Source organism: Cupriavidus sp. 94F1, from assembly GCF_057798875.1.
This window is the reverse complement of record NZ_JBYOJT010000004.1, coordinates 167,213-596,607: the sequence shown is the minus strand read 5'-3', so window position 1 is coordinate 596,607 and position 429,395 is coordinate 167,213. Positions and strand designations below refer to the sequence as shown.

Sequence of the window (429,395 nt, the reverse complement as noted above, 5' to 3'; positions counted from 1 at the left end):
GGGGCTGCTCCTAGTACGAGAGGACCGGAGTGGACGTACCGCTGGTGTACCTGTTGTCTCGCCAGAGGCATCGCAGGGTAGCTATGTACGGAAGAGATAACCGCTGAAAGCATCTAAGCGGGAAACTCGCCTGAAGATGAGGATTCCCTGGAGGCTTGACCTCCTTGAAGGGTCGTTCGAGACCAGGACGTTGATAGGCTGGGTGTGGAAGCGCAGTAATGCGTTAAGCTAACCAGTACTAATTGCCCGTAAGGCTTGATCCTATAACCAGTGTGTTTGACCTGGTTAGACCAGAGTCCGCGTGTGCCACAGGCATACAACACAACCCCCTTACTACACCCCAGATTCGCTGCGCTGATGCATGTCAGCGCGGCAACCCCTCATGCCTGGTGACCATAGCGAGTTGGAACCACCCCTTCCCATCCCGAACAGGACCGTGAAACGACTTTGCGCCGATGATAGTGCGGACTACCCGTGTGAAAGTAGGTCATCGCCAGGCTCTTATACCCAGAACCCCCAAGCCCCAAAAGCTTGGGGGTTTTGCTTTGGCGCGGCCGGAACGTGCGAGTGAATTCGACAACGCACATCTCATGGCGCACTCGGCATCGGTGCAAATGCCTCGGTGCCCGCGTATGATCGGCGCTGACATGACCGCCGAAAAATTCTCCTCCGACGACACCGACGCTGCTGCCGATACCGGCACGGCTATCGAACTCAGCACTGATACGGTCTGGTTTCTCTATCTGCTCGAATGCGAAGGCAATTCGATCTATACCGGCGTGACGACTGACGTTAGCCGTCGATATGCCCAGCATGTAGCCGGTATCGGCGCCAAATACACACGTGCTCGCAAGCCGCTACGGCTGCTCGGCTGGATGGCGTTTCCGAATAAGTCCGAAGCCCTCAAGGCGGAAATCCGCACCAAGCGGATGACCCCGGCCCAAAAACGTGCGATGTGCGGCACGCTGCAGCAAACGGCCGCCGCTGTAACGCAGCCGGAGCCGGATTCCCCCGCTACCGTCGATTCGCCATAAAAAACGCCGGCCAATGGCCGGCGTGTGGCTGTGTGGATCGGACCTTGTCAGACCACGATCAGGTTCACGTCGATATTGCCGCGCGTGGCATTCGAGTACGGGCACACCTGATGGGCGGCTTCCACCAGCTTCTGGGCGGCTTCCTTTTCCATGCCCGGCAGCGAGATCTTCAGTTCCACCTGAATACCAAAGCCCTGCGGAATCTGGCCGATGCCGACGGCACCTTCGATCTTCGCATCAGGCGACACCGTAATCTTCTGCTGGCCGGCGACAAAGCGAATCGCACCGAGGAAACAGGCCGAATAACCGGCCGCGAACAGTTGCTCCGGATTCAGGCCGTTGCCAGCGCCGCCCATTTCCTTGGGCACTGCAAGCTTGACGTCCAGTTGGCCATCCGACGTCGTGGCGCGGCCGTCGCGGCCACCGGTTGCGGATGCGTGGGCGGTGTACAGGACTTTTTCCAGTTTCATTTGCACTCTCCTAGATTTGCCCGGGGGCGGGCAGCAGTTTCAAGATGCCGACCAAGTCGGCTGTCAATCTTCCGATCGCGCGTCTTCCAACGTCGACCGTAAGCCATGCAGTCGCGATGTCAGGGCCTGGATCTCTTCCACGGAACACTGCATCGCGCACAACAACCGTTCCGGGATGTCGGCTGCGACATTTCGCAGTTCACGCCCGGCATCCGTCAAACTGACCAGCACTCGACGCTCGTCTTCGGCGTCGCGTCCGCGACGCACAAGCCCCGCCGACTCCAGCCGCTTCAGCAGCGGCGTCAACGTGCCCGAATCGAGCGTCAGCCGACCGCCCAATTCCGAAACGCTTACCTCGTCGTGCTCCCACAGCACCAACATGACCAGATACTGCGGATAAGTAAGTCCAAGCTCACCCAGAATCGGCTTGTAGAGCTTGGTCATGGCCAATGACGTCGAATACAGGGCAAAACAGAGCTGCTGATCCAACTGCAGCCAGTCACCTGTCTTGGGAGGGGTCGTCGTTCGCGTCGTCATGGCTATATCTTATACACAATTAAATTGTGTGCAAGATAAATTTTCTATCGGCCCTATGAAGGATAGGGGCGGGCCGTGACAGATCAAAGCGGATCAAAGGCTGATGCCGTACGACCCTCGTACAGTCGGCCAGTGACAAGCCTTAAGTCTGGTTTAAGTGTGGGTGCATAGGATGGCCCTGTCGCGCCAACACCCGGCGCTGTCCCTCATCCAGAAAGGAAAGCACCATGATTCGCCAGACTCTTGCCCGTTCCGCAGTCGGTGTTGCCGCGCTTGCTGCCCTGGCCGGCGGATACGCCTATCTCCAGAAAGACGCGATCACACCCGGCTATGCAGCGCCGACCCCGGCCGTTGCGACCGCCGCCGCCGTGGCCACCCCGACTGACTTCTCGGGCATCGTCGACCAGTACGGTCCCGCTGTGGTCAATATCAGCGTGACGGCCCGCGCGCAGCGCACCTCGGCGCAAGTGCCGTCGGGCATGGACCCGGACGATCCGCTGTTCCAGTTCTTCAAACGCTTCGGGCCGCAGTTCCAGGGTCCGCAGAGCCAGCAGCCGCAGCTTGTGAAAGGCCTGGGCTCGGGCTTTATCGTCAGCCCCGATGGCCTGATCCTGACCAATGCCCACGTGGTCGACAACGCCACGGAGGTCACCGTCAAGCTGACCGACCGCCGCGAGTTCAAGGCCAAGGTGCTGGGCAGCGATCCGCAGACCGATATCGCCGTGATCCGTATCGATGCCAAGGACCTGCCGACGGTGCGGCTCGGCGATCCGTCGAAGATTCGTGTCGGCGAACCCGTCCTGGCCATCGGCTCGCCCTATGGCTTCGAGAACACGGTGACGGCGGGCATCGTCAGCGCCAAGTCTCGTTCGCTGCCGGATGACACCTACGTGCCGTTCATCCAGACCGATGTGGCCGTGAATCCGGGCAACTCGGGCGGCCCGCTGTTCAACCAGCGTGGCGAGGTCATCGGCATCAATTCGCAGATCTACAGCCAGACCGGCGGCTATCAGGGCCTGTCGTTCGCGATTCCGATCGACGTGGCCAGGAAGGTCGAGCAGCAGCTGGTGGCTCACGGCAAGGTGACGCGCGGCCGCCTTGGCATCTCGGTGCAGGAAGTCAACCAGGCGCTGGCGCAGTCGTTCAAGTTGCCCAAGCCGGCCGGCGCGCTGGTGAACTCGGTCGAGCCGGACAGCCCGGCCGCGCAGGGCGGCCTGAAGCCCGGCGACGTGATCGTGCAGCTTGGCAATGACGTGATCGACCACTCCGGCGATCTGCCCGAGCACGTGGCAGACCTGCAGCCCGGCACCAAGACCGATCTCAAGGTGATTCGCAAGGGCGAGCCGCTGACGCTGAGCGTGAAGATCGGCGCCGTGAAGGACAGCGCCGTGGCCCAGGGCAAGGGCGGTGGTGAAGTGGGTGGCCGTCTGGGCCTGGCCGTGCGGCCGTTGACGCCGGCCGAAAGGCGCGACAGCGGTATCGATGGCGGCCTCGTGGTCGAAGACGTGGCGGGGCCGGCCGCGCGTGTCGGCATCCAGCCCGGCGATGTCATCCTGTCGCTCAACGGCACGCCGATTTCGTCGGCCGAGCAACTGCGTTCGCTGGTGTCGAAATCGGGCAAGCAGGTGGCCCTGCTGGTGCAGCGCGACGACGCGCGGATCTTCATTCCGCTCGACCTCGGCTGACCTCTGGCGCAAGCGGTTTACGCTTCGCAAAACACGTATACGGCAGGTATACGACAGGTGTCCGGCGGGCGTATACGTATACGCGTATACGCCCGCAAACCCTTGCCAGAAGCGGAATTCCGGGCGACAAAACGCCCCAAAGAGATGTTTGAACGGGTATGATCTCGACTGCGATGCATGAAGCGTGTGGTGACTCACGTCACCACTTCAGGTTCTTGCTGAATCGACAGAAGAAGGAAGTCTATGCAGTTGGATTTCAACCGCGCCCCCATCTCGCCGGGCACCGATCTGGCGAGGCGCCTGGCGCCAGTTGCCAGAAAGGTGACGGCACGTCGGCGCAAGAAGGAAGTCCCGCCCCACTGGGAGCGCGGCTACCGCTCCCACTACTACCGTAACGAACGTGGCGACAAGCTCGGCGAAGTCCGCTTGTCCGATCGCGGCGATCTGCCCGTGGTCTACCATTGGGCGGCCGGCAACTATTCCGGCGCCGAGGGCTCGCTCGCGCATGCACGTGCCCGTGTGGAAGAAACGGTTGGCTTCGGCATGCGCCAGCTGTCGTTGTTCTGAAGCTGGCGTTTCAACGATTCCGCCAGACAGTCCGTGACTGAACCGCGTGCCTGACGCAGGCATGCATGCTTTCTGCGATGGCCTGCCCGCCGCCATTGCCGCGCTGTCGCCAGCGTCCCGGTAGTACCTCCTCCGCATTGCATCTCATTGCATCTGCCAGGCTAGTCCAGCCGGCGTTGCACAAGCATGAAGACCGCAGCCACCAGCGCGATCGCGGCAATCAACCGATAGAGATCCTCGCAGGCAATCAGCCGCGCCTGTTGGTCGACGATCGCAGCCATTTGCGCCAGGGCGCCGGCATGCGCCTGCCCGGCATCGAACCCGCGCGCCGCCAGCAGGGACTGTGCCGTGTGCATCCAGCCGTCGGTTTCGGCCGGATGCTGGCCGATGGCATGTACCAGGCTCGTATGCACCGCGAACTGGCGGTTCTGCAGCAGCACCGCGCCCAGCGATGACGCAAACGAACTGGCAATCTGCCGCACCAGGTTCTTGCTGCGATACCCGTGCGCAAAGTCATCGCCGCTCAGCGTGCGGAAGGTCAGCCCGGCAATCGGGATGATGACCATCACGCCGAACAGCCCCTTGGCGATGAGTCCGGGCACCAGGGCCGCCGGGGCGATGTCCGGTGGCATGAACGAGAAGAACGCCATCGCGGCCGCCATCAGCAACAGGCCTGTCACCATCACCGGTTTCTTGTGCGTGAGCCGGCGCGCCACGCGCAGGTAGACCCAGATGCCCACCAGGCTGATCAGCGCGGCCAGTGTGTTGAGCCATCCGGTGGTGGCCAGCGGAAAGCGCAGCGCCTGCTCGGCATAGATCGGAAATACATAGCTGCTCAGGTTGCTGATCATGTAATAGACGAAGTACATGGCCAGCCCCGTCATATACACGGGCTGCCGCAGCGCGCGCAGATGCAGCACCGGTGTGTCGTGATGCCACTGCTGCCAGAGGAACACACCGAGCAGGGCCAGCGCAACCGCCGCGGCCACGCCCACGCGCAGCGGATGCGAAAAGATGTCGAAGCGCGCTTCGGTCATCGACGCCTGCAACGCGACGACCGCCACGCCGAACAGCAGCAGCGGACCCAGCGCCGGACCTTCCTGATCGGCGCGGGGTTCGGCATCGGGCAGCAGCAGCCACGTGCCCACGGCGGCCAGCGCCGCGAACGGCAGCACGCCGTAGAACACGTCCTGCCAGACGCCGTGCTCCACCAGTTCGGCAGCGAATGCCGGCGCCATGGCCGATGCGCAAAATATCCCGAGCATAAAGAAGCGTGACGCGCGTGGCCGGTCGGCGGGCGCGAACATCAGGTTCACCAGGATGCGGCAGCTTGTGAACAGCGCGCCGCCGCCCACTCCCTGCATGAAGCGGGCAACGACCATTTGCGGCAAGCCTGAGCTGGTGGCCGCCACGACCGTGCCGGACATGAACAGCAGCAGCGATCCGGTCAGGTAGTAACGGTACCCGAAACGCTGCGCCAGCCATTGCTGCTTGAGAATCATCATCATGCTGCCGACCGCGTATGCGGCCTGCACCAGCGCGAAGCTGCGCGGGTCCGCGTCGATGCCGCCGACGATATGGCTCGACGCAAACACGAACATGATGTTTTCGAGGAACTCGACACCCGTGGTCAGGCCCAGCAGCATCATGAGCAACGTCTGCCGCTGCCGATGACTGAGCAGCCGCAGCCAGCGCATGCCGGCGCGCAAACGGTGCCACGGGCTTGCCTGCATCGTCACGGCTTGCCTGCTTCCAGCGCGGCCAGATGCTCGTGCAGCGTGCCAAGGTCGCGCGTGGCCGAGGCCAGGCCGTCCGGGCCCAGTGGCGCCCACGCCTGGCCATAGGCGGCATGCACGGCGGGCGCGGCGCGATCCAGCAGCGCGTGGGCGGCCGGCGTCAGCGTCAGTTCCAGGCTGCGCCGGTCGTGTTCAGACGTCTTGCGTTGCACCAGGCCGCGCGCCTGCAGGCCATCGATCAACCGCGTCATCTGCGTTCGCGTGGCGTCGATGGACATGCCGAGTTCCGATGGCATGGTCGGCTCGCCCGCGTCGATCGCCAGCATGCTGATCACCAGGTATTGGCTCAGGTCGAGTTCGAACGGCGCCAGGGCGCGCTCGATGTGAAGCCGAAGCAACCTTGCGGAACGCAGCAGCAGACGCGAGGCCATGATGAGGTCACGCGGGGCGTCGGGGTGCTCGGCGCAGAACCGGTCGATGCGGCGTTCAAACGACATATCAGTTTCATCTGTAATAGTTACGAATGAAACTATATTCGTGGATCTGTGGCCCCGCAAGGGCGTCCGGCTGGACGGTGTGGACGGCCAGCCGGACGATCCGGCGTTTAAAGGATCTGCGGTATCCGCACCACTCAGCCGCGTCTCAGGCTTCGTCCCAGTTCGCGCAACGCCTTGCGCAGTCGGGCGACGATGTTGGCCTGGGTCGTCGCATCGGGCGCGCCATAGCGCCAGGCCACATAGATGTCAGTGAACGCTCGCACTGAGGATGCAGCGTGTGGCAGTGCGGTTTCGGCCCGTGTCGCGAAGGCGTGGGGCCCTTCCGCCATGCCGCGCGCAATGCCCTGGCGCGCCAGCGCGGCGCAGTACCGGTCGTACAGCGCCTGGACAGGATCCACACGACGGCGGCGCAGCCACATCGGTGCCAGCGCGGCCAGGCTCAATAGGCCGATGCCGACGGCCAGCAACTGTGGCAGCCGGTCGCCCAGACCGGCCTGTTCCAGCAGGCGGTATTGCTGGCCGCGATCGTATTCGAGCACCCAGCGTTGCCATTTGTAGGTCAGACCGTCGAAGCCCCAGCGCAGCTCGCGCAGCCAGCCCGGCGCGCGGAGGTCGCGCAGCGCCCCCAGGTCCTCGCTTGCCAGCGCCGCATCGACGCCGCTTTCCACGCGGCTCGGTGCCACGGCGCTGGTGGGGTCCACCCGCACCCAGCCGCGTCCGGCCAGCCAGACCTCGGCCCAGGCATGGGCATCGGACTGGCGGATGACATAGTGATTGCCCAGCGGGTTGTACTCGCCGCCCTGGTAGCCGATCACCACGCGCGCGGGCACGCCGGCGGCGCGCATCAGGAAGACGAAGCTGCTGGCGTAGTGTTCGCAGAAGCCGCGCCGTGTATCGAACACGAAGCTGTCGACCTGCGCCTTGCCCAGCGGCGGCGGCGACAGTGTGTACGCGAATGGCGCCTCGGCGAACAGCCGCATGGCGGCCTGCACGCGCTGCCATGGGTCGGCGTAGCGCGCCATCCAGCCGGCGGCCAGCGCGCGGCTGCGCGGGTTGCCTTCGGGCAGCGCCAGCGACAGTTGCAGCGCGCGGCGGGTCAGCGGCTGCGGCACCCCTTGCAGCCATGACCGCGCACGATAGCGCAGGGGCCGGTCCACCGGGCTGCGGGCAAAGAATTCACCGTCGGCCGAGTGCCAGGCGGCCAGGCTGTCCGACACCGCCACGCCACGGTCCAGCAGATAGAGCCAGGTCTTCTGCGTGGCCTCCAGCGTCACGTTGTACTCGCGCGGACCCGCTCCGGCCGGCCCGGCGGCGACGTCGTCGCCACCGTCCCCCTCGTCGCGCAAGCCCGCAGCCTGTCGCGTCGGCGGTTCATCGTCAGGCCGCCACGCCGCGCCGTCGTAGTTCCACAGCACCCGGGCGCGCCAGTACAAGGCGCTGACGGGCAGCGCATCGCCGTCGATATCGGCGCGGAAGGCCACCTCGGGCGAGCGGATCAGTTGGCCGATGCTGCCGGGGCGCATCGTGTCGCTCATGCCGGTGCGCCCGACTGGCTCGGATTGCGGCAGGCGCCAGAGCGGATGATCGAGCCGCGGAAACAGCACGAACAGGAACAGCGCCCAGGGCAGGCCGAACAGTGCCATGCGGCCCAGCAGCGGCCAGATGGCCAGGCGCCCACGCGCTTCAGGATGATGGAACAGCAGCCAGTTGCGCAGGATCCACGCGCCGATGGCCATGCTGTAGAGCGCCAGCCAGAACGGCTGGTCTTCCAGGTACAGCGTCAGCAGCAGATAGAACGACAGCTGCGTGACCAGCGTGGCATCGGCCAGCGCCCGCGTTTCCAGCAGCTTGAGGATCACGAACGCGGCCAGCAAGGCCACGCACAGTTCGCGCCCGAGGCCGCCCCCGCCGCGCCAGACCAGCGCCCCGGCAATCAGCAGCACCAGCATCGCCGTCGTGCCGACGATCAGCTTCGACGGCAGCGGAGCCCGCTGGCGCCACAGCAGCCAGCGCCATGCCAGCAGCAATACCAGCAGCACGCTGACGGACACGGGCAGTGAACGGGCCTGCGGCGCCAGCACCAGCGCCAGCTGGCCGATCAGCATGCCATGCTCCTGATGGCCGAGCGCGCGGGGTGGAAGCGATGCCTTCATGGCGCACGCCGCTCCGGCCAGACGGCCAGCGCCTCCAGGCAGGCGCGGCGATGGGTCGCGCCGTGACCCGCCGGAATTTCCACGCCCGGCAGCCGCAGGCCGATGTCGAACTGATCACCGGCGGTCAGCAGCCATGCACACAGCCGCGACAGCCGGGCCTCGGTATCCATCGTCGTCGGCAAGGCATTCCAGTCGATCCAGCATCCCGGCAGGCGCGGCACCTGGCCCGCGCGGCTCAGCCAGCGGCCGGTGCGTGCGCTGTGCTTCCAGGCGATGCGATGCAGCGGGTCGCCCGGACGATACCTGCGCAGCTGGTCGATGCCGTCGTCGGACACCGCGCCGATGTCGCCGTCGTCGCCGTCCTGGTCGGGGTGGGCCACCACCGGCAGCGGCGGCGCGTGTGGCTCGGGCGCGGGATAGACGCACGTGGTGACCGGGAAATCGGCGTAGCTCCAGACGCGGAACAGCCCGAACGGAAAACGGCTCGACACCGTGACGCGCGGCAACGCCAGCCGGCCGCGCCGCGGCGCAGCCATGCGGACGGCCAGCACGCCCTGGCCCAGCCCATCCAGCGTCAGTGCCGGCGCGGCCTCGGCCACACCACCGGACGACGCAACGGCTTCGATGCCGATGCGCGCACCGCTGTCGTGGTTGGCGACATTGAGCGCGAACACCGCCACATCGCCCGCAAACGGCGGCGACACGGGCCCTGCCGAGATTTCGAGATCGAGCAGGTTGCGATAGGCCATCCACATGCAAGACATGCCGATGCCAACCAGCAGGAATGTCAGGGCGAAACCCAGGCTGATGTTGTAGTTCAGCGATGTGACCAGCATGGCCAGCAGCAGCAGGGCAAAGCCGAGCCCGCTGCGGGTCGGCAGGATATAGAGATGGCGCCGATCCAGCGTGACCACGCCATTGACGGGCTTGCGCGGACGGCGGGGGCGCGGCGTTGCCACGCCTGCCTGCGCGGTGCGGTGGGGTGCGGATGCCTGGGGCGCCTTCACGGACGCCGATGGGGCACGTGGCATGGTGGGGTGCGTGACGCGGAAAACGTCGCGCTTCAGGGAATCGCCACGCCAGCCATCAGGCGATCCAGCGCGGTGGCCGCCTGCCCGGCCGGCAACAGCCGATGCGCGGCCACGGCGGCGAACACCGCCTGCACGTCCTCGGGTACCACCATGTCGCGCTGGTCGAGCAATGCCCAGGCGCGCGCGCAGGCCAGCAGCGCCAGGCCAGCGCGCGGCGACAGGCCGGCCACGAAGCCGGCTTCCGCACGTGTGGCCTGCACCAGCGCCAGCACGTAATCCACCAGCGCCGGGCTGGCGTACACGCTGCTGGCCGCGGCCTGCAGTGCCAGCACCTGGTCGGCATCCATGACGGCCGAGGCCTCCTGCGCGGCGGTGCCGCCCAGATAGAGCACGCGCTCGAAGGCGGGGTCCGGGTAGCCCAGCGAGATGCGCATGGTGAAGCGGTCCAGCTGCGATTCGGGCAGGGCATGCGTGCCGATCTGCTCCAGCGGATTTTGCGTGGCGATCACGAAGAACGGCGCCGGCAGCGCGTGCGTGACGCCGTCGTGCGTCACCTGGCGTTCGGCCATGGCTTCGAGCAACGCACTCTGCGTCTTCGGCGGGGCGCGGTTGATCTCGTCGGCCAGCACCAGCTGCGCAAACACGGGGCCACGATGGAACCGGAAATTTCCGGTGTCGCGCATATAGACGGAGACGCCCACCAGATCGGCCGGCAGCAGGTCGCTGGTGAACTGCACGCGCTGGTACTGCAGGCCCAGGGTTTGCGCCAGCGCATGCGCGAGCGTGGTCTTGCCCACGCCCGGCACGTCTTCGAGCAGCAGGTGGCCGCCGGCCAGCATGCATGCCAGCGCCAGCCGCACCTGGCGCGGCTTGCCCAGCACGATGCGGCCAAGCTGGTTCTGGGCCTCGGCCAGTGAGGCGGTAATCCTGGGTCTGGCTGTCACGTTAGGCGGCCTCGATGGCGGGTTGGCGATGACGTTGCGATGCCGCCGGATGACTGGGTCGGGCGCAAGGTCCGGCAAGGTCCGGCCATTGTAGCGGCGTGGAGGTCGCATCGGACAGTGGGTTTCCGCACGGTTGTACGCGACAGACAGTCCGGGAATGCACCGGAATCGGGCCTCCGCCGCGCCGGATCTCGCGCGTTCTGGCATCATCGAACTGTTGGCACCCTGCCACTTTTCAGAATCGTCCTAGCCGCTGCAATGACTGCTTCGCCACCGCGCGTGTCTGGCGCGCCTGCCTCACTCGATTTCGACTCTTCAGCGCCGCTGGCCGACCAGGCGGCGCTGGCCAGCCTGGCCCGCGAATTCCATGCGGGCGGCTATATCGTGCTGCGCAACTTTGCCAGCGAGGCCACGTGCGCGGCGCTGGAGGCCGTGACCCGCGAGCATCTGGCGGCGGCCGTGCCGCCGGTGGAGTTCGAGGCCGACCTGGGCTACCCCGGAGCCCCGGCCACGCGCCAGGCAGCCGGCGGCAACACGGTGCGGCGGCTGCGCCAGGCGTATGGCCGCGACGAGGTCTTCCGCCGCTGGGCCAGCCATCCGCAACTGGTGGCAACCGTCGAGGCGCTGCTGGGCGAACCCGCCCGCCTGACGCTGGCCCACCACAACTGCGTGATGACCAAGCACCCGCACTATGGCAGCCAGACCGGCTGGCACCGGGACACGCGCTACTGGTCGTTCATGAAGCCCGATCTGGTCACCGTGTGGCTGGCGCTCGGTGACGAAGACGAGCGCAACGGCGTGCTGCGCGTGATTCCAGGTTCGCATCGTGCGAAGCTCGATCCGGCCCAGCTTGACCCGGCCGAATTTCTGGTAGAGGCGCACCCGGCCAGCCAGATGCTGCTGAAGGGGGCCATGCCGCTGGCCTTGCATCGCGGCGACGTGCTGATGTTTGACAGCCGGCTGTTCCATGCGGCAGGCCGCAACGATTCCGAGGCCGTGAAGCTGTCAGTGGCGTTCGCCTATTTCGGCGCGAGCAACCGCCCGGTCACCGGCTCGCGATCGGCAGAGTTTGGCAGCGTGGAGATGCCCCCGGCCGCGCTTTGACAGCCGCTGGCCGCCAGGCAAAAAAAAAGCCGCCCGGTTGGGCGGCTTCTTGTTTGGTCCCGGGCCGGGGTCAAACAGCCTTGTGACGCGAGGCGTTGCCGCGAAACAGTGCCAGCAGGTCGGCCAGGCGCAACGGCAGCAGCGGCGAAGCATGGCGGACGGCGTCCCGGCGTGCGAAGTGGCTCAGAAGCTGCTCGCCCACCGGACGGTCGAGGTACGAAGCATCCGGGTAGTTCATGGACATTCCCTATTGCGGTCAAGAAACGCCTACAGTATACACTCTGATGGTGCACTGCGCCATTTCCTGGTGCGCAACATGGGATTGCCTGATTCGAAGTGGTGCGTAGAAAGCCGGGCAACATGGGTCCGGCAGCGTGCTCGGGGAACGGCTGCCGGCGCTTATCGCTATCAGGCGGGCGGGTGTGCGTTGGCCGCCGCTTCGGCGCCGTTGATCGATTCCACGGCCTTGGCCGCGCTGTAGACGTGCCGCGTGGCCAACAGCGATGCCAGATCGGCGTCGCCGGCAATCACGGCCTGCAGGATCTGCGCGTGCTCGTCCCAGTTCAGGCGGGCGCGGCTCAGGTTCGCCGGGGCGAACAGCAGCGCGGTGCGTTCGCGCAGCGACCGCATCATGTCCTGCAGCACGCTGTTGGCGGCGATATTGCCCAGTACCTCGTGAAAACGCGAGTTCAGTTCGACAAATCGCTCGGTCTGGCCGCTATTGACGGCATCGTTGCCTTCCTCAAGGACCTTTTCGAGTTCCGCGATCAGTGCCGGGTCGCGACGCTGGGCCGCCAGCTTGGCGTTCAGCCCTTCCAGCGTGGCCCGCACTTCCACCATTTCGCGCGCGATATTGGGCGACAGGCGGGCCACCGATGCACCGCGCCGCGGCTCGATGCGCACCAGCCCTTCGGCCGCCAGCGCGCGCAACGCTTCGCGCACCGGGATGCGCGACACGCCCAGTTCCAGGGACAGCGTGTTTTCCACCAGACGTTCGCCCTGTTCGTACTGGCCACCCAGGATGCGTTGCCGCAGGGTGTCCGTGACCAGCGCGAACAGGGGGGAATGCTGGGCGCCCAGGCTTGCGGCCGGGGTGTCCGGACCCGGCTTCAGGGCAGCGGTGGCGTCGTTCATGATCGGGATCGGCCGTCGGATATCGGTGATGGGCCGCGGTCGAAGGGCCGCAGCGTGAATGCCGCTATTGTATACCGTCACCTCCTCATTGAAGACATAGGGTAGACATCTACCGGCATTCCGCCGGTGTGGCGTCCGGCCTCCCTCGGCCCTTTCAGCCCTTTCCGCCTGCCTGGCGCTTCACCCTCCCGCGTGCTGGAACGTGAAGCCGTCCGAATACATGAACGGCGCCTGCGCCCCCAGCACCATGAACGTCTGCTTGGCGTCGTGGATCATGTTCGGCGATCCGCACAGATAGATGGCGTGCTCGGACAGGTCGCCCAGGTCTGCGGCCACGGCCTCGTGGACATAGCCACGGCGGCCCTGCCAGCTGTCGTCGGCGCGCGATAGCACCGGGACGTACTGGAAGTCATAGAGCCGTTCGCCCCAGGTGGCGATCTCGTCGTGCAAGTACAGGTCCGCCGCCGAGCGCATGCCCCAGTAGAGCCACACCGGCGGGCAGTCGGGATCGTCCATCAGCGATTCGAGCATGCTCTTGATGGGCGCCAGACCGGTGCCCGTGGCCACCATCAGCAGCGGCCGGTAGTCTTCCTTGCGCAAGCTGAAATTGCCATGCGGCAATTCCACGTCGAGCCGGTCGCCCGCGCGCAACTGCGGCAGTTGCGTGGACGTGAAGCGGCCGCCGGCGATCTGCCGGACGTGGAAGTCCACGGTATTGCCCGCCGGTGCCGACGCCATGGAGAAACTACGATGCGTGCCATCGTCCATCAGCACCTTTAGGTATTGGCCGGGCGCGTAGACGAAGGGCTCGTCGCCGGGCAGCGCCAGGCGCAGATGCATGACGTCGGGGCCGAGCGGCGCCACCGACAGCACGGTGGCCGTGGCGCGCCGGGCCGGCACCTGCGGGCCGGCCGCGCGTGCGGTGCTGATGACCAGGTCGCCGTCGGGCCGCGCCTGGCATGCCAGCGCAAACCCGTCGGCGTGCTCTGCCTCGGTCAGCCCCATCGGGAAATCCTCGTACGAGACCGATCCCTGCACCACGCGCATGCGGCACGTGCCGCAGCCGCCAAACGTGCATTCGTGCGCCAGTTCCACGCCGCAGCGCAGGGCGGCGTCGAGCACCGATTCACCGGGCGCCACCATGAACACCTGTTGCGTTTCCGCAATCTCCACCCGATGGGACATGACGATTCCCCCTTGCTTACTTCTTGATATCGGCCTGCGCCAGCACGGTCAGATCTTCGGCAGCCAGCAGGTCGCGCAGGGCTTCCAGCGCGGCGACGCCACATGCGGTGTCCTGTTCGCCGTTGCCGCCCGACAGGCCAACGCCGCCGATCACTTCGCCATTGACCACGATCGGGTAGCCGCCCACGAACACGGCGAACTTGCCGTCGAAGCTCCACTGGATACCGAATGCCTCGTTGCCGGGCAGCGCCGGACCGTTCGGCGCGGTGTTGAACAGGTGCGTGGACCGCTTGTGGCCGGCCGCGGTGAACGCCTTGTTCCACGCAATCTGCGGCCCCGTGATACGCGCGCCGTCCATGCGTTCGAGCAGCAGCGGGTAGCCGCCTTCGTCGACGATGCAGACCGATTCCAGCACGCCGATTTCCTCGGCCTTGCGCACGGCGGCGGCCACCATGTGGCGCGCTTCTCTCAGTTCCAGCTTGATGGCTTTCTTCATGGCTGTTTCCTTAATTTGTGTCGGACTGCCTGGCTTCAGACGCCCTGGTAGACCGTTTTGATCTGCGTGTAGAACTCCAGCCCGGCGCGGCCCGATTCGCGGAACGTCGATGTGCTGGACCGCTTCAGCCCGCCAAACGGCGCGTTGACCAGGTTGCCCGTGGTGGTGCGGTTGATCTTCACGGTGCCTGATTCGATGTCGCGGGCAAAGTCGTGCATGTAGCGCGGATTGCGCGTGGCGATGGCGGCGGAAAGCCCGTACTCGGTGTCGTTGGCCTTGGCAATGGCGTCGGCGTAGCTGTCCACTTCGATGATGGCCAGCACCGGGCCGAAGATTTCCTCGCGGGCAATGCGCATCGACTGCGTGACGTCGGTGAACACGGCCGGCGCCACGTAGAAGCCATTGGCGAAATCGCCATCGGTCAGCTGCTGGCCGCCGCACAGCAGCGAGGCTTCCTGCTTGCCAGCCTCGATATAGCCCAGCACGGTCTGCAACTGCTTGCGCGTGGCCAGCGGGCCCAGGTCCATGCCCGGGGTCATGCCGCTGCCGATCTTCAGCGCCTTGACCTTGGCCACGAGTTTGTCGGTGAAGGCCTGCCTGACCTCGCGCATCACCAGGACGCGGCTGGTGCCGGTGCACGCCTGGCCCGACAGCGACAACCCACCCTTGACGGCAAGGTCCACCGCGCGGTCGAGATCGGCGTCTTCCATCACGATCAGCGGATTCTTGCCGCCCAGTTCCATCTGCGTGCGCGTGGTCATCGGCACGGACTTGTGGATCTGTTCGCCGGCCTGCGTCGATCCGGTGAACGACACCGCCCGCACGGCCCGCGATTCGACGATGGTCGGGCCCACCTCGCCGGCGCTGCCGGTCAGGAAGTTGAGCACGCCCTTCGGGATGCCGGCCTTGACGAACGCCTCGGCCAGGCGATAGCCGGACAGCGGCGCATCGGACGACGGCTTGAACACCACGGTGTTGCCGGTGATCAGCGCGGGTGCGATCTTGCGCGCCGGAATCGACACGGGGAAGTTCCACGGCGAGATCACGGTGACCACACCCAGCGGCTCGCGCAGGCTGTACACGAGCATGTCCGGGTCGTCGTTCGGATAGCTTTCGCCGCTGAAGGTCTGGCCTTCCACCGCGTAGAAGCGCAGGGTTTGCGCCGAACGCATGATCTCGTCGCGCGCCAGGTTCAGGGACTTGCCTTCCTCGCGCGTCAGTTCGGCGGCGATGGCGTCGGCGTTGGCTTCCAGATGAGCGGCGGCGTCGTTGAGAATCTTCGCGCGCTTGCCGATCGGCGTTTTCTTCCAGCTGTCGAAGGCGGCGGCTGCGGCGGACACGGCGGCGGCGGCATCGCGCGCGTCGGACGCCGCGTGGCGGCTGACGATGTCGCGCGTGTCGGCGGGATTGATGTTGTCGAGCGTGCGGCCGCTGGCGCTATCGCACCATTCGCCGTCGATGTAGTTGCGGTACGTCTCGGTCATCTTGCGGGGCCTTGTTCGGGTTCGGAGAGACGCCGGACCAGCGCCGCGCAGGGCGCCGGGTCCGGACTTCCTGACAGGTATGCCTCAGGCGGCAGCGGCTTCCGGCTTGGTGTCGACGTAGTCGTAGTACAGCGCGGTCGTGTACAGCAGGCGCATCTGCGCGCCGATCTCGCAGATCTTCAGGCAACGCTGCTGCAGCTCGGGCGTGTTCGCGTGTTCCAGCACGATCTGGTAGCCGCGTTCGCCGTGGATTTCGTCGGACACGATGTGCAGGTCGAAGAACTCCACCTCTTCGTCGGTGAAGCCGTACTTTTCGCGCAGCGTCGGGGTTTGCTTGCGATAGATCGACGGCACCTGCGATTCCAGGCCGACCACCAGGCCGGCCACGGCCACCACCGGGTCTTCGCGCATGGCCACCGCGTAGCACCAGCTCTGCAGGCCGCGCGTGGTCGGCGACATGTTGTCGGGGCTCACCACCCGCTCACGCGTGGTGCCGCAGGCTTCGGCAAAGCGGATCAGCAGGTCGGTGTGGCGGTCGCCGCCGATTTCTTCCTCGTACATGTTGGCCAGCAGGAAGTCCTTGGCCTCGGTCATGTGGTCGGGCGTGCGGGCGTAGATATAGCCCAGGTAGTCGGCGAACGGGCCCACGTAGTGGTAGTGGTTCTCGGCCCAGCGCGCCAGGTGCTCGCGGCTCAGCGTGCCGCTGGCCCATGCCTTGCTGAACGGCGCCTGATTGGCGCTCTTGCCTTTGATGGCGTTTTCCAGGGCGGCGCGGAATTCTTCACGGTTCATCAGTTCAGCCATTTTGGGGACTCCTGTTTGTCTGCGTTCGGGGTGGAATGAATTTGTATACTTTCTACAACGTCGTTCAGGCGATAAAAAAACCGCGCGCACGCGGCGACTTCCGGTGGTGCGAAATCAGGCGGCGGCAGCCTCCGCCGCAGTGATGCGCTGCCAGGCCACGCCTGCCAGCGCCACGTCTTCCAGGCCGACACCGACCGACTTGTAGATCACGATGTCGTCGGCTTGCCGGCGCACCGCGCCGGTATCAGTTCCATTCAGTAGTACATCGGCCAGTTCCACGACCTTGTCGTCGGGCAGCACGGCCTTGTCGGCCAGCACCAGATCGCCGGCTTCGCGCAGCGACTGGGGCCGCCATTCCACAACCACGGTGGCGGCGCGCGACAGCAGCGTGTCGTCGAGTTCGCGGGTGTGCGGCAGACTGGAACCGATGGCGGCCACGAACGTGCCGGGCTTGACGATGGCGCCCGAAAACAGCGGCGTGGTGGAGCGCGAGGCGGTCACGATGATGTCCGCCGCAGCGGCAGCTTCCTCGGGTTGTGCGAAGGTCACCGGGAGGCCGCACTGCGCAGCCAGACGCTCGGCGGCGGCCGCATCGGCATAGGGATCGCAGACCAGGATGCGTTTGAGCGGCAACGCAGCGGACAACTGCAACCCATGCTGCACCCCCTGCGTGCCGGCGCCGAACAGGGCCAGCGTTTCGGCATCGGCTCGGGCCAGCCGGCGCGCGGCCAGCACCGTGCAGGCCGCCGTGCGCAAACGCGTGATGGCGCCGGCGTCGAACGAGGCCAGCGGACGCCCGTCAACCGTCGAAAACAGCAGGATGACAAACGAGAACTGACCGGCGATGGTTGTATACACCTTGGCGCCGGCGACCTGCTGGGCGGGAATGACCGCGCCCAGTGTCGAAAGCTTCACGCCGCCGGCTTCCGTGCGGATGCGTTCCTGCATGGCGGCCTCGCCGCGCCCGAAACTCTGGAAGGCTTCGAGCATCGCGGCCTGGGCATCGGCGGCCGTGACGTGGCGGTCGATCATCGCGTCGGTGACATGGAGCATGGTGAAATCGTCTCGGAAGCTATTTCGGTATACAGTCTACACATAGTTTCGAAGAAAACCACAGGGTTTTCCCGGGGCGTGCGGCATGTCCGGAGTGGTGCGGAATGCGCGCAAACCGTGCTTTCAGGCCAATCTCCGCACCGATCGGGTGATTTCCCTAGGTCGCGCAGTTTTCGCTTGTTTCGAAGTGAGCGCGGGATATAGTATACAAAAACAGTCGCACGACAGAATTCTTATACCGCCCCCACAAGGGCCTCCAGGAAAGGGGAGCCTCATGCAACATGCTGTTGAGATTGGCCTGGCACATTGGGTGTATCTGCTAGGCGTGGCCGTGATCGTGTTGACCATGATCCTGCGGGCCAATGTCGTGGTGCCGTCCATCGTCGGCACCTTCCTCGTGATCCTGGCCATCACCGGCAGCCCCATCAGCGCACTGGGCGGCATCTTCTCAGCCAGCCTGGTGGCGGCCAAGGAGCTGTTCAATATCTTCCTGGTGATTGCGTTCATGACGGCGCTGCTCAATGCGCTGAAGACGCTGCGGTCCGATATCCGCATGGTCGAGCCGTTCCGGGTGGTGATGAAGAACGGACACAGCGCCTACTTCATCCTGGCTGGCATCACCTATGTCATCTCGCTGTTCTTCTGGCCCACGCCGGCCGTGCCGCTGGTGTCCGCCATCCTTCTGCCAGCCGCCATTGCAGCGGGCCTGCCGCCGCTGGCGGGGGCCATGGCCATTGCCATCGCCGGCCAGGGCATGGCGCTGTCGTCGGACTACGTGATCGGTGTGGCGCCGGGCATCAGCGCCAAGGCGGCCGGCGCGGCGGTCAGTGCTGCCGTGGTGGCCGACCGCGCGCTGATCCTGTCGATCATCACCGGCGCCATCGCGCTGTCGCTGGCCTACCTGTCGATGCGCCGCCATATCGTGCCGGCCAGCGGCGCGCTGCTGGATCGCTGGCAGGCCCGCGCCACCGGTGCGGACACCGCCGTGGAGGCCACCGGCACGTTCGACAAGGCCGAGATCGCACGCGGCACATCGCATGAAGAGCCGCTGGCCACCGACGCGAACATCGAGCAGAGCCTGGCGATGGTGGCGCGCCGCCGTGTGAAGTGGTCCAAGTTCTTCGCCGTGCTGACGCCGCTGGCGTTCATCTGCGTGGTGACGCTGATGGTGCTGCCGAAGATATCGTCGGGCATGCCCGACCTGAAGGGCGGCGCCGCCGCGGCACTGGTGGGCGGCGTGGCCGCGCTGCTGATGATGCTGGCGACACTGGCCGCCGAAGGCCCGCGCCGCATGCTCGACGTGTGCCCCGACCACATCACCGACGGCTTCGTGTTTGCGTTCAAGGCGATGGGATCGGTGCTGCCGATCGCCGGTTTCTTCTTCGTGGGTGCCGGCGAAACCGCCGCCCAGATTCTGGGTGTGGACGCGGGCCGCGCACCGAGCCTGCTGTTCGAACTGATCCAGGCCTACCAGCACATGATTCCGGACAACCACGTGCTGGTGGCGTTCGGCGTGCTGCTGGTGGGGATGATCACCGGCATCGACGGATCGGGCTTTGCCGGTCTGCCGCTGACCGGCACGCTGGCCGGTGCGCTGGGTCCGGTGGTCGGTTTCGACTCGGCCACGCTCGCGGCCGTTGGCCAGATGGGCGCGGTCTGGACGGGCGGCGGCACGCTGATCGCGTGGTCGTCGCTGATCGCCGTGGCCGGCTTTGCCCGTGTGCCGGTGCTCGATGCGGTGCGGGCGCTGCTGTTGCCGGTATTGGCCGGCCTGTTCGTCTCCACGATCTGCGCCATGTTTCTGTGGCGTTGAGCCGAGTCCTTCCAGATTAAAGAAATAGCTATGCCGAAAGTCACCTTCCATAAGAACGGCCAGGTATTCGTCGACGAGGTCAAGCCTGAGACCAATCTCGTCGTGCGCGCCGGCATCAAGCAGTTTCCGTATCCGAACCTGCGTTACGAATGCGGCATGGGCAAATGCTCGAAGTGCGCCTGCAAGGTGCTGGCCGGCGCCGAACACCTGCCGCCGCCCAACTGGAAAGAGAAGAAGCAGCTTGGCGAGCGGCTGGACCAGGGCTTCCGGCTGGCCTGCCAGATCTGGCTGACCCACGACATCGAACTGGAACAGCCCGAGATGGTGGTTTCCGCATGTTCGTGATCCTGACCAGCAAGCCGGGCCAGTTTCGCACCGAGGCCGTGCCCGGCGTGGAACCCCGCGAGACCTGGGAATACCTGTTCTACGGGCGACCCAAGGCGATTTTCGTGATTGCCGAACTGACGGAAACGCAACAGCCGGTGAAGGTGCGCGTGATCGAGGAATCCTCCGTGCCCGACGCCGACCCCGTGATCAACCACGTGCCGACCAAATTCCTGGAGCGTTTCGACACGCTCGACGCTGCCCACGATGCGCTGCAGAAGCTCGCGCACTTCGGCAGCATGGATCTCTCGATAAGGAAACAATGATGCAGGCCGACACCGAAGCCGATGCCACCGTGACCGAACACACCGACACCCACGGCGCCGCCACGCCACAGACGCGCACCGTCGAAATCACGTTCGTGACCAACAGCGGCAAGACCGTGACCGCGCCGGAAAACAGCAATCTGCTACGTGTATCGCTGCGCGAACAGGGCGGGATTCCATTCAAGTGCGGCGGCGGCATCTGCGGCACCTGCAAGTGCCGGATCGAGCAGGGCCTGGAACACACCGACGCCGTCAAGCCCAAGGAGCGCAAGCACCTGAACGACGACGACCTGGCCGCCGGCTATCGCATGGCATGCCAGACGTTCATCAAGGGCGACGTGGCGGTGTCGTGGGAACCCAGGACGGGGCCGCGGTAATCGAGGCCGGAAGCGGCTGGAAGGAAGATGGAATGCGGGGGTGGAAAGATCGCCCCCGCATTCGCTATTTGGTTACAGCAGCGTTCGATGTCCCCTGCACCTGTTCCGCCCCGTAAGTCTTCGTCAGATAATCCACGATCGCCGGAATATCCTCGTCCTTCAGCGGCGCGCCAAACGGTTTTTTCATTTTCTTGACGGTGGCGTCCCAGTACGCGCGGGTCGATGTCGATGGCTGCGTGGATACGTACTGGGCCGAATGGCAGGTCATGCAATTCTGCAGCGCCAGGTGATAACCGGGCAGTGTGCTGGGTTTGTAGCTGGCCGTTTCCTGCGGCAGCTTGATTTCCAGTGGGCGGGCATGCGATGACCCGGACGCCACGGCCATTGCGCAGGCGATGGCCAGCATGAAGGTGTGGTGCGGTTTCATGATTGGCCCCCTCAAACAACCAGAATGCGCGTGGATTCCACGACGTTCCGCATATATCCCGCAGGATTCCAGGTTGCCGTCAGCGGCTGGATGTCTCCCGATCGCGTTTTGGCACGCACTCGCAAATCGAATTCTCCCTTTCGCGTCGGCTGAAAAGCGATACTCCACTCGCGGAACGAATAACGGCCCAGGTACTTGCCCAGTTCGGCGGAGCGCCAGCTGGTGCCGCCGTCGTCGGAAAATGCGACTTCGGCAATGCCATGGCCACCGTCGAATGCAATGCCCTTGACCACGGTCGGCTGCCCGGACCTGATAAAGCTGCCCGGCATATGGCTGGTGATAAAGGAGCGGACGTTGAACCGGCCGATCGGCACGGTGCTGGCCGGTGCGGTACCCGGTGCCACGCAGGCGCAGTCGTTGGCCGGAATACGATAGGCGGGGTTCATCCAGAAGCCCTCGAAGGGCTTGTCCAGGACCGCGATGTGCGACAGGTGCTTGACCCAGTAGGTGCCGTAATGGCCGGGCACGACCAACCGCAGCGGGTAGCCGTTCAGCATCGGCAGATCCTTGCCGTTCATGGCCCAGGCCAGCATGACCTCGCCGTCCATGGCATGGTCCATCGACAGCGCCTTGACGAAGTCCGGGCCGTTTTCAAGCGGCGGGCGGTCCAGCCCGTCGAAACTGACCTGCACGGCGCCGGCCTTGATGCCGGCCTTTTCCAGCACGGTGCGCAGCGGGATACCCGTCCAGCGCGCATTCCCCATCGCGCCATTGCCCAGTTGGCCGCCATTGACGCGCGGTGAAAAATAACCGCGGCCATTGCCCGAACACTGGTTGACCGCGACGATTTCCACGGGGTTGCCCAGCTTTCGCAAGTCCTGCAGGCTCAGCGACACGGGGCGCGACACATGGCCGTCAATATTCAGGCGATACGTCGATGCGTCGATCGATGTGGGAATGCCGCTCCAGTGATAACGAACGAAAAACGCGTCATTCGGTGTGATCACATTCTCGCCAAATACCTCGAATGGCGTTTCGAGTTGCGGGGGGCGGTTGGTCAGCAGGATCAGCGGCCGTTTTTGCGGAAATGCCACCAGTTCGCGATGCCCGTTTTCGAATGGCATTTCGGTGGTATTGGCCGCGGCCAAGGCGCGCGTGGCGGTAAATCCGAGCGACGCCTGCAGCGTCAGGGCAGCGCCGCCCATCAGCACGCCGCGACGCCGTGGATCGATGTCGCCTCTTGTGGGTTTCCTGGCCATTTTGTCTCCTCGCGGGCAGCCGGGATCGGCCGCATTTTTTATCGGTGTCGGAGCCGTTGAGCGTAATCGTAGTGCGCCATATTGGCGAAACAAGTTATTTCGCTATGGCTGACCGGAAAATCCGATGTGTCGAATGCAAAAGCGCCCGGATGCCATGGAGACGCGCAGGAATGTCCCGCGTCACCAGGAAGGGCCCGGTGCGCTGGAAAAAGGGCGGGGATCGAACGAAGGGGGCGGCGGGTCAGGTCCGCAAACTGACCATCGCCGAAATCTTCTCGGCGGCTTCCAGCAACGGTGGCAGGAACTGGTCGGTCATTTCCTGTGCACTGGTCCGATTGGCCTGGCCGCTGATGTTCAGCGCGGCGATGACCTGGCCGGTGCGACTTCGGATCGGGGCGGCCAGCGACACCAGGCCTTCCTCAAGCTCCTGGTCGTTCTGGGCCCAGCCACGGGTGCGGATATCGGCGATCAGCGATTTCAGCGCGGCGATATCGGTGACGGTGCGGCGGGTACGCGGTTGCAGGTCCGACGCCTGCAGCACGCGGTCGAGTTCGGCGTCGTCGAGTCCGGACAGCAGCACGCGGCCCATCGACGAGCAGTAGGCCGGCAGCCGGCTGCCGATCGACAGGTTGATCGTCATGATCTTGCGGGCCGGCACGCGTAGTACATAAACGATTTCAGTGCCGTCGAGCACGGAGATCGAACAGCTTTCGTGGACCGATTGCGAGAGCGCCTCCATGACCGGCTCGGCCAGGTTCCAGAACGGCATCGAGGTCAGGTAGGCGAACCCGAGGTCCAGGATCTTGGGCGTCAGCCGGAACAACCGGCCGTCGTTCTGCACGTAGCCCAGCCCCACCAGCGTCAGCAGGATGCGCCGCGCGCCGGCCCGGGTCAGGCCGCTCGCCTGGGCGATTTCGGTCAGCGTCTGGGCCGGATGGCTGGCGTTGAACGCGCGAATGACCGACAGGCCACGCGCAAATGACTGCACATAGCTGTCGCTCGGCTTTTCGGTCGTACCGGCGGCGGGCGCACGGGACGTAGCGGAATCGGCAGGATGCGCCATGGGGTCTGGGAAAGTTCGGAAAGCCTCGGAAAGGCCGAAAGGGTAGAGGAAATGTGCCTGCTTTGCCAGTCCGGAGCAACCTTTACCGCAGTGCCACAGGCCGCGTGGAACTATCGGTGGCACTGACGAGACGAATCTGTCTACCGCATAATGTGCGGCCGTCCGGCGCGGCAGATGCCGTCGACAAGGCGGCCACGACGGGCGGCCACGACAACAGTGTCATACAAGGGAATGGGTTCGGTGAGCGAGACAATCCAGTGGAATGATTGGGAGGCATTTTGCAGCGTGGTGGAGCAGGGCACGTTCACGGCAGCGGCCGCGGCCCTGGACTGCCCGAAATCGCGCGTGTCCGCGGCGGTGATCCGGCTGGAAACCGCCATCGGCGCCAAGCTGCTGGAACGCACCACGCGTCGCATGCGGCTGACCGATGCCGGCGGCGCCGTCTATCGCGACGTGGCGCCGCTGTTCGCCCGGCTGCGTGAAATCCGCCAGGAAACGCTGGCACGCGAGGAACGCGTGCAGGGCATGCTGCGCATTGCGACGCCCTACGAATTCGGCGCGCAGCAGCTGGGCGGCGTCATCTGCCGCACGCTGGCCGCCCATCCCGCGCTGGATATCACGGTGGAAATTGCCCAGGGGCTGGTCGATCCGATCCGGGAAGGCTATGACATCGCCTTCGTGACCGTGGACACCGATCTACCCGATTCCGGCACCATCGCGCGACGCATCTGGCATGTGGAGCGCGGGCTGGTGGCGGCCCCCAGCCTGGCAGCCAGCCTGCCGGCGCAGATGCAGCCCGAAGACTTGTCCAACATGCCGACGCTGGCCACGCCCGGTGCGTCGGTATGGGAATTTTCGCGCGACGGCCGGCGAATTCCGGTGCCGATCCGGCCGCGCATGCAGACGTACAACGCCGAACTGCGCATGCAGGCCGCGCTGGCGGGCCTGGGGATCGCGCGGGTGCCGATGACGGCTGCGGAAACGGAGATCGCCCAGGGCAGGCTGGTTCGGGTGATGCCCGATTACCCGTTGCCGCCGTTGAGGGTGTTTGCCTTGCTGCCTGACCGGCGGCTCCAGCCGCGCAAGGTGCGGGCCTTCATGGAAGCCATCGAATCGATGATGGGCGCGGAGCTTGACGCGCTGGGACAGTAACTGGCCCGGCGAGGGATGCGGTACGGGGGAACGCGGGAGAGCGGGGTAGGGAAGGTGGCCCGGCGGAACGCGGGGGAGCGTGCCCCGGGCCTGCTTCGCCTTTGGGGGAAAGGCGAAGCCGCTGCAGCGGGTGAGGACTTAGGCGCCTTCGCTGTACACGTCGCGCTTCTCGGTCACGCCACGGGCGCCTTCCGAGTACACATCGCGCTTTTCGGTCACCGAGCGGGCGCCTTCCGAATACACGTCACGCTTTTCGGTCACGCTACGGGCGCCGTCCAGGTACGGATCGATCTTGCGGCCGATGCTGCCGTCCAGGCGAGCCAGGTCCGACAGGGGTTGCGCAGCCTGGGCGGCGGTGGCGCCAGCCGACAGGCCGATGGCGCAGAGCAGGGAGAGGGCGAGGGTCTTCATGGTGTGCTGTTCCTACTTATTGGCAGAGATCGCGGTGGGCCCGCGGTGGCTGTAATGTAGGCGTCGACAGGCGCACGAAAAAGGGCGAATCCTCGACAGACTGTCCAGCCGTCTGGACATTAGGGGTTAACCCTAGGGATACATTTTGTGGTACGGTGGCGCGCCGCCACCGTACAGCGATGCAAGGTTAGTGGTTGCTTACACTACGCCACGGCTAACGCCGGCGATCAGCATTAGCAAGATCTGGGCAATGACGAACAGCACCAGCGGCGACATGTCGAACCCGCCCAGGCGCGGCATCACGCGCTGGATCGGCCGCAGCAGCGGCGCCGTCAGGTGCCAGATCGGGCCGGCCAGCGGCGATTGCGGATTGACCCACGACAGCACCGCCATGAGCAGCGTGACCCACATCACCATGCTGATGCCCCACTTCAGCAGGTTCAGCACGGCCAGGCCAAGGATCACGGGCAGGAACGCCAGCGGATCGGCATCGAGCACCAGCGCGCGGCACACCAGGAACACCACGGCGGTCAGGTAGGCGGCCAGCACCGTGGCCCAGTCGATGCCGCCCAGGCCCGGAATGATGCGGCGTAGCGGGCGCACGAGCCAGTCTGTGACCTGGAACACCCCCTGCGAGACCGGATTGCGCGATGGCAGGCGGGTCAGTTGCATCCACAGCCGCAGCAGCAGTGCCATGCCGAAGAGCGTAAAGACGGTATCGAGCAGGAAGAGGATGATTTCCGTGAACATCGGGCGGATTTCCCTTGAATACGTTAGAGGGCGACAGGGTGTCGACGACCGCACAGATTCTGCCATACCCCGCTGCCCTGGCCCCGTGGAAAATAGGGGTGCCATGCGTGTCATCGCATCGGGCGCGGCCATGCCCCCCATATAATGGGCGCCTTGTCCGATACCGCACGCGCAGCCGCCTCCCCGCCCATGCCCCGCCCGACCGCTCCCGCGAAGTCTTCGAACGATGCCAACGTATTGAGCAAGCATGACTTCGAGGCGCTGTCCGATTTCCGGTATCAGTTGCGCCGCTTCCTGCGGTTTTCCGAGGATGCCGCGCAGGCCGAAGGCGTGACCGTGCAGCAATACCTGTTGATGTTGCATATCCGGGGCAGCCGCGACAAGAACTGGGCGTCCGTGGGCGAGCTGGCCGAGCGGCTGCAGGCGAAGCAGCACGGCGTGGTGGCGCTGGTCAACCGCTGCGAAGCCGCCGGACTGGTCACGCGCCGGACCGATCCCCACGACCGCCGCGTGGTGCAGATCCATCTGCTGGCCAAGGGCGAGCGTTGCCTGAACCGGCTGGCCGCGCTGCACCGGGCGGAGCTGGAATCGCTGCGTGGCGCGTTTCGTGTGGCGCGCATCACGGCCTTCAACGACGACGAGTCCGAACGCGGCTGAGCGCCGCCTCTCCCACGTCGGGCCGGCCGCGTTACAGCCGGTTACCCATCACAATCTCCGGTGACACCTGCCGGCATGGCGCGGCACTAGACTCCCGCGCAATATCAACACGCGCACCGTCGCAGGAGTCCCCATCATGTCCATCACGATTCGCCCGGCCGCCCGCACGCTTGCACTGGCCGCCGTGGCTGCCGGAACGCTGGCGCTGGCGGGTTGCGCCGCACCTTATGGCGCCGGCTATGGCGATGGCTATGGAACGGGCTACCAGACCGGCTACCAGACCACGGGCTACCAGGGTGCTGGCTACCAGGGTGCCTATGGCAATGCCGGATATGGATCGGCCTACGGCACCTCGGGCACGCAGATCAGTGGCGCGCCTGCCTATCCGCAGCAGTCGTACCCGCAGCAGGCTTACCCCCAGTCGTCCTACCCGCAGCAGGCCCAGCAGCCCGCCTATCCGCAGCAGCCCGGCTATGACCAGTATGGCTACCCGCAGCAGGCGCAGGGCAGCTACGACGGCACCTACGGCAACAGCGCCGGCTACAACGACCCCTACGCGGTGCGTTACGGCTGGGTGGAGTCGATCGAGCAGGTGGGCGGACAGCCGGCCAACGCCAGCGGCGTGGGGGCCGTACTGGGCGGGGTGGCCGGTGGCCTGCTGGGGCACCAGATCGGCGGCGGGCGTGGCAACACGGTGGCCACCATCGGTGGCGCGGTGGCCGGCGCGCTGGCTGGCAACGAGGTGGAAAAGCGTACCCACACCACGCCGCCGGCGTTTCGCGTGCGCGTGCGTACCAACGACAACGCCTATATGACGCTGACCCAGGCCAGCCCCTACAACCTGCGCATCGGCGACCGTGTCAAGGTGCAGAACGGCACGGCCGTGCCCTACTGACATACCGGATCGGTCGTCCACACCCATCAACAAAAAAGCCCGGCGCCAAGGCCGGGCATGTCTTCGACTGTCTGGCCGGTTACGAGAGCGCGTTGGCCAGGAAGGTCAGCGCGCGGCCATGCGCCAGCGCGGCCGAACGCTGGTGGTACGACGCGCGCGCCCAGCAGTTGAAGCCGTGGTCCGCCTGGTCGTAGACAAAGACCTCGGTGCCTCGCTTGCCGGCCACGGCCTGTCGTACGTTCTCCACATCGTCGGGCTTGATATGGGCATCCAGCGCGCCGTAGTGGAACTGCACCGGCACGTTGAGGGCCGCTGCCTCCTGCAGGTTGTTCTGGATGCCGCCGCCATAGTAGGGCACCGCCGCATCCACCAGTCCGCGCGCCGCGGCCATGTACGACACCAGGCCGCCGAAGCAATAGCCTACCGCGGCCACCTTGCCGCCTTCGCCAATTTCCTTGCGCAGCGCCTCGACGGTGGCGGCGACGTCCGACACCGTGTCTTCCAGGTTCACGGCCTTGCGCAGTTTCATGGCCTTTTCCAGGTCCGGGCCGCTGTAGCCCAGCTCCACGCGTGGGGCCGAACGCCAGAACACGTCCGGGGCCAGCACCACGTAGCCGTCGGCCGCGTACTGGTCGGCCACGCTGCGGATGTGTTCGTTGACGCCAAAGATCTCCTGTACCAGCACGATGCCGGGGTTGCCGGCGGCCTTGCCGCCGGGCGGCAGGCTCAGATAGGCGTCGAAGCTGCCGTCGGCGGTGTCGATACGGATCCAGCGGCTGTTGGGCGTGGTGCTCATGTTGGGAGACTCCAGGGTTTGTCAGGGCAGGCGCCGGGGGGCGGGCGCCGGACCCGCGCGATCCGGGGGATCGGCGAGAGACTGCCAAGTGTGCCACCGCGGCGCCAATCGTGCAGCGCGGCTGGCCGGTAGCCGACCGGCAAAAAAATATGCCGGCACCCGCGGGAGGGGTAGCCGGCATGGCGGCCGCGCCAGCGGCGCGGCACAGGACTGCTTGACTGACTGTTCATCCGCGCCGGTTACCAGCGCATCTGCACATTCTTTTCTCCAGGGCTCACCGTCGTGCGCTTGGATGTGCCCTCATAAGTGGCCACGACCTGATAAGCGGCGCGCGGCCCCTTGATCAGGCATCGAGGGCCCGTGGCCGTGAACTCGGCCACCTGCTGGCCATTGCGCATGAGCTTCACGTTGACGTCCGACAGATATTCTCCGCGGCCGCCCTGCGTGAACAGCAGGCCCATGTCGTACTGGGACGCCTCGCTGCGCATTTCGGCCTGTTCGTCGGCAGCCACGCCGCCACAAACATAGGTGAACGGGCCGGCCGTCGACGTCTTCATGTCCGCGTGAGCGGACCCCGCCATGCCCAACGCCGCCGCAGCGGCGCCGATTGCGCACCAGACACGTACCTGTCGAGTGATCGTCGTGTTTTGCGTTTGCATCGCTTCCTCCTGCCAGGTTGACGGGATGAGCGACGGGTACCCAATGCAGGTATTGCAGCCGTGAGGCAGGTTCAGGGCAGGTACGCAGGCCCGGACGATGGCCTGTCGCGCATCCTCGGGATACGTACCTGAAGTACACACCACTGCACCTGGGGCGTCTGTCAGCGATTCACTGATCTTGCTGCGGGAAGAGTCTGGGGCGTGGCGCGAACAGCGGGCAGTTCTGCCCCTATTCGTGCGGGAAGCGCGCAAAGAGAGGCGCCGTTCACATGGCGCCCCTCTAATTCTGTAACTTGCCGGCCGGAGATCAATAGGCCGACGACTGCTCGAATCGCGTGCGCCAGTTGTCGCTGTATGCCTTGACCACCGCGCTGTCGCCCCGGATCAGCATGCCGTTCTCCGCATTACGCTCCTGGGCCGACTTGGTGAAGTTGAACGACCCCGTGAACACGGCCTGGTCGTCGAACACCATCACCTTGTTGTGCGCGATGGCCGGTTTGGTATCGACCACCACGGGAATCCCCGCGTTCTTCAGGAAGGTGGCGCTGGTATATCGCTCGGAAGCCTGGCTCTTGTCGACGATCACACGCACGTCCACGCCGCGCTGGTGCGCCTCGGCCACGGCGCGGGCGATGGGCGCGCTCGTGAACGAGTAAGCCTGGATCAGCAGCTTGTGCCGCGTGCGGTGGATGGCGTCGACGATCATGTCCTGGCAGCTCGGGCCGTCCGGCACGAAACACAGAGTGTACGTGCTGCCGCTGGCGAACTGGCTGGTCTGCGCGCGCGGGGTGGTCAGCGTATCGATGGCGCGATCGAACATCGAGGTGGTACGGGCCTGGGCGGTGCCCACGACGGCCAGCAGGCCGAGCATGCCCGCCGTGGCAAGCCGCCTGCATTGGAGCAAGGAAGGAAACATCGGGTTACGCGAAGGTGACAGGAAATCGAGGGCAGGCAGCGTAACAGGCCATGCGCCCAGTTCGCAACAGGAAACGCATCCGGGCCGGGTTGGGGAACTGCGGCGGCGCCTTGGGACTCGACCCGACTGGTGCCTATGATGAAGGCATCGTGTCGCGGCGGGGCATGCTGTGCCGCCGCATCCATCGCGAATACAAGGAGCCTCGCATGTCCGACCACACCTACAAGCTCGTCGAGATCGTCGGATCGTCACCCGATGGCAGCGACCAGGCTATCCGCAATGCACTGGCCAAGGCCGGCGAGACCATCAAGCATATCGACTGGTTCGAAGTGGTCGAAACGCGCGGCCATGTGACGGACGGCAAGGTTGGCCACTTCCAGGTCACGCTGAAGATCGGCTTCCGCGTGACCTGACGCGCAGGCCGCGCCACCCGCTGGCCCCCGCTCAATCGAACTGGTACGACCAGAGCAGGTTGATGCGCGGCGAACGGTGGCTGGCATTGGTGGGCTTGTCGCCCACGGGCTGGGCCAGCGAGACGTCCATCGTGTAGTAGCGCCGGTCCGAGAACCGCAGGCCGATGGCCAGCGACTGCAGCGTGCGGTGCGACAGCGAGACGCTGTTCGAGTACACGCGTGCCATGTCGGCGGCCAGGAACGGCTGCAGCGTCTTCAGGTACGTGAAATCCACTGCGAACAGCCGGTTCAGTTCGGCCGATGCGCCCCAGCCCTTGTCGCCCGCGATCTCGCCGGCCGGGTAGCCCAGCCCGAAGAAGCGGCCGCCAAAGCTGATCTGCTCGCTCGACGCCAGGCGGTTGCCGCTGTACTGCCCTGCCGCCGACAGCGCCATGCCGAAGCCCATCGGCAGGTCGCTGGCCTGCGACACCAGCAGCCGCGTGCGCCAGAAGCTCAGGTCGTTGAAGTTGTTCTGGCGATCGGCGCCCAGCGCATCGAAGCCCTTGTACACGCCCAGCGTGGCGCTGCGCGTCACGCCTGTGCCGCGTTGCTGGTATGACGCCTCGGCGCTGGCTACGCGCACGCTGGTCGACAGTTCCACCTGGCGGCCTGCGCCGGGCTGTACGGCCTGCGTATAGCGTTCGAACTGGTTGTTGGCATAGAAGCCGCCGGTCAGCGTCAGCGCGTGGCGGTTGTTCAGGATGACCGGGTAGCTCAGCGTGCCGCCCAGCCGTTTGGAGTCGTTCACGTAGCGCGGGTTGAAGCCGATCGGGGCCAGCGTGCTGTTCTCGGGCACGCCGCGATAGTGCGACGCGGTGATCTTGCCCAGCATGCCTTCGGTGCCCAGCGGCTGGGCGTAGGTGGCGGCGTAGTACTCCTCGCTGTCGCGGCCCTTGGGGAACAGTGTGGAGAACGACAACTGCTCGCCCAGCGGTGTCAGGCTGTTGGTGGTGGCCGTGGCGATGGCGCGCACGCCCGGCGACATCCATTCGACACCCGTACCGAACGTGAACGGCTTGCGCTTGACCTCCAGCACCATGTCGCACGCGCCATCGGTGGTGGTGGGCGGCTGCACCGTGGCGTTGACCTGCATGCCGGGCTGCTGCGCCAGCACGTTGACATAGTGCTCGAAGCTTTCCTGGCGCAGCGGGCGGTCTGTCTTCAGCTGGTCGGCAATCTTGCGCAGCCGCGCCTCCGCCGGACCGGGTTTGCCCTTGACCGTGACGTTGGCCACGTAGCCTTCCACCACGGTGATCAGGACGTTGCCGTTTTCGAACGATTGCGCCGGCACGAAGGCAAACGACAGCGGATAGCCGGCGTCCTTGTACATCTGCGTGACCGACTCCGCGGCCTGCAGCAGTTCCGCGACGGTGATCTCGCGATTGGCCAGCGGGCTGAACCTGGCCGCGATCTGATCGAACGGCAGCGTCTTCGCGCCCTCGATCTGGAAATGCCGGGGCGTAAGCCGCGAGGCCAGCAGGTTCTGCAGCGCCGAATCGGGCCGTTCCACCTGCACGGTGACATTGGATTGCGCCGGCTTGCTTGGCGCGATGCTGGGCAGCGTCTGGGTGGGATCGCCCTGCACGGGCCCGCGTTCGGCGTGGCCCAGGCCGCTATGGATGACGCCGACGCTGATCATCAGCGCGGCAACGCGATTGCGTGGTCGCATGGTCTTACCCCTCGATGTAAACCTGCATTGCGGCTATGAGGTCGCGTGCCACGGGACGGAGGGGATGCCGCTTCCCCGCCGCCCATGGGTGGCCGTGACGCTTTGCTTGGATCGGGCGCGTATGCGCCCGTGGAACTAGTGCTTGCCGCCGATTGCGCCGGTCAGGCCGCCAACCAGCCCACCGACCAGCCCGGTGACTGGCGCCAACGGGTTGGCGGGCTTGGTGCCTGCCGCCGTGCCGCCCGATGCGGGGGTGCCGCTGGCCGGCGCATTGCCGCCGGTCAGGCCGGCGACCAGGCCGGTAACCGGTGCCAGCGGGCTGGCGCTGCCGCCCGTGGTGCTGGCCGCCCCGCCCGTCACGCCGTTGGTGATGCCGCTGACCAGGCCAGTGACCGGCGCAAGCGGGCTTGCGCCGCCGCCACCGGTGGCGCTGCCCAGGCCGCTGGTGACAGTGCTGACCAGTCCGGTAACCGGCGCCAGCGGGCCGGACGCGCCGCCGGTGGCGCTTGTGAGGCCGCCAGTCAGGCCGCCGACCAGCCCGGTCACGGGCGCCAGCGGGCTGCCCGCCGCACCGCCGGCCGGGTTGTTCACCACGCCGCCAAGCGATGCCACCGTCGTGCCGGCGCCCGTGACAACGCCGCCCACGCCGGACACGACCGGGGTATTCGTATGGGTCAGTTGTGTGCCCGCCGTGGCCAGCGCACCTCCGACGGTCGCCAGCAGGTTGTTGACGGGCTGGCCCAGGCCGGTGGCGGCGCCCAGTGTCTGCGTGCCGCTGGTCAGTGTGGAAGTCAGCGGCACGATGGCCTTGCTGACGCCGCTGGTCAGCTGTTCCACGGGGCCGCTCGACAGCGCGGTCCCCAACTGGCCGCCGACGTTGTTGACTGCACCGCCCACTTGCGAGACCACGCCGCCCAGCGGCGTCGTCACGGCCGCGAGCGGTGCCAGCGGGCCGCTGCCCAGGCCGCTGACCGCGCTGCCGGCATGGCTGACGGCGTTGTCCAGGTCGCTGACCACGCCGCCGGTGCTGGCCACCGTGGTGCCCACCGGATTCCTGGCGTTGGGCATATTGCCCAGGCCCGACTGCACGCCGGTGCCGAGCACGCTGACCGCGTCGCCCACCGAACTGACCACGCCAGCCAGGCCATCCTTGGTCTGCGCCGGCACCACGGGCACGTTCGCGTCCTTGATCGCATCGCCGACGCCGCCGACCGTGCTGCCAACCCCATTGACGATGCCGCCCGCGTTGCTGACGATGGCGCTGGTGGGCGTCAGCGCGGCGGTGCCACCACCGCCACCGTTGTTGTTGTTTCCGCCGCCGCCGTTGTTGTTCGTGCCACCGTTGTTGGCGGCGTCGGTGCCACCGGTTCCGCCTGTGCCGCCAGTGCCGCCAGTGCCGCCAGTGCCGCTGGTATTGGCCGCGTTGCCGGCCGAGCTGCCGGTGCCGCTGGTGCCGCTGGTGCCCATCGACGTCGAACCGCTGCCGCTGGCGCAGCCCGCCAGCACCAGCATGGACCCCAGCAATGCCGTCACGACCAGTTGCTTCGCGGAATGTTTGCGTGTGCGCATGACCTTTTCCTTTTTTTTAATGTTCCCGACCCTGGTTCACGTATCGCATGCCGCTTCGTTGCGAGCTTTTGCGTGACGTGCCGTGGCTGCGTTGTATTGCGCAAGCGGTGTGCCAGTGACGCCGGCCATGGCCGGCCACGCCATGCCAAAGCAGGGGGTGCGGTGCGCAAACGCCCGTGTGGCAAGGCTTTGCGGCAAATGGATCAAACGCGCGCATGAAGCGCGCGGTGGTGGCGCGGCCCGTGTTTGGCGTTACGCGTTACGTAACGTCGCGTGACATGGGCGGTGACATGGCCGTGCCACAGCGCCTGTCCTGGCCCCGCGTCCGGGGCCGTCCGGCGTAACGCCCGCCGGGAACACGTTACGTAGCACGTAACACCACCACGCCGTCCGGCACGACGTATCCGGCGGCGGTCGAAGTGGCCGGCCCGCATCCCCGAAAGCCTTGCGCCACAACGGGTTCCAGCCCTGCAGTCCCCCGCATCCAGCGCCCGTATCGAACATGCGATTGAGGCTGGCACACCGTTTGCGCTATCGGTCCGCAGCCACGCCAGACGAACCAGATCGCCGACCGGGTCGCGGCGAAGCGCGTGCGCAGCGCGGACATGAAGACAGCGGACTCGCAAAGAACAAACTCAGGAGATTTGGACATGCATGCAATCAAGCAGACGCGCCCTCTCAACGTGATGGCGATTGCCTGTGCCGCAGCGGTGACGTTGCTGGCCGGCTGCGCCTCGGGCGGTTCCAGCGGCGGTGCCAATCCGCGCACGCCGTCCCCGCCGACCAATCCGGGAACGACGAATCCGCAGCCCACCGCCGAAACCACGCCCACGGGCAAGGTGGTGGAAGGCGCGGGCAACACCGTGGTATCCACCGGCAACGCGGTGAGCCAGATCGGCCAGCAGATCAAGGACACCAGCGTGCCGCTGGTACCCGCTACGGCGAAGAACGCGACCGGCGATGTGGTGATCCAGACCGGCGAGACCGTTGCCACGCTCGGCGCGGGGGTGCGCGATGGCCTGGGCCAGATTGGCGCGGTGGACAACCCGGTGGGCGTGACCGTTGCCAACACCGGCAATGTCGTGACGCAGGCCGGCGCCACGGTGGTCAGCACGGGCAGCCTCGTCAAGGCGCTGGGTAGCGACCAGTTGTCGCCGCTGGCGCCCGTGACCAATCCCGCCGGCGGCGTGGTGCAGACCGTGGGGGCAGGGGTGATGAGCCTCGGCGGCAAGCTGGGCGACGCGCTGTCAACCGGGCCGGTCGCGCAACTGACGGACAGCACCAGCAAGGCCATCGTGCCGCTGACCACGCAGTTGACCAACGCCACGCAGACCGTAGGCGCGGCCACGGGGCTGGGTGTGCCGGTCGATAACCTGCTGACCCAGGTCGGCAACACGGTGGCCACGGCGGGCAGCATGATCGCCAACACCAACACGCCGGTGGTGTCGCCGCTCGGCGGCGTCGTCAACGAAGCGGGCAAGACCGTGGCGGTGGCAGGCGTGCTGCTCAACGGCAATGGCAGCGCCGGCGGCAATCCGCTGGGTGGCCTGCTGAACAACCTGCCCCTGAACGCGGCTGCCGGCGGCACATCGGGCACCAATCCCCTGGCGCCCGTGACCGGCCTGCTCGGCACGGTGGGGGGTGCGGCAGGTGGCGCGGCAGGTGGGGGCTCGGGCGGCAGCAATCCGCTGGCGCCGGTCACCGGACTGCTGGGCACGGTCACCGGCGGACTGACCAGCGCGGCCAGCGGCGCCGGCTCGTCCAGCGGCAGCAGTCCGCTGGCACCCGTCACCGGCCTGCTTGGCGGGCTGACGCACCATTGATCTGAAATACAACGCGGAAGACGTCGGGATTTTCCCTGTCAACCGCCCCGGCTAATTTACGGTGCGCTGTCGTCCTTACCCCGCGCGGCGCATCCTTTTATTTCGTGCCGTGAGGCCGCCCTGCATGACTGCGTGCAGGGCGCCGCACGGCACGCTTCATTTGTTGCGCGCTCTTTAACAATTCGAATGATTTCCTCCCGATGGAGGAAGGCGGCCGCATTGTTTCAAACGTCTGTCCCACTTTAAGCTGGGACAACCATTAGCCCGAATGGGGGGTATGGTTGAAACAAAGCCTGTCTTATAAATGTATCCACCAGCGCAAAAAGCACAATAAAGCCACAGTCGCAGTTCATACAGATGGCAGTCGGATCGGGGTCAGGAGCGTATTGCTGGGGATCCATGCAGGGGTTACGCACTTTCGGGAGTGAACATCATGCAAAAGAATCTGGCGCGTCATCGCAAGACCCAACGCGGCGCCACTGCCATCGAATATGGCCTGATCGTGGGCCTGATTGCTTTAGGCATCGTCGTGGGCGCACAGGCCCTCGGCACAGGGATCAGCGACGGCTTCAGCGGCCTTGCCACCCGGGTCACCACCATGTTCGCGAAGAACAACGGCACCTGACCTGCCGACACATCCGCCTGACCATCCGGAAAGCATAAGCGGCGTCCGTGCATCCCGCATGGCGTCTTTCGTGCTGACCTGACGTCTCCACACCATTTACCAGAGCACCGTGCTGGCAGCCATGCCAGCCGCGGCGGGCGTCTGCACGCCCGTCGGCAACGCAGTGGCACAAGTGGTAGCGGTAGGCACTGGCCGCAGGTAGGCATATGGACGGCCGGGCTAGAACGGTAAGAGTGGTTCCAAGTCGCGTAACGTAGTACGGCACAGCCCGGTCGGGCACGCCGCAGCGGGCACCGCGCAGCCATGCCGGTGCCCGCCGCGCGGTGTCGTGTGTCGCCAATGCAGGCAAGTTGAAAAAAAACCGGGTGAAGCATGGCATTACGGGGGAACGCGAACCGGCGCCGCGCAGGCGGAGTGGCCGCAATCGAGTTCGCGATAGTGTTTCCGCTGCTGTTTGCGGTAGTGCTTGGCATCGTCTACTACGGCATGGTGCTGGCCCTGCAGCAAGTCCTGACGCTCGCCGCCGAGGAAGGTGCGCGGGCTGCCTTGCGTTATCCGCTCACCGCGAACGGCGGCACGCTGGCGACCACGCTCGCCCAGCGGGTCATCGCCGCCGACCTGGCCGCGCGCAGCACGCTGCCCCCCAATATCGCCAACCGATTCGCGGCAGGCTCCCTGGCCCAGGCCGTGGCCTGCAGCGCGCCGCCCGGCACCCAGTGCGTGCAGGTCACGCTCGATCTCCCCACGCAAACGTTCCTCCCGGTGGTGCCGTTCGTGCCAGTGCCCGCATCGCTGACCGGCGTCGCGGTGGTCCAGCTCTCTCCCGATACCTGAGGACACATGAGCAGCAAACAGATTCGAATCCTGGCCACCGTCCTGCTGATACTGGCCGGACTGCTCGCGCTGCTGGCGTGGCAGGTGGCACGCCAGCAGGCGGTGCCGATCCCTGCTGCGCGCACCGCCCCGACCCATGCCGTGGTGGTCACCACGCGAGCCGTGGAAGCCGGCAAGCCCCTGACCGCCGACGCGCTCGCGGTCATGCAGCTGCCAATCGAGCCGGCCGGCGCCTACCAGGACGCGGCCCGCGTGGTCGGGCAGGTGCCGGTGGTGAACCTGGGCAGCAACGTGCCGGTGCTGGAAGGACAACTGCTGTCCGGGCTGGCGCGGCAGATTCCGGAGGGCGACCGTGCGCTGGCCGTGTCGGTGGACGAGGCGGTCGGCGTGGGCCATCAGGTGCAGCCCGGCGACTTTGTCGATGTGTTCGTGATCCTGCGCCGCGACAACCAGGAGATTGCCGAAAGCCAGACGCGCCTGCTGCTGTCGCGCCTGCGCGTGCTGGCGTACGGCAATGGCAGTGTCAACGATTCACGCCAGGTGCAGGGCGAACAGATGATGGCCCGCCGCGACGGCGCGAAGACGGCCGTGCTATCCGTGCCGGTGGATCAGGTCGGCAAGCTGGCCATGGCGCAACAGGCCGGCCGGCTGGTGCTGGCGCTGCGCAATCCGTCGGATGCATCGATGCCCAGCGACGGCATGTTCGCCGAACCGCCCACCGTGCTGCAGGCCCGCGCCGGCGTGCCGCCGGAAGCCGAACGCGCGCCCGTGGACAAGGCCGCGGCCGGCATGAGCCTGGCCGGACTGGTCGGCCAGGCGCATGCGGGCAACACCGCGCCGCGCACGCTGGCCCCCGCACCGTCCATGCGCGCAACCGCGCAGCCGATGGCATCACTGACAGCCTCGGCGCCACGACGCGAAACCCCCGACAACAACAACGGCGTGGAAGTGATCCGCGCCGGCAAGCGAGCGATCGAATAGCGGACGACACGGCATGCCCACATTGACGACAGACCGTGAACGGGCGCGCGCGCGCCAGATCGACGCCGATCGTATCCACCGCGGATGGGCCGCGATGATGACGGCCGCCGTCTCGATGGCGGCCGTGCTGGCCGGGGCGATGCATCCGGCCATGGCGCAGGACGCCGGACCGCCGCCCGCCGCGCGCACGTTGCGCCTGATGGCCGGCGCCCAGCAGGAGATCAGGCCGGGACAGGCGCTGGAGCGCGTGGCCGTGGGCAACCCCGCCGTGGCCGATGCACTGCTGCTCAAGCAGCGCCATGGCGCGCCCACCGTGCTGGTGGTGGCGAAACAGCCGGGCGTGACCGACATGATGGTCTGGAGCCGGAACGCGGCGCCGGTGACCTACAGCGTGCAGGTGGACGCGGTGGCCCCGGATGCCGACGGCGCTCAGGTGGACCTGTCCGCCGCTGGCGCCACCATCCGGGGCGAATCGCACGACGCCGCCACCGCCGCGCGCACGCAGCAGGCGGCGCGGGCGGCGGTCGGCGGGGCGGACGGCAAGGGCGGCGTGGTGATCGACCGCTCGGTGGTGCCGGTGTCGAACACGGTGCAAGTCGATGTGAAGGTGGTGGAGATCAGCAAGACCGTGCTGAAGGAGGTCGGGCTCAATTTCGTCAAGAGCAGCGGCGGCTTCACGTTCGGGCAGTTCAGCCCGACGTCGCTGACAAAGGCCACGATCGGCCCGTCGCCGTCTTTCGAAAGCGCGTTGCCGATGAGCAGCGCGTTCAACCTGGTGGCGGCCTGGGCCAAGGAGGGCATCTTCGCCAACCTGAGCCTGCTGGAAAGCAATGGCCTGGTCAGGGTGCTGGCCGAGCCAAGCCTGGTGACGCTGTCGGGCCAGAGCGCGAGCTTCCTGGCGGGCGGCGAGATCCCCATCCCGGTGCCGCAGGCGCTGGGCACCACGACGATCCAGTTCAAGCCATTCGGTATCGGCCTGACGGTGTCGCCGACGGTGATGTCGAAGTCGCGCATCGCGCTGAAGGTGGCGCCCGAGGCCAGCGATCTCGATCCGTCGCGCGGCATCAGCATCAATGGGGCGTCGGTGCCGGCCATTGTCACGCGGCGCGCCGATACCACGGTGGAACTGGGCGACGGCGAAAGCTTCGTGATTGGCGGGCTGGTCAGCCGCAACACGGTCAGCAACGTGAGCAAGGTGCCGTTCCTGGGGGACCTGCCGATCATCGGCAGCTTCTTCAAGAACCTGAACTTCCACCAGGAGGACCGCGAACTGATGATCGTGGTCACGCCGCGCCTGGTGAAACCGCTAGCGCGGGATTCCCAGGCCGCGGCGAACGTGGCCAATGACGGCCGCACGAGCGCCAGCCCCAATGTCTGGGGGCGCTTCGTGCTGGGCGAGTACGCAGATCCGACCCTGCCGGGTTTTTCGCGGTAGCGGCGGCAGATGGAGCGAGTGACGAGGATGGATGCCTTCCTGCTGAACACCCGGCGCGAGACCCTGCGCCAGTGGCTGGACCAGGCGCTGGGCGGCGCCGGCACGCTGGTGGCCGAAGACGGGGCACAGGAAGCCTTCATCGAGCAGGTCGGCGCCGTGCGTCCCGGGCTGGTCTTCCTTGACTTCGGCGCGCCGCATGCCGAGGCCTCGGCCCGGCTGGCCGAACAGGTGGCGCGGCTGTTTCCGCAACTGCCGCTGGTGGCCATCGGCAATGCCGGCGAACCGGAAGCGATGCTGGCCGCACTGCGCGCCGGCGTGCGCGACTTCATCGACCTGCGCGGTGCGCCGGCACAGGCCACCGACGCCGTGCGGCGGCTGATGGTGCCCCGCGCCCAGGTGCGGCCCGTGACGCCCACGCACCGGCACGGCAAGATCGTGGCGCTGCTGGGGGCCAGGCCCGGTGTCGGCGTGAGCACGCTGGCCGTGAACCTGGCCGCGAGCGTGCGCCACCGCGAAGGGGCTGGCCCGCCGGCCGAGGTGCTGCTGCTGGACCTGGGGCTGCCCGTGCGCGACGGCGCGCTCTACATGAACATCGCGCCCGAATTCCATTTCGTCGAGGCCGTGCGCAACCTGCGCCGCTTTGACCAGGTGTTCGTCGATACCGCGCTGGCACGGCATGTCAGCGGGGTGTCGGTGCTGCCGCTGCCGGCCGCGCTGGCCGAACTGCGCGATGTGTCGTTTTCCGAGGCGCTGGCGCTGCTGGACCGCCTGCGTGCGTTTTTCGACCTCCAGGTGATCGATCTGGGCGGATTTTCGAATGCCGAGTTCATGTCGCAGATCGTCAAGGCCGCCGATGCCGTGGTGATGGTGGCCGAGCAGAGCGTGGGTGCCATCGTCTCGGCCGCGGAACTGCTGCACGAGCTGAAGAAGCGCGAGATCGACCGCCCCGACCTGCATCTGATGGTGTCGCGCTTCGATCCCGAACTGGGCGTGGATGCGGCGCAGATCGCCGAGCGCATCGGCGTGGCAACGGTCGATACGCTGCCCGACCGGCGCGCGGCGCTGGTGCAGGCCGCCAATCGCGGCGCGGTGCTGGCCGAGGCCGCACCGGCCGACCCCTACGTGCGCGCCGTGGGTGCGCTCATGGAACGGCTGGGCTACCGCACGGAACAGGCTTCCGAGCGCGGCATCCTGGCCCGGATCAAGGAGAAGCTGCCCGAGGCGTTGCGTGTTGCGCGCGTCGCACGGGCGGGGAACTGACATGACCGAAGCCATCGAATTCTCGGACAACGCCGCCGCCCCGTTTCCTGTTTCCCAGGAATTCCACAAGATCAAGGAAGCCGCGCACGAGCATCTGCTGACGCGGATCGAGGAACTCGGGGCGGAGTTTGGCCGCTGGACGCGCACCGCCATCCAGCGGTTTGTCGATCTGGAGCTGGAAAGCTTCACGCGCCTGCGCCGCATTCCGATCAACGAGGCCGAGCTGCATCAGATTTCCGAGGCGCTGACCAAGGAACTGGCCGGCTTTGGCCCGATCGAGGACCTGCTGCACGACGTGGCCGTGGAAGACATCCTCGTGAACGGGCATCTCGACGTCTACGTGTCGCGGCACGGCGTCCTGGAGCGGATACCCGTGCGCTTTGCCGACAACGGCCACCTGCTGCGCATCGTGCGACGCATCCTGGCGCCGATCGGCCGGCGCCTGGACGAATCGAACCCGATGGTCGACGCCCGCCTGCCGGACGGGGGCCGCATCAACGTCATCATCCCGCCGCTGGCGCTGGCGGGCCCCGTGGTATCGATCCGCAAATTCCGCAAGGACCCGCTGACGCCGGCTGACCTGCAGGCGCTGGGCACCATGAGCCCCGAGATCACGGAGCTGCTGGAAGCGGCGGTGCGGGCGCGCTGCAACATCCTGGTGAGCGGCGGCACAAGTTCGGGCAAGACGTCGCTGCTCAATGCGCTGGCCACGTTCATGCCGGCGGGCGAGCGCGTGATCACGATCGAGGACACCGCCGAACTGGCGCTGAACCATCCGCACGTGGTACGGCTGGAAAGCCGTCCCGGCGGCTTCGAGGGAACGGGCACAGTCACCATCCGCGACCTGCTGCGCAACAGCCTGCGCATGCGCCCCGACCGCATCATCGTGGGCGAAGTGCGTGGCGGCGAGGTGCTGGAAATGCTGCAGGCCATGAGTACCGGCCATGACGGGTCGATGGGCACCATCCACGCCAGCAGCCCGCGCGAATGCCTGTACCGGCTCGAAATGCTGGCCGGCTTTGCCGGCTTCCAGGGCAGCGAGGTGAGCCTGCGCCGCCAGATTGCCAATGCCGTCGACTTCATCGTGCAGATCGGGCGGCTGTCCAGCGGACGCCGGCGCATCCTGTCGGTCACCGAGGTCACCGGGCTGGGCGACAACATCATTTCCACGCAGGAGCTGTACCGCCACGAGCCCGTGATCAACGCCGACGGCACCGAGACCGACCGCTGGCATTCGCTTGGCATCCTGCCCCATTCGCCCAAGCTGGCGCGCATGCGTCCGGCCAGCTTTGCCCTGGACGACCGCTTTGATCTCTAGCGCCAGCCTGTTCATCGCCACGTTTGCCCTGGTGCTGCTGGGGCTGGGCCTGCTGATGCTGGCAACGGCCCGGGGCCGGGCCAACGCCGAGCGCGCTCGCGCCCACCTGGCCGCGCAGACCGAACAGGTGCGTGCCCGCTACGCCTCGGCCACGGAACCGGAGCCGCACGGCGCGGTGCGCGACCTGCGCCGGCGCTGGGCCGACCTGCTGCGCCGCGCCGACATGGCGCCGACGCGCGGCACATACCTGCGCTGGGGCGTGCCCATGCTGAGCCTGGTCGTGGCGGGCGCGTCGGCCGGCGGTGCCATCGGCCTGGTGGCGATGCTGGTGGTTGCCGTGGCGACGGCGGCCTTCGTGCTGTGGCTGCGCATCAGCCGGCTCAAGGGCAAGATGCTGCGCCAGCTGCCGGGCTTCCTCGATGGCGTGGTGCGCCTGATGACGATCGGCAGCAGCGTGCCGGCCGCGTTCCAGAATTCGGTGGCCAATACCGAACCGCCGCTGCGCCAATGCCTGGTGCAGGCCATCCACCTGCAGCGGGCCGGCAAGGAACTGGACCAGGCCGTGATGCAGATGGGCCGCGCCTATGACCTGGACGAGCTGGTCATCGTGTCGTCGGTACTGCGGCTGTCGCAGCGATATGGCGGGCGTGCCGACGTGGTGATGGAGCGTACCGCCACCTTCATGCGCGACCGCGAGGAAGCGCAGCGCGAGCTGATGGCGCTGTCGGCCGAGACGCGCCTGTCCGCCTGGGTGCTGGGCCTGTTGCCGCTGGTGGTGGCGGGCGGGCTGTTCATGATGAACGCCGGCTACATCATGATGATGTGGAAGGACCCCACCGGCCGCATCATGCTGCTCGGCGCCGCCGGGCTCGAAGTGGCCGGCATCCTGATGCTGTACCGGCTGGCAAAGTCGATCTAGGAGCCGTTGGCCATGCAGATCGACACCACCACCCTGATCTCCGCGAGCCTGGCTGCGGCCGCGATGGCGCTCCTGGTACTGGCCTGGCCGCTGCTGCGGCAATGGCGGCAGCGGCGCGAGGCCGCACGGACCATCGACGCCGCGCTGCAGCGGCAGGCCACGCACGGTGTAGCCGCCGCGCAGGGCGAGGCCGCACCGGGCCAGGCGCAGGCAGCCGGGGCTGCCGCACAGGCGATGGCCCCCACATCGGCCGCTGCAGCTTCCGCCGCGCCGCAGATGTCGGCGCGCGCGGCAGCGGCCGCCGCCGCGCTGGGGCAAGCGTCTGCGCGGCCAGCCGCGGCAGCCAGACCGGCGCCCGCCACGCTTGGCGCAAGGCTCGGCGCGGCGTTCGGCGACCGTTTCAACCAGTCGTGGCTCGAATCGCGCCTGGGCCGTGCGGTGGTCGCCGCCGAGGAACAGTTGCTGCTGGAGCAGTGCGGCTTTTATGGCCTGCAGCCGCGCGCCGTATTCGGCGGCCTGCGGGTGCTGGTGCCTGCCGCGCTGGCGGGCGCCGTCCTGCTCTGGCGGATCGACGGGCCGACGGTGCACGCATTGGCCTGGGCGTTCGCCACATTCGCGACGGCGTACCTGCTGCCGAAGCTCGCATTGCGCCGCTGGGCGGGCAACCGCCAGCGCGAAGTGGCCGAGGAACTGCCGGTGCTGATCGACATGCTGCGGCTGCTGCAGGGCGTGGGCCTGTCGATCGACCAGAGCCTGCAGGTCATCGTCACCGAATTCGGCGCGATGCTGCGCGTGCTGGGGCCCGAGCTGCAGCGTGCGAATCAGCAGTTTGCGTCGGGGCGCTCGCGGGATCAGACGCTACAGCGCATCGGCAAGCTGTTCGACGACGAAGACCTGAAGAGCCTGATCACGCTGTTGACGCAGGTGGACAAGCACGGCGGCGCGGTGCAGGAGCCGCTGCGCCAGTTTGGCGAGCGGCTGCAGGTGGCCCGCAAGGCGCGCATGAAGGACAAGATCGGCCGGCTGACCGTGAAGATGACCGGCGTGATGGTGGTCAGCCTGCTGCCGGTGCTGCTGATCCTGACGGCGGGCCCCGGCTTCCTGGGCGTGATCCGGATGCTGGCCCGCATGAACGGAGGACATGGATGACAAGACTATCCCGCCCGCTGCTGGCAGGCTCGTTAGCGGTGGCCACGGCGTTGCTGGGCGGCTGCGCCAGCACACCCAACAGCGCCGAGGCCATGGCACGGCAGGCCGATGCGCAGATCGAACTGGCCCGGCTGCAGGACAAGGCCGCACGCGCCGAGTACAACGACCAGAACGTCTACCTGGGCCTGATCGGCAAGATGCAGCAGGAAGGCATGTACTACGCCTCGCTGGCCCATATCGACGCGTACCAGCAGAAGTACGGCAGCAGCACCGCGCTGCAGGTGCTGCGCGCCGATGCGCTGCGCGAGACCGGCCAGGACGACGCAGCGCTGCAGGCCTATCGCGACCTGCTGAACACCGATCGCGCCGCCCGCGCACGCCACGGCATCGGCCTGGTGCTGGGCCGGCAGGGCGATTTCATGCGCGCCGCCGTGGAACTGCGCCAGGCGGCGGTGCTCGAGCCGGTCAACGCGCAGGTGGCCAACGACCTGGGCTATGCGCTGATGCGTGCTGGCGCGCTGCAGGATGCGCGCGTGCCGGTGATGCAGGCGCTGGAACTGGACGCCAACAATCCGCGGGTCATCAGCAATGCCGTGGTGTGGATGCTGGCCACCGGCAAGCGCAGCGAGGCCACCGCGATGATGCAGCGTGCCGCGATGCCGGACCCCACGCGCGCCGCCATCCGCAAGGAAGCGGACCGCGTGACCCGCGCCGCGCAGTTGCGCGACAAGGCGGCGCCACGCGGCAACGCCCATCCGAATGCCGCCGCGAACCCCATGCCGGACCCCAATGCGAACCCGGCTGCCGCGCAGGCCGTGGCGCTCAACGCAGGAGCCAGACCGTGATCCTTTCCCCGTTTGCACCGCGCCTGGCCCGGATGGCGGCGCTCGCCGCGCTGGTGGCCGCCGCGCCGGCCATGGCCCAGCAACCGACAGCGGCCGCCGAGTTGCGTCCCAACGACGCGGCGGTGGGCGACACCACGCGCAGCCTGCTCGATATCCAGCGCAGCGGATCGCAGGCCGGTCCGCAGCAACCGTTGACCGGCGACCAGGCCGCGCTGGGGTACGCGCGCTACATGCGCAGCTTCACCCATCCGCTGCCCGAGTTCTTCTCGACGATTTCCACCGGCAGCCCGCTGCGCGGCGGCGCGGGCAGCCAGCCGATGAACGGGCAATAGCGACACCGCCATGCAGCATCGGGCCGGTCTTTATCGACAGCGCGGCGCCATCAGCCTGATGGCCGCCGTCCTGATCGCCACCGTGGCCATCGGCGCCCTGGTGTCGATCGATGTCGGCTTCGTGTTCTACAGCCAGCGGCAGTTGCAGAAGGCGGTGGACCTGGCGGCGCTGTCGGGCGCCCAGCAGCTCAAGCGTGCCGATGACCTGCCGACCACCACGGCCAACGTGATGGCGTCCGTGACGGCAGCGGCCAGCCAGAACGGCTATCGCGGTGCGGTGGGCGCGGACTGTGCCAGCGCGGCGGCCGACGCTGCCGACCGCATGCGCACGTGCCTGGGCGTGTGGGACCCGGCCGATGCCGTGAGCGGAGATACCGTGCGGCACTTCAACGCCGCCTACGATGCGGCGGCGCTATCGCCCAATGCTGTGCGGGTGCAGGGCACGCTGACGGTGCCGCTGCTGTTCGTGCTGCCCGGCGGCACGTCGCGCCAGCTGCATGCCGAGGCGATCGCGGCGGCCAGCCCGCCGGTGGCGTCGTTTTCGCTGGGCAGCGGATTGTTGAACCTGAACTCGGCAAGCGGCGTGCTGGGCCTGCTGCTGGGCAATACGGTGAATCTTTCGGTGGCCGACTGGAACGGACTGGTCAATGCCAACGTCACGCTGGAGCAGCTGAGGCTCCAGCTTGGCGTGGGAACGGTCGATGCGCTGCTGAACACCACGCTGTCGATCCGCGAGTTCTACGCGCTGGTACTCAATGCGGCCGGGCGGCAGGCGCTGCTGGGTGCGGCGCTGGGCAGCCCCGAGACGCAGCTCGGCCTGAACGGGCTCGGCACCAATCTGACGCTGGCGCGGTTGCTGGATCTCGGCGTGCTCACGCCCGCCGCGTCGTCGGCGGCCGAAGTGGGTCTGAACGTGGCATCGCTGCTGACCACCGCCGCCTATGTGGCGCGCGGCAGCAGCGCGGTGGCGCTCAACATTCCGAATCTGAACGTGCCGTTGCAACCGGTGGGCAGCGCCACTGCCACGGCATCGCTGACCATTATCGATCCGCCCAAGGTGGCGGTGGGCCCGGCGAAGCAACTGCCCGACGGCAGCTGGAAGACGACGGCGTCCACCGCGCAGCTGGGCGTCAACCTGGCCGTGCATGCCAATATTGGCTTGCCGCCGCTGGTATCAGCCAGCGTCGACCTGCCGCTGCTGCTCAAGGTTGCGCAGGCCAAGGCGGACCTGACCGCCTTGCAGTGCGCCGCCACGCCAGACCAGCGGACCGCCACCATCAGGGTAGACCCAAGCCTGATGGTGGCATGCCTGACCGAAAACAAGCTGCAATGCACGTCGTCCAGCCAACTGCGGCTGGGCACCGTCAGTGTCGTGACGCTGCCGTTGCCGCTGATTCCGGGCAGCTTGGCCCAGGCAGACCTGATCGCCCACCCGACCCTGCAAACGGCATCGACCGCCCCCGGCACGGATCTGGTGCTGCACCCTGGCGCCAATGCCTCCACGTCGGCGGCCGCGCCGGTGAGTCGCACCGTCGGCGATCTCCTGCGGAATCTCAATCCTGTTCTTTCCCTGGATGTGCTGGGCCTCAAGGTGCCGAGCATCGCCCCGGGGGATCTGCTCACGCCGCTGATTGATCCGCTGGGGCCGTTGATCGACGGGGTGGCAGGCTGGCTGCTGGCCACGCTGGGCATCGATATCGCCAACGCCAACGTCCGGCTGAACAGCGTGGACTGCAACAACGCCGAACTTGTGTATTGAATCCTGAGCCATCATGAAAGCAGAGCGTTGGGCCTACGAGAGCCTCGAAGTCTATGTGTGGGAAGGCCAGTACGACATTGCCGACCGCGTGGCGCGATTCCTGACGCCGCTGGGGACCGAGGTGATTCGTGCCGGGGCGCTGGACGCGCTGCCGAACGAGGCGCGCGTGAAGCCGTGCATTGCCGTGATCAGCGCATCGGCGATCGGCTCGGCCAAGTTCACGCTGGACTGGGAAGCCGCCCACGGCATGCCGGTGATCTGGGTGGGCGCGCCGGACCGCGAGACCGATCCGGGCCGCTTTCCGCCCGAGTACGCGTACATCCTGCCGCACGACTTCAATGGCGGCGACCTGCGCAACCAGATCGTCAAGCTGATGCCGCAGCTGCTGGCCGCCGGCGAGGCGCGTCCCGACGTGGCCGACCTGGTGGCCGGATCGCCGGCCATGCAGGAGTTGCTGGAACAGGTGGAGACGTTCGCCAACTTCGACAGCAACGTGATGCTGTACGGCGAGACCGGCGCGGGCAAGGAGCGCATCGCACGGCTGTTCCACGAGCGCAACAGCCAGTATGGCAAGGGGCCGTTCGTCGCCGTGAACTGCGGGGCGATTCCGGACGGGCTGTTCGAGTCGCAGTTCTTCGGCCATGCCAAGGGCGCCTTCACCGGCGCCATGTTCGCGCACCGGGGGTTTTTCGAACAGGCCACCGGCGGCACGCTGTTCCTGGACGAGATCGGCGACCTCCCCCTGTTCCAGCAGGTCAAGCTGCTGCGCGTGCTGGAGGAAAACGCGCTGACGCGGCTGGGATCGACCATGGCCGTGAAGCTCGATTTCCGGCTCGTGGCGGCCACCAACAAGGACCTGCGCGAGGCGGTGCGCGAGGGCCGCTTCCGCGCCGACCTGTATTTCCGGCTGGCGGTAATCGAGTTGCGTATCCCGAGCCTGGAGGATCGCGGCCCCGGCGACAAGGTGGGCCTGCTGCAATCGTTCCTGCGCCACATGATGGGCGCGGCCGCCTACGATGCGCTGCCGCCCATGCCCGACTGGCTCAAGGGGGCCGTGGGCACGGCGTTCTTCGTCGGTAACGTGCGCGAGCTGCGCAACCTGGCCGAGCGCGTGGGCATTACCGCGCGGCAGTATGGCGGCTGGGACGAGGACCGCATACGGCCGCTGTTCCGGGGGCTGCGTCCGGGTGCGTTCGATGGTTCCGAGCGGGGCGATCCGCGCGCCGATGTCGAGGAGCGCCGCCGCATCATCGCCGCGCTCGACGCCAACGGCTGGCGGCGACAGGATACGGCTGCCTGCCTGGGCATCAGCCGCAAGGTGCTGTGGGAGAAGATGCGCAAGTTCCAGATCGCCGACAGCGAGGCGGAGCCGGTCTGAAGGCCGGCTGCCGGCATCGGGACGTTATGATGCGGGACCGCACGGCAAGGCCGTGCATTACGCGCCACCGCGCCGAAGGACCCCAATTGCGTTTTCTCCACACCGCCGACTGGCATCTCGGTCGGCTCTTCCATGCCCGCAGCCTGTTGGAAGACCAGGCGCACGTGCTCGACCAGTTAGTGGCGCTGGTGCGCGAGGTGCGGCCCGATGCCGTGCTGATTGCCGGCGACGTCTACGATCGCGCGGTGCCGCCGCCCGAGGCCGTGGCGCTGCTGGACGACGTGCTGGCGCGCATCGTGGTGGAAGCCGATGTGCCGGTGGTGATGATCGCGGGCAACCACGACAGCGCGCAGCGGCTGGATTTCGGCGCGCGTCTGCTGGCCGCGCGCGGCCTGCATGTGGCGGGCCGCACGGGGCCGGAAGCCGCCTGCGTGTCGCTGCGCGACGCCCATGGCGAGGTGCGGATCTACGCGCTGCCGTATGCGGAGCCTGCGGTGGTGCGCGACGCGCTCGGTGTCGGGCTGTCATCGCACGAGGCGGCGCTGGGGGCGCAACTCGACGCGATCCGGGCCAGCCATCCGGCCGGCGTGCGCGCCGTGGCGGTGGGACACGCATTCGTGGTGGGCGGTGCGGTCAGTGAATCGGAACGGCCGCTGTCGGTGGGCGGCAGCGGGGCGGTGGGGGCGGACCTGTTCCACGGCTTCGACTTCGTGGCGCTGGGCCACCTGCACCGGCCGCAGACCATCGGCGAGCGGATTCATTACGCCGGGTCGCTGCTCAAGTATTCGCTGTCGGAAGCCGATCACCACAAGACCGTGTCGCTGGTCGAACTGGACGATAAAGGCGCCGTGCGCATCGAGCCCATCGCCTTGCAGCCGCGCCGCGACCTGCGCATCCTGACCGGCGAACTGGCCGCGCTGGTGGAGGCGGGCCTGGCGGACGCGCGCCGGGACGACTACGTCTATGCGGTGCTGACCGATACCGGCGCGCTGCTGGACCCGATGGCGCGCCTGCGCGAGGCGTATCCGAACGCGCTGGCGATCGAGCGGGCCATCCTGGCACGCAGCGGGCAGGCCGGCGAGGCGGGCCGGCGCATGCGCGAACTGGACACCGGCAGTCTGTTTGCGAATTTCTTCCGCGAAGTGGCCGACGCGGACCTGGACGGCGAGCAACGCCGTGCGCTGGACCATCTACTGGCCGGTATGGAGGCTTCGGAAAGGGAATCGGCATGAAACCGCTGTACCTGAGGTTGCAGGCTTTCGGTCCGTTTGCCGCCACCGAGACCATCGATTTCACACGGCTCGGCGAGCAGGCGTTCTTCCTGATCCACGGACCCACGGGCGCGGGCAAGACCACGCTGCTCGATGCCATCTGCTTTGCGCTCTACGGCGATACGTCGGGCGGCGAGCGCAGCGCGCAGGACATGCGCAGCGCCAATGCCGACCCCGCGCTGCGCACCGAAGTCACGCTGGAATTCGGCCTGGGGGCGATGCGCTACCGCGTGTCGCGCTCGCCCACGCAGGACCGCCCCAGCCAGCGCGCGGCAGGCGGTCTCGTCAAGGAAGCCGCCAAGGCGCAGCTGGACGTGATGCTCGACGGCGCCTGGAAGAGCCACGCCAGCCAGCCGGGCCGCGTCAGCGACGCCGTGCGCGATCTGCTGGGCTTCGACAGTGCGCAGTTCCGCCAGGTCATCGTGCTGCCGCAGGGCCGCTTTCGCGAGCTGCTGACCGCCGATTCGCGAGCGCGCCAGGGCATTCTGGAGCGGCTGTTCCATACCGAGCTGTATCGCCGCGTGGAAGAACAGCTCAAGGAGCAGGCCGCCAGCATCCGGCGCGAGGCCGAGCAGATTGCCGTGCGCCGCAAGACGTTGCTGGACCAGCACGCGCTGGCGTCGATCGACGCCCTGACCGATCGCATCGACGCGCTGCAGGTCACGCTGGCCGAACTGCTGCGCCGCGAGGACGTCGCGCGCGCCGACAGCGAGGCTGCGCAGGCGTCGCTGCGCAAGGGCGAGCTTGAACATACCCAGATCAAGGCCTGGCGCGAAGCCGAGGGCGCGCATGCCATGCTGAATGCGAAGGTGGCGGCCGTGGACGGCGATCGCGCGCGGCTGCAGGCGGCGCGCCGCGCCGCGCAGGTCACGCCGGCGGTGCAGCAACTGCAGGCAGCCCGGCAGGATCAGGCCAGGGTGCGCGCGGCCCAGGCGCAAGCCGAGACATCGGCCACGCGGGCCGCGCAGGCGGCGGAAACTGCCGCCCGTGCGCTGCGCGCCGAACTGTCGCGCCAGGAGGCCCGGGCCGCCGCGCAACGCACGGTGACCCGGCTCGAACACCTGCTGCCGCACGCTCGCAGGCTGGAGGTGCAGCGCAATGCCGTGGCACAGGCCGGCACCACGCTGGCCATGGCGCAGTCGGCGTGCGCGGCGAAGATCGACGCTTTTCAGGCCGCCGCCAGGGCGCTCAAGGCGCTGGAGGCCGATGCCGAACAGGCGCGCGCGGGCGCGGCGGGGCAGCAGGCGCTGCAGCTGCGGCTCGAACAGGCCCGCGAGCGGGCCGCCCGCATTGCGAAATGCCGCCAGATCGAGGCCGAGCTTGGGCCGCTGCGCGCGGCACTGGCGTCCAGCGAGGCGCAGCAGCGCGCAGCCACCGAAGCCCGCGATGCGGCGCGCGTGGCCATGCGCCAGGCCGAGGTGGACTGGCGCCACGGGCAGGCCGCGCGCCTGGCCGCCAGCGTCCGGCGCGGCGAGCCGTGCCCGGTGTGCGGCGGCAAGGATCATCCGGCACTGGCGCAACAGACGCTGGCGCTGGTGACCGACGACGATCTCGATGCCGCGCGGCTGGTGTTGCAGAAGGCCGAGGATGCGCTGGCCGAGGCCAGCACCGCGCACCAGCGGGCGGGCGCCAGCGCCGCGCAATGGCAGGCGCGGCTGGCGGACCTGATCGAGGCCGCTGGCGATGTTTCCGCGGCGGGCGCCAGCGCGCTCGATGCCGAGATCGCCGCGCTGGCCGAGGCTGCCCGCCAGGCCGAACAGGCAGGCAAGCGCGCCGAGGCGCTGGCGGCGCAGGCAGCACAGGCCCGCAAGGCCGTCGAAGCCGCCGAAGTGTTGGCCCAGGCTGCCGACACGGCTGCCCGCACCGCCGCGCAGGAACACGCGCGGCTGGATGGCGAATGGCAGGCCGCCTGCGAACAGGTGCCCGAGGATTCGCGCGACCCCGATACGATGACGGCCGCGCTCGAGGCTGCCCGGCGCGAAGCCGGCGCGCTCGAAGCCGCATTGCAGGCCGCACAGGGCGCCGAGCGCGACGCCGTCGCGCTGCAGGCCGCCACGGCGGCGGCGCTGGCGTCCGCGCGGGACAACGTCACCCAGGCAGACGCCCGCGTCACCGAGCGCGAGGCGGCACTGGCCGACGCCATGCGTGCGGCCGCCTTCGACCATGAAGACGCTTACGCTGCCGCGTGCCTGTCCGCCGACGACATGTCGGCGCTGGACGATGCGATCCGTGCGTTCGATGTCGAGCTGGCCCGTGCAGCCGAATGGCATGCCCGCACCGCCGCCATCGCCCAGGCGCTGCAGGTCCCCGACATGCCCGCGCTGCTGGCCACGCGCGACCAGGCGGCCGTGAGGCTCGAAGCCGCCATCCGCGAGCGCAGCGAAGTGGCCGCGTCGCGCGACACGCTGCTGCAATGCAAGGGTCAGGTGGAATCGCTGGCCGCCGAAGGGCGCGAGGTGGAAACGCGCTATGCGGTGCTGGGCCGCCTGTCGGAAGTGGCCAATGGCAACAATCCGCGCCGCATGACGTTCCAACGCTTTGTCCTGGCCACGCTGCTCGACGAGGTGCTGGAGGCGGCGTCGCTGCGCTTGCTGCGCATGAGCCGCGGCCGCTACGCGCTGCAGCGCGTGCGCGAGCAGGGGGACCAGCGCATGGCCGGCGGGCTGGACCTGGAAGTGTTCGACCACGATACCGGCACCACCCGGCCGGCCAGCACGCTTTCGGGTGGCGAGGGCTTTCTGGCGTCGCTATCCTTGGCGCTGGGGCTGGCCGACGTGGTGCAGTCGCGTGCCGGCGGCATCCAGCTCGACACGCTGTTCGTGGACGAAGGGTTCGGCACGCTTGATCCGGAAAGCCTGGACTTCGCCATCCGCACGCTGCTCGATCTTCAGCAGGCCGGCCGGCTGGTCGGCATCATCTCGCACGTGGCAGAGTTGCGCGAGCGGATCGATGTGCGGCTCGAGGTACGCCCCGGCGCGAACGGCAGCCAGGCGGTGCTGCGCTTGCCGTGAGTGCACGCGGCGTGCGCTGCGGGCGCCGGGCGGTGACCGATTATCGCCCGCCACGCGCAGACCCTTATTGACCCTGTTTTGACGCCGGGTGTAACCTTTGTTCATTCTGCGAATTGGGGTTCGTATAGCGAACGTCGCTGCACCCCCGATCCGCCGACCATCACCGAAGCCGCCGCAAGACGGCTCATCAAGACAACTGCAAGATTGTGGACCCTGTCCCGATGTCGTCGCCGTGCCGAGCACGGCCTCGGCGCATGGGACGCCCGTCCGAGCAGTCTGCCGGAGACATCTTTGCGTGCCGCCCCTCTTGCGGCCGGTCCCGGCGCGATGCCGGACCCTTCCGTACTGGAACGCAAGTGATCAACAAGCTATATGACTCGGTGGAAGCGGCAGTGGCCGGCATCCACGACGGCGCCACGATCCTGATCGGCGGCTTTGGCCTGGCTGGCATGCCGGCGGAACTGATCGACGCCGTAATCGCCCAGGGGGCGCGTGACCTGACCATCGTCAACAACAACGCCGGCAATGGCGACACGGGCCTGGCGGCACTGCTGAAGACCAAGCGCGTGCGCAAGATCATTTGCTCGTTCCCGCGGCAGGTGGATTCGTATGTGTTCGATTCGCTGTTCCATGCGGGCGAGATCGAACTGGAACTGGTGCCCCAGGGCAATCTGGCCGAGCGCATCCGCGCAGCCGGTGCCGGCATCGGCGGTTTCTTCACGCGCACGGCCTACGGCACGCCGCTGGCCGAAGGCAAGGAAACGCGCATCATCGACGGCCAGGGTTATGTGTTCGAAAAGCCGATCCACGCCGACTTCGCGCTGATCAAGGCCGACACGGCAGACCGCTGGGGCAACCTGACCTACCGCAAGACCGCACGCAACTTCGGCCCGATCATGGCCATGGCTGCCAAGTGCGCGATCGTGCAGGTCAGCCACGTCGTCGAACTGGGCGACATGAACCCCGAGCACATCGTCACGCCGGGCCTGTTCGTCAAGCGTGTGGTCAAGGTGGGCGGCTCGGCTGCCCAGGCCGCCTGAGCGTAGAAGGAGAAAGAACATGCAACGCCTGACCCGCGATCAGATGGCCGCCCGCGTGGCCAAAGACATTCCGGACGGTGCCGTGGTGAACCTCGGCATCGGCCTGCCCACCCTGGTTGGCAACCATCTGCCGGCCGACAAGGAAATCCTGCTGCACAGCGAAAACGGCCTGCTGGGCATGGGCCCCGCCCCGGCTGCCGGTGAAGAAGACGGCGACCTGATCAACGCCGGCAAGCAGCCGGTGACGATCAAGGCCGGTGGTTCGTACTTCCACCACGCCGATTCGTTCGCGATGATGCGCGGCGGCCATCTCGACTACTGTGTGCTGGGCGGCTTCCAGGTGTCCGAAAAGGGCGACCTGGCCAACTGGCATACCGGTGCCCCCGGCGCCATTCCCGCCGTGGGCGGTGCGATGGACCTGGCCATCGGCGCCAAGCAGGTATTCGTGATGATGGAGCACCTGACCAAGCAGGGCGAGAGCAAGATCGTGCCGGAATGCACGTATCCGCTGACCGGCATCGGCTGCGTGACGCGCATCTACACGGATCTGGCCACGCTCGACGTGACGCCGGACGGCCTGGTTGCACGCGACCTCGCGGAAGGCCTGTCGTTTGACGAACTGCAACGTCTGACCGGCGTGCCCCTGAAGCAGGCCCAAGCCGCCTGATCCACCACCCCAGACCACCAAAACCGAGCGAGACAGAACATGAGCGACGCATTTATCGTTGACGCCATCCGTACCCCCATCGGCCGTTACGGCGGCAGCCTGTCCGGCGTGCGCGCGGACGACCTGGGTGCGGTGCCCCTGAAGGCACTGATGGCACGCAACGCCGGCCTGGACTGGTCGGCCATCGACGACGTGATCTACGGCAACGCCAACCAGGCGGGCGAAGACAACCGCAACGTGGCGCGCATGTCGGCGCTGCTGGCCGGTCTGCCGGAGGCCGTGCCGGGTTCGACGATCAACCGCCTGTGCGGCTCGGGCATGGACGCCACCGGCACTGCCGCGCGCGCCATCAAGTCGGGCGAAACCAACCTGATGATCTCGGGCGGCGTGGAAAGCATGAGCCGCGCCCCGTTCGTGATGGGCAAGGCCACGTCGGCATTCTCGCGCCAGGCCGAGATCTTCGACACCACCATCGGCTGGCGCTTCATCAACCCGGCGATGCGTGCCGCCTACGGCGTGGACTCGATGCCCGAGACCGCCGAGAACGTGGCCACGGACTACAAGATCAGCCGCGAAGACCAGGATCTGATGGCGCTGCGCAGCCAGGAAAAGGCGTCGCGCGCGCAGGCCGACGGCACGCTGGCCCAGGAAATCACCGCCGTCACGATTCCGCAAAAGAAGGGCGACCCGATCGTGGTCGACCGCGACGAGCACCCGCGTGCCACCAGCATGGAAGCCCTGGCCAAGCTGCGCGGCGTGGTGCGCCCGGACGGCACCGTGACCGCCGGTAATGCGTCGGGCGTGAACGATGGCGCCTGCGCCATCCTGCTGGCCAGCGAAGCGGGCCTGAAGCAGCACAACCTGAAGCCGCGTGCCCGCATCGTCGGCATGGCAACGGCCGGCGTGGCGCCGCGCGTGATGGGTATTGGCCCGGCACCGGCCACCCAGAAGCTGATGAAGCAGCTGGGCATGTCGCTGGACCAGATCGACGTGATCGAACTGAACGAAGCGTTTGCCGCGCAAGGCCTGGCCGTGCTGCGTCAGCTGGGCATCGCCGACGACGACAAGCGCGTGAACCCGAACGGCGGCGCGATCGCCCTGGGCCACCCGCTGGGCATGAGCGGCGCGCGCCTGGTGACGACGGCGCTGTACCAGCTGGAGCGTACCGGCGGCCGTTTCGCGCTGTGCACGATGTGCATCGGCGTGGGCCAGGGTATCGCCATGGTGATCGAGCGGGTTTGATGGTTCAGGGCTGAGTGCCGTCGTTATGCGCGCCCCTCTCCCATGCAATGGGAGAGGAGTGGGGGAGACGGTAAAAGGGCTCGAATTGCGATTTGTCGTAATTCGAACTGCCGCGCCCTCTCCCCCAACCCCTCTCCCGCCGTGCGGGAGAGGGGAGCAACCCGGTGCCGCGACGTCATGAATTCACCGAACGCTTAATTCCCCTCTTTTCCCGCCGTTAATACAGGTGGGAAGTTTCAGTGGTGTCTCTTCCCCAACGAGGTAGAGCATTGCGGCCAGACCGACGGGCTCGCCGGTCTTGCCGCATCTTTTTCTGACTGACCCGGCGCATGTGTGCCGGTGCGGAGTTCTGAGATGTCCCTTCCCGTTGCCACGCTCGTCACCGGCGCCAGTTCCGGCATTGGCCGTGCGATTGCAGAAATGCTGCTCGCCGATGGCGTGACCCGTGTGATCAATGTCGACTATGCAGAGCCGACGTGGTCGCATCCGAACCTGACCTTTTTCCAGGCCGACCTGACCAACGCCGACGCCACGCGCGCGGTGGCGGAAACGGTGACCTCGCAGTTCGCGGTGACCCGGCTGGTCAACAACGCCGGCGCCACGCGTCCCGGCACGGCCGATACGGCCACCGCCGCTGATCTCGATTACGTCGTGGGCCTGACGCTGCAGGCCACGATGCTGCTGACCCAGGCCTGCCTGCCCGCCATGCGAGCGGCCGGCTTTGGGCGTATCGTCAACATGGCCTCGCGCGCGGCGCTGGGCAAGCCCGAGCGCGTGGTGTATTCCGCGGCCAAGGCGGGGCTGGTTGGCATGACCCGAACGCTGGCGATGGAGCTGGGCGGCGACGGCATCACCGTCAACGCCGTGGCACCGGGTCCCATCGCCACCGAGCTGTTCCGAAAGAGCAATCCGGAGGGCAGCGAACAGACACGGCGCATCCTGGCAAGCATCGCCGTGAAGAGAATGGGAACGCCGGAAGACGTGGCGCGTGCCTCGCTGTTCTTCCTCGCCCCCGAGAATGGTTTCGTGACGGGACAAGTGCTGTACGTCTGCGGCGGAACCACGCTGGGGGTGGCACCCGTATAAGAAAGTTGCCCGCCCCAAGGCACGGGGTGGAATAGCGATACACAAGCATTGCGCCTGCGGCCGCTCACAAGGTTCGTCCGCCGGTGTGCATCAATTCCTGGAGCACAAGATGAGCATCACCAATCAAACCTCGAAGGCGCGCAGACGCCTGCTGGCCGCTGGCGTCGCAATGGCCGCCGGCTTTGCCGTCATGACCGGCGCGCAGGCGCAGGGCAACTACCCGACCAAGCCGATCACGATGATCGTGCCGTTCTCGGCCGGTGGCACCACCGACATCCTGGCCCGTATCGTCAGCCTGCAACTGGGCAAGGCGCTGGGTCAGCCGGTGGTGGTGGACAACCGTCCGGGCGCGGGCGGCAACATCGGCGCATCGCTGGCTGCCAAGGCCCCGGGCGACGGCTACACGCTGTTCATGGGTACGATCGGCACGCACGCGATCAACCAGTCGCTGTACTCGAAGCTGCCGTACGACCCGGTCAAGGATTTCGCGCCGATCACGCGCGTGGCCATGGTGCCGAACATCGTCGTAGTGAACCCGAAGGTGCCCGTCCACAACATCAAGGAACTGATTGCCTACGTGAAGGCCAACCCGGACAAGCTGTCGTATGGTTCGTCGGGTAGCGGTTCGTCGATGCACCTGTCGGGCGAGCTGTTCAACTCGATGACCGGCCTGCATATCCAGCACATTCCGTACAAGGGCAGCGCCCCGGCCGTGAACGACCTGCTGGGCAACCAGATCGGCCTGATGTTCGACAACATGCCCTCGTCGTACCCGCACGTGAAGGCCGGCAAGCTGCGCGCCATCGCCGTGACCTCGGGCAAGCGTTCGCCGGCACTGCCGGACGTGCCGACCGTGGCCGAAGCCGGTGTGCCGGGCTATGAAGCCACGTCGTGGTTCGCCCTGTACGCCACCGGAGGCACGCCGCAGCCGATCGTCGATCGCCTGAATGCCGAAGTGGTCAAGATCCTGGCCATGCCGGAAGTGAAGAAGCAGATGGCCGAGCAAGGTGCCGAGCCGAACCCGGAGAAGCCGGCCCAGCTGGCCGCCTTCATGAAGTCCGAAACCGCCAAGTGGGCCAAGGTGGTGAAGGCTTCGGGCGCGACGGTGGACTGATCGCCCGAGCCTGCGTCGGTAGCACGCGGGCAAGCAGTACGGCAGTACTCGAACCGGCTCCGGGCGCCTGCCCGGCGGCCGGTTTTTTATTGCCCGCGCCAAAAGACGTGCGCCAAAGAAAACGCCCGCGAGGTTGGCGCGGGCGCAAATCCCAGGTCCGTGAGGACAGGAGGAGACAAGCTGCGGCTTCGGCGGGCGGCCGGGCGGACCCTGGCCGCCGGCAGGCAATCAGGTCAGGCTGTACTTGACGACCTGTTCCTCGACACCGACGAAGCGCACCAGCTGGCGCAGGCCGCTGGCGTATTCCTTGATATGGTGGCCGTCCGGGGTATCGGGCAGCCGGTAGTAGATCGGTGCCGTTCCGGCACGTGCGCGCGCGGCGCTGACGGACACCGAGGACTCGCCCGCTGCCGTGCCTTCGGTGATTTCCGGTCTTGCGTTCATCGACGACTCCCAGGAGACGCATGGCGCTGAACGTTGGGCCGGCAAGGAAAAGGCGCGCGCATGCGGGTGGCAATGTCTGGAATGTATTGCAGGCGGTCGCGAAAAGCCATTTCGATTTTTTTACATCAGTTTCTGGATAATTGCCTAAATTGTCATATTTAGGATTCTGTTGGGCTGTCGATATCAGGATGGTGGTCCCGCGCCGACGCCGCCCGACAGGCGTTGCAAGGGTTAACGGCATGACGCGCCCTGACTTGCGCGCTACCATAGCGCCACCCTGAACATTCCCGGCTCAAGGCAGCAACCTTCATGCCAACCCCGGGCCACCACTTGCACGGCGAATGTCCACCCAGCACGCGCTCCTGATTTCCCTGATTGAAAAGCCGTCGTCGGGTTACGACCTGGCGCGCCGTTTCGACAAGTCCATCGGCTATTTCTGGCACGCCACGCACCAGCAGATTTACCGCGAACTGGGGCGGATGGCCGAAATGGGCTGGATTGCGGCCGAGGACGGCGGCAAGGATCAGGCGGCCCCCGCCACTCCGGCCAGCGCACCGCACGGGGCGCCGGCGGAAAAAAAGAATCGCAAGAAGGTGTACTACGTGCTGCCGTCCGGCCGCGACGAACTGGTGCGTTGGGTGCTGTCGCCCGGTGCGGGGCTGGACCAGCGTGAGGAAATTCTGGTTAAGCTACGTGCAGATGCTGCAATCGGGCCGCTCGGCTTGGACGAGGAAATGCGGCGCCTGATCGCCCTGCACGAGGATCGCCTGGCGCTCTACCGCGATATCGAGCGCAAGGATTTCGGCGGCACGCTCGATCGGCGCCAGCAAATCCAGTATGCGCTGCTGCGGCGAGGCATCCGGTTCCAGGAGGACTGGGTGAAGTGGGGGCGCGACTTGATGCCGCTGCTGGAAATACCCGGCGAAGGCTAACGGCGGAGCGCCGGCTGCCAATGCCCTTTCCCGCCGGGTCATGCACCGGGGCGGGAAAGGGACACATCAGGAATACATCAGAAAAACGCCAAATCAGGCGACGCTGGCCGCATGCGCGGCGGCTTCCGCTGGCGCCAGGCCCAGGCGGCGGCGTGCCAGTGCGTACTCTTCCACGAACCGGCGCACCAGTTCGGCTGCCGGTACCACGCGCTTGATGGCGCCCACGCCCTGACCGGCGCCCCAGATGTCCTTCCACGGCTTGACCCGGGTCGAGCCGAAGTTCATGGCCGTGGCATCCGACGTCGGCAGTGCTTCCGGGTCCAGGCCCGAGCGCACGATGCTTTCGCGCAGGTAATTCCCGTGCACGCCCGTGAACAGGTTCGAATAGACGATGTCGTCGGCGTTGCTGTCGACGATCATCTGCTTGTAAGCGTCCTGGGCATTGGCTTCCAGCGTGGCAATGAAGGCCGAGCCGATATAGGCCAGGTCTGCGCCCGCCGCCTGGGCGGCCAGCACCGCGTCTCCGCTGGCGATGGCGCCGGACAGCAGCAGCGGGCCATCGAACCATTCGCGGATCTCGTGCAACAGCGCAAACGGCGACAGCGTGCCGGCATGGCCGCCCGCGCCGGCCGCCACGGCGATCAGGCCGTCGGCGCCCTTGTCGATCGCCTTGCGGGCAAAGGTATTGTTGATCACATCATGCAGCACGATGCCGCCGTACGAATGCACGGCCTCGTTGACTTCCGCGCGGGCGCCCAGCGACGTAATGACGATGGGCACCTTGTAGCGCACGCACATTTCCAGGTCGTGTTCGAGCCGGTCGTTGGACTTGTGCACGATCTGGTTGACCGCGAACGGTGCGGCGGGACGGTCCGGGTGCTTGGCGTCGTGCTCGGCCAGCTCGGTCGTGATGCGGTCCAGCCATTCCTCCAGCTTCTCGGCCGGGCGCGCGTTGAGCGCCGGGAACGAGCCCACCACGCCGGCCTTGCATTGCGCGATGACCAGGTCGGGATTGGAAATGATGAACAGCGGCGAGCAGACGGCCGGCAGCGACAGGTTTTGCAGCAGGGCGGGAATGGCCATGACGGTTCCTTCGGAGGAGGGCGGCAAATCGTGGGGCACATGCCATCGACGCGGCGAGGCAGGCAGGCGATCAGGCAATCGGACTTGCTATGCAACCAGTTGCATGATGAACCGCAAGGTATCACGTCCGCCTGGCTCCATGCAACGGGTTGCAGCGACTATTTGCGGCACCGCGGCGGCGGCCAGTGGCGCATTGTCTACAATGGCCCCATTGCCTTATGCGCCATGCAGGAGATGAAGTGGTGACCCACCCCGCGATCGACGCCGGCCCGGCCGGCGGGGCGCAGCCGGTGTCAGACGACCTGTTCGATGCCGACCTTGCCGCCTGGTATCGGCAGCCCGAACGTGCGTTCGACGGCTGGCTGGCCCGGCATGGCTTTCGCCCCGGTACGGCCATCGTGTACCGCGCGATGTGGGGCAAGCTGTTGCGCTGGTCCGCCGAGCAGGGGCTGCCGCCACTGAAATGGTCGGCCGGCCAGATCGGCGCCTTTCTCGATGCGCAGCATCTTCACAAGCGCCATCGCTATCGATATGCGAGATTGATAGAGCGAATCTTCCATCACCTGGCCACACTGCAACAGAATTTGCACAATCCGGCCAGTCAGGCGGTCAAGGCGCATCTGGCCGACGGCGAGAACGATCCCACGGCCTTTTTGCTGCCGGGTGAGCGCGACCTGCTCGTCGCCCGAATCCTCGCGCCGCAGCCCGAATTGCCGGCCGGCAAGGAAGCCAGGGGCGAGATGTCGCCCACGGCCTGGAAGCGCGCCCGGGACGTGGCGCTGCTTGCCGTGTTGCTGGGCGGCGGCCTGAAGGTGGCCGAGGTGCGCGCGTTGCGCCTGGAAGCCATCGACGGCATCGACGACGGTGCCATGGCCATCCGCATGGTGCGCCCCGATAACGGACGGACTTATATGGTGCCGCTGTTCGGCTTCGCCCATGCGCCGCTGCGCCGCTGGCTGGCGGTGCGCCGGGCGGCGGAATCGCTGGGCGACCTGGTATTCCCGGCCATGGCCAATGGACGGCCGATGCATGCGGCGTCGATCTATCGCCGTATTGAAATCCTGCTGGAAGAGGCCGGGGTGCTGGCTGGCCGCAGCGAGCGGGCGTCGCCCCAGACGCTGCGCAATACCTGTGGTGCGATGCATTTCGACGCCGGGACCACCCCCGCTGCCGTGGCCCAGCTGCTGGGCATGCGAGATCTCGAATCGGGCTGGCGACTGCACGCCGCCTACGAGGCGTGGCAGGCACGCACGGGGTTGCCGCTGATGACACCGCAGGCGGCGCGCGCCCGGGAATCGTGACAATCATTCGAATGTACGAGGCGGCCGTAAAATAGGCGGGATAAGATCTCGATTCGACCCGCGAATCCCGACCGGGATTCGGCCAGCGTCCTGAAACACTTACCGAACTGACAATTTCCATGGCTGAAACGTTACTGCTGACCGGTGCAACCGGATATATCGCCTCGCACACCTGGGTGTCGTTGCATGAGGCGGGCTATCAAGTGATCGGACTCGATAATCTGTGTAACAGCAGCCGCGAGGTGATCAACCGGCTGGCCCGCATTACCGGGACCACACCCCATTTCGTCGAAGGCGATGTGCGTGACCGCGCGTTGCTGGACCGCCTGTTTGCCGAGCACGAGATTGCGGGGGCGATTCATTTTGCGGCGCTGAAGGCGGTGGGTGAATCGGTCAGCAAGCCGCTCGAATATTACGGAAACAACCTCGAAGGCATGATCACGCTATGCAGCGCCATGCAGGCGGCTGGCGTGCGGCAACTGGTGTTCAGTTCGTCGGCCACGGTCTATGGCAATCCGCATACGGTGCCGATTCTCGAGGATTTCCCGCTATCGGCGACCAATCCGTACGGGCAGACCAAATTGATGGGCGAACAGATCCTGCGCGATCTGGAAAAATCCGATCCGGAATGGCGCATCGCTTTTCTGCGGTATTTCAACCCAGTCGGCGCCCATGAAAGCGGCCTCATTGGCGAAGATCCGGGCGGCATTCCGAACAACCTGATGCCTTACGTGGCCCAGGTGGCTGGCGGACGACGCGAAAAGCTCAGTGTCTATGGTGGCGATTACCCGACCGTCGACGGCACGGGTGTGCGCGACTACATCCACGTCTGCGACCTGGCCGATGGGCACGTGGCGGCGCTGAACTACCTTCGCCAGCATCCGCGCGGGATGACCGTCAATCTGGGCACGGGCCGTGGTTACAGCGTCCTGGAGGTAGTGAAGGCCTACGAACGTGCCAGTGGGCGGGCGGTGCCCTACCAGATTGTCGACCGGCGTCCGGGCGACATTGCGTCGTGCTATGCCGATCCGGCGCTGGCGCAGCAGATGCTGGGCTGGGAGGCCCGCCATGATCTGGACCGCATGTGCGAGGATTCCTGGCGCTGGCAGTCGATGAATCCCCAGGGGTTTGCGGCGTGAGCGGGGCAAGCCAATAAAAAACCGGGCCATGGCCCGGTTTTTCTTTGCGCCGTCTTTGCGCGCGCGTGGCGTTGCGGCTTAGCGAATCAGGAAGTCTTCCATCGACTTGCCATTGGCCAATGCCTGGGTCAGCCAACCCGGACGCTTGCCGCGGCCGGTCCAGGTATTGCCCGCGCTATCGCGATAACGGACCGGAACCTTGCGTGCGGTAGTGGCCTTCTTGCCAGCCACGCCCTTGCCACCAAATCCGAGATCTTCGGCGGTCAGGCCAAATTGTTCGATTTTCTCGCGAATCTCGGCGATCACCGTCGCTTGCTCGCGCGCCTTGATCTCTTCGGCCTCCCGCTGCAGTTCGCTGATTTTCTGAACGATTTCCTGATATGTCGCCATTTGTATCCCTCGATTTACTGGTGGGTCCGTGAATAGACGAAAAGCATTATAACCACTGTCGGCCACGCTGCAAATGCTTTGCGGCTGCGCGCCAAAAAATACGAAAAATCTCAATTAAGAAGAATTACTGAACTTATGACAAGGGCGATAGTCGAGCGTTGGCTGCCGCGACGGCGCCAGAATGCACCGGCGCCGTAGATAGCGCGGTGCGTGGGCCATCTCGCATCGCCGCGGAAACATGAATCAAAACTTAATGCCGGAAATAGGAGTCGCAGTCCGGCGCAAGCGGGATTCAGCGAACGCTCCATTCCGGCCGCGCAGGCAATATTCATTTGCCGGCATGCGCTCACTCACTCCTCGCGGTGCAGCACAGGCCATTTACCGCCGGCGATTGAAAGTGCGTCAGTCGCCATACCCGAAAACCATTTGCCGCGCAACTCAAGGAAGACTGGACGCCGGCCGTTATCGAGTCCTGAGCGGGCCGCACGGGGTGTCGGACTGCCGGACCGAGGCAAGGAAGTGGCTTCGGGTGATTTCCTAATGATCAGCACATCATGTCCTTTCATCAGAATATTCAGATCAAGACCCTCTTGCGGGGCGCCATGGCTGCGCTGGCGGCCATCCTGCTGGTTGTGGGCGGAGCGGGATTGCATGGCATTTCCCAGTCCAATGATGCGCTGAAGGAGACCTATGCCAACCAGCTGGCTTCATCCCAGGCGCTGGCCGATGCCATGATCGGCACCACGCGCCTGCGCCTGGCGCTGGACCGTACCGTCATGCCCGGCAGCGAGGGCGAGGACATGAACAAGCACGTCGAACGCTCGAAGGTCTTTGTCGAGTCGTCTGACAAGGGCTGGAAACGCTATTTGGCGCTGCCGCAGAACGACGAGGAAAAGGCGCTGGCCACCGCGCTGGCAGCCAAGCGCCAGGAGTTCTTCGAGGCGGGCGTCGCGAAGTGGCAGCAGGCGCTGACCTCCGGAAACCGGGAGGAAGCCCTGCGCATTGCGCGCGAGGTCATGCCGGAACTGCAGCGCAGCATGTCCTCCGCGCACGAAAAGCTCGAGAAATTCCAGATGGACGCCGGCAAGGCGAACTTCGAAGCCGCCCAGTCGCGCTTTGAAGTGATTCGCACGATGTCGATCCTGCTGATCGTCTTCGGGCTGGTCATTGCCGTGGTGGCCGCCATGATGCTCCACCGCGCCATCGTGCGCCCGGTGGAAGAGGCGCTGTCCGTGTTCGAACGCATGGCCGCCGGCGACCTGACGTCGCGCATCAGCAGCATGTCGAAGAACGAGGTGGGCCGCATGATGCAGGCGCTGGCCCGGATGCAGGACAGCCTGTCGGGCATCGTGTCCGAAGTGCGTACCGGCACCGATTCGATCGCCTCGGCCACCCAGCAGATTTCGGCCGGCAATACCGACCTGTCGCAACGTACCGAAGAGCAGGCGGCCTCGCTGGAGCAGACCGCCGCCAGCATGGAAGAACTGACCACGGTGGTACGCCAGAACGCCGACAACGCCCGCCAGGCTGGCGTGCTGGCCGGCGAAGCCTCGCAGATCGCCATGAAGGGGGGCGACGTGGTGGGCCGCGTGGTTGACACCATGAACGAGATCAACGGCGCATCGCGCAAGGTGGTCGAGATCATCGGCGTGATCGAAGGCATCGCCTTCCAGACCAATATCCTGGCGCTGAATGCCGCCGTGGAAGCGGCCCGGGCCGGCGAACAGGGCCGCGGCTTTGCCGTGGTAGCCGGCGAGGTGCGCAGCCTGGCGCAGCGCAGCGCCAATGCCGCCAAGGAAATCGAATCGCTGATCAGCGAATCTGGCCAGCGTGTGGAAAGCGGCACGAAGCTGGTGGCCGAAGCCGGCAACACCATGGGCGAGATCGTGCAGGCCGTGCGTCGCGTCACGGACATCATGAACGAGATCAGCGCCGCGTCGCAGGAACAGACCACCGGCATCGAGCAGGTGAACCAGGCCGTGGCCCAGATGGACCAGGTCACGCAGCAGAACGCGGCACTCGTGGAGGAAGCCGCTGCCGCCGCGGGCGCGCTGGAAGAACAGGCGCAGAAGCTCAAGAGCGTGGTGTCGGTGTTCTCGCTGGCGTCCGACGGCGGTGCGTCGCGCCTGCTGGCAGCGCCGTCACGGCCGGCCCATGCGCTGGCGCCGGCCCAGCCCCTGGCTGCTCCGGCTGCACCGGCCACCGCCGTCGCCGGCGCTGCGGAACGTGCGCCGGTGCGTCCCGCCGCCAAGCGTCCGCCCGTGGTGCGCAAGACCCGCGAGCCCAAGCTGTTGCGCCCCGCGCTGAACCAGCCGGCCGGCGCGTCGAACCCGGACGACAACTGGGCCGCCTTCTGATTAATTCGAGCCCGATATAAACAGGACTGAGTGCCACGAGGTTCACACGGAGCGCGCAAGATGCCATGATGCGGGGTTTTGTCTGCCCCGCATCCCGGTGTTCCCCGCGCCCTTGCCGTTTCCCTTCGCGCAGCCCCAATGATTGCCACGAATACCCTCCTGTTGCTGCTTGCAGCCGCGCTCGGCGTCGTTGCCGCGCGAGGCATGCGCGCTGCCAAGCCGGAAGGCGAGCCGGGGCGCAAGGCTGTCCGGTCGCTGGCATGGTCGGCTGCGCTCCTGTCGCAGGCCACCACGGGCATGCCGCTCTGGGTGGCGGTGGCTTCGGGCACGCTGACGGCCGCCAATCGCGGCGCCGACGCGGCGGCAACCTTCGCCGCGACCATGGCGGCAAGCATGGCCGCGTCGCACCTGATTGCCCCTGCCTGGCAATGGATGCGCCAGGGCAGCCGTGGCTGGCAGGTTGCCATCGTCACGGCCATGCTGGCGGGTGCCGGCATGGTGGCGGTGGCCGGTGCACGGCTGGGCCGGGCCTGCGGCGGCCTGTCGATGTCCCCGCGCGACTGTCTGGACGTGGCCGGCCCGCATGGGTCGGCGTGGCTGGCCGGCGGCCTGGCGCTGCTGTGCTCCGCGCTCTATGCGATGCATCGCCTCCAGTCGCGCCGGTGGGCGGGAGCCTATGCCGAGGGGGCGCTCGCCGACGACGCCCCTGACGAATTCCCGGTTGCCGCGCGTGCGGGCGAGCCGCGCCTGGTGCGGCGCGGCCACGGTCGCATGGGCGGGCTGACCGTACGCTCGTCGGGCCGCGACCAGCCGCCCGTCGGCGAATACAGCGTCAGCAACGAAGACCTGCCCGACCGCACCGCCTTCGCGCGCTGGCTCGACCAGACCATCGCGCACGCCCGCCTGTCGGAAACCGCCTGCGCCGTGCTGCTGATCCATATTGCCGACTTCCGGGAAGTCGACGAAGTCTTCGAAGTCCGCGCCGACGACATCCTGGCCCAGGATGCCGGCGCGCTGGCCCAGGCCGCGCTGGAACCGCATCATTTCCTGGCCCGGCTGGCGCGCGATGAATTCGCGGTGGGCGTGCCCGAACTGGTGCAGCACAGCCGGGCGCACGAACTGGGCGCGCGCGTGCTGGGGTCGCTGTCCGAGTTCGTGGCTGCGCGCGGCCTGCAGATGCAGATTGGCGTGAACATCGGCATCGCCATCTATCCGCGCGATGCGGCCACATCCGAATCGCTGATGCAGGCGGCGCGCGTCAGCCTGTCGGAGGCGCGCGAAAGCGGGTCGAACCAGATGCGCGTGTTCAATTCCGCTGCCGGCGAACGGGCGCGCCGCATGCGCGTCATCCGCCGCGATCTCTGGCCGGCCATCCAGGACGACGCGCTGTCGCTGATGTACCAGCCGAAATACGACGTGAAGTCGCGCGGCGTGGTGGGGGCCGAGGCGCTGTGCCGCTGGCGGCATCCGACGCTGGGTCCGGTCAATCCTGCCGAATTCATCATGGTGGCCGAGCAGTCGGGCCAGATCGACAAGCTCGACGACTGGGTCATCTCGACGGTCTGCGCGCAGGTACGCGCCTGGCAGGACGCGGGGCTGGCGACGGTGCCGGTGGCGATCAACGTGTCGGGGCTGCGCTTTGCCAGCCGCAACTTCCCGCAGTACCTGCTCGAACAGATCCACCAGCACGACATTCCGCCGTCGGCCATCACGCTCGAAATTACCGAGACGGCAGCCATGAAGGACATCGGCAAGTCGATGGAGACGCTGGCCGAGCTGCAGTCGCTGGGCATCCACGTGGCGCTGGACGACTTCGGCAGCGGCTACTCCAGCCTGGGCTACCTGAAGCGGCTGCGCGTGGGCACGCTCAAGATCGACCGCACGCTGATCGGCGGGCTGGACGCCGACCCGCAGGGCCAGGCAATCGTCGGGTCGATGGTGGCGCTGGCGCACGAACTCCGCATGAAGGTGGTGGCCGAAGGGGTGGAGTCGGCATCGCAGCTGGACATCCTGGACGGCATGGGCTGCGACGAGGTGCAGGGCTACCTGATGGCCATGCCGCTCGACGCCCCGGCGTTCGCCGAACAGCTGCAGGGCGCCCACCCGCTGCGCGCCTGAGCGCGGGTGGCGAAACGTGAAAAATTGTCGATAACGCTAAAGCGCGTGCCTGGCGTGTCGTTATGAAGGTGACAGGGCAGTGGCGCATGCCGGATGTCGCTCGCCCGAGCCAGCTGGCCTGTCCGTCGCCGGCCGCGCTGCCTTGCCACTGGCGGACCAACCCACACGGAGTCCCCGATGTCCCTTCCGCACATCCTCGTCGTCGACGATTCGCCATCCCTGCGCCGCATGACAGGCGCCTGCCTGCGCGCGGGCGGATTCATGGTGACCGAGGCGGCCGACGGCAAGGAGGCGCACGAGGTGGCCATGGAAGAGCAGTTCGGCATGCTGGTCACCGACCAGGTGATGCCCGTCATGGACGGCCTGTCGCTGATCCGCGCGCTGCGCGCCACATCGGCCTATGCGTCGATTCCGATCCTGATGCTCTCGACCGAGCACGACGACCGCATCCTGGACCAGGCCCGCGAGGCCGGCGCGTCGGGATTCCTGGCCAAGCCCTTCGATCCGGAAGACCTGCTGGCCTCCGTCCACGCGCTGCTGGACCCTCCCACGGAGGGGTAAGCCGGGCGCGAAGTCGTCCTTAATTCACCCCGCATCGTGCCGTAAATACTGGAGGGCCATAGCAGGTGGTCCGGCTCGGCCCATTGGGCCGCGGGCCGGCAGACCGCCTCGGGTCGCCAGCAGCCAGGGGCACGCTATCCCCGGCCACGACCAACCTTGCCAGCGGGGGCAACATGAATACCAGCAACAACCGGGCGGACGGCGCGGGAGAAGAATTCCTGGCCTTCCGGCTTGGCCGCGAGGAATACGGCATCGACATCCTCAAGGTCCAGGAAATCCGTGGCTACGAATCGGTCACGCAGATCGCCAACGCGCCTGACTACCTGAAGGGCGTGGTCAACCTGCGCGGCACCATCGTCCCGATCATCGACCTGCGCATCAAGTTCAACCAGGCCGAGATCAGCTACGACCAGTACACGGTGGTGATCATCGTCGATATCCATGAACGCACGACGGGCATCGTGGTTGACGGCGTATCCGACGTGCTCACGCTGACTCCGTCGCAGATCAAGCCGGCGCCGACGCTGTCCGGCGGCGTGGCCACCGACTATATCCGCGGGCTTGGCTCGCTGGAGGGGCGCATGCTGATCCTGACCGATATCGAGAAGCTGATGGACGTCGACGACCTCGCGGCGCTTGACGCCGCGGCCGGCACCGCCTGACCCACCCCGTAACAAGCGGCCCGTAGCGCCCGCGCGAATGCGGGGGCGCCGGTGCCGGAGCCTTCAACGCAGTTCGAGCACCCATGCGCAACAACCAGCCTGTCACGCAGCGCGAGCATCCGCTCTCGCCGGACGATTACCTGATCTCCCGAACCGACCTCAAGGGTCGCATCACGTTCGCAAACCGGGCGTTCGTGGAGACCAGCGGCTTCTCGTCGGCAGAGCTGCTGGGCGCGCCGCACAACCTGGTGCGCCATCCGGACATGCCGCCGGAAGCGTTTGCCGATCTCTGGACGTCGATCCAGGCCGGCAAGTCGTGGGTCGGCATCGTCAAGAACCGCCGCAAGGACGGCGATCACTACTGGGTGCAGGCAACCGTCACGCCGACGCGCGTGGCCGGCCGCATCATCGGCTATACGTCGGTGCGGTCGATGGCGTCGCGCGAGCAGATCGACGCGGCCGAGGCTGCCTACAAGCGCTTTCGCGAGCAGCGCGCCGCCGGGCTGGCGATCCGCGACGGGGCCGTGGTGCGGACCGGCGTGGCCGGCTTCTTCGGCCGCCTGACCCGCCTGAACCTGCGCCGCCGCATTCTTTGGGCCCAGGTGGCCGGGCTCGCATGGTTCCTGGTGGCGCTGGCTGGCGTGCACTGGATGTCGGCCGACGCTGCGGCCCAGTTGTGGCCGTGGCTCTGGGGCGCTTTCGCGCTGGCCGTGATCTCGTCGATGGCTTCGGGCGCCCTGCTGATCTCCCGCGTGGAAAAGCCGGTCGGCGAGATGCTCGACTTTGCGCTGCGCATGGGCGCCGGCGACCTGACCACGACGTTCGAGCACAAGGCCGGCGACGAAGTGGGTGCGCTGGCGCGCGCCATGCGCACGATGCAGCGCAGCCTGCTGTCGGTGGTGCATGACATCCAGGAAGGCATGACCAGCATCTCGACGGCCACGCACCAGGTGGCCGCCGGCAACAACGACCTGTCGCAGCGCACCGAACAGCAGGCCGCCTCGCTGGAGGAAACGGCTTCGAGCATGGAGCAGCTGACCGGCACGGTCCGCCAGAACGCCGACAACGCACGCCAGGCCACCGGGCTGGCCGCCAATGCGTCGGAGACGGCCGTACGCGGTGGCGAGGCCGTGGGGCGCGTGGTGCAGACGATGAACGAAATCAACGAGGCATCGCGCAAGATCGTCGACATCATCGGCGTGATCGAGGGCATTGCCTTTCAGACCAACATCCTGGCGCTGAACGCCGCCGTGGAAGCGGCGCGTGCCGGCGAGCAGGGCCGCGGCTTCGCCGTGGTGGCTGGCGAGGTGCGCAGCCTGGCGCAGCGCAGCGCCAACGCGGCCAAGGAAATCAAGGGCCTGATCGGCAACACCGTGTCGCGCGTGGAAAACGGCGCGGCGCAGGTCAGCGAGGCCGGCGCGACGATGGACGAGATCGTCCAGGCCGTGAAGCGCGTGACCGACATCATGGGCGACATCAGTTCGGCATCGGCCGAGCAGAGCGCAGGCATCGAGCAGGTCAACGAGGCCGTGGCGCAAATGGATGAAAGCACGCAACAGAACGCAGCATTGGTAGAGCAGGCCGCCGCGGCGGCCGGCGCGCTGGAAGAACAGGCCGACCGCCTGCGCGAGTCGATCTCCACATTCCGCGTGAGCACCCAGGCCGAAGTCCGGCCTGCGCGCCCGCGCCAGATGGAGACGATGGCGGAGGTGGCGGGCTGAAGTGGGGAGCCGGTCCGCGCCCGGCAGGGCGGGGGCCATTCCAGAAAGGGCCGCGCCGAAACACGCGGCATCAGGAACGGGGTAGAGCAGCCGCCCACGCAGGCGGCCGCGACAACAATCCGGGTGGCATTGCCCATCCCGGTCATTTCTGACAGAAGAAGGGGATAGTTCTATGCAGTGGTTCAATCAACTACGCGTTACGACCAGGCTGATAGCAGGCTTCCTGGTGGTATCGGTGATCGGCGCCGTCATCGGCCTGCTGGGCGTGGTCAACATGGGGCGCATGGCGGAATGGACCGGCAAGATCTACACCACCGACCTGCAGGCGCTGAAGGCCGTGCAGGACGGCAACATCAACCTGGTCTATGCCAGCCGCGCGCAGATCGCGCTGCTGTCGGCATCGACCATGGGCGAACGCGCGACCGAGAAGGAAGAGATCCAGAAATCGCTGGCGACGATGGAGGCGCGGGTAAAAACTGCGAAGAGCTCGTTCAGCCAGCCCGAGGGCCAGGCGCTGTTCAAGCAGTATGAAGCGCTGGTGCCCCCGTTCCGCGACCGCATGACGAAGTACGTGGAACTGGTCAGCAAGCAGCCGCTGGACACGTCGCAGTTCGAAAGCACGGTGTTCACGGAAAGTGCCGACCTGCTCAAGGAAAGCCGCGCGCTGGAAGACGTGCTGTTCAAGATGGTCAAGCGCCGCGACGAACGCGCCAAGTTGAACATGGACGAGTCGACCAGCGTCTACAACAGCTCGCGCGTGCTGATGCTGCTGCTGGTGCTCGGCGGGGTCGTGATCTCGGTGCTGCTGGGCTGGTTCCTGGCCCGCCAGCTGTCGCGCCAGCTCGGTGGCGAACCGGGCTATGCCGCTTCGATCGCCGCGCAGATTGCCGATGGCGACTTCTCGGCCAAGGTGGAACTGCGCCGTGGCGACGACCACAGCCTGCTGCACGCGATCGCGCAGATGCAGCAACAGCTGTCGTCGATGGTCCGCGACTTCAAGGAGTCGGCTGAGTCGATCGGCACGGCGTCGCGCGAAATTGCGGCCGGCAACAACGACCTGTCGCAGCGCACCGAACAGCAGGCCGCCTCGCTGGAGGAAACGGCTTCGAGCATGGAGCAGCTGACCGGCACGGTCCGCCAGAACGCCGACAACGCACGCCAGGCCACCGGGCTGGCCGCCAATGCGTCGGAGACGGCCGTACGCGGTGGCGAGGCCGTGGGGCGCGTGGTGCAGACGATGAACGAAATCAACGAGGCATCGCGCAAGATCGTCGACATCATCGGCGTGATCGAGGGCATTGCCTTTCAGACCAACATCCTGGCGCTGAACGCCGCCGTGGAAGCGGCGCGTGCCGGCGAGCAGGGCCGCGGCTTTGCCGTGGTGGCCGGCGAGGTGCGCAGCCTGGCGCAGCGCAGCGCCAATGCCGCCAAGGAAATCAAGACGCTGATCGACAACTCGGTGGCGCAGGTGGATACCGGCGCGGCGCTGGTGAGCCAGGCCGGCACGACGATGGACGAGATCGTGCAGGCCGTGAAGCGCGTGACCGACATCATGGGAGAGATCAGCGCGGCATCGGCCGAGCAGAGCTCGGGCATCGAGCAGGTCAACCAGGCCGTGGCCCAGATGGACGAAGTGACGCAGCAGAACGCGGCGCTGGTGGAGCAGGCCGCGGCGGCAGCCGGTTCGCTGCAGGACCAGGCTTCGCGCCTGCTGGAATCGGTGTCGGGCTTCCGCCTGTCGCACGACGATGCAGCGGCGGCATCGGTGCCGATGCTCGCTGCCCCGGCGGCGCCCGCCGTGCGCTCGGTGGCCAGGCCCGCCGCCAAGGCCCCGGTGAACCGCGTGGCCAAGGGCGGCAAGCGGGGCAAGCCGGCCAGGACCGGCACTGCGCTGGCGGCTGCCGCACCGGCTATGGCTGAAGTTGCCGGCGCGGATGCCGATACACAGAAGAAGCGCCCGGCGCTGACGGCGGCTGCGTCTGCCAGCCCGGCATCGGACAACGGCGACTGGAGCGCCTTCTGAGCGTCATCGGGACAACTTCGGACCGCCACATAATCGTCGTCTGAAAAGACGGCAGCGTCCCGGCGCAGCGTTGTAATTGTTGCGCCGGGCGTTCACTCGTCTGCAGAACACCATGAACACCGACATCAGTCTGTCCCTGTCGGCCGAAGCCGCAGCGCGGCTGCGCGCAGACTTCGATGCGTTTGTAAAAGTTTCCACCGGACTCGACCCGCAGTTCATTCCGCCCGCGTTCGACGATTTCCTGCGCGCGCGGCTGATCCAGCAGGATGGGCCGCTCACCGAGCGTGCCGTCATGCGCCTGCTGGCCAGCGGCGAGTACGGATGGGCGCGCAAGGTCTTCGACAAGCAGCTGCCGAACGCATTGGCGGCGCTCATGCGCGACGCGCAGCGTTTCGGCTTCGCGCTGGCCGTGCAGCCCGACTGGACGTCCCAGCAGCGCGTGGAGCATGCGCGGGAGTGGGCCGCGAACATCCTGTCCGAAGCGGGCGCCGATGCCGCGTTCACCGAGGCGCTGGCGGCCCAGATATCGGCCTCCGCTGTCGATGTGCGCACGATCGAGGAGCGCATGCGCACGCCTGCGTGGCGCATTGCGGACAGCCTGCGGCAGCGCGCTTACGACGTCATGTACGCGCTGCAGACCGAGCAAAGCGAGGCGCTTGGCCGCAGCAAGGTGGGCGAGTTGCGCGCGCTGCTGGGCCTGGCGCTGGAGTATGGATCGGTGAGCGCCGAGGAAGCCGCGCGCGTGCTGGAGCAGGTGGAGCGCGCGCGTCCGCACCTGTTCCGGGAAGCACCCGATGACGTGTTTGCGCGGCTGGCGGCGTGGCTGCGTCGCGTGTTTAGCCAAGGTGCGCTTGTTCGTCAATAGTGGAAACCAGCAACCCCCTTTCGTGCGTGGCGTGTCCACCGTCGGAAATCCGTTTCCGTTCAGTGCACAAACTGTTACACCTTTGATGAAAATCAGAAGACAGGCACGTTTGTTGTTACAAACTTCGGGGCCCATGTCTTTTCCTTACGACATTCCCCAATCCCCAACGTAAGTAGGGATTGGCATGGTGGGCGGAATGCCGATATAAACGTAACAGTTTCACTTACACTCTGTAACATCTGTAACGTTTCAGAGTTCAGGTGTAACCGGGCGAAGTTCTTTCGTAGTACGTCGTACCCACTCGAACACGCAACAAACGATCTGGTCGCCGGCAGGATTTCCTTGCTGGTAAGCGCCGGACAAGCGGTCGAGGGGTTTTTTGGTAGCGGGGAAAAATTGGAAAGCAGTGAAGTTCTCCAGGAGATCAGGGAGGTTAACCTCGCCTATCTTCTGCTTGCGCAACGACTGGTGCGCGAAAACCAGGTGGAAGCCATGTTCAGGCTTGGTGTCAGCAAGGAAATTGCTGAGATCCTCGCCAAGCTGACCTCGGCGCAACTCGTCAAGCTGGCTGCATCGAACATGGTGCTGTGCCGGTTCCGCTTTGACGATCACGCGTTGCTGTCCACCCTGACACACACGGCCAAGAGCCATGATATGCAGCAGATCCACGCTGCTATCCTGCTGGCCCGGCAACCCGTGGAGTCGCTCAATTGACCGCGCTCCTCCAGGCCCAGCCGGCCCGCAGTTTCACGGCCACTCCCGTCCCCAACCGCAAGAGCGTCCTGCAGGATGCCAACCAGACCCAGCTCGCCATCGAGCTGATCGGCCTGGGTGCGCGCCTGCAGGTGCTTGAAGCCGAGACCACGCTCTCGCGCGACCGGTTGATCCGCCTCTACAAGGAGCTGCGGGGCGCGTCGCCGCCCAAGGGCATGCTCCCCTTCTCGACAGACTGGTTCACCACCTGGCTGCCGAATATCCATTCGTCGCTGTTCTTCTCCGCTTACCAGTTCATGGTGCAGGAAGGCGAGACGTCGGGCATTCGTGCCGTAGTGGCCGCTTACCGTCTGTACCTCGAGCACGTTTCGCTGCTCGGTGGCGAAATCGTCTTAAGTTTCACCCGTGCCTGGACGTTAGTACGGTTTTTCGAGAGCAACATGCTGCAGCTTTCCTCGTGCACCTGTTGCGGCGGTCAGTTCGTGACGCATGCCTATGAGCCGCACGCGAACTTCGTCTGCAGCCTGTGCCGCCCGCCTTCGCGCGCCGGAAAGGTGAAGAAGCTCTCGAAGGACGCCGCATCCGCGCAGACGCCAGCCTGACTCACCGGGCCTGACGTCCGCGTGGCAGGTGGGCCCCGGTAACGGCGGGCGGTGACCCCGCTCGTCCGCGCCGGATGCCCAGTGCGTGCCTGACGCGTGTTTTTCAGACGGGGATCCGATCGTGCTAGTAGTTATTGGCTATGTCGTCGTAGTCGTGGCGGTGTTGGGCGGTTACGCCCTCACCGGCGGACATATGGGCGCGCTTTATCAACCGGCGGAGCTCATCATCATCGGCGGTGCCGCCGTCGGCGCATTCATCAGCTCCAACAGCGGCAAGGCCATCAAGGCCACGATGAAGGCCATGCCTTCGCTGCTGCAGGGCTCCAAGTACAAGAAGGAACTGTACCTGGACGTGATGGCGCTGCTGTACGTGCTGCTGTCCAAGGCACGTCGCGAGGGCATCCTGTTCCTCGAAAAGGAAATTGCCGATCCCGCATCGAGCAGCGTCTTCAGTCAGTACCCGCGCATCCTGGCCGACGCCAAGATGATGGAGTTCCTGACCGACTACCTGCGCATGATGGTCAACGGCAACATGAACGCCTTTGAGATCGAGGCGCTCATGGACCACGAAATCGAAACGTTCCGCCACGAAGCCGAGATTCCCGCCCATGCGCTGTCGCGCGTCGGCGACGGCCTGCCCGCCTTCGGCATCGTGGCCGCGGTGATGGGCGTGGTGCACGCACTCGCCTCGGCCGATCTGCCGCCGGCGGAACTGGGCGCCCTGATCGCCCACGCCATGGTCGGTACGTTCCTGGGCATTCTGCTGGCCTACGGCTTCGTGTCGCCGCTGGCATCGCGCGTCGAGCACCAGGTGTCCGAGAGCATCAAGATGTACGAGTGCATCAAGGTCACGCTGCTGGCATCCCTGAACGGCTATGCCCCGCTGGTGGCGGTGGAATTCGGCCGCAAGGTGCTGTACTCCACGGTACGTCCGTCGTTCCTCGAGCTCGACGACCACGTGCGTGAAGTCAAGAGCCTGACCTGACGGGAGAGCAGCCATGAGCAGCGCCCAGGACCTGCGTCCGATCATCATCAAGAAGGCGAAGTCGCACGCCAAGCCGCACGGCAACCACAGCTGGAAGATCGCCTACGCCGACTTCATGACGGCCATGATGGCGCTGTTCCTGGTGCTGTGGCTGCTGAGCTCGTCTTCCCCGAAAACGCTCGTCGGCGTGGCCGAATACTTCAAGACGCCGCTGAAAGTGGCGGTGGCCGGCGGCGACAAGAGCAGCATGTCGAAGAGTGTCATCCCCGGCGGCGGCAAGGACCCGATGGCCAAGGACGGCGAGGTCATGAAGGCCCTGACCAACGATCCGGCCGACGCCCAGCGCCGCCGCGACCAGATGGACAGCGAGCGCCTGCGCGCGCTCAAGGGTCGTCTGGAACAGATCATCGACAACAACCCCACGCTGCGCCAGTTCCGCCCGCAGCTGCTGCTGGACATCACCAGCGAGGGCCTGCGCATCCAGATCCTGGATACACAGAACCGGCCGATGTTCCGTACCGGCAGCGCCGCCGTGGAGCCGTACATGCGTGCCATCCTGCGCGAAATCGGCCCGGTGCTCAACGAGATGCCGAACAAGGTCAGCCTGTCGGGCCATACCGACTCGGCCACCTACATGATGGGCGAGCGCGCATACAGCAACTGGGAACTGTCGGCAGACCGCGCCAATGCGTCGCGCCAGGAACTGATCGCCGGTGGCATGCAGGAAGGCAAGGTGCTGCGGGTGCTGGGCCTGGCCGACACCATGCCGCTGGAGAAGAACGAACCGCTGGCGCCGACCAACCGTCGCATCAGCATTGTGGTGCTCAACAAGCGCGCGCAGGCCCAGTTCGAGTCCGAAAACGCCAGCGCGGCGGATGTTTCGGTGCAGGCCCAGAAGGGACGCATGGCCGAAGAGCTTCAGTCGCAGGTGCCGGCGCAGGCGGAAGCCGCCCCGGCTCCCGCGGCAGGCCCCGCCAACACGCCCAAGGGCAAGTAGGAACGAGGGCGCGCCGCCGCGGTGGGTGGCGTGTCTTCCCAGGAAATCTAGCGAGCCAGGACGATCATGTCTGTCGATATCGATATCACGCAGTTTTACCAGACCTTCTTCGAAGAGGCAGAGGAACTGCTCGTAGAAATGGAGCAGCTGCTGCTGGAGGTGGACATCGAGTCCCCCGATGCCGAAGCGCTCAACGCGATCTTTCGTGCCGCGCATTCGATCAAGGGCGGTGCCGCGACGTTCGGCTTCACGGCCCTGACCGAAACCACGCACATCTTTGAGAACCTGCTCGACCGCACGCGTCGGCGGGAACTGGCCCTCACGCGGGTCATCATCGACACCTTTCTGGAAACCAAGGACGTGTTGCAAGACCAGCTCAATGCCTATCGCAACGGCACCGAACCCGATCCGGAAACGTTCAAGCGCATCTGCGCCGTCCTGCAGCAGCTGGCCCAGGAAGCCGGCGGCGAAGCGGCCCACGCTCCGGCCCCCCCACCCGCGCCCGTGGCAGCCCCGGCCCCGGCCGCCGCACCGGCCGGCGGCAACCTGAAGGTTCGCCTGATCAAGGTATCGGCCGCGGACCAGGCGCTGCTGCGCGAGGAACTGGCCAACCTGGGCGAGATCACCGGCCAGGAAGAGGCCGATGGCGACCTGACCATCTGGCTGAACAGCCAGTGCGGCACCGACGACATCATCGCGGTCTGCTGCTTCGTGATCGACGAGAAGCAGATCGTCGTGGAAGCCGTGGCAGCCGGCGAGGCCCCGGCCGCAGCCGCGCCCGCACCGGCGCCTGCGCCCGTCGCCGCGCCGGCCCCGGCGGCCGCTGCGCCGGCCGCCGCCCCGGTAGCCAAGGACAAGGAAAAGGAGAAGGCCAAGCCTGCGGCCGCCGCCGCCGCGCATGGCCCCGATTCGGGTTCGATCCGCGTGCCGACCGAGAAGGTCGACCAGATCATCAACCTGGTGGGCGAACTGGTCATCACGCAATCGATGCTGGCGCAGACCGCGTCGTCGCTCGACCCCGTACTGTTCGACCGCCTGTTCTCGGGCATGGGCCAGCTGGAGCGCAACGCGCGCGACCTGCAGGAAGCGGTGATGTCGATCCGCATGATGCCGATGGACTACGTGTTCTCGCGCTTCCCGCGTCTGGTGCGCGACCTGGCCAGCAAGCTGAACAAGCAGATCGACCTGGTCACGTTCGGCAAGGCGACCGAACTGGACAAGAGCCTGATCGAACGGATCATCGACCCGCTGACCCACCTGGTGCGCAACAGCCTCGACCACGGTATCGAAACGCCCGAGAAGCGCGTGGCGGCCGGCAAGGAACCGACCGGCCAGCTGATCCTGTCGGCACAGCACGCCGGCGGCAACATCGTCATCGAAGTGAGCGACGACGGTGGTGGCCTGAACCGGGAGCGCATCCTGTCCAAGGCCCTGCAGAACAACCTGCCGGGCGTGTCCGAAAGCATGCCCGACGATGAGGTCTGGCAGCTGATCTTCGCGCCGGGCTTCTCCACTGCCGAGGTGGTGACCGACGTGTCGGGACGTGGCGTGGGCATGGACGTGGTCAAGCGGAACATCCAGGAAATGGGCGGGCATGTCGAGATCAGCTCGCGCCAGGGCCTGGGTACCACCACCCGCATCGTGCTGCCGCTGACGCTGGCCATCCTGGACGGCATGTCGGTGCGCACCGGCGAAGAGACGTTCATCCTGCCGCTGAACTGCGTGATGGAGTCGCTGCAGCCGAAGGCCGACGACGTGCACACCGCCGCCAACGGCGAGCGCGTGATGAACGTGCGCGGCGAATACCTGCCGCTGCTGGAACTGCACAAGGTCTTCAACGTGGCCAATGCGGTGCAGGAGCCCACGCAGGGCATCGCCGTGATCCTGGCCGCCGAAGGCAAGCGCTTCGCGCTGCTGGTGGACCAGCTGATCGGCCAGCACCAGGTGGTACTGAAGAACCTCGAAACCAACTACCGCAAGGTGCCGTGCATTTCGGCCGCGACGATCCTGGGCGACGGCAGCGTCGCGCTGATCGTGGACGTGGCCGCGCTGCAGCGCACCGGCGTGCGCCGCCAGGACATGGCGGTGGCACTGTAATCGACAGCAAGGAGAACGGACATGGCCGGCATCGGACACATCGATACCCAGGGCAGCGAAGCCTCTGGCCAGGAATACCTGGTCTTCACGCTGGGCACCGAGGAATATGGCATCGACATCCTGAAGGTGCAGGAAATCCGCAGCTACGAGACGGTAACCCGCATCGCCAACGCACCCGACTTCATCAAGGGCGTGACGAACCTGCGCGGCGTGATCGTGCCGATCGTGGACCTGCGCCTGAAGTTCAACCTCGCCAACGTGCGTTATGACCACCAGACCGTGGTGATCATCCTGAACGTGGCGGGGCGTGTGGTCGGCATCGTCGTCGATGGTGTGTCGGACGTGCTCACGCTGACCGGCGACGACATCAAGGCTGCGCCGGAATTCGGCGTATCGGTATCCAACGAGCACCTGACCGGCCTCGGTTCGGTGGAAGGCCGGATGCTGATCCTGATCGACATCGAACGCATGATGACCAGCGCCGAGATGGAACTGATCGAAGCCGAGTTCGCCTGAGCGCGCGCCGGATCGCCCCCAACTGCCTGTACCGCCGATCATCGGCAACCCTGACGACATACACTCATGACGCCGCTCCGTTCTTCCTCCAGCGCCACCGGGAAGCCAGGCGCGGCCGCCAGCACGGCGACGCCGGTGCTGGCGCCCCTGCGCGACGACATGCGTGACTTCCTGCTGACCGAGCGCGACTTCGAGAAGGTGCGCGCGCTGATCCACAAGCGCGCCGGCATCTCGCTGGGCAGCCACAAGCGCGAGATGGTGTACAGCCGTCTGGCGCGGCGGCTGCGCTCGCTGCAGCTCAGCGACTTCGGCACTTACCTGGAACTGCTCGAGTCGGACGACCGGTCCGACGAGTGGGAGTACTTCACCAACGCGCTGACGACCAACCTCACGTCGTTCTTCCGTGAGGCGCACCACTTCCCGCTGCTGGCCGAGCACGCCAGGAAGACTGGCCGGCCCTACAGCGTCTGGTGCGCGGCGGCGTCGACCGGCGAGGAACCGTATTCGATCGCCATCACGCTGGCCGAGGCGCTGGGCGACCGCGCCGGGACCGTGCTGGCCACCGACATCGACACCCAGGTGCTGGCCAAGGCCCGCGCCGGCGTCTATACGACTGAGCAGGTGTCCCGGCTGCAGCAGGAGCAGCTCAAGCGCTTCTTCCTGAAGGGCACGGGCGCACGCGCGGGCTCGGTCAAGGTCAAGCCGGAGCTGGCATCGACCATCGCGTTCGAGCCGCTGAACCTGCTGGCGCCGGACTGGGGCATTCGCGACAAGTTCGACGCGATCTTCTGCCGCAACGTGATGATCTATTTCGACAAGCCGACCCAGGGCCGCATCCTGGAGCGGTTTGCGCCGTTGCTCAAGCCGAACGGCCTGCTGTTTGCCGGCCATTCGGAGAACTTCTCGTATGTCACGCGCGCGTTCCAGCTGCGCGGGCAGACCGTGTATGAACTGGCGGGCAAAGGCGGAGGCGCATGATGCGCGGCACGCCACAGATGCCCGAGGCCATTGCCACGCGAAAGTACTTCGATCGCGAATTCGGCAAGCAGGCCATCAAGCTGCTGCCCAACGAATACTACGTGACGGGCGATGACGTGGTGCTGACCACGGTGCTGGGATCGTGCGTGGCCGCATGCATCCGCGACGAAGTGGCCGGCGTGGGCGGCATGAACCATTTCATGCTGCCCGATGACGAGAACGCCGGCCCTGACCGCATGCTGTCGGCGTCGATGCGCTACGGCTGCTACGCGCTGGAAGTGCTGATCAATGAACTGCTGAAGATGGGCGCCCGGCGCGAGCGTCTGGAAGCCAAGGTATTTGGCGGCGGCGCGGTACTGGCGAACATGACGACCCTCAATATTGGGGACCGGAATGCCGATTTCGTACTGAAGTACCTGCGCACCGAAGAGATACGGGTGGCCGCGCAAGACCTGCGCGGGCCGCACGCGCGACGCGTCAGCTATTTTCCGGGAACGGGTCTGGCGCTGGTGCGCCGGCTGACCCGCTCGGACGATACCGTTGGCGTGGAGCGCGACGAGCGTGCCCTGGCACGCGCGCTGTCCACATCCACAAAGGCGCCCGCCCGTGGTGCCGTGGCTTTGTTTACGCGGCAGGCATCGGCCAAGTCGCCGACCTGAAAACTGAAGACGTAGAGACGAACATGACCGCCGCGAAGATCAAGGTGCTGTGCGTGGATGATTCCGCGCTGATTCGCAGCCTGATGACGGAGATCATCAACAGCCAGCCCGACATGGAGGTGGTGGGTACCGCCCCCGACCCGCTGGTGGCGCGTGACATGATCAAGCGCCTGAACCCGGACGTGCTGACGCTGGACGTGGAAATGCCACGGATGGACGGGCTCGACTTTCTGGAACGCCTGATGCGCCTGCGCCCGATGCCGGTGCTGATGGTGTCCTCGCTGACCGAACGGGGGTCGGAAATCACGATGCGCGCGCTGGAACTGGGCGCGGTCGATTTCGTGACCAAGCCCAAGCTTGGTATCCGCGAGGGTCTGATCGAATACACCGACACGATCGCCGACAAGCTGCGCGCGGCGTCGCGGGCACGCGTGCGGGCACGGTCCGAGGCGCCTGCGGGCAGCGCGCCTGCCGCGCCGATGCTGCGCGCGCCGCTGCTGTCGACCGAAAAACTGATCATCGTCGGCGCATCGACCGGCGGCACCGAGGCCATCAAGGAATTCCTGATGCCGCTGCCGCCCGATTCGCCGGCAGTCATGATCGTGCAGCACATGCCGGCCGGCTTCACCAAGTCGTTCGCGCAGCGCCTGAACGGGCTGTGCCGCATCACGGTCAAGGAAGCGGAGCACGGCGAACGCGTGCTGCCCGGCTATGCGTATATCGCGCCGGGAGACTCCCACCTGCTGCTGGCGCGTAGCGGTGCCAACTACGTGGCGCACCTGTCGCAAGACGCACCGGTGAACCGGCATCGTCCGTCGGTGGACGTGCTGTTCGATTCCGCCGCCATCCACGGCGGCAAGAACGTGACGGGCGTGATCCTGACCGGCATGGGCAAGGACGGTGCCCGCGGCATGCTGCGCATGCGCGAGGCCGGATCGTACAACCTGGCGCAGGACGAACAGTCCTGCATCGTGTTTGGCATGCCGAAGGAGGCTATCGCCACCGGCGGCGTGCATGAAGTCGTGCCCCTGAACCAGATGAGCCAGCGCGTCATGGCGCACCTGGCCACGTTTGGCGCACGGGCGCAGCGCGTGTAGTCCTGGATCGCGCGCGAGAGAGGTCGGATTAGCAACAACAACCGGATGGCCGTGTCATCCGTAACCGTATTGGAGCCGTAAAGTGGACAAGAACATCAAGATCCTCGTGGTCGATGACTTCCCGACCATGCGTCGGATCATTCGCAACCTGCTCAAGGAGCTGGGGTTCACCAACGTCGAGGAAGCCGAAGATGGCGCCGCCGGGCTGGAAAAAGTCAAGGACGGCAGCTTCCAGTTCGTGGTGTCGGACTGGAACATGCCGAACATGGACGGGCTGACCATGCTGCAGTCGATCCGTGCGATTCCCGAGATCGCCAAGACGCCGGTGCTGATGGTGACGGCCGAAGCCAAGAAGGAGAACATCATTGCCGCCGCGCAGGCTGGTGCCAATGGTTATGTGGTCAAGCCGTTCACCGCCGCGACGCTGGACGAAAAGATCACGAAGATCTTCGAGAAGCTGGCTCAATAAGAAGAGGTACGCGACATGTCGACGACTCCGACTTTCAGCCAAGAATCGGCCGAGCAGATCATCCATCGCATCGGCAACCTGACGCGAATGCTGCGCGACAACATGCGGGAGCTGGGGCTCGACAAGGAAATCGAGAAGGCCGCCCTGGCCATTCCCGATGCACGCGACCGCCTGAGCTACATCGCCGCCATGACCGAGCAGGCGGCCGAGCGCACGCTCACCGCCGTCGAACTGGCGCAGCCGCTGCAGGAAGATCTGGAAAGCAAGGCCACCGCGCTGGACAAGCGTTGGGACGAGTGGTTCGCGCAACCCGTGGAGCTGGGCGACGCCCGCGCACTGGTGCTGGACACACGTGAATTCCTGACCGACGTTCCGCAAAAGGCCAAGGCGACCGGCAGCCACCTGCTTGAAATCATGATGGCCCAGGACTTCCAGGACCTGACCGGCCAGGTGATCAAGAAGATGATGGACATGATCCGCACCCTGGAGCAGGAACTGCTGCAGGTGCTGATCGATAACGTGCCGGCCGAGCGGCGCGTTGAAGCGCCCCCCACGCTCATGAACGGTCCGCAGATCAACCCCGAAGGCAAGACCGACGTAGTGTCGGACCAGTCGCAGGTGGACGACCTGCTGGCCAGCCTGGGCTTCTGAGCCCGGTAAGCGGGACGCGCCGGCCATCCCGCCGGCGCGTCCCGGGCTTGTCGCGACGATGCGCCGTACGCGCGTTTTTCGTCACATGGCGGCGCATTCGCTGGCACAATCGTGGGCAACCACGGTTTCCTACTGCCAGAGGATCGCCCCCATGCATGCTCGCCGTACCGTCGTTGCAGTTTCCGTTGCCGCCGCAGTTTCCGCATTCGCCGGCATCGCCCAGGGTCAGACGCTGACCGTCCCGCAGGTTTCCCCCACCGTTGACAGTGCCTATGCCCGGCTGGAAGCCACGCCGCTTTACCAGAAGCTGATGGCCGACGTGCGCGCCGACGACGCGCGGGCGCTGGCGGAACTCAAGACCATGACCGAGATCCCGGCGCCGCCCTTCAAGGAAAAGGCGCGCGCCGAGTATTTCGTGTCGCGGCTCAAGGCACTGGGCCTGACCGATGCGCATATCGATGCCGAAGGCAATGCCATCGGCATCCGCGAGGGCACCGGCAACGGCCCCCGGCTGCTGATTTCGGCCCACCTCGATACCGTCTTTCCGGAAGGCACCGACGTCACGGTGAAGTCGCGTGACGGCAAGCTGTACGCGCCGGGCATCGGCGACGACACGCGCGGGCTGGCCGTCCTGCTGTCATGGCTCAAGGTGCTCAATGAGAACAAGGTGCGTACCGTAGGCGACCTGGTGTTCGTCGGCAACGTCGGCGAAGAGGAACTGGGCAATCTTCGCGGCATGAAGGCGGTGTTCCGCGATCACCCCGATATCGACGGCATGGTCGGCATCGAGCCCGGTACCGGCGAACGCGTGCTGACGCAGGGCACCGGCAGCCATCGCTATGAAGTGACGTTCAAGGGCCCGGGCGGCCACAGCTTCGGGGCCTTCGGCCTGCCCAGCGCGATCCATGCGATGGGCCGCGCCATCGGCAAGATCGGCGACGTGCAAACGCCCGCCGACCCCAAGACCACGTTCACCGTGGGCACGGTCGGCGGCGGTACGTCGGTGAACGCGATTGCCGGCGACGCGCGCATGGCGATCGATATCCGCTCGAACGGCACGCCGTCGCTGCTGGAAACCGAGAAGCACATCATGGAAGCCATCGCCGCGGGCGTGGCGGACGAGAATGCGCGCTGGAAGCCGGCCAAGGGACAGGAAATCACCTACCAGGCCCGCATGATCGGCGACCGGCCCGCCGGCATCACGCCTACCGACTCGGTGATAGTGCAGTCGGCCGTGCGCGTGATCAAGGCGCACGGCAAGGAAGCGCCGTCGCTGCGCGGCGGCAGCACCGACGCCAACGTGCCGATGGCGCTGGGCATTCCGGCCATCATCATCGGCAGCGGCGGCAAGTCGGGTGGATCGCATTCGCGCGACGAGTGGTTCGACCCCACCAATGCCCATGAAGGCGCGCAATGGGGCCTGACCACGGTGCTGGGTCTGGTGGGGGTGGATGGCGTCGGCGAACCGCTGCTGGCAAAGCGGCCAGCCAGGCCGGCGGCTACGCGCTGAGCGCGAAACCGCGATCGAACGTGGTGGCCACGTCCAGCCGCTGCTTGAGCAGCCCCGCCTTCAGGTAGAAGTCGGCGGTCTGCTGCTGGATGGCCACCAGGTCCGCGTCGATGGGCTGCCACTGGGTGCGGCGGCGCTCGAACTGCAGCCGCGCCGCTTCGGGCGGAATGCCGATGATGCGCGCCAGCGTGGCCGAGTACTCGGCCACGTGCTGATAGGACCAGACCTGGGCGCGCACCACGCGCTGCAGGAAGTCGGCCAGCACGGCCCGCTTGCTGGCCAGCGCGGCGTCGGTTGCCGCAAGATAGCTCAGGCCCGACCACAGCCCCCGTCCGCTCACCAGCACGCGCGCATGGCCGCTGGTTTCGGCCATGGCCGTATAGGGCTCCCAGGTGGACCACGCATCGACCGAGCCGTTGGTCAGGGCCAGCTTGGCGTCTGCGGGCGGCAGGAAGCGGAAATCGGCATCCTCGGGTTTCAGGCCGGCCGATGCCAGCGCCTTGAGCGCGACGAAATGGCCAATCGATCCGCGATTGGTGCCGATGCGCTTGCCCTTGAGGTCGGCCGCGCTCTTCAGCGGCGAATCGGGCCGCACCAGTACGGCGGTGCCGTAGGGGTCGGAACGGTTGGCGCCAATCAGACGGATGCGCGTACCGGCGGCCAGCGCGAAGATGGCGGGCGCATCGCCGATGGGCCCGCTGTCCACGGCGCCTGCATTGAGCGCCTCCGCCAGCGGCGCCGCAGCCGGGAATTCGGTCCACTGGATGTCGTAGGCCAGCCCCTTGAGCGCGTCGGCCGACTCCAGCAGCGCGCGCAGGCCGCCCTTCTGGTCGCCGGCCTTCAACACCGGGCGGGATTGAGCCCGCGCGGCAGCGGGCAGCAGGGCGGACAAGGTGCCGGCGCTGGCGGCGTGCAGGAAGTGGCGGCGGGAGCTGGACATGCGTGCGTACGAAATGGGTGGCGGAAAGCCAGACCGTACGCCTGCCCCCGTTGCGCACCAACGAATGATTTCGCGGTTTCTTATGCTCTGCGCGGCGGCGGCGCGCTCCGCAGGAGGGCGGGATGTCAGGCAGGCAGCCCACGAATTCAGCGATGATCGGCCAGCCTTGCGGCCCGTCAAACCCCATGCGGGCCGCACTGAGGACTTGCCGGCACAGCTTGCCCCTGGGAGGTTGCATCGCCGCCGCCCTTGCGCTTCAATGGGCGCCTTGGCCCTTCGGGCCCCCCAAACTGCCGATGTCATCCATGGACCAGACCCCCGACATTCCCTCGCGTCCCGCCTTGCGCACGCTCACACCGATCGAGGCGCGCGTGGTAGCCGTATTGCTGGAAAAGCAGTTCACCGTGCCCGACACTTACCCGCTGTCGCTGAACGCGCTGGCATCTGGCTGTAACCAGAAGACCGCGCGCTCGCCTGTGATGAGCGTGACGGAGGCCGAGATCCTGACCGCGATCGATGGCCTGAAGTCGTTGAGCCTGGTCTTCGAGGGCAGCAGCAGCCGCGTGCCGCGCTTCGAACAGAACCTGGGCAAGGTGCTGGGCGTGCCGAGCCAGTCGGCTGCGCTGCTGTCCACGCTGATGCTGCGCGGTCCGCAAACGGCTGCCGAACTGCGCCTGAATTCGGCACGGCTGCATGCCTTCGCGGACATTTCCTCGGTAGAGGCCTTTCTGGACGAACTGGTCGAACGCTCGCCGGCGCTTGTCGTGAAGCTGCCCCGCGCGCCCGGCGAGCGCGAAAGCCGCTGGATGCACCTGCTCTGCGGTGAAGTCGCCATGCCGGAGCCGGCCACGGCGTCGACGCGCGCCGGCGCGGAAACCACGGCGTCGCCATCGGAATTCGAGGCCCTGCGCATCAGCCATCGCGCGCTCGAAGACAAGGTGTCACGGCTGCAGGCGCTGGTGGTTGAAATGGCCGGCCAGCTCGGCATCGAAGTCGAGCCCGGCAGACTGGATTGAGACGAATCTGAAACGGTGTCACAACGTGTGTCCAAAGGCGCCACCGGGGGTGATGCGGTGTTAGCCTTCTTCGCGTGTTCAAGCGAAGGAGGTCACGATGGAAATGCGGAATCTCGGTTCCACGACTGTCCGGATGCCGATCGCGGGTATCGACACTGCGCAGGCGCTGGATGAACGCATCGACCCGGCCCTGCAGCGTGTGGTCAGGTCGGCGCGGGAATCGCTGCAGGCGCGGCACCGTCGCCAGCGGGCGGAAGATGCCGGCGCACTGATCCAGCTCTGGAAGAGCGAGGGCGTCTATCCGTTCGAGGGCATTGCCGAGGACGCCATCGAAGTGGCGCGCCGCGAGCGGTTCGACATCTGCGCACTGGGCATCCACGAGCATCTGGAAGTCTTTCGCTCGGGCAGTCAGCAAGACCGCCGCTTTACCCTGGGCATGCTCAAGGCCACGCTCGAAGACAGCCCGTCGACCCTGCGGTATCTGCTGACGGAAGTCCTGAGGCTGCCGGCGGACAAGGCGGAGGAACTGCAGGGGCTGCTTGAGCTGGCGTCGCTGTCTTCGGTCATCGAATGCAGCACGATGGTGACGGAGCGTCTTCGCTTTCTCACAGGGCTGGAGGAACTGTTATTCGATATCGGGAGCAAACGCGGCTTCAAGGAGCGCGGCGAACTTCATCGCATGCTGGCCAATGAAACCTGGGTGTTCGGGGAAGAATTCCGGCTCACGAGTGACGGCGAGAGCCTGAGCACGGTACTGCGCAAGCATGTCAAGAAGCTGGACATGGGCAAGGGCTGGTATCAACAGACCGTGGTCCGGGACGATGGACGGAAGGGCTTTATCGATTTCGTGCTCGGCCGAGAAATACCGTCGTACGCAAGCGCGAGCCGCGAGTTTCTGGTTGTCGAGCTCAAGCGTCCGATGAAGAACATCGATCTTGCGGCGAAAGCGCAGATCGAAAGCTACGCCATGGCCGTGGCATCCGACGAGCGGTTCGACACCCGGCATACCCACTGGACTTTCCTGGCAGTGTCAAATGAACTGACTCCCGCCGCCGCGCGGACCTTGCGACACCCGACCGGCGCGTTCGGCTGCTTTCACGAAGATCCAACCTTGCGAATCGGGCTGGCTACCTGGGCGGGCATTCTGAACGCCTCTCGGGTTCGGCTTGAGGCTTTTCGCGCCAAACTGAACCATACGGTCCCGCGCGACGAGGGATTGGCCTGGCTGCGACACCGCTATGCCGAGTATTTGCCCGAGACCTTCTAGGCTGCGTTGATCTCTCCAGATAATTAGCCACTATATGTAGCTATTAGAGCACTTCACCTCCCGAAGGTTTGGGAATGACGGCCTGCCCACTCCTGGCAACAAGGTCGGCCAGCTGTATGTATACAGGCACATGGCCGTCGGCGGCCGCCGCCAGGCATGGATGACACGGGCGATCTGTGACATCATCGGGGCCGATCCCGTCCGAACCGGGCGAGATCGGCACAATTTGGCGTTCCGGCCCTAAAGATCGCCATCGCCCGGGCCGTTATTTCCGCTGCCCCCCTCATTCCTGAAACAGGCACCTGTTTCCCCGCCTTTTCCCCCCAATGCCTTGCCCCCCGGGATTTGATAATCCTCGGTGACGAAGTGCCGCCCGCGCGCTTTGCACTGGAGCATTCATGTCCGAGGAAAGCGATCTCGAGAAAACCGAACCCGCCTCACCCCGGCGCCTTGAAAAGGCGCGCGAGGAGGGGCAGGTGGTGCGTTCGCGCGAGCTCGGTACGTTCGTGATGCTGATGACGGGCGTGCTGGGCCTGTACGTCATGGGCGGCACGCTGGGCCGCAAGCTGAATGCGGTCATGCAAGCCACGCTGGCCTTCGAGCCGGCCACGGCCTTCGACACCAATCGCATGCTGTCGCAGTTCGGCATGGCGATCTGGGACAGCCTGCTGGCGTTTTTTCCGCTGCTGCTGATGTTTGGCGTGGCGGCCCTGATCGCTCCGCTGGCGTTGGGGGGATGGAGCTTTTCGACCAAGTCGTTCTCGCCCGATTTCTCGCGCCTGTCGCCGTTGCAGGGCCTGGGCCGCATGTTCTCGTCGCACACGCTCGTGGAACTGATCAAGGCCATCGCCAAGTCGCTGCTGGTGGGCTGCGTGGGCGCATGGATGGTCTGGCACATGCTGCCCGAAGCCATCGCGCTGATGAATGCGCCGGTCCACGAGGCGCTCCTGCACATGATAGAGATGGTGCTGTACGTGTGCGGCATGGTGGCCGGGTCGCTGCTGCTGGTGGCGGCGCTCGACACGCCGTGGCAACTCTGGACGTTTTACAAGAAGCTCCGCATGACCAAGGAAGAGGTCAAGCAGGAGATGAAGGAAACCGATGGCGATCCGCACATCAAGGCCCGTATCCGCCAGCAGCAGCGGGCCATTGCGCGGCGCCGGATGATGTCCGAGGTGCCCAAGGCCGACGTGGTGGTGACCAACCCCACCCACTTCGCCGTGGCACTGAAATACGACGAAGGCGCGCGCTGGAACGCGCCGCGCGTCGTGGCAAAGGGCGCCGACGAAGTGGCTGCTCGCATTCGCGAGCTGGCCAACGAGCATCGCGTGCCGGTGCTGTCCGCCCCGCCGCTGGCGCGGGCGCTGCACCGTCACGTGGAACTGGGCCACGAAATCCCTGCGGGCCTGTATACCGCCGTGGCCGAGGTCCTGGCCTGGGTTTATCAATTGAAGAACTGGCACTACAGCTACGGTCCGCAGCCCGATTCGCCGACCGAACTGCTCGTGCCGGATGAACTTGCCGTACCGGAAAGCCGCGCATGAACGCACTGACCAACCTTTTCAACATGCCCGCACTGCGGGGTGGCGCCCAGATGAAGGCGCTGGCTGGCCCGCTGCTGATCGTCATGATCCTCGGCATGATGATCCTGCCGCTGCCGGCGTTCATCCTGGACCTGCTGTTCACCTTCAACATCGCGCTGTCGATCATGGTGCTGCTGGTGGGCATGTATACCCAGCGCCCGCTGGACTTTGCCGCCTTCCCGGCCGTGCTGCTGTTCTCCACGCTGCTGCGCCTGTCGCTGAACGTGGCGTCCACCCGCGTGGTGCTGCTCGAAGGCCATACCGGCCCCGATGCCGCCGGCAAGGTGATCGAGGCCTTCGGCCACTTCCTGGTGGGGGGCAACTTCGCGGTCGGTATCGTGGTGTTCGCGATCCTGGTCGTGATCAACTTCATGGTGATCACCAAGGGTGCGGGCCGTATCGCCGAAGTTGGCGCGCGCTTCATGCTCGATGCCATGCCCGGCAAGCAGATGGCCATCGACGCCGACCTGAACGCCGGCCTGATCAACGAGGAAGGCGCCCGCAAGCGCCGCGCCGAAGTGGCGCAGGAATCGGACTTCTACGGTGCCATGGACGGTGCGTCGAAGTTCGTGCGTGGCGATGCCATCGCCGGCCTGCTGATCATGTTCATCAACGTGGCGGCCGGCATGGTCGTGGGCATGGTGCAGCACGACCTGGACTTCGGCACGGCCGTTCACAACTACACGCTGCTGACGATCGGTGACGGCCTGGTGGCGCAGATCCCGGCGCTGGTCATCTCCACGGCTGCCGGTGTGATCGTGTCGCGCGTGTCGAACGAGCAGGACGTCGGCCAGCAGCTGACCGGCCAGCTTTTCTCGAACCCGCGCGTGATGTTCATCACCGCCGCCATCATCGGCACGATGGGCCTGATCCCGGGCATGCCGCACTTTGCCTTCCTGCTGCTCGCCGGCGGCCTGATCTGGTTCGGCCGCTATCAGATGCGCCGCGCGGTCAAGGCCACCGAGACCAAGGCCCAGGAAGAGCGCAGCCCGGCCGTACAGGCCGAAGTGGCCGAAGCCACGTGGGAAGACGTGACGATGGTCGATCCGCTGGGCATGGAAGTGGGTTACCGCCTGATCACGCTGGTGGATCGCGCGCAGAACGGCGAACTGCTGGGCCGCATCAAGAGCATCCGCAAGAAGATGGCGCAGGACATCGGCTTCCTGGTGCCGGTGGTGCATATCCGGGACAACCTCGAACTGAAGCCGAACGCATACCGCATCACGCTCAAGGGCGTGGAGATCGGCAGTGGCGAGGCCAATCCGGGTCAGTGGATGGCCATCAACCCGGGCCAGGTCAGCGGCACGCTGCCGGGCGCCGCCACGCGCGACCCCGCCTTCGGCCTGCCGGCCGTGTGGATCGATGCCGCGCTCAAGGAACAGGCGCAGGCCTACGGCTACACGGTGGTGGATGCCAGCACCGTGGTGGCCACGCACCTGAATCACCTGATCCAGATGCATGCATCGGAACTGCTGGGACGCCAGGAAGTGCAGGCGCTGCTGGACCGCATCACCAAGGAAGCCCCGAAGCTGACCGAGGATCTGGTGCCGAAGACCATCTCGCTGACCGGCCTGCAGAAGGTGCTGCAGAACCTGCTGGACGAAGGTGTGGCCATCCGCGACATGCGCACCATCCTGGATGTGGTGGCCGACAACGCCCCGAAGATCAACGATCCGGCCGAGCTGACCACGCTGGTGCGCGTGTCGCTGGGCCGCGCGATCACGCAGCAGCTGTTCCCCAACAACGCAGACATGCAGGTGATCGGCCTGGACGCCGGCCTGGAGCGTGTGCTGACGCAGGCGCTGGCCAATGGCGGCGGCATCGAGCCGGGTCTGGCCGATGCGCTGCTGCAGCAGGCACAGGGCGCCGTGGTACGCCAGGAACAGCTGGGTCTGGACCCGGTGCTGCTGGTGCCGCCCCCGATGCGGCCGCTGATGGCGCGCTTCCTGCGCCGCACGCTGCCGCAGCTGAAGGTGCTGTCGCACGCCGAAGTACCGGACAACCGCAACATTCGCATCACCGCCATGATCGGCGGCGCAGCGTGAGGACTGAACAATGAGCGTGGCAAAGTTTGTGGCGGCCAACGGCCGCGAAGCGATGCGCAAGGTGCGCGAGGCCATGGGGCCCGACGCCGTGGTGCTCTCCAACCGCTCCATCGAGGGCGGCGTGGAAATCGTGGCGATGCGCGACGCGGACCTGGGCGCTGTGAGTGCTGGCGCGCAGATGTACCAGCCGTCCGCGCCGGCGCTGCCGCCTTCGCTGTCGTCGCCGTCCCCGCTGCCGATGCTCCAGTCGCTGCATGACCTGCATCCGGCCAGCCCCGAGCCGTTCCTGCCGCTGGGCGCGATCCCGGCACCGTCCGCACCATCGGCCTTGCCCGCCGGCATCGGCCAGGAACAGGCGATGCTGGGCGACCTGCGCGGTGAGCTGGCGTCGATGCGGTCGATGCTGGAACGCCAGTTCGCTGGGCTGTCGCAAGGTACGAACGGCGTGGCAGCCGGCGACCCGCTGCGTGAATCGCTGTTCGAGTGGATGGTCAATGCTGGCTTTTCGGGCCAGCTGTCGCGCACGTTGCTGTCGCGCCTGCCGGTCGGCACCGATCGCCCGGCGGCCATGGCCTGGATCCGCCAGGAGCTGGCCAGCAAGGTGCCGGTGCTGACCGACGAGGATTCGCTGTTCGCCCAGGGCGGCGTGCTGGCGCTGATCGGCCCGACCGGTGTGGGCAAGACCACCACCACCGCCAAGCTGGCCGCGCGCTTTGTGCTGCGCCACGGGCCGCAAAGCCTGGCGCTGCTGACGACCGACCGTTTCCGGATCGGCGCCCATGAGCAGTTGCGCATCTACGGTGACATCCTGGGCGTGCCCGTGCATGCGGTGAAGGACGCCGCCGATCTGCGCTTTGCGCTGTCGGCCATGAAGGACAAGCACCTGGTCATCATCGACACCGTCGGCATGAGCCAGCGCGACCGCAGCCTGTCGGACCAGATCGGCATGCTGGCTGGCGTGCAGGCGCCGATGCAGCGCGTGCTGCTGCTCAACGGCGCGGCCCACGGCGACACGCTCAACGAGGTGGTGCACGCCTATCGCAACGACGCCGCGGGCGCCGCCGGCGGCATCGACGGCTGCATCATCAGCAAGCTCGACGAAGCCACGCACCTGGGATCGGTGCTGGACGTGGTGATCCGCCATCGCCTGCCCGTGTTTTATGCGTCCACCGGCCAGCGCGTGCCGGAACACCTGGAACTGGCACAGGCCGGCGCGCTGGTCGAGCGCGCCTTCCTGACGCCGCGCCGTGGCTCGCTGTTCAATGACGCGGACGTGGCGCGCCGCCAGGCGGGCAGCGCCGAGGCCGCCGCGCCGGTCAAGGCCGAACGTAGTGGCGCGGACGACATGCTGCGCTCGCTGACCGACAGCGCCAACGCGGTGGGGGTGTGTGTCGACGAACTCAACGCGGCACGGTACGGCTTCGACGTGGCCCGCCAGCTCTGGCAGCATCGCTCGGCCGGTGTGTCGGCGCTGCGCCCGATGGTGCAGCAAGTGCGCCTGGCCATGTGCCGCGACGCCAGCCGTGCGTGCGATCGCTATGTGCTGGCCATCACGCAGAGCGTGGCACAGACCGTGCAGGGCCGCCGCGCGCCGCAGATGATGCAACACACGCTGTGGCTGGCCGACCGTGACGGCATGCCGCTGGCCAGCACCGTAGTGCCGGCGGGCCGCGCCCGCCAGTCGCTGGCCGAAGCCGAGGCCGATGCCGAAGCCGCCACCGTGCGCGCCACGCTGGCCGCCGCCCGGACCGTGGTCAACCTGAATACGTCACTGCCGAGCCCGGCCACGCTGGCACGCTGGCAGCAACTGGGCGAACGCTGGATCGCCGGCACGCGCAAGACCACGCGGGTGATCGCAGAGGGCCTGGCCAACAAGCTCGACACCGTTGCCGACACGCTGACGTTCCATGCCGTGGGCGATGTGACCTGCCGCGACCGCGCCGCCGCCCACTGGCTGGCACACTGCCCGGTCCGCATTCCCGAAGGCCAGGTGCGCACCGCCGCGCGTGGCCGCGGCAACGCCGCCGAGGCCGGCATCGAGGCCTGCCTGGTGGTGTCGCGCATGATCGACCACGAAACCGGCGACACGCTGTCCGTCGAATATGTGCTGTGCGATCCCGCGCTTGCCGACGATGCCGCGCAAGTCGCACGCTGGTTGCACTGGACGGTTGCCGCCGAAGAACAGTTCCGCACGCTGCGCCACGCCATCGAGCACTTTGCACAGGAAGGCGATGCTGACGCGTCGCTGTGCGCCGGCATGGTGGCGGTGCAGCTGGGCCTGACCGCGCTGCGCCTGCAACACACGCCCACGCCTACGGCCCCGGCATTTCTGTCCCGCCTGGCTGGCCGGGCTTCGGCACGCGTCAATGCGCCGGTGCCGGGTGCAGTGCTCAACGAAGGCATGGGCCGCTTGCTGGCACTGCTCGACGTACTTGAAAACTATCCGGGCCGCGGCATGGCGGCGCCTGTACCGCCCATGGCAGACGCGCCGGAGCCGGCCGCGTCGGCCACGCACGCCATGGCAGCCATGGACGCGCTGGATGCCATCGACGCCACGCCGCAGCTTGCGGCCGCCGGGGAGTAAGGATTGAACACGATGGCCACCGATCAGGCCGAAAGCCTGCGCCGCCTGCTGGCACCGCGCGTGACGCGGCGGATCGCCGTGGTAGGGGCGGAACAGGGCGTCGGCACCACCACGGTGGCGCTGGGCCTGGCCAACGCGCTGTCGATGCAGGGCGAGCGCGTGCTGCTGGCGGACGAAGACATGTACGGCGCCCGGGCGATGCGGCTTGCCGGCGCTGCGCCGGCGGCCACGCTGGCCGATGTGCTCGATGGCCGCGCGCCGCTGGCCGCCGCGGCCGGCACGCGCGGAGCCAGCGGCATTGCCGTGCTGCAGGCAGGCGCGATGACCGTTCGTCCCGACGAGCGCGCGCTGGCGGCGCGACTGCCTGACGTGCGCTCGATGCTGATCGACACCCGCCGCGACATCACCGGCGCACTGTCGCCGCTGGCGGGCATGGCCCACAACTTCGTGATCGTCATGCGCCCGGAGGCCACGTCGATCACCGCGGCCTATGCATGCATCAAGCGGCTGCACCACGAATACGCATGTCGTCACTTCCAGCTGGTCGTCAATCTGGCGGCCGCCGAGGGGACGGTCACGGCGCTCGCGCGCAACCTGGCCCGCACGGCGAGCCAGTACCTGGGCGTGGAGGCCAGCCTGGCAGGGTACCTGCCGATGGATCCGCTGGTGGCGCGTGCGCTCCAGCTTGGGCGGTGCGTGGTGGAGGCGTATCCCGCCGCTGCGGCCACCGGTGCATTGCGGCACATCGCCAGCGGTATCGGCGCATGGCCGTTGCGTCACGAAGCATCGCCCCTGGGAATGGCCTCGGCCGTTGCCGCATGAACGCGAAGAACAAGAAGTCTCGACAAGACCGGAAACTCAGCCTGCCAGCCGCCGATTTTCAGCCTCTCCGGCGCTGGCACAAACAGTAAGCATTTAACGAGAGTTCCACCATGTATACGATTCAGGGAAAGCTCGAGCAGGCCGACGTGGTCAAGTCACACGCGCCACTGGTGCGGCGCATCGCGCTGCAGCTGGCGGCCAAGCTGCCCGCCAGCGTACAGATCGACGACCTGATACAGGCCGGCATGATCGGCCTTCTCGACGCCGCCAAACGGTATGAAGACAACCATGGCGCCCGGTTCGAGACCTACGCAAGCCAGCGCATTCGCGGCGCCATGCTCGACGAGGTGCGTGCCAACGATTGGCAATCGCGCAGCCTGCGCCAGTTCACCCGCAAGATCGAGCGCACGCAGCGCCAGCTGGAACAGAAGCTTGGCCGCACGCCGATCGATTCCGAGGTGGCCAAGGAACTGGAGATGCCGCTCGAGGAATACCAGGAGCTGCTGAACGAGGTCTATGGCTGCCAGCTGCTGCACTATGAAGATTTCGAACGCTCGGGCGAGGAAGACTTCCTCGATCGCCACCTGGGTGTCACCGACGACGGCAACCCGCTGACCGTGCTGATGGAATCGGGCATGCGCGAGGCGCTGATCCGAGCCATCGACAAGCTGCCCGAGCGCGAAAAGCTGGTGCTGTCGCTGTGCTACGACCAGGAACTGAACCTGCGCGAGATCGGCGCGGTGCTGGAAGTGACCGAATCGCGCGTGTGCCAGATCCGCAGCCAGGCCATCGGGCGCCTGCGCACCCAGCTGCGCGGGATGCTGTGATGCGGCGCGCCCTGGTCCTGGCCGTGGTGTGCGCGATGGGTCCGGCGGCAGCCCATGCGCAGACCTATGCGCCGGTCTTTACGAAGGCCACCTATGAACTGACCGGCTCGCGCTTTGCGTGGACGGCATCGTCAGTGGGGCCGCAGATCACGAACAAGGGCCAGCGTGCGCTGTCCTCGCCCGTGGTGCCGCTGGCCACGATGCCGCAGGCCATGGGCCGCATCACATCGGTGCGCTGGCGCTACAGCTTCACGCGCACCCCGCCCGTCGACCTGCAGGCATACCTGTGCAATGCCGACCGTTGCGTGCTGCTGGCGGGCGCCGAGGGCAAGACCGATGCCTTCGTCGGCGACGATGCCACCAAGGGCTTCGTCTTTGCCTATCGCGTACCGGGCCAGGGCGGACTCACGCCAATGCTCCAGGGCCGCAGCAACGAGGTGACCGTCAGCTACCGTTGAGCGCCACGGCCTGTCCCGGGCCCGCAGATCCACGCCGATACTTCCGGCGAACCCCCCGCATTCCCACCCCCGCCGCTGTCCCCGCGCGGCCGGTGGCACGCTTCCTGCGCCTTTCCGCCCAAGCAACGTGCGGCAAGCGCTACATTCGTCCCCTGCGCGGTATTCCCGCGCATATCCCCGGCGGCATTGTGTCTGCCATGCCCGCTGGCGCCATGTAATTCCTACGTGCAAGTCTCGCCACGTTGCCGTCCTCTGTCCGTCATCTGTCAGCCAGGAAGGATCCAACGACATGGAAGATTTCAGCGACATCAAGCTTTCGCGGCGGGAATTCGTGATGGCAGGCGCGGCGTCGGTGAGCGCCGCCGCCTTGCCTGCCGGTGCCGCCACCGCCACCGCGCCGCCATCGCGGGTCAGCCCCGGCGCCCTCAAGCCGGTGGCTTCGAACGTATCATTTGTCGTCAACGGGCAACCGCGCTCGCTGACGCTGGACACGCGCACCACGTTGCTCGACGCGCTGCGCGAGCATCTGCACCTGTCCGGCACCAAGAAGGGCTGCGACCACGGCCAGTGCGGCGCCTGCACGGTGATCGTCGACGGCCGGCGCCTCAATTCCTGCCTGACCCTCGCCGTCATGCACGAGGGTGCCAGAATCACCACCGTGGAAGGACTCGGCACGCCGAACAACATGCATCCGATGCAGGTGGCCTTCGTCAAGCATGACGGCTACCAGTGCGGCTATTGCACGCCGGGCCAGATCTGTTCGGCCGTTGCCGTGCTCGACGAGGTGCGCGCCGGCATCCCGAGCCACGTCACGCCGGACCTGAACACGCGGCCGCAGCTGTCGCCCGGCGAGATCCGGGAGCGGATGAGCGGCAATATCTGCCGCTGCGGCGCGTACTCGAATATCCTCGACGCCATCACCGAGGTCGCGGGGAGCCAGACATGAACCCGTTCACCTACGAGCGCGTGGCCACGCCCGCGGACGCGGCGGGGGCTGCCATGAAGACACCCGGTGCCCGCTTTATCGCCGGTGGCACCAACCTGCTCGACCTGATGAAGCTTGGCATCGAATCGCCAACCCATCTGATCGACGTGAACGGCCTGGCGCTGGACAAGATCGAGCCATCGCAGCAAGGCGGCCTGCGTATCGGTGCGCTGGTGCGCAATACCGACCTGGCCGCCGATCCACGCGTGCGGCGCGATTACGGCGTACTGTCGCGCGCGCTGCTGGCGGGCGCATCGGGCCAGTTGCGCAATCGCGCCACCACGGCGGGCAACCTGCTGCAGCGCACGCGCTGTCCCTACTTCTACGACACGGCCCAGCCCTGCAACAAACGCCAGCCGGGCAGCGGCTGCGCGGCGATTGGCGGCTTCAGCCGTCAGCTGGCCGTGATCGGCGGAAGCAACGCGTGCATCGCCACGCATCCCAGCGATATGGCAGTGGCCATGCGCGTGCTCGATGCCAGCGTGGAGACGGTACGCCCCGGCGGGCAGCAGCGCGTGATCCCGATCGCCGATTTCCACCGTCTGCCGGGCAATACGCCGCACATCGAAACGGCGCTGGAACCGGGCGAGCTGATTACCGCGGTGACACTGCCGCCGCCGGTGGGCGGCTCGCAGCTTTATCGCAAGGTGCGCGACCGGGCCTCGTACGCGTTCGCGCTGGTCTCGGTGGCCGCCATCCTGCAGCCGGACGGTACCGGGCGCGTGGCGCTCGGCGGCGTGGCCCACAAGCCGTGGCGCACGGACGCCGCCGATGCGGAATTGCCGCATGGCCCCACGGCCGTGACGCAACGGCTGCTGGACGGTGCGTCGCCGCAGCCCGACAACGCGTTCAAGGTGCAACTGGTGCGGCGCACGCTGGCCGCCGTGATCACGCAGGCAAACGGGGCCAAGCCATGAAATTCGACACACCCGCCACTACCAATCCCATCGACACGGGCCGCGTGGTCGGCCAGGCGGTGGACCGTATCGACGGCGCGCGTAAAACCACGGGCACGGCCACCTATGCCTACGAATGGCATGACGTGGCGCCGAACCCCGCCTATGGCTACATCGTGGGCGCCGGCATCGGCAAGGGGCGCATCCGGGCCATGCATCTGGACGATGCGCGCCGCGCGCCGGGCGTGCTGGCCATCGTAACCGCGCAGAACGCCGGCAAGCTGGGCAAGGCCAAGCGCAATACCGCCAAACTGCTGGGCGGCCCCGAGATCCAGCACTATCACCAGGCCATTGCGCTGGTGGTGGCCGACACGTTCGAGCAGGCCCGCGCCGCTGCGCAGTTGATTCGCGTGGACTACGCCCAGGAGAAGGGCCGCTTCGACCTGGAGGCCGCGTGCTGCTTTGACAGCAAGCCGAAGAAGGACGCGATTCCCGATACGTCCGTGGGCGATTTCGCTGGCGCCTTTGCCGCGGCCCCCGTGCAGCTGGATGCCCGCTACACCACGCCCGATCAGTCGCACTGCATGATGGAGCCGCATGCGTCGATGGCGGCCTGGTCCGGCGACGAGGTCACGGTGTGGACATCGAACCAGATGGTGGCGTGGGCCCACGAAGATATGGCGACCACGCTGGGCATCCCGAAGGAAAAGGTGCGCATCGTCTCGCCGTTCATTGGCGGCGGCTTCGGCGGCAAGCTGTTCCTGCGCGCCGAATCGCTGCTGGCCGTGCTGGGCGCGCGCGCCGTACACCGGCCGGTCAAGGTGGCGCTGACGCGGCCGCAGATACCGAACAACACCACCCACCGGCCCGCGACGATCCAGCGCATCCGCATCGGTGCGAGCCGCGACGGCAGGATCACGGCCATTGGCCACGAGAGCTGGTCTGGCGATCTCGAAGGCGGCCAGCCCGAGACCGCCGTGATGCAGACGCGCCTGCTCTATGCCGGCGCCAACCGCATGACATCGATGCAGCTCGCAACGCTGGACCTGCCCGAAGGCAATGCCATGCGCGCGCCAGGCGAGGCACCGGGCCTGATGGCGCTGGAAATCGCCATCGACGAGATGGCCGTGAAGCTGGGCATGGACCCGGTGCAGTTCCGCATCCTCAACGACACGCAGGTGGACCCGGAAAAGCCTGAGCGGCCGTTCTCGCAGCGCCACTTCGTGGAATGCCTGCGCCTGGGGGCGGAACGTTTTGGCTGGAGCCGTCGCAACCCGCAGCCGGGGTCGATGCGCGAAGGCCAATGGCTGATCGGCATGGGCATGGCATCCGCATTCCGGAACAACCTGGTGACCAAGTCGGGCGCGCGGGTCGGCATCGATTCGAGCGGGATGGTCGTGGTGGAAACCGACATGACCGATATCGGCACCGGCAGCTACACGATCATCGCGCAGACCGCTGCGGAAATGATGGGCGTGCCGCTCGACCGCGTGGTGGTGCGGCTGGGCGATTCGGCCTTCCCGGTGTCGTCCGGCTCGGGCGGCCAGTGGGGCGGCAACAGTTCCACCTCCGGTGTCTACGCGGCCTGCGCGAAGCTGCGCCAGACCATTGCCGAACGCGCCGGCCTGAAGGCCGAAGACGCGGTATTCGAGGAGGGCCAGGTGCGCGGCGGCGGACGCAGCGTGCCGCTGGCGCAGTTCGCGGGCGCGTCGGTCGAGGACTCGATCGAGTTCGGCGAACTCGACAAGAAATACCAGCAGTCCACCTTCGGCGGTCACTTCGTGGAAGTGGCCGTGGACCTGGCCACGGCGGAAGTGCGCGTCCAGCGGATGCTGGCCGTGTGCTCGGCTGGGCGGATCCTGAATCCGAAGTCGGCGCGCAGCCAGGTGATCGGGGCGATGACGATGGGCGTGGGCGCGGCGCTGATGGAGGCCCTGCACGTCGACAAGCGCGTGGGCTTCTTCGCCAATCACGACCTGGCTGGCTACGAGGTGCCGGTACACGCCGACATCCCGCACCAGGAGGTGATCTTCCTCGACGAGACCGATCCGATCTCGTCGCCGATGAAGGCCAAGGGCGTGGGCGAACTGGGGATCTGCGGCGTGGCGGCTGCGGTGCTGAATGCCGTGTATCACGCCACCGGCGTGCGCGTGCGCGACTATCCGGCAACGCTGGACAAGCTGCTGGCGGGCATGCCGGTGGTGGCCTGAGGGTAGCGACCCCAGGCAGTTACCGTCCGAGCTTCTCCAGCAACCCCTTCAGCACGGTCTGTTCTGTATCGGACAACCCCGCCGCCATGCGCGCGTCGTGCGCGCATACGGCGGCGGTGGCCTCCTTCAGCGTGTTGCGGCCGGCCTCGGTCAGCACCAGGCCGAACGCGCGCCGGTCGGTGGGCGACGGCAACCGCTTCACCAGTTCCATCGACTCCAGCGTGTCCACCAGCAACACGGCGCCGGAACGCGCAATGCCCAGGATCCGGGCCAGCTCGGTGAGCTTAAGGTCGGGATTGCGCGCGATGATCTGCAGCGCCGAAAAACGCGGTGGCGTGATGTTCCACGCGGCCAGCGATGCCACGAAGTCTTCGTACACGCGAATCTGCGCCCGACGAATCGCGTATCCGATCAGCGAGTCGAGCACGCCATAGTCGACATTTGGCAGGTGCGGTTCAAAGTGGCTGCCGTTGGGGTCGGGCGCGAGCGTGTCGCGCGGTTTGCGGGGTGGCGCCATGCCTAGTTGACCAGGAAATAACGCAGCTCGACGCGATCCGGGTAACGTGCGCCGGCCGCTACGAACAGGTGCTGCATCAGCCAGCGATACTGTGGCGCGGCCGTTTCGAAGCGCGGTGCGGTGCGGAAGTAGATCTCGGACGGGTCCACCTGCTCCCCCCGGTTGAGCCGCGCGATCACGTGGGCACTACCAGTGCGCACGCCGGCATTGACGATGTAGATGCGTGCGGCGTCGTCGGTTTCCAGCACGTATCGCGCTTCGATGTCGGCGGTGGTGACGTCGCTGCCGTCGTCATGACGGATCAGCTGGAAGTCGGCACCGCCGGGCAGGATGCGCCCGTTCAGGCGCGGCCCGCGCACCGTGCCCGACAGGATCGGGATCACGCGCCGCTGGCCCAGCGCCGTGACGCCCACCTCGGTGGGGGCCGCCACCTGCAGGCTGAAGTCGGCAGTGGGTTCCAGTGTGGGCAGTGCAATGGCCGGGGAGGCGGAAATCATTTGACGAGCTTCCAGTTGCCGTTGTCGATGGTGAGCAGCACGCGGCCGCGCTGGTCGAATCCGAAGTGGTCCTCGGCGGTGTAGTTCAGCACGCCGTGGGATACCACGATGTCGCGCTCGCTTTCCAGGGCGTCCTTGAGCGCCTTGCGAAACGCCGGCGTGCCGGGCTTGGCCTTCTTCAGCGCGACCGGCACGATGCGCTGCAGAACCAGGCCGGCATCATAGGGATGCGCACCGAACTGCGTGCGGGTGTCGGGGCCATACTGCTTTTCGTAGCGCGTCACGTAATCCATGGCGGGCTTCTTGACGGGGCTGGACGCCGGCAACTGTTCAGCCACGATGACCGGCCCGGCCGGCAGGATCGCGCCGTTCACGGCCTTGCCGCCGATCCGGATCAGGTCGCGCGTGGCCGCACCGTGGGTCTGGTAGATCGGCCCGGTATAGCCGCGCTCGCGCAAGGTGGTGTGCGGCAGCGCGGCGCCGGTGCCGGCCCCGGCAATCAGCACGGCGTCGGCACGGGCGGCAATCAGCTTCAGCGCCTGGGCCGTGACGCTGGTATCGGAACGGGCATAGCGTTCGGTGGCGATCACGCGAATGCCGTTGGCCTGCGCGGCCGAGGTGAACTCCTTGAGCCAGGTCTCGCCGTAGGCATCGGCAAAGCCGATGAATGCGACCGTCTTCACGCCGTTCGCCTTGGCGGCGCCAGCCACCGCATCAGCCATCAGCCGCACCGGCTGTGCCAGCCGATACGTCCATGCACCCCGGCCCGGCTTCAGTTCGATCGGCGAGAACGCCAGTTGCACGGTCTGGCTTTCATCGGCCACTTCGGAGATCGCAATCGAAGGCGCCACGGCGGACGACCCCAGAATGATGTCGACCTTGTCTTCCGTGACAAAGCGACGGGCGATCTTGGTGCCCTGTGTCGGGTCCGATCCGTCGTCCATGACGATGTAGTGGATTGTCTCGCCGGCAATCGACGTTGGCAGGAACGGCATGGTGTTTTTCTGCGGAATGCCGAGCGACGCCGACGGCCCTGTGGACGCGATGCTGACACCAACGGTCACGTCGGCCTGCGCGGCGCCGGCGCCCAGGACGAGGGCAAGGGCGCCCAGCGCAAGGCCGGCGCGAGGCATACGGAACTGGGGCATGGCGGGGTCTCCTGCGGTCTTGTTCTGTTGAAGTCTTAGGGCTTATGGCTTATGGCTTTCGGGCCTGCAGCTGCTGCTGCCCGAAGCCGGCCAGTGTCTTGTAGCGTTGGGAAATGGCTTCGAGTTCGCTGCGCGGTATCACATCGTCGATGCGGGCGAAGCCTTGCGGCGCACGGACTTCGGCCAGCTGCATGACCTGCTCGGGCCCGTTCATGCGGTTGCGCAACACGATGCCGGCCGTGCGCGGCAGCCGCTCGGCCTCGTACTCGCGCAGCGCGTAGTCGAGGTCGGGCTCCGCCAGCAGGCAGTCGGTCAGGTAGCGCGCATCCACAATGGCTTGCGCGCTGCCGTTCGAACCGATCGGATACATCGGGTGCGCCGCGTCGCCCAGCAGCGTGACGCGGCCGAACGTCCAGCGCGGCAAGGGGTCCTTGTCGACCATCGGAAATTCATAGATGGCTTGGGCGCCGTCGATCAGCGCGGGGATGTCGATCCAGTCCCAGCGCCAATGCTCGAACGCCGCCCGGAAGACCGACTTGTCGACCTGGCGGTTCCAGTCGCTGCGCGGTGGGGTGTCCGGATAGTCGTCGGGTACGCGCAGTTCGGCAATCCAGTTGATGCGTGACCGGCCCTGGGCGCGTAGCGGCTCGGAGATCGGATAGGCCACGAACTTCTGGTCCTGATGACCGGCCATGAACATCGAGCGGCCGTCGAGATAGGGCGCGGCGTCGGTGGTGGCACGCCACAGCAGACGGCGCGAGAACCGTGGGGCATCGCCGGTCGCGTAGAAATGGCGGCGCACGGCGGAATGGATGCCGTCGGCGCCTACCAGCACGTCGGCGCTGGCTTCAACCAGGGCATCGTCGCTGCGGCGCCGGAGCGTAAAGCGTGCCGGCTCGCCATTGCCGCCAGGGCTGGTAATCGATTCCAGCGCGTGGCCGGTGTGGACGCGAGCGGCGCCAAGACGGGCCAGCGCGGTCTGGTACAGCAGCATCTGGAACTCGCCGCGATGTACGGAAAACTGCGGCCAGTCGTAGCCAGCGGCGCGCCCGCGCGGCTCATGCCAGATTGGCTGGCCGTGCTTGTTGTAGTAGGACAGTGAAGAGGTCTCGATAGCGATGCGCGCCAGGTCATCCTGCAAGCCCACGGCCGACAGCTCGCGCACCGCATGCGGCAGCAGATTGATGCCGACACCCAGCGGCCGCAGTTGTTCGCTGGCCTCCCAGACTTCGACATCGAGCCCCTGCTGATGACAGAGCAGGGCAAGCGTGAGCCCGCCGATACCACCGCCGGCGATCGCGATCTTCATGTGTTTCCTCCCCGGCGCCGCGGCCGGATTGTTCTACTGTATAACGAGTTCGCGGCGGCCGAATCTAGCGATTTCCCTGAGCTTCACATGGCAAGCAATGCGTCGGCAATGCGTTCGGCAGTGGGGATGGAGTCGGTCAGCCCCAGATGGCCGTGGCCGACGGCAAGCCACAAGCCCCGGTGGCCGGCGGCCTGGCCCACCACTGGCACCGAGTCGGGCATGCAGGGGCGATGCCCCATCCAGGTGGTCACGGGGCAGTCCGCCAGGCCCTGGAAGGTCTGTCGTGCAATCCGTTCGAGGCTGGCGGCACGGCGCGGATCGGGCGGCCGCTTCAAGCCCGCGATCTCGACGGTGCCGCCGACGCGAAGCCCGTCTTCCATTGGCGTGACGAAGATCTTGTGGTCAGTCAGCACAACCGTGCGCGTCACCACGTCGCGCATGCCGGTGAACTGCACGTGGTAGCCGCGCTGACTTTCGAGTTGCAGCCGCACGCCGAGCGGATCGAGCAGGCAACGCGACCAGGCGCCGGCCGCCACCACCACGTGGTCGGCGGCATGCGTGCCGTTGGCCCCATGCAGCGTCCAGCCATCGGCGCCCGAGGTTATCCGCTGGATATCGTCACGCAACAGCTGGCCGCCGCGCGACACGAACGCATCGGCAATCGCACGGGTATAGCGCGCCGGGTTCAGGATCGTGCCGTGATCGGGCAGGTAGATCGCCGCCTGATAGCGCGCCGCGACGCCGGGCTCCAGCGCGTCGATGCCGGCGCGATCGAGGGTCTCGAAGCGGAAGCCGAACCGCTGCCGCAGTTGCCATGCCGCGCCATCGGCCTGCAGCGCCGTGGCGCCGGGATACAGGTGCAAGTGGCCGCGGCGCATGAACAGCTCGGGCACGCCGATGTCGCGTGCCAGCGCCTCGTGCTTGTCCACAGCCCCCGCATGCAGCGCCGCCAGCGCGGCGGCGGCGCGTTCGACCCGCTGCGGGGTGGCAGACAGTACGAAGCGGGTGAGCCATGGCATGGCGGCAGGCAGATAGCTGAGCGGCAGACGCAGCGGGCTGTCCGGATCGGCGAGCATCTTCGGCACCGACGCCAGCACGCCGGGCATGGCCAGCGGCGCGATGGAACTGACGCTGATCGCCCCCGAGTTGCCAAAGCTGCAACCACTGGCCGGCCCCTCCCGGTCAATCAGCGTCACCGTGGCGCCACGCTTGCGCAGCGTCAGCGCGATGCAACTGCCGACGATGCCGGCGCCAATGACCGCGATGCGCGGGGCGGAAGGGGTGGGGGCGGGGGTAGTCATGGCGGACATGGTACGCAAAGGTTGCGGAGGGCGCCGAACCGGTGAAGCCATTGCGGAGCCGCGACCATTGCTCGAGGCACGACGCTTCCGCGCAAATAAGTTGGCCCGCGCGAGGCGGGCCGATCGGACCTAGAGTCATCACCGGCATGGACATCCGGGAGTGGACAGATTAGGGCAGCGGGGCAATTATGCGCCGCTGTCTCATGGATTTCAATCGTTGTCGATGATTCAATGGCTTGTACTGGCTGACGACGAGGTTGACAGTGGAGTGGACTGAACTGGAGAGCATCTTTTCCGCCGCGAGGGTGGGACGGTACAAGGCAAGATGTCATGGCAACGAGAGATTCGCCATGGCCGCCTACCATCTCAATCTGTTGCTGTCTGAGGCACTGACACCATTCCTGAGCACATTCGAGATCGCGCTGCGTAACGCCGTGCACAGGCAGCTTTGCCAGCATCATCGTCGTGATGACTGGTGGGAATGCTGGCGGGAGGATTTGCAGTTTCAACAGCAACTCAAGTACATATCACAGGCGCGTCGCAAATTGACCATCAGGAACGAGGTGCCGACTCCTGACAAGATTGTCGCCGAGCTGACATTTGGGTTCTGGTCGACTTTGTTCAACGCCGAATTCCATGCAAGTCTGTGGCCGCGAATTCGCAAGGCCTTTCCGCACTGTCCGAAAGCGCGACGCAAGCGCGCCACCATCTCGGGGATCGTCAACCGGATACGTCATCTGCGCAATCGCACGTTCCACCACGAACCCCTGCTATGGATCGAAGGCAGCCCGGAGGCAATTCATCAGGACGGGATGGAGCTCCTTCAGTGGATTCATGGCGGCATTGGGTCCTGGGTGGCCATGTTCAATCGGGTTCCACTTGTCTGGTGGCAGTGGAAGGCCTTGCAGGCGGCGCTGTGCGCCGTCCCGGCGCATGCCGGCCTACGCATGGGCGCATCCCGGTGCAATCTGCGCGCCAAATGCGTGAATACGGATGGCACGGAACGTGCTCGACAGGACAGCGGAGAGTAGAAGCGTTCAGCGGCCGCGCGCCGCCCGGAAATTGCTCGCCAATGTGCCCACACATCTGTTTCCGGAGCTCTCCATGCGCCGTCGTTCCTTCCTGCGCGCCACTGGCGCCACCGCCATTTCCTCGCTGTTCGCCGCGCCGGCCATCGTGCGCGCCACCGGGTCGCTGCAGAAGTTCAAGTTCAACCTTGGCTGGAAGGTGGAAGCCTCCGGCGCGGGATTCCTGCTGGCGCTGCAGCGGGGCTACTACAAGGACGCCGGGCTGGATGTCGTGATCGATACCGGCAACGGATCGGCTTCGGCCATCAGCCTGGTGGCCGGCGGTGCCTACGACTGCGCGTCGGCCGACCTGGCGGCGATCATCGAATTCAACGCGGCCAACCCGGCCTCCGCCCTGAAGGCGGTGGCCATCCAGTACGACCTGAACCCGAACGCGGTGATCGTGCGCAAGGGCGGCGGCATCGTTAAGCCGGGCGACTTGGCGGGAAAGTCCATTCTCGGCCAGCCGTTCAATGCGTCGCGCAAGCTGTTTCCGGTGTTCGCCAAGGCGCAGGGCTTCGATCCGTCGACGGTCAAGTGGGAAAGCGTCACCCCGGATATTGGCGACACGCGCTTTGTGAAGGGTGATTTCGACGCCGCCGCCTACTTCTACTTTACGGGCCTGCTCAACCTGAAGGCGCGTGGCATGGGGCCCGAGAAGCTGACGGTGTTCCGCTTTTCGGACTACGGCATGAAATCGTATGGCAACGGTCTGGTGGCCAATCGCAAGAGCATGGCCGAGCAGCCAGAGGCCATGAAGGCATTCGTGAAGGCGTCGACGCGCGGCTGGATCGAAGCCATGGCGGACCCGAAGGCCGGCGCGGCGGCCGTCAAGGCCCGTGAGCCGCTGGCCGACCAGACGCTGGAGTTCGAGCGGCTGAAGCTGATCGTCGAGGGTGCAATGCGGACCCCCGATACGTTGCGCGACGGATGGGGCGCGGCCACGCAGTCGCGGCTGCAGGCCACGGTGGACGAGACCGTGGGTGCGTTCGGCATCAAGCCGGGCATGACCGTCAGCGACATCTGGACCGATCAGTTCCTGCCGTCGGCGGCGGATCGCAAGCTCAAGGCCTGACGCGGAGCGCCCATGTCGATTCCTGTCATCGATCTCTCCGATGCGCTGCGCCCCGGTGGCGCGCGCAGCGCCGAGGTGGCGCAGGCATTCCGTGCCGCAGCCATGTCGTCTGGCTTCTTCTATGTCCGCCATCACGGCGTGGCGACGGAGATGGTCGCCCGGCAATTCTCGCTGGCCCAGGCGCTGCTTGACCTTCCGGTTGCTACACGGCAAGCGTTGGCCATGGCCAATTCGCCCACCATGCGCGGCTTCGAAAACCTCGGCGACCAACGGCTCGATGCCGCAGCCAGGCCCGATCTGAAAGAGAGCTTCTACTGCGGCATGGCCTATCCGGACGATCATCCTTACGTGAAGGCGGGATATCAGACCTACGGCCATAACCAGTGGCCCCGGGAACTGCCGCAGGCGCCGGCGCAATGCCAGGCCTATATCGACGCGATGCTCGTGCTGTCGCGCAGGCTTATGCAACTGATGGCCCTCTCGCTCGATCTGCCGGAACACTATTTCGACCACACCAGCGAAAGTCCGATGGTGACGCTGCGCATGATTCGCTATCCCGCGCATCCCGCCGATGCCGACGCGCGCACCTTTGGCGCGGGGGCGCATACGGATTGGGGCGCCGTAACGATCCTGGCGCAGGACGCGCATGGCGGGCTCGAAGTCCAGATGCCGAATGGCGACTGGGTGCCGGCCACGCCGATGCCCGGCTGCTTTGTCGTCAACCTGGGCGACATGGTGCCTCGCTGGACCAATGGCCGGTACCACTCGAATCCCCACCGCGTGCGTAACGTCCACTCCGGCGGCGCGCCACGCTATTCGATTCCGTTCTTCTACGAGCCTGACTACCTGGCCCGCATCGAGCCGGTGCCTGGCACCCTGCAAGACGGCGAGACGCCGCGCTTTGCACCCTGCACGGCCGGAGAACATCTGACCGAGATGTACCGGAAGACCTATGTACCAGAGGTGCCCGCATGAAGCTGTGGTTCAACCTGCTCTGCCGCGATATCGACGCGCAGTGTGCGTTCTATCGGCAGATGCTCGGCCTACCCGAGGCCGTACAGAGCCGGTCGGCTATCTACCGCGCGCTGGAGACGCCAACTTTTCAGCTGGGGTTCAATGCTGCGGCGGCGTATGAGCTGCTGGGAATGGCGGATCGGCGTCCCACGCCGGGATGTGTCTCCCCGGTCATTGCCTATGCGACCTTCATGGTGGAAACACCGGCACGCGTGGACGATGCCGGCAGGTCCGTTGAAGCCTTGGGCGGCGCCGTGATCAAGCCGGCGTTCGCCACGTACTATGGACAATGGCAAATCGTGCTGCAAGACCCTGAGGGCAATGTGTTTCGGGTGGCTTGTGCGGCGTTGCCAGTGGGGGCGACGCCAGCAAGGCTGTGAGCCGGACACGGCACGGCGTCCCACCGAAATCTTGAAGTTTGGCGATCAGGCCCCAGATGGGGCCTGTTTGCTTTCTCACGCCCTCAAGTTTCCAACAGCCCCCCGCATGTACCAGAAAGGCACTTCCGTCGAAATCCAGTTTCCCCCGCAACGCCTGAACGACGCCGCCGGCGACCCTTATTGGTTGGATTTGTCGATCGATGAGGCGCAGGCGCTGCTCGAACGCCTGCAGGCGCATCTGGCCCAGGCCACCCAAGGCACCGCTGCACCGCTGGTGTTCAGTCTCGTAGGGCCGGCGGCGCCGGAATCCAAGGCAGCCCCGACATCGGACAAGCAGCCGGCGCCGGCCGCAGCGGAGGCCGAGTTCAAGCAATGGGTCTGCATCATCTGCGGCTGGGTCTACGACGAGGCCGCTGGCCTGCCCGAAGACGGCATCGCACCCGGCACGCGCTGGGAAGACATTCCGGACGATTGGCGTTGCCCGGAATGCGATGTCGGCAAGGAAGACTTCGCGATGGTGGAGTTCTGAGCCTTCGCGGCACCCGACCTTTTCTATGGGCGAGGCGCTCGGGCGGCAGCACTAAGCCATTGCGCCATCCCCAAACAACGTCGCCCCCACCCCTGGCAACTCCGCTTCCAGGACGGAGCCGCTGGCCGATTCGGTCATGACGAGGCGGTTCGTGCCGGGCCGGAATGCCACGTTGGTCACCGTGCCGCCCAGCGGGCTGCGCACGAAATGGGTACACCAGCCGTGCGCGTCGATGACAAACGCGCCGCCCAGGCTGGCATGGGCCACGACCAGCCGGCCGTCGGCATCCATCGCCAGGCCGTCTGGGCCGCTGGTGCCGAAGAAGGTCTGGAAGGCGCCGGCCTTCGATACCGATCCGTCGGGCAGCAGCGGCATGCGCCATACCGCGTTGCCGCGCGTGGCGGCCACGAACAGGAAGCGGCCTGACGGATCGATGACGATGCCGTTGGGGCTCGGCACGTTGGACAGCAGCAGGTCGAGCTGGCCGGATGGGCGCAGCCGGTAGACGCGCCCGGACGGGTCGTGCAGGCCGGTCTGGCCCTGATCGGTGAAATATAGGTTGCCCTGCGCATCGAACGTCAGGTCGTTGACCCCCTTGAAGCTTTCCGAATTGCGATGGCCCAGCACCACTTCGACATCGCCCTGGCCCGGGGTCATTCGCAGGATGCCGCGACGATAGTCGGCAATCCACAGACTGCCGTCCCGATGCAGCGCGATGCCGTTCGGCCAGCCGCCGGTATCGCCGACGAGTTGCCATTGCAGGTCCGGTGTGATGCGGAACAGCCGGCCGTGCGGGATATCGGTCAGGTACAGATTGCCGTCGCGGTCGAAGGTCGGGCCTTCCAGGAAGCTGTCGGCGATCTGTCCGGGCTTGTTCGCGTCGGCCCAGGCGCTGCGCTGGGGCAGCCGCAGCGGGTCCGGCATGCGCGTGAGCACGCGCGCTTCAATGATCTGTGGCGGCGTGAAGTTGACGTTCCACATGGCGATGTCAGTCTGCCTTGATGTTGGCGGCCTTGATCACGGCGGCCCAGCGTTTGATCTCGTCGTCGACCAGTTTGGTCGCCTGCGCGGGGGTGCTGCCTTCCGGGTCCAGACCTTGCGATTGCAACTGCTTCCTGACCTGGGGCGTGTTGACGGCGGCCACGATGTCCTTGTTCAGGCGGTCGATCACGGGCTGCGGCGTGCCGGCCGGCGCCGAAAACGCCACCCAGTATTTCATCACCATCTTTGGCATGCCCACTTCAGGCGCGGCCGGCACGTCTGGCAGCACGGGCGAGCGCACATCGTTGGCCAGCATCAGCGCACGCAGCTTGCCGCTCTTGATGTATTGCAGTGCTGTCGGCAGTGATGTGATCAGCGCCTGAATCTGGCCGCCCATCACGTCCTGCAGCGCGGCACCGGCGCCGCGATACGGCACGTGAACCAGGTTGACGCCAGCCACGCTGTTGAACAGCGCGCCGCCCAGATGGGTATTGGTGCCATTGCCGCCCGAACCATAGTAGTACTTGCCCGGGTTGGCCTTGGCCAGTGCGACAAACTCCTGCACGGTCTTGGCGGGCACGTTGGGATTGACCACCAGCACGTGCGGCACCGATGCGACGACGGAGATATGGCGGAAGGCGGTCTTCGGATCGAACGGCAGCAGCTTGGGCTGCAGCGTGGCCGCGATGGCGTAGGACATCTCCGTGGTCAGCAGCGTGTAGCCGTCCGGATTGGCGCGCGCCGCGGTGCTCCAGCCGATCACGCCGCCTCCGCCGGTGCGGTTGTCCACCACGGTGTTGGTGCCGTTGGCGCTCATGCCCGTGGTCACCAGGCGGGTAATCAGGTCGGCCGAGCCGCCCACGGCGTACGGCACGATCACGGTGATCGGCCTGGACGGGAAGGTATCGGCGGCAATGGCGTGGACAGGGGCGATTGCACTGGCGGCGGCCAGCGCAACGGCACCCAGGAAGGCGCGGCGTGTCATGGAGTCTCCTGCAGCATCTAACAGTCTTCGTTCTATTGTTTAGAACGTTGTTCCGTTAATGCTGCGCCGAAAGGCTGGGACTTGTCAAGCTGCGTGTCCGATGCCGCGATCTGCGGAGCGGGAGGGACAGCGCGGCGGCGATCCCGGCGGGCGGGGCGTCAGTCCGCATTGATATGGGCGGCCTCGGCGATCGTCTTCGGTCGCGGAATCCCGGCGCCGATGCTACCGATCCTGCGGCGCGACGCCGCGGATGGCGGCCGCGAACGTTTCATGTGTGGCGGCGTCCACCGGGCGGTGCTTGATGGTGGCGGACGGCGGGTATTTGCCCACGGTGTTGCCATTCTTCCAGTCGCGCGACGGGCGGATGGGTCGCGCCGTAAAGCCGCCGCCGCAGTTAGGGCAGACGTTGTCGAGCACGTTGTCCACGCAATCGGCGCAGAACGTGCATTCGAAACTGCAGATGCGGGCCAGCGTGGAGGCCGGCGGCAGGGCAGTGTTGCAGTGTTCGCACGTGGGGCGCAGTTCCAGCATGGGTGTCTCCTTTCCTACTCGTGTCGGTGTTGGTGTTCGTGTCGGTGTTCGTGCCATCATAGCCGCCTCCCGTCACTCGGCTGTCACCCGATCCAGCCATGACCACGCAGGACAACGCCTTCAAGGTACATTCCCGATGACCGTGCATTCGCCCGCGCCGACGGCGCGGCTGCAGCTGCGGGCCTGGTGCGAGGCAGACCGTGCGCCGTTTCGCGCCATGAATGCCGATCCACGCGTCATGGCATGCTTTCCATCCACGTTGACCGATGTGCAGAGCGATGCGCTGTTCGACCGCATCGTGGCCCATCACGCGCAGCATGGCTTCGGCCTGTGGGCGGTGGTGCGGAAGGAAGCGTCGGGGGCCGCCACGTTCATCGGCTTTACGGGACTCAGCATCCCGGCATGGCAGACACCCTTCGGCCCCTGCGTGGAGATCGGCTGGCGTCTGAGCCATGACAATTGGGGGCAAGGCTATGCCCAGGAAGCGGCCCGGGCATCGCTGGCCTATGGATTCGATGTCCTGCATCTCGACGAGATCGTATCGTTCACGGCGGCGATCAACCGGCGGTCCGAACGCGTGATGCAGCGGCTGGGCATGCACCATGACGCCGCCGGCGATTTCGATCATCCCGCGCTGCCGCCCGGCCATCGGCTGGAACGGCATGTGCTCTACCGGCTGACGCGCGCAGCCTGGGCCATGCAGCCGTGATGCCGTTCGGCGGCGTGGTCAAGCCAGAAAAAACGCCCCGGGGCATTTCTGCCACGGGGCGTTTCGTTGGGTGCTTCTCCGTCGTGCGCCTGCCGGGCAGCCCGCATGACGGTGGGTCGGATCAGGCTTAGCCCTTGACCGCTTCCAGTGCTGCGTTCAGCGTCTTGCTCGGGCGCATGATGGCTTCGAGCTTGGCTTCGTCCGGCTTGTAGTAGCCGCCGATATCCACCGGCTTGCCCTGTACGTCGCCCAGTTCGCCGATGATGGTCTTCTCGTTTTCCGTCAGCGTCTTGGCCAGCGGCGCGAACGTCTTCGCCAGGTCGGCGTCTTCCGTTTGCGCGGCCAGTTCCTGGGCCCAGTACATGGCCAGGTAGAACTGGCTGCCGCGGTTGTCGAGCTGGCCGGTCTTCGGCGACGGGCTCTTGGCGTTGTCCAGCAGCTTGCCGGTTGCGGCGTCCAGCGTCTTGGCCAGCAGCTTGGCGCGGTTGTTGCCCGACTTGATGCCGAGCTCTTCCAGCGATACGGCCAGGGCCAGGAATTCGCCGAGCGAATCCCAGCGCAGATGGTTTTCTTCCACCAGCTGCTGCACGTGCTTCGGTGCCGAACCGCCCGCGCCCGTTTCGTACATGCCGCCACCGGCCATCAGCGGCACGATCGACAGCATCTTGGCGCTGGTGCCCAGTTCCATGATCGGGAACAGGTCGGTCAGGTAGTCGCGCAGGATGTTGCCGGTCACCGAGATGGTGTCCAGGCCGCGGATCACGCGTTCCAGCGTGTAACGCATGGCACGCACCTGCGACATGATCTGGATGTCCAGGCCCTTGGTGTCGTAATCCTTCAGGTAGGTTTCCACCTTCTTGATCAGCTCGGCCTCGTGCGGACGGTACGGGTCCAGCCAGAACACGGCCGGCATGCCCGAGTTGCGGGCGCGCGTGACGGCCAGCTTCACCCAGTCGCGGATCGGCGCGTCCTTGACCTGGCACATGCGCCAGATGTCGCCCTGCTCGACCTGCTGCGTCAGCGCCGTGAGCACTTCGCCGGTGGCGTTGTCGACGATGCGGGCTTCGCCGTCTTCGGGAATCTCGAACGTCTTGTCGTGCGAACCGTACTCTTCAGCCTTCTGCGCCATCAGGCCGACGTTCGGCACCGTACCCATGGTCACCGGGTCGAATGCGCCGTTGGTCTTGCAGAAGTTGATGATTTCCTGATAGATGCGGGCGAACGTCGATTCCGGGATCAGGCACTTGGTGTCCTTGGTGCGGCCGTCGGCGCCCCACATCTTGCCGCCGATACGGATCATGGCGGGCATCGACGCGTCGACGATCACGTCGTTCGGCGCGTGCAGGTTCGAGATGCCCTTGGCCGAATCCACCATCGCCAGCTCCGGACGATGTTCGTGGCAGGCGTGCATGTCGCGGATGACTTCTTCCTTCTTCGACTCGGGCAGCGCCTCGATCTTGGTGTACAGGTCCACCAGGCCGTTGTTGACGTTCACGCCCAGTTCGTCGAACAGTTTCTGGTGCTTGGCGAAGGCGTCCTTGTAGAAGACCTTGACGGCGTGGCCGAACACGATCGGGTGCGACACCTTCATCATGGTGGCCTTGACGTGCAGGCTCAGCATGACGCCGGTCTTGCGCGCGTCTTCCATCTGGTCTTCGTAGAAGGCCAGCAGGGCCTTCTTGCTCATGAACATGCTGTCGACGACCTCGCCGTCCTGCAGCGCGACCTTCGGCTTCAGGACCACGGTCTTGCCGCTCTTGGTCACCAGTTCCATGCGGACTTCACGCGCGCGGTCGAGCGTGATCGACTTTTCGCCGTGGTAGAAGTCGCCATGCTTCATGTGGGCCACGTGCGTGCGCGAAGCCATGCTCCACTCGCCCATGCTGTGCGGGTGCTTGCGGGCGTAATTCTTGACGGCGGCCGGGGCGCGGCGATCGGAATTGCCTTCGCGCAGAACCGGGTTCACGGCGCTGCCCAGGCACTTCGAGTAGCGTTTCTGGATGGCCTTCTCTTCGTCGGTCTTCGGATCTTCCGGGAAGTCGGGAATCTTGTAACCCTTGGACTGCAGTTCCTTGATCGCGCTGACCAGCTGGAACACCGACGCACTGATGTTCGGCAGCTTGATGATGTTGGTGTCCGGGTCCTGCGTCAGACGGCCCAGCTCGGCCAGGTTGTCCGGCACGCGCTGTTCCTCGGTCAGGTATTCGGGGAATTCGCCCAGGATACGGCCAGCCACCGAGATGTCGCTGGTTACCACGTTGACGCCGGCCGGGCCGGTGAACGTGCGAATGATAGGCAGGAAGGCACTGGTCGCCAGCAGCGGAGCTTCGTCGGTTAGGGTGTAGATGATGGTGGGCTGCTGGTTACTCATCGCTTATCTCGCATCAAATTCGGGTTGGGAAATGCCACGCCCGGGTCGCGGTGCGGGGCAAGATTCGAATTTTGCCTGATTTTGCATGGCGGAGGTACGCTCCTTCATGTGAAATTTGTGTGCTGTATGCAGCGGCATTCATCGCCGATTTGCGCATCTGGCCGGCTTCGGCGCGCATTGGCACGCAAGTTCATCAATTTAGGTCGGAATCAGGAACCTGCAAAATTCCTGATTCTTATGTCTTATAGAAGAGTTCGAGTAAGGTGCTCGGGTATTTCGGAGGGTCGTGTGATCCTTTGTCAACTTTCGCGCGTGGCGATCACGTGCGAAAGGTTTCGCCATCGGTTGCCACCGGCGTTGCCTCGCCGCCGCGCTCGAAGTCGGCGATGATCTGCGCGCCGAACAGCAGCAGCGTGGCGGCGATCTCCAGGCTCAGCAGCACCACGATGGCCGTGGTCAACGACCCATAGACCTTGCCGACCTGGGAAAGTGTCGAAAAGTACCAGACCAGCACATGGCGCGAGATTTCCCAGAGGACGGCGGCAAAGACCGCGCCGACCAGCGCATGCCGCACCGATAGCCGACCGACCGGCATCACCAGGTAGATCGACGTCAGCAGCAGGATCTCGCCCACGAAGCCCAGCCCATATAGCAGCCAGCCGGACAGGCGGCCCAGCGACCAGTCGTGGCCCAGCACCTCCAGATGCCGTTCCCCGATGGTCTGCAGGCCCCCCGCCACCACGGTCACGATCAGCAGCCCCACGCTGAGCACGAGGATGTAGCAGTAGGGCAGGATCGCGGACACCAGGAAATGGCGCCGCCGGATGGCCACGCGATGGATGAAGATCACCGACATCGCGTTTTCCAGCACCGTGAACGCCAGCGAACTGAAGAAAACCATCGTGATCGCCAGCACCCACCCGATAACGCCGCGATTGTTAAGAAACCGGGCCAGTTCCGTGACCAGCGCGTGCGATTGCCCGGGCAACAGCCATTCGAGATAGCGTTCCACGGTTTCCAGCAGTTCGACAGGGTCAACCAGCTGCGACAGCCCGATAAGCATCAGGATCAGCAGCGGCACGATGGACAGCAGCGCGTAGTAAGCCACGGCGCCAGCCAGCAACAGGCCCTGGTTGGCGCGAAAGTGGACCAGCGCATCGAGCAGGAAACGCCAGGGCTGCCGAAGCACCAGGCGGATGCGGGCGTCGAGGAGTTGCATGGCGGCACACCGGGACGGGGTGCCCTCAATGTGGCCGAGGGCGGCGCGCAAGGCAAGGGGATGTTGTCTGACACGGCGCCACCAGGAGAGGCGGCGCCCGTTCAGCGGCGTCCGTACGGAAACCGGGTTTGCGCCGCCATCGTCGACAGGTGATCGCGCAGGTGAGCCAGTTCGGCCGAAAGCTGCAGCGTCAGAAAAGCATGGGAGCTGTGTCCGATCGAAGGATCGTCGGGGTGCGGCGACGGCAGCGAGGCGTGCTGGTGCACCATCGTCTCGTCCGCAGCTTCCAGCGCGGCCGCCATCTCCAGCAGCAGGTCGCGGATATTGCGCTCGCCGCTGGTTTCTTCGGTGGCGTCGGGATCGATGGCGGCCAGCATCTCCAGGGCGCTGATGCAGACCCGGGCGCTGTGCTGAACCTCTTCCAGGTCGGCCGTCGGCACCCGGGTTTCCTTCGACACCGATGGAATCAGGCTGCGCATCTGCACCAGGAGGCCAGACAGCTTCATCATGTCCTGCTGCCGTTCCTTCTCGTCGCGCTCGCCGCGCTCGATCTTGGCATGCACGGCGGCGCAGGCGCGCAGCAGGCTGGCCAGCTTGAATCGCCAGGAATATGACGCATACGCCGGAAATGCGAACGAGAAGACCAGTGCGATGGCGGTGCCGATCAGGACATCCACGGTGCGCCACAGCGCGTCATAGACATCCTGGTTGCCGTGGCCTGCCGTGATGACCACCGTCACCGCCGTCAGCAGGGCGATGTATCCACCCTTGCCTACGGCGTGGTAGGCGCAGTAGCCGCAGATGACGGCCATCAGGCCCCAGGTCAGTGTCGGGATGCCGAAGTAGGTTTCCTGGATGATCAGGAATAGCCCGATCAATGCGCCGATCAGGGTACCGGCGCCGCGCTCGGCGGCCCGGCGGCGGATATTGCCGTGGTGCTGCAGCCCGCCGATGACCACCAGCACGGTAATGGTGGCCCATTCGCCGTGGGGGATGTTGATGCCGGTGGTGAGCGCAATCGATACCAGCAGGGCCAGCGCCACACGCGTGGCGTGGAAGATGCGGGCCTGCCGGAATCGTCGGTCGGGGTCTAGCAGCGCGCTGGTTGTTTTTCGCAGTGCCTCGAACATGGCGGCGATCACCGTGCGGAGATCTGAACGCTTCGAGTGTATAGAGCGAGGCCCATGTTCCGCAATGTTTACATTCTGCGGGTGGGCGGGCCGGGCCAGACCCGGCGTTGTGCGTTCGAGATCCACGGCGGTGTCAGCCAGCCGCGGCAATCATGACGGATCTTTGGCGCGGGTACGCGACACCGCCATCATGATGCCGATGCCGAGCACGATCACGCAGGCGATGCCGATATAGACATGCGCGACGCCGGCCACGGATAGCCCCCAGGCGATGCCGCCCACGAGCACCACGAGACCGATTACATAGAGCAGGAATGACATGGCTGTACCTCCGGAGATTCTTTTGGTTACCGGACGTCACGCCGCTGCGCCGGGCAGGCAACAGCGGGTGGCTCAATGTCAATGTAGGGAGGATGCCTGTCGTTTGCGATCAGGCAATGGCCGAGCCTGACGTAGGCAGGCTCTGACGCGCCGACGGCGCGAGGTGGCGCTTCAGCCTGCCGCCAGGCTCACGCCGCTGGCGGCCGCCTGTGCCTTGCCATCGCGGCCGTACATCTCGTTCGGTCCCATGCCGCCCTGGCGCAGCACCTGGATGGCTTCCTGCGTGAATTCCAAATGGGCGTTGACGATGGCGCCATTCAGCTCGTTGGCGTCGTTGGCCTTGTGGGCGAAGAACACCACCTTGCGCCATGCCTCGGTGACGGCCGGTTCGACTTCGCGCCCCACCAGCAGGCCGCCGTCGCCGACACGCAGGCCAAGCGCGATCATCTGCGCCTCGCGGGAGGCCGAGGCGCGGGTCAGCGCCTGAGCCAGTTCCACCTTCTTGTTGAGCAGTTCGCTCAGTGCCTGGAAATCCTGCCGCTTGATGGCGTCGCGCTCTTCAGATAGGGCGCGCCCGAAAGCGGCGATGGCGTTGGCTTCAACCGAAAGGGACTGGATCAGTGCAGCTTGGCTCATGTCAGGTTCAGGATTGGCTACCGCCCTGGCTCAGCTCATGCAAAGAGGCGAGCAGGCCATCGGCGATCTTGCTTGGATCGATCTTGATCCGGCCTTCCGCAATGGTCTGACGGACTTCCGCAACCTTGGCAGCGTCGATGTCGCTATCGCTGTCCTGCATCAGGCGCGCACCGATGTCGCGCACCTGTGCGGCCAGGGGGCTGACGCGCACGCCGGTCAGGGCGGAGGGGTCCGTAGACGTGGCACCGTTGGCGCCCGCACGGGCGTTGCCTTCGGTAGCCGCAGTGTCGGCGGGCCGGGACGGAGTGGAGTTGTTGATCTTCACGGTGAAATCCTTGCTGGGTTCCTCTGAGTTATCGACCTGGCCACCGGAAACTTTAGGCTGTCTGCCGGCGGATTCGCCGGTTTTCGGGTCGACCTCGGAGCAGGTGGCCCGCATTCTCGCACGGTCCGCCTGCGCCAGTGGATACGGCTGTCTGCTTCCTGCTGTTTCGGGGATCCCAGCCCGTGTGATGACTAACTTCCCGTTACTGCGAAAACCTAGAAAAAGTGACGTATGTGATGCTTTAGGGCCTACTGCTGCAGCACGACCGTGTCGCCGCTGCGGACCACGCCGCTGACCACCTGGCCGTTGCGCAGACGCACCTGCACCGGGTTTCCCGTGGCGGCGTCGGTCAGCACCTTGCCTTCGCTCGACAGCTGGAACGAATCGCCCATCACGGTCACGTTGACGGTCTGTCCGGACTTCACGGCGATCGGCTTCCGAATCAGGTCGGTGCGCATCGGCGAGCCGGCAGCGATGCGGTTGGCCACGACCGACCCTTCCAGTTGCGACGCATCCGTCACCACCGCACGCGGCAGTGCGCCCAGGTCGCCCTGACGCAATTCAAGGTCCGCCACGGTCACGGTTTCGCCCGGGCCCATGGCGCGCGCGGCCACGTAGTAGTCAGTCAGCACTGACACACGGGCCTGCATATAGCGCGTCCATGGGCGTTCGCCGCCGCAGCGCAGCCCCACGTTGACGCGCCCATACGGCGCGGCACCGGCGGGGAGGAACGGTTCGGGGTCCACGCATTCGGGCGCGCGGCCGCCCGAGGGCGGCACCACCTGCACGCTGACCTTGCCCGGCAGCCCGGCGGACTGGCGCAGCAGGAACTGTTCGACGGCAACCCGGGCCGGGTCGTCGTTGGCAAAAGGATTGCGGGCGGCCTGCGCCTGGGCGGCGCCCGGCGGCGCGACCGGCGTGGCCTGTGCGGCGGCCAGTACCGGGCCCGCCAGCGCAATGCCGGCCAGTGCCATCAGCGTGACGGCCTGTCGATGGAAATTCATAGGGCATCCCAGCAAGGATGTAGACGGCAGCGGTGGCCGGGGCGTCGTATACCCGTCAGGCGTGCGATGCCGTCGCACAACAGTTGAACATCTGTAAACGTCGCGCGCCGCCTGCCCACCGTGAATGAAAGCCTCGCCGCGCGCTGACCGGGGCGCCTTGCGTGGCGCCGCCTGGCACCGCGATGCGGCGTCCGGCCATGCCAGTCAGTGGGACCCATTGTAGGCAGCCTCGCGCGGGAAGCCGAACCGGAAATGCACAGGTTTCTCGGCCCTATTCAGACGATTGGCGTGACAACCCGGCCCCTAAGATGGCAACCCTGAAGAAGCCCGGCCGGCGGTAACCAGCAGGTATACCCAGGTCTACGGCAGCTCTCTCCCCGAAATGAAGCCATTGCAGGAAAGGCAGACATCATGGACAGACTCGATGCGGCGTTCCGCTTCCAGCAGGAAGCACTGAGCCTGCGGACCCAGCGGCAAGGGGTCATTGCCTCCAACATCGCCCATGCGGATACGCCGGGCTACAAGGCGCGCGATTTCGACTTCGCCAGCACGCTGGCCCAGTCGGTGGAGCGCGGCAACCAGCAGCGCGACGGCGTGTCGCTGTCGACTACGTCCGCGCGTCATCTGCCCGCCCAGGCGCCGGCCATGAGCACGAGCGACCGCGACCTGCAGTACCGCATTCCGCTGCAGTCGAGCATCGACGGCAACACCGTGGAAATGGATACCGAGCGCGTGGCGTTTGCCGACAACACGGTGCACTACGAAGCGGGCCTCACCGTGATGAGCTCGAAGATCAAGACGATGCTGTCCGCGATCCAGCAGTAAGGAAGGAGACACCATGGCTTCCATGAACATTTTCGACGTGGCCGGCTCGGCCATGGCCGCGCAGTCGCAGCGCATGAACGTGACGGCGTCGAACCTGGCCAACGCCGACAGCGCCGTGGCGCCGAACGGCCAGCCGTACCGCGCCAAGCAGGTCATCTTCGAGATGGCGCCCACGCCCGGGCAGTCCGACGTGGGCGGGGTGCAGGTGGCCGGCGTGATGGAGGATTCCGCGCCCGCGCGGATGATCCACAACCCCACGCATCCGCTGGCTGACGCCAACGGCTACGTGACGATGCCCAACGTGAACCCGGTGGAAGAGATGGTCAACATGATCTCGGCGTCGCGTTCTTACCAGGCCAACGTGGAGGTGCTCAACACCGCCAAGAACATGATGCTCAAGACGCTGACCATCGGTCAGTAACGGCAGCAAGTCCCGATCGAAATCTCTTCCGGAATAAACCGCACAACCATGGCAACTTCCACCGTAGGCAACAGCACCTCCAACTCGGGCGTGAACCAGGCCCTGCAAAGCGGCAGCGCCAGCGCCGCCGACCTGCAAAGCAACTTCCTGAAGATGCTGGTCACGCAGATGAACAACCAGGATCCGCTCAATCCGATGGACAACGCGCAGCTGACGTCGCAACTGGCGCAGATCAGCACCGTGAGCGGCCTGCAGACCATGAACGAAACCATGACGCAGCTGCTGACGCAGACCGCCGCCAGCCGCGCCATGGATTCCGCCAGCCTGATCGGCAAGACCGTGATGGTGCCGGGCTCCACCGTGAGCGTGGCCGACGGCGCCGTCGGCAAGATCGGCGTGGACATTCCGTCGACGGCCGATGCCGTCACCGTGCAGGTGCTGGACAAGAACGGCAACGTGGTGCGCAACATCGACATGAAGGGCCAGACCGCCGGCGTGCACGACATCGCCTGGGACGGCAAGAACGACCAGGGCAACGCCGTGGAAAACGGCGACTACACCTTCAAGGTGGCCGCCACCGCCAACGGCAAGGACGTGGCGCCGGTCGCGCTGGTCTACGGCAAGGTGCAGGCCATCAGCGGCGACAGCTCGGGCGTGCTGGTGGAACTGGGCGACGGCAAGAAGGCCAACGTCGACGACGTGCGCCGCATTTCCTGATAACGATTCACCCGGTCCGGGCATACGCGCGGGCATTTCACGAACGACAGCCTACTTAGGGGAAACATCATGGGTTTTGGTCAAGGGGTAAGCGGCCTCAACGCCGCGGCGTCCAACCTGGACGTGATCGGTAACAACATCGCCAACGCGAACACCGTTGGTTTCAAGCAATCGACGGCACAGTTCGCGGACGTGTATGCAGGCTCGAAGATCGGCCTGGGCACGCGCGTGAACGCCGTCGTGCAGTCGTTCACCAACGGCAACATCTCGACGTCGGGCCGCAACCTCGACGTGGCCATCAGCAACGGCAACGGCTTCTTCCGCCTGACGAACACCGACGGCTCGGTGTTCTACTCGCGTAACGGCCAGCTGAACCGCCTGGACGACGGCCGCCTGGTGAACGCCACGGGCCTGCAGGTGACGGGCTACCCGGCAGGCACCACCGCCGGCGGCGTGGCACCGCAACCGATCGTCATCAGCAACGCGCAGATGAACCCGCAGCCGACGACCAAGATCCAGGCCCAGTTCCAGCTCGATTCGCGCAGCACGCTGCCGACCAACCCGGCGTTTACGTCGAGCGCGGGCAACCCGCCGACCTCGTCGATGTTCAACTACAGCACGTCGATCACGGTGTACGACTCGCTGGGCAACAAGCAGCAGCTGACCGCGTACTTCGCCAAGACGAACACCACGCCGGCCGCCCCGAACACCCAGGGCACGATCTGGAACATGTACCTGACGTTGCCGGACGGCACGCCCGTGGGCAACCCCACGCCGGCCGCGCCCGCGGCCATTCCGGTCGAATTCGACAACAGCGGCAAGATGGTCACGCCGGCCGCGCTGGCTACCGTTACCCTGCCGCCCAAGAACGGCGCTGCCGCGATGTCGGCCACGCTGGACCTGACCGGCTCGACGCAGTTCGGTTCGGACAACGACCCGAAGAAGATCGTGCAGGACGGTTATGCGTCCGGCGCGCTGCTGGGCTTCTCGGTGCAGGAAGACGGCACGATCCTGGGCTCGTACTCGAACGAGAAGACCCAGTCGCTGGGCCAGATCGCCATGGCATCGTTCGGCAACGTCGAAGGCCTGAAGCCGGAAGGCGACAACGTGTGGTCGGCCACCGGCGCGTCGGGCCAGGAACTGCTGGGGACGGCAGGCGGCGCGATGGGTACGCTGAAGTCGAACGCCGTGGAAGAGTCGAACGTCGACCTGTCCGGCCAGCTGGTGAACCTGATCGTGGCCCAGCGCAACTACCAGGCCAACGCACAGACCATCAAGGCACAGGACACCGTCCTGCAGACCCTGGTGAACATCTGATCGACGCCTAGCCAGAAGCACTCGCCATGGACCGCATGCTCTACACCGCCCTGTCGGGCGCCAAGCAGATACTCGACCAGCAGGCCGCGGTATCGAACAACCTGGCCAACGCCTCGACGCCCGCCTTCAAGGCGCAGGTGAACCTGTACCGGGCCGTCCCGGTGCAGGGCCAGGAAATGCAGACGCGGGCGTTCACGCTTGCGTCCACGCCCGGCGCCGACATGAGGGCCGGCCCGCTGACCTACACCGGCCGCAATCTCGACGTGGCGCTGCAGGGCAATGGCTGGCTGGCGGTGCAGATGCCTGACGGTTCCGAGGCCTACACCCGCGCGGGTTCGCTGCAGGTGTCGGCCGACGGCCAGCTCCAGACGTCGGCCGGCCGGCCCGTGCTGGGCGACGGCGGCCCGATTGCCGTGCCGCCCGGCTCGACGGTGTCGATCGGTACCGATGGCAGCATCGTGGCGCGCGGGCCGGGCGAGGCTGCCAACGGCCTGGCCCAGGTGGGCAAGCTGCGCGTGGTCACGCCACCGCCCGAAGGGCTGGCGCGCGGCGACGACGGCTACTTCCGCCTGCGTCCCGGCGTGGACGCGCTGCAGCAGGACCCCAACGTGCGCGTGATTGCCGGCGCGATCGAAGGCAGCAACGTCAATCCGGTGGAGGCCATGGTGGACATGATCGCCAACGCGCGCCGCTTCGAGATGCAGATGAAGATGATCTCGGGCACCGATACCAACGACCAGCGGGCCAATTCGCTGCTGTCGAACAACTGATGATGCGCGCGGCACCCGTCGCACGCATAACGAACTCTCGAACCAGGACAACTCCATGATTCGCTCTCTCTGGATCGCCAAGACCGGCCTCGATGCGCAGCAGACGCAGATGGACGTGATCTCGAACAACCTGGCCAACGTGTCGACCACGGGCTTCAAGCGCAGCCGCGCGGTCTTCGAGGAACTGATGTACCAGACGATCCGCCAGCCGGGCGCGCTGTCGTCGGACCAGACCGTGCTGCCGTCGGGCATGCAGCTGGGTACCGGCGTGCGCCCCGTGGCCACGGAACGCATCCACACGCAAGGCAACCCGACGCAAACGGGCAATTCGCGCGACGTGGCCATCATCGGCCAGGGCTTCTTCCAGGTGACGATGCCGGACGGCACCACCTCGTACACGCGCGACGGCTCGTTCCAGGTGGATCCGAACGGCCAGCTGGTGACGTCCAGCGGCTTTGTGCTGAACCCGGCCATCACGCTGCCGGCCAACTACACGTCGGTGAACATCGCACGCGACGGCACGGTGACCGTGATGCAGCCGGGCTCGACCAACGCCGCGACGGTGGGCCAGATCCAGGTCGCCACGTTCCCGAACCCGGCCGGCCTGGAAAGCCTGGGTGAAAACCTGTACGTGCAGACCGATGCCTCCGGCGCGCCGAACACGTCGGTGCCTGGCCTGAATGGCGCCGGCACGCTGCAGAACAACTACGTCGAAGCTTCGAACGTGAACGTGGTGGAAGAGCTGGTCAGCATGATCCAGACCCAGCGCGCTTACGAAATCAACAGCAAGGCGGTACAGACCTCGGACCAGATGCTGCAGCGTCTGAGCCAGATGGGCTAAGAACGGGAATGATCATGGCCGCCACGCAGTATCGCATCAGCCCACTCGTCGTTCGTGCCATCGTCGGCCTGGCCGCGCTGGCAAGCGGCGGCTGCGCGATGATGCCCAGGGAGCCGCTTGTGCAGATGCCCACCACCGCACGCGCCGAGCCGCGCGCGATGGCCCCTGCCACGGGCTCGATCTACGCATCCTCGTACGCGGGAAATCCGCTGTTCGAGGATCGGCGGCCGCGTAATGTTGGCGACATTCTCACCATCGTGATCAGCGAGAACGTCAACGCGAGCAAGAACTCTGCCACCAACGCCAACCGCACCGGCAGCACCGCGCTGGCGTTCAATGCGGTACCGCGTGCCCTGAGCGGCCTGTTCAGCACCAGCCAGAACGCCGACATCAACGGTGCCAACTCGCTGAAGGCCGGGGGCGGCGCCAGTGCCGCCAACACCTTCAACGGCACGATCACCGTGACGGTGATCGAGGTGCTGCCCAACAGCAATCTGGTGGTGTCCGGCGAGAAGCAGATGGCGATCAACCAGGGCGCCGAGTTCATTCGTTTCTCGGGCGTGGTCAATCCGCGCACGATTACCGGCGACAACGCAGTACCGTCCACCCAGGTGGCGGATGCGCGCATCGAATACACCGCGAAGGGGTATATCGACGAGGCGCAGAACATGGGCTGGCTGCAGCGTTTCTTCCTCAATGTCTTACCGTACTGATCCCGCCATGTTTCTGCCTCCGATGCCTTTCCACAAGCCAGGCTCGTATTTTGGCAACCCGCCCGGCCGTCTTTCCCGCTCAGGTCGCGCGGTATCTTTTGCCTGCCTGCTGCTCCTGCTCGTACTGGGTCTGGGCGCCGGCGCCGCGCATGCGGAACGCCTGAAGAACCTGGCGACGTTCCAGGGCGTGCGCGACAACCCGCTGGTGGGCTACGGCCTGGTCGTGGGCCTGGACAATACCGGCGACCAGACCATGCAGACGCCGTTCACCACGCAAAGCTTGAGCAACATGCTGTCGCAGCTGGGCATTACGCTGCCCGCCGGCAAGAACATGCAGCTCAAGAACGTGGCTGCCGTGATGGTCACCGCCACGTTGCCGGCCTATGCCCAGCCGGGCAGCCAGCTCGACATCGTGGTGTCGTCGATGGGTAACGCCAAGAGCCTGCGCGGCGGCACGCTGCTGATGACGCCGCTCAAGGGCGCCGACGGCCAGGTCTACGCCATCGCCCAGGGCAACATGCTGGTGGGCGGCGCGGGCGCGTCGGCCAACGGCAGCAAGGTGCAGATCAACCAGCTGGCCGTGGGCCGCATCGCCAACGGCGCGATCGTCGAACGCGCCGTGGCGTCGTTCCAGCCCGAAAACGGCTTCACGAACCTGGAGCTGAAGGACACGGACTTCGGCACGGCCGAACGCGTGGTCGAGGCGATCAACCGCAACATGGGCCCGGGCACCGCCGCCGCGATGGACGGCCGCGTGGTACAGGTTCGCATGCCGCAGACGCCGACCGCACGCGTGGGCTTCATGGCCCGTATCGAGAGTATCGATGTGACGCCGGCCAAGGCCGCCGCCAAGGTCATCCTGAACGCGCGGACTGGCTCGATCGTGATGAACCAGGCGGTCACCGTGGAAGACTGCGCGATTGCTCACGGCAACCTGTCGGTGGTCATCAATACGCAGCCGGTGATCAGCCAGCCGGCTCCGTTCAGCCAGGGCCAGACCGTGGTGGCGCCGGTGTCGCAGATCGACCTCAAGCGTGACGGCGGTTCGCTGCAGATCGTCAAGGCGGGTGCGTCACTGGCCGCCGTGGTCAAGGGCCTGAACGCGCTGGGCGCCACGCCGGCCGACCTGCAGACCATCCTGGAGGCCATGCGCTCCGCCGGCGCGCTGCGCGCCGAACTGGAGATCATCTGATGTCGGCGGGTACCACGCTTGGCGGCCAGGCCGATATCTCGCAGCGGTTTGCCCTGGATACGCAGGGATTCGAGTCGCTCAAGAACCAGGCCCGCGCCGGCAACAACGCGACGACGCTGCAGGCCGCTGCCAAGCAGTTCGAGGCGGTGTTCACGCAGATGGTGCTCAAGAGCATGCGCGACGCCACGCCGTCCGACGGCCTTTTCGACAACGAGCAGACCAAGCTCTACATGTCGATGATGGACCAGCAGATGTCCCAGCAGTTGTCGTCGCGCGGCATCGGCTTGGCCGATGTCATGATTCGCCAGCTGGCACGCGCCACCGGCACGCCACTGCCGGCCGGCATGAATGGCGCCGGCGGGATCACGGGCGCGAGCGTGCGCGACGCGCAAATGGCGCAGATGCTCGATAGCCGCGGCGCCACCGACGCCGATGGTCCGCCGCCAGTCGGCACCACGCTGCCGGGCGCGGCGTGGAACCCGACCGCCGGTTTGCGCCAATACCAGAACCAGGCCGACTGGCAAGGCAATGGCCAGGCGCAGCTGGGCCAGTTGCCGGACGATTCGCCGGAGCACATCAGCAACTTCGTCAACCGCATGGCCGAGCCGGCCATGGCGGCGTCGCGCGCCTCGGGCGTGCCGGCCAAGCTGATCGTGGGCCAGGCCGCGCTGGAGTCGGGCTGGGGCCGCCGGGAGATCCGCAATCCCGATGGTTCGAGCACCTTCAACGTATTCGGCATCAAGGCAGGCGCCAACTGGAAGGGACCGACCACCGAGATCCTGACCACCGAGTACGTGGACGGCCAGCCGCAGAAGGTGCGCGCGAAATTCCGCGCCTACGGCTCGTATGAGGAAGCCTGCAACGATTACGCGAAGCTGATCAGCAACAACCCGCGCTATGCGGGCGTGGTGACCGCCTCGAACGCCGAGGAAGCTGCCCATGGCCTGCAACGCGCCGGGTATGCCACCGATCCGGCCTACGGCGAGAAGCTCGTGCGGATCATGAAGAAAGTCTCGACCTGACGCCGCCGGCGGTGATGACAGCAACATACGTCGCCGCCCCGTTCCCCATCCAGCGTGACCGTGTAGCGGTCGCGCTGTTTGCGCTTCTGCATTGCATTTCGATGAGAGTGATCGCTCACAAATGCCGGGTATTCCAAGGCATTGCGCCGCTAAAGTCGCGCCGCATTTCCGCCGATAACCAACACATCCACCGCCGTCGGCCGTTCGCCGCTGGCTAGCCATTCGATCCGGAGTCAGACAAACATGTCTCTGTTTAATATCGGTCTGTCGGGCCTGAACGTCGCCCAGAACGGGCTTACCACGGTCGGCCACAACTTCAGCAACGCGGCCACCGCGGGCTATACGCGCCAGAACACGATCATTGCGTCGGCCGGCGGCCAGGCCACTGGTTCGGGCTTCTACGGCATGGGCGCGAACACGGTCACCGTGCAGCGCGTGTACGACAGCTTCCTGACCGGCCAGCTGCGTGGCGCCACGTCGGCCAGTCACGACCTGTCGACGTATTCCGACCAGATCCGCCAGATCGACAACCTGCTGGCAGACGAAAAGGGTGGCCTGGCGCCGCTGATGCAGAAGTTCTTCGCGGCCGTGCAGGCCGTGTCGGACACGCCGTCGGACCCGGCCACGCGCCAGGGCCTGATCTCGTCGGCGCAGGCACTGGCCGGCCAGATCAAGTCGTCGAGCGACTACTTCAAGCAGTTGCAGGACGGCATCAATACCCAGCTGCAGTCGTCGGTTACGCAGGTCAATGACTACACCAAGCAGATCGCCAGCCTGAACAAGGAAATCACCCGCATGACCGCCTCCGCCGGCGGCCAGCCCCCCAACGACCTGCTCGACCAGCGCGACCAGGCCGTGGCCAAGCTGACCGAACTGGTGGGCGCCAAGGTGGTGGTGCAGGACGGCGGCACGTACAACGTGTTCGTGGGCAATGGCCAGCCGCTGGTGATGGGCAGCGATTCGTACGACATCAAGGCCGTGGCTTCGGCAGCCGACCCCAGCCGCACGGTCATCGCCTACACGATTCCGGGCACGTCGAATGCGATCGAGGCCGAACCCGGCGCGGTCACCGGCGGCTCCATCGGCGGCCTGATGCGCTTCCGCAGCGAGACGCTGGACACGGCGCAAAGCGCCATCGGCCGCATCTCGCTGGCCATCGGCCAGACGTTCAATGCCCAGCACAAGCTCGGTATCGATCTGAACGGCGCCATCGGCACCGACATGTTTGCCATGGGTTCGCCGGTGGTGTACGCGAACAACAACAACACGTCCACTTCGGTGGTGACGGCGACGATCAGCAACGCCAGCAACCTGACCACCAGCGACTACACGCTGAGTTTCGTGGGCGGCCAATACTCGCTGACGCGCAAGACCGACAACGTGGTGGTGCAGAGCTTCCCGGGGCCGGCGCTCCCGACCTTTACCGCGGACGGCATGAACATCACGCTGAGCGCGCCGATGAATCCGAACGACTCGTTCGAGATCCAGCCGACGCGCAACGTTGCGTCGAGCTTCAACGCGCTGATTACCGATCCGGCCAAGATTGCCGCGGCATCGCCGGCACGCGTGGATGCCAGCACGCAGAATACCGGCACGGTGAAGGCGTCGCTGTCCAACGTGACCCCGGGTTACTCGCTGCTGACCAATCCGGTCAAGGTTACGTACACCGGTGGCGCCTACGTGATCGTGGATTCCGTCACCGGCAATCCGCTGGCCCCGGCGCCCACCGTGACCACCACGGCCACGGGTACGGATATCACGATCAACAACATGACGTTCAGCCTGAACGGCACGCCCAAGAATGGCGACCAGTTCACGCTGTCGAACAACACGGGCGCGGTGGCCGACAACGGCAACATGCTCAAGCTGGCCAAGCTGCAGACCGCCAAGACCATCAACGGCACGTCGAGCTTCAACGACGCGTATGCCCAGCTGGTCAACGACGTGGGCAGCAAGGCCAAGTCGACCGACATCGCGTCGGCATCGCAGGACAGCATCACGGACCAGATCTACACGGCCCAGCAGTCGGTGTCGGGCGTGAACATGGACGAGGAAACCGTGAACCTGCTGAAGTTCCAGCAGCTGTACCAGGCCAACGCCAAGGTCATCCAGGCGGCCAGTACGATCTTCGACACGCTGGTCAGCATCGGCTGATCGCGGACATCCCTGACAACACCGGAAAAGAAGGAATCACGCCATGCGCGTCGCAACCTCCACCCTGTATCACCAGGGCCTGTCCTCGATGAACAGCCAGCAGTCCAACCTGCTGCACGTGCAACAGCAGCTGGCCACCGGCCGCCGCGTGCTGACGCCGTCGGACGACCCCGTCGCGGCCACGCGCGCGCTGGGCGTGTCGCAATCGGTCGCCGTGAACGGCCAGTACACCGCTTCGCGCAAGCAGGCCAATGCGTCGCTGGGCCTGGAAGAAAACACGCTGTCGACGGTAACCACCGTGCTGCAGAACATCAAGTCGCTGCTGGTGAACGCCGGTAACGGCACGCTGAGCGACAACGATCGCGCATCGCTGGCAACGGCCCTGCAAGGCCAGTACGATCAACTGGTGGGCCTGGCCAACGCCGATGACGGCAATGGCAACTACCTGTTCGCGGGCCTGAAGACCGGCACCGCCCCCTTCGCGACCGATGCCGCCGGCAACCTCACGTACCAGGGCGACACCGGCCACCAGCTGCTACAGGTTGACGTGGCGCGCCAGATGGAAGCCGGCAACAACGGCGCGGAGATCTTCCAGACCGTCACGGCCAATGCTGGCTACGTCATCAAGGGCAGCAGCACCAACGCCGGCACGGGCACCTTCAGCGCGATTTCGGTGACTGATCCGAGCAACGCACTGTACGGCCACAACTTGAGCGTGACGTTCTCGGTCGCTGCCGGCGTCACGCAATACACGGTCAACGACCTGACCACGGGCAACCCCGTCGGCCCGGCAACGAACTACGTCGATGGCGGCTCCATCAACGTGGCCGGCGTGTCGTTTTCGATCAAGGGCACTCCCGCCAATAACGACACGTTCCTGGCCCAACCGGCCCAGCAGGCAGGCGCCGACATGTTCGCCAACCTGAAGGACGTGATTACCGCCCTGCGCACACCGATCGACTCCGGCACTGCCCAGGACGTGGCCGCGGCCAACCTGCAGAACGCGATCTCGACCGGCCTGCGCCAGAACAACAACTCGCTGGACAACGTGCTGACGGTGCGTGCGTCGGTGGGCTCGCGCATGAACGAACTCGATGCGCTGGACACCATCGGCTCGAACCGCGACTTGAGCAATTCCAAGACGCTCTCGGACCTGACCGAACTGGATTACGCATCGGCCATTACCGAGTACTACCAGCGTCAGACGGCACTGCAGGGCGCGCAGCAATCCTTCATGCAGATCCAGCAGATGAACCTGTTCAGGTTCCTGGGATGATGCGGTGAGGTGGCGTTGCGCCACCTGTCCCGCACCGCAATTTAGATGCTCAACTCTTCGCAATACAGTGGCTAAACTGTCACATGTAGCCTACGAAGTTGCCGGCAAGCGCCACGAAGAGCTTCGTCATCTCAGGGTCGAAGGTAGTACCTGATCCCTCTCGAATAGCGGCGCAGGCCTCCTCATGCGCCATGGCCGGCTTGTAAGGGCGCCGGGATCGAATGGCGTCGTATGCGTCTACGATCGCCATCAGACGGGCCGGGATGGGGATTGAGTCCCCCGCGAGCGCATTCGGGTAACCGCTGCCGTCCCAATGCTCGTGATGGCAAGCCGCCATCTGATGGAGGCACGCCAGAGTCTGGCTGCTCTCTGGGAGTAGTGACAAGGCGGCTTCGACGATGCGCCGCCCATGTTGCACGTGCGCTTGCACAATCCGATACTCGCCTGCGGCCAGGCCGCGCGGTGCCAGCAGCAGATGGGCCGGAACACGCAGCTTTCCTACGTCATGAAAGTACGCACCAAAGGCCAGCAGATTCGCATTGAATTCCAGGTTTGGAACACGTTCGGCGTACTCTTGCGCAAGGATTGCCATAAGATTCGCACATCGATTGCCGTGGTCGAACATCTCCTGTGCCGCCTGGAGCCATTGCGCACCGTCAAAGCCGGGTTCCTTGGATACTTGCTCTACAGCCGCGGCAATTGTTACCCCGAGCGCCGTATGCGCCGAGGACGGAAACTCGTTTGTAGTCATGATTCCTCAGTGCGTCGACTGGTCGGCCAGGAAGTTCCTGAGTGTCAGGCCGTGACGCACTGCTCCAGCAAAATGCTTCATCACCATTGGTACGCAATACCACCGCCCACTGTTGTGCCACCGGACGAAACGCCTGCGCCAGCCCGCAACTTGATGTTCTGATTGATCCGGGCCGAGATACCGATCGCGCCAGCGCCATACCCTTGGTACGAGGCGCCGGCCACGCCGATCGAAATGGTCTTGCCAGGGTCGACATCAGGAAGCATCGACAGGGCGGAGGCGCTAGCGATACCGCTGTATGCCTTCGACGCGACGTCGCCAATCATCCCCGTCACCTGATCGATACGGCTGCCGAGTTGGCCGTATGAGTAATCGAGTTGGCGACGATTCACGGCATCAGTCGGCTGCACGCCATCGGCTACGTTGGCGATGACTCGTTCATTGCCCGCCGAGCCCACAGAAACTGTGTTCGCACGGTCGGCAACAGAGTTAGCGCCGAGGGCGACGCTGTTGCCGGCCTGTGCCGCAGAGCCAGCGCCGATGGCCACGCTGTTCGTACCTTGTGCGGTAGCGTTTGCACCGGCTGCGACACCCTTCGAGCCCGCTGCTGCCGATGCGCGGTCTGACGTGTCATTGGCACCGTCCGCTTTGAAATAGGCATTACCGGCCGCTAGCTGCCCGATCTGTTGGCCAACGCTTTGCTCCAGCCCACTTACACGAGTGTTGGTCTCATAGTGTTGATTGCCCGTGACAGCGTCAGTGCTGCCAGCGGCGATCGTGCCGTCGCTCACGCCGGTGACAGCCCGAGTTCCATCGGTGCCGGACACATCCACGGTGGTGCCGGCCTTTTCTGCGGCAACCGTGACGGTGCCGTCGGCGCTCTGGCGGACGAGCCCGATTTCGCCGTTGTTGATCTGCTGGGTGACGGTGGTGACCTGTCCTTCCACGTTTGTGACACGAGAATCCAACGCATCCACTGCGCCTTGGACACCATGCACCTGTTGTCCGCCGACCGAGTAGACCGGGACGGACACCGTACCGTCGAAGAGCACCTGAGATCCGCCGCCAAGCGCCGATGATATCGAGGATCCGACCGCGTGGATTTGGCCGCCATTGACGGCAAACGTGCTGTCAGAGGTAATGGCACCGGCAGCGACACCTTGCACCTGACGCGACTCGTCCCGGGCGTTGCTCATGTCGACGAGTGAGCCGCCAGTTTGCCCACCGACCGTAATTACGCCGGTTGCAGGATCTTGCTGCACCAGGCCGACGGTCCCGTTCACAATACTTGTGCTCAGGTCTGTGATGGCTTGATGGTTGATGTAGGTGCGCCGATCAATACTGGTGAGCGCGTCGCCGACATTGTTGAAAGTGCCGTCGGTCAAGTTGTACGAAGGCATGATCAGCGCACCGGTGTCAGGGTCGTACCTGGCGCCGCCGCCGAGAGCCTCAGCGAACGAGTCGGCAGCGCGGGTGACCTGTCCGACTGTCGAGGCATCGGTCGCCAGTACGCCGTCCTTGACGTTCGAGATAACGCGTTCACTTCCCGCCGAGCCCACGGACACGGTGTTGGCGCGATTGGCGACGGATCCTGAGCCAAGCGCGACGGAGTTGTCTGCGTTCGCCTGTGAGCCGGTACCAAGTGCTGTCGAGCTGGTGCCGTTGGCTGCGGCGCTATGGCCGAATGCCGAGGCGCTTTCGGCCGCTCGTGAGTACCCGCCAATTGCTGAGGCGCGCGCACTATCTGCGGTCGCGGACTTGCCGACTGCTACCGCGTCATCACCGTGCGCCTCCGCATCCTGGCCAAGCTTTACGCCGGTGTTGGCTGCAAGCAGGAGCGGCTGGCCAAACGTCTCAAATACCGGCGTCATGGAATCAGGCGATTCACCGCTTTCACTGGTTGATGACGCTGGCGCGGGGGAAACACCTGCGTCCTTATCCGGAAGCGTTTCCTTGTCGGGAGTATCGGGCGCAGACGGGTCTGTTGCAGACGGCGCGCTGAATACCTGACCGGCAATTGCGGGGCCGTCGAGCGTTGCGGTTGGCGACGCGCTGCTACCAATTGCCGGGTGAATTGCTGTGGCAAGCGCGAGCGCAACAGCGATAAGGGCCGCGCCCTTCCGGCGTCCCTTGGTGTTTTCGGCCGCAGCCACCCACGTTCGTGTGGTCGCATTCCATATCGAGCGGAAGATCGTGTTCATGATGCCCTCCTGACCAATGCTTCATTTGATGTGCGCAGATCGCGCTAATCACGCAATGAAGTATTGGATTGGAGGGTGCTCATGACATATAAAGGAAGGGCGAAGCTCTCGTCGCGTTTCCGCTACAGCGGGGCTTGGCCCGCTTTCGGACTGAGGTAGTCAGGATTCCGCAGCTTGGAGAAGTGCAATGGAAGAGACATGGGTGTGTCGGGCGTCATTGTCGTACTGAAGAGAGCCGTTCCACGCGCCAAGGATGTCATTGAGGCGGGCCAGCTCTGGCGCGAACATCTCAAGAAGGGTGTGCGTGGTGGGCGCGAGAATGTCGAGGCTTACCTCAGCCAAGCCACGAGTTGTCCTGTCGGCAACCAGGCGGACGGTAATCGGTCCGTGAGCAGAGGCGCGATACGCGATGTCGATTTCCGCAAAGATCACGTGACGAATTCTCACTGGGTCTGCCCAGATACAAAGGTCCTCAGGCCCGACGAATTGAAGGGTAATGGGTCGCGCATCGCGGTTGGCCGCGGCTACGACCGGCGCAGTTGCGGCACCGAACAGGGCATTGAGGTTGCAGCGATCGCGTAGTGGCCGCGCGGATTCCGCTGCGTCCTCAACTAACACCTGCATGCTGGCGAGTCGGCGTTCAAGGTTTCGCAAGGCAGACTCAGTATTGGCGAGGTATTGTTCCAGCGCGGCACCCTCTGCGCGCGCTGATCTTGCGCTTGCGATGCAGTTAAGGGCGTCGCGCAAGGGTTCGGTCAAGTCGCGCTCAAGATCCTCCAGCAACAGGCGTCTCAGCCTGGCGAGTCTGCCGAGCTCCTCACGCGACTGCCGTAGCTCGGCGATAGTGAGATCGATGCTGGTGATGTCCTGACTACCGCTCACCATTGCCAGTACTTGGCCCTGGTCATCAAGAAGAGGGGTGCTCCATATGACGGCGCTACGTGGGTGACCATTCAGCATAAGCGCGTATTCCTTGGTGAAGGGCTTGCCAGTTTTCGAGGACTGCTCGAAGGCGTTTTCAAGCTCGGTCGCCTGATGCTCGGACATACCTAGCACGCGCTCAAGGGATTCCGACCCTCGTTGAGCCATCTGGTCAAACAGCGATCCCAACTGTTCACGCATATAAGCGTTGGCGAAGAGAATGCTGCCACGGGTGTCCCGGATGCTCACTGCGGAAGGGATGGCATCAAGCAGGTTGCTGACCACGGAGGATTCATCCATCATCCAACTCGGCTTTGGGCGCGTGTTTCCATCCCCCTCAGCGTCCCCAGTCAAATGGTTCCGTCGGGCGATGTCGGCGAGTTCGACCACAGAGGCGGCATTCAGCTTCCGAAGCAAGCGGGTCTTGTACGTACTCACCGTGCTCTCGCTAACCACGAGAAGTTGAGCGATCTTGGTGAGGCGGTAGCCACGTGCCAGATACATGAGCACCGATCGCTCACGGTCAGAAAGACTGGCCAGTTGACTGGCTTCGTCATGATGCGCGCCTGCTTGCTCCTCGCCTGTAACGGGAAAGTACATGCGTCCCCGTTTGACCGCGTCAACGGCGAGCTTGAAGTCGGCAATATCATCCAGTTTGCTGACGAACCCGTTCGCTCCGGCGGCAATGCATAAGCCAATGGAGTGGTTATCGTCCTGAGAGGAGACGACGAGGATTTTTGCGGGACATTTCCGGGCGCGCAGGCGTTTGACGACTTCCAACCCACTCAGGCCATCGAGCCGCAGAGCCACTACGAGAAGGTCTGGCGAGGTGTCGATGGCCAGGCGGACCGTCTGAAGTCCATCAGTCGCCTCGGCGACAATCGTATGGCCTTCGGCTTCGAGCAACTGACGTAGGGCATGCCGGGATAGGCTCTCGCTCTCCGCAATGAGGACGGTGCTCATCGATACCTCACGTGTTTGCCCGCACCCTGCGAGTTTGCCAGCGCAGTCCGGTCTGGTGAAGTTAGCTTTTCTGCGCGCTCAATTAAACGTCCTGATCGCTCTTTCGGGGACAGTGGAGAATGCGCCACGCCGGGGTGAATGATCCGCGCTATGCAATACACATCCCGCAACGAATAGTGCGGTCAAACGAAAGACCCTTTGTTTTCGGGTAGGGTTGGTTGTCGCTGCCCGAGCCTGGCAATGTCCGCTGATGGCTGTGGATTCAACCGGCCAGGCGCTGTCGAGCTCAACCGTCTCTGTCCGACCCATAGCCGCCGACGGCCGCTGTTCACCATCGCCTACTACGAGGCGATGCAGGACACGATGGGGGCCTCCACCGTTGACGGATTTGCGCGCATGTACCTGGTTCCTGGCGTGAGCCACTGCGGCGGTGGCGAGGGAAATCCCAATATCAACCTGGTGTCGCGCGTGACCGCCTGGGCGGAGCATGGCACGGCGCCTAACGACGTGATGACTTACCAGACCGATGCGACGACGAGCACGGTGACCGCGTCGCGCCCCGTGTATCCGTACCCGGCGATTGCCAAATACGAGGGCTCGGGCGACTGGCGCGACGGCGGCAACTACACGCAAGGCGCTGCGTTGTACAACGTCGCCACAGCCCCGTGGGTCGGCTCCAGCTTCTACACGCCGCACGCGGCCCAGGTTCTAGGGGCGTTCGCGCCTTGACCTGTCTTTTCCCCCTCTCCAGGGCTGTACACGTACCGCATGGTAGAGGGGGTAGGGCGTCTTGTACCGGATACGCCGGCATCCCAGTCCGTGTGCCAGGCTGGCTGACAAGCCGGCGTCCCGACTAGGCCGGCGTGTCAGTGCGTCACGCCTCGTCGGCGCCGCTGTACCAGTCGACTGTCTGGTCCAAATAGACCAGGCCCTTGTCGGCCAGGCCGGGGCGCATGTTGTACATGTCCACCCCCAGCACGCCCGATGCCAGCTTGTCCCGCTTGGCCGCCTCCAGGGCTTCGCGCTCGGCCGCCTTGCGGGCGATGTCGGCGGCGTGCGGACGAGCCACCACGACCACGCCGTCGTCGTCCGCCACGATCACGTCGCCCGGGCGCACCTGCGCACCGGCGCATACCACCGGCACATTGACTGCGCCCAAGGTTTCTTTGACCGCGCCTTGTGACGACACCGCGCGGGACCACACCGGAAAGCCCATCGCATTGAGCGTCGATACGTCACGGCAGCCCGCGTCGAGGATCAGGCCCCGAGCGCCTCGTGCCTTCAGCGACGTGGCCAGCAGGTCGCCGAACACGCCGTCGGTGCAGTCGCTGGTCAGCGCCACCACCAGGACGTCGCCCGGCTGGATCATCTCCACGGCCACGTGGATCATCCAGTTGTCGCCTGGATGCATCAGGGCCGTGACGGCGCTGCCGGCGATGGCCGTGCCCGACTGGATCGGGCGCAGGTACGGCTTCATCAGGCCAGTGCGGCGCTGGGCCTCGTGCACTGTCGCCACGCCGGACTTGCCCAGCGAATCGATGTCGCGCGCCTCGGCGCGCAGGATGTTGCGGTAGGCAACGTTTCTCATGCCAGAACCTCCGATACTTGCGGAAACACGCGGGCATAGCCCTCGCCGTATTGAATCTTGCGGTCCGAATTGCGCGTGGCCTGCGCGCCGCGCTGCAGCGCCACGCGGGTGTAGTACTCCCACAGATGCTCCTGCGCGGCCATGGTCGTGAAAGCCCGCTGCTTCTTCTCCCAGACGGATGAAATGTCCAGCAGCACGTCAGGCTTCCAGTTGCACTGTTCGGGCTGATGCGGCTCGAAGAGGAACACCGGCGGCGCGCCAATCACCGGCACTTCGGGCTTGTAGCCGTGGGCCTGGGCGATGACCCGCGCTTCCTGCGCCACGTGCGTGGCCAGCGGATGGTCGAAGTTGTAGATGTCCTCCCGCGAATGGCTGAGCACCAGTTCCGGGCGGATCTCGCGGTAGATGTCGGCCAGGCGCAGTAGCGCCTGGTCGGGCACGCGCAGCGGATAGTCGCCCAGGTCGAAGCATTCCAGCGTGCCGCCCAGGATGTCGGCGGCGCGCTGCGCCTCTTCGAGACGTGCAGCCTTGACGCGCTCCATCGTCATGCCCGGCTGGCGCCACATCTTGGCCGATTCGCCACGCTCGCCGAACGACAGGCACACGATGCGCACGTGGTAGCCGCGCTCTGCGTACAGCGCGATCGCGCCACCTGCACGCCAGACAAAGTCGGCCGCATGGGCGCTCACCACCAGGATCGACGGCTGGGTTGCTTGGGGTTGGGACATCGTAACTTCCTTAAATCTGTAACTGTAGGAACGTCAGTCCGCGGTGATGCCGGCCTTGCGGATCACGTTGTTCCACGTCGTGGTTTCCGACTTCACGAACTGGCCGAACTGTTCCGGCGTGCCCGCTACGATCGTCACGCCAAGCTGGCCCAGTTGCTTCTTGACCTCGGAGTCGGCCAGCGCGGTGTTGGCGGCGGTGTTGAGTTGTTTGATGACCGGCGCGGGCGTCTTGGCCGGCGCCACCAGGCCCCACCACACCGACGCGGTGAAGTTCGGCAGGCCCTCTTCCTTGGCCGTCGGCACGTTCGGCAGTTGCGCCGAATGCTGGGCACTGGCCACCGCCAGCGGACGCAGCGTGCCGGCCTTGATATGCGAAACCACTTCGAGCGGATTGATCGGCATGAACGTGATGCGCTCGCCGATCAGGTCGGTAATTGCGGGCGCGCCGCCTTTGTAGGGCACGTGGAGCACGTCGATGCCGGCCGTGTCCTTGAGCATCTCGCCGGCCAGATGGCCCGAGCTGCCATTGCCGGCCGATGCGTAGTTGAGCTTGCCCGGCTGCGCCTTGGCCTGTGCCACCAGGTCCTTCAACGACTTGAAGGGCGACTTGGCCGGCACCACCACCACCAGCGAAGCTTCGCCGATGCGCGCGATGGGCGCGAAATCGGTGGTTGGATTGAAACTGAGCTTGTTGAACAGTGCCGCGTTGGTAGCCAGGCTGTTCGACGCCATCATGATCGTGTAGCCATCGGCCGGAGCCTTGGCGACGTAATCCATGCCGATATTGGTGCTTGCGCCGGGCCGGTTGTCGACGATGATCGGCTGCTTGAGCAGTTGACTCATGCGCTGGCCTACCGAGCGGGCCACGATGTCGACAGCGCCGCCGGCCGCGTACGGCACCACCAGGCGGATCGGCTTGTCCGGATAGCTGTCGGCCAGCGCCACCGTGGCGCCCAGGGACAGGGCTGCCACCGTGGCGGCCATCAGCGATGCCAGTACCGGGCGGCTCCCGCCCTGCAGATTACGAATACGAACGAGGCCGCGCAGCATGCAAGTCTCCATATGTTTTAAGGATGTGCTCGCATTCTGGGTGGCCCCCGTGATACTGTCCAATACGTTTTCAGATTGCTTGTTATTCCGAAACCCTATCAATGGACTTTCGCCAACTTCGCTATTTCGTGGCCGTGGCCGAGGCACTCAGCTTCAGTGAAGCCGCACGGCGACTGCATGTGAGCCAGCCTCCGCTCAGTGTGCAGATCAAGGCGCTGGAAGAAGAATTGGGCAGTGCGTTGCTGGAGCGGTCGCGGCATCATGTGGCCCTGACACCCGCTGGCGAGCTGTTTCTGGACAAGGCACGCGCGGCGCTGGCAAACCTCGACCAAGCTCGCGAAGTGGTAAGGCAGGTGGCTTCGGGCGAGGCCGGAGAGATTCGGGTCGGGTTCACCGCGTCGGTGCCGATGCAGGACATCTTTCCGCGTGCCGTGCATGCGTTCCGAGAGGCGCATCGCAATGCGAAGCTGGAACTGGTCCACATGTCCACGGGACAGCAACTGCAGCAATTGGAGAACGGCGAGATCGATATCGCGTTCCTGCGCCCATCGCCGCAATTCCGGCCGCCGGCCAGCATTGCCGTGCGCGAGGTACTGGCTGACCGGCTGGTGGCGGTGGTGCCGGTGGCTCATCCGTTGGCGTCGGGCCAGCACGAGATCGACATCGGCGCGCTGTCTGGCGAACGCTTCCTGCTGTTCCCGCGCGGCCTGGGCTGCGGCCTGTTCGATCACGCTACCACGCTGTGCAACCGCGCGGGGTTCGCGCCGAACGTCGCACAGGAGGCGCGGGAGGCCACCACGATCATCGGCCTGGTGGCCAGCGGCGCGGGGATTTCGGTATTGCCGCAGATCTATGCTCGGACGGGCATTCCGGGCGTGGCCTACTTGCCCATCGCCGGCCCGGACGCCGCCAGCCGCATCCTGATGGCGCATCGCGCCGAAGCGTTGTCGCCGATCATGAAGCGGTTCGTGGGGTATTTCTGAAAGGCGGCCCGCTTCCGACCTGCCGATCCTGCCACGCTCGGCTTGACCAGGATCCTTGACGTTGGCTCGATCACCCCTGGACCGTTACGACTTGCTGCTTGTCCACTGCGTGCCGCTGCTTGTTCCGCCAGCCACGGAATAGAGTGCGCCCGGCGCATTGCGCGTCTTCTGAAACTCTTCCAGCGACTGTCCGCGCATGGCCGCGTAGATGTGCAGGTTGGACACCCCGCTCACTGCACCGAGCTTTTCCAGCAGGAAGAAGATCACACCGTAGTGAATCATGCCGCGCCAGTCGCGCCGCGTGATGAGGTCGCGCTCTTCGTCGGTCAGGCCGGCCGCATCATAGGTGGCAACCGGATCGCTCCGGAAACGTTTGCGGAAGTCCGGGTCGATGAGCTGGTGCAGATAGCGGTTGATCCGATACGCGCGCACGCTGCGTTCGAGCGTGAACGGGTACGTGCCTTCGAGTTCCTCGATCCCCTCGAGTTGGTGGCCGATATGTTGCCGCTGATGGGCGGCGCGCGTGGCCACCACGTCAGCATCCTCAGTGGCGACGTTCTCGTACACCGCCACGGCGATGCCGGTCATCGACGGCAGATAATAATCGCGATGCAGGCAGCGCACGTCGCCCATCGCGCCTCGCATGACCATCCACATCACTACCTCGGCGCTCTCAAAGCCGCCACGCTTTGCGAACTCGGCATGCGTGATGTCCAGCAACTTTTGCGGCTCGCGCTCGAACAGATCCAGGAATTCGTGGTCCCATGCCGTGTTGTTGAAGCCCGCGCGCTCCCCATGCACCTGGTGAGACAGTCCGCCGGTGGCAACGATCGCTACCTTGAGATCCTCGGGATAACTTTCCACGGCACGGCGAATCGCCTGGCCAAGCTTGAAGCAGCGGCGCGCGGATGGTGCCGGGAACTGCAACACCCCCACTTGCAGCGGCAGGATCTTCACCGGCCATGCGCCATCGTGCGGCAACATCACCGACATCGGCGAAAAACAGCCGTGATCGAGCGGCTTGTCCTGGAAGAATGACATGTCGAACTCATCGGCCACCAGAGACGCGCCAACGTGCCGGGCCAGTTCGACGTGCCCATATGCCGGCGGCAGGTTGCGCGGGCCGCCCCCTTCGTCAGCGGCCTCGTATTTCTCGCCGATGCCCAGTGCGAAGGCCGAGTAGTGATCGAAAAAGAACGACGTGACGTGGTCGTTGTAGATCACCAGCAGCACGTCTGGCTTCTTTTGTTGCAGCCACTCGCTCACCGGCGCGTAGGCCGCGAAGATCGGGGCCCATGCGGGGTCCTGCTGCTTGCCCGCGTCCAGCGCGAAGCCGATGGTGGGCGTATGGGATGAGGCGATTGCGCCGATGATGGTGGCCATAAGTCAGTACGTCAGGCTGTGACCGCGCGAAGCTGTGCCCGCTTGGTCGAAACAATGGAAATCGCTGCCACGGTGGCGGGGATGGCCAGGATGGCGATCACCGCGCTGAAGCTCCAGCCCATCGAAAGCAGAAGACCACCGGCCATCGAGCCCGTGATGCTGCCGAATCGGCCGATGCCAAGCATCCAGCTCACGCCGGTGGCTCGCACCAGCGTCGGGTAGCACTGCGGTGCGAAGGCGTTCAGGCCGGTCTGCGCACCGCTCATGCAGAAGCCCGCCAACAGCACATAGGCCGCGAACATCGACGACATCACGCTGCCTGAAGCCAACAGCAGGATAAAAACCGCGCCCGTCACATACGCCACACCGATTACGCGATGCGGCGCAAAGCGGTCCATGCAGTATCCCACCACCAGCGCGCCAACGGTGCCGCCGAGCTGGAACAGTGCAGTCAGGTTGGCTGCGCGTTCGATAGGCAGGCCGGCGTCCTTGATCAGCGTGGGCAGCCAGCCGCTGAGCAGGTAAATCACGAGCAGGCCCATGAAATAGGTCACCCACAGCGCCAGCGTCATGCCGCGATAGCCCGGGGACAACAGGGTACGCACTGGCTGCTTGCCCGGCACGGCCGGCTCGCTGATCGTGAAGGTCGTGCCGGCGGCAATCTCGCTGCCCACCACGCGCCGCAGCGTACGAGCGATGCGTTCGGGCGAAGCATTGCGCGCCACCAGGAAGCGGGCCGATTCCGGAATCAGCAAGATGTACAGCGGCAGGCAGACCAGAGGGATCGCTCCGCCGACGATCAGCACGGCGCGCCATCCGTGCTCGGGCAGGATGGCGGCGGCACCGAAGCCGACCAACGCCGAGCCGAGGTTGAAGCCCGTGAACATCGTGGCAAGCAGCATGCTTCGCGAACGCTCCGGTACGTACTCCGACAATAGCGTGGTGGTGCTGGGCATTGCCGCACCTAATCCCAGGCCGGTCAGAAAGCGCAGCAGCGACAACTGCGTGGTGTTCTCCGCGAACGCGCACAGCAGGTTGAAGACGCCGAAGAGGAAGACCGAGCCGATCAACAGCTTCTTGCGGCCGAAACGGTCGGACATCGGCCCTACCAAGAGCGCCCCGATGGCCAATCCAATCGGGGCGGCGCTCATCACCACGCCGAAGGCGGCCTTGGAAACACCCCACTCCTTGGTGATGCCCGGCGCCAGGAAGCCCATGATAGCGACATCGATGCCATCGGTGGCGACGATCATGAAACACAGTACCAGCAGCAGCCACTGGTAGCCTGACATCTTTCGTTCGTTGATATGGGCCCGGATATCGAGCCGTTGGATGGTCATGTGCCGTCTCCGGGCATAGTCCCGCCGAGCGTGCTACGGCGGAATCTTGTTATCGGTAAGCTAATCGCCGCATGGGCGGATGGCCGCGCACCCCCTGTGTACGGCAACGGCAGTCTACGTTCGAGCCGGGTCTGCAGTATTGCTTTGTGGGGCGGCCCGCGTTGCCGTTTACTTATCGGCCCCGGGTTTCCATGGATTGGCTGGCCTGCCGCAGCGCGGCGATCAGGGCATCGGCGCCCGGAGAGAGGCGTGCCCCTGCGCGCGTGGTGATGCCGATACTGCGAGTGGTGTCGGACAGCGGCAGGTCCAGTTCGACCAGCCAGCCGGCCTCGATCTCGTGGTGCAACTGGTGCGCCGACAGTGCGGTGACCAGATCGCCCTGCAGCAGCAAGCCGCGCACCAGAGCCAGGTCACCCGTTTCCACCAGCGGTTGCGGCAGCGCCAGCCCGCGCGATGCGAATACGCCATCCAACGCCTGCCGCGACGGCGATGCGGCGCGCGACAGCACCCAGGGATAGGGCTCCAGGTCGGCAAGCGTGATGCGCTTGCCGTGGGCCAGCGGATGCGAAGCCCGCGCGATCAGCGCGATACGGTCGGTGAACAGGACTTCCGTGGCAAGTCCTTGCGAAGGATGCGGTCGCAATGCGCCCAGGATGAAATCGATGCGCCCGCTTAGCAGGCCCCCGGTGAGTTCCTCGTAAGGGCTCTCCAGCGAGCGGAAACGCAGTCGCGGGTGCCGGCGGTGGACATCGGCGATGGCCATGGGCATCAGCAGCGTGCGGCCCAGCGGCAGTGCGCCGATGGTCACGGCGCCTTCCAGCACGCCTTGCAGCGCGGCAATATCGGCCCGGATGTGGCGCAGTTCGGCCAGCGCGCGCTCAAAGCGCACTACCCACCGGCTACCGGCATCGGTGGGCACCATGCCGCGTGCCGTCCGCGTAAAGACGGGCTGGCCCAACGCATCCTCCAGCCGGGCGATGGCTTGGCTCACCGCCGATTGCGATACACCCACCGACGCCGCCACGCTGGGCATATGGTGTACCTCGGCCAGCATCACGGCCACCTCCAGGCGGCGCTCGTTGTGCAGGGCTTCGAGGCTGGCTACGGTGACGCCGGGCCGGGTGCGCAGGCGCACCGCTTCGTCGCGCACCTCGCGCAACGCCGCCTCGATGTGGCGGGCTCGCTCCAGCACGAGTTCGCCAGCACGCGTCAGCAGCATGCCGCGCCCCTTGCGTTCGAACAACGCCACACCGAGCGTCTGTTCCAGCGCCGCCACCGAGCGCGCAATGGCCGACGAAGCGCGGTGCAGCGTTTCGGACGACCGACGCACGCCCCCGGCCGCGGCCACGCCGGCAAATACGTGCAGGTGATGCAGGCTGACGGTCTCCATATCGCTATTGTCGTGTCGGTCTGGGCAGCGCGCCTACGGGCGATAAGCAGATTAGAACAATTGTCGTGCGAGATCGCAACCAAGGACTTGTACCGGGCGCGGATACTGCGGGCACCCGACAAATGCCGAGCCTGCCCACGCTAAACCCGCCATGACGCCATGCCTTGACTCTGATCTGCGCGGCATTCCTTGCACCCTGATGCGGGGCGGTACGTCGCGCGGACCGTTCTTCCTGGCCAGCGACCTTCCCGCGGACACTGCCGCACGCGACCGCGTGCTGCTGGCGGCCATGGGCAGCCCCGACCCGCGCCAGATTGACGGACTGGGCGGCGCGCACCCGCTAACCAGCAAAGTCGGCATTGTGGCGCCCGGCACGCCGGGGCAGGCCGATCTCGACTTCACGTTCGCGCAATTGCAACCCAATGCGGACACCGTGGACACTACGCCAAACTGCGGCAACATGCTGGCCGCGGTACTGCCGTACGCCATCGAGCGCGGGCTGGTGGCACCGCAGGGAGATTTCACCCGTGCCCGCGTGCTGACACGCAACACGGGCATGCTGTGCGACGTCACGATGCAGACTCCGCAAGGAGTGCCGCGCTTCCATGGCGATGCTCGCATTGATGGCGTGCCGGGCACTGCATCGCCCATCGTGATCAACTTTCTCGACACGGCCGGCTCGGTGTGCCATGCGCTCCTGCCGACAGGCAACGCTGTCGACCGCCTGACGATCATCGACCCCGTCACCGGGCAGCCTCTCGCCATCGAAGCCACGCTGATCGACAACGGCATGCCCATGGTGCTGATGCGCGCGGCAGATCTGGATCGCACGGCCAAAGAATCCGTCGCAGATCTGAATGCCGACACCCCGCTCAAGCAGCGCATCGAAGCCTTGCGGCTGGTTGCCGGCGAGATGATGGGTCTGGGCAATGTGGCGCAGAAAAACTATCCCAAGATGTGCCTGATCGCAGCGCCGCGCACCGGCGGAAGCATTGCCACGCGGTGCTTCATCCCGCGCGTCTGTCACGACGCCATTGGCGTACTGGCTGCCATCACGGTGGGCACGGCGTGCGTGCTTCCCGGCACGGTGGCAGAGGGCGTGGCGGTCGTCGACGCAGGACCGGTCCACGCCATCAACGTCGAACATCCCACCGGCGACTTCGCAGTGGAACTTGAAACCGATCTCGCCGATCCCGGCACGATACTCCGCAGCGCGCTGATCCGTACGGCGCGTCCAATCATGCGCGGCGAGGTGCTGGTTCCGGCCAGCGCCTGGCCACTTTGAGCTCTCTGTCTATGATCATTGATTGCCACGGGCATTTCACCACCGCCCCGAACGCACTGGAAGCTTGGCGCAAGCGCCAGATTGCCGCGCTCACCGCACCAGAGCAGGCGCCGTCCATCAGCGACCTGCACATCAGCGACGACGAACTGCGAGAAGCCATCGAAGGCAACCAGTTGCGCCTGATGCGCGAGCGCGGTGCCGACCTGACGATTTTCTCGCCGCGCGCCTCCTTCATGGCACACCACATCGGCAACTTCGAGACCAGCGCCACGTGGGCTGCGATTTGCAACACGCTTTGCCATCGCGTCAGCGAACTGTTCCCCGATCACTTCGTGGGTGCCGCCATGCTGCCCCAGACGCCGGGCGTGGATACGCGGAGTTGCGTGGCCGAGCTGGAACGCTGCGTGCTCGAGTACGGCTTTGTCGGTGTGAACCTGAATCCCGATCCCTCTGGCGGCCACTGGACGTCGCCGCCGCTGTCCGACCCGTACTGGTTCCCGATCTACGAAAAGATGGTGGAGCTCGACGTGCCGGCGATGATCCACGTCAGCACCAGTTGCAACGCCTGCTTCCACACCACCGGTGCTCACTACCTGAACGCCGACACCACAGCATTTATGCAGGTGCTGACCAGCGACCTGTTCCGGCGCTTTCCGACGCTGAAGTTCGTGATTCCCCATGGCGGCGGCGCCGTGCCTTACCACTGGGGCCGGTTCCGTGGCCTGGCACAGGAAATGAAGCTGCCGCCGTTGCAGGAGCATCTGCTGAACAACGTGTTCTTCGATACCTGCGTCTATCACCAGCCCGGCATCGACCTGCTGACCCGCGTAATTCCCGTGGAAAACGTGCTGTTTGCCTCGGAAATGATCGGCGCGGTACGTGGCATCGACCCCGAGACCGGACACTACTACGACGACACCCGCCGCTATATCGACGAGGCTGCGTTGTCGGCCCAGGAACGGCACCTGATCTACGAAGGCAACGCACGTCGCGTGTACACGCGCCTGGACGCGCGGCTGAAGGCGCGCGGCATGTAGGCGGACGTAATCACGCGGCACAGACCGAACAAGAATATCAACGGAGGAGAAAACGATGAAACTGCGCCACCTGGCGTTTTCGATCGCGCTCGGGCTGCCAGCCCTGGCGCAGGCTCAATCCGTGACGCTCTACGGCGTCATCGACACGGGCATCGAGTACCTGAACCACGTCGGCACCGCCGGGAATTCGGTGGTGAAGATGGCCAACCTGAGCGGCACCGTGCCGTCGCGCTGGGGCCTGCGCGGCACCGAGGACCTTGGCGGGGGCATGAAGGCCAACTTCGTGCTGGAATCCGGATTTGCTCCCGATAGCGGCGTCACCAACCAGGGCGGCCGCTTGTTCGGGCGGCAAGCGTGGGTGGGCCTGAGCGGCAACTGGGGCCAGGTCAGCCTGGGCCGGCAGTACACGATGCTGTTCTGGGCCATGCTCGACACCGACATTCTCGGGCCCAACGCCTATGGTTCCAGTTCGCTCGACAATTACCTGCCCAACGCACGCGCGGACAACGCCATCGCCTACAAAGGCAAGTTCGGCGGGTTCACGGTCGGGGCGACGTACAGCTTCGGCCGCGATTCGGTCAATGCGGGACCCAGCCCATCTGGCACCAACTGCGCGGGCGAAACCGCCGGCAACATGACCACCTGCCGCGAATGGTCGGCCATGCTCGGCTACGAGACCAACTGGTGGGGCGTGCTTGCTGCCTATGACTCGCTGCGCGGCGGCCCTGGCGCGTTCGCCGGCCTGACATCAAGCGAGCTCAAGGACGACCGTGCCACGGTGGGCGGCTATGCGCTCGTAGGCCACGCCAAGATCGGCGCCGGCTGGCTGGCGCGCCGCAACGGGGCACTGGCCACGCCGCGCAGCAACATGTACTACGCAGGCGTCGCCTACGACATCACGCCACAGGTAACGCTGTCAGGCGAAGCGTTCCACCTTGACTACCGCCACAGCTCCGACCGCGCATGGCTCGGCGCCGTACGCGCCAGCTACGCATTCTCGAAGCGGACCTCGGTGTACTCAACATTCGGCTACATCGACAATGGTGGCAAGCTCGCGCTCTCGGTAGATAGCGCGTCGACCGGTGCCAGCCCGGTAGCGGGCGGCACCCAGCTTGGCGCGATGCTAGGTGTCAAGCACGTCTTCTGACCTCGTCGCGACACACGGGGAGGTCCAACTGCCCACACTCCGTTAGTGCTGACGGGTGTGGGATTTTTTTTGGTTCATCGGAGAATTCCGGGGACTGAATTGCCACATTCCGTATCCTAATGGCTGTTAAGACTGCCGTTGAGGGACGGGATGTTGGATAGGAAGACGCTGCAGGCCTTGGGCTGCTGGGATGGCTACAAATCTGGATCGAGTGGTATGGCCTGAAGGGGAGAGCCGTACGCTGGCGCTGTAAACTGGTGTGAACAGGCGCGCCAGAGCGGCATTCCTGCTCTCCAACTGTTCGCCCAACGCCTTAGTGGCTACTGGCACGGCATCATTGCCCGATGCCGGCATCCTTTGAACACCAGCGTCGTTGAGGGGATCGACAACACCATCAAGGTCATCAAGCGCCGCGCCTACGGCTACCGCGACGAGGAATACTTCTTCCTCAAAATCCGCGCTGCCTTCCCCGGAATTCTCCGATGAACCGTTTTTTTGTGCCGTCTGGCAAAGCACCCGTCAAGGCCAATGTGCGCGGTCCAGATACGGCAAATCCGGGTCGCTGGAAGCCTCATTCGGCATATCAGGCGAGCGAGTCTTGCTTGATATATCAGGGTTTTCCCCTACATTGGCGCTCGACGTGCGTTAGAATCGCCGCCTGTATCGCCGGCATGTGGGTTCACTTCCAACCCGCCGCGCAGAAAACGACGGCGCCCCCCGCAGTCTGAATCAACGTTGGTATTGCCTCGGCTTGATCAGTCTGTCGACGCTGCACGCTAATTTGAAGTGACTCCCATGACTCAATCGGACAAGAAGACCGCCGCACGCCGCGGCGGCAAGCCTTTCACCCGTCGTAAATTCATTGCAACCGCTGTCGGCGCTGCAGCCGCATGGGGCGGCTATTCGTACTTTTTCGGCAGTCAGTACCGCGCTGCCAGGGCGGATCGCAAGGTCGATGTGCTGCTGATTGGCGGCGGCATCATGAGCGCCACGCTCGGCGTTTATCTGAAAGAGCTGCAGCCGGACTGGACGTGCGAGGTGTTCGAGCGCCTGGACAAGGTCGCGGAAGAGAGCTCGAACGGCTGGAACAACGCCGGCACCGGACACTCGGCACTCTGCGAGCTGAACTACACGCCGATGGACGACAAGGGCAATATCCATATCGACAAGGCCATCGACATCAACGAGAACTTCCAGATCTCGCGCCAGTTCTGGGCGCATCAGGTGCGCAAGGGTGTTTTGGGCAACCCGCGAGGGTTCATCAACTCGACACCGCACATGAATCTGGTCTTCGGAGAGGAAAACCGTGAGTTCATGCGTAAGCGCGTCGAGGCGCTCAAGGCTTCGCCGCTGTTCGCGGGCATGGAAATGACCACCGACCCGGCGAAGATTGCGGAGTGGATTCCCATCATGATGGAAGGCCGCAAGGCCGATGAGGTGGTCACCGCCACGCGTTCGCCACTCGGTACGGACGTGAATCTGGGCGAAATCACGCGTCAGTTCTACAAGCACCTGACCGGCCATGCAGGCGTGAAAGTCTCCACCGGCTACGAGGTGCGTTCCATTACCCGCAACGAGGACGGCACCTGGCGCGTGTCCGCGTTCGACACGAAGGATGGCTCCCGGATTCAGACGGTAGATGCCCGAAACGTGTTCATTGGCGCGGGCGGCGCGGCATTGCCGCTGCTGCAACTGTCCGGTATCCCCGAGGCGGAGCAATACGGCGGCTTCCCGGTGGGCGGCGAATTCCTCGTTACGGACAAGCCCGAGATTGCCTCGCGCCATCTGGCAAAGGTCTATGGCCTGGCGGATACCGGTTCGCCCCCCATGTCGGTGCCCCATCTGGATACCCGCGTGCTCGATGGCAAGAAGGTGATCCTCTTCGGGCCGTTTGCCACGTGGTCGAGCAAATTCCTCAAGAACGGCTCGTATTTCGACCTGGTCAAGGCGACGACCCCGTCGAACGTCATTCCTCAGTTGCAGGTCGGCGCTCACGAATTTGCACTCGTAAAGTACCTTGCGCAGCAATTGACGCTGTCCCGCGAAGAAAAGATGGCGGCGCTGCGCCACTACATGCCCGAGGCGAAGGACGAGGACTGGCGTCTGTGGGAGGCTGGACAACGCGTGCAGATCATCAAGAACGACCCGCAGAAAGGCGGGGTACTGAAGCTTGGCACCGAGGTTGTGGTGTCTGGCGACCGTTCGGTATCTGCGCTGTTGGGCGCTTCACCGGGTGGCTCGACGTCGCCGGCGATCATGCTGTCGCTGCTCGAGCGCGTGTTCCCCGAGCAGATGAAAACGCCGGCCTGGCAGCAGAAGATTCGCGAGATCGTGCCCAGCTACGGCAAGAAGCTCAATGACAATCCGCAGCTTCTGGCAAAGGAATGGGCGACCACGGCCGAAACGCTGCAACTGGCCATCGCGCCGCCAAGCCTTGACGGCGTCATCCCGGCCACCGGCACCATGACGAACCCGGGCGTGGTGAAGAAGGTGCCGGATATGGCCTTGTAAGGCACGGGCACGGGAAGAACTGGCCGATCGCAGTCGTTCGACTGGATCAATGCCACGAACGGCGCCTCACGAATCTCCACGTCGCGTAACGCCGGTCTGTGGATTTGCCCGAGCCTCCAGAAAATCCACCAGCATCTTTGCGACCGGCGACAGCGTATCGAAGTCGCGCGAGCAAATGGCAAACCGGCGGCGGGCCCAGTCGTCGCGCAAGGGGATTGCGCGAATACCGAGTGCCTGCGCAACGGGTTCCGCAATTTCCTGCGGGAGGATGGCCAATCCCAGATTTGCGCGAACGCAGCGCAGCGCGGCATCGAATGTGGATACGACTGCCCGGTAGTCGATACGTCGGCCGAGAATTGCGGCATGTCGATTCAGCATGGTCTGGACGGCTGTTTGCGCCGGCATGCCGATATGCCGATGATCCAGCGTCTGCGCGAATGCGCAATTGTCAGCCCGGGCGAGCGGATGCGAACCATGCACGATCGCTGCCAGATGGTCTGTCCGATACGGGCGGGTCTGAAATCCTTCGAGGTCGGCCGCATCCCAGCAAATCGCCAGTGGTGCCGAGCCTTCGCGCAGCGACCGCACAACGTCGATGCTCAGGCTTTCCTCGATCGTGATGCCAACATCCTGATGACCCGGGATCTGCAGGAAGGCGGCGATGTCGTCCGGCAGCGATTCTGCCATCGACGATACGGTCGCCAGCAGGCGCACCTGACCCCGAATGCCCGAGCCAAAGTCAGCCATGTCCCGCGCCACGCGGTCGGCTGCGGCCAGCATTGCGCGTGCATGAGTCAGCACAATTTCGCCGGCGGCGGTAGGCACCACGCCACGGCGGCGGCGGTCCAGCAGGCTTGTGCCGACCGTCTCCTCAAGCTGCGCCAGCCGCTTGCTGATGGCGGATGCCACGATATGTTGCTGCTCGCCAGCGCGTGCGATGTTCTGGGTTTCGCACACGGCGACGAATAGCCGGAGGGTGGTCAGGTCGAGATCTCGCATGCCTGGATTGTAGGCTCAGACGTTCCGATATGGAACGATAGCGATGGCAGAAGATCGCTTCCGATTGTTTTTGGAACGGCATAGAGTGGCAGGTATCGCCTGTCTCTTCCCGGCGTCTCGCCGCAAGCCATGACCCCTGCATCGCAACACCAGAAACTGGCCGCCTGGCCGCTGCACGCCGTAATCCGTGAGGTCGGATTGCGTGACGGGCTCCAAAGTATCCGGACCATCGTCCCCACCGAACACAAGAAGACCTGGATTCGTGCTGCCCACGCCGCAGGCCAGCGCGAGATCGAGGTGGGCTCGTTCGTCCCCGCACGACTGTTGCCGCAATTGGCCGATACCGCCGAGCTGGTGGCGTTCGCCCGCACGCTGCCGGGGCTGTTCGTCTCGGTGCTCGTGCCCAACCTGCGCGGCGCCCAGGATGCCATCGCCAGCGGTGCCGACCTGATGATCGTGCCGTTGTCCGCCAGCCACGCGCATAGCCTTGCCAATCTGCGTAAGACCCCCAACGAAGTGGTGGCCGAGGTGGCACGTATCCGCGCGGCGCGCGACGCCGCGGGGTCGAGGACGCTGATCGAAGGTGGCGTGGGCACGGCCTTTGGCTGCACGCTACAGGGTCGCGTGGCGCCCGATGAGGTGCTGCGGCTGATGCAGGCGTTGCTCGACGCGGGCGCCGATCGCGTGAGCCTGGCCGACACGGTTGGCTACGCCGATCCGCGCATGGTGCGTGAACTGTTCGAGCGGGCCGTCGCGATGGCCGGCGACCGCTTCTGGTGCGGCCATTTCCACGATACGCGCGGACTGGGCCTGGCCAATGTGCTGGCGGCCATGCAAACCGGCGTCACGCGCTTCGATGCCTGCCTGGCCGGCATCGGCGGCTGCCCGCACGCGCCCGGCGCCAGCGGCAACGTGACGACCGAAGACCTGGCGTACATGCTCGGCAGCATGGGCATCGAGACGGGCGTCGATATCGATGCACTGCTGGCATTGCGACAGCAGGTGAAAGGCTGGCTTGCCGGGGAAACGCTGCACGGCACGCTCTGGCGCGCCGGATTGCCCAAAACCTTTGCTGCCGGCGCCCATCGCGCGGTGGCTTGATCGACATCCTGGACCGTACCATGCAACAAGAGAACACATCGCTGCCGTTGGCCGGCATCCGTGTCGTCGAATTTACCCACATGGTGATGGGGCCCACCTGCGGCATGATCCTGGCCGACCTGGGCGCCGAGGTCATCAAGGTGGAGCCGCCCGGTGGTGACAAGACCCGCAACCTTCCGGGGCTGGGCATCGGCTTCTTTCGCGCCTTCAACCGCAACAAGAAGAGCGTGGTGCTGGACATCACGACCGAAGAAGGGCGCGCGGCCGCGGCCGAACTGGCCGGGCAGAGCGATGTGCTGCTGGAAAATTTCCGGCCCGGCCTGATGGAAAAGCTCGGTCTCGACTACGCAACGCTGTCGGCAAGGTACCCGCACCTGATCTACGTTTCCCACAAGGGCTTCCTGCCCGGACCGTACGAAAAACGGCTGGCGCTGGATGAAGTCGTGCAGATGATGGGCGGCCTGTCCTACATGACCGGGCCGAAGGGCAGGCCGCTGCGCGCGGGGACGTCGGTCAACGACATCATGGGCGGCATGTTCGGCGCCATCGGCGTGCTGGCCGCGCTGCGCGAACGTGATCGTACCGGCCGAGGACAGGAGATCCAGAGCGCGCTGTTCGAAAACTGCGTGTTCCTGGCGTCGCAGCATATGCAGCAGTTTGCGATGACGGGCGAGGCACCGCCGCCGATGCCGTCGCGCGTGTCGGCGTGGAGCGTCTATGACGTGTTCACGCTGGCCAACGGCGAGCAACTCTTCATCGGTGCGGTCAGCGACAAGCAGTTCGTTACGCTCTGCAACGTGCTAGGGCATGCAGAACTGGTCCACCGGCCCGAGTACCGCGATAACGCGTCCCGTGTGGCAGTGCGGCCCCAGTTGCTGGAAGAACTGGGCATCATTCTTCAGCACCATCGCCCCGAAGCATTGATGCCCAAACTCGAGGCCGCAGGCATCCCTTATGCGCCGATCGTCCGCCCTGACCAGTTGCTCGACGATCCACACCTGAAGGAAAGTGGCGGGCTGGTGCCGATGCAGATGGACGACGGCTCGATGGCGCCCACGGTCCTGTTGCCGCTGTTGATGGGCGGCAGGCGCCCGGGAGTCAGGCATCCGTTGCCCAGGCCCGGCGAGCACAACGACGAAGTGTTGGGACGCATGACAAGGCCAGGTGACTGAGCCAGGCCCCGAAATTGCCTTACCGCTGTTCCCATAAAAAAGACGGAGACAACCATGATTTCACGCCCCCACTGGAGGGCCGTGGCGGCTGCCACAGGCTTTCTGCTCTGCACCGCGTTGCCCGCGCTGGCTCAAGGCGGCAAGCCGGTGCGGCTGATCCTGCCGATCAGCGCGGGTTCCGGCGTCGATGCCATCGCCCGTACCGCTGGCCCTGCGCTGGGCAAGGCCATGGGGCAACCCGTGGTGATCGAGAACCTGCCCGGAGCAGGTGGCATCACCGGTGCGGCCGCCGTGGTCAAGGCGCAACCCGACGGCCTGACGCTGGGACTGGTGTCGAACAATCACGTGATCAATCCGAGCGTATTCAAGTCGATGCCCTTCGACCCGATCAAGGACGTGACGCCGATCAGCGTAATCGGCGCCACCCAGCTCGTGCTGGTGGTCAATCCGAAAGTCCCCGCGAAGAACGTCAAGGAACTGGTGGCGCTGCTCAAGGCGAAGCCCGATGCCTACAACTATGCGTCGTCGGGGAACGGCACGATCATCCATCTTGCCGGCGAGATGTTCCTGAGCGAAGCCGGCGCCAAGGCCAATCACATCCCCTACAAGGGCACTGGCCCGATGGTGACCGACCTGCTTGGCGGGCAGGTGGACATGGGTGTGGTGGCACTCAATGCCGCGTTGCCTTACCTGAAGGCCGGCACCTTGCGTGCCATTGGCGTGTGTGGCGATGCGCGTTCGCCCGTTGCCCCCGATGTGCCGACCATCGCGGAGCAGGGCCTGCCCGATTACCACGTCGAAGGCTGGTTCGCCGTCGTGGGCCCCGCCAACATGAAGCCCGCCGATGTGAAGCGGATACATGATGCCTTTGCCACGGCGTTCTCCAGCCCCGAGGTGGTCGAAGCCCTGAAGAAGCAGGCCACCGCCATCAAGCCCGGATCTCCCGAGGCGGCCGCCCAGTTCTTCCGTACTGAAGCCGACCGTTACGCCGGCCTGGTGAAGAAGGCCAACGTCAAAGTCGAATAATCCATCCCACCGAGAACATGTCCATCTACCGGCTTTCGCGCCTGGTTTGATTACCAGCCATGCAAGCGGTGCCATTCAGCGATCTCGCCCTCGTCGGCGAGAGCCTGGTACGAGGGAAACTGCGCGCCCGTGGCACATGCGTGGTTTGGCAGGATGCGCAGCCGTGTGCCGATCGGGAAACGCCTGGCGATGTCGGTATCCGTCGCATCCGCGCGCGACAGGATGCCATGTTCCTGATTTGCGCCACGGAGGATGTAGCCCGGAATGACTGCACCATCGACTCCGCACACCTGGCCATAGCCGAAGTCGCGTTTCTGGTTCTGCGTGCCGCGATCGCGGCTCATGGCCATCCAACCCGCATCGACGATGGCCCAGCCTTTGTCGGCTTGGTGTCCGATCACGGTGGTGATCACGCTCAGTGCGATGTCTTCGGTCGAACAAACGCCCACGTTGTGCATGACGAGGTCGAAGAAGACGTAAACGCCGGCGCGTACTTCGGTCACGCCTTGCAAGTGGTTCGCGGAGAGCGCCGTCGGCGTGGAGCCGACGCTGACCACCGGGCAGGGCAGGCCGGCTTCGCGCAGTCGATCGGCGGCGTGAACGCAGCCGGCCCGCTCCTGCTCCGCCATCGCGGCAAGTGCCTCCGGCGTATCGAGTTCATAACTGGAACCCGCGTGCGTCATCACGCCACCAAGACGCGCGCCGCCTTCGTGCAGCACGGTCGCGACATCGAGGAGTGCTGGTTCATCCGGGCGGATGCCGGAGCGATGGCCGTCGGTATCGATCTCGATCCAGACTTCGAAGACCTCGCCGTTTTCCGCGCCGAAGGCAACGATGGCGCGCGCAGAATCCACGCTGTCGGTCACGATCTTCAGGTCGCAGCCCCGGCGGCGGAGCGCCAACGCTTGGGGCAGCTTGTTGGCCACCATGCCCACGCCGTAGAGGATGTCGGTGATGCCGTCGTCAAAGAAATGGGCCGCTTCCTTCAGTGTGGAGACGGTGATGCCGCTGGCCCCTGCTGCGATCTGCGCGCGTACGACCTGCGAGCACTTGCTGGTCTTGGCGTGGGGACGGAAGCGCACGCCAAGCGCGTCCATGCGTGCCTGCATCCGTTGTATGTTCCGATGCATGCGCGAGGTGTCGATGACTGCTGCGGGAGTTTCCAACTTCATTAGCGACGTGGAGGAAGTGTTCATGTCGTCCATGATCTTGTCAGTCCATGTATTGGCGCTTGGCCTTTAGTGCCGGTACGTCTTTGCGCAGGCCACGCGAGATGAGGCCCGACGCCGCAGAGTGCGAGGGGCCATAGCGGAGCGTCTTAGCGGCTTGCAGCACGAAAGGACCGCAACCACGGCAGTGCCGAAGGCAGGGTCGAATACTCGACTTCCGGCGCGGGCGCACCGGCAGGCAGCGCGAGGCCGATGCGGTTATGCCAATACGTGCGCAATCCCACCGGTGAGGTACCGAACATGTCATAGCCGGAACCGGCCACGAAGGCGGCATCGGGTGCCTGCACGCGGAGTGCCTCCAGGGCAAGCTGGTACGGGCGCGGATCGGGCTTGTAGTAGCCGGCCGTCTCGGAAGTGACCACGGCATCCCAGTCGACTCCCAACAGGGCGGCAGCGCGCTGCCCCAGGCGCTCGGAGCAGTTCGTCACGACTGCCAGTTTGCAATGCGGCCGCAGTGCCTGCAGCAACTCGCGCGCGCCGTCCCACGGTGGTAATTCGTCCCAGTGCGCTTCCAGCGCCTGCGGGGCCGTCCAGGGCAAGCCGACGTGTTCGGCCGCTTCCTGCACCAGTCGTTCATAACTCACGTAGGCGCCGCAGCCGTAGGTCCTCCGCAGGTATTCGGCCCGCCAGGCGCGGCCCGCGGCCTCGGACCCGGCCGCCGAATTCCAGAGGGTCCAGGAGTCCAGCAATGCGGTGAGCGGGTCGAAAAGCACGGCACGCGGCCAGGCCGGCGAAAGGCGGGGAGCGACTTTGTCCATGAGATCCTTTTACGAGAGGTTTGCGCAGCGGCGCACTGTCGTCAGAGGTTCCCAGTGTAGAAACGATAGTGTGGCTCGTGGTTAAATCCCGGAACATCAATCGTTAAGCTGAAGTGAATGATCCAGATCGAGGACCTGCGCCTGGTCGAGGCGCTGGCACAGTCGCCCTCGCTTAGCGCAGCGGCGCGCGCGCTGAATGTGACGCCGCCGGCATTGTCTGCGCGCCTGCGCAAGCTGGAGTCCATCCTGGGCCTTGCGCTTGCCACCCGCACTGCCAGGCGGTTGAGCCTGACGCCCGAAGGCGAACGCTTCGCCCGTGAGAGTGCGGCGCTGCTGGCTCAGCTCCATGAGCTTCCCGAGTCTTTCAGGAGGGAGGACAGCCGACTCACGGGAACGCTCCGTATTGCCGCTCCCTTTGGCTACGGACGGCACCATATCGCCCCCCTGCTGGGGCGTTTTGCGCTGGCCCATCCGGGCTTGCGCTTGCAGCTCGATTTGCATGAGACTCCCTGGCCAGACCGCCACGACTCGGATGCCGTGGTCCACATCGGCGCGGTACGCGATTCATCCTGGATCGCCCGCACACTGGCACCCAATGCGCGCTGGCTGTGCGCCAGCCCGGCCTACTTGAGCCAGCACGGCACGCCCGCGGAGCCCCGCGACTTGCTCTCGCACGCCTGCATCTGCATCCGGGAGAACGACGAGGACGCGACGCTGTGGCGCTTCCGTTGGCCGGACGCCAGCGCAGGGCGGCGATCCCGGGCACGAGAGACCGTGCGTGTCGTGGCGGCCTACACCAGCAATGACGGCAGTATTGCGCGCCAGTGGGCAGAGCAGGGCCTGGGACTGGTGCTCCGTTCGGAATGGGACGTGGCCGACGCTGTCGCGCGCGGCAGACTGGTGCGGGTGCTGGCTGACTGGGAGTTCGACAGCGCGCCGGTGACATTGCTGGTGCCGACGCGTCGCGGACGTACGGCCCGTGTACAAGCAGTGATGCAATTCCTGGAAGAGGCCTTGGGCGGCGACAGGGCGGAAATGCAGTGAGGTGCGCGCGGAGCGCCTTCAGGCGGCGTGGTGTTCCAGGCCCGCACACAGGGCGTCGAACGGAACCTTGCAGCGCGCGCTGTGGCGCAGGTCCTCATGCATCGCGACCCACATTTCGAGTGGAAACGTGAAGTCGTCGGGCATCACGCGCACAAGGTCAGGATAGCGCCGAGCCAGTGCAACCTGACAGACGCCAATGCCTGCGCCTGCGCGGATCAGTGCGAATTGAGCGAGGTCGCTGTCCGTGCGCACCGTAAAGGCATCCCGGCGCCAGCCCGGGAGCGTCTTGCTTCCCGCTCGCAGGAACGGCGTCTCCTCGTCGAAACCGATCAACGCATGCATTGCCAGCTCGGCCGGCTTCTCGGGGATTCCCCGTTTGCTCAAATAGTGTCGGTGCGCATGCAGGCCCAGTTGGACGACGCCAATGCGCCGGGCAAGCAAGGCGTCCTGGTTCGGGCGCGTCATGCGAACGGCAATGTCGGCTTCGCGCAGCAGCAGGTCCTGGACACGGTTCGTCAGCGCGAGTTCGACCTTGAGTCCCGGGTGCGCCGCCTGTAGTTGCGCCACGATAGGAGGCAGAACCTCGGCGCCCATGACTTCGCTCGCGCTGATGCGCACGGTTCCCTTGACGTCGCCCTGGCTTTCCGCGGCGCGCATCAGTGCGGCTGCGGAAGTGCTCATGGCCTCGGCGTAGGGCTTGAGTTCGAGCGCGGCCGGAGTTGGGAGCAGCCCCGTCTGCGAGCGGGTGAAGAGGGTGAGCCCCAGGGACTTCTCCAGTGCTTCGACATGGCGACCCACTGTCGGTTGGGCGAGCCCCAGAGCGCGTGCGGCGCCAGACAGCGAGCCTTCCTGCAGCACACAGAGGTAAGAGCGATAGAGTTCCCAGCTAGGTTCCGTTCCCATACAAAAATGTATATCAGATATACGATGTTCGACAATTTTATTATAACGACGGTGCATTGAAAATGCTCCCCATGTTCAAGGGGAGATTCGATATGCAAACCGACAAGACAGCATTGGTTCTTGGCGCTACAGGCGGCATCGGTAGTGAGGTCGCCCGGCAGCTTCGGGACGCGGGCTGGAGTGTGCGCGGGCTCACGCGAAGCCAACACGTCCCGGCGACTGATGATGGCATCACCTGGATCGCCGGTGATGCAATGCGCCGAGAGGATGTCATGGCGGCCGCGCAGGGGTGCTCGGTGATCGTGCATGCGGTGAATCCGCAGGGTTACCGCCGCTGGGCAGAACTGGTGCTGCCCATGCTCGACAATACGATCGCCGCGGCGACAACACAAGGCGCCACCATCTTGCTGCCCGGTACCGTCTATAACTTCGGTCCGGACGCCTTCCCGGACCCGCATGAAGGCTCGCCCCAGCATCCGCTCACGCGCAAGGGAGGCATCCGCGTCGAACTGGAACGGCGTCTGCGTTTGGCCACGGCCAGCGGCGTGCGTACGATAGTGGTTCGTGCGGGTGACTTCTTTGGCCCGAAACCTGGCAATAGCTGGTTCTCCCAGGCAATGGTCAAACCGGGCCGGGCCGTTACCGTCATCAATCTTCCCGGCCGAAAGGGCATTGGGCATCAGTGGTCGTATCTGCCCGACGTGGCGCGCACGATGGTGGAACTGCTCGCGCGGCGAGAATCGCTGGAACCGTTTGCGGCGTTCCACATGGCAGGGCATTGGGATGAGGACGGCATGCAGATGGCCGAAGCCATTCGCCGCGTCGTGGTTCGTCGTGGCGGCCGTGTGCCAATACTGCGCCCGTTCCCGTGGTGGCTGCTCAGTGTCGCCTCGCCCTTCGTCACCACTTTCCGCGAGATGCGCGAGATGCGTTACCTATGGCAGAAGCCGGTGCGCATGACAAACGACAAGCTGCTATCCGTGCTCGGACAGGAACCACACACGCCGCTCGATCGTGCCATTGAGGCGACGTTGCACGGCATGGGGTGCATCGATCCGTCGAGCGCAGTCGTTCAGGCCGCCTCGGCCTACTGGCCTTCGAGCCACTGAATTGCGAAGCGCATCAGTTCCTTGCCACTTCGGATGCCCAGCTTCTGCTTGATGTTGGCTTGGTGAGCTTCGATGGTCTTGATACTGCGACTCATTTTCTCGGCAATTTCACGTGTACTGAAGCCAAGTCCGATCAGGTGCAGGACCTCGAATTCCCGCTCTGACAGGTGGGCGATGGCGCTCGTGGGCGCTTTGGTCGGCGTTGTCAGCGTGCGCGCGAGCTTCTCATGCATCGCTGCGCTCAAGTAGACGTTTCCGGCGAGTACCTCTCGGATGGCGTTCAGGATGTGTTCCGTGGCCCCGAGCTTCATGAGATACCCGTTGGCGCCGGCCCGCAATGCACGCTCGGCGAACAGGGCTTCGTCGTGCATGCTGAGAACGAGGATCGCCAGCGTCGGATGGTGCTGCCTGAAATGCCTGACGAGGTCCAGGCCGGAGTTCGACTGCAGGCTGAGATCCACGATGGCCAGGTCGGGCTTGCAGGCGACAGCCGTCAATGCTTCTTCGGCACTGCCGGCCACGCAGCAAACGTGCAGGTTCTCATGTGAATGCAGCAAGTGGGTCAGCCCTTCCCGGATAATAGGATGGTCATCCACGATAAGGATCTGGACCGCACGATGCGGGCTATATGATGTTCCTTGCATCGTCCGGGCTCTCCGGTATCGGGAAGCGGATTGCGACCGTGGTGCCGCCCCAGCTATTGCAGGAGACCGTGCACGAGCCCCCAAGCAGACTCGCCCGATGGCGCAGGTTGTGCAGTCCCAGCCCTGTGCCATGTGCCAGCTGGTCCTCGGCGAGACCGACGCCATCATCACTGATAGAGAGTTGCTGGAAACCGCTGTCGCGATCGAGCTCGATCCATATGTGGCTGCCGTGGCTGTATTTGAGCGCATTGTTGACCGCTTCCTGTGCCGCGCGGAAGAGATGGTTTTGCATCGGCGGCGCCAGGAAGTCCGCCGCTGACTTGACCTGGAGCGCGCAGTCGATGCCGTTGACCGAACGCGTTGTCGTGACCAGGGCTTGCAGGGCAGCGGTCAAGCCACCTGCTTCCATTGCGACAGGATCCAGGCCGTGCGCGACCTTGCGGGTCATCAGAGCGGCCTGCTTGACCAGTTCGACGATCTTCTCTGCGCTGGGGGCTGCGGGATGGCGATGCTTCTGCAATTCCTCGCTCAGCGCCACACAGTAGAAGTCCAGGCTGGTGAGATGCTGGCCAAGGCCATCGTGCAACTCCTGGCCGATGAGCCTCTGCTGCAGATCGCCGCTCTGGATCAGTTCGGCCTCGAGCAGGCGGCGTCGCGCGATCTCCTTCCTCAACTCCTGGTTCGCGCGCTCGAGTTCATGGGTTCGTTCTTGTACGCGCGTCTCCAGCATGACGTGGGAGGCGAGCAGGAGCCACTGGATTCGCTTTTCCTGGGCATGTGCTGCCACGAGCAGCAGCCCGGTAAGGGCCACGACGTTGGCAAATGCGCACCATCTGACCAGGCTGTCCACCGACGTTGCGGCTGCAAAGGGACCGGTGCCACGTGTGGTGCCCCAGATGGCGATGATCGAAACAAGCAATGTCGAGAGGCATGTGCCCCAGTGGTCGAAGCGCAATGCTGCCCAGATGGTGAACGGGAACACCGCCAGGGCAGCAGGATAGTACCCATGCCCTGCGAGTTCGCCGGAGCCGAAGATGAGATAGCTGATCCACGCCGTCGCAAGGGCAAGTGCACACGCTTCCGAGGCCAGTTTGGCGGAGTGAATGGGGTTTGGATACGAGATCGATGTCAGGAGCGCAGGAGCCACGACCAGAACGCCCATCATGTCCCCGAGCCACCACTGCAGAAGGGCAGGGGCGAATTCGCCGGGATGCGCGAGCCCCGCTGCAACGAGCGCACTGGCGCCGATGAGCGCGCTCACTGTCGTACTGGTCGTCGCACCCAGGACGATAAAGGCGATGACGTCCTTGCTGCGATCCATGGTGCACCGGAATCGCACAAACTGCGTCAATGAAAGCCACCCCAGCAGGGACGCGGTCATCGCGCCAAGCCCGATGACCAGCGCCACCCGAGTTGGCACGCCCACCGACATGTTGGCTGCAACCGAGCCGATCGCGATTCCGGGAGCCCCCTGGATACCCAGAACGAGCAGGGCAGCCAGAGCGATCCCGCTGGAGGGCCAGACGAGAGACACGGCGCCTCCCACCATCGCATAGGAAAGTCCGACCTTTGCACCGGCGAAGTACGCCAGGGCGACAAGTGCAGTACTAATAAAGGGATGGGACCGCGCGGATTGCGTGATGTTCTGCATGGCTTGCTTCCAATCATGTGGCAGACCTTCGGAACTTCAGGCTTCTTCTCGGCCACAATGACGGCGGTTGTGCGCGGTATTACGCCTTTGCCAAGCACGCTGGCACGGGCGCAGCAAAAAAACTCCTTAGAATTTATGCCAGATTCCCAATGGGGGTAAGGATCGATTCAACGTGTCATGCAGATTTGGCGGCAAACCGGATTCTCATGGCGGATTTTCCCGTGCTGCCCCCCCGATTCGATTCCTGTTCGCACGGATGTGGCGCGGAACTCCACGAATAGGGCGTTCCCCTAGGAGCTTTTCGGACAAGTTCCCCATACGCGTACGCGTGGTTGACGCCTACATTGACGGGTACGAAGTTGAGCGGCACAAACTGAGCTTCGGGCGTTCTTCCAACCACGTTAATGGGGGTGAAAAATGGTAAGAACAATCTTCTTGCTCGCAGCGGCGAGCGCGGCACTCACCGCTGGTGTGGCCTATGCGGGGGTGGGGTCGCGGGATGTCTACACCGACGGCGCCAACACGGTGGGCCCGCGGGATCCCTATAGCGATGGCGGGCTGACGTCAAAGTTCGATGTGTTCTCCGATGGCGCGCGCGTCACGGACAGGAGAGATGCGTTCACCGATGGAGCATGACGTACGAGCATGGTGAATCCCCAGACGGCCGTCTCAGGCCATCGTTCAGCATGTCGCTCCGGGGTTCGTGCTGCTACCGGCGCGGCTCAAGCCGCGCCCTCAGCACAAAAGGCACCCCCGTGCCAACACTTGATTAGGCGGACGCCCCGACATCTGGGGACGCCCCAGATAATGGGGGGATAGCGCCGAATCAGGATGCCCTCTTCCTAAACCTATACTGGTAGCGCCTGAGTTGGAACCGGAGCGCTGCCATGACCGATCTTCCATTCCGTCACGCCGAAACGGACTCATACGATACCGTCGAGTCTCTGGTCCTTGATCTTCTGGAATGGATCGGACCCGATGCACGACCTTACATCGAGGTCATCGAAGCCTGGCGTACCTCGTGCCCCCGTCTGCCGGTTTGGGAAGAAGCCAACGCGCGAGGTTATCTGACACGCATCCATTCACCCGGCGGCGCTGAAGTGAAAGTCAGCGAGGCGGGTGCCGCCTATTTGCGAACCAGTCGGGGCAGGCCAACGGGGAGTCCGCAAGCAGCCGCTTGAATGTCATCGCCCAAGATGGCAGAAAATTCCTCGCCGCCAACGCGCGATACTCCTCGCCGATGATGGCTGCGGCCGTTCGCGCTGTGCCCATCGCTTCGCCCGCGGCACGTGTCGCATTCAAAGATCACTAAGATCTCGGTCAGAAAATTCTGAATTCCGCTTGGCGTTGTCTTCTGCAACGATAGCCTCAAGGTGCATTCCGCGCGAGATTCTTGTTTTGCGGAGGGAAAGTCACGCGCGGGGCGCCGGCTTTCAGTCCTCGACGTGGCCCGGGAGGGCACTTTCACTGTGCTTTGCCCGCGCCGCATTCGTGTGCGGCGCAATGACCGCAATGCTGTTGTGCAACAGGCGATGAAAGCAGTAACAAACCGACGGTGGACAACGAAGGGAGGCGGGAAATGCATCGAGGCAAGGAAGGGAGGGCGACACAGACGGGCTGCAGCTTGTTGATGCTGGCCACGCTGGCAGCGGTCCTCGCGATCACGGGGTGTGGCAAGAAGGACGAGTCCCCAAAGACACAGCAGCCGGCGGCACAAGCGCCCGCTCCGGCGCCGGAGTCCAGCGCGGCTGCGCCTGTGCCAGCCAGGGAGAATCCGCCCGTGGCGGCCAACGTGCCGGTGCCTGCCGCTTCCGCGCCCGCGTTGGCAGCCACCTCGCCGTCTGGCAAGAAGCCAAACATACTGGTCATTTTCGGGGATGACATCGGTCAGGCCAACATCAGCGCCTACAGCCACGGCGTGGTTGGCTACCGAACTCCCAATATCGACCGCATTGCCGCCGAAGGGATGATGCTGACGGACTACTACGGCGAGAACAGCTGTACAGCGGGGCGCTCTACTTTCATTACTGGCGAAAGTGGCTTGCGCACGGGCTTGCTGAAGGTCGGCATCCCTGGCTCGCCGATCGGCTTGCAGGCGCAGAACGTGACCATCGCCCAGGCACTGAAGCCGCTTGGCTATGCAACGGGTCAATTCGGCAAGAACCACCTGGGCGACAGGAACGAGTACTTGCCTACCGCACACGGCTTCGACGAATTCTTTGGCAACCTCTACCACCTGAACGCGGAAGAGGAGCCTGAGCGCCCCTACTACCCGAAGAACGACACGGCCTGGGTCAAGGCAAACGCCCCGCGCGGCGTTCTCCATTCCTTCGCGGACGGCAAGATTGACGACACCGGCCCCCTTAACCGCAAGCGCATGGAGACGATCGACGACGAAACCACCGCGGCTGCGATCGGCTTTATGGAAAAGCAGGTCAAGGCCGATAAACCGTTTTTCGTGTGGATGAACACGACACGCATGCATGCCTTCACGCATGTCCGCGACTCCATGCAAGGCCAGAGTGGCATGCCCGGTAATGAATACGCCGATGGCATGCTTGAGCACGATGGAGATGTCGGCAAGCTTCTCAAATCGCTCGACGATCTGAAGGTTGCGGACAATACGATCGTGATCTACACAACCGACAATGGCCCCAATCAGTGGTCGTGGCCGGACGCCGCGACCACGCCGTTCAGAAGCGAGAAGGATACCAACTGGGAAGGTGCGTTCCGCGTTCCGGCACTGATCCGGTGGCCGGGCCGGATCAAGCCCGGCACCGTGTCGACGACCATGATCTCGGGGCTCGACTGGTTCCCGACCTTGCTTGCGGCTGCCGGCGATACCGACATCAAGGATCGCTTGCTAAAGGGTGCGAGCATTGGCGGAAAGACCTTCAAGGTGCATCTGGACGGCTATAACTTCCTGCCATACTTGACCGGACAGACGAACACCGGCCCTCGCCAGGATTTCTTCTACTTCAACGACGATGGCGTATTAGTGGCGATGCGGCACAACGACTGGAAGTTCGTTTTCTGTGAGCAGCGGCATCCTGGCGGCTTCGAAGTGTGGGCCAACCCGTTCACGTGCTTGCGCGTGCCGAAGGCGTTCAACCTGCGCATGGACCCCTACGAGCGGGCGGACATCGTTTCCGACCAATATTACGACTGGACGGCAAAGAACGCGTACATGATCAGTTATGCATCGTCGCGCGTGGGGCCATTCCTCCAAACGTTCAAGGACTATCCGCCAAGCCAGAGGCCAGCCAGCTTCACGATCGACCAGATGACGGAAGCGGTGATGCAGTCCATCAACAAGGCAGGAGCCAGGTAATAGTTGCCGTGGCGTGGTTGGCCGGACACCCTCCGGGCAACCACTCAAGTCGACGAACCCGGTTATAGCGCAACCGGCGGCCTGGGGATCGGCCTGTCTCTTGCAAATCGATCATCGAAAAGCATGCTGGATCAATTAGCGCCACCAGCGCTGGACCCGGACAAGGAAGCACGTTCACCATACAGTGCGACCGACGCCGGAAGCGGGCAGAGACCTGTGGCGCAACCACCCGAAGCGTCCGGTTCATCTTATCCAACGCGCCCGATGCTTCTTGTCTATCGCTCAAGGGCCAGCACGCTGGTTGTTATGTCGGCTGCCGTTGCGGCCAGGATTTGCCGATAAGCATTCACCACGCCATCCACTTGCCCGGGTGCAGGCACCTCGGCTTCGGTACGGCCACTCAGGGTCTTGCCGTCTGGCAGGCGCTTCACGGTCCAGGCGATGGTTGCTGCGGCCCGCTTTCCCAGGTCGGCGTCGAGGATGACTACCTCGGCGGTCACGCGAACGGCTGGCTGGGTGGCCGGCAGGCCGTGCTGGTAGATATCGACCGCGTCAAGACTAGACTGCAAACGCTGCGACAGTGCATCGCGAAGCTCGTCCGGTAATGGAGACATCCAGCGAGATGTGTCAAGCAACTTCACACCACCGTCAGCGCCGTCGCTCACTACCAACTGCGCGCGATTCAGGCGCTCGGGGACACGCACTGGCCTGACCTCGATCCATCGCGGCTCGGGTGTACGGCCCGCGCTTCCCGGTGCGGCCCTTGCTGTGTCGGATGAACGTGCTGCCAATGTGTAATAGCGTGGCTCGGGCGACGCGCAGCCGTTGATCATGACTGTAGCCGCGATGACCAGCGGAATTAGTATGCTGGAACGTGTCATTGTTTCTCTTCCCTCTTTCCCTGCAAGAGCGCTTCCGGATGCCGCTCGAGATAGTCTGTGAGCGTGCGCAACGAAGCGGCGGCCCGCGTGAGTTCCTGCATCATCCGGCGGGTGTCCTGCTGCAGTGACGCGTCGGGCGCCAGCGCGCCATTGGCCGTTGCTAGCGTGCGGCGCGCGTCCTGCAGCGCCGCAAGCACCTGCGGGGCCACGTCGCCGTTGACCTGCGCCACGAGCTTGTCTGCGTTGACCAGCATCTTGTTCATCGACACCATCGCCGTGCGCGCGTCCTGTCCGATCTGATCGAACGGGACTTTGCCGATCCTGGTCACGATGTCACCAAGCTTGGCTTGCAACTCGTCGAAGGTCCCTGGCGTGGTGGGGAGTTGCGGCGGCGACGCGTTCAGGTCCAGCTCATCCGGTAGAGGCGCCTTCGGAAAGAAGTCGAGGGCGACGTATAGCTGTCCGGTCAGCAGGTTTCCGGTGCGCAGTTGCGCACGCATGCCGCGCTGTACCAGGCTATGCACGATGGCGAGCTTGCGCGTATCGTCGGCCACGTCCTGATCGCGCAGACCCATGCGGGAAGGATAGAGTTCCACGACCACCGGCATCCGGAAGGCCTTCTTGTCGCGCTGGTATTCGATGCCGATCGAACGCACCTGCCCGACAGTCACGCCTCGGAAATCGATGGGCGCTCCCGGCGACAGGCCACGCACCGACTGGTCGAAATTGAGGACTGCCAGCGCGGGAGCAAGCTCCTCCGGCTCCTTCATGGCTTCGGACTGGTCAGCAGCCAGCAGGAATTCGGTGTTCTCCGCGGCCGCCGAGTGCGCAGTGGAGTGCTCCGGCGCCTGGAAGGCCACGCCGCCGAGCATCACGGTGACCAGAGACTGCGTGGACAGCTTCAACCCGTTCGCGTCGAGCTTGAGGTCGACGCCGCTGGCGTGCCAGAAGCGCGTATCGGCGGAGACAAGCTTCTCGTAGGGCTTGTCGACAAATACTCGCAATGTGATGTCGTGACCGTTCGGGTCGAGCTGGTAGGACACGACATGGCCGACAGGGACGCGACGATAGTAGACAGGAGACCCAACATCGAGCGAGCCGAGGTCTTGTGCGTGCAACACGAACTGCCTGCCCGAGGCATCGGTGGTGACCACGGGCGGCACTTCGAGTCCGGTGAAGCTGTGCATGGTGTCGGCAGATTTGCCTGCATCGACCCCGATATAGGCGCCGGATAGCAGCGTCTCGAGCCCAGACACGCCGCTGATGGCAAATCGTGGCCGTACCACCCAGAAACGCGAATCGGCCACGGCGAAGCTCCTTGCATCCTTTGTCAGAGCAATCGTCGCGATCACGTGAGAGCGGTCCGCCGCCAACCGGGCCGTTTTGACCAGGCCGATATCGACGTCCTTGTATCGAACTGGGGTTTTGCCGGGCGTCAGGCCTTCTGCGGTACGAAAGGTGACCGTGATCTCCGGCCCGCGCGATGCAAGTGTGCTGATGAGCAGCGAGAGGCCGACCACCGCGGCCACGATGGGTATCAGCCAGACCAGCGAGGGCAGCCAGCGCGCGGGCGGCTTGCGGACCGGCTCCGGTATGGCTGATGGCGCGGCGGGATCAAAGTGTTCGGTCATGATTGACTACCGAGAAATCGAGTGGGAGAGGCGGCGCATCGAGGCTGTCCCACAGCAGCCGGGGATCGAAGCATAGTGAGGCGAGCATGGTGAGCACGACGACCGAGGCAAACGCCAGGGCTCCGGCACCTGGTGTGATGGTGGCCAGCGACCCGGCGCGCACCAGCGAGGCGAGCAACGCGACGACGAAGACATCGAGCATGGACCATCGGCCAATGACTTCGACCACCGTATAGAGGCGGGTCTGTTCACGAAGACGCCAGGTCGAGCGGCGGCGCACCGTCAGCAACAGCAGCGTCAGGATCATCATCTTGAGCAGCGGCACGACAACGCTGGCGATCAGCACGACCAAAGAGAGCATGTGTGAGCCCGAAAGCCACAGGTAGATCACGCCCGACAGGATCGTGTCGTGCTGGGTGCCAAAGATCGACTGCGTCACCATGATCGGTAGCAGATTGGCCGGGATATAGAGCAGGTAGGCGGAGAGCAGGAAGGCCCAGGCACGCGCCATGCTGGCTGGCTTGCGACGATGCAACGTGGCGCCGCAGCGCGGGCAGGGCGCACCTTCCAGCGTCAGCGGGCTGACGAGGTCGCAGGCATGACAAGCCAGCAGGCCCTGCCCGGTCGCCGTGGGGTAACACAAGCGGTCTGCGCTCATGACGCAGTATCCGGAGGGACGGCCGGCACGCCGTTCGTACTTCGCGCATCGAACTGGTGCCAGAGGTCGCGCGGAGGGAACGACAGGATGGCGGCAAGCACTACCACCAGCGCGCCGAACGACCAGAGCGAAACGCCCGGCATTACCTGTGCGACGGTCGATAGCTTCACCAGCGTGACCAGCACGCCGATCATGAACACCTCGATCATGCCCCATGGGCGGGTCAGCAGAATGGCGCGTGCGATGTGGTGGAACGCACGAGGCATGCGGCGCCGGGCCATCGGCTGGAGCACAAAGCCCATCATGAGCAGCTCGCCCAGAGGCACGAGGAGCGTCGTGACGAACACGAGCACGGCCACCAGCGGCATATTGTCGGCGTAGAGGGCTTGTATCGCGCCCCATAGCGTGGTCTCCATGCGCGTGCCCTTGAGGTCCATAGCGACGATCGGGTACATGTTTGAGATCAGAAACAGAATCACCGCGGTCACGACGAGCGGCAGCAGGCGGCGGTAGGCCCCCGTGCTGTTGCGGTACAGCTCCGCACCGCACCGCAGGCAAACGGCCCGTTCAGCGTCGCCCAGTGCCGTGCGGACATGAAGTGCGTCGCAATGCTCGCACGCGATCAGCCGAGCCGGATCCTGATGCGCAGGCAGCGGAGGCAAATGAGGGTGACGCACGGCGGGTCCCGGAGCAGCTGATGAAGTCCGGCATTCTGCTACAGAATGACTAAGATGTCATGATGACAGTCATTATTTTACAAATCATGGTGGTGGGCGGTTGGCGTGCAGGATGCCCGTCTTGCGCTGTGCCATAATCGCCCGTCACTTAAGCTTCTCTTGTTGAAGATGCCCGCCGATCCCGAATTCCAAGACCATCGTCCACGTGTTGCCGCTGAACGGCGTGCGCGCATGCGCAGGCGGCTCATCGAAAGCGCGATGATCGTTTTTGCGCAGCGGGGCATGGGTTCCAGCGTGATCCCGGAGGTGATCGCGGCGGCCGGTGTCTCGCAGGGCTCCTTCTATAATTACTTCCGCACCAACGATGATCTGCTGGCGGCCGTCAGCGACGCACTCAGTCACGACATGGTGCACATGATCGAGGGCGTCTTGGCGGACGTCGACGATCCAGCGCTGCGATTCGCTACCGCCGGCCGGATGTATCTGCACCTGGTGCGAGCCTATCCCGTTGTCGCCCGCTTCCTTGCCGCTACGGGTTTCAGTCTCGTCGGAAAGAAAAGCGCGATATACGAACATCTGCCAGCCGATATCAAGGAGGGCGTGAAGCGCGGCACGTTCGACGAGGAGGCCGCCGACGTGGGGGTGGACATGGCGACGGGCGCGGCGCTCATCGCCGTCCAGCGTATTGCAAATGGCAGAACGGCCAAGGACTACCCGGAACGCATCGTTCGTGCGGTGTTGAGATCGCTCGGTGTATCGGCGGCCGGCGCCGCGAAGTTGATCGCGGCGCCCCTTCCCAAGCTCGTGGCGCCGCCGGAATCGCTGCTCAAGACGGCGCAGCAGAAGCTCGCCGCCCTCGCCGAATCCTCCAGCTAGCCATGCCGCGCCTGTGACGGGTCGAGGATCGCGGCTTCGAGCATGTCCTCGAAAAGCACGATGTTGGCGTTGAGCGGCGAACTGGATATGGCGTCGGCCGTAGTACTCTCCACGCCCAGGGCGCGCAAAGCCACGGCAGCCGCCAGTTCGGAAAAATCATCCTTGCACCCGCTCTCCAGCATGCGGTGCATCGCGCTCATTGCGGCGCCGGTAACGATATTGAACGCCAGCGTGAGCGGCATGGGCGTGAAACGATTGCGGCGCACGCCATCCTCCAGGTCCCGGCGCACGAATTCCAGCATGCTCGGCGCCTGGTAACCCGACCATCCGAAGCGTCCCAGGATGCTTGCCACACCCGGCTGGTGTACTGCCAGCATCGATGCCAGCCGTATGCCGCGGGAGATGTGTTCGGCAGGATCGTCATCGCGCCTGACGATGGGGTCTGCCTCTCGTACCCACTGCTCGGCCACCCTCCCTATCAGTTCACGCATGATCGCTTCGGACGACGGAAAGTACTTGTAGAACGTTCCACGCGACACCTGCGCCGCGCAGATGATGTCGTCGATCGAAGGCGAAGGGTCGCGGTTCTCCACCAGCAACCGCAACGTACTGCTCAATAGCAGCGCGCGCATGCGCTGCCTCCGTTTGGCCGCAACGCGCTGACGATGATCGGTCGCCTCCCACATCTCGCCCGCTGCGGCAAATCCCTGCTCTATCGCACTCATGGATCGGTTCTCTCCTTTCAGGGGAATCGGGCACGCATGGCCATGCGCCTTCTCCGCCGCATAGGCTTGTGCCCAACGAGGTTGCTCCGGCCGCACACACAAAATAAATTAAACGTCAATCTGACTACGGCGTCATTATGATGTATATTTCGGGCTCTTGGGAAGGGCGGATGCCCAGGCCTGCTGACACTGACGCCCCGAACGAGTCCGTTGTATCGGCTCGGTGGCGCAAAACGCTGATGACTCGCAGGCGAGTGACGGACCTACTGGAGCGTAGAAATTGAACAGGAAGCATCGAGCAGCAATGCTCACCATCATCGCGGCGGCGAGCCTGCTGGCGGCGTGCACAGAGAAACCTGCGTCCGAACAGTCGGACGTGCGGCCGGTGCGGACCGTGGTCGTCGGGCGTAGCAGCGGCACCATCGGCGCCAACTATTCGGGAGAAATCCGTGCGCGTTACGAAAGCCAGTTGGGCTTCCGGACGGCGGGCAAGATCGTTGCCCGGATGGTGGAAGTGGGCAGCCATGTCAAGCGCGGGCAGCCGTTGCTGCAGCTCGATCCCACCCAGGAAGCCTTGCAGGTTGCCGCAGCCGGCGCGGATGCGGACGCTGCGAGAAGCCGGGTAGCCCAGGCCCGGGTGGACGTAAAGCGCACCGAACAACTGCTGGCACAGAACTTTGCTTCGCAGGCCGAACTGGACCAGCAGCGCCTGGCGTTGAGCCAGGCGGAAGCCCAGCTTCGCTCGGCGCAGGCGCGCCAGCAATTGAACGCCAACATGCGCGGATTCACGACGCTCGTGGCTGACCGCGACGGGGTGGTCAGCGCCATCAACGCGGAAGCCGGCCAGGTCGTGTCGGCCGGCCAGTCGATCGTCACCGTTGCGGCCGACGGCGAGCGCGAAGTGTCGATCAGCATTCCCGAGTCTCGCGTCGACGAACTACGCAAGGCCCAGAAGCTCGCGATCACGGTGTGGGCGCATCCTGAAAAGTCCTGGAGCGGCAAGCTTCGCGAGCTGGCGCCGGACGCTGACAGTGTCACGCGCACTTACTCGGCGCGCATTTCTATCCAGGAAGCGGACGCCGACCCCAGCCTCCTGCGGCTGGGCATGACCGCATCCGTCATGGTTCCCGACGTGGACGGCAGTGGCGCGGTTCGCGTGCCGCTGACCGCCATCGTCGATCACGAGCGCAGCCGGCACGTGTGGGTGGTGGACCTCAAGACGTCGCGCGTGATGTCCCGTGAAGTGAAGCTCGGTGCGGCTCAGAACGACAGCGTCATTGTGGCGGCGGGCCTGGGGGGTGGCGAGACGGTAGTGACCGCCGGCGTGCACATGCTGCAGCCCGGCCAGCAGGTGAAGGTGGCGGAGGCGACGACCGTCGCCCAGGCGGGAGGTTCGAAGTGAAAGGTGTCAATCTGTCCGAATGGGCGCTTAAACACCCGCAGATGATCGCGTTCCTGCTGTTGCTGTTGTCCGTGGCCGGCGTGCTGGCATACGGCAGCCTCGGCCAGAAGGAAGACCCCGAGTTTACGATCAAGACCATGGTGGTGCAGGCCTACTGGCCGGGAGGCTCCGCGCAGCAGATGGCCGACCAGGTGGCCGACAAGCTCGAGCGCAAGTTGCAGGAGGTCGCGGAGATCGACTATACGTCCACCTACGTCAAGCCGGGTGAGGCGCAGATCAAGGTCAACCTGCGCGAAGACGTTCCGCGATCCGCCGTGCCGGATGTGTGGTATCAGGTTCGCAAGAAGCTGGGTGACATCCACCATACCCTGCCGCAGGGCACGCAAGGGCCGTTCTTCAATGACGAGTTCGGAGACACGTTCGGCAATCTGTATGCCATCACTGGCGACGGATTCAGCTACGACGACCTGAGGCGGATCGCCGATGCGGCGCGCAACGAGTTCCTTCGTGTTGACGATGTCAACAAGGTCGATCTCGTGGGCAAGCAGGAGCAGAAGATCTATGTGGAAGTTTCTACTGCCAAGCTTGCGTCTCTGGGGATCGATCCGGCCCTGATTGCCCAGACACTCGCGCAGACCAATGTAGTGTCGTCGGGCGGTACGGTGCAAACCGGTGCCGAACGGGTGCGGCTGGATGTGAGCGGCGAGTTCGATTCTGTAGAGGGCATTCGCGCCATCGGCATCCGTGCCGGCCAGCGCACTTTCCGGCTGGGTGATATCGCCGATGTCCGTCGCGGTTTTGTCGAGCCGGCCACTTCGCGGATGCGCTTCAACGGCAACGAGGCCATCGGCCTTGCCGTGAGCATGCGCAAGGGCGGTGACGTGATCCGACTTGGCGTGAAGCTCGATGAAACGGTCAAGCGTATCGAGGCCACCCTGCCTGTCGGCGTGCAGATTCATGCAGTCAGTGACCAGCCACGCATCGTCGAGCATTCCGTCTTCGAATTCAAGAAGAGCCTCGCGGAGGCAGTGGTCATCGTGCTCGTCGTGAGTTTCCTGTCGCTGGGCCTGCGGACCGGGCTGGTGGTTGCGCTGAGCATACCGCTCGTGCTGGCCATGACGTTCCTGGCCATGTACGTGATGGGGATCGACCTGCAACGCATCTCGCTCGGTGCGCTGATTATCGCGCTGGGTCTGCTGGTGGACGACGCCATCATTGCCGTCGAAATGATGGCGCTGAAGCTTGAGCAGGGCTGGGACAAGTTCCGCGCGGCCACCTACGCCTACACGGCCACTGCGTTCCCGATGCTCACCGGCACGCTGATCACGGCGGCGGGCTTCCTTCCGGTCGGCTTTGCAAAGTCCGGCACCGGCGAGTATGTGTATTCGCTGTTTCAGGTGGTCGGAATCTCGCTGCTGTTGTCCTGGCTGGTGGCCGTGCTGTTTACCCCGTATATCGGTTTCAAGCTGTTGAAGGAGCATGCGCACGCTTCGCATGACGAGGAAGCGGTCTACCAGCGCGGCTTCTATGTCAAATTCCGCCGCTTCATGGATTTCTGCTTGCGGCAACGCGTCTGGGTGCTCGGCATCACGCTTGCGGCGTTCGTCGGCGCGCTCATGTTGTTCAAGGCAGTGCCCCAGCAGTTCTTTCCGGCGTCGGACCGTGCCGAGCTGATCGTGGACATGTGGATGCCGGAGGCTTCGACGTTCGAAGCGAGCCAGCGCGAGGTGCAGAAGCTCGAAGCGATGCTCAAGGGCGATCCGGACATTGCCGCGGTGACGAGCTTCGTGGGCAATGGCGCGCCGCGCTTCTACCTGCCGCTCGATGCGCAGACCCCGAACCTGAACCTTGGCGAAATGATGGTGATGACCAAGGGCGGCGAGGCGCGTGAGCGCGCGAAGGAAAAGCTCGAGAAGTTGTTCGCGGAGAAGTTTCCAAACGTACGTGGGCGGGTCAACCGCCTGGAGAATGGTCCGCCCGTTGGTTATCCAGTGCAATTCCGGGTCTATGGCCAGGACAACGACAAGGTCCGGACTATCGGCGACAAGGTAGCAGCGATCATGCGCGAGGAGCCGCATGTGCGTCAGGTGAACCAGGACTGGAGCGAGCGCATCAAGCGCGTCCAGGTAGACGTCGATCAGGACAAGGCGCGTGCACTTGGCATTACGTCCGCCCAGATCAAGCAGGCACTCGAGGCGTCGATTTCCGGTACGCCGATCACACAGTTCCGGGAAGAAGACCAGGGTATCGACATCGTGTCGCGCCTCATTGCGGCCGAGCGTACGGACCTGAACAACCTGAAGGACGCCAGGATCTATGTTCGCGACGGGAAGTTCGTGCCGGTATCGCAGGTGGCCCGTCTGACCCTTGCCAGTGAAGATGGGGAACTGTGGCGACGCAATCGCGTGCCGACGATGACGGTCCGTGCTGACATCGCGGGCGCGCAGGCACCCGACGTCACCGGCGCGCTGCTGCCCCGGATCGAGGCGCTCCAGAAGGACCTGCCGCTCGGCTATGGCATCGACATCGGCGGTGCATCGGAATCGAGCGCGAAAGCCCAGCGTTCAGTGTTTGCGGTGATGCCGTGGACCATCATCGCCGTGCTGGTGCTGCTGATGATCCAACTGCAGGACATGAAGAAGATGGCAATTGTCCTGATGACCGCGCCGCTCGGCCTGATCGGTGTGAGCGTGGTGCTGGCCACCTTCCGGATTCCGTTCGGCTTCGTTGCAATGCTCGGTGTCATCGCGCTGGCCGGCATGATCATCCGCAACTCGGTGATCCTGGTCGTGCAGATCGACGAGGACGTGCGCGCAGGCGTGCCGTTGTGGACGGCCATCGTCGAGTCGGCGGTGCGGCGGTTGCGTCCGATCGTGCTGACGGCACTGGCGGCCATCCTGGCGATGGTGCCGCTGACCCATTCGGTGTTCTGGGGCCCCATGGCGTGGGCAATCATGGGCGGCCTCGCCGTGGCCACGGTGCTGACGCTCGTGTTCCTGCCTGCCCTGTACGCGACGTGGTACCGGGCAAAGCGCCCCGCGACCGTCTGATCGCGAATCTGACGTTGAGAGTGATTGTGATGAAGCGATTCAATATGGCCCTGCGGGCCGGGCAGGTGGCGCTGGGCTGCATGCTGTTCCTGAGCGCCGGTGAGTCGGGCGCGATCGACCTCGTGGGCGCCTACGAGCAGGCATTGGCGCATGATCCGTCGACCCTTGCCGCGAACGATGCGCTCACGGCGGGGCAAGAGAAGGCCGTGCAGGGCAGGGCCCTGCTGCTGCCCAGCCTGAGGCTGCAAGGTGGCGTGGGCCGTACTGTCGTCCATTCTTCGGCCACTGACGATGGGGCGTCGCTGATCCCGTCCAATACGTCGGGCACTGTGCGGCAGGCCGGCGTGGTGCTGGTGCAGCCGATCTACGACCGGGGTGCGGTGGCGACGAAGAAGCAATTGCGGGAGCAGACGAACCTGGCGCAAACACAGTTCGGCCAGTCGCGCCAGGATCTTGCCCTGCGGGTAGCAGAAGCGTACTTCGGCGTCGTCCTGGGCGAGGAGACGCTGCGCGTGGTACAGGCCGAGAAGGCCGCCTTGCGGCAGCAGCGCGATCGCGCCAAGGCGCGCTTCGACATCGGGCAGGGCAAGATCACCGATCTGCATGAAGCCCAGGCGCGCCTGGACGGTGTGGAGAGCCGCGAAGTGACGGCGCAATCTGCACTGGAGCAGCGTCGCACGCGCTTCCAGGAGATCGTTGGCACGTCGCCCGATCAACTGAGCGGGCTTGCCGCCCGGTTTGCGCCCAGGCCGCCGGAGCCGGACAATCTTGCGGCGTGGCAGGCCAAGGGGGAGGAACAGAGCTTCCTGGTCAAGACCCGGCAGTCGGAACTTGACATTGCCGGCGCGGAGATCGACAAGTACCGGCTTGCCAGCCGCCCGACCGTCTCGCTCGTGGCGGGCTACAACACGCAAGGGCAGACCGGTAATCTGGCGCCCTGGGTTGCTGCCAATACGCGTTCCGCGACCGTGGGGTTGCAGGTCAACATTCCGCTGTACGCGGGTGGGAGTCTGGACTCGCGCGAGCGGGAGTCCGTTGCAAAGAGGAGCCAGGCGGAACAGGAGCTTGCCGCGGCCCGGCGCGATGTGCGCCTGAACGTACAGGACGGGTTCCTGTCGGTGAAGACTGGCGTGTCGCGTATCGCCGCCCTCGAGCAGTCGTTGACGTCGGCGCGTAGTGCGCTGGCGGCGACGATCCTTGGCCGGGACGTCGGCACACGCACCGAACCCGACGTGCTCGACGCGCAGCAGCGCGTGTTCGCCGCGGAGCTGGACGTGGTGCAGGCTCGGCTGGACTACCTGCTGGGTCGCCTCCGCCTTGCCGCCGCGACGGGAGAATTGAGCGAGGATACCCTGCGTTCGCTCAACGGCTGGCTCGCTTCGTGACAGGGCCTCCACGCCCCGTCTATGCCCGGGGCGTCTCCCGATCCCAGCTCATTGCCCATCCATACAACGCCATGCATCCAAGTACGATCATCGTCGGCCCGAACACGAACGACAATAGCGGCATCATTAGCAGCGACCCGGTTTTCATCACATAGACATGCAGTGCCAGCTGCATAGGCACAGCCACGATGACAAACACAAGCGTAAGCAGCGTCAGGAATATCTTCTTCGGCCAGGAAAAGTCGAAGATGTAGTAGACGAGCGCATGCCCCCATGGCAGCAGGAACAGGAAGCTGGCAGAGGTCTTCAGCATGTTGTTGGCATATTCGCTGACCGAGTAGGGGAAATCCGTCGGTGCCACTGCGAAGAACAGCAGCGCCGTGCATTGAATGAAGACGGCGAACAGAAGGAAGTAGCGTAGCGGCAGGAACCGGTCATGCATGCGAAGCGCGAATATGCACACGATGAGCGTGGCCAGCAAGTTTGCGGACCACATGGCCACGTCGGGCGGTGTCGCCGTGACATTCAGATAGGGCAAGTCGAAGTCGAACCAGGCCACCCGTGTCAAGCGTTCGATCACGACGCCGTCCATGCCAAGCTTGTCGATCCAGAACGCGAGCACTGCGGTCCATATCACGCTGATTTTGGCGCGCAGCAGCCACTCGGCAGAATTGAACAGCACCGGCAATAGGAAAATGCCGGCCATCGTCCACGCCGACAGACTTAGCCGGTCCAGTGACCGATGCCTGGCCAGGCTCAGGATCGTCAGGCCAAGTGCGTCGCTTGCATCGCGGGTGGCGGGAGTGTGTCCAGCAGGATGGGCCATGGTCTAGAACTCCGCGAAAACACCTATCTCTGCTTGTTTGCGTTTGTAGGACGGATTTTCGTAATAGACCGCGCGCAAGTTGATGCCGTAGCGTTTGGTGATCCATTTGCGCCAGTTCAGGGAGACTTCATGGCTGGTGAAATCGCTGAGCAGTTGCTGCGCGCCGGTGATCTGGTAGGCCTCGGTCCCGCCGTCGTATCGCAAGGTGATGTACTGGTCCTTGTCGCGGCCATAGGTGACAGCGATCGATCCCCGGTTGGAACGGACGTTGCCGGGGTCGCTTCGGTTCAGCCGCCCCCCGAGCTGGATGATCCACGGGGCGTCGAAGTAGTAGGTCAGCCCGAGAAGCAAGGTCTTGTCGTTATAGACCTCCTTGGCGCGGTAGTAGGTGAAGCCTGCACTGGCGACCAGGTTCTTTTTTTCCAGCAGTTTGCGGAACAGCATGCCATCGACGCGGACCTGGGGCAGGAAGAAGCCGCCCGCGCTGGTGCCGGCGCTTAGAAAGCCGTACCAGTCGTCATCGAAAATTCGCGTATAGCCCAGTCCGAAGAACGTGCCTGCGTCGCCGAAATGGTTCTGGTGACTGATTTCGCCGGTCACATAGTCCTTCGGCGTCAGGTGGACGCCGCCGCGCACGTACTGGTCGTTCCAGCTCGAATTATTGTTGGTCAGGTTGGCATGGCCTAGTCCGCCTTCTATGAATCCCGTGAGTAACGGCACGAAGGTTCGGGGCGGGCTGGCTTCCGCCTGGGCGCGCGATTCCGTGGTGGCGACCAGCATCGCCATGCCCAGCAGGCATGACAGGACAAGCCTGCCGTAGAACCGGATTCGGGTATGCGAGAGCTTTGCCATGCGTATCCTTTCGATCTTGCCTCAACGACAGCGCAACCCGGCCGGAGGCGGTGCCAGCGCCTGTTCGGGGGTCAAGCGCGCCACGAACGCCAGGTACAACGCCTCTTCCAGAACATTCCAGTGTTTGCCATGACGGAACTGGATGGAACGGATGCGCCAGCACGAAATCGCTTCCTTGTCTTCCATCTTGTCGGCGACCAGTGCCACCAGCCCCCAGGGGAAATCCGCCTCGGACATCTGCAGCCAGGTCATCCGGTGCTCTTTCATCCAGAGGCGATACGTCAAGGCATCCGGTCGATTAGGCGGACGAATATCAGACAGAATAGGAAAGATCTGTGCGACAGCGTCCGGATAAAACTCATACTGTTCGCGTGGCTGGGTGCTTACCAGATAACCCTGCCCAGGCCGCCAGAACACACGCAGGATGTCCTTGTCGAGTTGCTCGGCCTTGCGCATCCACTCCGTGGCGCCCGCGGCGTCACCCAGGCGCCGCCGATAGGCGCTGGTCGCCTTGAAGGCGCTGGAGATCTCCGCGTTGTCCATCAGCAAGGCGACATGCAGGCTGGAGGAAATGTAGTACACCCCGGACTGCGCATCCCGCAGGGTGTCGATATGCGCGCTAGCCTTGTCGAAGCTGGCCTGCCACGCTGGCGGCATGCCTTCGGATGGCGCTTGACGGACCAGTAGTTCCATCCAGACTGCCATCAGGGCATCGTCCGCATCGGCTGGCTGGCACGCGACAAAACGCTCGGCCTTCAGGCAGTAGCGGTCGAAGCGGCCGTCAGCGTGCTGGCGCGGCAACTGCCAGGCGATCCAGCGTTTGGCCGCAGCCGACATCGCCCCCCCGGCGTCCTGTGCGGCGAGCAGCGCCTTGGCCGCGAAATAGGGATCGATCGAGTCGCCGCCAAAGTAGGTGGTAATAGCGCCATCGGGACGCTGGTACCCCTGGAGCGAGAGTTCACCCGCATCCGCTGGCGCATGCGCCAGCGTGGCGATCAACAACATGAAAGCCATCAATGTTTTCATGGTTTTTGCAGTCGTTCACGCGTCGCCAGCCGAGGCTTCTGGCACGACGCGGCCTTCCTCCAACGCAGATGCCGCGCCATAGACCACCGAGCCCGCGTGCATGTGCAACAACGGCGCGACGACGGTCGTGCGCCGGCCGGCGGCGCCAATCACACAGCGCCTGCCCACATCGATTTCCTGCTCCGAGACCAACGGCCCGGCGATGACACACTCGCGCTCCAACAAGATCGCACCGGCAGCGATTAGCGCGCCATGGATGCGTACGCCCGGTCCCAGCCAGATGCCACCGGTTGATTTCACGCTGCCCATGATGCAGGAGCCGGCACCGATCCAAAGCTCGCCGTGTACGATCAGGTCACCACGATGCACAGTGTTGGCAGAAAGCGTCAGGGCATGGGGTACCAGCCAGCGACCATCCGCATGCTCCGCGTCATCAGCATCGGGAATGGCCTCCAGGGGGGGCGCCGCCCGGGCACGGGCATCGTCAGTCGCATCGTCGATATCGGGCGGCGTCCCGGCACGCCGCTGCCCGAAGCTGACCACCGCCGCGCTCACTGACGTGAACTCACAGGCTTCTTCCAGGCGGATTGCATAGTGCGCCGACAAAGGTCCGCGCAGCCGGCAGTTCGGCTCGACGTGGATGTTGCGCGCATGGGCCCAGCGCTGCAGTTCGCTGCCATCGCGTATCACGACCTCGCCCTCGGAAAGCAGAACCTGGAGATGGTTCTCCCGGCCTGTATGAATGCCGCGTCGCCCATAGATATCGCGCGAGAAGGTGAAACCGTCAGGCAGCGTCAGCGTTCCGCCAGTCACGACAGTGCGCGTGCAGACGCCCAGATTCGTCTCCGCCCGTGCCGGAACGAAACTACCGGTGACGTGAACGACCGGCCGTAGCGCCATTGCCGTGCGCGTGAGCTTGTGCAGCCGGTCACCCGCCTCATGCCGCGCCACCAGAGCGCGAAAATTCGCTGCCACTTTCGTCACATCGAGGGTGTGTTCCCCGTCGATCATCAGCGGCCGGACGTCACGCGCCCGCCGCCATTCCAGCGCCGCCGGGACGAGCGGCAGGGCGAACACGAGCATGGTGAGCGTACCGAGCAACAGAGGCCACATAGTCAGTTCCTCGGGCGATAACGGGACGTCTTGTCCCAGCGCAGTTCCCGACGTAACAGCTGATCGAAGACGATTTGACCCAGAATCGCTCGCGACACGGCGAGCATGCTGACGAGGAAGCCGAAATAGTTCAGAGGCAACAGCCGGATGCGTTCGCGGGTGCCGTCCAGATGCACCGCGGCGGCGATCTCGAAAAACGCTGCAAAATTGCCCAAGGTGCCATAGGACATCAGCGCGAAGAGGATCAACGCCTCGCCGAATAGTGGCAAGCCGCCGGCATAGAACAACAGGATCGCCAGCAGCCAGCCAAACAGCATGATCGGCGCCATCATGTAGATGCCAAGCAGCGCCACGCCATCGATCTTCTCGAACAGGCCGTGATGCCGGCAAGCCGCCATCCTGACGCCGTGGCGGTACAGCGCTTGATTGTGGCCCTTGGTCCAGCGCCGGATTTGCCGCACGCGGACCGGCCAGGTCTCCGGCACCTCCTCATAACATTCCGACCAGTTCTGGTAGACCGTCTTCCAGTTGGCCAGCAGCAGACGATAGGTGATGTCGGTGTCTTCCGCGAGTACATCGTCATGCCAGCCACCGACAGCGCGCAATGCCCGCATCCTCACGCCGCCCACGGTGCCGCCGTACTGGGGGACCAACTGCAGGTTCATGCGGGCTTGCTGGTCGACCTGATAGCCACCCGAGCGTTCCAGATCGAGCAGGCGCGTCAGCAGGTTCACGCCCACATTCAACGGCACCACGCGGCCCATGGTGGCACCCACCTCTGGATCGAAGAAAGGGGCCACCAGCTGCTTTAGCAGCCCTACCGGCGGCAGATAGTCTGCATCGAAGACCACGACGATGTCGCTCGTCACCGCCTCGCTGGCATCCTTGAGCGCGGCAGCCTTGCCCGGCTTTCCGGCGGCGCGGTGAAACGGTGTGATGCGCCCGGGGTGCTTCGCCACCAGATCATCGATGATCTCGCGCGTGCCATCGGTGGACCGATCGTTGACCGGCATGATGACGAGCCTGTCGGCGGGATAGTCCGCATGCAGCAGGCAGGCCAGCGAACCGGCTATCACGGCCTCTTCATTGTGCGCGGCGACCATGACGGTCAACGTAGGCCACTGCGCAATATCGATGTCGAGGTACGGGTGTCGCTGAAAGCCGAAGAGCCGGTTCAGGGTGAAGAGGTAGTGTCTTACGGCGTAGAACAGCACCAAGGCAATGACCGCCATCAGCAGCACCGTCAGCGGTGGCACAATCGCCTGCGCGCGCGGCTTTTCAGCTGTTGCGGAGGCCTCGCGCGCGGGGCTTTTTGGCAGCGGGCTTGACCACGTGCGTTTGGTCGAGCCGTTCATGTCATCGTTGTCGAGCGTGTCCGGCAGCACCACTGCGACATTCAGCGCGGCGTCTGCTGACGCGGCCCGGGCGGCAGGTTGCGCAGGCGAATCGCTGACACCCTGGACGCCGCCCTCGGCAGTGCCCGGGGGGATGGATAACGTTGTGATGTAGCTGTTGGGGGCGGCTGCGAACGCCCCGGGGATGGGAACGGTGATGACCAGCATCACGCCAATCGACAAAAACAGGCGATATCCAGGGTGCATGCTCGAAGGCCCATGTAGTGCTGTTCTTCTGCAGCGCCGCGTCCCCGCTTCCATTGCGAGCGCGCGAGGACGGGCGCTTGTCCTTTACCGCTTGCTGCTGACAAAGGCCAGCGTGGTGCCTCCTAGTGCCGTCACGATCCAGTTGGTGCCATCCCAGGTCACGAGCCCGAGTCCCTGTGTCACAACCGGCTGGTTGTAAGCCGACTTTGGCAGTACCCATGCCATGTCGGTCAGGTCGCTGGGGTGGGTAGCCTGAAAGGTCCAGGAATTCCCGCCGTCAGTCGCCTGCCAGCTGACTTGCTGGCGCCGTTGGCCGAACTTCGCCAGCGTGTCCATCGTGAACCAGTTGAACTGCCCGCTCGCCTTGACAGTCGCCGCCTTGTTGAAAAGGCTGTTGAGCACCGACTGGTAGTCGACGGCTCCCAGCGGATGCATGTAGATCAGCCGGCTGGTGCGGTTCTTCGCCACAAAATCGATAAGCTGCTTGTACCAGGCCGTAATGCTGGCAGCCGGAACGTTGAACTCTTCGAACTCCTCGAAGGTCGCGTACTGCCCGAACGGCATGACAGGGAACGCGCGGATCGTTTCGTTGGTCAGGGCGCCGTTGCGGTAGCTCCGGGTTGGCGCCATACCGGTGTGCCCCAGGAAGTAATAGGCGCTGTTGCCGTTGGCTTCGAGCCAGTTGACCGACCATTGCGGCGTGTTGCCCTCCGGCGCCGCGTATTCGACTGCCGGGCGACCCGTCACGCCCTCCACGCTTTGCTTGTTCAGCACAAGGTACTGCTCAAAGGTCGATTGATTCGTCTCGCTGGCGTTCGCGCCCCAAAAATCGTGAATCCATCCGCCGTGGCTACCGATGTTGTGGCCCTGGCTCAGCAGGTATGCCACCAGTTGTTGGGCGGTGGTGTTCTGCGACAGGTTGATGCCCTTGCCGTCTCCCACATTGATCTGGTCTGGCCCGGCCGTGATGGACATCGAGAAGGTTCCCCTCTGGAAGATGCCCCAGCCCTTGAGCTGGTTTGCCGGCGCAATCTGGTCACCGGCACAGAAGTGCCAGTTCAGTACCAATCCGCCCAGCGCCTTGGGTTGCGCGGACAGTCGCGGCATCTTCATCATGTTGGTGCCGAAGTAGCGCAGCATTCCGTGCATCAACATGCCGTCGGTTTGGCCCTTCAAGTAAGACAGCGGCATGTTCACGAACAACACGCGCCCGTTTCCGAAATTGCGCAGCCCCGCGACGAGCCCGAAATTGGGGGACGTCAGCAGAGCGGACCCACTGTAGGTGCCTTGGGTCACGAAGCTCGGGTAAATCAGGAAGCCGTAGACGTAGCCAGAGATACCTTCCACGGGATTGGTGGCGGTGGCGTCCCATACCATCGACTTGCCGGGTGGCACTTGCAAGGTCCTGAGGGTAGTGCCCAGGCCCGTGACCGGTCCTACGCCGATCATATTGCCGAGCAGCTGGTCATAGAGCACGTAGTCGACGCCAGCCAGGTTGCTCAGACGGCTTTTCTGCGGTGCATAGAATCCTGTGGTGGTCAGCGCGCCGAAGTCGTAGACGAGCATCAGCTGTCCGCCCTGATTTGCGTACGTCTCGAGCGACGAGATCAGCGCATCGCTCGCGTTCGCGTGTACCTGGTCCGGCAGGATGACGCCGGAGAACTGCGCCGGCGTCGTGCCCTGCTGGAACTGGCTGTCATTGATGACCGTGATCTTCAGGCCTTCTTCCTGGGCGGCATCGAGCCACGAGGAGACGCGCGCGTCCGGCAGCGCAAAGCCATCTGGCACCAGCAGCGCAATCTGATTGGTGGCCGCATGCGTGATTGCCGGCACGAGCACGCCGAGGGCAAGCAGCGCCATGACTGCCTGCAGCACCAGGCGGCCGCATCTCAGCATGAATGAGTGAGAGTTGTTAAGCACGATCTTCTCCCAGCGCGATGTCAATGTGCCTCGCCTTGGCGGAGATGCGAAAAGCGCCAGCCCGCCGCCAGGCATGATGCAGAATGTTCGGTGCCGGATCGCACCTCAATCCGGCTCCGCTTCGGGAGCCGGCGCCAGTGTGTAGGTGCCTGCCTTCACCTTTGGCCCGGCCTTGAGCTTTTTGGGCATTTTCGCCTTGATCTTGTCCTTCTTTTCCTTGTTCGTGCCAACGGCATCGGCTTCATAGACAAAGTCGGTCTGTACGCTATGGTCATACCCCTTCAATCCGCCGGGGTCCGCCGGACTTGCCGGCAGATATAGCGGCGGCTGTGCCGCCACCGCGGCGGCCTCTTCAGTCAGTGCGGCGTGGGCGGGCATCGAGACCGGGGAACTGGCAAATAGCACTGCTGTCCCCCACGCAACAAACCGGGTCATGCGTGAGCGCTTCATGGAATGGCTCCTTCTGGCGCGGGCCGTTGGCCCCTGGACGACTCATTGGCCAATGTGGTCGATGTCGCCGATGTGATCGATGTCATGGATGTCGCCGCGTACATGGCCGGCGCGCGGCCATTCAGGCCGCCAAGGGCTGCGTGGCCCGGGGCGTTGCCACAGTGCCGGTCGGGGCCCTGGAGCGGCGCCTGTAACGCAACGACGATGCGCTCGCTGGCGCGGCCATCACCGAATGGGTTATGGGCGCGTGCCATGCGCGCATATTCCTCGGTATCGTTAAGCAATTGCTCCGTAACGGTGATCAGGCGTTCCGGATCCGTGCCCACCAGCCGCGCTGTGCCGGCGGCTACCGCTTCAGGCCGTTCCGTGGAATCACGCGTCACGAGCACCGGCTTGCCCAGCGCGGGGGCCTCCTCCTGAATGCCGCCCGAGTCAGTGATGATCAGATGCGCGGAAGACATCAGGAAGACAAACGGCAGGTATTCCTGGGGCTCGATCAGGTGGATGTTCGGGTGCCCGCTAAGGATTGCCTTGACAGGCGCCTGCACGCGCGGGTTCAGATGCACCGGATAAACGATCTGGATATCGGGATTGCGATCGGCGAGCGTGCGCAGTGCGACGAACAGGCGCTCGAACGGCGTACCGAAGTTCTCGCGCCGATGGCCGGTGACCAGGATCAGCCGCCGCGATTTATCCAGGAAGCCATATTGCGCGGCCAGCCGGTTGCGCATAGCGGCATCGCTATCGAGGCGTTTCTTGATTTGCAGCAGGGCGTCAATGCCCGTGTTGCCGGTGAGGCTGATCCGATCGCGATCGACGCCTTCGCGCAGCAGCGTTTCCTGCGCCTGCAGCGTGGGTGCGAACAGCCAACAGGCCATCACATCGGTCACGCGCCGATTCATTTCTTCAGGCCACGGCGCGCTGAGATTGCCGGTGCGCAGGCCCGCTTCGACGTGTCCCACCGCGACATTGCGATAGAACGCCGCCAGGGTGGCGGCAAGCGTGGTGGTGGTGTCACCATGCACGAGCATCGCGTCAGGGACAAAGCGGTCCAATACCGCATGCACGCCCGTCAGCACACGCGTCGTGATGTCGGACAGAGTCTGGCCCTGGCTAATGATGTTCAGGTCGAAGTCCGGAACGATCTCGAAAAGTCGCAATACCTGGTCGAGCATCTGGCGATGTTGGCCTGTGACGCACACGCGCAAGTCGATGTTCGCCGCCTCCCGCAGCCGATGAATTAATGGCGCCATCTTGATGGCTTCCGGCCTCGTGCCGAAAACGGCGAGCACTTTCTGAGCCATGCCGGTCTCTCCTGAGTGCAAAGCGGGCGTTCCCATTGGGGAGGCGGGACGCCCCTACGACGACTTGCTTTTAGGACCGTCTGCGACCGCTTTCCACGCTGCATGTCGCTTTTCTTCTCGCCCGGTTCGGCTTTTGGCGGCGGTAGCGATTTGGAATAAAAGACAGAGCGATGGTTATGCCAGCCACCGAGGATCGCAGAGATTATTTGGGATTCCAGCAAACCACCCCGCCACACGACGTATGCCGTTGCCTTGAATGGTTGCAACTTTGAAACAGCGGCGAATGGGGTCCACAGACGATTCTCGAAAACTGACAAATGCCACACGGCCAACTTGCACTTTTCCTCGTTAATGTGCTCGGTAGGGCATCCACATGTGACAGGGGCGTGACAATAAAGACTGTATGTCGGTTATGCGTCACATCGATCTGGATATGTACCGAAGAAGCTGGCCACTTCCCGCAAATATGTCTGGCCGATAGCACCCGTTGCACAATCTACGTGAGGCGCCCGCAATTGAGTTTGGCGCGCGTATCCACAAATTGATACTGCAGCTTCACTAGTGTCGCTGACGAGGCAGTTATTTTTACCGTCAGCCGTTATTTTGGATGAGGTTCTCAACCATGTGGTTGAGACGGAACCAGCGGCGCAAATATGTTTCAATATTGATATCGGAATCTATTGCATCCTAATATTCCAAGAGTCTTTCCGTGGCTCCCTATAAATATTGAAAACGATATCGATTTTCAATAATCATCAACTTTGGTCGCGTATCACTTCGATAAATATGCGATGAATGACAATATGCGGCTCAGTGGTTCACTTTTTCGGCAAGCGCGAGCCCGGTATAACGCCATGCCGAAATTAATCTCTAGTTAAGGTATTCCCATCCCTGGGTAGGGGCGACACGATCTCCTACGCTGAAGAGAATGGTGACCCGATGCGCCGCGTACCCGCGGCGGATCGCCGTATTCAGACTGTCACCCAACTATTCAGGAGACCACCATGGCCGCTGACATTCATGTCGTGCCCACACAGGCGGATGGCTGGGCAGTCGAAGTCGAAGGTTCGGCTGGCCCGGCGGAGCTTTTTGAAACCCAGGAGGAAGCCATCAAGGTCGGCACTGAGCGTGCAAGGCGGGACAAGGTCGAGCTGCTGATACACGGCCGCGACGGCCAGATCCGTGAGCGAAATTCCTTCGGCCACGATCCGCGCAACATCAAAGGCTAAGCGCCATGCTGCGCGCGGCGCCCGCGCCGACGCACGTTCAGCATTCCCCGATGCTACTGATCGAGTGCTCGCATTCGGCCGGACACCGCCGTCAAACAGTGGCATCTGCCGCAGGAACGGCAGGCGGGACGCCACCGGCGAGGTGTTTTGTCTAGCGCAAGTTTCGTGCGCAAGTCACCAGCAAGGTCTGCAACAGGGCGACGTTTTCCGCGTCGATACCTTCCAGCATCTCGGCTTCCAGCTTCTTCACTGAATCGTCGCAGCGGACCAGGAGCTTTTGTGCGCTTGCCGTGAGGCTCAAGTTCACGATACGTCCATGCGCGGGATCGGGCTCGCGCACCACCCACCCTTTTGCCTCCATCGTTTTCACGATCTCGTTGGCGGACTGCGGCGACATAAACGATCGCTCAGCCAGCTGCGCATTCGAAAGGCTGCCTCTCGCCTGTAGCACGGACATGGCAGTGAATAGCGGAAGCGTGATGCCGTGCGGTGCCAACGCTTCGGTGAGACGGCGTTTGACGATGCGGTCCGTGCGCCCGATCAGATAAGGCAACCGCGTGGGCGCCAATGGCGGTGCCGCTGCAGGCTCACGAGTTTGCGCCGATGCCGCAGCGGCTTGTCTCGCCGACCTGGTTTTCGTTATCTCTTTTGTCTTGGTAGCCATCGTCCTGCCGGGGGTCTTGGCAAAGTGAATGTTGCTTGTTAGGGGTTTACGCGCACCAATGATAATCTACTTGCTATATCAGGCTACCTGAAATTATATTGATTGCACGATTTCCGTAGGGCTGGCGCAGCATGAACAGGGAGGGATGGAAGCCGAACGCAGGCGATTAGCCGGACCGGCCGCCGGGTCGCGTGATCGCGCGGTCCTGGGCGCACCGGCCGTACGCACGGCGCTTGCTCATCTCCTTGCAGCAGTGGAAGCACTTTACAGCGACGACGGCCAAGCCGTCGTTGCCAGCACCTGGCCCCTGGGCCATGACATAAAACTAAACGGGAGACACCATGCCTCAACCACTTACCGGTGCCGCCTTGCTGGCCACCGCGATCGCGCTCGTCCCTTTGGCGGGATGCGGTGGCAGCGACGACGCCGGCACCCACACTGCATCGACGCCACCCGCCGCTTCGACTCCGGCACCGGTATCGGGATTACCGGTGCTCGGCCCGGCGGTGGGCATGACGTTGTCCGCCACGTGTGAAAGCCTTGCCAGCAAGCTGGCATTCCAGGACACGTCCATTACAGCGGTCACGACAGTTGCCGCAGGCGCGATCAAGACAGGGGCCACTGGCGTGGCAGAGCATTGCCTGATTGTGGGCAATATGAAGGCACGCACGAGTCCTGTCGATGGTAAGGCCTACGCCATGGGCTTCGAAATGCGTCTGCCCAAAGTCTGGAACGGCAGGTTCTACTACCAGGCCAACGGTGGCCTGGATGGCAGCGTCAACCAGGCGCAAGGTGCACTGGGCGGCGGGCCCCAGACCGGCGCGCTTGCGATGGGCTTTGCCGTCATCAGCTCCGATGCCGGGCACAACGGTAGCCAGAATCCCCTGTTTGGGATCGATCCACAAGCCCGGCTGGACTATGGCTATAACACCGTCGCAACACTGACACCGATGGCCAAGGCGTTGATCTCACAGTCCTACGGCAAGGGTCCAGATCGCAGCTACTTTGGCGGATGCTCCAATGGCGGACGCCATGCGATGGTCGCCGCGGCACGCATGGCCAAGGAGTACGACGGCATCGTGGCGGGCGACCCCGGCTTCCATCTGCCGAAGGCCGCCATTGGCGAGGTCTACGGCGCGCAGCAATTGGCGACGGTTTCCACGACGGGCACCGATGGTCTACCCGATATCACCACGGCGCTGTCGGCCGCGGAGCGCGCTTTGATCTCCAGTCGCGTACTGGCGAAGTGCGATGCGCTGGACGGCGCGACAGACGGTATGGTGCAGAACCTCAAGGCATGCCAGTCGCAGTTCAGCCTGAGCAACGACGTGCCGACCTGCGCGGGTACGACCCGTGATGGAACCTGCCTGACCGCTTCGCAGAAGACGGCACTGAGCAACTTGTTCGCCGGCGCACGCAACAGCGCGGGCCAGGCGCTGTACGCCAGCTTCCCGTTTGATGCGGGTATCGGCAGCGCAGGCTGGGCCCAGTGGAAGCAAAGCGCATCGGTCTCGCTCGACCCAGCGGCCTTGGCGTTCGTTTTCACGACGCCGCCGCAGCCAGCGTCGACCGCCAGCGCGCTCAAGGCGTTTGCGCTGAACTTCAGCATGGACACCGACGCGCCGAAGATCTTTGCCAGCGACGGTACGTACACGGAATCGGCCTGGTCATTCATGACGCCACCCGATGAGACCAACTTGTCAGTGCTGAAGAATCGCGGCGCTAAGCTGATCGTGTACCACGGCACCAGCGACCCGGTGTTTTCTTCGAATGACACCACTGACTGGTATGAGCGGCTGATGGCAGCCAACAGCGGTGACGCGGGCGATTTCGCACGCTATTTCCCAATTGCCGGCATGAACCACTGCTCCGGCGGTCCCACTGCCGATCAGTTTGACATCCTGACGCCGCTTGTGACCTGGGTCGAGCAAGGCAAGGCACCGGAGAGTGTCATTGCCACGGCGCGTGGCAGTTCGAACGCAGCACCTAACAGCGACGTTCCGGCAGCTTGGACCACAGGCACCGTTGACCGGACTCGCCCGCTCTGCCCGTATCCGAAGACGGCCCGATACAACGGCACGGGCGACATCAACGACGCAGCCAGCTTCCGCTGCAGCTGACGGCAACGGCCGCAGTGGTACACGCTCGGCCTCCGGGCTGAGCGTGTACCACGGCGCCATCTGCCTGTTTCGCGAGTGCCGGTCGAATCCGTCGCGGATATACGCCATTCGCGCATAACAATGTGCGAGTTTGTTCGTTCCTGGGATGAGCGGTAGCCCCTAGAGTCGGTAGCTTGTTCCCATCCGACTCATGACCCATTGGGCCTTCGCCATGACCGCATCCGAGTTACTTCACGCTGCCGCCTCAGGAACCGACATCGCCAGCCGCCGCCACCGGGCGGTGGCCCAGTTTATCGCCGAGACGCGCCAATTGCTCGGCAATGCCGACGTGACTGACAAGTCCTTGCTGGAGCCGGTGGCGAAGGCGCTGGAAGCGCTGGGCCAGCAGCGGGAGTTATTTCCTGACGCCCACTTTCCGGTGTCGGCCACGAACCCCGCGCAGGTATACAGGCTGGCCGAGGATCTCGACGGCCGGTTTGCGCTGTATGTCTCGGCCGGCCTCCCAGGCAAGGCACAGCCGCCGCACGACCACACCACGTGGGCGATCATTGCCGGTATCACCGGCCGGGAGCGCAACAACTTCTATGTGCGGCAGGCGACGGACGACCCGGCGCGCGACAAGCTGGTCGACATCGGGGAATCCGATGTCGTGGCGGGCTCCTCGGTCACGCTGTTGCCCGACGATGTGCATACCATCGAGCTCCTTGGTGAGGAGAACGGGCTGCATTTGCATTTTTATGGCCTCGCACTGGATCGGCTTGCGGGCCGCGTGGTGTTCGAGAGCAAGGCAGGTGGCAGCTATCGCCACTTCGGGCCGCCGCGCCGGCTGGCGGCGCCGGTAACGGACGTCGCCACGCTGAAGGCTGCGCTGGCGGATGGAGAGGAAATCGCGCTGCTCGACGTGCGCGAGACAGGCGTCCATGCGAAAGGCCATCCGTTGCTGGCGGCTTCCGCGCCACTGTGGCGGCTGGAACTGCTGATCCATCGGCTGGTCCCGAGGCCCGATACGCGCATCGTCCTGCTCGACAGCGGCGACGATGCCGATGCGCTGGCGCACCAGGCCGCGGCAAAGCTGGTGCGGCTTGGCTGGGGCAATGTGTCGGTGCTGCAGGGCGGCGTGGCGGCCTGGGTGGCGTCCGGCAACGAACTGTTCACCGGCAGTAACGTACCGAGCAAGGCCTTTGGCGAGATCATCGAACACGAGAAACACACACCGTGGATCGATGCCGACGAACTGCATCGCCGTATTGAAAAGGGCGAAGACATTGTCGTGGTGGATAGCCGCACCCCGGAAGAGTTCGCAGATTTCAGCCTGCCGTTCGCGCACAGCTTGCCGGGCGCCGAACTGGTCTACCGGATTGGCGAACTGGCGCCGAACCCTGGCACGCTGGTGGTGGTCAATTGCGCAGGCCGCACCCGCAGCATCGTGGGCGCGCAGACGCTGATCGATGCGGGCATTCCCAACCCGGTGGCGTCGCTGAAGGACGGCACCATGGCCTGGCTGCTGTCAGGCCGGACGCTGGCGCACGGGCGCGTGACACCGCTGCCGGAACCGTCGGCTGCCACGCTCGATGTGGTACGAAACCGCGCGGAGAATGTGGCAGCGCAGGCGGGGGTGCGCCGGATCGATGCCGCTGGCCTGCAGCAATTGGAGGCTGCATCGCCGACGCATACCCTCTACCGTTTCGATGTGCGCACGCGCAGCGAGTATGAATCGGGCCATCTGCCCGGCTGGCGCTGGGCGCCCGGCGGCCAACTGGTACAGGCCACCGACGAGTATCTGGCCACGCGTCGTGCCCGCATCGTGCTGGCGGACTTCGACGGCGTGCGCGCGCTGACGACGGCCGCCTGGCTGGCGCAGCTTGGCGGGCATGAGGTGTTCGTCTACGCACCGTCCGCCGATGCGGCGCTCGTGACCGGCCCGGAGCCCGTCCGTGTGCTGGCATCGCGTCCGTCCGCTGCGTCGGTGTCATCACAGCAGGCAGCACAGCAGCTGGGCTCCGGCACGGCAAGGCTGTTCGACGTGGAGCGAAGGTCAGCCTACGAGAAGCGTCACGCGGCGGGAGCCTACTTCGCCGTCCCTGACCGGCTGGAAGGGCTGATCGCCGATATTCCGGCCCAGCACGCCATTCTGATCATCTCTTCCGATGGCGTGCTCGCACGCGTGGTGGCTTCGGAATTGGCCGCGCGTACGGGCCGCGATGTCCGCTACGTGACTGGCGGCACGCAGGCCTGGGCGGCTGCGGGTCTACCGGTGGGCACGGGTGCCGAGCGGGTGCTGACCGATGACGACGATTACTGGTTCAGCCCGTATCAGCATGCCGACGTGGGCCAGCGCAATGCCGGCTTTCAGGCGTATCTCGACTGGGAGGTCAACCTGGTGGAGCAGCTCGGGCGCGAGGGCGATATCGGCTTCCGGTTGATCGGGGCCGCCGGGGCGGCAGGCTGAGCGGAACGGTCGCGACAACCGGTACGACAGGGGGCGTCACGGCCCCCTGTTTCGTTCAGCCGTGCCAGACGGCATGTGCGTACAAGTCCGGCCCGAAATCAGGCGACACCTCGGCAAGCGCGCGGGCCTGGTGCAATGCAAGGTCGGCGGTGAACAGATCCTGGCTCACGCGCGATACGATCCGCGGGATATCACGCCGCATGCTCGGGATATCGCCCAACGGAACGCCCGTGCTGGCATAGCCGGCCGGATTGAACACGTGGATTGCCCCGAGCCATGGCGCGGCACCGCGGTGCTTTTCGGTGTATTCAAGGCCGGAGCCCAGATAGGGCGAAGCGCCAAGCGCGTCATCGCGCTCGCCGGGCAGCGGCTCGTACCGGTCGCGCCAGCGAGCCATCCATGGGGCGATGCTGGCCAGTTCGGCGCGGTCGGCAGGGTCGGTGGTGTATCCCGTGCCGGCGATCACGAAGTCAAACACGAATGTCCGGTCTGCCACATGGGCTTCGACGCTGCCGTCGCGCAGCGTGGCAGCCTGCCACGGCGAGGATAGGTGCAGATGGAAGTTCGCATGGGCGGTGGCGCGCTTCACGGCATCTGCCGGAGGCGTCGAGCCCGCGCGGCGGTAGCGTACCGCGTGCTGCCAACGCTGCGCATCGGACAGGCTGGCGTAGTTCTCGAAAAAGCCGGGGTACATGCGCGGCTTGGCCACGGCCCGGGCCGCAATGTGATCGCGCCGGGAGAACAGCCGTACCGCCTGCGCGCCAGCTTCCAGCGCCACTGCCGCCGCGTCGAAGGCCGAGGCGGCCGCACCGATCACCGCCACGGTCTTGCCGCGTAACGCCGCAAAGTCGATGGCATCGGCCGTATGCGCGGCGAGCCCCGCCTGTACCGCCGCCTGCAGGTAGCCGGGCACGGATGGCGCACCGTTGCCGGCTACGCCGTTGGCCAGGACAAGCTTGCGCGTCGTCTCGACGTGCCTCGCACCGCCGACTTCCAGCGTCAGCCGCAGCGCCTGTACGCCGGCGTCCTCGAACGGTGCGATATCGACGAGGCGCGTGCCGTGGCGAACCTCGATATCGAGGAAGTCGCGGAACCAGTCGAGATAGGCAGCCCAGTCGGCGCGCGCAATGCGGTCTAGTGCCGCGAAGGCCTCGCGGCCGTGGCGGGCCTCGAACCATTGCTGGAAGCCCAGCGCGGTGATGCCGAGTTCCGGTCCTACCAGCGATTTCAGCGTGCGCAGCTTGTGCATGCGTGCGCGGGTAAGCCAGACGCCGGTGCCGGAAGCGTCTGCCGCAGCGTCGATCACGGAAACCCGGCCGATGCCCGCCCGCCGCAGTGCATGGGCGATGGCAGTGCCGCCCTGGCCGCCCCCGACGACCACGACGTTATGGTCGATGCCGTCGCGTTGGGGCACCCAGTTGTCGGGAGCCGGGCCCAGTAGCCGCAGCGTGTCCCGCGCGAATTGGTCGATGTCGCTCATGTCAATCCTAGGCAATGGTCCGTTGGAAGGCTTGGTGCAGATCCGCGATCAGGTCGCGTGGGTCCTCCAGGCCGACATGCAGGCGGATGACCGGCGCGTCGTCCCCATGTTCCTGCCAGCTACGGGACGCATTGAGCCGTTCGGGGGGCGCCACCAGCGCCAGGCTCTCGTAGCCGCCCCACGAGGCGCCGATCGAAAATAGCCGCAGGGTGTTGACCAGCCGGCCGGCTGCGGTGTGGTCGCGGGTGCGCAGGGCAAATGACACCAGCCCGCTGGCACCCGTGAAATCGCGCTTCCACAGCGTGTGACCGGGGTCGTCGGGCAGCGCGGGATAGAAGGTGCGGGACACCAGCGGCTGCTGCTGCAGCCATTGCGCCACCTCCGTCGCGTTGCGCTGGTGCTGCGCCAGCCGTACGGGCAGCGTGCGGAGCCCGCGCAGCGCCAGATAGGCGTCGTCGGCACCGACGGTGAGGCCCAGCGCCTCGTGTGCGGTCGCGATGCGCTCCGCCAGCGCCGGGCTGTCCACCACGACGGCGCCCTGCATGACGTCGGAATGGCCTGCGATGTACTTGGTCGCCGCCTGGATCGAAAGATTGGCGCCGAGGCGCAAAGGCTGCAGGAACCAGCCGCCGCTCCATGTGTTGTCGATGGCGACCGGCACGCCTTTGGCGCGTGCAATGGCCGTCAGCGCGGGCAAGTCGAGAACATCGAACAGCAGGGAGCCCGGCGACTCCAGATACACGAGCCGTGTGGTGGAGCGAATCAGCGCATCGAGGTCGTCATGTGCGGGCGAGAAATACTGGATTTCCACGCCAAGCCGCTGCAACAGCGTCTGGTCGACCCGGCGAAGCGGCGCATAGACCGTGTCGGAAACCAGCGCGTGGTCGCCGGGGCCGAGCAGCGCCAGCAGCACCAGTGTGATGGCCGACAGCCCGGAGGGCGCCAGAAAGGCACGATGCCCGCCTTCCAGGGTGCATAACGCGTCTTCCAGCGCCTCATGGGTGTCGAGGCCGTGACGCCCATACGTGGCAATCCGCTCGCCATGCGAGCGGCGGTGATGGCGGTCGGCCAGCGTCTCGACGTTCTCGAAACGGACGGTGCTGGTGCGCACCACGGGAACGTTGACGGGGCCGGCGCCATCGTGCAGTCGTGGCGCGCCGGCATGCAGCAGCCGTGTGTGGATGCCGTCCGTGGGATTCTCGCTCATGGAATGGTCCTGGTCAGCCTTGGGTGGGTGCGGGTGCCGGTGCGAACGCGGCGTTGAATTCGGCGGGCAGGCGCGGAATGGCGCCCAGCGCCCGGCGCAGGAAGGCGCGCGTGCGCTCGTGGCTGGGGTTGCCGAAGATCTGCTCGGGCGGCCCATGCTCGACGATTCGGCCGGCTTCGGTGAAGTAGATGTGATCGCTGATCTCGGCGGCAAAGCGCATCTCGTGGGTCACCAGCACGCAGGTCATGCCGTCTTCCACGAGTTCGCGGATCACGGTCAGCACTTCGCCGACGGTTTCGGGATCGAGCGCCGACGTCACCTCGTCGAACAGGATCAGCTCGGGCCGCATCGCCAGGGCCCGGGCAATCGCCACGCGTTGCTGCTGACCGCCCGACAGTTCGCCCGGATACGCGTGCGCCTTGTCGGCCAGCCGCACTTTGCCCAGCAGCGCATGCGCTTCCTGCTCGGCCTCACGCCGGCTGCGGCCGATTACCCGGGTGGGGGCGATCACCAGGTTCTCCAGTACGGTCAGGTGCGGAAACAGGTTGTACTGCTGGAAGACAAAGCCCACGCGCTTGCGCAGGGCAATCAGTTCGTCTTCGGTGCGTAGCGCTTCCACGGCGGTGTCGCCAACGCGGATCTGCCCCTGTTGCGGTCGGAGCAGCCCGGTGATGCAGCGCAGGATCGTGCTCTTGCCAGAACCGGATGGCCCGATGATGGTCACGGCCTCGCCGCGCCGCACCTCGACATCGATACCCTTGAGCACGGTGTTGTCGCCGAAGGTCAGGTGCACGTCGTGCAGTGCGACGAGCGGTCTGGCGGGCGAGTCGACGGACGCCTGCGGCTGGTGGTTGCGCAGAAAGGAATCAGTGGCGGTCATGACGACGCTCCAGCGCACGCGTGGCGCGCGCGATCGGATAGCAATAGGCAAAGAACAGGGCCAGCAGCGTGAAATAGACCAGCACCGTGAAGTCGGTGCGGGCCACGGTATTGCTGGCCACCTGGGCGGTATCGACCACGTCGTGCACGCCAACCAGCGAGGCCAGCGACGTGCTCATGGTGATGCTGGCGTAAAGGTTCATCCACGGCGGCAACATGCGCCGCACACACTGCGGGAGCACGATCAGCCGGAAAATCTGGCTGCGCCGGAACGCCAGCGACTGGGCAGCTTCCCATTGCGCGCTTGGAATCGACTGGATCGCGCCCCGGAATATCTCTGCCACGTTGGCGCTGGCTGGCAGGGCAAGCCCCAGTACGACCTTGATCCAGTCGGGAAACGGCACCGTCCACTGGCCAATGTGAAGCTCGAACGGAAACACATAGGTGGTGAAGTACACCAGCACCAGGATCGGGGCGTTGCGGAACGCCTGCACCCATAGTCGTGCCAGGTGGCGTATCCCGCGATGGGTGGACAGGGACAGCGCGCCGATCACCAGGCCGGCGAATGTGCCAAGCGCCATCGCCAGGACGCTGATTTCGATGTTTGCCCACATGCCACGCAGCAGCGCCGGCGACCACGTCCACAGGTTGCGGAACGCGGCCGGCGTGCTGCCTGTGGCGTTCCAGAAGCCGACGACGGCCAGCACGCACAACGCAGCCAGCACCCAGGGGCTGGCAAGGACATGCCTGACGGAGGGCGGCGCGGCGCGCGAGGGCAGGGCAAGCGGGTTACTGGCCATAGCCGGGCATCCTCAAACGCAGTTCCAGCCAGCGGCCCGTGCGGCTGACCAGCCAGGTCAGCGCGCCGAAAAACGCCAGGATCAACAAGAGCAATTCCAGCACGTTGTCGCGCTGGGTCCAGATCATGATCGATTCATACGTGACATCGCCCACGGCGATGGCCGACGCGACGGCCGTCATCTTGACAAGATCGACGAGGTTGTTGACCAGCGCCGGCAGCGCGAAACGGACGGCCAGCGGCAGTTCCACCTGCAGCAGCAGTTGCCGCCGCGAGAATCCCAGCGAGCGTGCGGCCTCCAGCGTGACGCGCGGGACGGCCTCGATGCCGGCGCGCAGGGCCTCGGCATGAAACACCGCCTTGTGCAGCGACACGACGGCCACCACCCAGAAGAATGGCGTCAGCGGGTTGCTGCTGCCCAGGCTGCTCAGATGCTGGGTGATCAGCATGTTCAGCACGAGAAAGCCGCAATAGAGCTGCACCAGCGTGGGCGTGTTGCGGGTCAGCTCGACGAATGCGCGTGCTGGCGTAGCCAGCGCCTTGTTGCCGGAGGTGAGCATGGCCGCCAGCGCGGCGCCGGCCAGCAGGCTGCAAGTAATCGTCAGCACGCACAGTTGCAGCGTGACGACCAGTCCATGCAGGAACGCAGTGCGCTCGGTAGTGTCCAGAACGAAGGCGTAGTTCAGGCCCAGCGGCTTCAGCGCGGCGATTCCGGAAACGATCCAGGCGTCGATCATGGGTGCGCCTCCGCCGACGCGGGGCTGAGTGTGGCGACGGCCTGCGCAATGCGCTGCAACGCCGCTTCAAGCACGTTGTCCGCAGCGGCGAACGACAGGCGGAAGTACGGTGACAGCCCGTAGGCGGCGCCTTCCACCACCGCAACGCCCGCGCTGTCCAGCAGCCAGTCCACCACATCGCTGTCGGTTGCCAGCACCTGGCCGTCGGGCCGTACCAGTCCGATCAGTCCGCCGCAGTGGATGTAGGCGAAGAAGGACCCGTCGGGCGGTAGCAGGCGCAGCCCGGGAACGCGGTTGATCGCCGCGACGGTCAACGTGGCCCGGCGCGCATAGGCGTCGCGGGCCTGATCGACGAAAGCCCGGTCGTTGGCCAGCAGCGCCGCTGCGGCGGCGGCCTGCCCGATCGAATTGGCACCTGACGAGACCTGCGACTGGATTGCTGTCATCGCCTGCACCAGTTCGGCCGGTGCGATGCCCCAGCCGATGCGCCAGCCGGTCATTGCATAGGTCTTCGATGCGCCGTTGAGGATCAGCGATCTGCCGCGCAGGTCCGGTGCCAGCGCCAGCCAGTGCCGCGCCGGCGGGACGAAGCGGATCAGGTCGTAGATCTCGTCGAGCAGGACCAGTACCTGCGGATGCGCGCGCAGTACCTTGGCCAGCGACAGCAGTTCGTCCTGCGTGTACACCGCGCCGGTGGGATTGGACGGCGAGTTCAGGATGACCCAGCGCGTACGCGGCGTGATCGCGGACGCCAGTGCGCCGGCCGTCAGTTTGAAACCGCTCTGCTGGTCGCACGGCACGATGACGGGACTGCCGTCGTTGACGCGCACGATGTCCGGAAACGAAGACCAGTAGGGTGCGGGCACAATGACTTCGTCGCCGGCATCGAGCGTGGCCGCGAATGCGTTGAAGATCACCTGCTTGCCGCCGCTGCCGATAAACACTTCGGCCGGCGCGACGCCGATGGCATGGTCCGCGTTGAAGCGTTCGGCTACCGCGCGACGCAGCACTTCGGTGCCCGGCGTCGGTGTATAGCGTGTTTCCCCGCGCGCCATGGCCGCGATGGCCGCCTCCTGGATGGCAGGCGGCGTGTCGAATTCGGGTTCGCCGGCGGTGAGCGTCAGCACGTCACGACCTTGGCGGATCAGCGCGGCGGCACGCTGCCCGGCGGCGGCAATCGGCGACAAGCGCACGCGGCGGGCACGCTGGGACAGCGTGATGGATGGTGTGGTCATGGCTTCCGGCTCTCCGTGAAGACGGCGAAGTCCTGTGGTGCCACGTCGAACTTGCCCTGTTTGGCGCGATCGCGTGCGGGCCGGATGTAGGCCCCGTCCGGCACGCCGAACTTGCTGGCCTGGCTGAGCAGGAAGCCCGTGCGATGCCAGTCGCGGATCGCCGTGTCGACGAATGCCACCGTGTCCTGCTCGCCGCGACGCGTCCATACGACGGTTGGCGACGGGATCAACTGGTCGTCGGTGGCCAGCGTGAACGCGGTCCATTCAGCCTTGTTCGGTCCGTTCAGCGTCTGGTACAGCGCCGGCTGGATATGCACCGATGCCGCGCACGTGCCGCCCTTGAGCGCCAGCAACGATTCCGGGATGCCACGCAGGCCCTTGACGATGGCGCCGTACCGCTCGGCCAGCGGCTTGGCGAAGTTGCTGCCCTGGGAGACGCAGGCCACCTTGCCGCGCAGGTCTTCCCAGCGTTGGATGCCGCTTTGCCTGGACACCATGGCAGCGCCGCCGACCAGGTCGTAAGGCGTCGGGGCGAAGCTCAGGATCTCGCTGCGCTCCTGCGTCCATTGAATGTTTGCCACCAGCAGGTCGACCTTGCCCGCCTGCAGGAACTGCACACGCGTGGAAGCCGTCACCGGCACGGTTTCCAGTTGCACGCCAAGGCGGCGCGCCAGGTCGGCCGCCAGTTCCGTCTGGTAGCCGCCAGTCTTTCCGGTAGCGGTATCGAGGATGCCGAACGGCGGGCTGGGGCCGTCGATGCCAACCGACAGCTTGCCGCGCTGGCGAATCTTGTCGAGCGTGGCGTCGGCCCAGGCCGTATGGGCCGTGGCGAACCCGGCCAGCAGCAGGGCGGCCGATACGAGGTACTTGTTCATCGCGCGCCGGCCCTCAGCCCTTGAATTTTGCCTGCAGTTCGGGCAGCACCGGCTGTGGCGGCGTGATGCCCAGCCGCTTTTCGGTGCCGATCAACCAGCCGGTGCGGTGCCATTCCTGCACCACCTTGTCCACGGCGGCCACCGTATCCGTTTCACCCTTGCGGGCCCAGACCACCGACGGCGCTGGCAGGATCTCGGTTGTGATCGGAGCGGCATAGGTGGCCCACTCGGCATTGGAGCGCAGCAGCGGATGGATCAACGTGGCGTCATGCACGGCCGCCACGCATTGGCCGCCGCGCAATGCCAGCAGGGATTCGGATGCCGTCTTGAAGCCACGCACCTGCGCGCCATACTGCTCCTGCAGAGGCTTCACGAAGCTGCTGCCCTGCGACGCGCATACGGTCTTGCCGCGCAGGTCTTCCCACTGATGGATGCCGCTGGTCTTGAGCACTGCCGCGGTGCCGCCGACGCGGTAGAACGGCGTGGGTGCGTAGGACAGCAGTTCGCCACGATCGGGGTTGTATTCCATCGAGGCAATCAGCAGGTCCACCTTGCCAGCTTGCAGGAACTGCACGCGGTTGGAGGGGTTGACCTGGACGAGTTCGGCTTCCACTCCGAGGCGTTTGGCGAGGTCACGGGCGAGTTCGGGGTTCCAGCCGACCAGTTGCTGGGTGGCCGGATCGATCGATCCAAATGGGCCGCCGTTGACCAGCACGCCGATGGCAACCTTGCCGCGCTGCTTGATCTTGTCGAGCGTGGCGTCGGCGCGTGCCGGCTGCGTGGCGATGAGTGTGAGTGCGAGCGCGGCAATGGCGCGCAGGGTGTAGGCGGATGTCATGGGGCAGGTGAAGTTGGCGCCAGGCAGCCGATGCCCTGAAAGGGTATGGCTGCACGGCAAGGGCAGTTTTGCCGTGGAAAGAGTTGGGGGCGTCTCGCTGCAGCTAGTTCAGCTTGATGCCCGCCGAGGCGATGACCGCCGCGTAACGCGGCAGGTCTTTCGATAGGGTGTCGTCGAGTGCCTGCGCCGATGACGCCACCACGACGAAGCCGGCGTCTTCGAGTTGCTGTCGGGTGCCCGGCTGCGCCAGCACGGCCGTGGCATCGCGGCTGATACGCTCCACCACGTCGGTTGGCGTACCGGCCGGGGCCAGCAGGCCCTGCCAGCTTTCGACGGCGAAGCCGGACGCGCCGGACTCGGCCATGGTCGGCACTTGCGGCAGCGCCTTCGAACGATAGGGCGTGGTGACGGCCAGTGCAGTCAGGCGGCCGTTGCGCACATAGTCGGTGACTGCGGCCAGCGTGATCAGCGTGCCATCGATATGGCCGCCCAGCAGGTCAAGCGTCGCGGGACCACCGCCGGGATAGGGAATGTAGTTGACCTCGATGCCGAGCTGACGCGACAGCATTTCATGCGCGACATGGGCGATACCGCCATTGCCGGGCAGTCCCAGCGCAATCTCGCCTGGCTTGCGCTTTGCGAGGGCCAGGTATTCGCCAAAGGTCTTCACGCCCAGATCGGGCCTGACCACCAGCACCTGTGGACTGACCACGGCCTTGGTTACCCCACGGAATGCATGGCGCGTATCGTAGGGCAGTCGCTTGAACAGCGACGCATTCAGCGTCACGCCTTCGCCGCCGAGCAGCAGCGTATAGCCATCCGGCGTGGCGCGGGCCACCTGGCCTGCGCCAATCGTGCCGCTTGCGCCCGACACGTTCTCGACGACCACGCTTTGGTGCCACCGCTCGCTGAGCTTCTGGGCCAGCGTGCGGGCCAGCTTGTCCGCGCTGCCGCCGGCGGCCACCGGCACGATGATGCGCACGGTCCGGTTCGGGAATCCATCGACCGGCGTGTTGGCGATGGACGGCGTGGCGCAGGTGGCGTAGGCAAAGGCGGCCAGGGCGAGTTTCAACGAGTCGAGCAGTCTGCGGCGCAGCATGATGGATGCAGGTATGAGTCCGGACACGCCTGCCGACACGATGTCGGCAGGAATCGCGCAATGTCGCGGATCAGTCAGCTTATGGAGTGCAGCGCCCGATACGAACAAATCTTTTCGTACTTCGATATGCGCGACAGACTTGCGCGATCAACGGGGTGGCGGACGCTTCGAGGGTTCGCTGTCCTTATGGGGCGGGTACAGCGGATGGCGCAGCGCGGCGTAGACCAGAACCACAGCGCAGATGGCCGTGAACCAGTCGAGCAGATCGGTCATGGCAAGGCTCTCCGTGATGGTCGACCAGCCATGTTGTGGACGCAGACGTCCGGTACGTCAACGAAGGAATCCGACTATGCAAATCCGGTGAGTGTCGCCGGCGCCGAGCGCATGTGACGCGAAGCGGGCGCGGCACATATCGTTATCGGCAATCGTTCGTTCCTGAGCGTGCACTGGCGCCCGTATGCTGCGGTGTCGTTGTCTCTCTTTCATAGACCCGCGCGGATGACCACTTACCTCGACGATCAGCAGCGCATGGAACTTGCGCAGGCGGCGCGGCATTGGCTGTGGCGCACCGAGCTGCCCACCTGGATGCTGATCCTGGCCGTGTATGGCGCCTGGTTTGGCGTGGCGACCCATGCCAGGCAGCTCGGCCTGCCGCTGGCCTGCGTACTGCTGACGTTGTGCACCACGTGGTACCTGTCGCTGCAGCACGAGTTGCTGCACGGGCATCCGACGCGTCTGCCATGGCTGAATGCGCTGCTTGGCGCGGCGCCACTGGCGGTGTGGCTGCCTTATGCGCTGTACCGTCGGGCGCATCTGCAGCACCATGAGGCCGAACTCACGCATCCGCATACCGATCCGGAAAGCTACTTCCTCGACGTTGGTGCATGGCAGTCCGCCCCGCGTGTCTTGCGTCGCCTCTATGCGGCACGCAACACGATGGCCGGCCGCATCGTGCTGCAGCCGGCGTTCTCCATCGCGTCGATCGTCGGCGACGCGATCGGCCGGGTGCGGTCCGGAGACTCGCGCGATCTCCCCGTGTGGGCGGCGCATCTTGCCGCCCTGACGGTTTTGCTGGCGTGGCTGCAGCGCGAATGCGGCATGCCGGCCTGGCTGATGCTGGCGGGCGTCGCGTATCCCGCGCTGTCCCTGGCGGCGATCCGGTCCTTTCAGGAACATCGCGCCACCGAAGCCCATGCGTCGCGCAGTGTCATCAACGAAGCCGGCCTGGGCTGGCGCCTGCTGTTCCTGAACAACAACTTTCACCTTGTGCATCACGATCTGCCAGGTGTGCCGTGGTTTGCGCTGGCCTGGGTCTATCGACGACGGGCGCATGACTACCTGGCGCGCGACGATGGCTTCTTCGTCCAGGGCTACCGCGAATGGCTCGTGCGTTATGCATGGCGCACGGTGGCGCCTGTCGTGCATCCACGGTTCGACGGGATGCTGGCGCTTCATATCGAGACATCGGGTGATCATGGCAAGGCCTGAACGCTGGGTGGCGGCGCTGCCCATGTACAACGTCGCGGCACCGTTGCGCGACGATTGGCTACTGCTGATCGACCGGGTTGGCCAGTTGCTGGGGCGCGCGCGGGCGCCTGTGACGCTCGCGGCGGTAGACCCTGGCGAAGGCGCCGACGCGCTGCACGCCTTCTGGCGCCGCGACGACCTGCTGCTGTCGCAGACCTGCGGCTATCCGCTGGTCCACGGGCTGGCCCCTTATGTCCGGCTGATCGGCACGCCGCGCTTTGCGGTGTCCGGCTGCCATCGGCAGGCCTACCGCAGTGTCATCGTAGTGCGTGCCGATGGTGGGCCTGCGACGATCGAAGCCTGCCGGGGCGCACGCGCCGCGTGCAACGGCCCTGACTCGCACAGCGGCATGAACGCGCTGCGTCACGTCGTTGCGCCGCTGGCCAGGGATGGGCGATTCTTCGGCGACGTGGTGCACACGGGTTCGCATCTCGCATCGCTGGCCGCGGTCGGAGAAGGCCGGGCCGATGTCGCGGCGATCGACTGCGTGACCCTGGCATTTGCGTCCGAGCATCATCCAGCGCTGGTGGCGGGCATCCGCCAGATCGGCGTGACGCGGGCGGTGCCCGGGCTGCCCTTCATTGCCTCGCGGCGCGCCCGCACTTCCCTTGTCAGGCAGGTGCGCGTCGCCTTGCGCGAGGCGCTGCGCGATGACGCCGACCTGCGGACGCGGCTTCATATGGACGACGTCGTGCGGACGACCGCGGCGGCGTACCTGCCGATCGCCGCGATGGCGCTGGACGCGCAGCGGCTGGGGTACGGCGAACTGGGATAGCGTCGGAACGCCAAGCCATCGATACCGGCGCAGTCACTTACCGGCCGCGCGCCGCGGGATGCCAGAAGACGACGCGCCGATGGATGCCGCGCGCGGCTTCCACGCCGATCAGGCCGGTCACCGCGAGCAGCAGCACGCCAGCAAACATCGTGGCAAGACTCATGCTGACCGACGACGAGGCAATCAGGTAGCCGAGCCCGCGCTGGGCCGACAGGAATTCGCCCACCACGGCGCCGATCAGGGCCAGCGATACGCCGATCTGCAGGCCCGAGAAGATGTCGACCAGCGCGGCCGGCAGCTTGACGTGCCACAGCAGGAAGCCGCGCGATGCGCTGAACGCGCGGCATGCTTCCAGCAGTTCGGGGTCGGTGCGCCGGATGCCGTTGATCGTGTTGACGAACAGCGGAAAGAAGCAGACCAGGGCTACCAGCACGATCTTCGATGCCGCACCAAAGCCAAACCAGACCAGCAGGATGGGCCCCAGCGCCACCTTGGGCGTGGCCTGCAGTCCCACCAGAAGCGGGTAGACAAAGCGCTCGAAGGTTTCGGATTCCGCCAGCAAAGCGCCAAGCGCCACGGCCAGGACGCTGCCCACCGCAAAGCCGGCAACGGTGTTGAGCAGCGTGGCGCCGATATGCGGCCACAGCGTGCCGGTGACAAATCCCTCCGCCAGCGACTGGAAGACCGCTTCTGGCGGGGGCAGCAGGTAGTCGGGAATCTGCAGCCATCGCACCGCCTGGTCCCAGGCGAGCAACAGCAGGCCGATGCTGATAGCGGGATAGAGCGGTGCGGGCAGGCGCCGGACGACGATGTCAGTGGGCATTGAAGTGTCTCCGCAAGTGCTGGGTCAGGGCGGTGAATTCCGGATGGTCGAATGTGTCGACGCTGCGCGGGCGCGCCAACGGGTTTTGCAGCGACTCCACGATGCGGCCAGGGCGCGGCGACATGACCAGAATCCGGTCCGCCAGGAACACGGCCTCGGGAATGCTGTGCGTGATGAACAGCACGGATTTGCGCTGGACGCTCCAGATATCCTGCAGGGCGAAGGTCAAGGTCTCGCGCGACAACGCGTCCAGTGCCGCGAAGGGTTCGTCCATCAGCAGCAGGGCGGGGTCCGGCAGCAGCATGCGGGCGATGCCGACCCGTTGCTGCATGCCGCCCGACAACTCGAACGGATAGTTGCCCGCAAATGTCGTCAGGCCCACCAATTCCAGCAATTGATCGGCACGGGCCTTCGCACGGCACAGGTCCAGGCCCTGGGTGCGCGCCGGCAGCAGCACGTTTTCGCGTACGGTCTTCCACGGCAGCAGGCTTGGCTTCTGGAACACCACGCCCGTGCCGCGGCTGGGCCCATCGACCGGGTGCCCATTCAGTGTGATTCGCCCACGCGTCGGTGAAAGCAGGCCGGCGGCAAGACGCAACAGGGTGGATTTCCCGCAGCCCGAAGGGCCGAGCAGCGCCACGAACTCGCCTTCGCCAATGTCCACATCGACGTCGGCCAATGCCTCGGTCTGCCCGGAGCGCGTGGGATAGGTCAGGCCCACCCCGCGTATCGACAGGGCGGGGCTCATGATGCGGTAGCCCGCCCGGCATTGTTGCCGGCGGATCGCTGCACGGCACCGGCAAGGAAATCGACCACGCGTGTCCACGAGGCGGCGCTGGCCCGGGCATTGGCCAGCGCGGTGCCCCCGCCATCGAGCAGCTGTCCGGCTACGGGGTGCGGCTTTGCGATCAGTGTCGCTGGCAATTGCGGCAAGCCGATCGCGTGGCCGGCGCCTTCGCCGCGAAAGTGCTCGACGATCGCGCCGTTGCCACGCTCGCGCAGTGTGGCGGCCACCTGGTCGCTGTAGAGCGTCGATGGCCAGAAGCCGTCGTCGGTGCCGGAAATCAGCAGCACCGGCGCCGGGATCTGCTCCACCGGGATGCGGGCGAGCGCCACGGCCTGGGCATTGCGCAGCGGCGTATGAAAGGCGGGCGCCTGGCGTATTGGCTGGCCCGGCTCGGGGGGATGGTCGAACGCGTGCCAGTCGGCGTCCGGATTATCGCGCCAGACATTGGGCAGCGGCTGGCCACGCCAGGTCCATGCGGTGGCATCGCGCGGCTTGTCCGGGTGGCCCGCGCGCAGGGTCCCATGGACCACGGCGCTGGGCACATACGCCACGACGGCAGACACGAGCGCCGGAAATTGCGACGCCAGCAACAACACCAGTTCGCCGCCGCGCGACACGCCCGATACCGCGACGAAGCCGTGCTGCGGTGCCAGACGTTCGTGCATCCAGCGCAGCGCGGTTTCGAAGTATTCGAGCGGCGTATCGTCAATATGGTCGGGCCGGCCCGGCGCCTTGAAATAGCCCAGGGCCAGCGCCGAGTAGCCGTGCGCGGCGTATAGCGCGGCACGTTGATCGTGCGTGCCGCCGCCGGAGCCTGCGAGCACCAGTACGGCCGGGTGGGGGCCGGGACCCGCCGGGGTGTAGAGCGTGCCGCTGAGGCCGGCCTCGCGTACCGGGCGGTGCGTGACGCCAGGCGCCAGGAATCGCAGGGTGTACTGCGCTCTTGCCTGTGCGCCGTACTGACCGGTTGCCGTGAGCATGATGTCGAGCGGCGCCACGCCTTCGCTCCATGCCGGGCGCGTCGGGGCGCGCACTCTCTGCATGGCCCAGACCGGTGCGGTCGCGTCGGCAACCATCCAGCCGCCGCTGACCGGTGTGGTATCGCCGACGGTGACCGTGCCTTCGGCATCGGCAGTCAGCACCGCATGGCTTTCCCACAGGCTGCCGTCCGGATGGTTCAGGGTCGCGGTCAGGGTGACGTGTTCCTCGCCGTTGAATCCGCGCAGGGTGATGTCGCGCGGGACATCCACCAGTGCGTCGGCCGGGGCGATATCGATGCGTGCGTGCAATGGCCGGCTCATTGGGCCGCCTTTGCGCGTCGCACCAGTGCGGCGCGGTCGAAGTCGTTGAAGGCCGGGACGAAGTCGTTCGAGAAAATCTTCTGCAGCGGCACGTCGGCGCTGGGATACTCCCCGGCCTGGGCCATGGCTTCGATGCCGCGCTGGATGGCTGACAGATCATACTGCCCCGGTACGCGCGGCGCGCCGGACGGGGTGTGCAGCACGCGCTTCAGACGGCGCGTCAGCAGTTCGGACGCCTCGGCGAGTGACTTGGCTTCGTCGCCTGCCGGCCTGGATTCCGGGTGCTGGCGCCAGAATGCCTTGACGCAGAATGCCGGGTTCGCCTCGCAAACGATCTGGGCCTGGGTGTAGGCGCGGCCGAAGCGGCGCACCAGGTCGGGCTGGTCGCGCAGGGTGTCGACGTGGGCGATGAAGCCGTTGCCTGCCGTCTCCTGGAACACAGCCGGATAGGCAATGCGCCGGATGCGGGTGCCGGACAGTTCGAGCTGGTCGTCCCAACTGCTGTTGAAGTTCAGCGCATCGACGCGATGGGTGCGCAGCGCCTGGAACCCCGCGCCCAGCGCCCCGACCGCGACGTACTCGACGTTCTTGCCCGGTTCCAGCCCCGCGAGGCGCAGCGCGGCACGCCCGCCGGGGATCGTTCCCCAGGTCAAGGCGCCCACGCCAATCTGCTTGCCCTTGAGATCCGCCAGCGAGCGGATCGGCGAATCGGCCAGCACGGCGAACTCCATCGTGTTGCCAGGCACACCGTTATAGAAATAGCGCAGCGGCAGCGGGTCCTTGCCCGAAAAGTGGCTCGCAATGACGGGCTCCGATGTGGGATAGCCAAACGTCACGCGCTTGCCCGCCACCTGCGGCAGCAGGGCGCCAGCGCCCTGAAAGACGATGGTCTTGACGCTGAGGTTGGCTTCCCTGAACAGGCCCAGCGCCTCGGCGGCTGCATAAGGCGCGCCGTCGTGGACCGCGGGCGGAATGGCCAGCGCGACAGTGACTTCATCGACCGCATGGGCCGAGGTGGCGAATAGCGCGGCGGTGCCTAGCGCGGCAAGGGTGGCGCCGGCGCGCGCCGGCTTGCGGAACAACATCATTGACTCCTGCGGATTGCAATCGGTTGGGTCAGGCTGCGCTATCACGGAACCAGCAGGCGCACCGCCTGATCGGCGAGCGCGCGGCGATCGATCTTCTGCGTGGCGGCCAGTGGCAGCGCATCGACGTACCAGATCCGGCGCGGATGCTGGTAGGCGGCCAACTGCGTCAGCGACCATTCGCGCAACGCATGTTCGGTGGGTGGGGCGATGCCCGGGCGCAGCACCACGAAGGCCACCGGCTTGGTGCCCTTGATCTCGTCAGGCACCGGTACGACGCTGGCCTGCTGCACGGCCTCGTGCCGCTCCAGCGCCTTTTCGATCTCGCCGGGGTAGAGGTTTTCGCCGCCGCTGACGAACATGTCGTCGCGCCGGCCCACGAAGGTGTAAAAGCCGTCCGCATCGCGGCGGAACACGTCACCGGTGATGTAGTAACCGTCATCGGTGAATGGCTGCAGTTCCGGGCGGTTGTGGTAACCGAGCATCAGCCCGGGGCTGCGCAGCGCGAGCACGCCTTCGTCGGCAGCCTGACCCTGCTCATCGATCAGCCGCACCGCCACGGCGGGGTGCGGATAGCCGACCGATTGCGCTGGCGTGGGCAGTCCGTCCGGATGCGGGCCAAACACGACGGGCCCGCCTTCGGTGGTGCCGTAGGCGTTGATGACGCGTGCATTGGGCAATAGCTGATGGATCTGCGCCTTCAGCGCGGGGCTGACCGGCGCGGACCCCATGCGCACTGCCCGGACGCTGCCCAGGTCGGTGCGATCCAGCAATGCGCGCTCGCGCAGCATCATGGCAATCATCGGCGGCACGGCCGTCAACCACGTGCACTGATAGCGTCCGATGGCATCGATATAGGCGGCGGCCTGGAACTGGGGCAGCAGTACCGATGGCGCATGGCAGGCAAGTGCCAGCAGGATCAGCGCCAGCGCGTTCATGTGGTACAGCGGCGCCGCAATCAGCACGCGCTCGCCGGCCAGCGGTGTGCTGGCCTGGCGTGCCTGCACGACCCAGAGATGGCTGGCATGGCTCAGGCGTACACCCTTGGGCCGCCCCGTCGAGCCGGAGGTGTAAAGCAGCAGCGCCAGGTCGTCGTCAGCGGGTGCGTATGCCGTGAAGGCGGCGGGATCGCCGTCCGGCGCGCTCAGGGCCGCATGTTCGGGCGACCCGAATACGATGGCCGGCGTGGCCGCCGGCACCGCCGCCCGGTGTGCCCCATCGCACAGCAAAAGCCGTGCGCCGCTATCGGCAACGATGTAGTCGACCAGTGGCTGTGGCAGCTTGAAGTTCACCGGCACCGCGACCAGCCCGGCGCGCATGATGCCGAGCAGCGACACGACGTAGTCGACCGAATTCACGCCAAGCAGCGCGATGCGGTCGCCTTGCGCCAGGCCACGCCCGAGCAGGCCCCGTGCAACGGCGTCGGCGGCGATGTCGATGTCGCCAAACGTACGCCGGATCGCCTCGCCGTTGGCGCCGACGCCAACGATGGCCAGCGCGCTGGGATCGGCGTCGCGCGCAATGACGCTACCGAGGTTGCGGCCCGGACTGTGGCCACTTGCTGCGTGTGCTTCCGCTGCCATGATGCGTCAGGCCTGCGCGGGGGTGGCGTAGACGCCGCGGCCGCTGGCTACCAGGCGGTCTTCGGCGTCATATACGTTGGCCTGGGCCACGCTCACCAGGCGCCCGGTCTTGATGACGGTGCCTACGACCCGAAGATCGCCGCGCGCCGGGCGATGGTAGTCCACGCGCAGGTCCACCGTCGGCACACCCCTGCCGGTGTGCGATACCAGCGCCCAGTCGGCGCCAAGGTCAACCAGCGCGGCCAGGATACCGCCGTGGATATAGCCGCCGTCGGGGTTGACGATCCATTCGTCGCGGAACTTCGCCGTCAGCGTGATCTCGCCTTCGGCGACGGATACGACCTGCAGGCCGAGCCATTGATGATAGGGGCCGCGAAGCAGTCGTGCCTGTACGTCGGCGGCGGAAGGCGGGGTAGTGGTCTGGGTCATGTTCGGTCTTCGGTGTCGGTATGAAACGGTGGGCGGGGTGCGGGGTAGGGCAAAGGGGCGATGGCTTACGGCGTCACCACAACCTTTCCCAGCACGGCGCGATCCCGGATCAGCGCCAGGCCTTTGGCGGCCTGGTCGAGCGTCAATACGCTGTCGATCACCGGATCGAGCTTGCCTTCGGCAACCAGGGCCAGCAGGGCCTTGAGGTTGTCGTCGTAGAAGCTGTTCGAGCCCTTGATGTTGAGCTCGAAACTCCAGACGTAGCGCAGGTCTTCCTTGGGGTCATGGCCGGCCGTGGCGCCGCACACCAGCAGCGTGCCGCCGCGCTTCAGGCTCTTGATGGAGGGCAGCCACGTATCGCCGCCCGTAAAATTGACGATGACATCCACGCCGCCCTCGTGCGTGCGGCGCTGCGGCTTGCCGTAACGCTCGATCACCCACTTGCCGAAGTCGACTTCGCGATAGTTGATGATGTGGTCAGCACCGAGCGCCTTGAGCCGTTCGCCCTTCTCGTCGGAACCCGCCGCGGCAATGACTTCGGCGCCCAGCATTTTTGCCAGCAGTACCGTGGCGGTTCCCACGCCGCCGCTGGCGCCAAGCACCAGCACCTTGTCACCGGGCTTGACGGTCTGGTGGGTGATCAACATCCGGTGTGCCGTGCCATAGGCCACCGGCAGCGCGGCCGCCTGGGCGAACGTGACGTTGTCGGGAAGGGCAATCAGCTGGCGCGCATCCACCCGCGCGAATTCGGCCATGCCGCCATCGGTCATTTCGCCCATCAGGCCCACGCCGGGCTTGAGCGGGTTCACCAGTACGCGGTCGCCGATCTTCCAGCACGTCACGCCGGCACCCAGTTCTGTGATGGTGCCGGCCAGGTCCAGGCCGATCACGACGGGGAACGGCACCTTGATGCCGGGCATGCCATGCACGGTGAAGACGTCGTGGTAGTTGAAGGACGACGCGCCCACCCGGATCACGACGTGGCCTTCGTCGGCCTTCGGTACGGGTTTGTCAGCGACGACGCGCAGCTGGTCTTCGAGGGTGCCGTGTGCGTCGAGCACCAGCGCTTGCATGGATTGAGTCACGATGGGTTCCTTGGGGGAGGGAAGCGAAAAGACATCAGGCGGAAAATGGGACGAGCTGGCCTACTTGAGCGCCTTGGCCTGCTCATAGGGCTTGCGGGCAAACAGATCGTCCTTGAGCTCGCCCTTGACCAGGCCGGATTCGACGAACACGGCGTGCTGGCGGCGCAGCGTGGCGATGTCCGCCGGCTCGAACGCCACGCGGTTCATGTCGTTCCAGTGGCTGACATAGACCTTGGCATCGTCGGCCGGCAGGTTGGCCTTCTTCTGCAGGATCTGGACGACTTCGTCGCGATTGGCGTTGCCCCAGGCCAGGGTGTCGCGCAATGCGGCAATCACGCGCGCCACGACCTCGGGATGGTTGTCGACCAGGTCGGACCGCGCGGCGCCCACGCCGATGTAGGGCACGGCGTCGGACTGGGTCAGCGTTTTCCACTCGCTGGCGAACGTGCCCAGCTTGCGCACCGGCAGTTCGTCGCCAAGTTGCTCCACGGTGACCGAGCGCAGCGCCGCCGCATCCACCTGCTTCTGCACCAGGAACTGCGCCAGGCGCGATTCGTTGCCGCCAACCAGCGCGAAATCGCCGCTCTTGATCTGGTAGTTTCCGGCCAGCACGGCGCCCGCGATGACCGCGACCGAGGAACCGGCGGGGGACATGCCCACCTTCTTGCCCTTGAGGTCACGGATGGACTGGATCGGTGAGTCCTTTGGCACGACGAACTGCACATCGGCGGGTTGCGTCGCGGCAAAGATGCGGATGGGCACGCCCGACGCCGCGGTGCCGAACACGCCGGCTACGGGTGCGCCGAACGCGAGATCGATCGAGCCGGAAGCCAGCGCCCGCAGCGGCGCGTTGACGTCGGGAAAGTGAACGAACTCGGCGCGCACACCACGCTTGGCAAGGAAATCCCTGGTTTCCAGGACCGAGCCGTAGCCCAGGCTCACGCCGCTGGTCCAGTAGCCGATCTTGACAACGGGAGCCGGCTCGGCGGCGGTGGCCGGGGTGATCGCCGCGTAGGACAGCGCGATAAATGCGGAATAGGCGGAAAACGCGGCGGCGGCCGCCGACAGTAGCTTGCGCACGATGAAATCCTCAGGCTTGGAAGGAAACGGATGGGGTGGACGGTTGCTGCGCGGCGGCTTTCCAGCGGAACAGCCGGCGCTCGGCGGGCTTGAGCAAGCTGCCTTCGAGCAGCAGCATCAGCCCGACCAGCAGCACGGTCCATGCGAAGACCTGATCGGTCTGGACGAGGTCGGCGGCCTGCCGCAGCCGATAGCCGATGCCGCTGGACGACCCAATGGTCTCCGCCACCAGTGACACCCGCCAGCCGAAGCCGAACGCCAGTCGTGCGCCGGCAAAGAAATGCGGCAGGATGGTCGGCACATAGATCTTGCGCAGCACCTGCACGCGGGACATGCGAAAGCTGCGTGCCAGGTCGACATAGTGCGGATCGACGGTCTTGGTGCCTTCCCAGACATTGGTCAGGATCAGCGGCATGGCCGTCATGAACACGACAAAGACCGTCGTGGCATCGGATATGCCGAACCAGATGATCGCGAAAATGGCCCAGATGGCCGACGACACGGTGTTCAAGACCGTCAGGACCGGCTCGAAGAAGCGGGCCAGAACGCGGCTTGCACCCAGTGTCAGTCCCAGGCCGCTGCCCACGATGGTGGCCAGCACGAAGCCTGACAGCACCCGTTGGCACGTGGCCGCCACGTCGGCGGCGAAGGTGTCGCTGTGCCACAGCGAGATCAGGGCCAGGCCCACCTTTTCGGGGCCGGGCAGCACGAACGATGGCACGCGCGCGGCGCCCCACCACCAGAGCCCCAGCAGCAGGGCAACCAGCAGCAGGCGTTGCAGCACCAGCGTGGCGAATTGGCGAGCAGCAGTCACTGTCACGGTGGCGCTCCTCATGCCGCGGCGCGCAGTACGCGCACCTGTTCCGCCACGATGGGCTCGGTGGGCACGCGCGGTCGCACCAGATCCGCCAGGTTGACCACGTCGGCCACACGCCCCGGCCGGGCCGCCAGCCGGACCACGCGGTCTGCCAGCACCACCGCTTCTTCCATATCGTGCGTCACGAACACCACGGTCATGCCATTGCCGGCCTGAATGCGCAGCAGTTCGTCGTGCATCTGGCTCCGCGTCTGGGGATCGAGCTTCGAAAACGGCTCGTCCATCAGCAGGACTTCGGGCTGCACGGCCAGGCTGCGGGCCAGCGCCACGCGGCTGCGCATGCCGCCCGATAGCGCGTGCGGCCAGGCGTCGCCGCGTGCGTGCAGGCCTACGAGTTCCAGCATGTCGTCGGCGCGGCGGCGACGATCGGCGCGCGACAGGTTGCTGGCTTCGAGGCCGAACGCGACGTTATCGCGCACGGTACGCCACGGCAGCAAGCGGTCTTCCTGGAACATATAGGCGATTCGGCGCCAGTCGGACACCTTTGGGGCGGGCACGCCGTCCACCGCAAGCTGCCCGGCGTCCGGGAGCACAAGCCCGGAAAGGATGTTCAGCAAGGTGCTCTTGCCGCAACCGGACGGACCGACCAGCGCCAGTACCTCGCCACGGCGCACGCTGACGTCGACCCCATCGAGGATCGTGGCGGCACCAAATCGCTTGACGATGCCCTGCGCAGACAGAACGGGCGGACTCATGCGGCACCTCCGCCCACGCGCATCGGCAGGTAGGTACCGGCCTGCGACAGGCTGGCATAAACCTTTTCCATGGTTTGCGTGCGGAATGCCTCGATGTGGCGGCGCGCGATCGTTTCGGCAGCCTTCTCGTCGCGATCCTCGAAGGCCTTGATCAGCGAGTTGTGGTCGTGGCGGATTTCGGGACGCACGCGCTGAACGTTGAAGCCCAGCGCGACAAGGCGCGACATTTCATCCATCAGCGCCGACAGCGTGCGCGTCAGGCGCTCGTTGCCGGTGGCGTGGACGATGGCAAGGTGGAACTGCTTGTTCGCGTCCATGAACTTGTCGATGCGGCGCGGCGCCGGAATCGCGTATTCATCACGGCACGCCGCCTCCAGCCCGTGCAGCAGCGCCGTGTCGACGCGTCCGACGGCCAGCCGGGCAGCCATCGGCTCCAGCTGCACGCGCAGCGCGAAAACTTCCTCGACGTCCTTGAGCGTGATGGGCGCCACCTGATATCCACGACGCGGACGAGCAAAGATCAGCCGGTCGTGCGCCAATCGCGTGAGCGCGATGCGGCAGCTGTTCTTGCCGAAGCCGTAGGCCGTCATCAACTCGCCTTCGGTGACCAGCGCGCCCGGCACCAGCTTGCAGGACAGGATGTCGCGGCGCAGCGCCGCGTATGCGGCAAGGCCCAGACTGGTGTCCTGGGCGTCCTCTGCAATGCCGGCCTGCACGAACATCGTCCCTTGCTCCTTCGCGATTGTCGGGCGGTACGCATGTCCGCCTTGAAATACATGGGCGTAGCTTAGAGCCGAGGCATTGGGAAGCAAACGAACGGTTTTACGGAAGCATATGAAGACGCTGCTGTGACTGGGCAGCCCAGTACTGTGAGCCGCTCACAGGAACGCCGTGGGCACCGCAGCGCGCACAGGAGCATGCAAGAAGACGTGGCCGATACACGCCAATGCCGGCAGTGCTCAGGGATCGGTGCAACGGAAGGGGGAGAAGACTGCGCCCCCGGGCCAGGGCCGGCCGGGGGCGAGAGAGAGGGAAGAAGCGCGGTCAGTCCAGCAGGTCGGGCTCGGCTTTCACCAGTCCGGCGTAGAGGCTTTCGAATGCGTGCAGCGATCCTTCGTTGCCACCGACCTGTCCATGCGTATGCCGGGCCGTCGCTTCGTCGATGGGCTGCGGCGTGCCAGCGGCCTCGGCCAGCAGCTGCGTATGGGCGGCGTTTTCCAGTGCGATGTACCACCAGGCTGTGGCTTCGACGGTCGGGCCGGCGGTGAGGATGCCGTGGTTCTTGAGGATCGCGCCCTTGTGGGTCTGGCCATTGCCCTTGTCCAGCGCCTGGGCGATCCGGTGGCCTTCGGAGGTGTCGACCACCATCCCCGTGAAGTCGTCGAACAGCACATGATCTTCGAAGAACGAGCATGCGTCCTGCGTCAGCGGATCGAGCTGGCGTCCGAGCGTGGACCACGCCTTGCCGTAAGTGGAATGGGTGTGCGCGGCCGCGACGATATGGGGATGTGCTTCATGAATCGCCGCGTGGATCGCGAACGCTGCCTTGTTCAGCGGTCGGTCGCCCACCACCGTCTCGCCTTGCGCATTGACAAGCAGCAGGTCGGAAACACGAATACGCGAGAAATGGACCCCCAGCGGGTTGACCCAGAAGTGGTCGGGAAACTCGGGATCGCGCGCGGTGATATGGCCGGCCAGGCCGAGGGCGAATCCCTGGCGCGCGAAGATCCGGAATGCGCCAGCCAACCGTTCCTGCCGATGGCGTCGCTCCGCCTCGATCGTTGGCCGTGCGGGGACCGGATCAAACCAGAACTTCTGCTGTGGTTTGGGGTTGGGAACGAACGCGCCACGGCGTTCGATTGGCAATACGCTGCTCATGTCGGGCCTTTCGGTGGGGAACACCGCATGAACCTACGCCGGCCTGCCGCGAAATGGAACGAAGCATTCGGCACGAGGATATGACACGAATGGCGGGGGCTACCGATGCGTGTGCCAGGGCACGAGCCATTGCGAGAGCCGGCGCATGGCGAGGTCGAACAGCCACGCAATGGCGCCGATCAGTACGATGCCCATCACCACCACATCGGTCCGCAGGAAGTTCGACGCATTGAGCACAAGCTGACCCAGGCCGGCGGTGGCAGCCACCATCTCGGCAGCCACCAGTGTTGTCCAGCCGAAGCCGATGGCAATGCGCAGGCCGATGAGGATCTCCGGCAAGGCCGCTGGCAGCACCACGTGGCGGACCAGTTGCCATCGCGTGGCGCCCATCGATTGGGCGGCGTGCAACTGCTCCGTCGGTACGCCAGCCACCCCGGCGCGTGTGGCGAGCGCGATCGGCGCAAAGCAAGCCAGGTAGATGAGCAGCAGCTTGGCCGTCTCGTCGATGCCGAACCAGATCACGATCAGGGGCAGATACGCCAACGGCGGCAGCGGCCGGTAGAACTCGAGCATGGGGTCGGCGATGCCCCGTGCCACACGGCTCGTGCCCATCAACAACCCCACCGGCACTGCCGTGATGGCCGCTAACAGGAAAGCGCCGAACACACGGGCCAGGCTCCATGCCACGTGCTGCCACAACAGCAGGCCGCCTTGCACGTTGCCGTCCCAGGCCTGAACGGCGGCATGCCAGACGGCCGAAGGCGGCGGCAGGAACAATGGTGGAATCCAGCCCGCACGGGTGATTGCCAGCCAGAGGCCAAGCAGCGCGAGGATGGTAGCGGCCGTGATGGTGCCGGTCCGGCCGCTGCCCAGACGTGGCAGCACCTGCGCTACGGGGATGATGGCTTCGGTGGCGGCGTCGGGCGACGCAACGTTGGCATGCTGCTGCAGCGGCACAGCGGCGACGGTCTCGTCAGCGGGGCTCATGCGGGTTGCCCGTGTATCAGGTGGAGAAGGCGCTCGCGCCAGGCGATGAATTCGGGCGACGCTTTCACGGCCCGGGCATCGCCGGTCTCGATATATCGTTGAACGAATGGCAGCGGAAATTCGTGCGCGATGCGTCCTGGGCCGGCCGACATCACGATGACCCGGGTGCCCAGAAACAGGGCTTCTTCGACGCTGTGGGTGATGAAGAACACAGTCTTTCCGGTCGCTGCCCAGACCTTGGCCAGCACCTCCTGGACCGATTCGCGCGATAACGCATCGAGCGCGCCCATCGGTTCGTCCATCAGCAGCACGCGGGGATCGTTGGCCAGCGCGCGTGCAATGCCAACGCGCTGCTGCATGCCGCCAGACAATTGGTAGACGGGCGCGGTGCCGTGGCGCTCAAGGCCCACCAGACGGAGTTGATGCTGCGCGAGCGCGATGCGTTCGGCGCGGGGGATACCCCGAAACCTCAGCCCGAGCGCGACATTGTCCTGCACATTGAGCCATGGCATCAGCGCATGCTTCTGGAAGACGACACCCAGCCCCGGACCGGGGCCAGTGACCGGTTCGCCGTCCAGCAGGATGCGTCCGGCGGACGGCCGGACAAATCCGGCCAGACAGTTCAGCAGCGTGGTCTTGCCACAACCGGAAGGCCCAAGAGCCACCACGAACTCGCCCGGGGCGATGGTCAGGTCAACGCCGGACAGCGCCAGCGGGGCATGATCGCCAGACGAAGCAAAGCGCACTGCCACGCGGTGCGCTTCGATGCGGCCGCCCGTTCCCGGGCTGGCCTTGTCCGTTATTGCGCGAGCTTGCGTACCCATGTCGCGTTGACGCCGGTGGCATAGTCGGGCAAGACAGTCTGGATGGTGCCCTGGCTCTTCAGGAATGCCGCGGTAGCCGCCAGCGACTTCGCCGCGCCACCGCCAAGCCAGGCCGCCGAGGCCTGCTGCTGGGGCGTGGGGAAGTCATACAGGGCCAGGCTGGCCGGCACGTCGGCGGCCTCTGCGCCCGACCACTTCGCCACCGCCTTGACCTGCGGCGATTCCGGCGTCCACGCCGCCTTGTTGGCGCGGTACGCCGCATCGGTATCGGCCAGAATCCTGACGAAAGACGTCAGGAACGCGTCATTGTCCCGGGCGAACGCCTTGTTGACGACGATGCCGTCAAAGGTCGCCTTGCCGGTTTCCTGTGCGATCCTGCCTGACGTGGTCAGGACATGGCCGTTCTTGTTGGCCTTTGCCAGCACGGGGTCCCAGATGAACGTCGCGTCGATGTCGCCCCGTTCCCACGCGGCGGCAATCTCGGGCGGGCGCATGTTGACGATCTTCACGCTGCGCGGATCGACCTTGGCCGTCTCGAGGGCCAGCAAGGTGTGGAAGTGCGATGTGGAGACGAACGGCACCGCCAGGCGCTTGCCCTTGAGATCGGCCAGCGACTTCACATCGCTGCCGTGGCGCGTGACCAACGCTTCGGCGTCGTTGATATTGTCGAGAATCCAGAACAGCTCGATACCGAGGCCCTGCGACAGGCCCGCGGCAATCGGCGCGGAGCCCGCTTCGCCAATCTGCACCGAACCCGACGCCAGCGCGCGAATGACATCCGCACCGCTGGCCAGCTTGCGGAACGTGACCTTGTAGCCGGTTTGCTTCTCGATGGTCTGGGCATCCTGCGCATAGCGCCATGGCACCACCATGTCCTGGTACGCAATCACGACTTCCTTCGATTGGGCGATGGCGGTGCCGGCAATCAGCAGCGCGGCGCAGGCCATCATCGTCTTCAGCAAGCTTTTCATGGGCGTTGGTCATGGCAGGAAAGACGGCCAGTATAGGAAACGGCGCCAGCGGCGAGAAGGAAGGTTTCGGCCAATGCTTATCCGGTTTTCGCGATACGCGTCCCACCGCCGACGACGCACGGCATATCGATATCGGCTTTCGTTCGTTCCCGTCCGTGAAGGGCTTCCTTATGCTCGTGTGCCAGACACCATTGCAAACGCTCGCCCGTTCCCCGCATGCCCGCTGCCTCGCCGCCCCCCCAGCTTCACCTGAATCTCAACGCGCTGCATTCAGGTTTCGTGCCGTCGGCATGGCGCCTGCCCGGCAGCGATCCGCGTGCCTTTGTCGATGTGCAGCACTATGTCCGGCTGGCGCAGATCGCCGAAGCGGGCAAGCTCGATGCCATCTTTCTGGCCGATAACGCGTCCATCGCCGACCAGATCAACTTTCGGCCCATTACCGCGCTGGAGCCCACCGTGCTCCTTGCCTGCGTTGCAGCGGCCACGCGCCATATCGGGCTGGTGGCAACTGCCTCGACCAGCTACAACGAGCCGTACAACATCGCGCGGCGCTTTGCCACGCTCGATCACGTCAGTGGCGGGCGCGCGGGATGGAACGTCGTAACGACGGCCGATGCCGGGTCCGCGCGCAACTTCGGTCGGGCGGGGCCGCCCGATCATGCACAACGCTACGCGCGCGCCGACGAGTTCACGAGCGTGGTCAAGGCGCTATGGGATAGCTGGGAAGACAGCGCGTTCGTGGGGGACCGTCAGTCGGGCAGCTTCGTGGACACGGCCCGCCTGCAGCCCATTGCCCATCATGGCCCGTTCTTCGATGTGCAAGGGCCGCTGAACCTGCCACGGCCGCCCCAGGGGCATCCGGTGCTGTTCCAGGCTGGTGGGTCGAACGATGGCCGCGAACTGGCGGCCCGTCATGCCGAAGCCGTGTTTTCGGCCTCGCAATCGCTGGAGGAGTCGCGCGAATACCGCCGGGCGCTGAATCAGCGTGCCGAAGCCCTCGGTCGCGGGCCAGGCGCGATCAAGGTCCTGCCGGGGCTGACGACGATCGTCGGTGCAACCGAGGCGCAGGCGCGCCAACGACGCGATGCGCTGGTCGACCTGATTCCGTGGGACTACAGCCTGAACCGGCTGGCCGGCACGCTTGGCATTACCGCCGACCGGCTGTCGCTCGATGCGCCGTTGCCGGACGGGCTCGCGCTGCCGGCCAATGGCAATCACACGTTCTTTCGCGCGACGATTGCGCTTGCGCAGCGCCAGAACCTGACGGTACGGGGGCTGATCCGCGAGCTTGCGGGTGGCGGTGGGCATCGCGTCATCGTCGGCACCCCCGAACAGATCGCCGATGACATCGAGCACTGGTTCCGCAGCGGCGCGGCCGATGGGTTCAACCTGATGCCCGATGCGTTGCCCGATGGGGTGCAGGACTTTGTGGAAGGGGTGGTGCCGATCCTGCAGCGCCGCGGCCTTTTCCGCAAGGACTACGAGGGCAGCACCTTGCGCGAGCACATGGGGCTGGCCCGGCCGGCCGGGAGGACGGCCTCGCGCGCGGCGGCGTAGTCCGCATTTGCTATATCGGATTACTTCGTGGACCCGGGCAGGAGGGTTTCATAGACTGGTGCTTCCCAAACTCTCGCACCTTTCATCATGAAACGACGCTCCGCCCTTGGTGTCATCGCTACGCTGGCTCTGGTGCTGGCCGCCTTGCCGATTGCATCGGCCTACGCCCAGTCATCGGGCGGCAAGCCGCTGAAGGTTGGCGTGCGCGGCGGCGTGGACGAGGAGATCTGGGAGGTTGTTACCCGGGAGGCGGCCAGGAACGGCCTGAAGGTCGAGACAGTGATCATCACCGGCACCGCGAGCCCGAACGAGGCGCTGAACAACGGTGACCTCGACGCCAATTCGTTCCAGCACATTCCATTTCTGCGTGACCAGATCAAGCAGCGCGGCTACAAGATCACCAACGTGGGCGACACGCTGATCTCGCCTATCGCGTTCTATTCGCGCAAGGTGAAGTCGCTGGAGGCGCTGCCGAATGGCGCCCGCATCGGCATCCCGAACGATCCCAGCAACCAGACCCGGGCGTTGGTCATCTTGCGCGACCACGGCCTGATCAAGCTGAAGGACGGCTTCGATCCGTACACGGGGACCGTCTCGCTGGCCGATATCACGGCCAATCCGCGCAAGCTCGAGTTCATCGAAAGTGCGTCGGTGGTGCTGCCGCGTGCGCTGCCCGACGTGGACGCCGCCGCCATCGTCAACACGTTCGCGTACCAGGCCGGCCTGATTGCCACGCGCGATGGCATCGCGGTGGAAAAGCGCGAGAACAATCCCTACGTCAACGTCATTGCCGTGCGTGAGAAGGACCGGGCCGCACCGTGGGTGCAGCAACTGGTCAAGTCCTACCAGTCCGAGGCGGTGCGCAAGTTCATCCTGACCAAGTATCAGGGGTCGGTCATTCCGGCGTTCTGAAGTGCCGAAGAAAAGGGACGATTGCATGCGCACGATTTCGCAATTGCCGGCGCGCGACCCGCACATCGTGTTCGAGCAGGTTGGCAAGACCTATGCGGGCGCCGCCGCGCCTGCGCTGGCGGATGTCTCGTTCACGATCGAACGCGGCGAGGTATTCGGCATCATCGGCCGCAGTGGCGCGGGAAAGTCGACGCTGCTGCGGAGCATCAACATGCTGGAGCGGCCTGACCGTGGTCACGTATGGATCGACGACACCGACATCGGCAAGCTCGACGAGGATGGTCTGGTCAGGCTACGCAGGCGCATCGGCATGATCTTCCAGCACTTCAACCTGATGTCGGCGAAGAACGTCTTCGACAACGTGGCGCTGCCGCTGCGCGTGGCGGGCGTGCGGCGCGCGGAGATCGAAACCCGTGTCAACGACCTGCTGGCGACAGTGGGGCTCGCGGACAAGGCCCAGGCCTACCCGGCGATGCTGTCGGGCGGTCAGAAGCAGCGCGTGGGTATTGCGCGTGCGCTGGTACACCGCCCGGAAATCCTGTTGTGCGACGAAGCGACTTCGGCGCTCGATCCGGAAACGACCGAGCAGATCCTGGCGTTGCTGCGGGACATCAACAAGCAGTTCGGCCTCACCGTGGTGCTGATCACGCACGACATGGCTGTGATCGAGGAGGCCTGCGACCGGGTGCTGGTGCTGGATCACGGCCAGGTGAAAGAGCAGGGGCCGGTATGGCGCATATTTGCCGACCCGCAGGCCGAAGCCACGCTGTCGCTGCTGCGCCCGCTGCGCAAGCGTCTGCCTGCGAACGTACATCCTGCGGAGGACGCCCATCGTGTTGCCAATGGCTGAGAAGTACCTGAAGGCGTTCGGCGAAACGCTGCTGATGACCGGCAGCGCCTGCCTGGTGGTGTTTGTCGTCGGCATGGCGCTGGCCATCGTGCTGACCGTGACCGCGCCCGGCGGCCTGGCCCCGAGGCCGCGAACGAACCGCGTGCTGTCGGTGCTGGTCAACATGTTCCGATCGATCCCTTTCATCATCCTGCTGGTGGCCATGTTGCCCGTTACGCGGCTGATCGTCGGCACGACGATGGGCACATGGGCTGCGGTGGTGCCGCTAAGCGCGCATCTGATTCCATTCTTTGCGCGGGTGTCCCAGGTGGCACTCAATGAAACCGATGCGGGGCTGATCGAGGCGGCGCGGGCCATGGGCTGCCGGCGCTGGCACATTGTGCGGCATGTGTTGTTGCCCGAGGCGCTGCCGGCGCTGATCGGCGGGGCCACCGTCACCGTGATTGCGATGATCGGGTCGTCGGCCATGGCAGGTGCCGTGGGGGCGGGTGGCCTCGGCGACCTGGCGATCCGCTATGGCTACGAACGCTATGAAACGGCCGTCATGTTCAATGTGATCGCCATCCTGGTGGTGCTGGTAACGGTGGTGCAATTCACGGGCGAGCGGCTGGCTCGCCGTTTCGATCACCGGCGATAGCCCCGCCGCCGTCTCCTTTTCGGAGTGGCGGCGTCTTGTCAGAAGAGGCCGGTCGTGGGCGGCGGATCGTCCTTCAGCAGCCATGCGCCCACGGCGGCCGCCTTCCATTGGCGGGGGTTGTGATTGGCCACGGTGCGCGCATTGCGCCAGTGGCGATCCAGGTTGTACTGGCGATCGCAGGCGGATGCCCCGCCGACATCGAACGCCAGCTCCGCACTCTTCAGCGCGGCCGCCACGGCGAAGTATTGCGCCTGGGCGACGTCGATCGACGCCTGCGTCAGTGACGCATTGCTGAGGTTGTCCGCCCAGGCGGCATCAATGGCGTCAGCGGCGCGCAGCGTGGCGGCTTCGGCCGCAAACACTTGCGCGGCAATCTGGCCAATCGTTTCCTGCACATAGGGATCGTCCACCGACCGCTCGGCCGAACTGTGCTTGATCGGCCGGGCCTTGTGGCGCGCAAACCAGACCGCGTCGTCCAGCGCGTTGCGGGCGATGCCGGCTTCGGTGGCGGCCAGAAAGAGCTGGAAGACCGGCGAGACCGGGTTGCGGCGGTCACGTGGCAGGTGGCTGGCGCGCAGTTCATCCGGCGCGACGCGCATGTTCGTGAATCGCGTGGTGCCGCTCGCGGTCAACCGCTGGCCGATGGTGTCGAAGTCATCGACCAGCGTCATGCCGGCTCGCTCGCGTGGCACCGTGAAGTGCGTTTCCTTGCCAGCCTCGTCCACGGCGATGGAGCTGATCCAGTCGGCGTAGAGCGCGCCGGTGCTGTAGTACTTGGTGCCGTTGACGGTATAGTGATCGCCCTCGCGGACGATGGTGGCCTGGATGGCGCCATGCTTGCCGCCGCGCTCCACGCCGCCATTGCCGACGATCTGGCCGCCCAGCAGCCGGTCGAACCAGCGCCGGCGGTCGGCTTCATTGTCCTGGCCCGCGAGCAGGCCTTCGATGAGTCCGAAGTTGGGTCGCAATGCCTGGGCGAGGTTGGCATCGACGGCGGCCAGTTCCTGAACGAAGCGGATGGCATCGCGCACGCTGCCGCCGGGGCCGCCATACGCCTTCGGGATGCGGAACGTCAGCAGGCCGGCATTGGCCACCTGACGCACAAAATCAAAGGGCAGTTCGCGGCGGCTCTCCCGCTTTGCGGCATCCCGCGCGATCTCGGGCAGCAGGGCCTGGGCGCGCTGGCGAAGTACCGCGACATCGCCGGCCGGAGGCAGCGGTTGCGGTGTCGATGTTGGCGATGCGGTGGCCGTGTCGATCGCGTTTGCAGGGGCAAGGGATTCTTGAAATGGCATGCGGTTGTCCTTCGGGTTTCTCGTCGAATGAGCACGAAAGACATCGTGCAGCAATTTTCTCGACGGGTAACGACCGATTCCGCATGCCCTTATGCGGCCTGTGCGTGGCGCCCCCGATTTCCTGCGCTGAGCCGGCGGCTATCACAAGGCTTTCCCTGCCTTCTGGCCACGACCCCTTTCTCAGGCCGCGGATAGCGGTTCGCAGGCATCTGCCTGCTCGTCCCGCGCGAATCTTCGATTGACGCGGCTGCTGGTCCCGACAGCGGATTTGAGCGGCTCGATTTTCCATACAGACAACAGCGCGTCGAACTCGTCCTCCACAGGCGATACGCCACGCAGGAACGCTTCAGGCGGACCGCCCAATACATGGATGGACAAGGTATATCCCGATTTATGGACATGCTGAAGCACTCCCGCCCCTGCCAGAACCTTGCGGGCTCTTCCGAAATCGTGGTTGGACAGCAGGTCGCGTTCCACGATTTCCTTGCGGGTGAGACACTCTCCGCCTCTGAGCAAGGCATACAACGATTCCGCGCACTCCTGATCGGATTTGGTGGACCTCAAAGCGGCTCCTTGGCAGGTATGACAGGTCGGTACGATGAGAAATTCGGGGAAGTCGGCAAAGATCGCGCTTCGGTGGCACGGGTGGCCGCAGCGTCGATGACACCCGCCGTGTTGGGGAAGCCATGCCGACCTGCCCGTCAATTGACGGAGCCAACTTCCAGGGTGCTCCGTGCACTCGCATGCCGACTTGTCGCGGGTGGAATGTATGTCATTCCCAGCTTGTCGGCGCAGCGCACCAGCTCTGCGAGCGAGTCGATCTCCAGCTTGTCCATGATGTGGGCGCGATGGACCTTCACGGTTTTCTCGACGATGCCGAGGAAGTTGGCGACCTCCTTGTTCCGGAGTCCGGTCGTGACCATTGCCATGACCTCTCGCTCGCGATTGGTCAGCCGCTGCATCTTTGCATCGAGGGCCGCCTTGATGGTCCGCTCCATACCGCGTTGCGCGGCCAACGCCAGCGCACGACTCACCGCCGTGACCAGACGATCCTCGGCCACCGGTTTCTCAAGAAGATCGATGGCGCCGGCCATCATCGTCTCCACGGTTTGCTTCACGTCCGCACAGCCTGTCAACATGATGAAGGGCACATGCGACGGCAAGAGCTTCAGCAGTTCGTGACCACTGATGCCAGGCAGGATCAACTCTGCCACCACGCAGGCAGGGCCGCGGATGCCGTCAAGGGCAACCCGACACTCTTCGGCCGAACCGAACGTCCTTGATGAGAATCCTTTTGCAAGCAGCAGCCGTCCCAAGGCCTTGCGAATGCTTTCATCGTCGTCCACAACAATCACGGTCCCGGTCATCGCGCGTACCCTCTTTAGAAATGGGGTTGACTCCCGGCCACATTACCGACCGTCGCGGCCGTCCACAACCGGTCTTCGGTTGGAGCGAAAAGTTTCATACCGACTTCTGAAATGACTTTCAACACATAGACGTCGGGGCGGAGGGCGATGGGATTTTTACAACCGCTGTCGCTCCCGCATGGCCTGTCAGAAAAAATTTTCCGAAGAATTGCATGTCTGTAGCATGGAATGCTAAGCAGGCAGCGGCCAATGTGGGAATTTAGAAGTACTTTTCAGGGGGTTCGTCGTAGCATGGCCTTCCGATTCAAGGATGACTGGAAATGAGTGCGGACACCCTGCGGTACTTCGATTACGCTGCAACGACACCAGCGGACCCTCGCGTGATGGAGGCGATGTTCGGCTGTCTGGGGGCCGACGGCGTCTTCGGAAACCCTGCGTCGAATTCTCACGCCGCGGGGCTCGTGGCAAAGAACCTGGTCGAGCAGGCTCGCGCGCAGGTCGCCGGTCTCATTGGCGCCGAGCCGTGCGAGATCGTGTGGACGTCCGGTGCAACGGAGTCGAACAACCTGGCTCTCAAGGGTTTCTTCGACTACGAGCAGGGACGGCGCCATCTGATTACCAGCAAGCTGGAGCACAAGGCCATACTCGATACGGCGGCGTATCTGGAGCGGCTGGATGTATCGGTCACCTACCTGGCTCCCGATGCGTCGGGCGAAATTTCGCTGGCCGCGGTGGAAGCGGCTTGCGGCCATCGCACGGGCCTCGTGTCGTTGATGATGGTGAACAACGAAATCGGCACCCTGACCAATATCGCCGATATCTCGCGGGTCGTTCACGCTGCTGGCGCGCTACTTCACGTGGACGCAGCGCAGGCTGCGGGCAAGACTGAAATAGACGTCAAGGCAATGGGCATCGACCTGCTGTCGATGTCGGCACATAAGCTCTATGGGCCGAAAGGCATCGGTGCGCTCTATGTCAGCCGCGAGGTGGCGCCTCGTATTGCCTGTCAGATGCACGGTGGAGGGCACGAACAAGGACTACGATCTGGAACGCTTGCTACGCATCAGATCGTGGGCATGGGCACCGCGTGCGAACTGGCGCGCCTGCAAATGGCATCTGACAATCAGCGAATCGTGCAACTGAGCGAACGCCTGCTGAATGGTGTGCGCGCATCGGGTGTTGTCATGCAGAACGTCGCCAACGCGACCCGCATCCCACACACACTCAGTCTGACGGTGAATCTGCCCGAGTTCTTGCCGCTTATGCTGGCCGATGGCTTGGCCGTGTCATCCACGTCGGCGTGCAATTCGGCGGCTGGCAAGGCCTCTCACGTGCTGACATGCATCGGGCTGGATGAAGATGCCGCGCAACGCACGGTGCGGCTGAGCCTTGGACGGTTCACAACGGAGGCAGATGTCGACTTTGCGGTTGACTGCTTCCAGAACGTCCTTGCCCGGTGCCAGCAAGTGCGTGCGGGGCGACGGGAAATGCTGATCCAGCATCTTTCGGACGACGTCAGCGTTGCGGCGCAGTTGAGCGATGCCGACGTGCGGACGGCGCATGCACTTGGGTTCCGCGCCATCGTCTGCAATCGGCACGATGGCGAGGCTGACGGTCAGGCCCGGTTTGCAAATATCGCTGAGGTGGCGGATTCGCTTGGCATGGCCGCACGCTACCTGCCGGTGAAATCGGACGGTGTCACGGCCGAGGATGCCGCCGCCTTTGGTTCGCTGGTGGCAGACCTGCCAAAGCCCGTGCTCGCGTACTGCCGTACGGGTACCCGCTCGGCGACGCTATGGCGTCTGGCGGCAACCACGTCAGGCTGACTGCGGGCGGGCAGCATTGCGCTCAGAAGCGGAACATCACGCTGACCAAGGGGCCCTTCAGCGTCAGCCTTTGAACCAGTTCGCCGCTGCCCAGCTGGTAGGTCAGGTAGCGATAGGTCAGTTGAATGTCGCCCCACCTGGCCGCATAGGCGGCGCCGCCGGACGCTTGCACCGTGTATCTGGAAGCGCCGGTGCCGGCGTCGAGGTAGTACGGCAGATACCATCTGTCGCTGTTGCCAAGACGGATTCGCCCGCGCACGCCAATGATCGCATCGACGATGTTCTCGGTCTGCGACACGCTTCCCTGCGTCGCAAGCGTGGCGCCCTGTTGCGTGAACGTGGTGGATAGCGTCCAGTTGGCACTGGCGCTCAGGTTCAGGTAACGAAGCCCGCCGAGCGGCTCGACGGTTCCCCATGGCGCGCGCACTGCCGTGTAGGCGGCGTAGAGCCCGAGCAGTCCGCCGCTGAGGCTGCTGCCTGTGTTGGTCGCCAGTTCCCGGGGGATGACAACCGAGCCGACGGTATTGAGCGTGGTCTGGTGGTTACTGAAGTCAAGGTAGGCTGCGTCGGCGATGACCGTCCAGTCCCCCTTGCTGGCTTCGGCCTGCATCATGAAGAGGAACTTCAGGTTCGAGAGATAGCTGTCCGGACCGGTGCCCATGTCGAGCCTGCCGCCGCCTGTGGATGAATTCCCGGAGAAGCTGAACGCCCCGCTCACGTTCGGCAGCCACAGGTACGGCGCGACCGCAAACGTCCAGCCGTTTGCGGGCGGCGATTCGGCATGTCCGGCCCCCGCGGCCATGGCCAGGCAAAGCGCAATGCCGAGCCGCATCCTGCCAAGCCTTGGAAGTAGCAGCTTAAGATCGCCCCCACCAGAGCGACTACCTTCTTGCATCGCCGTCATTGTTCGCGCCTTCGCTCTGCCGTGCGGTTGTCGGTCACGCCACGTTGCAGTTGCCACGCTAGCCGGTCTTGCCGGGCCGCTCAATTGGCCCAAAGGGCTAATGAAAACGAGGTCTTTCTGTCGCGCGCGCGGTCTTCCGCTACGTCTTCGGCAATGACTTGCCAGGCGTTTCGCTGGGGCTCGCCGTCAGTTTCCGAGGGGCTTTCCGGCACGGCGCCCGGGGGCTACCACTGCTGCTGTTGCTTGCCCTTGATGTTGCCCGCCACGCCGCCAGCCACGGCGCCAATCGCCGCGCCGGTCCAGCCACTGCCGCCGGCAATGGCGGCGATGCCGGCACCGGCCGCGGCACCGAGGCCGGCGCCGGTCACGGTGCCTTGCTGCTGCGGGGTCATGTTCGTGCATCCCGCGACGCCGGCGACGATCAGGATCGCGCCAGCCAGATGGAGTCGTTTCATGGCGTCACCTCACTTGCCGGCATTCAGGCCAGGAAGAACCATTTCGAACCAGATGGTTTCAATGACCGGCCGTTGTAATCGGTCGGGATGGGCCGCGTACCAGCGATCCAGTCCCTGGCTCACCGAATCGAGCGAATGGCTTTTGAGCCCTTTGGCAAAGCGCGGAAGAATACTCTGCGCGTCGGGAGGCGGCTTGCCTTCGTGATAGGCGATATCCACCTGGACCATATTGGCGATGCCTACCAGGTAGGCCTTCTTGGTCTGCTCGGTGGAAGCTGTCCATTGCTTGCCGGTCACCAGTGGAATTTCGTCGGCCCGGGCGCCGGTCGCCAATACCAGTGTCACGAGTGCCCCAGCCGTCACTGCGAGCCGGCTCAGTCTATTCGCCATTGCGGTCTCCCTCAGTGTTGCCATTACTCCACGCAGCCATGCGCTCGTTCATATTAGTCGCTATTCCAGCGTCCGGCAGGCGGCTAAACCCGCACCCTGCGCTCAGAACTTGTGGCGCAGCCCCAGGGCGATGCCCAGCATGGAACTCTGCCCGTTCGCCAGGGCATAGCTGTTGCCAAGCGACAGGCTGTTGGCATAGAAGATGGCGGCGGATTCCAGACCAAGGCCGGCATTTTTAGCATAGGCAGCACTGATATAGACATCGGTGCGCTTGGAGAATGCGTAGTTGGAAATAAACGCGATCTGCCAGGGATTGGGCTGGCTGGCATTGCCGAACTGGTTCCTGACGTCGTCGTAGTTGTACTCGAGCATCAGGCCGACCGAGGGCGTCAGCTGATAAGTCCCGCCGATCCAGTAGAAATGGTCGCGAAAGAACTCGGCACCTACCTGATTCTTGTTCTGGCCCCAGCGGTAGCCGCCCATGATCTTGGCGGCACCGAATGCATAGCTGGCGCCCGCGCCAGCCTTCTTGAACGTGCCGCTGCCCGCATTGGCCGGGTTGGCGGCGGGTGCGATGGTCGGATTGAACTGGTCATAGGTCACGACCAGACCTACTGGCCCGGCGGTATAGACCACCGACGCACCATAGGCGGTATCGCGCCGGAACTGGCCCGGTACTTCGCCGTTGCCGCCAAGAATGAACGGTGCGCCGACCGTCGGCGGTAGCGCCAGGCCGGTGCCGAACGAAAAGTGGGCCAGTGTCGTGACGGGACCGAAACTGCCGGTGTACTTGATGGTGTTGTCCTCGCGGAAATTGGCCCCGGCCAGCACCACGGCAGGCTCGTACTGCGTGGCATAGGCAGCCGGGACGAAGTTCGCCAGCGCCTCGAACATCGACGTGTACTGGCGGCCGAGCGACAACTGGCCATACTCGCTTTGCAGCCCGACGAATGCTTGCCGGCCAAACAGCCGGCCGCCTTGCTGCGAGGTGCCGCTGTCCGCATTGAAGCCGCTTTCCAGCACGAAGACCGCCTTGAGGCCCATGCCCAGGGCCTCCGTGCCGCGCAGCCCCCAGCGCGACCCGGATACGCCGCCGGAATCCATCCGCACCACACTGTGCGAGGGGCCGGGGCTGAAGCCATTTGCGGACGTGGGTACCGCGCCAAGGTGATTGGCATATTCGACGTTGACGTCGACGACGCCATAGAGCGTCACGTTCGATTGCGCGTGCGCCTGCCAGGCAAGGGTCGGCAACGCCACAAGTGCAAGAAGTGTCAATCTCATGTCTGCCGCCTCCTCGATGTTGTTATGGGTGAGTCATGGCTGCTGGCGTTGCGGGTTCACGCTTGTCGCTTGCATGGAATGCCACCCTGGCGGTTCGATCTGTCTGCTGGCGCACGCACGTGCAGCGCATCGGCGGTCGCTGCCGAGGCGGTGATGATTGACGAGGCAACGGCTACGCAGGCGACGGTCCGTGGTTGCGCCGTCACGCCTTGTTGCTAGGGGCGCGGCCGGGCGGGCTCCATTTGCCAGCCGCCCGGGCAGTGCTTGACCTGGGGGTAATACCCGCCGGGCTGGTCGCAGTAATACGACCACCCGTTTTCTGACGAACGGTCAGTCCTGGCGGATTTCCGGCTGGCAGGGGGCGCCGAAGGCGTGTCGTAGCCGGACCCGGTGTAGTCCGCCCGGTAGTACGGCCCGCCGTCGTATGAATATTCCCACCAGCCGGGCCAGGCAGTGCCTACCGCGAAATAGACCACGTGCCCATGACTGCGGCGAAACCCGCCATGCCGAAAGCCGGCGTGGCCTTGAAAGCCGCCGCCATGAAAGCCGCCCCCATGAAAGCCGCCGCCTTGCATGATCCCGCCGCGCATGCCGCCGCCCCCGACGGCGCCTCGACCACCGGCCAGGGACGCGCCGCAGACGGCCATTGCTACGCCCGCCACCAGTGCCAGGGCGATCTTGCAGTACCTGCGCCCGTTCATGATTTGTCCTCGCTTGGCTGGCTAGGCCCGCCACTACCTCCTGAATCCTAGGAGCGATCGGGTTTGTTCCATCATATGTCGAGGATGGGACGCTGCAGCGCAACAAGGCCTTGGAGCGCCTCGAGATTCCGGAACGATGTCCCCGGGCATCAAACGACGGTCCCAAAATGTCAAATGCTCGGCTGAAATTTCGCCAATACTGGGACGGATACCCGCGTGGAATGCCGCCATTCCGGAATGGCGGCGTCTCCCGGCCCGGGGCATCGTCACACAACGAGAATCGAGGAGAAAAAATGGACCGTATCCACTGCCTTGCGGCTGCCCTGGCCTTGTCGATCAGCATCGCGAGCGGTGTCGCCAGCGCGCAGGCCTCGCAACCTGCGGCACCGGCGGCGCCGCCCGCCACCACCGATGTCAACGAAGTCCCGCAGCCTCCGCAAGGCATGACGCCGGCCGAGCGCAAGAAGTGGTTCATGGAACGGTTCAAGGCGGCCGACACCGATCACGACGGCAAGCTGACCCGTGAAGAAGCACGCGTTGGCATGCCCGAGGTTTACAAACGATTCGACAAGATCGATACCCGGAAGCACGGCTACGTGACCGAGCGGCAAGTGGGGGCGGCCTGGTCAAAGATGATCCAGGACGATATGCAGAAGAAGAATCCGATCATCAACTGAAGGCGAGGTCCCGGCTTTTGGCCGGTCAGGGCCCCGCGACAAGGCGCGGGGTTTTGTATCACGACGTATCGAGCCAGACGACAGACACACGCTGATACGAGGACGTGGTCCGGTGAAACATCCGGGGTACGTCCTCGCCGCCTAATGGAATCCCGATTACCGATTTCGCGGAGCCACCATGAAGCTGATGTCTGTCGTAGCCCTGACCGCGGTCGCCACTGTCGTGCTCACTGGCGCCACTGTCGCCACCGCACAGTCCGCTGCACCTTCCAATGCCGGCCCCACTGGCAATCCCCACGCATCGCCCATCTACGGCGTGACCCTGCCAGAGGGCTACCGCAACTGGCAGTTGGTGGCCCCTGCCCTGGAGGGCGAGCCGCTGAACGAACTGCGCACCGTCGTGGGCAACAAGATCGCCATCGATGCGTACAAGCGCGGCGAGCTACCGTTCCCGGATGGCGCGGTACTGGTCAAGCTGGCATGGAAGTACACGCAATCGCCCGAGTTCAAGTCGGCCCTGGTGCCCGGACACGCCACCACCGTGCAGGTGATGGTCAAGGATTCGAAAAAGTACGCCGCGTCGGGTGGTTGGGGCTACGGGCGCTTTATCGACGGCAAGCCAGCCGACCTGGCACAGCATCAGACGTGTTTTGCGTGCCACAACGCGCTCGTGAAGAACCGCGACTACGTATTCACGCGACTTGCGCCGTGATGGCTACCTGATCGCGCGTCACCGCCAGCGGGCGCGCACCGTTCGGGTGTTACCCGCGCCCGTTGCCGCCGAGGACCTCGCGGCGCGTCCGCAGGACGTGGATCGATTGGCGCAGGACGGCGAGCGTTCCTGCCGATTGGGCGTCGCCGCTGGCGGAGGCCAGCCGGGCTGCCACTTCCGCACGCCGCAATTCCGCCTCGCGCTCGGCGATATAGCGGTCAAGAATCACCAGATCCCGCAGTGCTTTTCCTTTTTGCATGGCTGTCAAGGGATTGAGGAATGACTCACTTCAATATATCGGCACGACCGGCGCGCATGTCGCCAAACTCGGCGGAAAATCCCTTTTATGGAGTGTCCGTATAGCATGCATTTCGGACGTACGATAGCATCACGGCTGGACATATATTCGGGAGGCTCTTGCACGATTCGCGCCACGCAAGAGAGTCAGTTCGTATTCGGGCCGCTCCTTGGGAGCGGCCTTCTTTTTTGGGGGTTCCGCAAGGAAGGCCGGGGAAGCCTGACACCAGCGGTGGCGAACTTCCTGCGTAGTATGATTGCGGTCTCTATCCAGCATCGGCGCATCTACGTTCATGGCTCCGTCCAAGGTGAAATCCATTCCCAGTCAACTTCACTTTCCTGTGGTGGGAATCGGCGCATCCGCGGGCGGAATCGAGGCCCTGCGGTCATTCTTCGAAGCCATTCCGGCGCGCACGGGTGCTGCATACGTCATTGTCCTGCACCTGTCGCCGGACCACGCCACTTCGCTGCCGGGCATCCTGTCCGGGGTCACTTCGATGCCGGTGCAACAGGTCAATGAAGCCACCGCCATCGAGCCCAATCACGTCTATCTGATTGCCCCGTCGATGGTGCTGACGATGGTGGATGGATACCTGCGGGTACAGGCGGCTGCGTCACATGATGACCGGCGCATGGCCATCGACCTGTTTCTGCGCTCGTTGGCGGAAGCCCACCGTGACCGGGCGGTTGGTATCGTACTGTCGGGCGCTGGTGCCGACGGCGCCGTCGGGATCACACGGGTGAAGGAACTGGGCGGCATCGTGGTGGCCCAGCAACCCGATGACGCGGCGTTCTCCAGCATGCCGCGCGCCGCCATCGGTACCGGTCAGGTCGATTTCGTGCTGCCCGTGGCGGACATGCCCCAGCGTCTGTTGGAGATGTGGTCCAACAAGCGCCGCATTCGCGCCACCGTGGAGGCCGAGTCGGATGCGGACGACGTCGTGGCCACGGACAACGAGCGGATTCTGCGCGAGATCATGGTCATCCTGCGTACGCGCACCGGCCATGACTTCCGCCAGTACAAGCGCGCCACGGTGCTGCGCCGCATCGAGCGCCGCATGCAGGTCAGCGGGCTGTCGGAACTGCAGGAGTATCGCGACTTCCTGCACGACCACCCCGACGAGACGCCGCACCTGCTGCAGGACATGCTGATCAGCGTGACCAACTTCTTCCGCGACAAGGACGCCTACGACCTGTTGCAGAACGATGTCGTGCCGCAACTGCTGGAACATCGCCTCGAAAACGAGCCGATTCGCGTCTGGTCTGCCGGCTGTGCCACGGGCGAGGAGGCCTACTCGCTGGCAATGCTGCTGGCGGAGGCCTCGTCGCGGAACGCGGAAGCCGTGCCGTTCCAGGTGTTTGCCACCGATATCGACGAGCGGGCCATCTCCTACGCGCGCACCGGGCTGTATCCGGAATCGATCCTGGCCGATGTCGATGCTGGCCGGGTGCGCCAGTTCCTGGTGAAGGACGCCGCGCACTACCGCGTCAAGAAGGAACTGCGCGAACACGTGCTGTTTGCCCTGCACAACGTGCTGCGCGACCCGCCGTTCTCGCGGCTGGACATGATCTGCTGCCGCAACCTGCTGATCTACCTGGATCGCGAAGCGCAGCTCGACGTCCTGCGCACGTTCCACTTTGCGCTGCGTCCCGGCGGCTATCTGTTCCTCGGTAGTTCCGAGGCGGCGGACAGCGTCAGCTCGCTGTTCTCGGTGGTGGACAAGAAGGCGCGCATCTACCGGGCCAATGTCGCGGTACGCGGCGATGCGCCCGTGCCGATGTCGGCGGCCATGCAGAACATGCGCATGCCGATTGCGATCATGCAGCCGCCTGGGCGCCGCAAGTTCTCGTTCGGTGACCTGCACCAGCGTCTGGTGGAGCAGCATGCTCCGCCCAGCGTGCTGGTCAGCCGCGAGTCGGACATCGTTCACCTGTCGGATCGCGCGGGGCGCTTCCTCGAATATGCAGGCGGCGAGCCGTCCCACAACGTGATTGCGGCCGTACGGCCCGAGTTGCGCCTGGAACTGCGCACCGCCATCTTCCAGGCCCTGCAGACCAACCATAGCGTGGAGGCGCGACGCGTGCAGCTGACGCGCGACGGGCGCAACTACTTCGTCAACATGATTGCGCGGCCGGTGCATGACGCCGAGGCCAATGCGGACTTCGTCCTGATCCTGTTCCATGAGGTGGAGGACAGCATGAGCGAGTCGTCCGACGCCCCGCAGAAGCGCCAGCCCGACCCGATCGTCAGCCAGCTCGAACGCGAACTGCATCGCACCAAGGAACAACTGCAGGCCACGATCGAGCAGTCGGAGACGTCCACCGAGGAACTGAAGGCGTCCAACGAGGAACTGCAGGCCATCAACGAGGAACTGCGCTCGGCCACCGAGGAACTCGAGACCAGCAAGGAAGAGCTGCAGTCGATCAACGAGGAACTCACCACGGTCAATGCCGAACTGAAGTCGAAGGTCGAGGAAACCAGCAAGATCAACGACGATCTGCAGAACCTGATCATGGCCAACGACATTGGCACGATCTTCGTCGACCGGAACATCCGTATCAAGCGTTACACGCCGCGTGCCACCGATGTGTTCAGCATCATCCCGTCCGACATTGGCCGCTCGCTGCTGGACATCACGCACCGGCTCGACTACGACAAGCTGTCCGACGATGCGGCCGAGGCCTTCGATTCGCTGCGGCTGATCGAGCGCGAGGTGCAAAGCAGCGATGGCCGCTGGTATCTGGCGCGCTTTCTGCCCTATCGCACGACCGAAGACCGCATCGACGGCGCTGTGCTGTCGTTTATCGACATCACGTCGCGCAAGGCGGCGGAGGCCCAGTTGCGCGAGGGCGAACGGCGCATGCGCATCGTGGCCGAAAGCACACGCGACTACGCGATCATCACCTTCGACGACGACGGCTGCATTACCAGCTGGAACATGGGCGCCCAACGCATTTTCGGCTACACCGAAGCGGAACTGCTGGGCGAGCCGGCCGATGTGCTTTATCTGCCGCAGGATCGCGACCGCGGTGTGCCGGCGGAGGAAAGAGCGCAGGCACGCAAGTTCGGGCGGGTGGAGGAAGACCGCTGGCACCTGCGCAAGGACGGCACGCGCTTCCGCTCCACGGGCGTGCTGTCCCGGCTGGAACAGTCCGGCGTCAGCGGCTATGCCAAGATCTGCCGCGACATGAACGAGGCGGTGCCGGCCGGCGCGCTGCGTCTTGATGGCGGGTTCCGCGCCACGCCCGTCCAGGATCATCGTGACGAGTTCCTGGCCGTGGCGTCGCACGAACTGAAGCATCCGCTGAACCTGATCAGTGCCAGCAGCGAACTGATCGCGCGTTCCGCGGAGGCGCGCCGCAATCCCATGATCGCCCGTGCCACGGAAACGATCCGGCGCACGGTGCTTGGCCAGGCACAGATCATCGACGACCTGCTGGACATGTCCCGCGTGCGCACCGGCAAGCTGTCGGTCGCGCGCACCACGATCGATTTCGCAGAGGTTGTGCGGCACGTCAGCGATGCGGTGCGAGAAGAGGCGGGCCAGCGGGGGACGACGCTCGAGGCGGCATTGCCGGACCAGCCCGTGTGGATTCATGCCGACGTGACGCGCATCGAGCAGGTGGTCTGGAACCTGCTCAGCAATGCGCTGAAATTCACGGAGTCAGGCGACCGCATCAAGGTGGTGCTGGAAAGCGATGCCAGCGTTGCGCGATTGACCGTGGAAGATACCGGCATGGGCATCGATGCGCAGACGCTGCCCCATATCTTCGACATGTTCCGACAGGGCGGCGCCATGCGGGCGCGGTCGCGCGGGCTGGGCATCGGCCTGAACCTGGTCAAGGAAATCACGACACTGCACGGCGGCACCGCGGAGGCCGCATCGGCCGGCCCCGGTCAGGGCAGTACCTTCACCGTGACGCTGCCGGTCGGCACGCCGGCGATGGCCGAAGACGACGCCGGTGTGCTGCCGGCATCGTTGCTGCGCGGTATGCATGTGATGCTGGTCGACGATGACCAGCAGACCGTGGAAACCTTCCGCATGCTGCTCGAGGCCGAGGGCGCCCTGGTCGACGTGGCCAGCGATGGCGAGTCGGCGCTGGCTTCCATGCAGTTGCGCAAGCCCGACCTGCTACTGTCGGATATCGGGATGCCCGGCATGGACGGCTATCAGCTGGTCCACCGGGTACGCGGGCAGGACGCGCTGAAGGAAGTGCCCGCTATCGCGCTCAGCGGCTATGGCCGCCACAGTGACGTCGACGCGGCGCTGCAGGCGGGATTCGATGCGCATCTGCCCAAGCCGGTCATGCTGGATGACCTGCTTTCCACGCTCATGCGCCTTCGGCTTGCCTGACATCCGGCGAACAATCCGGGCGCGGCGCATGGTCCGCCGGCCCGGGCGGCATGGCTTCGAGTACGAACCGGCGATGCCGGCGTAATGCCTCGACGGTAGCGCGCAGCGCCGCCAGCAGTTCCAGCCCATTGCGGGTGGGCAGGCCGTCCTGCTGCATCTGGCGCAGCACGGCAATCTGGCGGCGGATAATCGTCCGGCCTTCGGCGATGTGTCGGTCTACCTGGGCCAGCGCCGCTGCAGGGTCGAAGCACCGACGTTCCCCGGTACGGGACGGATCATGCATGGAGCGGCTCGGGATGTCCCGCCGCAGGAGGAAGCGGCTGGACGTAGCCAGGACACTGGTTGCGGTCGATCCAGTCCTTGGCCCAGGCCAGCCCTTCGGCCATGGCCCGTTCGCATGTCCGGAAAACACCAATGTCGCACGACTGCACCAGGACCGCGCCGCCTTGCGCCACGCGCCCCGATGCCTGCCAGTTGTTTTCGCCCAGAAACAGCGCGGCGCCTTCGACGGTATGCCCATAATACTGTTGCATTGCCATGGCGGTCTCCTTGCTTCCAGATACCAGGCATATCGATTGCCTGTGGAAAAATTGTAAGAAGGTCGCCCCCGTGGCGATACATGGCAGCGTTGTCCGGAATGTCCAGGTTCAGGACATCCTGATATGCTTGCACTCACTATCGGTCACGCACCGCCACATGCCCTCGATCCACGTCTACACCAATCAGGCTTCCACCCTTCGCGAGTTCGAAAAGGAATGCGTCAGCTTTGACGCCGCCGGTTATGTCGTGGATTTCGGACAGGCCTGGTGGGAATGCACCCCGACGTCAATCGCTGCGCTGGAACGTCCGCGCATGCAGCAACTTCTGCGGCGTCTGCGCGCCGGGGATGTGGTAGCCACGCTGCGCCTGTGCAGTCTTGGCAGTTCCGTGCGCGACGTGGTCGCCACGGTGGAGCGGTTCCGGGCGCTTGGCGTGAAACTTCACTGCCTCGAAACCGGCGAAGGGATGCTGACCGACGCCGCATCCACGGCATTCCGGACACTGCAGGCCGTGGAGGGCCTGGAACGCGACACGCGCAGCGCCCGGATGAAGGCCAGCGCCGAGCAGGCCGTCGAGCGCGGCAGCCGCCTGGGCAGGCGCCCGGCGCTGGCCACCAACATGCATGATGAAATCCGGGCGGCGCTGCGCCGGGGCACGTCGGTCAGCGAACTGGCCCGCACTTTCAAGGTGTCACGCCAGACCATCATGCGGATCCGGGACGTCCACCCGGAGTGACGCGGCGCCCCCGCACCATGTACGATCGGCGTGGCGCGATGCAATTCTTGCCCGTGCGCCGCCGCCGACCGTGCGTGAACGCTGACGTGGCGATGGGCATACTCCTTGCGCCTGGCGATACCGTTCCCGAACTTTCCCGGTTGCGGAGGCCAAGCGCATGCCACAAACCGCGATGCCAGTATCGCGCCGGCGCATTGCCGGCGAACTCTGGACGGCCATCTGGCGCCATCGCGTCCGTGTCGTGGTGGCCATCGTCCTGCTGCTCCTGGCCAAGGCCGCCACGGTATCGGTTCCGCTGATCCTGAAGCTGATCGTGGACGAGGCGGCGTCCGCGCAGACGCTGGCCAACCCCGCCGGCGCCGCCAGCATGGGGCCGCTGGTGCGCCTGATCGTCACGATCCCGGTCTTCCTGGTGCTGGCCTACGCCGTCCTGCGGCTGCTCGGCAACGCGTTCAACGAACTGCGTGACGTGGTGTTCGCGCAAGTGGCGCAGAGCACCGTGGCCACCTTCACGGCCCGCGCGTTTTCGCACCTGCACGGCTTGGGTGCGCGATTCCATTCGCAGCGCGAGACCGGCGGCATCATTCGTGACATGGACAAGGGCACGGCCGCCATCGGCTTCCTGCTTGGTGTTGCCGTCTTCACCATCGTGCCCACGCTGCTGGAGATCACGGCCGTGCTGGTGATCATGGTGGCGGGCTACGGCGGACAGTTCGCGGCGATCATCCTGGTCGTCTTCGTGCTCTATTCGGCCTGTACGGCGCTGCTGACCCGCCGCCGCATGCGGGTGCAGCGCCGCGTCAACGCCGTGGAGGCGCAGACCAACAGCAAGGTGGTGGACAGCCTGCTGAACTACGACACCGTCAAGTACTTCGCCCGCGAATCGTTCGAGTCGCGCCGCCTTGGCCGCCTGCTGGACCGCTGGGTCGAGGCCAGCGTGGAAAACCAGCACGCGCTGTCGGCGCTGCATATCGCGCAGAGCGGGTGCATTGCCATCGGGGTGGCCAGCGTCATGCTGCTGGGCGTGCAGCGGGTGGCGCAGGGCACGCTGACGGTCGGGGACCTCGTGCTGATCAACGCGTACATCATCCAAGTGGTGTTGCCGCTGAATACGCTCGGTTTCATATTTCGCGAGTCGAACGACGCAATGACCAACGTGGAACGCCTGTTCGCGCTGCTAGACGCGAAGGGCCGCGCCGGCGAGGACGACGATGCGCCCGGCGCGCGGCCGCTGGTGGTCAGGCAGGGCGAGATTGCGTTCGAGCACGTGAATTTCAGCTACGACCCCAGCCGCCAGACGCTGTGGGACGTGAGCTTTCGCGTGGGCGCGGGGCAGACCGTGGCGGTGGTGGGCGGCAGCGGCTCCGGCAAGTCGACACTGGCGCGCCTGCTGTTCCGGCTTTATCAACCGGACTCGGGTCGCGTGCTGATCGACGGGCAGGACCTGCGGCTGGTCACCCAGCGCAGCCTGCGCGAGGCGGTGGGCATCGTGCCGCAGGACACCATTCTCTTTAACGACACGATTGCCTACAACATCGCCTATGGCCTGGAGGGTGCGTCGCGATCCGATGTGGTGGAAGCCGCGCGCGCGGCCCAGCTCGATGCGTTCGTCGATCGTCTGCCGGACGGCTACGAAACCATGGTCGGCGAGCGCGGGGTGCGCCTGTCCGGCGGCGAGCGCCAGCGCGTGGCCATCGCGCGCGCCATGCTCAAGCGGCCGCCGATCGTGGTGTTCGACGAAGCCACGTCGGCGCTCGACACGCGTACCGAGCGCGCCATCCAGGTGGAACTGACGCGTGTGGCGAAGGGCCGTACCGCATTCATCATCGCGCACCGGCTATCGACCATCACCGATGCAGACCATATCCTGGTCATGGAACATGGCCGGGTGGTGGAGGCCGGCACGCACCAGGCGCTGCTGGCGCGCGGCGGCGTCTACGCGCAGATGTGGCGGCTGCAGCAGCAGCAGCGCGAACTGGAGCGCACCGAAGAGCGGCTGGCGCTGCAGCCCATCCGGCTCGAAACGATTGTCGCCGGCGTGGTGGACGGCCTGCGCGAGCGCATCGCGTCCCGCCATATCCACCTGTTCACGGTCGTGGGCGAGGCCGAGCTGCGCGTGACCGGCGATCCGGGATTGCTGCAGAAGGTGATATGGGAGCTTTGCGAGCGCATCGTCGAGGCGGTGGAAGCGGGTGGCCGCATCGAGCTGCGCCTGGAGCGCAGCAACGGCGACGCGGCGTTGACCCTGTCGGCCACGGCGTCGGCGCAGGGGCATCCGGTGTCGGCCGCCGAGATCCAGCGGCTGCAGGCGGAGCTGGCCGAGGCGGGCATCACGTTGAAGGCCGATACGGCCCAGCAGATGTGGCAGCTGCGCATGCCGATGCGCCCGTTAGGCGAGCCGCTGGCGACGCCCCAACTGTCACTGACAGACGCGCCGCCGCTTGTGCTGGGTCCGCAAACGTTGCGCGGCTGCTGCGTGCTGGTGCTGGACGACGATGCGCCCACGCGCGACGTGCTGGTCGATGCGCTTGAAGACCTGGGTGCCGAGGCGCTGGCATTCGCGCACGGGCGCGACCTGTTGCAGCACCTGTCGGAGACCGCGCCGGCCCAGTGGCCCCAGGTGCTGCTCTGCGATATCGCGCTGGACGAGGAGGATGGCTACACCGTGCTGCGCGACGTGCGGCGCCTGGAATCCGAGCGCGAAGTGTCGCTGGTGCGCCGCGTCACCGCCATTGCGCTGTCCGGTCACGCGCAGCCGCAGGACCGCATCCGCGCGATGATGGCGGGTTTCCAGCTGCATCTGTCGAAGCCCGTGCAGATGGCGGAGCTGATCGCGGCGATATCGGCCCACTACCGGCATGCCGCGGCCGGACCGTCGGCCCCATCGGGCGACCCGCTTCCAGCAGGGTCTTCCGGCGCGCTGCGTGGCTCGCGCAATGAGTCGTCCTGACTGGCCGGGCGTCAGCGTTGCCGACGCGTGAGCCGCAGCGCCGCCACCACGTGGTCGCCCACCACGGCCCGCTCACGCAGCACCCACTGCATGCCGTGCGCCAGTTCGCGCCATCCTGCCACGCCCAGATGCATGGCGAGGGACGGCATGGCGCGCACGGTATCGCCAATCGCCATGGTGGCTGGCAGGTGCAGCCACGCCGCCCACACGGCGTTGCGTGCCAGCAGCGCGCGGCGGGCGCGGCTGTCGCGCAACGGGCTGGGATGATGATGAACCACCAGTTCCGGGGCGTAGACCATCCGCCAGCCGTGCGCGGCAAGCTTCCAGGCGAGCACGGTTTCTTCTCCACCGATGAAAAACCGTTCGTCGTAACCGCCGGCGGCCAGGAAGGCATCCGTGCGGAATGCCGTCGCGCCGGCCATGAAGCCCAGAATGGCGCGACCCGGCAGGTCCGCGGAGGGCAGCGGGCTGCGCGACATCAGCGTGCTGGTGGGGTCTTCCTTGCCGGAAGCGCCCACCAGGATGCGCGCGGTCAACGAGGCCACGGCGGGATACGCGTCGAGCAGTGCGCAGGCCCGGGCGAGCGATCCGGGCTGCCACCAGCAGTCGTCATCGCAGAACGCCACGTACGGGGTGCCGGCCACCTGGGCCGCCCATTGCGCGCCAAGGTTCCGGCCCGCCGCGCCCAGGTTGGTGTCGCTGCGCAGGCAGACGACCTGCGGAAAGACATCGCGCACCATGGCCGCCGTGCCGTCGGTGGACCCATTGTCCACCACTGCGATACGGGGCCGTTCGGGCAAGCCCTGCAGATGGCGCAGCGTCCAGCACAGGGTGTCGCGGCGGTTGTGGGTCAGCACGACCACGCTGATGCCGGCGTGCCAGGGGATAGCGTCCATTGTCGTTTGCGCGACCGTCAGTGTGCCGGCTCGTGCGCCGGATCAGGTGCCTTTGGCCGGCACGATGTCGAGCGCCCAGTACCGCTCGGGCGCGCCAAGGTCCGCGAGCTGCCCCGCGTTGAACAGCGGCAGCTGACTCTCGTAGGCCTCCACGGCTGCCATCTTCATGTTTTGCCAGGGTGCAAGCGGAAAGTGCACCGGCGCGGCGATCAGCCCGGCCTGCCACCAGCCCATCAGGCGGCTTTGCACCATGCCGGGCAGCCGCCGGTAGATCGCGTCTTCATAGAACAGCCATTGCACCGGCGGCACTGGCGTGCCGCCTTCCGCCGTATCGGCGGTCTGCATGCTCGATACCGTCGCACGCAGAAGCATGCAGGCCCGGCTGACCAGGATGTGATCGCTATGGAACAGCCCCATCGGCGCAATCACGGTGCCACCGCGCTGCATCGAGGGCGAAGCGGCCAACCCGGCCATGATCTCTTCTGCGCTGTGCTGCCGGCCGTATTGCCCATCGAGAAAGCCGAGCCACTCGGGTCGCGCGCCGAGCATGTTCAGGCCGCGTGCATCCTCGCGGCGCCGTTGCGAAACGGCCTGCGTCACGCTGCCGAAGCCTGCGGCCCGATCCCAGTCCGGCACCTCGGTGCCGGCGTCCGGCACGCCCGCGAGCACGGTGACGACAACGGCATCCTGCGCGGCGGCAAGCAGCGTGCCGCAACTGAAGACGGCGTCGTCCAGGTGGGGAGAGATGACGGTCAGCGGCTTGGGAATCTCAAGAAACGTCATCGATATCAGCGGAAGTCAGCGGAAGTCGGTCGGGTGCCAGTCAGGCGCGGGCGCCTCGTCGCGTGCCTCGCCCACGGGCGGCTGCCACAGGGTCGCGCACGCGCGCGCGCGTTGCTGCACCGCCCGGCGGGATACGAACGCAGCCACGGTCAATCGCAATCCCTGTGCCAGCGGCACGGCCGGCTGCCACTGCAGCAGCGTGCGGGCCAGGGTGATGTCGGGGCACCGCTGGCGCGGATCGTCCTCCGGCAGCGGCCGATGTTCGAGCGTCGAGGCCGAGCCGGTGGCGTGGAGGATCTCGGTGGCGATGTCGCGCATCGTGGTCTCGCATGGATTGCCCAGGTTGACCGGCGTGCCGGCTGCATTCGATGCCATCAGGCGGATCAGCCCTTCGACCAGATCGTCCACGTAGCAGAACGAGCGCGTCTGTGACCCGTCGCCATAGAGCGTAAGCGGCTCGCCGGCCAGCGCCTGCGAGATGAAATTGGACACCACGCGGCCGTCGGCCGGATGCATGCGAGGCCCGTAGGTATTGAAAATCCGGGCGATCCGCACGTCCACGCCGTGCTGGCGGTGATAGTCCATGAACAGCGTTTCCGCACACCGCTTGCCTTCGTCGTAGCACGCCCGCCGGCCGACGGGATTCACGTGTCCCCAGTAGCTTTCCTGTTGCGGATGGTGGTCCGGGTCGCCGTAGACTTCGCTGGTGGAAGCCTGCAGGATGCGCGCCTTGACACGCTTGGCCAGGCCCAGCAGGTTGATGGCGCCATGCACGCTGGTCTTGGTCGTCTGCACCGGATCGCTCTGGTAATGCACGGGCGACGCCGGACAGGCCAGGTTGTAGATCTCGTCGACCTCCACATAGAGTGGGAACGTCACGTCGTGACGCAGCAATTCGAAATTGGGCCGTGGCAGCAGGTGAGCGATATTTTCCTTGCCGCCCGTGTAGAAGTTATCGACGCAAAGTACATCATGGCCGGCTTCGACCAGGCGGTCGCACAGGTGCGAACCGAGGAAGCCGGCGCCGCCCGTTACCAGGATGCGCTTCTGATGAGGATCCTTCATGGTGTGTCCCCTATGCCGCCACGCGGCCGGCGCCAGCGGCGCCATGCACCAGCCGGGCGTAGACCTGTTCCATCTGCCGCGCCACGCCCGCCCACGTGAACAGGGCCTGAGCCCGCTGGCGGCCGGCCTCGCCCATGCGTTGCATCAGGGCCGGGTCGGCGCAAAGCTGCGCAAGCCGCTCTGCAAGCGGTTCCGGTGCATTGGGCGGCACCAGAAAGCCCGTTTCGCCGTCGAGCACCGTGGAGCGGATACCGCCGACGTTGGCGCCCACCACCGGCACCCCGCAGGCCATGGCTTCCACCGGCGTGATGCCGAATGGCTCATACCACGGCGTGGTGACGAAGACGTCCGATGCGCCATAGAACTGGCGCAGCTGTTCCCGGCCACGCCGGCCGACGAAGGTGACGCTGTCGGCCACGCCGGCCGCGTCGGCCACTTGTTGCAGGTGTCCGATCTCGGGTGTGGCCGCAACACTCGGCGATTCCGCGTTGCCGCCGACCACGTACAGCCGGGCACGTATGCCCAACGTGTGGCGCAGATGCCCGATGGCCCGAATCACGTTGTCGATGCCCTTGCGCGGCACCAGGCGGCCCAGTTGCAGCACTGTGAACTCGCTGCCGTCCCAGCCCAGTGCGGCGCGGGCGTGCGTGCGCTCCACCGGCGCGAACTCCTCGTCGTCGAAGCCGCACGGCACCGTTTCGATGCGTGACCGCTGCGCCCCGCACAGGGTAACGAGGTCTTCGGCGTCCTGCGGGCATTCGGCGATCACGCAATCGGACTCGCGTGCCAGCGCGTCCTCGATATCGAAGCGCGCGTCAGGAAAGCCGTCCGCGCTGCCCTGGTGCAGCCGTCGTACCTTGCCCAGCGCGTGGAACGTCATGACCAGCGGGATGCCCAGCGCCTGCCTGGCGCGTAGCGCCGCCACGCCAGACATGAAGAAGTTGGCGTGCAGGATGTCGTAGCCGATGGCGTCATGGCGCATGAACTCCACCATGTAGTCGCCAAACGCCGGCATATGTGGCAGCAGCGATTCCTTAGGCACCTGGACGGCGGGCCCCGCCGGCACATGGATGACCCGGACGTTCGGCGCGAAGGCGACGACGTCCGGCAGCAGCGCCTTGTCACGCCGCGTGAAGACGTCCACCGGGTAGCCGCTCTTGCCGAGCTGCCGGGCCAGGTGAGCCACATAGACGTTCTGTCCACCGCTGTCGACGCTGCCGATGCTGGCAAGCGGCGAGGCATGTTCGCTGATCAGGGCAATTCTTCGCATGGCGGACTCCGCGTTGTGGTCGTTGTTCAAACCGGCCGTCTGCAGCATGCATGCCAATCGGCGGAAAGGAGACGTCGCCCGTACGGAGAACCGTTATAACGGTTCTCCGCGTCACGCCGCGCCGCCCGCCAAGCCGGGGGGCGGGCGCGCCGCATTTGCAGTTCGCGAGAGCCGTTTCTACTGCCGCCGTGTAGAAGCGTTGGTCCGCAGCCGATGTACGGAAGGCGATTGCCACGGACATGGCTGCGGCGGCGGCGGGGGCACGGCTCGGCGCAAAGCTTGCATGGCAGACGCACCCATACCTGTCGGGGAACCCCATGTCAGCCCATACCGAAGCCGGCCGCCTGCCGCTGGCCGATACAGAGGCCGCGCGCCGTGCCATCGCGCTCGCGTTGCCCATGCTCGAGGCCAGTCTCGACGACAAGGGCGTCGGCGAGAGCCACTGCCTGCACATCGTCATCATGGATCCGGGCAAGCCCTACGGTGCCTGCGCGTTCGAACAGGCGATCCTGTACGAGCACTCGCTGCCGTCGCGCGACCGCTGGGATGCCGACTATGCGTATTACGCCCGCGAGAAGGCGCGCATCACGTGGCGCACGGCCATCGACAGCGGCCAGCTGATGGATCGCGCGCCACACCTGCTTTGCACGGGCGACACGGTGCTGGCCGGCGCCATCGTGCTGGACGGCATCGTCGTGGCCGCCAGCGGTGCAAACGGATGGTATGACGAGGCATTTTCGCGCTGTATTGCCAGCCTGCTGCGTGCCGTGGTGCGGGAACGGCTGCACGGCAACATGCAGGGCTGATGCTGGGCGACGACATGCATGGCACGCAATTCGCTGCGAGGGCTCCATTCATTGACGACGCAAGGGGAGGGCAACATGCGGGACTTCGAGCAAGACAGGCATCCGCAGCTGGAAGGCAAACGGTATCTGGTGACTGGCGGAGGGGGCGGTCTGGGCGCCGAGATTTGCCGCATGCTCGCGCAAGCCGGCGCGCATGTGATCGTTGCCGATGTCAACGAGGCGCTTGGCGAACGGTGCGCGGCCTCATTGCGCGAAGCGGGCGCCGAGGCCACGGTGTGTTGCGCCGATGTCTCGGACCCGGCCGCCGTACAGCGGCTGTTCGCCGACATTGCGGATGGCGGGGCGCGGCTTGACGGGCTGATCAACAACGCGGCCATCGACATCACGCTGCCCGTCGAGGAAGTGGATACCGAGCAGTGGCGGCGCGTGCTGATGGTCAACCTGTATGGTCCGTATCTGCTGACGCATGCCGCGGTGCCGCTGATGAAGGCCCAGGGCGGCGGGCATATCGTCAATATCGCCTCCACGGCGTCCAAGCGGGCCTGGCCGAACGCGTCGGCGTACCACGCGACAAAGTGGGGCCTGCTGGGCCTGTCGCATGCGCTGCATGCCGAACTGCGCGCGCATCGCATCAAGGTATCGGCCGTGGTGGCAGGCGGCATGCGCACGCCCTTCCTGCTCGACAGGTTTCCCGATATCGACACCTCGAACCTGCAGGACCCCGCAAACGTGGCGCGCGCCGTCCGCTTCGTGCTGACGCAGCCCGAAGAAACCGTGATCCCGGAAGTCATGGTGCTGCCGATGAAGGAGACCTCATGGCCATAGTCGAGCGTGGCGGCGCGGTACTGCTGGACAAGGACGGCACGCTGCTCGAGAACGTGCCCTACAACGTGGACCCCGCGAAGATTCGCCTGGCCGATACGGTCGGCGACGCGCTGCGCCGGCTCTCGCGGCTGGGATTGCCGCTTGCCGTGGTCAGCAACCAGCCGGGCATCGCGCTGGGCCGGTTCGACGCGGAGGCGCTCGACGCCGTCCGCCAGCGCCTGAGCGATCTGTTTGCCCTGCATGGCGCCAGGCTCTCGGGCTTCTTCTATTGCCCGCATCATCCGGACGGCCAGGTCAGGCCCTACGCCGTGCATTGCCTGTGCCGCAAGCCCGCGCCCGGCCTGCTGCGGCAGGCCTGCACGGCGCTGGGCTGCGATCCGGGCAAATCATGGATGGTGGGCGACATCCTCGACGACGTGGAAGCTGGACGCCGTGCCGGCTGCGGCACGGTACTTGTCGATTGCGGCAACGAAACCGAATGGATTGGCGGTGCCCTGCGTACGCCGGACTTTATCGTCCCGACGCTCGACCGCGCGGCCCAGGTCATTGCGGCCGGTCTGCCGATTTCGCCATCGCCCCCGATGATGACGGAGCGGCCATGCTGACATGGCAGCAAGCCCGGCGCGTGCTGTGCGTCCGGCTGGACAACATGGGCGATGTGCTGATGACCACCCCGGCGATGCAGGCGCTTGCGGAAAGCGTACCGGGGCGCAGCCTGACGCTGCTGACGTCGCGCGCGTCGGCCATGCTGGCGCCGCATCTGACGATGATCGACGACGTGATGGCGTGGGATGCGCCGTGGGTCCGGCATGCGCACGATGCAGACGGCATGGCTGCCGCCATCGGCGACGGGGTCGTGCAGCTCGCAGCGCAGTCTTTCGACGCGGCGGTGATCTTCACCGTTTACAGCCAGAGCGCGCTGCCAGCGGCCATGCTTTGCGGCATGGCGGGCATTCCGCTGCGGCTGGCCCATTGCCGCGAGAACCCTTATGCCTTGCTGACCGACTGGGTGCCCGACACCGAGCCCGACACGAAGAGCGATGCGCCGCCACGGCACGAAGCGCAGCGCCAGCTGGACCTTGTGGCGCACGTGGGCGCCGTCACTGGCGACCCGCGCCTGCGGTTTGCACTGACCGACGCGGACCGCGCGATGGCGGACGGTCTGCTGACAGACCTGGCTGGCATGCATCGCGCCACCGTGCGCGTGGTGGTGCATCCCGGTGCCACGGCCGCATCGCGGCGCTGGCCTGCGGAGCGCTTCGCCGATGTGGCGCGGGAACTGGCCGTTGGTGTCGGGGCGCTTGTCGTCGTCACGGGCAATGGTGGCGAAAGCCGCCTGGTGGAGGAAGTCTGCAAGCTGGCCGGCCATCCGGCGGTGGTGCCGATGGCCGACCGGTTGTCGATCGGCGAAATGGGTGCGCTGCTGTCGGCGAGCGATCTGCTGGTGTCGAACAACAGTGGCCCGGTGCATATGGCGGCCGCGCTCGGCACGCCGGTCGTGGATCTGTACGCGCTGACCAATCCGCAGCACACGCCATGGATGGTGCCGCACCGCGTGCTGTTCCAGGACGTGCCGTGCCGCTATTGCTACAAGAGTGCATGCCCGCAAGGCCATCATCGCTGCCTGCGCGAAGTGTCGGTGCTGCAGGTAGTGGAGGCATCGATGGCGCTCCTCGGCGGCGAGGCCGGCGCACGGACGACGATGCCGTGGGCTTGCCAGGCCCGGCAGGTGCTTATGCCGCAGCACGTTTCCATCGGGCAGGACATGCCCGTGCAAGCCATCGCCAAGGAGGATGTCCATGTACACGCTCGGCATTAACGCCGCCTATCACGACTCCGCCGCTTGTCTGGTGCATGACGGGGTGGTGGTGGCGGCCGCGGAAGACGAACGCTTCACGCATATCAAGCACGGCAAGCGGCCGGTGCCGTTCAGCGCGTGGGAACTGCCGTGGCATGCCATCGACTACTGCCTGCGCGAAGCCGGTATCACGCTGGCGGACGTCGACCATGTGGCGTATTCCTATGATCCGGCGCTGCTGCTTGGCGCGCTGCATGGCCAGGAATCGGTGGTGCTGCCGCTGGAGCCGTCGCGCGACCGGCAACCCGATGCCCGCACATCGCCATGGGATCCGCTGTTCCTGTCGTACGTGGTCAATGCGCCACGGCAACTGGCTTCGGGCGCCCCGCATCACCTGTCGGCCCGCTTCCGCGAGATCCGTCACGACGGGCCGTTCCGCTGGCATTTCATCGAGCACCATATGGCGCATGAGGCCAGCGCGTTCCTGGCGGCGCCGTTCGAGCGATGCGCCGTGCTGACGATGGACGGCCGCGGCGAATCGGCCACCACCAGCTACGGCATGTTCGATGGGCGCGAGTACCGGCGGATCAAGCAGATCGACCTGCCCGATTCGCTGGGGCTGCTGTACGAGAAGGTCACCCGTCATCTGGGCTTCCTGCATTCGTCGGACGAGTACAAGGTCATGGCGCTGGCGTCGTTCGGCAAGCTAACCCATCTCGATGTGTTCCGCCGGATGGTGACCAGCGATGGCGAAGGCGGCTACCGCGTGGCCGATGTCGATCTCGAAACGGTGCTGGGCCCCGCGCGCCTGCGCGGCGATACCTTCGACGCGCGGCACTTCGACATCGCGCGCTCGCTGCAGCAGGTGCTCGAAGAGACCGTGGTCGGCATGGCGGCGTGGCTCGCGGAAACCACCGGCGAAGCCAACCTTGCGATGGCCGGCGGTGTCGCGCTCAACTGCGTGATGAATGCGCGGGTGCGCGACCAGGCGCCGTTCGACGCGGTATGGGTGCAGCCGGCCGCTGGCGACGCCGGCACGGCGCTGGGCGCGGCCTTGTGGGTGGACTTCACGGAACGCGGCCGGCCGTCGCGGCACTGGACGATGGAACACGCCTACCTGGGGCCGGCGTTCGGCGACGACGAGATCGCGGCGTTCCTGGACTGGGCCAAGCTGCCCTATCGCCGGCTCGATGACGTGGCGGCACGCGCCGCAGAGCTGCTGGCGCAGAACCGCATCATCGGCTGGTTCCAGGGACGCATGGAATTCGGCCCGCGTGCGCTCGGAGCGCGTTCGATTCTGGCGTCGCCGATCGATCCGGGCATGCAGCAGCGGCTCAACGACATCAAGGATCGGGAGGACTTCCGGCCGGTGGCGCCGGTCGTGATGCAGGAGCGCCTGGGCGAATGGTTCCGCGCGAAGAAGCCCGGCGACGGTGCCGCCCCGTTCATGCTGTTCGTCTATGACGTGATTCCTGAGCAGGCGAAGCGCATTCCGGCGGTGACGCACGTGGATGGCACGGCACGGGTGCAGACGATCCGTCGCGACCAGAACGCCATCTACTACGATGTGCTGGCGGCCTTCGAGCGGCTGACGGGCGTGCCGGTGCTGGTCAACACGTCGTTCAACACGCGTGGCGAGCCGATTGTGTGCACGCCGCGCGATGCCGTGGAGTGCTTCTGGACGTCTCCGCTGGACGCGCTGGTGATCGGTTCGTTCCTGGTGGAGAAGCCAGGCGCCGCGCCAGCGATGAAGGCCGGCCACAAGGAGACCGCCGATGCAAGCATCTGAACCGCTGGTCTCGGTTGTCATTGCCACCTATCGGCGCGAGGCGCTGCTCAAACGCTGTCTGCAGGCGCTGTGCCATCAGCAGATGGATACGCGCGCGTTCGAAATCATCGTGGCCGATGATGGTTGCGAGCCGGCCATCGCGGCATTGGTGGCGGCGCTGGCGGCCCGGTATCGTGCCGTGGCGTTCCATTACACGGCGGTGCCGGCCACGCAGGGGCCGGCCGGGGCCCGCAATGCTGGCGCGCGTCTGGCGCGGGGAGAGATCCTGGCCTTCACCGACGACGATACGATCCCGTCGCCGGACTGGGTCTGCAACGGTTATCTGGCCCTGGCCAGCACGCCCGGATGGTGCGCGGCGGCGGGCCGGGTCGTGGTGCCCACGCCGGCACGGCCAACCGACCACGAGCGCGATACGGCCGGGCTGGCCAGCGCGGAATTCGTTACCGCCAATTGTTTTGTGCGACGCACGGCATTCGAACGGGTCGGTGGCTTTGACGAACGCTTCACGCGCGCATGGCGGGAGGACTCCGACCTGCAGTTCCGTCTCGAAGGGCAGGTCGGCCCGGTGGGCCGCGCGACCGATGCGGTGGTCGAGCATCCCGTACGCCCCGCCGAATGGGGTGCCAGCGCGCGGGCACAGGCCAAGGTCTTCTTCGATGCCCTGCTGTACAAGAAGCATCCGCGGCTGTATCGCCAGCGTATCCGGCGTGTGCCGCCCTGGCACTACTACGCGATCGTGGCGTGTGCCGGTGTGGCGCTGGCCGGCGTGCTTGCCGGCGCCGCGCAGGTGGCGGCGGTCGCGGCAGCCGGCTGGGTGTTGCTGACGGCGGCATTCTGTGCGCGCCGGCTGCGCGGTGCGTCGTGGCGGCCGCGCCATGTCTGCGAGATGGTGGTGACGTCGATCGTCATCCCGCCGTTGTCGCTCTATTGGCGCCTGCGCGGGGCGCTGGCATTCCGCACGGGTTTTCTGTGATGCCGGCCGACACGCGCAAGATCGCCGTCTTTCGCGCGCTGCAACTGGGCGACATGCTCTGCGCCGTGCCCGCGCTCAGGGCATTGCGCGCGGCGGAGCCCGATGCGCACATCACGCTTGTCGGCTTGCCGTGGGCACGTGATTTCGCCGCGCGCTACTGCGCGCTGATCGACGACTTCATGGCTTTCCCCGGCGCGCCAGGCATGCCCGAGCAGGGCACCGATGCGCAGGCGCTGGATCGCTTCCTCGCCGACGCGCGGCGCCGGCGATTCGATCTTGCCATTCAGCTGCATGGAAGCGGGGCAATCACAAATCCGCTGGTGCGCCAGCTTGGCGCGCGGCGCGTGGCCGGGTTTTGCGACAGGTCCGACGGCGCACGGCCCGCCGCGCCGGGCGAGTTATGGATCGCCTGGCCTGACGGCAACGAGATCGAACGACTGCTCGGCCTGATGCACGCACTGGGCTATCCGCACGCGGACACGCATCTTTCCTTTCCGCTCCACGCGGACGACCTGCGCGACTGGCGCAAGCTGGCCGATGCCCATGGGCTGGAGCCGGGCGGCTATGTCTGCATTCACCCCGGCGCGCGCATGCTGTCGCGGCGCTGGCCGGTGGAACGCTTTGCCGAGGTGGCGCAACGCCTGGGCAATCCATGGCGGATCGTGGTAACGGGTGCGCCCGACGAGCGCGCACTGGCTGCCCGGCTTTGCACCTTGACCGGGGTGCCGGTGGTAAACCTGTGCGGCCAGACGTCGTTGGGCGCGATGGCCGCGTTGATCGCCCATGCCAGGTTGCTGGTTTGCAATGACACCGGGGCATCGCATATCGCCGCGGCCATGGACACGCCCAGCGTGGTGGTGTCGTGCGGCAGTGACAGCGAGCGATGGGCGCCGCTGGACCGCACGCTGCACCACGTGCTGGCCGACTATCCGCCATGCCGCCCCTGCGCCTGGCAGGCGTGCCCGTATGGACATGAATGTGCGATGCACATCGACGTGGACAGCGTGGCCGCCGCCGCACGGCGCCTTGCGGATCGGGAGACCGTATATGTCTAGGCGATTACGCATCCTGACGTGGCACGTCCATGGCAACTACTTGTACTACCTGTCGCAGGTGCCGCACGACTTCCTGCTGGTGACCCGGCCCGGCTATCCGCCCGGCTACGCTGGCGTGGGCGGGCAGCTGCCATGGGGCGGGAACGTGAGCGAAGTGCCGTATGACGCGGTGCCCCGCACGGCGTTCGACTGCGTGCTTTACCAGCACCACGACCACTACGCCAACGACAGGGAAATCCTGCTGACCGCCGCCCAGCGCGGGCTGCCGGCCATCTATCTCGAGCACGACCCGCCGCAGGCGCATCCCACCAACACGCGGCACCCGGTGCAGGACCCGAAGATGCTGCTGGTGCATGTCACGCCGTTCAACGCGCTGATGTGGGACAGCGGTATCACGCCGACGCGTGTCATCGACCACGGCGTGGTGGTCGATCCGGCGGTACGCTACACCGGCCATCGCGCGCGCGGCATCAGCGTGGTCAATCACCTGGCCAGGCGCGGCCGGCGGCTGGGCGCGGATATCTTTGCCGACGTCAGCCGGCGCGTGCCGGTGGACCTGGTGGGGATGGACGCACAGGCGGCAGGCGGCATCGGCGAAGTTGCCAACACCGAGCTTGCCGCCTTCATGGCGCGCTACCGCTTCTTCTTTCACCCGATCCGCTATACGAGCCTGGGGCTCGCGGTGGTGGAAGCCATGACCATCGGCATGCCCGTCGTCGGCCTGGCCACGACCGAACTGGCGACGGTGATCCGCAACGGTGTCAACGGCCATGTCGATACGCGCGTCGAGGGCTTGGTCGATGTCATGCGCGCATTGCTGGAAGACCCCGGGATGGCGGCGCGCTGGGGCCAGGCGGCCGCCCGCACGGCGCGCGAGCGTTTTGGCATCGAACGCTTTGTTGCCGACTGGCAGGCCGCCTTTCGCGACGTCACGCGCTAGGCTTGGCGTCGTTGCAAAGGCCGGCCAGCATCGCCAGGTGATCGGCGAATCCGCCTGGTGCACGGCCCTTGATGCGCGCGCTGGTCACCACGCGCGGCAGCGCGCTCCAGGCAATCTGCGCGTTCAGCGCGATCAGGCGCTGCACCAGTGCCACATCCTCGCTGCTGGCGTGGGGCGGAAATCCGCCCGCACGGCGATAGGCCCGCGAGCAGACGCCCAGATTGGCGCCGTGAACATGACGATGATCGTCGGCGCGCTGGTACCGTGTGGCGAATCGTACGGGGACATGCGGGGGATGCCCGCTCCAGTCGTCGACGGTGACGAGCCCGCACACGGCATCGGCGGCGAGCGCCAGTTGCGCCACCAGCCAGTCCGGTGCCACGCGGCTGTCGGCATCGGTGAAGGCCAGCCAGCGTGCGCCCAGCGCCAGCAGCAGTTCGGCGCCGGTGTGCCGCGCGATGCCGACATTGCGCACGGCGATGGTCAGGCAGGTGACGTGGGCCGGCCCATGGCGGCTCGCGATGGCAAGCGAATGGTCGCTGCAGTCGTCCAATACCACGACCAGCATCACCGGCTCGCCCTGCAGGCCGGGGTGCAGCGCGGCGGCGCGCAGCGCGAGCAGGCACGCCTCCAGACTGGCTTCCTCGTTGTGGACGGGCACCACGACGCCGATCATCGCATGGGCTCCCGGCGGCGCAGCGGTTCGGGGTTGCGCGACCAGACATCGAGCAGGAAGTCCGGCTCGATATGCCGAACATGCCGATGCAGGCCCGGGCAGCGCGCAATCGCGGCGTGCACGTGGCGGGTGGATTGGGCGCGCTCCGCGAACGGGCGCAGCCAATGACAGGCCACGATGGTGCCGTAAGGCGCGAGCGCCTGGGCGGCTTGCGCCACGGTCCGCATCCACGGCTCGCGATCAAAGTAGTAGCCAAGTTCGCTCAGCACGATCAGGTCGAAGCGGCCGGCTGGCCACGCATCGGGCAGGGCCGCCACGCGCGTCTCGACCTGCGGCAGGCCTGCCACGCGCGCACGGGTTCGTTCGATAGCGCGCGGCATCATGTCGATGGCAAGCAGCGCGTCGCAGCGCGCGGCCAGCCGCTCGGTCAGCAGGCCCGTGGCGCAGCCCGCTTCCAGCGCCCGGGCATAGCGCGGCTCAGGCAGCGCAGCCATCAGCAGATCGCGCTTGCGCGCCTCGTACCAGAGCGAAGCCAGGCCCCAGGGGTCGTCCTGCTCGAAGATGGCATGGAAGTCGGTGGTGGCGTCCGGGGGCGTCATAGCCGATGGCCCTGCTCGCCGGCATCGGTGGCTTTGCTGGCATCGCCTGCTTGGGCGCCGCCAGTGCGCTGGCTCAGCCTGTCCCCCAGCAACGCCAGGTCGCGTTCCGCGTGGCTTTGCCGTACGAGTACGGGCAGGTCCGCGAACAGGGCGGCCAGCCGCGCGTCGCGACACAGCGGGCCGGCGCCCAGCACGTTGCCGGCGCGCTGCATCACGCGCTGGACGGTGGCCTCGACCGTGGCGCGCACTCGCATGGCCGGCACGTAGGCGTCGTCCTTGGGGTGTGCGTCGATCCAGGCGGCCGTTTCGCGCAGCAATGCGGCTGTCGCGCGCAGGTCGCTGTCGATGGCGCCCAGGTGGGCGGCAGCATGGGGGTCGCCATGGCGGCTAACCGCGCGCCGCACGGTCTGCTCGAACGGCAGGACGGCTCCGTACCAGCAGGCGGCAATGCCCGCGCCGCCATGCCAGAAGCCGGGGCGGTCCAGATAGGCGCCTGCCGGGCCGATTTGCAGCGCGGGGCAGTTATCCAGCATGACGTCGCCACTGCCTGTGTCGCGCATGCCCACGGCATGCCATCCCTCGCTGGTGATGCGCACGCCGGCGCCGTGCAGATCGATGGCCGCCATCAGCGCGCCGCCGTTGCCGTCGTGGCAGGTGACCAGTGCATGCGACACGGCTTGCGCGCCGGAGCACCATGCCTTGCGGCCATCGAGCCGGAGCGGCCTGCCGCCAGCCAGGCCGGTGCGCGCCGCCAGCGGGCGGATGTCGGTGTCCATGGCGGCCCGCGCGTGCACGCGGGCATCGGGGGGCTCGGCCGCCCACACCGCCCAGCGCGTACCGCGTGGGGGGCGCGCTTGCGCGACCTCCAGCAGAATGGCCAGCGCATCGGCATGCGCCTCGAACAGCTTGATGGCGACGGCGCCGTGCGTGGCGGCAACGTCCGCGAAGCATCGCCAGCGGGCCAGCGTCTGGCCGTGGCCGGGCGGCGGCATGCCGTCTGGCGTGTCATAACGGGCGATCAGCGATCCGAGCGTGTCGTCGGGGACCATGGCGGCGGGCGGTGCGTTCACATGCACGGCGCGCCGCAAGATTCCTGCCAAAGCACCCGGGGGCCCTGGCAGCCCTCCTGGCACGGGATTCGCAGAGCGGCGCGGGGCAGACAGGCCGCCGGCCGGTGTGGCGCCGGCCCCCATATTTGCCGGTCGGTTGTAGGGCTTACATGGAAGCGCCGCGTGGCCGGGGCGACCGTGAATTATCGGAGGCGGCCCCGGATCGCCTTCATCATCGCGCGCCGATAGGCGCGGTCCACGGCCAGCGTCCGGCACATCAGTCCAAGCAGCCGCTCGGAATGCGCCACCGGATACCCTTTCCGCTTCAGCAGGCGCAAATGTCGCAGCCGTGCGCGAATCTCGCGGCGCAGGCGTTGTATCCGGTGGTCCACCGGGAATATGTCTCGTTCGATCAGGGCCTGTTGCCGTTGCGCCTCCAGGTCGTCATCGCTATACCGCATGCGATCCATTGCAGCCTTCCGGTTGATCCGTTATGCGCGAGGTCTCGCATCTTTCGTTCCGGGCGCGGGGCGGCGGCGCGGTGTGATGCAGGCGGTATCTACCCCGGCCAGCGCGCGCCGACCTGCTCTGCAATGGCGGCCGCCAGCGCGTCGATGCCGTCGGCCGACAGGGTGTCCGCCGCGATGGTCATGCGATCGTCCCAGCGATGAAAATGCCTGCGCTGCGAACGCGCGTACGACGGGTCGTAATGCCGGGTGGCCAGTTCGGCGAACAGGTCCGGCAGGTTGCCGGCCCGCGCCATGGCCTGCCAGGCATCGACGGTGGTCTTGCCATGCAGCGCCTTGAGCCGTCCGAGCTGCCCGGCCAGCCATTCCGGACGGTCGCCCAGGTAGGCGTAGTCACGCAGCAGGAAGGCCAGCCGGGCGGGCAACGGCACGTCGATCTCCAGGCACAGGCTGTCGCGCATGCGCGCCACCAGTGGCACCGGCAGGTTGAGCTGGCCGATGCGCGCGCCTTCGCCTTCCACAAACAGCGGACGGGACAGGTCGATGTGTTCGATGGCGTCGGCCAGTGTCGTCTCGAAACGGGTCTGCGAGGGCTGCGGCACGCCCGGCAGCGCGCCCAGCAGCGATCCCTTGTGCCGCGCCAGCCCTTCGATATCGACCACCTGTTGGCCGTGGGCTGCCAGGGCCTGTAACACGCGGGTCTTGCCGCTTCCCGTAGCCCCACAGATCACCACCAGCGGCAGTTGCGGCGCCAGGGTGTCCAGGGTGGCGATGACATGCCGCCGCCACGACTTGTAACCGCCGCCGAGCTGCTGGGCGTCCCAGCCGACCATGCGCATCCAGGTGGTCATCGCACCGCTGCGCAGCCCGCCGCGCCAGCAGTAGACCAGCGGCCGCCAGTCAGGCGGGCGCTCGGCAAACTGGCCGCGCAGGTGGCGGGCCAGGTTGGCGGCCACCAGGGCGCCGCCCAGCCTGCGGGCCTCGAAGGCGCCGGCCTGCTTGTACAGCGTACCGACGATGCGCCGCTCCTCGTTGTCGAGCACGGGGCAGTTGATCGCGCCCGGCATATGGTCGATCTCGAATTCGGCCGGCGAGCGCGCGTCGATGATGGTGTCGAAGGCGTGGCGGTCATCCACGCGCACAAAGGGCTTCATGAAGGACGGGCAGTGCGGGCTGGGAAATGGCTCAAGCATGAAGCCTACTCCAACCGGGGCCGCCCGGGATGACAGAAGATCAGAAGATCTGGCTGCCGGACGCCGCCCCGGAATGGTGCGATAGCCGGCGGGGACGCCAGGCAGTGGGCGCAGCCTGCGTGCTATGCTGCGCCGGCCTGCTTCTGCAAGGATCTGGTAAGAATCAGGCGGCATCATCGTGATTCATCGCGGACTTTCGCCATGTCGACAACCCAAACCACCTCCGTCCCGATGGTCCCGCCGGGTCCGGTCGATACGTTCGGCTGCTCCGCAGACAAGCTCGGCGCCGACCAGGCCCTTGCGGGCAGTGACATCCAGTTCTATCGCAAGAGCGCGCGCCTGCAGTCGGGCCAGATCGCCATGCCGGCGGCCGAGCGCGGCTTTGTGGCGGGCATCGCCCTCGGGGCCGGCCACCGCCGCCGCATCATTGCCGGGCGCCACGCGCGCACGCACGATTTCGCGGCCGGTGACATCTACGTCCGCAGCCTGTCCGAGGACTACAAAGCCGATTACCAGACCCGTTTCGATTTCATCCTGATGGAGCTGCCGCGCAGCTTCATCGAGCGCACCAGCAGCGAGATGGGCCGTGTGCGTCAACGCGCCCTGCGAGAGACCGCCGGTCAGCCCGACCCCGTGCTGGCGCACCTTGCCCAGGCGATGGTGCCGGCGCTGAGCCATCCCGAACATGCGTGCCGGCTGTTCATCGACCAGTTGAGCCTGACCATCGGCGTACATTTGGTCAGCCAGTATGGCGACGAGCCGGTGGCATCGCGCAGGGTCAACCGCCTGCTGTCGCCACGCAGCGTGGCCCGCGCCAAGGAACTGCTGGCCGCCAAGCTCGACGGCGACCTGTCGATTGCCGACGTGGCCGACGCCTGCCAGCTGTCACGCAGCCATTTCACGCGCGCCTTTCGCGATACCACCGGGCAGACGCCTTATCAGTGGCTCCAGTCCCAGCGGGTGGAACACGCTTGCGCGCTGCTGCGGGACGCCGCCGTGCCACTGGCCGAGGTCGCCGTGGCCTGCGGCTTTTCCGACCAGAGCCATTTCACGCGCGTCTTTACGCGGCACACGGGCATGGCGCCCGGCCTCTGGCGCCGCCGCTATCTCGGCTGACAGAAGGCGGGGCTGCCCAAGGGCCGCCGAAGCAGCGGGGTCGCCTCGGTGGCATTTCAGGCACGTATAGCGCGGCAATGCGGCACAGACGTACAAGGCGCGGCACAAATCGACAAGTCAATTCCTGAGGCGTGTCGTAGATTGCGTCTGACTGCCGCATGGCGCGCCGCCGGAAGCCACGAGCTTTCTGCCCCGGCCGCCGGCGGCGCTGGATTGTTGCCAACTGGAGATGCCGCCGTGACACCGCAAAGCGACCCGCCCTCGGACGCCGCCGCATTCCAGTTGGACGCCATCCGCATGGTGCGTGACGTCGCACAGGCCATCGAGCGGCGTATCCAGGAAAACCTGAGCGGTGCCGGCGCGGACGCTGGCGCATGCCGCAGCGACACGGCCATCATCCAGTGCCTGCAGGAGCAGATGGTGCATCTGTCGCGCGTAGCCACGCTGGGCACGCTGGCGGCGTCCATCGCGCACGAAATCCGCCAGCCGCTGACCGCCATCCGCATCGAAGCCGGCACCATCGAACGCTGGATGAAGCGTGACGCCCCGATGGCCGGGGAAGTCAGCGAAGGAATCCGCCGCATCCAGGAGCAATCCGAACGCGCCGAGCGCGTGATCCGCAGCCTGCGCGCGTTGATGCGCCGCGAACCGTTGCCGCCCCAGCCCTTCCGGCTGGACGACGCGCTGCGCGAGGTGCTGCCGCTGGCCGATTGCCGGATCAGCGTCGCCTGCGTCGATCTGCGGCTCGATCTCGATACAACGTTGCCGCCGGTACATGGCGACCGCGTGCAGATCCAGCAGGTCATGCTCAATCTGTTGCTCAATGCGGTGGAGGCCAGGCGCGATGGCTCGCCGGGCACTGCCCGGGTGACGCTGCGCACGCGGCACGGTGCCGCCGGCATGGCCGTGGTCGAAGTCATCGACAACGGCCGTGGCATCGAACCGGAGCAACTGGCCAGGATCTTCGAACCGTTCTTCAGCACGAAGGACGACGGCATGGGGATCGGGCTCGCCATCTGCCGCTCGATCGTGGAACTGCACGGCGGCACCATTGCCGCTGCCTCGGGCGATGGACAGACCACGGTGACGGTCGCCCTGCCGCTGTACGCCGCCGCCTGCGCCGCCGCCTAGGCCGGCCGGGGCGCTTTCACACCGATCAGGCAGTGCCGGCGGCTGCCGTGCCGTCTGCTGGCTGCGGTGTCTCGGGGCGCAGCGCGCGCAGAATGTCGCGCCAGCTCACGATGCCGACCGGCCGGAACTGCGGGTCCACGATCGGAATGCAGGACACCTGGTGCGTCAGGAACAGGTCGATCGCGTCGGCGATAGCGGCTTCCGGGCGCAGCGTGATCGGCTGGCGGGACATGATCTGATGGACGCGCCGGTTCAGGGTATTGAGATCCCTTGCCGATTCCACATTGCTGCCGATGAACGGGCTCATGGCCCGCAGCAGGTCGCGATCCGACACCACGCCGTGCAGCCTGCCGTCTTCCACCACCAGCAGATGGTGGAAGCTCGCGGCGTCAAAGATGTCCTTCACCGTTGCCAACGTGTCATCGAAGACCACGGTGGCCACCTGTTTCGACATGATGCTGTCAATACTCACTGCTGGCTCCGTTCAGCTAGATCGGGCGCGCATCGCCGCACGGGGTCGGCGCGGATGCGCGGGGATAAATGCCCGGTAGGTATAACGGCAGCGCCCGTCGGGAACTGAAGCGGGCATCCCGCTTGCGGAGTCAGTCGTCGAACGTCCCCTGATACTCGGGGGCGGCGTCCGAGCGCGTATTGAGCTCGAACATCACGCCATCCGGTGCGCGGCAGAAGAGATTGGGGGGTGGCAACCTGGTCTATCGCGGCTGAATGGCGGCACCGTCCAGCGCATCGAGGCGCGGACAGCCCAACTGGGCCATCGCCACTTCCAGCTCGGTCTGCAGCATCGTCAGCAGGTGTGCCACGCCGGGCATGCCGCCCACGGCCAGCGCATGCAGCACGGGCTGGCCGACCAGCACGGCCCTGGCGCCCAATGCGAGCGCCTTGGCGATATCGGTGCCGCGCCGGATGCCGCCGTCGAGCAGGATCGGCACCGCACCGTTCACGGCCTGCGCCACGGCGGGCAGCGCGTCGATGGTGGCCGGCACCGTATCCAGCGTGCGGCCGCCGTGGTTCGAGACGATGATGCCTGCGACGCCGGCATCGAGGGCGGGCCGGACATCGGCCGGATTGAGCAGTCCCTTGACCAGGACAGGCAGTGCCGTCTGGCGGCACAGCCATGCCACGTCCTGCCAGGTCGGCGCATGGCGCAGCATGCTGCGGAACACCGGGCTCCCGTGGCTGGCGTCGTGGGCCTCCGGCGGCGGAAAGTCAGCCAGGTTGACTGCGCCGATGCCGTCGGGCAGGCGGAACCTCGCGCGCTGCTCGACATTGCGGATGCCATTGACCACCGCATCGATGGTCAGCACGATGGCCTGGTAGCCGGCCTGTTCAGCGCGGCGCACCAGCGTCAGCGTGTCTTCCCGGCGCGGCTGCAGGTAAAGCTGGAACCACAACGTGGTGGTGGCGGTGCGGGCGATGTCTTCGAGCGTGACGCTGGCCTGCGTGCTGACCGTCATCCAGGTGCGCGTCAGCGACGCCGCATGCACCGTGGCCAGCTCGCCATCGGGATGCGCCAGCTTGTGATAGGCGGTGGGGGCGATCAGCACCGGATAGTCGAGCGGCCGGCCGAACAGTTCCGATCGCGCCGACGCCTGGGACATGTCGACCAGGGCGCGCGGCATCAGGCGGATGCGCTCGAAGGCTGCCAGGTTGTCGCGCTGGGTGATACCGTCGGCCGAGTACCCGGCGATATACGCGGCAATGGCCGGATGCACGCGTTCGTGGAAGCGGCGTTCATAGTCGCGCGCGGAAACGGTATCGGCAGGAATCATCGTCAAAGCTCGGCCCAGCGCCGCAGCAGGTTGTGATAGTGGTTGACCAGTGACAGCACCGCTTCGTCGCCGTCGCCGAGCCGGGTGCGGATGCCGATGATCGTCATGTCGAGTTCGTGCAGCGTCGTGCGCATGCCGTCGTCCTTGACCATCGACTGGGCCCAGAAGAACGAGGCCCAGCGGCATCCGCGCGTGACGGGCGTGACGCGATGCAGCGACGAGGCAGGATACACCACCATATGTCCGGCCGGCAGCTTGACGGCGTGGGTGCCGAACAGGTCTTCGATAACCAGTTCGCCGCCGTCGTACTCGTCGGGATCGGACAGGAACAGCGTGCTGGACACGTCGGCGCGCATGCGCAGCCCGCCGGTACCCGGCATGGTGCGGATGGCGTTGTCGACGTGCGTGCCGAACGTCATGCCGGCTTCGTAGCGGTTGAACATCGGCGGCAGCACGCGCAGCGGCAGCGCGGCCGAGTGGTAGGCGGCGCTGCGGCCCAGCGCCTGCAGGACGAAGTCGGCCAGTTCCAGGGCTTCGGCGGTGTGCGTCGGCAGCTGCAGGTTGGCCTTGGACTGCGCGGCCAGGTCGCCGGCCGTGATGCGGCCATCGACCCACGACGACGCCTCCAGGCGACGCCTGAGCGTGCGCACTTCGTCAGGGGTCAGGACATCGGGGATACGGATCAGCATGGTGGCGATTCCTCAGGGAGGACGGCCGGTTCCCACCCACAGTGAGGGAGCCGGCCGGTGTCGGCGGGATCAGAACGTCACGCCAACGTTGAGCAGCACGGTACGGCCGGAAGCCGGCACGGCCCGCGTCGCCTGGAATGCCGACGCATAGTTCAGGCTGTTGGTCAGGTTGTAGCCGTTGAGCGATGCCCGGAACTTGCCCTGCCGGTAGGCCAGCATGGCGTCGAGCGAGAAGGTGTCGGGCACGCGGCCCGTGTTTTCCGAATTCGCCCAGTAGCCGGACGCGTACTGCACCCCGCCGCCCACCGTCAGCTTGCCCGGCAATGGCACGAGCGCGTGCGGAATGTCATATGCCGTCCACAGCGTCAGGTTGTGGTGCGGCACGCCGGGTGCTACGTTGCCGACCAGCGTCGGGATGGAGGCCGATGTCACTTCGCCATCCAGGTAGGCATAGGCCAGATTGGCCGACCAGTTCGTGGTGATCCTGCCGGTCAGCCCCACCTCCGCGCCGCGTATGCGCCGCCCCTCGCCGCTGTCGGAGAAGCCGTTGGCGACTGCGCCCGTCACCGGGTCCACCGTGTAGGCGTTGGACTTGCGGATCTGGAACAGCGACCCCGTCACACCCAGGCGCTTGTCGAGGAAGTCGAGCTTGGTCCCCACTTCCACAGTGTCGGACCGCTCCGGTTCGCTGGCGACGCCGGCCTTGGGCACCTCGGTCTGCACGCCGCCCACGGCCAGTGCGATGTCGGTTCCCACCGGCCGGTACGAGCGCGAGAACATCGCGTAGAACATGGCGTTCTTCGTCGGTTCCCAGATCGCGCTGATGGCCGGACTGAGCTTTTTCGAGTCCGCCGTGCCGCCCGCCGCCGAGGCGCTGGTCTCGTATTCGCTGCGGAAGTAGTCCCAGCGCAGGCTGCCGAGCAGCGAGACCTGGTCAGTCAGCCAGACGCGGTCGTTCACGAACACGCCGACGTTGGTGGAATTGGCGTCGCGCGTGGCCACGTAGTTGACGCTGGCATTCTTGCTGGCGTCGAAGACCGGATCGACGATGGTCTGGTTGTTCAGGCGGCCGGTCCAGCTGCCGATGTCGCGATGATCGCGCTGGTAATTCGCGTCGAGCCCGGCCATGGCCCGGTGGCGGATGCTGCCGGTATGGAACTCGCCCCTGGCGCTCAGCACGTTCTGCAGGCCCCAGCCGCGCTGCATGTAGGTCATGCCGCCGCGCGCACCGTACCGCAGCCGCGCGTTGCCGCCAGCCAGCAGCTTCTGCAGGGTGGCCTGGTTGACCCCCGCGGGGTTGGTGCCAGAGAAGTCGCGGTCGTAGTAGCTGAAGCGCGTGTCGTTGTTCAGTGTGATGCCATGTCCGAGTGCCGTCTGCAAGAGGGAAGTCACCACATGGGCATCACTCGTGTCACGATCGGTGTTGCGCACGTACGAAGTGGACCGCGACAGGCCCGGCACGTCGTACTCGGTGATCGGCCGGTACACGCCGTCGGTGCCCTGTGCCATCGGCACGCCGTAGTCGGGCGGTCCGCTGCGGTGCAGGTAGGCGTAGTTCAGGTGCCATTCGGTCGGCGTGCCCAGGCCGGTGCCGAAGTCCACGGCCAGGCCGCGCCGGTCGTCGTCCACGTGGTCGCGGTCAGGGGTCCTGCCGTCCTGGAACATGGCGTTGACGCGCACGGCCGTGGTCGTGCCGAGCTGGTAGTTGCCATCCAGCATGGTGCGGTACGTGGGGCCGGCGCCGAAGTTCTGGTCGATGCTGGTGCGCGTGCCCTTGCCAGCCTTCTTCGAGGTCTGGTTGATCAGGCCGCCCAGATTGCCCACGCCGAAGCTCTCGCCGGCAGGGCCCTTGATGACTTCGACGCTTTCGGTGTTGAAGATGTCGCGCCGGTAGGCGCCAAAGTCGCGCAGGCCGTCGATATAGACATCGCCCTTGGCCGACAGGCCGCGAATGCGGAACTGGTCGCCATTCTGGCCGCCATTGCCTTCACCGGTCGACACCGTGATGCCGGGCACGTTCTTCAGCGCCTGTTCCAGCGAGCTCACCTGCTGCTGCTCCAGCACGTCGCGCGGCAGGACAAAGATGGTCTTGGGCGTCTCCTTCACGGTATCGGGCAGCCGCGCGATGCCGGTGGGCGCTTCGTTGGTGTTCTCGATGCCCTTGCCGGTCACCGTGACCGCCGGCAGCACCGCGGCGGGCTGGGCATGGGCGATCTGTGGGAGCGCCGTGATCGTAAGGACGGTGCCGGTGCTTGCCGCGCCGGACACCAGTACGCGGATCGAAGACGAAAGGATTTTCTGCTGCACAACTGAACTCCAGCGTTGACGACAACAATCGGGGCGGATGCGGGCATCCATTGCGCCTGTCAGGCGACAGGCGCGCGGGCGCGGTCGAAGGGGGGCGGAGTAGGTGTGACGCGGAGGCTTGCTGGTCGCTGGGGGCGACGGCTGGCTATGGGCGGGCGGATGCGTGTTCGGCATCGACATGACCCGACCCGGCGCCTGTGTTTCTTCAACAACGGGCGCCAACGTAAGCCATTCGGCTACGGTGGGTCAATCGAAGATCGGGACGGAAGAGATATTTCGGAGAACTTCGAAAATTTCACAAAGAATGACTGACTCGGAGGTTTCCGAGCCAGTCAGAGTGTGCGGGCGACGTGAGGGGTGAGCGGGATCAGAAGCTGGCGGCCAGGCCCAGCGACACCCCGGACACGTTGTTGCCGAACACGTAGCGCACCACGGCCCGCACGCGCGTGACGAAGACTTCGTGCGCCGTGGTGTCCAGTTCCAGGCCCAGGCCGAGCGTGGTCAGGTAGTTGAATCCCAGCGCCCCGGCCTGCGCGCCGAGGTAGTGGGAGTGCGACAGCTCCATCACATAGCGCACGGGCCGATCCATTGCGAAATAGCCGGTCGGGGCGCGCCAGCGCGCGTACAGGTTGGCGGTCTGGGCGATGGCCGAGCCTTGCACGGCATCGGACGAGCCGCCGAAGCTCTTCAGGTGGATATTGGTGTAGCGCAGTTCGACGTCAATGTCGTGCTCGGGCCGGTAGTGTTCCCAGTCGATCATCACCGAGCCGCCCAGCCCATAGGCATTGAGCGATCCGCCGTCGAGGAAGTTGATGGTGCGATCGGTCTTGCGGTTCACGAAGCCTTGCGCCAGCCGCAGGTCGCTGGACACATTGCCCAGCGAGGCATTGAAGATCGGACGGAACACCAGTTCCTTGCTCTCGGTCAACGGGAAGTCCCAGCCGATACCGACGGTGCCGGCTACCGTGTTCCAGCGGGTGGGCAGCTCGCGCGACTCCGTGCCGTTCGAGGCCACGAACGTGGGGTCGTAGCGGCTGTAGGCGATCGACCCTTCCAGATAGATCGGCGTGGACTTGCTGAGGGTGAAGCCGCCGCCCAGCTGCGACATGATGATGCCGGGGTTGGCGGTCTGCCCGTTGGAGATCGACAGCGAACTCGACGCCAGGTCGGGCACCACCGAAAAGCTCATCAGGGTCAGCACCGCGTTGGCCTGCCGCTGCACGGCCGGACCGAACACCACCTGGAAATCGGGAGATTGCTGCGCATACGCGGGCCCCGCGCCGCCCCACAGCAGCACGGCGAGCACGACGACCGCCAGCGCAGTCAGGCAGCGCCGACGGACGAAACCGGATCCTGGAAGCGTCATGCGGCCCATTGGGGGGTCGGCCGGATAGGCCCGGCGGCGTTCGGCAATGCTGCAAAGCGTACGCCAGCGCGGGCCGGCTTGCGAATTGGACCAAAGCCGTATGGACAACGCGATACCGGGTCCGGCGAGCGGCCTATTGGCCCAAGGTTCCATTGCGGCGCGTCTGGCGGCCATCTATATGTTGTGCTGACAGCCGGAGAAGGGGACGTCGGCACCATTTTGCGGAGGGATGCCATGAGGGGTGGCAGCGGGCAACAAATGCGGCGCATGCGATGCATCGGCCACTGGATGCTTGCCGGCCTGTTGGTCTCCACGGGCAGCGCCCTGGCGCAGCCAGCGCCCGGGCAGCAGCCGGCGCCAGCACAGGCGCCCGCGCAGGGCGCGCAGGCGACAGCGGGGCAGCAGACCTTCAAGCCCGAGGAAATCGAGGCCCTGGTGGCGCCCATCGCGCTATATCCGGATTCGGTGCTGTCGCAGGTGCTGATGGCTTCGACCTATCCGCTGGAAATCGTGCAGGCCGCGCGCTGGCAGAAATCGAATTCGAGCCTGAAGGGCGACGCCGCCGTGAAGGCCGTGCAGGACCAGCCGTGGGACGTCAGCGTGAAGTCGCTGGTGGCGTTTCCGCAGGTGCTGGAGCCGATGAACGACAAGCTCGACTGGACGCAGAAGCTTGGCGATGCCTTCCTGGCCCAGGAAAAGGACGTGCTGGCGGCCGTGCAGCGGCTGCGCAACAAGGCCCAGCAGTCCGGCAACCTGAAGTCGAACGAGCAGCAGAACGTGACGGTCCAGCCGGCCACGCAAAGCAGCGGCTCGCAGCAGACGATCGTCATCGAGCCCGCCAATCCGCAGGTCATCTACGTGCCGGCGTACAACCCGGCGACGGCCTACGGCAGCTGGGGCTATCCGAGTTATCCGCCGTACTACTGGCCGCCGTATCCGGCCTACTATCCGGGCGCCGCGCTGGCCACCGGGTTTGCCTGGGGCGTGGGCCTGGCGGCCGCCGGCGCGATCTTCGGCAACTGCAACTGGGGCGGCGGCGACGTGAACATCAACGTGAACCGTGCCACCAACATCGACCGCAACTTCAACCGCAACAGCGTCGAAGGCGGCAAGTGGAAGCACGATGCCAGCCACCGCAAGGGCGTGGCCTATCGCGACAACGCCACGCGCGAGAAATTCGGCAACAACGTCGGGGGCGCGGACCGGCGCAACGACTTCCGGGGCCGCGAGGGAGACCGGGGCGGGGATCGCGCGGGAGATCGCTCCGGCAACCGGGCCGGCGACCGCAGTGCGGATCGCGCGGGCGATCGCGCTGGTGACCGGGCCGGCGACCGCTCGGCCGACCGGGGCGGCAACCGTGGCAGCGACCGCGCGGGCGACCGGGGTCAGGGTGTGGGCGGCGACCGCGCCAGTACTGGCGACAGGATGTCAACGGATCGCGGGGGCGCCGGCGATCGCGGCGGCGCTGGCGCGAATCGCACCAGCTACAGTGGCGGCGGCCGGGACAGCGCGTTCCAGGGCGTGGGCGGCAGCGGCGCAACATCGCAGCGCGACTTCGATCGCGGGCGTGCCAGCTCGGGCGGTAGCTACGGCGGCGGACAGGGCGCAGCCCAGCGCAGTGCCGGAGGTAGCGGCTTCCAGGGCGGCGGTGCCAGCCGCGGCGGTGGCGGTGGCTTCCAGAGTGGCGGCGGCCGGGGCGGTGGAGGCGGCGGATTTGGCGGCGGCGGCGGGCGCGGCGGTGGCGGCGGCCGTCGGTAGCGGGAAATGGCGATGACAACCACGAGGTGTCAGGCATGCGTGAAATGAAAGCAATCCTGCCGTCGCGCATCGCGCGTAACGTCCTGCCGCTGGTGCTGGGCGCGGCGCTGATGTCGGCTGCGCAGGCCCAGAAACCGTTCGATACGCCGGAGGCCGCCATGAATGCGTTTGGTGAGGCCGTGGCCACGAGCAATGACGCGGCCATGACGGCGCTGCTGGGCCCGGCGTCCCGCCGCCTGATCCCGCCGGTGGGCGCGGAGCAGCGATATCGCTTCCTGTCGGCGTGGAGCCAGTCGCACCGCATCGAGGGTGGCGAAGACGGCACTGCGCGCGTGGTGGTGGGCAACAATGGCTGGACGCTGCCGATACCGCTGGTCAAGGCAGCCAACGGGCGCTGGCATTTCGATGCGAAGCAGGGCATCGACGAGATCCGCTTGCGGCGCATCGGGCGGAACGAACTGTCTACCATCCAGACCATGCTGGCGATCTACGACGCCCAGCACGACTACGCGCTGGGCAACCACGAGGGCAATGGCCTGACGGTCTATGCGCGCAAGCTGGTCAGTTCGCCGGGCAAGAAGGACGGACTCTACTGGCCCACCCGCGCGGGCGAACCGGAGAGCCCGCTGGGGCCGGCGTTCATCGATGCCGTGTCGAGCCATCGCAGTGCATCGGACGGCTATAACGGCTATCGCTTCAAGCTGCTCAACGGGCAGGGCCCGACCGCCCCCGGCGGCAAGTACACGTATCTGGTCAACGGCAAGCTGTTCGGCGGGTTTGCGGTGCTGGCGTGGCCCGCCCGTTATGGCGATACCGGCATCAAAAGCTTCATGGTCAGCCACGACGGCCAGGTCTACGAGCGCGACCTTGGACGTGACACCGGCAAGCGGGCTGCCGCCATCGATACTTTCGATCCCGGCTCGGGATGGAGCAAGGTGGCGCCCGAACTGCTGCAGCCCGTGACATCGGGCAACGCCGACTAGGCAGGAGGCCCGCGCCGGCTGCGCGTCCGACCCGCACAATGCCCTGGCCGGTGGGAACACCGGGCCAGGGCATTTTTTCTTCCGGCTTTCCTTATTTGGCTATTGGCGCGGACCCCGGCGTGCCAATTGTCCCTGGCATGCCGGCGGATGCTAAGCAGGCTTTTAAATTCCGGTGAGTTGTCGCGAAAAGTATGGATTGCGCGTCCTGCCGGGCAGTATCGGGTATCGCGGCGGGCGCTTCAATATGAACGCCAGATTAATGTCAGGCACCGCGTGTGCTGATATTTTTTTCTGCCGTGTTTCATCTTTACGGATGAAGAGAAGTAAAGATTGCAATCGTGAAGCCATCGACCTACTTTGATAGGGCACTAACGGAATATCCAGAAAAAGCAATAAGCATCAATCGTGTTTGGCGTGGGGTAGTCACGCACAGGGACGTTCCATGGATCTGGGCGCAGCGGCCCGCAGTTGGCCGCTGCCCGTCGTAGGGCCCGCTCGCCCTGGCTGGCTCCCCGTTCTGTTTGGGAGACCATAATGAATCGACGGTTGTTCATGAGCCTGCCTTCACTGGCATTGGCGCCGGCTTTGTTTGCCTGTACCACCAACATGTCCGGCAGCGATGCGGCGGCCAAGCGACGCGAGATCGATGCTGGGGTGGACGGCACCATGAGCAAGCTGTTCTCGTCTGCCAGTTCTGCGCAGGCGCTGTCGCAGGAGGCCAAGGGCATACTCGTCTTTCCGAAGATCCTGGCCGCGGGCTTCATCGTCGGTGCCGAGTATGGCGAAGGGTCGCTGCGGGTGAACAATGCGCCGGTGGGCTATTACCGCACCACGACCGCATCGTTCGGCTTCCTGGCCGGCGCACAGTCCAAGGCGCTCATCCTGATGTTCATGACCGACGACGCGCTGAAGGCGTTCGAGGCCAGCAAGGGCTGGACGGCCGGCGTGGACGGATCGGTGGCGCTGGCGACCATCGGCGCAAACGGGCAGGTCGACACCAACACGGCCCGCGCGCCCATCGTCGGATTCGTGCTGACCAACGCGGGGCTGATGGCCAATCTGTCGCTGGAAGGCACCAAGATCAGCAAGCTCGATATCTGAGCGTGCGTGTCCGACCATGAGATGGGTCACGATCTTGCTGCTGGGGGCGTCCGTCGCGCTGGCGACGGGCGTGCTGCCGCGACCGCGCGCCGCACCGCGGCGCCGGGGCGATACCCTGCGCGTGATCGATACCAGTCCCTTCTCCGACATCGCCAGCCGCCCCGGCATGGTCGAACTGGCCGGGTCGCTGGCGCATGAACTGAATCAGCCGCTGACTGCCATCACCAGCAACGCCCAGGCCGCGCGCGAGTACCTGATGTCGGGCACGCCGGATCAGGGCGAGATCCGGGACATCCTCGATGACATCGTCAGCGACGCCTCGCGCGCCAGCGACATCGTCAAGGGTGTGCGGGCGCTGATCCGTGGCGAGGCCCCTCACCTGGTGCCATTCCAGATTGGCGACGTAATCGCGCGTGCGCTGGACCTGGTGCGCGACGAAGCGCGGACGCGCGAGGTGACCGTGGATGGCACGGCGGATGAAGCGTTGCCGCGCGCCGTGGGCGACCCGATGGAAATCCAGCTGGTGCTGCTGAACCTGCTGGTCAATGCGCTGGATGCCGTGGAGGCAGCGCACGCACGTGGTGCGCGCAAGGTATCGGTCGGCGCGTCCGCGCAGGACGGCCTGCTGAAGCTGACCGTGCGCGACAACGGCTGCGGCGTGGCCGAGGGCGACCTCGACAAGATTTTCCGCCCGTTCTTTTCCTCGAAGCCCAAGGGCATGGGCCTGGGCCTGTCGTTCAGCCGCGCGCTCATGGAACGCAATGGCGGCCGGCTGCGCGCCATCCGGAACAGCGACCGGGGCATGACGTTCGAGTGCCTGCTGCGCACCGAGCTTCCGGCCTCGGCCACGACGCATCATCGCGGACATGCGGTCGTTGCGGCCCGGTTCAGGACTGCATTTTCCCGGAGGTAGGACTCCATGCTCGCAACCAGGATCACCATCTACATCGTTGACGATGACGATAGCGTGCGGCGCGCGCTGGGCCGTGTGCTGGGCGCGCATGGCTACCTGAGCGCCGGGTTTGCGTCAGCCAGCCAGTTCCTGGAAGAAGCCGATCTGGACAACGCACCCGGCTGCATGCTGCTGGACCTGCAGCTGCCAGACATCAGCGGCATCGACCTGCAGCAGGCGCTGTGCAGCCGGATTCCGGTCATCATCCTGACCGGGCATGCCGACGTGGCCAGCGCGGTGCTGACGATGCAGGCGGGCGCCATCGACTTCCTGCAAAAGCCGGTATCCGACGTGCAACTGCTGGCCGCGGTCAGCAAGGGCTGCGACTGCGCCGCGCGCCTGTTTGCGCAGGCCAGCGAATTGCGCGACCTGAAGAAGAAGATCGACCGCCTGACGCCGCGCGAGCGCGAGGTGCTGGCGTGGATCGTGACGGGATTCCGGAACAAGCAGGTGGCCAACCGGCTGGGCACGGTCGAAAAAACCATCAAGGTGCATCGCGCCCACGTGATGCAGAAGCTCGAAGTGGATTCCCTGCCGGCACTCGTCCGCATTGCCGACCGCATGGGCATGGTGGCCGATCCGGCCGCCTGAGCACGGCCTTTCCTGCGCCGGTTTGGCGCAAGATCCCGCGCACTCGCTGGACCATGGGCCAATATCGCCCGCCGCGCCTGTCTCGTAGCCTAATCAGTACGTGCTTACGATCGGCTGCGCAACGTGCAAATGGGTGCTACGGGAAACTTCGTGGTGGTTGTCGACGACGACGCGTCAGTGGCGCGCTCCACGTCGCGGCTGTTGCGTGCCGCGGGCATCACGGTCGACACCTTTACCAGCGGCGCCGATTTCCTTTCCCGCATCCACGGCAGGCCGGTCTATCGGCCGTTCTGCGTGATTCTCGATGTCTGCATGCCCGGGATCGACGGGCTGGAAGTGCAGCAGCAGCTGGCCGGCCTGGCCTTGCCGCTGATCTTCATCACCGCCCACGAGGTGCCCGAGGCACGCGACAAGGCCCTGGCGGCGGGCGCCGTCGGCTATCTGCGCAAACCTTTCGACGCTGCACAGCTGGTGGATCTGGTACGTAGCGTGATGCCTTAGCCCCATGCCTTTGGTCCTTGGTCCAATTGTCATTCAGGCCGCAGCGGGCACACTCTTATCAAGGCGCGCGGCAGTCACCCTGCCATACGCGTGTATCGCGGGTCGAACAGGAGGACCGGCAAATGTCGCTACTGATGATTTCCAACCTCCACCCGGACACCACGGAGGAGCAGCTCAAGGAGTTCCTTGGCCGCTACGGCTTTCCGGCGCCCGACGAGATCGAGCGGCAGGAGGGCGACGGCACGCGGCCGTCGATGACGCTGACGTTCCGGTCGGTGGACATCGGCGCGCTGCAGCAGCTCGTCCCACGCATCCATGGCGTGTTCTGGAATGGCCACAAGATCAATGCGCTGATCCTGCGCGAACACTTCAGGTAATCGCACAAGTCTCGCGTGGCCCTGGGCCGGCGCGGGCAGGAGATACGACGATGGCAAGCGGTCTGGTATCCAAGCGCGGTCGGTGGGCATTGCCGGTCCTGGCCGCACTGGCGGTGACCGGCTGCCACAAGCAGGAGGCCAAGGCGCCGGCCGCACCACCAGCGGCCGAAGTGGGCGTGGTCAAGGTGACGCTGCACGACGTGCCGCTGACCTATGAATTCGTGGGCGAAACGCAGAGTTCCCAGCAGGTGGAGATCCGGGCCCGCGTGAGCGGCTTCCTGGAGCAGCGCCTCTACACCGAAGGCGCGATGGTCAAGGCCGGCCAGGTCATGTTCCGCATGGACCAGAAGCCGTTCCAGGCCGCGCTCGATGCCGCGCAGGCCGAACTGGCCCAGCAGCAGGCCCGGCTGACCACCGCGCGATCCAACCTGGCACGCGTCAAGCCGCTGGCGGCCAAGAACGCGTTGAGCCAGAAGGACCTCGATGAAGCCACCGGCCAGGAACAGGCCGCCGCCGCCGCCGTGGAAGCGGCCAGGGCCAACGTCACCAACGCGAAGCTGAATCTCGGCTACACGACGATCACGTCGCCGGTGAATGGCCTGTCCAGCTACGCCAAGAAGCAGGTGGGATCGTATATCGATGCCACCAACAGCCTGCTCACCTATGTGGCCAAGCTCGATCCCATCTGGATCAACTTCAGCCTGTCCGAGAACGAAGTGCTGCAATACCAGTCGCAGACAGCGTCCGGCACGATCCGCATGCCAGAGCGCGGCGCGATGGAGGTGGAGATCGTACTGGCCGACGGCACCACGTATCCGCAGCGCGGGCGTATCGCCTTCGCCGATGCGTCGTTCAACTCCGAGACCGGCACCTACCTGATCCGCGCCGAAATGCCGAACAACAAGGGCATGCTGCGCCCGGGCCAGTTCGTGCGCGTGCGGCTGATCGGCGCGGTGCGCACCAAGGCCATCACCGTGCCGCAGGAAGCCGTGGTGCAGGGCCAGCGCGGCCAGTCCGTCTGGCTGGTGGGCAAGGAGAACAAGGCCGAGTCGCGCGTGATCGACGTGGGCGAATGGTCGCAGGGAAACTGGGTGGTGCGTTCGGGCCTGCGTGAGGGCGATACCGTGATCGTCGATGGTGCGATTCGCCTCGCGCCGGGCGCGCCGGTCAAGCCGGTGGCGGCGGCACCGCGCCAGGCCAGCGACGGGCCATCGCCGGTGCCGCCGTCGGCGCCGCCCGCGCGGCCAGCGGCGCCGGGCGCCACGGGTGCGGCCGAAGCCGGCAAGGGTGCGGCGTCATGAAACTGTCCCACTTCTTCATCGACCGCCCGATCTTTGCGTCGGTGCTGTCGATCATCATCGTGGTGGGCGGGATGGTGGCGCTGTTCAACCTGCCGATCGCCCAGTTTCCGGACATCACGCCACCCAGCATCACGGTGTCGACCACGTATCCGGGCGCCAGCTCGGAAGTGGTGGCGCAGAACGTGGCGGCCCCGATCGAGCAGCAGGTGAACGGCGCGGACAACATGCTGTACATGTCGTCCACCAGTTCGTCCACCGGCAATATCACGCTGACCACGTACTTCGAGATCGGTACCGACCCGGCACTGGCGCAGGTCGATGTGCAGAACCGCGTCAACCTGGCCCTGCCGACCCTGCCCGACGCCGTGACCAAGCAGGGCGTGACCGTGGAAAAGCGGTCGCAGGCGTTCATGATGGTGATTGCCGTCTATTCGCCCGACAACAGCTACCCGCAGACCTTCGTCGACAACTACACCAGCATCTACATCCTCGATTCGCTCAAGCGCATCCCGGGTGCCAACCAGTCGTCCATCTTCGGCACGCCGGACTACGCCATGCGCATCTGGCTCAAGCCGGACCGCATGGCGCAGCTTGGCATCACGGCCGAGGACGTCAAGAGCGCGGTGGCCAACCAGAACGAGCAGTTCTCGGCCGGGCGCATCGGCAGTTCGCCCACGTCGGAGCCGGTCAAGCAGACGTTCCCGGTGACCACCAAGGGCCGCATGACCGAGCCGGCCGAGTTCGAGAACATCATCCTGCGCGCGGCCTCGGGCGACGCCGCGCTGGTGCGGCTCAAGGATATCGGCCGCGCCGAACTGGGTTCGAAGGACTACTCGCTGCGCAGCCGCTACAAGGGCAAGACGGCCACGCTGCTGGCCGTGTACCAGCAGCCGGGCGCCAATGCGCTGGCCGTGGCCGGCCAGGTGCGCAAGGCGCTGGAGGAAGCCAAGAAGACGTTCCCGCCGGGCCTGGAGTACGAAATCGCGCTCGACACCACCGAGTTCGTGCATGAGTCGATCAACGAGGTGGTCCACACCTTGCGCGACGCGGTGATCCTGGTGATTCTGGTGGTGTACCTGTTCCTGCAGAGTTTCCGCGCCACGCTGGTGCCGATCCTGGCGGTGCCGGTGTCGATCATCGGCACGTTCACCGCCATGGCCGCGTTCGGCTTCTCGGTGAACATGCTCACCCTGTTCGGCATGGTGCTGGCCATCGGCATCGTGGTGGACGACGCCATCGTGGTGATCGAGAACGTCGAGCGCAACATGATGGAGTTCCACATGCCGCCCAAGGAGGCCGCCAAGGCCGCCATGGACGAAGTGGGCGGGCCGGTGATCGCCATCGTGCTGGTGCTGCTGGCGGTGTTCATCCCGGTGGCGTTCCTGTCGGGCATCACGGGCCAGCTATACAAGCAGTTCGCCATCACGCTGGCGGTATCGGTGCTGCTGTCCGGGGTGGTGGCGCTGACGCTGTCGCCGGCGCTGGCGGCCATCCTGCTCAAGCCGGGCAGCCACGAGAAGAACCGCTTCTTCCGCTGGTTCAACCGCAGTTTCGACCGGCTGGTGGAAGGCTATGGCGCGACGGTCCAGGCCGTGATCCGGCGCACGGCGATCTCGGTGGGCATCGTCATCGCGCTGATCGTGGCCGCCGTGCTGATGTTCATGCGCATTCCGTCATCGTTCCTGCCGGTGGAGGACCAGGGCTATCTGCTCGGCGCGGTCATCATGCCCGACGCTGCCAGCCTGGACCGCACCGGCGCGGTATCGAAACGGGCCGCCGAATGGTTCGAGAAGCAGCCAGCCGTGAAATCGGTGGCGGTGCCGGACGGCTACAGCCTGATCGATTCGCAGAACAAGTCGAATGCCGGCACGCTGTTCATCACGCTGAAGGGCTTCCACGAGCGCGGCAAGGGCGAAAGCGCGGCTGACCTGATCGCGCAGGCCAACAAGGAGTTCTCGACCTATCGCGAAGGGCTGGTGATTCCGGTGAATCCGCCGTCGATCCCGGGGCTGGGCACCACGGGCGGCTTCGAATTCTGGCTGCAGAGCACCGGCGACGGCACCTACCAGCAGCTGGAGGAACGCACGCGCGCGTTCATCGCCAAGGCCCGGCAGCGCCCGGAGCTGCGCGGCGTGAGCACGACGATCAACACGCGGTCGCGACAGCTGCTGGTTGACCTCGACCGCGAGCGGGCCGAGACGCAGGGCGTACCCGTGGAGCAGGTGTACTCCGCGCTGCAGACGATGTTCGGATCGTTGTACGTGAGCCAGTTCCCGAAGAACAGCCGGCTGTTCCAGGTGATCCTGCAGGCCGAGCCGGAGTACCGGTCGAAGCCCGAGGATATCGACAAGGTCTACGTGCGCAATTCGCGCAACGAGATGGTGCCGATCAAGGCCGTGACCACGGCGCGTTATGTGGCCGGGGCCGATCTGGTCACGCGCTTCAACAACTTCCCGGCGGCCAAGATCACGGGCGACGCCGCGCCGGGGTACAGCTCGGGCCAGGCGCTGCAGGCCATGGAGGAAGTGGCCACCGAGGTGCTGGGCCCGGGCTACAGCTATGCGTGGAGCGGGCAGGCCTATGAGGAAAAGAAGGCCGGGTCCACGGCGGCGATGGTGTTCGCGTTCGCCTTGCTGATGGTGTTCCTGATCCTGGCGGCGCAGTACGAGAAATGGTCGTTGCCGATCGGGGTGCTGCTGGCCGTGCCGTTCGCGCTGTTCGGTGCGCTGGTGGGCATCCTGGTGCGGGGCATGGAGAATGACGTGTACTTCCAGATCGGCCTGACGGTGCTGATCGCCCTGGCCGCCAAGAATGCCATCCTGATCTTCGAATTCGCGGTGGAGATGCGCGTCAAGGAAGGGCTGAGCCCGTATGACGCGGCGGTCAAGGCGTCCAAGATGCGGCTGCGCCCGATCATCATGACGTCACTGGCGTTCATCCTCGGCTGTATCCCGCTGGCCATCGCAAGCGGCGCGTCGGCGGCCAGCCGCCAGTCGCTGGGCACGGGCGTGATCGGCGGCATGCTTGGCGCCACGGTGATCGCCATCTTCTTTATCCCGATGTTCTTCTGGGGGCTGGAGCGCGAGAGCAAGAAGAAGCTCGCCAGGCAGGCCGGGAAGGATGCCGGGCCTGGCACCGATCCCGCAGCACCCTCCGGAGGCACGCTATGAGCCAGCGCGGCTTGCGGGCGCGAGCCCTGGTGCCGGGGCTGGCGGCGATGACGCTGCTGGCCGGCGGCTGCACCGTGGGGCCGGACTACGTGCGGCCGGACGTGGCGGTGCCGGAGACCTACCGCTTCGCGCCCGAAACGCCGCAGGCGGCCGACGTGGTCACCACGCAATACTGGTGGTCGCAGATCGGGGATCCGGTGCTCGACGACCTGATCGCCACGGCGCGCGCGCACAACTACGACGTGCTGATTGCCACGGCACGCGTGGAGGAGTACTACGGACGCGTGATGACCACGCGGGCCGGGCTGTTCCCGCAGGTGGGAGCAGAGGCCGGCGGCAGCCGGCAGCGCATCAGCACCAGCAGCGGCACCTTGCTGCCCATCGACAACCCGTTCAACTCGGTCAAGGCCGACGTCTACGCGTCGTGGGAGCTCGACCTGTTCGGGCGCATCCGGCGCATGACCGAAGCGGCCCGGGCGGAATGGGCGGCTTCCGAACAGGCGCGCCGCAGCACGGAGATCAGCGTGGTGGCGGCGGTGGCCAGCGGCTACATCACGCTGCGCGACCTCGACAACCGCCTGCGCATCGCGCAGGACACGCTGACCAGCCGTGAGGGCGCGCTGCAGGTGTTCCGCGAACGGTTCCAGGGCGGCGTGGTGTCGGAGGTCGAGTATGCGCAGTCGCGCTCCGAGTATGCGTCGGCCCAGGCGTCGGTCGAGCAGTTCCGGCAGCTGGTGGCGCAGCAGGAAGACCTGCTGGCCGTGCTGGTTGGCGACAACCCGCGCGCCATGCCGCGCGGCAAGTCGATCGACGAATTGATTCTCCCGGTGGTGCCGGTGGGCCTGCCGTCTTCGCTGCTGGAACAGCGCCCGGACCTGCTGCAGGCCGAACAATCGCTGGTTGCGGCCAACGCGCAGATCGGCGCCGCCCGCGCGCAGTATTTCCCGACGATTTCGCTGACCGGCATGTTCGGCGCGGCCAGCACCGCGCTGTCCGGGCTGTGGGTGGGTTCGTCCCGGGCGTGGTCGTACGGTGGCCTGATCAGCGTGCCGATCTTCACTGCCGGTGCGATTGCCGGTGACGTGAAGCAGGCCGAGGCACGCCAGAAGCAGGCGCTCTACGGCTACCAGCAGGCGGTGCAGACCGCATTCCGCGAGGTGGCCGATGCGCTGGCCGGCGTGCAGTACACGCGCAGCCAGCTCCTGGCTAAGAACGACCAGGTGGATGCGCTGTCGCGCTACGCGCTGCTGGCGCGCGACCGGTACGAAGGCGGCTACACCAGCTACCTGGAGGTACTCGATTCCGAACGTTCGCTGTTTTCTGCGCAACTCGAACAGTCGACGTTGCGTGGCACGGAGTTTGGCCAGTTGGTCCAGCTCTACAAGGCGCTGGGCGGCGGGTGGCCCGTCGACAGCGCAACTCAGGCCAGCGTGAACCAGCCGGCCAGCCCCGCCAAGGAGTGATTCATGTCCAGATCCAGCATTCCGGCCGCGTTGCTCGCCGCCACCGTTATGGTTGGCCTGAGCGCCGGCGCCCTCGCGCAGTCGAAACCCATCGCCTATCCGGCCAAGGGACAAAGCCAGGCCACGCAGCAGGAGGATGACGGCTACTGCTACTCGTGGGCCAAGTCGAACACCGGCATCGATCCGGCGCAGGTAGCCGCCGCGCCGCCGCCTGCACCCAGCGGCCCGGCCGTGGGCGGCGGCGAGCGGGTGGGCGGTGCGGCGCGCGGCGCGGCGGGCGGTGCGGTCATCGGCGCCATTGCGGGCGATGCCGGCAAGGGCGCCGCAGCCGGCGCGGCCGTGGGCACGATGGCGGGTGGCCACCGTGCACGGCAGAACCAGCGCAATGCGCAGGCCAACGCGCAATCGCAGCAGTCCGGCGCCATGAATACCTATTACCGCGCGTATTCGGCCTGCATGCAGGGGCGCGGCTACACGATCCAATAACCAGGGAGGACGTCATATGTTCAAGCGAGTCGCCATTACCGCTGCAGTGCTGCTGAGCCTGTCAGCAGTGTCATACGCCCAGCCGGACGTGAAGACCGACGTGCAACGGTCGCCCGGGCAGACCACGGCCACCGGCACGGCCAAGGTCAACGCCACCATCACCGCCATCGACCCCGCGTCGCGCAAAGTCACGCTCAAGACCCAGGCCGGCAAGGTCGTGGATATGACGGTGGGCGAAGAGGCGCGCAACTTCGACCAGCTGCGCGTGGGCGACAAGGTTGCCGTCGAGTACACGGAGGCCCTGACCGTGAGCCTGAAGAAGGGCAGCGGGGCAGCGACCATGCAGGAACGCGAGATTTCCGAGCGTTCCGAACCGGGCGCCAAGCCGGGTGGACGGCTGGGGCGCGAGGTGACCGTGGTGGCACAGGTCGTCAAGGTCGACAAGGAAAAGAACATCGTCACGGTCAAGGGGCCGCGTGGCCACACGGTGGATCTGCTGGTGGAAGACCCGGAGCAGATGAAGGCCGTGAAGAAGGGCGACCGCGTGCAGGCTGTCTATACTGAGGCAGTCGCGGTGTCTGTCACACCGGGTACGGCGAAATAACGGCGTTCCCGATCCAGTCTGGCCAGGAGAGAAGGAGGCAGCCTTGATGTTCAGTGCAAAATGGCATGGCCTGTGCGCGGCCGCGCTGCTGGGCCTGGCCTGGCCAGCGCATGCGTATTACGATCACTTCCTCAGCGGCACCATCATCGGCACGCTGGACAAGGACCAGGTGGCGGCGCTGCGCACCGCATTCGGGAAGACGCTGACGGACTCCGATGACGGTGCCAGCGTGCCGTTCCACCTGGACGCCAGCACCAGCAACGCCAAGAGCAAGGCCACGGACGGCACGTTCACGCCGCTCAAGACGCGTACGGAAAATGGCCAGCGTTGCCGCAAGGTGCGCAGCGAACTGCGTCAGCCGGGCCGGCAGCCGGAACGCTGGACAGGCTGGTATTGCCAGCAATCGGACGGCGACTGGAAGAAGACGATGATCAAGGACTGACCGACGCCCGGCGGCGGGGGGCTTGCCCCGGCCGCCGGGCGGCGGGTTCAGAACTTCTCGGGGATGTAGCGGTACGGATAGTCAGGCGCCTTGTAGTGGCCCGACTTCTGGCGCGCCGGCAGCGTGACCTTCTTGCTCTTGATGCGTTCGTACGGCACGGAGTCGAGCAGGTGGCTGATGATGTTCAGCCGGGCGCGCCGCTTGTTGTCGGAGCGCACCACGTGCCACGGGGCAAAGTCGGTATCCGAGGCTTCGAACATCGCGTCGCGGGCGCGCGAGTAGTCGTACCAGCGGCTGTACGACTTCAGGTCCATGTCCGTCAGCTTCCAGGTCTTGCGCCCGTCCTCGATGCGCGACTGCAGCCGGCGTGTCTGCTCTTCCGGCGTGACTTCGAGCCAGTATTTCAGCAGCAGCACGTTGGACCCGACGATGGCGCGTTCCATCAGCGGCACGGCACGCAGGAACACGTCCACCTGTTCTTCGCTGGCAAAGCCCATCACGCGTTCCACGCCGGCCCGGTTGTACCAGCTGCGGTCGAAGATCACCACTTCGCCCGCGGCGGGCAGATGGGGGATGTACCGTTGCATGTACATCTGGCTCTTCTCGCGCTCGGTGGGTGCGGGCAGAGCCACCACACGGAACACGCGCGGGCTGACCCGCTCGGTGATGGCCTTGATGGTGCCGCCCTTGCCGGCGCCGTCCCGCCCCTCGAAGACGATGCACACCTTGGTGCCGCTGGCCTTGATCCAGTTCTGCATGTGCACCAGTTCCACATGCAGCCCGGCCAGCGCCTCCTCATAGTCCTTGCGGCCCAATGCGGTGCCGGCCTCCGCCTCGCTTTCGGCGCGCCGTGCCTGTTTTGCCATGTCAGCTCCCAGAGTGTGGATGGGACACTTTCCCCGAGTATCAATCTGGACACTGGGTCGGGCTTTGGCAATGGACCTTGGTCCAATGCTTGGCCCAAGGACCAATTGCTTTGCGCCTGGGCTTGGCTGACTCTAACTGGAGAACCTGTTCGAGTTTGCCATCATGCATAAATGCGGTGTCGTGATGATGGCGGGGGCGCTGTGGCTGGCCGTGCTGGGCATCTTCTTCAGCGATCCCAGCGGGCAGACGCCGGACAAGCTGAACCTGTTCAGGCTGGCAATGCGCGGCCTGGAGGTGCAGATGTTCCGGACCGGCAGCGACCCGCCGCGCTATCTGGTCAATGTGCTCGCACGCGACTGGCTGATCGGTTGCGTGGTGCTGTTCGTCGCCGGCGCCGTCGTGTTCCTGATCGCGCGCCGGCGCCAGGTCGCCTGATGGCGTGCCCGCTGCCCCGCTCGCAATCCGCCGCACAAGGGAGGTCATCCCATGCTGCAAGCCCCGTATTCCAGCGCGACGGCGTCGCGCACGCTGATCGATTCGCTGATCCGCTTCGGCCTGATCGCGCTGCTGTCGGTCTTCTGCTTCCAGATCTTCAAGCCGTTCATGAACCTGCTGCTGTGGTCGGTAATCCTGGCCATCACGATGTATCCGCTGCAGGTGTGGCTGCGTGGCAAGGTCTTTGACGGCGAAGGCCGCACCGCCACGCTGATCATCGTGGTGGTGATTGCCGTGGTCATGGTTCCGACCTACCTGCTGGGCATTGCGCTGATCGAATCGGTCGAGCATGCCATGGCGATCGCCAAGACCGGCGAATTCACGATCCCGCCGCCCCCCGAGGCGGTGGCCGGCTGGCCTGTCATCGGACGGCGGCTCCATGACGCCTGGCTGATGGCCTCCACCGATGCCGGCGGGCTGATCCAGAAGCTCGGTCCGCAGATCAAGACGGCCAGCCTTGGCTTGCTGGGGGCGATCGGTGGCGTGGGGGTGGGGCTGCTGGTCTTCGTCGGTGCGCTGATCATCGCCGGGATCATCATGGCCTATGGCGAACTGGGCACCCGTAGCGCGGAGCGGATCGCGTCGCGTCTCACCAACCCGGAACGCGGGCCGCGTATCACGGCGCTGTGCACGGCGACCGTGCGCGCGGTGGCCCAGGGCGTGGTGGGCATCGCCTTCATCCAGATGCTGCTGATCGGCGTCGCCTTCATCATCAAGGGCGTGCCGGGTGCGGGGCTGCTGGCGCTGGCGGTGCTGCTGCTGGGCATCATGCAGCTGCCTGCCACGCTGATCACGGTGCCGGTGATCGTGCTGGTGTTCGCGTCCGAGGGCGCTTCCGGCGCCAACGTCGTGTTTGCGATCTATGTGTTCATCGCGGGGCTGTCGGACAATGTGCTCAAGCCGCTGCTGCTGGGGCGCGGCGTGGACGTGCCCATGCCGGTCATCCTGATCGGCGCGCTGGGCGGCATGGTCACCGGGGGTGTGATCGGCCTGTTCATCGGCCCGATCGTGCTGGCGGTGGGCTATCAGCTGTTCTGGCAATGGGTGGAAGATCCGCCGCCGCGTATCGAGCTGGAAGCCGAAGCGCCGCACAGTGTGCCCGACATCACCGGGGCAGACATCACCAGGGGATAAACCGTGGCCGCATCCGCCCGCGCCTGGCTGGCCCTGGCCGCCGTGCTTGGCGGATGCGCACGGGTGGGGCCCGATTTCCAGCCGCAGCCCGAGCCGTGGACCGGCACGTGGCGCAGCGATGCCGTCGAGCAGGCCAGCGTCCAGCAGGCGACGCCAGACCTGCGCCAATGGTGGCAGGTGTTTGGCGACCCGGTACTCGAAACGCTGATGACGGCAGCCGACGCCGGCAATGCCGACGTGCGGATTGCCGGCTTGCGCGTGATGGAAGCGCGCGCCCAGTTGGGCATAGCGCTCGCGGGCCGCTATCCGCAGATGCAGCAGGCCAGCGCCTCGGCCATGTATGTCCATAGCCGCCAGTCCGGTCCTACCGCGCAGAGCGCGCGGCTCTGGGAATACAGCGCGGGCGTGGACGTCGGCTGGGAGCTTGATTTCTGGGGTCGGTTTGCGCGCGCCATCGAATCGGCCGATGCCGCTTATTTTGCCGCCCAGGCCAATCGCGAGTCGGTGCTGGTGCTGCTGCATGCCCAGCTGGCCACGACTTACTTTGCCGTACGCACGGCCGAGGCCCGGCTGCGCATCGCGCGCGACAATGCGCGGCTGCAGAAGCGCAGCTTCGAGATCACGGAACGGCTGTTCAAGGGCGGCGAGAGCGACGAACTCGACTTTCAGCAGGCGCGTACCCAGTACCTTGGCACGTTGAGCAGCATTCCGGAACTGGAAAACCAGATCGGGCAGGCGCGCAACGCGCTGGTGGTGCTGCTGGGCCGGCCGCCGGGTCCGCTGCCAGAACTGGCGGACGCTGCCGACCGCGAGGGCGTGCTGCCATTGATCGATCGCGCCGTGCTGCAGGATGTACCGGCCAACCTGCTGTTGCGCCGCGCCGACATCCGTGCGGCCGAATTCCGCATCGCGGCCCAGTCCGCGCTGATCGGCGTGGCCAAGGCCGACCTGTATCCGGCCGTCACGCTGATGGGCAGCATCGGCTGGACGGCGGCATCGCTGCCCGGTACCCAGAACGGCCTGCTGCTGGTTGGCGGGCCCAGCGTGCGCTGGAACATCTTTGACTACGGGCGCATCGTCAACAACGTGCGCGTGCAGGACGCGCGGCTGCAGCAGCTGATCGTCGACTACCAGGCTGCCGTGCGGCAGGCCGCGCGCGAAGCCGACGATGCGGCCAGCGGGCTGGACAAGGCGCTGCAGCGCGAGCGCATCCTGGGCCAGGCGGCCCAGTCGGCGGAGCGGTCGCTGTCGCTGGCGAACACGGTATTCCGCGAAGGGTACTCGGATTTCCAACGTGTGCTTGACGCACAGCGCGCGCTGTTCGCGCAGCAGGATGCGTATCTGGTCAATCGAGGCAACGCCGTGAATTACCTGATCGGGCTGTACAAGGCACTTGGGGGCGGCTGGGACACCACGGCGCCGCTGCTCGACGCCGGCACGCGGACCCAGATGCAGCAGCGCACCAACTGGGGCGGGCTGAGCGACGAAGTGTCGCCGCAGCCGGCGGCCAGCCTTCCGGCGCAGACGGGGAGTGCACGCCCATGAACGACACGCGTACTGGCAACGCCGCCATCGACGACAAGCCGGCCGCGGGCGGCGGCACCCCCGCGCCGTCCGGCAAGGAAGCCGCGGCCGATCCGTCGCACAAGGCGCTGCGCTGGGTGGTGGTGCTGATCGTGCTTAGCCTGGCGTGGTATCTGCTGGCCGACCGGTTCACGCCTTACACGCAGCAGGCACGCGTGCAGGCGTTCGTGATTCCGGTGGCCTCCGAGGTGCCGGGCCGCGTGACGCGCGTGTACGTGCAGAACAACCAGAACGTGACGGCCGGTACCGTGCTGTTCGATGTCGATCCGCAGCACTACAGGATCGCGCTGGACCGCGCACGGGCCGACCTGGAAACCACGCGGCGCGGCATCGGCGCCAATACCGCCGGCATCGATTCGGCCCGGGCGTCGCTGCGCGCCGCGCAGGCCAATGAACTGAAGGCGCAGCAGGACAGCGAGCGGCTGGAGCGGCTGTATCGCGAGGACCCGGGCACCGTGTCGGTCCGTCGTCTGGAGGTGGCACGGGCCACGCACACGCAGGCCATCAGCCAGGTAGCCGCGGCGCGGGCCGAGGTGGAGCGTGCGCGCGAGCAGCAGGGCGGCAGCGACGACGACAATGCCAAGCTGCGCAGTGCCGCCGCCGCCGTGGACAAGGCCGAGCTGGACCTGGCCAACGCGCAGGTACGGGCGCGTACGGCCGGCCTGATTACGGACCTGCGCACGGAAACGGGCCAGTACGCGGCAGCGGGCGCGCCATTGATGACGTTGATTGCCATCCACGATGTCTGGATCAGCGCCGACATGACCGAGAATAACCTTGGCCATCTGGTGCCCGGCTCGCCGGTGCGGATCGTGCTGGACGCGCTGCCGGGCACCGTGCTCACCGGCAAGGTGCGCAGCATTGGCTATGGCGTCAGCGCGGGCCAGAGTACGCCGCCGGGCACCCTGCCGACGATCCAGAACAGCCGCGACTGGCTGCGGCCCGCGCAGCGATTCCCGGTGATCGTTGACATCGACCCCGGGCAGCTGCCCACGTTGCGGGGCGTGCGCGTGGGCGGGCAGGCCGAGGTGATGGCATTTCCGACCGAAGGGAATCCGCTGAACCTGCTGGGCCGCGCGTTCCTGCGCGTCATGAGCTGGGTGTCGTATGTCTACTGACGCCGCCGCGTTGGCCATGCGCGCGATGCTGGCGCGCCGTGCGTTGCGGCTGGCGCTGGGCACGGCGGCCTGCCTGGCCGTGAGTTTCGGCATGCAGTGGGCGGTGCCCGTGATGGCGCCGGTGCTTGCGGTCTTCCTGTTTGCGACGTTGGACCGGCCGTTGCCGTTCAAGGCAGGCGTGGGCCTGGCGCTGGTGGTCATGCTGACGACCGGCAGCGGCATGCTGCTGGTGCCGTTCTTGCGCCATGCGCCGCTGACCGGCGTCCTGATGGCGGGTCTGTGCCTGTTTCTGGCGTTCCGCCATGGGCTGCGCGGCGGCAACAACCTCGTGTCGACGTTCCTGGTAGCGGGCGTCACGCTGATTTCGGCGGCGGGCACCGCCAACAGCGCGCTGGCGCTGACCGTGATTGGCGCGCTGGTGCGCGGGCTGCTGTGCGCGGTGCTGATGCTGGGCATCTGCTACCTGCTGATTCCCGAACCGGATGGGCCGCGCATGCCGCAGAAGCCAGGCGCCGCCCCCGGGGATGCGGATGTCATGGCCCTGCGCGCCACGCTGGTGGTGATGCCGCCGTTCCTGCTGGCAATGGCGGACCCGGCCGCGTACCTGCCCATCATCATGAAGGCGGTCAGCCTGGGGCGGCAGAGCTGCAGCACGACGGCGCGGGGTGCGGCGCTGGAACTGGTGGGCTCCACGCTGATGGGCGGCGCGCTGGCCATCCTGTGCTGGCTGGCGCTGGGGCTGTTCGTCCACATCTGGATGTTCTTCCTCTGGATGCTGCTGTTCGGGCTCTGGGTGGCGCGCCGGCTGTTCCGGCTGCGGCCGGGACGCATGTCGCCCGGTTTCTGGCTGAACAGCCTCGTCACGATGATCATCCTGCTGGGGCAGTCCGTGGCGGACAGCGCGGCGGGCAAGGACGTCTACCAGGCGTTCATGGTGCGCATGGGGCTGTTTGTCGGCGTGTCGCTGTACGCGTGGCTGATGATGGCGCTGCTGGACCGGCGTGCCGCGCCGGTGCCGGCGTAGGCTGAGGGAGACCGTCATGCATTTGCACCTGCTGGTTGCCGCCCCCGTAATGCTGCTGTGCCTGCTGCTGCAATGCGGGGCCGTGGCGCTGTGCCTGCGGCGCTATGCGCGGTTCCAGAACAAGTGGCAGGGGCTTGAACCGCTGTGGATGGACGCCGTGCTGCTGACGTCCGTGATGCTGCTGACGCTGTTCTGCAACTTCGCGCAGATGGTGGTGTGGGCGGGGCTGTTCATGGTGCTGGGCGAATTCGACACGCTTGGCCCGGCGCTGTATCACTCGGCGGTGAACTTCGCCACGCTGGGCTACGGCGATATCGTGATGTCGCCCCGCTGGCGCATGCTCGGGCCGATCGAATCGGCGCTGGGCATCCTGATGTTCGGCCTGTCCACGGCGCTGATGACGGCTGCAGTCCTTGACGTGGTCAAGAGCCAGATGGCCCGGCTGCGCGAGGCCGGGCCGTCATGACGCACGGGCCATCGCCCGTGGTCTGTGGTCAGGTGCAGTTGGCGCGGTACGTCTCTTCCAGCTGCTTGCGCGAATTGTCGCGTTCCAGCTTGGGAACGGCACGGCCCTGCGCACTTTGCGTGGCAGTGCCGGGCGACGTGTAGGCGCGCTGCTTCGACGTACCGTTCAGCTCCTGCAGCAGCGCGTCGCAGCGTTCGCGTTTGGCGTCGGCCGGACTTGCGGACGGTGCCGACGGGGGGCGGTAGGGGTTGCCGCCTTCGCGTACCGCATCGGAGATGGCCGCGGCACCCGAGCTCGGCATTTGCTGCGCCTGCGCGGGCATCGCGCCCAGACTGAGGCTCAGCGCGCCGGTGGCGACGATCAGGCACTGCAACGGCTTCATGGCGTTCGGCATGCGGGCTCCGCGTTCGGGTTCAGGGTGGGGTGGCAAACGTCGCTGATGCGTCAGGGCGCGTCGGGATGCGTAGTGACGCGTAGTACGTTTTCCTAGCCTAGACGCAGGCGTCCCGTGCCGCAAGGGCAGCAGGATCGACCTTGCGGGCCGTTCAGCGCGGGCTGGTGTGCCGTCGCCGCCAGACGATCGGCGCCTCGCCGAACTGCGCCGAGAACCAGCGCGTGAACGCCGCGGCCGACCCGTAGCCCAGCAGTTCCGACACCCGCAGCAGGGAATAGTCGGGATTGGCGACGTATCGTTGCGCCAGGTCCCGCCGCACGCCATTGACGATGTCCGAGAAGGTCTCGCCGGAGGCGTCAAGCTGGCGTTGCATGGTGCGCAGGCTCATGCCCAGCCCCTGCGCCACGGCCTCGCTGGTGGCGCGCCCCATCGGCAACATCAGGTAGACGGCATTGCGTACCTCGCGCCCGACGGATGCGTCATTCACGCGCGGCAGCGATTCCACCACCCGCTCGGCGTGGCGCGCCATGGCGGGATTGCCGGTCGGGTTCGGCGTGTCCAGGTCGGCGGCCAGGCAGACGATGCCGTTGAACTCGCTGCCGAACTCCAGCGGGCAGCCGAACAGGCGCCGATGCACATCCAGGTCCGGCGGCGCCGCGTGCGTGAAATTCACGCTTTGCGGATGCCATTGCGGCCCCAGCAGTGCGCGGCACAGCCGGAACACCACGCCCAGCGCCAGTTCCGTGGCCTGGCGCGAGGGCGTATCAAGCACCACTTCCTGCCGGATCAGCACGATCTTGTCGGACGCTTCCAGCAGAATGGCCACCGATTCATTGACCAGATGCCGGTAGCGGATGATGGTTTCCAGCGCGTCGCGCAACGTGGGTTGCTGGCTGATCAGCAGGCTCATCAGCCCGAAGTCCGACAGCTGCCGCGACTCCGCCATGCGCAGGCCGAACGTGGGGCAGCCGGTGGCTTGCGCAGCGGCTTCGAGCAGTGTGGCGCAGGCCTGCACCGGAATGCGCTGCTCCGGATCAGCCAGCAGCGCCTGGCTCAGGCGAGCCGTGCGCAGCAGGGGCAGCGGATTGGCGCCCAGGCCATTCGCGACGTCGAAGAAATTGGTCATCACCGCAGCGCGTACCAGGGTTTTCAAGCGAGTCTCCCGATGTTGTTTTTCGCGCGTCACATGCCTGGGGCCATGACGCGTCGTTGGCGCGATGATAGGCGGCGATGGCATGAAATGCAAAGTGTCCGGATTGCGCTGCAAAGCAGCGCAGGCCTGCGGCTCCTACATTGAGGTCATGGCGGCGCAAGTGGTGCCGCCCCCAATCAGGAGACGATTTCCATGGCCAAGGCAGTGCGTATGTATGAAACCGGCGGACCCGAGGTGCTTCGCTACGAAGACGCCGAGGTGGGCGACCCGGGTCCGGGTCAGGTCCGCATCCGCCACGTGGCGGTGGGCCTCAACTATGCCGACACGTACTTCCGCAATGGCACCTACCCGGTGCCGCTGCCCGCGGGCATGGGCGTGGAAGCGTCGGGCGTGGTGCAGGCCGTGGGCGCCGGCGTGGCCAATGTGGCCGTGGGCGACCGCGTGACGTACACCGGCTTCGTGAACACGCTGGGTGCCTACAGCACCGAGCGGCTCGTGCCCGCCGCGCCGCTGATCCGCCTGCCGGAAAGCATCGGCTTCGAGACGGCCGCCGCCATGACCATGCGCGGCCTGACGTCGGCCTACCTGATGCGCCGCATCCACACCTTCCGCAAGGGCGACACGATCCTGTTGCACGCGGCGGCCGGCGGGGTGGGGCTGATCGTCTCGCAGTGGGCGCGCCTGCTGGGGCTGAACGTGATCGGCACGGTATCGACCGAAGAGAAGGGCGAGATTGCGCAGGCCCATGGCTGCCAGCACATCATCAACTACAGCCACGAGGACGTGGCGGCGCGCGTACGCGAACTGACCGATGGCGTGGGCGCCAACGTGGTGTTCGACAGCGTGGGCAAGAGCACCTTCATGGCATCGCTGGATTCGCTCAAGCGCCGTGGCCTGCTGGTGTGCGTGGGGACGGCCTCGGGCCCGATCCCGCCGTTCGATCCGGTGCTGCTGGCGATGAAGGGCTCGGTCTACGTGACGCGCCCGGCGCTGGCCGACTACATTGCCGACCCGGCCGAGAAGGCCGAACTGGCAGGCGAGCTGTTCGACCACGTGGGATCGGGCCGTATCCGCATCGAGATCAACCAGCGTTATGCGCTGGAAGACGCGGTGCAGGCCCATCGCGACCTGGAGTCGCGCAAGACCACGGGTTCGTCGATCTTCGTCGTCTGAAGCGCTTGAGGAGACAGTCATGAAAGTACAACAACTGAGCTGTGCGCTGGGCGCCGAGCTGGTGGGCGTGGATCTGGGCGAAGCCGTGCGCAACGACGATCTGTTTGGCGAGATCCGTGCGCAACTGCTGAAGCACCGCGTGCTGTTCCTGCGCAACCAGCAGTTCAGCCGGGCCGAGCACGTGGCCTTTGCCAGCCGCTTCGGCGCGCTGGAAGACCACCCGGTGGCGGGCAGCGATCCGGAGCATCCCGGCCTGGTGCGCATCTACAAGCGCCCGGACCAGCCCAACGACCGCTACGAGAACTGCTGGCACTCGGACACCACCTGGCGCGAGGCGCCGCAGTTCGGCGCGGTGCTGCGCTGCATCGAATGCCCGCCCGTGGGCGGCGACACGATGTGGGCCAACATGGCGCTGGCCTATGAGCGGCTGCCCGATACGGTCAAGGCGCAGATTGCCGACCTGCGCGCCCGCCACAGCATCGAGGCCAGCTTCGGCGCGGCCATGCCGATCGAAAAGCGGCTGGCGCTCAAGGCCCAGTTCCCCGACGCGGAGCATCCGGTGGTGCGCACGCATCCCGATACCGGCGAAAAGGTGCTGTACGTGAACGGCTTCACCACGCACTTCACCAACTTCCATACCCCGGCGCGCGTGCGCTACGGCCAGGATGCCAACCCGGGCGCGGCCGACCTGCTGCGCTACCTGGTGTCGCAGGCGTACATCCCGGAGTTCCAGGTGCGCTGGCGCTGGGAACCGAACAGCGTGGCGATCTGGGACAACACGGCCACCCAGCACTACGCGGTCATGGACTACGCGCCGTGCCACCGCAAGATGGAACGCGCCGGCATCGTCGGCAGCGTGCCGTACTGATCCGCATGCGGATCGGGCAGAACCCGCAAGACATGATGGACATGAAGGACAGAGCAGGCATGAAGGACAACCTCGTCGTTACCACCCCCTCGGCATACGCCTACCCGCTGCTGGTCAAGCAGCTGCTGACCAACGCGATGAGCCTGTATGGCGATCAGGAGATCAGCTATCGCGGCGAAATGCGCTACACGTATCGCGATTTCCACCAGCGTCTGGGAAAGCTCGCCAACGCGCTGGGGGCCCTGGGCGTGCGTCACGGCAGCACCGTGGCCGTGATGGACTGGGACAGCCATCGCTACCTGGAGTGCTACTTCGGTGTGCCGATGATGGGCGCCACGCTGTTCACGGTGAACGTGCGCCTGTCGCCGCAGCAGATTCTCTACACGCTGAACGATGCCGGCGCCGACGTGGTGCTGGTGCATCCGGACTTTCTGCCGGTGCTCGAACAGATCCGCGACAGCCTGGTGCGTCAACCGCGCTTCGTGCTGATGGCCGACGGGCAGGACGTGCCCGCTGGCACCGTGCCGTTCGATGGCGAATACGAGGCCCTGCTGGATGCCGCCCCGGCCGGGTTCGATTTTCCGGACTTCGACGAGCGCACCAAGGCCACCACGTTCTACACCACGGGCACCACGGGAGATCCCAAGGGCGTGTGCTACAGCCATCGCGACATCGTGCTGCACACGCTGACCACGGCCACCAGCCTGTGCTCGCCGCGTGAAGGCCAGCGCATGCACCGTGAAGACGTGTACATGCCGATTACGCCGATGTTCCACGTGATGGCCTGGGGCATGCCGTTCGTGGCGATCATGCTGGGCCTGCGCACTGTGCTGCCGGGCCGCTACGTGCCGGCCACGCTGCTGCAGCTGCGCAAGACAGAGAAGGTCACCTTCTCGCACTGCGTGCCGACCATCCTGCAGATGTTGCTGCAGGCGGCGGACGAAGGCGATTGCAACCTGTGGGGCTGGAAGATGATCATCGGCGGCTCGGCCTTGCCGCCGGTGCTGTGCGAGGCGGCGCTGGCGCGCGGCATCGACATCTTTGCCGGCTACGGCATGTCGGAAACGGGCCCGATCGTCGCGCTGGCCCAGCTGCCGCCGGGCCATGTGCCGCTGACCCGCGAGGAGGAAGTGCGCATGCGCTGCGCCACGGGGCGTCCCGTGCCGCTGGCCGATTTCCGCATCGTCGGCCCCGATATGCGCGAAGTGCCGCACGACGGCAAGGCGCAGGGCGAGATCGTGCTGCGCGCGCCGTATCTGACCAAGTCGTACTTCCGCAAGCCGTCCGCGTCGGAGGACCTGTGGGCCGATGGCTACCTGCACACGCAGGACGTGGCGGTGATGGGCGAGGATGGGTTCGTGCAGATCGTGGACCGGCTCAAGGACGTGATCAAGACCGGCGGCGAATGGGTGTCGTCGATCGAGATCGAGAACCTGGTCACGCAGGTACCCGGCGTGCAGGAATGCGCGGTGGTGGGCGTGCCCGATGCGCGTTGGGGCGAAAGGCCGATGGCCTACGTGGTGCGCAAGGCTGGCATCGAGGTGGACGCCCAGCAGATCCGCGCGGTGCTGTTGGGCCATGTCGAAGCCCAGCGCCTGAGCAAGTTCGCGGTGCCCGAGAGCGACCGGATCGCGTTCGTCACGGCGATTCCGAAGACGAGCGTGGGCAAGATTGACAAGAAGCTGCTGCGGGAAAAAAAGGCAGCCTGAGGCGAAAGGGAAAATTGATGGCCGCCCCTCCCCGGCTCGGAGGGCGGCTTTTTTGCGTTTACGCCGCCGGCAGCACACCCTGCAGCCAGTCCAGTTCCCGGAATCCGCCGATGGCATGCCGGGCCAGCAGCGCCGAAAGCACCAGCATGGTCACGCCGACCAGGCGGTCCAGCATCTGCCAGGCGCGCGGATTGGCAAACCATGGCGCGAGCCATCGCGCGCCGAAGCCCACGGCGCCGAACCAGGCCAGGCTGCCAATGCTGGCGCCGGCCACGAACCAGCCGCGCATGGCGGCCGGCTGTTGCGCGCCGATGCTGCCCACCAGCAGTACGGTGTCCAGGTAGACATGGGGATTGAGCAACGTGAAGGCCAGGGCCTGCGCCAGCACGGCGCCACGCGTGGTGCTGGCCTGGCCATCGGCAGCCAGCAGCGCCTGCTGCCCTTGAGCGCGCCGCCACGCCCGCCAGCCGTAGCAGGCCAGGAAGACCGCGCCGGCCAATGCCAGCGTGGCCGCCAGCGCGGGCCGGTCGCCCAGGGCGCGGGCCATGCCCATGACGCCGGCGGCGATCAGCAGCGCGTCGGCCAGCGCACACAGCACCACCACGCTGCCCACGTGGTCGCGGCGCAGGCCCTGGCGCAGCACGAACGCGTTCTGGGCGCCAATGGCAACGATCAGGCCCAGGCTCAGGGCCAGGCCCTGCAGCAGGACGGCGATACCGGGCGGCATGCCCGAAGTCAGGAAGTCAGTCGAATACATGGAGCCAAGCTTGCCATCGGCGGGCGGTGAAGCCAAACTAAATCATCTTCACTGACATTAGCCAAACTTAATCATGCTCGATTACGCGGCGCTTTCCGCGCTGGCCGCCGTTGTGCGCGAGGGGAGTTTCGAGCGGGCCGCCCGCGCGCTGCACGTCACGCCATCGGCCATTTCGCAGCGCATCCGGATGCTGGAGGAACGCGCCGGCTGTGCGCTGGTGATCCGCGACACGCCCTGCCGGGCCACCGACACCGGCCGCCGGCTGTGCCAGCACGTCGATCACGTGCGGTTGCTCGAACAGGAGTTGCACGGTGCCTTGCCCGCACTGGCGCCGCAGGGCGAGGCGCGCGTGCCGCTGCCGGTGGCCGTAAACGCCGACAGCCTGGCCACCTGGCTGGCGCAGCCGCTTGCCGCGTTTGCCGCGCGGCATCCGGTGCTGATGGAAGTGGCGGTCGACGACCAGGACCATACGACGGAATGGCTGCGCAGCGGCGCGGTGCTGGCGGCCGTCACGGCCACCGCACGACCGGCGGCCGGATGCAACAGCCGGCCGCTCGGGGCCATGCGCTATGTGGCGGCGGCCAGCCCGGCGTTCGTGGCGCGCCATTTCGCGGCCGGCGTGGGGGCCGGCAGTCTCGCGCAGGCGCCGAGTCTGGTGTTCAACGCCAAGGACGAACTGCAGGCCCGCTGGGTGAACCGGCTATGCCACCGGCAGGTGCAGTTGCCCCGTCACACGCTGCCGTCGTCGTATGCGTTTGTCACGGCGGCGCTGGCGGGCATGGGTTGGGGCATGCATCCGCAGTCGATGATCGATGGCCATCTGCAGGCCGGCACACTGGTGGAACTGGTGCCCGGCACGCCGCTCGATGTGCCGCTGCACTGGCAGCATGCGCGCGCGGCATTGGGCCTGCTGGAAGGATTGACCGCCGAAGTGCTGGCCGCTGCGCGGACGGCGCTGCTGCCGCCCTGAACAACCGAGCCACCTGCGGGGCCGGTGCGGGTGCGTCGGCCTCAGCGCAGGGTCGCGGCGAAGTCGTCGAGCTGTGTGATGGCGGTGTTCCAGCCCTCGAAGAAGCCCATCTTCTCGTGCTGGTCGCGCGTGGCGTCGTCGGGGTGCATGACCCGGGCGACATAGCGGCTACCGTTGGGGTCGTCTTCCATCGTGATGATGGCGGTGAAGCCGAGCCACGGCTTGTGCGGGCGCCAGCCGCCGGTCAGCATCGACGTGAATACCAGCCGAGACTGCGGCACGACTTCGAGAAAGCAGCCGGGGTTGTCGCTGGTGCCCCCGTCCGGCCCCTGCATGAAGGTATGGAAGTTGCCGCCCGGCCGCAGGTCGAAGTCGCGCACCTGCGTGGTCCACGGCTTGGGGCACCACCATTCCTTGAGCAGGGCGGGGTCCGACCAGGCGCGCCAGAGCGCGGACCGTGGCGCGCGCAGTACGCGGGAAATCACGAGATCGCGGGATTCAGCGGCGTTTTCCGGCATGGGTTTGCTCCTCTTGATGCAGTCGCTCGACGAAATCGACCATGCGGTCGGACCTGGCTTCCCATACGGCGCGCTGCTCGGCCAGCCATTGCTCGGCTAGCGAGAGCGTTTCCGGCACCAGTTCGCAGGTGCGGGTGCGCCCGGCCTTGCAGGTGCGGATCAGGCCGCTGCGTTCCAGCACCGTCACGTGCTTCATGAACGACGGCAGCGCCATGTCGAACGGCGCCGCCAGCGACGACACGGTTTGCGCGCCGCCGACCAACGCGCAGACGATGGCGCAGCGGGTGGGATCGGCAAGCGCGTGGAATACGTCGCTTACCGAGACTTGATAGTTAGCCATGCAGCTAACTATAGGACAAGAGGCAGGCCGTGGCAATGACGGCCTGTGGTTGAGAAACGATGGGGAGATGCGCTCAGGGCTTGATGTTGAACGTCTTGACGATGCCTGCGTTGCGGTCGTATTCCGCGTGCAGCGACTGGTTCAGGTCCTGTAGCGACTGGGCCGGCATCGGCTCGTAGCCCAGCGCCTCCAGGCGCTCGCGCACCTTGGGGTTGGCCGCGGCCTTGTACACCGCGCTCTGGATCTTCTGCGCCACGTCGGCCGGCATCTGCGCGGACGCGATCACGCCCACCCAGTTGCTGAAGTCGATATCGGGGTAGCCTTGCTCGGCAAACGTCGGCACCTGCGGCAGCAGCGGCGACCGCGTCCGGGACGCCACTGCGTAGGGCTGCAGCTTGCCGGCGCGGATCATCGGCAGCGAGGTCACCATGCCGTCATACATCAACGGGATCTGGCCGCCCATCACCTGGGCCAGTGCGGGGCCGGAGCCCGCGAACGGCACGTGCTGCAGGTCCATGCCGGCTTCCTGGTTCATGATGGCGCCGGCGTAGTGCGATGCGGTGCCCGCACTGTACGAGGCAAAGCTGAGCTTGCCCGGATTGGCCTTGGCGTACGCGATCAGGCTCTTGAGGTCCTTGGCCGGCAGGTTCGGCGCGCCGACCAGCACCATGCGCGAGCGGCCAACCGCGGCCAGCGGACGAACATCCTTCATGGTGTCGTACGGCGTCTTCTGCACCTGCGGCACTTCGGTCAGCACATTGGTGGCTGTCACCATGATGGTCTGGCCATCGGCGGGCGCGGCCAGCATCGTGTTGATGGCGATGGCACCGCCGCCGCCCGGCTTGTTGTCGACCACCACGGGCTGCCCAAGGTCGGCAGCCAGCTGTTCGGCCAGCACGCGCGCCATGACATCCATGGTGCCGCCGGCAGGCGCGGGCACGAGCACGCGCACGGGCTTGCTGGTCCAGGCCATGGCGGCCGGCATCGCCAGCGTCAGGATGGCCGCCAGGATCGCGCGGCGCATGCGAAGGGGGGCAGGTTGGTTCGGCATCTTTGTCTCCATGATAGGTCTTGTAGGTATAGAAAGCCGGACCTGCCCGCGCATTGGGCTGTAGAGGAACGTGTCGTCGCGTTGGAATCGGCAGACCCGGTGAAACAGCCGGCGCGCACCGCATACATTGTGCCGCGCGTCGCCGGGAATGCTGGGGCGATCAGGACTGGCCTGCCGCCCGTCGGCCGCGCCGCGCAGGCAGCGCCTCGATGATGAAGGCGCGCTGCGCGTCGGTCATGCCGTCCCACAGGCCGATTTCGGTCGAGGTCCGGCCGCATCCCTGGCAATACCGGCGCGCGCTGTCCATGCGGCAGATGTTGATGCAGGGGTTGGCGGGCCGGGTATCGGTGGTGAGCGACATGGCGGTCGTGGGCTAGGGGGTGGGTCAGGCCGCGCGGCGCAGCGGCAGGTTCTTCTGGCCGGACTGGCGGTTCGGCAGCATGCCGTGGGCCGCCAGCGTTTCATCCACGCTGTCGTACCAGGTGCCGATGCGATAGATCTCGCGCGCTTCCTTGCCCGTGGCAATCTCGCGGCCCAGCTCGTGCGCCACGCGCACGCACTGCTCGATCTGCTGCACCGACGTCATGCGGTTGCCGTGCTGGTCGATGATGGTGTCCTCGATGCCACAGCGCGGGTGCAGGCCCATCGCCATCGCCATCATGTTGAACGGCAGCACGTTCTTGAGCAGCGATTCGGCGGTCAGCGTGCAGCCGTCCGGCGCGCGGTGGATGAAGTTGAAGAAGTTGAACGGGTTCGGGCCGTCGAAACCGCCGCCGATGCCGATCCAGGTCAGGTTCAGCGGGCCCTTGTAGGCGCCGGCACGCACCATGCGTTCGAGCGTTTCCAGGGCGTGCATGCCGGTCAGCTGGAAGTGCGGCTGGATGCCCGCGTTCGACAGGCGGCGCAGGTGCTCTTCCACCCAGCCCGGGCCGGCCGGCACGGTCATCTCGCGGTACGCCTCGATGTACGCGGGGTTCGACAGCGACGTGCCGGCCAGGTACTCGGGGTACAGCAGTTCCATGATGTTCATCTGCGTGGTGTTGATCGCCACGGTGACCTGGTCGGGGGCGGGCGTCAGATCGGCCAGCATGTGGCGCGTATCGTCCGAAAGCCACACGGCGGCCTGCCCTTCGTCTTCCGGGGCGAACGAGATCGAGCCGCCCACCTGGATGATCATGTCGGGCACCGCGGCGCGCACGCCGGCGATCAGTTCGTTGAACTTGGACAGGCGCTTGGAGCCCTTGCCGTCCAGTTCGCGCACGTGCAGGTGCAGCACGGTGGCGCCGGCGTTGTAGCAGTCGACGGCCTTCTGGATCTGTTCTTCCATGGTGACCGGAATGTCTTCCGGGAAATCTTCGGGCATCCACTCGGGGCCGTACGGGGCCACGGTGATGACCACCTTGTCCATGTTTTCCGGATGCAGGGAATCGTCGAGGAATTGCATGTTGGTCTCCTATGTAGGGTGCGTGCTGCGGTGATGGAAGTATCGGCGAACGGTGCGCTGCAATTTGACGATCGGGGACGCTCGATTTACATTTGGGGACAGTCAGGGAAAACGCGATGTCCTACTTTCTGCGCAGTGCCAGCCTTACCAACTACGTGGATGTGGCACGGGCCGTCGGGCTCGATCCCCACCAGATGCTGCGTGCCGCACGCATCAGCCGCAATGCGTTGCTGGACCCCGACATCCGCATCCCCGCCGCGCTGGTGGGCAAGCTGCTGGAGGCCTCGGCCAGCGCCGCGCAAGTGGACGATTTCGGCCTGCGCATGGCCGAACTGCGCCCGTTCGCGAACCTCGGCCCCCTGGCCTTCGTGGTGCGCGAGGAACCCACGCTGCGCCGCGCGCTGGAGTCGATGGTCCGCTACATGGGCCTGCAGAACGAGGCGCTGGTCATGCGGGTGGAAGATGTGGACGACGTGGTGCTGATCCGCCTGCATATCCTGAGCGACACCCCGGGCAGCCTGCGTCAGGCCACCGAACTGGCGGCGGGCGTGATGTTCCGCATGCTGACGCTGTTCCTGGGTCCGGCCTGGCGTCCGCGCAGCATCTGCTTCACGCATGGGGCACCCGACAGCCAGGCCGCCTGCATGCGCGTGTTCGGCATGCCGGCGCTTTACGGGCAGGACTTCGACGGCATTGTCTGCGTGGCCAAGGACCTGGAAGCGCCGTTGCCGTCCTACGATCCGGTCATGGCGCAGCAGGTCAAGCTCTACCTGGGCACGCTGCTGGCGCAGTCGGACACCAGCATGACCGACAAGGTGCGCAAGCTCGTGCATGCGCTGCTGCCCAGCGGCATGTGCTCGGTCGATCGTGTGGCCCAGCAGCTCAACGTGGACCGGCGCACCGTGCATCGCTGGCTGGCACAGGACGGCGTCACCTATTCGGACATCCTCAACGACGCACGGGCCAGCCTGGCCACGCGCTATATCGAGAACCGCGCACGGCCGCTGTCCGAGGTGGCCACGCTGCTGGGCTTCTCGTCGCTGAGCGCGTTCTCGCGCTGGTTCGGCGCGCAGTACGGCTGCAGCGTATCGAAGTGGCGGGCGCGGCAGGCACAGGCGGACAAGGCGCCGGCGCCATAAAAAATGGCCACGCCAGCGCGCACGCCGGGGCGGCCAAACGAAGCTCGACACGGCTGGACGGCGGGGTGCAGGAGTATCCCGTCCAGCTGTGCCGATCCCTACATGATCAGAACTTGTGGCGGATGCCGAGGCTGACCCCGACCATGCTGCTCTGGCCGTTGCCCAGGATGTAGCTGTTGCCCGTGGCACCGGTCGATGCCAGCTGGTTCGTGTTGGCGCCATCGAGGGTCAGGCCGGCATGCTTGGCGTAGGCCGTGCTCAGGTACAGATCCGTGCGCTTCGAGAACGCGTAGTTGGCCACAAAGGCAACCTGCCACGGATTCGGCGCATTGGTCCGGTTGAAGTAGTCGCGCTTGAGGTCGTCGTAGTCGTATTCCAGCGTCAGGCCAATGGCCGGCGTCACCTGGTAGTTCACACCGATCCAGTAGTAGTCGTCACGCTGGATCTGCGCGTTCGTGGCGTTGTTCTCGGCCTTGCCCCAGCGGTAGCCGCCCATGATCTTGGCGACCGCGCCAATCGTGTAGCTGGCCGCCACCGAAGCCTTCTTCAGCGTGGCGGTGTTGCCCTGGTAGACGCCGGCCACGTTGTTGATCGACGGATTCCACTGGTCATAGGCAATCGCCGCGCCGAACGGGCCGGCCGCGTACACGGCGGCCGCACCGAAGGCATTGTCGCGACGGAAGGCACCCGGCACCTCGCCGTTGCCGCCGAACGCGATTGTGCCGGCCGGCAGGTTGGGGACGCCCGCGCCGAACGAAAAGTGCGCCATGGCGGTCAGCGGGCCGAACGTGCCGTTGTAGGCCAGCACGTTGTCCTCGCGGAAGTTGTTGCCGGCCATGAAGGCCGCCGGCTCGTACTGCGTGGCGTAGGCCGTCGGCATGAAGTTGGCCATCGCCGCGAACAGCGACGTGTACTGACGGCCCAGCGTGATCTGGCCGAACGTCTGGTGCTGCAGGCCAACGAATGCCTGGCGGCCGAACAGGCGGCCGCTCTGCTGCATGGTGCCGTTGTCGCCGCTGAAGCCGCTTTCCAGTACGAACAGGCTCTTCAGGCCATTGCCCAGATCCTCGGTGCCGCGCAGACCCCAGCGCGAACCGGACAGGCCGCCCGAGTTCATGCGATACACCGTATCGCCGGCGCCCGGATTGGGGGTAAAGCCTGCCGCCGAGTACGGGGCAACGTGGTTCGCGTATTCCACGCTGGCGTCTATCACGCCGTACAGCGTGACGGTGGATTGCGCGAATGCGCTGCCGGTACAGGCGAACAATGCGGCTACGGCCATGCCCTTGAGCTTCATGAAACAGTCTCCTTTTTTACGTCTTGTGTAGTGGGGGTTCCCGTCGGAATGGGTACTACGGTGTTGTGAAAATGTTGTTGTGTCGCGGCCTGGGCCGCTTCCTGCCGTGGTGCCGTGGTGCCGCGTTTCAGCGGGCCAGCCGTGCCAGCAGCGCCATGGCTTCCGGCCATGGCCCGAAGCCGGCCGCGGGGTTCAGGTGGCCCACGTGGCCGAGATCGACCAGTTCGCTGCCCCAGTCCCGGGCCATCGCGGTGGTGCGCTCGAACGAGGCCAGCGGATCGTTGCGGCTGGCCGCGAGCAACGACGGAAACGGCAGCGCCTGACGTGGCACCGGCAGCCAGCCGTTCTGGTCCAGCGTGGCCACTTCCGGATAGCCCGGGGGCATCGGCGTTTCCAGGTCGGCAGGCGTGGCTAGCAGCGCGCCAAGGATCTTGCCGGCCGGCACGCGGCCGTGCAGGTGCCGGGCCCAGTGCACGGTGATCATCACACCGGCGCTGTGGGCGCCCAGCACGACCGGTCCGTCGATGGCGGCGATGGCCTGGTCGAGGGCGACCATGCGCGCGGCGCAGCTGAGCTTGTGGTGTTCCAGCGGCGGCACGGATGCCACTTTCTGGCCTTGGGCCGCCAGTTCGGCTTGCAGCAGGGTCTGCCAGTGGTCTGCCACGTGGTCGCGCAGCCCTGGCACCAGCAGTACGGTGATTTCGGGGGACAAGAACATCTTTGAATCGCTTGCGGGTTGGAGGATGCGCGGTCAGGCTGCGGTGCGGCGTTGCGCCAGGCGTTGCAGGTCCGCGCTATAGGTGCGGCGGCCTAGCAGGAAGCAGATCGCGGCAATCAGGCCGGCAACGGGCATCCACTGCAGCGCGCCTGCCAGACCGATGTGGTCAGCCATCAGGCCGGTGAAGAAGGGCCCCGGCGCCAGGCCGAGCAGGTTGTTCACCAGGGTCAGCGTGGCGAACGCGCTGGCATGGATGCGGGGATCGGTCAGGTTGGCCACGGCGGCGCTGGCCGGGCCGGCGCTGCCGCCTGCGAGCATCATGCCGCCGGCGATCAGGGCCAGCTGTGCGGTGCCTGCCTGCAGATGGAACGCGGTCCCGAGCAATGCGCAGCACAGCACGCTGTACGTGACGGCCATCAGCCATTTGCGTGCCGGGGCGTGGCGTGCCACACGGTCGGTCAGCGCGCCGCACACGATCATGCCGGCACCACCCACCAGGACGAAGCACGCGGCGCCCAGGCCGGCCTGCGCAGTGGCCAGGCCGTAGTAGCGGCCCAGGAAGCTGGGCATCCAGGCCAGCAGCGAACCCATCACGAACAGCTGCAGGGCGCTGCCGACGTAGGCACAGATGATCGAGCGCGAAGCGACCAGGGCGCTGCACAGTGCGCGCAGCGGCATCGGACCCAGGCGGGGTTCCTCGGCAGCCTGTTCATTGAGCGCCTCGCGTTGGAGCTTCAGGCGCTCCTCGGTGACCAGCAGGCGGTAGAAGCCCACCATCACCAGGCCGAACAGGGCCATGCTGACAAACGCGATACGCCAGCCGAAATGTGCCGATATCACGCCGCCCAGCGCCATGCCAAGCACCGAGCCGAATGCGCCGCCGGCAATGAACGCTGCGCTGAGGCTGGCGCGCAGATGGCGCGGAAAGACCGACAGCACCAGTGCGATGCCGACGCTGCCGTAGGCGGCCTCGCCGATGCCCACGAAGAGCCGTGCGACGAACATTTCGCCGAACGAGTTGGCGATGGCGCAGCCCAGCGTGGCCAGGCTCCAGAGCGCGGCCATCAGCGTCAGGCTGCGCACGCGGCCCCAGCGGTCAGCCAGGATCGAAAGCGGCAGTGTGAGCACGCCCACCATCAGCGCCACCACGCCGCCCAGCGCGCCAAGATTGGCGTCGGTGAGCGCCCATTCCGCCTTCAGCAGCGGAAACAGTGCGTTGAGTACCTGCCGCGACATGTAGTCGGACAGCAGCAGGCCGAAGCTCAGCGCAAAGACCAGCCATGGGTAATAACGTGAAGCCCGGGCGCTCGGGGCGCTGGCAAAAACTTGAGGACGTGAAATACGAAGTCCCGACATGAACCGTCTCCTGATATTCTCAGCGGCGCCCCGCACAATGCCGGGGGCCTGCTGGCGAGTCGCGGAGTGGCCGCGACCCAGCGAAGTATCGGGGAATGACGGTTGACGGTTTGACTTATCGGGACATCCGTTTTGCTTGACGGGACAGTGCGGGAAAACCCGCTTCGGGTTGCTGCGGAGCCGCGGCTTGCCCGCACCGCGCGCGCACCGTGCCCGGTTACGCGATCGTCACCTTGCTGGCCAGCGTGGGCGGCGGGCCATGGAAATCACGATGAACTGCCCGCGCTCACCGATCGGATCGTCGCCGGGTACGGCCAGGCGGCAAGGGCGGCCGCGCGGTGGATCTGGTCGTCGGCCTCGTGCGTCCACAGGGTGAAGGCGTCGAACACGCGGTCCACGAGCGCCACGCAGTGCTGCCGCTGCGCGTCTGACAGCGTGATGGCTGCCAGCGCCCAATGGTCGGCGTGCTGCATATGGCCGGATTCGAGCGCGAGATGGTAAGCGCCCAGGTAGCGCAGCTCGGCGCCCAGGCGCGCCTGGAGCGCGTCCGCGAGCGGCGTGGTAAGCGAGAACAGCACATGGCCGGTTTCCTCGATGGCTTCGATCACGGCCAGGCGCTCGGGGCCGTGGGCATCGGCCACGATCGCGCACAGGTCGTACATCAGGACGCGGCAGCGGCAGGTATCGTCGCGCCAGAGCTCGCGCATCGCGTCGGTGGTGGTGGTGACGCGGTCCCAGCCCAGCGTCTCGAAATCCTCCAGGTACCACGGCCAGTGATGGTCGTCTTCGAAGGTATGAAGGTTGACCTGTTCCTGCCAGGTGTCGCAGGGCGGCGTCCGGCGCAGCACGTGGCGGTTGAGGTCGCCGAAGGCCATGACGAAAAATGCGAAGCCGCGCATGAAGCTGAGCCGAATCTGCGGGGGCAGGCTTTCGTCGCGCATATGCACGAACAGCGGCAGTTCCGCATACGCCAGTTTTCTGCGCATGATGTGGGCAAGCACGGCTTTCATCGGCAATTCTCCGCGCGAGGAGGCGCTGGTGCGCGTCGAACAGGCCGGACCAGCATCGCGCTGGATTCTATGAAACGGCCGCGCAAAGTTCAATTGAGGCCTGATGCACTGCAAAGCCACTGTCTGCGCAGGTGCTGACGGCTCAGCGCCCCTCTGCGCGGACGTGGGCCAGGGGCGCAGAGGGAATACCGTGCTCAGCGGCGGGCGGTGAGGGCCAGTACGCCCAGCGCCACGAGTGCCAGCCCGCTGCCTGCCGCCACCACGCCTTGCCACCCCGCTTGCGTGTACAGCGCGCTGGCGATGGCCGAACCCGCCGCACCGCCGGCAAAGATCGCGGTCATGTACAGCGCGTTCAGGCGCGCCCGGCTATGGGCGTCGAGCGCGTAGACCGCACGCTGGCCCAGCACCATGTTCATCTGCACCGCGAAGTCGAGCACGATGCCGGTCAGTGCCAGGCCGTACAGGCCGGCGTGGCCGTGGATCAGGCCGGGGATGAACGCCAGCGCGGCGACGATCAGCGCCGCGAACGATGCCACGCGGGTGTGGCCGGCATCGGCCAGGCGGCCGGCAATGGGTGCGGCCACGGCGCCGAGCGCGCCGACCAGCGCGAACAGGCCGATCTGCGATTGCGACAGCCCGTAGCGCGCGGCCAGTTCCAGCGGCGCGGCGGTCCAGAACAGGCTGAACGCGGCAAACAGCAGGGCTTGCAGCAGCGCGCGCTGACGCAGCACCGCGAAGCGCGTGAACAGGTGCCACAGCGAGGCCAGCAGGCTGCCGTAGCTGGCACGGTGCTGGGGGACGCGGCGCGGCAGCGTCATCGCGATGATGGCCACGGTGGCCAGCGTCATGGCGGCGGCGATGAAGAATACCGCGCGCCAGCCGAACCACTGCGCCGCCATGCTCGACAGTGGCCGCGACAGCAGGATGCCCGACAGCAGGCCGCCCATGATGGTGCCGACGGTACGGCCGCGCAGCGCCTCGGGCGCCAGGTGCGCCGCGAGCGGAATCAGTATCTGCACGCTGACCGAGCTCAGGCCCAGCAGTAGCGACACCAGCAGGAACACGCCCGGTTGCGAAGACAGCGCCGCGCCTACCAGGCTGGCCGCCGCGGCCACGCCGCTGACCATCAGCAGCCGGCGGTTTTCGAGCAGGTCGGCCAGCGGCACCAGGAAGAACAGGCCAATGGCATAGCCGATCTGGGTCAGCGACACAATCACGCTGGCGCTCTGCGCGGACAGGCCCACGGCAGGCGCGATCAGTTCGATGATCGGCTGGGCGTAGTACAGGTTGGCCACCAGCACACCGGCGCATAGCGAGAACAGCGCGACCAGCGTGCCGGACATGGGGGCGGCGCTGGACGCGCCGGCAATGGGAGAGGTTTGGGCTTGCATGGCTCTGGATGGAGATCGGGTTGCGATGTCCAGAGCGTAGGCGCCCGGGGGCGTTGCGGGAATCACAATGTGGCGCAACTCAGCGTTGCGCCACAAGCAAAGCGGGCCAAACCGAAATCCGTCTGCGAATTCAGTCGCGCTGGCCGGTCGGCCCCGGCAGCGAGGCCAGGAAGTCCAGGAAGGCCGCGATGCGCCGCGAGCCGCGCTGGCTCGGCAGGTAAAGCGCGGTGACCACCGAACTGGACTGGTTCGGCGTGACCGACCAGTCGTCGAACAGCACGGTCAGCCGGCCCGCCGCAATATCGGCATCGACGAGCCAGTCCGGCAGCAGGGCGATGCCGTTGCCGGCCAGCGCCATGTCCCGCAACACTTCGATATTGTTGCTGCGGAACGGCCCGCCGATGGGCACGCTGATCGGGTCGCCGCCGACACTGGTTCCGGGTTGGAACCGCCAGACCTGGTCGCGGGCGCCAAAGCTGAAGCGCAGGCAGCGGTGGTTGACCAGGTCGGCGGGCTCGGCAGGCCAGCCGTGCTGGTCGAGACAGGCGGGGCTGGCCACCACCAGGCGGCGGAACCGGCCCATCTCGCGGGCGATCACGTTGTCATAGGCCGCCGCGCTGCCCAGCCGCACGGAGACATCCACGCGGGCGCCAAGCAGGTCAACGATGCTGTCGGTCAATTCGACATCGAGTTCGAGCTGCGGATAGCGCGCCAGCCAGGCGCCCAGATGGGGCGAAATGCAGCAGCGCCCGAACGCGACCGGCAGCGATACCCGCAACTGTCCCACCGGCTGGTCGCCGTGATCGGCAATCGAGGCATCGGCTTCGGCCACGGCTTCGAGGATCTGGCGCGCCTGCTGGTAGTAGCTGGCGCCGGCCTCGGTCACCGTGACCTGCCGCGTGGAACGGTTGAGCAGCACCGTGCCCAGCGAGGCCTCCAGGCCGTCCAGCATCCGCGTGACCGACGACGTGGCCAGGTTCATGCGTCGCGCGGCGGCCGAGAAGCCTTTCGCATCGACGGTCTCGACATACATCTTCAGGGCGAGCAGCTTGTCCATGGGCGGGCGGTGCGGGCGGTCAGCCCTTGCTGAAGATGCTGTAGAAGTCAGGTGCGCCGGTTTCGCGCACGGTCAGGTCCAGCGAGCTTTCGATGTGGGCCAGGTGTTCGGCCATCACGGCCTGCGCCTGCGCGGCATTGCGCTGCTCGATGGCGTCCACCAGCACGCGATGCTCGTCCTCGGGGCAGGCCGGTGCGCCGGGGCGGTCGTAGAGCGTGATGATCAGGCACGTCAGCGACACCATTTCGCGAATCAGCTTTTCCAGGATGGCATTGCCGGCCATCTCGGCCAATACGATGTGGAACTCGCCCGACAGCCGGATCACGGCGGCGCGGTCGCCGCGCGTGCGGGCGTCGTCTTCCTGGCGGATATGCCGGCGCAGGCTGCGGATCTGCGTGGCGTTGGCCGTGGTGGCAAGCAGGCCGGCAAGTTCCGGTTCCACCAGTCGCCGGGCCTGGAAGACCTGGCGCGCTTCCTCGATGCTGGGGCTGGAGATGAATGCGCCGCGATTCGGTACCAGCGTGACCAGCTTTTCATGCGCCAGCCGGGCGAATACCTGGCGGATCCGGGCGCGGCTGGCGCCGGTGACCTCGCACAGCCGCTCTTCCACGAGCTTGGTGCCGGCCAGCAGCCGATGCTCCATGATCGCGTTCAGCAGATCCTGGTAGATGCCTGCATTGACGGAGGATTCGGCGGCCTCGGATGCCGCGGGCTCGCCGCCGTCCTGCGCGGCGGGCGGCTCGGAATCCGCGGATTTTTTGCGTCGGGTTGCCATGTCGTGGACGATATCCCGCTGCGGGCGCAGCGAGTGAAGACAAAAGTTACGCGTATCGTACACAAAAATGGCACTGCGCCGGGCCGGATGGCACCGGACCGGTGCGCCGGCGTCACGCGTTCAGGGCGTAATGCGACAACATGCCGGCGTAAGGCTTGGGCAGCGGGCGCGCCCAATCCCCCAGCTTGCTGGTGGCCAGACGTACCGAGACCAGCGCCTCGGCCATCTTCACGGCGCAGGTGACGCCGTCGATGACGGGCGCGCCGATCGCGTCGGCAATCTCGTCGCAGAGGTCGGTCATGCCGGCGCAGCCCAGCACGATGCAGTCGCTGCGGTCTTCGGCCAGCGCCTGGCGGCAGGCTTCGGTGATGATGCGGCGTGCGTCGGAGCCCGGCCTTTCCAGGTCCAGCACGGGCAGGTCGCTGGCGCGCACGTTGCGGCAGAAACGCGCCATGCCGTAGCGTTCGGCCAGGTGCCAGGCGATATTGCAGGTACGCGACAGCGTGGTGACCACGCTGAAGCTGGTGCCGATGAAGCTGGCCGCATGCATGGCCGCCTCGGCTACCCCGATCACGGGCCCGCGTGCCAGTTCGCGCGCGGCGAACAGGCCAGGGTCGCCGAAGCAGGCGATCACGTAGCCGTCGATGCCTTCGCGCTCGCCGGCCAGGATCTCGTCCAGGATACCCGGCACGCTCAGCGCCTCGTCGTAGTGGCTCTCGATCGAGGCCGGCCCCATGCGGGGACTGACGGCCACGATGCGGGTGTCGCCGTGGGCCACGGCCCGGGCGCACTGGCCGATCTTGTCGGTCATGCTCTGCGTGGTGTTCGGATTGATGATCTTGATTTTCATGGTGTCGTTCACGGGGAAATCAGGCCTGGCGGGCATCGGCAATGTGGGCCGGCATCAGCCGCGGCGCGAGCGCGCGGTACAGCACCAGAGCAATGCCCATGCCAATGAACCAGCTGTAGCTGGCCAGCCACTGCCACGACGGAATCACCACGCACAGCACGGGGACGATGGCCGAGGGGATCATGGTGGCCACGGCGGTGGGGTTGTAGCCGCGGCGGTACCAGTAGGTGCCGGTCTTGCGCAGCGTGTAGAGGTCGTCCACCACCACGCGCTGGCGGCGCACAAGGAAGAAGTCGGAGATCAGGATGCCGAACAGCGGGCCGATGAACGCACCCAGCACGTCGAGCGTGTAGTGGATCATCGTCGGGTGGTTATACAGGTTCCACGGCGTGATGAAGATCGATGCCACCGCCGCGATCATGCCGCCCGTGCGCCAGCTGATGTACCTGGGCGAGACGTTCGAGAAGTCGAAGGCCGGGGACACGAAGTTGGCCACGATGTTGATACCGATGGTGGCGGTCATGAACGTGAACGCGCCCAGCAGCATCGCAAAGGTGCTGTCGATATGGCTGACGGTCTCCACGGGGTCGGTGATCAGCTTGCCGAACACGGGCAGCGTGGCCGACGTGGTCACCACCACCAGCAGCGAGAACCCCAGGAAGTTGACCGGCAGGCCCCAGAAGTTGCCGCGCTTCACGGACCGGAAGTCCTTGGCGTAGCGCGAGAAGTCGCCGAAGTTCAGCATCGGGCCCGAGAAGTACGACACCACCAGCGCGATGGCGCTGAGCATCACGGGCACTGAATCCCAGCCCTGGTACTTCAGGAAGCTCAGCGTGAAGTTGACGTTCTCGATGCCGGCCTTGTTGACCAGCCAGATGGCCAGCGCAATCATCACCACGTACACGGCGGGGCCGGCCCAGTCGATGAACTTGCGGATGGTCTCCATGCCGGTCCAGAACACCAGCGCCTGCAGCACCCAGAGTGTCATGAAGGCGGCCCAGCCCAGCGAGGACAGCCCGGCAAAGCCATGCTGCTTCAGGTCGGCGTACGGCGTCAGCTGCGGGAAGAAATGCAGCGCCAGCACCAGGAACGCGCTGGAGGCCAGGTAGGTCTGGATGCCATACCAGGCCACGGCGATCAGGCCGCGGATGATGGCGGGGATATTGGCGCCCAGCACGCCGAACGATGCGCGGCAGATGACGGGGTAGGGCGTGCCGGTGACCTGGCTGGGTTTGGCCACCAGGTTGCAGAAGCACTGCACGATCACGATGCCGATCAGCAGTGCCAGCAGCACCTGCCAGCTGGACAGCCCCAGCGCGAACAGGCTGCCGGCGGTGATGTAGCCGCCCACGCTGTGCACGTCGGACATCCAGAACGCAAAAATGTTGTAGGTGCCCCAGGTCTGCTTGCGCAGCGGGGCAAGATCCTCATTGGTCAGCCGCTCGTCGTAGCCTGGCTTGATCACGGCGTTGCTATCGGGGGCGTCCGTGCCGAGGGTATCGACGGCGGGCGAAGCGGTCACTGGCATTTCGGGTCTCCGTTGGTGGCCTTGCGTACCTTGCGCAGGTCATCGTTGATTTCGATGTGACTACAAAATTGTCTACAAAATCGTTTTCATTTGTTTACGAAGTTGTAGGTCACAGAGTTTTGATTGTCAACATAACGTGGGACGAATGCGGGTAGACCCGATGCGGGGCGGCCGTCGGGGCGTGGCGCTTGCAGTTTTTACCCGGGGGCCCGCTAATGCTGTCGATTCCGCACAAAGCGGGCGCTGGCCGCGTGGCTGTGCCAAAATCGGCGCCATGCCTCAAGGCGGAGCAAGCATGGTTCACCACCCCACATCCACGGCGGCGGCAGCGGCCGGGGATTGCGCCAAAGAACCGATTCATATTCCTGGCGGCATTCAGCCGCATGGCTTTCTGGTCAGCGTCGACGATGCCGGCAACGTCGTGCAGGCCAGCGCCAACACGGCACTGCTGGCCGGCAGGGCGTCCGGCGAGATCGATCCGTTGCTGGGCCAGCCGCTGGCGGCGCTGGTCGGTGACGGTGCCGCGCTGGCGCTCGACGCGCTGGCGACCCTGAAAGCCGAAGGCATTCCGCTCTATGCCGGATCGGTGGCGGACCCGCGCGGCCTGCGCGACGGCGCGGCGGCTGGCTTGTATTCGCCGCTGGCCATCGTCGTCCACATTTGGCAGGGCGCGCGCATCGTCGAATTCGAGCCCGCGCGCGGCACCGCCGACGTCTTCGCATCGATCTATCCGCTGGTCCGGACCTTTATCAACAGCCTGCAGGACGTGGACAGCGTCCAGGAGCTGGCGCGCCTGGCGGCAGACGAAGTGCATCGCATCACGGGTTTCGGCCGCACCATGGTGTACGCGTTCGACGACGAAGGGCACGGCCACGTGCTGGCCGAGTCGACGGATGCCGGCTACACCAGTTACCTGGGGCAGCGGTTTCCGGCGTCTGATATCCCGCCGCAGGCGCGCGCGCTGTACGTGCGCAACCGCATTCGCCTGATTGCCGATGCCGACTACGTGGCGGTCCCGCTGATGCCGGCGCTGCATCCCGCCACGGGCCAGCCCACCGACCTGACCTATGCATCGCTGCGCAGCATTTCGCCCGTGCACGTGCAGTACATGAAGAACATGGGCACCTGCGCGTCGATGTCGATGTCGATCGTCGTGCGCGGGCGGTTATGGGGCCTGATCTCCTGCCATCACGCCACGGCGCGCGTGGCGTCGTTCGAAGTGCGCACGGCGTGCGAGCACATCGCGCAGGTGCTGTCGCTGCAGGTGGAGGCCAAGGAGGATCACGACGAGGCCAGCTACCGCCTGGCGCTGCGCCGGCGGCAGACCGGGCTGCTGGCGTCCATGGCCAATACCGACGACTTCATCGAGGCCATCTCGGGCGATGCCGACGACCTGCTGGCGCTGGTGGGTGCCACGGGCGCGGCGGCGGTGTTCGAGGGCCGTATCGTCCGGATCGGCGAGGCCCCGTCCGACGCGGCCATCGAAGGCTTGCTGGCGTGGCTGGACACGCGCGGCGAGGACGTCTATGCCACCGACCAGCTCGCGACCGAATGGACCGATGCCGCCGCGCAAGGCATGGGCCCCGAGGCAGCCGGCATGCTGGTGGTGCCGCTGTCGCGCATGTTCCGCAACTACGTGATCTGGTTCCGGGCCGAGGTGGTGCGCACCATCCGCTGGGCGGGCGACCCGCGCGCCAGGCTGGCGGACCTGTCGGCGTCGCTGTCGCCGCGCGAGAGCTTCGATGTCTGGACGCAGACGGTGCGCGGCCGGAGCGAACCGTGGCGGGCGGCGGAACTGGAAATGGCCACCGAGTTTCGCGGTGCGTTGCTGGGCATCGTGCTGCGGCGAGCCGAGGAACTGGCCCATTTGGCGCTGGAGCTTGGCCGCGTGAACCGCGAACTCGAAGGGTTCTCGTATTCGGTGTCGCATGACCTGCGCGCGCCGCTGCGTCATATCGTCGGGTTTGCCGATCTGCTGCGCGAGATGGACCAGGACCGGCTGTCGGAGCGCGGCCGGCATTTTGTCGAGCGCATCATTGCGCAGGCACGTTTCGGCGGCAAGCTCGTGGACGACCTGCTGGCGTTCTCGCAGATGGGGCGCGCCGCCCTGCGTCCGCAGCGCGTGGACCTGCGGGCGCTGGCCGAGCGCCTGCTGGCCGAGGAAACCAAGGGGCTTGGCACGCGGCGCCTGCAATACAAGGTCGGCGCGCTGGGTCAGGTGACGGCAGATCCGGTGCTGATGGACGTGGTGCTGCGGAACCTGATCGCCAACGCGATAAAATTCACCGGCACGCGCGGCGCCGATGCCGAGGGCCCTGCCGGCATGGTCGAGGTGGGCACGATGCCCGGCGAGGCAGCCTTCGAAGGCCAGGACCTGTTCTTCGTGCGCGACAACGGCGTGGGCTTCGACATGCGCTACGCCGACAAGCTGTTTGGCGTGTTCCAGCGACTGCACCGCGTGGAGGAATTCCCCGGTACCGGCATCGGACTGGCCAGCGTGCGGCGTATTGTCGAGCGTCATGGCGGCAAGGCGTGGGCCGAAGGCGAGGTCGATCGCGGGGCCACGATCTGGTTTTCGTTGCCGCGTGATTTCGTGCCGGAGGGCACCGCCGGTGTCAATGAAACGGCCGCCGAGGCCGCGGCCCGGCTGGCAGCGGTGTCGTCGGGCCAGCCGTACCGGCCCGTGTTGAAAGATGCAAGAAACCCGGAGAACGAGCGTGCTGAGGCCGATCCTGCTGGTGGAAGACAATCCTGACGACATCGAGCTGACGTTGATCGCGCTGCAGAAAACCCGCCTTGCCAACCCGGTGGTGTCGGTGCGCGACGGTGCGGAGGCGCTCGATTTCCTGCGCCGCGAAGGCGCCTATGCCGATCGCCCGGAAGAGAATCCGGCGGTGATCCTGCTGGACAAGAAGCTGCCGAAGGTGGACGGCCACGAGGTGCTGCGCGAGGTGCGCGCGGACGATCGGCTGCGCCGCGTGCCGGTCGTGATGCTGACATCGTCGCGCGAGGAACGCGACCTGCTCAGGAGCTATGACCTGGGCGTCAATGCCTATGTGGTGAAGCCGGTCGAGTTTGACGATTTCATGGCCGCCATCAACGACCTGGGCGTATTCTGGGCCGTGCTGAACGAGCCGCCGCCGTACTCGCGCTAGCCTGCGCGGCGCTAGCGCGCGCCGCCCGCCAGTTGCGCCCGAGGCAGTTGCACGCGGAACATCGATCCCTTGCCCAGTCCGTCGCTGTGCGCGCTCACGCTGCCGTTGTGCATCAGCACCAGATTCTTGACCATCCACAGCCCCAGGCCCAGGCCCGGCGCGCGATTGGCGTGTTCGCGGTGGGCCTGTTCGAACCGCTCGAAGATGCGCTCGAGTGCTTCGGGCGCGATGCCCACGCCGGAATCCCGCACGGATAGCACGACGTGCGCGCCGTCCGACGCGACGGCCAGTTCCACGGTGCCGCGCTCCGCGAACTTCAGCGCATTGGTCAGCAGGTTCAGCACCACCTGCTTGATCCGATGCTCGTCGGCCATCACCAGGCAGGGCAGCGCCGGCGCGACGATCAGCGTCACGTTCCTCGACTCCGCATCCAGACGCAGATCTTCGGCCACCGTGGCCGCCAGGGCCGCCATGTCCAGCAGGCGCAGATCCACCGACAGCTTGCCGGTGGCAATGGCACCGCTGTCGAGCAGATCGTCCACCATGCGGGCCAGCTGGCGGGTATTGCGTTCGATGACCTCCCCGGCACGCCGCACGTGGGCCGGGTCGGTGCCGCGCTCCAGCAGCGTGGTCCACCACAGGATGGCGTGCAGCGGCGAGCGTAGTTCGTGGCTGACCGCTGCCACGAAATGGTCCATGGCGCGGGCACCGCGCTCGCTCACTTCGCGGGCGCGCTGCTCTTCCTCGGCCACTGCCTGGTAGTGCAGTTCCGACGCCTTGCGCGCCGTGATGTCGATCGTGAAGCCGATCAACGACTGGGCCGAGCCGTCCTCGAGATAGCGTGCGGCGCCGCGCGACATCAGCCAGCGCATGGCGCCGTCCTGCCAGAGCACGCGGTACTCCACCTCGAAATGCGCGCGGCTGGCGATGGCCGCTGTCATGGCGGTACGCACCATCTCGCGGTCGTCCACGTGCATCAGTTCGCCAAAGACCCGCGCCTCATTGATGGCGTCGTCCGGCTGCAGCCCCATGTTGGCCTTGCACTGGTCGGTACAGGCCATGAACCCGGTGGCGACGTCGAGTTCCCACGCGCCAACCTTGGCAAACGCGAGCAGCTCCTCAAGCTGTTTGCGGTGCGTTTGCAGCGCCGCATTGGCTTCTTCCACCAGCACCTGGCGCAGCCGCGCCTGCGACCGCAGCTTGGCGTGCTCGCGGCGGGTCTGTTCGGTCTTGACGATGTGATCGGTCACGTCCATGACCTGGAGCACGAATGCCGCGTCCGATACGCCATCCAGCCGCGTCGCCTTCGCCTGCCAGTATCGTTCGGTATTGCCGGTGCCGGCGGGGTGGCCGTCGTAGCGGATCAGCGGCGACAGGCGCGATTCGCCTTCCAGCAGGTCGTCGAGCGTGCTGGCAAGCCAATCCCGGCGTGCCGCCATCTGGGATTCGGACAGCGAGGGATTGATGTCGAAGACCGACTTGCCCATGACATCGTTGCGCGAGCGGCCGGCCATGGCCAGGTAACGGGCATTGGCGGCCACGACTTCGAACGCCGCATTTAGCACCAGATAGGACTCGGGCAGGGCGTCGAACAGCGCCCCCGTATCAAACGCACGTTGGAGCGGTGGCTGTTGTTCGAGAGCGTCGGGCATCAGCGTATCGCGCGGCTACCACGCGCCGGATTCGGCGTGCGCGGCAACACGAGCCAGCAGATCGTTGAACGCCCGCTGCGCCCCCGCGCCAGCGTGCGCGATCTCTGCCGGCTCGCGCACGCTGGCCGACGTGGCGGCGCGCAGTGCGGCCAGCACGTCACGCAAAGTGGGCGATGGTGAGGCAGGGCTGGATGGGGTCGAGTGTTCAGTCACGCGGGTGATGATCCGATGGTCCCGAAGTGTGCGGCGAGCGCACCGCCCGGCGTGGCAGCGATGCATAAGGATGCGTGCCCACATGGTACAGGAAGTCCTCTGACGCACGGATGCTGCGGCGTTGTGCGCATTTGCACGCCGGCGCGGACGGAAAAAGGGCGCTACCCCTTGCCGGGTGCGCCCCTTTCCCTGCTATCTAAACTCTATCGGAGGATGTCAGACATCCTATCAATGCCCGGACTTCCAGACAGGTAGCGTCGCTCAGGCAGCCGCCTTCACCGCCTGGCGCGCAATCAGCTTCCACTGCCCGCCTTGCTTTTGCCATACCTGTAGCACCTTGAGCAGCACGGTTCCCTGCTTGCCGCTGTCGAGCGTCTCGCCGGACAGCGTATGGCGGATTACCGCGACGTCGCCTGACACATGCACGGTCTGGTCGGTAATGGTGATGCTGACGAAGTCCGACTTCTTGTCGAGCAGGTCGCCGATAAAGCTGGTCTTGGTGTCGATGCGGCCGCCGGAGTGGCCGTAGCTCAGCGAATCGGCCACCAGGCCTGACAGGGTGGCCTGGTCCGGATCAACCATGGCCACGCGCAGCTTTTCGGCGGCGGCGGTGACGGCCTGGTCGGACGATTGCGCCACGGCCGGCGTGGCGGCGATGCCCAGCAAGATGGCGGCGCCGAGCGCCGCGGTGAATCTACGCATGATGTCTCCCATTTGTTCTGTTGTGCCTGGGTGGGTCGATGGCAACCGCCGCGTGGAATGTCGTCGCGAGCAGTTATACGTCATCGTATCACAGCGGGGCAGAACCGCAACGCGTGACATGCGGCCGGGAGACAGCGGGTCAGCCCTCCTTGCCATCCAGGCGCGGACGGGCCAGGAAGGGGGTGTATTTCACGAGGTACAGGACCAGGGACAGCACCCACAGCGCGCCGGATAGCGCGATGGCCTGTGGCTTCAGTTCTGGCAGCCAAAGCGGGCCAGCCGCCCGTATCACGGCAGCCAGCACCATAAACAGATAGGCAAGGTGTTCCATGCGGCCAGTTTCAAGCCGGCGGCCGGTATGGCCAAGGGCGGTGCGCGTGACCATCGCGATGATGGCGCAGCCGATCACGCCGACGGTCAGGGCATGCAGCGCCGTGGAGCGGTCGAGCCAGCCGGCGGCGGCAGCGGCGATCAGGACGAAGCCGATCGGCAGGAACGCGTAGGCGACGTGCAGGATGCTGACAATGGGCCTGCGAAGTGTGCGATGCGAATCCCAGCCATGCAGGCGGACGCCATGGGCAACCGCCGCTGCCAGTGCCAGCATGCCGGTCAGCCACGCGGGCGCCTGCAGTGTGGCGGCAACCGTGGCCAGCAGGGTCAGCGCGACCACGCCGCGTTCCACCGTCTGCCAGCGGCGGATGCGCACGCCGGGAATCGCATTGGCGGTGAACATCGGAATCACGCGCCCGCCGATCACGGTCACGAAAATCGCCACCAGACCGGTGGCCGCTTCGGCCGCATGCAGTGCCCAGTCGATGCGGCCTGCCTGAAGGGCGCCGTGAAACCCGATATTGAGCGCGCCCATGATGCCCAGCGCGATCGCCAGCCCGTAGTTTCGCTGGCTCCTGGCCCGGCGCAGGATGCTGTAGAAGCTCAGGCTGCATAGGGGAAGGAAGGCCACATCGGCCGCAATGGCCGCCCAGGCCGGCCCGGTCCACATCAGCACGCGGGCCAGCAGCCATACGCCGGCCAGCGCACCGAGCCAGGCGCCCTGCGGGGTTTGCAGGCCAGTCCAGTTCTTGCCCGCCGTAAAGAGAAAGCCCACGACGACGGCGCCCGAGAACCCGAACACCATCTCGTGGGCGTGCCACGCCATGCTGCCCAGCCACGGCTGCGTGGCTGGTATCCACCAGCCCAGATACATCGCCACCCAGGCCGCCATGGCCATCGCGCCGAATGCCGCGGCCAGCAGGTAGAAGGGACGGAAGCCGAGCGCCAGGATGGGCAGGCCGCGATAGGCGGGCGCGCGCGAAGGTGGGGAGATCTGCAGCAGGACGGACATGGTGAGAAGCGCGAAGGGATGATGACGTGCAGGAACGTGCGGTGTGACGGAATCGATTCTAGGAAAGATGCATATGAAATGCAATTTATTGAGGCGGCGCTGCATGAAATCCGTTGCGTAAGTGAAAACACCGAGGCGATTTACCCTCAACCCCTCCTCGCGTAGGGGTAAATCGAAGCCATGTCTACCCGTTAGCCACACAAAGCAGACATTGATCAGAGCGGCGCGCAACGACGCCCGCCAATACCACTAGAACGGGTTCTCTCAGCGATGTCGGTCATGGCGCACGCCGTGGCTCCAATCGTGTTTTGGCCTGACGTTGGGCCGCTGAATCGGGAAAAGAGGGAGAAGCACCGTGAAATTCAGGGATCTTTCGATCAAGACCAAGCTCCTGGCGGGGTTTGGCACGCTGGCGCTCGTCGTGCTGGTGGTGTCCGGGTTGTCGCTCCGTGCGCTGAGCCGGTCTACCGAGAGCTTTGCCGCCTATATCAACGGGCTCAATGCCCGGGCCGAAGTGGCCTCCCAGGTGCGCACCGCCGTGGACCGTCGGGCCATTGCCGCGCGTAACCTGGTGCTGGTGACCACGCAGGCCGCTCTGGACACCGAAAAGGCCGAGGTGCTCAAGGCCCACGACGATGTGGGTGCGCGCCTTGGAAAGCTCAAGCAGATGGTCATGGCCGAGGGGGTCAGCGAAGGCGCGCGCAGCCTGGTGTCCGAGATCGACCGCATCGAATCGCGCTACGGTCCCGTGGCGACCGACATCGTCGGACTGGCGCTAGACGGCAAGAAGGACGCCGCGATTGCCAAGATGAACGCTGAATGCCGGCCGCTGCTGGCCGCGCTGGTCAAGGCCACGCGCGACTACGCGGATTTCACGCGCGAGCGCCAGGAGGAGATGATCCGCAACCTCGACGACGACTACGCGCGGCAACGCGCGTTCCTGATCGTGGTGGCGATTGCCGCCGTGGCGTTCGGCATCTTCGGCGGGCTGCTGCTGACGCGGGCCATTACCGGCCCGATCCAGCGCGCGGTCGAGGTGGCGCGCACGGTGGCCCGGGGCGAGGTCGGCATGCGGATCGAGGTGGATTCCCAGGACGAGCCGGGCCGCCTGCTGGCCGCGCTGCGCGACATGAACGACCGGCTGGCCGAAACGGTCGTGCGCGTGCGCGAAAGCAGCGGCAGTATCGCGATTGCCACCGGCGAGATCGCCAGCGGCAACATGGACCTGTCCAGCCGTACCGAACAGCAGGCGGCGTCGCTGGAGGAAACGGCGGCAAGCATCGAAGAACTGACCGCCACGGTACGCCACAACACCGACAACGCCCGGCAGGCCAGCGAACTGGCGCGCAATGCCGCCGCAGTGGCGCAGCAGGGCAGCGGCAGGGTGGGGCTCGTGGTCGATACGATGGAGGGCATCAGCGCCAGTTCGTCGAAGATCGCTGACATCACCGGCATCATCGAGAGCATCGCGTTCCAGACCAATATCCTGGCGCTGAACGCGGCGGTGGAGGCTGCGCGCGCGGGCGAACAGGGTCGTGGCTTCGCGGTGGTGGCCAGCGAGGTGCGCAGTCTGGCGCAGCGCTCATCGAACGCCGCCAAGGAGATCAAGGAACTGATCGACGCCTCGGTGGCGCAGGTGCGGGCCGGTTCGACGCTGGCCAGCGAGGCCGGCCAGACCATGGTCGAAGTCACCCAGGCCGTGGCGAGCGTGACCCATATCGTCGGCGAAATCGCGGCGGCGTCGGCCGAGCAGAACCGTGGCATCGAGCAGGTGAACCAGGCCATCGTGCAGATCGATCAGGTGACGCAGCAGAACGCGTCGCTGGTGCATGAAGCGGCCGTTGCGTCGAAATCCCTCGAAGAGCAGGGCAAGATGCTGACCGATGCCGTGGCCTTCTTCAAGCTGCCGGGCAACGGCGGTCAGCGCGGCCAGGCAGCCCAGGCGGCAGGTCAGCGCCTGGCCTCGACGGGCGGCATCGCGTTCACGTAAGCGGCATCGGTCAGGGTGCGCAGGAACGCCACGATGTCATCGATCTCGCCGTCGGTGAGTGCGGCCGGCATGCCCGGCTTGCGGTTCATCGGCGGCGAGTTCACGTTGATGTTGTCGCGGTAGGCGGCGGGAACGTCGTCGAAGACCTTGCCGCCGCGGTACCACTTGCCCGGATCGATCGAGCGTGTGTTGTAGAACGCCACGGCGTCGCGCAGCGTGGTGAACACGCCGTTGTGCATGAAACGCTGGCGCACCGCCACGTTGCGCAGGCCCGGCGTACGCAGATAGCCACACCACTGCGTGGGCTCGGGCCAGCGCAGGCGCCGCGCGGTGTCGCACAGGCCGTTGTCGAAATGCTTTGGATCGCGGTTGGCGGGCAGCGCGCGATTGCGTGGCACGGCAATCGCGTCGTAGCCGAAGTCGGTGAACAGCGAACGTTCGGGGCGGCTCGCCGTATCGGACAGCGTGTGGCAGCTCATGCAATTGCCCTTGTCAGGATTCTTGAACAGCGCCAGCCCACGGGTTTCCTGAACGGTGAGTGGCGTGCGGCGGCGCAGGTAGTCATCGAAGCGCGACGTGAACGGCGCCATCTCGTCGCTCTGCATGTAGGCCTGCAGCGCGGCGCCCAGCGCGCGCAGCAGCGCCTCCGGGTCGCGGCGCACATCGGGGCCGAACTGTGCGGCGAGGGCGGGTGCGAGGTCGGTGCCGTTGACATTGCGAAGCAGGCCGGCAGGCGTGCCGTTGTTCATCTCGTTGGGGTCCAGCAACGGCCCGCGCACCTGCTCGGCAAGGGTATCGGCGCGGCCATCGGCGAACAGCCCGCCGAACGGCGAGGCGGCGGGAGCATCGTCGTCCTGGTAGAAATGCCGGCGTGGCACGTAGCGGACGTACAGCAGCGAAGGCGGGTTGCGCAGGCTGAAATGACCGGGGCGGCTGCCTTGCGTCACGCCCGGCGTATTGGCGGGCAGCGTGGCCGAGAACGCGCGGGCGGGATCATGGCAACTGGCGCACGACTGGCCGCGCGGCATTGACAGGCGCGCATCGAAGAACGCGCGGCGGCCCAGCGTCACCAGTGCCGGGTCCGGACGGAACACGGCAACGGTGGCGTCCACCTTGGCGGCGACCTTGGGTGTGCCGCTGCCGATGGTGGCCACCACCGTGGCGGGAGGCGCACCCGGCAGCAGCACCGTTTCCGCGGCCAGCACGGGCGATGCCAGCGCCCATGCCAGCAGCATCGCACGGGCGGCGGGCACGCCATTTCTGCGAAACGGATGCCGCATCAGGGCGTCAGGAAGCCGGTCTTGTCGCAGGCAAGCGTGCTGCCGGTCTGGTCGCAGGTGGCCAGCAGCTTGCCGGCCTTGGTGTAGGCCTTGAACTGCCAGCCCGTGGCCGGCGATGCATGACGGTCCATCACCAGGAAGCCGAAGCTTGCGTGATGGGTGATGCGGTCGATCGTCGTGCCGGGTGCGGGGACACTGCCGGCGGGCAGCGGATCGGGCAGGGCCACATCCAGGTTGTCGCCGCCGTTGCCCGAGACGATCGTCGCCGGATGCGCCGACGCGAAGTTGATGGCCTGGAAGTCATGCACGTGGCCATGCAACGCCAGCTGGATACCGGGCGGGTAGTACGCCTGCGCATTCAGGTTCGACATCACCGATTGCAGCGCCAGGTTGCCTGGCGCCGGATTTGCGCCGGCAACCGGGGCGAAGCCCAGGATCGGGTGGTGGTTGGTGAAGATCGTGGTGGTCATGCCCGTCTTCGCGGCCAGTGTCGCCACGGTCTGGAACTGTTTCTGGTAGGCAATGAACTGCGGATCGCTGGTTGCCAGTGCGGTCTTGCCGGCCTTGGCCGAGTCGAACACGATTACCTGCGAGCCACCGCCCAGCGACACCGCATACGGGTCGGCGTAGTTGGCGATGGCGTCATTGGCCGGATCGTCGCACGAGCGCGTTGCATCGTAGGGGCGGGTATCCAGAAAGCGGGCCCAGCCCTGGCCGGCGCGCGCGCATTCCTCGTGGTTGCCGCGCACGACCACCCAGGGTGCCTTGGCCAGCAACGGCGCGGCGGGCTTGAACAGGTCGGCCTGCCACGTGTCCCAGCCATAGCCCCATGGGCTGCCCTGGCAGCCGGCGATGTCGGGCGGGCAGGCGTTCTCGCGGTAGTGGTAGTCGCCGATGTGCAGCACGAGGTCAGGATTGAACCCCGCCGCCGTCGCAGCCAGCGACGCCAGCGGCCACGCTTCGGTGTCGGTACAGGCCTGCCAGGCGTTGTCGGCCTTCTTCAGGCGGCAGCCGGTGTCGGCCAGCACCACGATACGTTGCGGCGTGGCCTTCGGCAGCGGCAGCGCCTGCGTGCCGATGGCGGCGCTGGTGGCGGTGGCTGGCAGCGTGGCTTCGCAGACGGAAACGGGGAATTCGGACGGCTTCGAGTCGGCTGCCGCGCTGGCCGTGGTGCGCAGCGGCACGGTGGCCGGGCCCACGCGCAACGCCATGCGTGCCGCGGTGCCATCGACGGTCAGCAGCGGGCACTGCGCATTCGCGGCGGCGCCGCTCGGCGCCGTATAGCTGGTCACCACGCGGGCAATGGCCTGGTTGCCGTCGCCGATCTCGACCCACGCGGCCTGGATGTTGGCGGTGACCGTGGCCGCATCGGGCGTGGGTGTGGCCGCCGGCGGATTGTTGGTGCCGCCATTGCTGTTGTTGTCGTCGCTGCCGCAGCCGTGCAAAGCCGCCACGGTAGCGAGCGCCGCCACGCCGGCCACGAAGCCGAAGGTCTTTTGTGCGCGCATTCTGGTTTCTCCCCTGTGTGGGGCGACACCGTACCTGCGTGGTGTGAAAGAAATATGACGCCCGCGCCGCCGGCCCGGACGCTCAGTGCGAGCGCCTGGCGCGCGCGGCGGCCTCTGCGGCAGCCGCGCGCAGTTCGGGCGGGAAGCCGCGTATCTCCGAATGGAAGAAGCCGCGCTCGGCCGCACGCAGTGCACCGAGTTGCGTGGCCAGCCGCTCGATGGCGCCGTACGCCTGCGCGGAGGCGCCCTGCTCGTGGGTCAGGTACCAGGCCAGTTCCAGCAGGAGGTTAGCCAGCTGCAGCGCGTTGTAGCAGACGTGGCCGGTGTCGTGTTCCTCCAGCGCGAACGCCGCCACGGACGACCAGCGCACAAAGCCCTTGGCTGGCGCAAACGGCGCGTGAAACGGTCGCAGGGCGTCGATGGCCGCCGCCATCGTCAGAGGCTGCAAGGCGCGGAACGCGGCCAGCGACGCCGGCGCGCCGTCACTGACACTGCCCCGCGCCACGCGTAGCAGGAAGATCGTGTTCCACGCGGACCCACCGCCGACCCCGAAACGGTCGCAGATCCATTCCGACAGGCCCAGCCAGCGCATGGCCTGCCGCTGGACATCCTCCGGCGCCATCTCGCGCGCCACATCGACCAGCCGATAGCGCCAGAACAGCCATAGCGACCAGCCGATATTGGCTGCCGCATGCTGTACCGCATCGACCGAGTCGGCCTCGTAGGCCGCCTGCAATGCGCCGGCGAAGGCGTCGAGCGCCTGACGGGCGGCGTCCTGGCGCTGCGACGCACCGGCCTGTGCCGTTGCTGGCCCGGCCCGATCCGGCCTGGCGGGTCCACTGGGTGCTTCCGGCCGCAGCGCGATGCTCTTGTGAATGAGGGCTTCCAGGTTCAGCGTCTCGAACCGGATGCGCGGGTTATAGCGGACGACGGGACGCAGCTCGGCATCGCCCGACAGCCGCGCCAGTTCGCGCTGCGCCGCGTCGAGTTCGCCCCGCGCGTAGTGTTCCCAGGCACGCACCACATGCGCCATGGCCGCGAACGTGGGCAGCGCCGCGTTGACGCCGCCGGCCACCACGATCCGCTCGAAGCGGCGCAATGCCGCGCGGCTCTTGTCCAGCCGATCGCTGCGGCGCCAGGCCAGGCTTTCCTTGAGTAGCGACAGCGCCTGCTGGAAGTCGTCGGCCGCGGTGCGCTGCGCGGCCCGGAACGACTCGGCCACGCCGTGGTCGAGCACGCCCGCGAAGCCATCCTGCGCGCCGCGCATCGCCTGCGTCAGATGGCGCCAGAACGCCATGTCGCGCATCACGTATTGCAGCCCTTCGCCGCTGGCCTCGGCGGCCGGCGTGGTATCGCCGGCCGGTGACTGCCCCAGCCAGCGCGCCACGCCTGCGGTGCCCAGCGGCTTGCCGTGCGCCGTGAAGCGCAGCCGTTCCGCCGTGGCGGCGGACATCCAGAACGGCCCCCGGCTGCGGCCGTCGGTGCGCAATGCGGAAATGCCGATGGCCTTGTCGTGGCCCCAGCCCACCGGCACACCCCACAGGGCGAAGTCCCCGAACGCGCGCGAGACGATCATGCGCACGTTGGCGGCATCGGCAAAGCGGGCGCGCACGGTGGCCGCGCCCAGGTCTTCGCGATCGCGCGAGGCGGCCAGCCAGATTCGCGCGAGCAACCAGACCGACTGGTAGCGCGCGGCGTGTTCACCCACCCGGTAAGGACCGGAAAGATCGATGGCGACGATGGAGCGGGAGGGTGCGGGGGCGGGCATGGCCGCCATGTTACGCGTGTTACAGCTGCGCCGGTTGGCGGCCTGCAGGACTGCGCCTATGCTCCGCAGCACGATCCGGGCCTGGATTGCCAACCGTCTGCATGACGACAACCCCGATAACCACAAAACTTATAGCGTGTTGATATGCGAAACAGACTTGCCCGATTTTTAATGATGCCCCTCTGGCTGGCCTGCGCAGCCATGACCGTGCAGGCCGCCGAAGTCCCCCTCGATGCCAAGCCGCTGTTCGATGCCGCCGGCGTGGATGGCACCATGGTGGTCTACGACGTGCGCCAGCAGCGCATGCTGACCTACAACCCCAGGCGCGCGGCCACCCCGTATTCGCCGGCATCGACCTTCAAGATCTTCAATTCGCTGATCGGCCTGGAGACCGGCGCCGTGGCCGACGTCGACAACGACAAGCTGCCGTGGGACGGCAAGGTGTGGATGCACCATGGCAAGCCGATCCTGCCGGAAGTCTGCAATGGCGACGTGGCGCTGCGCGTGGCACTGAAGAACTCCTGCGTGCCGGCCTACCAGGCGCTCGCGCGCCGGGTGGGGGCCGCGCAGTACCGCAAGTACCTGCGCGCCGCCAAATTCGGCAACGCCGATGTCGATGGCCCGGTGGACCGCTTCTGGCTTAACGGCCGCCTGCAGATCACTACGTACCAGCAGATCGATTTCCTTGGCAACGCCGCCGCGCACAAGGTGCCGCTGATCTCGGAGCACAGCTTCGCGGCGCTCGACGATATCCTGACCATCGAAAGCACGCCGGCCTACACGCTGCGCGCCAAGACCGGCTGGGCCACATCGGGCAAGGTCGATGTGGGCTGGTGGGTCGGCTGGGTCACGCGCGGCGACGATACCTATGTGTTCGCGATGAACCTGGACATGCCGCGCCCCGAGGTGGGCGCAAAGCGGCAGGAGATTGCCCGCGCGGTGCTCAAGCAGGTGGGCGCGCTGCCTTGACGGCGTAGCGCCGGCCGGGGATCAGGGCGCCAGCTGATCGAGTACCTGGGCAGCGGTCTGCAGGCCGGTGTCGACCAGGTGCTGCATGTAGACGCCCATCTCCGGCATGCACAGCGACATCACCAGCATGCCGCCGAGCAGGGTCACCGGGAAGCCGACCGCGAAGATCGACAGCTGCGGCGACGCGCGGTTCAGGATACCCATGGCCAGGTTCAGCGTCAGCAGCGCGGCAATCATCGGCAGCGCCAGCAGCATGCTGGAGGAAAAGACCATCGATCCTGCACGCGCCACCACGCCCCACCCGTGCCCGGACAGCGGCACGCCGGCAATCGGCACGCCCTGGAAGCTGTCCACCAGGGCGGCCAGCATCATCAGGTGGCCGTCCAGCGACAGGAACATCAGCGTGGCCACGATATTGAGAAAGCGCGACAGCACCATCGTCTGCCCGCCCGACGACCGGTCGTAGAACGCCGCGAACGACAGGCCCATCTGCAGGCCGATGATTTCACCGGCCATCTGCACGGCGGCAAAGATCAGCCGCATCGAGAAGCCCATGGCCACGCCAATGCCCACCTCGTTCATGACGACCAGCAGGCCTTCGTACGAATAGATCGGTGCCGTGGGAATGTGCCCGATCGTGGGCGACACGATCGTGGCCAGCGCGGCCGCCAGCAGGATCTTCGCGCGGCGCGGAATGGTGGACTCGCTGAACAGGGGCGCGGTCGAGATCAACGCCATCAGCCGGAACATCGGCCAGAGAAAGGCGGCGATCCACCCGTACATCTGGTCGGTGGTGACCTCGAACACGGTGCCTGGGTCCTGCGGGGAAGCGGGGGAGGATCAGTGCGCCAGGGCGGGGATGCCCTGGAACACTTCGCGCATGTAGTCGACGAACGTGTTGATCATCCACGGGCCGACCAGCACCATCGTCACGAACAGCGCGACCAGCTTCGGAATGAACGTCAGCGTCATTTCATTGATCTGCGTGGCGGCCTGGAACAGGCTCACCACCAGACCGGCGGCCAGCGCCACCAGCAGCAGCGGGGCGGACAGCATCAGCGTCATCTTCATCGCCTGCGTGGCGATCGTCATGACCATCTCGGGTGTCATCTCAAGCTCCCGTCAATTCATGAAGCTCTGCGCCAGGGACCCCAGCAGCAGTTGCCAGCCATCGACCAGCACGAACAGCATCAGCTTGAACGGCAGCGAAATGGTGGCGGGTGGCACCATCATCATCCCCATCGCCATCAGCACGCTGGCCACGACGAGGTCGATGATCAGGAACGGAATGAAGATCGTGAAGCCGATCTGGAACGCGGTCTTCAGCTCGCTTGTGACGAAGGCCGGCACCAGCACCGAGAACGGCACGTCGTCCGGGCTCTGCATTTCGGGCGTCTTGGCCATCTGGGCGAACAGCGCCAGGTCTTTCTCGCGCGTCTGGCGCAGCATGAAGGCACGTACCGGCACCGCGGCGCGCTCCGCGGCGGCCTCCAGGCTGATGCGGTTTTCGGACAGCGGCTTGTAGGCGTCGGCGTAGACCTTGTCGAGCACCGGCGACATGACGAAGAACGTCAGGAACAGCGACAGGCCCACCAGCACCTGGTTGGGCGGCGACGACGCCGTGCCCAGCGCGTTGCGCAGCAGGCCCAGCACGATGATGATGCGCGTGAAGCCCGTCATCATCAGCATGGCCGCCGGCAGGAACGACAGCGACGTGAGCAGGACCAGCGTCTGGATCGACAGCGACCAGACCTGGCCGCCACCGGCGGCGGCGCGGCTGGTGACGCCCGGCAGCGACTGCGCCAGCGCGGCGTCGGGTGCGAGCCACAGCGCCAGCGGCAGCAGGGCCAGCAGGGCGGCCGCCACGCGCGACGGACGCACGAAGGGCTTCACGGGTAGCCGCTGGACAGCGGCGGCACGCGGCGATTTCATTTCTTGAGGTTTTCCTGCATGGCGCGCATCAGGCGTTCGCCGAAGCCGCCCTGCATGGGCGGGGTCGGCGGCGAGCCGGTGGGCGCGCCGCTGTCCGGCTGTGCCGGAAGCGTATGGAGCGGGCGGATTTCGTTGGGCGAGACACCGAGCACGAGCCAGGTATCGCCCACTTCCACGGTCACAACCTTCTGGCGCGTGCCCAGCGCCAGGCTGTTCACGACCTTGATCGATGCGTTGCCGGCGCCGTGGCGCACCAGGCCGGTGCGGCGCGCGACCCAGGCCATGCCCAGGATCAGCGCGATGACCGCGAAGAGGCCCAGGCCCGCCTGGGCCAGGCTGCCGCTGCTGCTGATCGCCGGCGCGTTGCTGGCGAACGCGTGGCTGGCGGCGGCACTGCTGGCGGGGTAGCCCGCCGGGGCGGTGCCGCGCACGGCATCAGCGGCCTGCGCGCCGGTCGCGGCAAGGCCCGTGAGGACGATGCCCGAGGCAATGCGCGCGGCAACTGCGGACCGGCGCGAGGCGGCTGTCATTTGTTGAGCTTCCGGATACGTTCGGACGGCGTGATGATGTCCGTCAGGCGAATGCCGAACTTGTCGTTCACCACCACCACTTCGCCCTGGGCGATCAGGTAGCCGTTCACGAGTACGTCCATCGGTTCGCCGGCCAGGCCGTCGAGTTCCACCACCGAGCCCTGCGCCAGTTGCAGCAGGTTCTTGATGGGCACCTTGGTGCGGCCCAGTTCCACGGTCAGTTGCACGGGGATATCGAGGATCATCCCGATATCGTTGTGGAAGCCGCTCGGTGCCTCCTGTGCCAGGGGCGGGAATACGGTGGAAGCCGCGGGCGCGGCGGTCGCCATGGCCGAGGCCGCCGGTGCCGTGGTAGTGGCCGCTTCGGCAGCGGGCGCAGCCTGTTCGACGCTGGTCTGCTCCGCCAGGGCGCTGGCCCAATCGTCCATCGGATCGACCGGCTTGTCCTGAGTGCCGTCAGTCATGATCGGTTTCCTTGTTGGGATCGCTGTCTTGGTAATTGATCATTCGTTCCACGCGCAGTGCGTACTGGCCGTTCATCGTGCCGAAACCGCACTGCATGACGGGCACGCCGTCAACCTTGCCGAAGATCTTCTCCGGCAATTCGATCGGCAGCACGTCGCCTTCACGCATGGCCAGAACCTCGGCCACGGTGCTGCGCAGGTGCGCGAATTCGGCCACCAGTTCCACTTCGGCGGCACGCAGCTGGTTGGAAAGCTGGCCCAGCCAGCGTTTGTCCACCTCGACTTCGTCCTGCAGCGGATTCATCAGCAGATCGCGCAGCGGCTCGATCATCGAGAAGGGGATACAGATATGCAGTTGCCCGCCCACGGCGCCCAGTTCGATGTGGAACGCCGTGGTGACCACGGCATCGTTCGGGCCGGCCACGTTGGCGAACTTGGTGTGCATCTCGGAGCGGACATAGTCGAACTCGATCGGATGCACGGTGCGCCAGGCCTGGCTGTAGCTGTTCAGCGTCAGGTCCAGCATACGGCGGATGATGCGCTGCTCGGTCTGGGTAAAGTCGCGGCCTTCCACGCGGGTGTGGAAGCGTCCGTCGCCGCCGAACAGGTTGTCGACCACCAGGAACACCAGGTTCGGGTCGTACACGAACAGTGCGGTGCCCCGCAGCGGCTTCATGTGAACCAGGTTCAGGTTGGTCGGCACCGGCAGGTTGCGCACGAAATCGCCGTACTTCTCGATCCTGACCGTGCCGACCGAGATGTCGGCGCCGCGGCGGATGAAGTTGAACAGCGCGGTACGCAGTGCCCGGGCAAAACGCTCGTTGATGATTTCGAGCGTGTGCAGGCGGCCGCGGACGATACGTTCCTGGTTGGCCAGGTTGTACGGCCGCACACCGCCTTCTTCGACGACCGGTGCGCTGGCCGCTGGCGTATCGGCTTCGCCGGATACGCCTTTCAGTAGTTCGTCTACCTCGTCCTGCGAGAGGAACTTGTCGTAGGCCATCTAGTGTCCTGCCCCGTGAACGGCTGTGAGGATGAAACGGTCCATGTCCGGCTTCAGACGTCGCGCGTCACGCGACGGCAGGAAAGAAGTTCGGCGGGCAGTTTCATATCTATCGGTTTGGCTCAGGGTTCGCGGTGCGGACAGCAGTGTTACTGCACCACGAACGAAGTAAACAAGACATCCAGGATCTTCTGCGGCGGCAGACCCGGGGCAAACGGCTGGCTGATCGCCGCCTGGATGTCCTGGGCCAGCTTGCGCTTGCCTTCCACCGTGGCCAGATCGGCCGGCTGGCGTGCCGAGAGCAGCAGCAGGATGCGGCTGCGTGCTTCCGGCTGATACTGCGCCAGACGTCCCTGGGTGTCGGCATCCGCCACCTTCAGCGACAGGCCGGTGTGCAGGAAGCGGTCGCCGTCATCGCTCTTGAGGTTGACGGTGAACGCATCCAGCGGCACGAAGATCGGCGGCGGCACCACCGGGGCAGCCGGAGCTGCCGGCTGGTGATTGCTGCTGAGGATGCTGCCAAGGAAAAAGCCGCCAGCAGCCAGCACCACTACCAGCACGCCGCCGCCAATCAGCAGCAGTCGGCCGCGCTTGCTCGAAGTGCCGCCAGTCTGGGAGGGGGAAAGCGTGTTCGCCATGAGATGCCTGTGTCGGAATGCCTGCCATTCTTCCTGAATCGCAGGTAAGCAAAGGGCCGATAAAAAGGGGGAAACCCGCTTAGCTTGGCCGTTTGAGCCAGCGGGCATCGGGCGCAGGGGCGCATTGGCGCGCCATTTGCGCCTGCTACGCTGGTTAACGATAACGGGGCGCGGAACTTAAGACGTGCATGTCGGGAATCCCGCGAATCGTGATGTAAAAGTAATCCATGAGCCGCTTTTGGTCCGACGCTGCCCTGCGGCCTTGCCTGCTGCCGGAACCGTTCTCATCTGCAGCTTTGCAACATTCCTTCGCCCGCGAAGCCTTGTCGTATCGTGTTTCCGCCAATTTAACTCTTATATAAGATATAAGACATTTGATCTCCGGCGGACTTCGGATTACAATCACGCGGCCGCTGGCGGTATTGCGCCGCCGGCCCACAAGAGACAAGGCAGTACCCGTTACAACCCTATTAACAGCAGGTTCCCATGCTTGATACCTATCGCGCCCATGTCGCCGAACGCGCTGCGCTTGGCATTCCTCCTCTGCCGCTGACCGCCAAGCAGACGGCCGAGCTGATCGAACTGATCAAGAACCCGCCGGCGGGTGAAGAGCAGACCCTGGTGGACCTGATTACGTACCGCGTGCCGGCTGGCGTGGACGACGCTGCCAAGGTCAAGGCTTCGTACCTGGCCGCCGTGGCCCTGGGTTCGGAAAAGACCGCACTGATCTCGCGCGCCCGCGCCACCGAACTGCTCGGCACGATGCTGGGCGGCTACAACATCTCGCCGCTGATCGAACTGCTGGACGACGCCGAAGTGGGCGCCGTGGCCGCCGACGCGCTGAAGAAGACGCTGCTGATGTTCGACGCCTTCCACGACGTGAAGGAAAAGGCCGACAAGGGCAACGCCCACGCAAAGGCCGTGCTGCAGAGCTGGGCCGACGCCGAGTGGTTCACGAGCCGCCCGGAACTGCCGCAATCGCTGACGATCACCGTGTTCAAGGTGCCGGGCGAGACCAACACCGACGACCTGTCGCCGGCCCCCGATGCCACCACGCGCCCGGACATCCCGATGCACGCGCTGGCCATGCTGAAGAACAAGCGCGAAGGCGCAGCGTTCCAGCCGGAAGAAGACGGCAAGCGCGGCCCGGTGGCATTCATCGAATCGCTCAAGGACAAGGGCAACCTGGTGGCCTACGTCGGTGACGTGGTCGGTACGGGTTCCAGCCGCAAGTCGGCCACCAACTCGGTGCTGTGGTTCACGGGCGAAGACATCCCCTTCGTGCCGAACAAGCGTTTCGGCGGCGTGTGCCTGGGCAGCAAGATCGCCCCGATCTTCTACAACACGATGGAAGATGCCGGCGCGCTGCCGATCGAACTCGACGTGTCGCAGATGGAAATGGGCGACGTCGTGGAACTGCGCCCGTACGAAGGCAAGGCCCTGAAGAACGGCGCCGTGATCGCCGAATTCAAGGTCAAGTCGGATGTGCTGTTCGACGAAGTGCGCGCCGGCGGCCGCATTCCGCTGATCATCGGCCGTGGCCTGACCGCCAAGGCCCGCGAGGCGCTGGGCCTGGCCCCGTCGACGCTGTTCCGCCTGCCGCAGAACCCGGTCGACACTGGCCGCGGTTTCACGCTGGCCCAGAAGATGGTTGGCCGCGCCTGTGGCCTGGCCGAAGGCAAGGGCATCCGCCCGGGCACGTACTGCGAACCGAAGATGACTTCGGTGGGCTCGCAGGACACCACCGGCCCGATGACGCGCGACGAGCTGAAGGATCTGGCCTGCCTGGGCTTCTCGGCCGACCTGGTGATGCAGTCGTTCTGCCACACCGCCGCGTATCCGAAGCCGGTTGACGTGAAGACGCACCACACGCTGCCGCAATTCATCAGCACCCGTGGCGGCATCTCGCTGCGCCCGGGCGACGGCGTGATCCACTCGTGGCTGAACCGCATGCTGCTGCCCGACACCGTCGGCACTGGCGGCGATTCGCACACCCGCTTCCCGATCGGCATCAGCTTCCCGGCCGGTTCGGGTCTGGTGGCCTTTGCCGCCGCCACCGGCGTGATGCCGCTGGACATGCCGGAATCGGTGCTGGTCCGCTTCAAGGGCAAGATGCAGCCCGGCGTGACGCTGCGCGACCTGGTCAACGCCATTCCGCTGTACGCGATCAAGCAGGGCCTGCTGACCGTGGCCAAGCAAGGCAAGCAGAACATTTTCTCGGGCCGTATCCTCGAAATCGAAGGTCTGCCCGACCTGAAGGTGGAACAGGCCTTCGAACTGTCGGACGCCTCGGCAGAGCGTTCGGCAGCCGGCTGCACCGTGCGCCTGAACAAGGAACCGATCATCGAATACATCAACAGCAACATCACGCTGCTGAAGTGGATGATCGCCGAAGGCTACCAGGACCCGCGCAGCCTGCAGCGCCGTATCAAGGCCATGGAAGCATGGCTGGCCGATCCGAAGCTGCTGGCTCCGGACGCCGACGCCGAGTACGCTGCCGTGATCGAAATCGACCTGGCCGACGTGCACGAGCCGATCGTGGCCTGCCCGAACGATCCGGACGACGTGAAGACGCTGTCGGACGTGGCTGGCGCCAAGATCGACGAAGTGTTCATCGGTTCGTGCATGACCAACATCGGCCACTTCCGTGCCGCGTCGAAGCTGCTGGAAGGCAAGCGCGACATCCCCGTGAAGCTGTGGGTCGCCCCGCCGACCAAGATGGATCAGAAGCAGCTGACCGAGGAAGGCCACTACGGCGTGTTCGGCACGGCCGGTGCGCGTACCGAAATGCCGGGCTGCTCGCTGTGCATGGGCAACCAGGCACAGGTGCGCGAAGGCGCCACGGTGATGTCGACCTCGACGCGTAACTTCCCGAACCGTCTGGGCAAGAACACCAACGTGTACCTTGGCTCCGCCGAACTGGCCGCCATCTGCTCGCGCCTTGGCCGTATCCCGAACAAGGAAGAGTACATGGCCGACATGGGCGTGCTGAACGCCAATGGCGACAAGATCTACAAGTACATGAACTTCGACCAGATCGAAGACTTCAAGGAAGTGGCCGATACCGTGACAATCTGACGCACGTTTCTCCGCCACGGCAGTTGCAGTGGCAGCCTGGCGGCGAAACGGCCTGATGATTGATGAACCCCGCCCGCGTGCAAGCGCGTGCGGGGTTTTTTATTGCCGACCGGAAAGCCGAACGTCCGGCACGGCCCTGCGGCCGCAGCGGGTGAATGGGCGGGATCGACCGTGCTGGACCAGCGTTACTTGGACTTCGCCCCGTCGGTATAGGGGTCTGGATTGCCGGTCTTGGCGCCGTCGGTGTACGGATCGGGTTTGCCTACGCGCGCGCCGTCGGTGTACGGGTTGTACTTGTCCGACTTGGCGCCGTCAGTGTACGGATCGGCCTTGGCCGACGGGGCCAGGTCGCTGCGGGTCGACTTGTTCGCGCCTTCGGTATAGGGGTCGAACTTGCCGGCCTTGGCGCCATCGGTGTAGGGATCGGGCTTGCCCTTGGCGCCGTCGGTGTACGGGTCGGCCTTGCCGGCCTTGGCGCCCTGCGAATACGGATCGAACTGCTTGGTCTGCGCGTGCGCAAGTGGAGCCATGGCCACGGCTGCCGCGGCGACGATCAGGCTGGAAAGAAGTGTCTTGCTCATGGGAGCCTCGCCAGATTGGGGGCGCGATTCAAGGGCCCGCCCGAGTGCGCCCATCAAGCCATCGGGCAGGCGGCATGACGCAAGTCTGAGATTGCTGTCATTTGCAAGGATAGACCTTGCCGCTGGAACATGCCGACGGCAGGCCATGCCAGCGCCGGCACGGTGTTCGTCAGTGGGAATTGCCCTTGCGCTCGCGCGCCGTCTCGCGCACATGCACGGCCGGCACATCGACCACGTCCCCCTTGGCGGTGGCCACGGCCGCGATGTCGGGCATCACCGGGATGGCCGGCAGCAGCACCGGAACGCCGAGCCAGTGGCCCAAGGCATCCATCCAGGCACGCTGGGTGGCCGCGCCCAGCTCCAGCATGGCGTTGGCGTAGTGCAGCGGGATCGACATCAGCGGCATCTGGCTGGTCCACTGCCGCGCGTAGAGTTCCTCGGGATCTTGCGGCATGAAGCATGAGGCCCAGTCGAACTGGGTTTCCTCCACGATCGACCGCGAGAAGTCGGCATTCAGGCCCATCATCTTTTGCCAGTTTTCCAGCAGCTTGTTGTCGAACATCGCAAACGGCTGGAAGGCAGGCGGAAAAGCGAACGGCTGGAACGGCCAGTTGGCCCAGGGGTTCGTAGGTTGGCTTTGCATGCTGGAAAACTCCAGGTTGGAAACCGGTGAAAAACGCGTGGTACATCGCGGGCGGTGCAGCAAGCGCCGCATGTACAAGTCGATGGAACAGTGTGACCGTTCGGGGTGATGCCGGCTCTACGGCAGGCCATCGTGGCATCCCTTGGGCCGACCACCACATCGTTATCCATGACAGACCACGGGTCAACGGCGGATATCCCGGTTCCCCTTCGCGATTCGCGATGCACGGGCCAGACAGGTCGCGTAAGCCGGCCCGGTCACAACTGGCGCCCGCCGTCGTGCCGCAGGCACAATACGGGGCCGGACATTCAGGCGGATCGCCACCAGGAGAGGAAATGGAACTGCGGCAACTGCGCTACTTCGTGCACGTGGTGGAGCTGGGCAGCATGGGGCAGGCAGCCCAACGGCTGGGCGTGGTCACGTCTGCGTTGAGCCAGCAGATCAGCCGCCTGGAGAGCGAACTGTCCACGCGGCTGCTGCAGCGTACGTCCAGTGGCGTGGTGCCCACCGATGCCGGGCTGGCGTTCTGGCGCCAGGCGCAACTGGCGCTGCGTCATGCCGACGACGCCGCACATGCGGCGCGTACGGCGCGGCTGTCGGGCCATGTCAGCGTAGGCATGGCGCCAAGCACGCTTGCCGTGCTGGGGCCGTCGTTCATGCTGGCCATGCGCGACCGGTATCCCGATATCCGCCTGCACCTGGTCGAAAGCCTGTCGGGCGGCCTGGCCGCGATGATCGGCGCGCGCCAGCTCGACCTGGCCGTACTGTTCCAGCTCGAGCCGGGACAACGCTGGAGCAGCATGCCGTTGCTGGAAGAACGGCTGTTCGTGATCGCACGGCCCGACCAGCCTGGCCTGCCGGCCGCCGAGACCATGCCGCTGAGGGCCATCGGCGACCTGCCGCTGATCCTGCCAAGCGGCGCCCACGGGCTGCGCGCGGTGCTCAACGCCGCATCGGCGCGTAACCCGCGCCCGCTGAATGTGGTGGCGGAGATCGATGGCCTGGCGATGCTGATGGATGCCGTGCGCGCCGGCATTGGTGCCACCATCCAGCCCGGCGCGGCCGTGGCCCGCCATCTGGGCGACCCGCTGAGGCTGATCGAAATCGTCGACGCGGGGGTGAGCCGGCCCAACATGCTGGTGAGCCTGTCGGACGATGAACTGTCGCCCGCCGGTCTTGCCGCGCGAAGCGTGCTGGAGCAGGTGGCGCGCGAACTGGTGACGGCCGGGCGCTGGCCGGGTGCCACCCTTCACAAATCCTGAACACCGTCTGCTGCGTGGGGGCTGGTGCACACGGTGCACGGTCCGTAGAGTCGTGGCATTCGAACGATTCCAACGATTCCTGCAGGAGACTCGCATGACCCCACGCATGCCGCGCCGCATCGCGCTGAAGGCGCTCGGCGCCCTGGCCCTGGCTGCCGCCATCCCGGCCCCTTTCACCACCGCTGCGTTCGCCGCCGATGCCTGGCCGTCCAAGCCAATCACGCTGGTCGTGCCGTTTGCGTCGGGTGGCACCACCGACATCATCGGCCGTGCGGTGGGCCAGCGGCTGGGCGAGGCACTGGGCCAGCCCGTGGTGGTCGATAACCGGCCCGGCGCCGGCGGCACCATCGGCGGGGCGCTGGTGGCGCGCGCCAACCCGGACGGCTACACGTTCCTGCTGGCTACCGTGGCCCATACAATGGCCCCCGGCATCTACAAGACGCTGCCGTACGATTTCCAGAAGGACCTGGAACCGATCGGCATGGTGGCGCTGACGCCGAACGTGCTGATCGTCAATCCGTCGATTCCGGCCAGGACGGTTCAGGAACTGGTGGCCTACATCAAGGCCAATCCGGGCAAGGTCAACTATGGATCGGCCGGCATCGGCAGCACCGAGCACCTGTCTGGCGAGCTGTTCCGTGCGTCCACGGGCACCGATATCTCGCATGTGCCGTACAAGGGTGGCGCGCCGATGATGACCGACCTGATCGCGGGCCAGATCCAGATGGCGATCGAGACCAGCCCGTCGGCCAATCCGCATATCAAGAGCGGCAAGGTCAAGGCGCTGGCCGTGACGTCGGCCAGGCGTTCGGCCGCCTATCCCGGCGTGCCGACGGTGGCCGAAAGCGGCGTGCCCGGCTATGAGGTCACCACCTGGTATGCGCTGATGGCGCCGCATGGCACGCCCGAGGCGGTGCGCCAGCGCGTGAGCGCGGAGCTGGCCAAGGTGCTGAAGCAGCCCGACGTGCAGAAGCGATTCGACGAACAGGGCGTGACCGCCGGCGACATGACGCCGCAGCAGCTGGCCGGCTTCATCAAGACCGAAACCACCAAGTGGACCAAGGTGGCCAGGGATTCGGGCGCGAAGGCCGAATAAGCGCGCTCAGGCGGCCGCCGGGGCCACCCCGCGCGCCAGCATCTGCGCCAGTTCCACGGCCGGCACCGGCCGGCCGAACAGCCAGCCCTGGCCGTAGTCCACGCCCTGCGCGCGCAGGAAATCGGCCTGGGCGCGGTCCTCGATGCCTTCGGCCACCACCTGCAGGCCCAGCGACTGGGCCATGGCGATGATGTGCGGCGCCACGGTGCTCGACGCCGCCTCCTGCCCGATCGTGTCGACAAAGGACTTGTCGATCTTCAGCGCATCCACCTTGAAGCTCTGCAGGTAAGACAGGCTGGAGTAGCCCGTGCCGAAGTCGTCGATATAGACCGGGTGGCCCGCGTCGCGGAACGCCTGGATCGTGTCGCGCGCCACGTCCGGTTCCAGGAAGCCGCGCTCGGTGGCCTCGATGCGGATCTGTTCCGGCGAGATGCCGGTGCCGCGCAGGCGCGCGGTCAGTACGCCCAGGAAGCGGCGGCTCTTCAGGTCTTCCGTGCCGACGTTGATCGATACGTAGAACGATGGATGCCGGCGCAGCAGCGTGCCCAGTTCGGCCAGCACGATGTCGAGCACCTGGTCGGTGATCTGCTGGATCAGGCCAGCGTTCTCCGCCATCGGGATGAACAGGTTGGGGCGTACCAGCCGGCCGTGGCGGCGCCAGCGCACCAGCGCTTCGACGCCCACGCACTGGTTGTCCGACAGCGACACGATGGGCTGGTAGTGCACCGCCATCTCGTGGCGCCGCACCGCCCCGCGCAACTCGCCCTCCAGGCTGAAGCGGCGGGTGGCACGGCGCCAGACCAGGATGCCCAGCGGCACCCCGGCGGCCAGCCCGACGACCAGCCCGCCCACCAGCAGCGCCTTCCAGTTGGCCAGCAGCGCGGCGCGCGGCGCCAGCACCACCACCGCCAGCGGCATCGTGCGCGACTTGCGCAGGACGATCGACGCATCGTCGTCGTTGGCCGCGTCGCCGCCCGATCCATAGGCGTGGTCGGCGTAGGCGCGTTGCAGCCGCGGCAGGTTGGCGCCCTGCGACGCGGCGAAGATGCGCCCGGCATCGGTCTGCACGGCGGCCAGCATGCGCGATTCGCGGTCCACCACGTCGACGAAGGTCTGCGGGTCGAGCCCGACATAGCTGCCGTTGCGGCCCAGCAGCATCGACCGGCGCGGCGCGGCAAACGGGTTGGGCTGGTCGAACCAGTAATCCAGGCCGTCTGGCGTGCGCCAGTCCGGCGGCGGCAGGATGAACTGGTCGGCCTGCACCGCGCCCAGCAGGGCCGAGCACAGCCGCTTGCCGCCCCGGTAGGCGCCCGCATCCTGGATATGCCGATAGGTATAGGTGATGCGCCGCATCTCCACCAGGTGCGACGCCGCGCAGGGGTCCTCGCGCAGCGATTCCAGGTCCTGCAGTGCATTGAGTGCCTGGGTCATGACCGTCTCGGCGCGCGTGACAGCCGCATCGGCGAACACGCTCAGCTGCTCCGATTCGCGCCGGCTGGCTTCGAGCTGGGCCATGAATACGCCGATCCCCACCGGGAACAGCGTGGCCATCGTCGCCAGCACGATCGTCACCACCAGGAACCAGCTGCGCTGCATCGGGAGCCCTCAGGAGAGTGCGCCACGGAGGGCGCCCACGGCGCGGTGCGCGCCGTCCCATTCACAAACACACAAACCGGATTCGACAGTCTTGTCAGTGTTGCCTGATATCTGGAGCGGGGAAGTCTTGCGTTGCTGCACCACAAATCGCCTGCCTGCTCTGGGGAGCATAGCTAACAATCACCGCGCACGTTTGATACTTTGCGCCTGTTTTTGCCATGCCGACGCGCGACACGCGGGCCGTCGCCCGACAGGCGGCACAGCCGTGACCACAGGGTAAGGGATATTTGTCTACGCCCGGATTCATCCCGATGGCGGGGTGGTGGCAGGCCTGGCTGTGGCGAAGGCATCATATGCGAGGGATCGCCAGGAGGCCAGACAGGCGGGCCGCCGAAGCGGCCAAGCGGCAGAGGGGGGGCGGATCAGGGCAGATGGAGGCAGGTAACGCCTGGGCGCGGGCGCAGCAAGTCCGCGCTGTGTCGCCCCGGCTACGCTTTTCGACGGCGGCCGGCCGTTGGACGGCGCTCAGATGGCCGACTTCAGGACCGCGCCAGTGGCGAAGAAGCTCTGCAGGTTGTCGAACACCAGCCCGGCCATTGCCGCCCGGGTCTCGTGCGTGCCGCTGGCCACGTGCGGCAACAGCACCACGTTGTCCAGCGCGAACAGGGCTTCGGGCACCCTGGGCTCGTGCTCGAACACGTCCAGCCCGGCGCCGGCAATGCGCTTGTGCGTCAGGGCATCGACCAGCGCCGCTTCATCCACCACCGTGCCACGGGCGATATTGATCAGATAGCCCTTCGGACCCAGCGCCTTCAGTACGTCAGCGGACACCAGATGGCGCGTCTCGGGCCCGCCCGAAGCGGCGATCACCAGAAAATCGGCCCACTCGGCCAGCGCCTGGAGCGACGGCTCGAAGCCATAGGGCACCCCTTCCTGCGCCTTGCGGCCGAAGTAGCGCACCGCCATGTCGAAGCCGCTCGACCGTTTGGCGATGACGCGGCCGATGCGGCCCATGCCGACGATGCCCAGCCGCTTTCCGCTGACGCGTGTGGTCAGCGGATACGGGCCCTTGAGCCAGTCGCCACGGCGCACGTAGCGGTCGGCGGCGCTGACCTGGCGCGCGGCGTCCATCAGCAGCGCGAACGCGGTGTCGGCCACGCAGTCGTTGAGCACGTCGGGCGTGTAGCCGACGGCAATGCCGCGTGCGCGGGCGGTGTCCAGGTCCAGCTTGTCCAGGCCCACGCCGAAGCTGGAAATCACGCGCAGGTTCGGCAGCGTGGCCAGCATCGCGGCGTCCACGCCGGTGGCGGCGCGCGTGGTCATTGCCACGAACTGGCTACCGTGCTGCGCCAGGTAGGCGGCAGGATCGCTTTCGGCCCAGAGCGGATGCACGTCGAAATGCTCGGCCAGACGGGCTTCGGTCTGTTCCGGGAGCCGGCCGTGCTGCAGGAGGCGGGGTTTCATGCGAGAAGAGTCCTTTTCTGATGGAAGTGTCCGGGCGCGCGGGTCAGTCGGCGCTCAGGTGATTATCGGCGATGATCCTTGCGTAACGCTTGCGGTCGTTGGCGATGGTCTCGGCAAACTGCTGCGGGGTGCTGCCGACGGGAATCGCACCCTGTTCGATCAGCTGTTTCTTCACCTCCGGCATGGCCACCACCTTCTTCACGTCGGCGGCGATCTTGTCGACGATGTCCTTCGGCGTGCCGGCGGGCGCCAGCAGGCCCACCCAGGAACCCGACTCGGCGTTCTGGATGCCGGCCTCGGCCAGCGTGGGCACGTCGGGTATCGACGGCGAACGCACATGGCCGGTCACGGCCAGCGCACGCAGCTTGCCGGCCTTCACGTGGCCGGTGGTTTCCAGGATCGACGCGAACAGCATGTCCACGTTGCCGGCCATCAGGTCGGTCATGGCCGCGCCGCCGCCCTTGTAGGGCACGTGCAGCATGTCGGTGCCGGTGGCGGCCTTGAAGATCTCGCCGGACAGGTGCGGCGAACCCCCCGTGCCGGAGCTGGCGAACGTCAGCGTGCCGGGCCTGGCCTTGGCCAGCGCCACCAGTTCCTTCGGCGTTTTCGCGGGCAGGCCCGGCGTGACCACCAGCGCGAACGGCAGTTCGGCCATCATCGTCACCGGCACGAAGCTGTCGGGCTTGTAGTTGAGCTTCTTGTACAGGAACGGGTTGATCGACTGCGTGCCGACGTTGCCGGCCACCAGCGTGTAGCCATCGGGTTTGGCGCGCGCGGTCAGTTCCAGGCCGACGTTGCCCGCGGCGCCGGGGCGGTTGTCCACCACCACGGGCTGGCTCCAGATCTGCGACAGCCGCTGTGCGACGAGCCGCGTGCCGATGTCGGTGCCGCCGCCGGGCGTGAACGGCACGATGATGGTGACGGGCCGGGTCGGCCAGTCGCCCTGCGCGTGGGCGCCAAAGGCAGCCGTGACGGCCAGGGCCGCGGCGGCGGCAATGCGGGCAGTCTTCAACATGGGTTTGTCTCCGGAATTGTTTTAGGTTTCTATGTCTGGGATTGCGCGTCAGCGGCCGCGGGCGTTGCGCCAGGCCGCGAAATCGTTGCGTGCCTGTTCGGTGGTCGGCGGATAGAGCCCGATGATCGAGCGCCCGTTGCGCACTTCCTCGGTCACGAAGTCCTCGAACGCGGTCATTTCCACGGCCTCGGCGGCGATCTCCTCGGCGATGTGCCACGGAATGACGACCACGCCTTCGGCATCGCCCACGATCACATCGCCGGGGAACACCGCCACGTCGCCGCAGCCGATCGGCACGTTGAATTCCAGCGCCTGGTGCAGCGTCAGGTTGGTGGGCGCCGACGGACGATGGTGGTAGGCGGGCATGGCCATCTGCGCGATCTCGGGCGAATCGCGGAAGCCACCGTCGGTGACGATGCCCGCGCCGCCGCGCTGCATCAGCCGCGTGACCAGGATCGAACCGGCCGAGGCGGCGCGCGCGTCCTTGCGGCTGTCGATCACCAGCACGGCGCCGGGTGGGCACTGCTCGATGGCCTGGCGCTGCGGATGGTTCGGGTCCTGGAACACGGTGATGGGATTCAGGTCCTCGCGCGCCGGGATATAGCGCAGCGTGAACGCTTCGCCGACCATCGTGCCGGCGTCGGGGTTGAGCGGGCGTACGTCCTGGATGAACTGGTTGCGCAGGCCGCGCTTGAACAGCGCGGTGCAGAGCGTGGCGGTGCTGACGGTCTTCAGCGCGTCGCGCAGACCGGAACCGAGCGGGGTCATGGGGTGGCCTCAGTAGATGCTCGGTTCGCCCACGGGCTCGCCGAAATCGGTTTGCAGGAAGTCGAAATCGCAGCCGTCGTTGGCCTGGCGCACATGGCGCGAGAACATGTAGCCGTAGCCGCGCATATAGCGCGGCGGCAGCGGGGTCCATGCGGCGCGGCGCGCGGCCAGTTCCTCGTCGGACACTTCCAGATGGATGCTGCGCCGGTCGATGTCGACCGAGATCAGGTCGCCCGTCTTCACCAGGGCGAACGGACCCCCGATGTAGGCCTCGGGGGCCACGTGCAGGATGCAGGCGCCGTAGCTGGTGCCGCTCATGCGCGCATCGGACATCCGCAGCATGTCGCGCACGCCCTGCTTCACGAGCTTTTTCGGGATCGGCAGCATGCCCCACTCGGGCATGCCGGGGCCGCCCTGCGGGCCGGCGTTGCGCAGGATCAGGATGTGGTCGGCCGTGACGTCGAGGTCCTCGTTCTCGACAGCGGCCTTCATCGACGGGTAGTCGTCGAACACCAGCGCCGGGCCCGTATGTTTGAAGAATCGCTTCTCGCACGCGCTGGGCTTGATCACGCAGCCGTCGGGCGCGATATTGCCGCGCAGCACGGCCAGCGCGCCTTCCTGGTACAGCGCGTTCTCGCAGGTCCGGATCACGTCGTCGTTGTGGACCTCGGCGCCCGCAATGTTCTCGCCCAGCGTGCGGCCGGTGACCGTGGGGGCGTCGAGGTGAAGCTTGTCGCGGATGCGGTTCATCAGTGCCGGCAATCCGCCCGCGTAGAAGAAGTCCTCCATCAGGTAGGTGTCGCCGCTGGGCCGGATGTTGGCGATCACCGGCACATGGCGGCTGGCGCGGTCGAAGTCGTCCAGGCCGATGTCGTGGCCGGCGCGACGCGCCATGGCAATCACGTGGATGATGGCGTTGGTGGAGCAGCCCATCGCCATGGCCACGGCAATCGCGTTCTGGAACGATGCATGTGTCTGGATGCGCTGCGGCGTCAGGTCTTCCCAGACCATGCCGACGATGCGCCGGCCGGCCTCGGAGCACATGCGGATGTGGTTGGCGTCGGCCGCCGGAATCGACGATGCGCCGGGCAGCGTCATGCCGATGGTCTCGGCAATCGCGGTCATCGTGCTGGCCGTGCCCATCGTCATGCACGTGCCGTGGCTGCGCGCGATGCCGCCCTCGATGCCGATCCACTCCGTCTTGCTGATATTGCCGGCGCGGCGCTCGTCCCAGAACTTCCAGGCGTCGGAGCCCGATCCCAGCACCTGGCCCTTGTAGTTGCCGCGCAGCATGGGGCCGGCGGGCACGTAGATGGCCGGCACACCGGCGCTGGTGGCGCCCATCAGCAGGCCCGGGGTGGTCTTGTCGCATCCGCCCATCAGCACCGCGCCGTCGATCGGATGCGAGCGGATCAGCTCTTCGGTCTCGATGGCAAGCAGGTTGCGGTAGAGCATGGTGGTCGGCTTGACCGAGCTCTCGGACAAGGAAATGGCCGGTAGTTCCACGGGGAAACCACCGGCCTGCAGGATGCCGCGCTTCACGTCGTCCACGCGCTGCTTGAAGTGCGCGTGGCAGGGGTTGATATCGGACCATGTGTTGATGATGGCGATGAGCGGCTTGCCCATCCATTCATCGGGCGCGTAGCCCATCTGCATGATCCGCGAGCGATGCCCGGACGAGCGCAAGTCGTCGGGCGCGAACCAGCGCGCGCTGCGCAGCTGGTCCGGCGTTTTCTTATGTGCCGTCATCGTTGTCTCTTCCACCTGGAATCCTGCCGGTCGCGTAGTTGTACGACGACTGGGGTTTCGGGAATTAAAGCACTAATATATTAGTACGTCAACGCAGGGATTTCCGCAGCCGGTTCGGCTAGAATCGCGCGCAACATTCCAGTCATTTACGCATGGCCGCCACGCTCCCCAATCCGTCCACGCAGTTTCAGTTCGACCGCACGCGCCAGGCGGCGCCGCAGGTGTTCGAGCATATGCGCGACCAGATCATCTCGATGGCGCTGCCGCCCGGCACGGTGCTGTCGCGCCCCGAACTGGCGCTGCAATACGGCATCAGCCAGACGCCGGTGCGCGATGCGCTGATGCGGCTGGCCGAAGAAGGGCTGGTCGATGTGTTTCCCCAGCACGCCACACGCGTCAGCCGCATCGACGTGGCACTGGCGCGGCAGGCGCACTTTCTGCGCCGCTCGGTGGAGGTGGAGATCGTCCGGACCCTGGCCGGCGCGCCCGATGAGGCCCTGGTGGAACGGCTGCGCGCCACGGTGGCACGCCAGCAGCGCATGCTGGAACTCGACGACCTGGCCGAATTCACCGCGAACGACCAGTATTTCCATCGCCAGCTCTACGAGGCCGCCGCCGTGCCGGACCTGTTCGGGCTGGTGCGCCGCCAGAGCGGCCATCTGGACCGCCTGCGCCGGCTGCACCTGCCGATTCCGGGCAAGGCCAATGCAGTGCTGCGCGACCATACCGCGATCATCGACGCCATCGCCGCCGGTGACGTGGCTGCCGCCGAGACCGCGCTGCGCGACCACCTGACCGGCACCCTGGCCAACGTCGAGGACATCCGCTCGCGCTTCCGCGACTACCTGCGCTAAAGCCGCGCCCGCCGGCCCGAATCGGGGCAGGGCGTTTGTTTTTGGCAACGGCTCGCCCGCCATCTACCCACTACATGGGTAATGACAGCTTCAATGCATTCGTCAATCACGAAGGATTTGTCGATTGCTGGCGGAAATTGATAGATTTCGGAGGTATTTATTGCCGGGTAGACCAAGATGTCCGCCAGAGTCACCATTACCAGCAGCGATCAACTGGGGCAGGTGCTCCAGGGCGCGCGCAAGATCGCAGGCCTGACCCAGGCCGACGCCGCCGCACGGCTGGCCATCAGCCAGAGCCGCATTTCCCATATGGAGCTGAATCCGGAGACCATCAGCGTCGCCCAGTTGCTGGCGCTGCTGGGGGCCTACGGCATGGATCTGATCGTCGAGCCCCGCGCCGTGCGCGATGCGTTGCTGGAGAAGCTCGAATGGTAGCCGGCGCGGGCCTGCGTGCGCCGCGCCCGGCCCGTCAGGGCAGATAGCCCAGCAGCTTCCACCAGAGGTAATCGAGCGGCAGCAACACCACCAGCGTGATGGCGGCCATGGTCAGGCAAAGCCGCGTGCCGTGCCGCAAGCCTACGCCCCCAAGTTGCATCGCAATCACGATCGGCGGCGACTGGTACGGGAAGAACACCGTCGAGAACACCGGCACCTGCAGCATCAGCACCGATTCCAGCGGCAGCCCCGTGGCATTGGCCAGGTCGCGCGCCAGCGGCGTGAGCACGGCCGGCAGCGCGGGTAGCGTCGACATCAGGCCCAGTACCGCACCCATGGCGCCGATGGTGCCCACGTTGGCCGCCGTATGGCCGGGTGTCAGCGGCAGCACCTGCAGCAGGCCGGCACTGATGGCGCTGCCCAGTCCGGTGGATTCCACCACGGCCCCGAGCCCCAGAAAGCCGGCCACATAGATCAGCGGTACCAGATGCACCTGCTCGGTCAGCGCCTTGGGCGATACCAGGCCGATGCCGGGGAGCAGGCAGACGATGCACGCCGCCAGCGAAATCCAGGCTGGCGAGATGCCATGCCACGCGTCGGTGGCGAACCCGGCCACCGCCAGCGCAAGGATGACGGCCAGCGCGCGCTCCTGGGCCCCCATCGCGGTCTGCGTGACAGGCGCCTGCGCCGGCATCGGACCGTTTTCCGGGAACAGCTTGCAGATTAGCCAGATGAGCACCACGGTCTTCAGCGCGCCCAGCACCGGGAAATGCAGCAGCAGGTAGCTGCCGTAGCTGAGGTTGATGTGATAGAGCGAGCTGGCCGCGCCCAGCAGCACGCTGTTCGGGATGTTGGCCGGCAGGATGGTGGTGGGTGGCATGTAGCTGGCCGCCGCGACGGTCATTACCATGCCGATGCGGCCGTTCGACCCGGCGGCGAAGCCCAGCCGGTCGGCCAGTGCGAGCACGATCGGCATCAGCAGCAGCACGCGGCCGGTGGTGGAGGGCATCAGGAACGCCAGCCCGACCGCGCTCAGCGCCACCGTGGTGATCACCTGAGGGTAAGTGCCCACCCGCTTGTGGAAGATGATGTCCGCCAGCCGTAGCGCCAGCCCGGTACTGCGCAGCGCCACGCCGGTCACGGCGCCACCGAACATCAGCCACCATGCCGTCGAGGTGAATCCCGAAAACACCACGGTGGGCGGTGCGATATGGAATACCACCGCTGACAGGAAGAACAGCAGCGTGGCCGTGGGTTCCGGCAGCACGCCAACGGCCCAGCAGGATACGGTCGACAGCACCAGCGCGCCGGCCCAGATCAGCGCCGGCGGGGCATGCAGGGCGCTGCCCGCAATCCAGACGGCGCTGATGCAGGCGCCAATCAGCAGCGCGGCACGGATCGAATCGGCAGGGCGGCCGGCCAGTGGCGCGGGCTTGGGAGCGGAAGGGGGCGTCGGGGGTGTGGCTTCGGGGCGTGCTTGGGCGCTGCCGGGTGTGGCTGACATCTGGGATCTGTCTCGCGAGCGGGGCCGGTCGCCTGGGACGCCGGTCTTGTTTTATGAGCAAAAGTGCTGAGCCGCTATCGTATGGTTGTCTGATGAAGCGGGCAACTGCCGCGCGCGGGTCAGCGTGTTTTGCGGAACGTCAGGTTGATACGCGCGCTGCCGGTCAGTGCGTGGTCCCCCGCAGCCAGCGGCGCGATGCCGTGGAACACCAGCCGCGAGGGGCCGCCCCAGACCACTACGTCGCCATGCGCCAGCCGCACCCGCGACGGGCGGTCGGCCCGGCGCTGGCCGCCCCACAGAAAGATGGCCGGCAAGCCCAGCGACACCGACACGATGGGCGCCCGCAAGTCGAGTTCATCGCGGTCCTGATGCAAAGAAAGCCGTGTACCGGGCAGATAGCGGTTGATCAGGCACGCATCGGGCACAAAACCGGGATACCCGGCCGCCTCGGCGGCATCGAGCGCCAGGCGCCGGAACGCCCCCGGCATGTCCGGCCAGGGCCGCCCGGTATCGGGATCGATCGGGTCATAGCGATACCCGGTACGGTCGGACACCCAGCCGCGCTCGCCACAATTGGTCATCGCCACCGACATCCGCAGCCCGCCCGGCGTGATCAGGTGCCGAAACGGTGAGCCGGCGCTGACTTCGCCCACCGCCTGCAGCAGCGCAGGCCCGATGTCACGCGCAAAGCCCCGCAGGACAACGGCACCGGGACCCAATGGCTCAACGGCTGGCGGCGTATCGGGATCGGCAGGAAGGGCGTCGAAGAGGTCGAAGGTCATGGCAGTCAGGGTGCAGGCCGATCATACCGGGTGGCCGCCGTCGTGTCGTTTCGTTGACGACGTGGATTGCCCGTTTCGTTTATTTCGATTATGGTCGGGCAATGCAGCAAGGAGTGACATATGACCATCCTCGACCCTCGCACCACGCTCCCCGCCGACAAGGAAGTCGAAATTGCCCTGCGCGGCCAGCGCGAGCTTGCGGCCTACCTTCGGACACACATTGACACACAGCGCATCCAGATTTTCGATGAGAAGGATGAGGCGCATCAAATTGAGTTGCCAACCACAGCCCTACGCTTGCTGCTCGATATCCTGGCGGAACTGGCGGCTGGCAATGCGGTGCAAGTCGTTCCGGTACATGCCGAACTGACGACCCAGGAAGCTGCGGACTTGCTGAACGTGTCCCGACCCTATCTGGTCAGCCTGCTCGAAGCTGGCGAGCTGCCGTTCCACAAGACCGGCAAGCACCGCCGTATCCGTTTCTCGGACCTCATGGCCTACAAGGCCGCACGGGACGCGGAGAGCGAGAGGCTGATGGATGAGTTGGTTCGTGAAGCACAGGCCCTGGGCATGGGCTACGAATGAGATGTTCGACCTTTACTGCGCTTTATGATGCGTGCGTCCTCTATCATGGGAGTGGATCGCTTTCTGGCCAATTTCACGAGATTGGGCCTGACGCGGACAGTGAAGTCGCTGTCCGCATTCAGGTCGGTGATATAGCCGTCGGCGACAACCTATCGCGACACCTTCCCCATCCCCTCCAGCAAGGCCTTGTGAAACGCCGCCGCATCCTGCATCTGCGGGGCGTGGCCCAGTTCCGGGAATTCCACCAGCGTCGTGTTCGGGATGGCCTTGGCCGTGGTCTGGGCCAGCTCCGGGTAGCGGCCCAGCTTTGGCTGCACGTCGGCCGGGGCGGCGTCCTTGCCGATGGCCGTGGTGTCCTTGTCGCCGATCATCAGCAGCGTGGGAGCCTGGATGGCGCCCATTTCGTAGACAACGGGCTGGGTGTAGATCATGTCGTAGAGCAGGGCGGAGTTCCATGCCACGATCTGCTTGCCCGGGCCGCGATACATGCCAGCCAGCATCTGCACCCACGGCTCGTATTCCGGCTTCCACTGGTTCACGTAGTACGTGGATTTCTCGTAGTTGCGGATGCGATCTGCCGTGGTGTTCAGCTCGCGGGCGTACCACTGGTCCACCGATAGCGAAGGCACACCTTTGGCCTTCCAGTCCTCCAGCCCGATCGGGTTCACCAGCACCAGCTGCTTCGTTTCCTGCGGATACATCAGCGCATAGCGCATGCCCAGCATGCCGCCCGTGGAGTGCCCGATCACGGTGACGTCGCGAATGCCGATCGATGCCAGCAGGTCATGCGTGTTACGCGCCAGTTGCTGGAACGTGTACTGGTAGTGCGCCGGTTTGGTCGACTTGCAGAAGCCCACCTGATCGGGTGCCACCACCCGGTAGCCGGCGCTGCTGAGCTGGCGGATGGTCTCCTGCCACGTGGCGCCGCAGAAGTTCTTGCCGTGCAGCAGCACCACTGCGCGGCCGTTCGGTTTTTCGGGTTTGACGTCCATGAACGCCATCTCCAGGGGCTGTCCCTGCGACGGGAACTTGTAGCGTTGGACCGGATAGGGGTAGTCGAAGCCTTCCAGCTCGGGGCCGTAGGCGGGGCCGCCATCGGTTGCGCCGGCCGCGTGGACGGGCGGGGCGAGGGTGGTGAGGGTTGCGAAGGCGGTCGCCAGCGCGAGCGCGGCAAGCTGGGTCGGACGAACGAGGGGCGGGCGAAGGCTGGGCATGGTCATTGGCCAGGGGGCGAGGGAGCGAGGGGACGGGTGTGGATATGGTCGCTCAAATGACCGCCCCGTGCGCGCTTAAGTTCCGGGTTGCCAGCATGAAAAAAGCCCGCCTTCCTTCCCGCAAGGCGGGGGAAAGGGCGGGCTTTGCGGGGTCGGGACGACCCTGTGCGTCAGGCGAACGTATCGACCTCGCCACGTGCCAGCGTGCGCGGGGCGCGCGGTGTGGCGGGGGCGGCAGGCGCCGCCGTGTCGTTGCCGAAGCCCATGGCCTGGCCGAAGCTGCCGCCGTTGCCGGCCTGGCGTTGCGGCTGCTGTTGCTGACCACCCGAGTTGGCTTGCGCAAAGCTGTCGGCGCCCACCGATGTCTGGCCAAGCTGGATGCCCGCTTCGGCCATCGACGTGCGCAGGTGCGGCAATGCGGCCTCCACGGCGGCGCGCACGGTCTGGTGCGGCGATACGAACTGCGCCTGGGCCTGGTCGTTGACCACGTTCAGCACCACCTTCAGCGGGCCCAGGTTGGGCGGGTTCAGATCGAGTTCGGCGGTCTGGTTGCCCTGGGTGGACAGGCGCACCATCTGCTGGCCCAGTGCCTGCGACCACTGGCTGTCCCCGACGTTCGGGGCGATGACCGGGCGCGCGGCAACGGCGGTGGCGTTGGCCTGGGCGGCCTGGGCCGGCGTCTGCGCGGCAAGGGCCGATGCGATGGTGGCGGCGCTGCTGGCATTCGTCGCGCCCGTGTCCACGCCTTCACCGATACGTGCGCTCGCCTGTGCGACGGCGAACGGCGTGACCGGTGCCTGCGCCGGCTGGCTGGCCGGGGCGTCGCCGGCCGGCGTCAGGGCCGGCTGGTTCTGATGGCCCAGGTTCGCATGCTGCTGGCCGGCGCCCTGGCCGCGGGCGTCCTGGGCGGCGGCCTGGGCCGGCGCGGTGGCGGTGGCGGCGATCTTGTCCGCAGTCGTCGGTGCGGTGTTCTGCAGCGTGGCGCGTTGCTGGGCGATCAGCGCCAGCGTATCGGCCGGACTGGCGGTGGTGCCCTTGGCGGCCGTGTCCACGGTGGCGGCAGGCAGCCTGGCTTCGGCCTCTGCCTGCAAGGCCGCGGCATCGGTGGCCGGATCGGCAGCGGCGGCGGCTGCGGTGGATGCGGAGGCCGCGGCGGCGGCAGCGGATGCGCTGGCACCCTGGGCCGTGCCCTGTGCCGACGGCAGCGTCGGCAGGCCATTGATCGCACTGGTGTCGACGCCGGCCGTGCTGGCGGCGGCAGGGGCCTGCGGGACCGGGGGCTGCGTCAGCAGCGCGGCTGCGGCCAGTGCGGCGGCGGCCGCAGCGGCATCGGTCGATGCGGTGTCGTCGGTCTCGCCATCCTTCGCCTCGTCGGTCTTCGGCTGGCCCTTGGCGGCCACCTTGCCGGTGTCCTTCTGCGGCAGCGCATTGTTGGCGGCGGGCTGCTGCGGCTTTTGCGCGGCGCTGCCCTTCGATGCGTCGGCCTGCTTGCCGTCCTTGGCCGGCACCTTCGCCTGCGCGGCGGCCGGCGCGGATTGCTGACCATCCTGGCGTGCGCGCGACAGCGCATCCTGGAACGGGTTGGCATCGCCAACCTTGCCGGCGTCCGGCGACTTGAGGTTCCCGAGGGCTGCGGCGGTGTTGCCGACGATCTGGCTGATATCGATCATTGTGGTCTTTGGCAGGTCAGTTCTGGCCGCTCGCCGGCTGGCGTGCGATGCGGGCCGCGTATTCGTCGTTGGCCCGCTGTTCGCGGCGCGTGGCGATCTGTTGTTCGCGCACTTCGGCACGCGTGATCAGCGTGTCGAAGGAATTCTGGCGGCGCTTCTGCTGTTGCCAGTTGGCGCGGCCGGCCAGCAGGTCGGCCTCGGCCTTGTCCAGCGCGGCGGTCTGCTGGCGGATGGCATGGTCCAGCGAGTCGAGAAAGCGCGAGAAATCCTGCCATCGGCTGGACGTCATGCCTTCGGCCGCAATGACCTGCATGCGCGCGCGGTACTCGTGACGGTACTCGGTCAGCGCGTGCAACTGCTGCTCGGCTTGCGTGCGCAGGCCCTGCAGCCGGCCCAGCTCGCGCGTGGCCTTGTCCGTATTGTCCTGGGCGATGTCGGCCAGGGTGTGGATCGGCGATGTCTTAGCCATGGTGGGTTGCTCCGATGGTCGCGTGCAGCTGGGCGATCGACACCTCGTAGTCGGCGCGCTCGTGGATGTCCTGCTGCAGGAATGCCTCCATGCGCGGATGCAGGCGGATCGCGAGGTCCAGCTCCGGATCGTTGCCGGGCACGTAGGCGCCCACGCTGATCAGGTCGCGATTGCGCTGGTAGCGCGACATCAACTGCTTGAATCGCCGCACGGAGGCAAATTGCGGCGGTTCGATCAAGGCGGTCATGGCACGGCTGATCGACGCTTCCACGTCGATGGCCGGATAGTGGCCTGCTTCGGCCAGGCTGCGCGACAGCACGATATGGCCGTCGAGAATGGCGCGCGCCGAATCGGCAATCGGGTCCTGCTGGTCGTCGCCTTCGGTCAGCACGGTATAGAAGGCGGTAATCGAGCCGCCGCCTTCGGGGCCGTTGCCGGTACGCTCGACCAGCGTCGGCAGCTTGGCGAACACCGAAGGCGGATAGCCCTTGGTGGCCGGCGGCTCGCCGATGGCCAGGGCGATCTCGCGCTGGGCCATCGCGTAACGGGTCAGCGAATCCATGATCAGCAGCACGTGCTGGCCCTTGTCGCGGAAATACTCTGCCAGGCGCGTCGCGTAGGCGGCGCCCTGCATGCGCAGCAGCGGCGAGCAATCGGCGGGCGCGGCCACCACCACCGATCGCTTGCGGCCTTCCTCGCCGAGGATGTTCTCGATGAATTCCTTCACTTCGCGGCCGCGTTCGCCGATCAGGCCAACCACGATCACGTCGGCGTTCGTGTAGCGGGCCATCATGCCCAGCAGCACGGACTTGCCCACGCCGGAGCCTGCGAACAGGCCCATGCGCTGGCCGCGGCCAACGGTCAGCATGCCGTTGATGGCGCGCACGCCGGTATCGAGCACCGTTTCGATCGGGGCACGCATCAGCGGGTTGATCTGCGCGCCCGACAGCGGCACTTCGCTGGCGGCGGTGATCGGGCCCAGCCCGTCAAGCGGACGTCCGGCCGCGTCCAGCACCCGGCCCAGCAGGCCATCGCCCACCGGCAGGCGCTTGGAGCCCGGCTCGCGCGGGGCGCTCACGCCCTTGGGCAGCGGCGACGGTTCCAGCGGATAGACGCGGGCGCCCGGCACCAGGCCGGCCACGTCGGATTGCGGCATCAGGTAGAGGCGATCGGCGCCAAAGCCCACGACTTCGGCTTCGGCCGTGCGCGGGCCGCCATGCGAATGCTGGCCGCCCGGCAGTTCGATCAGGCAGTCGCTGCCCACGGGCATGCGCAGACCCACGGCTTCCAGCACCAGGCCGGCGGCACGCGTCAGGCGGCCGCAGGCACGCTTGCTGTCGATCTCGGCGATGTTCGACGAAGCGGTGGCCAGCGCATCGCGCCAGCGGCCGGTATGGGCTGCAGCGGAGGCGGTGTCTGGCGCCGTGGCCTGGGGATCATGCATGCGGGGGCTCCCACGGATCGTTGCGGCCCAGAGCCTTGATCACGCGCTCCCAGCGCGTGGCCAGCGTGCCGTCGAGTTCGCCGCTGGCGGCGCTGGCGATGCAGCCGCCGCGCGCCACGGTGGCATCGGCGCGCACGGTCCAGCCGGCGGCTTCGAGTTCGCCCTTCAGGTGGGTTTCCACCAGCGTCACGTCTTCGGGGTTGAGCAGCAGGCAGGGCGCGCCGGACAGCGGCGGCTCGGCGTTGATCAGTTCGCGCGCGGCTGGCACCAGCGCGGCCGGATCGATTTCCATCGTCTTGCGCACCAGCTGGCGTGCCACGTCGAGCGCCAGCGAAATCAGCGCGTCGGAGATCTCCGTATCGACACGGCCCAGCGCGTCGCGGAAGTTGCCGGCCAGTTCGTGCAGGCGGGCGGCTTCGCTGCGGGCCGATTCCAGCCCGCGGGCATAGCCTTCGCGGTGGCCGTCGCCGTAGCCCTGGGTCTGGCCCTGGGTGTAGCCCTGTGCATAGCCTTCCTTGCGCGCGCCGTCGCGCATGGCGTCCAGCGCGGCAAAGTCGATCGGCGGCGGAGGCGGGGGCTCGACCGGCAACTGCGCGGCCAGCGCTTTCTTCAGGGCGTCGCGCGGGTCAAGCGATTCGGGCTGCCAGCGTTTCCAGGCGTCGCCGCCCAGGCTCGATCGCACGGGCGCCTCGAAACCCTGGAAGCCTTCGTCGCTGCGGTGGACATTGGTGAGTCCACCGGAGAGCCCGCCGGATGGCTTCTCCGAAAGGCCGCCGGCGCCCTGGGGCGCGCTGGGCGCGCCATAGAACCCGGGATCGCCGCGGCCCGGGCCGCGGCCTGCGGCAAAGCCGCGTTCAAACGTAGGCATCGTCGCCTCCGCCAATCTGGACTTCGCCGGCCTCGGCCAGGCGTCTCACCACCTGCAGGATGGCCTTCTGTTCGGCCTCGACCTGCGACACACGCACCGGACCCAGGGCTTCCAGGTCCTCGCGCAGCATTTCGCCGGCACGCGTCGACATGTTGCGGATGAACTTGTCGCGCAGTTCCTGCTGCGCGCCCTTGAGCGCGACGATAAGCGATTCGGTGGCCACTTCCTTGAGCACGCGCTGGATGCCGCGGTCGTCCACTTCCATCAGGTTCTCGAACAGGAACATCTCGTCGATGATCTTCTGCGCCAGGTCCGCATCGTGCGAACGCACGCCGTCGATCACCGCTTCCTCGTGGGCCGTGCTCATCAGGTTGATGATCTCGGCCGCCGTGCGGACACCGCCCATGCGGCTGCGCTTCAGGCTCTGGCCTGCCAGCAGCTTGGTCAGCACGTCGGTCAGTTCCTGCAGCGCGCCCGGCTGCACGCCGCCGAACGTGGCGATACGCAGCACCACGTCGTTGCGCAGGCGTTCGGTGAAGAAGCCCAGCACTTCGGACGACTTCTGGCGGTCCAGGTGGATCAGGATGGTGGCGATGATCTGCGGGTGTTCGTCCTTGATCAGTTCGGCCACCGTGTTGGCTTCCATCCAGTTCAGCGAATCGATGCCACCGCCCGGGTCGCGCGATTCCAGGATGTCCTCGATCACCGACAGCGCCCGTTCCTCGCCCAGCGCCTTGTTCAGCACGCTCTTGATGAACGAGCTCGAATCGACGTTCAGGGCCAGGTACTGCTCGGTCTCGCCGCGGAACTCGGCCAGCACCTCGGCCATTTCCTCGCGGGTCACGGCCGACAGGTTGGCCATGGCGGAGCCCAGCTGCTGCACTTCGCGCGGCGACAGGTGCTTGAACACCTCGGCGGCCGAATCCTCGCCCACCGCCATCATCAGGATGGCGCTCTTCTGCAGGCCCTTGTCGGCCGCTCCCTTGCTAGCGTTAGCCTTCGTCATTTGCCATCCAGGTCTTGATTACGCTGGCGACCAGGCGCGGGTCGCGTTGCGCGGCGTCACGCACCAGGGCGAGATCGCTTTCATATTTCGCGGCCAGGCGCAGCACTTCCGGATTGGTTTCCTCTTCCGGCGGCGGCAGCGCGGCTTCGGCTGCGGTGGCGTCCGTGGCCTCGGTGGTGGCAGGCAGGGCCGGCGTGGTGTACTTGCGCAGCACCGGACGCGCCACCTTGAACCACAGGAACATCGCCAGCAGGGCCAGCAGCAGGTAGCCGACACCGGTCTTGGCCAGGTCGATCATCTGCGGCTGCTTCCACAGCGGCAGTTCCGGTTCCGTCTTGTTGTCGGCCGTGAACGGGCTGTTGACCACGTTCAGCGAATCGCCGCGATCTGCCGAGAAGCCCATCGCTTCCTTGGTCAGGTTCTCGATCTGGGCCAGTTCCTTGGCGGACAGCGCCTCGGTGACCGGCTTGCCCTTGGCGTCGACCTTGCTGCGGTAGTTCACCACCACGGCCACCGACAGGCGCTTCACGCCGCCCGGCGCCTGCTGCACGTGGCGCACGGTACGGTCGAGCTCGTAGTTGGTGGTGGCGTCGCGGCGGTTGCTGCTCGGGCCGGTCTTTTCGGCGGTCTGCGTGGCCTGGTTCGGCTGTGCCTGGGCCGGCGGGTTCGGCTGGCCGGGCTGGCGCGGCGGCTGCGGCGTGGTGACCGGGGCCACGGCGGCGGCGGGCGGCTGGTTGGACAGCGCGCCGGGCACGCCACCCACGCCGGAACCACCCTGCTGGTTCGATTCGCTGGTCTGCTGGCTGCGGATGGCCGCCTTGGTCGGGTCCTGGTTCGGCTTGAAGCTCTCGTCGGTATGTTCGACCGACGAGAAGTCGATATCGGCCGTGACCTGGGCGTGGACGTTGTCCTTGCCGAGGATCGGGGCCAGGATCGATTCCACGCGCTTGACGTAGCTCTGTTCCACCTGCTGCACGAACTTGAGCTGGGTGGCGTCCATCGAACGGTCGCTGCTGCCGGACAGCAGGTTGCCGTGCTGGTCGACGATGGAGATCGATTTCGGGGTCAGTTCGGGCACGCTCGACGACACCAGGTGCGTGATCGCAGCCACCTGGCCTTCGTCAACGGCCCGGCCCGGGTAGAGCTGCAGCACCACCGACGCGGTGGGCTTCTGGCGTTCGCGCACGAACAGCGTGGGCTTGGGGATGGCCAGGTGCACGCGGGCCGACTGCACGGCGCCGATCGATTCGATCGAACGGGCCAACTCGCCTTCCAGGCCGCGCTGGTAGTTCACCTGCTCGGCAAACTGGCTGATGCCGAACTTCTGGTTGTCCATCAGTTCCATGCCCGTGGTACCGCTCTTGGGCAGGCCCTGGCTGGCCAGGCGCAGGCGCGTCTCGGCAACCTTGTCGGCCGGCACCATGACGGCGCCGCCGCCTTCGGCGAACTTGTACGGCACGTTCATCTGCTGCAGCGACTGGATCACTGCACCACCGTCGCGCTCGGACAGGTTGGTGTACAGCACCTTGTAGTCCGGCTGGCGCGACCACATGACGCCCACGGCAATGGCGGCAACCAGCGCCGCGCCGCCCAGCATCAGGGGCAGACGCGGATTGCCCTTGAGCTTTTCGACCAGGGCCGCGCCGTTCGGCAGGGTGGCGGCCGCGTTCATGCGCGCGTCTCCGGCTTGGCCGGGCATTCCCTGCCCTTACCACTCAGGCCTTCGCTGCCGTTAATCATCTCGGCACGGCTCACTTTACGCTGCTGAAAAAACACGCGCACTCCCCGCGTTAGTTGAATTCCATGGAGTCAGGCGGCGAGACAAGAAACGCGTCGATCCGCCAGATCCGGCACGGTAGCGATGATCGGGCAGACGGGCGAGGAACAATCGGCTGAATAGGCGATGTTTTTCCGCCGATTTCAGCCTTTGGAACGAGGCGGGCGGCCAGTACAGTGCGAGGGCTGAAACAGGATGGCGAGTAGTGTTTTCGTCACATTGATCCTGTCCCGACTGACCAACCTGTACGTGCCATGACCATTTCTTCCATCGAGGGCATGCTCCACCAACTGCGCGGCCTGGCGCAGGTGGCTGGCGGCGGAACCACCTCCCAGGCCGCGAATTCGGCTGCCACGGCTGGCTTTGCGGGCGAACTGCAACGCTCGCTGCAACGCCTGAACGCCACCCAGGAACGCGCCTACGGCCAGGCCGAGGCCTTTGAAGTGGGCAAGCCCGGCGTGTCGCTCAACGACGTGATGATCGACATGCAGAAGGCCAACATCTCGTTCCAGACCACCGTGCAGGTGCGTAACCGCCTGGCGGCTGCCTATCAGGAAATGATGAACATGCCGGTCTGACGTCCGGTATGCGACCGGCGCGCCACGGCGCGCCACGCACGAAAAGGCCATGCGCGCGAAAGCGGCATGGCCTTTATTGCTTTTTTGCCAAGCAGGAGGGTCCCGCCCGGGCGGGCAGGAGCACGGTTCAGACGCGGAAGTATTCCTCGGCCGCGCGCTCCCCGGCCGGCTTGCACACCAGGCCGCCGGCGTGCCCGGCATAGACCAGGCAGTTGCCGGGCGTTTCGCGGTTGAGCACGCTCACGCCCTGGGCCACCACCGAATTGTCGCGCACGTGGCTGCGGCCGATGATGGCCGTGTTCGGATACATCACCACGCCTTCGCCAATGACGGGCGCCACGCCGTGATTCTTGCCCACCGTGGAATTCTGGTACAGCACCAGGTAGTTGCCGTAGGTGGCCTTGGCCAGCACGATGCCCACCGAGTGGCCGATGAAGAACACCTCAGGCATTTCGATCTCGTAGAACAGGTCGATGGCGTTGAGGGCCTTGTTGAGCAGGAACAGCTTCGTGCATGCCTCGCCGTTGCGCTCCTGGCGCCAGATCGTATTGGCCAGGTAGTACAGGTACTGGCAATACTGCGACGAATGCAGGTAGTTGAACTGACCGGGGCGCCACATGCGCACCGCGTCGATGCAACGGCCGGTGCGGGCCAGCGCCTCGTCGATATGGCGCGACACCACGGGCAGCAGCGCATCGCCACGGCCGTCCGGCACCAGATTGGCCACCTGCGCGCAGGTATAGGCCGCGAGCGATTCGCGGGTCTGTCCGATCAGTTCCATGGGCGAACCCCTTCCAGGTAGCGTGCCACCACCGAACGCACGTCGCGCGGTGCCACGCCAAGCGCGCGCAGTGCCGCCGTGCTGCATGCCGCGGCCCGTTGCACCGGTGAGTGGCGTGCCAGGGCAATGTCCCAGCCGCCCGCGTTGAAAACCTCGGCCAGATCGCCGTTCGATACGTTCTCGCCGCTGGCGACATTGAAGATGCCGCCGGCGTGGCGCGTGGAAATGGCAACCAGCGCATCCACCACGTCATCGAGATGGATGTAGTCGCGCACGAAGCCGGAGTCGCTGTCGAGCCGGAACGTGCGCTCGGTGGCGGCGCGCATCAGCCATTCCGACAGGAATCCCGGCGACGCCGGCGCCCAGTCGAACACGCACGAAAGGCGGGCCACGGCGGTGCGGCCGGCTGCCACGGTCAGGCACAGGTTTTCGCCCAGTCCCTTCGAGAAGTCATACAGCGCGCGCGGATTGGCTGGCTGGAGCGTCAGGGCTGCCGCTTCATCGCCCACGGGCAGCTGGGACGTGTCGTAGAGACGGGTCGACGACAGGTACACAAGGTGCTCGTAGCGGTTGGCGCGCAGCACGTCGGCCAGCAACGTGACGTGCGCGGCCACCGTGTCGTAGGGCCGTGCGGCGTAGTCCGCGGTGAGCCCCGCGCAGTAGTAGACGTGCCCCAGGTCGCGGGTGAACAGCGCGCGGTCGCCGCGCGCCGGCACCCAGACCTCGTGGCCGGCACGCCGCAGCGTGTCGGCCAGGCGACGACCGACAAAGCCGGCGCCGCCGATTACCGTGCAACGCATTGCGATCCTCAGTTGGCCGGATGGTGCAGCGCCGGGTCACGGTGCCACAGCAGCTTGGGGCTGACGCCCGGCACGACGGCAAAGCCCTGACCTTGCAGCAGCGTCGGGTCCTTCACGGCCACCATGTTGAAGCCGTGCGCGGGGCCTTCCAGGTACACGTTGTCCACCGGCACCAGTTCCACCGGGCGGCCCTGCATGTCGACGTTCGAGTTGAAGTCGCGCACTGCGTACACGTGATAGCCATAGCCCTTGAGCAGCTGGATGATCTCGGCGTTCTCCAGGCCGCGGCTCCAGTCCACATAGTGGCGGTGCACTTCGAACACGAGGTTCGGCGCTTCGCCGGCAGGGCGTGCCAGTTGCTTCGCGGCGCCCTTGAAGACGTTCAGCTCCGCACCTTCGATGTCGAGCATGATCAGGCCGAGCTTGTCCAGGTTCTGCTCGGCGCAATAGTCATCGATCGTCACCGTCTTGAAGCTGTCGTCGCCGGCGGGGCCGGTGCTGTGCACGGCATGCGCGAACGAATCGTGGCCTTCCAGGCGCAGTTGCGTGGTGCTGTCCGACCACAGGCCCAGGCGCCAGCTGCGGATGTTCTCCACCTTGTTCAGCGCCGCGTTGTTGCGCAGCATGCCAAGCTGGTCGGCGTTGGGCTCGAAAGCGTGGCAAGTGCCGCCGGCACGGGCCAGCTGGCGGGCCATCAGGATCACCTGGTCGCCGAAGTAGGCGCCGCCCACCACGGCATGGCCGCCGCGCTCGCACAGCTTGACCAGTAGCTTGGTGGTCTGCGGTTCCCACACGTGGTCCGGTGCGGCCGGGGTGCTCATCAGGAAGTCGCGGGCGATCTTGGTCCGGTACAGGAACTCGAAGACCGTGCCGTCGGCCAGCGTCTTGCGCAGGCGCGAGGTCTCGTTGTACATCGCATCGACGATCGGGCCGGTGATGTCGTCGCGCACGCTGCCTTCGTAGGCGTCCAGGTCCTGCTCGATGCTCTTGCACAGGGCAATGACCTTGTCTCGGGCGGCAGCGCTGCCGCCCACCGTGCGCAATGCGTCGGAAAGCTTCTGCAAATGTTCAGTCGTCATGGGTGGCTCCGCTAGGGGGTAGTCAGTGTTCAGGGTGAAAGTTGGGGTTGCGCGGCCAGTTCGGCCAGCGTGGGCAAGGCGAGGTCCTTGGCGGAGATCAGGCGATCCGCGCAACCGGGCCAGGCAATGCCGATGGCGGGATCGTCCCAGCGCACGCCGGCACTGCTGCCGGGCGCGAACGGCACCGTCATCTGGTAAAACACCTCGGACAGCGGCGTCATGGTCTGGAAGCCATGCGCCACGCCTTTCGGAATAAAGATCGCCCGCTGTGCCTCGGCATCGAGCACCACGGCCTGCCATTGCAGGTACGTGGGCGACTCGGGGCGCAGGTCCAGGATCACGTCATGGACCGCGCCGGTGGTCACGCGCACGAGCTTGTCTTCGGCGTGCGGCCCGCGCTGGAAGTGCATGCCGCGCAGGATGCCCGCCCGCGTGTTGCGCGACACGCTCTGCTGCACGAAATGCGCATCGATGCCGTGGGCCGCGAACGCGTCCACGCAGACCGTGCGCGCGAAGAAGCCACGGTCGTCGGCCAGTGGTTCCGGGTCGACGATCCAGGCACCGGCGATGCGGGCAGGCGTGAAGATCACGGCAGCACCACGGTTTCGGGGATGGCCACCACGAAGCGGCCGCCCCAGGCCCGGATGCCGGCCATCTGCGCCGTTACCTCGTCCTTGATGTTCCAGGGCAGGATCAGCAGGTAGTCCGGCTTGCGGCTGTCGATGATCTCGGGCGCGAACACGGGGATGCGCGAACCGGGCAGCAGCTTGTCCTGCTTGGCGGGGTTGCGGTCCACCACGTACTCCACCAGGTCGGCATCGATGCCGCAGTAGTTCAGCAGCGTGTTGCCTTTGGCGGCCGCGCCATACGCGGCCACCCGCTTGCCTTGGCGGCGTGCGTCGATCAGGAAGGCCAGCAGGTCGATGCGCGCCCGGCGCACGCCCTCGGCGAATGCCGTGTAGCGCGCGGTGGCGTTCAGGCCGCCACGCGTTTCCTCGTCCAGGCAGGCCTGCACGGCCGCCGTGGTGTCGTGCTTCGCATGCTGGTGGCACGCAAACAGGCGCAGGCTGCCGCCGTGCGTGGGCAGGTGCTCGATGTCGAATACGCGCAGGCCGGCACGCGCCAGGATCGGCACCAGGGCGGTCAGCGACAGGTACGAATAGTGCTCGTGGTACAGCGTGTCGAACTGGTTTTGCTCCAGCAGGCGCAGCAGGTGCGGGAACTCCAGCGTCACCACGCCTTCGGGCTTGAGTACCCGCGGCATGCCGCCGACGAAGTCATTGATGTCGGGTACATGGGCCAGCACGTTGTTGCCCAGCAGCAGGTCCACCTGCCAGCCTTCCACGCTCAGCGCACGGGCGGTGCGCTCGCCGAAGAACAGTTCGCGGCTGTCGATGCCCTTGGCGCGGGCGGCGGCACCGGTGTTGGCCGATGGCTCGATGCCCAGGCAGGGCACGCCGTTCTGGTGGAAATACTGCAGCAGGTAGCCGTCATTGCTTGCGATCTCCATCACACGGCTTTGCGGTCCCAGCCCGAAGCGGGCGGTCATCGACTCGACATAGCGGCGCGCGTGGTCGAGCCACGAGGTGGAGAACGACGAGAAGTACACGTAATCGTCGTGGAAATGGGTCTCGGCCGGCGTGGCGTCGCGCAACTGCACCAGCCAGCAGCTGTCGCAAACCATCGCGTGCAGCGGATAGAACATCTCGCCCTGGGCGATGTTCTCGGGCCTGATGAAGGCGTTGGAGACCGGTGACAGGCCGAGGTCCACCATGGTGTGCGTCAGCGGCGCGCCACAGGCGCGGCAGTTCGCGGGGTGAGCGTTGGGTTGAGCGGTCATGCGCAGAATTGGCCGATTTGTCGTTCAGTGATGGCGCGCGCCTGGGTCGGGTCCATCTGGACGGTGCGATACCAGCTGGCCGTGGCGGCCAGCGCCTCTCGCAGCGTCCAGCGTGGCATCCAGCCCAGTTCGGTGCGGGCGCGCGCGGCGTCGAGATACAGGTTGCGCGCCTCGTGGGGCGCGGCGCCCGGCGGGGGGCAGTGTTTCCAGTCGAGTTCCGGCCAATGCGACTGCAGGCCGGCCAGCACGGTGGCGACCGGCAGGTTGTCGCGCGGCTCGGGCCCGAAATTGAAAGCGTCGGCCATGGCGGCGTCGCCATCGAGCAGGCGGCTGCCCAGGCGCAGGTAGCCGTGCAGGGCTTCCAGCACGTGTTGCCACGGGCGGGTGGCCTGCGGGCTGCGGATCTCCAGCGTGCCTCCGGCCGCGGCCGCACGCGCGGCGTCGGGGATCAGGCGGTCTTCGGACCAGTCGCCGCCGCCGATCACGTTGCCCGCGCGCGCCGTCGCCAGCAGCACGCCACGTTCGGCCAGAAATGCCTTGCGATAGCTGGCGGCCACCAGTTCGGTGCCGGCCTTGCTGGCACTGTAGGGATCATGACCGCCGAGCGGGTCGGTCTCGCGGTAGCCCCAGAGCCATTCCTTGTTGTCGTAGCACTTGTCGGTCGTGACCACGATCACGGCGCGCACCGACGCGCACGCGCGCACGGCGTCCAGCACGTTGACGGTGCCCATGACGTTGGTCGACCACGTCTGCGCTGGATCGCGATAGCTGGCGCGCACCAGTGGCTGGGCGGCCAGGTGCAGCACGATCTCGGGCTGCGCGTCCTGCATGGCCCGCGCGAGCGTGGCGGCGTCACGGATATCGGCAACGGTATGGCGCACCAGCGCCGCGCGCACGTCGGCGGCATCGAACAGGCTCGGCTCGGTGTTCGGCGCCAGCGCGTAGCCGCTCACCTGCGCGTCGAAGCGCGCCAGCAGCAGGGCCAGCCAGGCGCCCTTGAAGCCGGTGTGGCCTGTGACAAAGACGCGCCGGCCGCGATAGGCCGCGAACACGCCGGCGGGGTTGCCGGCCGTTACCAGATCTTCCACGGTGCCTTGCCCGATTGCCACAGGTCCTCCAGCAGGTTCTTCTCGCGCAGCGTGTCCATCGGCTGCCAGAAGCCGGTGTGTTCGAAGGCGGCCATCTGGCCGCTGCGGGCCAGTTCGCGCATCGGGGCCTCTTCCCACGACATGCTGTCGTCCTCGATCAAGTCGATCACTTCGGGCTGCAGCACGAAAAATCCGCCATTGATCCAGGCGCCGTCGCCACGCGGTTTCTCGGTGAAGCCGCTGACCAGTTCGCTGTCGCCACGTTCCAGCGCGCCATAGCGGCCCGGCGGCTGCACGGCGGCGACGGTGGCGCGGCGGCCGTGCGAGCGGTGGAACGCAATTTCGCGGCTGATGTCGATGTCGGAAACGCCGTCGCCGTAGGTAAAGCAGAATGCCTCGCCCGGCGTCAGGTATTCGCGCACGCGGCGCAGGCGGCCCCCGGTCATCGATTCCTCGCCGGTGTCCACCAGCGTCACGCTCCACGGCTCCGCCTTGCGATGGTGCACGGCCATGCGGTTCTCGCGCATGTCGAACGTCACGTCCGACATGTGCAGGAAGTAGTTGGCGAAGTATTCCTTGATGACGTAGCCCTTGTAGCCCAGGCAGATCACGAACTCGTTCACGCCATGCGCCGAGTACATCTTCATGATGTGCCACAGGATCGGCTTGCCGCCGATCTCGATCATCGGCTTCGGGCGCAGGTGCGATTCTTCAGAGATCCGGGTGCCAAGGCCACCGGCCAGGATGACGGCTTTCATGCGGTTACCTCTGCTTCTGCGGTGGCGGGTTCGGCGACGGGCAGATCCAGCGAAATGCCGAGCACTTCGAAGGCGTTGGGCGGCGGCGAGGCTTCCAGCGCGGCCATCGTCAGGCCGAACTGTTCCTGCAGCAGCGCCGCCAGGCCGGACTTGTCGAGCTGCTGCTCGTCGAGCCACGCGGCCAGCTTGCGGTACAGCGGCAGCGCGTAGGGGCGCATGCCGATGGCTTCCACCAGCAGTTCGATCGCCGTGTCCGGCGCGCCGTTGTGGTACTTGTACTCGGCCAGGCCATAGGCCACGGCCCAGTGGCGATACCAGGTCGATGTCAGGTTTTCCAGCACGTTGTGCACGGCCTGCCATTCGCCCAGGTGGATGTGGGCGGCCACCGACATCAGCAACGTTTCGGCCGGATACCACTGGCCGTTGAAGTAGATGCCCGACTGGCGCGGCTCGGTGCGTGGCGCCACCGGCTTGGTCTCGCTGCACATCTCGGCCAGCTGGTCCTCGAACCACGCGGCAAAGCGCGGGGCGTCAAACATTTCGCTGCTTTCGGCGCGCGGGCGGATCGACTGGCGGATGATGTCGAGCTGCTGCACGTCGGCCGCCAGCGCGCAGGCCACTTCCACGTAGCGTTCCTCGGTGTCGCAGATCAGTTCGTCCAGGCCGGCGGCGTGCAGGAATGGCGCCGACACGCGCTGGTGGAACGTCCCCCCGGCGAAGCTCACCACGGGCACGCCCATCCAGATGGCATCGCAGGTCGTGGTGCCGCCCGTGACCGGTGCGGTGTCGAGTGCGATGTCTATCCGGTGATAGGTCACGTACTGGTTGTTGCCGTCGCGGTTGATCAGCTCCACGCGCGAGGTGTCGATGCCGTAGGCGGCCATGCGTTCGTACAGCATCTCGCGGACGCCGTCCTTGTCGCAGCCGGCTGCTTCCACCAGCATCCGGGAGTTCGGGCAGCGCGCCAGCACGGCGCTCCACAGCCGCATGGTCTTGGGACCGAGCTTGGCGATGGTGTTGCACGAGCCGAAGGTGATATAGCCGTTGGCGAGCGCCGGCGTCGGCTGCACGCGGTAGCGGGCGTCGTAAATGTTCAGCGGGTTGGTGACGATCGGGTGGAATGCACTGAACACCGGCGCACGCAGCAGCTTTTCGGTGTAGTTGTGGTCGAAGCCTTCGGGGTCGGCCGTCCAGTCCGTCACCCGGTACTCGATCTGCGCCATGCCCGTGGTGCCGGGGTAGCCGAGCCAGGTGAGCTGCTTCGGCGCCAGACGCTGCACCATGTAGGTCAGCGGCGACGCGCCGGTGTAGCCGCCAAGGTCGATCATCACGTCGCACCGCTGGGCACGCACCGCCTTGACGACTTCGGCCTCGGACATCTTGAAGAGGCTGTGGAAGCCTTCGGCGTAGACGCGGATCTTCTTCGTGATGTTGTCGTTGACGTTCGACAGCGAGAACAGGTGCACCTCGAAGCGGGTGCGGTCCAGGTTGGCGATCAGCGGGATCAGGAAGTATGCGCAGGCGTGGCGGCGCAGGTCGTTCGACAGGATGCCGATCCGGATGCGCTCGCCTTCGCTGGGCTGCATTTCCGGGCCGTCGATTTTCGTGCGAGCCAGTGTCTGCGCCCAGTCCGTGGCCTCGCGGCGCAATTCCTCGGCGCCGATGGTTTCGTCATAGAGCAGCGAGAACAGCAGGTTCGACCGGTTCACGCGCTGCGTGGGATCGAGGGCGCAAGCGTGGCGAAAGACCGGGATCGCTTCGATCGTGCTGCCCGATTCGCGCAATGCCGCCGCGTAGTTGCCAACCGCGACCGGGTCGTTGGGCAGCAGCGCCGCGGCCTTTTCGCCCGCCAGACGCGCTTCGAAATAGTCGCCGTTGTAGAAGCTGGCCGTGCCCAGCGTCTGCCAGAGATGGCCCGACGCGGGCTGCAGTTCAAGACTGCGCTTCAGCAGCGGGATGCCCTTTTCGTAGTGCTCCAGCTGGACTTCGAGCGCGCCGCACAAGCCCAGGAAGCCCGAGTGGTTCGGAAAGCGGCGCACCCCCGCCTCGGCCAGGCGCAGTGCCTCTTCGTTGTGGTTCAGGCCCGAAAGCGCCAGCGATTCGAGGTAATAGCCATCGGGCATGGTCCCGGAAATGCGCTTGGCGGCCCGCGCGTGCTTCAGGGCTTCCGCATACTTGTTGGCGTTGTAGGCATTCCAGGCGTGCTGGATCATCCGCTGCGCGGGACCCATCGAAACGTTCTTGTTCATGGCGTTGTGTGCGAAGGCGCGGTGTCGACCCGTGCGAAACGGACGGGCTGATCGATGCCTGCACAGTAACAAGGGACGTTCTGCGCCAGCGGCCGGAACACGGGCCGAAATTGGCGCTATTTCAAGCAGGGCGCCGCAGGGGTGCCGTTTGCGGCGCCCGGCGTGGCGTGGCGGATGGCACGAAAATGGGGCTCAGCGCAGGGCGGGAATGCCCTCGGCGGCGCCGACGTCCGAACCGTCCATCCGGTGCAGCCACGCCAGCAGTTCGGCCACGGCCACATAGAGCTGCGGCGGGATCTGGCTGTCCAGATCCACCTGCATCAGCAGGTTGACCAGCGCCGGGGACCCGTGCACGTAGACGCCGGCGTCGCGGGCGCGGGCGATGATGGCCTCGGCGGACATGCCGTAGCCCTTGGCCACCACGCGCGGCGCGTTGTCGTGGGTCTGGTAGGAAAGCGCGACGGCGGCGCCGCGATCGGACGGGTGGTCGCTCATGCTGGCAGGGCGATGACGGTGGGCGTGGACGGGCCGTCCTGGGTCGACACATTCATGTTTAGCAGCGAGATGCCGCGCGCCTCCAGCTGGGTACGAAAGTCCGCGCGGCCCTGGATCAGGCGTTCGGCGGCATCCCGATCGGCGGCAACGAAGCGGGCCTCCAGCCCCTGCGCGCCCAGCGTCAGTACCGCATCGACGCTGCCCAGTGCCTGCAGGTTCAGCCGCAGGCGGGTGCTCCAGGTAGCTGGCTCGGCCGAAGCGCCACCCGCCTCGCGGTCGTGCTCGCGCGTGATTTCCCAGTCGACGGGCATGCCGGGCCACGCGTCGATCGTGGCGCGGAACTGTTGCGAGGCCAGCAGTTCCAGCTGCTGGCGCACCACGCCCTCGCTGGACGGATGAATGGGCGGGCCGGGATCGGGCTGCGCCTGGGCGGCCGCGGTGCTGCCGTCGGGCGCATTCCAGCTGGCGACGATAGCGGCACGCTGGGCCTGTGCGGCGTGGTGGCCCTCGTGCGAGATCTCGGCCGTGACCTGATAGGCGTGCGCGGCGGCGGATGCATGCGCGGCCAGGCGCTGCTCGGCGGCGGCGCTCTGCGGCGTCTGCGGTCCCGTCGCGGTATTGGACAGGTTCGGTGCCGTCTCGGCCGCGTGCGGGTGGCCGTGCGAACCATGGGCCGGCACGCCGGTAGATAACGGATAGATGACCGGGCGTGTCAGTTCGGCCAGGATCGTCGCGCTGGGCGGGGGCAGGGCGCTGGGTGCGGCCGGACCGCCATAGGGCAGCAAGGCGGCAGGTGCCGGCGCGGCGGGCGAGCCCGCTGCCGGCTGGCCTTGCGGCGGTGCAGTCTGGCTCTGGGCCGGATTGCGCAACGCGGCCTGCGGTTCCTGCAGCAGCGTGGACAAGGGGCGCTGGCCCATCACCCATTGCGTCAGATGCGATTCATAGAACAGTCCGCTCTGGTCGACAAAGCGCGCCAGCGCGCTGGCCAGGTCCTGCGTGGCGCCCGGCTCGCCTGAAGGCGATGTGGCCAGCAGCGGCGAATTCGCACGCGCCGGTACGGCATCGCCGGCTTCGAACAGATCGAGGATCGCCTTGGCGGCAAAGCTCAGCGTCTCGCGCGTGGAAGTGGTCTGCCCGGCCAGGCGCGGATCGGTGCCGCCCGGCATCAGCGCGTTCGGCTGGCGGGCCTGGGCGGTCTCGCCGGTCGACGACTGCACGTCGCCTTGCGACACCTCCTGCACGGGTATCAGCGCGGCGAGCTTGTCGATGGCCAGCGCGGGACGCGATAGCTGCGGGTCGGGTGCCTGATGCGGAATCAGGCTGGTAGGAATCTGGATGCCGGTCATGGACGCGTGTCAGCGATGGTAGCGGATGCGATACGCGTCGCGCCGTTCCCGCCGTCAGCCGGTGGGCGCGTGCTTCAGAGGGCGCCGTAGGCGGCGGTCAGTTCGAGCTTGCGGCGCGAGTTGTTGAGCAGGTTGCCCAGTTCGGCCAGGCGCGGCATGGTCAGGTCGCGGATGCGGGCATCGTAGGCCAGGATGCGTTCCAGCAGCTGGAAGCGGCGCAGGCGCTCGTTGTCGGTGAACGGCACGCTGTGGTCGAGCAGGCGCAGGCGATCCACTTCGGCCATATAGACCTTCTGCAGATCGGTCAGCGCATCCCAGTTCGACGCGCGTGCGGCGTCGAGCATCTGCTCGGAGAGCACCAGGAGCTCTTCGTAGCTGCGAACGATGGGGGACATGGCAAACATCATCAGTTGTCCTGCAAAACGGGGGGTGATGCCACGGCGGGCTCTGCCGGCGTGGCGTCTGCGGGGGCGGCCGGATCGATGGCGGCCCATGCCGAGGACAGGTTCTCGAGCAGGGCGTCCACCTCGGACAGCATGTCGGCGTCGCTGTGCAGGTTGGCCAGCATCAGGCGGCGCGTCATGTATTCATACAGCGATTCGAGATTGGCGGAGACTTCGCCGCCCACCTCGTGGTCCAGCACCGCGCGCAGGCCGTTGTCGATGATGTTGATGGCCTTGGAGATCGCATTGCCGCGCGCTTCGAGCTCGCCGTTTTCCAGATGGAACTTTGCCCGGGCGATGGCCGATCGTGCGCCGTCGTACAGCATCACGATCAGCTTGTGCGGACTGGCACTCATCACCCCGGTCTGGACCCCGACCTGGGCATAGGCGTTGATACCTTGGCGCGCGAACATTGAGAAACTCCGTGTGGTTACTTCTTGCTGCTGGACGTCAGGGCCGAGAACTGCTGCGTCAGGTAGCTGCTGGTCTGGTTCATCTGCGAGACCAGCAGGTCAAGCTGTGTGAACTGGGCGCGGTAGCGGTCCATGGTGGCGGTGATCCGGGTCTGCGTTGCGCTGTACTTGGTTTCCAGGTCTTTCAGCGTCGTCGTCAGGCTGTCGGTGGCTGCGCTGAGCGCGCCGCCGGTGGCGTTCAGACCGTCGATATAGCTGGTGATGGTCTTGCCCATGCCCGTCGAGCCGCTGGTGCCCGAGAAGAAGGCGGTCATGCCGGTGAGGTTGTTGGCGATGGCCTTCGTCAGCTTGTCGTCGTTCACCTTCAGCGAGCCCGAGTTCGAGCTGTCCAGGCTGAATTCGACACCCATGTCGGACAGCGTGACCATGCCGCCCTTGCCGTCCGACATCGGGGTGGTCAGCATCGCGCGCATCTGCGTCTGGATGTTGCGCAGCGTGCTGTCGCCGTTCAGGGCGCCCTTGCTGCCGGAGGACGTATCGAAGGCCGTCAGCGTCTTGGCGGCCGACAGCACGTTGTTGTAGGCAGTGACAAAGCCCTGGACGGCGTTCTTGATCGACGCGTCGTCGCGCGTCACGCTCATGCTGGTGGTGCCGGTGCCAGTCAGCGTCAGGGTCACGCCCTGCGCCGCTTCGGACACGGTGTTGGTCTGGCTGGTGATGTCGATGCCGTTGATCGTCAGCGCGGCGTCGGCAGCCTTGACCTTCTCCTGCATGCCGCTCGGCTGCGTGGCCACGGCCGGATCGTAGCCGACGATGTCGTTCACGGCGCTGTTGTCCGCGGAGACGCGCATCTGCGACTGCGTGCCGGTCTTGTCCGACGTCAGTACCAGGTGGTAGGGCGTGCCGCTGCCGTCATTGATGATGCTGGCCGTCACGCCGATGCCGGCCTTGTTGATCGAGTCCCGAATGCCTTGCAGCGAAGTGTCCGAGCCGATCGTCACGGTCTTGGTGCTGGTCGGCGTGCCGCCGGTGGCCAGGTTGGCGCCGAAGTCGATCGTGATCGTGCCGGCGCCGACTGCGGCGGTCTGGTCCGCCACCTGCTTCGACACCAGGCTCTGGGCCTGGGCCAGCGAGGTCACGTTGATGTTGTAGTTGCCCGCCACGGCGTTGGTGCCAGTGGTGGCGGACAGCACGCTGCTGTTGCCGACCGCCGCCTTCACGGCGCCGAACGTCGATGCGGTGGCCAGCGTCTTGGCTGCGGCCGAGTAGGCGTCCAGCACGCTCTTGATGGTGCCGTAGCCGCTCAGCTGCGACTGGTAGCTGGTGGCCTCGGTGTTGATCTGGTCGAGCGCGGTGTTCTCGTTCGTTTGGATCTTGTCGAGCAGGTCCTGCAACTGCAGATTGGAGCCGATGCCGATGGAGGAGATTCCGGACATGTTTTTCTACCTGTTGTTATCGCTTCAACTGATGGGGCTTGCGGTGAATCAGACGGCGTGGCTGACGAACAGCCCCTGGAGCTTGTCGATGGCGCGCGCGAAGCGCAGCACCTCCTCGCTGGGCAACTGGCGAATCAGGTCGCCGGTTTCCTTGTCCACGACCTTGGTGATGACGCGGTGGGTGGTGTCGTCGATCTCGAACCGCAGGCCGATCGACGTGGTCTTGAGCACGTCGACGAGTTCTTCCACGGCGGCTGCCATGTTGCCGGGGGTATTGCCCGAGCCGGCATGGCTGCCGGTGTCCTGGGCTGCGGCGGCCGGGCGCACGGCGTCGGCGGCGGTGGCCGGCACGGCGGGTGCCGGGCTGACAGCCACGGGTTCGGCGGTGATGCGTGCCGGCATGGATACGGGGGTGGAAGATGCCATGGTCAGCTCCGTCCGGTAGGGCAGGAAAAACTCTACGGTTGAAATGCTTTGCAGGCAGTGGTCTGCCTGCAAAACACTCCGGCAAAAAAACCGGGCCTTGCGGCCCGGTTTCTTGCGGCGCGGCGATTAACGCAGCAGCGACAGCACGTTTTGCGTGGTCTGGTTCGCTTGCGACAGCACCGACGTACCAGCTTGTTGCAGGATCTGCGCGCGGGTCATGTTCGACACTTCCGTTGCGTAGTCAGCGTCTTCGATGCGCGAACGCGAAGCCGACAGGTTGTTCACCGTCGTGCTCAGGTTGTTGATCGTCGATTCGAAGCGGTTCTGCACAGCACCCAGGCTCGAGCGCAGGTTGTCAACCGTTGCCAGGGCCTTGTCCAGCGTGGCCAGCGGGTTGGTCGTGGCCGGTTGCTGGAAGTCCGAAGCTTGCAGCGACGAACCGGTCAGCGTGAAGCCGGCGGTCTGGCCGTTGATCGATGCGTCGGTCGGCTTGACGGCGATGTACATCGTGGCGGACGTGGCGGTACCGTTGCCAGCGAAGCCCTTCGACGACAGAGCGGCGTCGTCGGCGGCGGTCAGGCCGGTCATGCTCACTTGCACGAACCAGTTGCCGTTCGAGTCAGCCACCACGTTCTGTGCGTTCACGGCAGCCGAGGTGTTCAGGCCCAGAGCGCGCTGGATGTCGGCGGCGGAGACGCCGGTTGCCGAAGCGCCGGTCACCGGCGTGGCCGAGCCCAGAGCAGCTTGAGCAGCGGCCGAACCGATCGAAGCCGTTGCGCCTTGCGGGCCGGCGACGCTGAAGCCAGCAACGCCCAGGGTAGCGGACGTGATTTGCTTCAGGGCGATCGAAATCGTTTCGCTGTCGTTGGCGCCAACCTGGATCGACATGTTCTGGTTCTTGGCCAGAACCTTCACGCCGTTGAACTGGGTTTGAGCCGACACGCGGTCGATTTCCGACAGACGCTGCTTGATTTCGTCCTGGATCGACTTCAGGTCCGACGACGAGTTCGTGCCGTTGGCGGCTTGCACCGACAGTTCACGCACACGTTGCAGGTTGTTGTTGACTTCGCTCAGCGCGCCTTCGGTCGTTTGAGCGATCGAGATACCGTCGTTGGCGTTACGCGAAGCTTGCGTCAGGCCCTTGATGTTGGCGGTGAAGCGGTTGGCGATGGCTTGACCAGCAGCATCGTCCTTGGCGCTGTTGATGCGCAGGCCCGACGACAGACGTTGGATCGCGCTGTTCAGCGACGATTGCGACGTGTTCAGGTTGCTCTGCGTTTGCAGCGACAGAATGTTGGTGTTGATGACTTGCGCCATGGTACGACTCCTATTTGCAATGTTTTAGGCATTCCGGCGGGTGCCGTAACGTTGGCTGCCTGCAGTGCAGGGCGTAGAGTGCCTCCGTTGCAAAGGTTATCGACCGTGGGTGAGAAGACTTTAGAGTGACTTTTGCGCGTGTTGCGGGCGTAGGCCGATCTGGTGTATGGCGGCTGCCCTGCCCGCCATTGGGCCCGTTGTGGCCCGCTATATATATAGAGGCGGAGGCGATGCCGCCGGCGGCGGCCAGCCCCGCGGTGGGCCGGGCGGTCAGCGGCGCTTGCGGGTACGCGGAATGAAGATCCGCACGAAATCCGGCGATACGTCGGCGTCCAGCATCGCCACGGCGTCGGTCGACGCGTGGGCGGGGGTTACCACCGTGATGGCGCGCTTGTAGATCAATGTCGGGGTGGGATCCTCGGCGGTCCGCCCGAGCAGGATCATGTAATTGTCCGACGCCAGCACGATGCCATTGAGCCGCGTGCCATTCGACAGATGCACGACCACCGCGGCACGGCTGGCGCTGTGCGCGGCGAACTGCAACTGCTGCAGCTTTCTGCTGGGTCTGGGAGCCTTGATTTCCTTCTTCACAACTTCTCCGGAAGAGCCCGCGAGGGTTCTGGCGGCTGACAACGGTCCGATTACCAGGGACTTTGCGTGCCGTCGCACTAAAAGTGACGGTTACTGCAGCCTGATCGCGGCGAGAATTGAAACATTCGCTCTCGGAACCGGTGCAGGGACACGACGACATGATTGCGGCGGACAGGCGTTCGAGCAAAGTGATGCACGCTGCCCTGCTACCCGGTGGGGTCGTCTCTGCCAGGAGAGAAGGGGAATACTTCAGGCGGGAGAGTAACAAAGTTTTACAAGCGTTGACGAACCCCCTGCGGGGCTGGGCCTAGAGGATTTGCTCTACTTATTTAGTTGCCGCACTTTTGTGATTCGTGTAGCACATATCGATTCGCTGCGAGTCTGTCAGGCCAGCGCATTCTCCACAACCCGCGCCAGCTAAAGGTTTCCGGGAAGCGTCCGTTATTCATCGATAAGTCTAAAAGTGTCCTAGTGCATCACTTTTGGCATACGAGTGATGCACGCGTTACACCCGCCATCAGGGGAATCCCTGATAGAAACGCGATTTACACCTCATGTAAGCAGGTTTATATTCGCGGTTCGGGACCGGGTACAGCCGGTCCCTTCATAGCAGTCCTGAAAGCCTACGAGCACCCCGCGCGTGGGCTTCTTTTTTTTGAGCCCGCATCCTTCGAAGCCATCCGCCGTTTCCGGCGTTGTGCCTCGCCCGTCCATTTGCGACGGGATCGAAGTGCCTGAGGCAGATTAGACGCCATGCGCTGCGCCCCCAATTTGTGGAAGAGCAGCGACTTTTCCCCCCATTTCATTTATTCGCTCAAGTGCAGCGTTCGGCCCGCCGTTACCGTGCCGTGCGACGCCCCGCCTCGGGCGGACGCAGCGCGTACAAATACAACCCGACAGACGAAAGGTACGAAGTCATGGGCTTGCGGAAAATGGGGATCGGCGCGCGGATGTCGCTGGCATTCGCCGTGGTGGTGCTGCTGCTGGCCGTGGTGGCCACGGTAGGCGTGAGGGCGCTGGGCGGCATGAACGACGCGATGCACCAGGCCGTGGAACAACGGCTGTTGCGCGTGCTGGATCTGAAGCTGGCCAAGGAACGGGTGCTGGCGATCGGCATCCTGGTGCGCGACACCGCCCTGACCGAAGACCCGGCGCTGGCGGAGCAGAACGCCGAGAAGATCGGCAAGATCCGGGAACAGGTCAGCGCCACGCTCGAAGACCTGGGCAAGGTCATGCGGGCTTCACCCAGCGCCGATTCCAGTGCCAGGTTCGAGCAACTGATGCAGGTGCGCGCCAACTACAACGGCCAGCTCGACCTCGTCATGCAGCAACTGCGTGGCGGCGCCTTCGATGGCGCCCGTGCTGGACTGGTGGTGACCCTGCCGGCGGCCCAGGCGGCGTACTTCGACAGTCTCGATGCCGCCGCCGAACTGGGCCGCAAGATGGCCATGGCGGCGGTCGACGAGGCCTCGGCGCAGTATGTCTTCACGCGCAACGTGCTGATCGGCATGTCGGCGGTGGCTGCCGTCATCGCCGCACTGCTTGGCATCGGGCTGGCGCGTTCGGTGACGCGTCCCGCTCACCAGGCGCTGGATGCGGCCGAGGCGCTGGCGCAGGGCCAGCTTGGCCACGCGATCCAGGTGCGCAGCCACGACGAAATGGGCCGCATGCTCGGCGCACTGGAACGTGCCTTCGGGCAGCTGGGCACGCTGGTGCGTGGCATCCAGCAGGCAGCCGGTTCAATCGACACCGCCGCCCGCGAAATCGCCAGTGGCAACACCGACCTGTCGCAGCGTACCGAAGAGCAGGCGGCCTCGCTGGAGCAGACCGCTGCATCGATGGAACAGCTGACATCGACCGTGCGCCAGAACGCCGAGAACGCGCGGCAGGCCAACCAGCTTGCCGTCAACGCTTCCGAAGTGGCCACCGAAGGCGGCCGCGCGGTGCGCAGCGTGGTGGATACGATGGACGGGATCTCGAAGTCGTCGGCCCGCGTGTCGGAAATCATCGGCGTGATCGAGGGCATTGCATTCCAGACCAATATCCTGGCGCTGAACGCGGCCGTGGAAGCCGCTCGCGCCGGCGAGCAGGGCCGGGGCTTCAGCGTGGTGGCGGCCGAAGTCCGCAGCCTGGCCCAGCGGTCGTCGTCGGCGGCCAAGGAAATCGGCGAACTGATCAATGGGTCCGTGCGCCAGGTGCAGGACGGTGCCAAACAGGTGGAGGCGGCCGGCAAGACGATGGACGACATCGTGACCGCCGTACGCCGCGTGACCGACATCATGGGCGAGATCTCGTCGGCCAGCGAAGAGCAGACCGCCGGTATCGAACAGGTGAGCCTGGCGATTACCCAGATGGAAAGCGTGACGCAGCAGAACGCCGCGCTGGTGGAAGAAGCCAGTGCTGCGGCCGAAAGCCTGCTGCAGCAGGCCGGCGGCCTGGTGACCGAGGTGGCGCGGTTCGACTTGGGGCAGGGCGGCATTGCAACCGCCGAGCCCTTTGCGCGGCAGCCGGCAACGCCGCGCGCGGCCGCGATGGCGGTCGCCAGGCCTGCGCGCGCCATGGCTGCAAAGCCCGCCCGGGCATTGCCCGCGCCCGCCGCCGAGCCGGTGAAGCGGGCCTTGCCGGTCAAGCCAGCCAAGCCGGTCCAGCCGGCCAGGCCGGCCCCGGTGGCTGCACAGGCGCCGGTGACGGCGCGGGCGCCGACCCGCGTGGCCGCCGTGCCCGCCGCGACGCGGCCGCCCGTGCAGCGCAAGGCCAAGGCCGAACCGGTGCTGTCGCGCCACGGCGCCAGGCCGGCCGCGCCGCGCTCGCCAGTGACGCATCAGCGCAAGGAACCCGTGCTGGCCACGCCCGCCCGCCGTCGGCCCGCCGCCGCGCCGACCCCGGCCACGGCCGATACCGGCGACTGGGAGACGTTTTAACGCTGGTGGTTGCGCAGCGAGGCGGCGCCAGACGCGGCGCCGTCTGCTTGCGTGGCCACGTCCCATGGCTGCCATTGCATGACTGCCATCCCGGCCAGCACCAGTCCCACCCCGGCCAGGCGCATCCAGGTGACGGGCCGGCTGGGCAGCCCCACCAGCCCCAGGTGATCGATCAGCAGCGAAGCCAGCACCTGGCCGGCCACGACGCCGACGATGAAGTTCGCGGTGCCCACACGGGGCGCCAGGATCAGCGCGGCCGTAATGTAGATCACGCCGAACACGCCGCCGATCCACTGCCACCACGGCCCGTGCAGGGCGCCGGCCAGCGCCGGCGGTGGCGCCCGCATGCCCCACAGCACCGGCAGTACCACCAGCAAGCTCAGTAGCAGCGACAGCACCGTGGCCCACAGCGGATGGCCGAGCGAGCGGCCCAGCGTGGCATTGGTGCCGGCCTGGAACGGGATCATGGCGCCGGCAAGCAGCGCGATGCCCATCGGCATCCAGGTGGATGCCAGCGGCGTGGCCAAAGGTGCCGTCATGTAAAGTCTCCGGTTCAAGAACGAAGCACCCATGGTGCCCGCGGCTGGGCCGCCAGGGAAATTCGCAATCCTTACCTGAGACATTCGCCGCATGGATGACCTGCGCCGCCTCGACATGAACCTGCTGTTGACGCTGCACGCGTTGCTGACGGAGCAGCACGTCACGCGCGCGGCGCTACGGCTGCACAAGAGCCAGCCGGCGGTCAGCCACGCGCTGGCCCAGTTGCGCGACCTGTTCGACGATCCTCTGCTGGTGCGGCGCGACGCCGGCCTGGTGCTAACGGCGCGCGCGCGCGAACTGCTGCCGCCGCTGGAAGATGCGCTGAGCCAGCTCAACGGCCTGCTGCGCACATCCGCCTTCGATCCGGCCCAGGCCCGGCGCACGTTCCGCCTGGCGCTGTCCGACTATGGTGCGCGCATCATCCTGCCGACGCTGGTGCGCCACCTGCGCAGCGAGGCGCCCGGCATCGACCTGGCCGCCGTGCAGGCCAGCCGCGAAGCCATGCTCGCCAAGCTGGCCGACGGCGAGATCGACCTGGCGCTGGGCGTGTTTCCGCATCTGCCGCGCGATATCTGTGTCGACCTGCTGTTCGAGGACTACTACATTAGCGTGGCGGACGGCGCCACACTGCCCGCGCACGGCGACCTGGCGCGCGAGGCGTGGCTGGCCCGTCCCCACGTGCTGGTGGCGATGCGGCTCGATGCGCCGAGCGATATCGACGCCGCCCTGGCGGCAGCGGGCCTGGACCGCCATGTCGCGGTGGTCCTGCCGCACTGGAGCGCGGCGCTGGACGTGGTGGCCGGCACCGACCTGATCCTGACGGTGGCCGCCCGGACGCTGTCCGCCGCGCCGCCCCAGCCGGGGCTGTGCGCGTTCGCGCCACCCGTGGCGCTGCCATCGGTGCCATTTCAGCAGGCCTGGCATGCGCGGCGCGACACCGATCCCGCCCACCGCTGGTTGCGCCAGGCAGTACGCGCATGCTGTGAACCCTTGTCATAAAAGTGATGATGGTGTCTCTTTCACGCCTCGGTTCCGGGTCCAAAGCGGGCGTTGAACGGGAAACGACAAGCGCGGTTTTCAGCAGTCGCCTAAAATAGCGGCTCTCCTTCACCGACAAAAGAGCAGCGAAGCCCGTCCGGGCCTTCATCTGCCAGCCAGGCCACACCATGTCCGCAGCGCCCTCATCCCGGCTTTCCCCCGACGCTCCCCCGGCTGACGTCCCCGTCATGCAGGTCATCTTCGGCCTGATGCTGGCCATCCTGCTCGGCGCGCTCGAACAGTCGATCGTGGCCGTGGTGCTGCCCGACATCGCGCTGCAGCTCAATGGTTTCGAGGACATGGCCTGGGTGATTTCGGCCTATCTGGTGGCGTCGACGGTGGTGACGCCGATCTACGGCAAGCTGTCCGATGTGCTGGGGCGCCGCTCGGTGCTGACGTTCTCGATCATCCTGTTCCTGCTGGCTTCGATCGCCTGTGCACTGGCCACGACCATGCCGATGCTGATCGTCGCGCGCATCCTGCAGGGCCTGGGCGGCGGCGGGCTGATTTCGGTGTCGCAGGCCACCATCGCCGACGTGGTGCCGCTGCGCGAACGCGGCAAGTACCAGGGCTATGTCAGCGGCGTGTGGGCCGTGGCCAGCATGGCGGGGCCGGTGATCGGCGGCTACCTGGCGCACTTCCTGTCGTGGCGCTGGATTTTCTGGATCAACATCCCGCTGGCCCTGATCGCGCTGGTGGTGGTGCGCCGCGCGCTGCGCCATCTGCCCGTCACTGGCCGCAAGCACAGGATCGACTACCTGGGCGCGTTCCTGTTCGGCGGCGGCCTGTCCGGCGTGCTGGTGTTCCTGACCCGTCTGGGGCAGGGCCATTCGCCGCTGGAACCGCAAACGGTCGGCCTGCTGGCAGCGGGCCTGATCGGCATGGTGGTGTTCGTGTGGCAGGAGCGCCGCGCCGCCGATCCGGTGATTCCGCTTGCCATGCTGGGCGTGCCCACCGTGGCCATCTGCTGCCTGACGCTGTTCCTGTGCTTCTTCCAGCTGATCGCGATGTCGGTGCTGCTGCCGCTGCGCTTTCAGGTGGTGGGCGGGGCGGCTGCCGACACGGCCGCGCTGCGGCTGGTGCCGCTGACGCTGGCCATTCCGTTCGGCGCATATATTTCAGGCCGGCTGATGTCGTGGAGCGGCCGCTACAAGCCGCTGCAGATGACGGGCTGCCTCGTGGCGCCCGTGGCCATCGTGGCGCTGGCATTCACGCCACCGCAATCGGTGACGCTGGCGGCGCTGGTGATGATCATACTGGGCCTGTCGATCGGCCTGCAGCTGCCCAGCGGGCTGGTGGCGACGCAGAACGCCGTGCCGCCCCAGCAGGTGGGGATCGCCACGGCGCTGACAGCGTTTTCGCGGCTGCTGGGCGGTGCTGTCGGCGTGGCCGTGCTTACCACGGTGCTGATCGCGCTGCTGCGCCATAGCGGCGTGGCCGTATCGGACATGCGCGGCGGCGAGGATGTGCTGATGAGCATGTTCCGCCGGGCGATGTCCGGCGGCGACCAGGGCGATGCCGCCGCCGTGCGCGTGGCCGCCGAGCATGCGTTCCGCGTGCTGTTCCTGATGAGCGCGGCGGTCTCGTTGATCGCGCCGTTCTTCGTGGCCCGCCTGAAGGAAACGACGCTGCGCGGCAGCCCCGCCGCCGCAGCCAAGGCGGCGGCTACTGCGGAGTAATCAGGCGGCCGGCTGCGCCTGTACCCGCCGTCTGGCACGTGCCGCCAGGCCGGGCCCCAGCGCCCAGCGCAGCGTGGGCGCCAGTCCGCGCATGCCGGCCAGCGCCAGCGAGCGGCGCAGTGAAGGGCGGTGCAGACCAAGCATCTGGCGCGCCCAGGGTGGCAGCAGCGCCACGCCGGCATCGGCCATGGTTCGCACGGCCGGCACCAGCAGTGGGTTGGCCACCGGCATCGCCATGATCAGCCGGACCACTTCCTTTGTCCGGTCGCTGTTCACCAGACCGGGACGCTGGGCTTCCAGATAGGCATCGACCCCGGCGCGCGAGCGCGGCACGTCCGGTGCGCCCAGTAACGCCGCGACCGTCGCCGCTTCCGCGAAATACCGATCCTGCTCGGCTACGGACAGCGGCCCCACGTAGCGCAGGTATCCGGCCATGAAGCTCGACACCTCCGCCACGTGCACCCACGTCAGCAGGTCGGGGTCGTCGGCGGCGTAGGGCTGGCCATCGGGTGCCGTGCCCTGGATCGACGCGTGGATGCGCTTCACCCGTTCGATCAGCAGCATCGCGTCGGCCCGGCTGCCGTAGGTGGTGCCGGCGATGAACTGCGCGGTGCGCCCCAGGCGGCCCTGCATGTCGGTGCGGAAGCTGGAGTGGTCCCACACGCCGGCCAGTGCGCGCGGGTGTAGGGCCTGCAACAACAGCGCGCTGACGCCGCCGGCCAGCATCGCCGGGAAATCGGCATGCACGCGCCAGCAGACAGCGTCCGGACCGAACAGGCCGGGATCACCGGGCGGATTGTCGTAGTCGAGCGTCAGCCCGGAATTGCTGCGCGTAAGCGCGCGAACCTGATTGCCGGCGTGGCTGCGCAGGCGACGCATGAGCGGGCCGGTGGTAGCGCCCGCGGGCGCACGGTGGGTGGGGTCGGGCGAGGCGGACAAGGTGCGGAACGAAAAAGGCGGGTGTTGTCTGGCTATTGCCAGCATACACCCGCCGTGCCGCCACGGCCGTTGGCCGCGCGATGGCCGTCAGTCGTAGCGCAGGTCGGTGGCCTTGCCCCAGAACACGCGGTAGGCGTAGGCCGTATAGCCCAGGATCGTCGGCAGCACCACCGCGGCGCCCAGCAGGATGACCATCAGCGATTCCGGCGCGCTGGCCGCTTGCCAGATGTCGATGCGATCGACCACGAGGTACGGAAAGAGGCTGTAGGCCAGGCCGTTGAATGCCAGCAGGAAGATCACGGCCGTCCCGGCGAACGGCAGCCAGCACCAGCGGTCGTTGCCGTTGGCGTGCAGGTTGCGCATGCGGCGCAGGAACCGCTCGATGACCACGAAAAGGCCCATCGTCAGCAACGGGATTGGCGCCAGCATGATGATGTTCGGCAGCGCAAACCACTTGTCGAAGATGCGCGTGCTGACCATCGGCGTGACCACCGAGATCGCCGCCACGCCGGCCGCCGTCAGCCACAGGCTGCGCCGGGCCCAGTAGATGGCACGCAACTGCAGGCTTCCCGTGGTCTTCATGATCAGCCACGTGGCGCCCAGCAGGCAGTAGCCGGCCACCAGGCAAAGCCCCACGGCCACGGCGAACAGCAGGTTGGGCAGGTCGTAGCGGAAGCCGGTGATATAGAGGCCCAGCATCAGCCCCTGCGAGAAGCTGGCCAGCAGCGAGCCCGCATAGAACGCGAAGTTCCACCACGGCTTGTGCGGATCGCGCGCCTTGACGCGGAAGTCGAACGCCACGCCGCGGATGATCAGTCCGGCCAGCATCAACGCCACGGGCAGGTACAGGTTGGTCAGGATGACGCCGTGGGCCAGCGGGAATGCCGTCAGCAGCAGCCCCACGCCGAGCACAAGCCAGGTTTCGTTGGCATCCCAGAACGGGCCGATCGACGCGATCATGGTGTCCTTGTCGGCATCGTCGGCGCGGCGCAGCAGCACGCCCACGCCCAGGTCGTAGCCGTCGAGGATCACGTAGATCAGCATCGACAGGCCCATCAGCGCCAGGAACACCAGCGGCAGGCAGCCGGCCGGCTGGGTCAGGTCGTGAATCGTGGCCGGGTTCATTGCGCGCTCCTGGGTTGGCCGATGACGGGTTGCGGCGTGCCCTCGGCGGGGCCGGACGCGGCGGACTTGCCCGCCTTGCGGGCCAGGTGGAAGACCACCGATATGTAGGCGACGATCAGCGCCAGATACAGCGACAGATACATGGCCAGGGTGCTGCCGATCATGGCGGCGGGCACCTTCGAGGCGGCCTGGGCGGTGGTCAGCACGCCGTAGACCAGATAGGGCTGCCGGCCGATCTCGGTCACATACCAGCCCGCCACCAGCGCGATCCAGCCCGAGAACGTCATCGCCACCAGCACGCGTGCCAGCCACGGCGACGGCGCGCCCTGCCGGCGGAGCTGCCAGGTGCCCAGCCACGACACGGCCAGCATCAGCAGGCCAACCCCCACCATGATGCGGAAGGCGAAGAACAGCGGTGCCACGGGCGGATGCCGATCGGCAAAGGCGTCGATGCCCTTGATCTCGCCGTCGACCTTGTGGGTCAGGTAGATCGAGGCGAGCTTGGGAATCGCGATCTCGAAGTCATTCGACTGCGTGGTCGCATTGGGCAGGCCGAACAGCACGGCCGGCGCGCCCTTTTCGGTCTTCCAGATACCTTCCATGGCCGCGATCTTGGCCGGCTGGTGATGCAGCGTGTTCAGCCCGTGCAGGTCGCCGGCCACGATCTGCAGCGGAATCAGCAACGCCGCCAGCGTCACGCCGGTGCGCAGCGAATGCATGACTTCGCGGCCGCGGTCGTGGCGAAGCCAGCGATAGGCCGAAATGCCGGCCAGCAGGAAGGCCACGGTCAGGCCCGACGCCAGCAGCATGTGCACGAGCCGGTAGGGGAACGACGGGTTGAAGATGACTTCGAGCCAGCTTGTGACATGCGCGCGGCCGTCGATCATCTCGAAGCCGGCCGGGGTTTGCATCCACGAGTTCAGCGCCAGGATCCAGAATGCCGACAGCGTGGTGCCGCCGGCCACCAGCAGCGTGGCGATGGTGTGCATGCGATTGCCCACGCGCCGCATGCCGAACAGCATGATGCCGAGGAAGGTGGCTTCCAGGAAGAACGCGGTCAGCACCTCGTAGGCCAGCAACGGGCCGGCGATGTTGCCGACGGTTTCCATGTAGCCGGGCCAGTTGGTGCCGAACTGGAAGCTCATGGTGATGCCGCTGACCACGCCCAGCGCGAACGTCAGCGCGAAGATCTTGACCCAGACGCGGTAGGCGTCCATCCAGCTTTCATCGCGGGTCTTGTTGTAGCGCAGCTTGAAGAACAGCAGCACCCACGCCAGCGAGATGCTGATGGTGGGGAACAGGATGTGGAACGTGATATTCGCGGCGAACTGGATGCGCGCCAGTATCACCGGATCGACACTTGCAAACACGGGTTACTCCTTGCGGGGGCGGGCAGACTTTGCAGGGGGCTTGCTGCTGGCGGACTTCGCCGGGGCCTTGTCGGCCTTGGCAGTCTTGTCTTTCGCGGCGCCGCCCATGCCGATGGCAGAGGTCAGCCGGTCCTTGACGTCCAGCAGCTTGGTGACGCGCGAGCCCAGGCGCATCAGCTTTTCGAGGGTGGCGACATCGAGCTTCTGCATGTCGCCGAACCACGTCGTGACCAGCAGGATCAGCCCGTACATCTCCTTCATGCGGGCCTGGGCGTGCCGGTCTTCGTCGGACAGCGGCGTCTCCAGCTGGACTTCGCGCAGCATCGACAACGTGGGATCGATCTCGCGCCGGCGACGTTCCTCGGCCAGCGTGCGGAAGATCGCCCAGACATCGTCGGGCGCGGAGAAATACTCGCGGCGGTCGCCGGGCTGGTGCGACAGCTTCACCAGGTTCCAGGATTCCAGTTCCTTGAGCCCGATGCTGACATTGGAGCGTGAAAACCCAAGTGATTCCGCGATCTCGTCCGCATTCAGCGGCCGCGCGGCGGTAAAGAGGAGGGCATAGATCTGACCAACCGTGCGGTTGATCCCCCAGCGGCTGCCCATCTCACCGAAGTGGAGGACAAATCGCTGGACCAGGGGCGAGAGCTGCATTGTCTGTTTTGAATTTTCAGAAATTTGTGAAAGTTTAGAACAAAACTTAGAGGCGTGCGCGGGGCGGATGGGGTGGAGGGGTGTGGCGGGGTGTCGCAGTGCCGCGGATGAACCTGAAGTGGTCATTGGAGATCACTGTCCGCCGCGGACGAGGATGCTATAAGACGGTGGCCCAAAGGACTGCCCGTAAGATGCCACCGGTGTCAACTCGACACTAAAACTTCCATCAAAGCGGCTTGGGCGAGTACAGGGCGCTTTGGAATTCCGGGACGTACTCGTACTTGAGCATCTTGCCGAGCTTCAAGGACTTGATGAATGTCGACAGGCTTCCTTCCGTCAAGCCGAGGCTCACCGTGCCCGCATTTGTGCTGGAGGCATGGCTGAGCTGCCGGGAAGTTGCAAAACCGGTGGTCAATTTCCCTTGCTGGTCCACGTTTGTAAAGCGATGGGTCACCATCGAGATCTTGCTCGAGAGATCGCCCAGCTTTTCCGCGTCGATGGTGACATCGACTTTGCCCGTTTCGCTGTCGAGGATCTGGACGATGACTGACTTCTCGGTCTCGCGGTAGTGGATGCCTGTCAGCCATTTGGGGAGGTTATAGCCGACAACACCCCGTACCCTCGCCAGCTCCGTGTTGACAGGAAGCTTCAGTACGTAGCCCCAGAAGTCACCGGACATCGCCTGACTTATCAAGGTAAGGGGCCCCAGGCTGGAACTGCCCGGCCGATTCGTGATGACCGAGAGACCCATCTCGTTGTAAGCGTCGTTATCGCAAAAGTGGTAGGCGTAGGCGGTGAGCGCGACAAGGCCGCGGCCGGGCCAGATCTGAAGCGGTTGCACCTTCTCGAGCACGTCCGCCGGCATCAATTCCCGCAACCTGTTCAAGTCGGCGGTAAAGATGATCGTCACCCTGCTGTTCTTGTAGTAGAAATTCGGCGAATAGGATTCGAAGCCAATATCCACCTTCTCCTTCTTGAGTTCCTTGAACCAGCTCAGGTCAACGTCCGGGGCTTCCGCCGCAATGACGGAAAGAGGCGGATTGGAGCGATAGCGGTCATACAGCCCGCCTTTTACGACAGGGACCTCATGGCCGGCAATATTGATTGTTGTGCTCTCTGCGGGCTGGATAGTCGATGCGTCATCGGCCCAGATAGGGCTCGAATTGGCGCTTAGAAGTACACCGGTAGCCGCCGCCAGTTTTCGGATCGTCATGTGGTTGGGTAGTGGTCATTGGATCGTGCGTCGACTCTAAGTTTGAAGTCAGCTTTAATGTCAACATCATTTTTGGCTGGCAGCGGGTTGCCACGGGAGGCCGGGGTTCTCGTGCCTCCTGCTTAATATGTGCACGAATAGGCACTATTAGGAGCCTGTTCTCGGGGCGGGTGCCTGACGGATGCTTGACCTTCAAGTTCAGTTGAACCTTAGAGTTCAGACTGAAGGCAGTTTCAACGTATTCAGCCATGGGGAATGGTCAGCGACATTGGGAGCCGGTTTGGCCCCACCAACTCTGCACGAGGGGTGTGAAAGACATGAAGATCGGAGAACTGGCAAAGCGGACCGGCCTCGCCCCCTCGCGAATCCGCTTCTACGAGGGCATCGGTCTCCTGAAGGTCGAGCGTCAGGCGAACGGCTACCGAAGCTATCCATCCCAAGCCGTGCTGCTGCTCAACCTGATCGCCAGCGCGCAGCAGGCAGGCTTCACGCTCGACGAGATTCGCGCGCTGCTGCCTCCCGATCTGGCGGAATGGCAGCATGGGTCGCTGGTCGAAACGCTGCGCAACAAGGTGCGTGACATCGAGGCAATGGAGGCGCGGCTCGCTCAGAGCAAGGCGCACATTCATGCACTGCTGGCTGATATCGAGGGCAAGCCAGCGGGAATCGACTGCGCTACCAACGCGAAGCGGGTGCTGTCGCGCATCCGATCCGGGGAAATGGAAGGCTCGAGCCTGGCACCCGACGACGTCGCCATGTTTCGAAAGGCAAGCCGGCGCCGGCGGGAAGAACCCACGTAGTGGACAGGCGATAACCGGTCATCACACGTCCACGCGACCGCCGGCTGAATGGCGGAATGTCATCAGACCCCTGGATCAGGGCAAGGAAGCAATACATGAATCTGGACGTCAACCACCGGCCGGTCAGCGTCGAATGCGACCCGGCCACGCCCTTGTTATGGGTGCTCCGCGACCATCTGAACCTAACGGGCACCAAATTCGGCTGCGGGGTGGCGGCTTGCGGCGCATGTACCGTGCATCTGGAGGGGAACGCGGTGCGCTCCTGCGTCCTGCCCGTGGCAGCCGTGGCGGGAAAGCGCGTTACCACGATCGAAGGGCTGGCTGGCGCGCCGGGCAAGCGCCACGCGCTGCAACAAGCCTGGATTGACGAGCAGGTGCCACAATGCGGCTACTGCCAGTCGGGGATGTTGATGGCGGCCGCGGACCTGCTCGCCAGGCAGCCCGACCCGAACGATGCCGACATCGATGCGGCCATCACCAACATCTGCCGCTGCGGCACGTATCCGCGCGTGCGCACTGCCATCAAGCGCGCTGCGAAGGCATTGCGGGAGGGGAGCGCATGAGCGCCGGCACAACTACCCCACGCCGCGGGCGGCGTCGCTTCCTGCTTGGGGCGCTCGGCCTGGGCGGCGCGCTGGTGGTCGGCTGGGGCGTGATGCCGCCGCGCAGCCGGCTCGGCGACGCCGCGGCATTCCCCGGGACGTCTGGTCAGATTGCGCTGAATGGCTGGATCAAGATCACGCGGGAAGGCGACGTCATCCTGGCCATGCCGCGCGTGGAGATGGGGCAAGGTATCCACACTGCGCTGGCGATGCTGGCCGCAGAGGAGCTCGATATTCCGCTGGCGCGGGTAAGCATCGAGTCGTCCCCCATCGAGCGCATCTATGGGAATGTCGAGGTGATGGACATCAATTCGCTGCCGCTTCATCCCGACGACGCGGACAAGGCCTGGGCGCGCGCGTTGCATTGGATCATGGCCAAGGGCGCGCGAGAGATCGGCCTGATTATCACCGGCGGCAGCAGCAGCGTGGCCGACGGCTGGCAGCCGGTGCGCGAGGCCGCCGCCACTGCACGCGCCACGCTGGTGGAAGCGGCAGCGCGTGAATGGGGTGTGCCGGCGGCACAGGTGACCGTGCGCGAAGGCCAGCTCATCGGTCCAGGCGGCAGGCAGATGCCTTTCTCCGCTGTCGCGCAAAAGGCCCGCGATATGGGGCCGCCCTCCAACGTCAAGCTCAAGCCGGCTGCGCAATATCAACGGATTGGCAAGCCGGCGCCGCGTAACGACATCGCAGGCAAGACGGATGGCAGCGCGCGCTTTGCCATCGATGCGCGGCCGCCGGGCATGCTGTACGCGGCGGTCGTCATGTGCCCCGTCTTTGGCGGCAAGCTCAGGGGCTTCCAGTCGAACGCAGCACTGGCGATGGCAGGCGTGCGGTATGTCGTGCCGTTTGACGGCTCGACCGGCGGAGCGCCAGGCGTAGCGGTGGTGGCCGACCACTACTGGCAGGCACGTCAGGCGCTGGCAACGCTGGAACCCGTCTGGGATCAGGGGCCGCACGCCACACTGGATTCCGCCGGCATCCGGCAACAACTGGTGGGTGCGCTCGACAGCGACAACGGCGGCTTTACCTACCGTTCCACGGGCGACAGCCTGAACGCCTTCGCCAGCACGGACGGCGCAATGGTCGTCCAAGCCGAGTACAGCGCACCCTACCTGGCCCATGCCGCCATGGAGCCGATCAACTGCACGGCCCAGGTGAGCAAAGACCGCGTTCAGCTCTGGGCGCCTACCCAGGTGGCGACCCTGGCACAGCTTGTTGCCGCCCGGGTGGCCGGCGTGAGCCGGGATCAGGTGCATATCGACATCCCGTTCATTGGCGGCGGCTTCGGGCGGCGCCTGGAGTCGGACTTTATCGGGCAGGCCGTTTCGATTGCCTGCAAGACCGAAGGCCGTCCGGTACAGGTGATCTGGTCGCGCGAGGACGACATCCGGCACGACTTCTATCGTCCGCAGGCCATCGCAAGGCTGAGGGCCCGCGTGGAGAACGGGCGGGTGACAGCCATCGCCTCGCGCAGCGCCGGTCAGTCGATCATGGCTGGCGAGTTGGAGCGGCTGTTCGGCGCGCCGTCGCTCGGAATCGATCGTTATACCGTCGAGGGGTTGTTCGACCTACCGTATGAAATCGAGCATGCGCATATCGCGCACTTGACGGTGCAGCTGCCGGTACCGATCGGGTTCTGGCGCAGCGTCGGCCACTCCTACACCGGCTTCTTCCTGGAGAACTTTCTGAATGACGTGGCTGCTGCCGCCGGGCTCGATCCGCTGGCTATGCGGCGCGATTTGCTGAAGTCGCACCCGCGTGAACTGAGGGTGCTCGATACGGCCGCCAGAGCGGCAGGCTGGGGACAGCCGCTGGCCCCCCACACTGACGGCTCGCCGCGTGCGCGCGGGCTTGCGCTGCACAACGCGTTCGGCTCGGTGGTGGCGCAGGTGGCGGAGGTGTCGCTCAAGGACGGCAAGCCACGTGTGCATCGCGTTGTCTGCGTCGTGGACTGCGGCACGGTGGTCAATCCGGGCGTCGTTGCCCAGCAGATGGAAAGCGGGATTATCTTCGGGCTGACGGCCGCACTGTACAGCCAGATTCAGATCAAGGACGGACAGATCCTGCAGACCAACTTCACCGACTATCCGATGATCAAGATGGCGGAGACCCCCTTGATCGAGACCCACATTGTGCCGAGCACGGCCGAACCCAGCGGCGTCGGTGAAGTGGCCGTGCCGCCAATCGCGCCCGCCGTGGCACATGCCGTCGCCCAGCTCACTGGCAATCCAGTTCGGCAACTGCCAATGGTGTAAGGCAGCGGGCGCGGCCCTGAATGTCTGTGGGGTGGCGCACGCCCAGCCTCCCCATTCCAGTCGGGTTGCCGTATGTCGCGGTGTGACTAGAATCAGCAATCGGGGGAGCTTCCGTGGAGGTCATGCCCGCCGAGACTGCAGGTGGAGACGGATGGGTCCGAGTCTCGGCGTCGCGCGGTGGCGAATCGAGTAACGTTCGTGCCGGCGAGAGGAAAAATGATCGATGGATACCTCCCCCGACCGACCCCGATCGCTCCTGTCCCGCTGCGATTCGTAGGGAGGGACGTGGCGATACGTGCTGGAGCGGCGGCGCGCACGGTCCGCGTGTGAACGCGCCTTTTGGTCGGCCTGGAACGCAAGTGCGCGAATGGCGGGCCCCGCTTCCCATGTCGGGGTCCTTCAAGTAGGACGGCGCCCGACATCAGATGCTCATGCATTGCGAGACTATAGTGGACCAATCAACGAGTCCCTATGTCTCCCCCCGCCCACAGCCCCGCGTCAAATATTCCCTCAGATCAACAGGATCTGTTCCTTGCCTTCGTGGATACGGTGGCCGACTATGCAATCGTCCTCCTCGATACAAATGGTGTCATTACGAGCTGGAATCGGGGGGCGCAACGCATGCTCGGATACGACGCATCCGAGGCTATTGGCTTGCACTTCTCGCGGCTATACACCGAGGACGCGATCGCGCGAGGGTGGCCACAGAAGGCACTCCTTCTGACCCAACGTCATCGCAAGCTTGAAGATGGCGGCTGGCTGATGCGAAAGGATGGAAGCCGCTTCTGGTGCAGCAACAGTATCACGGCCGTGCACAACGCCGACGATGTACTGATTGGCATGGGAATGGTCATTCGGGACGTCACGCAACAGATGGAGTCCTCCGAGCGACTGCGGGAAAGTGAATCGACGTTCCGACTTCTCGTGCAGAACGTGTACGACTACGCAATCTTCATGCTCGACACGGAAGGCCGCGTCGCCAGTTGGAACGTTGGAGCCAACCGCATAAAAGGCTACGCGAGCCGCGAAATTGTCGGCCAGCATTTCTCGGTTTTCTACCCGCCCGAGGATCGGATGACGGGCAAGCCGGAACGGCTTCTCTCCATCGCGAGGGATCAGGGCCGCGTGCAAGATGAAGGCTGGCGTGTGCGAAAGGACGGCACTCAATTCTGGGCGAGCGTTACGCTCACCGCCGTTTATGACGAGCACCATCATTTGGTGGGCTTCGCGAAGATAACCCGCGACATGAGCGAACGCAGGCACCTGGAAGAAGTTGAAGCGTCTGCGCGAAGAGTGAATGAGTTCCTGGCTACGTTAGCGCATGAGCTCAGAAACCCTCTCGCCCCGATGTTCAACGCAACCGCGATCATTGAAAAACATCCGGACGATGGGGGCCTTGTCAAAGCCAATCTGAGCGTTGTTCTCCGGCAACTGCGTCATCTGAGCCGCCTGGTCGACGACCTGTTGGATGTCGGCCGGATGGCTGTGGGGAAGCTGGAGTTGCGAAGCGCAGTCATCCCGATTCAAACGGTGATTGAGATAGGGTTGGAGGCCTGCTTGCCGCTCTTTTCCGCCAAGCAACAGCGGATCGATTTGCAACTATGCGGCGAGAATTTCCATGTCTTCGGCGACCTTACGCGTCTTAGTCAGGTCCTGCAAAACGTGCTGAACAACGCGTCGAAATTCTCTCCCGAAGGCACGACGATCGCTGTAGAGTGCAAAGCCTGGGACAAGATTGGCACGATTTCCATTACCGACCACGGCCGTGGCATCCCGCGCGATATGCTTTCGGACATCTTCAATCTATTTGTTCAAGTCGAAGAACCCGGTTATAGCGCAACCGGCGGCCTGGGGATCGGCCTGTCTCTGTGCAAATCGATCATCGAAAAGCATGCCGGATCCATTAGCGCCGCCAGTGCCGGGCCGGGACAGGGAAGCACGTTCACAATCCAGTTGCCTATTGCGACGCAAACGTCTTCATCAGAAGAGCCCTGTATGACGGAGTTTCCAGTCGCCGGCTTGAACATCCTCATTGTCGACGACAACCAGGATGCCGCAGACAGCCTTGGCATGCTTCTCCAAATGGAAGGGCACGCCATAGAAGTCGCCTACGATGGTGTGTCTGCCATCCGCAAGGTTTCCACCTTTGTTCCCGATGTCGCGTTGATCGATCTGGCGATGCCCGATATGGACGGATACGCGTTGATCGAAGAACTCCGGGAGTTTGCAAAGCTGAACCATACGCGCTTCTACGCATTAACCGGGTTCAGTGAGGCAGCCGTACGGGACCGTGTTGCCGAGGCGGGGTTCCATGGTCACATTGTGAAACCCATCGATCCGGCTGCGCTAAAGAAGACGATTTTTCCCGTCGGTTCTGGCAATCCGTAGCCACGATCCGCTCCTTGTCCCAGATACCGGCGAACAAGCTTGTTTACGCGTTCGATCGTCCGCGAGAAAGCCAGGAGGATCGACGCCCTGCCGCTGAGCGACCAGACCATCCTGGTTTCCCGACATCATTCCGGGCGAATATTGCCCTGCTTAATGACTGTCGCCCATTTCTCGCGCTCGGCATCAAGGAACTTCCGGAATTCCTGGGGCTTGTCGCCAGAAGCTTCCGCGCCGATCGCCGCGAGACGTTCCTTGACGGCGGGTTGTGTCAAGACCTCGATGGTTGCCTTGTTGATCTTGTCGATGATCTCCGCCGAGGTGCCGGCAGGCGCGAACAAGCCGTTCCACTCATACACCTGGTAGCCCGGCAGCCCCGATTCGGCGATGGTAGGGACATCTGGCAGCGCGGGAGACCGCTTCGCGCCTGTGGTCGCCAGTACCTTCAACTTCTTGCCGGAGACCAGTGGGTAAGACGCTGCCATGTTGCTGAACATCATGTCGACCTGGCCGCCCATCAGGTCGCTCAACGCTGGTGCACCGCCCTTGTAGGGTACGTGCAGCATGTTGAGCCCCGACTGTTGACGGAACAGTTCTGCCGCCAGGTGCTGTGCGGTGCCCGATCCCGCGGACGCATAGGTGAGTTTTCCCGGCGTGGCCTTCGCACGCGCCACGATATCCTTGGGCGAATTGAACGGAGAGTTCGGCGGCACCACCAGAAGGTTCGGCACGCGTACCACAAGTGAGATGGGAGCGAAGTCCTTCGCGGTATCGTAGGGGAGCTTCGGTTGCAGGCTGGGGTTGACCGAAAATGCGGTGGCGTCCAGCAGCAGGGTGTAACCGTCCGGCGCGGCCTTGGCGACAGCGCTGGCACCGATCACACCACTTGCGCCGGGGCGGTTGTCGACAACGATGGTCTGGCCCAGCTTGGTGCCCAGAGGTGCGGCGACAATGCGGGCGACCGTATCGGCCGCGCCGCCTGCCGGATAGGGAACGACGAGGCGAATTGGATGATCGGGATAGGCGGCGCTGGCACTGGTGGCGGCGCACAGCAGTGCGAGGCTGGCAATGGCGCGGGTAACGGGCTTGAACATTCTTGTCTCCAGAAGCTGTAGCTGTCGTTATGGTTTAGACGGTTGCGATCGGCGTCGCGGGCGATCCGACGGCACCGGGAAGGCGCAGAGGCGGCGCGGTCAGCAGGAAGCGGCTACGTTTGTTCTCGCGCAGCCAGTATGCCAATGGTGTCAAATGCCAAAGCTCGCCCAGATGGATGCCATTCTTGAACAGGCAATGTTCATGCAGCGGCAGTCGGGGCCCGCGAATGGGGGACGGCGTCAGCGGTTTCGGCACAACCAGTTCCACGGCGGGATTGTCTGCCAGCAGGCATGCCAGGCGCGAATCGGTGATCCAATTGAGCAGCTTCGCGTCGTAGCCGTCCAATCCGGTGCCGGATTCGTGAAGTACCTTGAGGTCCGGCGACTTGTTCATCGATAGCAAAGTGTCGGCGAACCCGGTATGGAGGCAAACCATATCGCCCGGCTCGACCGTTACGTTATCGGCTTCCAGAATGCGCATGAGCTGGTCGTAGCCGACCGCCTGCCGTTTGCGCCCAAGGTGACGCTCGATGTCGATCATGACGCCGCGACCTTGCGCGCCGTGCTCGGCAAGCACGGCAATACTCAATGCGGCGGCTTCGGGGTTCTCGTATCTTGCCCATGCCTCGGGCGCTTGCGTCTCGACGCCGGCTCTGATGTCCTCGCCGGCCCGGAAGCCGTTGTAGAAGACGGCTTCGTCGCTGCCGTCACCGTCGGCATCGAAATGGCTGCCCACGTGTGCCAGGCTGTCCCACTGCGTGGAATACTGCAGGCTCATGAGCACGACATCGTCATTGACCACGTCCGTCAGATCGGGATCCTCGGAACGGTACGACCAGCAGAAACCCTGCTGCCCGGCGCTCTTTCCATCCCGGACGACGGCGAATCGCCGCGGTGGCTGCCGACGCACGTTCATGGTTTGGCCGCCCGGGTAATCGAGAGGAAGCGAAAGGCAGAACGTAATGCCTTCGCGTACTTCCGCGACGCCTTGCAGTACCTTGGCGCGATCCACGAGGTTCATGCGCCCACGTTGATCGTCTGGTCCAAACTCGCCCCAATTGCTGCCGTCCGGCTTACGCTGCCACCGCCTTGGTGCTTCGCTCATGTCGGCTCCTTACTGCAGCTTCGCAAGTTCGGCCAGCACGTTCTTCGCAGCGGCTACGCCCATGTTGACGAAGGCATCGCTGGTGACGCCGCCGATGTGCGGACTGAGGATGAACTTGCTGTGTCCGAAGAAGGGATGATCGGCAGGTGGCGGCTCTTGCTGCAACGAATCCAGGCCTGCCGCGGCCACTTTGCCGCTTGCAACGGCTGCCAGAAGTGCGTCTTCGTCGATGAGCCCGCCGCGTGCGGTATTGACGACGATCACGCCGTCTTTGCATCGGGACAGGCTGGCCTCGTTGAGCAGGCCGAGATTCTCGGCGGTCAGTGGGCAGTGGAACGATATGACATCCGAGGTTTCCCAGATCGCGTCCAGGCTGACGGGTTCGATGCTCGTCGGCAGGTCGGCGGCATAGGGGTCATATCCGATCACCTTCATATCCATGGCGTTGGCGATCCGCGCGAAGCGCCGGCCGATCGCACCCAGGCCAACAAGACCAAGCGTGCGCCCTTGCAGTTCAAGACTTTGGTGCGTCGATTTGTCCCAATGGCCATTGCGCGTGCGCTGGTCCAGCGTCACCACCGATTTTGCGCAGGCGAGCATCAACGCCAGCGCCTGCTCGGCCACGGCCGCCGCATTTGCGCCCGCCGCGGCCACCACTTTGACGCCGCGCGCCTTCGCAGCTTCCTGGTCGATGTTGTCGATGCCGCTTCCGTGCTTCGACAGGACGCGGATCGACGGCGCCGCGTCGAGCGCCATGGCGCCGATCTTGCTCGTGCGGACGATGATCGCCACAGGCGCGTATCGGCGGCAAAGTTCTGCGGTCTCTTCTTCGGTTGCCGCTTTTCCTGCATAGACCAGTTCGAAGTCGGACAGCAGCGCGACCGCCTGTGGCGCAATGTTTGCCGCGGTCACAACGATGACGGGCTTGGCTGACGTACTCACAGCGTTTCTCCAGCCTTCAGCACACCGGCGGCACGCAGGGCATCGTCCAGCCAGGATGGTCGCAGTGCTTCGCCAGACTTGATACCTTCGATGCGTTTGCGCTCCGCCGCTACCTTCTTTGCAGCCTCTTCAATCAGAGCCGGCGCCTTTTCGCGTTCGATGACGACCACGCCGTCTGCATCGCCGATGACGAGGTCGCCCGGGCGCACCGTAACACCGCCGCATTGAATCGGATGATTGACGCGGCCGGGTACGAACTTGGTCGGCCCGTTGGGATTCAGCCCGACGGAGTACATGGGGAAGCCCGTCTCGATGATCTCTTCGGCGTCCCGCGCAGCAGCGTCCAGAACGACGGCCGCCACACCGAGAGCAATGCACTGATTGACCATGATGGCGCCCATCAGCGCGCTGTTTTGGTCGCCTTTGCCGTCAACGATGATGACGTCGCCAGGCTTGGCCAGTGCCATCGCGGCGTGAATCATGAGGTTATCGCCGGGGCGAACTTCCACGGTGACAGCCGGACCGCAGAACTTGCTCTTTTGGCTCAGTGGCGCGATCCGCCCGTGCAGGCCGCCGCGTCGGCCGGCGACATCGGCAAAGATCGAAGACGCGAACTCGGACGCCTGCTTGACGATGTCGGGCGAAACGCGTTCGAAATCACGGATGACATCAGGGAGTTGCTGGGTGGGCGACATAGTTGCTCCTAAAATGTGCGAGTGAAGCCAGCCGCGCAGTTGGCAAGGCAACTGACGGATCGAGAAACTGCGAAAGTGGATTCCGGCGCGCGGATGCGCGCCGATGCGTTAATCGATGGTCGCGCCCGAGTCGCTGACCACGACGCGCCAGCGAGCAAGATCCTTTTGCAATAGGCCGGCAAACGCCGAGGTACTACCGCCCAGGACCTGTCCGCCTTCCGCCTCGATCTTGGAACGCACGGCGGGGACCTGGAGTACGCGATTCAATTCGGCGTTGAGTCTGGTGACGATGGGTGCCGGGGTGCCGGCGGGTGCAAGCAGGCCGAACCATGTGTCCGCGTCAAATTGCTTCACGCCCGCCTCCGCTACGGTCGGCGTGTTGGGCAATTGCGGCGACCGCTTCGCAGAGGTCACTGCGATTCCGCGCAGCTTGCCCATCTTGATTTGACCCATCACCGTCGGGACAGAGCCAATATAGATTTCCACCTGGCCACTCAGAACGTCGGTGAGCGCCTGCGACGCACCCTTGTATGGGATGTGCTGCATCTTCACGCCGGCCTGCTTTTGCAGGAGTTCCATGGCGAGGTGTGCGACCGTACCGTTGCCCGGTGTGCCGAAGGTGACCGTGCCTGGCTTGGCTTTTGCGGCGGCAAGCACGTCGGTCAGATTCTTGTACGGTGAACTGTTGTTGGTGACAATCGCGAGCGGTGCCGAGGCAATCAAGCCGATAGGCGTCAGATCTTTCGTCGGGTCATACGGCAGCTTCTTGTACAGCGACGGGTTGATAGCAAGATTGCTGGTCTGGCCGAATACCAGCGTGTAGCCGTCAGGCGATGCCTTGGCCGCAGCTTCCACGCCGAGGTTGCCGCCAGCGCCTGGCTTGTTGTCGACGATGATGGTCCACTTCAGGTCCCGGCTAAATTGTTGGGCGATTTCGCGCGAGAAGGTATCCGGCGCCCCGCCCGGCGGGAAGGGCACGATGAGGCGAATGGGCTTGGTCGGATAGGTATCTGCGGCGTACGCAGGAAGGCCAGGCACTGCAGCAATGGCGCATGCCGCCAGAACGCGAAGGATGATGTTCAAGGGTGTCTCCAGTCGAACCTTGTATTTGTGCCTCGACTATAGATTTCTGTTCCGTGCTATACAATCGCGTTGTCCATAGCGAAACACGTGCCATGAAACGGAATGCCCAGCCTGCACAGGCCCCCGAGGGTGCCGATAAAGACACAATCATCGCAGTCACGCGCGCCTTGCAAATTCTGGAGGCGTTCTCTGCCGATGACGCTTCGTTGACCCTGTCGGAGTTGAGCCGACGCGTCGGGATGGGCAAATCGACCGTTCTGCGCACGGCGCGGACGCTTGCGCAAAGCGAGTACCTGGTCCAACGCGAAGATGGCCAATGGCGCCTCGGCGCCGCCGCAGGGTGGCTCGGTGCGCGCTATCAGGCTGCTTTTCGCGTGAATGAAACGGTGGAGCCGGTGCTCAGGCGAATCAGCTACGAAACACGCGAAAGCGCGGCCTTTTATGTGCGGGAAGGAGACACGCGGGCCTGCCTGGTGCGAGTGGAAGGTCCGGGCGCGGTGCGGCACCACGTGCGCGTCGGGGAACGGCTTCCCCTCACCGGGGCGCCGGGCAGAGTGTTGCGGGCATTCGCAGGCGAAAGCGGCGAGCCATACGAGACCATCCGCAGGGATGGCTATTTCATTTCAATGGGCGAACGAGAGCCTGAGGTTTCGAGTCTTGCTGTCCCGGTGTTTGGCATCCATTGGACGTTGGCCGGGGCGCTTTGCATCTCCGGCCCCATTAGCCGGCTGACGCGGGATAAGCTGGCCGAGTATGCGGATCTGTTGCTGGCAGCGGGAAAGGAAGTGTCCTATGCAATATCCGGCTCCCGGGACCCGAGCGTCCGCCCGACGACATGGCATCCGTGATATCGAGTGGGCGATTCCGAGCCAATTTCTTTGATTACCTGAGGAGAGCCAAGGTGGTGAGTCGCCGGATGAAGCCGAACTACATTGCATTGGCGGGCAATACCGTCAGGCCGGACGTCCCGCTCGACGTGGTTCGGCGTTCACTTCTGAGAATGCCGTTCTCGTCAAATTCGAGCAAGACGGTCGACGACCGGATTTCGCCTCCGGAAAAGAGCGGACCAATGAACGGGATAAAACTCTCAGCGTGGGGGTGGGAGGTGGCGAAGGAATAAACCAGGATGGTTGACCCTGTCTTGAGCGTGACCTGGGATGAGGGTGTGCCGAGCTGGTTGGTCACATCGTCGATGGTGGAGAAGCCAAGCAGGAAGTTCGACAACTGGTCCGGCCGTATGTCCACGCCAGTTGAAACACAGCCGGCCAGCATCAAGCACACCGCGGTCAGCGCGGTCGGCGCGTGAATGAGCTTCATGATGCCATCGGTGTCGTTGCCTGACCAAGATCCAGCGAGGATGGCTTCGTGCCCGCCATCCCCTTTCCCAAGGATAGAACCTTCGCCAGTTTTTTTGGGTGCCCGGGATCGCCGCTCACAGGTGGCGCGTTGGGGCGGGCCCTTTCACCGTCACTGTGATGTCATGGGCGCGACAGACGCACCTTCGATTCCGTGAAGAAACGCCGACTGGATTTCCCTGGGCATCGAGGTTCGCAAGGACGGGGGTTGCCTACGCGCGCACGTTCAACATATCGCCCACGCAGGCAATTCCCTCGTCCTGCGCGGTGGATCGGTCGGGCTGGGCTCCTTGCATTGCCGCATCCCGGTCCTTTCCCGGCGGTAGGCCGAACATCCGGCGGTACTCGCGCGTAAATTGCTGGACACTTTCATAACCCACGGAAAACGCAGCATCGCTCGCCGAAATGCCTTCGGACGTCATCAGTCGACGTGCCTCGATGAGGCGCAACTGCTTCTGAAACTGTAGCGGCGACAGCGATGTCGCTGCCCGGAAGTGCTGGTAAAAGGACGACGCGCTCATGCCAGCGGCTGAAGCGAGGCGTTCAACCGGAAGCGGTTGAGCGAACTCGGTGCGCAGCAAAGCCACGGCCCGGGCCAGACGTTGAGCGTGACTCTGCGGACGGCCGATCTGCCGAATCACCGGGCCATGCTTGCCCACCAGCAGCCAGTAGTGGATTTCGCGCACCAGCTGTGCCTGCAGCACTGGTATTGCCGCCGGACGCGCAATCAGCCGCATCAGCCGCAGCGCTGCATCGGCGACGTCGGCGTCCGACGGTTCGACCTGCACAGGCGAATCGGGGGCGACCGGCCCGGGCATTATCTCGGCTGCCAATTCGGCGATAGCCGCCACATCGAGATCCAACACGAGGGAATAGTACGGCGCGTCAGTGCTGGCGCGCGTGATCTGGCTGATCGTCGGCACGTCCGACGTAATCAGCAGCGAATCGCCCGCGCTGAAGTCGAACGTCTGCTTGCCCATCGCCACGCGCTTGCTGCCTTGCAGGACAAGGCAGGCGAGCGGTCTGGAGATGGCATAGTCAATGCCGCTCGGGGCCGTCGCCCGGATGGCTGTCAGGCCCGGAATGGGAGTCCGGGCAATGCCGGTGGGACCGGCATGCGCCTCCGCATAGCGGCGCACGGCATCAAGCAACAGGTCACTCATCGTGGGGCAGGGTGGCGATTCATCACCTGCCATCGTAGCGGGTTCCCACGAACTGGGACACCACGTTTGGAGAAAAAGGCAAGGAAGAAAGAGATTCAGGCAAGGGATTCAGGCGTGCCAGGCGACAGAATGGACACCGGTTTTCCTCACACGCCAAGGAGTGTACGCATGACCACGATCTCTCTCGTCACCGGCGCCAGCCGAGGCCTCGGCCGCAACACGGCCCTGTCGATCGCCCGCAAGGGCGGCGACGTCATCCTCACCTACCAAAGCCGCGAAGCGGAGGCAAGCGCGGTCGTCACGGAGATCCGGAAGCTGGGCCGCAAGGCGGTGGCGCTGCAACTCGATGCCGGCGATATCGCCACTTTCCCCGGGTTCGCAGAACGGCTGAGATCCGTGCTGCGTCAGACCTGGCAGCGCGACAGCTTCGACCACCTTGTCAACAACGCGGGACATGGCGACGTAGCGCCGATCGCCGAGATGCGCGAGGCGGCGTTCGACATGCTCGTCAATGTGCATTTCAAGGGGGTGTTCTTTCTCACCCAGACGATGCTGCCGCTGCTTGCAGATGGCGGTCACATTGTCAATCTCTCGACGGGGCTGACGCGCGTATCGGCCGAAGGGTGGTCCGCCTACGCAGCGGTCAAGGGCGCCGTGGAAGTGCTCACCGTCTACATGGCCAAAGAGCTTGGCCCGCGCAGGATCACGGTCAACGCCGTAGCGCCGGGTGCGATCGAAACGGACTTCTTCGGCGGCGCAGTACGCGACACGCCGGCATTCAACCATTACTTCGCCGGGATGACGGCGTTGGGGCGCGTCGGGGTGGCCGACGACGTGGGTCCGATGATCGCCAGCCTGCTGTCGGAGGACAACCGCTGGGTCAATGCACAGCGAATTGAAGTGTCTGGCGGACAGGGAATCTGAGCGGGGGGCTAGACTTCGGCGCCCAGCTGCCGGCTTGCTCGCTGCCGGTAAAATTGGCCAAGTGTTCCCGTGAAACTTCCGCGCCACCATGTCATCCGCCCGAACCCCTGCCGCCCGTGCTTGGGCCTACGTTGCCGCGAGATCTGCAGGCCGGCCGGTCGATCCGGGGTGGCGGGTCACGCTGAACTTCCACCCGGACCGGATGGTTCGGGGGCGGCCGCTGCTGGCGGTGATGGCCGAGGATGGCGTGTATCGATCTCAATTCGAAACTGGCACCAGCAATGGCGGGCTGACCGCCTACCCCGGTGGCGATCGGTGGCAATGGGAAAGCCGGATCTTCGGGCAGGCCTATGACACCGCATCGCCTTCCGAGCGGCCGCGCTATGGCGCGCTGAATCTGGGTCATGCGCCAGCCGGCGCAGCGCCACGCTTTGGCTCGGCGCATCTGCGGCTTGCTTCCGGCGTACTGGATCGCACGACGTTTTGCCACCCGGACAGTGTCTATGGGCCGAGTCACTTCGGCGTGGCGGACCGCTTTGCCCTTGTAGAACGTCTGGCTGCCGTGGCGGGGCAGGGTGATCCGCTTGACCATTACATCGAGGCGCATGTTCACGGCGGGGTGCACATCGCGAGCGACGTGGACGCCATCGTACTTGACCCATCATTCCGGAATACGGAAGTCGAGGCGCTTGCGCATGCATTGCCCTGCCGCGTCGAATGGCACGCCGGTTTTCGGGCAGAAGCGGATTTGCTGCGCCAACAGCACGAATACCGCGGCCGGGCTGTCGCTGAACTTGCGGCGTTGCTTGCAGGCGATGACGGGCTGACACCGATGCGGATCGGCGAGGCCGTGCGCGTCGGCCAGCACGATCCGCAGATGCTCAAGCAGGTGTGGCATTGCCTGGCCCGTTTCGGGAACTGCAATCACCGGTAAGCCACTGTTCCGCGGTCTCACCCGCCGTGCAAGCGAAGACCAGCGGCGCATTGTTGCGCTTCCTCCCAGAGGCGTTGCGTGAGAAGCCCCGCGTCCTCATCCCGCGCCATTGCTGCGGCTTCGCCCGCCCAGAGAATCGAAAAATCGCTGTGTCCGCCTTTTTCATACGCGAAACGAAGCGGATCGACCGCACCGGTTGCCAGGGGGAGCGTTGGCGCTGCTGCACTCATCGGCCCTTGCTCGCGCATGAAGTGCGTCAACAATCCACGTGCCGGCCGGCCCGTGTAAAGATTGGTCAGGCGCGTCATGTCGTCACGTGCTGTGCGCAGGGCGGCGCGGTGAATGCCGGACCTGCCGGCCTGAGGCGTCATCAAGTGAGCCGTGCCCAATTGCACAGCACTCGCCCCCAGAGCAAAGGCTGCCGCAATACTTCTTCCGTCGGCAATCGCACCCGCTGCAATAACCGGCACGCTGACCGCATCCACGATCTGCGGTAAAAGCGCAAACAGCCCGGGTTGCGCATGGATATCGTTGGTCAGAAACATGCCTCGATGGCCGCCGGCCTCTGCGCCCTGCGCGAAATGGACCCGATGGCGCGCGGCCGTCTCGGCATCAGGCGAAACCGCAAGCAGAGAAATACGACAAGTTACTCGAAAAAATTACTAAATTGCATTTTTGCTAATTTGTCAGATCATAGACGGGCCAGTCACCGGCCCAGGGCCGGCGTCGGTCTATGCGGGTATCCGGGTCCGCCAGGGATTCGGGCAGCCACGGTCTGGGCCTGGTGGCGATTCCCCGCATGGCTAGGGATCGGCCCGAAAAGGTGACGATATGACGAGGGCGGGAAGCAAGCCCAGGTCCACGTGTGGTCATCCGCGCGCGAGAAGGCATCGTCCGACCTGTTTGGCGCAGGTCGTCATGGGCCTCGTCTATGCCGGCTGTGCACAGGCCCAGACCTACGTCACCCCGTCCGGCACCTATGGGCCGGGCGACTACAACGTTGCCTTCCAGTTTTTCGGGACCCACGGGACCATCCAGGGCAGCACGCGCATCTATCCGACGGGCACGTATCCATTCGGTGCCGGCGGGGCCGGCGTCTCGGTTGCCGGTGGGGGCTCAGCGACGATCGATCCTGACGCCGGAACCCAGCCGGGGGATATCGTCATCCAGTCCGACTATCGGTCGGGGGCGCCAAACGATGCCTTGTATGTGGCAAATGGCACCCTCACCGTCCTTGGCAGCACCGCTGACTCCTCGCGTCTTACCTACGCGATGGGGCACGGGCAAACCGTACACGGCATTTACATTCCGGGGGAGACGGGGCCTTCCATATTTGTGGGCGCACGGATGTACATGTCCGCTGATGGGACGGACGCCAATGCGATTCGCGGCTATGGCGGGTTTGCCGACGCTACCGTAAGGGATTCGACGCTCGTCGCCACTGGTGCGAACGGCCATGGTATCCGTTTGTGGAATCGGGCGGTCGCCACGCTCATCGACACTAGCGTGACGGCAACCGGGGCTGGCGCGTTCGGCGTCTTCGCCACGGACAATTCGACGATCGACACCACCGGAGGCTCGATCAACACGCGGCTCGAGAGCGCGCGCGGCATTTACGTCGATACGTCCGTGGCAAGGTTGAATGGCACAAGCGTGAACACAGAGGGCGCCGGCGCGTACGGAATCCAGGCGGGTGCGTCGAATCTGTCCGTCACCGGCGGCAGGATATCGACGATCGGCGGCACGGCGCACGGCTTGTGGATCTACAACGGTACGACGGCCACGCTGAACAGCGCGACGGTCGGCACAACGGGCGATAACGCGCGCGGCATATACGTCAGCGCGGCGGCCCGGGCCATGGCCAACCAGAGCGATTTCGGTACACAGGGCGTCGGTGCGACGGCAGCCTATCTCACCGGCGCGGGCTCGTCCCTGGCGATGACCGGTGGATCGCTTGTGACGGCCGGGACAAGCGCCCACGGTGCCTATGTGGCCGGCGGTGCGACGTTCGCGGCCACGGACACGACGATCTCCAGTGCGCTGGGCGTAGGCCTCTGGGCATTGGGAACGTCGGCAAGCCTTACGCGCGGGGCTGTGTCGGGGGGCCTCTATGCGGCCTTTCTCCAGGACGGTGCGACGTTGACCGCCAGCGGCACGACATTCACTGCCGGTGGTGGCGCGATACGCGGCGTGCAGTCCGCCGGTTCGAACCTCGACCTGACCGATGTCACGGTGAACACGTTGGCCACCAACAACTACGGCGTCTATGCCTACACCGGCGGCACGCTGAAGGCGCGCAACCTGGCGATCAATACAACGGGGCAGGGCGCCTATGGGATTCGCGTGATTGGCGTCCCGTCGGCCGATATCGCGGGCCTGACCGTGCGAACGTCGGGCGCCAATGCGCATGGCGCGGTCTTCGAGGGCGGCACCAACCCGTACACCGGAAGCGACTTCGATATCACGACCACGGGCGGCGGGATCGGACTCTATGCCTGGCAGCAGAGCGCAGTGAGCCTTGCGGGCGGGCGGATCGATACAGGAACCGCCGCCAGCGCGCATGGGCTCTATATCACGAACGCCTCATTGGACCTGCGGGCGAATGCCCAGGGTACCGGCGTTGGCGTAACGACCGGCGGCGCAGGCGCGAATGCGGCAGTCATCGGCGCCGGTGGCCGCCTCAATGCGACGAACGCCACCCTGCATGCGCAAGGCGCGAATGCCGCAGGGCTTTACATGTTCGGCGTGACGGACGCCGCTGCGGCCAGCGCGGTCGCAAGCGGCACGGTGGGAACGGCGCCCATCGCCCCGGTGAACGACGATGGCTCGCCCGGGGTCCTGGCAGTAATGGCGCCGCCCACTCCGCTCGCGGAACCATTGGGCGGGACCGAGGCGGTCACGCTGAACAGCAGTTCGGTCTTGTCGGACGCGGGCGCAGCCATTCGGGTGCTGGGCGGGAGAGCGACGATCGCAGCCAACCACTCTGTCATGAGTGGGCCGGTGGCGTTCCAGGTGCAAAGCCTGGCGAACGGTGCTGCGTCCACGCCTGGCATCGCCACCCTCAATGCCAACGCTTCGACGCTGACCGGCTCTGCACTGACCGAAGCGGGCAGCCAGTCCACGCTGAACCTTGCAAACGGCAGCCGGTGGAACGTCACCGGCAATTCAGTGGTCACCGCCCTCGCGAACGACAACAGCCTGATCGATGTGCAGGCGGCAGCCGGCCTGCCCCTTGGCCGCCTGCGCACGCTTGCCGCGAGCCCTATCCCCGGCAGCGCGTACCGCACGGTGTCGGTGACGGGCGACTACGTGGGCAACAATGGCGTTGTTGCCCTCAATACTTTCCTCGATGCCGGCGGCATGCTGTCCCAGCAGTTCACGGACCGGTTGCTGGTCGCCGGCAATGCCGGGGGGGCCACATCCCTCCATATCAAGCCCGTCGCAACGAGCCCGGGGTCCGTGACTTCGCCCAATGGCATCGTCGATGCGAGAGAGGGGATTTCCGTGGTGCAGGTGGCGGGCACGGCGTCGCCGAACAGCTTCTCGCTGCCCGGCGGCTACGTCACCGCCGCGAACTCTCCGGTCGCCTACCGGCTGTTTGCCTACGGGCCCGGCGCCGAAGGCGGCGCGGCGGACCCGGGCGGGGCGCTGGTGGGCAATGCCTCTGGCTACTGGGACTACCGGCTGCAAAGCGCCTATGTCGAGCCCGACGGGCCTGTCACGCCAAGCCCGAACGAAGTGCTACCCGCCGATGCCCGCCCGGAGGTGGCGCCGCAGGTGGCGTCCTATCTCAGTGCCGCCGCGTCCTTTCTGCATGCCGGCATTGTCGACCTGGACAATCTGCACCGGCGCCTTGGCGAGGTGCGCGACGACCGCGACCTTGCGCGCGACAAGGGACCAGGCGAGATGTTCTTCCGGGCCTACGGCGGAAACTTCAGGTATGCGACGAACGTTCCGTTCCAGCAGTTCGGCTACAACGCCACGGGCGACTATGCGGCCATCCAGCTCGGCGGCAACCTGTTCAAGGAAGAGCGCGACAACGGCATCTGGCGCTTCGGTGTTGCCGGGTCCGTCGGGTGGCTCAAGTTCTCGCCAATCGCCGTCGATGGCGCCAGCCGGACGCGGGCCACGATCTACCGCATCAACGGCTATGGCACCTACCAGAGCCGCAACGGGTGGTACGTTGACGGCATCGTGTCAGGCGGATGGTTCGATGGCGATGTGAGCACCGACGCGCGAGGCCGGACCAGTTCGATGAACGGTAGCGTGTTTGCGGCCTCTATCGAAGGCGGCTTCCCGTTTGCCATGCCCTACGGCATGAACCTTGAGCCACAACTGCAGTTGATCGGGCAGCATGTGGGGTTCAGCAACACGATCGACGCCGACAACCTGGAGGTCAATATCGGCTCGCAGAACCAGGTCGTCGGCCGGGCCGGGGTGCGCCTGACCAAACCGATGGCGGTCTCTGCCGGTCGCCTGACACCGTACTTTGGCTTCGACCTGCTGCACGCGTTCACCGGCGGCGCCAACGTGCAGGTGAGCGACATGCGGTTCGAATCGGGGAAGCTGGGCGATGCGTATCAACTGTCGCTCGGCGTGAACGGCATGCCTACCGCGAAGATGTCGCTCTACGGTCGCGTGTCGTATCAGCACGCCCTTGGCTCCGCCGGTGTCCAGGGATGGCTCTTCAACGCTGGCCTGCGTTATCTCTTCTAGCAGATGGCGCGGGATGAGCGACGTTGCCAGGCCCAAAGCGCCTACGCCAGTCGCAGATCGCGCAACAGATCCAGAACGTGTTGCGTGGATCGCTCGACGTGCCCGGCACGATGCGCGAGGCCGAGCCGGCGCCACAATGCCGGCCGCAGCGGACGCATGACAATGCGTTGGTCGGGGGGCGGCGCTGTCGCCTCATGGGGCAGCAGCGCGGCACCGTAACCAGCCGCGACCAGACTCTTGATCGCGTCGTTGAAGTTAAGCTCGATGCGCGGCGCAGGCTGATGCCCGGACGTCGCGAACCACTCGGCCGTCAGGCGTGAAAGACGCGTGGTCGCGTCATTGAGAATGAGCGGTTGGGCAGCGAGCCATTCTGGCGTGACGTGGGCCGGGCACTCCCAGTGCGCGGGCACGAAGGCCATCACGGGATCGCGCCGCCAGGGCTTGATGACGAGCCCGGCCACGGGTGGCTGCGGCAGGGCAACGAGCCCGATGTCCAACGTCCCATCCGCCAGCCGGGACAGCGTTTCATGCGAAGTCAGCACGGCGACCTGAATGTCGATGGCGGGATGCTGCTGGCGCAAGACCTCGAGCGCCTGCGGCAACAGATGCGCGATGGCGCCGGTCGAGGCCCCGATCCGCACGCGCCCTTCAAGGCCCTGCACCTGGCGTTGAATATCGTCCAAGGCCCGCTCCGCATCGGCCAGGAGCCGGCGCGCGCGCTCTATCAGCACCTCTCCGATCGCCGACGGCCTGACATGTCCGCGCTTGCGGGACAGCAGGGGTGCCCCAATGCGGTTTTCCAGTTCCGCGATATGGAGGCTGACCGTTGGCGGCGCCAGATGCAATGCACGCGCCGCATCGGCGAACGACCCACGGTCGGCGATGGCGACCAGAGTGCGCAGGCGGTCCAGGCTGATCTCTCGCATGTCGGCGTCCAGATTCAGGAAAACTGAATGTTCACGTTATAAAATTCAACTTTTCATATTGTAGCGGTCCGCCGAACATAGGGGCGCTTTCTCTTCGTCCTGCTTCTTCTTATCCAAAGTTTGCGGAGCATTTCACCTATGAGTTCTCCCGTGGTTTTCATCGATGGCGACCAAGGCACCACCGGATTGCTGATCCACGAACGGCTGCGTCACCGGACCGATATCAGGCTGATGACGCTGGCGGCTGCGGAGCGCAAGGACTTGCGGCGTCGCGCAGAAGCCATCAACGCCTGCGACATCGCCATCCTCTGCCTGCCGGACGCCGCCGCGCGCGAGGCAGTGGCCACCATTGTCAATCCCGCCGTTCGCGTGATCGACGCAAGCTCCGCCCACCGTACGCACCCGGACTGGACCTACGGATTTCCAGAGATGACGCCGGGCCAGGCCGGGCGCATTGCGAAGGCACGCCGGGTCACCAACCCCGGTTGCTACCCGACCGGTGCGATTGGCCTGCTGCATCCATTGGTGCAGGCCGGGCTGATACCGGACGACTACCCCATCAGCATTCATGCGGTATCGGGCTACTCCGGACGCGGACGCACCGGCGTGGAGGAATATGAGGGGCAGGCGGCCGCCAGCGCGCCGGCCTACCAGGTATATGGCCTGGAACTCGCGCACAAGCACACGCCCGAGATCCAGCAGCATGCCGGGCTCAGCCAGCCACCCATTTTCATGCCTGCCTACGGCGCGTTCCGGCAGGGCATCGTGCTGACGGTGCCGCTGGCGCTGCGTTTGCTGGCACCGGGGGTGGATGGCGCGACGTTACAGGACTGCCTCGCGCGCCACTATGCCAGGGCGGAGCATGTCCATGTATTGCCGCTGCAAGCGTCGCGCGATGTGAAGCATCTGGACCCGCAGGCGCTCAACGGGACGAATGACCTGCGTCTGAGCGTATTTCCCAGCAAGGCGCACGGGCAGGTACTACTGTCTGCGGTTTTCGACAATCTTGGAAAAGGCGCTTCCGGCGCCGCGATTCAGAACCTGGACCTGATGCTGGCGTAGCCCTGTGTTCCAGGTCGCCGAATGTCCCTTCCTGCCCCGCGAAGGGCCATTGGATTTCCCCGGGTTTGTCGCGATTTATCGACCGTGCGGTACGGGACGCGGGGGAGGCGGGTACGGCGTATTGCCGGGTATCTGAATATATGGCGCGACGATATACGGGTACGGGGCAGATCCGTTGACCTGCTGGTCATAGGCGGGGGCGTTCGGCTGGGTCGCCATGACACCGGCCCGGGGGAGCGGCGGGGTGTGCAACACCGTCGCATCACGCCGGCCATCGCTGATTCCGCGTTCGGTACTCAGAATCTGGGGCCGACTGCCCGTATCCGGCGCGGCATTGGCCGCAGACGAACCCAATGTCGAGAGCAAGATAATCGTCAAAAATCTCAGCATATCGACTCCACATATCCCTGTTGTCGCACCGCGTGACTCTGGCGCGATCGCGCCGGCAGTCCGGCCGGTAGCCCATTGCCAGGTCGCGACGGGCGCTTCCACGGAGCAATGGTAGTACGGAGGCTTACGGCAGGCGGACCACAAACTTGAGGTGCCAGCCGATTTTCCGGGCTTGACACTGCCGATGTCCGGGTGGACGACCCTCCGGCAAATTCCCCTGCAAATGAGAATGCGTCGCATGTAGAATCATGCCCAAACCGGACGATGACAACAGGTCCGGATGAAAGAAGGGTCGACGGGCGGGTGAACTTGGGCAAGGGGGGAAGACTGTCATGCGTGTTCTGATCGTGGAGGACGATCCGCGGGTGAGGCATTGGCTCGGCGCCAGGCTGCAACAGCAGGGGCATGCCTGCCGCCTGACGGACACCGGGGAACACGCGCTCGAACTGATCCGGGACGAAGCCTTCGACGCCGTCCTGCTGGACCGGATGCTGCCCGGCATCGATGGCATCGGCGTACTGCGTGCGTTGGCCGATCATCCGCATCCCCCCGTCATGGTGCTGTCCGCCGTGGACCAGCCAAGCGACCGCGTGGAAGGACTGCGTGCCGGCGCCGGCGATTACCTGGGCAAGCCCTTCGACTTCACTGAACTGTTGGCGCGGCTGGAAGGGCTGGCCAAGTGGCGTGCGCTACCGCACGGCGCAGACTGGGTCACGCGTCTTGAAGACCTCTGCATCGACTGGCGCGAGCGCCGCGTGTCGCGAGGCGGCCAACCGATCGATCTCACCGAGAAGGAGTTCGCACTGCTGCAGGTACTGGCCACCAACGTCGGCCGCACGGTCACGCGTGCGATGCTGCTGGAAAAGGTCTGGGGTTACCAGTTCGATCCACAGACGAACCTGATCGACGTTCACGTTTCGAAGCTGCGCAGCAAGATCGACCGCAATTTCCCGCGATCGCTGCTGCGTACGGTGCGCGCGGTCGGCTATGTCCTGGGCTGAGCGCGTTCATCTGCTGGAGACCAGGACTTTCCGCCATGCCTCGCTGGTGGCGTTCCTCTTCCTGCTGGTCGCCATCGGATCGGTCCTGCTGAGCGCGCATCAGATCGACGTGTTGCTGCACAGCCACGTGCGCGACATGGTGCTGGCCGATGTGCGTGCCAAGGAACACAGGCATCACTTGGCCGACGCCAGCCAGCTGGCCGTGGCGCTGACCCAGGAAGACGGCCGCGAACGCGAAGGCAGCAGGTCGCTGGTCCTGGCGCCATCGGGCAGGTTGCTGTTCGGCGATGCCAAGGTCAGGGCGGCGCTGCAATGCGAGCCCCCTTGCGACTTGCAGTGGCGCAATGTCACGGTGGGCGATACCAGTGCGCAACGTGCCCAGTTGTTCGGCGTGCAGGTGCCGCTGGCCGACGGCGGCGTGTTCTTCAGCGGCTACGACATCCTGCCCATGCGTGAACGGCTGCGCGTGTTTCCGCTGGTAGCCGGCGCGGGCCTCTTCGCGGTGCTGCTGTCGAGCCTGGCCATCGGGCTCTATTCCAGCGTGCAAAGCATGCGCCGGGTGGACCGCATCCGCAGCGCACTGCGCCGCTACGTGACCGGCGAACGCGACGCGACGGTGCCCTGCCGGCGCGATGGCGATGAATTCGACCTGCTGGGCCAGGACATCAACCATGTGCTCGATCGCGTGAACCGTCTGATGGAAGAGGTCAAGAGCGTAAGCAGCCATCTGGCCCACGAACTGCGCACGCCGCTCACGCGCATGCACAACCGCCTGGCCAACCTGGCGGAGAAAGTCGATGACCCCATGCGCGACGACGTGCTTGGCGCGCTGGAAGAAGGCGAGCGTATCCAGCGCATGGTCCGCGCGGTGCTTCGTATCGGCGAAGTGGAAGCCGGACGTTGCGAGCACGCGTTCGAATGGTTCGAGGTGCGCGGGCTGCTCGACGACCTGGCTGAATACTATGCGCCGCTGGTGTCGATGTCCGGCATGGCGCTGCGCATCGAAGCCGAGCCGGGACGCGAGCTGTACGGCGACCGCGCGCTGCTGTTCCAGGCGTTGTCGAACCTGATCGAAAACGCCATCAAGTATGCGCCGGAGGGCAAGGCGCTGGTACTGTTGGCGCGCCGCCGTGGCGACGGCATGGCGCTGGGCGTGGCAGACCACGGCCCCGGCATTCCGGCAGACCTGCGCGGCCAGGCGGTGGAGCGGTTCCGGCGTCTGGGTGCAACCTCGGGCCGGAAATCGGGCGGCGTCGCGCCATCGGGCAGCGGGCTCGGCCTGGCCCTGGTCAATGCCATCGCGGGGCTGCATGGCGCCCGGCTTTCGCTGGAAGAGAACCTTCCCGAGGGGCTTCTGGCCGTGTTGCTGCTGGACCGCCGCCAGTGGAGCGACAGGACGGGGCTCAAGGACGCGCTGCGCTGCCGATGAGACCATCGCGCATCCATATGGAATGCCGGGCGACGAATGGCCTTGCAGCGCCATCGGCGTCGGTAGCGCCCGGGGCAGGCACGCGCCCGAACACGGCAATCCAGAGCAGCACGGGCGGAAGTACCAGCGCCACGAACATCAGCGGGCCCGGCTTGTGCGCCAGCGCCTCTTGCAGGATCTGCTGCAGGCAATCGGTCATCCGAAGACGACGAATGGCACGCCCGCGTGCACCGGCGACGGCATCACCCTGGCGGGGATGCCATAGACGCACGCCAGCCTGATTTCCGTCAGCACTTCGGCCGGATCGCCGCAGGCGACGGCCCGGCCATCGGCCAGCAGCAGCAAGCGGTCGCACCAGCGAGCCGCCAGGTTGACGTCGTGCAATACCACGAGCACGGCCAGGCCATCGGTGCGGCTCAGCGTTCTGACGCTGTCGAGCAGCAGTAGCTGGTGGCGCGGGTCGAGGCTCGAAATCGGCTCGTCGAGCAGCAGGGCCCGATAGCTGTCGGCTGCCCGGCAGGCCAGCGTCTGCACCAGCGTACGGGCAAACTGCACGCGCTGTTGTTCGCCGCCAGACAGGCGCTGGTAGTCGCGGCCGGCCAGGTGTGCCACATCGGCCAGCCCGAGCGCGCGGCGTATCAGTGCGTCCAGCGCCCGTCGGTCGAGCTCGGGGAACGGATAGCCGCCCATGGCGACCACTTCGGTCACGTCCAGATCGAAGTTCAGCCCCGGCGACTGCGGCAGTACCGCGCGCGTGCGCGCCAGGGCGTGCGCAGGCCAGTGCGCCATGTCACGCCCGTTGAGCGAGACAGCCGACGCCGGGACGGCGATCTCGCCGGCAAGCGCACCCAGCAGCGTGCTCTTGCCCGCGCCATTTGCGCCGAGAATGCCGAGCACTTCGCCGGGGCGCAGACTCAGATCGATACCGGAGAGCACCTGTCGGCGCCCGCGGTTGCAGTGCAGATTCCGGGCGACCAGCACCTCATGCCCCCTTTCGCGTCAGCATCCAGAGCAGGAAGGGCCCGCCCGCAAGGCTCGTGACGATGCCGATCGGCAACTCGGCCGGGATCACCACCATGCGGGACAGCCAGTCCGCCAGTGTCATGGCAATGGCGCCGCCGGCCAGCGTGTTCGGCAGCAGCCAGCGGTGGTCCGCACCGAGCGGCATGCGCACCAGGTGCGGCACGACAAGCCCAACGAACGAGATCGTGCCGGTGACGGCGACGATGGGGCCCACCAGCAGGGCGGTCAGCACGATCAGCCGGCGGCGCAGCCGCTTGAGATCGAAGCCCAGGTGCAGGGCCTCGCGCTCGCCCAGCAGCAGCGCATTCATGGCGCGCCAGTCACGCAGCAGCAGCGCGCACAGCACAGCCACCAGCGGGACCAGCCACGCCAGCAAGGGCCACGTGGCGCCGGCGAGACTGCCCATGTTCCAGAACGTGAGGTTGCGAAGCTGCACGTCACTGGCCTGATACGTGAAGAAGCCGACAATGGCCGCGCAGATGGCGTTGATCGCGATACCGGCCAGCAGCAGGCTGGCCATGCCCCCCCGCCGCGCGCCGAGCCGGTAGGCAAACGACGTTGCCGCAAGGCTGCCGATGAACGCGGCGGGCGCGATGCCGGCCAGTCCGTCGGCGCCCAGCACGATGGCCGCCACCGCGCCGGCCGCACCGCCCAGCGAGATGCCGATCAGGCCCGGCTCGGCCAGCGGATTGCGAAACAACGCCTGCATGACCGCGCCCGAGAGCGCCAGCGCGGCGCCCACCGTGATGGCCAGCACGATACGTGGCAGCCGCACTTCGATCAGCACGTTGCGCCACATGGCATCGTCGCCGTCACCAGCGGCCGACCACAGCAACGGCAGCAGACGTTGGTGCGGAATCGACAGCGCGCCGCTGGAAGCTGTCCACAGGGCGGCCAGCACCAGCATGACGCACAGCGTGGTGAAGATGGCCAGTCGGTGGCTGCGCATCAGCGGTCCGCCGTTTGCCGGGCAGCCAGCCCCGTCTGCAACAGCCGAAGCGCCTCTGGCAGGCGGGGCCCGAAGCCCAGCAGCAGGAGATCGTCCATGACGACGATGCGCCGGTTGCGGGCAGCTGGCGTCGCATTGAGGCCCGGCTGCGCCAGGAACGCGTCGGCGCTGCCGCTGGCACCGACCGACATCGTCGTGGTGACGATCACGTCCGGCTTCAGGGCCGCGGCCGCCTCGGCCGAAAACGGCTTGAACCCGGTCTGGCTGGCCAATACGTTGGTGCCGCCCGCCAGCGCCAGCATGGCGTCACCGGCAGTCGCGGTGCCCATCCCCTGCATCTTGCCGGTGTGGCTGCTGACGATCAGCACGCGCACCGGCTGGCTGACCGCGCGGATGGCCCGCAGTTCGGCGTGCAGGCGGTCAACCAGCGCGCGGCCGCGCTCCGGCATCTCCAGCGCCGTGGCGGTGCCGAGAATGCGCTGGTCCAGCGCCGCCACGGTGGGCGCCGAAGGCAGCGTTACCACCTTGCTGCCGAGCTTGCGGATCTGTTCCAGTGCCTGGGGCGGACCGGCCTGGTCGGCGGCCAGTACAAGGTCGGGCCTCAGGCTGGCGAGCCCTTCGACCGACACCGCGCGGTAGTAGCCCACCTTGGGCAGCTTCAGCGCGGCAGCGGGGTAGATGCTGGACGAATCGGCGCCGACGAGCGTCTTTTCCGCGTCCAGTGCGTAGATGATCTCAGTGATCGCGCCGCCCAGGCCGACCACGCGGGCCGGCGGTGCGGCATGGGCCAGGCCTGCCGCGCACAGCAGGGACAACAGCGCAGAGCGCAGTAGTTTCATGTCGACTCCGGCAATGCGGTCAGGCGGCCAGTGCCGTCGGGCAGAGCGATTGCAGCAGCGCGCGCCACGCGCCCAGTTCCGGCTTGCCCGGCTTGCGCTCGCCAAAGAACTGGACGATCAGCTCACCACCGGCGCCGTACAGTTCCAGCGACGTCACCCAGCCATCGACCGTGGGCTTGTTGACGACCCAGCTCGACGCAACGGCCTCGGTGTTCAGGTGCAGGTTGAAGGCTTCGTCGAGCACGTTGAACCAGGGGCCGGTGCGCACCAGCTTGTGCACCGGGCCGGTATGGATCTGTACGATGCCCCGGTTGCCGACAAAGCACATGACGGGCAGCGCTGATTCGGCGGCACGGCCGAGCACGGTTTCGACGGCCGTGTTGTCCACCTGCTGGGCCAGGTCATTGCCGGCCGTGCGCAGGGCGCCCAGGCGCGATACCTTGAACTGCCGCAGCATGGCAAAGAAATCATGCGTGTCCTGGAGCCCCAGCCAGTGGGCACGCATGGCATCGGCGTCGGCAGGGGTCTCGGACTCGGTCACTGGCGCAACGGGCTCGGGCAGGACCGGCGTCACCGTCGCCACGGCATGGCGATCCACATATGCCTGCCATGCCGCGGCATCGGTGGCGTCGGTGCGGTAGACCTTGTGTACCGCTTCGCCGGCCCGGTCGAAAAACTGCAGGCTGTCGCGGCCATGCTCCGTGACGGCGTAGAAATACCGCCAGTTGCCGAAGAACATGCGAAGGTCGATGTCCGGCCCGAGCACGATGCCGACGGGGCCGTCCGCCTCGATGCCCTGATACTGGCCATGCCGTTCGTGAACGGCATGGTCGTTGCGCGACAGGGCCATCACCGGGCCGAGCGTGCCGAGATCACGGAACAGCTGCTGCGCCGTGCCGCCAAGCTGTCGCACGGCCACGCCGCATCCGGCCGCGACCAGTTCGGCCTCGCTGGCGCCAAGGCGCTGGGCGCGGTCGCGCATGCGCAGTTTCGGGTGGGCGTCGGCCAATGCCTGATGGCGCTGGCGCAGCGTCTCGATGCCTTGTTGTTCCATGTCCATGTGTGTCGTGAGGTGTCGCGGGTAGTCGCTCGTTCAGCAGTCGGGGCTCAGGGCTGGACGTCGAAGTGGATCGTCCACGTTTGCTGGCTGCTGTTCGCGTTCGGATCGGCGTAGGCGATCTTCGTCAGGTGGAAGCGCGCATACGTGCCGCCTTCGCCGCCGCGGATCAGGCCGCCAGCGTCGGGGTTGGCGCTGATCAGGTGCGCCACCGCCGGCAGGCCGTTGGCGGCGGCCGCCGCGGCGGTCGGGAAGTACGAATACCAGCCGAAATTCATCGGATTCGGGTACGCACCCGTGTAGGCCGGGTTCAGCACCGACGCCGTCGAATCCCTGATCCACTGCGCGGCGGCCGTGGGCAGGCGCATGTCGGCGGCGGTGAGATCGGCCAGCGTCGTGCTCACGTTGGTGGCGCTGGTGAATGCCGATGCCACCGGCTTGTTCGATGCGTCATAGAAACCGGCCGGCGTCTTGCCCACGAAGCCCGCCACCGTGCCCGTGCCCGATTCGCCGCCATTCAGCTTGACGTTGTAGCGGTTGAACGCGATATGCCAGGGGCCCGAGGCGGTGGTGACGGCCCGGTTGACCAGGTCGTAGTAGACCCAGTCGGCCGATGCATTGACCGAAGCGGTGTAGACCGTGCCCGGCGCGCTGCGATCCACGAAGCGGAAGCTCGGATAGCCGGACGTCGTGCCGCCCGCGCCGCCGTAGTAGCCGGTCACCTGCAGGGCGAATACCGGCGCCGCGGCGGTGCCCGTGGTGTCGGCCAGCGCGCTGTTGGTCGTGATCACGAAGGTACGGAAGGTCGGGTACAGCAGGTGATCGGTCGCCGCGCCGGTCACGCCGTATTCGAATGCGGCCGAGCCGATGTCGTTGGCGGTGCTGGCAAACACGCCGCTGGCCGAGTCCTTCAGGAATACCGTGGCAGGCAGGGCGCCATTGTCCGGATCGATGGTGGCGTTCTTCCAGGTCGCCAGCGTGGTCCAGGTGTGGTCGAACGGGCTGCCGAACGCGCCGCCGTTGCCGGTGCCGCTGGTGCCGCTGTTGGTCCACAGCTTTGCCGTGCGGCCGCCGGCTTCGGTCTTGACCTTCAGGTCCCACTCGGTGCCGGTACAGGCCGTTTCGGCCTTGGCGTTGAAGTCGTAGCACAGGGAATTGCCGGCGGCCGGCAATGCGAATGTCCAGTCGGCCGTCTGCGTGAATGCCGAGGTGGAGGCGGGCGGGGTCGTGGTGCCGCCCCCCGTGCTGCCGCCGCTGGTGCCGCCGGTCGTGGTACCGCCGCCGCTGTCGCCGTCGCCGTCGCCACAGGCGGCCAGCATCAGTGCCAGCGCGGCCGCGCCGATGACGCCCAGCGGGCGGCGATGCAGTGCAAGCGTGTCGTGGATCATGATCAGTGCTTCCCCGTTTGATGTCTCGTTAGCGGGCGACGTCGACGTTGAACCGCGCGCCCAGGTAGATAAAGCGCCCCGCCACGGGCCCGAAGTCACTGGCATTCGCAAAATCGCGCTGGCGATCGAACAGGTTGTTCACGCCGGCGAAAGCGGTCACGTTGCGGCCGATCTTCTGGTTCAGCACCAGATCGAGCGTGCCCCAGCCCGGCGAGCAGGCGCCGGTGGCGGAGTCGGTCAGTTCGCTGCTCTGGAAGCGCGCACGCGCCGACAGCTCCGTCGCGGGCAGGACACGCCAGTCGGCGCCCACGCGGCCCATGTGGCGCGGCCGGCGGGTCAGTTCGAGGCCGGTATCGAGGTCCTCGGTATCGGTGAACGTGTAGGCCGTGGTCAGGTTCAGCTGGCTGGTGGCACGCCAGCGCAACGATGTCTCGACGCCCTGCGTCCTGGCGCGCGCCACGTTGCGGTACGTGTAGACCGCGATGCCGTTGACCATGGTGAAGTTGGTCATGTCGGTCTGGATCAGGTCCGTCACGCGGTTGTAGAACAGGTTGGTGTCGAGGGTCACGCGGTCGCGCCAGCTCAGCTGGCCGCCCAGCTGGAAGCTGTTCGACGACTCCGGCTTCAGGTCCGGATTGCCCAGTACGACGTAGCCCAGCGAGCTGTGGTCGAACAGGTAATGGCGTTCCTTGAGGTTCGGCACGCGGTAACCCTGGCCGTAGTTGGCGCGCAGCACGCCTTTCCACGTGTCGTTGGACAGCAGGTTGGCGCGCACGCCTACCTTGGGCGCGAAGTGGCTGCCGAAGTCGGAATCGTGCTGGCCGCGCAGGCCGACCACCATCTCCCACGTGTCGTTGAACAGGATGTCGTTCTGCAGGTAGAGCTCGCCCGACTGGCGCTCGGCGCTGCCGGTGCCCGCCAGTTCCGAAGTGCCATTGACCGACTGGTCGAGGGTTTCGCGATGGAAGTCGCCGCCGAACTGCCACAACTGGCGATACCAGGCCGGCAGGTCGAACTGGGCGGAAACATGGTCGGTCTGCTGGGCGGCGTTGCGGACCGAGGTCTGGGCGCCGTTCGAGTATTCGCGCGACGTGCTGTCGTAGGTTTCATGCACGCCGGCCAGCCGTGCCCGCACCCCGTTGTCGAAGCGCCATTGGCCGCCGTAGGTGTATCGGTTGCGGTCGATGTCCTCGGTCTTGCGCTGCGGCACGTAGCGGGGCGGCGCGTAGTACTGATACCGTTGCTCGTCGGTCTCGCGGTAGGCGCTGGCGTCGAACCAGAAGTTGCCGGCCTGGGCGGGCAGCCATTCCAGGCGCCCTGCGTATTGTTCACGCCGGATCTTGTCGCCGTGACGCGTCCAGCCGTCCGGATCGACGGCAAAGCCCTTGTTGTCGAGCGCATCGGCGCTGACGCGCGCCCGGATCTTCCCGGTGCCCCCTTCGAGCCGGATGTTGCCGTGCAGGGCGCCGGGCGAGCCATCGGCATTCTGGGCGCCATAGCTGCCGGCATCGGCCGTGACGGCCCCGGAGAACCCCTTGGCAATCGGGCGCGTGATCACGTTGATGACACCGCCCATCGCCGAACTGCCGTACTGGGCCGAACTGGCGCCCTTGACCACCTCGACACGGTCCACCTCGGTCAGCAGGTATTGCGAGACATCGACGGTGGACCCGGTACTGGCCGAGATGGGGAGCCCGTCGATCAGGATCAGCACCTGGTCGCTTGTCATGCCCTGCAGCGTGACTTCATAGCCGGACTTGCCGTGGATCTCGCGCAGTTGCAGGCCGGGCACGTTTTCCAGCGCATCCTTGAGCGTGCGCGCATGGGTGCGCTCGATTTCCTGGCGGTCCACCACCTCGGTACGGATCGGGGTCTCGTCCAGCGTTTTTTCGCTCCGGGTGCCCGTGACAACCACCGTTGGCAGGGGATCGCCGGAACCGGTCTGCTGGGCTCGCACATGCGGCGCTGCGCAAAGGAGGGTGCCGGCAACGAGGGCAAGGGTTTTCAGGCGCATTCGGGGCGGAACCGGCGGTCTACCGATCCGGTCATGACAAACGAGCCTCAAATGATAATGATTCTCGTATGCATCTTCCGTTAAGAATGCTTAATGAAGCGCCCGGCCGCCGCGGCAGCCGGGCGTGGGGCGTCCGTGCGTTATATTCGGCGCGTTGACATCACAGCCGGGCAGTAGCGTATGGACAAGAAACGGATTCGGGTATCGCACGTGGCGGTTCCCGGCAATCTCAGTGTGCTGAAACTGAAGGGCTACCTCAGGACAGCCATCGCCGATGTGGCCAAGGGCTCGGACGACAACGAGATCCTGCTGGTCAAGGTGCTGGTGCCGCAGGCGCTAGGCCTCAAGGCCGGAGAAAAGCTGTTCGACAAGGTGCTGCAGGGCATCGTCGACAAGGATTCGCGCGTGCGCCGGGTGTCGGTCGAGTTCGTGGACGGCGAGATCACCGCCGACAAGATTGCCGCCAGCGAGGCGCGTACCCAGAAGGAGATCGATGCCTACGGGCATCTGCTGGAAGACGAGCCGGACGAAACGGCGCCATGAACCTCTCCGATCTTGAACGTCAGCTGGCATTTCTGCGAGAGATCGACCGGCTGAAGAGCGTGGTGCGGATGTCGCCGTTGATCGACCAGTCGCGCCGCGAGAACAGTGCCGAGCATTCATGGCACCTTGCCATGTACGCGCTCGTGCTGTCGGAACATGCCGCGGCGCCGGTCGATGTGGTGCGTGTCGTCAAGATGCTGCTGCTCCACGATATCGTGGAAATCGATGCCGGCGACACGCCGCTTCATGCTCCGTCGCGGCAGACCGCCCAGGCCGCCCAGGCCGCCCGGACCGACCAGGCGGAGCGGGAGCAGCGGGCCGCGCAGCGGATCTTTTCGTTGCTGCCGGCAGCGCAGGCCGCCGAGTTTCGCCGGCTGTGGACCGAATTCGAGGCGGCCGAAACGGATGACGCGAAGTTTGCCAAGTCGCTGGACCGCTTTCAGCCGCTGCTTCAAAACGTCGCCACCGGCGGCGGCACGTGGATTGCGCCGGGGCTCGATGAGGCGCAGGTCGTCGCCCGCTACGGGCCGACCATCGAGCGTGGCGCCCCGGCGCTCTGGGAAGCAGCCGCCAGGCTGGTTCGGGCGCATTTCCGCGACTCGCAGGCCGCGGACGATAGCCCCTGAGGCCTCGGGACGGATTTGAATCGAAGGGCATCCGCGAGGGTGCCCTTTTTTGTTGTGGGCAGGGCGGGGCGGCCTGACCGCCGGGCGCATTTCGGATCGGTACGGGTCGCATTCCGGTTCGAATCCCGCGCGCCGCGTGCCTAGACTCCCTGCACATCCACAAGGAGGAAGCCCGTGTCAATCCTGTCCCATCCGCCCCGCGCGGCGCGCCGCGCACTGCTGGCCATCGTAGCCGGACTCTGTTTCGGGGCCGCCCAGGCCGAAACCTGGCCCGCCAGGCCCGTTGTCATCGTCGTCCCGTTCCCGGCGGGCGGCGGCACCGACCTGGTGGTGCGGTCGATCCAGCCGCTGCTGCAGCGCGAACTGGGCCAGCCGGTGGTGATCGACAACCGCAGCGGGGCCGGCGGCACACTGGGCTCGGCCTACGTGGCACGCGCCACGGCCGATGGCTACACCGCCGGCGTGGTGACCACCAGCACGCATGCGGTCAGCGTGGCGATCTATCCCAAGCTGACCTACCATCCGGCCAGGGACTTCAGCTATGCCGGGTTCATCGGCACCTCGCCGTATGTGCTGGCCGTCAACAACCAGTTGCAGTCGACCGATGTCAAGGCGTTGCTGGCCAGGCTCAGGGCCGACAAGACGCAGCACAGCTTCGGCTCGGTGGGTGTAGGCACCGTATCGCACCTGATGGGGGAGCAGTTCCAGAAGCTGGCGGGCGTGCCGCTGGTGCATGTGCCGTATCGCGGCGCGTCCCCGGCCTACACCGACCTGATTGGCGGGCAGGTGCAGATCATGTTCGACAATCCGGTGGGCCTGGCGCCATACATCAAGGCGCGCAAGATCACCGCCATCGCCACCACCGCGCCCACGCCGCTGCTGGCCGACGTGCCGACGTTTGCCAGCCAGGGCGTGCCCGATTTCGAGCAGCAGCTCTGGTACGGCATTGCGTTCCCCAAGGGGACCCCGGCAGCGGTGGTGGACCGGTTCAATGCCGCACTGAACAAGGTATTGCGAGACAAGGCCGTGGCGGAAGACCTTGCCGCCAAGGGTGTCACGGCCCGGCCGGGCACGCCGGCGGCGCTGCAGGCCGCCGTACAGAAGGACATCCCCTATTGGGGAGCGATTGCACGATCGGTAGGAGCCACAGGTGAGTGAAGTCAGTCTGATCCACGTATTCGTGCGCGATGGCCGGGGCGGCAACCCCGTGCCGCTGGTGGCCGATGCACAGGGCATGGACGCGGCGGGCATGCAGGCGGTGGCCGCCTCGCACGGGCACGAGTCCGCCTTTGTATTGCCCAGCGCCATCGGCTGCGACTGGCGCATCCGCTTCTTCGTCCCCCAGCACGAGATGGAAATGTGCGGCCACGCCACTGTCGGCACCTTATGGGCGCTGCGGCAGTGGGGACAGTGGACCACGCCCACCGCGCGGATCGAAACCTTGAGCGGCGTGGTGCACGCCCGGTGGGACGACACGCTGCAATGCGCGTGGATCTCGCAGCCGGCGGTACGCACGCAGCCGCTGGGCGCGCAGGAAAGTGCCCGGGTGGCCGCGCAGTTGCGCTTGCCGATGGGCGCGTGGACGATGACCAACGCCGCCACCAGCCGCGTGAAGACGCTGGTGGCGCTGCCGTCCGTGGCGATGCTCGATGGTCTGCAGCCCGACTTCGCCACGATGCAGGCGCTCTGCGAATCGATCGGCTCCACGGGCCTCTATCCCTACGCGCTGGGCGCGACGAAGGCGGATGGCCGGCGCATCGTGCATGCGCGGCAGTTTCCGAAATCGTCGGGCTACCCGGAGGACGCCGCCACCGGCATCGCCGCCGCCGCGCTGTGGGGCTACCTGGCCCGCGAAGGCGGCCTGGGCAACGGGGCGGACGCGGCCGCCGCGCCATCCATTGCCGTCTGGCAAGGCGATGCCATGGGCAGTCCGTCGGAGATTCTGGTGGCGCCGCGCATCGACGACCAGGGCGCGGCGGACGGCTGCTGGCTTAGTGGCCAGACGGCATGGGGCGCGCCATGACGGCGCAGGCACCAGGCGCGCCGCCCGACACGCCACCAGACACGTCGCCAGGCACGCCGGAAGCGCGGCTCGCGGCGGTGGGCCTGGTGCTGCCGGAGGTATCGGCGCCCCGAGGAAACTACGCGCCGTATTGCGCGGTGCCGGTTGGCGATGCGCAATGGGTGTCGATTTCCGGCCAGGTCTGCCGGCGGCACGGCGTGGCCATGGCCGGGCTGTGCCGCACCGACGACGACCTGATACCGGCCCGCGAAGCGGCGCAGGTCTCGATGCTGAATGCGCTGGCGGCGCTGCGGCAGGCCTGTGGCGGCGATTTGTCGCGCGTGGTCCAGGTGGTACGGCTGCGCGGGTTCATTCGTGCGGCGGACACGTTCACGCGGCATCCCGCGGTACTCGACGCGGCTTCGGCCGTGTTGCGCGTGGCGTTTCCCGATCAGCCCTTGCCCGCCCGCAGCGCGGTGGGCGTGGCCAGTCTGCCTGACTGTGCATGGACAGAGATCGAAGTGGAAGCGATCGTGGCCAGCGTGTGAGGAACGCCGCCCTAGGCCGGCGCCGGCACCTCGCGCAGCAGCCGGTGCAGGTGGCCGCTGGAGGCAAAGCCCAGCTGCACGCTGACACTGGCGGGCGCGTGCCCGGTCGCGATCAGCGCCCTGGCATGCGCGGCCAGCACGCGCCGCCGGATCGCCACGGGCGTGGTGCCGAATTCGATCTGGCATGCCCGCTGCAACTGGCGAATCGCCACACCCAGTTCGCTGGCCACCGCATCGATCGACGGCAGGGGCTGGTCGCATTCCAGCGCCTGTGTGAAGCGCCACACCATGCGATGGGCGATCGATGCCGGCGCTTCGGGATGCGCCAGCGGCCGGCTCGTCACCAGTTGCTCGACGATGGCACGCACCAGCCAGGATGCACTCGGGGTGGACAGGTTGGGAGCCAGCAGCGCCTCCAGCATGGCGACAGTGGGCCCGTCCAGGCGGATCGCGCCATACCGCAGGGCGGGCATGCGGTCGGGGGGCAGATAGAGTTCGCCGTGCTGCTGCAGCCGATGCTCGGACGCCGTGAGGTGCGACGTCGACGCCGGCAGCAGCACCGCGGCACCGCGCACCAGTGTCGCGGCACGCCGTGACCGTGCCGCCGTAGCGGGCGCCGCTGCCCCCGGCGCATCGCCGGGGGTATCCCACACCGTCTTGAGCCGGCCCATGCGCGGCCAAAGCAGCATGCCGCAGTCATGCTCGTGCCACTCGCGCCGGAACGCGGGCTGCCGGCTGTTATGCAGCGCAAAGCCGTGCGTGACTGTCAGATGCAGTTTGGGAGACAGATGAGGGCGGTCGGTCATCGCGGACATTCCGGCGGCCAGGGGATGCCAGCGATCATACGCCGGTCCGGGCGGCGCCGATGTCCTGCTTGTCCTGCTTCACCTTGCGGACCTCGGTATCGGCGGCGCGTATGACGGAGCCGTCCTTCGCCAAGGGCTGCATGGGCGGCACGGGTTTGCCGGTGCGCCGGTCGATCAGCGTGGAATGGCGCTCACCGGCCGCGAACCGATGCCGCTCGCCCCATTGGCGCAGCGCCACCACCACCGGAAACAGCCGCTCGCCCGCTGCGGTCAACACGTACTCCTGGTAGGCCGAGCCATCGGAAGCGGCCTGCAATGCCAGCACGCCGGCCTCCACCAGCTTGTGCAGCCGGTCCGCCAGGATATTCCGTGCCATGCCCAGGCCGCGCTGGAAATCGCTGAAGCGCCGCACGCCGTCGAAGGCGTCGCGCACGATCAGGAGCGACCAGCGGTCGCCCACCACATCGAGAGACCTGGCGACCGGGCAGGATTCCGGGGGCTTCGGGGCGGTACGCGTCATGGGCGCCGCAGATGTCGCGGGGGTCGAAGGTGTTGGCATGGGTCTCGGCACGCAATGATCTGGTTGCATTTTAAAACCGGCTGCCCTAGCATTCAACCAGTTTTGTTTTGAAACTGGATAAGAGGCGCCATGGCACCGGAAGACACGCTGGAAAGATCACGCATCGACGCTGCGGCGCGGCCGGGCGGCCCTGGCATGGCCCGGGGCCTGGTCGCCCTGTTTGCCGCATCGGCCGGTTTCAGCGTGGCCAACGTCTATTACGTCCAGCCGCTGCTCGATGCCCTGGCGCGCGATTTCCGGATCGACGTGGCGGCCGTTGGCAGCGTGGTGGCGATGACCCAGGCCGGCAGCGCGCTGGCCTTGCTGTTCGTCGTGCCGTTGGGCGATCTGCTCGACAGGCGCCGGCTGATGCGTGTGCAACTGGTTGCCCTGGTCGTCGCGTTGGTGGTGGTGGCCCTGGCGCGGACGTTGCCCGCGCTGTTCGCGGGCATGCTGGCGGTGGGCCTGCTTGGCACGGCGATGACGCAAGGCCTGCTGGCCTATGCGGCCAGCGCGGCGTCGGTCCACGAGCAGGGCCGGGTGGTCGGGGCAGCCCAGAGCGGCGTGTTCGTGGGCCTGCTGTCCGCCCGGGTGTTTGCCGGGGCGGTCAGCGATCTTGCGGGATGGCGCTGGGTCTACCTTGCGGCGGCGATGCTGATGTTCGTGGCGGGTGTGCTGCTTTGGAACCGCTTGCCGGTGCTTGCGCCGCCACGCGTGCGCGTGACCTACCCGCGTCTCATCCTGTCCATGTTCGCGCTGCTGCGCCACGAGCGCACGCTGCAGGTCAGGGGCATGCTGGCGCTGCTGATGTTTGCCGCGCTAAACATTTTCTGGAGCGCAGTGGTGCTGCCGCTGGGTGCGCCGCCGTTCTCGCTGCCGCACACGGCCATCGGTGCGTTCGGGCTAGTGGGGGTGATTGGCGCGCTGGCGGCCGCGCGTGCCGGCAAGTGGGTGGACGCCGGACATGGGCAGCGCACGACCCTGGCGGCACTGGTGATGCTGGTCCTGGCCTGGTGGCCGCTTGCCCAGCTGCATGTGTCGCTGTGGATACTGGCCGTGGGCATCGTGCTGCTTGACGCGGCGGGGCAGGCGCTGCATGTCACCAGCCAGAGCATGATCGTCCGGACGCGCCCGGAGGCGCCCGGCCGCCTCATCGGTCTCTATATGCTGTTCTATGCCGTGGGCAGCGGGCTGGGCGGCATTGGCACCACCGCGGCATACGGGGCCGGTGGGTGGCATGGCGTCTGCGCGCTGGGTGCGGCGGTCAGCGTGGCGGCACTGGTGTTCTGGGCCGCCACGCGCAAGGCTACGGCGTGCGTCGAACCGGAGTGTCCTGGCGGTGGGCGGCAAAAGGACCGTGAGCGCCGGGTGGCCGGTGCGCCGCTCCCCAATACGCGGAAAACTGGCCGGGGGCCGGCGGTGGTTCAAGGCAGCCGGGCCAGCGCCGCCTTGCGCAACGCGGCCCGATAGGCTCTTTCGACGCTCAGGGTCTGCCGCAGCAGCCGGAGTACCCGCGCGTAGTCCCGCGCCGGGTAGCCGCGCGCCTTCTGCGTCTTTGCATAGTGCAGTTGCCAGCGAATGTCCTGGCGAAGTCGTGCGATGCGCCGATCGACGGGCGCGGTCTCGCGTGCGACGGCTGCTTCACGTCGCAGCTTGTCTACTGCACTTCCAACAAGCATGAGTCGCCTCCGGGCAGGGTCGGACTGGGCGCGCTTGCACGCTGAACAATTCAGCATACGGCAGATTCTGTGCCATTGCTGCCAATAGTGTGCCGATTGAACGGTCGACCGGTCATGCTCTTTTTTGTCGTCGAAATGGGCGATTGACAAGTCCCGTCATGTCATGTCGCGACATGTCGCTCGCCTCGCCTGCCGCCGGCCATGCCCTGGTCACGTCGGGGTGCGGTGGCAGCGGCAACGAAGCCGTGCTAGCATTCGGTCCGTCCTGGGGGAGCAGCCTGCCTCCATCACGGGGGCGCCGTCGTCAACATACCTGGCCAGACAGCCATGGCGCCGGCAACCGGCTTTCATGGTCGCCAACTCCGCCAGCCCCAACCTTGTGATTCCACCGCCATGGGGCGCCTAGTACCTTTCACCAGATTTGGTTTCCTGACGATCCTGATCGTGATCCAGTGCCTGGGTCCGCTGCTGCATGCCCACATGGGCACGCCGCACCAGACCGGGTTCCATCTGGATATCCCGATGCCGGGCCTGTTCAAGGTCGTGCTCGACGAGCGCAAGGCCCAGGCCATCCCTGCCGTTCCCCATGCCGATGACGAGCCTTTTTCGATCGATGTTGAAAAAGGCCTGAGCCATGCCGGGCCGGGGCTCGATGTCGATCCATCGATGATCGAGGCGCTTCTGGCCCTGTGTGCCGTACTGCTGGTGCTGGCGACATGGGTCGCCTGGCCGCTGGTACGTGCCGCCACGCCGCACCGTCTGCGCTGGCGCGGCGGCAGCAGCCATCCCCCGCCCGCACACGCGCCTCCCCTGTATTCCTGACCGCGAACCCACCGGGCCTACCCGGTGCCCTTGCACGCCCGCGACCTGCGGCGTGCGGCTTTCACTCGCATTGATTCGGAGTCAGGAATGTCTTTCCGTCGTCGTCTGGCGCTGGCCGCATTTGCGGTGTCGGCGCTGACCTGTATCGCCCCCGTCCAGGCACGTACGCTGGCGCTCAGCGCCGCCCAGGCCCAGGCGCTGGGCATCCGCTTCGCGGCTGCCGAGAACGCCACGCATATGGAAATCGGCGCCACCGCGCGCGTGGTGCTGCGTCCCGATGCGCAGTTTGTGGTGGCCGCGCCATATCCGGGCATGGTGTCGCAAGTGCTGGTTGCCATCGGCCAGTCCGTGAAGAAGGGCCAGCCGCTGGCGCTGTTTGCCAGCCCGCAGATGTTCGAGGCCAGCCGTGCGCTGGCCGAGGCCCGTTCGCAGGCAGAGCTGTCCCAGCTTGCACTCAAGCGCGACCGCCAGTTGCACGACGACGGCATCATTGCCGGCAGCCGCTGGGAGACCACCCAGGCGCGCGCCCGCGAGGCCGCCGCAGCCGTGCGGGCGCGCGAGGCCGAAATGGCGGCCGCCGGCATCGGCGTAGGCCCGCGTGGCGACGCGCGCATGGTGGCGGGGCGCGACGGGCTGGTTGCGGAGATCCACGCGGTGCCGGGCACGCGCGTCGATGCCTCGGCGCCGCTGTTCCGCATCGTCGATCCCGATGCGCTGGAGCTTGACCTGCTGGTGGGCCGCGACGTGCCCACGATCCGGGGCGGCGAGCGCGTGGAAGTCCGCCAGCGTGGCGCGGCCGGCAAGGTGGCGGGCGTGGTGCCGTCCAGCGACGGGACTGGCGCGGTGCGTATCCGGGCCACACTTGACGCGCGCGGCAGCCTGCAGGCTGGCGAGAGCGTCGGCGTTGTCATCCACCTGGGCGAGGCCACTGGCGGCGCAACCGGGCTATCCGGTCAGTCCGGCGTCCGCCTGCGGGTGCCGGTGGCCGCGCTGACCTACACGCAAGGCAAGCCAGGGGTGTTCGTGGCCGTCAAGGACGGCGTGGCCTATTACCCGGTGACGGTCGATGCCACGGACGATGCCTTTGCCACGGTGCGTGGCGTGCTGCCGGCCAACGCCAGGGTGGCCGTCACGGGCATCGGCGCGCTCAAAGGCATGCTCCTCGGAGGCCAATGATGCTGGACAGAATCGTTGATGCGGCCTTGCGCCAGCGCGTGCTGGTGCTGATCGCGGCCGCCGTGCTCGCATGTGCCGGCGTCTGGGCGTATGCCAACCTGCCAATCGATGCCTTCCCGGATATCGCGCCGACGCAGGTCAAGGTCATCCTCAAGATCCCCGGCATGACGCCCGAGGAGGTAGAGCAGCGCGTGTCCACGCCGATCGAGCAGGAACTGCTGGGCATCCCGCAGAAGACCATCGTACGGTCGGTGTCGAAGTACGGGCTCAGCGACGTGACCGTCGACTTCGAGGAGGGCGTGGACCCGTACTGGGCCCGCCAGCAGGTGACCGAACGGCTGTCCGGCCTGATGCGGGACCTGCCCGACAACGCGGTGGGCGGCCTGGCGCCGATCACCACGCCGCTGGGCGAGATGTTCATGTTCACGCTCGAAAGCGATACCCACACGCTGGCCGAGCGCCGCCAGGTGCTGGACTGGGTGATCCGCCCGGCGCTACGTACCGTCAGCGGCGTGGCTGACGTCAATGCGCTGGGCGGCGAAGTACGCAGCTACGAGGTGATTCCCGATCCGGCCCGGCTGCGCGCGCGGGGCGTGACGCTGGAGCAGTTGCGCCAGGCGCTGGAAAGCAACAACCGCAACGATGGCGCGGGGCGCGTGGAGCAGGGCGACGAAACCTGGGTGGTGCGCGTGGAAGGCGGCGTGCGCGGGCTGGACGACCTGCGGCGCATCGTCGTGCCGGCGGGCGCCGATGCGGCGCAGGCGGCCCAGGTCACCGTGGCCGACGTGGCGACCGTGCGGCTGGGTTCCACCACGCGCAACGGCGCGGTGTCGATGGACGGCAAGGGCGAGGCGGTGCAGGGGCTGGTGCTGGCCTTGCGCGGCGCCGATGCGTCCAGGGTCGTCAAGGCCGTGCAGGACAAGCTCGACGAACTGGCGCCCACCCTGCCCAGGGGCATGAGCACGAAGGTGTTCTACGACCGGGGCGAACTGGTATCGCGCGCGGCAAACACCGTGGTGCGCGCGCTGGTCGAGGCCAGCCTGCTGGTGATCGTCACGCTGTACCTGTTCCTGGGCGGCCTGCGGGCGGCGCTGGTAGTGGCAGCCACGTTGCCGCTGTCGCTGCTGGCCACCTTCCTGATGATGCGTTACGTGGGCCTGACGGCCAACCTCATGAGCCTGGGCGGCCTGGCCATCGCGCTGGGCATGCTGGTCGACGCGGCCGTGGTGGTAGTCGAGAACATCGAATCGGGGCTCACGCGCGCGCATGCGCGGCATACCGATCCGGCCCTGCGGCCCGCCATCATCCGGCATGCGGTGTCGAGCGTGGCGGTGCCGATGCTGGCCGGCGTGTCGATCATCGCCATCGTATTCCTGCCGCTGCTGTCGCTCGAAGGGCTGGAGGGCAAGCTGTTCGGCCCCGTCGCCCTGACGATCGTGCTGGCGCTGGGCGCGTCCGTGGTGATCGCGCTGACCGTGGTGCCGGCGCTGGCATCGCTGCTGCTGCGCGCGCATGACGGGCACGCGCCGTTCCTGATGCGCTGGGTGTCCGCACGCTTTGACCGGCTGCAGGTCTGGAGCCAGCGTCGCGCCCGCGTGGTGTTCGGCGCGGCCGGCGCGGCGCTGCTGCTGGCGGTGGCGCTCTATGCATCGGTGGGCAAGGCGTTCATGCCGTCGATGGACGAGGGCGACCTGATCGTGCAGATGCAACGCGCGCCGTCGGTGTCGCTGGAGACATCGCTCGACATCGACCGGCGCGTGCAGGCGGCGCTGCTCGAGGCGGTGCCCGAGATCCGGTCCATTGTCGCGCGCATGGGGTCGGATGACCTGGGCCTGGACCCGATGGGCCTGAACGAGACCGACGCGTTCCTGGTGCTGAAGCCGAAATCCGAATGGCGGGGCACCAAGGAGGACATCGCCGCCGACATCCGCAAGGTCATGGAGCAATTTCCGGGCGTGATGTACAGCTTTACCCAGCCCATCGAGATGCGGATTGCCGAGATGATGACCGGCACGCGCGGCGACGTGGCCATCAAGGTGTTCGGCAACGATCTGGCGGCCATCAACCATGCGTCCGCCGCGATTGCCGAGCAGATGCGAAAGGTGCCGGGCGCCGCCGAGGTGATCGCCGCCAGCAACGACGGCGTGCAGTACCTGACGCTGGCCGTGGACCGGGCCGCGCTGGGCCGCGCCGGCCTGTCCGGCGATGCGCTGCAGGCGCTGCTGCGTGCGCAGGTGGAGGGCGAACGCATCGGCATCGTGCCCGAAGGCGTGGTGCGCACGCCGCTGCTGCTGCGCGGCAGCGACGCGCTGCGGCAGACCCCCGAAAGCTTCACGAGCCTGATGGTGACGGCGCCGGACGGCAAGACCTGGCCGCTGACGTCGCTGGCAACGGTGCGGCGCGTGGACGGGCCGGTGCGCATCAACCACGAGAACGGCGCGCGCTTCGGCATCGTGCAGGTCAACGTCGATGGACGCGATCTGACCGGGTTCGTCGAGGATGCCCGTGCGGCGGTGGCCGCGCTGCCCGGCATGCCGAAGGACCTGCGCATTGTCTGGGGCGGCCAGTTCGAGAACCAGCAGCGCGCGGCCGCGCGCCTGGGGCTGGTGGTGCCGCTGGCGCTGTCGGCCATCTTTCTGCTGCTGATGCTGACGTTCCGCTCGGTGCGGCAGGCGCTGCTGGTGATCGGCAACATCCCGTTCGCGCTGGTCGGCGGCATTGCTGCGCTGCGGATCTCGGGCGAGTACCTGTCGGTGCCGGCATCGGTCGGCTTTATCGCGCTGCTGGGCATTGCCGTGCTCAACGGCGTGGTACTGGTGTCGCACTTCAACGCGCTGCTGGAGGAGGGGCTCGACATCCACGGCGCGGTGCGGCGCGGCGTGAGGGATCGCCTGCGTCCGGTGCTGATGACGGCTTGCATCACGGCGCTCGGCATGATTCCGCTGTTGCTGGCCAGTGGGCCGGGCTCGGAGATCCAGCGTCCGCTGGCCATCGTGGTGTCGGGCGGGCTGGTGACTTCCACCGCGCTGACGCTGCTGCTGTTGCCGCTGCTGTTTGAACGCTTCGGCATGCCGAAGCGCGCCGCGCAAGCCAATGCCCCGGTTACGGCGGTGGGAGGGCTGGAACAATGAAGACGCATGACCTGAAACTGACGCTTGGCATCGTGCTGGTTGCCGGATGGTGGGCGGCGTGCGCCTGTGCCACGGAAGCCCCGGCATCGGCGACCCTTGCCGTAAGCGAGGACGGCTATCTGCCGGCGCCCGAATCGGTGCGCGCCGCGCTAGATGCCGCGCCGGACGTGGCGGCAGCCAGGGCGCGCCGCGACGGTGCCAGCGCGCGGGCCAGCGGCATTCGCGCCGGCACGGCCGAGTTCGTGGTGCGGGCCACGGGGCAGCGTCGCCATGTGCGCGACCCGTCCGACAACTTCGCGGAAGGGCAGGTCGCCATCGAGCGGCCGCTGCGCCTGTGGGGCAAGTCCGATGCGGACGCGGCGCTGGCCGATGCCACGATCGACCAGGGCGATATCGCGCTGGACGACGCGCTGCACGAAACGTCCAGGCAGATGCTGGCGCTGTGGTTCAACGTGCTGCGCGCACGCCAGGCCACGGCCGCCATGACGCGCAGTGCGGCGCTGGCCGCCGACCTGGTCGTGTCAACGGGCAAGCGTGTGCGCGCCAGCGATGCCGCGCCGATGGACCTGGAAATCGTGCAGGCCGAACAGGCGCGTGCCGAAGCGGCGCTGGCCGGCGCCAGGGCCGCCCAGGGCGCGGCGGAAGCCGAACTGCGGGCGCGTTTTCCGGCGCTGGGCCTGCCCGCCGCCATGCCGGCCGGCGCGCAGATTGCCACGCTGCCGCCAGCGGTTGCCGCCGACCTGCTTGGCGAGGGCGCGCGGGCCCGCTATCTCGACGTCAGCCATGCGGTGCGGCTGGCCATTGCCGATGAGGCGGTAGCCAGCCGTGCCGCGCGCCGGTCGGACCTGGAGCGCAAGCCCGATCCGACGGTGGGGGCCTTCGTCACGGTCGAGCGGGGCGGCGCGGAGCGCATTGCGGGTTTGTCGATCTCGATGCCGCTGGGGTCCGCGCATCGGCGATCCGTCGCGGTGGCGGCGGCGGCCGACGCCGAAGCCGCCGCACGGCGCCGTGCGGCCGTGGAACAGACCGCCGGGGCAGAGTTCGATGTGCTGGCCAGATCGGTGGCGGGGCTGGAGCAGGCTGCGCGCGCGCAGCAGGCGGCGCTGACGCTCGACCAGAGCGCCGCCGATCGCGCCGCACGTGCCTATGCGGCCGGCGAGATCGGCATCGGCCAGTTGCTGGTGGTGCGGCGGGGGCTGACCGAGACCACGCTCGCGGCGCGCACGGCCATGGTCAATGCGCTGGAGGCGCAGCAGAAGCTGCGGCTGGCATTGCACGAGCAGTCGCGGTTCGAGTCGCCGTGACCGGAGGTGCCCGGCGCCAGGCGTCCGCGGCCACCGGGTTCGCGCAAGCGGGCGGCGGGGACTACGCCAGCAGGCGAGCCAGGGCGGGGGGCAGGCCCGCGTTGGCCTTCTGCGGCGGCCGCGCGAAGCTGCCTTCGCGGGCGCTGCCGGCGCGCAGCGCCACCAGCGATTCGCAATGCCGCACCGCGCTGCTGACGCCATCGACCACCGGCACCGGAATCCTGCCTTGCAGTGAACGCGCCAGTCCGGCCAGCGGGGCGCCGGCCACGATGATCACGTCGGCCCCGTCTTCGCGCACGGCCTGCAGGCTCATCTCGTCCAGCCGGGCCGCGTGGTCTTCCTGCACGCTGCCGATGTCGCGCAGCGGCGTCTGCAGCGACCGGATGCTGGCCAGCCGCGATGCCAGGCCGTTCGCGGCCACGCATTCGCGATACCAGGCCTCGATGCGGTGCGAGATCGCGATAATCGAGAAGCGCTGTCCCAGCAGGCAGGCGCTGGCCAGCGCCGCTTCGGTCATGCCGACGACCGGTACGTCGAACAGTTCCTTGAGGCCGGCCAGCCCCGGGTCGCCGAACGCGGCGACGATCAGGCCGTCGAAGCTGCCCGCGTGCTCGGCAGCGGCGCACGCCGTGGCGTAGCCGCCCACCAGCGCCTCGAAGCGGGTCTCGATATAGGCCACGCCGAAAGCCGCCGTGGCCATCGTGATGCGAGTGTCCGGCGACGCAGTGCGCTGTGCTTCCGCGTGGATCAGGTCGGTGACCGACGCGCTGATATTGGGATTGACGATCAGGAGGTTCATGGCGCTCACAGTTCGGGTTGGCCCGCTTCGAGGAACTTGCCGCGTCCTGCGGCCGGCTCCAGGTATTCGCCGTTGCGCACGATCATCTCGCCGCGCGAGAACGTGGTCATCGGCCAGCCGGTGACTTCGATGCCTTCGTACGGTGTGTAATCCACCGCGTGGTGCAGGTTGCTGTTGGCGATGCGGACCTTGCGCGCCGGGTCCCAGAGCACGATGTCGGCATCGGCGCCCACGGCGATGGTGCCCTTGCGGGGGTACAGGCCGTAGATCCTGGCCGGACGGTACGACGTCAGTTCGACGAACTGGTGGAGCGACAGCTTGCCGCGCTGCACGCCATCGAACAGCAGCGGCAGGCGGGTCTCGATGCCGGGCACGCCGTTCGGGATATGGTCGAACGGCTGGGCCACGCCGCCAAGCTTCTTGCCTTCGGGGTCGTCGTAGTTGAACGGCGCGTGGTCCGACGAGAATACGCTGAACACGCCGTTGGCCAGCGCCCGCCAGACGGCGGCCTGGTTTTCCGGGTCGCGCGGCGGCGGGCTGCAGATGCACTTGGCGCCTTCGTAGCCGTCGTCTCCGGGCAGGCCCATGTCTTCGGCGGTCAGGTACAGGTACTGCGGGCAGGTCTCGGCCAGGATCTTCAGGCCGCGGCCCTGCGCCCAGCGGATCTGCTCGATGGCTTCCTTGCCGGACACGTGCACGATCAGGATCGGCACGTCGACCAGTTCGGCGAACGAGATCGCACGGTGGGTGGCTTCGCGCTCGACCACGGCCGGGCGGGCCAGTCCGTGGAAGCGCGGCGCGATGCGCCCTTCGCCGGTCAGCTTGTCGGTCAGCCACGAGATGCAGTCGGCATTCTCCGCATGCACCATCACCAGGGCCTGGTTCTGGCGCGCGACGTCCAGCACTTCGAGCATCTCGCGGTCGGAAAGCTTCAAGTCGTCGTAGGTCATGTAGACCTTGAACGAACTGTAGCCCTGACGGATCAGCGACGGCAGTTCGTCCTGCAGCACGGCCGGCGTGGGGTCGGCCACGATCAGGTGGAATGCGTAGTCGATCACGGCGCGGCCGTCGGCCCGGCGGTGGTAGTCGGCCACGGCGGCCTTCAGCGACGCGCCTTTTTCCTGCGCCGCGAACGGGATCACCGTGGTGGTGCCGCCGCACACGGCCGCGCGCGTGCCGGTGAAGAAATCGTCGGCCATGCGCATGCCGTCGGGCATGGGCTGGTCCAGGTGGCAGTGGCCATCGACACCGCCGGGCAGCGCCAGCAGCCCTGCGGCGTCGACTTCCTGCCGTGCGGCGGGCAGGCCGTGGCCAAGGACCACGATCTTGCCGCCGCGTACACCGATGTCGCAGCGAAAGCGGTCGGAAGCGGTGACCACGTCGGCATTGCGGATCACGAGGTCAAGATTGTTGTCTGCAGGCATGATCATCACACTCCGGTTTGCTCGGCGTTACGCGACTTCGCGGAACAGACAGCCCCAGCCCTTCAGGGCGCTGGTATCCACGCCAGCCAGCCGCAGCGACTTCCACACCACGGTCGAGATCGTGTCGTACAACGGGATGCCGGTCTCGGCCTCCAGTTCCTCGGCCAGGTGCGCGGCGCGCAGGTTGGTGCAGAACGTGCTGATGGCCTGCACGTTCTGGCCGGCCAGCTCGCGCACCATCTTGCGGATGGTGTCTTCCTCGACTTCGGCGAAGCTGTAGTTCACGTGCAGGTCCAGATGGCGTTCCGCCGCGCAATCGAAGCCGCTGCGCTGGTAGTTGGCGACGATGCGCTGCTGCACGTCGTTCAGGTAGGGCGTGGCCAGGCCGAAGCGGCGGGCGCCGGTTTTTTCCAGGATCTCGTTCAGCGCCAGCACCGAGGTAGTGGCCGGGATGCCGGTGGCCTCGGTGATCTGCTTGCACAGGGCCTGGTCGCGATCGAAGCCGAGCCAGCCCGAAGACGTGCCGTTCCACGCGATCACATCGACGCGCGCATCGGCCAGCAGGCGGGCCGCGCCCAGGATCTTTTCCAGGTCGAACTGGCCCAGCGCCTGGTCACGCAGCGAAATCTCCGTGACCGTGAAGCGCGAGAAATGCGCGCTGACGTTGGGCAGGCCGCTGACCATCGCGCTGGTAATGGGCTCCAGCGCAGTGTTGGAAGATGGCGTCAGCATGCCAAGACGAATCTGCTTGCTCATGGTTGGTTCTCAAGAGTATTCGGGCACCGTCTGGGCGCGGCGCCTCGGGATTGGATGTTGGTCTTATTGTTCGGGTTTGTCGTTGAAGGCGAGCTGGGTGCCGGGCACGCCCTGGGTGGTGCGTGCCAGCTCCAGCTCCTCCTTCAACGCGGCCTGACGCGCTGCGTCCGGCTTGACGGTGGCGCCGGCCTGCAATGCCGGCAGCATGTAATCGTTGACCATCTGACGATACAGGTCCAGGTATTTTGCGTCGCGCAGTCCGCCCTGCGTCGACATGATGCTGTTCATGACGATCACCGCGTTCTGTTTGGGCAGCACCGTGATGAACTGGCCCTTGTAGCCCATGGCGCTGAACTCGCGCTCGCCCTTCACGATGTTGTTGACCCAGCAGTAGTAGCCGTAGTCGCTTGCCGGGCCGGACGGGGTGGTCATCTGCGCCACCCAGGACGCCGGCACGATCTGCTGGCCGTTCCAGCGGCCCTGGTTCAGCATCAGCATGCCAAGCCGCGCCATGTCGATCGAGCGAAGCCGCAGGCCCCAGCCGCCGGAGACGGCGCCCTTGCCATCGGCGCCGTCCCAGCGGTAGTGGGACATGCCGAGCGGTTCGAACAGCCGCTTGGCCGCATATTGCTGTTCGGGCATGCCGGTGACCTGGCTGACCGTGGCGCCGACCAGCACCGGGTTGACGTCGATGTAGTCGAACTCGGTGCCTGGCGTGGTGCGCACGCTGGCGGAGGCGGCCACCTTCAGGCGGTCCGGCACGCCGTAGTAGAGCGTGTCGGTGCCCTCGACGAGCTTGTACGACAGGCCGCTCGACATCGACATCAGATGGCGCAGCTGGATTTGCTGCTTGTCGGCCAGCGCCGGTGCAAGGTCCGGGCGTGCCGCCGCCAGGCGCGGCGCCGGGGTGTCGGTGGCGGCGAGCCTGCCGTCACCGACCAGCGTGCCTACCAGCAGCGCGCTGATGAACTTGGTCACCGAATACAGCTCGTGGTTGTAGTCGCGTCCGAGGCCTTCGCTGTAGCGTTCGAACACGAGCTTGCCGTCCTTGATGACAAGCAGGCTGCGCACGTCGAGCTTGTCGCGGCGAATCCATTCGGACAGCGCCACCAGCCGCGCGGAATCGACGCCGACCGCTTCGGGCTGCGCCGTGGGGATGCCACCGGCCGTGGCCGGGGCAGCCTGCGCGAGCGGTGCGCCGAAGGCCAGCAGCGCCGCAGCCAGGATCGGGTTGAGTTGTGTCATGGGTGTCTCCTCCAGCCGGATTGTGGATCGGCGGTGCGAAGCGGGTCGTCAGACCGGGATCTTCTTTTCGTAGTCGATGGCCGTGGACGCCAGCAGCAGGCCCACGCCGGCAGCCGCGAAGAACATCAGCGCCAGGAAGTACGAGCCGGTGTACTGCACGATCATGCCGACGATGATCGGCACGCTGATGCCGCCGATATTGCCGCCAAGGTTCATCACGCCGCCCAGGAAGCCGATCTTGTTGCGGGTGCCCAGGATCGACGGGATGCACCAGAACAGGCCGCACCAGCGCAGGAAGAACAGCGTGGACGAGAGCAGGGCCACGACCACCACGGGGTTGGTCACATAGGCCACCGAGAAGATCGACACCGTGGCCACCACGGCGGCAATGCCGAACAGCGTGCGCATGACCACGTTGGGCCGGCCGCCGGCTTCCTTCCACTTGTCGGCAATCCAGCCGCCGATCAGTTCGCCGATGAAGCCGCTGAAGAAAATGATGAAGCTGGCGCCGCCCATGGCCTTGATGTCGAAGCCATGCACCTTGTTCAGGTAGTTCGGCATCCAGGTCAGCAGGCCGTAGAAGACGGTGTTGAAGCACATCCAGCCAATGGCCATGCACCAGACCGAGCGGTACTTGAAGAAATCGAGCGAGCGGCCCGACAGGTTGGCCGGCTCGGCGCGGTGTTCGGTGGCGTGGGCTTCTTCGAGATAGCTCGCTTCCAGTTCATTGACGCCAGCGTGTTCGCGCGGCGAATTGCGGATGTACCACCAGGCCACGACACCGGCGATGACGGTACCGACACCGGCGACCACGAAGGCCAGGCGCCACGAGCCGAGCGAGGAAATCAGCCAGGTGATGATGATCGCGCCGAGCGCCGCGCCCAGCGGCGCGCCGCCATCGAGCAGCGTGGCGCCGCGGCCGCGTTCGTTCTGCGTCATCCAGATCGCGTTGAGCTTGCCGCCCGCCGGGTAGATCGGCGCTTCGGCGGCGCCCAGGCCCAGGCGGGTCAGCAGCAGGGCGGTGGTGTTGGTGCAAACGGCGGCCAGTGCCTGGAAAGCGCCCCAGAACACGGTGGCGCAGGCAATCACGATGCGCGGCTTGTACTTGTCGGCCAGCATGCCGCCCGGCACCTGCATCAGCGCATAGGTCCAGAAGAACGCGCTCAGGACCATACCCTGCATGGTGGGGCTCAGGTCGAATTCCTTGGCGATCAGCGGCATCGCCACCGACAGCGACGCACGGTCGATGTAGTTGATGGCGATGAGGAACAGCATCATCAGGAAGATCTTCCAGCGGACGCTGCTGCGCGGGGCCGTCATCGTGGCGGCCTGGCTTGTGGTTGACATGACGGGGGTCTCCTTGCTCCTGGGGTGCTGCGTTTTCGAGGCGTTTCTGTTTGGGTGTCGCGCAACTGGAACGGAGTATAGGATACGTAATCTGTAATTACAACGCTGATAAGTTGTTGATTTATATAGACATAGGGTAAGCACCAATCTGGGTGTGCTAATCTTCGGACT

General features: G+C 66.0%; 397 protein-coding genes, 2 rRNA genes and 5 pseudogenes. 187 read left to right on the top strand and 217 right to left on the bottom strand.

From position 1 onward, the window contains the following. The 3 genes from AC3FJ6_RS13680 to AC3FJ6_RS13670 form a co-directional block, all read left to right on the top strand. A 23S ribosomal RNA gene (locus AC3FJ6_RS13680) occupies positions 1-263 on the top strand; the annotation flags it as partial. Positions 264-385: 122 nt separating this feature from the next. After that, positions 386-499 (top strand): 5S ribosomal RNA (rrf, locus tag AC3FJ6_RS13675). Between the two features lie 208 nt (positions 500-707). After that, positions 708-1,034 (top strand): GIY-YIG nuclease family protein, encoded by a 327-nt coding sequence (locus AC3FJ6_RS13670; protein WP_488772390.1) that lies wholly within the window; start codon positions 708-710, stop codon positions 1,032-1,034. Between the two features lie 47 nt (positions 1,035-1,081). Here the strand turns inward: AC3FJ6_RS13670 and AC3FJ6_RS13665 are convergent, their stop codons facing one another. After that, positions 1,082-1,504, bottom strand: a complete 423-nt coding sequence (locus tag AC3FJ6_RS13665) for an organic hydroperoxide resistance protein (protein WP_029051733.1) — start codon at positions 1,502-1,504, stop codon at positions 1,082-1,084. Between the two features lie 63 nt (positions 1,505-1,567). After that, positions 1,568-2,041: a MarR family winged helix-turn-helix transcriptional regulator gene (locus AC3FJ6_RS13660; protein WP_488772357.1), complete on the bottom strand. Its 474-nt coding sequence runs from the start codon at positions 2,039-2,041 to the stop codon at positions 1,568-1,570. A gap of 227 nt (positions 2,042-2,268) precedes the next feature. Here AC3FJ6_RS13660 and AC3FJ6_RS13655 point away from each other — a divergent pair, with 227 nt between their 5' ends. Beyond that, positions 2,269-3,726 carry a DegQ family serine endoprotease gene (locus AC3FJ6_RS13655; protein ID WP_488772356.1) on the top strand — a complete coding sequence of 486 codons (1,458 nt, stop codon included), beginning with the start codon at positions 2,269-2,271 and terminating at the stop codon, positions 3,724-3,726. A gap of 243 nt (positions 3,727-3,969) precedes the next feature. Then, on the top strand, positions 3,970-4,293 hold the full coding sequence (locus AC3FJ6_RS13650; RefSeq protein WP_488772355.1) for a hypothetical protein: 324 nt from the start codon (positions 3,970-3,972) through the stop codon (positions 4,291-4,293). A gap of 161 nt (positions 4,294-4,454) precedes the next feature. On the opposite strand, the gene AC3FJ6_RS13645 is transcribed toward AC3FJ6_RS13650, so the two are convergent. The 5 genes from AC3FJ6_RS13645 to AC3FJ6_RS13625 all read right to left on the bottom strand — a co-directional run bounded on the left by AC3FJ6_RS13645 (position 4,455) and on the right by AC3FJ6_RS13625 (position 10,654). Continuing rightward, on the bottom strand, positions 4,455-6,026 hold the full coding sequence (locus tag AC3FJ6_RS13645; RefSeq protein ID WP_488772389.1) for an MFS transporter: 1,572 nt from the start codon (positions 6,024-6,026) through the stop codon (positions 4,455-4,457). Positions 6,027-6,028: 2 nt separating this feature from the next. Then, positions 6,029-6,526 (bottom strand): MarR family winged helix-turn-helix transcriptional regulator, encoded by a 498-nt coding sequence (locus AC3FJ6_RS13640; RefSeq protein ID WP_488772354.1) that lies wholly within the window; start codon positions 6,524-6,526, stop codon positions 6,029-6,031. A gap of 134 nt (positions 6,527-6,660) precedes the next feature. After that, complete coding sequence (locus AC3FJ6_RS13635) at positions 6,661-8,679, bottom strand: transglutaminase TgpA family protein (protein ID WP_488772353.1); 2,019 nt, start codon at positions 8,677-8,679, stop codon at positions 6,661-6,663. Next, on the bottom strand, positions 8,676-9,710 hold the full coding sequence (locus AC3FJ6_RS13630; protein WP_488772352.1) for a DUF58 domain-containing protein: 1,035 nt from the start codon (positions 9,708-9,710) through the stop codon (positions 8,676-8,678). The genes AC3FJ6_RS13635 and AC3FJ6_RS13630 overlap by 4 nt, the downstream gene beginning before the upstream one ends. Before the next feature lie 32 nt (positions 9,711-9,742). Then, positions 9,743-10,654, bottom strand: coding sequence for an AAA family ATPase (locus AC3FJ6_RS13625; protein WP_488772351.1), 912 nt, complete (start codon positions 10,652-10,654; stop codon positions 9,743-9,745). A 258-nt stretch (positions 10,655-10,912) separates the two neighbouring features. Here AC3FJ6_RS13625 and AC3FJ6_RS13620 point away from each other — a divergent pair, with 258 nt between their 5' ends. Next, complete coding sequence (locus tag AC3FJ6_RS13620; protein WP_488772350.1) at positions 10,913-11,758, top strand: phytanoyl-CoA dioxygenase family protein; 846 nt, start codon at positions 10,913-10,915, stop codon at positions 11,756-11,758. Between the two features lie 70 nt (positions 11,759-11,828). Here the strand turns inward: AC3FJ6_RS13620 and AC3FJ6_RS13615 are convergent, their stop codons facing one another. From AC3FJ6_RS13615 to AC3FJ6_RS13585, 7 genes are all read right to left on the bottom strand, one after another. Then, a complete protein-coding gene (locus AC3FJ6_RS13615) occupies positions 11,829-11,996 on the bottom strand; it encodes a hypothetical protein (protein WP_194946594.1) in 168 nt (55 codons plus the stop codon). A 170-nt stretch (positions 11,997-12,166) separates the two neighbouring features. Beyond that, on the bottom strand, positions 12,167-12,892 hold the full coding sequence (locus AC3FJ6_RS13610) for a GntR family transcriptional regulator (RefSeq protein WP_153949840.1): 726 nt from the start codon (positions 12,890-12,892) through the stop codon (positions 12,167-12,169). A gap of 180 nt (positions 12,893-13,072) precedes the next feature. After that, positions 13,073-14,077 (bottom strand): 2Fe-2S iron-sulfur cluster-binding protein, encoded by a 1,005-nt coding sequence (locus AC3FJ6_RS13605; RefSeq protein ID WP_488772349.1) that lies wholly within the window; start codon positions 14,075-14,077, stop codon positions 13,073-13,075. 16 nt (positions 14,078-14,093) lie between these two features. Further along, on the bottom strand, positions 14,094-14,573 hold the full coding sequence (locus tag AC3FJ6_RS13600; RefSeq protein WP_488772348.1) for a GlcG/HbpS family heme-binding protein: 480 nt from the start codon (positions 14,571-14,573) through the stop codon (positions 14,094-14,096). Positions 14,574-14,608: 35 nt separating this feature from the next. Next, positions 14,609-16,057 carry an aldehyde dehydrogenase family protein gene (locus AC3FJ6_RS13595; RefSeq protein ID WP_488772347.1) on the bottom strand — a complete coding sequence of 483 codons (1,449 nt, stop codon included), beginning with the start codon at positions 16,055-16,057 and terminating at the stop codon, positions 14,609-14,611. An 84-nt stretch (positions 16,058-16,141) separates the two neighbouring features. Continuing rightward, a complete protein-coding gene (locus AC3FJ6_RS13590; RefSeq protein WP_029050817.1) occupies positions 16,142-16,861 on the bottom strand; it encodes an iron-containing redox enzyme family protein in 720 nt (239 codons plus the stop codon). A gap of 114 nt (positions 16,862-16,975) precedes the next feature. Further along, positions 16,976-17,914: an ornithine cyclodeaminase family protein gene (locus AC3FJ6_RS13585; RefSeq protein WP_488772346.1), complete on the bottom strand. Its 939-nt coding sequence runs from the start codon at positions 17,912-17,914 to the stop codon at positions 16,976-16,978. Between the two features lie 274 nt (positions 17,915-18,188). On the opposite strand from AC3FJ6_RS13585, the gene AC3FJ6_RS13580 reads away from it, so the two are divergent. The 4 genes from AC3FJ6_RS13580 to AC3FJ6_RS13565 are packed head-to-tail and all read left to right on the top strand — an operon-like array spanning position 18,189 to position 20,754. Then, positions 18,189-19,727, top strand: a complete 1,539-nt coding sequence (locus AC3FJ6_RS13580) for a hypothetical protein (protein ID WP_153949835.1) — start codon at positions 18,189-18,191, stop codon at positions 19,725-19,727. 30 nt (positions 19,728-19,757) lie between these two features. Beyond that, on the top strand, positions 19,758-20,072 hold the full coding sequence (locus AC3FJ6_RS13575; protein ID WP_153949834.1) for a 2Fe-2S iron-sulfur cluster-binding protein: 315 nt from the start codon (positions 19,758-19,760) through the stop codon (positions 20,070-20,072). Further along, complete coding sequence (locus AC3FJ6_RS13570; protein WP_488772345.1) at positions 20,063-20,377, top strand: ferredoxin; 315 nt, start codon at positions 20,063-20,065, stop codon at positions 20,375-20,377. Before AC3FJ6_RS13575 ends, AC3FJ6_RS13570 begins: the two co-directional genes overlap by 10 nt. A gap of 29 nt (positions 20,378-20,406) precedes the next feature. Next, positions 20,407-20,754 (top strand): 2Fe-2S iron-sulfur cluster-binding protein, encoded by a 348-nt coding sequence (locus tag AC3FJ6_RS13565; RefSeq protein ID WP_249640965.1) that lies wholly within the window; start codon positions 20,407-20,409, stop codon positions 20,752-20,754. Positions 20,755-20,818: 64 nt separating this feature from the next. Here the strand turns inward: AC3FJ6_RS13565 and sorB are convergent, their stop codons facing one another. From sorB to AC3FJ6_RS13550, 3 genes are all read right to left on the bottom strand, one after another. Beyond that, positions 20,819-21,181 (bottom strand): SorB family sulfite dehydrogenase c-type cytochrome subunit, encoded by a 363-nt coding sequence (sorB, locus tag AC3FJ6_RS13560; RefSeq protein WP_488772344.1) that lies wholly within the window; start codon positions 21,179-21,181, stop codon positions 20,819-20,821. Between the two features lie 11 nt (positions 21,182-21,192). Continuing rightward, a complete protein-coding gene (gene sorA / locus AC3FJ6_RS13555; RefSeq protein ID WP_488772343.1) occupies positions 21,193-22,440 on the bottom strand; it encodes a SorA family sulfite dehydrogenase catalytic subunit in 1,248 nt (415 codons plus the stop codon). Between the two features lie 241 nt (positions 22,441-22,681). After that, positions 22,682-23,503, bottom strand: a complete 822-nt coding sequence (locus AC3FJ6_RS13550; protein ID WP_400395673.1) for an IclR family transcriptional regulator — start codon at positions 23,501-23,503, stop codon at positions 22,682-22,684. A 240-nt stretch (positions 23,504-23,743) separates the two neighbouring features. On the opposite strand from AC3FJ6_RS13550, the gene AC3FJ6_RS13545 reads away from it, so the two are divergent. Next, complete coding sequence (locus AC3FJ6_RS13545; protein WP_488772342.1) at positions 23,744-24,655, top strand: LysR family transcriptional regulator; 912 nt, start codon at positions 23,744-23,746, stop codon at positions 24,653-24,655. Between the two features lie 138 nt (positions 24,656-24,793). On the opposite strand, the gene AC3FJ6_RS13540 is transcribed toward AC3FJ6_RS13545, so the two are convergent. Both AC3FJ6_RS13540 and AC3FJ6_RS13535 read right to left on the bottom strand, forming a co-directional pair. Continuing rightward, positions 24,794-25,066: a hypothetical protein gene (locus tag AC3FJ6_RS13540; RefSeq protein ID WP_488772341.1), complete on the bottom strand. Its 273-nt coding sequence runs from the start codon at positions 25,064-25,066 to the stop codon at positions 24,794-24,796. Positions 25,067-25,264: 198 nt separating this feature from the next. After that, entirely contained in the window at positions 25,265-25,816 is a 552-nt protein-coding gene (locus AC3FJ6_RS13535; protein WP_488772340.1) for a YggT family protein, read from the bottom strand. A gap of 189 nt (positions 25,817-26,005) precedes the next feature. Between AC3FJ6_RS13535 and AC3FJ6_RS13530 the strand changes: the two genes are divergently transcribed. Continuing rightward, positions 26,006-26,473: a MarR family winged helix-turn-helix transcriptional regulator gene (locus AC3FJ6_RS13530; protein ID WP_488772339.1), complete on the top strand. Its 468-nt coding sequence runs from the start codon at positions 26,006-26,008 to the stop codon at positions 26,471-26,473. 136 nt (positions 26,474-26,609) lie between these two features. Further along, a complete protein-coding gene (locus AC3FJ6_RS13525) occupies positions 26,610-27,368 on the top strand; it encodes a glycine zipper 2TM domain-containing protein (protein WP_488772338.1) in 759 nt (252 codons plus the stop codon). Positions 27,369-27,447: 79 nt separating this feature from the next. On the opposite strand, the gene AC3FJ6_RS13520 is transcribed toward AC3FJ6_RS13525, so the two are convergent. The 3 genes from AC3FJ6_RS13520 to AC3FJ6_RS13510 form a co-directional block, all read right to left on the bottom strand. After that, complete coding sequence (locus AC3FJ6_RS13520) at positions 27,448-28,164, bottom strand: dienelactone hydrolase family protein (protein WP_488772337.1); 717 nt, start codon at positions 28,162-28,164, stop codon at positions 27,448-27,450. Between the two features lie 239 nt (positions 28,165-28,403). Next, positions 28,404-28,823, bottom strand: coding sequence for a hypothetical protein (locus tag AC3FJ6_RS13515; RefSeq protein ID WP_488772336.1), 420 nt, complete (start codon positions 28,821-28,823; stop codon positions 28,404-28,406). Positions 28,824-29,130: 307 nt separating this feature from the next. Beyond that, positions 29,131-29,727: a phospholipase D family nuclease gene (locus AC3FJ6_RS13510; protein WP_488772335.1), complete on the bottom strand. Its 597-nt coding sequence runs from the start codon at positions 29,725-29,727 to the stop codon at positions 29,131-29,133. Positions 29,728-29,945: 218 nt separating this feature from the next. Between AC3FJ6_RS13510 and AC3FJ6_RS13505 the strand changes: the two genes are divergently transcribed. Further along, positions 29,946-30,152, top strand: a complete 207-nt coding sequence (locus AC3FJ6_RS13505; RefSeq protein WP_029050801.1) for a dodecin — start codon at positions 29,946-29,948, stop codon at positions 30,150-30,152. Between the two features lie 31 nt (positions 30,153-30,183). Here the strand turns inward: AC3FJ6_RS13505 and AC3FJ6_RS13500 are convergent, their stop codons facing one another. Then, positions 30,184-31,860: a ShlB/FhaC/HecB family hemolysin secretion/activation protein gene (locus tag AC3FJ6_RS13500; protein ID WP_488772334.1), complete on the bottom strand. Its 1,677-nt coding sequence runs from the start codon at positions 31,858-31,860 to the stop codon at positions 30,184-30,186. A 135-nt stretch (positions 31,861-31,995) separates the two neighbouring features. Next, positions 31,996-33,429, bottom strand: coding sequence for a collagen-like triple helix repeat-containing protein (locus AC3FJ6_RS13495; protein WP_488772333.1), 1,434 nt, complete (start codon positions 33,427-33,429; stop codon positions 31,996-31,998). 650 nt (positions 33,430-34,079) lie between these two features. Between AC3FJ6_RS13495 and AC3FJ6_RS13490 the strand changes: the two genes are divergently transcribed. The 20 genes from AC3FJ6_RS13490 to AC3FJ6_RS13395 all read left to right on the top strand — a co-directional run bounded on the left by AC3FJ6_RS13490 (position 34,080) and on the right by AC3FJ6_RS13395 (position 57,518). Beyond that, on the top strand, positions 34,080-35,252 hold the full coding sequence (locus AC3FJ6_RS13490) for a collagen-like triple helix repeat-containing protein (RefSeq protein ID WP_488772332.1): 1,173 nt from the start codon (positions 34,080-34,082) through the stop codon (positions 35,250-35,252). Positions 35,253-35,685: 433 nt separating this feature from the next. Next, the gene (locus AC3FJ6_RS13485) at positions 35,686-35,877 is read left to right on the top strand and encodes a Flp family type IVb pilin (protein ID WP_488772331.1); all 192 of its coding nucleotides are present in this window, start codon (positions 35,686-35,688) and stop codon (positions 35,875-35,877) included. Between the two features lie 372 nt (positions 35,878-36,249). Continuing rightward, positions 36,250-36,711, top strand: coding sequence for a TadE/TadG family type IV pilus assembly protein (locus AC3FJ6_RS13480; protein ID WP_487522479.1), 462 nt, complete (start codon positions 36,250-36,252; stop codon positions 36,709-36,711). A 6-nt stretch (positions 36,712-36,717) separates the two neighbouring features. Then, on the top strand, positions 36,718-37,692 hold the full coding sequence (gene cpaB, locus AC3FJ6_RS13475) for a Flp pilus assembly protein CpaB (RefSeq protein ID WP_488772330.1): 975 nt from the start codon (positions 36,718-36,720) through the stop codon (positions 37,690-37,692). Between the two features lie 94 nt (positions 37,693-37,786). Continuing rightward, a complete protein-coding gene (locus tag AC3FJ6_RS13470; RefSeq protein WP_488772388.1) occupies positions 37,787-39,127 on the top strand; it encodes a type II and III secretion system protein family protein in 1,341 nt (446 codons plus the stop codon). Between the two features lie 27 nt (positions 39,128-39,154). Next, complete coding sequence (locus AC3FJ6_RS13465) at positions 39,155-40,387, top strand: pilus assembly protein (RefSeq protein WP_488772329.1); 1,233 nt, start codon at positions 39,155-39,157, stop codon at positions 40,385-40,387. Between the two features lies 1 nt (position 40,388). Then, on the top strand, positions 40,389-41,705 hold the full coding sequence (locus tag AC3FJ6_RS13460) for a TadA family conjugal transfer-associated ATPase (RefSeq protein WP_488772328.1): 1,317 nt from the start codon (positions 40,389-40,391) through the stop codon (positions 41,703-41,705). Next, on the top strand, positions 41,698-42,624 hold the full coding sequence (locus AC3FJ6_RS13455) for a type II secretion system F family protein (protein ID WP_488772387.1): 927 nt from the start codon (positions 41,698-41,700) through the stop codon (positions 42,622-42,624). The genes AC3FJ6_RS13460 and AC3FJ6_RS13455 overlap by 8 nt, the downstream gene beginning before the upstream one ends. A gap of 18 nt (positions 42,625-42,642) precedes the next feature. Continuing rightward, complete coding sequence (locus AC3FJ6_RS13450) at positions 42,643-43,773, top strand: type II secretion system F family protein (RefSeq protein WP_488772386.1); 1,131 nt, start codon at positions 42,643-42,645, stop codon at positions 43,771-43,773. Beyond that, complete coding sequence (locus tag AC3FJ6_RS13445; protein ID WP_488772327.1) at positions 43,770-44,618, top strand: tetratricopeptide repeat protein; 849 nt, start codon at positions 43,770-43,772, stop codon at positions 44,616-44,618. Before AC3FJ6_RS13450 ends, AC3FJ6_RS13445 begins: the two co-directional genes overlap by 4 nt. Further along, a complete protein-coding gene (locus AC3FJ6_RS13440) occupies positions 44,615-44,950 on the top strand; it encodes a DUF3613 domain-containing protein (RefSeq protein ID WP_488772326.1) in 336 nt (111 codons plus the stop codon). Before AC3FJ6_RS13445 ends, AC3FJ6_RS13440 begins: the two co-directional genes overlap by 4 nt. 10 nt (positions 44,951-44,960) lie before the next feature. Continuing rightward, positions 44,961-46,709 carry a TadG family pilus assembly protein gene (locus AC3FJ6_RS13435; RefSeq protein WP_488772325.1) on the top strand — a complete coding sequence of 583 codons (1,749 nt, stop codon included), beginning with the start codon at positions 44,961-44,963 and terminating at the stop codon, positions 46,707-46,709. A 13-nt stretch (positions 46,710-46,722) separates the two neighbouring features. Beyond that, the gene (locus AC3FJ6_RS13430; protein WP_488772323.1) at positions 46,723-48,087 is read left to right on the top strand and encodes a sigma 54-interacting transcriptional regulator; all 1,365 of its coding nucleotides are present in this window, start codon (positions 46,723-46,725) and stop codon (positions 48,085-48,087) included. An 86-nt stretch (positions 48,088-48,173) separates the two neighbouring features. Further along, positions 48,174-49,319, top strand: coding sequence for an exonuclease SbcCD subunit D (locus AC3FJ6_RS13425; RefSeq protein WP_488772322.1), 1,146 nt, complete (start codon positions 48,174-48,176; stop codon positions 49,317-49,319). After that, on the top strand, positions 49,316-52,369 hold the full coding sequence (locus AC3FJ6_RS13420) for an AAA family ATPase (protein WP_488772321.1): 3,054 nt from the start codon (positions 49,316-49,318) through the stop codon (positions 52,367-52,369). The genes AC3FJ6_RS13425 and AC3FJ6_RS13420 overlap by 4 nt, the downstream gene beginning before the upstream one ends. Positions 52,370-52,725: 356 nt before the next feature. Continuing rightward, a complete protein-coding gene (locus tag AC3FJ6_RS13415) occupies positions 52,726-53,409 on the top strand; it encodes a 3-oxoacid CoA-transferase subunit A (RefSeq protein WP_249640962.1) in 684 nt (227 codons plus the stop codon). 19 nt (positions 53,410-53,428) lie between these two features. Next, positions 53,429-54,076, top strand: a complete 648-nt coding sequence (locus AC3FJ6_RS13410) for a CoA transferase subunit B (RefSeq protein WP_400393007.1) — start codon at positions 53,429-53,431, stop codon at positions 54,074-54,076. 39 nt (positions 54,077-54,115) lie between these two features. Continuing rightward, on the top strand, positions 54,116-55,318 hold the full coding sequence (gene pcaF, locus AC3FJ6_RS13405) for a 3-oxoadipyl-CoA thiolase (RefSeq protein ID WP_101681470.1): 1,203 nt from the start codon (positions 54,116-54,118) through the stop codon (positions 55,316-55,318). A gap of 354 nt (positions 55,319-55,672) precedes the next feature. Continuing rightward, complete coding sequence (locus AC3FJ6_RS13400) at positions 55,673-56,404, top strand: SDR family NAD(P)-dependent oxidoreductase (protein ID WP_488772320.1); 732 nt, start codon at positions 55,673-55,675, stop codon at positions 56,402-56,404. 109 nt (positions 56,405-56,513) lie between these two features. After that, on the top strand, positions 56,514-57,518 hold the full coding sequence (locus tag AC3FJ6_RS13395; protein WP_029051535.1) for a Bug family tripartite tricarboxylate transporter substrate binding protein: 1,005 nt from the start codon (positions 56,514-56,516) through the stop codon (positions 57,516-57,518). 228 nt (positions 57,519-57,746) lie between these two features. On the opposite strand, the gene AC3FJ6_RS13390 is transcribed toward AC3FJ6_RS13395, so the two are convergent. Continuing rightward, positions 57,747-57,962, bottom strand: coding sequence for a hypothetical protein (locus tag AC3FJ6_RS13390; protein WP_153949808.1), 216 nt, complete (start codon positions 57,960-57,962; stop codon positions 57,747-57,749). Positions 57,963-58,303: 341 nt separating this feature from the next. Between AC3FJ6_RS13390 and AC3FJ6_RS13385 the strand changes: the two genes are divergently transcribed. Continuing rightward, positions 58,304-58,894 (top strand): PadR family transcriptional regulator, encoded by a 591-nt coding sequence (locus AC3FJ6_RS13385; RefSeq protein ID WP_400393000.1) that lies wholly within the window; start codon positions 58,304-58,306, stop codon positions 58,892-58,894. A gap of 93 nt (positions 58,895-58,987) precedes the next feature. Here the strand turns inward: AC3FJ6_RS13385 and AC3FJ6_RS13380 are convergent, their stop codons facing one another. Beyond that, positions 58,988-59,977 (bottom strand): NAD(P)H-dependent flavin oxidoreductase, encoded by a 990-nt coding sequence (locus AC3FJ6_RS13380; RefSeq protein WP_153949806.1) that lies wholly within the window; start codon positions 59,975-59,977, stop codon positions 58,988-58,990. Positions 59,978-60,219: 242 nt separating this feature from the next. On the opposite strand from AC3FJ6_RS13380, the gene AC3FJ6_RS13375 reads away from it, so the two are divergent. After that, positions 60,220-61,278, top strand: a complete 1,059-nt coding sequence (locus AC3FJ6_RS13375) for a tyrosine-type recombinase/integrase (protein WP_488772319.1) — start codon at positions 60,220-60,222, stop codon at positions 61,276-61,278. A 119-nt stretch (positions 61,279-61,397) separates the two neighbouring features. Continuing rightward, positions 61,398-62,417 (top strand): UDP-glucose 4-epimerase GalE, encoded by a 1,020-nt coding sequence (gene galE / locus AC3FJ6_RS13370; RefSeq protein ID WP_488772318.1) that lies wholly within the window; start codon positions 61,398-61,400, stop codon positions 62,415-62,417. A 78-nt stretch (positions 62,418-62,495) separates the two neighbouring features. Here the strand turns inward: galE and AC3FJ6_RS13365 are convergent, their stop codons facing one another. Continuing rightward, positions 62,496-62,807 (bottom strand): H-NS histone family protein, encoded by a 312-nt coding sequence (locus AC3FJ6_RS13365; RefSeq protein WP_400393012.1) that lies wholly within the window; start codon positions 62,805-62,807, stop codon positions 62,496-62,498. 554 nt (positions 62,808-63,361) lie between these two features. Here AC3FJ6_RS13365 and AC3FJ6_RS13360 point away from each other — a divergent pair. The 19 genes from AC3FJ6_RS13360 (at position 63,362) to AC3FJ6_RS13270 (ending at position 84,389) form a co-directional block, all read left to right on the top strand. Beyond that, positions 63,362-65,164, top strand: a complete 1,803-nt coding sequence (locus AC3FJ6_RS13360; RefSeq protein WP_488772316.1) for a methyl-accepting chemotaxis protein — start codon at positions 63,362-63,364, stop codon at positions 65,162-65,164. A gap of 138 nt (positions 65,165-65,302) precedes the next feature. After that, a complete protein-coding gene (locus AC3FJ6_RS13355; protein WP_488772314.1) occupies positions 65,303-67,282 on the top strand; it encodes a putative bifunctional diguanylate cyclase/phosphodiesterase in 1,980 nt (659 codons plus the stop codon). Positions 67,283-67,459: 177 nt separating this feature from the next. Further along, entirely contained in the window at positions 67,460-67,843 is a 384-nt protein-coding gene (locus AC3FJ6_RS13350) for a response regulator (protein WP_488772312.1), read from the top strand. 173 nt (positions 67,844-68,016) lie between these two features. Then, complete coding sequence (locus AC3FJ6_RS13345; protein WP_153949800.1) at positions 68,017-68,505, top strand: chemotaxis protein CheW; 489 nt, start codon at positions 68,017-68,019, stop codon at positions 68,503-68,505. An 83-nt stretch (positions 68,506-68,588) separates the two neighbouring features. Beyond that, on the top strand, positions 68,589-70,226 hold the full coding sequence (locus tag AC3FJ6_RS13340) for a methyl-accepting chemotaxis protein (protein ID WP_488772309.1): 1,638 nt from the start codon (positions 68,589-68,591) through the stop codon (positions 70,224-70,226). Positions 70,227-70,398: 172 nt separating this feature from the next. Then, complete coding sequence (locus AC3FJ6_RS13335) at positions 70,399-72,249, top strand: methyl-accepting chemotaxis protein (RefSeq protein WP_488772307.1); 1,851 nt, start codon at positions 70,399-70,401, stop codon at positions 72,247-72,249. A gap of 112 nt (positions 72,250-72,361) precedes the next feature. Next, entirely contained in the window at positions 72,362-73,114 is a 753-nt protein-coding gene (locus AC3FJ6_RS13330) for a DUF4088 family protein (RefSeq protein WP_400393371.1), read from the top strand. 396 nt (positions 73,115-73,510) lie between these two features. Next, complete coding sequence (flhD, locus tag AC3FJ6_RS13325) at positions 73,511-73,828, top strand: flagellar transcriptional regulator FlhD (protein WP_008647543.1); 318 nt, start codon at positions 73,511-73,513, stop codon at positions 73,826-73,828. Further along, positions 73,825-74,430, top strand: coding sequence for a flagellar transcriptional regulator FlhC (gene flhC, locus AC3FJ6_RS13320; RefSeq protein ID WP_153949796.1), 606 nt, complete (start codon positions 73,825-73,827; stop codon positions 74,428-74,430). Before flhD ends, flhC begins: the two co-directional genes overlap by 4 nt. Positions 74,431-74,551: 121 nt before the next feature. Continuing rightward, positions 74,552-75,415, top strand: a complete 864-nt coding sequence (motA, locus tag AC3FJ6_RS13315; protein ID WP_049815961.1) for a flagellar motor stator protein MotA — start codon at positions 74,552-74,554, stop codon at positions 75,413-75,415. A 13-nt stretch (positions 75,416-75,428) separates the two neighbouring features. Then, positions 75,429-76,412 (top strand): flagellar motor protein MotB, encoded by a 984-nt coding sequence (gene motB, locus AC3FJ6_RS13310; protein WP_488772304.1) that lies wholly within the window; start codon positions 75,429-75,431, stop codon positions 76,410-76,412. A 66-nt stretch (positions 76,413-76,478) separates the two neighbouring features. Beyond that, positions 76,479-78,509 carry a chemotaxis protein CheA gene (cheA, locus tag AC3FJ6_RS13305; RefSeq protein WP_488772302.1) on the top strand — a complete coding sequence of 677 codons (2,031 nt, stop codon included), beginning with the start codon at positions 76,479-76,481 and terminating at the stop codon, positions 78,507-78,509. A gap of 21 nt (positions 78,510-78,530) precedes the next feature. Then, positions 78,531-79,025 (top strand): chemotaxis protein CheW, encoded by a 495-nt coding sequence (locus AC3FJ6_RS13300; protein ID WP_029051730.1) that lies wholly within the window; start codon positions 78,531-78,533, stop codon positions 79,023-79,025. Between the two features lie 66 nt (positions 79,026-79,091). Beyond that, positions 79,092-80,003: a CheR family methyltransferase gene (locus AC3FJ6_RS13295; protein WP_488772300.1), complete on the top strand. Its 912-nt coding sequence runs from the start codon at positions 79,092-79,094 to the stop codon at positions 80,001-80,003. Then, positions 80,000-80,662 (top strand): chemoreceptor glutamine deamidase CheD, encoded by a 663-nt coding sequence (gene cheD / locus AC3FJ6_RS13290; RefSeq protein WP_400393362.1) that lies wholly within the window; start codon positions 80,000-80,002, stop codon positions 80,660-80,662. The genes AC3FJ6_RS13295 and cheD overlap by 4 nt, the downstream gene beginning before the upstream one ends. Positions 80,663-80,685: 23 nt before the next feature. Next, positions 80,686-81,759: a protein-glutamate methylesterase/protein-glutamine glutaminase gene (locus AC3FJ6_RS13285; protein WP_488772298.1), complete on the top strand. Its 1,074-nt coding sequence runs from the start codon at positions 80,686-80,688 to the stop codon at positions 81,757-81,759. An 82-nt stretch (positions 81,760-81,841) separates the two neighbouring features. Then, positions 81,842-82,228, top strand: a complete 387-nt coding sequence (cheY, locus tag AC3FJ6_RS13280) for a chemotaxis response regulator CheY (RefSeq protein ID WP_029051667.1) — start codon at positions 81,842-81,844, stop codon at positions 82,226-82,228. A 15-nt stretch (positions 82,229-82,243) separates the two neighbouring features. After that, positions 82,244-82,879 carry a protein phosphatase CheZ gene (gene cheZ / locus AC3FJ6_RS13275; protein WP_029051668.1) on the top strand — a complete coding sequence of 212 codons (636 nt, stop codon included), beginning with the start codon at positions 82,244-82,246 and terminating at the stop codon, positions 82,877-82,879. Between the two features lie 151 nt (positions 82,880-83,030). Further along, positions 83,031-84,389, top strand: coding sequence for a M20/M25/M40 family metallo-hydrolase (locus AC3FJ6_RS13270; RefSeq protein WP_488772295.1), 1,359 nt, complete (start codon positions 83,031-83,033; stop codon positions 84,387-84,389). Here the strand turns inward: AC3FJ6_RS13270 and AC3FJ6_RS13265 are convergent. Further along, entirely contained in the window at positions 84,379-85,329 is a 951-nt protein-coding gene (locus AC3FJ6_RS13265; RefSeq protein ID WP_488772294.1) for an ABC transporter substrate-binding protein, read from the bottom strand. The two genes, AC3FJ6_RS13270 and AC3FJ6_RS13265, sit on opposite strands and share 11 nt — an antisense overlap. A gap of 305 nt (positions 85,330-85,634) precedes the next feature. Here AC3FJ6_RS13265 and AC3FJ6_RS13260 point away from each other — a divergent pair, with 305 nt between their 5' ends. The 11 genes from AC3FJ6_RS13260 (at position 85,635) to paoC (ending at position 100,022) form a co-directional block, all read left to right on the top strand. Further along, positions 85,635-86,345 carry a YceH family protein gene (locus AC3FJ6_RS13260; RefSeq protein WP_488772292.1) on the top strand — a complete coding sequence of 237 codons (711 nt, stop codon included), beginning with the start codon at positions 85,635-85,637 and terminating at the stop codon, positions 86,343-86,345. 97 nt (positions 86,346-86,442) lie between these two features. Then, positions 86,443-87,612 carry a hypothetical protein gene (locus AC3FJ6_RS13255; RefSeq protein WP_488772291.1) on the top strand — a complete coding sequence of 390 codons (1,170 nt, stop codon included), beginning with the start codon at positions 86,443-86,445 and terminating at the stop codon, positions 87,610-87,612. 398 nt (positions 87,613-88,010) lie between these two features. Next, a complete protein-coding gene (flhB, locus tag AC3FJ6_RS13250; protein ID WP_488772290.1) occupies positions 88,011-89,156 on the top strand; it encodes a flagellar biosynthesis protein FlhB in 1,146 nt (381 codons plus the stop codon). Continuing rightward, positions 89,153-91,240: a flagellar biosynthesis protein FlhA gene (flhA, locus tag AC3FJ6_RS13245; protein ID WP_153950071.1), complete on the top strand. Its 2,088-nt coding sequence runs from the start codon at positions 89,153-89,155 to the stop codon at positions 91,238-91,240. Before flhB ends, flhA begins: the two co-directional genes overlap by 4 nt. A gap of 10 nt (positions 91,241-91,250) precedes the next feature. Beyond that, the gene (flhF, locus tag AC3FJ6_RS13240; protein ID WP_488772289.1) at positions 91,251-93,824 is read left to right on the top strand and encodes a flagellar biosynthesis GTPase FlhF; all 2,574 of its coding nucleotides are present in this window, start codon (positions 91,251-91,253) and stop codon (positions 93,822-93,824) included. 12 nt (positions 93,825-93,836) lie between these two features. Further along, entirely contained in the window at positions 93,837-94,646 is an 810-nt protein-coding gene (locus AC3FJ6_RS13235; RefSeq protein WP_488772288.1) for a MinD/ParA family ATP-binding protein, read from the top strand. A 110-nt stretch (positions 94,647-94,756) separates the two neighbouring features. Further along, entirely contained in the window at positions 94,757-95,473 is a 717-nt protein-coding gene (locus AC3FJ6_RS13230; RefSeq protein WP_092598868.1) for an RNA polymerase sigma factor FliA, read from the top strand. Next, positions 95,473-95,931, top strand: a complete 459-nt coding sequence (locus AC3FJ6_RS13225) for a flagellar protein FlhE (RefSeq protein ID WP_400394026.1) — start codon at positions 95,473-95,475, stop codon at positions 95,929-95,931. Before AC3FJ6_RS13230 ends, AC3FJ6_RS13225 begins: the two co-directional genes overlap by 1 nt. Before the next feature lie 289 nt (positions 95,932-96,220). After that, positions 96,221-96,877: an aldehyde dehydrogenase iron-sulfur subunit PaoA gene (gene paoA / locus AC3FJ6_RS13220; RefSeq protein ID WP_488772287.1), complete on the top strand. Its 657-nt coding sequence runs from the start codon at positions 96,221-96,223 to the stop codon at positions 96,875-96,877. Further along, positions 96,874-97,833 (top strand): FAD binding domain-containing protein, encoded by a 960-nt coding sequence (locus AC3FJ6_RS13215; protein WP_488772286.1) that lies wholly within the window; start codon positions 96,874-96,876, stop codon positions 97,831-97,833. Before paoA ends, AC3FJ6_RS13215 begins: the two co-directional genes overlap by 4 nt. Beyond that, positions 97,830-100,022, top strand: coding sequence for an aldehyde oxidoreductase molybdenum-binding subunit PaoC (gene paoC / locus AC3FJ6_RS13210; RefSeq protein WP_488772285.1), 2,193 nt, complete (start codon positions 97,830-97,832; stop codon positions 100,020-100,022). The genes AC3FJ6_RS13215 and paoC overlap by 4 nt, the downstream gene beginning before the upstream one ends. 19 nt (positions 100,023-100,041) lie before the next feature. Here the strand turns inward: paoC and AC3FJ6_RS13205 are convergent, their stop codons facing one another. The 5 genes from AC3FJ6_RS13205 to AC3FJ6_RS13185 form a co-directional block, all read right to left on the bottom strand. After that, complete coding sequence (locus AC3FJ6_RS13205; RefSeq protein ID WP_488772284.1) at positions 100,042-100,539, bottom strand: MarR family winged helix-turn-helix transcriptional regulator; 498 nt, start codon at positions 100,537-100,539, stop codon at positions 100,042-100,044. Positions 100,540-100,541: 2 nt separating this feature from the next. After that, positions 100,542-101,036 (bottom strand): DUF3237 domain-containing protein, encoded by a 495-nt coding sequence (locus tag AC3FJ6_RS13200; RefSeq protein WP_488772283.1) that lies wholly within the window; start codon positions 101,034-101,036, stop codon positions 100,542-100,544. Continuing rightward, positions 101,033-102,184, bottom strand: coding sequence for an ABC transporter substrate-binding protein (locus tag AC3FJ6_RS13195; protein WP_488772282.1), 1,152 nt, complete (start codon positions 102,182-102,184; stop codon positions 101,033-101,035). Before AC3FJ6_RS13195 ends, AC3FJ6_RS13200 begins: the two co-directional genes overlap by 4 nt. A 49-nt stretch (positions 102,185-102,233) precedes the next feature. After that, the gene (locus AC3FJ6_RS13190) at positions 102,234-103,493 is read right to left on the bottom strand and encodes a flavin-dependent oxidoreductase (RefSeq protein WP_488772281.1); all 1,260 of its coding nucleotides are present in this window, start codon (positions 103,491-103,493) and stop codon (positions 102,234-102,236) included. An 83-nt stretch (positions 103,494-103,576) separates the two neighbouring features. After that, a complete protein-coding gene (locus AC3FJ6_RS13185) occupies positions 103,577-104,794 on the bottom strand; it encodes an NAD(P)/FAD-dependent oxidoreductase (RefSeq protein WP_488772280.1) in 1,218 nt (405 codons plus the stop codon). 350 nt (positions 104,795-105,144) lie between these two features. On the opposite strand from AC3FJ6_RS13185, the gene AC3FJ6_RS13180 reads away from it, so the two are divergent. The 5 genes from AC3FJ6_RS13180 to AC3FJ6_RS13160 all read left to right on the top strand — a co-directional run bounded on the left by AC3FJ6_RS13180 (position 105,145) and on the right by AC3FJ6_RS13160 (position 108,859). Beyond that, the gene (locus AC3FJ6_RS13180) at positions 105,145-105,825 is read left to right on the top strand and encodes a hypothetical protein (RefSeq protein ID WP_488772279.1); all 681 of its coding nucleotides are present in this window, start codon (positions 105,145-105,147) and stop codon (positions 105,823-105,825) included. A 73-nt stretch (positions 105,826-105,898) separates the two neighbouring features. Beyond that, entirely contained in the window at positions 105,899-106,936 is a 1,038-nt protein-coding gene (locus AC3FJ6_RS13175) for an ABC transporter substrate-binding protein (RefSeq protein ID WP_488772278.1), read from the top strand. A 12-nt stretch (positions 106,937-106,948) separates the two neighbouring features. Further along, complete coding sequence (locus AC3FJ6_RS13170; protein ID WP_488772277.1) at positions 106,949-107,911, top strand: isopenicillin N synthase family dioxygenase; 963 nt, start codon at positions 106,949-106,951, stop codon at positions 107,909-107,911. Next, a complete protein-coding gene (locus AC3FJ6_RS13165) occupies positions 107,908-108,330 on the top strand; it encodes a VOC family protein (protein WP_488772276.1) in 423 nt (140 codons plus the stop codon). The genes AC3FJ6_RS13170 and AC3FJ6_RS13165 overlap by 4 nt, the downstream gene beginning before the upstream one ends. Before the next feature lie 106 nt (positions 108,331-108,436). Next, complete coding sequence (locus AC3FJ6_RS13160; RefSeq protein WP_488772384.1) at positions 108,437-108,859, top strand: rubredoxin; 423 nt, start codon at positions 108,437-108,439, stop codon at positions 108,857-108,859. Between the two features lie 51 nt (positions 108,860-108,910). On the opposite strand, the gene AC3FJ6_RS13155 is transcribed toward AC3FJ6_RS13160, so the two are convergent. From AC3FJ6_RS13155 to AC3FJ6_RS13145, 3 genes are all read right to left on the bottom strand, one after another. Further along, positions 108,911-109,840: an SMP-30/gluconolactonase/LRE family protein gene (locus AC3FJ6_RS13155; protein WP_488772275.1), complete on the bottom strand. Its 930-nt coding sequence runs from the start codon at positions 109,838-109,840 to the stop codon at positions 108,911-108,913. Between the two features lie 7 nt (positions 109,841-109,847). Continuing rightward, the gene (locus AC3FJ6_RS13150) at positions 109,848-110,825 is read right to left on the bottom strand and encodes a Bug family tripartite tricarboxylate transporter substrate binding protein (RefSeq protein WP_488772274.1); all 978 of its coding nucleotides are present in this window, start codon (positions 110,823-110,825) and stop codon (positions 109,848-109,850) included. 222 nt (positions 110,826-111,047) lie between these two features. Continuing rightward, complete coding sequence (locus AC3FJ6_RS13145; protein WP_488772273.1) at positions 111,048-111,356, bottom strand: DUF1272 domain-containing protein; 309 nt, start codon at positions 111,354-111,356, stop codon at positions 111,048-111,050. A 136-nt stretch (positions 111,357-111,492) separates the two neighbouring features. Between AC3FJ6_RS13145 and AC3FJ6_RS13140 the strand changes: the two genes are divergently transcribed. Further along, a complete protein-coding gene (locus tag AC3FJ6_RS13140; protein ID WP_488772272.1) occupies positions 111,493-112,065 on the top strand; it encodes a GNAT family N-acetyltransferase in 573 nt (190 codons plus the stop codon). 127 nt (positions 112,066-112,192) lie between these two features. On the opposite strand, the gene AC3FJ6_RS13135 is transcribed toward AC3FJ6_RS13140, so the two are convergent. The 7 genes from AC3FJ6_RS13135 to flgA all read right to left on the bottom strand — a co-directional run bounded on the left by AC3FJ6_RS13135 (position 112,193) and on the right by flgA (position 119,071). Further along, positions 112,193-114,436 (bottom strand): NADP-dependent isocitrate dehydrogenase, encoded by a 2,244-nt coding sequence (locus AC3FJ6_RS13135; RefSeq protein WP_400396250.1) that lies wholly within the window; start codon positions 114,434-114,436, stop codon positions 112,193-112,195. Between the two features lie 319 nt (positions 114,437-114,755). Then, complete coding sequence (locus tag AC3FJ6_RS13130) at positions 114,756-115,655, bottom strand: YihY/virulence factor BrkB family protein (RefSeq protein WP_488772271.1); 900 nt, start codon at positions 115,653-115,655, stop codon at positions 114,756-114,758. Positions 115,656-115,756: 101 nt separating this feature from the next. Continuing rightward, the gene (locus AC3FJ6_RS13125) at positions 115,757-116,785 is read right to left on the bottom strand and encodes an FUSC family protein (RefSeq protein WP_488772270.1); all 1,029 of its coding nucleotides are present in this window, start codon (positions 116,783-116,785) and stop codon (positions 115,757-115,759) included. A gap of 150 nt (positions 116,786-116,935) precedes the next feature. Next, on the bottom strand, positions 116,936-117,106 hold the full coding sequence (locus AC3FJ6_RS13120; RefSeq protein WP_175459908.1) for a hypothetical protein: 171 nt from the start codon (positions 117,104-117,106) through the stop codon (positions 116,936-116,938). A 171-nt stretch (positions 117,107-117,277) separates the two neighbouring features. Continuing rightward, on the bottom strand, positions 117,278-117,742 hold the full coding sequence (locus AC3FJ6_RS13115) for a flagellar protein FlgN (RefSeq protein WP_488772269.1): 465 nt from the start codon (positions 117,740-117,742) through the stop codon (positions 117,278-117,280). A 7-nt stretch (positions 117,743-117,749) separates the two neighbouring features. Further along, positions 117,750-118,181 (bottom strand): flagellar biosynthesis anti-sigma factor FlgM, encoded by a 432-nt coding sequence (gene flgM, locus AC3FJ6_RS13110; protein ID WP_488772268.1) that lies wholly within the window; start codon positions 118,179-118,181, stop codon positions 117,750-117,752. 134 nt (positions 118,182-118,315) lie between these two features. Next, positions 118,316-119,071, bottom strand: coding sequence for a flagellar basal body P-ring formation chaperone FlgA (flgA, locus tag AC3FJ6_RS13105; RefSeq protein ID WP_153950098.1), 756 nt, complete (start codon positions 119,069-119,071; stop codon positions 118,316-118,318). A gap of 408 nt (positions 119,072-119,479) precedes the next feature. On the opposite strand from flgA, the gene flgB reads away from it, so the two are divergent. The 11 genes from flgB (at position 119,480) to flgL (ending at position 130,319) form a co-directional block, all read left to right on the top strand. Next, the gene (gene flgB, locus AC3FJ6_RS13100; RefSeq protein WP_066742590.1) at positions 119,480-119,896 is read left to right on the top strand and encodes a flagellar basal body rod protein FlgB; all 417 of its coding nucleotides are present in this window, start codon (positions 119,480-119,482) and stop codon (positions 119,894-119,896) included. Positions 119,897-119,909: 13 nt separating this feature from the next. Next, positions 119,910-120,317, top strand: coding sequence for a flagellar basal body rod protein FlgC (gene flgC, locus AC3FJ6_RS13095; protein ID WP_092598962.1), 408 nt, complete (start codon positions 119,910-119,912; stop codon positions 120,315-120,317). A gap of 48 nt (positions 120,318-120,365) precedes the next feature. Continuing rightward, on the top strand, positions 120,366-121,034 hold the full coding sequence (locus tag AC3FJ6_RS13090) for a flagellar hook assembly protein FlgD (protein ID WP_153950100.1): 669 nt from the start codon (positions 120,366-120,368) through the stop codon (positions 121,032-121,034). Positions 121,035-121,103: 69 nt separating this feature from the next. Next, entirely contained in the window at positions 121,104-122,351 is a 1,248-nt protein-coding gene (gene flgE, locus AC3FJ6_RS13085) for a flagellar hook protein FlgE (protein WP_487522453.1), read from the top strand. A gap of 26 nt (positions 122,352-122,377) precedes the next feature. Then, positions 122,378-123,121, top strand: coding sequence for a flagellar basal-body rod protein FlgF (gene flgF / locus AC3FJ6_RS13080; protein ID WP_153950102.1), 744 nt, complete (start codon positions 122,378-122,380; stop codon positions 123,119-123,121). Positions 123,122-123,176: 55 nt separating this feature from the next. Then, on the top strand, positions 123,177-123,962 hold the full coding sequence (flgG, locus tag AC3FJ6_RS13075) for a flagellar basal-body rod protein FlgG (protein WP_092598974.1): 786 nt from the start codon (positions 123,177-123,179) through the stop codon (positions 123,960-123,962). An 8-nt stretch (positions 123,963-123,970) separates the two neighbouring features. Next, the gene (gene flgH / locus AC3FJ6_RS13070) at positions 123,971-124,675 is read left to right on the top strand and encodes a flagellar basal body L-ring protein FlgH (RefSeq protein ID WP_153950103.1); all 705 of its coding nucleotides are present in this window, start codon (positions 123,971-123,973) and stop codon (positions 124,673-124,675) included. 7 nt (positions 124,676-124,682) lie between these two features. Next, complete coding sequence (locus AC3FJ6_RS13065) at positions 124,683-125,867, top strand: flagellar basal body P-ring protein FlgI (protein WP_488772267.1); 1,185 nt, start codon at positions 124,683-124,685, stop codon at positions 125,865-125,867. Then, positions 125,867-126,889: a flagellar assembly peptidoglycan hydrolase FlgJ gene (flgJ, locus tag AC3FJ6_RS13060; protein ID WP_488772266.1), complete on the top strand. Its 1,023-nt coding sequence runs from the start codon at positions 125,867-125,869 to the stop codon at positions 126,887-126,889. Before AC3FJ6_RS13065 ends, flgJ begins: the two co-directional genes overlap by 1 nt. 243 nt (positions 126,890-127,132) lie before the next feature. Further along, a complete protein-coding gene (flgK, locus tag AC3FJ6_RS13055) occupies positions 127,133-129,043 on the top strand; it encodes a flagellar hook-associated protein FlgK (RefSeq protein WP_488772264.1) in 1,911 nt (636 codons plus the stop codon). A 43-nt stretch (positions 129,044-129,086) separates the two neighbouring features. Then, entirely contained in the window at positions 129,087-130,319 is a 1,233-nt protein-coding gene (gene flgL, locus AC3FJ6_RS13050; protein WP_488772263.1) for a flagellar hook-associated protein FlgL, read from the top strand. 79 nt (positions 130,320-130,398) lie between these two features. On the opposite strand, the gene AC3FJ6_RS13045 is transcribed toward flgL, so the two are convergent. The 3 genes from AC3FJ6_RS13045 to AC3FJ6_RS13035 form a co-directional block, all read right to left on the bottom strand. Then, positions 130,399-131,070: an HD-GYP domain-containing protein gene (locus AC3FJ6_RS13045; RefSeq protein WP_488772262.1), complete on the bottom strand. Its 672-nt coding sequence runs from the start codon at positions 131,068-131,070 to the stop codon at positions 130,399-130,401. A gap of 80 nt (positions 131,071-131,150) precedes the next feature. Further along, positions 131,151-133,271, bottom strand: a complete 2,121-nt coding sequence (locus AC3FJ6_RS13040) for a YadA-like family protein (protein ID WP_488772261.1) — start codon at positions 133,269-133,271, stop codon at positions 131,151-131,153. A gap of 159 nt (positions 133,272-133,430) precedes the next feature. After that, positions 133,431-135,155, bottom strand: a complete 1,725-nt coding sequence (locus AC3FJ6_RS13035) for a response regulator (protein WP_488772259.1) — start codon at positions 135,153-135,155, stop codon at positions 133,431-133,433. Between the two features lie 240 nt (positions 135,156-135,395). Here AC3FJ6_RS13035 and AC3FJ6_RS13030 point away from each other — a divergent pair, with 240 nt between their 5' ends. Then, the gene (locus tag AC3FJ6_RS13030) at positions 135,396-135,884 is read left to right on the top strand and encodes a tannase/feruloyl esterase family alpha/beta hydrolase (protein ID WP_488772258.1); all 489 of its coding nucleotides are present in this window, start codon (positions 135,396-135,398) and stop codon (positions 135,882-135,884) included. Between the two features lie 145 nt (positions 135,885-136,029). Here AC3FJ6_RS13030 and AC3FJ6_RS13025 read toward each other — a convergent pair whose 3' ends face one another. From AC3FJ6_RS13025 to AC3FJ6_RS13015, 3 genes are read right to left on the bottom strand one after another with little or no spacing between them, the layout of a single operon-like run. Next, on the bottom strand, positions 136,030-136,743 hold the full coding sequence (locus tag AC3FJ6_RS13025) for a 4-carboxy-4-hydroxy-2-oxoadipate aldolase/oxaloacetate decarboxylase (RefSeq protein WP_488772257.1): 714 nt from the start codon (positions 136,741-136,743) through the stop codon (positions 136,030-136,032). Next, a complete protein-coding gene (locus tag AC3FJ6_RS13020) occupies positions 136,740-137,471 on the bottom strand; it encodes a PIG-L deacetylase family protein (RefSeq protein WP_488772256.1) in 732 nt (243 codons plus the stop codon). The genes AC3FJ6_RS13025 and AC3FJ6_RS13020 overlap by 4 nt, the downstream gene beginning before the upstream one ends. Positions 137,472-137,504: 33 nt before the next feature. Then, a complete protein-coding gene (locus tag AC3FJ6_RS13015) occupies positions 137,505-138,521 on the bottom strand; it encodes a Bug family tripartite tricarboxylate transporter substrate binding protein (protein WP_488772255.1) in 1,017 nt (338 codons plus the stop codon). Between the two features lie 101 nt (positions 138,522-138,622). On the opposite strand from AC3FJ6_RS13015, the gene AC3FJ6_RS13010 reads away from it, so the two are divergent. Then, entirely contained in the window at positions 138,623-139,504 is an 882-nt protein-coding gene (locus AC3FJ6_RS13010) for a LysR substrate-binding domain-containing protein (RefSeq protein WP_488772253.1), read from the top strand. A gap of 84 nt (positions 139,505-139,588) precedes the next feature. On the opposite strand, the gene AC3FJ6_RS13005 is transcribed toward AC3FJ6_RS13010, so the two are convergent. The 3 genes from AC3FJ6_RS13005 to AC3FJ6_RS12995 all read right to left on the bottom strand — a co-directional run bounded on the left by AC3FJ6_RS13005 (position 139,589) and on the right by AC3FJ6_RS12995 (position 143,617). Beyond that, positions 139,589-140,887, bottom strand: a complete 1,299-nt coding sequence (locus tag AC3FJ6_RS13005) for a gallate dioxygenase (RefSeq protein ID WP_488772252.1) — start codon at positions 140,885-140,887, stop codon at positions 139,589-139,591. 11 nt (positions 140,888-140,898) lie between these two features. Next, a complete protein-coding gene (locus AC3FJ6_RS13000) occupies positions 140,899-142,227 on the bottom strand; it encodes an MFS transporter (protein ID WP_488772251.1) in 1,329 nt (442 codons plus the stop codon). Positions 142,228-142,399: 172 nt separating this feature from the next. Then, the gene (locus AC3FJ6_RS12995; RefSeq protein WP_488772250.1) at positions 142,400-143,617 is read right to left on the bottom strand and encodes a LysR family transcriptional regulator; all 1,218 of its coding nucleotides are present in this window, start codon (positions 143,615-143,617) and stop codon (positions 142,400-142,402) included. Between the two features lie 151 nt (positions 143,618-143,768). Between AC3FJ6_RS12995 and AC3FJ6_RS12990 the strand changes: the two genes are divergently transcribed. From AC3FJ6_RS12990 to mqo, 5 genes and pseudogenes are all read left to right on the top strand, one after another. After that, on the top strand, positions 143,769-144,902 hold the full coding sequence (locus AC3FJ6_RS12990) for a 4-oxalomesaconate tautomerase (RefSeq protein WP_488772249.1): 1,134 nt from the start codon (positions 143,769-143,771) through the stop codon (positions 144,900-144,902). 11 nt (positions 144,903-144,913) lie between these two features. Beyond that, a complete protein-coding gene (locus tag AC3FJ6_RS12985; RefSeq protein ID WP_488772248.1) occupies positions 144,914-145,939 on the top strand; it encodes an amidohydrolase family protein in 1,026 nt (341 codons plus the stop codon). Between the two features lie 55 nt (positions 145,940-145,994). After that, positions 145,995-147,086: a porin gene (locus AC3FJ6_RS12980; RefSeq protein WP_488772247.1), complete on the top strand. Its 1,092-nt coding sequence runs from the start codon at positions 145,995-145,997 to the stop codon at positions 147,084-147,086. A gap of 255 nt (positions 147,087-147,341) precedes the next feature. Continuing rightward, positions 147,342-147,572 (top strand): annotated as a pseudogene (locus AC3FJ6_RS12975) (transposase); the annotation flags it as partial. 309 nt (positions 147,573-147,881) lie between these two features. After that, positions 147,882-149,597: a malate dehydrogenase (quinone) gene (mqo, locus tag AC3FJ6_RS12970; RefSeq protein WP_488772246.1), complete on the top strand. Its 1,716-nt coding sequence runs from the start codon at positions 147,882-147,884 to the stop codon at positions 149,595-149,597. A 66-nt stretch (positions 149,598-149,663) separates the two neighbouring features. Here the strand turns inward: mqo and AC3FJ6_RS12965 are convergent, their stop codons facing one another. Next, positions 149,664-150,596 carry a LysR family transcriptional regulator gene (locus tag AC3FJ6_RS12965; protein WP_488772245.1) on the bottom strand — a complete coding sequence of 311 codons (933 nt, stop codon included), beginning with the start codon at positions 150,594-150,596 and terminating at the stop codon, positions 149,664-149,666. Positions 150,597-150,725: 129 nt separating this feature from the next. On the opposite strand from AC3FJ6_RS12965, the gene AC3FJ6_RS12960 reads away from it, so the two are divergent. Genes AC3FJ6_RS12960 through AC3FJ6_RS12950 form a run of 3 tightly spaced genes read left to right on the top strand, consistent with a single transcriptional unit; the run spans position 150,726 to position 153,895 of the window. Continuing rightward, positions 150,726-151,697: a hydroxymethylglutaryl-CoA lyase gene (locus AC3FJ6_RS12960; protein ID WP_488772244.1), complete on the top strand. Its 972-nt coding sequence runs from the start codon at positions 150,726-150,728 to the stop codon at positions 151,695-151,697. Between the two features lie 20 nt (positions 151,698-151,717). Next, positions 151,718-152,869 (top strand): CaiB/BaiF CoA transferase family protein, encoded by a 1,152-nt coding sequence (locus tag AC3FJ6_RS12955; RefSeq protein ID WP_488772243.1) that lies wholly within the window; start codon positions 151,718-151,720, stop codon positions 152,867-152,869. A gap of 54 nt (positions 152,870-152,923) precedes the next feature. After that, positions 152,924-153,895, top strand: coding sequence for a tripartite tricarboxylate transporter substrate binding protein (locus tag AC3FJ6_RS12950; RefSeq protein WP_488772242.1), 972 nt, complete (start codon positions 152,924-152,926; stop codon positions 153,893-153,895). A 50-nt stretch (positions 153,896-153,945) separates the two neighbouring features. On the opposite strand, the gene AC3FJ6_RS12945 is transcribed toward AC3FJ6_RS12950, so the two are convergent. Together AC3FJ6_RS12945 and AC3FJ6_RS12940 are read right to left on the bottom strand one after the other, a co-directional pair. Next, positions 153,946-155,091, bottom strand: a complete 1,146-nt coding sequence (locus AC3FJ6_RS12945; RefSeq protein ID WP_488772383.1) for a DSD1 family PLP-dependent enzyme — start codon at positions 155,089-155,091, stop codon at positions 153,946-153,948. 122 nt (positions 155,092-155,213) lie between these two features. Next, a complete protein-coding gene (locus AC3FJ6_RS12940; protein WP_488772241.1) occupies positions 155,214-155,882 on the bottom strand; it encodes an HAD family hydrolase in 669 nt (222 codons plus the stop codon). A gap of 117 nt (positions 155,883-155,999) precedes the next feature. On the opposite strand from AC3FJ6_RS12940, the gene AC3FJ6_RS12935 reads away from it, so the two are divergent. Further along, entirely contained in the window at positions 156,000-156,926 is a 927-nt protein-coding gene (locus tag AC3FJ6_RS12935; RefSeq protein ID WP_488772240.1) for a LysR family transcriptional regulator, read from the top strand. Positions 156,927-156,944: 18 nt separating this feature from the next. On the opposite strand, the gene AC3FJ6_RS12930 is transcribed toward AC3FJ6_RS12935, so the two are convergent. After that, complete coding sequence (locus AC3FJ6_RS12930; RefSeq protein ID WP_488772382.1) at positions 156,945-157,829, bottom strand: LysR family transcriptional regulator; 885 nt, start codon at positions 157,827-157,829, stop codon at positions 156,945-156,947. A gap of 92 nt (positions 157,830-157,921) precedes the next feature. Here AC3FJ6_RS12930 and AC3FJ6_RS12925 point away from each other — a divergent pair, with 92 nt between their 5' ends. Next, a complete protein-coding gene (locus AC3FJ6_RS12925) occupies positions 157,922-158,938 on the top strand; it encodes an NAD-dependent epimerase/dehydratase family protein (protein ID WP_488772239.1) in 1,017 nt (338 codons plus the stop codon). Here AC3FJ6_RS12925 and AC3FJ6_RS12920 read toward each other — a convergent pair. Beyond that, entirely contained in the window at positions 158,917-159,534 is a 618-nt protein-coding gene (locus AC3FJ6_RS12920) for a response regulator (RefSeq protein ID WP_488772238.1), read from the bottom strand. The two genes, AC3FJ6_RS12925 and AC3FJ6_RS12920, sit on opposite strands and share 22 nt — an antisense overlap. 28 nt (positions 159,535-159,562) lie before the next feature. Beyond that, positions 159,563-161,233, bottom strand: a complete 1,671-nt coding sequence (locus AC3FJ6_RS12915; RefSeq protein WP_488772237.1) for an MASE1 domain-containing protein — start codon at positions 161,231-161,233, stop codon at positions 159,563-159,565. An 887-nt stretch (positions 161,234-162,120) separates the two neighbouring features. Between AC3FJ6_RS12915 and AC3FJ6_RS12910 the strand changes: the two genes are divergently transcribed. From AC3FJ6_RS12910 to AC3FJ6_RS12900, 3 genes and pseudogenes are all read left to right on the top strand, one after another. Further along, complete coding sequence (locus AC3FJ6_RS12910; RefSeq protein WP_488772236.1) at positions 162,121-162,414, top strand: 3-phosphoglycerate dehydrogenase; 294 nt, start codon at positions 162,121-162,123, stop codon at positions 162,412-162,414. A 449-nt stretch (positions 162,415-162,863) separates the two neighbouring features. After that, entirely contained in the window at positions 162,864-164,564 is a 1,701-nt protein-coding gene (locus AC3FJ6_RS12905; protein WP_488772235.1) for an arylsulfatase, read from the top strand. Positions 164,565-164,636: 72 nt separating this feature from the next. Then, a pseudogene (locus AC3FJ6_RS12900) lies at positions 164,637-164,746 on the top strand (ATP-binding protein); the annotation flags it as partial. Positions 164,747-164,839: 93 nt separating this feature from the next. Here AC3FJ6_RS12900 and AC3FJ6_RS12895 read toward each other — a convergent pair. The 4 genes from AC3FJ6_RS12895 to AC3FJ6_RS12880 are packed head-to-tail and all read right to left on the bottom strand — an operon-like array spanning position 164,840 to position 168,411. Further along, entirely contained in the window at positions 164,840-165,445 is a 606-nt protein-coding gene (locus AC3FJ6_RS12895) for a PqiC family protein (RefSeq protein WP_488772234.1), read from the bottom strand. Beyond that, the gene (locus AC3FJ6_RS12890; RefSeq protein ID WP_488772233.1) at positions 165,442-167,076 is read right to left on the bottom strand and encodes a PqiB family protein; all 1,635 of its coding nucleotides are present in this window, start codon (positions 167,074-167,076) and stop codon (positions 165,442-165,444) included. Before AC3FJ6_RS12890 ends, AC3FJ6_RS12895 begins: the two co-directional genes overlap by 4 nt. Beyond that, entirely contained in the window at positions 167,060-167,734 is a 675-nt protein-coding gene (locus tag AC3FJ6_RS12885; RefSeq protein ID WP_488772232.1) for a paraquat-inducible protein A, read from the bottom strand. The genes AC3FJ6_RS12890 and AC3FJ6_RS12885 overlap by 17 nt, the downstream gene beginning before the upstream one ends. Continuing rightward, positions 167,731-168,411 carry a paraquat-inducible protein A gene (locus AC3FJ6_RS12880; RefSeq protein WP_488772231.1) on the bottom strand — a complete coding sequence of 227 codons (681 nt, stop codon included), beginning with the start codon at positions 168,409-168,411 and terminating at the stop codon, positions 167,731-167,733. The genes AC3FJ6_RS12885 and AC3FJ6_RS12880 overlap by 4 nt, the downstream gene beginning before the upstream one ends. 105 nt (positions 168,412-168,516) lie before the next feature. Here AC3FJ6_RS12880 and AC3FJ6_RS12875 point away from each other — a divergent pair, with 105 nt between their 5' ends. Then, positions 168,517-169,287 carry a TetR/AcrR family transcriptional regulator gene (locus tag AC3FJ6_RS12875; RefSeq protein ID WP_488772230.1) on the top strand — a complete coding sequence of 257 codons (771 nt, stop codon included), beginning with the start codon at positions 168,517-168,519 and terminating at the stop codon, positions 169,285-169,287. On the opposite strand, the gene AC3FJ6_RS12870 is transcribed toward AC3FJ6_RS12875, so the two are convergent. Further along, positions 169,284-170,012, bottom strand: a complete 729-nt coding sequence (locus AC3FJ6_RS12870; protein ID WP_488772229.1) for a TetR/AcrR family transcriptional regulator — start codon at positions 170,010-170,012, stop codon at positions 169,284-169,286. The genes AC3FJ6_RS12875 and AC3FJ6_RS12870 overlap by 4 nt on opposite strands. Positions 170,013-170,316: 304 nt before the next feature. Between AC3FJ6_RS12870 and AC3FJ6_RS12865 the strand changes: the two genes are divergently transcribed. The 3 genes from AC3FJ6_RS12865 to AC3FJ6_RS12855 are packed head-to-tail and all read left to right on the top strand — an operon-like array spanning position 170,317 to position 175,849. Continuing rightward, positions 170,317-171,414, top strand: coding sequence for an efflux RND transporter periplasmic adaptor subunit (locus AC3FJ6_RS12865; protein ID WP_488772228.1), 1,098 nt, complete (start codon positions 170,317-170,319; stop codon positions 171,412-171,414). Continuing rightward, positions 171,411-174,464: an efflux RND transporter permease subunit gene (locus AC3FJ6_RS12860; protein ID WP_488772227.1), complete on the top strand. Its 3,054-nt coding sequence runs from the start codon at positions 171,411-171,413 to the stop codon at positions 174,462-174,464. The genes AC3FJ6_RS12865 and AC3FJ6_RS12860 overlap by 4 nt, the downstream gene beginning before the upstream one ends. A gap of 29 nt (positions 174,465-174,493) precedes the next feature. Further along, positions 174,494-175,849 carry a TolC family outer membrane protein gene (locus AC3FJ6_RS12855; protein WP_488772226.1) on the top strand — a complete coding sequence of 452 codons (1,356 nt, stop codon included), beginning with the start codon at positions 174,494-174,496 and terminating at the stop codon, positions 175,847-175,849. Between the two features lie 19 nt (positions 175,850-175,868). On the opposite strand, the gene AC3FJ6_RS12850 is transcribed toward AC3FJ6_RS12855, so the two are convergent. The 8 genes from AC3FJ6_RS12850 to wecB all read right to left on the bottom strand — a co-directional run bounded on the left by AC3FJ6_RS12850 (position 175,869) and on the right by wecB (position 184,941). Next, positions 175,869-176,675 carry a hypothetical protein gene (locus AC3FJ6_RS12850; RefSeq protein ID WP_488772225.1) on the bottom strand — a complete coding sequence of 269 codons (807 nt, stop codon included), beginning with the start codon at positions 176,673-176,675 and terminating at the stop codon, positions 175,869-175,871. A gap of 3 nt (positions 176,676-176,678) precedes the next feature. Further along, on the bottom strand, positions 176,679-177,527 hold the full coding sequence (locus AC3FJ6_RS12845; protein WP_488772223.1) for a YaiO family outer membrane beta-barrel protein: 849 nt from the start codon (positions 177,525-177,527) through the stop codon (positions 176,679-176,681). Positions 177,528-177,548: 21 nt separating this feature from the next. After that, the gene (locus tag AC3FJ6_RS12840) at positions 177,549-178,553 is read right to left on the bottom strand and encodes a hypothetical protein (RefSeq protein WP_488772222.1); all 1,005 of its coding nucleotides are present in this window, start codon (positions 178,551-178,553) and stop codon (positions 177,549-177,551) included. Positions 178,554-178,568: 15 nt separating this feature from the next. Beyond that, on the bottom strand, positions 178,569-179,636 hold the full coding sequence (locus AC3FJ6_RS12835; RefSeq protein ID WP_488772221.1) for a bactofilin family protein: 1,068 nt from the start codon (positions 179,634-179,636) through the stop codon (positions 178,569-178,571). A gap of 32 nt (positions 179,637-179,668) precedes the next feature. After that, the gene (locus AC3FJ6_RS12830) at positions 179,669-181,228 is read right to left on the bottom strand and encodes a glycosyltransferase family 2 protein (RefSeq protein ID WP_488772220.1); all 1,560 of its coding nucleotides are present in this window, start codon (positions 181,226-181,228) and stop codon (positions 179,669-179,671) included. Between the two features lie 123 nt (positions 181,229-181,351). Further along, positions 181,352-183,127: a polysaccharide deacetylase family protein gene (locus AC3FJ6_RS12825; protein ID WP_488772381.1), complete on the bottom strand. Its 1,776-nt coding sequence runs from the start codon at positions 183,125-183,127 to the stop codon at positions 181,352-181,354. Positions 183,128-183,292: 165 nt separating this feature from the next. Continuing rightward, complete coding sequence (locus AC3FJ6_RS12820; protein ID WP_488772219.1) at positions 183,293-183,637, bottom strand: hypothetical protein; 345 nt, start codon at positions 183,635-183,637, stop codon at positions 183,293-183,295. Next, entirely contained in the window at positions 183,634-184,941 is a 1,308-nt protein-coding gene (gene wecB, locus AC3FJ6_RS12815) for a non-hydrolyzing UDP-N-acetylglucosamine 2-epimerase (RefSeq protein WP_488772218.1), read from the bottom strand. The genes AC3FJ6_RS12820 and wecB overlap by 4 nt, the downstream gene beginning before the upstream one ends. A 1,004-nt stretch (positions 184,942-185,945) precedes the next feature. Between wecB and AC3FJ6_RS12810 the strand changes: the two genes are divergently transcribed. Beyond that, positions 185,946-186,170, top strand: a complete 225-nt coding sequence (locus AC3FJ6_RS12810; RefSeq protein ID WP_488772217.1) for a DUF2188 domain-containing protein — start codon at positions 185,946-185,948, stop codon at positions 186,168-186,170. Between the two features lie 151 nt (positions 186,171-186,321). On the opposite strand, the gene AC3FJ6_RS12805 is transcribed toward AC3FJ6_RS12810, so the two are convergent. Further along, on the bottom strand, positions 186,322-186,834 hold the full coding sequence (locus AC3FJ6_RS12805) for a MarR family winged helix-turn-helix transcriptional regulator (RefSeq protein ID WP_488772216.1): 513 nt from the start codon (positions 186,832-186,834) through the stop codon (positions 186,322-186,324). 341 nt (positions 186,835-187,175) lie between these two features. Between AC3FJ6_RS12805 and AC3FJ6_RS12800 the strand changes: the two genes are divergently transcribed. Both AC3FJ6_RS12800 and AC3FJ6_RS12795 read left to right on the top strand, forming a co-directional pair. Then, a complete protein-coding gene (locus AC3FJ6_RS12800) occupies positions 187,176-188,954 on the top strand; it encodes a tannase/feruloyl esterase family alpha/beta hydrolase (RefSeq protein ID WP_488772215.1) in 1,779 nt (592 codons plus the stop codon). A gap of 211 nt (positions 188,955-189,165) precedes the next feature. Next, positions 189,166-191,403, top strand: coding sequence for a rhodanese-like domain-containing protein (locus AC3FJ6_RS12795; RefSeq protein WP_488772213.1), 2,238 nt, complete (start codon positions 189,166-189,168; stop codon positions 191,401-191,403). Between the two features lie 55 nt (positions 191,404-191,458). Here AC3FJ6_RS12795 and AC3FJ6_RS12790 read toward each other — a convergent pair whose 3' ends face one another. The 10 genes from AC3FJ6_RS12790 to AC3FJ6_RS12745 form a co-directional block, all read right to left on the bottom strand. Then, a complete protein-coding gene (locus tag AC3FJ6_RS12790; RefSeq protein WP_488772212.1) occupies positions 191,459-192,883 on the bottom strand; it encodes an FAD-dependent oxidoreductase in 1,425 nt (474 codons plus the stop codon). Positions 192,884-192,890: 7 nt separating this feature from the next. Further along, positions 192,891-194,090: a cystathionine beta-lyase gene (metC, locus tag AC3FJ6_RS12785; protein WP_488772211.1), complete on the bottom strand. Its 1,200-nt coding sequence runs from the start codon at positions 194,088-194,090 to the stop codon at positions 192,891-192,893. Positions 194,091-194,103: 13 nt separating this feature from the next. Beyond that, a complete protein-coding gene (locus AC3FJ6_RS12780) occupies positions 194,104-194,970 on the bottom strand; it encodes an amino acid ABC transporter ATP-binding protein (protein ID WP_488772209.1) in 867 nt (288 codons plus the stop codon). Then, positions 194,957-195,769 (bottom strand): amino acid ABC transporter permease, encoded by an 813-nt coding sequence (locus tag AC3FJ6_RS12775; protein ID WP_488772208.1) that lies wholly within the window; start codon positions 195,767-195,769, stop codon positions 194,957-194,959. The genes AC3FJ6_RS12780 and AC3FJ6_RS12775 overlap by 14 nt, the downstream gene beginning before the upstream one ends. Continuing rightward, the gene (locus tag AC3FJ6_RS12770) at positions 195,759-196,505 is read right to left on the bottom strand and encodes an amino acid ABC transporter permease (RefSeq protein ID WP_488772207.1); all 747 of its coding nucleotides are present in this window, start codon (positions 196,503-196,505) and stop codon (positions 195,759-195,761) included. The genes AC3FJ6_RS12775 and AC3FJ6_RS12770 overlap by 11 nt, the downstream gene beginning before the upstream one ends. After that, positions 196,502-197,740 carry an aminotransferase class I/II-fold pyridoxal phosphate-dependent enzyme gene (locus AC3FJ6_RS12765; RefSeq protein WP_488772205.1) on the bottom strand — a complete coding sequence of 413 codons (1,239 nt, stop codon included), beginning with the start codon at positions 197,738-197,740 and terminating at the stop codon, positions 196,502-196,504. The genes AC3FJ6_RS12770 and AC3FJ6_RS12765 overlap by 4 nt, the downstream gene beginning before the upstream one ends. Then, complete coding sequence (locus AC3FJ6_RS12760; protein ID WP_488772204.1) at positions 197,737-198,615, bottom strand: transporter substrate-binding domain-containing protein; 879 nt, start codon at positions 198,613-198,615, stop codon at positions 197,737-197,739. Before AC3FJ6_RS12760 ends, AC3FJ6_RS12765 begins: the two co-directional genes overlap by 4 nt. 13 nt (positions 198,616-198,628) lie before the next feature. Beyond that, positions 198,629-199,453, bottom strand: a complete 825-nt coding sequence (locus AC3FJ6_RS12755; RefSeq protein WP_488772203.1) for a transporter substrate-binding domain-containing protein — start codon at positions 199,451-199,453, stop codon at positions 198,629-198,631. Positions 199,454-199,556: 103 nt separating this feature from the next. Beyond that, a complete protein-coding gene (locus AC3FJ6_RS12750; RefSeq protein WP_488772202.1) occupies positions 199,557-200,552 on the bottom strand; it encodes a tripartite tricarboxylate transporter substrate binding protein in 996 nt (331 codons plus the stop codon). A gap of 147 nt (positions 200,553-200,699) precedes the next feature. Beyond that, the gene (locus AC3FJ6_RS12745) at positions 200,700-200,825 is read right to left on the bottom strand and encodes a hypothetical protein (protein ID WP_488772201.1); all 126 of its coding nucleotides are present in this window, start codon (positions 200,823-200,825) and stop codon (positions 200,700-200,702) included. Positions 200,826-201,050: 225 nt separating this feature from the next. On the opposite strand from AC3FJ6_RS12745, the gene AC3FJ6_RS12740 reads away from it, so the two are divergent. After that, positions 201,051-202,040 (top strand): fatty acid desaturase, encoded by a 990-nt coding sequence (locus AC3FJ6_RS12740; RefSeq protein WP_488772200.1) that lies wholly within the window; start codon positions 201,051-201,053, stop codon positions 202,038-202,040. A gap of 22 nt (positions 202,041-202,062) precedes the next feature. After that, on the top strand, positions 202,063-202,854 hold the full coding sequence (locus AC3FJ6_RS12735; protein WP_488772198.1) for a phosphate/phosphite/phosphonate ABC transporter substrate-binding protein: 792 nt from the start codon (positions 202,063-202,065) through the stop codon (positions 202,852-202,854). Positions 202,855-202,891: 37 nt separating this feature from the next. Here AC3FJ6_RS12735 and AC3FJ6_RS12730 read toward each other — a convergent pair whose 3' ends face one another. The 15 genes from AC3FJ6_RS12730 to tauA all read right to left on the bottom strand — a co-directional run bounded on the left by AC3FJ6_RS12730 (position 202,892) and on the right by tauA (position 217,259). Further along, entirely contained in the window at positions 202,892-203,677 is a 786-nt protein-coding gene (locus AC3FJ6_RS12730) for an ABC transporter permease (protein WP_488772197.1), read from the bottom strand. Further along, a complete protein-coding gene (locus AC3FJ6_RS12725) occupies positions 203,667-204,425 on the bottom strand; it encodes an ABC transporter ATP-binding protein (RefSeq protein ID WP_488772196.1) in 759 nt (252 codons plus the stop codon). The genes AC3FJ6_RS12730 and AC3FJ6_RS12725 overlap by 11 nt, the downstream gene beginning before the upstream one ends. After that, positions 204,422-205,765: an acyl-CoA thioester hydrolase/BAAT C-terminal domain-containing protein gene (locus AC3FJ6_RS12720; RefSeq protein ID WP_488772195.1), complete on the bottom strand. Its 1,344-nt coding sequence runs from the start codon at positions 205,763-205,765 to the stop codon at positions 204,422-204,424. The genes AC3FJ6_RS12725 and AC3FJ6_RS12720 overlap by 4 nt, the downstream gene beginning before the upstream one ends. Beyond that, positions 205,762-206,850, bottom strand: coding sequence for an ABC transporter substrate-binding protein (locus tag AC3FJ6_RS12715; RefSeq protein WP_488772194.1), 1,089 nt, complete (start codon positions 206,848-206,850; stop codon positions 205,762-205,764). Before AC3FJ6_RS12715 ends, AC3FJ6_RS12720 begins: the two co-directional genes overlap by 4 nt. Positions 206,851-206,894: 44 nt before the next feature. Next, on the bottom strand, positions 206,895-208,433 hold the full coding sequence (locus AC3FJ6_RS12710) for a class I adenylate-forming enzyme family protein (protein WP_488772193.1): 1,539 nt from the start codon (positions 208,431-208,433) through the stop codon (positions 206,895-206,897). Between the two features lie 6 nt (positions 208,434-208,439). Further along, complete coding sequence (locus tag AC3FJ6_RS12705; RefSeq protein ID WP_488772192.1) at positions 208,440-208,862, bottom strand: PaaI family thioesterase; 423 nt, start codon at positions 208,860-208,862, stop codon at positions 208,440-208,442. Between the two features lie 65 nt (positions 208,863-208,927). Continuing rightward, complete coding sequence (locus AC3FJ6_RS12700; protein WP_488772379.1) at positions 208,928-209,935, bottom strand: zinc-binding dehydrogenase; 1,008 nt, start codon at positions 209,933-209,935, stop codon at positions 208,928-208,930. 72 nt (positions 209,936-210,007) lie between these two features. Beyond that, positions 210,008-211,027, bottom strand: coding sequence for an ABC transporter substrate-binding protein (locus tag AC3FJ6_RS12695; protein ID WP_488772191.1), 1,020 nt, complete (start codon positions 211,025-211,027; stop codon positions 210,008-210,010). Between the two features lie 10 nt (positions 211,028-211,037). Beyond that, positions 211,038-211,847: an ABC transporter permease gene (locus tag AC3FJ6_RS12690; protein WP_488772190.1), complete on the bottom strand. Its 810-nt coding sequence runs from the start codon at positions 211,845-211,847 to the stop codon at positions 211,038-211,040. Positions 211,848-211,858: 11 nt separating this feature from the next. Beyond that, entirely contained in the window at positions 211,859-212,599 is a 741-nt protein-coding gene (locus AC3FJ6_RS12685; RefSeq protein WP_488772188.1) for an ABC transporter ATP-binding protein, read from the bottom strand. Beyond that, complete coding sequence (locus AC3FJ6_RS12680; RefSeq protein ID WP_488772187.1) at positions 212,596-213,321, bottom strand: GntR family transcriptional regulator; 726 nt, start codon at positions 213,319-213,321, stop codon at positions 212,596-212,598. The genes AC3FJ6_RS12685 and AC3FJ6_RS12680 overlap by 4 nt, the downstream gene beginning before the upstream one ends. Before the next feature lie 322 nt (positions 213,322-213,643). Beyond that, positions 213,644-214,477, bottom strand: a complete 834-nt coding sequence (locus AC3FJ6_RS12675; RefSeq protein ID WP_488772186.1) for a class II aldolase/adducin family protein — start codon at positions 214,475-214,477, stop codon at positions 213,644-213,646. Between the two features lie 99 nt (positions 214,478-214,576). Beyond that, positions 214,577-215,464 (bottom strand): ABC transporter permease subunit, encoded by an 888-nt coding sequence (locus AC3FJ6_RS12670; protein ID WP_488772185.1) that lies wholly within the window; start codon positions 215,462-215,464, stop codon positions 214,577-214,579. Beyond that, on the bottom strand, positions 215,461-216,288 hold the full coding sequence (locus AC3FJ6_RS12665; RefSeq protein WP_488772184.1) for a taurine ABC transporter ATP-binding protein: 828 nt from the start codon (positions 216,286-216,288) through the stop codon (positions 215,461-215,463). Before AC3FJ6_RS12665 ends, AC3FJ6_RS12670 begins: the two co-directional genes overlap by 4 nt. Beyond that, entirely contained in the window at positions 216,264-217,259 is a 996-nt protein-coding gene (gene tauA, locus AC3FJ6_RS12660; RefSeq protein WP_488772182.1) for a taurine ABC transporter substrate-binding protein, read from the bottom strand. The genes AC3FJ6_RS12665 and tauA overlap by 25 nt, the downstream gene beginning before the upstream one ends. A gap of 216 nt (positions 217,260-217,475) precedes the next feature. On the opposite strand from tauA, the gene AC3FJ6_RS12655 reads away from it, so the two are divergent. The 4 genes and pseudogenes from AC3FJ6_RS12655 (at position 217,476) to AC3FJ6_RS12640 (ending at position 221,215) form a co-directional block, all read left to right on the top strand. Beyond that, the gene (locus AC3FJ6_RS12655) at positions 217,476-218,816 is read left to right on the top strand and encodes an LLM class flavin-dependent oxidoreductase (RefSeq protein ID WP_488772181.1); all 1,341 of its coding nucleotides are present in this window, start codon (positions 217,476-217,478) and stop codon (positions 218,814-218,816) included. An 87-nt stretch (positions 218,817-218,903) separates the two neighbouring features. Further along, positions 218,904-219,728 (top strand): MetQ/NlpA family ABC transporter substrate-binding protein, encoded by an 825-nt coding sequence (locus AC3FJ6_RS12650; protein ID WP_400394969.1) that lies wholly within the window; start codon positions 218,904-218,906, stop codon positions 219,726-219,728. 25 nt (positions 219,729-219,753) lie between these two features. After that, positions 219,754-220,539: pseudogene (locus tag AC3FJ6_RS12645) on the top strand (methionine ABC transporter ATP-binding protein); the annotation flags it as partial. A gap of 31 nt (positions 220,540-220,570) precedes the next feature. After that, the gene (locus AC3FJ6_RS12640) at positions 220,571-221,215 is read left to right on the top strand and encodes a methionine ABC transporter permease (RefSeq protein WP_153946078.1); all 645 of its coding nucleotides are present in this window, start codon (positions 220,571-220,573) and stop codon (positions 221,213-221,215) included. A 38-nt stretch (positions 221,216-221,253) separates the two neighbouring features. Here AC3FJ6_RS12640 and AC3FJ6_RS12635 read toward each other — a convergent pair whose 3' ends face one another. The 3 genes from AC3FJ6_RS12635 to AC3FJ6_RS12625 form a co-directional block, all read right to left on the bottom strand. Continuing rightward, entirely contained in the window at positions 221,254-222,510 is a 1,257-nt protein-coding gene (locus AC3FJ6_RS12635; RefSeq protein WP_488772180.1) for an acyl-CoA dehydrogenase family protein, read from the bottom strand. A gap of 180 nt (positions 222,511-222,690) precedes the next feature. Then, positions 222,691-223,074 carry a hypothetical protein gene (locus AC3FJ6_RS12630; protein ID WP_488772179.1) on the bottom strand — a complete coding sequence of 128 codons (384 nt, stop codon included), beginning with the start codon at positions 223,072-223,074 and terminating at the stop codon, positions 222,691-222,693. A 137-nt stretch (positions 223,075-223,211) separates the two neighbouring features. Next, positions 223,212-223,877, bottom strand: a complete 666-nt coding sequence (locus AC3FJ6_RS12625) for a response regulator transcription factor (RefSeq protein ID WP_488772178.1) — start codon at positions 223,875-223,877, stop codon at positions 223,212-223,214. A gap of 320 nt (positions 223,878-224,197) precedes the next feature. Between AC3FJ6_RS12625 and AC3FJ6_RS12620 the strand changes: the two genes are divergently transcribed. Beyond that, positions 224,198-225,703: an aminotransferase class V-fold PLP-dependent enzyme gene (locus tag AC3FJ6_RS12620; protein ID WP_488772177.1), complete on the top strand. Its 1,506-nt coding sequence runs from the start codon at positions 224,198-224,200 to the stop codon at positions 225,701-225,703. Positions 225,704-225,725: 22 nt separating this feature from the next. Here AC3FJ6_RS12620 and AC3FJ6_RS12615 read toward each other — a convergent pair whose 3' ends face one another. The 5 genes from AC3FJ6_RS12615 to AC3FJ6_RS12595 form a co-directional block, all read right to left on the bottom strand. Then, positions 225,726-226,535: a hypothetical protein gene (locus AC3FJ6_RS12615; protein WP_488772176.1), complete on the bottom strand. Its 810-nt coding sequence runs from the start codon at positions 226,533-226,535 to the stop codon at positions 225,726-225,728. Between the two features lie 296 nt (positions 226,536-226,831). Next, positions 226,832-227,062: a YMGG-like glycine zipper-containing protein gene (locus tag AC3FJ6_RS12610; protein WP_153945784.1), complete on the bottom strand. Its 231-nt coding sequence runs from the start codon at positions 227,060-227,062 to the stop codon at positions 226,832-226,834. Between the two features lie 9 nt (positions 227,063-227,071). Then, a complete protein-coding gene (locus AC3FJ6_RS12605) occupies positions 227,072-227,452 on the bottom strand; it encodes a hypothetical protein (protein WP_194946441.1) in 381 nt (126 codons plus the stop codon). A 102-nt stretch (positions 227,453-227,554) separates the two neighbouring features. Beyond that, on the bottom strand, positions 227,555-228,736 hold the full coding sequence (locus AC3FJ6_RS12600; protein ID WP_488772175.1) for a porin: 1,182 nt from the start codon (positions 228,734-228,736) through the stop codon (positions 227,555-227,557). 215 nt (positions 228,737-228,951) lie between these two features. Beyond that, complete coding sequence (locus tag AC3FJ6_RS12595; RefSeq protein ID WP_488772174.1) at positions 228,952-229,437, bottom strand: hypothetical protein; 486 nt, start codon at positions 229,435-229,437, stop codon at positions 228,952-228,954. A gap of 293 nt (positions 229,438-229,730) precedes the next feature. On the opposite strand from AC3FJ6_RS12595, the gene AC3FJ6_RS12590 reads away from it, so the two are divergent. Both AC3FJ6_RS12590 and AC3FJ6_RS12585 read left to right on the top strand, forming a co-directional pair. Continuing rightward, positions 229,731-230,114 (top strand): EF-hand domain-containing protein, encoded by a 384-nt coding sequence (locus AC3FJ6_RS12590; protein ID WP_487522415.1) that lies wholly within the window; start codon positions 229,731-229,733, stop codon positions 230,112-230,114. Positions 230,115-230,292: 178 nt separating this feature from the next. Further along, a complete protein-coding gene (locus AC3FJ6_RS12585; protein WP_488772173.1) occupies positions 230,293-230,826 on the top strand; it encodes a cytochrome P460 family protein in 534 nt (177 codons plus the stop codon). A gap of 49 nt (positions 230,827-230,875) precedes the next feature. Here the strand turns inward: AC3FJ6_RS12585 and AC3FJ6_RS12580 are convergent, their stop codons facing one another. Continuing rightward, a complete protein-coding gene (locus AC3FJ6_RS12580) occupies positions 230,876-231,085 on the bottom strand; it encodes a hypothetical protein (protein ID WP_488772172.1) in 210 nt (69 codons plus the stop codon). A 331-nt stretch (positions 231,086-231,416) separates the two neighbouring features. Here AC3FJ6_RS12580 and AC3FJ6_RS12575 point away from each other — a divergent pair, with 331 nt between their 5' ends. Then, positions 231,417-235,478, top strand: coding sequence for a CheR family methyltransferase (locus AC3FJ6_RS12575; protein WP_488772171.1), 4,062 nt, complete (start codon positions 231,417-231,419; stop codon positions 235,476-235,478). On the opposite strand, the gene AC3FJ6_RS12570 is transcribed toward AC3FJ6_RS12575, so the two are convergent. Further along, positions 235,456-235,761, bottom strand: a complete 306-nt coding sequence (locus AC3FJ6_RS12570) for a hypothetical protein (RefSeq protein ID WP_488772170.1) — start codon at positions 235,759-235,761, stop codon at positions 235,456-235,458. The genes AC3FJ6_RS12575 and AC3FJ6_RS12570 overlap by 23 nt on opposite strands. After that, entirely contained in the window at positions 235,754-236,017 is a 264-nt protein-coding gene (locus AC3FJ6_RS12565) for a DUF6566 family protein (protein WP_487522411.1), read from the bottom strand. Before AC3FJ6_RS12565 ends, AC3FJ6_RS12570 begins: the two co-directional genes overlap by 8 nt. 157 nt (positions 236,018-236,174) lie before the next feature. Between AC3FJ6_RS12565 and AC3FJ6_RS12560 the strand changes: the two genes are divergently transcribed. Together AC3FJ6_RS12560 and AC3FJ6_RS12555 are read left to right on the top strand one after the other, a co-directional pair. Beyond that, positions 236,175-236,753: a recombinase family protein gene (locus tag AC3FJ6_RS12560; RefSeq protein WP_488772169.1), complete on the top strand. Its 579-nt coding sequence runs from the start codon at positions 236,175-236,177 to the stop codon at positions 236,751-236,753. Positions 236,754-236,910: 157 nt separating this feature from the next. Further along, positions 236,911-239,703, top strand: coding sequence for an ABC transporter transmembrane domain-containing protein (locus AC3FJ6_RS12555; protein ID WP_488772168.1), 2,793 nt, complete (start codon positions 236,911-236,913; stop codon positions 239,701-239,703). 11 nt (positions 239,704-239,714) lie between these two features. Here the strand turns inward: AC3FJ6_RS12555 and AC3FJ6_RS12550 are convergent, their stop codons facing one another. The 4 genes from AC3FJ6_RS12550 to AC3FJ6_RS12535 are packed head-to-tail and all read right to left on the bottom strand — an operon-like array spanning position 239,715 to position 243,717. Next, positions 239,715-240,599, bottom strand: coding sequence for a glycosyltransferase family 2 protein (locus AC3FJ6_RS12550; protein WP_488772167.1), 885 nt, complete (start codon positions 240,597-240,599; stop codon positions 239,715-239,717). Positions 240,600-240,641: 42 nt separating this feature from the next. After that, complete coding sequence (locus AC3FJ6_RS12545) at positions 240,642-241,382, bottom strand: PIG-L deacetylase family protein (RefSeq protein ID WP_488772166.1); 741 nt, start codon at positions 241,380-241,382, stop codon at positions 240,642-240,644. Between the two features lie 15 nt (positions 241,383-241,397). Continuing rightward, positions 241,398-242,447, bottom strand: a complete 1,050-nt coding sequence (locus tag AC3FJ6_RS12540) for a UDP-glucuronic acid decarboxylase family protein (protein WP_488772165.1) — start codon at positions 242,445-242,447, stop codon at positions 241,398-241,400. 10 nt (positions 242,448-242,457) lie between these two features. Beyond that, positions 242,458-243,717, bottom strand: coding sequence for a glycosyltransferase family 4 protein (locus AC3FJ6_RS12535; RefSeq protein ID WP_488772164.1), 1,260 nt, complete (start codon positions 243,715-243,717; stop codon positions 242,458-242,460). A gap of 317 nt (positions 243,718-244,034) precedes the next feature. On the opposite strand from AC3FJ6_RS12535, the gene AC3FJ6_RS12530 reads away from it, so the two are divergent. The 8 genes from AC3FJ6_RS12530 (at position 244,035) to AC3FJ6_RS12495 (ending at position 251,903) form a co-directional block, all read left to right on the top strand. Continuing rightward, positions 244,035-244,523 (top strand): hypothetical protein, encoded by a 489-nt coding sequence (locus AC3FJ6_RS12530; protein ID WP_487522404.1) that lies wholly within the window; start codon positions 244,035-244,037, stop codon positions 244,521-244,523. Positions 244,524-244,598: 75 nt separating this feature from the next. Further along, complete coding sequence (locus AC3FJ6_RS12525; protein WP_488772163.1) at positions 244,599-245,348, top strand: SDR family oxidoreductase; 750 nt, start codon at positions 244,599-244,601, stop codon at positions 245,346-245,348. After that, positions 245,339-245,953 carry a D-glycero-alpha-D-manno-heptose-1,7-bisphosphate 7-phosphatase gene (locus AC3FJ6_RS12520; RefSeq protein ID WP_488772162.1) on the top strand — a complete coding sequence of 205 codons (615 nt, stop codon included), beginning with the start codon at positions 245,339-245,341 and terminating at the stop codon, positions 245,951-245,953. Before AC3FJ6_RS12525 ends, AC3FJ6_RS12520 begins: the two co-directional genes overlap by 10 nt. Continuing rightward, positions 245,947-247,167, top strand: a complete 1,221-nt coding sequence (locus AC3FJ6_RS12515) for a glycosyltransferase family 9 protein (RefSeq protein WP_488772160.1) — start codon at positions 245,947-245,949, stop codon at positions 247,165-247,167. The genes AC3FJ6_RS12520 and AC3FJ6_RS12515 overlap by 7 nt, the downstream gene beginning before the upstream one ends. Continuing rightward, positions 247,148-248,935, top strand: coding sequence for a carbamoyltransferase family protein (locus AC3FJ6_RS12510; RefSeq protein ID WP_488772159.1), 1,788 nt, complete (start codon positions 247,148-247,150; stop codon positions 248,933-248,935). The genes AC3FJ6_RS12515 and AC3FJ6_RS12510 overlap by 20 nt, the downstream gene beginning before the upstream one ends. After that, positions 248,922-249,908 carry a glycosyltransferase family 2 protein gene (locus tag AC3FJ6_RS12505; RefSeq protein ID WP_488772158.1) on the top strand — a complete coding sequence of 329 codons (987 nt, stop codon included), beginning with the start codon at positions 248,922-248,924 and terminating at the stop codon, positions 249,906-249,908. Before AC3FJ6_RS12510 ends, AC3FJ6_RS12505 begins: the two co-directional genes overlap by 14 nt. Further along, positions 249,908-250,963, top strand: coding sequence for a glycosyltransferase family 9 protein (locus AC3FJ6_RS12500; RefSeq protein ID WP_488772156.1), 1,056 nt, complete (start codon positions 249,908-249,910; stop codon positions 250,961-250,963). The genes AC3FJ6_RS12505 and AC3FJ6_RS12500 overlap by 1 nt, the downstream gene beginning before the upstream one ends. Continuing rightward, positions 250,956-251,903, top strand: coding sequence for a glycosyltransferase (locus AC3FJ6_RS12495; protein ID WP_488772155.1), 948 nt, complete (start codon positions 250,956-250,958; stop codon positions 251,901-251,903). The genes AC3FJ6_RS12500 and AC3FJ6_RS12495 overlap by 8 nt, the downstream gene beginning before the upstream one ends. Here the strand turns inward: AC3FJ6_RS12495 and AC3FJ6_RS12490 are convergent. The 5 genes from AC3FJ6_RS12490 to mnmH all read right to left on the bottom strand — a co-directional run bounded on the left by AC3FJ6_RS12490 (position 251,893) and on the right by mnmH (position 255,848). After that, positions 251,893-252,579 carry a glycosyltransferase family 2 protein gene (locus tag AC3FJ6_RS12490; protein ID WP_488772154.1) on the bottom strand — a complete coding sequence of 229 codons (687 nt, stop codon included), beginning with the start codon at positions 252,577-252,579 and terminating at the stop codon, positions 251,893-251,895. The two genes, AC3FJ6_RS12495 and AC3FJ6_RS12490, sit on opposite strands and share 11 nt — an antisense overlap. Next, complete coding sequence (locus tag AC3FJ6_RS12485) at positions 252,576-253,178, bottom strand: class I SAM-dependent methyltransferase (RefSeq protein ID WP_488772153.1); 603 nt, start codon at positions 253,176-253,178, stop codon at positions 252,576-252,578. The genes AC3FJ6_RS12490 and AC3FJ6_RS12485 overlap by 4 nt, the downstream gene beginning before the upstream one ends. Then, complete coding sequence (locus AC3FJ6_RS12480) at positions 253,175-254,248, bottom strand: acyl-CoA dehydrogenase (protein ID WP_488772152.1); 1,074 nt, start codon at positions 254,246-254,248, stop codon at positions 253,175-253,177. The genes AC3FJ6_RS12485 and AC3FJ6_RS12480 overlap by 4 nt, the downstream gene beginning before the upstream one ends. 182 nt (positions 254,249-254,430) lie before the next feature. Further along, complete coding sequence (locus AC3FJ6_RS12475; protein ID WP_488772151.1) at positions 254,431-254,697, bottom strand: hypothetical protein; 267 nt, start codon at positions 254,695-254,697, stop codon at positions 254,431-254,433. An 89-nt stretch (positions 254,698-254,786) separates the two neighbouring features. After that, a complete protein-coding gene (gene mnmH / locus AC3FJ6_RS12470; RefSeq protein ID WP_488772378.1) occupies positions 254,787-255,848 on the bottom strand; it encodes a tRNA 2-selenouridine(34) synthase MnmH in 1,062 nt (353 codons plus the stop codon). Positions 255,849-256,088: 240 nt separating this feature from the next. On the opposite strand from mnmH, the gene AC3FJ6_RS12465 reads away from it, so the two are divergent. Beyond that, on the top strand, positions 256,089-257,003 hold the full coding sequence (locus AC3FJ6_RS12465) for an AraC family transcriptional regulator (protein ID WP_488772150.1): 915 nt from the start codon (positions 256,089-256,091) through the stop codon (positions 257,001-257,003). A gap of 237 nt (positions 257,004-257,240) precedes the next feature. Further along, positions 257,241-258,134, top strand: coding sequence for a sensor histidine kinase (locus AC3FJ6_RS12460; RefSeq protein WP_488772149.1), 894 nt, complete (start codon positions 257,241-257,243; stop codon positions 258,132-258,134). A gap of 25 nt (positions 258,135-258,159) precedes the next feature. Here AC3FJ6_RS12460 and AC3FJ6_RS12455 read toward each other — a convergent pair whose 3' ends face one another. The 6 genes and pseudogenes from AC3FJ6_RS12455 to AC3FJ6_RS12430 all read right to left on the bottom strand — a co-directional run bounded on the left by AC3FJ6_RS12455 (position 258,160) and on the right by AC3FJ6_RS12430 (position 264,286). Then, complete coding sequence (locus AC3FJ6_RS12455; RefSeq protein WP_488772148.1) at positions 258,160-258,606, bottom strand: CBS domain-containing protein; 447 nt, start codon at positions 258,604-258,606, stop codon at positions 258,160-258,162. A 130-nt stretch (positions 258,607-258,736) separates the two neighbouring features. After that, positions 258,737-258,823: pseudogene (locus AC3FJ6_RS12450) on the bottom strand (VOC family protein); the annotation flags it as partial. A gap of 24 nt (positions 258,824-258,847) precedes the next feature. Then, positions 258,848-259,924: an alpha-hydroxy acid oxidase gene (locus AC3FJ6_RS12445; RefSeq protein ID WP_488772147.1), complete on the bottom strand. Its 1,077-nt coding sequence runs from the start codon at positions 259,922-259,924 to the stop codon at positions 258,848-258,850. 2 nt (positions 259,925-259,926) lie between these two features. After that, entirely contained in the window at positions 259,927-260,613 is a 687-nt protein-coding gene (locus AC3FJ6_RS12440; RefSeq protein WP_488772146.1) for a Fe2+-dependent dioxygenase, read from the bottom strand. A 69-nt stretch (positions 260,614-260,682) separates the two neighbouring features. Continuing rightward, positions 260,683-262,920, bottom strand: coding sequence for a TonB-dependent receptor (locus AC3FJ6_RS12435; protein ID WP_488772145.1), 2,238 nt, complete (start codon positions 262,918-262,920; stop codon positions 260,683-260,685). A gap of 367 nt (positions 262,921-263,287) precedes the next feature. Next, positions 263,288-264,286 (bottom strand): hypothetical protein, encoded by a 999-nt coding sequence (locus AC3FJ6_RS12430; RefSeq protein WP_488772144.1) that lies wholly within the window; start codon positions 264,284-264,286, stop codon positions 263,288-263,290. A 258-nt stretch (positions 264,287-264,544) separates the two neighbouring features. Here AC3FJ6_RS12430 and AC3FJ6_RS12425 point away from each other — a divergent pair, with 258 nt between their 5' ends. From AC3FJ6_RS12425 to AC3FJ6_RS12365, 13 genes are all read left to right on the top strand, one after another. Beyond that, positions 264,545-266,044, top strand: coding sequence for a DUF3300 domain-containing protein (locus AC3FJ6_RS12425; protein ID WP_488772143.1), 1,500 nt, complete (start codon positions 264,545-264,547; stop codon positions 266,042-266,044). 35 nt (positions 266,045-266,079) lie between these two features. After that, positions 266,080-267,027 carry a DUF2950 domain-containing protein gene (locus AC3FJ6_RS12420; RefSeq protein WP_488772142.1) on the top strand — a complete coding sequence of 316 codons (948 nt, stop codon included), beginning with the start codon at positions 266,080-266,082 and terminating at the stop codon, positions 267,025-267,027. Positions 267,028-267,561: 534 nt separating this feature from the next. Then, entirely contained in the window at positions 267,562-268,128 is a 567-nt protein-coding gene (locus AC3FJ6_RS12415; protein ID WP_488772141.1) for a BPSL1445 family SYLF domain-containing lipoprotein, read from the top strand. Between the two features lie 16 nt (positions 268,129-268,144). Next, a complete protein-coding gene (locus AC3FJ6_RS12410; protein WP_488772140.1) occupies positions 268,145-269,041 on the top strand; it encodes a sensor histidine kinase in 897 nt (298 codons plus the stop codon). A 6-nt stretch (positions 269,042-269,047) separates the two neighbouring features. After that, on the top strand, positions 269,048-269,671 hold the full coding sequence (locus AC3FJ6_RS12405; RefSeq protein WP_487522383.1) for a response regulator transcription factor: 624 nt from the start codon (positions 269,048-269,050) through the stop codon (positions 269,669-269,671). Positions 269,672-269,800: 129 nt separating this feature from the next. Then, positions 269,801-270,172, top strand: a complete 372-nt coding sequence (locus AC3FJ6_RS12400) for a response regulator transcription factor (protein WP_487522382.1) — start codon at positions 269,801-269,803, stop codon at positions 270,170-270,172. A gap of 122 nt (positions 270,173-270,294) precedes the next feature. Then, complete coding sequence (locus AC3FJ6_RS12395; protein ID WP_488772138.1) at positions 270,295-270,549, top strand: RNA recognition motif domain-containing protein; 255 nt, start codon at positions 270,295-270,297, stop codon at positions 270,547-270,549. Positions 270,550-270,599: 50 nt separating this feature from the next. Next, entirely contained in the window at positions 270,600-271,850 is a 1,251-nt protein-coding gene (locus AC3FJ6_RS12390; RefSeq protein WP_488772137.1) for an efflux RND transporter periplasmic adaptor subunit, read from the top strand. Beyond that, the gene (locus AC3FJ6_RS12385) at positions 271,847-275,020 is read left to right on the top strand and encodes an efflux RND transporter permease subunit (protein ID WP_488772135.1); all 3,174 of its coding nucleotides are present in this window, start codon (positions 271,847-271,849) and stop codon (positions 275,018-275,020) included. Before AC3FJ6_RS12390 ends, AC3FJ6_RS12385 begins: the two co-directional genes overlap by 4 nt. Next, complete coding sequence (locus AC3FJ6_RS12380) at positions 275,017-276,483, top strand: efflux transporter outer membrane subunit (protein ID WP_488772134.1); 1,467 nt, start codon at positions 275,017-275,019, stop codon at positions 276,481-276,483. Before AC3FJ6_RS12385 ends, AC3FJ6_RS12380 begins: the two co-directional genes overlap by 4 nt. 48 nt (positions 276,484-276,531) lie before the next feature. Further along, positions 276,532-276,969: a glycine zipper domain-containing protein gene (locus tag AC3FJ6_RS12375; protein WP_400396926.1), complete on the top strand. Its 438-nt coding sequence runs from the start codon at positions 276,532-276,534 to the stop codon at positions 276,967-276,969. Between the two features lie 16 nt (positions 276,970-276,985). Beyond that, positions 276,986-277,573 (top strand): hypothetical protein, encoded by a 588-nt coding sequence (locus AC3FJ6_RS12370; protein ID WP_488772132.1) that lies wholly within the window; start codon positions 276,986-276,988, stop codon positions 277,571-277,573. 46 nt (positions 277,574-277,619) lie between these two features. Beyond that, positions 277,620-278,015 (top strand): hypothetical protein, encoded by a 396-nt coding sequence (locus AC3FJ6_RS12365; protein ID WP_488772131.1) that lies wholly within the window; start codon positions 277,620-277,622, stop codon positions 278,013-278,015. Positions 278,016-278,062: 47 nt separating this feature from the next. On the opposite strand, the gene ppk2 is transcribed toward AC3FJ6_RS12365, so the two are convergent. Beyond that, positions 278,063-278,881 carry a polyphosphate kinase 2 gene (gene ppk2, locus AC3FJ6_RS12360; protein WP_488772129.1) on the bottom strand — a complete coding sequence of 273 codons (819 nt, stop codon included), beginning with the start codon at positions 278,879-278,881 and terminating at the stop codon, positions 278,063-278,065. Between the two features lie 163 nt (positions 278,882-279,044). On the opposite strand from ppk2, the gene AC3FJ6_RS12355 reads away from it, so the two are divergent. Genes AC3FJ6_RS12355 through AC3FJ6_RS12330 form a run of 6 tightly spaced genes read left to right on the top strand, consistent with a single transcriptional unit; the run spans position 279,045 to position 284,703 of the window. Beyond that, a complete protein-coding gene (locus tag AC3FJ6_RS12355; protein WP_488772128.1) occupies positions 279,045-279,317 on the top strand; it encodes a hypothetical protein in 273 nt (90 codons plus the stop codon). Between the two features lie 51 nt (positions 279,318-279,368). Continuing rightward, positions 279,369-280,511, top strand: coding sequence for an AI-2E family transporter (locus AC3FJ6_RS12350; RefSeq protein ID WP_488772127.1), 1,143 nt, complete (start codon positions 279,369-279,371; stop codon positions 280,509-280,511). Between the two features lie 3 nt (positions 280,512-280,514). Further along, positions 280,515-282,056 carry an efflux transporter outer membrane subunit gene (locus AC3FJ6_RS12345; protein ID WP_488772126.1) on the top strand — a complete coding sequence of 514 codons (1,542 nt, stop codon included), beginning with the start codon at positions 280,515-280,517 and terminating at the stop codon, positions 282,054-282,056. Continuing rightward, positions 282,053-283,213 (top strand): HlyD family secretion protein, encoded by a 1,161-nt coding sequence (locus AC3FJ6_RS12340; RefSeq protein ID WP_488772125.1) that lies wholly within the window; start codon positions 282,053-282,055, stop codon positions 283,211-283,213. Before AC3FJ6_RS12345 ends, AC3FJ6_RS12340 begins: the two co-directional genes overlap by 4 nt. Next, positions 283,203-284,237, top strand: coding sequence for a DUF2955 domain-containing protein (locus AC3FJ6_RS12335; protein WP_488772124.1), 1,035 nt, complete (start codon positions 283,203-283,205; stop codon positions 284,235-284,237). The genes AC3FJ6_RS12340 and AC3FJ6_RS12335 overlap by 11 nt, the downstream gene beginning before the upstream one ends. Before the next feature lie 16 nt (positions 284,238-284,253). After that, a complete protein-coding gene (locus tag AC3FJ6_RS12330; protein ID WP_488772122.1) occupies positions 284,254-284,703 on the top strand; it encodes an ion channel in 450 nt (149 codons plus the stop codon). A gap of 28 nt (positions 284,704-284,731) precedes the next feature. Here the strand turns inward: AC3FJ6_RS12330 and AC3FJ6_RS12325 are convergent, their stop codons facing one another. Together AC3FJ6_RS12325 and AC3FJ6_RS12320 are read right to left on the bottom strand one after the other, a co-directional pair. Further along, positions 284,732-285,097: a hypothetical protein gene (locus AC3FJ6_RS12325; protein WP_488772121.1), complete on the bottom strand. Its 366-nt coding sequence runs from the start codon at positions 285,095-285,097 to the stop codon at positions 284,732-284,734. Positions 285,098-285,248: 151 nt separating this feature from the next. Beyond that, positions 285,249-286,250 carry an AraC family transcriptional regulator gene (locus AC3FJ6_RS12320; protein WP_488772119.1) on the bottom strand — a complete coding sequence of 334 codons (1,002 nt, stop codon included), beginning with the start codon at positions 286,248-286,250 and terminating at the stop codon, positions 285,249-285,251. A gap of 192 nt (positions 286,251-286,442) precedes the next feature. Here AC3FJ6_RS12320 and AC3FJ6_RS12315 point away from each other — a divergent pair, with 192 nt between their 5' ends. Genes AC3FJ6_RS12315 through AC3FJ6_RS12305 form a run of 3 tightly spaced genes read left to right on the top strand, consistent with a single transcriptional unit; the run spans position 286,443 to position 290,000 of the window. Beyond that, entirely contained in the window at positions 286,443-287,423 is a 981-nt protein-coding gene (locus AC3FJ6_RS12315) for a quinone oxidoreductase family protein (protein ID WP_488772118.1), read from the top strand. A gap of 19 nt (positions 287,424-287,442) precedes the next feature. Continuing rightward, complete coding sequence (locus AC3FJ6_RS12310; protein ID WP_153945833.1) at positions 287,443-288,291, top strand: TauD/TfdA dioxygenase family protein; 849 nt, start codon at positions 287,443-287,445, stop codon at positions 288,289-288,291. Between the two features lie 59 nt (positions 288,292-288,350). Next, on the top strand, positions 288,351-290,000 hold the full coding sequence (locus AC3FJ6_RS12305) for a fatty acid--CoA ligase (RefSeq protein ID WP_488772376.1): 1,650 nt from the start codon (positions 288,351-288,353) through the stop codon (positions 289,998-290,000). 58 nt (positions 290,001-290,058) lie between these two features. Here AC3FJ6_RS12305 and AC3FJ6_RS12300 read toward each other — a convergent pair whose 3' ends face one another. Then, positions 290,059-290,757: a LysE/ArgO family amino acid transporter gene (locus tag AC3FJ6_RS12300; RefSeq protein WP_488772116.1), complete on the bottom strand. Its 699-nt coding sequence runs from the start codon at positions 290,755-290,757 to the stop codon at positions 290,059-290,061. Between the two features lie 73 nt (positions 290,758-290,830). Here AC3FJ6_RS12300 and AC3FJ6_RS12295 point away from each other — a divergent pair, with 73 nt between their 5' ends. Beyond that, positions 290,831-291,727, top strand: a complete 897-nt coding sequence (locus AC3FJ6_RS12295) for a LysR family transcriptional regulator ArgP (protein WP_488772115.1) — start codon at positions 290,831-290,833, stop codon at positions 291,725-291,727. Between the two features lie 41 nt (positions 291,728-291,768). Here AC3FJ6_RS12295 and AC3FJ6_RS12290 read toward each other — a convergent pair whose 3' ends face one another. The 5 genes from AC3FJ6_RS12290 to AC3FJ6_RS12270 form a co-directional block, all read right to left on the bottom strand. After that, the gene (locus AC3FJ6_RS12290; RefSeq protein WP_488772114.1) at positions 291,769-292,245 is read right to left on the bottom strand and encodes an SRPBCC family protein; all 477 of its coding nucleotides are present in this window, start codon (positions 292,243-292,245) and stop codon (positions 291,769-291,771) included. Then, positions 292,226-292,585, bottom strand: coding sequence for an ArsR/SmtB family transcription factor (locus tag AC3FJ6_RS12285; protein ID WP_488772113.1), 360 nt, complete (start codon positions 292,583-292,585; stop codon positions 292,226-292,228). Before AC3FJ6_RS12285 ends, AC3FJ6_RS12290 begins: the two co-directional genes overlap by 20 nt. 73 nt (positions 292,586-292,658) lie before the next feature. Continuing rightward, positions 292,659-293,636 carry a Bug family tripartite tricarboxylate transporter substrate binding protein gene (locus AC3FJ6_RS12280; RefSeq protein ID WP_488772112.1) on the bottom strand — a complete coding sequence of 326 codons (978 nt, stop codon included), beginning with the start codon at positions 293,634-293,636 and terminating at the stop codon, positions 292,659-292,661. A gap of 160 nt (positions 293,637-293,796) precedes the next feature. Next, a complete protein-coding gene (locus tag AC3FJ6_RS12275; protein ID WP_488772111.1) occupies positions 293,797-293,997 on the bottom strand; it encodes a DUF1289 domain-containing protein in 201 nt (66 codons plus the stop codon). 24 nt (positions 293,998-294,021) lie between these two features. Beyond that, the gene (locus AC3FJ6_RS12270; protein WP_092599243.1) at positions 294,022-295,080 is read right to left on the bottom strand and encodes a beta-keto acid cleavage family enzyme; all 1,059 of its coding nucleotides are present in this window, start codon (positions 295,078-295,080) and stop codon (positions 294,022-294,024) included. 116 nt (positions 295,081-295,196) lie between these two features. Here AC3FJ6_RS12270 and AC3FJ6_RS12265 point away from each other — a divergent pair, with 116 nt between their 5' ends. Continuing rightward, positions 295,197-296,219 (top strand): AraC family transcriptional regulator, encoded by a 1,023-nt coding sequence (locus AC3FJ6_RS12265; protein WP_488772110.1) that lies wholly within the window; start codon positions 295,197-295,199, stop codon positions 296,217-296,219. 106 nt (positions 296,220-296,325) lie between these two features. Here the strand turns inward: AC3FJ6_RS12265 and AC3FJ6_RS12260 are convergent, their stop codons facing one another. The 9 genes from AC3FJ6_RS12260 to AC3FJ6_RS12220 form a co-directional block, all read right to left on the bottom strand. Further along, entirely contained in the window at positions 296,326-297,516 is a 1,191-nt protein-coding gene (locus tag AC3FJ6_RS12260) for a porin (RefSeq protein ID WP_487522365.1), read from the bottom strand. Between the two features lie 127 nt (positions 297,517-297,643). Next, positions 297,644-298,234 carry an RBBP9/YdeN family alpha/beta hydrolase gene (locus tag AC3FJ6_RS12255; protein WP_488772109.1) on the bottom strand — a complete coding sequence of 197 codons (591 nt, stop codon included), beginning with the start codon at positions 298,232-298,234 and terminating at the stop codon, positions 297,644-297,646. A gap of 33 nt (positions 298,235-298,267) precedes the next feature. After that, on the bottom strand, positions 298,268-299,590 hold the full coding sequence (locus tag AC3FJ6_RS12250; RefSeq protein WP_488772108.1) for an MFS transporter: 1,323 nt from the start codon (positions 299,588-299,590) through the stop codon (positions 298,268-298,270). Positions 299,591-299,856: 266 nt separating this feature from the next. After that, positions 299,857-300,600 (bottom strand): hypothetical protein, encoded by a 744-nt coding sequence (locus tag AC3FJ6_RS12245; RefSeq protein WP_488772107.1) that lies wholly within the window; start codon positions 300,598-300,600, stop codon positions 299,857-299,859. Positions 300,601-300,794: 194 nt separating this feature from the next. Further along, positions 300,795-301,991 carry an MFS transporter gene (locus AC3FJ6_RS12240; protein WP_488772106.1) on the bottom strand — a complete coding sequence of 399 codons (1,197 nt, stop codon included), beginning with the start codon at positions 301,989-301,991 and terminating at the stop codon, positions 300,795-300,797. A gap of 130 nt (positions 301,992-302,121) precedes the next feature. Then, positions 302,122-303,048, bottom strand: coding sequence for a LysR family transcriptional regulator (locus AC3FJ6_RS12235; RefSeq protein WP_488772105.1), 927 nt, complete (start codon positions 303,046-303,048; stop codon positions 302,122-302,124). Between the two features lie 19 nt (positions 303,049-303,067). Continuing rightward, positions 303,068-303,823 (bottom strand): GntR family transcriptional regulator, encoded by a 756-nt coding sequence (locus AC3FJ6_RS12230; RefSeq protein ID WP_488772104.1) that lies wholly within the window; start codon positions 303,821-303,823, stop codon positions 303,068-303,070. 112 nt (positions 303,824-303,935) lie between these two features. Next, a complete protein-coding gene (locus AC3FJ6_RS12225; protein WP_488772103.1) occupies positions 303,936-304,673 on the bottom strand; it encodes an aspartate/glutamate racemase family protein in 738 nt (245 codons plus the stop codon). Between the two features lie 19 nt (positions 304,674-304,692). After that, positions 304,693-306,201 (bottom strand): NCS1 family nucleobase:cation symporter-1, encoded by a 1,509-nt coding sequence (locus tag AC3FJ6_RS12220; protein ID WP_488772102.1) that lies wholly within the window; start codon positions 306,199-306,201, stop codon positions 304,693-304,695. A 295-nt stretch (positions 306,202-306,496) separates the two neighbouring features. Between AC3FJ6_RS12220 and AC3FJ6_RS12215 the strand changes: the two genes are divergently transcribed. Together AC3FJ6_RS12215 and AC3FJ6_RS12210 are read left to right on the top strand one after the other, a co-directional pair. Continuing rightward, positions 306,497-308,956, top strand: a complete 2,460-nt coding sequence (locus tag AC3FJ6_RS12215) for an ATP-binding protein (RefSeq protein WP_488772100.1) — start codon at positions 306,497-306,499, stop codon at positions 308,954-308,956. Continuing rightward, positions 308,919-309,356: a response regulator gene (locus tag AC3FJ6_RS12210; RefSeq protein WP_400395617.1), complete on the top strand. Its 438-nt coding sequence runs from the start codon at positions 308,919-308,921 to the stop codon at positions 309,354-309,356. The genes AC3FJ6_RS12215 and AC3FJ6_RS12210 overlap by 38 nt, the downstream gene beginning before the upstream one ends. Before the next feature lie 11 nt (positions 309,357-309,367). Here the strand turns inward: AC3FJ6_RS12210 and AC3FJ6_RS12205 are convergent, their stop codons facing one another. The 4 genes from AC3FJ6_RS12205 to AC3FJ6_RS12190 form a co-directional block, all read right to left on the bottom strand. Then, entirely contained in the window at positions 309,368-311,008 is a 1,641-nt protein-coding gene (locus tag AC3FJ6_RS12205) for a sensor histidine kinase (protein WP_488772099.1), read from the bottom strand. A gap of 15 nt (positions 311,009-311,023) precedes the next feature. Further along, positions 311,024-311,221 carry a hypothetical protein gene (locus tag AC3FJ6_RS12200; protein WP_488772097.1) on the bottom strand — a complete coding sequence of 66 codons (198 nt, stop codon included), beginning with the start codon at positions 311,219-311,221 and terminating at the stop codon, positions 311,024-311,026. Between the two features lie 261 nt (positions 311,222-311,482). Continuing rightward, positions 311,483-311,923, bottom strand: coding sequence for a nuclear transport factor 2 family protein (locus AC3FJ6_RS12195; protein WP_488772096.1), 441 nt, complete (start codon positions 311,921-311,923; stop codon positions 311,483-311,485). Between the two features lie 139 nt (positions 311,924-312,062). Further along, the gene (locus tag AC3FJ6_RS12190; RefSeq protein ID WP_488772095.1) at positions 312,063-313,265 is read right to left on the bottom strand and encodes an NnrS family protein; all 1,203 of its coding nucleotides are present in this window, start codon (positions 313,263-313,265) and stop codon (positions 312,063-312,065) included. Positions 313,266-313,620: 355 nt separating this feature from the next. On the opposite strand from AC3FJ6_RS12190, the gene AC3FJ6_RS12185 reads away from it, so the two are divergent. Next, positions 313,621-315,255: a methyl-accepting chemotaxis protein gene (locus AC3FJ6_RS12185; RefSeq protein WP_488772093.1), complete on the top strand. Its 1,635-nt coding sequence runs from the start codon at positions 313,621-313,623 to the stop codon at positions 315,253-315,255. On the opposite strand, the gene AC3FJ6_RS12180 is transcribed toward AC3FJ6_RS12185, so the two are convergent. The 3 genes from AC3FJ6_RS12180 to AC3FJ6_RS12170 all read right to left on the bottom strand — a co-directional run bounded on the left by AC3FJ6_RS12180 (position 315,216) and on the right by AC3FJ6_RS12170 (position 319,811). After that, the gene (locus tag AC3FJ6_RS12180; protein WP_488772375.1) at positions 315,216-316,490 is read right to left on the bottom strand and encodes a cytochrome-c peroxidase; all 1,275 of its coding nucleotides are present in this window, start codon (positions 316,488-316,490) and stop codon (positions 315,216-315,218) included. The two genes, AC3FJ6_RS12185 and AC3FJ6_RS12180, sit on opposite strands and share 40 nt — an antisense overlap. A gap of 44 nt (positions 316,491-316,534) precedes the next feature. Further along, positions 316,535-318,043 (bottom strand): metallophosphoesterase family protein, encoded by a 1,509-nt coding sequence (locus AC3FJ6_RS12175; protein WP_488772092.1) that lies wholly within the window; start codon positions 318,041-318,043, stop codon positions 316,535-316,537. 82 nt (positions 318,044-318,125) lie between these two features. After that, a complete protein-coding gene (locus AC3FJ6_RS12170; protein ID WP_488772091.1) occupies positions 318,126-319,811 on the bottom strand; it encodes a hypothetical protein in 1,686 nt (561 codons plus the stop codon). Positions 319,812-319,955: 144 nt separating this feature from the next. Between AC3FJ6_RS12170 and blaOXA the strand changes: the two genes are divergently transcribed. Further along, positions 319,956-320,780, top strand: coding sequence for an OXA-1206 family carbapenem-hydrolyzing class D beta-lactamase (gene blaOXA / locus AC3FJ6_RS12165; RefSeq protein ID WP_488772090.1), 825 nt, complete (start codon positions 319,956-319,958; stop codon positions 320,778-320,780). Between the two features lie 21 nt (positions 320,781-320,801). On the opposite strand, the gene fliR is transcribed toward blaOXA, so the two are convergent. The 7 genes from fliR to fliL all read right to left on the bottom strand — a co-directional run bounded on the left by fliR (position 320,802) and on the right by fliL (position 325,347). Further along, positions 320,802-321,587 (bottom strand): flagellar biosynthetic protein FliR, encoded by a 786-nt coding sequence (fliR, locus tag AC3FJ6_RS12160; protein ID WP_488772088.1) that lies wholly within the window; start codon positions 321,585-321,587, stop codon positions 320,802-320,804. Positions 321,588-321,620: 33 nt separating this feature from the next. Further along, positions 321,621-321,890: a flagellar biosynthesis protein FliQ gene (gene fliQ, locus AC3FJ6_RS12155; RefSeq protein WP_061958832.1), complete on the bottom strand. Its 270-nt coding sequence runs from the start codon at positions 321,888-321,890 to the stop codon at positions 321,621-321,623. A gap of 12 nt (positions 321,891-321,902) precedes the next feature. Further along, complete coding sequence (gene fliP, locus AC3FJ6_RS12150) at positions 321,903-322,712, bottom strand: flagellar type III secretion system pore protein FliP (RefSeq protein WP_488772087.1); 810 nt, start codon at positions 322,710-322,712, stop codon at positions 321,903-321,905. Further along, positions 322,709-323,242, bottom strand: a complete 534-nt coding sequence (gene fliO / locus AC3FJ6_RS12145) for a flagellar biosynthetic protein FliO (RefSeq protein WP_488772086.1) — start codon at positions 323,240-323,242, stop codon at positions 322,709-322,711. Before fliO ends, fliP begins: the two co-directional genes overlap by 4 nt. Then, positions 323,239-323,706 (bottom strand): flagellar motor switch protein FliN, encoded by a 468-nt coding sequence (gene fliN / locus AC3FJ6_RS12140; RefSeq protein WP_488772085.1) that lies wholly within the window; start codon positions 323,704-323,706, stop codon positions 323,239-323,241. The genes fliO and fliN overlap by 4 nt, the downstream gene beginning before the upstream one ends. After that, a complete protein-coding gene (gene fliM, locus AC3FJ6_RS12135; protein ID WP_153945858.1) occupies positions 323,699-324,709 on the bottom strand; it encodes a flagellar motor switch protein FliM in 1,011 nt (336 codons plus the stop codon). Before fliM ends, fliN begins: the two co-directional genes overlap by 8 nt. Positions 324,710-324,858: 149 nt before the next feature. Then, on the bottom strand, positions 324,859-325,347 hold the full coding sequence (gene fliL, locus AC3FJ6_RS12130; protein WP_488772083.1) for a flagellar basal body-associated protein FliL: 489 nt from the start codon (positions 325,345-325,347) through the stop codon (positions 324,859-324,861). 486 nt (positions 325,348-325,833) lie between these two features. On the opposite strand from fliL, the gene acnB reads away from it, so the two are divergent. Then, on the top strand, positions 325,834-328,425 hold the full coding sequence (acnB, locus tag AC3FJ6_RS12125; RefSeq protein ID WP_488772082.1) for a bifunctional aconitate hydratase 2/2-methylisocitrate dehydratase: 2,592 nt from the start codon (positions 325,834-325,836) through the stop codon (positions 328,423-328,425). A 185-nt stretch (positions 328,426-328,610) separates the two neighbouring features. Here the strand turns inward: acnB and AC3FJ6_RS12120 are convergent, their stop codons facing one another. Together AC3FJ6_RS12120 and AC3FJ6_RS12115 are read right to left on the bottom strand one after the other, a co-directional pair. Next, positions 328,611-329,006, bottom strand: coding sequence for a hypothetical protein (locus AC3FJ6_RS12120; RefSeq protein WP_488772081.1), 396 nt, complete (start codon positions 329,004-329,006; stop codon positions 328,611-328,613). A 169-nt stretch (positions 329,007-329,175) separates the two neighbouring features. Beyond that, entirely contained in the window at positions 329,176-329,649 is a 474-nt protein-coding gene (locus tag AC3FJ6_RS12115; RefSeq protein WP_488772080.1) for a polyhydroxyalkanoate granule-associated phasin, read from the bottom strand. Between the two features lie 335 nt (positions 329,650-329,984). Between AC3FJ6_RS12115 and AC3FJ6_RS12110 the strand changes: the two genes are divergently transcribed. Then, positions 329,985-330,911: a LysR family transcriptional regulator gene (locus AC3FJ6_RS12110; protein WP_488772079.1), complete on the top strand. Its 927-nt coding sequence runs from the start codon at positions 329,985-329,987 to the stop codon at positions 330,909-330,911. 94 nt (positions 330,912-331,005) lie between these two features. Next, on the top strand, positions 331,006-332,007 hold the full coding sequence (locus AC3FJ6_RS12105; protein WP_488772078.1) for a tripartite tricarboxylate transporter substrate binding protein: 1,002 nt from the start codon (positions 331,006-331,008) through the stop codon (positions 332,005-332,007). A 6-nt stretch (positions 332,008-332,013) separates the two neighbouring features. Here the strand turns inward: AC3FJ6_RS12105 and AC3FJ6_RS12100 are convergent, their stop codons facing one another. The 5 genes from AC3FJ6_RS12100 to araD form a co-directional block, all read right to left on the bottom strand. Further along, a complete protein-coding gene (locus tag AC3FJ6_RS12100; RefSeq protein WP_488772077.1) occupies positions 332,014-333,603 on the bottom strand; it encodes an EAL domain-containing protein in 1,590 nt (529 codons plus the stop codon). 525 nt (positions 333,604-334,128) lie between these two features. Continuing rightward, on the bottom strand, positions 334,129-335,067 hold the full coding sequence (locus AC3FJ6_RS12095) for a 2-hydroxyacid dehydrogenase (RefSeq protein WP_488772076.1): 939 nt from the start codon (positions 335,065-335,067) through the stop codon (positions 334,129-334,131). A gap of 43 nt (positions 335,068-335,110) precedes the next feature. Continuing rightward, entirely contained in the window at positions 335,111-336,082 is a 972-nt protein-coding gene (locus AC3FJ6_RS12090; protein WP_488772075.1) for a Bug family tripartite tricarboxylate transporter substrate binding protein, read from the bottom strand. A gap of 48 nt (positions 336,083-336,130) precedes the next feature. Next, positions 336,131-336,850: a ribonuclease activity regulator RraA gene (locus AC3FJ6_RS12085; protein WP_488772074.1), complete on the bottom strand. Its 720-nt coding sequence runs from the start codon at positions 336,848-336,850 to the stop codon at positions 336,131-336,133. Between the two features lie 9 nt (positions 336,851-336,859). Beyond that, positions 336,860-338,599 (bottom strand): L-arabinonate dehydratase, encoded by a 1,740-nt coding sequence (araD, locus tag AC3FJ6_RS12080; RefSeq protein WP_488772073.1) that lies wholly within the window; start codon positions 338,597-338,599, stop codon positions 336,860-336,862. A 152-nt stretch (positions 338,600-338,751) separates the two neighbouring features. On the opposite strand from araD, the gene AC3FJ6_RS12075 reads away from it, so the two are divergent. Beyond that, positions 338,752-339,453: a GntR family transcriptional regulator gene (locus AC3FJ6_RS12075; RefSeq protein ID WP_488772071.1), complete on the top strand. Its 702-nt coding sequence runs from the start codon at positions 338,752-338,754 to the stop codon at positions 339,451-339,453. 177 nt (positions 339,454-339,630) lie between these two features. Next, the gene (locus tag AC3FJ6_RS12070; protein ID WP_092599362.1) at positions 339,631-339,888 is read left to right on the top strand and encodes a helix-turn-helix domain-containing protein; all 258 of its coding nucleotides are present in this window, start codon (positions 339,631-339,633) and stop codon (positions 339,886-339,888) included. A 34-nt stretch (positions 339,889-339,922) separates the two neighbouring features. On the opposite strand, the gene AC3FJ6_RS12065 is transcribed toward AC3FJ6_RS12070, so the two are convergent. Both AC3FJ6_RS12065 and alkB read right to left on the bottom strand, forming a co-directional pair. After that, positions 339,923-341,392 (bottom strand): SLC13 family permease, encoded by a 1,470-nt coding sequence (locus AC3FJ6_RS12065; RefSeq protein ID WP_488772070.1) that lies wholly within the window; start codon positions 341,390-341,392, stop codon positions 339,923-339,925. 119 nt (positions 341,393-341,511) lie between these two features. Next, a complete protein-coding gene (gene alkB, locus AC3FJ6_RS12060; RefSeq protein ID WP_488772069.1) occupies positions 341,512-342,174 on the bottom strand; it encodes a DNA oxidative demethylase AlkB in 663 nt (220 codons plus the stop codon). Positions 342,175-342,294: 120 nt separating this feature from the next. On the opposite strand from alkB, the gene AC3FJ6_RS12055 reads away from it, so the two are divergent. After that, positions 342,295-342,759, top strand: coding sequence for a helix-turn-helix domain-containing protein (locus tag AC3FJ6_RS12055; RefSeq protein ID WP_153945871.1), 465 nt, complete (start codon positions 342,295-342,297; stop codon positions 342,757-342,759). 149 nt (positions 342,760-342,908) lie between these two features. On the opposite strand, the gene AC3FJ6_RS12050 is transcribed toward AC3FJ6_RS12055, so the two are convergent. The 7 genes from AC3FJ6_RS12050 to fliF form a co-directional block, all read right to left on the bottom strand. Continuing rightward, entirely contained in the window at positions 342,909-343,973 is a 1,065-nt protein-coding gene (locus AC3FJ6_RS12050; RefSeq protein WP_488772068.1) for an alpha/beta fold hydrolase, read from the bottom strand. Positions 343,974-344,143: 170 nt separating this feature from the next. Then, on the bottom strand, positions 344,144-345,643 hold the full coding sequence (locus tag AC3FJ6_RS12045) for a flagellar hook-length control protein FliK (protein ID WP_488772067.1): 1,500 nt from the start codon (positions 345,641-345,643) through the stop codon (positions 344,144-344,146). A gap of 16 nt (positions 345,644-345,659) precedes the next feature. After that, positions 345,660-346,112 (bottom strand): flagellar export protein FliJ, encoded by a 453-nt coding sequence (gene fliJ / locus AC3FJ6_RS12040; RefSeq protein WP_488772066.1) that lies wholly within the window; start codon positions 346,110-346,112, stop codon positions 345,660-345,662. Next, on the bottom strand, positions 346,105-347,556 hold the full coding sequence (gene fliI / locus AC3FJ6_RS12035; RefSeq protein WP_488772065.1) for a flagellar protein export ATPase FliI: 1,452 nt from the start codon (positions 347,554-347,556) through the stop codon (positions 346,105-346,107). Before fliI ends, fliJ begins: the two co-directional genes overlap by 8 nt. Next, positions 347,549-348,424 (bottom strand): flagellar assembly protein FliH, encoded by an 876-nt coding sequence (gene fliH / locus AC3FJ6_RS12030; protein ID WP_488772064.1) that lies wholly within the window; start codon positions 348,422-348,424, stop codon positions 347,549-347,551. The genes fliI and fliH overlap by 8 nt, the downstream gene beginning before the upstream one ends. After that, complete coding sequence (gene fliG / locus AC3FJ6_RS12025; protein WP_153945877.1) at positions 348,411-349,430, bottom strand: flagellar motor switch protein FliG; 1,020 nt, start codon at positions 349,428-349,430, stop codon at positions 348,411-348,413. Before fliG ends, fliH begins: the two co-directional genes overlap by 14 nt. Further along, positions 349,417-351,102 carry a flagellar basal-body MS-ring/collar protein FliF gene (fliF, locus tag AC3FJ6_RS12020; protein WP_400394287.1) on the bottom strand — a complete coding sequence of 562 codons (1,686 nt, stop codon included), beginning with the start codon at positions 351,100-351,102 and terminating at the stop codon, positions 349,417-349,419. Before fliF ends, fliG begins: the two co-directional genes overlap by 14 nt. A 359-nt stretch (positions 351,103-351,461) precedes the next feature. Here fliF and fliE point away from each other — a divergent pair, with 359 nt between their 5' ends. Continuing rightward, positions 351,462-351,785, top strand: coding sequence for a flagellar hook-basal body complex protein FliE (gene fliE / locus AC3FJ6_RS12015; RefSeq protein ID WP_400394289.1), 324 nt, complete (start codon positions 351,462-351,464; stop codon positions 351,783-351,785). Positions 351,786-351,912: 127 nt separating this feature from the next. On the opposite strand, the gene AC3FJ6_RS12010 is transcribed toward fliE, so the two are convergent. The 16 genes from AC3FJ6_RS12010 to AC3FJ6_RS11935 all read right to left on the bottom strand — a co-directional run bounded on the left by AC3FJ6_RS12010 (position 351,913) and on the right by AC3FJ6_RS11935 (position 366,847). Next, positions 351,913-352,566: an LbetaH domain-containing protein gene (locus tag AC3FJ6_RS12010; protein WP_488772063.1), complete on the bottom strand. Its 654-nt coding sequence runs from the start codon at positions 352,564-352,566 to the stop codon at positions 351,913-351,915. Next, complete coding sequence (locus tag AC3FJ6_RS12005) at positions 352,557-353,366, bottom strand: NAD-dependent epimerase/dehydratase family protein (RefSeq protein ID WP_488772062.1); 810 nt, start codon at positions 353,364-353,366, stop codon at positions 352,557-352,559. The genes AC3FJ6_RS12010 and AC3FJ6_RS12005 overlap by 10 nt, the downstream gene beginning before the upstream one ends. Positions 353,367-353,374: 8 nt before the next feature. Further along, positions 353,375-354,445, bottom strand: coding sequence for an FkbM family methyltransferase (locus AC3FJ6_RS12000; protein ID WP_488772061.1), 1,071 nt, complete (start codon positions 354,443-354,445; stop codon positions 353,375-353,377). Between the two features lie 29 nt (positions 354,446-354,474). Further along, positions 354,475-355,035 carry a dTDP-4-dehydrorhamnose 3,5-epimerase gene (gene rfbC / locus AC3FJ6_RS11995; RefSeq protein WP_488772060.1) on the bottom strand — a complete coding sequence of 187 codons (561 nt, stop codon included), beginning with the start codon at positions 355,033-355,035 and terminating at the stop codon, positions 354,475-354,477. Further along, complete coding sequence (locus AC3FJ6_RS11990) at positions 355,032-356,285, bottom strand: methyltransferase domain-containing protein (protein ID WP_488772059.1); 1,254 nt, start codon at positions 356,283-356,285, stop codon at positions 355,032-355,034. Before AC3FJ6_RS11990 ends, rfbC begins: the two co-directional genes overlap by 4 nt. Continuing rightward, complete coding sequence (gene rfbG / locus AC3FJ6_RS11985; RefSeq protein WP_488772374.1) at positions 356,282-357,337, bottom strand: CDP-glucose 4,6-dehydratase; 1,056 nt, start codon at positions 357,335-357,337, stop codon at positions 356,282-356,284. Before rfbG ends, AC3FJ6_RS11990 begins: the two co-directional genes overlap by 4 nt. 20 nt (positions 357,338-357,357) lie before the next feature. Next, positions 357,358-358,131, bottom strand: coding sequence for a glucose-1-phosphate cytidylyltransferase (rfbF, locus tag AC3FJ6_RS11980; RefSeq protein WP_488772058.1), 774 nt, complete (start codon positions 358,129-358,131; stop codon positions 357,358-357,360). Next, positions 358,128-360,380 carry an O-linked N-acetylglucosamine transferase, SPINDLY family protein gene (locus AC3FJ6_RS11975; protein WP_488772057.1) on the bottom strand — a complete coding sequence of 751 codons (2,253 nt, stop codon included), beginning with the start codon at positions 360,378-360,380 and terminating at the stop codon, positions 358,128-358,130. The genes rfbF and AC3FJ6_RS11975 overlap by 4 nt, the downstream gene beginning before the upstream one ends. A gap of 192 nt (positions 360,381-360,572) precedes the next feature. Continuing rightward, positions 360,573-360,875 carry an EscU/YscU/HrcU family type III secretion system export apparatus switch protein gene (locus AC3FJ6_RS11970; RefSeq protein ID WP_488772056.1) on the bottom strand — a complete coding sequence of 101 codons (303 nt, stop codon included), beginning with the start codon at positions 360,873-360,875 and terminating at the stop codon, positions 360,573-360,575. Next, positions 360,872-362,221 (bottom strand): flagellar hook-length control protein FliK, encoded by a 1,350-nt coding sequence (fliK, locus tag AC3FJ6_RS11965; RefSeq protein WP_488772055.1) that lies wholly within the window; start codon positions 362,219-362,221, stop codon positions 360,872-360,874. The genes AC3FJ6_RS11970 and fliK overlap by 4 nt, the downstream gene beginning before the upstream one ends. A 74-nt stretch (positions 362,222-362,295) precedes the next feature. Further along, complete coding sequence (locus AC3FJ6_RS11960; RefSeq protein WP_488772373.1) at positions 362,296-362,625, bottom strand: flagellar protein FliT; 330 nt, start codon at positions 362,623-362,625, stop codon at positions 362,296-362,298. Between the two features lie 2 nt (positions 362,626-362,627). Continuing rightward, the gene (gene fliS / locus AC3FJ6_RS11955) at positions 362,628-363,077 is read right to left on the bottom strand and encodes a flagellar export chaperone FliS (RefSeq protein ID WP_487522346.1); all 450 of its coding nucleotides are present in this window, start codon (positions 363,075-363,077) and stop codon (positions 362,628-362,630) included. A gap of 17 nt (positions 363,078-363,094) precedes the next feature. Then, positions 363,095-364,513: a flagellar filament capping protein FliD gene (fliD, locus tag AC3FJ6_RS11950; protein ID WP_488772053.1), complete on the bottom strand. Its 1,419-nt coding sequence runs from the start codon at positions 364,511-364,513 to the stop codon at positions 363,095-363,097. Positions 364,514-364,561: 48 nt separating this feature from the next. After that, a complete protein-coding gene (locus tag AC3FJ6_RS11945) occupies positions 364,562-364,939 on the bottom strand; it encodes a flagellar protein FlaG (RefSeq protein ID WP_488772052.1) in 378 nt (125 codons plus the stop codon). A gap of 126 nt (positions 364,940-365,065) precedes the next feature. Then, positions 365,066-366,256 carry a FliC/FljB family flagellin gene (locus tag AC3FJ6_RS11940; protein ID WP_488772051.1) on the bottom strand — a complete coding sequence of 397 codons (1,191 nt, stop codon included), beginning with the start codon at positions 366,254-366,256 and terminating at the stop codon, positions 365,066-365,068. A gap of 270 nt (positions 366,257-366,526) precedes the next feature. Beyond that, positions 366,527-366,847, bottom strand: coding sequence for an RNA chaperone Hfq (locus AC3FJ6_RS11935; RefSeq protein ID WP_092599433.1), 321 nt, complete (start codon positions 366,845-366,847; stop codon positions 366,527-366,529). Between the two features lie 917 nt (positions 366,848-367,764). Between AC3FJ6_RS11935 and AC3FJ6_RS11930 the strand changes: the two genes are divergently transcribed. After that, positions 367,765-369,768 (top strand): methyl-accepting chemotaxis protein, encoded by a 2,004-nt coding sequence (locus tag AC3FJ6_RS11930; RefSeq protein ID WP_488772050.1) that lies wholly within the window; start codon positions 367,765-367,767, stop codon positions 369,766-369,768. On the opposite strand, the gene AC3FJ6_RS11925 is transcribed toward AC3FJ6_RS11930, so the two are convergent. Then, positions 369,765-370,307, bottom strand: coding sequence for a DMT family transporter (locus AC3FJ6_RS11925; RefSeq protein WP_488772049.1), 543 nt, complete (start codon positions 370,305-370,307; stop codon positions 369,765-369,767). The two genes, AC3FJ6_RS11930 and AC3FJ6_RS11925, sit on opposite strands and share 4 nt — an antisense overlap. Positions 370,308-370,398: 91 nt before the next feature. On the opposite strand from AC3FJ6_RS11925, the gene AC3FJ6_RS11920 reads away from it, so the two are divergent. Together AC3FJ6_RS11920 and AC3FJ6_RS11915 are read left to right on the top strand one after the other, a co-directional pair. Beyond that, complete coding sequence (locus tag AC3FJ6_RS11920; RefSeq protein ID WP_488772048.1) at positions 370,399-371,307, top strand: LysR family transcriptional regulator; 909 nt, start codon at positions 370,399-370,401, stop codon at positions 371,305-371,307. A gap of 167 nt (positions 371,308-371,474) precedes the next feature. Beyond that, on the top strand, positions 371,475-373,025 hold the full coding sequence (locus AC3FJ6_RS11915) for an MDR family MFS transporter (protein ID WP_488772046.1): 1,551 nt from the start codon (positions 371,475-371,477) through the stop codon (positions 373,023-373,025). On the opposite strand, the gene AC3FJ6_RS11910 is transcribed toward AC3FJ6_RS11915, so the two are convergent. From AC3FJ6_RS11910 to AC3FJ6_RS11890, 5 genes are all read right to left on the bottom strand, one after another. Then, positions 373,026-373,904 (bottom strand): oxygenase MpaB family protein, encoded by an 879-nt coding sequence (locus AC3FJ6_RS11910; RefSeq protein ID WP_400393204.1) that lies wholly within the window; start codon positions 373,902-373,904, stop codon positions 373,026-373,028. Between the two features lie 147 nt (positions 373,905-374,051). After that, positions 374,052-375,089, bottom strand: coding sequence for a cytochrome d ubiquinol oxidase subunit II (locus AC3FJ6_RS11905; protein ID WP_488772045.1), 1,038 nt, complete (start codon positions 375,087-375,089; stop codon positions 374,052-374,054). Then, a complete protein-coding gene (locus AC3FJ6_RS11900; protein WP_488772044.1) occupies positions 375,086-376,459 on the bottom strand; it encodes a cytochrome ubiquinol oxidase subunit I in 1,374 nt (457 codons plus the stop codon). The genes AC3FJ6_RS11905 and AC3FJ6_RS11900 overlap by 4 nt, the downstream gene beginning before the upstream one ends. A gap of 3 nt (positions 376,460-376,462) precedes the next feature. Further along, entirely contained in the window at positions 376,463-377,113 is a 651-nt protein-coding gene (locus AC3FJ6_RS11895; protein WP_488772043.1) for a GbsR/MarR family transcriptional regulator, read from the bottom strand. 226 nt (positions 377,114-377,339) lie between these two features. Next, positions 377,340-378,326, bottom strand: a complete 987-nt coding sequence (locus AC3FJ6_RS11890; protein WP_488772042.1) for an acetoacetate decarboxylase (ADC) — start codon at positions 378,324-378,326, stop codon at positions 377,340-377,342. 317 nt (positions 378,327-378,643) lie between these two features. Between AC3FJ6_RS11890 and AC3FJ6_RS11885 the strand changes: the two genes are divergently transcribed. From AC3FJ6_RS11885 to AC3FJ6_RS11870, 4 genes are all read left to right on the top strand, one after another. After that, positions 378,644-379,126 carry a MerR family transcriptional regulator gene (locus AC3FJ6_RS11885; RefSeq protein ID WP_488772041.1) on the top strand — a complete coding sequence of 161 codons (483 nt, stop codon included), beginning with the start codon at positions 378,644-378,646 and terminating at the stop codon, positions 379,124-379,126. A 95-nt stretch (positions 379,127-379,221) separates the two neighbouring features. Next, entirely contained in the window at positions 379,222-379,689 is a 468-nt protein-coding gene (locus AC3FJ6_RS11880) for a (2Fe-2S)-binding protein (RefSeq protein ID WP_488772040.1), read from the top strand. Beyond that, positions 379,686-381,983, top strand: coding sequence for a xanthine dehydrogenase family protein molybdopterin-binding subunit (locus AC3FJ6_RS11875; RefSeq protein WP_488772039.1), 2,298 nt, complete (start codon positions 379,686-379,688; stop codon positions 381,981-381,983). The genes AC3FJ6_RS11880 and AC3FJ6_RS11875 overlap by 4 nt, the downstream gene beginning before the upstream one ends. Positions 381,984-382,454: 471 nt before the next feature. Further along, positions 382,455-384,371 (top strand): hybrid sensor histidine kinase/response regulator, encoded by a 1,917-nt coding sequence (locus AC3FJ6_RS11870; protein WP_488772038.1) that lies wholly within the window; start codon positions 382,455-382,457, stop codon positions 384,369-384,371. 125 nt (positions 384,372-384,496) lie between these two features. On the opposite strand, the gene AC3FJ6_RS11865 is transcribed toward AC3FJ6_RS11870, so the two are convergent. The 5 genes from AC3FJ6_RS11865 to AC3FJ6_RS11845 form a co-directional block, all read right to left on the bottom strand. Next, positions 384,497-385,462, bottom strand: a complete 966-nt coding sequence (locus tag AC3FJ6_RS11865) for a tripartite tricarboxylate transporter substrate binding protein (RefSeq protein ID WP_488772037.1) — start codon at positions 385,460-385,462, stop codon at positions 384,497-384,499. A 34-nt stretch (positions 385,463-385,496) separates the two neighbouring features. Next, positions 385,497-386,567 carry a cyclase family protein gene (locus AC3FJ6_RS11860; RefSeq protein ID WP_488772036.1) on the bottom strand — a complete coding sequence of 357 codons (1,071 nt, stop codon included), beginning with the start codon at positions 386,565-386,567 and terminating at the stop codon, positions 385,497-385,499. Between the two features lie 9 nt (positions 386,568-386,576). Continuing rightward, the gene (locus AC3FJ6_RS11855) at positions 386,577-387,509 is read right to left on the bottom strand and encodes a hydroxyacid dehydrogenase (RefSeq protein ID WP_488772035.1); all 933 of its coding nucleotides are present in this window, start codon (positions 387,507-387,509) and stop codon (positions 386,577-386,579) included. Further along, a complete protein-coding gene (locus AC3FJ6_RS11850; RefSeq protein ID WP_488772034.1) occupies positions 387,506-388,204 on the bottom strand; it encodes an RraA family protein in 699 nt (232 codons plus the stop codon). The genes AC3FJ6_RS11855 and AC3FJ6_RS11850 overlap by 4 nt, the downstream gene beginning before the upstream one ends. Before the next feature lie 108 nt (positions 388,205-388,312). Further along, the gene (locus tag AC3FJ6_RS11845) at positions 388,313-389,278 is read right to left on the bottom strand and encodes a Bug family tripartite tricarboxylate transporter substrate binding protein (protein ID WP_488772372.1); all 966 of its coding nucleotides are present in this window, start codon (positions 389,276-389,278) and stop codon (positions 388,313-388,315) included. Between the two features lie 101 nt (positions 389,279-389,379). On the opposite strand from AC3FJ6_RS11845, the gene AC3FJ6_RS11840 reads away from it, so the two are divergent. Continuing rightward, positions 389,380-390,135, top strand: a complete 756-nt coding sequence (locus AC3FJ6_RS11840) for an IclR family transcriptional regulator (protein ID WP_488772033.1) — start codon at positions 389,380-389,382, stop codon at positions 390,133-390,135. A gap of 79 nt (positions 390,136-390,214) precedes the next feature. Here the strand turns inward: AC3FJ6_RS11840 and AC3FJ6_RS11835 are convergent, their stop codons facing one another. Both AC3FJ6_RS11835 and AC3FJ6_RS11830 read right to left on the bottom strand, forming a co-directional pair. After that, on the bottom strand, positions 390,215-390,604 hold the full coding sequence (locus AC3FJ6_RS11835; protein ID WP_488772032.1) for a hypothetical protein: 390 nt from the start codon (positions 390,602-390,604) through the stop codon (positions 390,215-390,217). 250 nt (positions 390,605-390,854) lie between these two features. Beyond that, the gene (locus tag AC3FJ6_RS11830; RefSeq protein WP_488772031.1) at positions 390,855-391,805 is read right to left on the bottom strand and encodes an AraC family transcriptional regulator; all 951 of its coding nucleotides are present in this window, start codon (positions 391,803-391,805) and stop codon (positions 390,855-390,857) included. A 168-nt stretch (positions 391,806-391,973) separates the two neighbouring features. On the opposite strand from AC3FJ6_RS11830, the gene AC3FJ6_RS11825 reads away from it, so the two are divergent. Continuing rightward, complete coding sequence (locus tag AC3FJ6_RS11825) at positions 391,974-392,729, top strand: SDR family NAD(P)-dependent oxidoreductase (protein WP_488772030.1); 756 nt, start codon at positions 391,974-391,976, stop codon at positions 392,727-392,729. Between the two features lie 88 nt (positions 392,730-392,817). Then, positions 392,818-393,663, top strand: a complete 846-nt coding sequence (locus tag AC3FJ6_RS11820; protein WP_488772029.1) for a DUF3626 domain-containing protein — start codon at positions 392,818-392,820, stop codon at positions 393,661-393,663. A gap of 17 nt (positions 393,664-393,680) precedes the next feature. Here the strand turns inward: AC3FJ6_RS11820 and AC3FJ6_RS11815 are convergent. Next, positions 393,681-394,241 (bottom strand): annotated as a pseudogene (locus tag AC3FJ6_RS11815) (NAD(P)H-dependent flavin oxidoreductase); the annotation flags it as partial. A gap of 340 nt (positions 394,242-394,581) precedes the next feature. Here AC3FJ6_RS11815 and AC3FJ6_RS11810 point away from each other — a divergent pair. Beyond that, entirely contained in the window at positions 394,582-398,379 is a 3,798-nt protein-coding gene (locus tag AC3FJ6_RS11810; protein WP_488772027.1) for an autotransporter outer membrane beta-barrel domain-containing protein, read from the top strand. Between the two features lie 41 nt (positions 398,380-398,420). Here the strand turns inward: AC3FJ6_RS11810 and AC3FJ6_RS11805 are convergent, their stop codons facing one another. Further along, entirely contained in the window at positions 398,421-399,305 is an 885-nt protein-coding gene (locus tag AC3FJ6_RS11805; protein WP_488772026.1) for a LysR family transcriptional regulator, read from the bottom strand. 138 nt (positions 399,306-399,443) lie between these two features. Between AC3FJ6_RS11805 and argC the strand changes: the two genes are divergently transcribed. The 3 genes from argC to AC3FJ6_RS11790 all read left to right on the top strand — a co-directional run bounded on the left by argC (position 399,444) and on the right by AC3FJ6_RS11790 (position 403,187). Beyond that, on the top strand, positions 399,444-400,367 hold the full coding sequence (gene argC / locus AC3FJ6_RS11800; RefSeq protein WP_488772025.1) for an N-acetyl-gamma-glutamyl-phosphate reductase: 924 nt from the start codon (positions 399,444-399,446) through the stop codon (positions 400,365-400,367). Between the two features lie 722 nt (positions 400,368-401,089). Continuing rightward, positions 401,090-401,758, top strand: a complete 669-nt coding sequence (locus tag AC3FJ6_RS11795; RefSeq protein ID WP_488772024.1) for a response regulator transcription factor — start codon at positions 401,090-401,092, stop codon at positions 401,756-401,758. After that, positions 401,745-403,187, top strand: coding sequence for a sensor histidine kinase (locus tag AC3FJ6_RS11790; RefSeq protein WP_488772023.1), 1,443 nt, complete (start codon positions 401,745-401,747; stop codon positions 403,185-403,187). Before AC3FJ6_RS11795 ends, AC3FJ6_RS11790 begins: the two co-directional genes overlap by 14 nt. On the opposite strand, the gene AC3FJ6_RS11785 is transcribed toward AC3FJ6_RS11790, so the two are convergent. From AC3FJ6_RS11785 to AC3FJ6_RS11755, 7 genes are read right to left on the bottom strand one after another with little or no spacing between them, the layout of a single operon-like run. Beyond that, on the bottom strand, positions 403,162-403,386 hold the full coding sequence (locus tag AC3FJ6_RS11785) for a hypothetical protein (protein ID WP_488772022.1): 225 nt from the start codon (positions 403,384-403,386) through the stop codon (positions 403,162-403,164). The two genes, AC3FJ6_RS11790 and AC3FJ6_RS11785, sit on opposite strands and share 26 nt — an antisense overlap. Then, positions 403,383-404,168, bottom strand: a complete 786-nt coding sequence (locus AC3FJ6_RS11780) for a heme ABC transporter ATP-binding protein (protein WP_488772020.1) — start codon at positions 404,166-404,168, stop codon at positions 403,383-403,385. The genes AC3FJ6_RS11785 and AC3FJ6_RS11780 overlap by 4 nt, the downstream gene beginning before the upstream one ends. A 1-nt stretch (position 404,169) precedes the next feature. Beyond that, positions 404,170-405,117 carry a FecCD family ABC transporter permease gene (locus AC3FJ6_RS11775; protein ID WP_488772370.1) on the bottom strand — a complete coding sequence of 316 codons (948 nt, stop codon included), beginning with the start codon at positions 405,115-405,117 and terminating at the stop codon, positions 404,170-404,172. Positions 405,118-405,158: 41 nt separating this feature from the next. Next, on the bottom strand, positions 405,159-405,998 hold the full coding sequence (locus AC3FJ6_RS11770) for a heme/hemin ABC transporter substrate-binding protein (RefSeq protein ID WP_488772019.1): 840 nt from the start codon (positions 405,996-405,998) through the stop codon (positions 405,159-405,161). Positions 405,999-406,017: 19 nt separating this feature from the next. Beyond that, positions 406,018-407,052 carry a hemin-degrading factor gene (locus AC3FJ6_RS11765; protein ID WP_488772018.1) on the bottom strand — a complete coding sequence of 345 codons (1,035 nt, stop codon included), beginning with the start codon at positions 407,050-407,052 and terminating at the stop codon, positions 406,018-406,020. 53 nt (positions 407,053-407,105) lie between these two features. After that, positions 407,106-408,443: an HmuY family protein gene (locus AC3FJ6_RS11760; protein WP_488772017.1), complete on the bottom strand. Its 1,338-nt coding sequence runs from the start codon at positions 408,441-408,443 to the stop codon at positions 407,106-407,108. A 28-nt stretch (positions 408,444-408,471) separates the two neighbouring features. Beyond that, positions 408,472-410,400, bottom strand: coding sequence for a TonB-dependent receptor plug domain-containing protein (locus AC3FJ6_RS11755; protein ID WP_488772015.1), 1,929 nt, complete (start codon positions 410,398-410,400; stop codon positions 408,472-408,474). Between the two features lie 237 nt (positions 410,401-410,637). On the opposite strand from AC3FJ6_RS11755, the gene AC3FJ6_RS11750 reads away from it, so the two are divergent. From AC3FJ6_RS11750 to AC3FJ6_RS11730, 5 genes are all read left to right on the top strand, one after another. Further along, positions 410,638-411,000, top strand: a complete 363-nt coding sequence (locus AC3FJ6_RS11750; RefSeq protein WP_488772014.1) for a hypothetical protein — start codon at positions 410,638-410,640, stop codon at positions 410,998-411,000. Then, entirely contained in the window at positions 410,997-411,626 is a 630-nt protein-coding gene (locus AC3FJ6_RS11745) for an HD domain-containing protein (RefSeq protein ID WP_488772013.1), read from the top strand. The genes AC3FJ6_RS11750 and AC3FJ6_RS11745 overlap by 4 nt, the downstream gene beginning before the upstream one ends. Before the next feature lie 174 nt (positions 411,627-411,800). Beyond that, complete coding sequence (locus AC3FJ6_RS11740) at positions 411,801-412,784, top strand: Bug family tripartite tricarboxylate transporter substrate binding protein (protein ID WP_488772012.1); 984 nt, start codon at positions 411,801-411,803, stop codon at positions 412,782-412,784. Beyond that, the gene (locus AC3FJ6_RS11735; protein ID WP_488772011.1) at positions 412,777-413,649 is read left to right on the top strand and encodes a PhzF family phenazine biosynthesis protein; all 873 of its coding nucleotides are present in this window, start codon (positions 412,777-412,779) and stop codon (positions 413,647-413,649) included. Before AC3FJ6_RS11740 ends, AC3FJ6_RS11735 begins: the two co-directional genes overlap by 8 nt. Next, positions 413,646-414,176, top strand: coding sequence for a RidA family protein (locus AC3FJ6_RS11730; RefSeq protein ID WP_488772010.1), 531 nt, complete (start codon positions 413,646-413,648; stop codon positions 414,174-414,176). The genes AC3FJ6_RS11735 and AC3FJ6_RS11730 overlap by 4 nt, the downstream gene beginning before the upstream one ends. 11 nt (positions 414,177-414,187) lie before the next feature. Here AC3FJ6_RS11730 and AC3FJ6_RS11725 read toward each other — a convergent pair whose 3' ends face one another. After that, the gene (locus tag AC3FJ6_RS11725) at positions 414,188-414,982 is read right to left on the bottom strand and encodes a helix-turn-helix transcriptional regulator (RefSeq protein WP_488772009.1); all 795 of its coding nucleotides are present in this window, start codon (positions 414,980-414,982) and stop codon (positions 414,188-414,190) included. A 34-nt stretch (positions 414,983-415,016) separates the two neighbouring features. Then, complete coding sequence (locus tag AC3FJ6_RS11720; RefSeq protein ID WP_488772008.1) at positions 415,017-415,502, bottom strand: winged helix-turn-helix transcriptional regulator; 486 nt, start codon at positions 415,500-415,502, stop codon at positions 415,017-415,019. 195 nt (positions 415,503-415,697) lie between these two features. Here AC3FJ6_RS11720 and AC3FJ6_RS11715 point away from each other — a divergent pair, with 195 nt between their 5' ends. Next, positions 415,698-417,011: an MFS transporter gene (locus tag AC3FJ6_RS11715; protein ID WP_488772369.1), complete on the top strand. Its 1,314-nt coding sequence runs from the start codon at positions 415,698-415,700 to the stop codon at positions 417,009-417,011. On the opposite strand, the gene AC3FJ6_RS11710 is transcribed toward AC3FJ6_RS11715, so the two are convergent. Beyond that, entirely contained in the window at positions 416,966-417,220 is a 255-nt protein-coding gene (locus tag AC3FJ6_RS11710) for a hypothetical protein (RefSeq protein WP_488772007.1), read from the bottom strand. The genes AC3FJ6_RS11715 and AC3FJ6_RS11710 overlap by 46 nt on opposite strands. A 327-nt stretch (positions 417,221-417,547) precedes the next feature. On the opposite strand from AC3FJ6_RS11710, the gene AC3FJ6_RS11705 reads away from it, so the two are divergent. From AC3FJ6_RS11705 to AC3FJ6_RS11690, 4 genes are all read left to right on the top strand, one after another. Next, positions 417,548-418,042 carry a hypothetical protein gene (locus AC3FJ6_RS11705; RefSeq protein ID WP_488772006.1) on the top strand — a complete coding sequence of 165 codons (495 nt, stop codon included), beginning with the start codon at positions 417,548-417,550 and terminating at the stop codon, positions 418,040-418,042. 87 nt (positions 418,043-418,129) lie between these two features. Next, positions 418,130-419,218, top strand: coding sequence for an efflux RND transporter periplasmic adaptor subunit (locus tag AC3FJ6_RS11700; protein WP_488772005.1), 1,089 nt, complete (start codon positions 418,130-418,132; stop codon positions 419,216-419,218). After that, positions 419,218-422,349, top strand: a complete 3,132-nt coding sequence (locus AC3FJ6_RS11695; RefSeq protein WP_488772004.1) for an efflux RND transporter permease subunit — start codon at positions 419,218-419,220, stop codon at positions 422,347-422,349. The genes AC3FJ6_RS11700 and AC3FJ6_RS11695 overlap by 1 nt, the downstream gene beginning before the upstream one ends. After that, the gene (locus AC3FJ6_RS11690; protein ID WP_488772003.1) at positions 422,346-423,653 is read left to right on the top strand and encodes a TolC family protein; all 1,308 of its coding nucleotides are present in this window, start codon (positions 422,346-422,348) and stop codon (positions 423,651-423,653) included. Before AC3FJ6_RS11695 ends, AC3FJ6_RS11690 begins: the two co-directional genes overlap by 4 nt. Positions 423,654-423,714: 61 nt before the next feature. On the opposite strand, the gene AC3FJ6_RS11685 is transcribed toward AC3FJ6_RS11690, so the two are convergent. The 5 genes from AC3FJ6_RS11685 to AC3FJ6_RS11665 form a co-directional block, all read right to left on the bottom strand. Beyond that, positions 423,715-424,452 (bottom strand): aspartate/glutamate racemase family protein, encoded by a 738-nt coding sequence (locus AC3FJ6_RS11685; RefSeq protein ID WP_488772002.1) that lies wholly within the window; start codon positions 424,450-424,452, stop codon positions 423,715-423,717. A gap of 5 nt (positions 424,453-424,457) precedes the next feature. Further along, on the bottom strand, positions 424,458-425,876 hold the full coding sequence (gene hydA / locus AC3FJ6_RS11680) for a dihydropyrimidinase (protein ID WP_488772000.1): 1,419 nt from the start codon (positions 425,874-425,876) through the stop codon (positions 424,458-424,460). A gap of 27 nt (positions 425,877-425,903) precedes the next feature. Next, on the bottom strand, positions 425,904-426,632 hold the full coding sequence (locus tag AC3FJ6_RS11675) for a maleate cis-trans isomerase family protein (RefSeq protein ID WP_488771999.1): 729 nt from the start codon (positions 426,630-426,632) through the stop codon (positions 425,904-425,906). 63 nt (positions 426,633-426,695) lie between these two features. Continuing rightward, the gene (locus AC3FJ6_RS11670) at positions 426,696-427,877 is read right to left on the bottom strand and encodes a serine hydrolase domain-containing protein (RefSeq protein ID WP_488771998.1); all 1,182 of its coding nucleotides are present in this window, start codon (positions 427,875-427,877) and stop codon (positions 426,696-426,698) included. A 48-nt stretch (positions 427,878-427,925) separates the two neighbouring features. Continuing rightward, a complete protein-coding gene (locus tag AC3FJ6_RS11665; protein WP_153945934.1) occupies positions 427,926-429,224 on the bottom strand; it encodes an MFS transporter in 1,299 nt (432 codons plus the stop codon). Positions 429,225-429,395 lie beyond the last annotated feature (171 nt).

What these genes read in the sequence shown, in the direction of transcription:
- AC3FJ6_RS13665 (WP_029051733.1), bottom strand. Translation starts at nt 1,504, where the DNA reads ATGAAACTGGAAAAAGTCCTGTACACCGCCCACGCATCCGCAACCGGT.
- AC3FJ6_RS13660 (WP_488772357.1), bottom strand. Translation starts at nt 2,041, where the DNA reads ATGACGACGCGAACGACGACCCCTCCCAAGACAGGTGACTGGCTGCAG.
- AC3FJ6_RS13655 (WP_488772356.1), top strand. Translation starts at nt 2,269, where the DNA reads ATGATTCGCCAGACTCTTGCCCGTTCCGCAGTCGGTGTTGCCGCGCTT.
- AC3FJ6_RS13650 (WP_488772355.1), top strand. Translation starts at nt 3,970, where the DNA reads ATGCAGTTGGATTTCAACCGCGCCCCCATCTCGCCGGGCACCGATCTG.
- AC3FJ6_RS13645 (WP_488772389.1), bottom strand. Translation starts at nt 6,026, where the DNA reads ATGCAGGCAAGCCCGTGGCACCGTTTGCGCGCCGGCATGCGCTGGCTG.
- AC3FJ6_RS13640 (WP_488772354.1), bottom strand. Translation starts at nt 6,526, where the DNA reads ATGTCGTTTGAACGCCGCATCGACCGGTTCTGCGCCGAGCACCCCGAC.
- AC3FJ6_RS13635 (WP_488772353.1), bottom strand. Translation starts at nt 8,679, where the DNA reads ATGAAGGCATCGCTTCCACCCCGCGCGCTCGGCCATCAGGAGCATGGC.
- AC3FJ6_RS13630 (WP_488772352.1), bottom strand. Translation starts at nt 9,710, where the DNA reads ATGCCACGTGCCCCATCGGCGTCCGTGAAGGCGCCCCAGGCATCCGCA.
- AC3FJ6_RS13620 (WP_488772350.1), top strand. Translation starts at nt 10,913, where the DNA reads ATGACTGCTTCGCCACCGCGCGTGTCTGGCGCGCCTGCCTCACTCGAT.
- AC3FJ6_RS13615 (WP_194946594.1), bottom strand. Translation starts at nt 11,996, where the DNA reads ATGAACTACCCGGATGCTTCGTACCTCGACCGTCCGGTGGGCGAGCAG.
- AC3FJ6_RS13610 (WP_153949840.1), bottom strand. Translation starts at nt 12,892, where the DNA reads ATGAACGACGCCACCGCTGCCCTGAAGCCGGGTCCGGACACCCCGGCC.
- AC3FJ6_RS13605 (WP_488772349.1), bottom strand. Translation starts at nt 14,077, where the DNA reads ATGTCCCATCGGGTGGAGATTGCGGAAACGCAACAGGTGTTCATGGTG.
- AC3FJ6_RS13600 (WP_488772348.1), bottom strand. Translation starts at nt 14,573, where the DNA reads ATGAAGAAAGCCATCAAGCTGGAACTGAGAGAAGCGCGCCACATGGTG.
- AC3FJ6_RS13595 (WP_488772347.1), bottom strand. Translation starts at nt 16,057, where the DNA reads ATGACCGAGACGTACCGCAACTACATCGACGGCGAATGGTGCGATAGC.
- AC3FJ6_RS13590 (WP_029050817.1), bottom strand. Translation starts at nt 16,861, where the DNA reads ATGGCTGAACTGATGAACCGTGAAGAATTCCGCGCCGCCCTGGAAAAC.
- AC3FJ6_RS13585 (WP_488772346.1), bottom strand. Translation starts at nt 17,914, where the DNA reads ATGCTCCATGTCACCGACGCGATGATCGACCGCCACGTCACGGCCGCC.
- AC3FJ6_RS13580 (WP_153949835.1), top strand. Translation starts at nt 18,189, where the DNA reads ATGCAACATGCTGTTGAGATTGGCCTGGCACATTGGGTGTATCTGCTA.
- AC3FJ6_RS13575 (WP_153949834.1), top strand. Translation starts at nt 19,758, where the DNA reads ATGCCGAAAGTCACCTTCCATAAGAACGGCCAGGTATTCGTCGACGAG.
- AC3FJ6_RS13570 (WP_488772345.1), top strand. Translation starts at nt 20,063, where the DNA reads ATGTTCGTGATCCTGACCAGCAAGCCGGGCCAGTTTCGCACCGAGGCC.
- sorB (WP_488772344.1), bottom strand. Translation starts at nt 21,181, where the DNA reads ATGAAACCGCACCACACCTTCATGCTGGCCATCGCCTGCGCAATGGCC.
- sorA (WP_488772343.1), bottom strand. Translation starts at nt 22,440, where the DNA reads ATGGCCAGGAAACCCACAAGAGGCGACATCGATCCACGGCGTCGCGGC.
- AC3FJ6_RS13550 (WP_400395673.1), bottom strand. Translation starts at nt 23,503, where the DNA reads ATGGCGCATCCTGCCGATTCCGCTACGTCCCGTGCGCCCGCCGCCGGT.
- AC3FJ6_RS13540 (WP_488772341.1), bottom strand. Translation starts at nt 25,066, where the DNA reads ATGAAGACCCTCGCCCTCTCCCTGCTCTGCGCCATCGGCCTGTCGGCT.
- AC3FJ6_RS13535 (WP_488772340.1), bottom strand. Translation starts at nt 25,816, where the DNA reads ATGTTCACGGAAATCATCCTCTTCCTGCTCGATACCGTCTTTACGCTC.
- AC3FJ6_RS13530 (WP_488772339.1), top strand. Translation starts at nt 26,006, where the DNA reads ATGCCCCGCCCGACCGCTCCCGCGAAGTCTTCGAACGATGCCAACGTA.
- AC3FJ6_RS13525 (WP_488772338.1), top strand. Translation starts at nt 26,610, where the DNA reads ATGTCCATCACGATTCGCCCGGCCGCCCGCACGCTTGCACTGGCCGCC.
- AC3FJ6_RS13520 (WP_488772337.1), bottom strand. Translation starts at nt 28,164, where the DNA reads ATGAGCACCACGCCCAACAGCCGCTGGATCCGTATCGACACCGCCGAC.
- AC3FJ6_RS13515 (WP_488772336.1), bottom strand. Translation starts at nt 28,823, where the DNA reads ATGCAAACGCAAAACACGACGATCACTCGACAGGTACGTGTCTGGTGC.
- AC3FJ6_RS13505 (WP_029050801.1), top strand. Translation starts at nt 29,946, where the DNA reads ATGTCCGACCACACCTACAAGCTCGTCGAGATCGTCGGATCGTCACCC.
- AC3FJ6_RS13500 (WP_488772334.1), bottom strand. Translation starts at nt 31,860, where the DNA reads ATGCGACCACGCAATCGCGTTGCCGCGCTGATGATCAGCGTCGGCGTC.
- AC3FJ6_RS13495 (WP_488772333.1), bottom strand. Translation starts at nt 33,429, where the DNA reads ATGCGCACACGCAAACATTCCGCGAAGCAACTGGTCGTGACGGCATTG.
- AC3FJ6_RS13490 (WP_488772332.1), top strand. Translation starts at nt 34,080, where the DNA reads ATGCATGCAATCAAGCAGACGCGCCCTCTCAACGTGATGGCGATTGCC.
- AC3FJ6_RS13485 (WP_488772331.1), top strand. Translation starts at nt 35,686, where the DNA reads ATGCAAAAGAATCTGGCGCGTCATCGCAAGACCCAACGCGGCGCCACT.
- AC3FJ6_RS13480 (WP_487522479.1), top strand. Translation starts at nt 36,250, where the DNA reads ATGGCATTACGGGGGAACGCGAACCGGCGCCGCGCAGGCGGAGTGGCC.
- cpaB (WP_488772330.1), top strand. Translation starts at nt 36,718, where the DNA reads ATGAGCAGCAAACAGATTCGAATCCTGGCCACCGTCCTGCTGATACTG.
- AC3FJ6_RS13470 (WP_488772388.1), top strand. Translation starts at nt 37,787, where the DNA reads ATGATGACGGCCGCCGTCTCGATGGCGGCCGTGCTGGCCGGGGCGATG.
- AC3FJ6_RS13465 (WP_488772329.1), top strand. Translation starts at nt 39,155, where the DNA reads ATGGATGCCTTCCTGCTGAACACCCGGCGCGAGACCCTGCGCCAGTGG.
- AC3FJ6_RS13460 (WP_488772328.1), top strand. Translation starts at nt 40,389, where the DNA reads ATGACCGAAGCCATCGAATTCTCGGACAACGCCGCCGCCCCGTTTCCT.
- AC3FJ6_RS13445 (WP_488772327.1), top strand. Translation starts at nt 43,770, where the DNA reads ATGACAAGACTATCCCGCCCGCTGCTGGCAGGCTCGTTAGCGGTGGCC.
- AC3FJ6_RS13435 (WP_488772325.1), top strand. Translation starts at nt 44,961, where the DNA reads ATGCAGCATCGGGCCGGTCTTTATCGACAGCGCGGCGCCATCAGCCTG.
- AC3FJ6_RS13430 (WP_488772323.1), top strand. Translation starts at nt 46,723, where the DNA reads ATGAAAGCAGAGCGTTGGGCCTACGAGAGCCTCGAAGTCTATGTGTGG.
- AC3FJ6_RS13420 (WP_488772321.1), top strand. Translation starts at nt 49,316, where the DNA reads ATGAAACCGCTGTACCTGAGGTTGCAGGCTTTCGGTCCGTTTGCCGCC.
- AC3FJ6_RS13410 (WP_400393007.1), top strand. Translation starts at nt 53,429, where the DNA reads ATGCAACGCCTGACCCGCGATCAGATGGCCGCCCGCGTGGCCAAAGAC.
- pcaF (WP_101681470.1), top strand. Translation starts at nt 54,116, where the DNA reads ATGAGCGACGCATTTATCGTTGACGCCATCCGTACCCCCATCGGCCGT.
- AC3FJ6_RS13400 (WP_488772320.1), top strand. Translation starts at nt 55,673, where the DNA reads ATGTCCCTTCCCGTTGCCACGCTCGTCACCGGCGCCAGTTCCGGCATT.
- AC3FJ6_RS13395 (WP_029051535.1), top strand. Translation starts at nt 56,514, where the DNA reads ATGAGCATCACCAATCAAACCTCGAAGGCGCGCAGACGCCTGCTGGCC.
- AC3FJ6_RS13390 (WP_153949808.1), bottom strand. Translation starts at nt 57,962, where the DNA reads ATGAACGCAAGACCGGAAATCACCGAAGGCACGGCAGCGGGCGAGTCC.
- AC3FJ6_RS13385 (WP_400393000.1), top strand. Translation starts at nt 58,304, where the DNA reads ATGTCCACCCAGCACGCGCTCCTGATTTCCCTGATTGAAAAGCCGTCG.
- AC3FJ6_RS13380 (WP_153949806.1), bottom strand. Translation starts at nt 59,977, where the DNA reads ATGGCCATTCCCGCCCTGCTGCAAAACCTGTCGCTGCCGGCCGTCTGC.
- galE (WP_488772318.1), top strand. Translation starts at nt 61,398, where the DNA reads ATGGCTGAAACGTTACTGCTGACCGGTGCAACCGGATATATCGCCTCG.
- AC3FJ6_RS13365 (WP_400393012.1), bottom strand. Translation starts at nt 62,807, where the DNA reads ATGGCGACATATCAGGAAATCGTTCAGAAAATCAGCGAACTGCAGCGG.
- AC3FJ6_RS13360 (WP_488772316.1), top strand. Translation starts at nt 63,362, where the DNA reads ATGTCCTTTCATCAGAATATTCAGATCAAGACCCTCTTGCGGGGCGCC.
- AC3FJ6_RS13355 (WP_488772314.1), top strand. Translation starts at nt 65,303, where the DNA reads ATGATTGCCACGAATACCCTCCTGTTGCTGCTTGCAGCCGCGCTCGGC.
- AC3FJ6_RS13350 (WP_488772312.1), top strand. Translation starts at nt 67,460, where the DNA reads ATGTCCCTTCCGCACATCCTCGTCGTCGACGATTCGCCATCCCTGCGC.
- AC3FJ6_RS13345 (WP_153949800.1), top strand. Translation starts at nt 68,017, where the DNA reads ATGAATACCAGCAACAACCGGGCGGACGGCGCGGGAGAAGAATTCCTG.
- AC3FJ6_RS13340 (WP_488772309.1), top strand. Translation starts at nt 68,589, where the DNA reads ATGCGCAACAACCAGCCTGTCACGCAGCGCGAGCATCCGCTCTCGCCG.
- AC3FJ6_RS13335 (WP_488772307.1), top strand. Translation starts at nt 70,399, where the DNA reads ATGCAGTGGTTCAATCAACTACGCGTTACGACCAGGCTGATAGCAGGC.
- AC3FJ6_RS13330 (WP_400393371.1), top strand. Translation starts at nt 72,362, where the DNA reads ATGAACACCGACATCAGTCTGTCCCTGTCGGCCGAAGCCGCAGCGCGG.
- motB (WP_488772304.1), top strand. Translation starts at nt 75,429, where the DNA reads ATGAGCAGCGCCCAGGACCTGCGTCCGATCATCATCAAGAAGGCGAAG.
- cheA (WP_488772302.1), top strand. Translation starts at nt 76,479, where the DNA reads ATGTCTGTCGATATCGATATCACGCAGTTTTACCAGACCTTCTTCGAA.
- AC3FJ6_RS13300 (WP_029051730.1), top strand. Translation starts at nt 78,531, where the DNA reads ATGGCCGGCATCGGACACATCGATACCCAGGGCAGCGAAGCCTCTGGC.
- AC3FJ6_RS13295 (WP_488772300.1), top strand. Translation starts at nt 79,092, where the DNA reads ATGACGCCGCTCCGTTCTTCCTCCAGCGCCACCGGGAAGCCAGGCGCG.
- cheD (WP_400393362.1), top strand. Translation starts at nt 80,000, where the DNA reads ATGATGCGCGGCACGCCACAGATGCCCGAGGCCATTGCCACGCGAAAG.
- AC3FJ6_RS13285 (WP_488772298.1), top strand. Translation starts at nt 80,686, where the DNA reads ATGACCGCCGCGAAGATCAAGGTGCTGTGCGTGGATGATTCCGCGCTG.
- cheZ (WP_029051668.1), top strand. Translation starts at nt 82,244, where the DNA reads ATGTCGACGACTCCGACTTTCAGCCAAGAATCGGCCGAGCAGATCATC.
- AC3FJ6_RS13270 (WP_488772295.1), top strand. Translation starts at nt 83,031, where the DNA reads ATGCATGCTCGCCGTACCGTCGTTGCAGTTTCCGTTGCCGCCGCAGTT.
- AC3FJ6_RS13265 (WP_488772294.1), bottom strand. Translation starts at nt 85,329, where the DNA reads ATGTCCAGCTCCCGCCGCCACTTCCTGCACGCCGCCAGCGCCGGCACC.
- AC3FJ6_RS13260 (WP_488772292.1), top strand. Translation starts at nt 85,635, where the DNA reads ATGGACCAGACCCCCGACATTCCCTCGCGTCCCGCCTTGCGCACGCTC.
- AC3FJ6_RS13255 (WP_488772291.1), top strand. Translation starts at nt 86,443, where the DNA reads ATGGAAATGCGGAATCTCGGTTCCACGACTGTCCGGATGCCGATCGCG.
- flhB (WP_488772290.1), top strand. Translation starts at nt 88,011, where the DNA reads ATGTCCGAGGAAAGCGATCTCGAGAAAACCGAACCCGCCTCACCCCGG.
- flhA (WP_153950071.1), top strand. Translation starts at nt 89,153, where the DNA reads ATGAACGCACTGACCAACCTTTTCAACATGCCCGCACTGCGGGGTGGC.
- flhF (WP_488772289.1), top strand. Translation starts at nt 91,251, where the DNA reads ATGAGCGTGGCAAAGTTTGTGGCGGCCAACGGCCGCGAAGCGATGCGC.
- AC3FJ6_RS13235 (WP_488772288.1), top strand. Translation starts at nt 93,837, where the DNA reads ATGGCCACCGATCAGGCCGAAAGCCTGCGCCGCCTGCTGGCACCGCGC.
- AC3FJ6_RS13230 (WP_092598868.1), top strand. Translation starts at nt 94,757, where the DNA reads ATGTATACGATTCAGGGAAAGCTCGAGCAGGCCGACGTGGTCAAGTCA.
- AC3FJ6_RS13225 (WP_400394026.1), top strand. Translation starts at nt 95,473, where the DNA reads ATGCGGCGCGCCCTGGTCCTGGCCGTGGTGTGCGCGATGGGTCCGGCG.
- paoA (WP_488772287.1), top strand. Translation starts at nt 96,221, where the DNA reads ATGGAAGATTTCAGCGACATCAAGCTTTCGCGGCGGGAATTCGTGATG.
- AC3FJ6_RS13215 (WP_488772286.1), top strand. Translation starts at nt 96,874, where the DNA reads ATGAACCCGTTCACCTACGAGCGCGTGGCCACGCCCGCGGACGCGGCG.
- paoC (WP_488772285.1), top strand. Translation starts at nt 97,830, where the DNA reads ATGAAATTCGACACACCCGCCACTACCAATCCCATCGACACGGGCCGC.
- AC3FJ6_RS13205 (WP_488772284.1), bottom strand. Translation starts at nt 100,539, where the DNA reads ATGGCGCCACCCCGCAAACCGCGCGACACGCTCGCGCCCGACCCCAAC.
- AC3FJ6_RS13200 (WP_488772283.1), bottom strand. Translation starts at nt 101,036, where the DNA reads ATGATTTCCGCCTCCCCGGCCATTGCACTGCCCACACTGGAACCCACT.
- AC3FJ6_RS13195 (WP_488772282.1), bottom strand. Translation starts at nt 102,184, where the DNA reads ATGCCCCAGTTCCGTATGCCTCGCGCCGGCCTTGCGCTGGGCGCCCTT.
- AC3FJ6_RS13190 (WP_488772281.1), bottom strand. Translation starts at nt 103,493, where the DNA reads ATGAAGATCGCGATCGCCGGCGGTGGTATCGGCGGGCTCACGCTTGCC.
- AC3FJ6_RS13185 (WP_488772280.1), bottom strand. Translation starts at nt 104,794, where the DNA reads ATGACTACCCCCGCCCCCACCCCTTCCGCCCCGCGCATCGCGGTCATT.
- AC3FJ6_RS13180 (WP_488772279.1), top strand. Translation starts at nt 105,145, where the DNA reads ATGGCCGCCTACCATCTCAATCTGTTGCTGTCTGAGGCACTGACACCA.
- AC3FJ6_RS13175 (WP_488772278.1), top strand. Translation starts at nt 105,899, where the DNA reads ATGCGCCGTCGTTCCTTCCTGCGCGCCACTGGCGCCACCGCCATTTCC.
- AC3FJ6_RS13170 (WP_488772277.1), top strand. Translation starts at nt 106,949, where the DNA reads ATGTCGATTCCTGTCATCGATCTCTCCGATGCGCTGCGCCCCGGTGGC.
- AC3FJ6_RS13165 (WP_488772276.1), top strand. Translation starts at nt 107,908, where the DNA reads ATGAAGCTGTGGTTCAACCTGCTCTGCCGCGATATCGACGCGCAGTGT.
- AC3FJ6_RS13160 (WP_488772384.1), top strand. Translation starts at nt 108,437, where the DNA reads ATGTACCAGAAAGGCACTTCCGTCGAAATCCAGTTTCCCCCGCAACGC.
- AC3FJ6_RS13155 (WP_488772275.1), bottom strand. Translation starts at nt 109,840, where the DNA reads ATGTGGAACGTCAACTTCACGCCGCCACAGATCATTGAAGCGCGCGTG.
- AC3FJ6_RS13150 (WP_488772274.1), bottom strand. Translation starts at nt 110,825, where the DNA reads ATGACACGCCGCGCCTTCCTGGGTGCCGTTGCGCTGGCCGCCGCCAGT.
- AC3FJ6_RS13145 (WP_488772273.1), bottom strand. Translation starts at nt 111,356, where the DNA reads ATGCTGGAACTGCGCCCCACGTGCGAACACTGCAACACTGCCCTGCCG.
- AC3FJ6_RS13140 (WP_488772272.1), top strand. Translation starts at nt 111,493, where the DNA reads ATGACCGTGCATTCGCCCGCGCCGACGGCGCGGCTGCAGCTGCGGGCC.
- AC3FJ6_RS13135 (WP_400396250.1), bottom strand. Translation starts at nt 114,436, where the DNA reads ATGAGTAACCAGCAGCCCACCATCATCTACACCCTAACCGACGAAGCT.
- AC3FJ6_RS13130 (WP_488772271.1), bottom strand. Translation starts at nt 115,655, where the DNA reads ATGCAACTCCTCGACGCCCGCATCCGCCTGGTGCTTCGGCAGCCCTGG.
- AC3FJ6_RS13125 (WP_488772270.1), bottom strand. Translation starts at nt 116,785, where the DNA reads ATGTTCGAGGCACTGCGAAAAACAACCAGCGCGCTGCTAGACCCCGAC.
- AC3FJ6_RS13120 (WP_175459908.1), bottom strand. Translation starts at nt 117,106, where the DNA reads ATGTCATTCCTGCTCTATGTAATCGGTCTCGTGGTGCTCGTGGGCGGC.
- AC3FJ6_RS13115 (WP_488772269.1), bottom strand. Translation starts at nt 117,742, where the DNA reads ATGAGCCAAGCTGCACTGATCCAGTCCCTTTCGGTTGAAGCCAACGCC.
- flgM (WP_488772268.1), bottom strand. Translation starts at nt 118,181, where the DNA reads ATGCGGGCCACCTGCTCCGAGGTCGACCCGAAAACCGGCGAATCCGCC.
- flgA (WP_153950098.1), bottom strand. Translation starts at nt 119,071, where the DNA reads ATGAATTTCCATCGACAGGCCGTCACGCTGATGGCACTGGCCGGCATT.
- flgC (WP_092598962.1), top strand. Translation starts at nt 119,910, where the DNA reads ATGGCTTCCATGAACATTTTCGACGTGGCCGGCTCGGCCATGGCCGCG.
- AC3FJ6_RS13090 (WP_153950100.1), top strand. Translation starts at nt 120,366, where the DNA reads ATGGCAACTTCCACCGTAGGCAACAGCACCTCCAACTCGGGCGTGAAC.
- flgE (WP_487522453.1), top strand. Translation starts at nt 121,104, where the DNA reads ATGGGTTTTGGTCAAGGGGTAAGCGGCCTCAACGCCGCGGCGTCCAAC.
- flgF (WP_153950102.1), top strand. Translation starts at nt 122,378, where the DNA reads ATGGACCGCATGCTCTACACCGCCCTGTCGGGCGCCAAGCAGATACTC.
- flgG (WP_092598974.1), top strand. Translation starts at nt 123,177, where the DNA reads ATGATTCGCTCTCTCTGGATCGCCAAGACCGGCCTCGATGCGCAGCAG.
- flgH (WP_153950103.1), top strand. Translation starts at nt 123,971, where the DNA reads ATGATCATGGCCGCCACGCAGTATCGCATCAGCCCACTCGTCGTTCGT.
- AC3FJ6_RS13065 (WP_488772267.1), top strand. Translation starts at nt 124,683, where the DNA reads ATGTTTCTGCCTCCGATGCCTTTCCACAAGCCAGGCTCGTATTTTGGC.
- flgJ (WP_488772266.1), top strand. Translation starts at nt 125,867, where the DNA reads ATGTCGGCGGGTACCACGCTTGGCGGCCAGGCCGATATCTCGCAGCGG.
- flgK (WP_488772264.1), top strand. Translation starts at nt 127,133, where the DNA reads ATGTCTCTGTTTAATATCGGTCTGTCGGGCCTGAACGTCGCCCAGAAC.
- flgL (WP_488772263.1), top strand. Translation starts at nt 129,087, where the DNA reads ATGCGCGTCGCAACCTCCACCCTGTATCACCAGGGCCTGTCCTCGATG.
- AC3FJ6_RS13045 (WP_488772262.1), bottom strand. Translation starts at nt 131,070, where the DNA reads ATGACTACAAACGAGTTTCCGTCCTCGGCGCATACGGCGCTCGGGGTA.
- AC3FJ6_RS13040 (WP_488772261.1), bottom strand. Translation starts at nt 133,271, where the DNA reads ATGAACACGATCTTCCGCTCGATATGGAATGCGACCACACGAACGTGG.
- AC3FJ6_RS13035 (WP_488772259.1), bottom strand. Translation starts at nt 135,155, where the DNA reads ATGAGCACCGTCCTCATTGCGGAGAGCGAGAGCCTATCCCGGCATGCC.
- AC3FJ6_RS13030 (WP_488772258.1), top strand. Translation starts at nt 135,396, where the DNA reads ATGTCCGCTGATGGCTGTGGATTCAACCGGCCAGGCGCTGTCGAGCTC.
- AC3FJ6_RS13025 (WP_488772257.1), bottom strand. Translation starts at nt 136,743, where the DNA reads ATGAGAAACGTTGCCTACCGCAACATCCTGCGCGCCGAGGCGCGCGAC.
- AC3FJ6_RS13020 (WP_488772256.1), bottom strand. Translation starts at nt 137,471, where the DNA reads ATGTCCCAACCCCAAGCAACCCAGCCGTCGATCCTGGTGGTGAGCGCC.
- AC3FJ6_RS13015 (WP_488772255.1), bottom strand. Translation starts at nt 138,521, where the DNA reads ATGCTGCGCGGCCTCGTTCGTATTCGTAATCTGCAGGGCGGGAGCCGC.
- AC3FJ6_RS13010 (WP_488772253.1), top strand. Translation starts at nt 138,623, where the DNA reads ATGGACTTTCGCCAACTTCGCTATTTCGTGGCCGTGGCCGAGGCACTC.
- AC3FJ6_RS13005 (WP_488772252.1), bottom strand. Translation starts at nt 140,887, where the DNA reads ATGGCCACCATCATCGGCGCAATCGCCTCATCCCATACGCCCACCATC.
- AC3FJ6_RS13000 (WP_488772251.1), bottom strand. Translation starts at nt 142,227, where the DNA reads ATGACCATCCAACGGCTCGATATCCGGGCCCATATCAACGAACGAAAG.
- AC3FJ6_RS12995 (WP_488772250.1), bottom strand. Translation starts at nt 143,617, where the DNA reads ATGGAGACCGTCAGCCTGCATCACCTGCACGTATTTGCCGGCGTGGCC.
- AC3FJ6_RS12990 (WP_488772249.1), top strand. Translation starts at nt 143,769, where the DNA reads ATGACGCCATGCCTTGACTCTGATCTGCGCGGCATTCCTTGCACCCTG.
- AC3FJ6_RS12985 (WP_488772248.1), top strand. Translation starts at nt 144,914, where the DNA reads ATGATCATTGATTGCCACGGGCATTTCACCACCGCCCCGAACGCACTG.
- AC3FJ6_RS12980 (WP_488772247.1), top strand. Translation starts at nt 145,995, where the DNA reads ATGAAACTGCGCCACCTGGCGTTTTCGATCGCGCTCGGGCTGCCAGCC.
- mqo (WP_488772246.1), top strand. Translation starts at nt 147,882, where the DNA reads ATGACTCAATCGGACAAGAAGACCGCCGCACGCCGCGGCGGCAAGCCT.
- AC3FJ6_RS12965 (WP_488772245.1), bottom strand. Translation starts at nt 150,596, where the DNA reads ATGCGAGATCTCGACCTGACCACCCTCCGGCTATTCGTCGCCGTGTGC.
- AC3FJ6_RS12960 (WP_488772244.1), top strand. Translation starts at nt 150,726, where the DNA reads ATGACCCCTGCATCGCAACACCAGAAACTGGCCGCCTGGCCGCTGCAC.
- AC3FJ6_RS12955 (WP_488772243.1), top strand. Translation starts at nt 151,718, where the DNA reads ATGCAACAAGAGAACACATCGCTGCCGTTGGCCGGCATCCGTGTCGTC.
- AC3FJ6_RS12950 (WP_488772242.1), top strand. Translation starts at nt 152,924, where the DNA reads ATGATTTCACGCCCCCACTGGAGGGCCGTGGCGGCTGCCACAGGCTTT.
- AC3FJ6_RS12945 (WP_488772383.1), bottom strand. Translation starts at nt 155,091, where the DNA reads ATGAACACTTCCTCCACGTCGCTAATGAAGTTGGAAACTCCCGCAGCA.
- AC3FJ6_RS12940 (WP_488772241.1), bottom strand. Translation starts at nt 155,882, where the DNA reads ATGGACAAAGTCGCTCCCCGCCTTTCGCCGGCCTGGCCGCGTGCCGTG.
- AC3FJ6_RS12935 (WP_488772240.1), top strand. Translation starts at nt 156,000, where the DNA reads ATGATCCAGATCGAGGACCTGCGCCTGGTCGAGGCGCTGGCACAGTCG.
- AC3FJ6_RS12930 (WP_488772382.1), bottom strand. Translation starts at nt 157,829, where the DNA reads ATGGGAACGGAACCTAGCTGGGAACTCTATCGCTCTTACCTCTGTGTG.
- AC3FJ6_RS12925 (WP_488772239.1), top strand. Translation starts at nt 157,922, where the DNA reads ATGCAAACCGACAAGACAGCATTGGTTCTTGGCGCTACAGGCGGCATC.
- AC3FJ6_RS12915 (WP_488772237.1), bottom strand. Translation starts at nt 161,233, where the DNA reads ATGCAGAACATCACGCAATCCGCGCGGTCCCATCCCTTTATTAGTACT.
- AC3FJ6_RS12910 (WP_488772236.1), top strand. Translation starts at nt 162,121, where the DNA reads ATGACCGATCTTCCATTCCGTCACGCCGAAACGGACTCATACGATACC.
- AC3FJ6_RS12905 (WP_488772235.1), top strand. Translation starts at nt 162,864, where the DNA reads ATGCTGGCCACGCTGGCAGCGGTCCTCGCGATCACGGGGTGTGGCAAG.
- AC3FJ6_RS12895 (WP_488772234.1), bottom strand. Translation starts at nt 165,445, where the DNA reads ATGACACGTTCCAGCATACTAATTCCGCTGGTCATCGCGGCTACAGTC.
- AC3FJ6_RS12890 (WP_488772233.1), bottom strand. Translation starts at nt 167,076, where the DNA reads ATGACCGAACACTTTGATCCCGCCGCGCCATCAGCCATACCGGAGCCG.
- AC3FJ6_RS12885 (WP_488772232.1), bottom strand. Translation starts at nt 167,734, where the DNA reads ATGAGCGCAGACCGCTTGTGTTACCCCACGGCGACCGGGCAGGGCCTG.
- AC3FJ6_RS12870 (WP_488772229.1), bottom strand. Translation starts at nt 170,012, where the DNA reads ATGAGTGCGATAGAGCAGGGATTTGCCGCAGCGGGCGAGATGTGGGAG.
- AC3FJ6_RS12865 (WP_488772228.1), top strand. Translation starts at nt 170,317, where the DNA reads ATGCTCACCATCATCGCGGCGGCGAGCCTGCTGGCGGCGTGCACAGAG.
- AC3FJ6_RS12855 (WP_488772226.1), top strand. Translation starts at nt 174,494, where the DNA reads ATGAAGCGATTCAATATGGCCCTGCGGGCCGGGCAGGTGGCGCTGGGC.
- AC3FJ6_RS12850 (WP_488772225.1), bottom strand. Translation starts at nt 176,675, where the DNA reads ATGGCCCATCCTGCTGGACACACTCCCGCCACCCGCGATGCAAGCGAC.
- AC3FJ6_RS12845 (WP_488772223.1), bottom strand. Translation starts at nt 177,527, where the DNA reads ATGGCAAAGCTCTCGCATACCCGAATCCGGTTCTACGGCAGGCTTGTC.
- AC3FJ6_RS12840 (WP_488772222.1), bottom strand. Translation starts at nt 178,553, where the DNA reads ATGAAAACATTGATGGCTTTCATGTTGTTGATCGCCACGCTGGCGCAT.
- AC3FJ6_RS12835 (WP_488772221.1), bottom strand. Translation starts at nt 179,636, where the DNA reads ATGCTCGTGTTCGCCCTGCCGCTCGTCCCGGCGGCGCTGGAATGGCGG.
- AC3FJ6_RS12830 (WP_488772220.1), bottom strand. Translation starts at nt 181,228, where the DNA reads ATGCTGGTCATCACCGTTCCCATCCCCGGGGCGTTCGCAGCCGCCCCC.
- AC3FJ6_RS12825 (WP_488772381.1), bottom strand. Translation starts at nt 183,127, where the DNA reads ATGGCGCTGCTTGCCCTCGGCGTGCTCGTGCCGGCAATCACGCATGCG.
- AC3FJ6_RS12820 (WP_488772219.1), bottom strand. Translation starts at nt 183,637, where the DNA reads ATGAAGCGCTCACGCATGACCCGGTTTGTTGCGTGGGGGACAGCAGTG.
- wecB (WP_488772218.1), bottom strand. Translation starts at nt 184,941, where the DNA reads ATGGCTCAGAAAGTGCTCGCCGTTTTCGGCACGAGGCCGGAAGCCATC.
- AC3FJ6_RS12810 (WP_488772217.1), top strand. Translation starts at nt 185,946, where the DNA reads ATGGCCGCTGACATTCATGTCGTGCCCACACAGGCGGATGGCTGGGCA.
- AC3FJ6_RS12805 (WP_488772216.1), bottom strand. Translation starts at nt 186,834, where the DNA reads ATGGCTACCAAGACAAAAGAGATAACGAAAACCAGGTCGGCGAGACAA.
- AC3FJ6_RS12800 (WP_488772215.1), top strand. Translation starts at nt 187,176, where the DNA reads ATGCCTCAACCACTTACCGGTGCCGCCTTGCTGGCCACCGCGATCGCG.
- AC3FJ6_RS12795 (WP_488772213.1), top strand. Translation starts at nt 189,166, where the DNA reads ATGACCGCATCCGAGTTACTTCACGCTGCCGCCTCAGGAACCGACATC.
- AC3FJ6_RS12790 (WP_488772212.1), bottom strand. Translation starts at nt 192,883, where the DNA reads ATGAGCGACATCGACCAATTCGCGCGGGACACGCTGCGGCTACTGGGC.
- metC (WP_488772211.1), bottom strand. Translation starts at nt 194,090, where the DNA reads ATGAGCGAGAATCCCACGGACGGCATCCACACACGGCTGCTGCATGCC.
- AC3FJ6_RS12780 (WP_488772209.1), bottom strand. Translation starts at nt 194,970, where the DNA reads ATGACCGCCACTGATTCCTTTCTGCGCAACCACCAGCCGCAGGCGTCC.
- AC3FJ6_RS12775 (WP_488772208.1), bottom strand. Translation starts at nt 195,769, where the DNA reads ATGGCCAGTAACCCGCTTGCCCTGCCCTCGCGCGCCGCGCCGCCCTCC.
- AC3FJ6_RS12770 (WP_488772207.1), bottom strand. Translation starts at nt 196,505, where the DNA reads ATGATCGACGCCTGGATCGTTTCCGGAATCGCCGCGCTGAAGCCGCTG.
- AC3FJ6_RS12765 (WP_488772205.1), bottom strand. Translation starts at nt 197,740, where the DNA reads ATGACCACACCATCCATCACGCTGTCCCAGCGTGCCCGCCGCGTGCGC.
- AC3FJ6_RS12760 (WP_488772204.1), bottom strand. Translation starts at nt 198,615, where the DNA reads ATGAACAAGTACCTCGTATCGGCCGCCCTGCTGCTGGCCGGGTTCGCC.
- AC3FJ6_RS12755 (WP_488772203.1), bottom strand. Translation starts at nt 199,453, where the DNA reads ATGACATCCGCCTACACCCTGCGCGCCATTGCCGCGCTCGCACTCACA.
- AC3FJ6_RS12750 (WP_488772202.1), bottom strand. Translation starts at nt 200,552, where the DNA reads ATGCTGCGCCGCAGACTGCTCGACTCGTTGAAACTCGCCCTGGCCGCC.
- AC3FJ6_RS12745 (WP_488772201.1), bottom strand. Translation starts at nt 200,825, where the DNA reads ATGACCGATCTGCTCGACTGGTTCACGGCCATCTGCGCTGTGGTTCTG.
- AC3FJ6_RS12740 (WP_488772200.1), top strand. Translation starts at nt 201,051, where the DNA reads ATGACCACTTACCTCGACGATCAGCAGCGCATGGAACTTGCGCAGGCG.
- AC3FJ6_RS12735 (WP_488772198.1), top strand. Translation starts at nt 202,063, where the DNA reads ATGTACAACGTCGCGGCACCGTTGCGCGACGATTGGCTACTGCTGATC.
- AC3FJ6_RS12730 (WP_488772197.1), bottom strand. Translation starts at nt 203,677, where the DNA reads ATGCCCACTGACATCGTCGTCCGGCGCCTGCCCGCACCGCTCTATCCC.
- AC3FJ6_RS12725 (WP_488772196.1), bottom strand. Translation starts at nt 204,425, where the DNA reads ATGAGCCCCGCCCTGTCGATACGCGGGGTGGGCCTGACCTATCCCACG.
- AC3FJ6_RS12720 (WP_488772195.1), bottom strand. Translation starts at nt 205,765, where the DNA reads ATGAGCCGGCCATTGCACGCACGCATCGATATCGCCCCGGCCGACGCA.
- AC3FJ6_RS12715 (WP_488772194.1), bottom strand. Translation starts at nt 206,850, where the DNA reads ATGTTGTTCCGCAAGCCGGCGCGCGCCGGCGCCACCCTTGCCGCGCTA.
- AC3FJ6_RS12710 (WP_488772193.1), bottom strand. Translation starts at nt 208,433, where the DNA reads ATGGCAGCGGAAGCACACGCAGCAAGTGGCCACAGTCCGGGCCGCAAC.
- AC3FJ6_RS12705 (WP_488772192.1), bottom strand. Translation starts at nt 208,862, where the DNA reads ATGACCCAGACCACTACCCCGCCTTCCGCCGCCGACGTACAGGCACGA.
- AC3FJ6_RS12700 (WP_488772379.1), bottom strand. Translation starts at nt 209,935, where the DNA reads ATGCAAGCGCTGGTGCTCGACGCACACGGCACCCTCGAAGACCAGCTG.
- AC3FJ6_RS12685 (WP_488772188.1), bottom strand. Translation starts at nt 212,599, where the DNA reads ATGAGTCCGCCCGTTCTGTCTGCGCAGGGCATCGTCAAGCGATTTGGT.
- AC3FJ6_RS12680 (WP_488772187.1), bottom strand. Translation starts at nt 213,321, where the DNA reads ATGTTCGTGCAGGCCGGCATTGCAGAGGACGCCCAGGACACCAGTCTG.
- AC3FJ6_RS12675 (WP_488772186.1), bottom strand. Translation starts at nt 214,477, where the DNA reads ATGAGCAGCGTATTGCCAATCGAACGCCGTGGCGCGTTCGTTCCCAAC.
- AC3FJ6_RS12670 (WP_488772185.1), bottom strand. Translation starts at nt 215,464, where the DNA reads ATGAGCCCCGCTGACGAGACCGTCGCCGCTGTGCCGCTGCAGCAGCAT.
- AC3FJ6_RS12665 (WP_488772184.1), bottom strand. Translation starts at nt 216,288, where the DNA reads ATGGGTACGCAAGCTCGCGCAATAACGGACAAGGCCAGCCCGGGAACG.
- tauA (WP_488772182.1), bottom strand. Translation starts at nt 217,259, where the DNA reads ATGAAAAGCTTGCTGAAGACGATGATGGCCTGCGCCGCGCTGCTGATT.
- AC3FJ6_RS12655 (WP_488772181.1), top strand. Translation starts at nt 217,476, where the DNA reads ATGCCCGCTGCCTCGCCGCCCCCCCAGCTTCACCTGAATCTCAACGCG.
- AC3FJ6_RS12650 (WP_400394969.1), top strand. Translation starts at nt 218,904, where the DNA reads ATGAAACGACGCTCCGCCCTTGGTGTCATCGCTACGCTGGCTCTGGTG.
- AC3FJ6_RS12640 (WP_153946078.1), top strand. Translation starts at nt 220,571, where the DNA reads ATGGCTGAGAAGTACCTGAAGGCGTTCGGCGAAACGCTGCTGATGACC.
- AC3FJ6_RS12635 (WP_488772180.1), bottom strand. Translation starts at nt 222,510, where the DNA reads ATGCCATTTCAAGAATCCCTTGCCCCTGCAAACGCGATCGACACGGCC.
- AC3FJ6_RS12625 (WP_488772178.1), bottom strand. Translation starts at nt 223,877, where the DNA reads ATGACCGGGACCGTGATTGTTGTGGACGACGATGAAAGCATTCGCAAG.
- AC3FJ6_RS12620 (WP_488772177.1), top strand. Translation starts at nt 224,198, where the DNA reads ATGAGTGCGGACACCCTGCGGTACTTCGATTACGCTGCAACGACACCA.
- AC3FJ6_RS12615 (WP_488772176.1), bottom strand. Translation starts at nt 226,535, where the DNA reads ATGCGGCTCGGCATTGCGCTTTGCCTGGCCATGGCCGCGGGGGCCGGA.
- AC3FJ6_RS12610 (WP_153945784.1), bottom strand. Translation starts at nt 227,062, where the DNA reads ATGAAACGACTCCATCTGGCTGGCGCGATCCTGATCGTCGCCGGCGTC.
- AC3FJ6_RS12605 (WP_194946441.1), bottom strand. Translation starts at nt 227,452, where the DNA reads ATGGCGAATAGACTGAGCCGGCTCGCAGTGACGGCTGGGGCACTCGTG.
- AC3FJ6_RS12600 (WP_488772175.1), bottom strand. Translation starts at nt 228,736, where the DNA reads ATGAGATTGACACTTCTTGCACTTGTGGCGTTGCCGACCCTTGCCTGG.
- AC3FJ6_RS12595 (WP_488772174.1), bottom strand. Translation starts at nt 229,437, where the DNA reads ATGAACGGGCGCAGGTACTGCAAGATCGCCCTGGCACTGGTGGCGGGC.
- AC3FJ6_RS12590 (WP_487522415.1), top strand. Translation starts at nt 229,731, where the DNA reads ATGGACCGTATCCACTGCCTTGCGGCTGCCCTGGCCTTGTCGATCAGC.
- AC3FJ6_RS12585 (WP_488772173.1), top strand. Translation starts at nt 230,293, where the DNA reads ATGAAGCTGATGTCTGTCGTAGCCCTGACCGCGGTCGCCACTGTCGTG.
- AC3FJ6_RS12580 (WP_488772172.1), bottom strand. Translation starts at nt 231,085, where the DNA reads ATGCAAAAAGGAAAAGCACTGCGGGATCTGGTGATTCTTGACCGCTAT.
- AC3FJ6_RS12575 (WP_488772171.1), top strand. Translation starts at nt 231,417, where the DNA reads ATGGCTCCGTCCAAGGTGAAATCCATTCCCAGTCAACTTCACTTTCCT.
- AC3FJ6_RS12570 (WP_488772170.1), bottom strand. Translation starts at nt 235,761, where the DNA reads ATGCATGATCCGTCCCGTACCGGGGAACGTCGGTGCTTCGACCCTGCA.
- AC3FJ6_RS12565 (WP_487522411.1), bottom strand. Translation starts at nt 236,017, where the DNA reads ATGGCAATGCAACAGTATTATGGGCATACCGTCGAAGGCGCCGCGCTG.
- AC3FJ6_RS12560 (WP_488772169.1), top strand. Translation starts at nt 236,175, where the DNA reads ATGCCCTCGATCCACGTCTACACCAATCAGGCTTCCACCCTTCGCGAG.
- AC3FJ6_RS12555 (WP_488772168.1), top strand. Translation starts at nt 236,911, where the DNA reads ATGCCACAAACCGCGATGCCAGTATCGCGCCGGCGCATTGCCGGCGAA.
- AC3FJ6_RS12550 (WP_488772167.1), bottom strand. Translation starts at nt 240,599, where the DNA reads ATGGACGCTATCCCCTGGCACGCCGGCATCAGCGTGGTCGTGCTGACC.
- AC3FJ6_RS12545 (WP_488772166.1), bottom strand. Translation starts at nt 241,382, where the DNA reads ATGACGTTTCTTGAGATTCCCAAGCCGCTGACCGTCATCTCTCCCCAC.
- AC3FJ6_RS12540 (WP_488772165.1), bottom strand. Translation starts at nt 242,447, where the DNA reads ATGAAGGATCCTCATCAGAAGCGCATCCTGGTAACGGGCGGCGCCGGC.
- AC3FJ6_RS12535 (WP_488772164.1), bottom strand. Translation starts at nt 243,717, where the DNA reads ATGCGAAGAATTGCCCTGATCAGCGAACATGCCTCGCCGCTTGCCAGC.
- AC3FJ6_RS12530 (WP_487522404.1), top strand. Translation starts at nt 244,035, where the DNA reads ATGTCAGCCCATACCGAAGCCGGCCGCCTGCCGCTGGCCGATACAGAG.
- AC3FJ6_RS12525 (WP_488772163.1), top strand. Translation starts at nt 244,599, where the DNA reads ATGCGGGACTTCGAGCAAGACAGGCATCCGCAGCTGGAAGGCAAACGG.
- AC3FJ6_RS12520 (WP_488772162.1), top strand. Translation starts at nt 245,339, where the DNA reads ATGGCCATAGTCGAGCGTGGCGGCGCGGTACTGCTGGACAAGGACGGC.
- AC3FJ6_RS12515 (WP_488772160.1), top strand. Translation starts at nt 245,947, where the DNA reads ATGCTGACATGGCAGCAAGCCCGGCGCGTGCTGTGCGTCCGGCTGGAC.
- AC3FJ6_RS12510 (WP_488772159.1), top strand. Translation starts at nt 247,148, where the DNA reads ATGTACACGCTCGGCATTAACGCCGCCTATCACGACTCCGCCGCTTGT.
- AC3FJ6_RS12505 (WP_488772158.1), top strand. Translation starts at nt 248,922, where the DNA reads ATGCAAGCATCTGAACCGCTGGTCTCGGTTGTCATTGCCACCTATCGG.
- AC3FJ6_RS12500 (WP_488772156.1), top strand. Translation starts at nt 249,908, where the DNA reads ATGCCGGCCGACACGCGCAAGATCGCCGTCTTTCGCGCGCTGCAACTG.
- AC3FJ6_RS12495 (WP_488772155.1), top strand. Translation starts at nt 250,956, where the DNA reads ATGTCTAGGCGATTACGCATCCTGACGTGGCACGTCCATGGCAACTAC.
- AC3FJ6_RS12490 (WP_488772154.1), bottom strand. Translation starts at nt 252,579, where the DNA reads ATGATCGGCGTCGTGGTGCCCGTCCACAACGAGGAAGCCAGTCTGGAG.
- AC3FJ6_RS12485 (WP_488772153.1), bottom strand. Translation starts at nt 253,178, where the DNA reads ATGACGCCCCCGGACGCCACCACCGACTTCCATGCCATCTTCGAGCAG.
- AC3FJ6_RS12475 (WP_488772151.1), bottom strand. Translation starts at nt 254,697, where the DNA reads ATGGATCGCATGCGGTATAGCGATGACGACCTGGAGGCGCAACGGCAA.
- mnmH (WP_488772378.1), bottom strand. Translation starts at nt 255,848, where the DNA reads ATGAAGCCCTTTGTGCGCGTGGATGACCGCCACGCCTTCGACACCATC.
- AC3FJ6_RS12465 (WP_488772150.1), top strand. Translation starts at nt 256,089, where the DNA reads ATGTCGACAACCCAAACCACCTCCGTCCCGATGGTCCCGCCGGGTCCG.
- AC3FJ6_RS12445 (WP_488772147.1), bottom strand. Translation starts at nt 259,924, where the DNA reads ATGATTCCTGCCGATACCGTTTCCGCGCGCGACTATGAACGCCGCTTC.
- AC3FJ6_RS12440 (WP_488772146.1), bottom strand. Translation starts at nt 260,613, where the DNA reads ATGCTGATCCGTATCCCCGATGTCCTGACCCCTGACGAAGTGCGCACG.
- AC3FJ6_RS12430 (WP_488772144.1), bottom strand. Translation starts at nt 264,286, where the DNA reads ATGACGCTTCCAGGATCCGGTTTCGTCCGTCGGCGCTGCCTGACTGCG.
- AC3FJ6_RS12425 (WP_488772143.1), top strand. Translation starts at nt 264,545, where the DNA reads ATGCGGCGCATGCGATGCATCGGCCACTGGATGCTTGCCGGCCTGTTG.
- AC3FJ6_RS12420 (WP_488772142.1), top strand. Translation starts at nt 266,080, where the DNA reads ATGCGTGAAATGAAAGCAATCCTGCCGTCGCGCATCGCGCGTAACGTC.
- AC3FJ6_RS12415 (WP_488772141.1), top strand. Translation starts at nt 267,562, where the DNA reads ATGAATCGACGGTTGTTCATGAGCCTGCCTTCACTGGCATTGGCGCCG.
- AC3FJ6_RS12410 (WP_488772140.1), top strand. Translation starts at nt 268,145, where the DNA reads ATGAGATGGGTCACGATCTTGCTGCTGGGGGCGTCCGTCGCGCTGGCG.
- AC3FJ6_RS12405 (WP_487522383.1), top strand. Translation starts at nt 269,048, where the DNA reads ATGCTCGCAACCAGGATCACCATCTACATCGTTGACGATGACGATAGC.
- AC3FJ6_RS12400 (WP_487522382.1), top strand. Translation starts at nt 269,801, where the DNA reads ATGGGTGCTACGGGAAACTTCGTGGTGGTTGTCGACGACGACGCGTCA.
- AC3FJ6_RS12395 (WP_488772138.1), top strand. Translation starts at nt 270,295, where the DNA reads ATGTCGCTACTGATGATTTCCAACCTCCACCCGGACACCACGGAGGAG.
- AC3FJ6_RS12390 (WP_488772137.1), top strand. Translation starts at nt 270,600, where the DNA reads ATGGCAAGCGGTCTGGTATCCAAGCGCGGTCGGTGGGCATTGCCGGTC.
- AC3FJ6_RS12385 (WP_488772135.1), top strand. Translation starts at nt 271,847, where the DNA reads ATGAAACTGTCCCACTTCTTCATCGACCGCCCGATCTTTGCGTCGGTG.
- AC3FJ6_RS12380 (WP_488772134.1), top strand. Translation starts at nt 275,017, where the DNA reads ATGAGCCAGCGCGGCTTGCGGGCGCGAGCCCTGGTGCCGGGGCTGGCG.
- AC3FJ6_RS12375 (WP_400396926.1), top strand. Translation starts at nt 276,532, where the DNA reads ATGGTTGGCCTGAGCGCCGGCGCCCTCGCGCAGTCGAAACCCATCGCC.
- AC3FJ6_RS12370 (WP_488772132.1), top strand. Translation starts at nt 276,986, where the DNA reads ATGTTCAAGCGAGTCGCCATTACCGCTGCAGTGCTGCTGAGCCTGTCA.
- AC3FJ6_RS12365 (WP_488772131.1), top strand. Translation starts at nt 277,620, where the DNA reads ATGTTCAGTGCAAAATGGCATGGCCTGTGCGCGGCCGCGCTGCTGGGC.
- ppk2 (WP_488772129.1), bottom strand. Translation starts at nt 278,881, where the DNA reads ATGGCAAAACAGGCACGGCGCGCCGAAAGCGAGGCGGAGGCCGGCACC.
- AC3FJ6_RS12355 (WP_488772128.1), top strand. Translation starts at nt 279,045, where the DNA reads ATGCATAAATGCGGTGTCGTGATGATGGCGGGGGCGCTGTGGCTGGCC.
- AC3FJ6_RS12350 (WP_488772127.1), top strand. Translation starts at nt 279,369, where the DNA reads ATGCTGCAAGCCCCGTATTCCAGCGCGACGGCGTCGCGCACGCTGATC.
- AC3FJ6_RS12340 (WP_488772125.1), top strand. Translation starts at nt 282,053, where the DNA reads ATGAACGACACGCGTACTGGCAACGCCGCCATCGACGACAAGCCGGCC.
- AC3FJ6_RS12335 (WP_488772124.1), top strand. Translation starts at nt 283,203, where the DNA reads ATGTCTACTGACGCCGCCGCGTTGGCCATGCGCGCGATGCTGGCGCGC.
- AC3FJ6_RS12330 (WP_488772122.1), top strand. Translation starts at nt 284,254, where the DNA reads ATGCATTTGCACCTGCTGGTTGCCGCCCCCGTAATGCTGCTGTGCCTG.
- AC3FJ6_RS12325 (WP_488772121.1), bottom strand. Translation starts at nt 285,097, where the DNA reads ATGCCGAACGCCATGAAGCCGTTGCAGTGCCTGATCGTCGCCACCGGC.
- AC3FJ6_RS12315 (WP_488772118.1), top strand. Translation starts at nt 286,443, where the DNA reads ATGGCCAAGGCAGTGCGTATGTATGAAACCGGCGGACCCGAGGTGCTT.
- AC3FJ6_RS12310 (WP_153945833.1), top strand. Translation starts at nt 287,443, where the DNA reads ATGAAAGTACAACAACTGAGCTGTGCGCTGGGCGCCGAGCTGGTGGGC.
- AC3FJ6_RS12305 (WP_488772376.1), top strand. Translation starts at nt 288,351, where the DNA reads ATGAAGGACAACCTCGTCGTTACCACCCCCTCGGCATACGCCTACCCG.
- AC3FJ6_RS12300 (WP_488772116.1), bottom strand. Translation starts at nt 290,757, where the DNA reads ATGTATTCGACTGACTTCCTGACTTCGGGCATGCCGCCCGGTATCGCC.
- AC3FJ6_RS12295 (WP_488772115.1), top strand. Translation starts at nt 290,831, where the DNA reads ATGCTCGATTACGCGGCGCTTTCCGCGCTGGCCGCCGTTGTGCGCGAG.
- AC3FJ6_RS12290 (WP_488772114.1), bottom strand. Translation starts at nt 292,245, where the DNA reads ATGCCGGAAAACGCCGCTGAATCCCGCGATCTCGTGATTTCCCGCGTA.
- AC3FJ6_RS12285 (WP_488772113.1), bottom strand. Translation starts at nt 292,585, where the DNA reads ATGGCTAACTATCAAGTCTCGGTAAGCGACGTATTCCACGCGCTTGCC.
- AC3FJ6_RS12280 (WP_488772112.1), bottom strand. Translation starts at nt 293,636, where the DNA reads ATGCCGAACCAACCTGCCCCCCTTCGCATGCGCCGCGCGATCCTGGCG.
- AC3FJ6_RS12275 (WP_488772111.1), bottom strand. Translation starts at nt 293,997, where the DNA reads ATGTCGCTCACCACCGATACCCGGCCCGCCAACCCCTGCATCAACATC.
- AC3FJ6_RS12270 (WP_092599243.1), bottom strand. Translation starts at nt 295,080, where the DNA reads ATGCAATTCCTCGACGATTCCCTGCATCCGGAAAACATGGACAAGGTG.
- AC3FJ6_RS12265 (WP_488772110.1), top strand. Translation starts at nt 295,197, where the DNA reads ATGTCCTACTTTCTGCGCAGTGCCAGCCTTACCAACTACGTGGATGTG.
- AC3FJ6_RS12260 (WP_487522365.1), bottom strand. Translation starts at nt 297,516, where the DNA reads ATGAAGCTCAAGGGCATGGCCGTAGCCGCATTGTTCGCCTGTACCGGC.
- AC3FJ6_RS12255 (WP_488772109.1), bottom strand. Translation starts at nt 298,234, where the DNA reads ATGTTCTTGTCCCCCGAAATCACCGTACTGCTGGTGCCAGGGCTGCGC.
- AC3FJ6_RS12250 (WP_488772108.1), bottom strand. Translation starts at nt 299,590, where the DNA reads ATGTCGGGACTTCGTATTTCACGTCCTCAAGTTTTTGCCAGCGCCCCG.
- AC3FJ6_RS12245 (WP_488772107.1), bottom strand. Translation starts at nt 300,600, where the DNA reads ATGAAAGCCGTGCTTGCCCACATCATGCGCAGAAAACTGGCGTATGCG.
- AC3FJ6_RS12240 (WP_488772106.1), bottom strand. Translation starts at nt 301,991, where the DNA reads ATGCAAGCCCAAACCTCTCCCATTGCCGGCGCGTCCAGCGCCGCCCCC.
- AC3FJ6_RS12235 (WP_488772105.1), bottom strand. Translation starts at nt 303,048, where the DNA reads ATGGACAAGCTGCTCGCCCTGAAGATGTATGTCGAGACCGTCGATGCG.
- AC3FJ6_RS12230 (WP_488772104.1), bottom strand. Translation starts at nt 303,823, where the DNA reads ATGGCAACCCGACGCAAAAAATCCGCGGATTCCGAGCCGCCCGCCGCG.
- AC3FJ6_RS12225 (WP_488772103.1), bottom strand. Translation starts at nt 304,673, where the DNA reads ATGAAAATCAAGATCATCAATCCGAACACCACGCAGAGCATGACCGAC.
- AC3FJ6_RS12220 (WP_488772102.1), bottom strand. Translation starts at nt 306,201, where the DNA reads ATGCCAGTGACCGCTTCGCCCGCCGTCGATACCCTCGGCACGGACGCC.
- AC3FJ6_RS12215 (WP_488772100.1), top strand. Translation starts at nt 306,497, where the DNA reads ATGGTTCACCACCCCACATCCACGGCGGCGGCAGCGGCCGGGGATTGC.
- AC3FJ6_RS12205 (WP_488772099.1), bottom strand. Translation starts at nt 311,008, where the DNA reads ATGCCCGACGCTCTCGAACAACAGCCACCGCTCCAACGTGCGTTTGAT.
- AC3FJ6_RS12195 (WP_488772096.1), bottom strand. Translation starts at nt 311,923, where the DNA reads ATGCGTAGATTCACCGCGGCGCTCGGCGCCGCCATCTTGCTGGGCATC.
- AC3FJ6_RS12190 (WP_488772095.1), bottom strand. Translation starts at nt 313,265, where the DNA reads ATGTCCGTCCTGCTGCAGATCTCCCCACCTTCGCGCGCGCCCGCCTAT.
- AC3FJ6_RS12180 (WP_488772375.1), bottom strand. Translation starts at nt 316,490, where the DNA reads ATGCTGCTGGCATGGGCGCTGGCATCGCCCGTGCTGGCCGCGGAAACG.
- AC3FJ6_RS12175 (WP_488772092.1), bottom strand. Translation starts at nt 318,043, where the DNA reads ATGCGCGCACAAAAGACCTTCGGCTTCGTGGCCGGCGTGGCGGCGCTC.
- AC3FJ6_RS12170 (WP_488772091.1), bottom strand. Translation starts at nt 319,811, where the DNA reads ATGCCCGCCCCCGCACCCTCCCGCTCCATCGTCGCCATCGATCTTTCC.
- blaOXA (WP_488772090.1), top strand. Translation starts at nt 319,956, where the DNA reads ATGCGAAACAGACTTGCCCGATTTTTAATGATGCCCCTCTGGCTGGCC.
- fliQ (WP_061958832.1), bottom strand. Translation starts at nt 321,890, where the DNA reads ATGACACCCGAGATGGTCATGACGATCGCCACGCAGGCGATGAAGATG.
- fliP (WP_488772087.1), bottom strand. Translation starts at nt 322,712, where the DNA reads ATGAAATCGCCGCGTGCCGCCGCTGTCCAGCGGCTACCCGTGAAGCCC.
- fliO (WP_488772086.1), bottom strand. Translation starts at nt 323,242, where the DNA reads ATGACAGCCGCCTCGCGCCGGTCCGCAGTTGCCGCGCGCATTGCCTCG.
- fliN (WP_488772085.1), bottom strand. Translation starts at nt 323,706, where the DNA reads ATGACTGACGGCACTCAGGACAAGCCGGTCGATCCGATGGACGATTGG.
- fliM (WP_153945858.1), bottom strand. Translation starts at nt 324,709, where the DNA reads ATGGCCTACGACAAGTTCCTCTCGCAGGACGAGGTAGACGAACTACTG.
- fliL (WP_488772083.1), bottom strand. Translation starts at nt 325,347, where the DNA reads ATGGCGAACACGCTTTCCCCCTCCCAGACTGGCGGCACTTCGAGCAAG.
- acnB (WP_488772082.1), top strand. Translation starts at nt 325,834, where the DNA reads ATGCTTGATACCTATCGCGCCCATGTCGCCGAACGCGCTGCGCTTGGC.
- AC3FJ6_RS12120 (WP_488772081.1), bottom strand. Translation starts at nt 329,006, where the DNA reads ATGAGCAAGACACTTCTTTCCAGCCTGATCGTCGCCGCGGCAGCCGTG.
- AC3FJ6_RS12115 (WP_488772080.1), bottom strand. Translation starts at nt 329,649, where the DNA reads ATGCAAAGCCAACCTACGAACCCCTGGGCCAACTGGCCGTTCCAGCCG.
- AC3FJ6_RS12110 (WP_488772079.1), top strand. Translation starts at nt 329,985, where the DNA reads ATGGAACTGCGGCAACTGCGCTACTTCGTGCACGTGGTGGAGCTGGGC.
- AC3FJ6_RS12105 (WP_488772078.1), top strand. Translation starts at nt 331,006, where the DNA reads ATGACCCCACGCATGCCGCGCCGCATCGCGCTGAAGGCGCTCGGCGCC.
- AC3FJ6_RS12100 (WP_488772077.1), bottom strand. Translation starts at nt 333,603, where the DNA reads ATGCAGCGCAGCTGGTTCCTGGTGGTGACGATCGTGCTGGCGACGATG.
- AC3FJ6_RS12095 (WP_488772076.1), bottom strand. Translation starts at nt 335,067, where the DNA reads ATGAAACCCCGCCTCCTGCAGCACGGCCGGCTCCCGGAACAGACCGAA.
- AC3FJ6_RS12090 (WP_488772075.1), bottom strand. Translation starts at nt 336,082, where the DNA reads ATGTTGAAGACTGCCCGCATTGCCGCCGCCGCGGCCCTGGCCGTCACG.
- AC3FJ6_RS12085 (WP_488772074.1), bottom strand. Translation starts at nt 336,850, where the DNA reads ATGACCCCGCTCGGTTCCGGTCTGCGCGACGCGCTGAAGACCGTCAGC.
- araD (WP_488772073.1), bottom strand. Translation starts at nt 338,599, where the DNA reads ATGACGGCACATAAGAAAACGCCGGACCAGCTGCGCAGCGCGCGCTGG.
- AC3FJ6_RS12075 (WP_488772071.1), top strand. Translation starts at nt 338,752, where the DNA reads ATGGCCGCCACGCTCCCCAATCCGTCCACGCAGTTTCAGTTCGACCGC.
- AC3FJ6_RS12070 (WP_092599362.1), top strand. Translation starts at nt 339,631, where the DNA reads ATGTCCGCCAGAGTCACCATTACCAGCAGCGATCAACTGGGGCAGGTG.
- AC3FJ6_RS12065 (WP_488772070.1), bottom strand. Translation starts at nt 341,392, where the DNA reads ATGTCAGCCACACCCGGCAGCGCCCAAGCACGCCCCGAAGCCACACCC.
- alkB (WP_488772069.1), bottom strand. Translation starts at nt 342,174, where the DNA reads ATGACCTTCGACCTCTTCGACGCCCTTCCTGCCGATCCCGATACGCCG.
- AC3FJ6_RS12055 (WP_153945871.1), top strand. Translation starts at nt 342,295, where the DNA reads ATGACCATCCTCGACCCTCGCACCACGCTCCCCGCCGACAAGGAAGTC.
- AC3FJ6_RS12050 (WP_488772068.1), bottom strand. Translation starts at nt 343,973, where the DNA reads ATGCCCAGCCTTCGCCCGCCCCTCGTTCGTCCGACCCAGCTTGCCGCG.
- AC3FJ6_RS12045 (WP_488772067.1), bottom strand. Translation starts at nt 345,643, where the DNA reads ATGATCGATATCAGCCAGATCGTCGGCAACACCGCCGCAGCCCTCGGG.
- fliJ (WP_488772066.1), bottom strand. Translation starts at nt 346,112, where the DNA reads ATGGCTAAGACATCGCCGATCCACACCCTGGCCGACATCGCCCAGGAC.
- fliI (WP_488772065.1), bottom strand. Translation starts at nt 347,556, where the DNA reads ATGCATGATCCCCAGGCCACGGCGCCAGACACCGCCTCCGCTGCAGCC.
- fliH (WP_488772064.1), bottom strand. Translation starts at nt 348,424, where the DNA reads ATGCCTACGTTTGAACGCGGCTTTGCCGCAGGCCGCGGCCCGGGCCGC.
- fliG (WP_153945877.1), bottom strand. Translation starts at nt 349,430, where the DNA reads ATGACGAAGGCTAACGCTAGCAAGGGAGCGGCCGACAAGGGCCTGCAG.
- fliF (WP_400394287.1), bottom strand. Translation starts at nt 351,102, where the DNA reads ATGAACGCGGCCGCCACCCTGCCGAACGGCGCGGCCCTGGTCGAAAAG.
- fliE (WP_400394289.1), top strand. Translation starts at nt 351,462, where the DNA reads ATGACCATTTCTTCCATCGAGGGCATGCTCCACCAACTGCGCGGCCTG.
- AC3FJ6_RS12010 (WP_488772063.1), bottom strand. Translation starts at nt 352,566, where the DNA reads ATGGAACTGATCGGACAGACCCGCGAATCGCTCGCGGCCTATACCTGC.
- AC3FJ6_RS12005 (WP_488772062.1), bottom strand. Translation starts at nt 353,366, where the DNA reads ATGCGTTGCACGGTAATCGGCGGCGCCGGCTTTGTCGGTCGTCGCCTG.
- AC3FJ6_RS12000 (WP_488772061.1), bottom strand. Translation starts at nt 354,445, where the DNA reads ATGACGACTGAACATTTGCAGAAGCTTTCCGACGCATTGCGCACGGTG.
- AC3FJ6_RS11990 (WP_488772059.1), bottom strand. Translation starts at nt 356,285, where the DNA reads ATGACCGCTCAACCCAACGCTCACCCCGCGAACTGCCGCGCCTGTGGC.
- rfbF (WP_488772058.1), bottom strand. Translation starts at nt 358,131, where the DNA reads ATGAAAGCCGTCATCCTGGCCGGTGGCCTTGGCACCCGGATCTCTGAA.
- AC3FJ6_RS11975 (WP_488772057.1), bottom strand. Translation starts at nt 360,380, where the DNA reads ATGAACAAGAACGTTTCGATGGGTCCCGCGCAGCGGATGATCCAGCAC.
- AC3FJ6_RS11970 (WP_488772056.1), bottom strand. Translation starts at nt 360,875, where the DNA reads ATGAGCGACCACCCGTCCGATCGCGGCGCCGCCGTCGCGCTTTCCTAC.
- fliK (WP_488772055.1), bottom strand. Translation starts at nt 362,221, where the DNA reads ATGACCGGCATCCAGATTCCTACCAGCCTGATTCCGCATCAGGCACCC.
- AC3FJ6_RS11960 (WP_488772373.1), bottom strand. Translation starts at nt 362,625, where the DNA reads ATGTTTGCCATGTCCCCCATCGTTCGCAGCTACGAAGAGCTCCTGGTG.
- fliS (WP_487522346.1), bottom strand. Translation starts at nt 363,077, where the DNA reads ATGTTCGCGCGCCAAGGTATCAACGCCTATGCCCAGGTCGGGGTCCAG.
- fliD (WP_488772053.1), bottom strand. Translation starts at nt 364,513, where the DNA reads ATGTCCGGAATCTCCTCCATCGGCATCGGCTCCAATCTGCAGTTGCAG.
- AC3FJ6_RS11945 (WP_488772052.1), bottom strand. Translation starts at nt 364,939, where the DNA reads ATGGCATCTTCCACCCCCGTATCCATGCCGGCACGCATCACCGCCGAA.
- AC3FJ6_RS11940 (WP_488772051.1), bottom strand. Translation starts at nt 366,256, where the DNA reads ATGGCGCAAGTCATCAACACCAACATTCTGTCGCTGCAAACGCAGAGC.
- AC3FJ6_RS11930 (WP_488772050.1), top strand. Translation starts at nt 367,765, where the DNA reads ATGGGCTTGCGGAAAATGGGGATCGGCGCGCGGATGTCGCTGGCATTC.
- AC3FJ6_RS11925 (WP_488772049.1), bottom strand. Translation starts at nt 370,307, where the DNA reads ATGACGGCACCTTTGGCCACGCCGCTGGCATCCACCTGGATGCCGATG.
- AC3FJ6_RS11920 (WP_488772048.1), top strand. Translation starts at nt 370,399, where the DNA reads ATGGATGACCTGCGCCGCCTCGACATGAACCTGCTGTTGACGCTGCAC.
- AC3FJ6_RS11915 (WP_488772046.1), top strand. Translation starts at nt 371,475, where the DNA reads ATGTCCGCAGCGCCCTCATCCCGGCTTTCCCCCGACGCTCCCCCGGCT.
- AC3FJ6_RS11910 (WP_400393204.1), bottom strand. Translation starts at nt 373,904, where the DNA reads ATGCGTCGCCTGCGCAGCCACGCCGGCAATCAGGTTCGCGCGCTTACG.
- AC3FJ6_RS11905 (WP_488772045.1), bottom strand. Translation starts at nt 375,089, where the DNA reads ATGAACCCGGCCACGATTCACGACCTGACCCAGCCGGCCGGCTGCCTG.
- AC3FJ6_RS11895 (WP_488772043.1), bottom strand. Translation starts at nt 377,113, where the DNA reads ATGCAGCTCTCGCCCCTGGTCCAGCGATTTGTCCTCCACTTCGGTGAG.
- AC3FJ6_RS11890 (WP_488772042.1), bottom strand. Translation starts at nt 378,326, where the DNA reads ATGACGATCCGAAAACTGGCGGCGGCTACCGGTGTACTTCTAAGCGCC.
- AC3FJ6_RS11885 (WP_488772041.1), top strand. Translation starts at nt 378,644, where the DNA reads ATGAAGATCGGAGAACTGGCAAAGCGGACCGGCCTCGCCCCCTCGCGA.
- AC3FJ6_RS11880 (WP_488772040.1), top strand. Translation starts at nt 379,222, where the DNA reads ATGAATCTGGACGTCAACCACCGGCCGGTCAGCGTCGAATGCGACCCG.
- AC3FJ6_RS11875 (WP_488772039.1), top strand. Translation starts at nt 379,686, where the DNA reads ATGAGCGCCGGCACAACTACCCCACGCCGCGGGCGGCGTCGCTTCCTG.
- AC3FJ6_RS11870 (WP_488772038.1), top strand. Translation starts at nt 382,455, where the DNA reads ATGTCTCCCCCCGCCCACAGCCCCGCGTCAAATATTCCCTCAGATCAA.
- AC3FJ6_RS11865 (WP_488772037.1), bottom strand. Translation starts at nt 385,462, where the DNA reads ATGTTCAAGCCCGTTACCCGCGCCATTGCCAGCCTCGCACTGCTGTGC.
- AC3FJ6_RS11860 (WP_488772036.1), bottom strand. Translation starts at nt 386,567, where the DNA reads ATGAGCGAAGCACCAAGGCGGTGGCAGCGTAAGCCGGACGGCAGCAAT.
- AC3FJ6_RS11850 (WP_488772034.1), bottom strand. Translation starts at nt 388,204, where the DNA reads ATGTCGCCCACCCAGCAACTCCCTGATGTCATCCGTGATTTCGAACGC.
- AC3FJ6_RS11840 (WP_488772033.1), top strand. Translation starts at nt 389,380, where the DNA reads ATGAAACGGAATGCCCAGCCTGCACAGGCCCCCGAGGGTGCCGATAAA.
- AC3FJ6_RS11835 (WP_488772032.1), bottom strand. Translation starts at nt 390,604, where the DNA reads ATGAAGCTCATTCACGCGCCGACCGCGCTGACCGCGGTGTGCTTGATG.
- AC3FJ6_RS11830 (WP_488772031.1), bottom strand. Translation starts at nt 391,805, where the DNA reads ATGAGTGACCTGTTGCTTGATGCCGTGCGCCGCTATGCGGAGGCGCAT.
- AC3FJ6_RS11825 (WP_488772030.1), top strand. Translation starts at nt 391,974, where the DNA reads ATGACCACGATCTCTCTCGTCACCGGCGCCAGCCGAGGCCTCGGCCGC.
- AC3FJ6_RS11820 (WP_488772029.1), top strand. Translation starts at nt 392,818, where the DNA reads ATGTCATCCGCCCGAACCCCTGCCGCCCGTGCTTGGGCCTACGTTGCC.
- AC3FJ6_RS11810 (WP_488772027.1), top strand. Translation starts at nt 394,582, where the DNA reads ATGGGCCTCGTCTATGCCGGCTGTGCACAGGCCCAGACCTACGTCACC.
- AC3FJ6_RS11805 (WP_488772026.1), bottom strand. Translation starts at nt 399,305, where the DNA reads ATGCGAGAGATCAGCCTGGACCGCCTGCGCACTCTGGTCGCCATCGCC.
- argC (WP_488772025.1), top strand. Translation starts at nt 399,444, where the DNA reads ATGAGTTCTCCCGTGGTTTTCATCGATGGCGACCAAGGCACCACCGGA.
- AC3FJ6_RS11795 (WP_488772024.1), top strand. Translation starts at nt 401,090, where the DNA reads ATGCGTGTTCTGATCGTGGAGGACGATCCGCGGGTGAGGCATTGGCTC.
- AC3FJ6_RS11790 (WP_488772023.1), top strand. Translation starts at nt 401,745, where the DNA reads ATGTCCTGGGCTGAGCGCGTTCATCTGCTGGAGACCAGGACTTTCCGC.
- AC3FJ6_RS11785 (WP_488772022.1), bottom strand. Translation starts at nt 403,386, where the DNA reads ATGACCGATTGCCTGCAGCAGATCCTGCAAGAGGCGCTGGCGCACAAG.
- AC3FJ6_RS11775 (WP_488772370.1), bottom strand. Translation starts at nt 405,117, where the DNA reads ATGCTGGTGCTGGCCGCCCTGTGGACAGCTTCCAGCGGCGCGCTGTCG.
- AC3FJ6_RS11770 (WP_488772019.1), bottom strand. Translation starts at nt 405,998, where the DNA reads ATGAAACTACTGCGCTCTGCGCTGTTGTCCCTGCTGTGCGCGGCAGGC.
- AC3FJ6_RS11765 (WP_488772018.1), bottom strand. Translation starts at nt 407,052, where the DNA reads ATGGAACAACAAGGCATCGAGACGCTGCGCCAGCGCCATCAGGCATTG.
- AC3FJ6_RS11760 (WP_488772017.1), bottom strand. Translation starts at nt 408,443, where the DNA reads ATGATCCACGACACGCTTGCACTGCATCGCCGCCCGCTGGGCGTCATC.
- AC3FJ6_RS11750 (WP_488772014.1), top strand. Translation starts at nt 410,638, where the DNA reads ATGGACAAGAAACGGATTCGGGTATCGCACGTGGCGGTTCCCGGCAAT.
- AC3FJ6_RS11745 (WP_488772013.1), top strand. Translation starts at nt 410,997, where the DNA reads ATGAACCTCTCCGATCTTGAACGTCAGCTGGCATTTCTGCGAGAGATC.
- AC3FJ6_RS11730 (WP_488772010.1), top strand. Translation starts at nt 413,646, where the DNA reads ATGACGGCGCAGGCACCAGGCGCGCCGCCCGACACGCCACCAGACACG.
- AC3FJ6_RS11725 (WP_488772009.1), bottom strand. Translation starts at nt 414,982, where the DNA reads ATGACCGACCGCCCTCATCTGTCTCCCAAACTGCATCTGACAGTCACG.
- AC3FJ6_RS11720 (WP_488772008.1), bottom strand. Translation starts at nt 415,502, where the DNA reads ATGACGCGTACCGCCCCGAAGCCCCCGGAATCCTGCCCGGTCGCCAGG.
- AC3FJ6_RS11715 (WP_488772369.1), top strand. Translation starts at nt 415,698, where the DNA reads ATGGCCCGGGGCCTGGTCGCCCTGTTTGCCGCATCGGCCGGTTTCAGC.
- AC3FJ6_RS11710 (WP_488772007.1), bottom strand. Translation starts at nt 417,220, where the DNA reads ATGCTTGTTGGAAGTGCAGTAGACAAGCTGCGACGTGAAGCAGCCGTC.
- AC3FJ6_RS11705 (WP_488772006.1), top strand. Translation starts at nt 417,548, where the DNA reads ATGGCGCCGGCAACCGGCTTTCATGGTCGCCAACTCCGCCAGCCCCAA.
- AC3FJ6_RS11700 (WP_488772005.1), top strand. Translation starts at nt 418,130, where the DNA reads ATGTCTTTCCGTCGTCGTCTGGCGCTGGCCGCATTTGCGGTGTCGGCG.
- AC3FJ6_RS11695 (WP_488772004.1), top strand. Translation starts at nt 419,218, where the DNA reads ATGCTGGACAGAATCGTTGATGCGGCCTTGCGCCAGCGCGTGCTGGTG.
- AC3FJ6_RS11690 (WP_488772003.1), top strand. Translation starts at nt 422,346, where the DNA reads ATGAAGACGCATGACCTGAAACTGACGCTTGGCATCGTGCTGGTTGCC.
- AC3FJ6_RS11685 (WP_488772002.1), bottom strand. Translation starts at nt 424,452, where the DNA reads ATGAACCTCCTGATCGTCAATCCCAATATCAGCGCGTCGGTCACCGAC.
- hydA (WP_488772000.1), bottom strand. Translation starts at nt 425,876, where the DNA reads ATGCCTGCAGACAACAATCTTGACCTCGTGATCCGCAATGCCGACGTG.
- AC3FJ6_RS11675 (WP_488771999.1), bottom strand. Translation starts at nt 426,632, where the DNA reads ATGAGCAAGCAGATTCGTCTTGGCATGCTGACGCCATCTTCCAACACT.
- AC3FJ6_RS11670 (WP_488771998.1), bottom strand. Translation starts at nt 427,877, where the DNA reads ATGACACAACTCAACCCGATCCTGGCTGCGGCGCTGCTGGCCTTCGGC.
- AC3FJ6_RS11665 (WP_153945934.1), bottom strand. Translation starts at nt 429,224, where the DNA reads ATGTCAACCACAAGCCAGGCCGCCACGATGACGGCCCCGCGCAGCAGC.